Source organism: Dyadobacter ginsengisoli DSM 21015 (assembly GCF_059568735.1).
Map to the genome: position 1 here is coordinate 1,354,746 of NZ_JCANTY010000001.1, position 338,490 is coordinate 1,693,235.

The following is a 338,490-nucleotide window of genomic DNA, read 5'->3' on the forward strand; positions in this document are numbered from 1 at the left end:
ACTTCCGGTTGTCGTACACGAACCTGGACCAGACGGGTATTGTGCCGAATACGGACCTGAAACGTCATACGGTCTCATTGAGTGCAGGTTACAATCTTACTAAGAAGTTTTCGGCCAAGACATTTGTGAGCTACATTAAAAGCGCCAGCGGTAACCGCCCGTCGATCAGCTACGGTACCGAGAGCATTATGTACCTGTTCAACTGCTGGCTGCCGCGTTCGGTGAAGGTTTCGGATATGGAACGTTTATGGATGAACGGCCTCGAAGGCCGGCGTCAGTTTGGCTGGAACTATAACTATCACGATAACCCTTATCTGACTGTCTTCGAAAACACCAACAGCCAGGATGTCAACCGCATTATCGGTAACGTTATCCTGAAGTACGATTTCACCGACTGGCTGAGCCTGCAAGTTCGTACCGCTACCGACTGGGGCAACGAGCGCCGCGAATACCGCCGCGCATTCAGCACCCAGAGATTCCCATTCGGCCAGTTCCGTGAAACGAAGATCAACACGGAAGAGCGTAACAGCGACTTTTTGCTTTCTTTCAACAAGGACATCAGCAAGGATATCAACATCTCGGCGACTTTCGGGGGCAACCAGAATCGCCAGAGTTCGATTTACGATGAAGAAAATGCAGGCCAGCTGAACCTGCCGGGCATTTATAACCTGACCAACTCACGCATTGCGCTGGTAGCTTCGCAAAGCAAGGTAGGCAAGCGTATCAACAGCTTGTACGGTTCGGCATCGGTTTCCTTCCGCAACTACCTTTTCCTCGACGTCACAGCGCGTAACGACTGGAGCAGCGCATTGACGCTCCCGAAGGCTCTGAAAGCATTTGGCACCGAAAACAACTCCTACTTCTATCCATCGGTGGCGTTGAGTGCCGTAGTGAGCGATATGACGAAGCTTCCTGAGGTGGTCTCCTTTGCCAAGCTCCGCGCCAGCTTCGCACAGGTGGGTAACGATACCGATCCGTTCACGTTCACGCAGGCGTACAACCCGAGCACGCCTTACGGAAGCTCGCAGATCTACGGCGAAACCGACCGTCTTGCCAACCTGAACCTGAAACCTGAGATTAGCACGGCCTATGAATTGGGTGCGGACTTACGTTTTTTCAAGAACCGTGTAGGTCTGGATTTCACATTCTATCAAAGCAAAACCAAAAACCAGATCCTGCAAATCCCTCTCTCGCAAACAACGGGCTATAATGGTCGTTTCTTCAACGCAGGTGAGATCAAAAACTGGGGTTTTGAAACAATGCTGAATGTAACTCCCGTCGAAATCAATGATTTCAAATGGAATATCGGCATCAATTTCTCGGCTAACCGCAGCAAAGTGCTCGAACTTTCGGACGGCATTACCAATTTTGTGATGGCGAGCAAGGGGGTGAGCATTGAGGCACGCGTGGGCGAAAGAATGGGGGATATGTATGGCATTGCGTTCGCACGTGTTCAAAATAGCAACCCGGCGCAGCCTTATTATGACGCAACGGGCCAGAACGTAGGCCAGATCGTCTACAAAGACGGTCGTCCGGTACCTACCACCAACGTTCAGAAAATGGGTAACTACAATCCCGACTGGCTCGCAGGTATTTCCAATCAGTTCAATTACAAGAATGTGAAGCTGAGCTTCCTGTTCGATATCCGTCACGGAGGGAAACTGTTTTCTGAAACGCAAGTTGTTGGTCGTGAGGGTGGTATCATCAAAGAAACACTCGAAGGACGCGCTGACGGCTACGATCTGAATAAGCCGGGCAATGGTGTGATCGGCGACGGCGTGGTGCAGAACTCGGACGGCTCTTTCAGCAAAAACGACGTGAAACTGACCGCCCGCGCGTGGCATACTGCATATACCGGCGGCCGCAATATCGCCGAAGGTGTGATGTATGATGCTTCATTCGTGAAACTTCGTGAAATACAGCTGGGCTACTCGATCCCCAACCGCATCCTGGGCCGTTCGCCGATCAAGAACATCACCATTTCTTTGGTAGGACGTAACCTCGCATTGTGGTCGAAAGTACCGCATGTGGACCCCGAAACAATGGCTTACAACGGCGGAACTGCACTGCCAGGTATCGAATACATGTCGATCCCTTCAAGCCGCAGCTATGGTTTCAATGTGAGTTTCAAACTGTAAAATTTCAATTGGAGAACAATGAAAAAGCTAATTCCGATATACATCATGGCGGCGCTGACCTTGTCGGCGGGGGCATGTACCAATGACTTTGAGGAAGTCAACACCAACAATAACGTTCCGAACGATGTCACACCCGACCTGCTGCTGGCTGGGGTGATCAGGAACATGGTCAACAGCCAGGTGGGCGACGCCTGGGGCATCGGTAACATCGTGGTGCAGCACCATGCCAAGATCCAGTTTGTGAATGAGGATCGTTACCTGTGGGGGCAGCAGAACAGCATTTGGGACAATGTCTACGGCAATATGCGTAATGTGAAGAATATCCTCGACCAGGTTGGTACCGACGACGCGAACGCTTACAAAGGCATCGCGTTGATCCTGAAATCGTGGATGTTCGCGCTGGCGACGGATGCCTACGGTGATATTCCTTACACCGAGGCCACAAAAGGCAAAACCGACGGGGTATATCTCCCCAAATACGACATGCAGGAAAGCGTTTATGCGGGCGTTTTGGCCGATCTTAAAACTGCCAACGATATCCTCGCTACGAGCACGACGGCCGTTTCGGGGGACATCCTGTTCGGCGGAGGTACCGGTTCGCTGATCAAATGGCGGAAACTTGCCAACTCTTTGCGTCTGCGTTACCTGATGCGTATCTCGAAACAGAAGGATGTGAAAGCAGACATGCAGGCAATCCTCGCAGATCCCGCGAAAAACCCAATTTTCGAGGGAATCCAGGATAATGCGGAATTGAAATACCTCGCCTCGGCCCCGAACCAATGGGCACTGTACGGCGCGCGGGTAGGTTCATTCGACGAATTCCGGGTGAGTAAGACGCTGAGCGATCGCCTTACAGCTTTGAAAGATCCGCGTCTGATGGTTTTCGGGCGTCCTTCACAATCGTCGGTAACAGCTGGTAAGCCGGTGATTGAAGGTGTTCCCAACGGTTTGGGTGATGTGCCGGCATTGAACTACAATGGCGGTCCACAGGGCGTGTCGCGCGTCGGTTATACGTTTGCTTGTCTCGTTTGCAATGATCCTGGCCAGGCTCCGCCGGATCCTGCCGCACCGCGTGGTATCATTATGAACTATTCCGAATTACAGTTCATCCTCGCCGAAGCACGTGAAAAAGCACTGATAACCACCGGAACGGCCGAGGGATATTACACGAAAGGTATTCAAAGCAATTTTGACTACTGGAAAAGCGTGGTACCGTCCTCTTACGGCATCAACGTTACGCCGGACGCGTCTTACTACACGCAGCCGGGCGTCGCATACACGGGCACGGGCGCGGAAAAACTGGCAAAAATCGCATTGCAAAAATGGGTCGCATTCTATTTCAACGGCCTGGAAGCATGGTTCGACTGGCGCCGTACAGGTATGCCGGAGATCAAACCAGGCCCAGACAACCTGAACCAGAACAAAGTGCCGGTACGTTTCATTTACCCCTTGTCGGAGCAGTCGCTGAATGGCGCCAACCGTGAGGAAGCGGTGAAACGCCAGGGAACCGACGACCTGAATACGCGGACGTGGGTGGCTAAATAACAGTCTAAGCAGATTTAATGCAAAAACGCCGTTCGCTGAATCAATCAGCGAACGGCGTTTTTGCTTGTTTTAAACGGCTCAGTGCGCTTCGAGCCAGTTGGCACCGACACCGATACCCGTCTCCATTTTCACGGCCATAGGGATCGCATTACGCATCAGTTCGTCCACCTTCTCTTTGAGCAACGCAATCTCATCCCGGTGCGCGTCGAACACCAATTCATCGTGCACTTGCAGGATCATGCGTGATTTGAGTTTTTCAGCCTTCATGAAATCGTGGATACGGATCATCGCCACTTTGATCATATCAGCCGCGGAGCCCTGGATGGGTGCATTGATGGCGTTTCGCTCGGCATAGCCGCGGTTTGTCTGGTTGCGGGAGTTGATGTCCGGCAGGTAACGGCGGCGGCCCAGGATCGTTTCCACGTATTCTCTTTCGCGGGCGTCGTTCACGATTTTGTCCATATAACCTTTCACGGCCGGAAATTCCTCGAAATAGGCCCGTATGATCTCGCTCGCTTCTCCGCGCGGGATGGCCAGCCGCTGGGCCAGGCCAAATGCGGAAATGCCATAGATGATACCGAAGTTGACCATCTTGGACTTGCGGCGCATGTCGGAAGTGACCTGGTCGAGCGGCACCTGGAATACTTTGCTGGCTGTGGTGGCGTGAATATCGCGTCCCTGGTTGAACGCCTCTGTCATACTCGCATCGCCGCTAAAAGCCGCCATAATCCGGAGTTCGATCTGCGAATAATCGGCCGAAAGGATCTGGAAATCATCATTGTCTGGCACAAATGCCTTGCGGATCTCGCGTCCCCGCGGCGTCCGGATCGGGATGTTCTGCAAGTTAGGGTTAGTTGAACTTAAACGGCCCGTTGCGGCCACGGCCTGGTTGTAAGAGGTATGGATACGGCCCGTGCGGCTGCTTACCATGGTCGGTAATGCATCCACATAGGTCGATTTTAGTTTTTGTAATTCGCGGTAATCCAGAATTTTGCGAGCGATCAGGTGATTGCTCTCCAGATCGGACAGGATTTCCTCTCCGGTTGCGTATTGGCCGGTTTTGGTTTTCTTCGGTTTGTCGATCAGCTTCATCTTTTCGAACAGGATCTCACCCAGCTGCTTGGGCGAGCTGATATTGAAGGATTGCCCGGCCGCTTCGTATATTTCACCTTCAGTTTGCCTCAGATCCAGTTCGAGTACGGCCGACATGTCTTTCAGGGCACCGATATCGAGTCTCACCCCGGTGTTTTCCATGGATGCCAGAACATTCAGAAGCGGCATTTCCACCTCCTGGAAGAGCTTGGCGGCGTTCACTTTCGGAAGCTCACGGCGGAAAATCGTATTGAGCTGAAACGTGATGTCGGCATCTTCGCCGGCATACTGGGCAATCTCCGGAATCGCCGCGTCCCGCATATTCCCCTGCTTTCCGCCTTTTTTACCGATCAGCGTGGTAATCGACACCGGTTCGTAGTTGAGGTAGGAAGCCGCGAGAATGTCCATCCCATGGCGCTTATCCGGTTCGAGCAGGTAATGCGCGAGCATGGTGTCGCTCATGTTACCTTTGACCTCAATGCCATAGTTTTTGAGCACAAGCAGGTCGTACTTGATGTTCTGGCCTATTTTTTCAATGTTTTCATTTTCAAAAACCCCGCGGAAATGCTCCACGATTTCCTGGGCGGCCTCCCGTTCCGCCGGCACGGGAATATAGAATGCTTCGCCGGCCAAATAGGAGAATGAAAGCCCTACCAGCTCTGCATCGATGGTATCCAGCGACGTGGTTTCCGTGTCGAAACAGAATGCGTCCTGTAAGCTCAGGTAGTGAGCCAGGCTCGTCATGAGTTCGGGCGTATCCACGACGTGATACCGGTGAAACGTGTTATCGATCGTCCGTTTGGTGGTTGGTATACGGAGCTCTTCGGAAGTATCCCCGGCGGGCTCTCCATCGGAAAGGTCGCCGCTGATGACAGCGGGTTGCTGCCCGATTTCTTCGGTGGGATTGCCGAACAGGTCCAGCTGGCCTTTCGTGCTCTTGGACGGGGCCGGACGGGCGAGAGCGGGTGTCGCGGTGGACGCCGACGCCCCCAGAACGCGGGCCTTGAGGGTCTTGAATTCGAGTTCATCAAAAAGCTCTGCGATCAGCTCTGCATTGGGCGCGCAAATCGTCAGATCTTCCGGATCGAACGGCACCGGGACCTTGCAATCGATTGTCGCGAGTTGTTTGCTGAGTACGGCTTTGTCAAAGTTTTCACGGATCTTTTCCCCCAGCTTGCCTTTGATCTCGTCGGCGTGCGTGATGAGGTTTTCGATGGTGTCGTATTCCTGGATCAGTTTCTGTGCGGTCTTTTCACCCACACCCGGGATCCCCGGAATATTGTCGACGGCGTCGCCCATCAGTCCCAGTATGTCGATTACCTGATCGATACGCTGGATCTGCCAGCGTTCGAGAATCTCAGCAATGCCCAGTACTTCCGCGCCTTTGCCGAGAAATGCCGGCTTGTAAATATGTACGTGTTTTTCAACCAGCTGACCATAATCCTTGTCGGGCGTCATCATGAAAACCTCGAAATTGGCCAGCGATGCTTCCTTGGCAATGGTACCGATGATGTCGTCGGCCTCGTAGCCATCCAATTCCAGGATAGGTATACACATTCCTTTCAGCAACCGTTTCACAAGCGGAATGGCCACGGTAATATCTTCCGGCTGGGCTTCACGTTGCGCCTTATAAGCCTCGAACTGAATGTGCCGGAAAGTAGGGGCAGCGGTATCGAATGCAACCCCGATGTGTGTGGGTTTTTCCTTTTGAAGCACCTCCAGAAGGGTATTTGTAAAGCCGAAAACTGCACTGGTGTTCAGTCCCTTCGACGTGATACGGGGCGCTTTGATGAATGCGAAATGGGCCCTGTATATCAACGCCATGGCGTCAAGAAGGAACAGCTTGTGAACGGGTTTTTCCATGAGGTAATTTGATGATCGAAATTCAAATATAATGTAAGTGCGGTGACTGCGACGGATTGCAGAAGGTTTTTTGTAGTTTTAAAATAGAAGTATTCGATGGTTGCTACTTTTGTGTCTTTTTAAAAGTTTAATACTTTTAAAAATTTTAGTACAAATCGATATTTGATTTCTACAAGAAAGTATTGAATGTATAATAATACTTTGGAAATTATAAGTATTAAAAGTTAAAAAAGTTTAATGAGTATACACTACATGATATATATTAAAAGTATAAAAAGTATTTAACTTTTTGATAGTATTGTTTCCTTAAAAGAATAGAATATTTAATATTTTCTATACATTATATTAGTAATAAAAGTATTGTAATAATTATTTGGTAAATTTTATATTAAATATCTGATAATCAATAGCATGTTAACCTTATGACGCCGTATGAGAATTATTTTCTTACTTTTAGCTGTTGTCATTTTTTCGTGTAATCAAAACAAACCCGTGAAAGAAGCATATCAATGGCCGGGAGCCAAGCCTCCCGTAGCAGTAATGAAAGACCATGAAACCGGAATGCATGGCGACAAAAGAAATGATGAATATTACTGGATGGGCGATTTTTTCCGCGAAGGACCCGATAGCAATAGGGTAGTCGACTACCTGAATGCCGAGAATGCCTATACTGATACGATGATGTCCGGTACCAAGGCATTTCAGGACGTACTGTTCAAGGAGATGAAAGGGCGGATCAAGGAAAAGGATGAATCCGTGCCGGTGTTCAGTAATGGGTACTGGTACTATACCCGCAGCGAAGAGGGAGAGCAGTACTTTAAATATTGCCGCAAAAAAGGTTCGCTGCAAGCTCCCGAGGAAATCCTTCTGGACGTGGATCAGATGGCAGAAGGTCACTCGTATTATTCAGCGGTAGGTTTCAATGTAAGTCCGGATAACAGGCTCCTGGCTTACGGCGTGGATACAGTATCGAGACGACAGTATACGCTCCACATTAAAAACCTGGAAACGGGCGAACATTTCGCGGATGAAATTTACCCTGCCAGCGGTGGCTCGGAATGGGGGAATGATAACAAAACGCTCTTTTACACAGCCACCAATCCCAAGACCCTCCTGAGCGAGAAGATCAAGCGGCATACTTTGGGGACGGATTACAAAAAGGACGTGGTGGTATATACGGAAAAGGACAAGAGTAACTACATCGGAGTTGGCAAGACAAAATCCGACAAATATATTGTGATCGCTTCTTCGGCTACCATGTCATCCGAGTACCTGATCCTGGATGCGGATGAGCCGACCGGCCAATTCGAGGTATTTCAGCCACGCATGAAAGATGTGCTCTACGATGTGGACCACCAGGGGGATAAGTTTCTGATCGTCACCAATAAAGATGCATTGAATTTCAGGCTGATGGAAACGCCGGTTGGCCAAACAGGTGTCGAACACTGGAAAGAAGTAATTCCGAACCGCACGGATGTGCTGCTGGAAGGTATCGATGTATTCAGGGACTATCTGGTGATAACGGAGCGTAAAAATGGCCTTTTGCAGCTTCGGATCAGGAATATCGGTTCTGGCAAAGAACATTATGTGGACTTCGGCGAGCCTGCTTACACCGCTTACGCCGGATCTAACCCGGAATACAACACCACGACGCTGCGTTATGTGTACACATCGCTCACAACGCCCAGCTCGGTTTACGATTACAGCATGGAGACGCGTGCGAAAGAATTAAAGAAGCGTCAGGAAGTGGTAGGGGGCTACAATCCGGAGGAGTATGTGACGGAACGTTTATATGCGACCGTGCGAGATGGTGTAAAAGTGCCTATTTCAGTGGTTTATAAAAAAGATACGCCTAAAAGTACCGATACTCCCTTGTTATTGTACGCCTATGGTTCCTACGGCAACAGCATGGATGCGGCTTTCAGCAGCACGCGCCTGAGTCTGCTCAACCGCGGGTTTATCTACGCACTCGCGCATATACGCGGCGGGCAGGAAATGGGGCGGCAGTGGTATGAGGATGGTAAGATGTTTAAAAAGAAGAATACTTTCAACGATTTCATCGACTGTGCGGAGTTTCTGGTTGAAGCGCAGTATACCTCACCGGGACATTTGTTTGCGGAGGGTGGCAGCGCAGGTGGTTTGCTCATGGGCGCGATCGCCAACCTGCGGCCGGATCTCTGGCGGGGCATCATCGCTGACGTGCCATTCGTGGACGTGGTGACGACGATGCTGGATGAAAGTATTCCATTGACAACCAATGAGTTCGATGAATGGGGGAACCCCAAAAATAAAGATTCCTACTTTTATATGAAATCCTATTCGCCCTATGATAACATCGAGAAGAAGGCGTATCCCAACATGCTCATCACCACCGGGCTCCATGACAGTCAGGTTCAGTATTTCGAACCTGCCAAATGGGTAGCCCGCCTGCGTACGCACAAGACAGACCAAAATGTACTGCTGTTGAAAACTAACATGGAAGCCGGGCACGGCGGCGCCTCAGGCCGGTTCGACTACCTCAAAGAGATTGCCCTGCAGTTCGCATTCATGTTCGCGCTGGAAGGAATTGGTCAATGATTGAGTGGTTCAATTTTGAATGACTGACTGGGTCGCCGGTCAGTCATTCAAAATTACTAAGCAATCGCCTGCTCTACATCTGCAATGATATCATCAATGTGCTCGATCCCTACGGAAATGCGGAGCTGGGTTGGGAGTACTCCGGCTGAAATCTGCTCTGTTTCAGACAATTGCGAGTGTGTGGTGGACGCAGGGTGGATAATGAGCGTCTTGGCATCGCCGACGTTCGCCAAGTTGCTGATCAGTTTCAGATTGTCTACGAATTGCTCGGCCGTTTTCTTATCGCCTTTAAGTGTGAATGAAAGCACACCGCCAAACCCGCGCGTCAGGTATTTCTTGGCCAGCGCATGGTATTTGTTGCCTTCCAGACCGATGTAGTTCACGCTTTCCACTTTGGGGTGTTTTTCAAGCCACTGCGCCAGTTTCAGTGCGTTCTCGGCAATGCGTTCGACGCGTAACGACAGTGTTTCCAGCCCTTGCAGGAATAGGAACGAGTTGAATGGCGAAAGGGAAGGACCCCAGTCGCGCAAGCCCTCCACGCGGGCGCGGATAATGAACTGGATATTGCCGAATGGCCCGCCAATGCCGAAAACGTCGTTGAGGACCAGTCCGTGGTAGCTCGGCGAAGGTTCGGTGAACTGCGGGAACTTGCCGTTGCCCCAGTTGTAAGTCCCTGCATCCACGATCACGCCGCCGATCGATGTACCGTGGCCACCGATCCATTTGGTAGCGGACTGCACTACTACGTGTGCACCATGTTTAATGGGCTGAAAAATGGCTCCTGCGGCGCCGAATGTGTTGTCGACGATCAATGGGAGGTCATACTTCGTAGCGAGCGCGGAGAAAGCTTCAAAATCCGGCACGCTGTAACTCGGATTTCCGATCGTTTCGAGGTAGATGAACTTTGTTTTGTCGTCGATGAGCTTTTCGAAGCTGTTTACGTCGTCGCCGTCGGCAAAACGGGCTTCCACACCGATGTTCTTGAAGGAATTTTTGAACTGGTTGTGAGAACCGCCATAAAGAAATGATGTGGTTACAAAATTGTCGCCGACGGTGGTAATGTTGTTGATGGCCAGAAACTGCGCCGAATGCCCAGAAGCAGTTGCCAGAGCAGCCACTCCGCCTTCCAAAGCTGCTACCCGTTTCTCGAACACGTCGTTGGTCGGGTTCATGATACGGGAATAGATGTTTCCGAATTCCTTCAGTGCAAACAGATTGGCGGCGTGTTCGGCATTGTTGAATACGTAGGAGGTGGTTTGGTATATAGGTACTGCACGGGAGTTGGTAACAGGATCGGGTTGTTGTCCGGCGTGCAGCTGCAAGGTTTCAAATTTCATTGGTTAGAACGTTTAAGGTGGATAAACCTCAAATGTATCAAACTAAATGATATTACTCTATAAAAATTATAGTCTTTTGCTTGCCGGATAATAAATTGCATTTTACACAGTCGATGAGAAGAAGAGTCGTCGGCGATATCACCGACTATGGCTCAGCAGGTTGTCGCCTAGTGCCCGCAGCGATGTCAATAGCTGCGGATCGGTCACCCGGCCTTCCGGGCCGATCTTCTTTTTGATGTTGGGAATGGACAATGCAGATGCTTCATCTTTTCTTGTGCCCAGTGCTGTCAGCGTCAGAAGCAGGGATGCCAGCGCATGGCTGCCACCGGAATTGAGCGGCGAAGCGCTGATCGCCGACACCAGTTTATCGTTGAGATCGCCGGTGGCGACGGTCCAGTCCAATGCATTTTTGAGGGTACCCGGCACGCCGAATGCGTACTCGGGTGTACAGATCACGACCGCATCCGCATTTCGGATCGCTAATTTGAAACGGGTTACGGCCGGGGTATCTTCCAGGCCCGGACTGAAGTGCGGAAAGTCGTCCAGGCCTGTGAAGATCTCAAAAGTAACAGATGGGAGAAAGAGCTCTCCCAAGGTTTTTAGGATGATGGTGTTGGTGGAATCGTTACGAAGGCTACCCGAAATGCCCAGTATGTGAATCTGTTTCATACCTGCTATACAAAAGCGGCAACGGACAGGTTTCAGGGACTGCCAATTTATTTAGCCATGACATTATAAAAATTGTAGTCGGTCATGGGGGCGTCCGTGAAGCCGAGGTTGCGCCCCATGGTGATGATCTGCCCCCGGTGATAAGTCGTGTGGTTCACTACATGCATGATGTACTCAAAATTTGGAAAGTTACATTCGAACCATTGGCTTACCACCCGGGTATCCTGCTGCAACTGGTCGGGAGAGAGGCTTTCTATGTGGGCTGCAAGCTCCTCAGATTGCGCCAGAAGCGTATCAAAGGTCGCGTGAAGATCTCCATCGAAATCCTGGCCGTTATAAATGCTGTCCGGACGGATGATCGAGAGCCAGTAGCGCTGGGTTTCAAGGATATGGATCAGTGTCTGACGGATGGTAGTAAAGCTCGATTTAAGCTCAGTTTCAAGGATTTCGGTTGGTTTTGTCCGTAGCCAGTTAACAAGCGTGCAGTTGGCCCAATGGTTGTAATCTGCAAAATTTTTCATCGCGTAGGCCAGATTCATTTCTGCGGTCGGATTTGTGGTGATTGCTGCTGACATGGTGTTCTTTGTTTAAGTGTAATACAAAGAAAAGCAGAAGGCGTGACAGCCCTATGTCAGTAGCGGGGACTAGTGGCTTAAATTTTCTGAAATTTTTTCCACCAGTTGTTTCATGGTTGTTTTGAGGGATTCGGGTTCGAGAATGCAGGCATCCGGGGCGATCATCAGGAACCAGCGTGCAAACCCTTCCAGGGATGCGCTCAGGAATGTCATTTCAATGTAGTCGTCCTGCTCAGTTTCAGAAACGAAACCATAATAAAGCCGCTGCTCCCGAATGTAGCGGGCCACGCGTTTCTCGATGCGTATCCGCACCAGCCGCATGTTTTCGTTCTCCCAGCTATCGTGCATGAAATCTTTCAGGGGTGCATGCTTGTGTACGAAGGAGCGCTCGGTAATGTCACACTGCATAATCCGGTCGGAGCGAAAGTTCCGGTAGTCGTTACGCAGGTGACAGAACGCGATGGTGTACCAGTAGTTGTTTTCGTGGTAAACTCCAACCGGTTCGATGACACGCTCTACCGGTTCAGGGGCGCTTAGGGCCACGTAAAGGATTTTCGCGATCTTGCGTTCGGAGATGCTCCTGAGCAATACATCCAGCGTATTGCTGTTGGGTTGATGGAATGCGCGTGGGCGGTGACGGACTTCAATATGGTTTTCCAGGCTCTCCACCATCGACTTTTCGGTGCTTCGCAGCACAGCCTTGATCTTGTACATCGCCGACTGGTATTGCGATTGTGTCGAAAAATCCGTGAATTTTTCCACGAGCTTTTCCGCCGTAATGAAGGTTCGCGCCTCTTCTTTGGTGAACATCACAGGAGGCAGGCGATAGCCATCCATGATCGAATAGCCCACACCTGCCTCGCCAATGATCGGCACACCTGCTTCCGCAAGCGAATTGATATCCCTGTAAACCGTCCGGAGACTGATTTCGAACCGTTCCGCCAGATCCTGTGCCTTGACAATTTTTCGGGACTGTAGTTGGATCAGGATAGCTGTAATGCGGTCGAAGCGGTTCATGAGTGTCGGTGAAGAATTTCCGGCACAAATAACGGTCAAAGAACCGGTTCTCTCAAATTAAATGCCTCGGAAATGAGTTCGAACGATTTCACGCGGCTTTCGACGCTGTCGGCCATCGTTGAGATAATGATCTCGTCGACCTCGAATTCACTGGCCAGTTTGGTAAGCTGTTCTTTCACGGAATCCGCTGTACCCGACACGATCCTGCCGCTATTGTAACGGATGCGCTCCAATTCCCCGAAGTCGAATTGATATTTTCGCACTGTTTCGGGATCGGGGAACGGCCCAAACTTGCCTCGTTCAAATTCGACCAAAACGTAATCCATCATTTTGCGCATCGCCGCCGCTTTTTCTTCCGTTTCGCCACACAGCGTAAATACCGAAAGGATCACCCGTGGCTTGTCAAGCTGGTCGGACGGCCGGAAATTACGACGGTATTCTTCCACGACATCGGGCCGGACAAACCCGTTGATAAACTTCGCGACCGCCAGCCCCATGCCGAACCGCGCCGCAATACTGCTGCTTCCGCCGCTGGAACTCAATATCCATTGTTCCGGAATCGTGGGTGACTGCGGTGTAGCATAAATGAAGCCACGCTCGGTTCCTGCGGTATCCCTGAAAAAATGCTGGAGATGTTCCAGCTGACGGAGATAGCTGCTTTCGCTGAAATCGTTGGATGGGTTAAGTAATGAGGAAGTAATGCGGTCGGTACCAGGTGCGCGACCCATTCCAAGGTCGATGCGGCCGGGGTAAAGTGTTTCCAGCATCCGAAAGTTCTCGGCCACTTTCAAAGCGCTGTGGTTGGGCAGCATGATCCCTCCGGAACCAATGCGGATATGACTCGTTACATCGGCGAGTTTTACCATCAGTACCTCAGGGGTGGACCCTGCGATGAATGTAGAATTATGGTGTTCCGAAACCCAAAAACGGCTATAACCTAGTTCCTCTGCCAGCTTTGCAGTGGAAATGGTCTCCTGAATGGCTTCCTGTACCGTAGATCCCTGTCTGACAATGGATTGGTCAAGAATGCCCAGTTTGATATGCTTCATAAGTCAATTTGCGATTTGAAGCATAACACGCCAAAGAGATTTTATATTCAATGGAAGGGCTTGAAATGCCCTTTCCCGGGGTATAGTAACGTTCGACCAGGGGTAGGGAGGTCAAAGTACCCTGTCCCAATAAGTACTCCTGCCGAGTAACGGAATACCCACATAACTGCGGACTTCCATTTTATCGCTCTTCAATCGTATCAGGCAATTGTAGGTCTTACCGCTTTTGGGGTCATACATTTTCCCACTGTCCCAAAGGTCTTCGCTAAAGACGAAGTTGTTTAGCAGGTTTACATGCAACAGGTTACGGGTTCGCAGGTTGCGGTCGGAGTTACGGACATCTTTTTTGGATGTGCGTCCGTCAGTTTCGAATAAATCCTCGGACCAGAGCAGGCGTCCGAAATATTCGTCGCCATTCCTAAAGATTTCGATGCGGGTATCTTTTTCTTCGTTGATCCACTCACCAATGATCTTGTCGGCTGTCACGATCTGTGACTCTGCGGGGAGAAAACTAGCAAAAAAAAATAGTGTAAAAAGTATGTTATACATTCTCGATACTATGGCCTGGTTAGTTAGTGACCGGTTTTACCTCTTTGAAATGTTCAAAACGAAAATGATGATAAAAAAGATCAGAAATGTCTTGTTGGTTTGAATTCGCTAAAATTGACTCGTAATTCATGTCTACTATCAATGATTTTTTATTTAACATTGATAGATTCGCTAGTTAACAGTGTTAGCAATTTTGCGTTTTCAAAAGTACACTGGATTTAATACTATTTTGAAAATAATTGGTGTGACAATATACAACTCTTGCTCGTATTCCAAAAACAGAATTTTTCCAAGATCATAGTTGCTATCCGACTTAGTGGGGAATGCCGCTGGTACCCGTGGTGCCTGATTGGAGGTTCAATGCAAAATCTGTTCCCGGTCTCGGTAACCTGCAGCGCTCGTCAGGTCTCGCGAATGTATCGCGTGTGGGTGGGCACTCTTTTTTATAGAAGTAGTTCTCATTTTGCCAGAATGTTTGTAGAATTGAACACAAACCGGATTTGCATGACTAACGCTGCGCCTATTCCCGCAAACGAGTTGGAACGTTTGATGGGATTATCAGACCTTGACATTGATTATTCAGATCAGAAATCATCTTTTCAGGAACTTGCCAAACTGGCCGCGAAGGTGGCCGGAACGCGAGTATCCCTGGTGAACCTGATCGACTCACTCACACAATGGACGATTTCCAATTACGGCCTCGATATTGAGCAAATGCTGAGGGAAGATTCTGTATGCCAGTATACCATCATGGAGGCAGACCATCTGGAAGTGGGTGATCTGGCGGCTGACGAACGTTTTAAGAACAAATTTTACGTAACCGGTGACCCAAATGTGCGCTACTACTATGGAATCCCGCTAAGGACGGGAGAAGGATTGCACATCGGCGCCTTATGTGTGCTGGACCAGGAGGTGAAAGTACTGGATCCCGAGAAGATCGAGCTGCTAAAAATCATCGCGGATGAGATCGTAGCCCGGTTGAAGACTTTCAAGGTCATGGAGGGGCTCAAATCCAGACTACTGGAAGCACGTCAGACACAGAAAAAAGTAGCACATGACATTCGCGGGCCGTTAGGTGGGATCGTTGGACTGGCGCAGATCATCCGCGATCAGGGTGAGCGTAACCACATGGATGAAGTACTCGAATTCATCAATCTGATTCATAAAAGCGGCAATTCTATTCTGGACCTTGCAGAGGAAATCCTCGACTCACACCGCGAGAAGAACACAATGCCGGTTGGAAAACCTAATGAAAACGGGCAGAGTTTTAACCTGGCGGTGTTTAAAGACAAGCTGGAAAAACTGTATGGCCCACAGGCGAAGCACAAGAGTATCCGGTTCGCAGTGCATACAAGCCCTTTGACGGAGAATATTTCCTTTTCGAAAAATAAGCTGCTCCAGATCACGGGAAACCTGATTTCTAATTCTATGAAATTTACGCCCGTGGGCGGCGAAGTGACGGTGGAGCTTCAATTGCTGATCGACCTCGCCCGACCGGTATTGAGCATTGCCGTGCAGGATACAGGCCTGGGTATGAGCGATGAGGGCATCCAAGCCGTTTTATCGGGTAATGCATCGTCAACGGAAGGCACGGGAGGTGAGCACGGCTTTGGATTTGGTCTTGCATTGGTGAGGCATCTGGTGCATAGCCTTGGTGGGGACATGTCCATTATCTCAGAGCCGGGCATCGGCACGATTTTCGGGATCACGTTGCCACAGCACATTTATTGAAGGCTTGTTCGGGTCCCGGAACGGGCTGTTTTTGGTTTGTAGCATATCGATCGCCAATTTTGTGCCTTCATTCTAATCCGGATCTGAATTTTGAAACTATACAAAGGGCTGGTTGCAGCCACAGTCGAGGCGTTGCAAGACATTTTTATAAGGAACCGGCAGGCCGACCGAGTCGTCGAGCAGTTGCTGAAATCCAATAAAAAATGGGGCGCCCGCGACAGAGCTTTTATTGCCGAGAATACCTACGAGATGGTGCGTTGGTGGAGACTGATAAAGTATGCCGCGCAATTGGAGAAAGCCATTGAGCCGGATGATTTCTGGCGCATTGCAGGTAGCTGGCAGCTCATCAAACCGCTTCATTTTCAAGAAGTTGAAAGTAGCGATCTCCCGGATTGGCCTGAATGGGAAGGCATTGAGGCCGAAACGGTATTGGCGCGTTACCGGGAAGGTTTAAACACGAGGAAGATCGCGGAATCCGTTCCGGACTGGATCGACGAGATAGCGGAAGCGGAGCTGGGAAGTATTTGGAGTGACGAGCTTTCCGCATTGAACAAGACGGCGCCACTGGTACTTCGCGTGAATACCTTGAAAACGAATGTCGAAACGGTACGGGAACTGCTGGGGGTTGACCTGACTGAACACGTTCCCGGTATGCCTGACGCATTGATCGTAAAAAAGCGACTGAATATCAGTGGATTGGAGTCATATAAGCAGGGTTTTTTCGAAGTGCAGGACGCAGGATCACAGTTGATAGCGCCTTACCTGGATGTGCAACCGGGCATGTCGGTGATCGATGCCTGCGCAGGTGCCGGGGGAAAAAGCCTTCATTTGGCTGCATTGCTCGAGAATACCGGTTCGGTGCTTTCGATGGATATCGATCATTACAAATTGCAGGAGCTCGAACGCAGGGCAGCGCGAAATGGCGCGGGCAACGTGCGGACGATGTTCATCAGCTCCGATAAAATCATTTCGTCCCTCTCGGAAACGACCGACCGGTTGTTGCTGGACGTGCCCTGCTCCGGCCTGGGTGTGCTGCGCCGGAATCCGGATAGTAAATGGAAGCTTAAACCGAAGTTTCTGGACGAGATCAGGAAGGTGCAGGCACAGATCCTCGAAAATTATTCGAAAATGGTCAAGAGGGGCGGAAAAATGGTATATGCGACTTGCAGCATCCTGCCTTCGGAATCAGAAGACCAGGTGCGAAAATTCCTTAACGGACATAGTGCCGAATGGGAGTTTGTTTCCGAGCATCGCACGTCAGTGTCCCGGGATGGTTTTGATGGTTTTTATATGGCACTGATGAAGCGGAAGTAGCTTAAAACGTTCCGGGAGGGCGAGGCATGGTTTTTTCAAAGCTGTTTTGAATCAACGAACATGACCATGAACTATCAAAACATTGAACTGGGCGGAATTTTCGTTGCTGAAATGCCTGGTGATCAGCCACCTGCGCCTAGCTATCCTGAGAAGCCGCGGGAGCAGGGGCCGCTTAACCCCCGACCAAACATTCCCGGAACGGATGCGCCCGAGGTGAGTACCGGATCCGGAATGGATGACGACAAGCCCGCTGAGGACATCGAAGAGCGGGAAGTAGGTGAAGTGGAGTCTCAAAACCCGTAATACTAAAAGGTTGTCGATAGCAGTCGGCAACCTTTTAGTATTTGCTGTAAAGGCCGTTCGCGCTACGCTTCCACCAGCTTTTTAATTTCCACCAGAATCGGATTCCAGCCTTCTCCGTGGTTGTAGGAATCCTGGTAACGTCGTTCCCCCTCGGCAACGGTGCTATAATCCCCCTGCGTTACCTTAAAATGCGTCTGATTACCCTGCGGAATCAGCTCGTAAGTGACTTCAAGGTAGTTTTCAGATGTGTCATCGATGTTGGAATGCGGATCGATGGTCGTGTATTTCAGGAACTTTTCCGGCTCTATTTCCAGGACTTGCCCTTTTACATAAATGATTTCCTGTCCTTCGTGTACACCTTTCCAGAGTAGCTCACTCCCCACGTTCCAGTCTGAAAGTGCCTCACAACCAAACATATATTGTTTTGTTTGTTCCGGATTGACAAGTGCGTCCCAAACCTTGCTAACAGGGGCGTCGATGATGATTTCGTTGCGGATGATAAGTGACATAGGTTTTAATGATTGATTGAATGAATGATTTGCTGTGGAATGGGGAACGAGTAAGCGGGTGAATAGGCCACAATAGGATGGTGTTCGTAATTTTGGCAACTATATTTTAGCCAATAACCATAACCGGCCACCTGACTATACCTGACTACCTCTGGCCGTCCCTGCCTCCGTGACAATATTACCGCAGATCCGTCCCTGGGCGATTGCGTTTCAGGGATTATTTCTAATCGAAAAGGGAGTGACGCCAAATTTCTTTTTAAATGCATTGTTGAAATGCTGCGGAGTGGCGTAACCGAGTTGCGTGGAGATCTCCGCCGCGGTTTGCTGGGTGTCGAGCAGGTATTGCCTGGCGAGTTGCAGGCGCTGTTCGGTGAGGTAGCCAAAAACTGTGTTGTTAAATGTTTCTTTAAAGCCGCGTTTGAGTTTGTATTCGTTCAGGCCCACATGCTGCGCGATCTCGGAGAGATTGGGAGGGCAATGGACCCTGTCGTTGATCAGGTCGCGGACTGCGATGATCTTTTCCCTGTCGCTTTTAGTCTTGATAAATGCCTCCTTCCGGTTATCCGAAGCCTCACATGCATCGGCACACAGCACGAGCAGTTCAATGCTTTTTGACAACAGAAACAGCTTTTTCAGGCTTTCAGAATACTTACAGTGAATGATTTGCCGGATGACCTGCTGAATAGGCGAATCGATCGTGCCCCAGTTTTCAGTCAGGATCGTGCTTTTCCCGAGTATGATGTTTTCAGAAAAACGCTTCAATGCGTCGCTGGCATTTTGCGTAAACTGTATGAATGTTTCTTTCGGGAACTGAATGCCAAAGGTTTCTATTTCAAGGGTTTTGGCCTGAACCGTCATTTCAAACTCCCTGGAATACATGATGTTGTAATGCCCGCCGACGAGGTCGAACGTTCTGCCGAGCTGATTGTAGGTAAACATATAGTCGCCCTTCATGCCGAAATGCATACGGACCACGTCCGTAATGACGCTTTGGGAATGAAAACTTGTCAATTCCGTGAACCGGGAGATGGCATGCCCGAGACGAATGCCATCGCATTGCCAGGTTACGCCCGTCATGCTGCCTTTGTCAAAGTCCCGGGACTGCTTCTCTTCCATCAGAATGCTATTTTTTGTTCTTGCCCAACCACAGGATGGTGTTGACCAAGAACTGGTTTTGCTGGTCGTTGTCGAAGGTAAAGGATAATTCTTTATTGGTCTTGTTATCGTAGTCGATATCGTTGTGGCCCATGTTCATGTACAGCATTTTGAACTTTTTGTTGGTCCACGCTACCGGGTAGTAGCCGCTATGCCATATTTCGTGCTGTTTCGGCCCTGTTCCAAGCGGGAAACTGACCGGATCGACGGAAAGCAGGATTTCGATGTCAGGATTGCCTGTCAGGTCTTTTTCCCATCGGTACCATTCGTTGGGAGAGGCCTTGAATGTGGCTTCGAGCCCTTTGGTGGCCGGATGCCTCGCGTCTTCCACTTTAAGAACAGCGGCGGTGGGGCGCCAGGTGTTGCTTTTGTATTGTCCCGAACCGAGGAATTGGTCATGGTACCAATCCCAGTTTTGCGGGTATGCCGACGGTGTCAATGCGAACGCAGCAAAGTGAAATCCGATCCAGCCGCCGCCATTCTCCATATATTTTTGGAATGCAGCCCGTTGCTCAGGTTTTTCCGGACGTGTATCGAGAAACAGCACGACCTGATACTGCGACAGGAATTCCGCATTCAGGTTGTCCCAGTTAGTGGTTGAATCATAGGAAAAGCCATTTTCCTGAGCAAGTTCAGGAAGGCGGCGGTTCGCCTCGTGCACGAAACTGATGTGCGCACGGTCGTTTTTACCGGTGAAGAATGCGATGACTTTGAATTGTGGCTTTTTCTGTCCGTGAGCGGCATTGAGCGCCATCACAATGCCCAACAGAACCAGGAGGACAGCCAGTGGCTTACCCGAAAAGTACTTCATTTGAACAAGGTTTAGGATTTGATTAGGAATTAGATGCCAAATATAGCATGTTACCAATCCAACTTTTTATGAACACGCCGGTCCATTTCAGTCACTGTCTGTTATCTTGGCCAACAATGCCTGGATCTCTGCCCATGGGTATTCGATTGGGTGGCTCAGACCGTTAAGATACTTCCTAAAAACGCTCTGAATCTGAGAATTTGTTGTTAGAAGATGATCGCGATGTTGGTTTTGTATGTTTGGTGTCGCAATGATTTTTTCAGCCATCGAACCAAAGAATGAATCCGCAAATAGTTTGGTTTGATCCATAAAGTATTGAAAATCCATTGTGCATTGGCCGAAAGGAAATGTCCAAAGATGGGTTTGCCTATTTAATCGATGATCAGCGTTCCAAATGATTCGTAAAGAGCTTTCAAACCGGAAGAACCAGACAGTCGGGCCTCCGTGCAAATATTCTGCTGGGATAGCTCTCTTGTATATCCATGATGCCAGTTTTTCTTCCAGTTCGTCGCCATTGTCGACGGTGTACAAGTACCGTCTCAAAGTGCGTTTAAACTTCTGAAAGGATGTAAAATCACTTACATAGGATGAAAATGTTTCGGGGAGTTTAATTGCTACCTGTTCCAGAATATCTTGGAGATCCTCGAAGAACCGACCGAGATAGTAATGATAGTGTGTTGTATTATCGTGAAAGTAAAGTTGTGAGGCTTTGGAATATTCATAAAGGCAGGCGTTTGGCAGGTTGATGCATAGATTACCCTCGGATAAAAAGAACCAGCCAGGTGGAGATAGTGCCGGATCTGACGCAGCGTTCAGTTCGAATTGGAATAAGATTCCTGGCTTTTTTATCATGTCGGCTTTTTTGCATAACGATTACTCTATGTTCCGAACGTCGTAATCTTTGATGTTGGATAAATGAAAATCGTTTTCAGTAACAAGAACTGCTTTTATCGTAGTCGGCTGGCCTATTGGGTTAAGCATTTCATAGTTTTCGCACTCGCTGAGTTCGTTGAGAAGATCGGTGCCATTTTCGAATCCTCCCAGAATCACCCATGGGAAACCGTAAGAAGTATTTACATAGCTTATCGTAACATCCATTAAGCCCCTTGAAGAGTGTAATTCCAAGTTTCCTGACGGCTCTGAATGAAACTCGCCAAGAAGATTTGTCAACGTATTGACGGCGTAACCTTGGTATCTAATGAAGTTCAACAGGAGTGCGTTTCTTTTTGATTGCTCTATCTCAAGTGACAATTCTACGTGCGCTGCGTTACAGTTGGAATAGCCAGGTCGAATTGTTTTGATAAGCAGATATTTGTCGTGCTGCGCATTGAGATGAATAATCTTATATATGCTGTAAATTGTAATCTGGCTGGCCATTTAGCGGATTGGAGTACGATTGAGCCTGAAATGTACAAAGCCAACTTGCTGAGTAATGTTTGGAGTGATTGGAAGGCCAGGGTAATTTATTTTTCGTGTTTAGAACAAATAGGCTGCTATTTTTGCGGTTCATGAGAATACCCCTGAATAAGAATACCCCTGAATATTTTATGAACTACACCCTTATCGCACAGCAGGCGGGCGTTACCGACAAGCAGGCGAAGAATACCATAGCGCTGTTTGAAGAAGGCGCCACAGTCCCGTTTATAGCACGTTACCGGAAGGAAGCGACAGGCGGACTGGATGAAGTCCAGATCGGAAATGTCAAAGATGCATGGCAGAAACAGCAGGAGGTCGAAAAGCGGCGCGAAGCCATTCTAAAAAGCATCGAAGAGCAAGGCAAGCTCACGCCTGAGCTGAAAAAGAAGATCGACAGCGTTTTTTCGATGACCGAACTGGAAGACATTTATTTACCTTATAAACAAAAAAGAAAAACCCGGGCCGTCATGGCCATTGAAAAAGGGCTGGAACCGCTCGCGAAGCTTATTTTTGAGGGCAGGGAGCGCGACCCTCGGGGCAAAGCATCGACATTCCTCAACGAACAGGTAGGAGACGTAGAAGAAGCATTGCAGGGTGCCCGCGACATCATCGCCGAATGGATCAATGAGAATCAGGAGGCGCGTACCAAAATCCGCTACACATTCCAGCGGGGAGCGATCATCACTTCGAAGGTGAAGAAGAAGAAAGAGGAGGAGGGGGCCAAATACCGCGATTATTTCGATTTTTCAGAACCTTTGTCCAAAATACCTTCGCACAGGCTGCTAGCACTCAGGCGGGGCGAAGAGGAAGGTATTCTGAGCGTCGACATTTCACCCGACGAAGATGCAGCGCTGGAAAAGCTGGACCGACTTTTTATGATCGGTACCGAGGCCTGCAAAGATCAGCTGGAAATTGCCATCGCCGATAGCTATAAACGGCTGCTCAAACCTTCCATTGAAACGGAATTTTCCAATTTGTCCAAAGAGAAGGCCGACGTTGCCGCCATTCAGGTTTTCAGCGAGAACCTGCGGCAGTTGCTGCTGGCGTCCCCGCTCGGGCAGAAAACGGTATTGGCCATTGATCCCGGCTATCGGACCGGCTGCAAGGTGGTAGTCCTTGATAACCAGGGTAACCTTCTGGCCGATCACGTCATTTATCCTTTCGACAAGCCGGGTGATGCCGCGGCACGTATTTCGGAACTGATCAGGAAATTCAAAGTGCAGGCAATTGCTGTCGGTAATGGAACAGCCGGACGGGAGACCGAGGACTTTGTGAAGAAGCTGCTCGATACGTCGGGCCAGTCGGCGGAGATCGGGTTGTTTATGGTCAGCGAGCAGGGCGCGTCGATTTACTCGGCTTCCGAAGTGGCGCGTGACGAATTTCCGGATAAGGATTTAACGGTTCGCGGTTCGATCTCGATTGGCCGCCGGCTGATGGACCCATTGGCCGAACTCGTGAAAATCGATCCCAAGTCTATCGGAGTCGGGCAGTACCAGCACGATGTGGACCAGAATTCATTGCGAAATGCTTTGGATGTAGTAGTGGAGAGCTGCGTAAATTCCGTAGGCGTAAATCTCAACACGTCCAGCAAGCACCTATTGAGGTATGTTTCGGGCCTTGGACCGGCTCTGGCGCAAAATATAGTGGATTTTCGTGCTAAAAACGGAAATTTCAAATCCAGGCAGCAATTATTGAAAGTTCCGCGGCTCGGTGCCAAGGCTTTCGAGCAGGCCGCAGGCTTTCTACGGATTGAAAATGGAGATAATCCGTTGGATAACAGTGCAGTACATCCTGAGCGTTATGATCTGGTAGCTAAAATGGCCAGAGATAGTGGCGCGACTGTGAAGGATCTGATGCAAAAGCCTGACGTGCGCGGACAGATCAGGATTGAAAAGTATGTTTCCGAAGCAGTGGGGCTTCCCACTTTGCGAGACATTTTAGCAGAACTTGAAAAACCGTCACGTGACCCGCGTGCGGAAGTGAAAAAATTTGAGTTCGACAGCTCGGTACGGAAACCGGAAGATTTGAAAGTCGGAATGATCCTGCCGGGAATTGTCACGAACATTACCGCATTCGGAGCATTCGTGGATGTGGGCGTGAAGCAGGATGGACTTGTGCACGTCTCGCAATTGGCTGATAAATTTGTGAAGGATCCGAATGAGGTCGTGAAGTTACAGCAGGTAGTAACAGTGAGAGTGACGGAAGTGGACCTCGCCAGGAAACGAATTGCGCTCTCGATGAAATTGTAATTGCGGTATCGTCAAACCTGTCGATAGGCAGGTTTGACGATACCGCAATTCGTTTTACAATACGTGCAGCCTCTCGTTCTCCACAACCTTTTTCAGATTCTGCAGCACGGTCATCCAGTTCCCTTCGGCCTTTACGACGGCCTCGTCATCTTCCAGATTGTCCTGCGTTAATACCAGTGTGGTGTTTTCGTGGTAATCCGACAAATGGAAAGTTACGTGTGTATAATTGTCCTCAAAATCTTCGGTCCCGGAAAGCGGACTCCAGAAAGAATAGCTGAGCACGCGCTCAGGAATGATTTCCAGGATTTCACCTTTGTCTACATAGTGCTGGCCCTGCCAGACCCCTTCGAATGTAATCGGGCTCCCTATTTCAAGGTCGGACCGCATTTCGGTGCCGTAGAGATACTTTTTGACGAGTTCGGGCTCTACCAACGCCTTCCATACCGCAGAAGGGCTTGCATGGATAGAAATGGTTGTGGTTGCAAGCTGTTTTCTGTTCATGTTATTCGGGATTAAGTATAAGATGAAATGTTGAGAAAACTGTGCCAGAAACAGCCGGGCGCTGACCCCGGGCTGGTCTAAATATTTAACGTATATTCAGATCAAACAGAGAAGCATGCGCGAACTATATTTTTCACAGCTCTTACCCATCCCTCTGGATGAGGCGTGGGCGTTTTTCTCCGACCCCGATAACCTGAAACACATTACACCGCCGCATATGGGTTTTGTCGTGACATCATCGCATCACGGAAATGAAATGTACGCCGGGCAGATTATCCGCTACATAATCCGGCCCCTTTGGCGGCTGCCATTGAAATGGTGCACCGAAATCACACATGTGGTTGACAATAAATATTTTATAGATGAGCAGCGCTTCGGCCCCTATGCATTCTGGCACCATCAGCACCATTTCACCGCAGTGGACGGTGGTGTGCTGATGGAGGATATCCTGCATTACAAAGTTGCGTTCGGGTTCGTTGGTGCGATCGTCGATCGCCTGATAGTCAACAGGGAGATAGCCGCGATCTTCGCTTACCGTAAAAAAGTGCTTACCGAGCGGTTCGCAGGTTAGAAATTGTATTGGACACGGGCCGTGAAAACATCGTCAGAAACGTCGCTCTCGTAACCAGCGAGCGCCGACTTCTCGTTCCGTACGAATTCGTAGTAGAAGACAAATTTGAGGGATTCGTTTGCCATATAAATGTAGCCCATACCTAAGGTATTATAGCGAAGGTCGGCTTTACCAAATCCATTGGCGGCAGATACTTCCTTGCCGGAAACCTTTGAGTTGGGATCATACCAGTCGTATTTCATAACAAACTGATGGTCCAGGCTCCACAGGTTTTGCAGGAAGTAAAAATAGGCCCCATTAAAGCTGCGGGTATAGAGCGGGTCTTTAATGCTGTTGGTGACCGGATAGGTGCCCGGGGTTTCGCTGGTAGCGAAAGTCGCGGTTTGTTTTCCTTTGATGTATTCTGCCCGAAATTCAGTTTCTCCTTTGGCGTTGGGAAAAGCGAGCTGAAAGTCTGCCCCGGCGTAATTCCTGGGTGTAAGTTTATGAAGGTTGGATGCGGATGAGTCGCGGACGGCCTGATACTCGCTGCCGCGCCGCTCCGTTCGATAAAGAATGTTTCCCTGGCTTACAATACCGCCTGTATATCCGGAGAGAGCCGCGGAAAAGGTCGCATTACCCAATGCGCGGATTTTGGTAGGTTTAAGGCTGAGGCGGCTGATCACGTCCTTATGGCTATCATAATCCATTGGCCCCGACATACCCTGGCCGTTAAATACACCGAGGTCGAATTTCAGCTTTTGGAACCATTCGCGATCCTTGCGGCTGGTAACGGTGAGCATTAAACCGATGTCGCGTTCCGTTTTCATCAGGATCTGCGACATGCGCCCACGCTCAGGCGTCTCCCGGTTTGCCGATGACAGGTTGACTTCATGGCCGAACGGCCGTGCAAACATCCCGGTGGTCAACGCGAAAATCTTGAACTTATTCTCATAGAATCGCCCCCAGAAATCGCGGATTGCTACCCCGCGTTCCGTGCCATCAAACTGAAATACGAAATAAGATGTCGGGTTATCGTTCTTATTCATGTGCGCGTAATCCACACGCAGGCGCCCGCGACGGAGCATGAAGCGGTTGTTGGAAAGACCGGAGAAATTGCCGCCGGCGTATGTTTCTGCACCTTCTTTGGTAATGTACTGAAATTGAGGCTGAATATAACCACTGATTCTCACGCGATTATACCTTTCGTAAATCGAAAGCATTCCTTTCCCCATGTGGTTGGTCGTATCCACAAGATCCATAAGGAATCGCTGGGCGAAAAGGTCTTTATGGCTTAAAAGTATAAAAAGTAAAAAAAGGCCGGCAACACGAAACTTCATCAGACTTATAATTGGTGGCTGTAAAATGGGGTACAAAGAACCTTATTTTCCCTTAATAATTTCAGCCAGGCCGGATAGTTTTTCTTCCCAATGCTTTTTCATGTCTACACGGTCGGATGGTGCGGGGAGTTTTTCGTGGTGAAAAATGATTGCGGATTTAGCGACATCCTTCGCCTTGTTTGCCATGACACGCATCTGCAAGATTGAGCTGTGGCGCCACTGTGCAGGCTGCCACGACATCCGTAAATGAGAACCCCGAGCACGGTGATCGTACCGGTAAGACCATCGGTCGTTTCAAATGAAGAGCCTTCCCGGAACTTGCCGGTCTTCAACGGCCCGAGCCAGATGTCCAGAGCCTCTCGGGATGTGATGAATTGCCAGGCTTGCTTTGCAGTGAGGGGAAAGGTGTGCCGGATACCGACTTCGTATCCGGAAGCAATCTCCCCTAATTCGCGTTTGCCCTTAGCCTCCCGGTATCCGAGCGCAATTTTCTGTCGGTACCACATACTTTCTACATGGCTTTCGAGCATCGATACAAGCGCTTTGTGAGTCAGATTTTCAGCGGCTGCCTTGTCAAGCCACTTGATCCAGGTATCCCAACCCTTGCCGGTTTTCTCCAGAAGTACATTCGATGAGAGCTTTGCAAGCTGGTCTGTCGATGAAAATGTCTCGTTGTCTATCATGGATTTGAATGTTTTCCCTTTTGTAAATTTAACAAAAAGCCATGCTTGATTTAGAATCCGATGTAGTTTTTGCAGCTATGAAGAGAATCAAAGAAGCGAAGATAATGAAACTTCCTGTTTGTAATGTATTGATAAGTAGATAGTTAGTGTTTGTACTTTTAATACATTTAATAGTATGTTATTAATTAAAAGTATTTTATGTTAAATACTTTTAATATTTTATATGCTTATGATTAAATTGATTAGTATTGAAAGGGTGGAGTGGAGAGAAAGGAACGGTATGGCCGTAGCATCAGAAAAGTTATACGCATCTGGAATATATCAAATGCATATAACTTTCAAAATGTATCTATCATTTATAAAATATAAAAAGTAATAAATGGTAGATATGTATAATTTATATAAAGCTATTCATACGAAATATATGGTCAAAACATTTGGTATGAATAGTAAGGATAATTAGGCTGCGGCGGTAAACCGCTGCTTGATGAAGTTGTTTTGTTCGATTTCATCCACGATGGCTACTGCCGTATCTTCCACGGAAAGGACACTGCGGTGATGCTCGTCAAAGACCGGGGTGTCCAGCGCTGTGCGGTACTTGCCTGTGCGTACACCCGAGGTACCCTGATGCATTTCGATCGCCGGGCTCAGGAAAGTCCAGTCGAGTTCGGTCTCTGTTTTCAGGATGTTGAGGTAGTCTCTTGCGGCTGTCGCGCCGGGCTTATACTCTTCAGGGAAGTTGGGGCTGTCTACCAGTTGCAAACCGGGTTTGATTTCCAGGCTTCCGGCTCCTCCCACGGTCAGAAACCGCTTTACACCCGCCTGCTTCACACCAGCGTGAATCGCTTTTGCGCCGGCGAGAAAGTCGTTGTAGATGTTAGGGTTAGTCCAGCCCGCGTTATAGGTGCTGATCACAGCATCGTGCCCGGCTACTGCCGACGCTACTTCGCCGGCATGCATTACGTCGGCCGCTTTTGGCGTAACCAATGCGCTGCTGACGTCGATATTAGCGATGTTACGTGCAATGGCGGTAACCTGATGACCGCGTGAAACGAGTTCCTTCAAAACCTGGGTACCAACAAATCCGGTAGCGCCGATCAATGCAATTTTCATAAGTGATTGTTTTAGAGTTTATAATGTTACTGAAATTAAAAATGTTACAGTTTTGAATAGAATTAACTGAATTTTTGGCAAAAGTCGGCCAGCGAAACCTTTCCGAGGCTGGCGAGTAATGTCTGCTCGGCTGTGTCGTACAAACTATCCAGGTGATCGTTGATCTTGCGACCGACCGCACAATCCGGGTTGGGGGAGTTGATGCCTTTGCCCAGCAGGTCCTTTTGCCTGACAGCTTCGTAGACCTCCGACATGAAGATCTGGCCCGCAGGTTTCGCCAAACGACTGCCTCCGGATTTTCCTTCCTTGCTGAGCACCAGTCCGCGTTCGCGCAAATTACTTAACTCCTTGCGTACCAGCACCGGGTTAATATTAATGCTCCCCGCCAGGTACTCCGACGAGGTCCATTCCTCTTCCGAAAAAGTAAGCAATGTGAGTATATGCACAGAAATCGCAAACCGCCCGCTATTCATACTGTAACTTTTATTATTACAGTACAAAAGTGCGGGAAGTTTTTTAGAAAAGCAAGGTTTTTGGGAAAGTTTGGAAGGGATGAAAGGGAGTAGGGGTGAAAGGGGATGAGGGAGGAGGGGGAGTAGGGAGGAAGTCAGTCTGAGCGTACCGGGTGGGCGGAGCGCTCAGACTGACAAGATATTTAAACAGACAAAGTTCTGGGCATTGTATACGTCCGAACTGCTATTTGCCTTGTCCGAATGCCGGGTTATTTTTATCGAACCACAGGCGTTGGCTGTTCAGCGTGGGAGCGGTACGGTCGTTGGGTGTAAATCCTTGCTCTGTCTGCGCTTTTTGCCAATTGGCGTTGTTAGTGCCCAGTGGCGGCTCATCGACCCAATAGCGGCGCGGAATGACCTCATTAAAGGAATCACGTGGGTAATAAGCTGAGCCATTTTTCGGATAACCGGTTCTGCGAACGAAGGTGAATGCTTCTGTCGGCAGGCGGAAGAAATTCAGGTATTCCTGGATGTAGATTCTTTCCAGGTCATTGGTTCCGTTGAATTTCACGGCAGGTTGTGCCAGATAGGTCGCGATTTCAGCATCGGCCGCATTGGCAGTAAGTCCCGTGGTCGACAAGGCGGCTACGGCAATGGTGTTCATTGTCCGCAGTGAGGATGTGATACCTTTTTTGTACCATTCTTCTGCCGTGCCTTTGGTGTTGACGCCGCTGGCGTAGCCTTTTTGGATCATCTCGGCAATATAAAAACACGTTTCCGCGCTGGTAAGCATGTAATCGTGGAAGGTGCCCTTTGCGTTGTTGCGCGTGGGTGCAAAGAAGACCTTATTGATGGTGGACATTACGACATATTTATTGCTACCCGCATTCAATGAGTTTTTGTAAAATGCCGCCACAGTCGGATCGGTAGTCCAGTCGGCGGGGCCGCCCTGGTAACGGATCAGCGGATCGGCCGCGTTGATGAACGCGGGTAAAGGCTGATTGTACTTTTTGAGTGAATCCAATGCATTAGTAGTCAAGTCATTCGGCGCGAAGTAAATAACCATTCTCGGGTCTTTCGTCTGTTTGAGGAACGTCATGATCGACCTGGTAGCGAAGCGTGTGCTCCGGTAATCGACATCGCCGCCAATGGGTCCGTTATCCGGATCGATGTAGGCAAACTGGTCGGCATCGGCGACGATCGGCCCGATCGCATTCTCCATTACTTCCTTGAAGATCTGCTGGGTCTTGGCCTTGTCCTGGCCCTCATAACGCACTGCAATGCGCAGTTTCAGTGTATTGGCCGCTTTCACCCATTTGATCCAGTCACCGTGATAGATGATATCCGCATTACCGTAGTTTTCCTGATCGGCCGCATCAGCGCTCAATGCCGCAATGGCTGCGTTCAATTCGGTGAGCCAGGTGTCATACAGCGCTTTTTGGGTATCGTATTCAGGCGTGTAGTTCTGCTTATCGCGGCCTTCGATCGCCTGCGAATAGGGCATCGAGCCATTCATATCTGTGACGCGGAGCCCGTGCAGGACGCTCACGACGTATGTAGCAGCCCGCATTTTTTGGTAGCGTTCTTTGTTGGGTTTCAGGTCGATCTGCTTGCGTATTTCGATCAGGTTCGGCAAAATATTGGAATAGTAGGCCGAATAGCGTGAATTGATATTGGTCGAAAGCTCGTAAGGATCCGTGGTAAGATGCTGTGAAAAACGCAGCAGCTGTTCGAGGTTTTCCCATATCCATTCGGCGCCCTGGTAGGTTTCCAGGCTGTTGAGCGAGTAGGTAAAGAGGAATTTCGGATCCGGCGTGATGACGACGCTCGGGTCGGTGTTGATATCGCCGAAGTCATTTTCGCAGGCCGATGCGAATAGTAAACCGGACGCCAGTACGGCACCGGATGCCCATTTCAAGAGTATATTTTTCATTGTAAGATCATGTTAAAAATAAAACCGGAACTATCAGAATGATGCACGCAGCGTTACACCCAGTGCACGGGTCATCGGCGGTATAAAACCGACCTCCTTTTGCACCGCCGTGCTGTTCGAATAGTTGGACGCTGGATTGAAATTCAGGGGCAACGTGTTGTACAGGTAGAGGAGGTCACGTCCTACAAAGTTGACAGACAATGTATTGAGCTTCATCTTCTCGCAAATCGATTGCGGAACCTGATAGCTCAGTGAAACCTGCCGCAGCGATATCCAGGAATTTTCAGAAATCCAGTAGTCGCCCACTGCGGTGGAGAATGAGCCATAACGATAATTGTACTGGGGCAGATGCGTAGGCTCAACCAGGCCCTTGTCGTAGGCTTCCTGGAAGGTCATACCACCCACATTGACATTGCTGCCGTCGGGCTGGGTAACGGTTTGTCCTGTCGCAAAAACACCCTCAGGGATGATTCCGTCGTCATACGACTTACCGTCAAACTTGCTGGTAAACACGATCCCGCCATGGTCGGCATCGCGGCCCTGCAGTGTGTTTTTGAAAACACCCGTGTGCGTTCCGTACCGCAGCGAGGTAATGATCATGTCGCCACCGATCTTGGCATCGAAAAGTACGTTGAGTGATAAGCGTTTATAAGTGAATGTATTATCCCATCCGCCGCGAAATTTGGCATTGATATCGCCGACGTCTTTCCATTCATTGCTACGCGCGGGGAACGCTGCGCGTGCGTCCCCACGCCAGGAAAGAATGGGCATGCCGTTGCGCGGGTCGGCAGCGTCGGTGCCCTGAAAACGTGCGGCGGCGATCTTCGTACGGATCACGCCATATGCGCCTCCCACCTTCGCGTAGGGAATGAGGTCGTTACCGCCACCGGATTCGTCGGCCAGCGCATAATATTCACGATCGCCATATAACTCGATGATTTTATTTCGGTTACGGGAGAAGGTGACGGTGCTGTTCCAGGTAAAGGAACCAACTTTGATGGGTGTGGCGTCGAGTGCGATCTCGATGCCTGTATTCTGGATGTTCCCTGCATTGATAAGGATGCTATTAACCCCGGTTTCGACCGCAGCGGAGATCGGAATAGGCTGGTTGCGGGAATTGTCGCGGTATACCGAGAGATCCAGCCCCAGGCGGTTGTTGAGCACTTTCAGTTCGAGGCCGATTTCCTTCGCGATCTTCCGCAATGGCTTGATGTTAGGCTGTAATGCCGAAAGAGAGTTGAAAGTCGATAACGCCTGATCGCCGAAGCCGCCCGCATTGGTATAACCCTTGAATGCAAACCCAGGGTTGAGCAGGAATGGGTCGATATCTCCGCCCAATGCTGCCACGTTCCCTCTCAGTTTTCCATAGGTCAGCCAGTTGGGAAGTTTTGAATGGAATGTCTGGGAGAAAACCCAGGATAAGCTGGCGGAGGGGTAGCTGTAAAAGTTATTGCCGGATCCATTCGTGTATGTCAATGCGGAAGACCAGTCGCTGCGCCAGGTCGTTTGCAGGAACAGCTGCTCCCGCCATGCGAAATCGGCGCTGGCGTATAACGACTTATACGATCGGCGTGTTTTTATACCACCTTCCGATTTTTGAGACAGTACTGAGTTGGCCAGGAAGAAATTGCCGGGATACGAGAGCCCGCCCACCGTTTCCGCATTGTTGAACGAGAGGTTGTAAGACTGGGACTCACCACCCACATAGCCATTAAAATCCAGGTCTTTGGTAATGGGTTTGTTAAAAATCGCGAGCCATTTCATAAAGTTGGTCTGCTTGGTCGAATGGCCAAGCGCATAGCGGCCGCCTGTGAAGTTGGTGCCCTGGCCAAGCTCTTTGATCTCGCTTTTTGTGTACAGATTGTTGAAGTTGCCTTCCACCTGCAATTTGAGCCAATCCGTTATGGTCGCTGTCAGCGCCAGCCGTCCGCGGACCATCTGTTCGCGCTGAAGGTAGCTGTTTTCGAAGATGTTGAACCAATAATCGGCCCCGGGGACCCGGTTGGGTTCGTTTATGTCGCTTGTATTGCGTATGCCACCCGTGTAGCCGATGTAGTTCTGGCGCTGCATCCAGTAGTTGGTATCGTAGTTGCGTGGAAATATCCAGATGTAGTTATTGAGCGAGAGGGACGGTGGGTTGGCGCCTTCCGTAGTGGTGTAATCGGCTGTCACATCTGCTACGAGAAACTTATTGAGGTTCTGGGTCGCACGCAGGTTGAAAGCGTTTTTACCCAGGGTGTTTTTAAAGTTGATGCCCCGGCTATCTACCCGGTTGTAGGAGAAGCGGAACGTTGAACGCTCGTTGCCTCCGTCGATGGCTACGTTCGTGAGGCTGCCTTTCCCGGTTTGGAATGCATCGAGGTAATTGTTCGGATAAGCCTGGTAGGTGGTCATTTTGCCGTCATAATCAACGACTTGCTGACCTGCAAAGCGTGGTCCCCAATTTTCCAGCTCCCGGTTCACCTGCCGATCGATGTAAGGCTGGCCTTGTGCATTGGTGGGAAATACCTTGGTTGTCCAGCCTTCATCGGGTTTGTAGTTCGGTTCGCGGGTGTCGGTAAAGAACGCGCCGACGGTACCGCCACCATATTCATTCTGGAAATCCGGGCTCCGGTAGGGTTTCTGCATATTGAAAGTCTGGGAAACGCTTACACCAATGCCTTTGCGTTGCGTACCCTTTTTGGTTGTGATCAGGATCACCCCATTGATCGCCCTTGTGCCGTACAATGCAGCCGCTGCGGATCCTTTCAGCACTGAAACGCTTTCAAAATCCTCCATATTGAGGTTTTTGAGCGAATTCCCAAAGTCGCGCGGTCCCGATTTCTCGTCGTAAACATCGTTATCCAGAATGACGCCGTCGATCACGAAAATAGGTTGATTGTTGACGCCCAGTGTGGAATTCCCGCGGATCAGGATTTTGGTGTTGCCCATTAAGCCACCTGCACCCTGGTCAATCTGCACGCCGGGAATGCGTCCCTGTAACGCGCTGATCGGGCTTAGCTCGTTCGTGGCGGCCATTTTGCTTCCGCTGATTTCGGAAACCGTATAGCCGAGTTGTTTTTTCTCACGCTTAACGCCAAACGCAGTTACAACGACTTCATTAAGTTGCTGGTTGTCTTCTTTTAGCACAACGTTGATCACACTCTGGTTGTTGATCGCAATCTCCTGTTTTTCGAAGCCGACAAACGAAAAGACAAGACTTCCACCTGAGGGCGCCGTAATGGCGTATTCTCCTGTTGCGTTAGACGTGGTGCCATTGTTGGTGCCCTTTACCAGTACAGCAATACCGACCAATGTAGTATTGTCAGATGCAGAAGTAACGGTCCCGGTAACCCTGACATTCTGGGCGTGGAGTGAAAGGCAACATCCGAGGAGGAGGCACAGCAAGCCTGGTAACGACTTACTGGGTAAGAGGTACATTTTCTTCATAGTACAATGGTTTGAGGTACGTGCAGTATTTTTTGTTTTGTGCAAAAAGTTGGATAATACTTAGAATTACTTGGGCCTAAATTAAAGGTAATTTATTAAAAAAATTTATTAATTATTCACTAGTTTTTTATCTTTTTGAAAGACGGGGAATTGACCAGGCGCGTTGCATGGTTACTAGAAGTAGAAGAGCTGGGTGGAGTAGGAAGTTGTATAGATATTAATGATTTGTGAATCAGTATATTGACGCTTTTGGCGATGAAATAAAGTATGATATGTATTAAAAGTATTAAATTTTTTAATTCATTTAAATATAATTAATATTATTAATAGTATAAAAAGAATAGAAAGTATAAAAAGTTGTATATGGAATGCATTTAGAATGTTCGCATCTTTAGCAGGGAGGAAGTGTGCTGCCAAGAAATGGATCTTTTGTCAAGACAAACGGAGAGGGCAGTACAGCAGACATCGGGGGAGTAGGAGAACTTTCACATATAGAGCAGAACTTTAAATACATTCTATACATTTATATATTATAATTAGATTATTACTTATTGATAATATATAATGTATGAAATGTATTTATATTATGTAGCATATAAACCATATAGCCCGGTACATTCATTTTGAAAGTGCCGGGCTATATGGTTTAATTTCAGTTATTTAAGTATAGTCAATCCACCCTTGTAAGAGCGTTTAGTGTACTGGACGACGAAATAGTAATAGCCGGCAGAGATTTTGTCGGGGCACCAATCATTGGGCCGGACCTTGGAGTAATACACTTGTTTGCCCCAGCGGTTGAAGATCGTCACGTCCTTGAAGAAGTCGGTGCAGTTGTCGGCGGGAAGTTCCTGGAAGACGAAACAGTCATTTTTGCCGTCGCTGTTTGGCGTAATCACGTTGGGGAATTCGGGGAAAGGCGATGAACCATTGTCTTTAATCGTCACTTTAACCGTGGTTGTATCGGCGGCCGCAACGCAGCTTTTATCCTGTGTTACGAAGTCGATCATGAAAGTCTGTTCTGGCTGGCCATCCAGTAGGGTGCATTCCGGATTCCACGCATATGGAGACGTGACCGATTTAACGCCTGATCGCGCCTCGAAGATCATGCCGGCATCTTTCATGTCAAATCCTCTTCCCGCGGCTGTCAGAACGATCGTATTCGTATCGGGATCGGACGCCAGCACGTCGAAAATGATACCGGCCGAACTGCCGATCTGGTAAGTGATTTCCTGAGTGGGCAGGGAGGTTGTAACGGCTGGCGGATTGTTTGGCGACTGATCGACTATAAAATAGACCGGTTTTGCCACCGGCAGCGGATTACCTTCACAGCGCATGTCCTCTACTTTGAAATCCACGGCGAGGGTGTCGCCCTTCTTTGCGTTGCAGGGCGGTACCCAGGTAAACTTCTGTTCTATGGCTTCTTTGCCGCTGACGGGCTTGAAATCCATACCCATATCGGCCATATTGAAGTCCTGGCCCCGGCCCGATAGTGCCAGGTTATCTTTGTCTTTGTCCTTTCCGTACACAGTAAAGGTAACAGGAACGCCCGCGGTCACGTGTACGTAGTCGCTCGTGAGCGACGTGGTGACTGTCGGCGCATTGTTTCCGCTGCTTTCGCGCCGGATATAAATACTCAACGTGTCGGTAAGCGGAAAAGGGCAGCTTCCGTCCTGTGCCACGAGCTGGATCTTAATGGGACGGTTGTCGTAGGTGATGAAGCATTCTTCCAGGCAGATCTGAAATTTGAGCGTGTCGTTCGCAACCCTGGTGGTGAATTGCGCAGGCAGTAGCGTGAAGTAATCTTTCGAATTGTTTACCGCGTGGCCATCCACACTGACGATCTGGTTGATCGTAGGGTCGGTTACCATGACCTCGAAACAATTGGGATCGTCTTTTTTGACAGTAATGATTTCATTTTCTGTATAATATGTATTTTTCCCCTTTGGCTTGAACAGCAGTTTCGGTGGGTCCATTTTAGGGCAATCCACCACTTTTAGCTGAAAATCACGGGTCAGGCTGCCTATTTTCTGTCCGTTGCGGTACTCATCCACCTGAACGGCAAACACATACAAGCCCACCGCACCGGCTGTTACCGACAACATACCCGTGAACCGGTTGACTTTCAAAGGATCCGGGCCGGGGATCATATTGCTTACACTAATGCCGTTGATCCACGTCAGTCGCGGGTAATTCGAGGATCCGCGCGCCTGTGCGCTTGGATTGGTTTTATCCGAAAAACCTTGCATGGGTGTTGCGAGCGAGTAAACCAGACTGTCGCCATCGGCATCCTTGCCGCCGAAGTCGAAGAAAAAGGGGGAGTTTACGCAGGCATAGTCACCCTTGATTGCCGGAAAAACGGGCGATGAGTTCTTGAAATTGGCGTTGTTTTTAAAAAGCGGGGGGAATTCGAGATAGAAGAGACTACCGGCATCGCCGGGAGCCTGAATGTTGGTGATCGTGCCGTTTCGGCAGCACCGGTCCCATACCATATAATAACCCTGCGAATCTGCAAACTCGGTGGGTTCGAGGTGCAAAGTGCTGCTATAAGTGATCATGTAAGTCTGCAGCGTTGAGATTCCGCAGAGCGGGTTAGCGTAGGTGACCGATTTTCGTTCTATTTTTGGGGCTTCAAGCCAACCAATGGCCACGTTGTCGCGCTTTCTGAAAACATAAATCGTGACAAACTCGTCTTCGGCGCCGGGATTACCATTCAGCGCATCGAAGTACATGGTCAGGCCCATGTTATAGTTGTAATAACTGTTGGGGTTTTCGGTGATGAAGAGCTGGCCACCGACGATGTGCGTCGCACGGGCTTCGCAAATGGCAAACAGCATCAGAATATATAAGATGAACCGTTTTTTCATGGAGTGATGCGGCAGTAAAATTGATCCGATAGGATATTGGGATTAGTAATTAAAACAGGAAATAATGTCTAAGAGTAACAAGTACGAGTACGTTGAAATTACCGATTTTGCGGCAGAAGGCAAATGTATATTTAAATCGGAAGACGGCGTAATCTTTGTAGAAGGAGATGTGGCTCCCGGTGACATAGTCGATCTTCAGGTCGTCAGGACGAAGAAGAAATTGAAGGAAGCCATGGTGACCAAAGTCCACTCATTATCGGATTTACGTACAGAACCCTATTGCGAACACCACGGCGTTTGCGGTGGTTGTAAATGGCAGCACATCGGTTACGAGCATCAGCTCCGGTTCAAAAGGCAGCAGGTGGTAGATCATTTTGAAAGGATAGGTAAGATCAGGAATGTGAGCATCAATGAGATCATTGCTGCCCCTAAGACTGAATATTATCGTAATAAGTTGGAATTTACATTTTCGAACTGGCGCTGGCTTACCAAAGAGCAACTGGATTCGGGGCTGCCATTTACGAAGAATGCGCTGGGCTTTCACGTTCCCAAGCGCTTCGACAAGATTTTTACCGTCGAACAATGCCACCTTCAGCCGGACCCTTCGAACGCGATCCGGAACTCTCTAAACCGGTTTGGGAACGAAAAAGGGTTCCCTTACTACGATGTACGTTTTAATGTAGGCGTACTCCGCAACGTGATCATCCGTACAGCCAATTCTGGCGACGTGATGGTGATCGTGCAATTCGGGCAGAAGCATGATGAGATCATCAGTGAAACAATGGAATTTGTAGCACAAAACCACCCGGAAATCACTTCACTGAATTATATCGTGAACCTCAAAGGCAACGATTCCTATCAGGACCAGGAAGTAGTCCACTATGCAGGTGAAAAGGTGATCCGCGAGACCATGGAGGATCTGACATTCCTGGTGGGGCCGAAATCGTTTTATCAGACGAACTCCGAGCAGGCTTACCAGCTGTTCAATGTGGCGCGTGAATATGCCGGCCTGACGGGCAATGAGTCTGTTTATGACCTGTACACCGGAACGGGCACGATCGCCAATTTCGTGGCTCGCAGGGCGAAGAAAGTGGTAGGTGTGGAATATGTGGAGGCGGCAGTGCAGGACGCACGTATTAATTCCCAATTGAATGGCATTACCAACACCTCGTTCTTTGCGGGTGATATGCGCGCGATCATGAACGAGAGTTTCCTGCAAACGCATGGCAGACCGGACGTGATCATTACTGATCCGCCCCGCGCCGGAATGGATGTGCCCGTGGTGGAAACCATTTTGAAAGCGGCCCCGGACCGTATCGTGTATGTGAGCTGCAACACAGCTACGCAGGCACGCGACCTCGCCTTAATGTCGGAAGATTATGAAGTCACGCGTGTGCAACCAGTCGATATGTTCCCGAATACGCATCACGTCGAAAATGTGGCGTTGCTGCTTCGGCGCAATTAGGAGAGAATAGTCAGATGTGGTCAGGTGTTGTCATGGATAGTCAAGTCACATCTGACTACTCCTGACCACACTGTCGGTCTGAATGTTCGTACCAAGTAACGTCAGAACGGCGGTTCGGAATCCGGGCCTTTGTAGTCGAAATTGCTCAGATCGTTGGCCCGGCTGCGGAGCGTTCCGCCTACGGGTGCTGTTGGCTTAGCCTGGCTTTCGAATGAGGAAATGGGGTTGGAGGTCTGGATTGGACGATCCACGGAGAATGGGGCCGGCGTAAATCCTGAATCGAGATCGGCGAACTTTGTGTATTTTCCGATAAATCGTAATTGAATGGTATCCAGTGAACCGGCCCGGTTTTTGGCCAGGATCACTTCACCGATACCTGCTACTGAATTCCCTGCCTCGTCTTCTGTAATGCCATAATATTCAGGTCGGTACAGGAATATTACCATATCCGCATCCTGCTCGATCGAACCGGATTCCCTCAAATCGGAGAGCTGCGGCCTTTTCTCACCACCACGCGTCTCAACGGCCCGACTCAGCTGCGAAAGCGCGATTACCGGTACGTCGAGCTCCTTTGCCAGGTTTTTCAAAGACCGGGAGATCATCGCAATCTCCTGTTCACGGTTACCCGGGCTTTTGCCCCCGGTGTCTCCGGTCATCAACTGGAGGTAGTCGATAACGATCATCTGAATATCGTGCTGGGCTTTCAGACGGCGGCATTTGGCCCGCAGTTCAAGTACTGACAGGGCAGGGGTGTCGTCAATATAAATGGGGGCATTGGTAAGCCTGTGAATGCGGTGGTGCAGCTGCTCCCATTCGTGGGGCGCGAGGCTTCCTTTCCGGATTTTCTCACTGTCGATCTCGGCTTCTGCGGAGATCAAACGATTGACCAGCTGTACCGAGGACATCTCAAGCGAAAATATCGCGACCGGCATATTGAAATCCACAGCAGCGTTCCGCAGGGAGGAAACGACGAATGCGGTTTTACCCATACCCGGACGTGCCGCAAGGATCATCAATTCCGTTTTTTGCCAACCCGAGGTAAGCCTGTCGAGCGCACTGAAACCCGAAGGGACACCGGTAAGCCCGTCTTTATTGTTCTTTTTCTGATCCAGTTCGGCAAGGGCCTGGCGCATGAGCGCGCCCATGTCGGCGTAATTTTTCTTGATATTGGATTCAGATATTTGGAAGAGCGATTGTTCGGTTTTATCGAGAAGCCTGAACACGTCAGTAGTATCTTCATAAGCTTCGCGCTGAATCTCGGACGCCACTTTGATCAGCTCCCTTTTGATATAAGCCTGCGAGATAATGCGGGCGTGGAATTCGATGTTGGCGGCGGAGTTGACCTTGCTGGTCAGCTCCATGATGTAGGATGCGCCACCGATCAGTTCGAGCTCTCCGGTACTCCGTAATTTGGAAGTAACCGTAAGCATATCGATCGGCTCGGAATCGGCGAAGAGTGTGACGATCGCGGTGTAAATGCGAACGTGCGCCTCTTTGTAAAAACTATCCGGACGGAGGATGTCCGCCACGGCCGTCAAAGCATCTTTTTCGATCATCAAAGCGCCTAAAACTGCCTCTTCCAGGTCGATGGCCTGAGGAGGTAACTTGCTGAAATTCTGATCAATAGATGGTGTACGGGTGCCGAATGCTCTTTTGGTGCCGTTGCCAGCCTTAGAGCCGCTCCTGGGATAGTTGTTGGGTGCCTTTTCGTTTTCCATATTAAGACAAAGTTAATCATTGGAGTCCTGCGGAGAAAGAAAGGAATGGCAGTTTGGCGCAATAATTTTTTTTCAGTGGAGCGACTTTTTTCTGCCGGGCTGATAATGAAAGACTTGATTGGAAAACGTCGATTTTTTGCTTTCCTGTTTGGAAGAATAATTGTTTTTTCGACGATTATGTTTTACAAATGTTGGTTATTATTACTAAATTTTACAAACAATAGACAAACATTAAACAACGATTCATTTGCTGGAAAAAATCATCACACTCGAAGACGTATCCATGGTCGATTTTCTTGGCATTCACAATTCGAATATCAAAGAGGTGGCCGCCGCTTTCCCCGAAAGTAAAATCATTTCACGCGGAAACGAGATCCGCATCCAGGGGACAGCCCCCGAAATTATCCGAATCACAGATGTAATCGACTCGCTTCTGGCGCATTATCAGAAGTATGGTAAAATAACAAACGACAACGTCAAGGGTTACCTCAACGGTGTCAGCAAGATGCCCGTGGCAGGGGGGGAAGACGACGATGACGTCATTCTCTTCGGCAACAAGGGCCTTGTAGTAAAGGCCAAAACGACCAATCAGAGGCTGCTTGTGGAGCAGGCATCCAAATACGACCTCGTATTTGCGATTGGTCCTGCGGGTACCGGAAAGACTTACACCGCCGTTGCCATTGCTGTTAAAGCCTTGAAAAATAAGGAGGTGAAAAAGATCATTATCACCCGCCCGGCTGTGGAAGCAGGGGAGAACCTGGGTTTTCTGCCTGGTGATCTGAAAGAAAAGATCGATCCCTACCTGAGGCCCATTTACGATGCCTTGGACGACATGATCGCTCCGGAAAAACTGAAACTATACCTGGAAAGCCGGGTCATCGAGATCGCTCCGCTGGCTTATATGCGGGGGCGTACACTGAATAATGCATTCATCCTGCTCGACGAAGCCCAGAATACGACACCGATGCAGATGAAGATGTTCCTCACCAGGATGGGGCCGAGTTCCAAGGCTATTATCACCGGTGACAAGTCGCAGATCGATCTTCCAAAAAATCTGAAATCTGGATTGATAGATTCGCTGACTGTCCTGAAAGGTATCAAGGGGATCAGTTTTGTGGAGCTTGACGGATCGGACGTGGTAAGGCATCGTTTGGTGAAGGATATACTTGCTGCCTATGAAAAATCTGAAAATTAGTATCCTGCTGGCCTGCCTGTTGTTGGTCACTGCGCCCGGAAGGGCGCAGGACCCGCTTGTAACGCGTTGTGCAAGCACAGAGCGGGATTCGGTGAGGTTAATGAAAAACCCTTCTCTGCGAAACCTCAGGCAACGGTCGGAGGCAGCTATTCAGGATTATGTACGCCTCAGCTCTCGGGCGCGTATAGCTGCGGGGGAGATCGTGACGATCCCGGTCGTGGTGCATGTGGTGCACAACCGGTCCGACAATGTCATCGGGGGGGCGGGCAACGGAAATATTTCTGACGCACAGGTTCAGAGCCAGATCGACGTATTGAACGAAGATTACGGCAACACATCGGGTTACAAGGGGTTTTATACTGATTCACTGGGAGTAGATACGGGTATCCGGTTCAAACTCGTATCAATTGTCAGGACTTATAACGGGACTTCGCAGTTCAGCCCCATTACGGATGCCGACGATCTTGCAGAGATTTCACCGGCATGGTTTACCAACCGCTATCTGAATATCTGGGTGACGAGGCTGAACGACCGGTACCTGGGTACTTCACAGTTTCCGGTCGTGACAGAGCTCAACAGCCGCACCAATGGCCTTGCAACCACGGAGAACGGGGAAACCGATGCGCTGACGGACGGTGTGATCATCGACTTCCGCTATTTCGGAAGAAATTCCGATGCCATTACCAGCCGGATTTATAACCTCGGGCGTACGACTACACACGAAGTAGGGCATTGGCTGGGCTTGATACACATTTGGGGCGATTCTACCTGCGGTACGGACTACTGCGACGATACACCTGTGGCCAACACCAAGAACGAAACCACGGATATATCCTGTTCGCCAGTTTATTCGCAATGCCGGAGTAATGTTATTACCCGCAACATGATTGAAAACTACATGGATTATTCGCCGGATGTGTGTATGAGTATTTTTACCAATGATCAGAAGGAGCGAATGCACGCTGTACTTGCGCTGAGCCCCCGCAGAGCTAAAATGGTGGAGTATTCCAAAATCACAACGGATCATCTGCTTGTAGATATTTACCCAAATCCGGTCCGGGAAACCCTGACAGCGAATGTTTTTGTGCCGGATTTTGAAAATTACACGGTTAGCGTTTATAACCAAAAAGGACAAAAGGTTATTGAAGATGTTATGAACCGTACCTACCTCAACGTTAAAAACTTCCCAAGCGGTTTGTATTATTACAAGGTTACTACCGCTAGCCAGACAGTTACCAAACGTTTTGTTGTACGATAATCACACATGCTATCACGCGCTCCGTTTGTAAGCGTAGTTTTATTCTTCGCGATCGGCATTTTGTCTGGCGATGCAATGCACGCGTCCGGGCATGATCCGGTCGTTTTTGTTTTTAGTGGGGTAGTGCTGGCGGGCATTGCCTCCGTTGCGCTATATCGGCTGAAAAGGATGACAGCGCTCGGTGTTGTCCTGGCCCTGACATTGGTACTGTTAGGCGCAGGGTGCAAAATGTGGGATGAAGCGTCAAAGGATCGGAAATTGGGCAAAATTCAGGCCTTGAAACATTCATATTACCTGGCGGAGGTCACCACGTTACCGGAGAAGCGTGAAAATTCGATCCGTTTCGAAGTGATAGCCAGACAGTTTAAGACAGTTAACGGATGGATCGATTCTCCCACTCCTGCGCTTATTTACTTCCCGGATCGTGTTGGTTCCTTACCTCATCCTGGCGACCGTATCGTCGTGAAAGGAGCCCTGCAGGTCCCCCCGGCCCCCGCAAATCCTGAACAGTTTGATTATCAGCAATATTTGCGAAACCGCGGTATTCTTTTCTCAGGCTATGTGAAAGCGAACGCATTCAGAATATTACCGGGCGCTGGTAGTACGTCGCCATATTACTGGCCGGCTGCGGTTTCTGGTTGGGCAGATGCCCGCTTTCGGGAAAATATCCGGGACGCCAACGCCTATGGCTTAGTTAAGGCGATGCTGCTGGGCAGACGAGACGATCTCCGCGTGCAACAGGTCGGGGATTACGTCATTTCGGGTGCAGTACACATCCTGTCTGTTTCCGGAATGCACGTAGCGATCATCTTCCTGGCCATCAGTGCAACCTTAGGCTGGATCCGCCGCTGGCGCTATGGGAATGGGCCCTATTTGATGGTAGTAACCGGGTTGCTGGGTTTTTATGCATTGGTTACCGGATTGTCGCCGTCGGTCCAGAGAGCAACGCTGATGTGCCTGGTGCTGGTTGTTGCCGAGGTAACGGGCAGAAAGCATCATCCGGTTAACACGCTCGCCTTTTCAGCATTGGTTATTCTTTTGGTCGATTCAAACGCACTATATGACTTAGGTTTTCAGTTGTCCTACCTGGCGATGGCTGGTATTTTCCTTTTCTATAATCCAATTTACGGCCTTTTTATGCCGTCCAACCGCTTGCTTAGGTTTATCTGGCAGGTTTCAGCGCTGGCGTTTGCTGCCCAACTGACGACGTTTCCCCTGAGCCTGTTTTATTTTCACCAGTTTCCCAGCTATTTCTGGCTGGTGAATCCATTTGTGATCACATTTACGAACATCCTTTTACCCGCGGCACTCCTGCTGCTGGTAGTTTCGATTTTCCATGCGCATCCACTGCAATGGTTTGTTAGTCAGGTGGTAGAGCTTTCGGCGCGGTTTACAGACTGGTCAGCCGCATTTCCCCGTTCACTGCCGGGGCACTTGTTGGAAAACCTGCATTTGAATGTGTTGGAGGTCGTTTTGCTCTATATGATTCTCTTCACAGCCTGGTATACGCTGCATTCGAGGCTTTATACATACTTCAAATTATCGGTGATGCTGATGCTCATCTTTGCAAGTGTATCCATGGCAGGGAGCCTGCTGACATTTACCATCGACGAACATATGAGCTACCGGATCCGGAAGCATGAAGTGATGAGTTTCAAAAGACGAAACCAACTCTACGTCGTGAGCGATCCAGCATTTCCTGGTGATACCCTCGCCTATGATTTTAATGTGAAGAACTATGCCATTACAAGGGAAATCCAAAATGTCGTGTTTGTCAGCGCAAAGCGTTAGTCGATACTATTGAACAGCATAGATCGCCTCTATTTGCCGCGCTATCTTCTGGTCCCACGCCGCCTGCATTGATGCATTCAGTCCATGACCGGTTTCTCCGTCATATTGCTCCTGATCGCGGTTCATTTCCCGGAAGGATTCCAGAAACTGGTATTGGATCTCGCTGTCGTAATCTTCAATCGTTAGTTCCGCCTTTCGCAGCCGCTCCTTGAACTTCTCTACCACCAGTCTGGTGATATCAAAATGGATCTGTTCGTGCCGTAAAGTGCCCGCATTGCGCGATTCAGGTCGGCCCCACGACATGCTTTTGACCATAAAGATCTTCAAGCCGATCTCCACGACGAGGTGGTCGTCTTTGGGATAGGAGCGGCCCTCGTAGCCGAAACTGGTGAAGACAGCCGCAGCATAACGGCTCCCGGGTTTGGCGCTCCTGACCTTGAAATCATCCCAGATTAACGGACGTTTGGGCGAGTAAAAGACAGTATCCTCGGAAGCTGCCGTGGTTATTTCCTTGAACGTCAGTACCAGGTTGCGGGCCAGTGCGGGATTCTTCCCGGCATTAGTGGTCATCCACTTATTAAAATGGCTCAATGCTTGGTCCACTAGCTGCTTGATCAGTTTGTCGTGTGTGAAAGCTGTTTCCGGACGGGTATAATTCGCGGCTGTCTGGTATCCGGTCAATTCCACGGGTTGCATATCCCGGTACCAGCGGAAGCTCACGTTCAATTTGACCTCGCCTGTAACGCGGTTGGGAGCCACACGCTTTTCGCTGACGGAAAGCTCTCTGACAGTGATGTATAGCGGTAGGAATGTCTGCTCTTTTTTTGGCGCAAGGAAAGACCAGTAAGCGAACAGCTCGTCTTCTGCTTTTCCTGCGAGCGTGACCGGTACCTCTTTTCCGAGCGCAATCACTTTTCCTAACGCGATGCCTGGCTGCGAACGTTTGTCTTCTACGTTCTGTATGAAGAACTTATAGGACTTAAAAAGCCCGGCCGGGTCTTTTGTGAGAGTGACAATCGCTCTGTCCTGCTGTGCGAGAAGCGGAGAATGGGTTACGATCAGCAAGAGAGCGAGCAAGATGCTTTTGGTCATACTTTTCAAACAGCGTTGAATCCATCCGCCATTTCCCTAAGTTTGTACCCGAATTTGGATTAACAAAGAGAATGACTTTATCTACAACGAATTTGCGGCCGGAATTTGATGAGATTTTTATGGACCTGGCAAAAAACCTTGCCAAGCGTTCCCATTGTATAAAAGCCCAGGTCGGTGCAGTGCTAACGAAGGATACCCGGATTATTTCGATCGGCTACAATGGCCCTCCGGCAGGGACGCATAACTGTGATGAAGAATTTCCGGGTGTGGGCTGCCCCCGCGACGCGAAGGGAAGCTGTTCGCTGGCATTGCATGCCGAGCAGAATGCCATTCTTTTTGCAGTCAAAAACGGCTCGAATATCGAAGGAGCGACGCTGTTTGTGACACTGGCGCCATGTATCGCTTGTGCAAGGGTGATTTATACGATGAAGATCAAAAAAGTGATCTTTCTCCATTCGTACGCTGCTTATAAAGGTATCGCGGTAGAAGAGGGCGTTGAGTTTCTTAGGCGTTTCGGTGTGGAGGTGGAGCAGTATGTGCCTGGTGAGTGAATGTCTGAATGATTGAATGAATTTCTATCCAAAATTCATTCAATCATTCAAAATTAACATCAATGATGATGAACACCGCCCGTGCCATGCACGTGTCCGTGGCTAATTTCGTCGGGAGTAGCAGCTCTTATGGAGAGGATTTTTCCTGAGAAATGCATTTCTTTTCCAGCCAGTGGGTGGTTGAAGTTCATGATCACTACGTCATCGCGGATCTCCACGATCTGACCGTGCAGCCTTTCGCCGTCCTCATTGGTCATAGGGATGATGTTACCCACCTGAAGAAGCTCCTCCTGGTTCACTTCATCGGTCTGGAATACGGCTTTGGGCAGGTCCACAACAGCCTCCTCGTCGTATTCGCCGTAACCTTCTTCGGGTGTGACGGTAAAATCAAATGCGTCTCCTGCGGACAAACCCTCGATCTGTGTCTCAAAGCCTTCGGGCAGACCGCTGATACCATGGATAAAGTACATCGGGTCGTTTTCGTTTACCACTTCCACAACGTCCGTTTCGCCATCGGAGTCGGGAATACTTAGGGTATATGTTAAGGCTACGACGCTATTTTTTTCGACTTTCATTTGCTAGTTTGATTAAAATAATGGTTGTTGTGAAAGAATTGTTCCCCGCAAGAGTACGGGAACAAACGTACGGCAATTTTGTCAAAATGTCATTTACATGAATTTTTTAGCACATATTTTGCTGTCTGGCGAGAATGAGGGTGTGATGATGGGAAATTATGTCGGTGATTTCATCAAGGGGCGTTTGACTGATGAAAAGACTGCAAACTGGAATCCCGATTACGTGATCGGGCTGAAATTGCATCGGTTTATTGATTCCTATACCGACAAGCACCCTGATGTGCTCGACGCGAAAGATGTGGCCGCCGTGACGCATGGAAAGTTGGCCGGAATTGTCATGGACATTTACTTCGATTATTTTCTGGCCAAAAACTTTCAGAAATATCATTCGGAACCTCTGTTTGTATACGCGCACCGGATGTATTCAGTAATCGAAAAAAATGAACATCTGATTCCCGAAACGATGGTGCCAATGGTGCGTTCGATGATCAGACAGGACTGGCTTACGACCTACGAGACCCTGGAAGGGATCGACACTACATTTCGACGGCTTTCACGCCGGGCAGATTTTCTGGCACCTATTTATGAGGCTGTCAGTGATTTGCGGACGAATGAGGCATTTTACTACGGCAAATTCATCTCTTTTTTTCCTGACCTGCGCAGCCATGCCGGGCAATTTATCTCAGAAAATGCCGCATAAATTCCGCACGGGCGGTAAATTTGCTTCCCGGCCCGATTCCGGCCGCAATCAGCAAATCCATGGCACAAACACCTGATATCATTCTTAAAGAAATCAAAGGCAAGAAGTTCAGACCACTCTATTTCCTGCATGGTGATGAGTCTTATTACATCGACGCCATTGCCGAGGAGCTGGAAAATAAGGTCGTACCGGAGTCCGAACGTGGGTTCAACCAGTTTGTATTGTATGGGAAGGATACCGACGTAGCAGGGGTTTTAAGCTATGCGCGGCGGTTTCCGTTTATGGCGGAACGTCAACTGGTGCTGGTTAAAGAAGCCCATAAGCTGACTGGTATAGAGCAAAAGGAGCAACAACAACGGCTGGAAGACTACGCATTAAACCCTGTTCCGAGCACTGTTTTGGTTTTCTGTTTTCATGCCAATGCGGACGAACGAAAATCGTATATCAAAGCCTGCAATACCCACGGCGTGGTCGTGCAGTCCAAAAAGATGTATGACAACAAGCTCCCGGACTGGGTAGCGGCATTTTGCCAGCACGAAGGGGTCAAAATCAGTCCCAAAGCTGTGCAAATGCTGGTGGATAATATAGGTAATGATTTGAAACGCTTGTCCAACGAGATCCGCAAGATCATGGTGAACCTGCGTGTGGACGAGGGGATCGACGCTTCGGCGATTGAAAGGTTTGTCGGGATCAGCAAGGAGTACAATGTATTTGAGTTCCAGAAAGCACTGATGCACCGCGACGTGATGAAAGCGAATCAGATTGCCACGTATTTTTCGGCCAATTCCAAAGATAATCCGCTGGCTCCGGTGCTGATCATTCTTTTCGGTTTTTTCTCCAAACTACTGCTGACACACGCCGCAAGGGACAAGTCGGAGAAAGGCCTCGCTGCGGAATTGGGGGTTAATCCCTATTTTGTAAAGGATTATCTGCTGGCAGCCCGAAACTATCCCATGCCGAAAGTGGCAAATATCATTCACTATCTGCGGGAATGCGACGGCCGGCTAAAGGGGCTGGATGGAGTGAGCACTCCTGAAGGAGAATTGCTTCGCGAGCTGGTTTTTAAAATAGTGCACTGAGGATTCGCAAGAAACAGGTTTGAATGGGATTGCCTTTTGGGGTAATTTTAATGCATGAATGATCATCCAAGGCTTCTCATCCCGCTTCCGCCACTTTTCAGCTTTCAGGAATGCCTGTGGTTCCTAAACCGCAATTATGACGATTGTTTGCATGCCATTGCTGACGGGGCCGTTAGTAAGGCAATACGTACACCGCAAGGCAATGTATTGTTTCGGGTTCGTGAAAGTGGCAGTTTCCTTCAGATCGACGTCATGAAGGGGGAAGCGGGCCGTGAAAGCCGTGATTTTATTGCAGCCTACGTGTCCGAATGGTTCGACATGGGGCGGGAGATTCAGCCTTTCTACAAGTTGTTAAGCCTCGATAACCGTCTGGATTATATGACGGAAGCTTTTAGCGGTTTACGGCTGATCGGTATCTCCGACCTCTTCGAGGCATTGTGCTGGTGCATAATTGGTCAGCAAATCAACCTTAAATTTGCTTATAAGTTAAAGCGCCGCTTGGTCGAGCGGTTTGGCGACACGATTGAATGCGGAGAGGAAGTCTTTCTGATTTTTCCGGAACCTGAAACGCTGGCCGAAGCCGATCCGGCCGAACTGAGGGCGATGCAATTTTCGGAAAAGAAAGCGCAATACCTGATCGGCATTGCTGCTGCATTTGCCGCGGGAACGTTGAGCCGGAGCTCCATCGCCGCATTACCCGATTTTCAATCCCAGCAAAAAGCATTGACAAGTCATAAAGGTATCGGTGTATGGACCGCCAACTATGCGCTCATGAAAACCTTGCGTACTCCGCAGGGCATTCCGCATGGGGATGTGGGCCTGTTGAATGCATTGTCGGCCCATGGCATCATCACCGACAGGAACGAAACGCAGAAGATCGATTCGTTTTTCAGTGGCTATGCTGGCTGGCAGAGTTATCTGGCCTTTTACCTCTGGAGAAGTCTGGCTGTCAAAGAACTAATTTGAGTTCTCTTTCCAGCGGAGGTAGGCACTGCGCATACAATGCCCGCAAGGACGGTACCCGTGGGAAAGCGCGTCGGCTTCGTCCGCGAAGAATACCCTGTTCTCCCGTTTCATTCGTCTTCCCGAAGCGCAGGACATCAAACCGTATATTTTTAATTTCCTGTTTCCGCCATAATGGATTTCGCCCGCATCGATCAGTTTTTTGAGTTTTCTGCTCGTTCCGAAAGAGCGGGGACCGATGTCGTTGTGAGAAATCATGGGCATCAGCTTAATGCGTCGTGAAAAATGATGCCGAGGGTATAGCGGTTCCCGGCAAGCACTTCACTTACGCCATGTTTCATGCTGACCCGGTAATAACCTTTACTTCCTTTTACCGGCCGGAAGCTGGTTGTGAAAAGCAAGATATCTCCTTTGCGCGGTTTCAGGACAGTCGCCTTGGATTGGGCACGCGGAACCTGCTCGGTTAAGACAAATTCCCCGCCGGTGTAATCGACATCAGGTTCGCTGAGAAAAATCACCATTTGAATAGGGAAGAAAACAGCACCATATAGGTCCTGGTGCAGTGTGTTGTGGCCGCCTTTTCCGTATTTCAATATCAAAACAGTGGGCTTAGTCTGGCCCGTCGCCTGACATAACATTTGAAAATCAGCTAAATCCGGCGGATAGCGGACCGCTTGTTTCAGTACCTCCATCCATTGGTTCGCTACGGCGGTGAGTTTGGGATAAACCTGCTCCCGAAGTGACTGGATAATCGGAGGAAGAGGGTATGACATGTATTTGTATTCGCCCAGCCCGAAGCGATAACGTTCCATGACAATGGTTTTTCTGTAAAGCGCCTGGTTGTCATATTGTTCGATCAGGTGGTCGCATTCTTCCGGGTTGAGGGCTTTTTCCAGAAGCGCAATTCCATTTAGATGAAGTTTTTCCTGAATGGTCGTCCAGTCAAGGTTCTCGATGTTGATCATGGTTATTAAGCGTTTGCAACTGATTTCAGAACCAAAAGTATCATGCTTGGAAGCACTGGCAAACCTGTTTCTTGCGGATATGACAAACGCCCGGCGTGTTGACCGGGCGTTTGCTTGACAAGATATTTGAGTAAATAGAACCTTAAATGCTCAGGCGGTGAGGATCGGCTCATCCTTCCGCTCCCCGATTTGTTGTCTCCACATGGCGTAGTACAGGCCTTTCTCATCCAGAAGCGTATGATGGTTTCCGGTTTCGACGATGCGGCCTTTTTCCAGAACATAAATACGGTCGGCATACATGATCGTTGAGAGGCGGTGAGCGATCATAACCGTAATATGCTGACGCTGGTCTGTAATGTCGCGGATCGTGTTTGAGATCTCTTCCTCCGTGAGCGAGTCCAGCGCGGACGTAGCTTCGTCGAAAATGATCAGGTGGGGGTGGCGCAGGAGCGCGCGCGCAATGGACAGACGCTGGCGTTCACCGCCAGAAAGTTTCAGGCCACCTTCGCCGATGACTGTATCGATGCCGTTCTCGGCCCTTGCCAGCAGGTTGTAGCAGGCGGCTTTCATAAGCACATCGCTGATCATTTCGTCGGTCGCATCGGGATTTACAAACAGGAGATTTTCCTTGATCGTACCGGAGAAGAGCTGCGTATCCTGCGTTACAAAGCCGATTTTGTTCCTGATCTCGTCGAAATCGATCTGTTTGCCATCGATGCCATTGTAAAATACATTGCCTTCAATGGGTTGGTAAAGTCCCACCAGTAGTTTTACCATGGTGGTTTTCCCTGACCCGGATGGTCCTACGAATGCGATGGTTTCGCCGCGTTTGACATCAAATGAAATATCCTCCAATGCCGGGCGCTTGGCCGACTGATGTTGAAATTTCACGTGATCGAACTGCAGTTGCTCGATTTCGCTGATTGCTTCCGGATTGGACGGTTTGTGCTCCACAGGCCGGGCCAGCAATGTCTGAAGGTTGGCAAGAGACGCCTCTGCTTCGCGGTAGGAGAGTATGACGTTGCCTAGTTCCTGTAATGGCCCAAAGATGAAGAATGAGTAGAACTGCATCATCATCATCTGACCTACGGTAATTCTGTCGCGGAAGACAAAGAAGAGCAATGCAAACATGATGCATTGTTGCAGGAAATTGACGAATGTTCCCTGAATGAAACTGACGGACCGAATACTTTTTACCTTTCTCAGTTCCAGTTTGAGGATCTTATAGGTAGTGGTGTTGAGCCGGCTGATCTCCTGCTGGGTGAGCCCCAGACTTTTGACCAGTTCGATGTTACGCAGGGATTCGGTCGTGGAGCCGGCCAGGGCCGTTGTTTCCTTGACAATGTTCTTCTGTATCGTTTTGATCTTACGGCTTAGCACACTCGTGAGGAATGCGAGCACGACCGAGCCTACCAGGTAGATCAGCGGCAGCATCGGGCTGAGTTTGAATGCGACGACCACCACGAAAACAATGCCGACCAGGGTGGCAAAGAGTACATTAACGAAGTTGGTGATGAATTTTTCGCAGTCGGCCCGGACTTTTTGCAGCACGGAGAGCGTCTCGCCTGATCGCTGGTCTTCGAAATCCTGGAAGGGAAGCCTCAGCGCATGCCGAAGGCCGTCGGTATAGAGGCTGGCGCCAAATTTCTGAATGACTACATTCACCAGATAATCCTGGAATGCCTTGGCAATACGGGAAACCATGGCGACGCCTATAATCATCAGCAGGCCCATGAGCACTCCTTTGAAAAATGCATCGTTCAGACCATTGTTACGGAATTCCGCGGCTTTGTTTGCGTAAGGGTCGATGAGGTAATTACCGAGGATATAAGGGTTGAGAAGGGAAAATACCTGGTTAATGGCGGCCATGACGAGTGCCAGGAATATGAGCCCTTTATACCTGGTCAGGTATTGGAATAACAATTTCATACAGTTGTGAGGTGATTGGGTGGTGTTACCAATTACTGTAAACCGAAACTCGCTGAATTTAATTCTCGTGCGGTCGCAAATAGGGGAAATAAAAAAGACATCCGTAGTGGATGTCTTTCGTGTAGCGGGGAGCAGGATCGAACTGCCGACCTTAGGGTTATGAATTCTATTCCAAATGGTTTACTGTGGTTTACCATGTATTACTATGGTGTTGAAGTGATTGAAATACAGTATGTTAAGATTTTGACTGATTCATAGTGATTCACAAAAAACCGCGAAATGTTTGATTGATGTTTGACTGAAATTTCCTAGATTTGTTTGACCCTAAACAAATTACTATGGCGACGACAATAAAAGTTGTGATTAGGAATGCGCCTAAGGCTGACGGCACTTTTCCGATTGCCCTGAGAATTACGAAAGACCGTAAATCATCTTACATCCACATTGGGCATAGCGTCCATGAGGATGACTGGGACGCGCTGTCTGGTAAAGTTAAAAAAACTCACCGAAATTCAGTGAGGCTGAACAACTTAATTAATCAGAAGCTGGCTGAAGCTAGTGATATGAGTTTGGAGCTGCAGGCCAAAAAGAAGGATGTATCTGCCAAGTTCGTCGCCAAGAAAATAAAACCTAAAAAGGGTGTGACTTTTTTCGCAGTTGCGAATGAATTTGTTGAAAACATGCGGAAAGAGGGTAAATATAACCGTGTTCCGACAGACCTTTCCCGGCTGAAAAACTTCAAAGAATTTCTTGGAACGGAGGACATTGACTTCTCTGAGATCACGGTTCCGCTGTTGAACAGGTTCAAAGCCTACCTGAAAGGTGACAGGAAAGTCACAGATCGCACAATTGTAAATCACCTTATACTTATTCGGACGGTCTACAATCAAGCGCTCTTGGCGGAAATAGCCGATCATAAAAACTATCCTTTTGGCAGGGGTAAAATTCAGATTAGGATTCCGCAGACTACCAAAATAGGACTTACTCAAAAAGAAGTGGAGGCAATTGAAAAGCTTAATCTGCCGGATGCAAATCATAACCACGCGCGAAATATTTTCCTGTTCTCTTACTATTTCGCAGGGGTAAGGATTTCCGACGTGCTTAGAATGAAATGGTCGGACTTCCAAAATGATCGTTTGTTTTATTCCATGGGAAAAAACGACAAACCCGGCTCATTGAAGGTTCCGGCGAAGGTGTCGAAGATACTTAGTCAATATAGAGGTGACGAGCAGGTTAATGATTTGATCTTCCCTGAGTTAAAGGTGGTTGAGGACATGAACGACCAATACACCGTTGAAAGGAAGATTTCTTACGGTGTTAAGAAATTGAATAAATATCTAAAAGAGGTGGCGAAGCTTGCGAAGATCGAAAAGCCAATGACTAACCATATCAGCCGTCATACTTTTGGAAATATTTCGGGAGATAAAATCAGCCCCCAAATGCTGCAAAAGCTTTACCGACACAGCAATCTTACTACGACGATAGGCTACCAAAACAACTTCATTCATAAAAATGCTGATGAAGCATTGGACGCAGTACTTGGTAATTAAATATTTTTTATCTTGGGTTCATGGCAATTTCCCTTGAAGATGAGGCATTTTACGAACTGGTCAACCGGCTTTTGAAAGAAGTCAGGAAAGATGCTGTAAGCCGAGACAAGTGGGTGGATGGTTATGCTGCGATGGAATACATGAAAATCACGAGCAAAACGACGCTGCAAAAGCTCAGGGATACGAATGCTATAAGATTCACACAGCCATTCCCGAAGCACATACTTTACGACCTGGACAGTATTGACGCTTATCTTTCTAAACACGCGAACAAATAATGGGAAAGCTTGACAAAATACTAGAAGGATTAAAGCAGTCCATTCGAGGCAATGACTTTCGGGACACTAAGAAGGATATTTCTAAGAAACAGCAGCAGCAGCAGCCAGATAAAGTCTCTCAGAAGGCAAAAGACCTATTCAACGAAAACGAAAAAGCCACCGAGAAGGAAAAAGCTCCCGAGAAAGAGCCTTATTTCGATAACGGAAGACCCAAGTTCACCGAAAGGGAAGTTCACGCTATGGAGCAGAGCGTAGAGAGGGCGAAGATTAAAAACCTAAACGACAAGCTGAAATACAATATTCATCAGGCCGACATGGAGGAAAGAAACTTCATTCGTGATAAGAAAAAGGCCGAGACTGAAAAGTTCGATGCATTTGTAGGCCGGACGCCAGAGGAGAGGAAAACAGCCAAGGAAAAGTTTGCAGCCGCCTTTAAGAAAAAAGATAAAGAAAATGATCATGAGCGATGAAAACGAGGATCTTCGGGTAAATCCTGAAATGGTCAGGGGGTACAATGACGGTTATTTGATTGAAAAGGCTGATTCCAAAAAAGCAAAGGAAGTCCTGACGGCAATCGAACGCCGAAAGGACTTAAACCTGAACAATTATACTATGGCCTTCAAAGCGGGTGCGAAAGAGGCCAAAAAAGAAAAATTTAAAGAGAGCTTCAAACCGGAGAACGAGAAAGATCACGAGAAGTAGGCTGTAACAACTTCATGAAATCCCCTGCCTTGGATGCTGCACTTGCAGCGGTGAAAATCGCCTTGTTATCTTTTTTGAGGATTTCCAGCCAATGGCCTATGTAGCTGGCATGATCTGGCTTTTCACCGTCTGTTATCTCCAATTCAGCACATAAAAACGCAGATGACAATTCTGCAATCAGCTCCTCAAACGCATAAGCATTATCACCGAAGCGCTTTCCAAATTGGCGATTGCACCGTTTTTCATGCCCTGTCCAATGGGATAGCTCGTGAAGCTTGGTGGAATAGTACGACTCAGTTGGGTTCTGCGAGTCAGTGCCAGTGAAGGCGAAAGTCGGCGGCAATTGAATATAATCTTGTGCCGTGTGGTAGAACGCACGATTTCCACCGTGTTTGACGATTGCACCTGTGTTATTAATAAAATCATCGGCCTTTTGAATGCGGGTTACAAAGTCAGTTTGTTCCCGGATTGCTTCCTGTTCAGCACTATAAGATTGCAGTTGGCATTGATTAAAAACAAACGACATTTTTAAAAATGGGATCTTCGTGACTTCGTCGTCTTTTTCTCTGACAATTGTATCGTAATACACAATCGGGCTTGCCTTCTCACCCTTACGGACAAACTCTTTTTTCTCTGCCCACTGTTTAAAGGTTGCAAATTTACTGCTCTGATAACCTTTTTCCTGCATGGTCAACCAACAGTAGGGGACATTCACACCACGGTATTGGTATCCGGTAACCCCATTTACAGGCATGGTCAAAGGAACGCCCTCTTTCCAGCCAGCTCGCCACGAGGGAACGCCTTGTTCGAGTTGTTCAATGATTCTGCCTGTGATCTGATCTTCAATTTTGGTCAATTACTGTCTCCCTCGAAGGTAACGGTGAATTTCGGTGCCCAGAACTTCCACCACTTACGGGGAGTGTAGCGGACTTTCAGGAAGGGGTTGAAGTATTCTCCTGTGTATGATTGATAAAATTCAAAATCACATATTTGGTTACAGTAAGATTGTTTCACAATAAGAACTTTGTGAGCACCCTTATCAGGTCTGTCTGCGTAGAATTTATCGGTCATTTGTTTTCTCCGGTGGGGTTGGTAGGGGCATCCAGTGGGTAGGCTCTGGAAGATCATCGACAAATGATTCGTCAGAATATATCCAACCTTGCCAATCATCGCACTTAAAGTAATTTATCACTATCGGAAACTTATAAGCTAGATCATGAGCTAGAATGAATGTTCCGTCTTTCGGCGCGTTTTCAATCGGTTGCCATTCCATGAGTAAGGCCCGATTTGATAGATTACTACATGTTCTATCTAGGGCCGCCAATCCAGTATGAGCTAAAATCTGGCTTCCACGGGCGTTTTCAAATCTTTTAGCATAGTGTTTTAAGGATTCCTCAATTACCTTCAGATCGAATTTAAGATCATCAAGCATTTTATTGTCACTCATAGAAATCTCCTCATTATCATGTCATAGGGTGTGTCGTAATCGTCGTTTAGGTAGCATTCGTAGAATTGATCTGCAATGCCCATGGCGTCTGTAATGCCGTAATTGGACAGAAAAAGAATTTCATCGCCGGCACGGTGGAGAGCATCGTGGATGTGCCAGTCAAGGGGTATTGATAGCCTGTCGGGGCTTTTGAGAGCTGTGCCACGTAAACCGGTGTCGAGCAAGTGGTGAGCAGTAACTGCGCCCATCTTTCCGGTGCAAAGGCAGGGGAGGGTACGAAGGAATTTAAGAAACCCTTCGTCACCCTGTTTCACTTTCTTTTTCTTCGCAGGTTTTGGGAATGCTAAGGGCAAGGGAATAACCCCCAGTGGCTTATTGAGATATAGATTTGACCGTCAAGATCTTGCATTATGATTGCCCCTCAAAATAACTCATGATGCAATCCTTTTCATCATAATTTCTCCTATTTCCTCTTTGTCGGGGAATTCGTAAATTACCTCTGAAGCGATCATAAACTTGTTTTCCTCAGTCAAGAACATCTGTGTAAAAACAATATCACCGCCAATCCCGACTTGCTCATTTAAAGGCATTTTACTGTCTTTTTGCTTCTGAATTGTTATCGCAGTTTTGATGTACTCTTTATGCTTAGCACTGTCCGGTAAAGAATTTTCGATCTCCTCATGCAGCTTGTCGAATAGTGGTTGCAGAACGAATGATACCCCGTCTATCTGAGAATTACTTTTAATTTCAGTCCAGACGTTTTCAGTGTCTCTTTCACTTATTCGGCAGTGACTTCCTCTAAAAACTCCAAGAGTCTCATCAAAGCCATATACAAATAACCTACCGCCAAAACGTTGATTGTCAAAATCCATGAATTTTTTCAGTTCTCCAATATCAGCCTGCAATAAGCCATTCAAATCTTTTCCTATTATGAAGCGGTTTACAAATTCATAGAACTTAAATCCTAATATTTGGTATCCTGTGCAAGCGAACGCAGATTTTAGATGTGGAAGGTGGTAAACCTTTGTTGTGAAAAGCAGTGGCTCAAGACATTTATCACCCTCTCGGTAAGGATGACACGCAAGAGTATCTGTACCAATTGCAACGAATTCATCATACAACATTCCCACGAAAGCACTCATATTAATTTTTTTTGAGGTGGTTTAATTGTCAGAAACATAATCATTTTCTTTCACTGATCATTATTTACTCCAAATCAGGTCGTCCGGGTGGGGTAGGATTATTCCTTCTCCAATTGCCCATTCTTCAATTTTGTTCAGGTATTCGGTAAATTGGTTCGTATTCAAGCCTCTTGTAGATCGGGGACATGGTATTAATTGGCCTGTTTTAAGGTCAGGTACTTCAATCGGTTCCAGAAACATTATCGCCATAGCATAATGCCACTTGTCTCGCGTCATGACAATTCCCTGTGGTCTAGCCATAGATATAACTTCGATCCATTTCCAATACAGTGAGTTTTGGGCTGTGCTACGCTGTTTGGAATATTTTTCAATCGTAACCGTCCACTTCGGATTGTCCTGATCCTTTGGCAACCCGGCTATGAGTTTTACCGCATAGTCGGATTGCTGGGTTGAACGCAGGATGATGGTTTTGCTTTCGGTCACTTATGAAATTCGCCATTGTTCCAGTCAGGTAAATCATCGTCAAGATCGTCTGCAAAACCTGATGGCTCGTTTTGCGCCTTAAAGTAGGCCGCACCATTATCCGATTGTTGGGCATCCGGCTTGCTATCCAATAGGGTGATTTCTCCCTTGTATGGTCTGAGGACAACTTCGGTTGTATAACGGTCTTTGCCTTCGGCATCTGTCCATTTACGTGTTTCCAGTTGACCCTCGATATAAAGCTTTGAGCCTTTCTTGATAAACCGCTCAACAATACCCACCAGTGCATCATTAGTTACTGAGATGTTGTGCCACTCAGTGCGTTCCTTTCGTTCGCCAGTCGCTTTATCTTTCCATGATTCGCTTGTTGCAATCGTAAAGCTTGCGAAACGTGAGCCGGATTGTGCTGTTCGGATTTCAGGGTCTTTGCCGACATTGCCGACGATGATTGCTTTGTTTACTGATGCCACGGTTTTACTCCAATCCAATAGCTGATTTATACATTTCAAGAATTTCTTCCTGTTCTTGGCGTTTCTGTCGATCCATTTTGCGGAGTTTTACAATCTGGCGCATGATCTTGGTGTCGTATCCTGCTGACTTCGATTCCGCATAGACATCACGAATGTCATCCGCCAGACCTGCTTTTTCTTCTTCAAGGCGTTCAACACGCTCAATTAGAAGGGTAAGACGTTCGCCAGAAACGCCACCGATGTTAGTTGGTTGGGTCAATTTTAGTCTCCTGTGGTGGTTGTAATTGTGATTTTCGCTCTTTTGCTACCTTTAAAATTTCCTTATACGCCGAAGCATCACTTACCTTTTCACATTCCTGTTTTGCCGCATCATGCAGTTTGGTAAGATTGTCTATGTCCTTAGCTTCTTTAAGGGTATTTATGAGGAAAGCTTTACGTTCTGCTGTGATTGGCTCTGGTTCAGGGGGGCCGGGATCAACCTTGCTGCCGGGAAGACATTTTTGTAAGCGCTCGAATTCCCCTTTCGGGATGGCGTAAGAATTTCCGCGCTGTTCAAGGTTAACCCACACTGAATCGATGTCATACAAATAGCGACCAATACCCCACTTAACAGCAGCACGTTTGAAGGCGTCTGAAATACGGCCTTTCTCTGCTTCAACTGCTGTATCGCCAGCGCCGTCTGCTTTTTCAATCCATTCACCATCAATTCTGATTGAGAGATAGCAGATAGATGTGTTTCCGTAGTATTCATAGCGGTCTTTCCAGTTTTCCGGTCCGACAACTTCATCTAATCGCTTCATTACGTCACGGGCATCTATGTATGCCAATGCCATTCCTTTATCCTTATTCTTTGTCATGGAACCTACGCGCCATGATACAAGTGACGGGTCGAACGGAGCCAATAGCTTCTCAAAAATTGACATTAGTTTCTGCCTTTCAGCACATAGCGGCCATTGATGTATTCAATCTTACCTTCGATAGTAAGCTCCTCAATCGCAACTGGCACATATTCAGGTGCGCCGCTTTTCTCGATCAATTCATCCTTTGATAATGATTTGTAAAAAATTGCAAGGCGATGAACGATGCCATCTTTAACGGCTTGAGGTGGTGTGGTATATCCGTAAATCATGTATTAGCTCTCCTTTTCAACACAGACACCGTATCACCTGACAATACGCCTGTCAACAGGAAAAATGTGTTTCGAGTGATTTTTTTCGAAAAAAATGTCTTGCAGTGGTTATCATTTCGCGGTACAATCACCGCATGACCCTTAATGAATACTTAAAAGACAAATCAAAAACCGAGTTTGCCGCAGCCATTGGCTACGCACACCGCACAGCGCTTTACCGTTTGCTGAATGGTGAAAACCCTAGCATGAAGGTTGCTATGAAGATCGTTAAGATCACGAAGGGCAAAGTGAAGCTCAACGATTTGTTCCGCGAACTCAGTTGATAATCACTCTGCCATTCCCGCCCAGTGTTAATTCACTATTTGGTGGCGGGTCCAAGCAGAAGCGTTTCCCATCGAAGAAATACAAGGAATGGAAGGCGAGCTGTCCAGCACTGGAAGCTGCAGGAATAAACACTAGCGTACATATCCACTACACATTTGCGTGGCCGTGCCGTCGTAAGCGTGATGGACAATCCTACTTCAAAGCGGTGACTGATTATCTGGTAAGCCAGGGCGTGATTCTGGATGATAACTACGAAATTGTTGACAGTGAGAGCTGGGATCATGTAGGAGTGGACAGAACGAACCCACGTGTAGAGATCAGGATCACGAAGAAATGAAAGAAACGAAGTACAATAATGCCCGAAAAGAACAGAATCGGAAGAGCAACAGGAACACGATACCAAAGATTTATATGAACATGCGGGAAGACTTGGAGCAGTACGAAAGTGAAGAAGACCAAATCAACGCTATGATAGTAGAAGTAGGCTACAATTTCAACGATTAAAAAATAAAAAATGTAAACTTTTTTACTTTTATAAATTCATAACTTATTGATTTGCAGATAATTAAGTATTATATTTTGTAAACTTTTAATTGTATTCTACAAAGAGAATTGGAATAACAGTATATTTGTGTTGCTCAGATGGTAGAAACAAACATAGCCCGAGGTCGGGCTACATTTGAGACGATAAAAATATGGAGAAATTAAAGCCAGAGCGCACCAGCAAGCGCCAACGTCCGACCAATTCTCGTAAAGAGAAGCTTGAGAATGCTCGCCTGATACTCGAAATCATTCTCGCTGCAATACTGATAATTACTGCTGTAATCAGTTTAATTTACTAACATTCACCTTTAAATGTGCCTCACGTAAAGTGGGGCATTTTCTTTATCTGTTGGTAACTATCAGTTGTTATTACTGACTGCAAAGGTAATAGTTATAATTGTAATGTTTGTAATTACTGACAAGTATTTACATGTAATACTTGCAGATGTTCATACTGTTGCTGTAGTACATGATGTTAAGTATGATAAACGTACACTGTTAGAAGAAAGTATGTTCTTGTTCCTACTGTTATTGATCCGGCTGCTGGAACTGGTGGACTTCTTCTTGGGCATAAAAAAGCCCCGACTATTGCCGAGGCTTAACAACTCTTGAAGATGAATGTTACCCTAGAAGGAGATCCCGCTGTTTCACGCCTGCTTCCGTAAGTATCCCAATAACTGGGTAACTTACTTCATTCGCATATCTTACAGTAACAAGCCCTAATTTTTGGAGTGCTAAAAGCTGTGGCCCAATTTCCCGCTCCCAGGCTTGGTCATCTTGACCTTGCTTTTTAATTAGCTGGTCTTTTCCAGCAAATTGATTCAAGAAACTAATCATAGGTTATTTTTATTTGTTTCATGAATGTATAGAGAATATCTATACAAACAAAAACTTCTTTGCTTCCTTTTGTAGATATCAGGTTAGTGGTCAAGAGGCTCTGTGCTGCAAGCTTCCAAGAAGTGGTGACCGAATTGGGTAAGGAAATAAAGGTCATTCTCAATATTCCGTTCCATTGGTCTTTGATTCCCTGTTATCGTTGGATCATTCACATATCCAATCGTTCTATGAGGTTCAATAAGTCCAAGTCGCACCAAATTAGCTAATTCTTCGTAACCAACTGGCCTTTCAAGTTGTGTTTTCTCGTCTGTGGCTATGGAATACTGATCATCGTTAATCATGCTTTCCAAAATATCAGCTTCCGCTGTGGACAACTGCTTCAAAATCTCTGGGTAGACCGTTATCGTCAAGTTCTTAGCGCTATCAACATAGTTTACGAAAAGATTCGCCCACATTTCACGAAGATCATCATCGCTTTCCAACGAAATACCTTCGATTAAGGGCCCGAGCACTTTCAGATTTATTTCTTCGACAGGTTTCAGCTTCACATTTCCGTCTAAAATTTTGGAATCAATGAGCGCTGCACCTTTGAACCTATTTTGGTCTAGCTTCTCAAAAAAGTGATCGGTAGCTCTCCCTAAATTGTCACCAACACTTTTCACCGACGGCCCTAACAGGAGCCTTCCCCACCAAAAACCTTCCTTAAGTACAGTGCCTACGGCGTTTGACTCTTCTGGTGACATCACAGCGTTGAATTAATTTTTCTTGAATTTAAAGGATGTGTCATTGGTAGAATATTTTTATTGACAGGCGGTTGCCTTCTGCTATTATCTGGTCATAGCGGTGGACGTAAGACATCCTTTATCAGCATCTTCGCAGGGCTGAACGCTCATTTTGTCTACTGCGAAACAATGACTGCGGAGTTTAATAATGGACTGGTTCCCTTGGTATCCTGAGCGATACAAAAACAAAACCCTACACCTGACAGCAGAACAGGACGGTATCTATCGCCGTCTGATCGATCATTACATGGAAACCCGACAACCTTTGCCGGATAACAACCATGCGCTCGCCAGAATATCCGGTGTTTCAGGTGAATGCTTTGAGCATGCTAGTAGCATTATCCGAGCATTCTTCAAGCAGGAAAAAGGGGGTCTTTTGAGCCATGAAACATGTAACCAGTTGCTCGATGAGCAGGATAATCAGGCAAAGTTCCGTTCCGAACGTGCTGAGAAGGCTGCAAATAAAAGGTGGCAAAATCAAAAAGATACATGCTCAGAGCATGCTAGTAGCAATGCTCGAGCAATGCTTGGCGATGCTACAATAACAGTTAACAATAACAGTAACAATAAAGTAAGTAATAATATAATAGCGCCCGATGGGGTTTCCGCGGATGTCTGGAAGGATTTCATCACCCACCGAAAAGCCAAAAAGGCACCTGTGACCAATACAGCACTGGAGGCGATCAAACGCGAGGCTGTCAAAGCCGATATAGGTTTGCAAGAGGCATTGGAAACTATCGTCAACCGGGGCTGGACAGGCTTCAAAGCAGAATGGATAAAAAATGGAAACACTTCAGTCACCCCTCGCCAAACTCTTAGCGGAGATGGAAGCCCTGCCGGAGAACAGACAGGATTTGGCGGTCGTAAGTCCCAAACCCAGCTTGCCGCTGAAATCACAGACCAAATCAAGCGAGATCGTCGAGCCAAGTGGGAAGCCGATCAAAAGTTGCGTGGACAGTCAGGATCAGCTATCGGATTTATTGCAACAGACGTACACGATGTTGAAGAAATACGGTGAAGCTGCTGACAGTACGCAAATGCGTGAGGCTGGTTTTCAATGGGTGTTAGAGGATTATACGATTGACCAAGTTACAGCAGCATTCAAAACCTACCTGAAAACTGGCAAAGAGATTCCAACCCCGGCTGATATTGTTGAGATTTTGGATCCAACCGTAAAGCCGCTTTGCCCGAGAATGTATCAGGCACTTGTCAACCGTTCCAAAAAAGGTCAATTTGAGCTGACTAGGCAAGAATGGCGATATATTGAGCAGTACGAAAATCAGCAGTTACGGAGGCTGAGTTGAATTTCTATGAAACAGACAAATGGCTCAGACTACGATACAGAGCGCTCAGGTTATACAGCAACCGTTGTATGTGCTGTGGCAGGTTTGGAGAGATGCACGTTGACCATGTAAAGCCACGCTCAAAGTACCCTCGCCTGGCATTGAAGCTGACAAACCTTCAAATCCTTTGTAAATCCTGTAACATGGGTAAATCCAATCTCTACAAAGACGACTGGCGACCCAAGGACTGGAAGACAAGACTACGCGTATTTTTAAACATCAAAGCCTGAGAGACTTCGCCTATGAAAACAGTGCAAGCTTTAAAATACTGAGAATGTCGAAAGACATAGTAGCAAGCCTGATCCAGAATTTTGAACGGGGTTTCTTTTCCATGTATCAACGAGTTAAGCTGAAATGTATAATAAAAACCAGATACCAGAAAATACAGATTGATGAATGGTAGGAAGCGAAATGACCGATTACACACTTAAACCCGAAGAACGGGAGCCATTTGACTGCTTACTTTCTGATAAGCCGGTTAGTCAGACGACTGTAAATGTTTTTGGTCAGATAAAGCGGAAGAATGACCAGCATGAGCAAAATGTCGCTCAGGACTTGAACCTTTGGATTAAGTGGCCCTTTCGTTTGAAGTCGTGCCAGTTCGTCAGGTTTAGGCGAGAATTCCCCTAAACCAAGGTTTTCAAAAGCTATTTTAAGTTTGGTTAGAAATCTTGGGTGGTCGATTTGGTTATTAGTAAATTCTTCAATCTCCTTTGTTAATTCTCTATCCCTCTCTTTTCTCTGCTCAACTTCCTGAGCAAACTTCTCAAATTCTTCAATACTTCCTTTTTCCATCGGAGCCACTATGACACAAGTACCCAGATCACCTCACCAATCACAATCAGCAGGGCAAGACCAATCGCCCAGGCAATCCAATTTACAGGCTTCTTTATCGTCTGCCGGAAATAGGGTGCAGCCTCAAAAAATGAAGCGGCCGCATGATCTTGCTGGATTGGTGTTTCAATTACAGTTCGAGAATGCTTTATTACAGGCTCGATTACGGGCTGCACAACGGGAGATTCGACGGTCACAATTGGTAAACGTGATTGTGGCTGCGGCTGTGGTGCTAATGGTTGTTCGACTAGTTTGGTTTCTGTGGTAACACGTGCGATACGCGCTTCCATCTCCTGAATTCTTCTGAGTTGGGCTTCCGTCATAAAGGGCTGGGTTTAAGCTTCTAATTTATGATTTAGCCAGTAGAAAAGCAATGGACGGCAGCCAATTTGAGTATTACAATCTATCCATTCGGTTCCAACTATTTCCTTTCGGCTTGGCGGTGAGATAACAAGTAATAGCGACAATGCCAGAGGAAGCAGCCCCCGGACTCACTGGTTGCTCTGATGGTCAAAGGGTAGTTGGGTAATTATTAAAGCCTGTAATTGTCGCTGCTCACCAGTATCGCATGCAAATCATTTTATCAAATTCAGTAGCTTTCTGATGAAGAATACAAACGAAAGTGGCCCCATGAAAATCGAACCAATAACAGAAGTGGAGCCGATATTTTCCACCTCCTTTATATATTGATCAATGTCAAATTCAACAAGGTTTACAAACTTTATTGATTGACTTTTGCTAAGCGTAATTTCTTCGATCAATTTGTCAGAATCGGTTTTTGTTATCAGGGTAACAGAATATTTTTCTTTCCTGTGAAATGGAGCGATTTCAAAATCAAGTTCATTGGTTGTATTTTCCATTGAAACCTTCTGTTTGCAAGTAAACTTGTGATACCGGTCTCCAGTATCAGACTGCAAGCCAATTGCCTCAGTTCCTATTGGAAGATTAATTCCGATCTCAAATTTTTCAAAATCCTTATTACCATCATTGGATAATTCTAGCCTTACGATAGCAAGCTTCTCAAATAACTGGGACTGGTAATCACCGCCGTCAGCCATGCTTGTCACGGTTATCTTGGCCTCATAGCCGGTCATGATTTTAGGAAGGTCTACATAATTTACGGTAAGTTTTTTTCCTACCGGCTGAATTCTATTCCTCTTTTCAGCGTAATAATTATTGACAAATGCTCCCATTAGACCGCCACCAAGTAGGGCCGCTAAAATCTTAATAATTTCCATCCAGGGTATATTTTCAAACATAAATTGTGTTTCAGAAGGGTTATAGACAAAGATAGAATATTGTGACACCAACTCGAACAGCCCTTCAATTTCTGATAGAGGCTAAGACAGCGCCTGTCATTGATCAATTAACGATCCATTAACAGTCTTACTTCTGAGCCTTATTATTTTTACAGAAAGACAATGCGCTATATAAAGAGACGGCAAGATAGTTAGAACATAGATGATGACCATCTGGCTAATCCCAACATTAGTTTTGTAAACTAGGTAGCTACAACTCAAAAATGGCAATGCATACAGGCTAACTCTGCATATCCAAATGCTGTATTTGTCTCGGAAAAGTGCAATCCAAGGAAATTCCAGTAGGCAAGTTGTTTGAGCGGGTATGGAGATTTCGTCTAAATGAGTAGCCAATGAAAGCAGATAAACCAAGAGTGATAAGACTACCAACGGCCCGACAATGTAAAGAAGCCCTCCGGTGACTTTTAGACCAATGAAATCCGCTTCATTTTTATTTTTCGAGTTATAATCATCTGAAAGATTTTGCAGTTGCGTTAGCGCATCGTCGATTGAATGGTCAGAGATTTCGGAACGGACAACCTTAAATTTTGGGAGGAATGTTTTTACATCACTAGATGCGGCCAACTTGTTTTTAATAAATTCTTTTAAATAACTGACGACTTCACCGTTCATATATTTTAAATCAGTTTCAATTTCGATGTAAGCCGTTCCCTCGCTAATAATCTGACCTTTTAAGTAAACTGGAAAGGCATTTAAAGCGAAATGCTCTTTGTTTTCCATGACGGTAGTGTCTTTTAATAAATCCACCGCATCTTTTGTAAGAATATTAACTGGCAAGCTATCAATTAGATGCCATTCGTTTTCAAAGTCTTGATATATAGAATGTATGGGGGAATCCCAAGCACCCAGATTACTCATATCAGAGAACCCTACGAATCGCGTAACTTGTTTCAAATCCTTTGGTGAAACACGAGAGAAAAATGCTTTGCGGATCAAATGTCTTCTGATCGTCCCAATATCATCGACTGACTTTCTAAATTGAATTAATTCTGCTTTGGCTAAATCATATTTATTTTCATTTGGCCCGATAGACAGGCCGAAAATAAAAATCGCGACGGAAGCGACAATTAGAAATTGATGGATATTCCGCGCTGATTCGAGGGATTCTTTCATTGACGGGCAAGGCTTTGAGAGTTATGATCTAAATCTAATCAAATGTCCTGTAATCTGTATTTCATAGGTGTAAAATGACCATAGCCTCAGAAGTATTGGCGAAAACCTTCCATGAAACTTACGAAAGAATTGCGCCGGAATTCGGATACAAAACCCGTGAGGAAAGCGCCAAACCTTGGGAAGAAGTGCCGGAGCAAAACAAGAATCTTATGATTGCCGTTTGTGCAGTTGTTCTTGCAAAATATGCAGTCTATCAGGAAGCGTTGGAAAGATTGGCGCGTCTGGGAAATGGCGACCGATTGGGAAACAGCGATGGAAACCGAATTGCACAACGGGCGTTAGAATACACGCCTGACCAGTGGAACACCCTGACAGACGCTAAGACAGCAGCCTCAGGCGGTAAGTCAGTCGTGCACATGGCGAGCATTGACGGAAATGGACACGTTGAACAGTCCGTAATGATGGTTGATATTGAACCGCCAAAAAAACCGAAGCAATCACCGGAAACTGCCAAAGCGGAAATTGCATACTGGGATTTTGATGCAAGACATAAAGGCTATGGACAATACAAATTTAGACCACAAAGTGAGCGTGACGCATTTAAGGCTGTTTTCCGCGCCGCCTTACTGGATAACACAGCAGCAGACCCAGAGAACAACGGCTAATTGAATTTTTGTTCTTCATCATCGGATGTCTCACTGCCTGAGGACGTGCTTAATCCCTTCGGCACAAGGATTGTACGACCCTTAGGATGATCGTGCCCCTTTGGATCAGTGCGGCGAAATTGCCCGGATTGACTCCTCTTATGGGGTTTAAGGGAACCACCGGACTTCTTGGAAACAAGCACTTTTAAGGTTCCAGACTTTTTGACCTTATGTACTCCTTTTCCGAGCTTACTTTTTGTCATCCGATGAAGTGTTTTGCTGCGTCGAACCCGTGTCACTGGTTGTTTTTGCAGGTTCTTTGGGCGCATTCTGTACACTGCTGTGTATCGTTACAGTTCGACCTTTTTTCTCGTAATTGTCGGTATTAAGCATTTTGTTTTCTGACATTTCACTTTTTGGTTTTGTTGTGACTTTTGGATTTAAAGCGTTGATTGAGCAGAATATTATTAGGAATGTCATTCCAAAAAACATAGACCCCGTAACTCCCCAATTGATTCTTCTGATATACTTGTTTCTTCTTCGGATATTTTTTACAACCTCGCTGCTATCATCTTCCACTTGCGCCAGTTCATCGTATGATTTCTCTGAAAAAATGCTGGCAAGCTGGTGAGAAAGCAAATTTAATCCGAGGGTAAGACCCATGAGAATCCAAGCCGTCACAAGAAATAATGCGTTCGATGAATTCTCTAATTTAATGATCTTTTCCAGAAAGGTTAAGGACAAGACGAGTGTTCCAGCAGAAATGTAAGTTACGTTTTTCTCGTAATCGTCATCACTCTTATTTTTTATGTTGTTGATGAGTTCCTCTGCCTTCGCTCGATCTCCGTCAGTCATAATGCCAGGATTATTTTTTCTTCTTGTCAGGTGACTGCGTTAACAATGCACCGGCTAGGCTTTTCGTAAGTTTGGAGGTGTTTGGATTTGAAAGAGCCTTAGCCGCTTTGGTCGCCATCTTGGGGGATGTCTTCTCGTTTTTTGCCATGATATTATAAGATTTTTAATACCTAACGTATATGGCATAGTTCGAGTTCATTTTACAAGTAAACTTTTTATTTTCAATGCGTTGTGAAAAGCTTGATACGAACAATATCTACGTTTGGATACTATTAAATTCTATATTTATTGAACTGTCAGCTCCACGCATCCGGTAGAAACTCCCATTCCAAATACCTCGTCAAGCCTTTTATTACCGGGCTTCGTTTAAGTCTGATAATTTGTAAGCCATCCGCCGTGTTTATCTCAATGTCCTGCACGTCACCCTCAGGAGCGTTCGGGTGAAGCCTTTCAGCTTTTAGTTTTGCATTTTCCAAATCGTTCTCAGTCATATCACAATGGGTTTAAATTCTTTCATCTTACAAATTTACCTGAGTACACCAGACGCTTACCCGAATAATTGAAAACTACGGTTACATTGTCGTCGGAACCTTTATTAATGCACAGTACAGCTTTATCACCATAGCTGTCACGGACCTGTAATCCACATAGAGGATCGCTCTCACTCCCAGATATGATGGTATAGGTTAAAGAAGTGCCGTTATTAAAATTCAGCACCCAGTCCGTTGACTTTGTATCTACAGTGAAGGTAGCTGGCTTGACAAGAGGCTTGTTCAGCAATTTAGTGAGGGTAAATGTATAAGTAGTTGAAGGAGCAGCTTCTGGCTCGGGAGGGTTTTCAGCCTCATATTGACGTGATTCTTCTTGTTTTCCGTTACAATACTTGACAAATTGAACGAATAGGAAGAAACACAGGACGCCAATGATCCATTTGGAAACAGTACTCATGGTCGATAGAGGATAGGTTCGTTGAATTTAGTGATAATTCAACTATACGGTCAAAACTATTATTAACCGGTTGACATTAAACCAAGTTTGGATATAATCCATATTAATGGAATAGTTCCACGTGAAGCAAATTTTTAGGATTTTCGCTTGAACGGGCAATATGTATACGTAATAATGCGGGTTTTTTGATATTCAGAATATTCTTTGGGAGGGGTGGAGTAATTTCAGGCGAATTTCGACTGTGAGCGTTTAACTCCTGTTTAAGTAACATTTAAGAGGTCTGGATTACTTAAACAATCAGGCAACCACAGAACATTCTTCGGAATTAAAAAGGAAAGTTGCTATTGAAGCATTTTTTTTAAAGCCCATACCGCGATGCCGGTAGAGACAATGAAGCTTATCAACCCGCCAAGGTCGTTGAGGAAAGAAATATATTTATCGGCGGTATCGAAAGTCATAAAATACATGGATTATGAGAGCTACACAGCATTCTTCGAAAAAGTTCCTGACGTTTCTTAATTTGTTGACCGCACACCGAAAAGGCAGTACAATAATCTGATGGGGGCAAGGCTCCAACCGTTTAACCCAAGGGCGCCACGTGGCTAATTACATTGTCAAGCATATTGCATAACAATCTAATTTAGAAAGATATGCATGGCAAAAGGACGTAAGACTGGTGGAAGAAAGCCAGGATCAAAAAATATTCTAAACGCCGATATCCGATATCTGGCTCAATCATACGCAAATACCGCAATTGAAGTACTGTTCGGTTTGATGACGAATTCAAAGCAGGATGTCGTGAAGATTTCTGCCGCCCGTGAATTATTGGATCGAGCGTATGGCAAACCCTCACCGATGGAAGCACCTAAGGGTGAAGACGAAGAAGCGGTTCCAGTTCTAGTAAAGGTTGAAGTTATTGACGCCCGGAAGGTCGATGCCTAAGCTCAACCTGCCACAAGCAAGATTTCTAGCCTTGCCGCATAAATTCAAAGGGTTTGTTGCTGGATTTGGGTCGGGCAAAACTTGGGTTGGATGCGCGGGTCTTTGCAAACATTCATGGGAGTATCCACATATCAGTGCCGGATACTTTGCCCCAACGTATGGACAAATCCGTGACATCTTTTACCCGACCATTGACGAGGTTGCATACGATTGGGGTCTTAGCACTAAAATCCACCTGAGCAACAAGGAAGTTGATCTTTATTCAAATGGCATTTATCGCACAACGATTCTATGCCGGTCAATGGAAAAACCCAGTGAGATTGTGGGTTTCAAGATCGGTAAAGCGCTGATCGACGAGCTGGACGTAATGAAAACGGACAAGGCAGAACTGGCGTGGCGAAAGATCATCGCTCGTATGCGCTACAAAGAGCCAGGTCTGTTAAATGGCATTGACGTGACAACCACGCCCGAAGGTTTCAAATTCGTTTATCAGACATTCGTTAAGAAGCTGCGGGATGTTCCTGAATTGGCCGATATGTATGCGATGGTACAGGCCAGCACATTCGAGAATGAGCTAAACCTTCCTGCTGACTACATTCCTTCTTTATTGGCCTCATACCCACCACAATTGATCAACGCTTATCTCCGTGGGCAATTCGTCAACCTCGCTAGTGGAAGTGTGTATGCGGATTTCGACCGAATCAAGAACCACAGCAATGCTACTATGGACGGGCATGAGCCACTTCATATCGGAATGGATTTCAACGTAATGAACATGGCGGCAGTAATCAATGTGATTCGTAATGGCCTGCCAATTTCTGTGAATGAGCTGACCGGCGTAAGAGACACCCCAACCATGGCGGCAATGCTGAAAGACCGTTATCCCAAAAGGACGATCACTGTTTATCCGGATGCTAGCGGCCAGAGCCGTAAGTCTGTAAATGCCAGCGAAAGCGACCTTTCAATTCTCCGTCAGAACGGATTCACCGTCAGGGTGGACACAACCAACCCTGCTGTGAAAGACCGCATTCTATCCGTAAACGGGATGATCCTGAACGCAGAAGGGCAAAGACGCTGGAAGATCAATACCAACAACTGCCCGCGCCTGACGGAAAGCTTGGAGCAGCAGGCTTATGATAAAAACGGGGAACCGGACAAGACCAGCGGGTTTGATCACATCAACGACGCACAGGGCTATTTCTTGGCTAAGCAGTATCCGATTATTAAGAGAACAATGTCAGCGGCAAGGCTGGGAGGGCAGTAAGGTTATCACTCGCTTCGTATATTGGTAGCAAATCTTCGAAATTAGTATGATAGAAGCTATACAAGAATGGTGGAACAATCCAATAGACGACGTGACGTGGCACGGGTTGAAGGCTTTCCAAATAAAAAGAATTATAGAATTATTCCAGTTTCTTTCAGGCTGGGTTATCCTTGTTGACATACTTGGTGAAAGTTGGTTTAAAAATAAAGGCAAGGCTATGGATAGGTTTATTGTAAGGTTATTGTGGCCTATTCCATCAGAGCAACCGACTCTTCTAGGATTTGGGATTATCGATGTGATGGCGAAAATATGGGTACATATGCAATTCGCTATGCTGAAATTCACTAGTCGAAAAGGGGATGTTCGGGCAGGGTACAGCTACGCAAAATCATACTTGGCTACAAAAAGCTATCTCAAATCGAACCCTCAATTGATGGTTCCATATTTTTTGATGCTTTATTTTTATCTATTTATCATATTTCATATCGGTTTTAGTAACTTTCTGAGGATATATATATCAGGATTTTTGCTTCTGTTTATGCCAGTCTTCGTGCCAACGCTCGTTTTGATTGCCGGAGCAATCGTAGTTTTAGGATTTAATTTGATTTTTTTTACTGCCGTAAAATTGCCTGCATGGTTTCTTATGCATGAAAAATTTCGGCAACGAGTACTCACAATATCGTTTCTGGTGTTTGTTGTATCATCCTTTTTCGCAGTTGTTTTCGCCTAATCAAATATTTGCTTGATAACTTCCTGGCATATGGTATCCTTAACCAAACAAGGAGCACGCGATGGCCGGAAACCACGATTTCAACATAGATCAGGGAACGACCTGGAACCGCGAATTAACCCTTGAACAGAACAGCAGCCCCGTAGATCTGTCTGGCTTTTCAGCCCGGATGCAGTTAAGACGCACAAAGTCCCAAATCGAATATGACTTATCACTGACCACTGAAAACGGTGGCCTGACAATCGAGCCATTGACGGGTAAGATCACTATTTCCCTCACGGCATCTCAAACGGCTCTGCTATCGGGTTCATATTTCTATGATCTGGAAACCGTCTCAGGCGATACGGTTATCCGATGGCTGGAAGGAAAGGTTAATCTTTCGCCAGAGGTGACACGTTGACGACAACGATCACAATCCGCGAACCGCAATATGGCGTGGCTGTTGAAGAAAAAGTAACGGTCATCACCGTCACAAATGCCACTGTCGTTGTCCCGCCAGTTGACACATCTATCTTCGTTCTGAAATCTCAGATTGGTGCTGCGCTTGGTGTGGCATCTCTTGATGAAACTCAGAAGATCCCGCTTGAACAAATTCCAGCATCTATCCTTGGTGCTGCCAATTATCAGGGCATTTGGAATGCCGACACAAATCTAAATCCAACAATCCTGTCCGGCGTGGGTCAGAAGGGGCAGTATTGGGTCGTAGCCGTTCCGGGCAGTACAGATATTGATAGCGTTACTGATTGGAAGCTTGGCGACTGGGTTATCTTTAATGGCACGGCTTGGGAAAAGGTTGATAACACCGATGCTGTTAACTCCGTTAATGGTAAAATCGGCGCAGTCGTTGTAGATAAAAATGATGTTGGTCTCGGTAACGTCGATAACACCAGTGATGCTAATAAGCCATTAAGCACGGCACAGCAGACGGCACTAAACGCGAAAGCAAACTTAGCAAGTCCGACTTTTACTGGTACACCGGCATCGACGACACCTGGATCCACTGATAACACCACACGGATCGCCACCACGGCCTTCGTTGTGTCGGCGACTTGCCGTCGCGCGAACAACTTAAGCGATGTGGCAAGTCGTCAGCTTTCAAGGATGAACATCAACCAAGGTGAAACTGCACTAACATATGCCGCCAGCATCGTCACCAATACGACTTTAGGAAATATATTCACTGTCACACTTACCGGAAATGCCGTTCTTGCCAACCCTACCGGGATGGTTGCAGGTGCGACTTATATGTGGAAAATAACACAGGACGCAACCGGATCACGTCTGCTTTCCTATGGATCAAACTTTAAATGGCCTGGTGGTGTTGTCGGTATCGTTTCCACTGCACCTAATGCTATTGATGTAATCTCCGCTTATTATGACGGAACCAATCTGTATGCTGTGATACAAAAGGGATTTGCATGATCCCGATGCCGATGGGTTTATTTAACGAGCACATGTCTGGATACGATCCCAGATATGTAGCGGTAGTTAATAGGGCAGTTTCTGAGGGTTTTGCATTGCCGTCTGCAAACACCATGCAGCAAGGAAGTAATTTTATTCAGCATCTGGATTCAGTGGGCATCTGGGATCGATTGGATCTTTTATTCGTATTCGCCACCGATAACAGTGATTTCGGTCGTATCAACTGGAAAAATCCGACCGGAAATCTTGCCACTTATACGAATGCACCGACGTTTACACCGCGCAAAGGTTTCAGAAGCCTTGGCGCCACATCATATATTGATACCGGATTTAATTGTGCGACCAATGGTGTGAACTACGTACAGAACGATGCATCAAGGTATATGTGGGTTGATAGTGTCGATCTTACGACAGCTTTAATTACCGATGCCGTTTTAGATGGTGTGGCCAGCGGATCACAAAATAATATGTTTGGTGGTCTCACTGGTGCTCAGCGGATCAATAGTGGGACCAACACATCATCTCCGACTATAGATTTTACTGGTCCCGGCATGATAGGTCTCAACCGTATATCTGCGACACAGATCAGAGCACACAAGAATAAAGTAAATCTTGGATTAGCTACGACAACCTCGAGCGTGAAACTAAGTGAAAATCAGGTACTTTTCCGTCGTCAAACCAATTATAACACGATTGGTTCTATGATTAGTATTTATATGATCGGTGGAAGTCTGACGACAGCTCAAAACGATCAGTGCTATGACGCCATGAATGAATACATGAGCAATGTTATCGACCCAGATTACAAAGCTGTCCTGGATAGGGCAACCTCACTGGGATATATGAAACCAAGCATCGATCAGCAAACAAAACAAAACAATTTAGTTCTGGCGCTGAAATCAGCAGGCATCTGGAGCAAGCTGGATGTTTTTTACATGTTTGCCACGAACGGAGATCAAAACTTTGCAACCCTGAACTGGAAAAATCCTAGCCTTTATCAATCAACACTGTATAATAGCCCGACATTCACAACCGATGCCGGATTTAAAGGCGACGGTGTTGCCGCTTATATTGATACGAACTATAACCCGGCCATTAATGGGGTGAATTATACGCTTAACAATGCCTCCCGATTTATGTACGTTCGCACTGCAACCGTTGGAAGCCTTCCGGCACTGGATTCTGCGGCCACGGTTGGTGGTGGCGGTCAAAACCAGAATTACATGTCAAATAGTAACGCGTCAACCGTTCACCGGATTAATCAAACGACCAACCCGCCTAGTGTCACATTAAACTATTCTGGTACCGGATTTAAGTCGATTAATCGAACAACGGCAAATGATGTTGTGGGATTTAACGGCGCGACCCGCACAGACGCGACAGCGGCTTCCACATCTATTCGAAGTAGTAATCAGGTTCTTTTAATGAATGGTGCTCTGTATGGTAATGCCGAGATTTCATACTATGGCATGGGGGCAGAAATGGTAACGGAGAATTCCGCATTGCAGGCAGCTTTGTCAACTTACCTTGCGAGCTTGTGACGAATAGTATATTATGCAGATTAGGAGCTTAAATGAAACCCAACGAAAAACACGCTGAATACACCCAGTTTGAAACTATCTGGAAGAGATGCCGTGACGCTGTTGCAGGACAGCGTGCTATTCAGGAAGGTGGGATCAATTATTTACCGAAGCTCGACCAGCAGGAAGACGCCGTATATGATTCCTACAAGGCACGTGCCCTGTTTTACAATGCCACAGGACGGACAGTCGATGCGATGACCGGTCTTGTTTTCCGAAAGCCGATGACATGGGATGTTCCTGACTCGATGAAGCCTTGGCTAGACGACATTACGCTTTCTGATGAAACACTGACCGATTTTGCTGAAACAGCTCTCTATGAAGTACTGACGGTTGGCCGTGGCGGAATCATGGTTGATATGCCCAAAGCAGCAGATAACATCACGGTTGCGCAGATGGACGCCATGCAAATCCGTCCATATCTGGCTTTTTACAAAGCCGAAAGCATTCTCAACTGGGAATTGGCGCGTGTTAACAATGCCTATCGTATTGTCAATGTATGGTTGAGCGAACACTATAAAGCAGACAACGGTAAGCAGGAGCAGCAAATCCGGCAGTTAACCCTGATTGACGGCGTGTACACTCAAATGGTCTGGCGACAAAAGAGCCTTGAAAGGGGTGCAGACAATCAGAACAAAGACGTTTCCGAGTGGTTCGTTGATCAAACAATCATTCCAAAAAAGAAGGAAGTTGCATTTTCGGAGATCCCATTCTATCCGGTATCGCCACGCAAACCGACAATGACGGTCAGTGCCCCGCCAATTGAATCCTTGGTTGATGTGAACATTTCCCATTACATGAATAGTGCTGACCTCGAAAATGGGGCGCACGTATCTGGATTACCAACGCCCTACATTACAGGGATTGACGACACTAACATCACTCTGGCTTTGGGCACAGGAATGGCTTGGCTTCTTCCAAATGCTGAAAGTCAGGTTGGTTTTGCTCATGTTGGAGCAGATGGCTTTGCAACCCTCGAAAACCTGCTTGACCGTAAAGAAAAGCAGATGGCATCACTTGGCGCGAGAATGCTTGCGCCGGAGAAGAATGACGCCGAAGCAGCCCAAACGCACGAGATTAAACGTAGCGGTGAGAGCAGCGTCCTGTCAGCTACATGCGGTGTGATTGAGCGTCAGATCGAGAAAGGCTTGAAGTTTGCGGCCGCCTGGATGGGGATTGAAGGCGACATTTCCGTCGAGCTTAACCGTGATTTCTTCCCGCCGACATTTACCGGATCAGACTTGACCGCATGGGTTGCCGCACGTCAATCAGGAGAGGTTTCCAAGGAGACGTTCTTCAACGTCCTGAAATACAGCGAATGGCTGGAGGATGACCTGACTTTTGACGAGGAACAGGAACGTATTTCCAATGATCCACCACCGTTAAGCACAATCAGCGAGGATGCTTAGGATTTCGGTTTCCCGGCATTTTTCCATTTTGTCCAGTAGAAGATGAAATGCAAAACGGCTTTGTTCTTGGACTTGAACATCTGGTATTCGGTGCGGTTGTCACAGTACCACTCAAAGAAGCCGTCATCAGCCTTATGAGGCATGAGTTGGAAAAATCCGTCAGGGTTGTCATCACCAGCTTTTTTGACCTTTCCATTCGGCCCCCAACGCTGATGAGAAGTGTTTGCAAAAGTATAAATGTAACCCGTCAAGCTAGCGAGCAAGGCGATTAATTCCATGTCGGAAAGCTTTTGATTCGGCAATTCGGTCAGCGGCTGGCGTAATGATTCTTGTTCTGTCTCCATACCACAAATTTAACCAGATAAACGAGAGCATCAATCGGCGTTGACAATTTCATTTAAAGATGCCAAGCTTAATTCTAGGCAAAGTTTAGAGGTAGAAATGTCACAGATTTGCTACAAAATCCCTTTTGAGAACCGCGCGGCCGCAGTCAAGCAAGCCGGAAGAATGCGAAAGCCGAAGAAGATGAGTCTACGAGCTTATTCCTGCCCACTGTGTAACAAGTATCACCTGACATCCCAACCCGACGATCCCAAATATGCACAAAAGGTTTACGGCAAATGACCGTTAATGAGCGTATCCTTGAAGCCCAAATCAAACACTCGATATTCTTGGAGCGGTACAAGGGCGGGGTTTTGAAGCAGATCATCGGCCTGTTAAATTCCACGGAAGAAGACCTGATCATCCTGATTGCCTCACGACTTACAGCCATTGAAGGCCGTGGGTTCGACCTGTCAGCAGCCGAGACAAAACGGCTTGAAAAGCTTTTACAGGATATTCGGAAGAAGCGCGAGAGCGTATACAAAATCCTTGCTGACCGTCTTTCAGGTGAGATGGAAGATTTCAGCCAGTATGAGGCGGATTTTCAGATAAGGCTCGCCGAGACGGCAGGAGTTCACGCGTCATTCGCCATGCCATCCAGTGCGCAGTTAAAGTCCATCGTAACAAGCCAGCCATTCCGAGGGCGCTTGCTTAAAGATTGGGCCTCCGGCTTGCAGCAAGAAGAATTCAAACGCTTGAATGACGCCATACGTATAGGCATTACCGAAGGACAGACCACTGATCAGATCGTCAGAAGAATTCGCGGAACGAAGAAAAGTCGCTATCAGGACGGAATTCTCGAAATAAGCCGCCGAGATGCAGAAGCGTTAACCCGAACTGCCATTGCTCATGTTGCCAACCGCGCCCGGTCAGAGGTCTACTATGCCAACGCCGATATCGTGAGTAAGCTACAATACGTTGCCACGTTGGACAGCCGGACGACACTTATTTGTGCTTCCCGTGATGGCAAGCTTTATGAGATTGGCAAGGAACCTGCTTTACCCGCCCATTTTCGTTGTCGGTCAGTACTGATTGCATACTTTGAAGTCGATGAAGTTGGCGACCGCGCCAGCATGTTTGGTCCGATCCCTGCGAATACGACATTCAGCGATTTCCTGAAAAAGCAAAGCAAAGAATTTCAGGAGGAAGTTTTGGGCGTTGAACGTGCCAAGCAGTTTCGTTCTGGAACGGCGCTTGAAAAGTTCGTTGACAAATCAGGACATGTCTATACTCTAAAAGAGCTTAAATCCCGAGAAACTTAATCCCCCGAAAGGATCAGAAATGACAAAAATAACTATGGCTATGAGAATGTTGCTTGCAATGGGCGTACTTCAGTTCGGAGACCTTGGAACAAATTTGGCTCCAACTGGCATGACGAACTATAATCCTGCGATCCAAAAGCTTAATAACAGGTCAAAATATATTCCCGCTGGAAAGAATAAAAACATTCCAGAAGGTAACCGCTAACCCAACCCGAAGGACACCAAATGAAATTAAAAGCAATTCTTGATAGCCTTGATGGCTTAGACGAAGCCCTCAAAGCCGCATATACTGAGAAGGACGGAAAGTTTGTCCTGAACATCGAGGGCTATGATAATCACCCGGAAGTGCAGGGCTTGAAAAACTCCCTTAAAGTATTACGGGAAGAAAAGAAGACAGCTGATACACAGCTCACTGAGCTGAAAGAGAAATTCAGCTCCTTGCCGGAAGACTTTACCGTTGAGGAATACCACCGCATGAAGGATGCTGGAACCGGTGATATAGACAGGAAGCTGGACGCTCAACGTGAGCGACTGACAAAAGAAAAGGAAACAGCTGTCAGTAAAGCCAACACCGAGCGCGACACTTACAAGAGCCGAGTTGAAAAGCTTCTGACTGAAAGCACGATCAATGCTGCTATTGCCGAGGCCAACATCACAAATCCACCAATGCAAAAGGCGGTTCGTGCAATGTTCCAAAGCCAAGTGAAGGTTGATTATGAAGGCGAAGAAGCCGTAGTAACGATTGACAATCTGCCAGTGGCCGACAAGATCAAAGCTTGGGCAGGTACAGAAGAGGGTAAATACTTTGTTGCTGCACCTGGAAGTGGCGGCGGTGGTTCCGGTGGATCGGGAACTCCTGAAAATAAAGCAGACAACCCTTGGAGCAAAGAAGGCTTCAACCTCACAAAACAATCCGAGATTCAGAATGCTGATCCGACCCGAGCAGCGCAGCTAAAAGCAGCCGCAGGAAAATAATTTAGAAGCCCTTTAACCGGGGCTTTTTTAATGCTTGCACAAAACCTAAAATCGTGTTTATAATTAATTGCAAGCCGGGATGGCGAGCACAAAGGATAGCGGGATGCTACCACAAAACGGTGCGTAAGCCGTTATTTGATCAGCGGGATGCAAAGTCACATAGACGGAATCCACCAAAAAACAATTTCATTTTCTTTTTTGGAGGTCCTTCGTGGCTATTACTAAACTTTCAGACATTGCACAGCTTCCGGTCAATGTATCTGATTATATCTTGCAGGAAGCAATCGAAAATAACGCTTTCTTCCAGTCCGGTATTATCCGCCGTGACGTTGGTGAAAATCTGCAAGCCATGCTTAATAGCGGTGGCAAGGAAGTTATTTTCCCATTCTTCAACGATCTGACTGGTTCAGGCCAAATCCTTGATGAAGCCGATAACTTGACAATCGGCAAGGTCACAACTGGTACAGGTAAAGCACCTGTGTTCGAGCGTGGTGAAGTCTGGGGTTCAACCGATTTGGTTGCTGATTTCCTTGGTGAAGATCCAATGAAGTTGATTGCTGACCGTGTTGCCGCTTTCTGGACACGCAAATATTCAGCTAACCTGTTGGCTGTTTGCGCTGGTTCTGTCGGTGCTGTTTCTGCCAATGTACTTGACATTTCCGGTCTGGTCGGTGCTGCTGCGGTTATCGACGCTGATAGTTTCATCGATGCTGAGCAATTGCTTGGTGATCGTCGTCAGAAACTCGCTGCTATTGCAATGCATAGCAAAACTGTTGCTGTACTTCGTAAGCAAGGCTTGATTCAGTACATTACGCCGGCAGAAGGCTTGAAGGAAAAAGTCGCTTATTACGGTGATCTGCGTGTTATTGAAGACGACACAATGACCAACTCTGGTGGTATTTACACTACTTACTTGTTCGCCGAGGGGTCAATCCTGTTCGGTGAAGGTGGAGTTAAGGTTCCAGAAGAAGTCGAGCGTCAAGCTCTTGTTTCCGGCGGACAAGAATACCTTGTTTCTCGTAAACGCTGGATCATGACACCAACTGGTATTTCATGGGGCGGTACACCGGCTAAATTAACACCTTCTGATGCGGAAGCAGCCACAGTAGCTAACTGGACACTGAAATACGATCAGAAAAATATCGGTATTGTGAAGTTCGTTCACAAGATCGCTTAATAATTGAGGCCGCTGGAAACGGGGGTCTTTTCCTTTTCAATTACAGGAGCTTACAATGACCAAAGAAGATGTAGACGTTACAGCAGTACGTAACAAATTCATGGAAGATCGTCAGAAAAAAATTGACGCCGAACGTGCAAACAATCAGGCGGCAGAAGAACGTACAGAATACGGTAACGGTTTTAACAACCCGCCTGCTGTTCGTGGAACTGACGGCCTACCACCATCCGAGCCGGAACAGAACCCGATCTTGATGGGCGCACAGGCTGATGCCGATCAAGACAACGGTGATGAAGACAACGCTGATGAACTCACAGCGAATTCACCTGTTGCCGACATTAAGGCAGAACTGGATGCACGCGGTATTGACTACAAAGGCGTGACCAAAAAAGCTGACCTTTTCGCGTTGTTGGGTTAACTAAATATGTTCACGGTCGAAGATGGAAGTATTGTAGCGGGAGCGAATTCACTTGTGGATGTTGCTTATGCAGATGCTTACCACTCCGACCGTGGAAACCTATCTTGGGACGGATCCACAGAAGTCAAACAAGCCGCCCTTATCAATGCAACCGATTACATTTTTCAGAAATACTCATTCCGTGGCCGCGTAGTTGAGGCAGACCAGTCCTTGTATTGGCCTCGCGCCTGTGTGCCATATGTTGAATATAATATTATTCCAGACCGCCTGAAACAGGCTATTTGCATCCTCGCGCTTGAAGCCCTGACAGGAGTGCTCAATCCTTCCGTATCGCCGACAGGACAAGTCAAATCCAAAAAGGTTGACGTGATTGAAGTCGAATACTTTGCAGCATCCAGCACGAACATAAAGCGCCCGGCTATTGACGGTCTGTTACGTCCTTACCTTGCAGGCGGTGCTATCAATGCCCCGGTGGTGCGCGTATGACATTCTATGAAGAAATGGCGCAGTTGACACGAGAGCAGATCGATGAATACGGTCGTTTAGCCATCATTCGCCGAACAACGGGCAACACTTACGATCCTTCCACTGACACTAACTCAGACGGCGCGGTCACTGAGGCGAGCGTTAAAATGCTTTTCACCGATTATCGTGAGAGGGAAATAGATGGAACGATCATCATACGTGGCGATAAGAAGGTTTTGATTGCTGATGCAGCTGTAAATACACCGCCAAAACACAACGACATCATCATTGATGGTCTGAACGAATACAAAGTCATTGACCTAGACACTATCCAGCCGGGCGATACGCCACTGATTTACAAGTTGCAGGTGCGTAAGTGACCGTTGACGAGCAGATCAAAGCAGCGATGGAAAACAAGGTTTACAAGGTTCATCGTAATCTGGTCCGAGCTACTGCCTTGCTTGCCTATGCCTACATTATCCAATCGACGCCTGTTGATACAGGTCGAGCGCGCGCAAACTGGAACATTTCGGTAAACAGCGTGATCTACACGACCACAGACAGTACTACTGTACCTGACACCAATCCTACCTTGGATTACAAAGAGGGTGACACATACTACATCTCAAACAACCTGCCATACATCCAGCGATTGAATGACGGATATTCCCAGCAAGCTCCGGCCAACTTTGTCGAGAAGGCCATTGAGCTGGCAATCAGTAAGGCGAAGCGGGGTGTTGTGTGAATTACGAACTAGCCGTCAAAGCAATTAGAAAGCTGTTTTCGGACGAGTGGGGAGTAATCACGCCCGTTGCTTATGATGACGTGCCTTTCGACATACCGCAAACAAAGACTTGGGTGCGATTGAATATCTCGCACACTGATGGTTTTCAATCCAGCATCGGATCTCCTCTGGCAAATAGATTTCGCCGCTACGGATTAATCAATGCGCAGATTTTTCAACCGCAAGGACAAGGCAGCATCGACGCGCGAAAAAAGGCTGATTTTATAATTCCCATCTTTCAGGGCAAGCAAATATCTGGTATAACCTTCTATGACGTTCAGGCGCGAGAAATCGGTAATGACGGCGCTGGATGGTATCAGATCAACGTGCTATCCAAATTCTATTACGATGTTATTGCTTAACCAAGGAGCCATCCATGACTGATTCTTCACAAACCCGATTAGCCTATATTGCCGAAGTAACGCCCGGAACAACACCGGCCACACCGGTAATGAAAAAGCTGCGCATGACTGGCGAGAGCCTTGCGCCTGCAATTCAGTACGTGTCCAGCAATGAAATTCGCCCGGATCGTAACGTCGCTGACATGACCCGAGTTGGTCAAGAAGCTGGTGGAGACATTAATTTTGAGCTGTCTTACGGCACATTCGATGATTTCCTTGAAAGCTTGATGTACAGCACATGGACTACGAACGTCCTGAAAAACGGCGTGACACGCAAATCTTTCACGATTGAAAAGACTTTTGCCGCCACATCAAATCAATTCCACCGTTACCCCGGCTCCATCGTAAACAGCCTTTCTCTGAACATGCGTGCAAAAGAGATTGTAACTGGCTCTTTCAATATGATGTGCCAAACCACCACATCTGCACAGGCAATCATTGCGGGTGCCACATACACCGAACCAAACGCAAACCCTGTCATTAACGCAGCAAACAACTTTGCTTCCCTGTCGATCACAGGCGGCGGCACTGTTCAGCTGATGTCCTTATCACTGAACATCTCAAACAACCTTGAACAACAAGCCGTAATGGGTCAGGTTGCCAGCAAGGGTATTCGCGCCGGTCAATTCGTTGTGACTGGTGAGATGGAAGCCTATTTCGACAGTCAGGAACTGTTTGAATTATTCCTTGCCGACACAGCCGCAGACCTGACATTTGCTCTCGGTGGTGCTTCGACACTGAAATACACTTTCTTCATTCCGAAACTGAAACTGACTGCAAACAACGTCGCTGCCGATGGCAACAACCAAGACGTTATGCAGAAAATCAGCTTCCAAGCCTACTTCGATGCGACAACAGTCGCTCAAATGAGAATTACGCGGACACCGTAAGTCGAATGCCTACCCGAGGGCAAAGTAATACTTGCAAGTTAGGGGGCGGTCTGTTCGGGCAGGCCGCTTCCGTCTAACCCCGAAGGAACTTCAATGACCACGAAAAACAAACCTAAGGCTTCTCCGAAAGTCGCCACAGACCTTTTATCCTCATTTCTGAATACGCTTCACGAAGGTTTTGAGACAGATACCAAACTCGAAACTTCTGCAGGTGTGGCGTTTGACTATGGCCGCTACGGGACATTCGTTCTGCGCCGTGCCATTCACCGTAACCAAGCCTATGCGAAGGCAATGAAGGACAAAGTTCTTCCATACATCCAAGCACGTGGTGATGTTGACGATGGCGAAGAAGATCTACACGCAAATAAGCTGATGGCCGAAGTATACACTGAGTCAGTCATTGTTGGGCTGAAAAGTGCTGATGGTCAGGATATTCCTTACAACGACGATGCTAAAAAAGGTTTGGTAAAACTGTTCTTGGCCGCGCCGGATCTGTTCACCAAAATTCAATCTGACGCTTCTGACGCTTCAAACTTCCGTAAGAAAAGAACAGAGGCCGAAGCAAAAAACTAACTGAAGTCCTAGTCTGGGAAACAGAGTGGGGCGACAAGGTTGAATTCCTTGACGGTTTACAGCGTGACGGAAAACAAATCGACGCTTTGGACCGCCGCCCCAAACTTCTTCCCGGCTTGGACTTTTACTTGATTGCATACCAAGAACTGAGGTATGATAAGCCAATTGGAATGAGCGTAGGCCCGATACCTTGGTCTTCCATTGACAGATGGGCAACACGAAACGGAGTGAATGACATTGAAGATTTCACAGTTTTGGAAAGCCACATCAGGTCATTGGAAAACGCAGCTTATCAATTTGAAGAGAAGCGCAAGGGGTCGTAATGAGTGATGTAAATATCGTCGTTGGTATCACCGGAGATGTTTCCGGTGGTCGCGTAATTAAAAAATCACTCGATGATATTAATTCGGCCAACAACAAAGCAACCAGTTCGTCTAAACAATTAGAAAATCAGGTTCGTGCTACAACCATGGCAACTGGTGGGCTTTCACGAGCCTTCCAGCTTCTGACGGCATCTTTCGGGATTACACAGATTGTCAGAACCGTTGATCTTTACCAGAATTTAAACGCCCGGGTTAAAGAAGCGACACGAGCAACCGGCGATTATAACCGCGTCCAAAAGGAATTGATTGACCTTTCCATTCGGACAGGATCTTCTCTGGAAAGCAACGTCACGTTATTCCAGCGATTAGCAGGAAGCCGCCGTGATCTTGGAATTACAAATCAGCAGATTTTAGAACTCACAGAAAGCGTCAACCAGCTTGGAGCTGTTGGTGGATCGTCAGTTGATGGCATTAAGAACGCCACGCTTCAATTATCACAAGCTTTATCCGGTGGAACAGTCCGGGCAGAAGAATTCAATTCCATTGTTGAGAACATGAAGCCTGTGGCTGATGCTGTGGCTAAATCCATGGGGATTAGCTTTGGTGAGCTACGCAAGCGAATTATCGACGGTACAATGTCATCCAAGGAGTTCGCAAAGGCTCTATTGGATGGTTCCAAGGATGCGGAAGAAGCGTTCAACCGATTGCCGCCTACCATTGGACGTGCCTGGCAGAACCTAAAAACCAATACAGGACTTGCACTGAATGACATTAATGAGCTGACTGGCGCTTCAAATGTGCTTGCTTCTGCCATTGATGGGATCGGTAAAGCGATCAAAAACGCCTTTGTGGGAGCTGGAAGCTATTTACGTGCTTTCATGCTTGCAATGCAGGAAGTCAACATTTCCCTTGCAGACGCCAAACTGACCTTAACTGCTATCGGGTCAATGGTGCCTTCACTTGATCCAACCGTCAGAGCGCAACGAAAACAATCTGCCGAAGATGCTGCTCAGAACCTTTTGAACCAGCAAGACAAGCTCCAAAGAATGATTGAGGAATCGGTCAATGGACCGACACCTACACAACAAATCATTGAGCAGGAAGCTCCTTTAAAACGTATTCACGAGCAGACCAAGGCTCAGAAGAAGGCTGAAAAGAAATTACAAGATGATCTGACTGACGCTATAAAGCAGTCACGCAGTGAAACAGAAAAGCTTTACGATGAAATCGAGGCTATGGAACGCTTGAAACCTTTTGCAAAAACGAAAGAGCAGAGCGACGCCATTGCCAAAAACATAAAAAACGCCCGTGAAGAACTGGACAAACTGCGAATTGAAGCGGAGTTGAATAGTCCAGTTGGAAAAGCGTTCCAGTCCCTCGCGAGTGAGATTGACGACGGCTTTAAGGATGCGTTCAAATCTGCCTTTACTGAGAGTGATGGTGGTTTCAAAGCCCTTCTGAATGGCTGGAAGAATACATTTAAAAACTTCCTTGCTGAACTGGCTTATCAAGCGTTTGCTCGCCCAATTGTTGTTTCTGTTGTTGGAGCCGTTGGCGGTATAATGGGACTTTCATCAGGCGCAATTGCATCCGCTGCAAGCACTGGCGGCAGTTTGGGAACAAGTATTGGCTCAGGCGGCAGCTTGTTCAGTGGAATCGGATCATTGTTCAGTGCAGGATCAAGCCTCCTGTCTGGTGGTCTTGGGGCAGGGCTTGGCGCAAGTGCGGCGAAATTGGGCGCTGGTTTAGGATTGAATTTCAGCCAAACAGCTTCGCTACAAAAGTTTGCTACCGGCGCAGGATCAATGGCAAATATTGGCGGCGGGATTGTCGGCGGTGGACTGGCAAGCCTTATGGGATTGGGTAACAAAAACGGCCTTGTCAGCGGTGGAGCTGGTATTGCTGGTGGATTAATTGGTCAGGCATTGATTCCTGTTCCTTTTCTTGGTGCAGCAATTGGCTCATTTGTCGGTACTGCAATCAGTGGATTGTTTGGTGGTAAGAAACCTTCGGACAAAGCGCAGGGCGGTATCATTGATTTTGCATCCGGGGCAGCTTCATATAGCGGTCAAAGTGGCAAGAAGTTCAGTCAGGAAAACGCTACATTCCGCGACACGATTTTCAACACAATGTCCAGCGTTCTTGGCACGATCAAGCAATATGGCGGTTCAGCGAGTGGATCAGCTGAGATTGTTGTGGGAAGCAGAGACGGCCTTCGATACAACGGCCAGAACTTCGGAAACAATTCCCAAGCGTTTACTGACAAGATCTTTGCAGACCTTCGCAACAGCATCACCGGACTTGATGAGACTTTCACGACCATCCTGAATAAGGTTGGTGTTCAAAATGCGGGAGGCCTTGCTGATGCATTTGCATTTGGGCAGTCGTACAAAGACGCGCTCAATCCAAAGACAGTTGCCAGCCAGTTAGCTGACGCGATCAAAGTTCTCAATGATAACATGCAGACGTTGATTGATACCGCGACCTTCCTTGGATTGCCGATTGAGGAATATACTAAGGCGCTAGATAAGCAAAAAGAAGCCGCAATCGGTGCTCTGAAAGCACAGGCCGCAGGTTTTTCCAGTCTCGAAGAAATGACCAAGACATTTAAAGCATTCCTTGACGGGCAATCATTGGGAACAAATTCCAGTTTGAACCCGATGGAAAAGCTTGGCCTTGCGCAGAGCAATTTTGATACCCTTCTGAAAACAGCACAGGGCGGTGATTTATCAGTCACAACAGATCTGCTTGGCGCAGCTGCGACATTAATTGAGCTGGGGCGTGGCATTTATGCATCATCTGTAAGTTTTGTTGCGCTCGAAAGCTTCGTCCGTTCAAGCGTGACCGAGATTGCTAAAGCCGCTGGTGTTCCAGGCTACGCAAAAGGCACGAACTCAGCAGCCGCAGGAATTGCTATGGTTGGTGAACAAGGTCGCGAGCTTGTGAGAATGAGCGGTGGTGAGCAGGTTTACACCGCAGGCCAGACGGCAGGCATCATGGCGCTTTCCGGCAATGCATCCGGTGATATTGTCCGAAGCAATCAGCAAATCTCAGCCATCATGCAGGACAGCGTTGAAGAAAACCGCGCCAGCCGTAAGGAGCTGATCAAAATGCGCAAGGTTATGGAGCGACTGACAAACTACATGAAAGTGGCGGCATGACCGATTACCTGAATTTCTTTGGTGATCTTGCCATTAGCCAATTGGCTGATGACCTTGACCAGTCCACACCTGACCCGTTTGCCATCCTTCAACAGAACCCAGACGCCCAGCTCGTCTATTTGATTGAGGCATATCCATACGACCTGACGCAGGAAAACACATTCACCGGCGAACCACCATACGGAACCCTTGCAATTAGTCAGTATGGTTTCCAGTATTATGGTGGTGTAACTCTCATTTGCCTGTCAGACGCGGGTTTTGTCACAAAACCGACTGACACCCTCGCGAACAAATACTTTATCGGACAGGTCAATAATGCCTTCCAATTCGATGTTTCTGTACTATCGAATGATGAATTCGGGAACAGCAATCAGTCATACGGCTCTATCGTCATCCAAAACGGAAATGGCAATCTTGACCAGCTGGTTGATTATTACTGGTCATCCCGCCGTGTTGTTGTGAAGGCCGGGGCAAAGTGGTTCCGATATCAGGATTTCGCCACCATCTTTGATGGAGCAATTGACGATTTTGAAGGTGATGACGATCAATTCACGCTGACGATCAAAGACAACCGTTCAAAGGCTGATCAACAGATTGTCTCAGGAATTTACGGCGGAACAGGTGGGATTGATGGTGGTGAAGATATCGCCAACACCTATAAGCCACTTGCTTATGGGGTATGCCGAAACATCGAGCCGATCTTGGTGGATTCGGTCAATCTGGTCTACCAATTTCACGATGGCTCTGCCTTGGGCGTGGATGAATGTCGTGACCGTGGCGTTGGATTGACCTATGGCGGTGATGTTCCTGATATAACGGTTGCGGTTGTCGCTGCCGGACAATATAAAACCCAGCTTTCCGGTGGATTTGTAAAACTTGGATCCACACCAGCCGGACGCATCACTCTTGATGTTCAAGGCGAAAATGGCAATGGTGGATATGTTTCAAAAACTGGTGAGATCATCGAACGGATCGTCACAACTCGCTTAGGATTAAACCCAATCGAGCCTGAATACATTGACGGCGGCTCACTTAACAGGATGGACGCTGTTTTGGCTGGTGATGTCGGGATTTACATCAATCGCAACATGACAGCCAGTGACGCAATCACTGATCTTGTTTCAGGGGTAGGAGCGTACTGGACTTTCACCCGCCAAGGGCTTTTGTTTGCCGGGACAGTCTCCCCACCTGCATTAGAAACCACAACGATTACTGTCAATGATATTGAAGAACAAGGTATTAAGCTTGACCGCATAACCAAACCCGCCTGGCGTATATCTGTTGGATATGCCCCAGCTTGGACGGTTCAGGATGAGAGTGAATTAGCTTCGGCAACCAGCGATGACGTTCGTTCCTTTGTCTCTAACGAATACCGTTACCTTACAAATGAAGACCGGGGAATTCGAGGGAAAAGCAAGGAGCTGGTTGAAAAGATTTTCTATACCAACATAGCAGACCAGACAAACGCACAGTTACTTTTGAATCGCCTTGTCTCTGTATACAGCGAGCCAAGGCAGGTAATCCAGCTCACCCAAAATCGGGCGTTATTCAAATTATACATTGGAGATCAAGTCAAACTGATATACAATCGGTTCAATCTTGATGGTGGAAAGGTCTTTATGGTTTCCGGCATATCTGAGGACGCTGAAACTGGCGCAACTGTATTTGAATTGTGGGGGTAAGCCATGCAAAATATGATCTTGGCAAACGCCCTTCTCTCAGACGCCGCTACTATTACCGGAACCACCGGTGCTGGTGATTTGTCAATCAGCAATCTTCAAAGAATGGATTTGAAGGCCATTTATCGCGTTTTGGGCGATACTGTTTCACTGACAGTTGACCTTCTGACTTCAAAAGAAATTAATCTTGTTGCATTAATAGCACACAATTGCTCTGCCGCAGCATCAGTGAGGGTTCGTGCATCAAACACAAATGATGCCGGCACTGCTCCCTATGACACCGGACTTTTGCCGGCACGATCCAATCAGACAGGATTCATTGACACCGGATACCCGCAGGAAAAGAACATGTTCATGTCATTCTTTTCTGCGCAAACTTATCGCTACTGGTTCATTGACGTGGTTGATACGGGCGCAGCCTACATTGACATTGGCCGTTTGTATATCAGCAATGCTTTTCAGCCGTCAGTAAATATGGATTATGGTCTTGCCGAGGGTGTGGTTGATCCATCCCGAGTAAGCAGGGTTGTGTCTGGTGGAAAGGTTCCGCGTGAGTTTGTGAAATACAAAACCGCAGATTTCGCCCTTGGCTTCTCCAACGAAGCCGAGATGTTTGGTAAAATTTATGCTTTGGAAATGGCTTGTGGACGCACAAAAGATGTTTTGTTCATCCCTGATCCTGGTGCAAAAGACCTTTTGCAAATCCGTTCGTACTATGGCACGATGGAGACAATCAACCCCAAGGTGAATTACCAGTTCTCCCTATTTAACAAAGCTTTCCGGATTGAGGAAATTCCCGCATGACACTGAAAACAGCAGACCGCGTATTTGAAACATCCACAACCACAGGAACCGGTACACTTATTCTTGCTGGTCCAGTAGCGGGTTTTCAAGCTTTCGTCACTGGTGTTGGAAATGGCGCAAAGGTTCCTTACACCATTACACAGGCTGACGTCTCCGGTGTTATTGTTTCTTGGGAATGTGGTATCGGTACTGTAACAGATGCGTCTCCTGATACATTAGCTCGTAATACCGTCTTGAGATCCTCAAACGCTAATTCTGCCGTAGCCTTTGGTAGCGGGACGAAAAACGTCTATCTCGGCTTTATTGCTGATGTTGTGCCCACACGTGATGAAAATCTCAATTTTATTGAGCATTTTGGAGTTGTCGGTGGAGCGGCCAATGCGCTAACTTTGACGCTTCCAGTTGCGCCAAAAGGCTATTCGGATGGAATGATTATTCGTGGTTTTGCAACTCAGGCAAACGCCGCCGGAGCGCTCCAAATAAACACTAATGCCCTCGGAAACAAAAATATCAAGGTTAATGGCCTCGATCCAGCTGCGAATGTTTTAACAGTCGGTGGCTATTTTGAAGCGATTTATAAAACTGCTGCAGGTTGGTTTGAGCTTATCACTCCGGCTAGTGTCGGTTCAGCCGGACTTAATACGGCTCTTGGCAGGCTTGCCCGTAGCAAAGCCCCGCCTGAAACAAGCAACGCGGCTGATGTTGCCAATGATATTACAATTGCCGCAGGGGTTTGGTTTACTACAGACGAAGGGACGATGATCCAGTCCGTTGCCATGATCAAGCAACAGGACGCAACCTGGGCGGCTGGCAACAATGCCGGAGGGATGCAATCTGGCTCAGCCAAGGCAAACAACCAGACAATTGATCTGTTCGCCATTTATAACCCGACAACTTTTGCAGTTGATTACAAGTTTGTTCCGTCTGGGACAGCATTTGTGGCGGCAAGTGGTTTTAGTGAGAAGCGCCGTCTCGCTTCATTCAAAACTGATGCAACCGGAGCGATCAGACCATTTATCCAACGCGGTGATGAGTTCGAATATCTAACGCCGATTTTGGACGTGAATGACGCTTCACCCCCTTCAACCGCCGTTACTAAGACGCTTTCTGTTCCGATTGGCCTCAAATTAAAGGTAGAATTAAACGCTTCGACATTAGCCGGAGGAGCTGGTGGTCACGCAGCCGTTTATCTTAGCTCGCTGGATTCCGTTGATTTAGCCCCAAGCCTTTCAGCCACCCCATTAGCAACAGCGCAGTCGCAGGATGGTGCAAACTCCACACTGATTGGCAGTCAGGCATCTGTCTGGACAAACACATCAGGCCAGATCAGAACTCGCGTGGGCGTAAGCAATTCAAACTTTCTTGTTGCTACGCTCAGCTACATGGATAAACGTGGCCGGGACGAATAATTCATATGGCATACTTACACAAAGACAACTAGCTTGAGGGTAACGTGATTGAACAACAAGTAGCCGAGGGCGTAGGCCGCATACTTTCAAGTGATAGCGGTGTAACCACTGTTCTTGGGCTGTTGTGTTTGGCTCTCGGGTGGCAAGTCCACAAAAAAGACAAAAAGATTGAAGACTTGACAGATAAGTTCATCGCCATCACCGTCGAATACAATAAAACACTGGTATCTGTCACAACTTCCCTTTCAACTATCGCGAGTAAGTTAGATGATATTTTCCGGGCGAAATAAAAAGAAATCAAAGGAATTAGACAGGGTGATGCAAGAGCATCAAGACCTCTGCGATCATGCTAATGAGATAATTAAAAAGGTTCGATCAAAGATTGCAATTCTCGTAAAAGAGGGGTTGCAACGTGCAGATAACCGTTGAACGGCTCCACTCAACTGAAGACTGCACTATTGGCCGCATGACAGTTGACGGGTATGAATTCTTCACCGTCGAGCGTCCTTGGATGTTTAACAAGCCTAAAATTTCCTGTATCCCCATTGGGAAATATAAGTTCGTTCCCCACGGTTGGGAGTCTGATGCCAAGACAAAATTCAGGCGTGTATGGAGATTATTAGACGTTCCCGGACGCTCTGCCATTCTCATTCACGGAGGCAACACCAGTCAGGATGTCATCGGATGTCTTGCAGTAGGTGAGAAACGTGGTACACTAAATGGACGTGAGGGCGTGATAAAATCCCAAACGGCAATAGAGAAGCTCAGAAAGATCATCGGTCAACGAGGCGGGGAGATTACCATTGTTTAGAAACTTACGTTGTCTTATGAAGATTGTAATCTCTGGGGCGCTGTTAAAGCTCGCTACCGTCCTGTATAAATTCATTATCTTTTTAATGTCATAGGAGATAACATGTTTTTCTTGACCTACTGGAAGCAAATCACGGGAGCTTTACTTATAGCCCTTGTAATTATCCAGACTAATAGACTGTCAAACGCTCAGGAACGAGCCACCAGCGCAGAGACTAAACTAGCTCAGTCGGAAGCATACACAGAGAATTTGATTTCCACCATAGACCAAAATCAGGCAAAACAGAAAGAACTAACCACATTATCAGATAAGTTGAAGAAAGAGGTTCACAGTGCGCCAGATACAGATGTTGAGTGCTATCTTATTACTCGTACCCTTAGCGGGCTGCGCGAGCACCAGGCCTCACAAAATCCCTGAATCTTTTCTGACATGCGAAGATCCAGAAGTTCCGATCACAGGGGCACAAAAAAAACAGGCCGAATATCTCATCGACCTGTATAACGCTCATCAAGTGTGTAGATCACATATGCGATCCATTAGCCTGCTTCTGAATTAGTTGTGCTTTTTACGGCCTTCGGGAAATTGAAGTGATTTCAGCTCCTTTTTCAACTTTCGGATTTCAGCATTCTCTCTTTTGTAAACGGACAATCCCTCTTTGTTTGCTGATTTGACCTCGTCAGTTAGCATTTTCCAGTAAGGGCCAGTGTGTATTTCAGATGCAAAAGCTTTTTTCGTGGCTTCATCTATCTTGTTCAAATAAAAATCTATTGTCGCTTCACTCTGCGCAATTAAAACTTCAATCTCATCGATGCGTTCTTCGATGTTTTGCTCAGTTTCCTGAGATGGGGCATTCTGTTCAATCATATAAATAAAAGTTGGTGAAACTTAATAAGGCAAAATGGTGACAAAAAGTTCCCATCTTCAAAGTTTAATGATAGTGGAACAATAAAGCCGCCATCAGGATTGAAAGCGGCTATCTTATTGCAAAGATGCGTTAGGATAATCCAGAAAAAACTCGTCCAGCAGCATTTTGGATTTCCAATACGTATGCATCTCTTTCAGCGATCTTTTGGTTTAACCAATCATTCATATCGCGTTCGGCTAACATCCGTATCGGATAGCTTTCTGGATGATCTTTTTCCAGTTTCCTCCCGACCTCCCCAGACAACTGAATGGCCTGTTTTATCTGATCAATTTCCTGTTCCAGAATTTCCAATGGAGCGCTCAACGTTTCGATTGCAGCGATTGCCTGTTCGTAATTGCTCATAGTCTTAGATTTAGTTTAGTAAGCCAGAAAAACAAAGTGCAGTTTCAATTGGTTCTATTGTTCGTGGGGCCTGGACGAGACAGTTATGAGAGGTTCACATTTCTCCGCGCTCGAACTTCCTCATTAGCTCATTTTGAGCTTCTATTATCGTGCTTGATTCTGCAATGAAAAGTGGCCGCATGGCATAAACTTTGGTAAGAGCATTATTTTTAGCTCTTATTGCAGCGATATAGGATGGATCAACTTCTGTTGGTGTAGGAATTGGGTTATCCTTAATGTGTAACTCTATTTCTGTCAGAAGGAATGAAATACTCGCTGGAATTTCATAGTAGCTTTGGAGTTCATTGTATTCAAATAGATACCGATGCGTAGCATCACCCTTGTCCGCTCCTTGTAGCCGTGCTCTTTTGTAGCGCTCTTCGACTTCTTCTCTGTCACCTTTCCGTGCCTCAATTGCTTGAAAAATGGTTTGTACTAATCCTGCATTCATATAAAACGAATATTTGTTTGGTTTGAAACGCAAGCTACAACAGTTTTGTTCCGTTAAAACCAATTTTAATTTCGAAAAAATAAATCTAACATTTATGTTATATATGATTTAGTAGATTCATCAAAATATAATTCTGTTATCTATTTTGTAGCTTATCATATGCCGATTTTAATATAGATGGATCTTCCGTGATCTTGCCTATTTCTTGGGCAGCTTCTAAATACACAGATAATGGGTAATGGCCTTTAAAACTCTCATCTTTCTCAACCACAAACGTTCCATCTTCAAATTGGACGGTTTCCAGCTCAGGCATGAATACGTTGCCAAGTTCAGGAGCATCCATCCCCAAATCAGCCAATCCGAAAGCCATTCCAGGATAAAACGCACTGATTTCTGTTAGCAACCAAATGGCAGCTCCGTTGATAGCAAACAGCTTTACAACTGGCGGCGGATCAATCTCATTTCCCTGATCGGTACGTAAACCGTTTTCTTCAAGTAAGGCTTGCTCGGCGGGGGTAAGTAATCTCGACATAGTGTCTCCTTTTTAGGAAAGTATAGTCGCTCGGCGTGCTACGCACAAGGGGTTTACGGGGAAAAGGAAGTAAACGAAATTTTCTGAAACATGGGTATGGATGCAAATACAATCGCATTATTGGCATTGGGAGTGTCAGTTCTTGCTTTAATTATTTCTGTCCCTGTTGCCTATACACAGGTATCCCAGTACTTTGAAGATCGGCGAGGTGTATTTTTAAGCTACTCAATGAAGACGGAGCAAGGAACTTGGAATGAGGTTCACTTGACCAATCTTTCATCAAAACCCATAGTTGTATCTGATTGGGAGATGACTTGGAAAAAGAGAAGATTTTTTAGGAGGAATGTTGAGAAGCGTGCTGATATACGACTTGGTCCTGATCCTTGGCCGTTAACTCTTGAACCTCATAAGCGTGTGAATATCACGTTAAGCGATGTTTACGATTTTAACTGGAACCCTAAGAAAAATATGGGTAGCCTCTATATTGACCTTCACGTGACAGGCAGAAATAAGCCATTGCGTAAATTCATATTTAAACCATATTACCCGGCTAAAAAATAATTGTGATTTCCTGCATTTTGTTGTTGACAGGCGTATCATTTAGTGATACGGTGTATTCACAACCAAGGAGAGAACAATGACCCACAATGAAAGAGTTAACGCAGTAATTGAAGCCGAGATCAAAAAGATCAAAGCAAAAGGACTGGAACAAGCTCAGAAATCAGCACTACGCCGCGAACAACTGGACGCCCTGACAACTGCACGCTTGCTCCTGAGCACCAGCCACCACATCACCAGTGCCAGATCAATGTTTTCCCATCTCCACAAGACAATGGACGCCTACAACGGGTTTCGGGAGAATAGAATATGAAAGCCATCATCGTAACCTTCGCCGAAGAAAAATGCTTCACCGTTCAGGAAACCACCACTGACGCTCTGATCGACTTCGCCGCTAATCTCGGATACGAACACAAAGGATACAACGACAATCCCCGTAATCGTGCCGAGCTTCAAAACCAACCAACCTTTGCAAAGCTTCTCGGCCCTATGTGGGATGGCGATAAAATCCGCTATGAAGACAGCAACGCATATAACATTTTGAGCCAATAGGAGCCATAATGACTTTTGAAATCGTCCAACTATGCCTCATAACCATTGTCGGCATATTCTTTGCTGCCTTCTGCTACTTCACATCGAAAGGAAAATCTGATGAGTAAACACACACCGACGCCTTGGGAAGTAAATCCATTCGAGATTTCAGGTGGGCACCTCATTCAGACTGTAAATAAGATTATAGATGGTGATTATAACGAGGTTGCAGCTTTAGCAGTTGTAAGGTCTTTTGACAGTATTCCTAATGTAGATGCTACAAAAGAAAACGCCGAATTCATAGTACGTGCCTGTAACGTCCATGATGATCTTGTTGCTGTTTTGAAAATGCATCATGAACACTGCATAAAAACACAACCTGAATATAGGGAACGAGGAACTGACGGTGTGGCTTTTAGAGCGACTGTTCAAGCCCTTGCCAAAGCGGGGCAATCATGAAATCCGTACTTGCCCAACTCCACGAATACAACCTCGCCAATCCTCGCCCAGCGCCTACACCGCTTGAAGTGAAACGCTTTATGCAGGGAATGCGCTACGCATCCCGTATCGCCACAGGAACAACACGCGGCCACATTGCAGCACAGGCGATCAATACTGAAATAAGAACACTAGCGCTCCATGGTGAGCAGAAGAAGGTGATTTGATGTTTGAATGTTATTACGAAGACCGTGAAGACGAAATCTTCGCGAGATACCAAGATGAGGAAGATGCAAAAAAATGGTGCGGCATCAATGATCACGCCAGATATAGAAAGGTGATTTAATGACCAAACAACGCCTAAAAGACATAGGAGCCCTTGCATTCTGCATCATTCTCGGAATGATTGTGATATACGGGACTTATCTTACAATGATTGGAGTTGAGCTTTGACCGATCAATCAAAACCCACAACTGATAGAACAATGTGCGCCATGTGTAATGGTAATGGTGGTTTCCGATGGAATGAAAGCGATGGGCGCGGTGGTGTTTGGGAAAACGGCGAGCAATGTGAAACGTGCGAAGGGGCTGGTTATCTCTACGATGATCTGGTTCCAGCAGCCAACCCCGCCATATACAACTGGCTAAACGCCCACATTAAACCCGAAGATCTCAAAACGCATCCAGAGTGGATTGAATTGAAACGACTGTTAGGAGTACAGGAAAATGAACGATAAAATTGCAAGTCAACTCGTCAAGACTTTGAATGAAACGTTTCCAGATAGACAGGTTAAATCCTTCAATGCGTCTGAGCGTCTTGCATTGATTGCGTTAGAGCCATTCCTTGAATTAATTGGTGGTCGGATAGCCTTGATTTTGGATATGGCTATTAACAAGGAGCTAAAATGACCGATAAACTAACAATCTTCATCATTATGCTGGTAGCCGTGTGCATGGGGATTATTGGCGTGTATTTATTTTTTACAGGAGGTGGTGTATGACCGAAGCTGAAACGATCTTAAAACTGATAGAAACTGTTGATCCTTCTGACAGGGCAAAGTTGGATGAGATTGATGCGCGTGTCTGGTGTTACTTACAGCGTATAGACTTTGGTGTGTATGGACGCATGAATAATACAAAAGATAATCACCAATTCACTATTGATAATATACAACAATATAGCCCACACTACGCCCGCAATCGAGACTCACTTAAAGCGATTAGGCCGAATGGGTGGGTATTGGGTTCGTCTGGTTTCAACAACATTTATAATGTATTTACCGTCACACTCATACCGCCTGAAAAATCATTTCGAGTTGACGGTTCGGTTATCGGATACCACGAAGAACTAGCCGAACTTCACGCCATCATTCAAGCAATAGATTATGAACGTCGATCAAGCCAAAACCATCCCAATCAGTGACGTAGCCGAAAGGCTGGGGGCGAAGCTCCATAAACGGATTAAGCCTCATGTTACCGTGTGGTTTAGCCCATTCCGAAATGAGCGAACGGCATCATTTCACATCGACGAGCGAGCCAATGAGTTCAAGGACTGGGGACACCACCTGCCGAAGGGCGACGTTATTGATCTTTGGGTTGACTTCCATGGACTCAAACGAAACGACCCAGACGCAACCAAAGAAGCCTTGAAAGCTCTGGAAGCCTTTGATAGTATCCCCAGAATAACGATTTACAGGGAAGCCAAGGCGATGACCTATTCCGACCATTACCAAATAAAGAAGCTTTCTGACCGTGTGACAGCCGCAAATCTGAAAGAGGAAATCGACCGCCGCAGACTTTCAAAACCGTTGGTTGAGCGCTTTTTGAAGCAATCTGCAATCTATGACAGTAGCACCAAAAAGACATTTTACGCTTTCGCTTTTGAAAACGATAAGGAAGGTCACGAGATAAATAGTTTCAACACCCGACTGCAAAAATCATTCAAAACCTGCATTGGCCCGAAGGCTATAACAACCTTCCCTGCTCACCCAGAGGCAACGGACATCACAGCTTTTGTGTTTACTGGCTTTTTTGACTTTTTGACCTGGCTGAATTTAAAGGGTCTTCCAAAGCCCAATGAGGAATATATCGTCAGCAATGGCGACAGCATGATTTCTGCCGTGGGAGAATATCTGACATCCAGAAAGGCCGTAATCGCTCGTGTGTACGGGTTTCCTGACCACGACGAGTCAGGATCAGGGGATAGAGCAAACCATGCCCTCGCCTCAATTCTGGAAGCGGAAGACATGGTTTATGGAACGATGGATCATATTTATGACGGTCACAAAGACCTAAGCGCTGCCCATATGGGTAATACGAGCAGGTTGCAAAACGCTTATCGGGCTAGTTCACCCAAGCAAACCCTCAAACCGCGTTAATTCGGCACATAATACGGATTCGGATCGGCCCGTTCATTTGTCCGGGGCATATCGTAATAAGGATATTTCTGAAAGTCCGAAATAGGTTTTTGCTCGATAAACGTGAATATTTTATCCGCAGAACCCCGTCTCACTTCATCAGGTGTGATTAACGGCCTTGCGCTTGGTTGGCCTTTGTCATTTCCAATCACATTTCTATCATAAACTACATATGTAGAATTTCCCGCCAATCCTGAAATGTGATTTGCGGTAAAGGAATCGTTCACACCGAAAAAGTGCTTTACAGATGCCCCGGCCATGAAAACTTCCCACCCGTCGCCATAAATCTGCTTTAATTGGCTCAATGATTGAAAGATAGGCCAAAGCGTGATGTTGTACCCTGCACCCATTGCCATGAAGCTGCTTACATCATTAATCTTTCCGAGTGAAGGAAATTCGTCTAAAACAAATGTCACCCGCTTATTTCTATTTCTAACGACTGTGCGTAAAGCCGTAGCCACCAAAATCCTCAACCATTTCGACTGGCTGTCTATTTTATCTGGTGGAATAATCACATATAATGCCGCATTCCCTTCGGTAATTTTATTGATATCAAAGTTGGATTTAGATATTGAGGTTTGAAGAGATGGCGACTTTAAAAAGTCAGTATGTGTGAAACAGTTTGACATCACGCTACCGTGTGTTTTAGGGCTATTATTAAGCGTGCTTTGCGCCTCGTTAGCAGCCAAAGAAACAATTTCGTTATCTGATGCTGCCATTTCTCCCAGAAGCCCTTTAAACTCATCTTCAGGAAGCCTTAACCACCGCCAGACGGTAGCCAGTGTTTTCGTGTTCTCAATTTCATTACCTTCAATTTTGAACCCTTGCTCTTGGTCATTTTCCTCTTTTTGAAGCAAGGCATTTTTGTATTCAAGCACACAGTGCATAATTAAAGCCGAGATAATTGACCTTGAACGATTATCCCAATAGGGGTCCGAAGAACCGGAGTGCTGCGGTACAATCATTTCAGCTATCATAGCCGCATCGTCTGCGATTGCTTCAATGTCATCCAAAGGGATAACATCCAGCGGATTGAAGGTGTCAGGCGTTTCAGAATATACCTTCCAAGGGTCAATCACCCGAACTTCTTTTCCCGATTCCCTCTGATATCTTGCTGTGACAAACGCCGTTTCCCCTTTGGGATCGATGACAAACCACGAGCCTTCATATCCACCAAGCCCAAGTAAATTCGGAGCTATAAGATTAGTAAATTTCCCTGAGCGAGTTCCCGCCACGGACATTAAGTGACCTTGTTTTGGAAAGGTGTACCCGCCACCAATATAAATTCCGTTCTGTCCTACGAACTCAGCGAGATCGTTATCAGTAGCCCATTTTGCTGAGCCGAACTTATTTAGATTTGTCCGTAAAGCGTACATCCGGCCACGCCATTGCTCAAACGAAAACATTATCACAAATGTGATCGCCGCATTCAAAAGCATAAATCCGAAGATTACAATTACGAATGCCCCAAAGTCTCTATCAGAATCAAGTATTGCAGCGACAACAGCCAAAAAGACAATTGCACCAATCAGACAAGCCCATATACCGAAAGCACAAATAATCATGGCAAGGCGAGCAAACGGATGCAAGGGGGCAAGTGTCGGAGGAAGGTCTAAATGGTACAGCTTCCGTTTATAGGCTGTTATATATCCAAATAAAGCACCTCCAAGAGTAATAGGGGTTGCCAATATACCCAAGGCGTACAGGTAGAATTTGACTTTGCTCTCGGGGTTTCTTTCTCCTTTGAATAGGGCAAATACGTCACTGACCGTCCATGACGGTTGTTTTTTGTTTTCCATGTTGTGAGAGAGTAAGGTTTAACTTTACCAAGATATTTATTAATTTATTTAATGTGTGTAACCACTTGTGAATAATTTTTTACGCGGTGATTTAATGGTGGAAGTATTTGGGTGAAAGGCGATTAGGGGTTGTATTTATGCTTGAATTTTCTTAGTATAGCAAGACGTGTTCTATGTGCTTCAAAACTATCGTTATTGACCCACCCAGAACCATCTTGTAAGGAGACGTTACACTCTCCCTTAACCCTCACGTTGAAAAAAATGGCACGACCCAAAGCAACCAGCAGAAGAACAGAACGCGCTCCTACGATGTACACGCCGGAGGAGCTTGCGGTGATGAAAGCCAATGCCCGGCAAGCCCGTATGACACCCAGTGCATACAGGCGGTATATGACGACAGGAGTGGAGCCGGACAAAAAATTGCCTACCGAAAAAGATGAAGCTCAGATAAGAGCGATAGCGGACATCCAATTCATACGGAAAGCGTTAGAGCAGTTGAAACAAAAGGTGTCTGATGATATTTTACAAGAATTCAGAACTGCCGCAAATGAGGCTGTTGAAAACTTCAACAGGACGTTGAAATGATTATTCGCGGTGCATCCCGTGGGAACGGCAAGCAGCTTGCCATTTACCTGCAAACCACTGCCGAGAATGAGCGCGTAGAATTCTTTGGAGGGTGGGGGACATCCAACCCGGACGACCTGACGGCATCCATTATAGAAATGGACAGGCTGGCAAAACTCACGAAAGGCAGCAAATCGGTGTATCATGCGATCATCAGCCCGGACAAAGAAGAAAGCCACAGAATGACCCCTGAGCAGTGGATGCGGTCTATTCAGGTGTTGGGTGAGGAGCAAGGATTAGAGGGCCAGCCTTGGGCGGCTGAGAAGCACCTGAAAGATGGTAAGTGGCATTTGCACGCTGTTTATCAACGGTACGATGTCGAGCGGGGGAAATTCAGATCTGACAGCCATTCCCACAAAGGCAATGATCGAGCAAGGGCAGCTCTGGAAATTGAATTCAATCATGGGCGAACACCACAGCGAAATGAAAACCGACCGATCTTGACCAAGAACGTTATCGACGCTTGGCAGCAATCTAAAACCGGACAAGAGTTTCTTGATCGGACAAAAGCCTATGGCTACACCGTGGCGTCCAGTACCACGCGCCGACCGTTTATGATTATTGATGAAAACGGCAGAAGCTTCGACTTGCTGAAAAAACTACGCGATAAAGAGCAGAAGTTTTCTGTCCGAACTGCCCAGATGAAAGAGCGGATGAAAGACATTGAGCTGCCGTCTGATAAATCTGTGATTAGAAATATTCGTACACAGCAGAAGGCCAGAATTGCCGAGGAGAACAAAGAACTTTTCGAGGATATGACCGATAAAGAGAGGCGTAAGCGTGAATTTGCAAAAAAGTTCAAGCCCCGCGACCCGGATAAAGACCACGAACGCTAGGTTGCTCTTGTTTGACTTATAATTGACTGATACGAAAAAAGCCCCTGAAAAAGGGGCTTTACAGTGTAGCGGGGAGCAGGATCGAACTGCCGACCTTAGGGTTATGAATCCTACGCTCTAACCATCTGAGCTACCCCGCCGTTTAATTCTGGTGCAAAAGTATGTTAAAGAAAATTACGATGCAACCCAATTTGCCATTTTTAGCGCAAAAATCGCAGATTTTCTAAACAACAAATTTAACTTTGCACGCTTTTATTGTCGATTTATGTTATATTACAACTTTTAAATCAGCACATAAGGCGAGGGCTACTGACGCCGGTCCCTAAATTTAAGCACGTATGGAAAAATATAAATTTGTTACCGAATTTGAATTGCGCTCCTCCCCGAAAGTTCTATTTCCATATATTTCCACGCCGTCGGGCCTTGAACAATGGTTTGCCGAGAAAGTGACAGTGCTGCCTGACCACCGGTTCGACTTTCAATGGGATGGTGATAGTCATATCGCGCGTCAGACCGGTTTACGGATCAATAAAGCGGTCCGGTTTGATTTTGAAGATACGAGTGAAGATAACCTCGATAATAATCATCTGGAACTAAAATTAGAAGTTAGCGAGTTAACCCAGACAACCTTCCTGCGGGTGATCGACTATTCGTCCAATCGTGACCGGGACGAGTTGTCATCGTTGTGGGATGGTTTTATAGATAATTTAAGAGAAATAGTAGGTAGTTAATGAAAAAGCTGGATAAGCTTATTTTGACGTCCTTTTGGGGACCTTTTTTGATTACAATGTCGGTCGTGGTATTCGTCTTTCTGATGCGGATCATGATCTTTTACATAGATGACTTCGTGTCCAAGGACCTGAATGTGACGGACTATGCGCAGCTCTTCTTCTTTTTCAGCCTCATTACCGTTCCTACCGCATTGCCGCTCGCGATGCTGCTCTCCTCATTGATGGCATTTGGTAACCTCGGGGAGTTCTTCGAACTGACGGCCATTAAAAGTGCCGGCATATCGGTTGTGAGGGCTATGGCGCCGATGTTTATCGTTGCCGTAGGGATCAGTATCTTTTCCTTCTATTTCAACGACCGTGTATCACCCTGGGCCAACCTGAAAGGTTACAGCCTTTTGTATGATATCAAGACAACAAAGGCTACACTGAAAATCAAAGAGGGGATCTTTTATAATGACTTACCCGGATATAGTATAAAGGTTGACGAGAAGCACGAAAACGGAAAGCTGGTCGGTATGGTCATCTATAAGCACAGCAGCCGTTCATACGAGCTGGGTAACACGGAGATTATCCTGGCAGATTCGGGGAGGATGTATTCCATCAATGAAAACCGTTACCTCGTGATCGAGCTCTATAATGGGACCCGGTATACGGATGAGTCGGGCTCAGCGAGTTCAAGACCTGTCTATATTTCTTCGCCGGGCGGAACGTTGCCATCCTATTCCAATTTCAACAGACAGTCTTTCAATCATTATCGATTGACGGAGAGCCTGGCATCTTTCGGTATGAAGCGGACTGATGAGGGCCAGTTCAAATACCACGAGTTCATGAAAAACATCGGGGACCTGAATGCCACTGCAGATTCGCTGCGGACTTCCTATCAGGAGACTCAAAAGAACCTGGTTGCCGGTAGTCAGCAATATTATTCCTACAACTACCGCGAAGGGACGGATAAGACGATTAAAAGCGGGAAGTGGATCGATTCGTTGCTGAGCAAACCTGTATCGGACAGTTTGAAAAAGGAAATCCTGATGAATACCAAGGCGGCTTCCAACAGCATGCTTAGCTACGTGAAATCGCAGGGAGACTATTTGCAGATGAAATTGAAGGATGCCAGCAAGTATGAGTTGGAAAAGCATCATAAATTCACCCAGGCGCTTTCCTGCCTGATCATGTTTCTGATCGGTGCGCCGTTGGGAGCGATCATTAAGAAAGGTGGTTTCGGGGTACCGGTGCTGGTGTCGATTCTGTTTTTCATCCTGTTATATGTACTCACCAATCAGGGTGATAAGTGGGTGAAGGAAGGGCTGGTGGCTGTGCCGGTAGGTGCCTGGCTGGCCAATACGCTTCTTTTTATCACGGGGATGTACTTTATCGACCGGGCACGGAGCGATTCAAGGCTGTTTGAAAAGGATGTTTATCAAATGTTCTACAAAAGAATTAAATCCAAATGGGCAAGTAGATTTGGTAAAACGCAGCTTATGGAATCATAGTAAAATTATATTTTTATAATAGACACAAAAACACTAATTTTGCAACCTTATTTACGGCAGGGTGCCGTATTATACATTTTTACAATTTAATCTGTTGTTACAATCATGTATTTAACCGCGGAAAAGAAGAGCGAGATCTTCGAATCGAAAGGTTTTAAAAAGGAAAGTGCAGATACAGGATCTGCCGAATCACAAATTGCTTTATTTACGTACCGTATCAATTATCTGAACGAGCACCTTAAGACGCACAAGAAAGACAATGATACACGTCTTGGCCTCCTCAAAATGGTAGGAAAGCGCAGAAGATTGTTGGATTATCTTTACAAAAAGGACATTAATCGCTACCGTGCGATTATCGCCGAATTGAACATACGTAAGTAATTTGAAATCAGGGAACTTTGCATATGTGAAAGTTCCCTGATTTTTTGCGGAAAAAACAGGAATTTACCGGGACGTCAGGACGGCGTTTCACAGCTACAAAAATCAAATATTCTATGCTCTTTAATATAGTTACCAAGACTATATCCTTACCGGACGGCAGGGAAATCACAATTGAAACAGGAAAACTAGCAAAACAAGCCGACGGATCGGTGGTAGTCAGAATGGGTAACACCATGTTGCTGGCTACTGTTGTTGCTAACAAGGATATTAAAGAAGGTCTCGACTTTCTGCCATTGTCAGTTGACTATCAGGAAAAATTTGCTTCCGCAGGACGTATTCCGGGAAGTTTTCAGCGCCGCGAGGGAAAGCTGTCAGATCACGAAGTACTGACCAGCCGTTTGGTAGACCGCGTTTTGCGCCCGCTTTTCCCTGATGACTACCATGCAGAAGTGCAGGTTAACATCCTGTTGATTTCGGCTGACGCGGAAGCATTGCCCGACGCATTGGCAGCATTGGCAGCCTCGGCAGCATTGGCTGCATCTGATATTCCTTTCGGCGGTCCGGTATCCGAAGTTCGCGTGGCGAAAATTGATGGTGAATATGTGATCAACCCGGGAACTGCAGCGCTGGAACGTGCGACTCTCGAACTGATGGTAGGGGCGACGTATAGCGATATAGCGATGGTGGAAGGTGAAATGAGTGAGGTGTCCGAAGAAGAAGTGATCGAAGCACTCAAAGTAGCACACGCGGTTATTAAAGAACAATGTGCTGCATTGAAAGAATTTGAGGCGGCGGTTGGCAAAACTGAAAAAAGAGAATACGTAGGTGACCCGGCTGACGACGCGCTTGAAGCACGTCTTCGCGAGTTTGCTTATGGCAAAATATATGCGGTAACTCAGTTGGGTTCTACCAACAAAACCGTAAGGAAAGATGGTTTCAAAGCTGTTTGGGAGGAATTCAAAACAACTATTACCGAAGAAGAGAAAGGTGAATTCAACGAAGGGCTGGCAAAGCGTTATTTCAATGACCTGGTATGGGAAGCTTCCCGTCGACTGGTACTCGATGAAAGAACGCGCCTTGACGGTCGCCGTTTGGACGAAGTAAGACCTATCGCGTCGGAAGTTGACTTTCTTCCTAATGCACACGGCTCGGCATTGTTTACACGTGGAGAAACGCAATCGCTAACCACTGTAACGCTTGGAACGAAACAAGATGAGCAAATCATCGACACACCGTTGAAATATGGTTACAGCAAATTTATGCTGCACTATAACTTCCCCGGCTTTTCGACAGGTGAGGTAAAGCCTAACCGCGGCCCTGGCCGTCGTGAGGTGGGTCACGGTAACCTGGCGTTACGTGCGCTCAAAAAAGTGCTGCCCCCGGTTGAGGATAACCCGTACACCATCCGCATCGTATCGGATATTCTTGAGTCAAACGGCTCGTCGTCTATGGCAACCGTTTGCGCAGGATCATTGGCTTTGATGGACTCTGGTCTTAAAATCAAAGCACCGGTATCAGGTATCGCAATGGGTCTGATTTCCGACGAAGCTACTGGCAAATACGCTGTTCTTTCCGATATCCTTGGCGATGAAGATCACCTGGGTGATATGGACTTTAAAGTAACGGGAACTGAAAAGGGGATCACAGCATGCCAGATGGATATGAAGGTCAACGGCCTCTCATTCGAAGTGCTGACGGAAGCCCTCATGCAAGCCAAGGCAGGAAGACTTCACATCCTGGGCGAGATGAACAAGACCATAACCGAGAGCCGTCCTGATCTGAAACCACATACACCGCGTGCGATTGTGATCAAGATCGATCGCGAAATGATTGGTGCGGTAATCGGACCAGGTGGAAAGGTTGTTCAGGATATCCAGAAAGAATCCGGCGCTACGATTTCTATTGAAGAAAAAGATGGAGCAGGGTTCGTAAGTATATTCTCTGCTGATAAGACTTCCATGGATAAAGCGGTTGCACGGGTTAAGGGAATTATCCTCGTACCTGAGATCGGAGAAATCTATTCCGGTAAAGTGAAGTCGATCATGCCTTTTGGAGCCTTTGTAGAATTCCTTCCCGGAAAAGACGGTTTATTGCACATTTCCGAGATCAAGTGGGAGCGCCTGGAAAAGATGGACGGTGTTCTGGAGGTAGGAGAAGAAGTGCAGGTCAAACTGGTGGAAATCGACAAGAAAACCGGCAAATATCGCCTTTCCCGCAAAGTATTGTTACCAAAGCCCGAGAACAAAAAGGAGTAAATTAATGTTCTTACAGGCAGGAACGGTATAAAACGTCGTTATATAACATACTTAATAAAGACATAGATGAGACAGCTAAAGATCAGTAAGCAAATTACCAACCGTGAAAGTCAGTCGTTAGATAAATATTTGCAGGAAATCGGTAAGGTGGATTTGCTAACGCCGGATGAGGAGGTGACGTTAGCTCAGAAAATCAGGGATGGGGACCAGCTGGCTTTGGAACGTTTGACCAAAGCAAACTTGCGTTTCGTAGTTTCCGTTGCAAAGCAATATCAGAATCAAGGCTTATCGTTGGGAGACCTGATCAACGAGGGAAACCTCGGTTTGATCAAGGCAGCACAGCGTTTTGATGAAACAAGGGGTTTTAAATTCATTTCATACGCGGTTTGGTGGATTCGTCAGTCGATACTTCAGGCACTTGCAGAGCAATCCCGTATCGTACGTTTACCCCTCAACCGTGTAGGTTCGCTGAACAAGATTTCCAAGACGTTCTCAGAACTGGAGCAACGCTTTGAGCGTGAGCCTTCGCCGGAGGAACTCGCAGAAGTGCTGGAAATTTCTTCGTCCGAAGTGGTAGATACCATGAAGATTTCAGGTCGTCACGTTTCAATGGATGCACCTTTTGTGCAGGGTGAAGAAAACAGCCTGCTGGACGTTCTTGAAAATGATCTGGAAGACAAGCCGGATTCCGGTCTGGTTAACGAATCGCTTCGCAAAGAGGTACAACGGGCACTTTGCACGCTGACACAGCGTGAGGCAGACGTAATCGCGCTGTATTTCGGTCTGAATGGCGAGCATGCGATGACTTTGGAAGAGATCGGGGAGAAGTTCAACCTCACACGTGAACGCGTGCGTCAGATCAAAGAAAAAGCGATCCGCAGACTACGTCACGTATCGAGAAGCAAAGCTTTGAAAACATATCTGGGTTAGTATTCAATCTGATTCAGTTTCGGATGTTACTCATATAATTTCTTTAAATAGCCTCGTCAAGAGGCTATTTTCATTTTGAACATGGCTATTTTACAACCCTTGACAGACATTGCCTGGATTTGTTACGAACAGGGCATTAGGCATGTCGTGATTTCGCCGGGTTCGCGCAGCGCAGCCCTTACACTCGCGTTTGTCAGGCATGGAGGCTTTCAGACACATGTCTGCATGGATGAACGCTCAGCAGGTTTTATTGGGCTCGGAATCGCGCAGCAAACCGATTCTCCAGTTGTTTTGATATGCACGTCGGGTAGCGCGGCCTACAATCTGGCCCCGGCTGTTTCTGAGGCATTTTTTCAACAAATCCCACTACTAGTGCTGACTGCGGACCGTCCGAAGGAATGGTTGCATCAATACGACGGTCAGACGATCTATCAGAGTGGCATCTACGGACAGCACGTAAAACGCTCATTCGAACTATCGCCTGACTACGGGCATAAAGATGTAGCATGGGCGATCAATCGTATCGCCAATGAAGCCGTAAACCTTACCACAACGACTCCTTGTGGACCGGTCCATATCAACGTTCCCATCCGTGAGCCGTTTTATCCCGCTGAGGGAGATGATTTCCGTCCGTCACCCGGGCTAAGGGTGATTAAAAGACAGAGCGCTGAGCGGACCTGGTCGACGGAAGTTTGGGAGGACCTGCTTGACGAATGGGAATCAGCTCCGAAAATATTGCTTGCAGGCGGTCAGCGAAAGCCGGATCCCGAGCTGGACGCGGTGCTGTCCCGCATTACAGAAGAATGGCAGGTCCCTATCCTGGGGGATTGTATCTCCAACCTGAATGTCGGCCCGGACTATATCAGGCATCACGATATGTTTTTGGGTACGGAAGAGGTCGAAGCACTTAAACCCGACCTGCTGGTGACCTTCGGTATGTCATTTCTTTCCAAGGAATTCAAGCAATTTATCCGGAAAAACCCTCCGCGATGGCATTGGCATATTGGAGAAGATGCATTTCTGGCAGATCCGACGCAGTCTTTGACACGAGATATCTCAGGTAAACCAGCCAATTTTCTGAATAAACTATTTGAAAAGCTTGATTATCAATCTTTTGTTGAGAACTCGGATTCAAATATTGACGAGTCTTTTTACCAGAAATGGTTCCAAGTAGAATTGAAAGCACGGAGGATCAAGCACCAGTTGCTTGGAAATCTACCGGCGTTCAGTGACTTATCTTTGTTAGATTCATTATTTAGGTATGTTAAGCCCGATTTTCAGTTACATATAGCTAATAGTATGTCTGTCCGTTACGCGAATGTACTGGCTACTGAATCGAAGTTTGACGGCGTCTTCGCGAACAGGGGAACGAGCGGAATAGACGGTTGTGTGAGTACCGCGATAGGCGCGGCGCGTGTCAACGGAATCCCCACATTGCTGATTGTTGGTGATGTAGCATTTTTGTATGACCGGAATGGGCTGTTGATCGGGGGTTTGCCACAGAATCTGAAAATTGTGGTACTCAACAACGCTGGAGGAAACATATTCCGCATGATTGACGGTCCGGGCAACCTGCCTGAATTGGAAACTTATTTTGAAACCCGGCATTCCTTCTCGGCGCTCAGGACCTGCGAGGATTCAGGAATTGCATATTTCCGGATTTCGAGCCAGCAGGGACTGGAAGATGAAATACAGAAATTTCTGGACCATGAAGGGATTGCCTTGCTGGAAGGATTCAGTAATCCCAGTGAGAACACCAGGGCCTGGAAGTCACTCAAGCGGGCATGGACCAATGAAGCCGGCTAGCGGCAGTTTCTTGACGCTTCAACGATCGACAGGGAGTCTTTCAGCATGACTCCCTGCTTCCATATCTTACATGCCTCAGCCGTATTTTTCTGCGCAAAATAAGCTTGCCCCGTCATTCCGTAGAGCATTTCCACAGGTTCCGCAATATCAATGGCTTTTTTGTATGCGTCCAGGGCGCTGGAGAGGTCACCTTTTTGCTGATAGTAGATACCCAGATTGCGCAATGCGTAGCCGTTAGCTGGTAATTTGCGCAATGATTTTTCGATGAGTACAATAGCTTCTTCAGGTTTGCCGGTTTGCAGCAGTGCGTACCCTTTGTTGTTGAGGGAGTAGGGTTCCGCGGGGTCACGGCTTAGGACCTGATCAAAGTAAGCGATGGCCTTTGCCCACTGCTTGTTCTTTGACGCTATCAAACCCAGATTATTGAGAGCCTGTGGCTGGACCGGATCTAGTGCCACGGCTGTCTCAAAATCCAACCTTGCTTCGTTGTATGAACCTATCCGGTAATACACTGCGCCCCTGTTAACATAGGCTTCAATATTGGTACGATTCAATTTCAGTGCGAGATCGTATTCGGATATAGCAAATGCAGCATTTCCCTGTGCGTCCAGCAGATTACCTTTTACAAGATGGAATCGGGTAGAGTCCTTATATTCCTTTTCGATTTGCTGTAAATCTGATTTCGCATCATTCAGTCTGCCCAAATCCAGGGCTGCTTCCGATCGAACGAGATTTGCCTGTATCAAAGTAGGGTCAATGCGGATAGCCTCTGTCAAAATCTCATGCGCGTCGGCTGGCCTGCCTAATTTCAATAAAGTTATTCCCTTGTTGAGATAGGCGTCCGAAAAATCTGCATTTTTGGCAATTGCTTCGTCGTATAGCCTTAGCGCCTCGGCATAGTTCTTTTGGTTGAGGGCCAGGTTGCCTTTAAGAAAGAAATCCGAGGCATCCTTTTTACTCTGGCTCGTGCAATTTAGCAATATTAGTACTAATACAAATAGCGCAATAAACTTATTGAATTTTAGAAACATACATTTAGTAAAGAAAGAATAACCCAGTTATGCGGTACATTAAGGACATACCTAATTCACGTTTCAAGATAGGCCTTTACCAATGGAACAGCAAGTACATTATCAGAGTAGAGTCGGGTATGTATGAGCAAACATACAAAATCGACGACTATGAAGTAGCTTCGATTGAGGAGTTGGAGGCCTGCATGGACGAAGATTTTACCAGTCGGATCGCGCTGCGCTTCGATGCGATGCACGAGGACTTCAATGGCAGTCTGATACGTAATAACATCCTGTTTTAGCCTGTAAAAGGAAATCCTGAAAAGTGAACGTATACGGTTTCATGATGCTTTTCGTTAGATAGCAAACTATTTTAAGCGGTAAGTGAGAACCAAAATATTCTTTTCTCAGGATATGGTAAACCACAACAACTTAATTCAAAAATCCACCAACTCAGTATCTATGGTTTTTAAACACAGCGCCTCCACCTTCGGGATGCTTTTATGTGTTGGCGCGTCTTCCGTAGTGGCTCAGAATACGCTTAGTATTACAGAGCCGGAAGCGCATTTTCGCAATGGTCTGGAATACTACGAAAAGTCTAACTACGTAGCAGCCAGACAGGAATTTGGCGAGTTCCTGAATTCGCAGGACAAATTGCTCAGTACGAGCGACTATAATAAGGTCACGGCAGAGTACTATGTGGCTGTAACCGGCCTGTATCTTAATTATCCGGAAGCAGAGGTACAGGTTGACCGGTTTGTCAAAAATCACGCAGAGCACCCCAAAGCGCAGCTTATTTACAGTGATCTCGGTAAATACTACTACGAGAATGGCAACTATGAAAAGGCCATTACGTACCTGGAAAAAGCGGTAGACCTACCGGGAGCCGGTGCAAATAAGGCTGAGAGCACCTACCGGCTCGCGATGTCCTATTACAATACCAAGCAACCCGACCTTGCCCTTCCGCTTTTTAATCAGGTAAAAAGCGATGCCGGATTTGCCAATGCCGGAGATGCTTCATTTTACGCAGGAGTTATTAACTATCAGAAAAACAATTTCGAGGAAGCCTACCAGGATTTCAAAAGGATTGAAGACCATCCTTACTATAAGAATGAGGCCCCTAACTGGATCATCTCGTCGCTTTACCAGCTCAAAAAGTTTGACGAACTGCTGCAATACGGCGAGCGTATTCTATCTCAGCAGCGCGGGAATACCAAACTGGATGATGTAGCGCTTTATGTGGCAGAGGTGTATTACGAGAAAGGGGACTATGCTAATGCGGTGAAGTCATATGAGCGCTACAAGCGTATGAAGCCGGGAACAGTACCTCCGACGGTTGCATTGCATTACGGTCATGCTCAATTCCGGAACAACAATTTTGAGGGCGCTATTACCTCGCTGAAGCCTATCGGAAACGGCAAGGATTCTGTTTCGCAGTATGCTTCATATGTACTGGGAATCAGCTACTTAAAAACAAATGGTTTAACCAATGCTTTAACATCATTCGGCAATGCTTCATCATTAGACTTCAATAGCGTAGTGAAGGAGGAAGCCACATATAACCATGCGAAAGTGCAGTTGGAGCTGGGAAATAATACCGATGCTATCAAGGAGCTCAACAATTATATCGCTAAATACCCCGAAAGCAAGCATACCGAGGAAGCGACCGAACTGATTGCTGACGGATACGCCAATGCGAGCAATAGCACAGGAGCTATAAAGTACATTGAGGGGCTCAAAACGAGGAATGCTAAAATAAAGGGTACCTATCAGCGACTCACATATAACCAAGGTGTGACAGATTTCAATGCAGAGCGGTACGAGCAAGCCATTGCGATGTTCGATAAATCACTGAAGTTCCCAATCGATGAGCAACTCTATAACTCGGCACTATTCTACAAGGCAGAGTCGGTGTACGGACTGAAACGCGTGGATGAAGCGGCGACGCTCTATAATCAGATCGCGAGGAATCCGAAGGCGGGGATTTATTCGAGGAAGAGCTTATATGCGCTGGGCTATATTTACTATAACCAGAAAAAATACGGCCAGGCGCTCACTTATTTTAAAGACTTTACCAACAATATCGAGGGGATGGACGCCCAGATGATCGAGGATGCGTACGCGAGACTGGCGGATTGCTACCTCGCTGCCAAAAACTACAATGAGGCGATCCGGACGTATGAGCAGGTGGCGGCGAAAGGAAAGGTAGACAAGGACTATGCATTGTTTCAGAAGGCGCGGGCTTATGTATATATGAACCGCGAGGCTGAGGCAAGAAGGCAGTTCGAATTGTTGATCGGCCAGTATCCTCAGTCAAGGTATCTGGATGATGCCTATTTCCAGATGGCGGATATCGATTTCCAGAATCAAAGCTACTCCGCGGCCGTGAAGGGCTTTACGCGGATGATTAATGAAAAGCCCAAGAGCCATCTGATACCCGCGGCATTGTTACGGCGCGCGCAATCGTACTATAACCTGCAGGTGTACGAACAAGCAATCGTCGATTTCCGGAAAATCCTGACCGAGTACTCCGATTCTCCCTCGGCCGCGAGTGCATTGGAAGGTATTCAGGAGAGTTACACGGCAGTGGGCCGCCCTGAGGAGTTTACGCAGGTATTGGGAGTTGTCAGAAAAAACAACCCGGGGAACGAGAAACTGGAAGAGGTTGAATTCGACAACGTAAGAAATCTCTATTATGCCGAGAAGTACGAGAACGCAGTCAATGCACTGCAGGAGTTTTTACGCAGCTATCCGGCAAGCAAGCACCAGTATGACGCCACGTACTTCATCGCTTCCTCCTACGATAAGACCAACCGGGTGAACGAAGCACTTCAATACTTCGGTAAAGTGGTTCAACAAAACAGATCCACTTTTGTAGCCGCAGCGGCGCAGCGCTCGGCAGAGCTCGAAATTGCGAGAGGCAACTTTAACAACGCGGTGACGAATTTCAGGATACTGTCAAGGAATGCCGAGAGCAAGAAGGATCAGACCTTGGCCTGGGTGGGTTTAATGGATACCTATTTCACATTGAAGAGCTACGATTCCACACTTTACTATGCCAAAGAGGTGATCAACATGGGGAATATCGTGCCGGGCAGTTTAGGAAAGGCGCAGCTTTATCAGGGAAAAGTACCTTTTGAAAAAGGGGATTTAAAGAAGGCCGGGGAAGAGTTCAGGAAGGTTTCGGCGTCGTCAAAAGATGAGTTTGGCGCAGAGGCGGCATACTGGTCTGCTATGGTCCTTTATCGTGAGAAAAAGTTCAAAGAAGCTGAAACGGCCATTATCGATATGGGCAAGAATTTCGAAGGTTTCGATTACTGGCGTGCGCGTTCGTTCATTTTGCTTGCGGATGTTTATCTAGGCATGAATGAAAAGGTACAGGCCAAAGCGACACTGAATTCCATTATCGAAAATTCAGATGATAAGGAAGCAGTAGAGCTAGCCAAAGAGAAGTTGAACCAAATCGAAAAATAGCAGTGATCCAAAACTGTTTTATTAAACAGAAAACCTCATTACTCATGACGCATTCCCAGATATTACGTTCTTCCATGGTTTTGCTTACCCTCGGTTTTTCATCGCAGTTTGCGCTCGCGCAACGCGGCGAGATCGAGAGCCAGACCTACGAGATCGTTAAAGAGAAAAGCATCGAATTCGCCCCGGCCAACCGGGTTTTTGATAAAGTACAGCCTGTGCAGGGAGAAACAGGCAAGAAAAGAGTATCCTACCAGATTGTCGATCCCGAGTTCAACATCGCTTCGCCCAAACTGACTCCGGCAGTAGGTGCCTCATCGGATGAGCAAGGCCGCAAAGATGAACCCGATGTGTTAAATAACTATGTTAAAGCCGGAGGGGGCAATTATGGCCGGTTCCTGGGTGAAATTTTTGTTGGAGGGCGACCCAAAGAGGACCTGGCTTTCATCACGCAACTGAAACATCTTTCGGCCGCCAATGGCCCGGTCGACGGCAAGAGTTCAGCGAATGCCAATACCAGTTTCAAGGTAGGCGGAAAATATATCCGCAGCAAATACAAGGTAGATGCAGCTTTCGATTTTGACAGAAAGAATTACTACTTCTATGGCTACAAGCCCCAACCTGACGGTGTCGTGGTTGATCGGGATACGATCCGGCAGACCATTAACCAGTTTGGCTTCAATCTGGGTTTTGAAAACACAGACCCATCAGTGCTTGTAGACTATTCAGTTAAGACGGGTCTGAGTACACTGAAAGATCGTTACAATGCATCGGAGCTTGACTGGGGAACAAAGCTCACGGCATCTGTACCGATTTCAGAGACTTTCTTTGCTTTGCTTGAAGCGGATGCATTCGTTTCGCAGCGTGTTGATCAGTTTACGTATAACCGCAACCTCTTTAGAGTAAAGCCTACATTCAAGTACGTAACTGAGATGTTCTCGGTTTCCGCAGGGATTAACGCTGTTAACGAAACCGACAGCCACTTGGGTATCGACAGAACAAAGGCATTTCCAGCAGTTAATCTGGACGTAACGCCATTTTCCGGGCTGCATATTTTCGCCGGATGGAACGGGGATATCGTCCGGAACACGTTAAAGAGCATGCTGAGTGAAAATCAATGGCTGGGGCCTAATGCGCTGATCGTGAATACTGAAAAGACTTCCGATATCAGTGCAGGGGTAAAAGGGGAAACGGGGACAGGCTTTAATTATGAAGGTAAGGTTGCATATACATCTTACCGGAATTTTTATAACTTTAACAATTCGCTCGTTGATACGTCGAGGTTTTCGATCATCTACGACCCCGGAAAGACCAAGGTGCTGACGATTTCTGCCCAGGCCGGGTATAATTTCAATGATGTTTTCAAAACGTCTTTGAAAGCGAATTTCTTTGATTATGCAGTGGACCGCGTCGAAGAGCCCTGGCACAGACCGGATCTCACCTTGAACTGGTTCAATGCACTTACGATCAGTAAAAAACTGTTTGTTACCGCGGATTTTTATATGCTGAGAGGAATAAAAGCCAAAAATTTTCAGACTGGCCAAGTGACCAAATTACCCGTAATTGCTGACCTGAATCTAAAAATTGACTATCTGTTAACCAGGAACTTCTCTGCATTTGTTAACCTGAACAACGTGTTAGGCAAACAGTATCAGCGGTACCAATACTATCCGCAGCAGGGCCTGAACTTTATTGCTGGATTGTCATTTTCTTTTTAATTTCGCTGAGTTAACACCAATCTTCGCTTCATGATAGCAGTTGAAACAGTCATCCGGAAACTTATAGGGGAGTATGAATTTGTAATAATTCCCGGGTTTGGGGCATTGCTTTCACACCAGGTTCCCGCTGTGTACGACAGTACGTCCGGTGTGTTCACTCCTCCCATGAAGCGGTTGGCCTTCAATGAGTATCTCAAGCTGGATGATGGCCTGCTGGCTAATTATATTTCGAGACATGAAAAGCTCGTACATGCCGAGGCGGTTGAGTACGTAAAGAGCTACACCGATCGATTGAGGTCGGCACTGGATATCAATGGAGAGGCAAGAATTGTCGGCATTGGTGATTTCAAGCAAAATGTGGAAGGTAAGCTTGTTTTCGAGCCTAACACTGGTAAGTATTTCAAGGATGAGTGGTTTGGTTTTGAACAGGTTAAGGCAAGAGAGGTTCAGAACAGACCTGCGCAAGTTCAGAAAGCCGATCATTATGTCAGTGATGACGTGGAAGTTTTAGAACTGGACACAGAAGGAAGATCCCGTTTCCGCTGGACCGGATGGGCCACAGCCGCTGTTGTAGCAGGTTTGTTGTGTGGTTTGAGCTTTTTCCTGGTCAATACAGATAATGAATACATCAAAAGTACGTTGAATCCGTTCGCCGAAATGTTCAGCCGGAGTGAAAATGGGGAAACAACTGTGATTCCGGAAGAAACACTCAAGGCTGCTGAAACTGTACCGGCTATTTTGCCTGCTGTAACAGATTCCGTTCTGGTTGATTCGACGGTCAATGATAAAGCTCCGGATACGGCAGCCATTGCTGCAAAGCCTGCCGAACCCGCAGTTTTAGCGTCGCCAGCGCAGCCAGCTGATATGGCGAATGCCAAGTTTTATGTCATCGCGGGCGCTTTCAAAGGAACAAAACAAGCAAAGGTTTTACTTGCTCAGCTTACAGGGAAGGGTTTTTCGAAGGCGATTATTATTCCGGGTGATGAAAGAAGCAAAAAAGTGAAAGTTGCGGTGGATGGCTTTGATAATGAAACGGATGCCCACAATGCGTCGGCTAAACTCAAGGAAGTGATCGGGGAGCCCGGCTGGGTTTTCAAAAAGAGATAGGATTCTGAAATATAGTTGAATGAAAGGAGGTCATTGGCCTCCTTTTTTTGTTGCATACGTTTTTTACTACTTTTACGTTTTCCGAAAGAAAAACCCATATTGATAAATGATCACATTACAGGCAGAAGACCGTCAGCGAATCGCCGTCTCATGGGCATGGTCCTTTGGGATAACAGCTGCGATGTTGGGCATATTCTTTTTCATTCGACTGAGCTCATCGCTTCCCAAAGTAGAGCCCATGGAGTTGTTCGTGGAGGTGAACTATGGGACAAGCAAGGTAGGAAAAGGAGATGTGCAAACCTTCAATAAACCCAACGACAGTAAAGTCGCGGAGAATATGAAGGCGGATGCCGACGAGGTCAAAAAAGTGAAATCGATATCGACTCCAAAGCCGACGCCTCCGACCCCGCCTAAAATAGAGTCACCAAAGCCCACAAAAACGGTCGCAGAGAAGCCTGCGATTACTTCTAAGGTCGAGAGTCCGGTAGAGGCGCCCGAGAAGACTGAGGTTAAAAAATCGACGGGTAGCGAGAACGCTTCTGCGCCTGTGGCAAAACCTGCTCCCGAGAAGGCGGTTAATAAAGATGCCTTGTTTTCCAAATCGTCAGGCAGCAAGTCGGGCAGTAATGGTACAAATGGGACGAAAAGCGGAGTGGGTGGGAACAATAATGGCGATGACGCCGAGGGAGTGGGAGATAAGGGCTCTAAGACAGGAAGCCTTTTTGCCAAAACTTATAAAGGTGAAGGAGGCGGAGGCGGAACAGCTGTCGGGCTGAATTTGTCTGGCTGGAGCTGGTCGAGAAGACCAGTTGTTGACGACAATTCCGACGCAACCGGCGACATTACCTTCAAGATTACGGTTGATAAAAACGGGCGTGTGAAGAGTGTGATTACACAAAGCACTACGGTAACCGACTATGCTGTCGTCAACAAATACAAAAGTGCGGTAAGAGACCTTACTTTCGTGCCGAAGTCTGCGAATGTACCCGACGAATCGATCGGGACCATAACCTTCAAAATACGTTCACGTTAAGAATTAGATGACTTATCAGGAAACGATCGGATACCTTTACGACAGGTTGCCGGTTTTTCAGAATATCGGGGCCCGTGCTTTCAAGCCGGGCCTTCATACTACGCGGGAGTTGTGCCACCTGCTGGGTGATCCCCAGGAACTATATCCCACCATTCATGTTGCAGGGACAAATGGTAAGGGAAGCACGTCCAATATGTTGGCAGCGATCTTACAGGAGGCCGGATACCGGGTTGGACTTTATACTTCCCCGCATTTAAGGGATTTTCGCGAACGTATCCGTGTTGACGGGGAATGTGTCAGCGAGGAATTCATTGTTTCATTTATCGATGATCAAAAATCTAACATTGATAGATTGTCTCCTTCTTTTTTTGAAGCGACAGTTGCGATGGCTTTTTCCTACTTTGCGGCATGCAATGTCGACGTTGCTGTAATAGAGGTGGGTATGGGCGGCAGGCTGGATTCAACGAACATTATCACGCCTGAAGTATCAGTTATTACGAATATAAGCCTGGACCATACACAGTTTTTGGGGGATACGCTGGCAAAAATTGCTGGTGAGAAGGCGGGAATTATCAAGCGAGGTGTTCCGGCAGTGATGAGCGAAGATCAGGGAGAGGAAATCAGTAATGTCATATCGAATACCGCGGCCGCTCAAAATGCCCCATTGACATTTGCATCACATCGGTTCGACGTTTGCTTTGTTGGTTTATCGGAAGGAAGAATGCTTGTTAACATCACGGATAAGACTTCGGGAGCAATTGTTGCCTCACAACTGGCATTGGATCTTACGGGAGAATATCAATTGAAGAACATTGGAGGTGTATGGGCAGTCAGGGATATTCTGATATCAAAAGGCTGGAACATAACCGATGAAGCTACTTATAAAGCATTAAGATCGGTAAGCCAGATCACCGGATTGAAGGGGAGATGGCAGTGTCTGCGCGAAAACCCTGACGTTTATTGTGATACGGCGCACAATGCGGCTGGCCTGGCAAGTACGTTAAGACAATTTGAGACGGTTTGTAGCGGAAGAAAGCGCTTTGTTATCGGATTTGTAGGGGATAAGGATATTGCGACAATGCTGTCGTTGTTTCCGGCGGAGGCGGATTACTATTTCTGCCAACCGTCTAATATGAGGGCTTTGAAGGGCGAAGAATTACAGTCCAAGGCCTTCGGATACGGCCTCCGCGGGAGTGTTTACGCTAATGTGAATGAAGCGCTGGAACAGGCCATTGAGGATTGTTCCGCCGGCGACGCAGTTTATGTCGGTGGAAGTACATTTGTGGTGGCGGATATTGAGAGTTTATAGTGAACAATAAAAGGCATAATGGCAAGGAGAAAATTACATCATTACAATTACAGCGAGCAGGCAGGAAATGTAGTACAGGCGGGAAAGCCGCTTTATTCGGAGATTAAAGGGAATTGGAATAAACTATATTTCAATAATAGCAGCCCAATCGTGGCGGAGCTGGCGTGCGGAAAAGGGGAATATACCGTGGGGCTGGGCAGGAAGTTTCCGGATAAGAATTTCATTGGAGTTGACATAAAAGGTGACCGGATCGCACGCGGCAGCGCGCTTGCCACGGAAGAAAAACTGTCAAATGTGGCGTTTTTACGCGCCGGGATCCAATATTCTGAAGAGTTTTTTGATGAGGGTGAATTGAGTGAGATCTGGCTTATTCATCCGGATCCGCAGGTGCGCGACAGAAATGAGAAGTACCGTCTCACAAACCCGGAATTTCTGGCCAGATATTCGCGGTTTTTAAAAAAGGGCGGGATGTTTTTCCTGAAAACGGATAGTACTTTCCTGTATGAATATAGCCTGGAAACGATTGAAAAAGCCGCCAATTTCGAAATTATCGAACATACCGGAGACCTTTATGAATCGCATCTTTTGGATGACCACCATGGGGTAAGGACCCATTATGAAACAATTTTCACTTCCAAAGGCTATACGATCAAATACATTAAGGCCCAGGTTATCTGAAATGAATAAGCCCGTTCCAGTATGACCAGAACGGGCTTATTAGTATTTGAAAGCTTGATTATTTCTGAATCAGGCCGGCGAAGTAGTAAACAGTTCTTACAAGCTGAGACACGTAGGACATTTCATTGTCGTACCATGATACAGTTCTAACAAGTTGAGTATTACCTACTTTCTGTACTCTTGTCTGGGTCGCGTCAAACAAAGATCCGTAGCTGATACCAATGATATCGCTGCTCACAATTTCATCTTCTGTATATCCGTAGCTCTCGTTAGCGGCAGCTTTCATAGCGGCATTTACTTCTTCAACGGTAGTTTCGCGGCCAAGTACGGCAGTTAACTCAGTTAAAGATCCGGTCAAGGTAGGAACACGCTGTGCGGATCCGTCCAGTTTACCTTTGAGTGATGGAAGTACAAGACCGATCGCTTTTGCAGCGCCAGTGCTGTTAGGAACGATGTTCTGTGCAGCTGCTCTAGCTCTTCTAAGATCTCCTTTTGGATGTGGAGCGTCTTGTGTATTCTGATCGTTTGTATAAGCGTGGATGGTGGTCATCAAGCCATTTACGATACCAAATTTCTCTTCAAGCACCTGTGCCATCGGGGCAAGGCAGTTGGTTGTACAGGAAGCACCACTGATAATGGTTTCAGAACCGTCCAGAATGTTGTGGTTAACATTAAAAACGATCGTTTTCAGGTCGCCGGTAGCAGGAGCGGAGATAACTACTTTTTTAGCACCTGCTTTGATATGAGCGCTTGCAGATTCCTGGCTTGTGAAGAAACCGGTACATTCCAGAACTACATCAACGTCGTGAGAAGCCCAGGGAATTTGTGATGGGTCACGCTGTGCGTAAATCACGATGTTTTCACCGTTCACTACAACAGAGTTGTCAGTGGATTTTACGTCTGCGTCAAAACGTCCTTGAGCGGTATCGTATTTAAGAAGATGTGCTAATACTTTTGGACTAGTCAAATCATTGATGGCTACGATGTCGATGCCTTCCATGTTATAGATCTGACGGTAAACGAGGCGGCCGATGCGGCCGAATCCGTTGATTGCAACTTTTACTTTTGACATATCGAGGTAGATTGGTTATTTCTGCCGCAATATTAATAAAATATGTCTAGGGATGAAAAGTGTTGATGAAAATAATAGAAAACAAAGCTCGGGAAGCGAAAACCATTAATATTAGTTAATTGAGCCTGCCGTAACTATGCTATTTAGTAATTTGAAATCTGTTTTGCTAATTATACTGGTATTTTAGCGTGTCTGTTTTATGCTGTTTATGTACTCTTTGCAATTCCTTTTAATCTTATTTATATTTACACGATTAGAGTCTGTGTATCTCCCTCTTATATCTACTCTCAACGGTGCCAAATGATACATTAATTTTTGTTTTAATTGTTTAATAATCAATAAGTTAAATTAATTTCATTAATTTTAAGATTTAATATGAATTTCTCCGAACAAATCGAGAACTACTGGTCAAACCGAGAATTACTTAAAGAAGAATCCGCCAAGGATTTTATTCGCAACATCATTGAAGAACTAGACAAAGGAAGACTCCGTGTTGCAGAGCCTGATACTAATGGAAGCTGGATTGTAAATGAAGCGCTAAAAAAAGCTATTATCCTTTACTTCCCAATTCAGCAAATGCATATTAGCGAAGTGGGAATTTTCGAGTACCACGACAAAATGAAACTGAAAACAGGATACGAACAATTAGGTGTACGCGTAGTCCCGCCCGCCGTTGCAAGATATGGCGCCTACATTTCCAAGGGAGTAGTTCTCATGCCATCATATGTCAACATTGGTGCATATATAGATGAAGGCACAATGGTCGACACGTGGGCGACTGTCGGAAGCTGTGCACAGATTGGCAAGAACGTACACCTCAGCGGTGGCGTGGGAATAGGAGGGGTGCTGGAACCCGTTCAGGCAGCACCGGTAATCATCGAAGATGGTGCATTTATAGGTTCACGGTGTATCGTAGTGGAAGGTGCACGTATCGGCAAAAGAGCCGTATTGGGCGCAGGAGTTACTATTACAGGCAGTTCAAAGATCATCGACGTGACAGGAAGTGGGCCCGTTGAGTACAAAGGATATGTGCCCGAAGACTCGGTCGTGATACCAGGAACCCTACCAAAAGAATTTGCCGCCGGTACTTATCACGTACCCTGCGCTTTGATCATCGGAAAAAGAAAGGCCAGTACCGATCTGAAAACCTCTCTAAATGATGCACTTCGCGAAAACCATGTTGCGGTGTAAACGACCTTAGAAATAGTAAACAAATGTAAATGCGGCGTGAACCAACCATGTCGCATTTACTTTTTCAACCAATTGCACTGTGTGGAATAAATGTAAATCATCGCAGTTTTGTGTACAATACTAAACTGTTAAAGTTTACACTTGACAACAGTTGGTTTATTAACGATGTTAATTTATGTTTGTGCCTAAATTAACATTACTTAATTCATGGACCTGACGGAGAAAATTAAACAGATACTTTCCGATAAAAACACGACTCCTTCACTCTTCGCCGATGAAATTGGCATCCAACGTTCCAGTATGTCGCATATTCTTGCCGGACGCAACAAGCCCAGTCTCGATATGGTGCAGAAGATTGTCAGGCGATATCCCGAGCTGGGTGTTAAGTGGATTTTGGACGATGAACCATTACCAGACACTCCAAATGAGAGCGTCCCAGAATCGCGCAAAAAGAGTCTGACTGTACCGCCGACCATTCAAACAAATCCTGTGAAAGAAAAAAAAGAGATTTTGCCTGAAAAAAAGGTCGAAAAAGTGCTTATTTTCTATTCAGACGGCACTTTTCAGGAGTTCAAGCAAGGATAAAAAAAGCATTCTCCGAATTCAAAATTGAGCAGAAAAGCATAGAGGTTACTTCAAAAGCAGAATGGTGCCCATTATCTCACGGTTTTCCGTCTTGATTACATACGGATAGTCTCCGGCGGGAGCTGGCCTGTTTTCGTAGGTGCCGTTCCAGGGTTGCGGATAGCCATCGGAATAAAACACCAGCGTTCCCCAACGATTATATATCCGCATTTGCAAAATCTGATCGTCGGCATTGAAGATTTCAAACGTATCGTTATGTCCGTCATTGTTTGGCGAAAACGACGTGGGAACATACATTTTCTTAATAAGGTAGACCAAAACACTATCTGTGTCCGAGCATCCCCGCTCGGACGTAACGACAAGTGTGTATAACTGTTCCTGCTGTACCGGCGACACAATCGCGTCCCGATCATTCGGAGCAGACATCAAACCACCGTTCGGCGCCCATGCAAAAGTGTTACCGGCTCCTTCCGGTGTCACAAACGGAACGATTGTTCCCGTTCCACCTTCCACAACACCCTTTTTCTCAGGCAGTGTAACTGAAAGTTCTTCCCTCGTTATTTCAATTGTATCCCGCCCGGCACAACCGGCAATGTCGTTCGTAATTTCCAGTTCATAGACATCTGGTTCCTTTACTACCAGTTGCGGGCTTTTCTCTTCCAGCAGAACAGACTTTCTTCTCCAGGCAACCCTTTCGTTCGCCGCAATGGTCCCGCCATTCGCAAGCAGTATAACAGAATCCATTTTGCAAAGCACCTCCTTCATTGTAGAAATGTCCGTGACAATGGGCGGTGCCAAAGATGCCTTTACCACAAGGGAATTGGTGTCCCTTGAGCACTTGTTAATGTAACTTTTGACAACAGAGTAATTCCCCGAATCCTTTACTGTGATGTTTGCCGTGGTTGCCCCTGGAATATTAAGTCCGTTAAGTTGCCACTGATATGCCCAGTCTGGTGAACTTTCAGTTTTCAGTTCCACTGGTGCGTCCTTACAAAAGATCACCTCGGTTACAGGCTGTTCATTCTGCATGATGACGGGAGGTTCAGGCTGATCGTCGGTACAGTCGATTACCAGTAATTGGAAATCGCGCCTCACCAATCCAATTCGACGCCCGTTCCGGAACTCCTCACATTGTATAGTGAACACATATAAGCCCAGCGCATTCGCGTTCACGCTCAACTGACCGGAGGAGCTGATTTTCAAAGGGCTTAGACCGGGAATAACAGTAGAAAGGTTAATTCCTCTTGACCAGCTTACCAATGGAAAGGTTGTTCCCGGTCGTTCACCGCCATTGGGATTTCTCGGATCCGTGTGCCCGCGCATGGGCGTTACCAAGGAATATCGCAATTCATCGCCATCCGCATCAGTGGCGCTCATGTTCATCGAAAACAACCGATTTGCGCAAATATACTGACCATTGGGTGCTACAAATTCCGGCGACGAATTACGGACCGAGAGCGCCGGAAATTCCAGATAGAAGACCATACCATTGTCACCCGGATCCTCGATGTTGTTAATGTCGTCATTCCGGCAGCAACGTTCCCAGGCAATGTAGTAACCTCCGGGGTCATTGTATTCATCAGGATCGAGCTGGATAGTACCACGATAATATCCAATGGATGTATTGAGTGATCTGCTGACCGCACATGCTTTGTTCTGATAGATAATCGTCTCAGAATTAATGTAATTCAATTTAAAAGTGGTTTTATGGCTTCCATCACTTTTCCGGTAAATGTGCAAATCCACATCCGGGTCTCGGTTTCCCGGTTTTGTTGCGGTAGGAATGGTGATGTTATTCTGATCCCAGAATTGGATCAGGGTAATTTCAAAGTTCCCTGCCGAACCGGTTGCTCTCATCTGCAACTCGCCACCGACGATATGATTGGCGTAGGTTAACGGCGTAAACCAGGCTATCAAAGAAAGGACAAGCAATTGTAACCGTAGATCTTTCAACATGGCGATTGATTGGTCATTGCAGAAGTCCTAAAAATAGTCAATTGTCAGTATATGACCAGATTGGAAGGCTATTAATTTTCCAGCGGACCACCGTCTGTAAATAAATTGTGTCCAAACTACAATTTGAACAAATAACCGGACAGAACAGGACAGTATGAAATTCAAATACAGATAGTATTGTAAAATAATATAATTCAAATCATTAATTGTACATATCAAACATACTGATCGGTATGTACCTCACGCTCAGTCAGTCCGCAACCCAGCGCTGTATTTGAATTGTATTAGCCTGTTAAGGACCAACAACCCGCTTAATGTTTCACCTAAATGCCATTCTATGAAGAAAAAAAGACATGAAAGCCCCCATTAATCAAAAATCAATTTATCAATTATTCCAATCCTAAGCGTATGAATCGACCTCGACAATCAAAATACGATAATGGCTTGCGACTTCTTTGTAAGCTATTGCTCGGCCAAGTGTTAATGGGTATTGCATTTGCCAGCTTCGACAAAGCTCACGCAGGTAGCGCCTATGCGAAAGACCCTGCTGTCATTGCAGCGGAACGGTCTGTTAAGGGTAAGATTACAGATGAAAAAGGCCTGGGCCTACCGGGCGTAAGTGTGATCGTAAAAGGGTCCAGTACCGGAACCGTCAGTGATGCGGAAGGGCTGTACACCATCAACGTTCCTGAATCAGGTGGTCCCGTTTTAGTTTTCTCTTTTGTCGGGTACGTACCAAAAGAGATTGCAGTGGGAAATCAGACGTCATTGGACGTTCAATTAGCCGTGGATACGAAAGCGCTGGAAGAGGTGATCGTGGTGGGCTATGGTACCCAGCGCCGTCGGGATATCACGTCTGCGATTTCCACCATCGATATGAAAGATATCGGTGAGGTACCTAAGTCGAACGTCACACGGATGATCCAGGGGCAGGCTCCCGGGGTGATCATCAAGCAGAAAAGCGGCACACCCGGTCAGCAGTTCGATATCAAAGTGAGGGGGATCAGCTCGCTCGGTGCGGGCAGCGATCCTTTATATGTAATTGATGGTTTCCCTGTCGGAACATCTGCCGGCCAGAACCTGAACCCTAACGATATCGAGACAATCTCCGTTTTAAAGGATGCCGCTTCCACTGCGATATATGGTGCGCGTGGCTCCAACGGGGTTGTTCTGATCACGACCAAGTCAGCGAAAGACGGTAAGACGAGCCTCAATGTATCCATCGACTATGGTATCCAGAATGTACCGGACTCGCGCAAGACTAAGGTACTGAACGGAAAGGATTTTGCTCAGTTCAAAAAGGAGGTTTTCATCGGGCGTTTTGTGCTGGCTAATAAGCGGCAGCCCTCTACCGAAGAGATACCCATTGATTTCCGTAATCCGGAAGATACCAAGTATTCTACCAACTGGTTCGATCTCATCCTACATAACAATGCACCTTATAAGGATGTCAACCTCACGCTGTCGTCGGGAAAAGGCCCGATCAAGTCGGTCGTTTCGCTGGGCTATTACAAAGAGGACGGCGCTTTGAAATACACCGATTACGACCGGGCTTCCCTTCGAACAAACCTGGCAGGTGATGTTAACAAGTTCATAACCCTCGGCGCAAACATTGCCGGAAGCTATTCCAGATCCAGCCTCGCGTCCACCGATGGCCGGAATGCACAAGTGGGTTTGACGCTGATCGCGGATCCGCGTTATCCTGCATATGATGAGAAGGGCGAGCTGATTCCCTATTACAACGGGGTTGGAGATGTTTTTGGCTTTCCAAATCCTTTGTACATGTTAAAGGTTCTCAAACGGAACCGGAATATCGCCGACATTACAGCGAATGGCTATGTTGAACTGAACCTCGCGCCGGGGTTGAAATTCAGGTCTTCCGTAAATGCAAAAATCAATTACAATACTTACAAAGAGTATGTTCCGTCTACGATTGGTCTGCCCGTAGCGACCGGCACCAACGGTGCGCCGCCGCGGATCGCTACTGAGCGTGACGATGCCGAAGAACTTAAAAACTATGCAGCCGACCAATTGCTGACTTACAACCGGCAGTTCGGAGAAAATCACCATTTCGATGCCATGCTGGGTTACACGGCACAGCAAGAAACGGTGAAGGGCTTGTATGGTTCAGGCAATACATACCCGGATGATCTGACGCCTTACCTCGGAAATGCTACGATACGTTCCTCGAACTCGATCGAACGCAGATGGACGATGATTGCCTACATGGCGCGGCTCAACTATTCATTTAAAGACAAGTACCTGCTTTCCGCATCTTTCCGCCGCGAAGGCAGCTCCCGTTTCAGCGAGGGTAACAAGTACGGCAATTTCCCCGCGGCATCGGTTGGATGGCGGATGTCCGAAGAGTCATTCATGCCCAAAGTTTCATGGCTGACAGATCTGAAACTCCGGGGAAGCTGGGGTATGACTGGTAACAACACCTACAATGTGAGCGCAGCCAACAACTTCGGAACAGGCCAGAATTCCGGGGACGACGGTAACTACGCAAGCCTTGCATTCCTCGGGTTGAACAATTACGTGTTTAACAACGCATTGGCTTCCGGCAAAACAGTCACACGCTTCGCCAACTCCGAGCTGACTTGGGAGAAATCCAACCAGCTCGACATTGGCCTTGATCTCGCGACGTTTGACAACCGGTTGGTGTTTACTGTGGAGTACTACAAAAAGATCACCGATGACATGTTGCTCGGATACAGCATTCCGGCAGTATCAGGTTTTACCTCGACGTTGAAAAACCTTGGTAAAGTACAAAATAAGGGTATTGAAATCGCAGGCTCGTACCGTATGAAAATTGGCGCTGTGAATTTCCGTACCAATGCCAATATTACGTTCAACCGTAACAAGATCCTCGAGATTAAAGGGCAGAACGACTTTATCCTGAACGGAAGTCAGTACGGCGGTTATAACATCCACCAGGTGGGACGGCCGATAGGTATGCTCTTCGGATACCGGAAACTGGGCATTTTCAACACCCAGGCTGAGATCGACGCATCACCACTGCAGGAAGGAGCGGTTCCGGGTGCCATGAAGTTTGCCGATTTGCACGGTGCTGCCAACGGCGGACCCGATGGGATTGTGTCATACGATACGAAAGATATGACCGAGATTGGCAACCCTAACCCTAAATTCAACTGGGGATGGACGGTAGCAGCTGATTACAAACGCTTTGACATAAGCGTTCTGCTCATGGGCGCCTACAAATTCGATGTTTACCGAAACATCGAAGCATCTACCATGAACATGGATGGCGTATTCAACGTGTTGGAAAAAGCAAAAGACCGGTGGCGCTCACCTGAAAACCCAGGTTCGAACCCGAGTGCCAAGAATTCGCAGGGCGGTACAGACTACTTCAAATGGTCGCGCGAGAGCAGCGAGCGCTACGTCTACGACGGAACGCATACCTGGATCAAGAACGTGACGATCGGCTACACGCTTCCCAAGGTGGACGGCATTCTTTCAGATGCGCGCGTTTTCATCAATGCGGCCAACCTGTTGCTCATCACGAAGTATCCCGGAAATAACCCGGATGCCGGTGTAAGGGGCGGGATAGAACTGAACAATGACGACGAGTCGTACCCGGTCCCAAGAACGTTCTCTGCGGGTATAAAAGTTAACTTCTAACATTGATAGAAATGAAAAAGATAACCGTACTAGGCATTGCACTGAGTCTCATTCTATCTTCTTGTGGAGAAGGCTTTCTGAATGAGACAGACCCGACAAAGGTTGGGGTGGATGTATTTTATAAAAACGAGGCCCAGGTCAAACAGGCACTGAGCGGGGTTTACGGCCAGGTTCAGTCTATGAACAACACGGCGTATCTGTTCGGGGAATTCCAAACGGACAACACGACCATTGACCTGAACCCGTCCGATCGCGGGGGTGCAGGTGGCTGGGAAGCATTCGAGTTTGGCACTGTTAACTCCGGGAACGGAGAGATTGCCAACCTCTGGAATGGCTACTATGCTGCATTGTACAACTGCAATCTGACACTCGAAAAGATGCAGGCTGCTACCATCAATGATGCGCCCAGGAAGGAAATTGAAGGTCAGCTGAAATTTCTCAGGGCCTATATCTATTTCAATCTGACACAGTACTTTGGTGATGTCATTATCGTGACTTCCACACTTGTAACGCCGGATCCCGCATTTGATCTCGTCCGCTCGCCCCAGGCGGAAGTTTGGGCACAGATCGAAAAAGATCTGAAAGACGCCATCGCAGCACTTCCTGCCAAGTACGCCAATGCCGCTGACAAAGGCCGCGCTACCAAGGGCGCCGCGCTCAGCCTACTGGGTAAGTCTTACATGGTGAATAAGAAGTATGCAGAAGCTGTCACAACGCTGAAAGAGGTAACGACGCTGGGCTACGCATTAAATACCAGCTATGCCGACAATTTCGATCCGGCTCCCGCTAAAAAGAACGGAGTAGAGTCGATATTCGAAATCCAGTATCAGGGCGACAATGACCTCGGAGAGTGGAGTAACTTTCAGTATGTATTCGCACCGCGCGTTTCCAAGGGTGCGATAACAGGGTATTCAAATGGCGCCAATGGCGGTAGAAACGTCCCTACAAACGATATTATGGCCGCCTATGAAAAGGGCGATGTGCGTAAGGACTTATCATTGAAACCGGACTTTACATTAGACGGCAAAGTCTATCTGGTACCGTATGTATCCAAGTACAATTACCCCCATACGATCGTGAACCGGACAAATACGAACTGGCCCGTGATCCGTTACGCCGATGTGCTGCTGATGCTCGCGGAAGCCATGAATGAACAGTCGGGCCCGACAGCAGAAGCGCTGGGTTATCTGAATCAGATCCGTAAGCGGGCAGGTCTCGCCGATCTTGCCGTTGCCGACAAGGTTGCATTCAGAACGGCCGTACTGAAAGAAAGAAGGTTGGAACTCGCGTTCGAGAATCACCGGTGGTTTGATTTGAAGCGAACTAAAACACCGGCAGAATGGGCCGCATTCATGAACGCCCACGGAGCCATGGAACGTGCCAAGCCGACGGTGGACCGTGGTAATGTACCTTTCAACTCGACTGACTATGTCTACACCGAGAATGAGTACTTTCTGCCATTACCCGCTCCGCAAATTCTGATCAACCCGAAACTGGTTCAGAACCCGGGATATTGAGCGGCATAATCAGTTAAACCAACAGGAGAGGCACCATTAATATGCCTCTCCTGTTAAATTTTATAACTAATCCCTGATCCATAGCGTTATCAATCTGATAAACAAGTCAATAACACCGCAAACAAGATATGATAGTTTCAAGAAAGTAATGAATATTTATTATTTACAACAAGACAGAACAGGATACTGATATCCTATTTACATTTTAGTATTGTGTCATATTGCGAAATATCTTAAACCGAATACCCCATAACCACTAACCCCTTACATTGTGTTACTCCAAGCGACCGAAACTTTCTGGCTTTGGCAATTTTTAGGACGATTGCACCCTTTACTGGTCCACTTTCCCATTGGACTACTCTGCGTAGCTTTATTATTTGAACTGATCGACTGGAAACGCAAAGCATCCACATTGCGTGAAGCCACGAAAATACTAACCTGGGTGGGCGCCGGCAGCGCGATATTCGCTGTTGCGTTTGGGCTGCTCCTTGCAAGCAGCGAAGATGCCGGCGGAACCAATCTCGAAATTCACAGATGGGCGGGAATCGCCACCATGCTACTTTCGCTTTTTGCAGCATGGACGTTACGTTCCGGGAATACGAGCCTCTTCAGGACATTATTACTAATAACTGTACTCGGAGTTTCTTTCGCCGGGCATTACGGGGCAATGCTGACCCACGGTGACGATTACCTGTCGAGTGTATTGCCAGGCGGCCAACCCCTGCAACCCGAAGGCGAAACCGAGGCCGACTTTGTGCTCACAAACAATGGCGCTTTGACACCCGAACAAATTCAGAATCTCAATGTAGAAGTAAGGACTATCCTGGCGCATAACTGTTACAGCTGCCACAGCGAGACAAAAACGAAAGGCGACCTGCGCCTGGATAGCAAAGACGCTATCATGAAAGGGGGTGAAGATGGCGTCGTGGTTGTACCGAATCACCCGGACAAAAGCGAGATGATCCGCAGGATTTCGTTGCCAAAAGGACACAAGGAAGCTATGCCGACCAAGGGCAAAAGGCTCACTGAAAAAGAAATCAAGATCCTTCAATTCTGGATTGAAAAAGGCGCCCCATGGCCGGATGGAAATGAGAAGAGCATTTACCGCGTGGCCGAACTCGCTCCGAGAACGCCCACCGTACCCGCCGCGACCGGTGACCTCAACAAACCGGTTGATCTTTTTGTAAATGCCTATTTCCAGAAAAACAAGATTACCTGGAAGCCGGTGGTAGATGACCGCATTTATATCCGCAGGGTTTACCTCGACATCGTTGGGCTGCTTCCTCCTCCCGAAAAGGTCGAAGCATTTGTGGCCGACGCCCGTCCCGACAAGCGCGATTTGCTGGCCAAAGAGTTGTTAGCACAAAATGACAATTATGCCCAGCATTGGATGACGTTCTGGAACGATGCACTTCGGAACGATTACGATGGTACCGGTTACATTACGGGCGGCCGCTTTGGCATTTCGAAATGGCTATATGCAAGCCTGAACGATAACAAGCCCTATAACTGGTTTGTCAAAGAGCTGATAAGCCCGACGAAAGAATCCGAGGGTTTCGTCAAGGGAATCAAATGGAGGGGAACAATCAATTCGAGCCAGCGCACTGAAATGCAGGCTGCACAAAATGTAGCGCAAGTTTTCCTCGGCCTGAATTTGAAATGTGCTTCCTGCCATGACAGCTTTATCAGCGACTGGAAACTTGCGGACTCTTATGCATTCGCTAACATCTTCGCCGATACGTTGCTTGAAATCAACCGCTGCGATAAACCCACCGGTAAAATAGCAGGCACACGCATGCTATACCCGGAACTTGGCGAAATAGAAGTCAATGCGAGTACCGAGAAACGTCTCCGCCAACTCGCCGATCTCCTTGTCCAACCCAAGGACGGCAGGCTCTACCGAACATTGGTCAACCGGATGTGGGCGCAGCTGATGGGCCGGGGTATCGTTGAACCCGTGGATGCCATGGACAACCTGCCATGGAGTCAGGATTTGCTGGACTGGCTGGCTGCCGATTTCGTCGCCAATGGATATGATATCAAAAAACTCATTTACACGATCGTCACCTCCAAGACTTACCAGTTACCATCCTCCTCGGTAAAAGAGGCAGGCGACATGATGGCCAACGATTACAAATTTACAGGAATGGTCCGGAGAAGGCTCACCGCCGAGCAGTTCACCGACGCTATCAGTTCTGCATTCAGCCCGATGTATGCCGATTCAGCCATTGTGTTCAAAAAGCTACCCGAAGATATCAAGTCGCGTTTGCCATTCCCCCGTGCTGCCTTTGTCAAGAACGATCCCTTCCTGACTTCGCTTGGCCGGCCCAACCGCGAGACGGTCAGTACAAGCAGGACTTCACAAGCCAACTTACTTCAAGCCTTGGAACTTACCAACGGAGCTAAGTTTACGGAAACGCTCAAAGCCGGTGCGAAGGTTTGGAAGACGAAATATCCCACGTCCGATTCACTCGTGACCGAACTTTACCGCAAGGCACTCGGTAGAGCACCCGCCCCGAAGGAGCTTGCCGCGGCAAAGAAAATACTAGGGGCGGCACCAACCGAGGAAGGCATTCAAGACCTGGTATGGGCTATTGCCCTCGTCCCTGAATTTCAACTCATATATTAAATGGCTGGCCTGGGATAAAAATATAAAATATATAAAATGATTTGCACTGCTTGTAATTAAAATACTTTTATTAAGTACTTAACTAATTATACTTTAAAAAAGTACTTAGATATTAAAAGTATTTAAAGTAAACATTCATAACTATCAGAAATTCAAAACATTAAAATATATTCAAAATGAGTATTCAATGGAATAGGAGGGAGTTTTTACAACGCGCTAGTGCCGCTACACTCGCAGCGCTGGCGACCGGAGCTCCTGTATCAAACCTGCTTTCCTCATGCAGGGGCAAGGCGGGTTCCGACTCTTCTGCAGACACGGTCATACTTTTGTGGATGGCAGGAGGTATGGCGCATACCGAAACTTTCGACCCGAAACTGTACACGCCGTTCGAAAAAGACATGGAAGGCAACCGTGTCCTAAGCACGTTCAAATCGTTGCCAACCAAGCTCGACGGCATTCATTTTTCAGAAGGTCTTCAGTCGATAGGGAAGGTAATGGACAAGGGTACTTTGATCCGCTCATACGTGGCAGCCGACATGGGACATATTCTGCATTCACGTCATCAGTACCATTGGCATACCTGCTACGAGCCGCCGCAAACGGTAGCGGCACCACACATGGGTTCCTGGATTGCCAAGGAACTCGGACCTAAAAATCCGGTAATCCCGGCGTTCATTGACATCGGCCAGCGATTCACGGTAGGAGAGGCGGAAGAGCTTAAAGCTTTTCATACCGCCGGCTTCCTCGGCAACGAATTCGGTCCGTTTTTCATCCCTGATCCGAGCCAGGGGCTGGACAGCGTTCGTCCGCCGGTGGGTATGGATGCCAAACGTTTTGAGCGAAGGAATCAACTTTACAACGAGCTGATCAACAACAGCCCGGTTGGAGAATTTGGAAGTGACTATCAACGGGAATCCCTGAAACGATCAATGGAGCAGGCCTACGCATTGTTGAACTCTCCGGAGTCCAAGGCTTTTGATCTCAGCACCGAACCCAAAAAAAGTTACGATATTTATAATACCGGAAGGTTTGGCCTGGGGTGTTTGCTGGCTCGCCGACTAACCGAGCAAGGTGCCCGGTTTATCAGCGTAACCACAGAATATGAGCCGTTCAAGGGATGGGACACCCATGAAAATGGTCACACCCGCCTGGAAGAAATGAAAAAGCAAATCGATGGACCCGTTGCGCAACTCATCAAAGACCTGGATGAAAAAGGTCTCCTCGACCGGACAATGATCGTGCTGGCCAGTGAATTCAGTCGGGATATGATGGTTGAAGGTCGTCCTGACGCAAAAGTAAAAGAGCAGGTAGCGCAGCCCGACATTCTATCAGACATGAAATTCTACGGCATGCACCGCCATTTCACCGACGGCTGCTCGATGCTGATGTTTGGGGGCGGAATCAAAAAAGGTTTTGTCTACGGCAAAACCGCTGATGAACGGCCATGCAAGACGATCGAAAACCCGGTCAAGATCGATGGCATTCATCAGACGATCTATCATGCATTAGGTATTCCACCGGACACGCAGTATGAGATCGAGAAACGTCCCTTTTATACGACACCCGATGGCAAGGGCGTGGCGGTAAAAGAGCTGTTGATCTGATCTATCGCGCCTTTGAAAGGGCCATAGAACCCGAATCCAACGTATTTCTCAAGTAATTCAGGTATACGTACACAGACGGCATCTCCAAGTGGACGCCGTCTGTAGTACGATAATTATTACAGTCCGGCACGTCAATAAAAGCACAGTTCATTGGCTCGAAGGCTTCTTTAATCGCAGTCCTGATTTGACGCGTTCGAGGTAAAGAACAGATTGCAGGATCAACGGGAAGTTCAAACAGTACCACCTGAGTACCCTTTTTCTGAAAATACGAAATCAACCCAGCTAGTTTAGTAATCTGATTCTTCAAAGTATCGGGTGCAATAGGGCTATTATCTTTTTCGAGCTGTACTGCCAACATTGCCTTAAAGGTTTTTTCATCCCTCGGAGATTGCCCCTGATTTACAAGGTCTGCGTCAGTAGGCTTTCTGGTCCGAAATCGGAAAAGCAATTCTACTGGCTGGTAACTGTCTCGCCAGGATCTAATATATTTTTTTAGATTAAAGGCTATTGGTGAAAAAAGTGAATTTTGGAGTTGTATGTCTTCATCCCGGGTGATCACATTCGTCTCAATAAACAGAGTCCGGGGAACATAGCCCGATTCCTTTAAAATTAAAAGCCCGTCAAACAGAGACTGACCATTTAAAGATAAATTGTACAGATCCGAGGGAAGGCTATCTTTTGGAACTTTGGCTGTCAAGCGGGCCGCGAGAGAAGATCCAACCATGATATTTGGATACTCACGTGTTCGAAAGAGAAAATTGTTAACGGTTATGCGATTAGCCTGCCACTGATTTTGCCCGGAAGTCCACCAGACATCGACATTTCTGATGAAAACTTCATAAATAACAATTAATGCGAGAAAGAAAAGTATCGATTTTTTCACCTGGTAAACGAGTTGTTTTGTCCGCTTTACTTAGAACTGAAAATAAATAAAGTCGCCGCCGATTCCGCTATTGGTCGCAATCATGAACAACATAAGACTGTGTGCATACGGCTCTAATGCCTGCCATCGTGCGCCGTCGGGCCTTAGGCTCTTATTAAGATACGCTAAATGATACAAGATTACCGGCATAGAGTACATCATGATGTAAGCGATCAAGCTTTTATGTGAAGCAATGCCTGTGTTACGGAATATAGCAGTAACATATTTGGCTACGTCGGCAATGTCTGTCAGTTTAAAAAACAGCCAGGCAAATGTAACGAACGAAAAAACCATGGCACCTGAAAGAAGCTTACCAATCAGTGATAACTCCTTTTTGTGCCCGGGGGCTTTGTCTTTGACGAAACGTTCAATGGCCAAGGCCCCTCCATGAAATGCCCCCCAAATTGCATAACTCCATGCCGCCCCGTGCCACAGGCCCCCTAACAGCATAGTTAGGAAAAGATTCATGTACGTCCTTAATTGCCCATGGCGGTTACCTCCAAGAGGTATGTACAAGTATTCTTTTAAAAACGTGGATAGCGAGATATGCCACCTCCGCCAAAATTCCGAAAACGAAGTGGAAATATAAGGGAAGTCGAAGTTCTTTTCTAAGCGATAGCCAAACAGACCGGCAATCCCCAATGCAATAAGCGAATATCCCGCAAAATCGGCAAAGATCTGTATGGAATAACCAAATAGCAAAACAATCAGTACAACAGATGAATGCGCTTGAAAATAAGGAAACTGAATCCAGAATGTATGCTGGCTCAATTGATCCGCAATCACCATCTTAAGAAAATACCCTGTAACCAGTTGGCGATAGCAAAACTCCCAGGGAATATCCTTAAAAAATTTCTCCTTGATCTGCGGCATAAAATGATGCGCTTTCAATATTGGACCTGCGATAAGGTGCGGAAAAAACGCAACGAAGAAAGTGGTGTGTATCGCATGCAGTCGTAAAGAGGGAATCACAACATTTTCGGACTTGGCTTGATCCCTTCCCCGGTACGCGTCTACCAATAAACTTATCCCCTCAAAAGTAAAAAAGGAGATCCCGACAGGAAGTGGTATCTGAATTAGAAATGCCCCAATCCCGTTACTCGCATCGAAAAAAGTATTCCCAATCAATGGGCTGTATTTGAAGAACGCAAGTATCGAAAGATTGAAAACAACCCCCGCGGTCAACACCACCTTTTGAGTACTGCGTTTCCCATATACCACACTATAACTGGAGATAACATTGATCAAAACGGAAACCAGAAAAAGGATAAGCAATTTGGGGTTGGCGTATCCGTAAAAAACAAGACTGGCTATGATCAAAATTTGCACCTGGTAACGCCTGAATACACTGAGATAGTAAATGGCAAAGGACGCCAGGGTCAAGGCAAGGAATTCAAAGCTATTGAATAACATAAGGCAATAAACTGATTGGAGAAGCTCAATCCACGAAAAGGTTTCAAATAAATGCCAAAATATACAAATAAGTGACAAAAAACTAACTCATACAGTAGCCAACTGATTCTGCGGGTGACAAATCTGCTTCGGCTAACGGGAAATATTATCGCGCTGCCGGTAGATGCCTCAATGGCCACGCGCTGAATTTCCACTCCACAACGCCTATATTTTTATCCCACCAGGTAGCCGTCCGTATGGGATATATCCAAAAAAGTCAGGCTAAATAAATATTAATCAAAACCAGACAGAGCAGGACAGTCTCCTCTCGCATTCCTTCTAGTATTGCATAAATGTTACTTTAAGCATGAATAATTGTCTTTTACGCGTCAGAAAGACATTTAATTCTTAGAGTATTCCAAATCTTCGTCAACCCTAAAATCTGCCAGTTTTCCGGGAAATCACAAACGTCGGAACACCACCTCCTTTTCGCCATGAGACGAAAGCGATATTTTTTAAACTATCAAAAATAAACACTGCTGATTTTTCCCAATCCCGACAAATTGTTCACTTAAACCGATGACTATGAGATTAGAAAGCTTAACCGATTAACCCGATCCTCCTGGGCATTTCACCAATGTTCAGGCCTCTGCTAATTACTAAATCTAAAACATAATCCTATGAATCAATTTCGACAACCCCTTTACCGTGTCCGGTTGAACGCTATGCTCAAGCAATCGGTCGGACAGGTTCTGATCGGAGCAGCATGCGGCTTCAGCGCGATGGCCGGTAATCCCCTTGCCTTTAATCCCATGGCGCCTGGTAACTACATTACGGTAGATCGCACGATCAAGGGCAAAGTCACCGACGATACCGGCGAAAAGCTGCCGGGTGTGAGTGTGGTCGTAAAAGGCTCCAATGTAGGTACGGTATCCGACGCTGACGGCAGTTACTCCGTCAACGTTCCCGATAACGGTGCTACCCTGATATTTTCCTCCGTTGGCTTCCTCAGCCAGGAAGTTGCAGTGGGCTCTAACTCGGTCATTAATATCAAACTTGCCACCGATGCCAAGGCATTGACAGAAGTCGTGGTGGTAGGGTACGGCAGCCAGTTGAAAAAAGAAATTACAGGCGCGGTACAGACCGTCAAAAGTGAAGAACTGAAAGATATACCCGTTTCGCAGGTAACTCAAAAGCTGCAAGGGCGTCTGGCTGGTGTGCAGATCAACCAAACCACTGGTAAGCCAGGGCAGGGGATGGCGGTCCGTATTCGCGGCCAGGTGTCGGTGACGGCGGGTAGCGATCCGCTTTATGTCATCGACGGATTCCCGATCACCGGTACGATCGGCCAGATGAACCCGGATGAAATTGAAGACATCACGATCCTGAAAGATGCAGCCTCCACATCGCTTTATGGTTCGCGCGCGGCCAACGGCGTAGTCCTGATCACCACGAAACGCGGGAAGCCCGGGCAGACCAGCGTTAGTTTCAATGCATATGCCGGGATTCAAAAGGTTCCCAAAAGAGGTCGCATCGAGATGCTGACTGCCGAAGAATTCGCTCAATTCAAGAAGGAATCGTTCGAAGACGAAAACAGAACCGTACCTAAGGAATTCGAAGATCCTTCGAAGTACCGCGGTAAAAACAACGACTGGTACGATGCGCTGCTGCGCACAGCGCCCATTCAGAGCTACAACCTTACGGTCAGCTCAAACAAGGAAAACATGAAGACTTCCCTTGTCGCGGGTGTTTTCAACCAGAAAGGCGTTGTTTTGAACAATAATTACAAACGCTACTCACTGCGCATGAACACCGAGTTCGATATATCGACAAAGGTAAAAATGGGTTTCAACGTGGCTCCGCAGTTTGTTTATGACAATACGCCCCGAACGGACGGTGACCGCGGAACAGGTGTTCTATTCAATGCATTGCATACCTGGCCGGTAATGCCTATCCGGGATGAAAACGGCGAACTTACCAAGTTCAACAGATTCCCCGACGCTACTGGTAACATTTTTGCCTACCCCAACTGGGTACGTGCTGCGAACGAGCTGACCAACGAAACGAAGATCAACAAATTGCTGGGTAATACTTACCTGCAATACAACCCGATCAAAGGGCTGACGCTGAAATCGACGTTAAACATCGAGATGGAGAGCAACAAGTTCTTCTTCTTTAACCCGTCTACGGCAACCAGCAACATCAACGTCGCCGTTCCGACGACAGCCGTTTCGATCCGCCAGAATTACCAGAACTTCTCCTGGCTGAACGAAAACCTTGCGACGTATAACCACAGTTTTAACGACGCCCACAACTTCGAATTACTGGGTGGGGTTTCGCTTCAGAGATTCCGTCAGGAGATTGACCGTATCACGGCGAACACCTACACGGATGATCGCCTGCCGACAATCCAGGGAGCAATCAACATAGACCGTGGCGGAAGTTTCAACGTCAATGGCATCTCAGGATCCAACACATTTAATGATGCCAATGAGTGGGCATTGATGTCTTACATTTCCCGCCTGACCTACAATTACAAAGGCAAATACCTCTTTACCGCAGCGTTGCGGGCGGACGGTTCAAGCCGTTTCGGTGCAGACAACCGTTGGGGAACTTTTCCATCGGCATCGGTGGGTTGGGTTGTTTCAGATGAAAACTTCATGCAGGCTATTCCCAAGGTTTCCTTCGCGAAGTTCCGTGCAAGCTATGGTGTGATCGGCAATAACAACATCGGTAACTACACCCAGTATGGTCTCGTCAGGAATACAATTAACGTTGTCAACGGGTCGAACGTGAATACTGGTGCCGCTGTGACATCACTTGCTAACCGTAACCTGGGCTGGGAAACAACCAAACAGTTTGATGCAGGTCTGGACCTGGGGCTCCTCAATGACCGTATCCAGCTGATCTACGACTTCTACACTAAACGGACAACGAACCTGCTTTACGCCGTTCAGGTGCCACAGGAGTCGGGTTTCACAAACTACAATGATAATATCGGCGAGATTAAATTCTGGGGACATGAGGTGGCGGTCACTACCCGAAACCTGGTAGGTAAGCTGAAATGGACGACCAATGCGAACATTTCATTCAACCGCAATAAGGTGATGGAACTTGCGCCGGGTATCGACCGGGTATATGGCACATTCCACATCAGCCAGGTAGGTCAGCCATTTGGTATGTTCTATGGCCTCGTCAAAGAAGGCTTCTATATGAGCAAGGAGGAGTTGGCTAAATCGCCTATTATTCCCGGCCGTTCTGCCATCGGTACGATTAAGTACAAAGACATCAATAACGACGACATAATCACTAATGGTGGCGATGCGGACGACCGTACCATCATCGGTAACCCCTTCCCGAAATTCACTTATGGTATTACCAACAACCTGAACTATGGAAATTGGGACTTCTCTATCGTGGGTTCAGGATCGCAAGGCAATGAGTTATGGGTACGCCACTTGTACAGTACCGCCAACCTCGACGGTGTATTCAACATGGTCGCTGGTGCCAAAGACCGTTTCCGCGTGAAAAACGGCCCCAACCCGCTTACCGGAGTTCCCGAAGCTCAAACGGTGATCACCCCGGGTAAAGGCATGTACGGCGCCACCAACAACGGAGGTACTTATACGGGTGTGGAACGCGACTGGAACAGCTCGCACTTTGTCGCAAATGCATCTTACTTCACGATCAGGAACATCACATTGGGTTACAACCTGCCCGCAGTGAACAAGTTCTTCAAGTCGGCCCGCCTTTACGCAAGCGTTCAGCAAGTGTATGTGTTCACCAAGTATTGGGGTGGTCCTAACCCTGAAACCAGCGCTGCCGGCGACGGACAGGGTGATGGTGGTAACCTGAGCCAGGGCGTGGATCTTTCAAATTACCCCGTACCACGTACCTGGACGATCGGTGTGAACCTGAACTTCTAAGCCCGACTTGTAAAAACATCCCATCTTAATTCCGATAGAAATGAAAAGAAAACATATAACGGTCTGGATTCTGGCGGCGGCTATGATGACCGGTTGCGGAGATAACTTCCTCACGGTTAATCCCGAAACCGCATTGACTTCGAACAACTTCTTTACCTCCGAGAGCGACTTCAAACAAGCTGTCAACGCGGCTTACGAACCGTTCCGGCAAATGTACAATGAACGTGCCTGGGTGTTGGAGGAAATGCATTCCGACAATACCTACTATGCCCGTAACACGCTCTATGGCGCCGTGGATCCAACGGAAAACGTAGCTGATTTTGCAGTTCCGACAGCCAATGGAATCACTGCTAACGACAACGTGCTCCAACAGTATCGTTTGAACTACCGGATTATTGCCCGGGCAAATCAGATCCTCGCATTGATCGACGGTGTAGACTTCGACGCTGTCTCCAAGGCAAACCTGAAAGGGCAGGCATTATTCCTGCGTGCATTCTGCTACTTTGACCTGGTCCGCCTGTTCGGCAAAGTACCTCTGCACCTTATTCCCGTGGTAGGTCGCGACGATGCGCCGATGCCGTTGTCAGCTACCGAAGAGATCTACGCACAGATTGAGAAGGATGCCAAGGATGCAAGTACAATCCTGTTCAATAAGGCAACGCAGGAGCCGGGGCGTGCTACATCCGGTGCCGCCAAGACGTTGCTGGCTAACCTTTACATTACTCAGAAGAAGTGGGCTTCGGCGGAAACTTTGATGAAAGATGTCATTGCCAAGGACGGATATGCCCTGATGCCTGACTACAACGATGCATTCTCGTTTACAACTGCCAACAAAAACAACAAGGAATCTGTATTTGAGATCCAATACATGGAAGGTTCTTCGGGGTACAATGGTAACCAGATTTACCGCTTCATTCCGTCGCCAATCACGGCCATCGAAATAGCGCCGCTCACCGGAACTTCCAACCCGCAGGGTACCTCTCAGGAAAGTAATAACATTCCAACGCCTGATCTCATCGCTGCATACGAAACCGGTGACAAAAGGAAAGATATATCGATCGGTTATGTAACGCTTAGCGGCAGTCGTGTCACAAACAAGACCTATCCTTATATCAAGAAATATGCGCGACCACATTCCTTACATAACAACACCGGTCAAAACTGGCCTGTTTACCGTTACGCAGAAGTGCTGCTGTTCCTCGCAGAATCTTTGAATGAGCAGGGTAAACCTGCCGATGCGGCCATGTATCTCAATCAGGTACGTACCCGCGCCGGGCTGGCGGCTACCAAGGCGGCTTCTCAGGCAGAGATGCGTGAAGCCATTTTCAAAGAGAGAAGGGTAGAGCTGGCATTTGAAAACAAGCGCTGGTTTGACCTCACCCGCACGGGCCGTGTGAAGGAGATCATAGGTGCTTACGGTGCGAAGGTCAAAGCTAACCCGCAGGCTTACTATTTCCCGTCGGACGCTGTGCCTCCGACAAATGCTTTCACTGTACTGGACGACTACTACGGCCTGCCAGCGGTAGAAGCTGCCCTGACACCGCATTTCTGATGGATGTTTGAACGAATAGAAAAGTGCAGCGGGCGGAAGCTCACTGCACTTTTTGCATTATCAGGGAATTAGTTCCGACTTATATGCCGAATACCCCACACAACAGGATAGTCGCATGGATGTTTACCTATAATATTGTGTTTATCAGATTATTTGAAGTTTTAGTTTGCTTTATTTAAGAAGATATAGGCTCTGTCAGTCAGGCTTCAACGGTACTTCCACCATTTTTTCAATCATAATTACTTAAACTCTGAGCTGTAAAATGTACACAAAAAAACAATGGTTAAAACTTCCGATGACACTCGCGGTGCTACTGGCCGTGGGCGTTTTCTGTGGAGTAATGCTGAGTAACCGAACTGCCAAACACCGCCCTCCCGGCTCAAAAGTTGACAAAATAAAATTGCCGGATGGCTTTAAGGCCGAACATTTATATAGCCCTTCGGAGGAAAAAAATGGTTCATGGGTCTCTATGACTTTCGATGACAAAGGACGCATGATCACTTCTGACCAGTACGGCGGTTTGTTCCGTTTGGTAATACCGGCGATCGGATCTACAGAAAAGCCCACGGTTGAAACCCTTAAAGTCGAAGGAGATACGGCTAAGGTAGCGATGGGATATGCGCATGGATTGCTCTACGCATTCAACAGCCTGTATGTGATGATCAACAATCGCTCCAATCCACGTTTCCCCAAGGGCAGCGGTCTCTACCGGTTACAGGACACGGATAACAACGATCAATACGATAAAATCACATTGATCAAGCCACTGAAAGGAGAAGGGGAGCACGGTCCGCACAGTATCGTGATGGCTCCCGACAAAAAATCCCTGTTCGTAGTGGCCGGTAATTTCACCGACCTGCCGACTATGGATGTGTACCGCCTGATGCCTAACTGGAAAAATGACAACCTGTTCCCGTTCATCAAGGATCCGCGCGGACACGCGACCGACCGTAATGCTCCCGGGGGGTGGATCGCTCATACAGATCCGGAAGGAAAAAAATGGGAATTGTACACAGCCGGTTTCCGTAACCCATACGATATTGCATTCAATGAAGCGGGTGACCTTTTCGCTTATGACTCGGATATGGAGTGGGATTTCGGGACACCATGGTACCGTCCAACACGCGTTTGCCACGCGGTGAGCGGCGGTGAGTTCGGATGGAGAACAGGTTCGGCCAATACGTCGCCTGCATTCGCCGATTTCCTTTCACCGGTTATGAATATCGGGCAAGGATCACCTACCAACCTCATTTACCTCAAAGACGCACGCTTCCCAGCGAAATACAAAAACACATTGCTCGCATTCGACTGGTCATTTGGTATCGTTCACGGTCTGCATCTCAAACCCAGCGGCTCAACCTATACTGCCGATCACGAAGAATTCCTTTCGGGTGCACCGCTTCCATTAACCGACGGCGCCATTGGCCCTGACGGCGCATTGTATTTCCTGACCGGCGGCCGCCGTCTAGAATCGGACCTTTATAGAGTGTATTATGGTGATTACAAGAATATTGCACCTGGCTCAAATGCAGCGACGCCGGTGATCACCAATGAGCACAAGCAACGCACAGCAATCGAAGAATACCATGTTAAGAAAGACCCAAAAGCAATTGATCTCGCATGGCCTCTTTTGAAAAGCCCTGACCGCTTTCTGCGTTACGCGGCCCGGCTAGCTATTGAACATCAACCTGTTGCGCAGTGGGAGAGTAAAGTTTTTGCCGAAAAAGACCCGCAATCTGTCATCTATGCAGCCATTGCATTAGGCCGCCAGGGTGATTCAACCAAAGTAGGAGGGCCCCTTTTGAAAAAACTGGCCACTGTCGATTACGCCAAATTGGATGACCTTCAAAAGCAGGCATTGCTCCGCGCTGTTGAAGTGATCCTGTATCGCACCGGACAGCCGGATGCAGCGACGAAAACACAGCTCATTGCGTATCTTAATCCTAAATATCCGTCACCCAGCGCATTGCAGAACCGCTTTTTGGCCAAAATCCTGATTACACTGGAAGCACCCAAAGTGGTTGAAAAAACGCTGGGACTGATCACGAAAAACGAGAAGTTCGACGATAAGGATAACGAAATGGTCACTGCATCGGCGGACCTGATCCTCCGTAACCCGCAATACGGACTTGATCTGGCCGGTTTGCTTGAAAAAATGCCGCCTGCCCAGCAAACGTTCTACGCCATCATGCTCAGCAGCGCTAAAACAGGCTGGACGCCAGCTTTGAGAGACGAGTATTTTAAGTGGTTCCATAAAGCTTTCAGCTACCAGGGGGGGCGGAGTTACATCGGCTTCATCGATAAAGCCCGTCAACTCGCATTGAAGAACGTCCCTTCCGACAAAGTGGCACATTACAACAAAATGTCTGGATCTGAGCTCCTTACAGGAACAGGAAACGATCTTGTTAAATTGTACACACCGAAAGGACCGGGCCGCGGGTGGAAAGTTGACCAGGCTGTGTCGTTGGTTCAGGATAGTCTTGCCAACCGTGACTTCGAACGCGGCAAGCAGATTTTTTCCGCCGTTCTTTGCAGCCGTTGCCATACGATCCAGGGTGAGGGTGCCGATGTGGGTCCGGAGCTGACCCAATTGGGAACACGCTTTTCGGTAAAAGACATGCTGGAAGCGATCATTGAACCCGACAAGGCGGTTTCCGACCAATACGCTTCGATCTCGTTCCAGTTGAAAGACGGACAATCAATCGTGGGACGTGAAGTCAACCAGGATGCCAACTTCTACTATGTATCACAAAACCCATTTGATCCTAAAACGATCCGGAAGGTGAGTAAGAAAGAAGTTGTTTCGACCAAAATTTCACCGGTGTCGATGATGCTGCCAGGTCTGATCAACGGCCTTAACCCGAACGAATTGCGTGACCTGGTCGCTTATCTGATGGCTGGTGGCAATAAAAACAATCCGATCTATACCGAATCTGCTTCTGCAAAAGGAGGAAAATAGATCCGTCGGTTTTTTGAGTAGATTATAATTAATTAGGCTTAAGATAGTGGTGCTGCGTGTTGACTGTAATGCTTTTAGAGCGAAAACAGTCCGGCAGCATCACTACTTTTTTGTAGCGTTGAGTAGCAAGCAAAGATTAAATCAATCGACGTATATAAATATACGGCAGAACGGAGGAAGGCTGCTTTTTTGAGGTACCGGCAACTTATATTATATCAGATAGTTACATATTAAATGAATTCACACTCAAATCGAAGAAAAGCGCTTAAAAGTATGGCTGCGGCGGCAGGCCTGGGTACTTTTTCCACGTCACTGGCTGGCGCATTTGCTGCTTCCGAAAAAGCACTGGGATCAGCACTGAATGGCAAAATCAACCACTCCGTTTGCAAATGGTGTTATAGCAAAATCCCTCTGGATACATTTGCACAGGAATGTAAGAAAATAGGACTGACATCCATTGAATTGCTGGGACCGGAAGAATGGCCGGTGATTCAGAAATATGGTCTGACCTGCGCCTTGCCCTGGGGCGAAGGCCTGACGAGAAGCATTGACAAAGGCTTCAACGATCCCAAAAATCATGAGGAACTCATCAAAGGTTTTGAAGATGTGATACCCAAAGTACGTGCTGCGGGCTATGACAAAATCATCTGCTTCTCAGGAAACCGCCGCGGCATGTCGGACTATGATGGAATCCGCAACTGCGCCGAAGGTATCAGGAAACTGATCCCAACAGCCGAAAAACATAATGTAACCCTGGTAATGGAGCTGTTGAATAGCAAAGTCAATCACAAGGATTACATGTGCGACCGGACAGAGTGGGGGGCTGCCCTCTGCGAAGCCGTTGGTTCTGAGAAGTTTAAGTTGCTTTACGATATCTACCACATGCAAATCCAGGAAGGCGACGTCATCGCTACTATTAAAAAGTATCATAAGTACATTGCACATTATCACACTGGCGGCGTTCCGGGCCGACATGAAATCGATGAAACGCAGGAACTGTATTATCCGTCAATCATGAAAGCCATTGTAGAAACCGGTTACAAAGGATTTGTAGGGCAGGAGTTTGTACCAAGCCGAGGCGACGATCTCGCGTCACTTAAACAGGGAGTAACCATTTGTGATATTGCTTAAACACTGACATTCAACGGATTCATATTATGTCAACCAGAAGAAACGCCTTAAAACATATTGCAGCGGGGACTGCCGGTATTTTATCCATCTCGGATGTTTTCGCCAAAAACGAAGCTGTTCTGGGTACTAAACTCAATGGTAAGATCAATCATTCGGTTTGCAAATGGTGCTACGGTAAGATCCCGCTCGACACTTTCGCACAGGAATGTAAAAAGATCGGTATTACGTCCATTGAACTCCTTGGACCGGAAGATTGGCCGACGTTAAAAAAATACGGGCTCACTTGTGCGTTGCCTAACGGCGCAGGAATGGGCATTGAAAAAGGATTTAATGATCCCGCTTTACACGACGAGCTGGTCAAAAGCTACGAGGAGCTTTTTCCGAAACTGAAAGAAGCAGGTTATAAAACAGTCATTTGCTTTTCCGGTAACCGGCGCGGCATGTCCGACATCGACGGGATGAGAAACTGTGCGGTTGGTTTGCGGAGATTGATGCCTTCCGCAAAAAAGCACGGTATTACAATGATCATGGAATTGCTGAATAGTAAAGTCAATCACAAGGATTACATGTGCGACCATACTGCCTGGGGCGCGGGTCTTTGCGAAATGGTAGGTTCGGAAAATTTCAAACTGCTTTACGATATCTATCACATGTCTATCATGGAAGGCGACGTCATTGCGACGATCCGCCAGTACCATAAATACATCGGCCATTACCACACCGGCGGTGTGCCGGGCCGCAACGAAATCGACGAAGGTCAGGAACTATATTACCCGGCGATTATGAAAGCGATCGTCGATACAGGCTTTAAAGGTTTTGTCGCCCAGGAGTTTATTCCGAAGCGTGAGCCATTAGCTTCTTTACAGGAATGTGTGAAGATTTGTGATATTGCTTAACAAGCATCGGTTGGATCTGACCGTTTGAGTGAAATGTATATTCTAAAATGGCGCTATTTTGATCAAATAGCGCCATTTTGCACTAAAAATCGATTTTCATGAGCGAGTTCATAGCCGCTCGAAACAGCTGTTAACCTCACTGTATTTGAGACAGATAAATCTCAAACCAATCCAATTCGGATCGCTGACGTTTTAACAGGAGATCTTGCCCCACATCCAGGACGCTTTGTTTAAATCTCAGAACGTTGTCACCAAAGTATACTGAACGCTTAATTGAACTCGGAGATATTGGCAGTGATCTAATCTGATGTTTAGTTGTTGTATAATTTATATTATGTTAAATAGATTCCATTAAAAGGAAATAGCACTGATGTAGTCAGTGCTATTTCCTTTTATACTCTACTTACTATTCTTCGATACAAGCCACTCCCTTTGCAGCGAATTGTTCAAGAACACCATTCAGGTTTGTAAGGTTGTCTTTTGCCTCAGCTTCGTCTTTAGCCTGGATGGCTTTTTCGAAGTATGGTTTTGCTTTTTTGAATTTACCGCAAACACGACCTTCAACTTCCTTACCACGTTGCTGGTATTCAGTCATGTTCATGTTATCCACTTCACCTTTCAACTGCACAGCTTCATTGAAGTAGAAAACGCCCAGGTTATAAAGTGCATCGTAGTTGGTCGCGTCGATCTCCAAAGCTTTCTTGTAGTTAAGAATCGCTTTGTCGCTTGCTTCCTTTTGTTTCGCTTTCGCGTCGGCAAGTTCCTTTTGCGCCGCTGCTACATCCTGACCTTTGGCAGCTTCCTGGGCAGCTTTCACTTCACCTTCCAATTTGGCGATGGCCTCAACGCTTTCTTTCTTTTTCGCATTCACATCAGCAAGCTGGCGTTTCAGGTCTGCATTCTTAGGTTGCTTTTTAATCAGCGCGCCGATACGTTTTACTTCACCGTCATACACTGCAATCTTGTCTTTTTCAGCAGTCAGGTTCTTTTCAGCAGCGGCGGCAGTGTTTGCTCCTCCGCCCGCTTTGGCGCTCAATTGCTTCACTTTGTCGGTAGCTGTTCTGTACATGTTGTCATACAAAATAGCCAGATTTACCACATTTTGGGTGTTTTTAGGATCAGCAGCGGCCAAAGCTTCAAGTTCTTTGATAGCCTGATCTTCCTTACCCGATGCCAACAGTATATTAACAACCTCCGCTTTCAGGTCTTTGTTTCCGGGTGATTGTGTCAACCCCTTATTCAAAGTTTCAATCGCCTTATCGAAATTGTTTTCCGAACGGTAAAGCTGAGCCAAACCGTAGAATACACTGGGGTCCTTTCCTCCGTTAGCAGCATATTTTTCAAAATTGGTTTTCGCAATATCCTTTTTATCAAGCTGTTGCGCAGCGATACCTCCATAAAGAGATGCCAAAGTATCTTTCTTGTTAATCTCCTGAGCAGCCTGGAACATCTCCAAAGCACCGTTCAGGTTTTTAGCCTGGTATTTCTCAGCGCCTTGCTTTACAAATGCATTGAAAAGCTGTGTACCCTCGCCGCCAGCCAGTATATTGCTTGCCTCCTTCGATGATTTACCAGGTTCTCCTTTCTTCGTAACATCCAGCTCAACAACCTTTTTGTAGGCTTCCATGGCCGTTTTTGCTGCACTCGAATCTACCTCAGAACCTTGCAGAGCTATATTTTCATAAAGTTTTGCACGCTCCAACCAGAATGCCGCCTTCGCGCTCGATTTTGGGTCGGTTGCATCTTTATCGCTTTTCTCTTTATCCTTACGATATCCATCTACCATAGCCTTGTTCACAGCGTCCTGCGCCATCGCAGCACAGCCGAACAGACTAAGTGCAGAAACAAAAAACAGTTTTTTCATAAATATTAACTTTGGTTGTGATTGATTGTTCGAGTTTTAAATATAAATCAATTAATACAATTTTTACAAAAATCATGCCTCTGCGTCGTCAGAAGGCTCATCATCGCCCTCCTCTTCGTCATCGGCTACATCTTCATCTGCCTCGTCCAATTCATCCGATACCAATAACTCCTCATCCGCAGCTCCCTCGATCTGCCCTACCGGTTTCTGCACTACGTTACCTTCTTCATCCAGCTCTTCGGCTTTTTCATCCGGGTCTTTCAGAATTCTGGTTACCGAGGTGATTTCGTCGCTGTTGTTGAGTCGGATCAACTTCACGCCCTGGGTATTACGTCCAGCCTGGCGGATGTCCAATACGCTCATCCTGATAGCAATTCCGTTTCGGGTGATGATCATCAGGTCGTCCTCTTCCGTCACTTCCCGGATCGCCACCAGCTTACCTACCTTGTCGGTTGCATTCATCGTTGAAACGCCCTTACCGCCACGGTTTGTAACGCGATAACTATCTATGGCAGAACGTTTTCCAAAACCATTTTCTGACACCACCAGTAATTGTGCGTCTTCACGGCTTATACAAACCATACCGATCACCTTATTACCCGGGTCATTCAGATTGATACCACGTACGCCGGCAGCGGTACGCCCCATTGGTCGCACGCCTTTTTCATTGAACCGGACTGCCCTACCCGCGGCCGACGCGATGACGATATCATTGTCTCCGTTGGTCAGCGCCACATTCAGCAGACGGTCACCCTCGTTGATAGATATTGCAATGATCCCGTTGGTACGCGGACGTGAATATGCTTCGAGCAAAGTCTTTTTGATCGTACCTTGCTCGGTACACATAATAAGGAAATTATTGTTGATATAATCATCATCCGATAATGTCTTCACATTGATCACGGAGCGGATCGAATCACCGGTTTCCAGGCTGATCAGATTCTGGATCGGACGGCCTTTTGAAGTTTTACTTCCTTCCGGTACCTCGTATACCTTCATCCAGAACAATTTACCGTATTCTGTGAAAATCAGGAGGTAATTCAGCATCGTCGCAGAGAACAAATGCTCGGTGAAATCGGTGTCCTTGGTTTTTACACCGCGTGAACCTACACCACCTCTTGTTTGTGTACGATATTCTGAAAGCGGTGTCCGCTTGATATAACCCTCCTTCGAAATAGTGATCAGCATCTCCTCATCGGCGATCATGTCTTCATCGCTGAATTCTTCCGCTGAAAACTCGATCTTGGTCCGACGTTCATCACCATAACGCTCTTTAATGTCGGTCAGCTCGGTTCTGATGATTTCGAACTTGCGGTACTCGTTGGCAAGAATGTCTTTCAAATCTGTGATCAGGATCATGATCTCTTCGTATTCCTTCACGATCTTGTCTCTTTCCAGACCTGTCAGACGTTGCAAGCGCATTTCAAGAATCGCACGCGCCTGGATTTCCGACAGCGTAAATTGCTCCATCAATCCCGTCTTCGCTGTTTCAGGGTCGCGGGCGGCGCGGATCAATGCGATCACCGCATCGAGATTATCGAGTGCAATCAGCAAACCTTCGAGAATATGTGCGCGTTTTTCAGCTTCACGTAACTCAAATTCAGTCCGGCGGGTAATGACAACGATCCGGTGATCAACGTAATGCTTGATCAGGTCTTTCAGGTTCAGCAACACCGGGCGTCCTTTTACAAGCGCCACGTTGTTGACCCCGAACGAAGTCTGCAATGGGGTGTATTTGAACAAATGGTTCAATACAATATTAGGTATCGCATCCTTTTTCAAGTCGAATACGATACGCATCCCATCGCGGTCCGACTCGTCACGGATGTCGGAAATGCCATCGAGCTTTTTGTCATTGATCAACGACGCGATCCGTTCGATCATCGCCGCCTTGTTGATCATATAAGGTATCTCGGTAACGATAATCTGCTCACGGCCGGTTTTCGAAACCTCGAACTGCGCTTTGGAACGCATGATAATGCTACCGCGGCCGGTTTCCATGGCGGAACGCACACCGTTGTAACCATAAATGATACCACCCGTCGGGAAGTCAGGAGCTTTTACGTGCTCCATCAGTTCCGGGATTGTAATGTCGTTGTTGTCGATGTAAGCGAGCACGCCGTCCACAACCTCACTTAGATTGTGTGGCGCCATATTGGTAGCCATACCCACCGCGATACCGGAAGATCCGTTTACGAGCAGGTTAGGAAACTTGGCAGGGAGCACCGATGGCTCGCTCAATGAATCGTCGAAGTTGGGTTGAAAGTCAACCGTATCCTTTTTAAGATCTGCAAGCAGCTCGTCCGCAATTCTTTTCAGCCTCGCCTCCGTATAACGCATCGCTGCCGGGTTGTCACCGTCGACCGACCCGAAGTTACCCTGGCCATCGACAAGCGGGTAACGCAAAGACCACGGCTGAGCCATGCGCACCATTGTGTTGTACACAGAAGAGTCGCCATGCGGGTGATATTTACCCAAAACTTCCCCAACGATACGAGCCGACTTTTTATGGGACCGATTGTAGCTTACGCCCAGATCTTCCATCCCATAAAGCACCCGTCTGTGAACGGGCTTCAGACCATCGCGAACGTCGGGTAAAGCGCGGGAAATAATAACGGACATCGAGTAATCGATGTAGGCGCCACGCATTTCATCCTCAATATTAATGGGGATAATGTTTTCACCAGAAGATTCTGCCATAAAGAATTAGAAAAGAATCAAAATTTAAAGTGAGAGATTAAATATGTTCAACCGCTCAGTGGATTAATACAATCTTACAGGTACTAAAAAATCAAATTTCGCTATTTTAAAGCATTCTAACAAACTATCTTTTGTGCTATTTTGGGCTTCTGAGCGTATATGCGTGACATTCCGTTCATTACCTCTCCGAAATATCGCTGGGAAAACTAAATTGGCTTCTATCATTAAATTTTCCTTTCTTCCAGCTTATTACCAAAAGCTTACTTTTCGACAATTTCACTTATGCCGTTATTACTGACCTTTATCGCAATTCTCGCGCTTATTTTACTGATTGCCTGGCTCAAAATCGATACTTTCATCTCTTTCCTGCTCGTATCCATTGCACTCGGACTGGCAAGCGGGCTCGACGTCGACACGGTAAGCAAAGCCATTCAAAAAGGTGTGGGAGGAACGTTGGGGGATCTGGTGCTCATTGTCGGCTTCGGCGCGATGCTCGGGAAGATGGTGGCCGATAGCGGGGCGGCTCAGCGGATTACCGATGCGTTAATCAGTCTCTTTGGCCAAAAATACATCCAATGGGGTATGGCGCTGGCAGGTTTTGTAATAGGAATTCCTTTGTTTTACAATGCGGGTTTCGTGATCGTGATTCCATTGATTTTTATGATCAGCGCCACCGCCCGATTACCACTATTATATATAGGAGTGCCCATGCTTTCGGCCTTATCGGTGGCTCACGGGTACCTCCCACCCCACCCTTCTCCGGCAGCCATCGCCAGTCAGTTGCATGCAGATCTGGGCAAAACCCTCTTCTATGGTATGATCGTTTCACTCCCGGCCATCGCGGTCGCCGGCCCGATTTTCGGGAGTACGCTGAAGCGCTTCCAGCCTAAACCGGATGCTGATCTTTTCAATGTAAAGCCACGACCGACGTCTGAACTTCCCGGCCTGGGAATCAGTGTCATTACCGCTTTGCTTCCCGTGTTTCTGTTAACGACCATGTCGGGTGTTAAACGCGTTTACCCTGAGAACAAACTGATCGGGCTGCTCGCTGAACCCTATTTCGGCATGCTCGTTTCCGTTCTTTTCGCGGCCTATGCATTGGGTGTGAAACGCGGGATGACTATGAAAAAGATAGGCAAATCGATGGAAGAAGCATTCAAAGGTGTCTCTGTGATTTTGCTGATCATCGCCGGGGCAGGCGTTTTTAAAGAAATCATGACAGCGAGCGGTGTGAGTACCTATATCGCCGAGAGTCTTAAGGGAATGGAAATATCTCCTCTCCTGCTGAGCTGGGCCATCGCGGCGGTGATCCGTGTTTGCGTCGGTTCCGCCACCGTGGCCGGGCTTACTACTGTTGGCATACTAGCGCCGCTACTGGCTAATTCCGCTGTCCCCCCCGAGCTACTGGTGCTCGCCATCGGATCCGGCAGTCTGATGTTCTCGCATTTGAACGACGGTGGTTTCTGGCTCTTCAAAGAATACTTCAATCTGAGCATCAAAGACACCCTCCTGACCTGGTCAGTGATGGAAACAATTGTGTCAGTTATGGGTTTACTGGGCGTTTTAGTGCTAAATTTGTTCGTCTAGCCCTACCCGGCACTATCCGGCAAATCGTATCGGCTGCCGTCGCAGCTGGTCAGTATCTTATTAATCAAATGCAAACGGCTGATAGCCAACATTCTTTATTATTATGGACAAAACACCTGAATCAAACTTCGCAGCACTTGGATTAAACCTTCCTCCGGCCCCCAAGCCCGTCGGCGTTTATAAGCCCTTGCTCATCGTCGATAAACGTTGGGTTTATGTTTCCGGGCACGGTACCGTACAGGACGACGGCACGCTGATCAAAGGCAGGATCGGGAAAGACCTCGATGCGGATCAGGGAAAACTGGCCGCGCGCCAGGTGGGCCTGGCTATTCTTTCAACTTTGAAAGCCAACCTGGGCAGCCTGAATCGCGTGAAAAGGGTGATTAAAGTACTGGGAATGGTTAACTGTACCACCGACTTTGAAAAACATCCCTTTATTATCAACGGATGCAGCGAACTCTTCGCGAAAGTCTGGGGTGAAGAGAATGGCATCGGCGTCAGAAGTGCCGTGGGAATGGGTACTCTTCCCGATAATATCCCGGTGGAGATCGAAGCGATGTTTGAACTAGAAGAAAAATAATTTTGACCGGGTCGCCGGTGCAATGACCGAATGATTGAATATCAGTCCGGTATTCAATCATTCGGTCATTCAGTCACTCAATCATAAACACCATGTGGTACCTGCTCAACACCCCCGAAGAAATCATTTCGCCGTCTTTGGTCTTTTACAGAGAACGCATTGAAAGCAACATCCGAAGCATGGTGAACATTGCAGGAGACGCCGATCGGCTGATCCCGCACGTGAAAACCCATAAATGCCCGGAGATTGTAAAAATCCAGTTATCGGCCGGGATTTCAAAGTTCAAATGCGCCACCATTGCCGAAGCTGAAATGCTCGCCGAATCCGGGGCACGCTGGATACTGATTGCCTATCAGCTCGTCGGGCCGAATGTCGACAGACTTTTCCGGCTGCAGGGAAAATATCCGGAAGTAACCTTTGCATCGCTGGTTGACAATGACCAAACGGCCACATTGCTAAGCGAGGCGTCTGTGGCCCGCGGCGTACGGTCCACGCTGTTTCTCGACGTGAACAATGGTATGAACCGTACCGGGCATGCCACGGACGAATCACTGCTCTCGCTCTACCGCTATGTCAGCAGCCTCGAAGGCCTTGCTTTCGGCGGTGTGCACATTTACGACGGACATATACGTAATCCTGAGTTTTCAGAACGCAAAGCGGCGGCCGACGAAGCCTATGAAACAGTACTTCCATTGCTCGACCGCATTGAAGCCGAATGCGGGTATGAACCCATGATCATAGCGGGAGGCTCCCCTTCATTTACAGTTCATACGCTCCGCCCCGATGTATATCTGAGCCCCGGTACCAACGTACTTTGGGATTGGGGGTACGGTGACCGTTTCGATGGCCAGCCGTTTGAGCATGCGGCCCTGATCCTCACACGGGTCGTTTCCAAACCAACTGTGGGCATCATTACCATCGACTTGGGCCACAAAGCTATTTCAGCGGAAAACCCGGTTGAAAACCGACTTCGTCTGCTCAATCTAAGTGATTACACCGTACTCGGGCAAAGCGAAGAGCATGGTGTGTTACAGGTGGACTCCGAAACCTGGGAGTCGGTACAGATAGGTGATGTTTTTTACGCATTACCCTTCCATATCTGCCCGACTGTCGCCTTACATGACTTTGCAACCGTCATCGAAAATGGCGAAATCGCCGGCGAGTGGAAAATTACTGCACGCAGCCGGAGAATTACAATCTGATCTGAAATCCTTAACCCGAGATACATGTTTTTATTCGATGCACACCTCGACCTTTCCATGAATGCAGTGGAATGGAACCGGGATCTGACGCAGGATCTTTACGCCATCCGTGAACGCGAAAAGAACCTTACCGACAAACCCGACCGCGGCAAGGGCGTGGTAAGCTTTCCTGAAATGCGCAAGGGTAACATTGGCATTTGTGTTGCGACACAGATCGGGCGTTATATCCGACCGGATAGCAAAATCCCCGGTTGGCATTCTCAGGCTCAGGCATGGGCGATCACCCAGGCACAGGTAGCGTGGTATAAAGCCATGGAAGAAGCAGGTGAAATGGTGCAAATCACCGGACTCGCAGGGCTTCGGGCACATCTCGATCTATGGCAGAATGCAGAATCGACTGAAAATCTGCCCATCGGGTATATTCTGAGCCTCGAAGGAGCCGATTCTTTTGTGACTCTGAAAAACCTGGAAACCGCTTACGGATACGGTTTGCGCGCGATCGGTCCGGCGCACTATGGCCCGGGCGTGTACGCATATGGTACGGATTCTGACGCCCCGTTGTCTGATAAGGGCAAAGATCTTCTCCGCGAAATGGATCAGCTCGACATGATCCTCGATGCCACGCATCTTTGCGACACCGCGTTTTGGGAAGCCATGGACCTTTACAGGGGGCCGGTCTGGGCCAGCCATAACCTCACCCGCACGATTACGCCCCATAACAGGCAGTTTTCAGACGATATGATCAAAGTATTGTTGGAGCGAAAAGCGGTCATTGGTATGGCGTTCGATGCGTGGATGATGATCCCCGGCTGGGTACGGGGAAAATCGACTCCCGAAAGTACCGGTCTCAAAATAGAACATATCGCACAACATATCGATCACATTTGCCAGCTGGCTGGCAATGCCCTGCATGTCGGTATCGGCTCGGACCTGGATGGCGCCTATGGCAAGGAGCAATCCCCGGGCGACCTCGATTCGATCGCCGATCTGCAATCCATCACAACTATTCTGTCCAAACGCGGATACTCAGAAGAAGACATCGAGCGTATTATGTGGCGCAACTGGGTCGACTTCCTTGAAACCAACTGGGTCTGAGCAATGTTACGGATTCGCAATATGAGAATTTATAAAATCTAATAAATTCTTAATATAACAATACCGTCAGTTTTCAAAAAAGCTTCGCAACTTTCCATCATGGTTGCGAAGCTTTTTTGTTTTGTCAAAATAATTCAACCTTACTTATTTGTAATTATTATAAATAAGTAGCAATTTTGAGATATTAAATCAACGATCTGGATTCAGCGGTAACATCCGCACTCAATTTCACGTGACGAACAATGACCAATACCTATAAAATTTTCTTTCGAACCAACATCAAGGCTAGTAAGTCGTTGCAAAAATTGCACGATTGCCTGAAACAGTTGAATGTCAAACACTGGGCGTATGATTTCCAGGACTTTCTACTGACACTGACCTCCGAGTTATCCGATTTTACGCGCATTCAGTCCGCATTGCGCTCTGCCGGATATGTTTGTCATTTTATCAAACTTGAAAATATCAATGAAACGGGCAATCTGTCTGTTTCGTAGTGTCCTACTGTACGTTTAACGGCTTAACAATGCGTGAAAAAGCAGTTCCGGCAAACCGGAACTGCTTTTTTGTAGTAGACGGCCCTCCCACTTCTGCCTCCGCTACGTCTTCCAGTTATTTTCCGGCTAATAAATGAGGTTTTTGTTACCAATGGGCGAAAACATACGTCAAAAAACTAAGTTATTAGTTTGTAGAATTTCACGGTAAATATTTGCAACTGCCCTCACCTTGTTAATTATTACATACCAGGCAGTTAGGCCAGACTTGGCGGAACCTGTAAATAATCAAGGAAAAGGTTAAAGAGGCCGCGTACCCATTTTAACGCAATAGAGGTTTCACCATATAAAAAATCAACATAACTAAGAAAATAGTTTTTAGCGTATGGTTTCGCCCATTAGTAACGAAAACCTCTAAATGCGCTGTGGAACCAGATTCCGCTTCGCCTGCTGCATGTGACGCTCGTTATGCGCGATGATGAACTGAAACACGTCACCGACCTTCATCCGAACGAATGGCAGAATCGAAACCGGGATCCGGATAGCGTTCAAGTCCTTTCGCAGACCTTCCCGCAACAGATGTAACAGATCCTCCTGCTGACGGATAAACTCTCCGACAACCGCGGCGGAATCGAGATTTGACTCCGGTATGTGCCCCCTGAATGCCTTGTATTTCCGCTTGCCGGTCTGCGGATCCATCATCCTGACAAAATAGCCGCCCAGCCAGGTACTGGTGAACGTTGTGTCGGTGGTTTGTGGCGCTTCGGCCAGCTTTTGCCGCATTTTGGGAAGATAGTAATGCCCGTAGCTGTTCAGATGATCCAGGCATTGAACGATACTCCATCCGCCGTTGGCCGACGGCCGGTTCAGAAAAGCATCGTCTCTGTTTTGAAACAGCGATACGGTATCCGCGATGTGCTGTTCGACCTGCTCGTCTAACCTTTGCAGTAATTCTTCTTTATTGACCGTTTTCATGGAATCTCCAATCGTTTAACAATGCAAAGTTGCACAGGCATCATTCCATAATGTTTGGTAAAAACCAACATTTAAATACGGACCTTGTTTACCAGCTTACTGAAATTGGTCGGGTCGATGCCCAGGTAATTGGCGAGGTATTTATGCGGAACAAGTTGCAGGATATGGGGGCTGCGTCTCAGGAGGTTTCTGAACTTATCCTCCGATGAAAAACACTGGACTTCGACCAGCCGCTCCAAAATACCGGACAGCGACTGGGTAATGCCCGCCCGAAGCATTCTTTCGATGCCGGGCCGCTGGTGCGCTATCGCTTTGAAATCACTGTATGGCGCCCTGATAAAGCGTGAGGGTGTTAATGCCTCATAATAATAGCGTGACGGCACTTCCATCAGCATGGAATCGATTATCCCTCCAAAAGATGGCGCGTAGGTAAATACGAGCGTTGCTTCCCGATTTCGGTCATCCAGGTAATAAATCCTCTGAACGCCTTCCGTTACAAAATATAGGTGGCGCTCCGTCTCTCCGGCAGATGTTACGATCTCCTTACGTCTGGCCGTAAACGGTTTCCATATACCGGCCAACGCGTCCCAATCCGCTTCGTCGAGCGGATGGATGACTTTAACGACCGAATAAAGTAATTTTAGCGGTTCCTCCATTGAACCGCTAAAATACAAAACCGGGTGTTACTCGCCTACGGGTGATACCATAAAATGCAGGAAGTGAAATACTTCATCCTGGCTTCGGATATGATTGCGGGCGGCCGACAGATCGTCCCCGATTTTGACAGTGAACGAAGTCTCAGGCAGTGCCTCAAACATATCCTCATCCGTGGTATCGTCGCCAATGGCCATGATGAAATCAAAAACACCCGTCTCGACAAACATACGGGTTGCCGTACCTTTGTTGAAGGCCGTCTTTTTGACTTCCACCACTTTGTTGCCGTCAATCACCTGCAAATTAAGCTCCGGCTGAATGTAGTTTTTCAGCTGCCAAAGCAACTCCTGCGCCCGGCGGCTGGCATACTCTTTGTCATCCGCTGTGCGGTAATGCCAGGCCAATGCGGTTTCCTTCTCTTCGACAAATGCGCCCGGGCATCGTTTGGCATAAATCTGCATCATCGGGCGGATGCTTTCTTTCCAGTTCTCTTCATACCCCTCATTCAGCTGCCATTCCGATGCGCCTTTTTCCTTGATCAATGCGCCATGTTCGGCAATCATATGCACGGGTAGTTCACTGAATAGCTTATCGAGAAAATAGCGATCACGTCCACTGACGATTACCACCGTATCGCGTTTCGCGATCTCATGCAGCAATTTCTTTACGTCTTCTCCAATAATAGCTTTCGCAGGATCAGGTACAATGGGCGCTAACGTCCCGTCATAATCGAAAAACAAAATCCTGTTATTGGAGGACTGATATGCTGACCGGATTGCGTCGATTCCTTTATTATTGAGAAAGACCTGTCGCAAGCGGTCATGTTCTAATTCCAGCATGGTCATTTGGGTAAAAAAATCATTAGTCCATGCAAAGACATCGTAATCACGAATCCTTTCCCGCATGGCTTCCATTCGTTTGGTTTGTTCCTCTTCCGGCATTTCGAATGCCGTCTTGATCGCGTCGGCGATATCCTGGCGGTCAAGTGGGTTAATAATCAATGCTTCACCCAATTCGGCAGCCGCCCCGGCCATTTCGCTGAGGATCAGCACGCCTTTACCGTCCTTCCGGCTTGCTACATATTCCTTGCAGACCAGGTTCATCCCGTCGCGCACGGGTGTGATCAGCGCCACATCACTGGCCGTGTACATGCCCACCAGCTCGGGGTAAGGCATAGACCGGTATTGATAAATAATGGGTTGCCAGGAAATACTTCCGAAATCAGCATTAATTTTGCCAACCGTCTGATCTATATCGGATTTCATCTGCTGATACTGCTCGATCGTGTCCCGTGACGGAACTACCACCATCACCAACGATACCTTTTCGTGCCATTCCGCGTTGAGCTCCAAAAACCGTTGGTACCCGCGAAGCCGGTGAATGATTCCCTTTGAATAATCAAGGCGGTCAACGGAGAAGATAATCCGCTCTTTTAACGACTGGCGAGCCTCCGAACGTGCCGCTGATACGTCGGGATCATCGAATGCATCATTAAATTTGTCGAAATCTATACTGATCGGAAACGAATCCACCTTCACGATCCGGTTTCCCAGGTTGATATAATGTAATTTATTCCCCAGTTCGGAGACAAGTCTCGCAGCCTTCAAAAAATATTCCACGTAATCGTTCGTGTGAAATCCCACTACATCAGCACCAAGAATTCCGTCGACAATGGCCTTACGCCAGGCCACCGGTAACATCCGGAATATCTCGAAGGAAGGGAATGGAATGTGAAAGAAAAAGCCGCTTTTATTATCTGGATAATGCCTCCGGATCAGCTCCGGCAATAGCATCAACTGATAGTCCTGAACCCAAACCACGTCCCCTGGCCTGATCACTTCCCGCAGCTTTTCGAAGAAGAGCTGATTGGCCTGCTGATATGCTTCAAAGTAAACGTCGTGGAACTGTGCGAGCGAAGGAAAATAATGGCAGAGCGGCCATATCAGATTGTTGCAGAAGCCTTCATAGTAATTTTCATTGAGTTCTTCAGAAATAAATACGGGATGGGCCTGAAAATTATCGTTCTCCATGGACTGCCCTTCCAGCTCCTCCGGGGAGTTCTCCGAAAAGCCGATCCACTGGATCTTTTGCCGGGCGTCGAAAGCCTGGCTTTGCTGATCTTTTACGAGCGACAATACTGCCGAAACGAGGCCGCCGGAGTTTTGAAATAATCGTGGCTCGTCATTCTCCCGGATGATTTTAAAAGGCAGCCGGTACGCGACAATGATGAGTCTTCCCGTGGTAACTGATTGTGATAAACTTTCCATAGTATGCCTCACGGGCCTCAAAAGCCATGCCAACCGAGCTGCCGACAGCCCATTTTCCTCTACCGGTCCTACAAAAACGGCATATTCTGCCATTTGGCCATCCGGAGAGACCTTTCAGAAAAATGAGCTGATTATCATTTTGATCCGGCTTTGAAGCCAGCCACATTTATAGTAGCTTAGCAGCCGCAACCTCGTTTATCACATTACTGGATCCGGTTCTCCGGAGCAATGCCGCCGGGTATTTGCGAGCAATTAACTTGCTGTATTCCATGAGTTAGTGTGATAGATGACCACAAATACAGGTTTGTCAAAAACCTAAGATTAGTCAAGGACTACAATCATGTAATCGCAGATTAACACTGTGCCACTTATTGTTGTGGGTTGCAGGCGGTCAGAAATGACCGCCATTTTTTTGTAAATTCCCCGCCCGAAGTAAACAAAACCCATTCCCTCCTTCCTTGATGAAATTCCTGCTCACGACCCGCCGCCTTGTGCTTGCCGTCTTATGGGTTCTCTTTGCTCATACCGGCCATGCCCAATTCGAACGGCTCCTGCACAAAACACATGCAGATCGCTACGCGGATATTTATCATCTGTTCGTAACGCACGTGCATCTCGGTGACACCGTCGAGTCTTTTCAATCCATTGCAAAACTGAGAAGCGTTGCCGCGAAGGCCGGCGATCATCCGCTGATGCTGGAAGCCGACCTGCTGCATGCCCGCCTGGCCGTCCTGATTGCTTCCCATGGAGACCGGAAGCTACCAGCGGAATTACCAGCCCTCATCGCCCGGGCGGAAGCAGTGCGCTATGTGCCTGTACTCCTGGCATCACGCATGTTGCTCAGGCACTGGTATTGGTACACCGGCAAAAATTATGAACGCGCTTTCGAGGAATATCTCAAAATGTATCCGTTGCTCCAAAAAGCAAATGGCAGGGAAATCCCCGAAAAAGGCCATATGCTTACCCAAATGGGCGAGGCATACTACTTTTTCGCCGACTACCGGAACGCAATCCGCTTTTCCAGAGAGGCGCTCGGTGTGGAGGTTCGCCAGTCGCTGCGCGGTGTACACAACACAGCCCGGAATACGATCGGATTGAGCTATGTCAGAACCAAATCACTCGATTCGGCCGATTACTACTTTCATAAAATCATCGAAAACGTAGCCGTTGACGACTATGCCGTATGGAAAGGCATTGCACAGGGTGGGTTGGGGCTCGTAGCTTATCTCCGCGGCGACTACCCCCGCGCCATCCCGCTGCTTGAAGCCAATATCGCACAGGCGGTAAAAATTGGTGATTTCGATCAGACAGGCAAGTCGCAAACGCTGCTGAGCGATATCTTCTTCCGCCAGAACCGAATCGGCGATGCAGAAAAGACCATGCAGAAAGCCAGGCAGTCGATCCGCAAATCGGGCATTGAGACTCCCCTGGAACATCTTTTCCAGATTTTCGGGAAGGTGTATGCGGCAAAAGGGCAGCTCAGGCTCACCAGCAACTACCTCGACTCGGCCAATTTCATGAAGGAGCGATTCCAGTGGGAGTTCAATTCGATGCAAATGCACCGCGCCTCCGAAAGGTCACAGATCCAGACACACAGAGCCGCTATGGAGCGGATAGCGGCCGGACAGCAGATCAAAACACTGGAGCGAAATATCCTCCTGATCCTGATCTTGCTGCTGGTGGTACTATCGCTCTACTTTTACAACACCTACTACTACCGCGCACGTGAAAAAGAGCGACGCGCGCAGGCGCAGTTACAGAAGGCAGAACAGGAACTGACCTTCGCAACCATTCAGCTCGAAGAATTTACAAGAAGCATTTCCGAAAAGAATCAGCTTGTGGAGGAGCTGAGCATGCGGTACGGCATCAACGTGAGCGATGAAACCCGGCAGGAACTTCAAAAACTGACAATTCTGACCGATGACCAATGGGAACAGTTTCGGGGATTGTTTGAAAAAATCCATTCCGGCTACCTCAACAGGCTACGTGAAAAACTGCCGGGTCTCACTCCCGCGGAAACACGCTTCATGGCCCTTGCGAAGCTTAACCTCAATTACAAGGAAATGGCGAATACGCTCGGCATTTCGGTTCAGAGTGTCCGGGTGATCCGCCATCGGGTACGCAAAAAGCTAAACCTGCCCGAAGAAGCCGATCTGAACGATGTCGTCCAAACGATCTGATCCAATTTCCCGCATGTAACTCCGGATTTCCTGCCAAACCCGCTATATATCAACCGGCAAATAAATTGGAATGTTTTTGAAATGCATGTTTTTAGCCATTTCTAAGAGGTATCTCTACTTTTAGAGTCTCAACGACCTACCCTCCCGGAAATGATCAGAGCTACCCGACACAGATATTTCATTTTGCAGTCGCTGCTGCTGCTGTTACTTGTCTTCCTCGCTGTCTGCAGATGGTATAGTGGCCATTGGGCTCACGCGCAGCAAAAGAATAAAGACAATCATCACCTTTCTCAACAGATCGTCATCAAATAACCCTCCTCTCCTTTCAGTGTCCTTTGCAAAAGTGTTCGTCATTCATTTTATTTGTCTACTTGCTTAGTAGATTATCAAAGCAAGTTGCCTGACTAACCTGACACCCCGATAAGGATCCTGATGCTACGAAGTTATCCTAACCTGAGTTACACAATATTGATGTTGGTATTGGTTGCTTCGGCCATGCTTGTTTTCCGAAAAAAGAGCATGGCGGAAAGCAAAGCGCCACTGCCCAATGTGGTCTACATTCTGGCCGACGACCTTGGTTACGGCGACCTGTCCTGTCTGAACCCGAAATCACAAGTGAACACGCCGCAGCTCGACAAGCTCGCTTCCGGTGGGATGATCTTTACCGATGCACATTCAGGGTCGGCAGTCTGCACGCCCACGCGCTACGGTATTCTCACAGGCAGGTATGCGTTTCGCTCACGCCTGAAAAAAGGGGTTCTGGGCGGTTACTCGCCAATGTTGATCGAGCCGGAGCGCTTTACGGTCGGCGACCTGCTCAAAAATGCCGGCTACCATACCGGCGTGATAGGCAAATGGCATCTCGGCCTGGATTGGGTCAAAACCGACGCCACGCAAGCGACCAACCCGGCGGATTACGACGACTGGAATTCAACCCGGAATCTTTCCATCGAAAAAGGGATCACCGGCGGTCCTAATGACCTTGGTTTCGATTACAGCTACATTATACCCGCATCACTCGACATTGCTCCATACATTTACCTGCAAAATGGGAAACCGACAGATCCGCACATTACCGATATTGCCGGGAACAAAACACCCCGCGGCGTATTCTGGCGGGACGGAAAAGGCTCTGCCACTTTCGAGATCAGCAAGACGCTCGATGTATTCGGCCGCCAGGCGACGGACTTTATTGTTAAAGCCAGTCAAAACAAAGCACAACCATTCTTTCTGTACCTGCCCCTGTCCAGTCCGCACACGCCATGGGTCCCATCCGAAAATCAAAAGGGAAAATCAGGAGCTGGATTGTACGGCGATTTCGTACAGCATACCGACGCCGTGGTAGGTTCTGTCCTTCACACCCTTGACAGTCTTGGTATTGCCGACAACACACTCGTCATTTTCACATCCGATAACGGGGCCGACTGGAAACCTGGCGACAAGGAAGCATTTCCGGCACATGGGGCCAATTACTTTTTTCGTGGGGAAAAATCGGATATCTGGGAAGGAGGACATCACGTTCCTTTCATTCTGCGTTGGCCCGCTGTTGTCAAAAAAGGCAGCAGAACGGCGGAGACCGTCTGCCTTACCGACCTGATGGCTACGCTTGCGCCCCTCACCGGCCAGAAACTCGATAGTCATGCGGGCCAGGACAGTTTCAGTTTTGCTTCAATTCTCAGGAATAATGCTGGGAAGAAACCGGTAAGACACAGTATCATTCATCATTCCATTGACGGAATGTTTGCGATCCGGAAAGGAAAATGGAAATTCATCGATGGCAAAGGCAGCGGCGGGTGGTCATCCAAGGGTGATGCCAACGACCCGGCTGGACAGCTTTACGATATGGAGGCCGATCCCACAGAAACGTCCAATCTGTTCACTCAGCAGCCAGCGATCGTGAAAGAGCTCAAAACACTGCTTGAAAAACAAAAAGTGCAGGGGTATTCGAGGACGATGTAGGGCTATGGCCTTTTGGCAAGCGAGAACGTAGCCGTCAATGTAACATTCTGCCGGGCAAGGTCCCGACGCATCTTCCCCTGCGATTCACCCACTGCGAGCAGGTCGGTATAGGCATCGTTCAAAATGTAACGCTGATATTCTGCAGAGAGTCCCAGCCGCTTCCATCTGGCACCTGCTCCCAAGACCAGACCGGGTACAACCGCATTGAAAAGCGGCGGATTCGACTGTTTAAAATCGTACCGCCAGTATTTATGACGGAACCGGAAAATCCGGTCTGCCTTCACGCCGGCGTCGACAAACCATCTCAGGTTTGACCGGGGATTAAAATACCACCTTCCTTTTAGGTTCGCTGCGAGAGATTGGCTGCGTTCGGTAAAATCCAGATTGTTTCCGGCTTTGCTGATCGCCCCGACCATCAACCAGGCGTCAACCCGCGTGTAATGGTAATCCAGTTGCATCAGCAATGCTAAATGCTCCGACATCCGTCTTTCAGCCCAAACACCACCACCAAAGGCCAGTTTACTGCGTTCGTTCTTATAGGTGATCAATGCAGGCCCGGTAGAAGTGTTTGTAAATTTTTCCCGGAAGAATTCTTGTGTGTAATGAGAAGACAAGCCGAAATCCCACCGTCCGCCCAACTGCTGCGCCTTTGCCGCTGTGGCCAAAGTAAGTTGAATGATAAAGATCAAAACGAAAACAAATCCCTTTTTCATGGCCAAAATAATTTAGATATTTTTCATTGCCGGCAATCTTATAAATTTTAAACCAAAATAATACTACTATTAGTTACAAGCAAACAGAATATCCTTTCTGTATCTTCTTTATCTTATTGGAATTTCCGAAGCTGAATCAGTTTATAATTGCTATTTTTAAGAAAAGCCCGAGTTCTATTTATTAAACCAATACACTTATGGTCCTCAAAATCGTCAACGGAATCCTGATACTCATTGCCGTGTTTATGGGCATCAAACAAGGTTGGGCTATGGCCTCCGGTAAGCCCGAAATGCTTGAAATGTTCGGGAAATGGGGTTTTTCAAAAACCGGGGTCGCGGTCAATGGCGTAGTCACTATGGTAGCCGCATTGCTGATACTGCTTCCGAAGACATTTGTCTGGGGCAATTTTATTATGGCGGCGACAATCCTGATGATCATCTGCTTTCATTTACTGGCCAAAGACCTCAAAGGAGTAGCCATCGAAATTCCTTTTCTACTTCTGAACCTGATCATTATTTACCTGCAACATCCCCTGGCAGACCAATAAAAAGGCGGTGAATGAATCTTCACCGCCTGCATTTCAAAAATTCGCACGTATTGTTTCAAGATATTCTTCAATGGGTAACTGGCTCCGCATGGTCATCAGCTGATTACCCGTCGTGCCCAGTACATTTCTGAATTGCTTGTTCTTACCGGTTGCCAGGTCGTGGATCACTTTGACGATATCGAGCGGATCCTCGAGACCTGCCTCCCGTGCGTTCGTCATAAGGCCTTTCAGTTTGCCGGTCAGCTCGTCGTACGCATCGATCTCCGGATCGCTATTCCAGACGATGCTGTCCGTAAAATGGTTATCCCGGGAGCCGCCCTGCTCGATCAGACGCAGTTCGATATTGAGCGGTTTGAGCTCGTAGTAAAGTCCCTCGATCAGCCCTTCCAACGCAAATTTGGACATATTGTACAACGACCCGAGCGGAACGGCGGTCGTAACGCCCATAAAGGAGCTGATATTGATGAACATCCCGCCGCCATTTGCCCGGAAATGCGGCAAAAAGGCCCGGATTACATTAATAGGCCCCCGTGTATTCACAGCAAACTGCCAGTCAATGTCCTCTTCCCTCGCCAGTTCCAATGCGCCGTAGGTACCCATCCCGGCGTTGTTCACTACCACGTCGATCTTCCCAAACACTTCAATGGCTTGTTCCGTCGCGGTACGCACCTGTTCGATATCCGTCACATCCAATTTGAATACGCGTACATTTTCGTAATGCACCAGTTCGGTTTCCTTTTCAGGGCTGCGCATGGTTGCAGCCACATTCCAGCCTTTTCCGGCAAAATATTTGGCGGTAAGTTTCCCCAGCCCACTGCTGGTACCCGTAATAAAAATCGTCTTTTGCTCACGCATGATCCTTTAATTTTAATGAAGTGATGCAAAGTTACCGGCAATTGGTATAACTTTGTAATCAGTATCACAGGGTATACCAACTATCAAAAAAAATGAAGGAGCGCAATCAAGCCGAGGAGGTCAAAGCATTACAGGATACGATTTACGTGATCGGAGGCAAATGGAAACTGCCCATTATCAACTCGATATGCAATGGAAATAAACGTTTTCGGGAAATTGAAAGAAGTATTCCCGGCATCACCACCCGGATGCTCTCGAGGGAACTGAAGGAAATGGAAATGAATAAGCTGATCACCCGGACCGTGTATCCCGACTCCCCGGTGGTGGTCGAATATGAGTCGACACCCTATTGCAAGACTTTCGCGAACATTATCCTGGCGATGATCGACTGGGGTAAGGAACATAAGAAGTATATTACAACCGGGCCGGCGATCGTCCCGCCAGTGGAAGAACCTGTTGCCTGAACCGAACCATATGCCTTCAGAACCAAAGAAATCCGCGGCTAAACCCCATGCGCCCAAGCTGACCGACGCGGAACAGGTCGCCGAATTCATGACGCGCCTCGAACACCCGTTGAAGGCTGAAATAGAGGCTGTACGAGCCATTGTCAAATCAGCCAGTCCGAAAATTACCGAGCGGATCAAGTGGAATGCACCGAGCTATTACACCTCCGCCGATCTGCTGACGTTCAACCCGCGCACGACCCAAAATGTCCAGATCGTGTTCCATCACATGGCCATTACGCAAATCCAGTCCGGGCTGCTGGAAGGTAATTACAAAGACAGAAGGCTCGTCCATCTGAACGATATGGCAGACGTGGAAGTCAAAAAGCAAGAGTTAGAACGCATCCTGCGTGAGTATGTCGACCTGGTTGGATGATATGGAGAAACATGATCGGAGCATGGCGGTGGAATCTAATACGGAAACGGGCATTTCCGGAATCGTAAGTCTGGCAAGAAAAAAACGGGGCCTGACACAAGAAGAGTTAGCTGAGCTCACGCACCTGACCGTACGAACCATACAGCGTATTGAAAACGGTAAGACCACTCCCCGCTCCTACACGCTGAGAACGATATCAACCGCACTGGATATTCCTTTCGAAGATCTCCACGCATTTCATAACAGCGACCTATCCTATGACCCCCTGAATACCGTCACCGCAATCGATGCGGAGAAGGTGATGCATGAGCTGAGATTGATTTGCTTGTCCTGTTTCAGTTATCTCGTTTTGCCCTTCGTCCATTTTCTGGTGCCACTGTATTTACAAAGAAAAATGAAGGGCTTGCCCCCCGCAGCCCTTGCTTATGCCCGACACGTGCTTAGAGGGCAGATCTACTGGCTACTCGCGCTTCACCTGATGCTCTTGTTAACCGTTGCCTACAATTTTTTAGTGGTACCGCATCTCCATCCCAGCTATTTTCTTCACTATCTGGTGCCCACGTTGTTCATGTACGTGGTAAATGCGCTGTGGATTACCAGAACACTTTTAGAATGCAAGAAACTGACTAACAACCTCCAACAAAATCCAATATCCTGACACTTGTTAAATGTCGGGCAAAAGTCGGGTTCCGGACCGATTGTCCTCTACACGCCTTGACTACATTTGACTCATCTAGTCAAACCTTCAAGCGCAAAAGAAATGAATCTACCTCGGTGTCTGTTTTTGATAATCGCATTTGGATCTGGAATATGGATTAATACTGCCCAAGGACAGCAGGCCCGTACACTCCCGGCCAACCAGTTGGTACTACCCGCGACATCCCACAGCATTGCATTTAAATGGCAGGGCGATTCCATCGGCCCGAATTGGGAGCCCCACGCGGCGCTACTGCTGCCCATCCGGCTTCCCGGTTGTCCCCGGCAGTTCTACATGCAGTTTGATTCAGGCTCGCCCTATTCGATGTTTTACCGGGATAAACTGCTGAATATTGCTAACAAGTACCACCTGGCTATGACAGTCACCGATTCCTTGCAAACACTGAAAGACTATACCTTTCATGTAGGTCAAATGCCGGTAACGGCAAAGTCGATTGCCGTGAAGCAGTTCGACGAAGCAGATTCCGCACCCGAGTCCGAAGTGCTGATCATAGGTACCATCGGCGCAGATTTTATCGAGAACAGGATGATTTTAATAGATTACCCGCGGCAGTCTGTCACCAATGCGCCTGAACTGCCTTCTTCGTTAAAATCCGAACAAGCCATGTCTGAGTTTTCTTTCTCGGGGAGGTCGGTGCTTTTGCCGGCCATCATTCACGGAGCAAAAACGCTTCTTTTCTTTGATACAGGTTCCAGCGCATTCGAACTGCTGACCGATAAGCAAAGCTTCGACCGGATGGCTACACCAGGTACAATGCCGGTGCAATATCAGGTTGCTTCCTGGGACAAGACGCTCGCTGCCTACACAAGCCCTACCAACGACAGTCTGGAAATCAATTCCCGGCGGATTCCCATTCATCGTGTCACTTACATGGAGGGAGCCAGCGCCACCCAGATCGATCAAATGCGGAGACTGGGAATCGGCGGCATGACGGGCAACAAACTTTTTCTGCATCACCGTTTATTGCTGGACACCCGAAACGGCCAGTTTGCTGTGCTCAACCCCTTATGATTCCGCAAATCACAATATGTAACCTATTGCATCTATAATGTTAATTTACTAACATTGCCTTACCACTTCTCTCCCATCGAGGCCTTGAAAAAATTGCTATTCGCACTGGGCATTTTTGCCATGTATTCCTGTAAAAAAGAGGAAAACCCGGATCCATTCCAATCCAGCATTTTCAAGCAGCAGGCACCTTTCGGGCTTCCCGCTACCGACACCCAGCTCAGCAAAGTGCTCTATGATGACCAGTTGCTTGTGACGTATTTTTATAAAGACGGACAGCTCGCAGAACATAAAAGCTACACGCCTCTTGCTACGCCTCTCCTTTACGCAACCGGCAGTTTAGAGCGAAGTGGTAAACTGGTCACCAGCTATGAAGTTCAGAGATTGGCTACATTTAAAAGCGATCCGCCTGTTCCAGAGTACTTTTACCCAAAATTCATCAGCACATTCTTAACACCCGTTTCGGATTCGGTCAGAACGGTTCACTTGCAAATGACACCGGGTCAGAATGAGCGATTTACCGACTATTTTTTCGACAAAGCCGGTTATGTGGTTCGCGAAGAAACCTATGGCCCGGCCGGCGCGGCCTCGCAATCCCGCACTTTGCATACCCGTAATGCGGCGCATGATATTACCGGATCCCGGATGTTTCTGGCTGGCAATCCGGTACCCCATGTTGTATATGAGGTACAGTACGACAACCATCCCAATCCATTTTTTTTCCTGGGCATGAATCAGGAAGGGACAATCGGGCTGCAGTCGCTAAGCCCGCACAATATCACCAAAATGACGTTAAAATTTAAGGATGGAAACCAATACGACATTCATTACCGCTACGAATATCTGCCCAATGGCTACCCCAAAACGGTAATGATCAACAATGAAGGTATTGCCAACTCTGCTTTTACACTGACATTTGATTATTAAACTGAAAACGCCGATCCTCGTACTTGTGTGTACGTAACGTGTATTCACCTGTGTACATCGATTACGCGCCTGATAACAGCGGTTCCAAACCGCAATATTGGGCACTGATCACTACAATATCTTTCTGAAACAGACGCTATTTTCGATGCCCACATACTGTCCGTAGTTAGGCGTGCGGATGTAACCGTTCTTTTCGTACAATGCGATGGCTTCGGGCTGCCTTTTACCTGTTTCGAGCACACAATGCAGATACCCCATCTCCCTTGCCCAATCTTCAAGTTCCGTCAGGACACGCGTCGCGATTCCCTTTTTGCGGCCATTGGTGGAAACGTACATACGTTTCACCTCCATGGCCTCTTCGCTAAATGCCTTGATGGCACCACAGCCCACGGCAGTCCCGTCCTCATAACACACCACTGCGTGACGGATCTTATCGATCTTATTGAATTGGGAGTAAAATGAATGCTCTGCACCATCCCGCTCTGCAAGCTCGGCATCCAGCCGCCGGACCATGGCCTGAAAATCCGGGTCATCCGAGTCGGTTCTTTGCATGTAAATGGCCATAACGTCTTTTTTTTACATTAATCAAACCAAATATAGACTTTGAAATGCAGGCCTACAACCCAATACAATCGGCCGGACCTCCGATGTAACCTGTTTATATTTCTTTCCTTTAACCTATCTTGCACATCCTAAACAACTGCCTCCGGCAGATAAAAACTTTAAAGCCATGACAATCAGAGATTTATTTTACAGCCATGAAGGTAATCTCATTCATAAGTGGGACCATTATTTTGATATTTACGAAAAGCACTTCTCGCAATACCGTGGCAAGAAGGTCAACATGCTTGAAATAGGTATTTCGCACGGAGGTTCGCTGCAATTGTGGAAGAAGTTCTTTGGCGCCGATGCGCATATCTATGCCATTGACATCAATCCGGATTGTAAAAAACTGGAAGAAGAGAATACGACCATCTTCATTGGCTCACAAAGTGACAAGGCATTCCTTGAAAACGTGATGGTGCAGCTCCCCGAGCTCGATATCATTCTCGACGACGGCGGACATACAATGATCCAGCAACTGGTCTCATTTGAAACGCTTTACCTGAAAGTCAAAGAAGGTGGACTGTATGTGGTGGAAGATACGCATACTTCCTACTGGACCGAATTTCACGGCGGCCTGAGACAATCCGGCACCTTCGTCGAATACGCCAAAGGCCTGATCGACCACTTATACGAACACCATATCCATGACAAAACCGCCATCACTTTCGATGACATATCCCGGCATATCAGCGGCATTGCATTTTACGACAGTGTAGTGGTCTTTGAAAAAGCAAAACGTCCGAAGCCGTTCCACAAGCAGGTTGGAAATAAGACCATTACACCCTACGAGCCCACAGAATTAAAGAAAGAATCGTTTCTGGATAGTCTCAAAGCCATATTTAAGAAAAAGAGGAAACATAGCTTTGAGACCAACGACGGCGGATTTGTGAATAAGCAGACCAGGAACTAACGCAGATCGTCGAGCTCCACGACCTTGGGCGTTCTCGTAAGCCAATGGATGATCAGCCAGGCCACGAGGTAGGTAAATCCGCAGATGGTGAAAATGATATTGTACCCCGCCTGAATATTTCCCGCTGCTTTATAAGTGTCCAGCAGATCGCCGATCAGGATCGGAAAAAGGATTCCCCCGACGGCACCCGCCATGCCGCCGATACCCACAACGGAACTGACAGCCTGTTTCGGGAAAAGGTCTGAGGGCAACGTAAACACATTGGTCGCCCAGGCCTGGTGCAATGCCACGGCCAGGCTGATCAGCCCAACGGCCATCCATACGCCGGAAGAAAATTGGATCAGGATCACCGACAATTCGCAGAACGCCAGCGCAAGCAGTACCGTTTTGCGCGCTTTAAGGGTCGGCCAGCCCCTTTTGATGAGCCACGATGAAAGATACCCTCCGCCAATGCTGCCCACCGTGGTAGCGGTATAAATCAGCATCAGTTCCAGACTGGGCTTTTTGAGGTCGAGATTGAATGTGGAAGCGAAATAGGACGGCAGCCAGAAGAGAAAAAACCAGTAAATAGGGTCGATGAGCCCTTTCCCTGTGATGTACGCCCAAGTTTGTGGAAACGTAAAGAGTTTCAGCCATTTCACCGGCTGCTTCTCGGCGGCGTTCTCGTCCTGGTCCTGCCCGCTGACGATGTATTCCAGTTCTTCGGCGGTAATGCGCTTCTGCTTCGCCGGAATATCATAAAACAACAGCCAGAATACCAGCCACACAAAACCTAGTGCCCCGGTAATCCAGAAAACCTCCTGCCAGCCATAGTGGTTCAGAATCCAGGGCACCAGCATTAATGCTACCACAACGCCGACACTGGTACCCGCATTAAATAATCCGGTAGCCAATGCCCGTTCCTTTTTGGGAAACCACTCCGCCACCGTTTTAACGGCCGCCGGATAATTACCGGCCTCTCCCAGCCCCAGTCCCACACGCGCCAACCCGAACCCGAACGCACTTCGCGCCACCGCGTGCAACATCCCTGCAACGCTCCAGAAGATGATGGTAAAAGAATAACCCGCCTTCGTCCCGATCTTGTCGATGAGCCAGCCAAATACCAGTAAGCCCACGGCGTAGGCTGCCGTAAATGCCATTACAATACGCGCAAAGTCGGTTTCTGTCCACACAAACTCCTTTTCCAGAATGGGTTTCAGCAAGCCGATAATCTGCCTGTCGAGGTAATTGATAGTCGTGGCGAGGAATAGCAGGACCACGATGATCCAGCGGTAATTCTTTACTTTACCCATTTGCTAAGCAAGTTTTTGTGCGAATTGGAGGAAATGTGCTTTCAGTCCGTCCCAGTCTTTTTCCTGGATCAGCTTTTTGTCAAACAGTTGCCCGCCTACTCCCAGACCGTTGGCACCGGCTTTCAGGAATGCCGACATGTTTTCCAGGCCCACGCCGCCGGTCGGCAGCAGTTTGAGCTGATTCATCGGCGCTTTGAGGTCTTTGATGTACTCGGGGCCCAGTGAAGTAGCCGGATAGATCTTTACCATGGACGCGCCCATTGTCCAGGCATTGTAAATCTCTGTCGGTGTGAATGCCCCGGGAAAAACGGGAATGCCTTTTTTGACGCAGGATTTGATAACTTTTTTGCTGATCACCGGTGTAACGATGAATTGAGCACCGGCTTCGAGCGCTGCCTCCAGGTCATCCTTGGTGCAAACAGTCCCGGCCCCGATATTCAGCCCATAATGCTCGTTTTCCAGCGCGTAACGGATAATGTCGGTGGCTCCCGGGGTGTTCATGGTGATTTCGACGGTTGTCAGTCCGGCTTCACGGTAAATGGGCAGGATACGCTTCACGTCCTCCGGTGAAATATTACGGATGATGCCGACCAGCGGCGCTTTGTTAAACAACTCCCATGAAAATGTACGCTCACTCATAAATTTGTTTTATTCAATGTTAAATTCTGGTTCTCAAATATGCGGATATGCCCGATCGTCGCAGCCTGATCGACAATCTCGGACGGGATGATCGTGGCCCGTCCTGCAAGATTCAGTGTTTCAATGGCTGCTTTGTACAAATGATAGAGGTTATGCCCCCCGCAAAGGACGAGGTGCGCATTGGTTTCCTTCGTCAGGTCGCGGATTTCGTAGCCGATCAGCAGCCCGCTCAGGAACATGCCGTTCTTTCTCTTGTCTAATAAATCAAAAAGCTGGTTGGTTCTTACTGTAAATAGTGCATTTAAAATATTTCCCGAACCCGACTCGCGTATCCCCGCACGGAACGCATCCCGTGCTTCCGTTGTAAAGTCGGTCTGCTGGATGTGTTCAATGGAATCTTTGAGAATGCTGTGGAATGCCATGAGATTGAACACTTCGCCGGTCATGAAGGTTTTGAAATCCACCAGCCTTCCGTCACGGACAAACATATGTTTCGAATGCGTACCCGGGAAGATGAAAACCGCGTCGCGTCCCGAAAGGTCCATGGCAGCAGCGAGTCCGATCAGCTGAGTTTCTTCACCCCGCATAACATCGTGATCACTCTTTACCCCCGAGACCAGCATGATTTCGTGTGCAAAATCATGCTCTTCTCCAAAATGCGCGACCTGGACGTGGCTACCGTCGAGCGCGAAAGGCAACCTCGCGTAAGGCAGCTCCTTCATGCCGATGGACGATGAAGCCATACCCGAAAGCACGATGGGAACGCCGGCGGTATCGATCCCTGTCTGTCGGTTAAGCGCCGCAATCTGTTTGGCCAGAATATCCCGGAAAAAACTGTCCCGCGATACGCCCATACTCGTCCCGGCTTCCTTCCAGGCATTGTGCGCTGTTCCGATCCCGTTGGGGGAAGTGACTTCACCCGCTATTTCGTGGTCCTTTACATGCACCAGTCTTAATCTAAAAGAGGACGTGCCCCAGTCACAACTTAGCAGGTACTTTTTCATTGGTTATAACTTTTTACTCAGTTAGGGACCAGGGTACCGAAGTCCCTGGTTAGAAACGGCGCGCCCAAGGCACTGTCGCTATGGCAAAGCGAACGCTACATAGGTGCCGCCCGGTTTCAGGCCGTAGCGGGTACCGCCGGCAGCGATCGCAATATATTGCTTTCCTTTGACCATATAGGTAATCGGGGTGGCGAAACCGCCGGCTGGCAGTTTGTATTCCCATACCACCTTTCCGGTACGTGTATCGAATGCTCTCAGTTTTTCGTCGTAAGTCGCTGCGATAAACAGCAGGCCGCCGGCGGTTACAATCGGTCCGCCGTGATTTTCTGTACCGGTCGGTGGAACGCCTTGCCGGGTCAGCTCCGGGTATTCGCCTAATGTAACTTTCCAGAGGTATTCCCCGGTGTTCATGTCGATGGCGTTCAGTGTGCCCCAGGGCGGTTTGATGGCTGGAAAATTGTCCTGATCCCTGAACTGCACATTGCCGTTATTGACATAAGGCGGCATGTACGGGAAATCGCCATTGTTTTGCGTAGTTGCCTGGGCCGTTTGCGCGTGAATATCATTACCCGAGGGTTTCAACTCCTCTTTCAAAAGGAAATTAATGATTGCATTGCGGTCTTCTTTGGAAATATGCTGAAAAGAAGGCATTCTTCCCCGTCCGGTTTCCAGCAATGTTCCGATCTGCTCCCGGTTCATGCGCCGGCCGATATCCTTCAAAACAGGATACGCCTGGCTCGCAGCCGACGCCGTGGCGCCCTTTACGTCAGTTGCATGGCAAGCCGCGCAATTGGTATTGAAAAGCACCGATCCCCTCGAAGCGGCCACTCCGGCCCGGGCCGCTTTCGCATCCTGCATTTTGAGCCACCAGAGCATGTTGTTTCCATTGACGTACACGATACCTTTCGGGTCCGCTGCCGTGCCGCCCCATTCGGCGCCTCCGCCGATACCATAGAGCAAGCCACCAAGTGTGTCCGGCGGCTGATTTTTTGGTCCTTTGTTACTGCTTTTGAACCGGTCGAGTACGTAGGCATACGCCTCGGGTGTGCGGGTGGTTATGTCGGCGGCAGTTAAAGTCTGGTTCGCAAATGGAGCGGGTTTCTCCGGCACAGGCTGCGTTGGCCAGGGTTCATCGCCGGGCAATGGCATTGCAGTTGGTACAGGCATTTCTTTTACAGGAAACAAAGGCTTTCCTGTTTCCCGGTCCAAAAGAAAAATGTAGCCGTCCTTCGTGGCCTGAGCCACTGCATCCACCATTTTTCCGTTCTTCTTCACGGTAATCAAGTTGGGCGGACAAGGAATGTCGCGGTCCCAAAGGTCGTGGTGGACGGTCTGAAAGTGCCAGCGCCGTTTACCAGTGCCAGCATCGAGGGCGATCACGCAACTGGCAAACAGGTTGGTACCCTTCCGGGCCGCGCCGTAAAAGTCGACAGAAGGAGAACCTGTACCCAGAAAAACCGTTCCCCGTTTTTCATCGATCACCATTCCCGCCCAGCAGTTGGCACCACCGAGCTTGCGGTACGAGTCCTTCGACCAGGTGTCATAGCCATACTCCCCCGGTAAAGGGATCGTTCTGAAAACCCAGGCCACTTTGCCCGTGCGTACGTCAAATGCCCGGATATGCCCGGGTAATGCGTCCCCACCCTCGGAAACGGACGAGCCTGTAATCAGAAGGTTTTTGTAAATAACGCCGGGTGTGGTATTCCGGATGTTGAACTGGTAAGGGTCATAGCCATAGGTTTCCTTGTCTCCAAGTCCATCATGAAAATCCACTTCCCCGTTCTTGCCAAAATCCTTAACCAACTGCCCTGTTTCTGCATGCAATGCAAACAAGGAAGCACCGGCGGTAAACAAAATGCGCTTGTCATTCCCTTCCGACCAGTATACAACCCCGCGCACGGGATGGAATCTGGGCCTTTTACCCTCAAAAGGGTCAAACTTCCAAAGCTCCTTTCCGCTCGCCGCGTCGACCGCAAAGACCTTCAACCGTGGTGTGGTACCGTACATAATACCGTCGATCACGATGGGCTGGCATTGGATGTCCATTCCCCGCTCGCCCGGCTTGTTGTTTTCACCGGTATCATACGACCAGGCCAGTTCCAGCTTTCTGACATTATCCCGGTTGATCTGGCTAAGGGAAGAATAGCGGTTGCCCGCATTGTTGCCACCATACACCGGCCAGTCGGCGTCCTTTGGATCTTCCCGGCCGGTTTGTATGAAGCTGCAAAAAGTTGCGGCTGAGGTGAGCAGGAATATAAATTTAATAGAAAGGCGGCTCATAGCATCTGGATCGTCGGCATTGGAATGTTATTCAAATATTTGTATTTCGGAAACGGGTGTACATCGTTGCATGGGACTGCGCTGTCTTCAACTTCGTTCAGACCGACATTCTTGTTTCACCTTCGCCCGCAGCGGACGCCGCTGCGGGCGAAGGGCATTTGCATTCGTGTTACACCGCGGCTCTATTCATTCAAATTCGGGTTGATTGACGTATCGGTGTAAGGCAGCGGGAACCAGTAATTTGCTTTTGCGATCGGTTTGATCGGCTGCAGATCGTCCGTACTCTTCTTCGCATTGGCTTCCTCCACTTTTTCGAGACGCACCAGGTCAAACCAGCGTGTTCTTTCACAGGCAAATTCCCACGCGCGCTCCTGCACAACCTCATCGGCAAACTGGGCAGCGGTAAGGCCGTCCGTCATGGCAAGTGCCTTTGTACCAGCAGCCCGGCCACGCAAACGCACTTTATTCAATGCGTCGTAAGCCGCCTGATCAGGTCCGCCGGTGCCTCGCGCTTTCGCCTCGGCAAAAATCGTCAGTACGTGCGGGTAACGCATCATCACCGATGGCAACGAAATGCTCGATGTCACGATGTTGCCTTTGATATACCATTTCTGATAGTAAGGATGTTTGGTCAGACTATTCTGCCAGGGGATTTTGGTAGCGCCCAGCCCGAATTCGGTCCGGAACGTAGCATCTTTCCGGGGTCCTGCGGGGAAATCTTTGAAGAAATTCAGCTCTGCAAACATATCGTCCCATCCGCCTTCTTCTCCCGGCATCGTGGTGTTGCCATAAGTCGCATTCGCAGTACCGCTTCCGCCGAGGTATCCGCTGATCTGGAAAACGGCCTCTTTGGTACCCGATGAGGCCGGGTCGTTGTCGAACACAGCCGCAAATGTCGGAAGCAGTTCAAAACCGTAAGTGCCGGCATTGTCGATCACTTCTTTGGCTTTGGCCGCGGCCAGGTCGTATTTGTCGGTTTGTTTCAAAGGCCAGCCCGCCATGGTCAGGTATACATCTGCCAGAAACGCTTTGGCAGAGCCCTTATTAGGCCGCCCCGGGTCACGTTTTGCATTCGGCAAATTGGTTTCCGCGATTTTGAGGTCTGCGACGATCAGGTCATACACTTGCTGCGGGGTCGATTTTTTTACTGTCAGCAAATCATCGGAATATTCTCCGGCGAGAATGAGCGGAATATTACCCCAGAAACGCGTGAGCCAGTAGTACGAAAATGCGCGAATAAAATGCGCTTCGCCAACAATGATGTCGATCGTCGCTTTCGTTCCTACTGTTTTCTCATAGTTATTGATCACATTGTTAGCTCCCTGAATCGCCTTATAGCAACCGTTGTACACTGCATTGGACCGCTGATTAGTAGTCGAAACATTAAACTGATCAAACTCCCGCCAGTCGGCCTTGTTACTGGCCGGGTGAGTAGTCACATCATCGGCACCGAGCACTGCGGCATTAGCCGACGGGTGCAGGAAACCGTACGTCCATTGGTTCGCCAGACCTTTATAAGCGCCGGTCAAAGCCGATTCAAGCCCGTCCTGGGTTGACAGCACATTCGGGCCGTACAACAGCCCGGTCTTATCCTCATCCAGGTAATCGCTGCAACCCGCTCCCGTCAGAAGGAGGCCGCATAGAAGTAACGTTTGTAGTTTTTTCATGTTCTTTTAGTATTTACTTTGGCTTCCGGCCATCGGCTTTCGGCACTTAGTTTTTAAATCGATTAGATGTTTGCTGTTATAACTTCAGCTTTCGGCTGTCCAGCAATGGAGTATGTCAGGTCACAACGCGATGGCCGACTGCCCCCTCAAAACCCAACGGTCAATCCCAGCGTATACACCTTTGCATTCGGATACGAACCGCGGTCGATACCCATGGCCGTGTCAGTATTAGAGCCCACATTACTCGATTCGGGATCGGGTCCGGTGTATTTAGTGAAGGTCAGGACGTTGGTAGCGCTGGCGAAGACCCGGATATTCAGTTTGTCTTTGAAAACCGAGGACGGTACATTGTAAGCCAGGCTGATGTTCTTCAACCTTACGAAACTACCGTTTTCAACAAACCTGCTCGACTGTGTAAATGGCTGGTAGGTCTTGGTGAATGCAGGAATATCAGAATGTTCGTTATCCGGGCGATAGTAGTCGCGGATCTCGGTCAGCAGGAATTGCCGTGCTTCGCCGGAACCGGACATCGCGCCGGCACGGGTGTAATTCAATTTATCCAAACCAAATGCTCCCTGGAAAAAGACGTTCAGACTGAATCCACCATGGGTGAACGTGTTGTTCCAGCCACCCGTCAATTTGGGGAACGCATGGCCTACGATCTGGAAATCGTCGGTCGTAATTGTATTGTCGCCATTCACATCCTGATAATGCGGATCTCCCGGCACACGGCCTTGCTTCGCAGCCAGATCGGCCTCTTCGGGTTTGAACGTACCGAGGTACTTCAGGCCCCAGTATGATCCCAGGGGTTGTCCGGGCATGAGCATGAACTCGTTGGTAATGGACATACCACCGCCCGCTCCCGTTCCTGTGCCGATGCGCGGCAGGCCCCCCAGGCTCACCACTTCGTTTTTTAGGGTAGACAGGTTCAGGTTGGTTTCCCAGCGGAATTTACCCTTTTCAATAGGTGTGCCGCCGATAGAAAACTCAAATCCGCTGTTTCTCACCTCACCCACATTACGTGGCTGCGTACCGCCGCCCGCATAGTTAGGTAACTGTACATTGAGTAGCAGGTCTGTGGTTCTTTTATTGAAGTAATCCGCTTCGAAATGCAGACGACCATTCAGGAATTCCATTTCAATACCTACGTCGGTTTGGGTAGTGGTTTCCCATTTCAGGTTCTTATTACCCTGGTTGCCCTGGATCACGCCGGCAGTGGCGCCTGTATTGTTAAACCCGACCTGCGTAGAGTTGTAAGGCGATAATGTTGCATAAGGATTGATGGCCTGGCTGCCCGTTTTACCCCAGCTTCCGCGCAATTTCAGGTTACTGAACACATTGAGTTTTTTGATAAATTCCTCCTCCGAAAGGCGCCATCCCACGGCCACGGACGGGAAAACACTATTTCGGTTATCCTCGCTGAATTTGGAAGAACCATCTCGGCGTATCGCCGCTGTGAGGAGGTATTTATCCTTGAATGCGTAATTCACCCGGCCCAGCAACGAAAGCAATGTCCATTTCGAAAATCCGGAACTAACCGTGGCAGCGGAATTACCACCGATGTTATCGTAACCCAACTGCGGAAAGCGGAGGCCGTTCGCCGTTGCGGTGAAGTTCTTGTCCGTAAACTGCTGCGTTTCCAATACCGCCACCGCATTGATGGAATGATTGCCCAAAGTGATGTTGTAGTTCAATGCATTGGTATTCTGCAAAGTCACCTGGTCGGCCGAGTAGCGGGTCGCGTTGGGATTATTATTGGATAACCGCTTGCCGTTGAAGTTCTTATTCTGAGCATCCAGATAGTTGATCGCATATTGCAGGTCCAGCGACAGGCCTGTGATCGGCAGCTGATAGTTCAAACCTCCGATCGCATTGATGTTCATACGCTCCGTATCGATCGATTTGTCGTAAAGATGGTCGAGCGGGCTTCTGGAAACCGAACCGGTGGGATCCGCAAATGTGGGTTGGCCGTCTGCTCCGTAAGCGGGCGTCGTGGGGGCCCATTGCAAGGCTTCGATCAGCGCGCCGCCGCCATCGGTATTGTGATTGGCCGTCTTGGCTCCCGAGAGGTTGAGCCGGAGAGAAAGTTTTTTACTGAGCTGCGTATTCAGGTTGGTACGCAGCACATAACGCTTAAACCCGCTGTTTTCCACAATGCCTTTTTGATTCACGTAGTTGCCCGAAATCAGGAAAGACGTCTTCTCATTACCGCCGGACACCGTTACCTGATGCTGCTGACCACTGCCGTTACGGTACACAAGATCCTGCCAATCGGTACCGCCATTCTTTTTGAAGTCATCGATCTGCGCCGCTGTGAACGGGGCATTCGATCCGGTAGCCAACGCCCGCGCATTCACGATCTCCGCAAATTCCCCGGCCGGCAGTATGTCAAATTTCTTGATCACATTCGAAACGCTGCCCTGGCCTTCGTAACTGACCTTAATGCCTTTGGCACCCTTCTTGGTCGTAATAATGATAACCCCGTTGGCACCACGGCTACCGTAAATGGATGTTGAAGCAGCGTCTTTCAGCACTTGCAGCGACTCGATATCATTGGGGTTCAACAGGTTGTAATTCGCACCTACAAAACCGTCGATCACGTAGAGCGGGTCATTATTACCGAGTACCGAGTTGGCCCCGCGTACCCGCACCCGCGAATCACCGCCGGGCGCGCCGTTGGACTGCGTTACCTGTACCCCCGCGGCACGCCCCTGCAACACCTGATCGAGACGTGTAACCGGCTGCTGTGAGAACTCACGCGTCGAAACCACCGACAGTGCTCCCGTGACGTCGGTTTTCCTCTGAGTACCATATCCTACCACGACCAGTTCACCCAGACTACGGGATTCCTGCGCCATTTTTACCTCGATCGCCGACCGGTTGCCGATCGCGATGGTCTGACTTTCGTAACCGATAAAGGAAAAAACCAAAGTTCCATTTCCAGGAACATTGAGCACAAAATTTCCCTCACCATCCGTCACAGTTCCCTGCGAAGTCCCGCTGATCAGGATACTCACGCCCGGGAGCGCGGCATTGTCCTGATCTGTCACTTTTCCGGTCACCCTGCCATTCTGTGCAAACAGGTATCCCTGCGCCAGAACGAGATAAACCAAGCATAAACCCAGCAATTTTCTCATGGTCTTGAACAATATATATTTACATTAAAAAATAAAAAAATACAATTTAAACTCCGCCAAGGGCGAACGCTCCCACACTTGCCGGTTTTGGATCCCGGAAGCCTGGTCATGCTTTCAGTATTTCAACTGGTGGTCAGGTTTGTTACCAATCGACGACGGAGCCGTCCAGTGCGTTATAACTTTCCGGGTTTTTCCAATCGTGGCCGATCTTATCTTTCAGTTGGTCTTCATCGAGCTCGATTCCCAACCCGGGCTTCGTGGGCACCATGACGGTGCCATCTTTTTGCAGTTTGAACGGTTCTTTGAGATAACCTTCACCCAGCGTAACCTGCTCCTGCACGAGGAAGTTGGGAACGCTTGCGGCGAGTTGCAAACCGGTGGCCAGTGAAATCGGCCCCATTGGGTTATGCGGAGCAATGGGTATGTAGTAGGCTTCGGCCATCCCGGCGATGATCCTGCCCTCGGTGAAGCCTCCGGCATGACACAAATCGGGTTGAATAATGCTTGCGGCACCCTTTTCAAGGATTTCGCGAAAGCCCCATTTGGTAAAGATCCGCTCACCCGTAGCAATCGGAATATGCGTTCCCCGGGCAATGTCCACCAGGGTATCGACATTCTGTGCCTGACAAGGTTCCTCCACAAACATGGGCTGATACTGTTCCAGCGCTTTGATCAGCACTTTGGAAGTCTGCTGCGGAACTGCGCCGTGGAAATCGATGGCGATATCCATTTCGGGCCCGCCGGCTTCCCGGAGCGAAGCAAAATTATCAGCCGCATACCGGATGAATGCGGGGTTCTCGACGATGTTGGCAGGATTTTTCTTAGCTACGCCCGTCTTTATTACCGTAAAACCCTCCGCTTTACGCTTCTTCATATCCTCGGCATTCGCCGCACGGCCGTACACGCGCACCCGGTCCCGCGTGGGCCCGCCCAAAAGCTCATGCACCGGCACGCCGAGCAATTTGCCCTTGATGTCCCAAAGTGCCTGGTCGATCCCGCTCAATGCGCTGGTGAGGACCGGCCCGCCGCGGTAGAATGCGTGCCGGTAAATGGCCTGCCAATGGTGGACTACCGCCCGGGGATCTTTGCCTACGAGGTAAGGCTCGATCTCCTGAATGGCTGTTTTGATAGTCAATGCACGACCTTCGAGCAAAGGTTCGCCCAGCCCGACTATACCTGCGTCCGTATGGATTTTGAGAAAAATCCACCGGGGCTTCACCAAAAAAGTTTCCAGTTTTGTAATCTTCACCTTGCCGTATGCCTGGAAAGGCACCGGATTGGCTGCATAGGAGGTCTTCGGAAGCAGGATCGAGCCGGTAGCCGCGATCCCCAGCACCGACTGAATAGCCGAGCGGCGCGATAACGTAGATTTGGGGTTTGATTTCATGTCTTTTACCAGTTATGGATAGAACCGTCGGGGCTTTTCAGGATCGGGTGCGGAAACTTGGTTTTTTCCTTGACCTCCATGACGAATGTTGCTTTCTTGGGATCGAACTTCACACCCAGACCGGGCGCATCGTTGAGATAGAGCTTGCCGTTTTTAAAATTGATAAAATCCTCATTGAAGTAAGGCGGCCGTTCCGGTTCCCCTCCGCCCAATTCCATCAAAGCCCGTGACGGACTACTCGAACCCAGCACATGCACCAGCGTGGCGGTAGATAACGGGCCGGTGAAATGGGGGATCATCCCCACGTAATGCGTTTCGCACATCGACGCGAGTTTCTTGAATTCGCTGATGCCCCCGGTATTCGGCAATGTGAACCGGGTGTAGTCGATCCAGCGGTTTTCGATAAACTCGTTGCAATCCCAGCGGTCGCCGAACTGCTCTCCTACCGCGATCGGCACCTTCGTCATCGACCGCACCGTTTTGTATATCGAAGGGTTTTCCGAGCGGATAATATCCTCTACGAAATAGGGTTCCAGCGATTCCAATGCATTGCATATCTTCAAACCGTCGGTCATGTCGAAACGTGTGTGCAGATCGATGGCCCATTTGCCGCCCCCACCGACGGCCTCGTCGATACGCTTGCAGAATTCGATCGTCTTCTTCACATTTTCGTAGAAATCAAACGGCTGATCGCCATTGCCGCCTGTGGGACCGATCCGGTATGAGCGAAGGCCTGCTTCAATGCAATCCCTTGCCCGTTCTTCCTCCGTTTTGGCTTTGGAAGCCCTGAAACCGGTAGCATAGCATTCAATATAGTCGCGGGTTGCACCTCCGAGTAATTCGTAGACAGGCACATTCAATGCCTTGCCTTTGATATCCCACAAGGCCATTTCCAACGCACCCAGCGCATGCAGCTTTTCGCGTCCGGGCGGGTAGAACATCCCCCTGTACACATTCTGCCAGATGTGCTCGATGCGAAACGGGTCTTCTCCGATCATCATCTGTGCGCATTGTTCGATCATATCTTTGGAACCGCCTTCGCCGATCCCGATGATTCCACCGTCCGTTTCGATCTCGACGATCCCCCGCGCCTGGTTGAACAATGGTTTATTATAGCCCGGGGCTGCGTAGTACCGGATCTTAGTGATCTTCATTTTCGAAGCAGCCTCCGCTTTCATTGTTGGAAAACCGGTAGCGACGGCCGCAGTGCCCAGGAAGGCAGTTTTGATAAAATTTCTCCTTTGCATTGGTAATGAGGTTTGGTCAGCTTTTGTCGGATTTGGTCAGGAAATTTTCATGTTGGTCAGATTATTGATTGTGTATTGTGGTCATCAGGATGCTCCTGAAAGCTCCGCTAATACTTCACTTCCCGATTGGCTGGATGCATCTTGCAACCACCTGTTCATTAAACGTTTAAGCACTCCGTTAAAAAAATCATCCGCTCGAAAGGGTCATTCTGGCTTTCGACGACTCTCTTACGATCAGCTTCGCCTCCATCAGGATTTGCTTCATGCCTTCGTCCGGATTTTTGAGTTTCTTTAATAAATACTCTACCGCTGTTTTTCCAAGCATTTCCAGCGGCTGGCGCACATAGGTAATCGGGCAATAGTACAGATCGAACACTTCCGCCTGACCGAAACTGACGATGGCCAGGTCGGAGGGAACTTTAAGACGGAGCTCATTGATATACTTCAATCCATTGATCGCCAGACCATAAGTCGCGAAAATAATAGCCTCTACCCGTTGCTCCGATGCCATAATTTCATCAATGGCCGTCTTTACTTCGCTATCCATCCGTTCGAAATGCACGGCTTTCAGCCAGGATTCCTGAAAGTCCACCCCACTGTCACGCAATGCATGCTTATAGCCGCGGACACGTTCTTCCATGTGGTACATATTCGAGTCATAGGCAATGATCCCGATACGGGAATAGCCATTCTTCACGAGGTGTACCCCCGCATCGTAGGAGGCCTTGTAGTTGTTGGTGGCAACAAAATCAGTTTGTATTTCCGGAAAATGGCGGTCCAGCAGTACAAACGGGATGTTCCGCTCTTTGAGATACTGTACCTGGCTTTCGGAACCTTCGCATGATACGATGATAAAGCCGTCTACCTGTCGGTTGATCAGCACATTGAGCAGGTCCCAGGATTTGTCGGCGTGTTCGTCGCAGCTTCCGATGATTACCGTATAACCGTTCTTCTTCGCCTCATCTTCCACAACCCTGGCGATATTCGCAAAAAACGGGTTCGAAATATCCGCGATGATCAACCCGATCGTATGCGTTTTGCCGCTCCTCAGGCTCTTGGCAAGGTGGTTGGGCTGGTAATTCAAATCCTTTGCTATTTGCCTGATTTTATGTGCAATGGCCTCCCCTACCCTGGTTTCCTTTTCTTTGCCGTTGAGGACATAGGAAACCAGGGCGGTAGAAACGCCGGCTTGTTGTGCGATATCTTTAAGCGATGTTTTTTTCATGGACGTATAAGCGTGCCGTCGAATTTTCTTACTTGCCAGTTGGATTTGGTGCTGATCGGGTATTTGGCCGCTGCCTTTTCGTTGATATCCACGCCGATCCCCGGCACCTCGTTCACTGACATGTAGCCGTTCTTCATCGTCGGGCAGCCCGAGAAAACTTCCAGCGTTTTGTCATTGAACTGCACCGCTTCCTGAATACCGAAGTTCCAGACAGCCAGGTCGATATGGGCATGTGCCGAGTGGCCGACCGGCGAAACGTCACCCGGTCCATGCCATGCGGTTTTGACGTTGAACCATTCCCCCAGCCGCGCGACCTTCATCGCCGGGGTAACGCCGCCGATCTGTGACACGTGGATCCGGATGAAATCGAACCACTGGTTCGCCATCGGTTCCAGAAACTCGTTGATGTTGTTGAACAATTCGCCCATGGCCAGCGGCACTGTCGTACTTTGCCGTAACAGCTTGAACCACTTCATATTCTCGGGTGAAAAAGGGTCTTCGATAAAGAATGGCCGGTAGTCTTCCAGCTTTTTGATCATGTTGATGGCATTCATGGGCTGCACGCGTTCGTGAATGTCGTGCAGCAATTCCACTTCTTCCCCGCATTGCTTGCGTACTGTTTCAAAGAGAATAGGAATAGCTTTCAGATAGGCATTCTCATCCATGTAATTGTCGGTTGCTCCCCCGAATCCCGCCTCTTTAAAATCCGGTTTTTTGGTGGTGCTACCCACAGCCCCGTAACCGCCCTGCTGGATCCGGATGTAGCGATACCCCTGTTCCTGGATCTTTTTCACGCTCTCCACGGTCTCCTCGGGTGTGCGCCCGTTCGCATGCGTGTAACAGGGCACCGCAAACCGGCACTTTCCGCCCAGCAACTGGTACAGCGGCATTCCGGCCCGCTTTCCTTTGATATCCCAAAGCGCCTGATCGAGGCCGCTCAATGCATTGTTCAGCACGGGGCCGTTGCGCCAATAGGAGCTCACGTATGCGCCTTGCCACATGTCTTCGATGTTGTCGACATCCTTACCAGCGCAAAACTCGTTGAGATAGGTGTTGATCGCCACCAGCACCACTTCGGCCCGCTGAGTGAACGTCGCGCAGCCAAGACCGTACAGCTCGGGTTCCGACGTTTCTACTTTGACCACAATGAGGTTGGAACCCTGCGGAGCGGTCGCAATCGCACGAACACTCTTGATCGTCACGGGTTTCATGGCCTTCGCATACTGAGGGGTTTCCCGGTCGGCCCGGGCATTCGGGATACCGCCAAACAGTCCCAGCATTCCGGCTGACCCACTCAGTCCCAACGCTTTCATCGTATCACGACGACTCATTCCGTTCTCTCTCATTTCAATCAGGTTAAAGGTTTAAGAATTGATATCGCTGACATTATTTTTTATCCCACCACACCCGGGTATTCAGGTCGTTCGGACCTTGCCGCGCATTGGCGTCATTCACATTCTGCAGGTTCACGACGATCTCCGAATCCGGGTAAGGCATCCGGCGTATAAAATCCTCCTTGATCTCCGAACCTGGATAAGGGTTCTTTTTCAATGTAGGGAAGCCGCTTCGCCTGAAATTCGCCCACGACTCATTGCCATCCAGGAAGGTCGCGACCCAGTATTGCGTATTGATCTGATCGAGCGCCTTTGCATTGTCCAGCGGATGTGCTTTCAGGTAAGCCAGGATAGCGTCCTCCTTGATCGCCGCGCTGGGGTCGTACAGGGCCATTTGTTCCAGATTAGCCCGGATACCTTTGGCATAGTAATCGGCCGCCTCACCCGATACCCAGCCTCGCACGGCCGCCTCCGCCAGCAGGAGCTGCACCTGGGCATAGGTAATGTGAAACTCAGGAGCGTCCAGTTTCAGAACTGTCTTAAGGTTGATCTGTGTAAAATCCCATAGGCTCACCACGCCATTTTCGGCCAGCACGCTGTTGATCGTCACATCGTTGTAGCCCATGGGCATACCGATCTGCACCTTCGGATCGCAATTCGCACGCGTGGGGACCTGCTCGGGCCCGCCCTTGGCGCCTACGTAACGCACGGCGAACACAGGCAGGCGCGGGTCATTATTTTCTTTCAGGTAATTGACAAACGGAGCCGCCAGGTAGAAGTTCGTTTTCTCTCTGGCCGCGAGGTGGTTGGCAATGTAATTGTTATAAATGGCGGTATGCCTTATGATTGAATTGTCGGCATTGCTTTCAAAAAGACCACCCGCCACCGCCTTGGACACGTAGGCTTTGGCCCCAGTTGGATCCACCTTCGAAAGCCGCATTCCGGCACGCAGCATGAAAGAATAACCCAGTTTTTTCCAGCGGGGGACATCTCCGCCATAGAGAATATCAGTCGTTACCGCCGATTGAGCGGCATCGAGCGCAGCCGTCGCTTCTTCGAGCTCTTTGAGGATATCCCTGTAAATAGCCTCCTGAGGATCGTATTTGGGACGGATTACTTCGCTGATATAGCCTTTGCCCGCCTCGAAATAAGGAATATCACCGTAAGTATCGGTCAGGATCATGAATGCATAGGCCTTCCAAATCCGGGCCGCATTATAAATATTGGACTGTAAAGGATCGTCCTTGGTCTGCTCGGTCACCGCAACGAGCTGTTTGATCACGTTCCTGTAAAAATTAACCCACACTACCGGCGTATTCGCATTGTTTAACTGGTTGTAATTTCCACCGGATAGCGAGCTTCCATAGGGTGTGATCACCTGCTGTACGATACCAAAATTGTAGCAAAGCATGCCCAGCGTTGACACGCCGTCCAGGTAAGTAGTGGCAATGATGGCCTTATTGAGGATCAGCGAGGGAGCCAGCGAAGTCGGGTCGACCTTGTTGGTATTGATCTCGTCGAACCCATTGTCGCAGCCTGTGATAAACGTCACAGAAAGCACAAGCGACAGGATGTATTTGGATATAGCTTTCATGGGAAAGGCGTTTTGAAACTAGAATTTCACATTCAGATTGAAACCGATACTGCGGGTCGGCGGCAGACCAGGCCAGAAATCCAGACCGGTCGCGTTATCCGATGAGTTGAGTACCTCCTCCGGATCCATGTTTTCCGTCCATTTCTTGATCACCAGCACATTGTTGGCGACCGCGCTTAACCGCAGCCCTTTCACAAATGAATTCTCAGGCAGCAATTTCCCCAGATCATAGCCCAGCGTCAGTTGCCGCAGCTTCCAGAATCCTGCATTGGACACAAAATCCTCATTGACACCCAACGGGTTAACAGATTCATAAAATGGCTGTACCGCGGCCTTTGTCTTGTTTACCTCACCGTCCGAATTTACGCCGTTTCCAATGACAAATCCCTCCGCACGGCCGGGTAATGTCCGTTTCGACAAGCCATGCCGCAGGTAGTTGATATTCCTCCCGGCAATCATTTTGTGTCCCAGTTTGAAATCAACCAAAGCCGACAGCACGATACCCTTGTAGGTGAATGTGTTGGTGATCCCTCCGAAATACTTGGGAAGCGCATTGCCTACGTTTGTCAATGTGTTGTTCCGCATGGGCATACCGCTGTTTTTATCAAACACCTGACGTCCCTGGGCGTCGCGCAGGTACATAAACGTGTAAAGCTGGCCTAATGGCTTTCCAACCACCATATTGAGCGTACGGCCTCCCCCACCGCCTACCGTGATCACGGTGTCTTTGTCCGCCAATCCGAGTTTCAGCACTTTGGAAGTATTGTAGGAAATATTGAAACTCACATCCCAGGTAAAATCCTTTCCCTTGACAGGCGACCCGGTCAGCAATAATTCGATGCCCTTGTTCCGGCTCCGGCCAACATTGATCAGCTGGGCCACATACGAAGAAGCGTCTGAAATCTGGGCGGCAAGAATCTGATCATCAGTTGTTTTGTGGTAATATGTCAAATCAAAACCCAGCTGGTTATTGAACATCCGCATTTCCAAACCTGCCTCGGCTTCCTTGATCCGAAGCGGTCGCAGGTTCTTGTTCGGGACGATGGAAGCATTGATGCCCCCCACCGGTACCAGCTGGCCCGAGGGATTAGGAAACGAGTTGTTGTCTACTGAGTAATACAGCGCATTCGAATAGGGGTTCACATTGTCCGAGCCAACCTGTGCATAGGCAGCCCTCAATTTACCAAACGTGATCCAGGCAGGCAGGTTCTTGAACGCCTGCGAGAAGATGAAGCTACCCGTTACCGACGGATATAAAATACTGCGGTTCTGAGGTGCCAGCGTCGAGAACCAGTCGTTGCGCGCCGTGACGTTCAGGTAAATGAATTCTTTCCATGAAATCGTCGCTGCCCCGTATAGTGAATTGATTTTCTTTTCTGAAAGGCTGTAAAGCGGGTTTTTGACGCGGCCATTCATAACGGTGTACAGATCGGGCTGGATAAAATCCTGCACCGTTACACTGTTGTAGTCCATCCGGGCATAGCGCTGGTTACCGCCTAGTGTCACATCCAAACCTACATGGCCGAAGGTATGGTTTCCCCCCAGAATGAAGTCAAGGTTACGTTCGGTGTTTCTGCGCACATCCTGTGTGAACGAACCGTTTACATAGCCCACCGGTGCTTTCGCAATCGGTGCGTAGCCGTTGGGGATATTGTAGTCCTGATTGCGTACATAAAAGTCCTGCGCAATCCGCCCCTGCAGATAGAGCCAGTCGGTAAACTGATACTTCAGTGCAACATTGCCAAACAACCGGTCGCGGCTAATATTTTCAAAATGGTGGCTTAACGAGTAGTAAGGGTTATTGCGCACCAGGAACCTTGAAAACACAAATTCATCCCCATTCGCATGGGTCTGGTTCTGCCTGAGGGCATCAAAGGGCATGGAGTTCGCCAGCGTGAAAATGACCGTCGAAGTCGCAAAATCCTGGGCGTCGATCTGCGGTGGATTGGTGTTCTTCTCTTTGGAATAATTGATGTTCCCGAATGCAGTGAACCGCTTGGAAATATTCTGTGTAAAACCCAGGTTCACCACTTTCCGGTTAAATTTGTTATTCTCCACGATCCCGCGGTTATCGGTGTTGGCAAGCGAAAGGCTGAACCCGCCGTTCGGGCCGTTGTTGGAGACTGTAATGGTATTGGTCATGTTGGTACCCGTCCTATAAAACTGTTTCACACGGCCGCGTACGGGCTCATAAGGCCATATTTCATCGTCGAACAACACCTGGGTCATACCGGGCTCGAATTTTTCACCAAAGCTCCACACGCCTGAGGTCGGCTCTTTGGTGGTCGGGCGCTTCCCGCCCTCGCCCTGGCCGTACTCGTACTGAAAATCAGTAAAGTCCAGCGGCGTATCCGTGGTGAAATTGATATTGTAATCCAATCCGATCCCTTTGCCCGTGCCGCGGGTCTTGGTGGTGATCATCACCACTCCGTCCTTCGCACGCGATCCGTAAAGCGCCGCTGCGGTCGCGCCTTTCAGCACCGTCATCGATTCGATATCATCCGGGTTGATACTAGAAAGACCGTCCCCGCCGTCGGAATTGTTCGCCGCCCGGGGACTATAATCCCCCCCTCCAGCGAAGTTGGAGTTATCGATCGGGACACCATTGACGACAATCAGCGGGTTATTCTGTCCGCTGAAAGACGATTGTCCGCGGATGCGGATCTTCGCGGTTCCGCCGGGCCCTGTCGACAGGGAAGAAATATTCACACCAGCCATTTTACCCTGTAAAGAGCTGACTACGTTGGGGGTACGATTGGTCGAAATCTGGTCTGCATTGACGGTGGCCGTGGCATAACCTAACGTTTTGGCTTCCCGTTTGATACCCAGCGCCGTTACCACGACCTCGTTCAGGTTCTTCGATTCCTGCATCAGCTGTACATCGAGCACCGATCGTGCACTGACATTGACCGTTTGACTGACGTAACCAATAAATGAAAAAACCAGGGTCGCATTGGCAGGCGCATCGAGGGCGTATTTGCCCTCCGAATCGGTAACGGTCCCCTGTGAAGAGCCGCTGATCAGGATGTTCACACCGGGCAGCGGTTCTTTGTCCTGGCCGGTTACAGTACCTGTAATCCGGCTGCTCTGGGCGAAAGCAGCACCGCAACACAGGTATAGAAACAAGGTGGCAATAGTAAAACACTTCTTCATCTCTTCTAATTGGGTCAAAATTCAGGGTGAGTGCTATGCAAAACATACACGAAAACCGTAGTCGCTACGGACACGAGGGCCAGAATTCAAAAAAAGACAAAATGATATCACGCGTTCGAAAAACACATCGAACGATCATATATATACGTAATCAACAAGGCAGCCGGGGACCACAATCAACCAGGGATCCCGGGCGCTTTGAAGCGCAACACACTCGGACCAGGCTACGAAATCAGCTACCTAAATTCATTTAAACGATTAAGCAAGTCATACGTCAAAATGCCAGTTGAAAAATTCTTTAGTCAGGTTGTTGTGCTGGTACCGGGTACTTGAATAGCTTGCCGGGAATTAAAATGAATGGCAAGAGAATATATAAAATATGTCGTCTTTAATATTTTATAATTATTCTTCTAAAAAGGTAATAATGTGACCAAATGTAGATTTAATCGATTAAACAACAAAATTTACAAACAATTATTTTTATATTTTTTCTGGAAATAAGCACAGCCACCGGTTAATACTGATGAATTCGCAATAAACCGGTAAAATGTATTTCAAATAACCATTCGCCCGCTTTGCGGAGTGCCGGTTACAATCCGGTGGTGAAAGCACTAAATTTGTCCTGAAATCCTGTTACCGGTTTCTACCCCATCCATCCTGTCATGACTTTTTTAAAACGTATGTTGGAACAATCCAGGCTGCCGCTCACGGTCAGGCAGTTCTGGTGGTATTCCTTCTGTTACTGGAGCATTTTCGCTATAATAACATTTGGTCAGCTTATGATGCTGTGGCTATTGAAAGAAGGGATGGTAATGCGGGCGCACGAGATGTTCATCTGGCTCCTCGATGGACTATTCTGGTGGTCGACCAGTCCGTTGGTGCTCTACGCTTCGATCAAAATACCCATTGTATTCAAGCTGCGGAGAAGCTCATTGCTGAAACCGATCCTGTATCACCTGGCGATCGTTACCTTTTTGAATATTCTCGTCAACCTGGTTCATTACTACATTACCAACCCACTCATGTTCCGGGCTGTGGGCAGGTCCATACCACTCGAAAATTACCTGTTTTCGTTTTTCATCGCTTATACGGCCAGCTTTGGTCAATATCTCTTACTGGTGGTAGGTTTCAACAAGGTATCCTACATTTACCGCTACCAGGAGCTCAAACAGCAGAATTTCGAAACCGAGCTGCACAATGAACAGTTGCGCGGGCAACTGGCCAATGCCCAATTGCAGTCGCTCAAAATGCAGCTCAACCCCCATTTTCTCTTCAATACACTACACAGCGTCGTGAGCCTGATGGTGAAGAATGATATACGCAAAGCGACGCTGATGATCACGACATTGAGCGATCTTTTGCGTGCGGTGCTTGTCAATCAATCGGCCGATTTCATTCCTCTGCAGGAAGAACTCAGGTTGACGCGGCAATACCTGGATATCCAGCAGATCCGTTTCCAGGACCGTCTGAAAGTAGAATACCATATTGATCCGGCTTCTGAACTGTATCCGGTACCCCAGCTGATCCTGCAACCGCTAGTCGAAAATTCGATCACCCACGGCATTTCCGATCTCACCACCAATGCGCTGATCAGCATTACCAGCGCGGTGAGCTCCACGGGGATGCAGGTGACCGTATACGACAATGGCACCGGCGCCTCTGCACGCAAGCCTTCCAAAGGAATGGGCCTGGGGCTGAAAAACACCCTCATGCGGTTGCAACAGGCATACGGTGAAGATGCCAGGCTGGAATTCGACCAACCAGCCACCGGCGGAACGTCGGTCAGGCTGTTTTTTGAAGGTCAACCCAAAACAAAAACCCCGAAAGAATATGAAGTATCGCTGCCTGATCATCGATGATGAAGTGCTGGCCAGGGATGTAATCAGGACGTTTGTACAGCATGACCATGCCATTGAAATCACCGATGAAGCTGCCAATGGCTCCGAAGCGGTGGTTAAGATATTGCAAAACAAACCCGATGTAATTTTCCTGGACATTCAAATGCCGGAGCTGGATGGATTCGAAGTACTCCGCGAAGTTTGGCCGCATCACCAGCCGTTTGTGGTGTTTACGACCGCCTACGACCAGTATGCATTGCGTGCATTCGAGGTCAATGCCATCGACTATCTGCTCAAACCATTCGACGAAATCCGCTTTCACCAGTCGCTGGGACGATTGAAAGAAAGGTTGAGCCAAAAGTCGCAGCCAAGGATCGAGGAACTGGTGAACAGCTTGTTGCGCGACCAGCGTGAAAAAGAAGACAATTACCTGCTTCGGGTACTCGTGAAAGAAGCCGGCAAAATGTATCTCGTCAAGACTGAGGATATCACCCATTTTTCGGCGGATGGCAACTACATTTCGGTGTACACCCCGCAGAAGGTTTATACAATCTACGAAAGCCTCGGCAGTCTGGAAAACCGGCTCGACCCGTCGGTAATGATCCGTGTCGGGCGCTCCAACATTGTGAATATGAATTTCATTACCGAACTGGAAACGTACTTCAACGGCGAGTACATTATCCATTTATCGACCGGAGAAAAAATCAAATGGACTCGTGGCTATCGGGATAATATCAAGGCATTCCTGACTAAAATGGGGTAACGCCCGGATACAGTCTAATGTAACATCTGCACGGTTTAAATAACCAAATGCTCAGATCAGACATTTTTTGTTCCAATTTAAACGGTTCTGAGGGCAAATTTGTCGACAAGAATAGCTTTCCGCGAAAAGCGGATGCTGGATACCTTACATATTACCTGACTCAAATCTCTTAGCCATGTTCATTAAACCTTCTACCATCTTAGCCTCAGCAATCTTTGCATTGCTTCAGAATCCCAGATCTCCCCAGCAAAAGCAATGGCTTTTTCTCGTGGCCGTTGTGGCCACGGTCGTCATTTATGGAATGTTCCGGGGCATAAGCATCCAAAACCGACCGGAACAATCACCCGTAACTATCCAAGGCAGGTGCCACTCTGCAGAAAGTACAACCCTGAAGTGGAGCTACGACGAAATGGCCCACAAACTGATCATGGAAAATACAGACCTCACGTGTGAGGAGATCAGCCGGGGCTTTTCGAAGGGCATTGGCCATGCGCTGATCAAAATCACCAGACAGATCGATGCGCGCCCGGTGATTGTAAATATGTAACTCGTTGCTGTTGCCGGTGAAAACACCGGCAACAGCCCCATTCGTCCGGTCTCTCCAAAGTAATCTTCATCATCGCCCCGGGGGGCCGCACCACAATCATTTTCATCCCGCGGAGACCCGTACGACAATCTTCCCCATTGTATGTCCGCCTTCGATGTCCTCATGTGCGAGCGCGAGGTCATGCCAGTCATAAAGCTTCGAAACATGGGGAACCAGGGAACCGCTTTCCACCATTTCAGTCAGTCTTTCCAATATTTTCCCCTGTCTGTTTCCCCCGGGCTGCTGTAACGGACCGCCCATAAACTGATAGCTTACCGTGATGTTCTTCAATAAAGCGCGGTATCCTTCGGAAGTGTCCATGGCTACGGGTAATATAGAACAGATATGCCCGTTAGGGGCTACGTAATCGAGGCATTGGTGAAAACAGTCACCTCCGGCCGTGTCCAGAATCAGGCTGGCGCCCTGTCCGTCCGTCAGATCCTTGATCGCTTCCGGAACTGGTTCTGTTTTGTAATTCAGGACGTGATCAGCATTCAGCTCGTCCTTGCAGAAAGCGATCGATTCCGGCCGGCTGGCTGTCGTAATAACCTTGCAACCTGCTTGTTTCGCCAGCTGTACGGCAATATGCCCCACTCCACCCGCGCCGGCATGGATCACCACGGTGCTACCGGGCCTTACCTGCAGCCTCCCGTGTAAAGCCTCCCAGGCTGTGATGCCCACCAGTGGTAACGCAGCGCCCACCACCTCGCTCACGGTGCCGAAATACGTACACGATCGGTGGTCTATCGCCACGAATTCGGCATTGGCAGCTCTGCGAAAAGGCGTTGGTGAGCCGATCACCTTGTCTCCGATGGCAAAGCCGGTTACTTTGGCACCTTTCCCAACAACGATCCCGCAAACATCGAACCCCAGGATGAGCGGAAAGTTCCTGAAAATGGATGACTTCGTACGGATACGGCAATCGAGCGGATTTACGCTGGTGGTAAGCACTTTTAAAAGGAGGTCGTTCTCCAGACAGGCCGGGTCAGGTATTTCCTGTATTTGAAACACCTCGCGGGCCGGGCCGAAGCCTCTGATCACATTTGCTTTCATACTTTTTTACCTGCAAATGTATCCGCAGACGCACGAGGACGCTTATCCGGGCGGGAGTGCTATTTATCCGATCGGGAGTTTCGGATCGCCGAGGGGCGACAGCCGTATTTTCGCAAAAACGCATTCGAAAAACTGCCCGCGCTTTCATAGCCGCATTGCAAGGCGATCGTCGCCACGTCGAGCGCGGTATCATGCAACAATTGTTTCGAACGCGCCAGTGTCAAATCTGATTGATATTGAAAAACAGAAGTATGCAATTCCTGCCGGAACAATTTCTTTAAATAAAAAGTATTAGTTCCGAGGCATCTGGCCAGTTCGGCGATGGTAAGATAATGCTTCGACTGATGGACGTGCCACAGTGCTTCGTCGAGTAATTGCCGGCTTCTCACCGGACTGATACGTTCCTGGTTGCCGTGATACTGGACCGCAAAATTGTATAGCTGATCCAGAATGAGTTTTTCTTCCAACAACTTTCTCAAACCCTTCGAGCTATTTCTCAACGTTATGAAATCGCGGCGGGTTTCAGGTAAAAGCGTGCCGGTAAGGCTATTTTTGCCGAATATCCCGACCATTTCCGGTGCCAGCATTTCCAAATGGGCACTGGTTAAATGAATGTGAATGAGTTTGAAATCAGTATTCCCGGGCAAATGCGACGGATAAGATTCCTCCGAGGTCCGGTACCAGATCGCGTGGCTGCTTTTGAATGCATAAGGCTCCGCGTTAGCCGGGCTCGACCAGGAATTACCGGCAATGCAGAGCACGATCTTATGAAAACAATCAGGATAGCTCACATCCAGTGAATGCGCTTCACGGGTCTGGAAATCAAACCAGTGAACGGCGCTCGTTAAAGTATCTGCCGTATCAGATTGCTCGTAGCGCGTGTACAAACGTTCGTTAACATAACCGGGCACAGATTTTCCGGGATACAGCAGTTCATTCTGGCAGGATATTTTCATGATTTTCACTTCATGTTCTCCTGCAAAATAAACACGATCTAGGTAAACCTGTGCCCTGTTACTTAATATTCGGCAACTAACACCGCTTCCTCCACGTTCTCCTTCTGCTCAACCCTGGGCGGTAACAGTTTGTACATCACTGGTGTCACTAAGCGGGAGAGCAATGTAGAACTGATCAGCCCGCCGATGAGAACCAGTGCAAGCGGCGAATACAATGCGCTGTATTCAATGACGAGTGGCAGCAAACCGCCGATGGCGGTCATAGAAGTAAGAAGTATCGGCACGAAACGAATTTCCCCCGCTTCGATGATCGCTTCCTCAATACCCTTGCCCTGTTCGCGGAGCTGATTGGTAAAGTCCACCACCAGCAGCGAATTTTTCACCTCGATTCCCACCAGTGCGATGAACCCGATCGTTGCGGTGAACGACAGCGTTTCGCCGGTCAGGAACAGCATGGCTAATCCACCTACGATACCCAGCGGGATCACCGATAACACGATCAGAATACTCTTGAATGTCTTGAATTCGAGAATCAATACGCCCAAAAAGCCAAACACGGTCACGAGGATAATCAGTCCCAGGCCTCCAAAACTTTCTTCCTGGCTCTCTTTCTCCCCAGCTACGGTAAAATGCTGTCCTTTTTCAAATTTGAAACTGTTCAGCTTCTGCGTGATCTGCTCGTTCATCTGCTGCACATTGTAGCCCGGCTTCACAAACGCCGAAACAGTCACATAACGGTCTTTGTCGTAATGCCGGATCTGGTTGGGAGAGCTTTCGAGTTCGATCGTCGCGACATTCTTCAATGGAATGCTGGCACCCGACGCCGATGTGACATAAAGCTTGTCGAACACGCTGTAATCCTGGATGGCGGCATTCCGTGGTACCGACACGTTGATATTGTAGCTATCCGCCTTGCCCACATCTTCCCGGTAAGTCGCCACGTTCAGGCCTGCCGCACCCAGCCGGACAGTTCTGTCGATGTCCGCGGACGAAATGCCCAGTGTACCGGCCTTTTCCTTGTTAACCTGCACCCGCAGGTCGGTAGGCTGCACCTGTAACGGGTTGTTGACATAGATCGTCCCGTCAATCTTCGTCAGAAGGTCGGCAATACCGAAAGCAGTTTTACGAAGATCGTCCAGGTTTTCACCGTAAATACGGTAAGCCAACGGGGCTTCTATCAGCGGGCCCTGTTCGAAATCCTTCACTTTGATCTCCGCTCCGGGATAGCGTTCCAGTTTCTTTCTCAGCTTTTCGATCACCGCTACCTTTTCCTCGGTTTCGAGTCCTTCCACCTGCACGAAAATCTCGGCAAAATTCTCACTTTCATTCCGCTGGATCACATTGTAGTAAACTCTCGGATTACCCTTGCCCACATTGGTCGCGAAGGACGTGATCAATGGTTCCTGTTTCAAAACCCCTTCCACGTAGCGCGCGATTTCGTTGGTCTTTTTCAGATTGATCCCCTGCGGCGTCTCGATGTCGATCAGGAACATCGGCTTTTCGGATTTGGGGAAAAGGCTGTTACCGATCAGCGGGACGAGGGCGATCGATCCGGCGAAAATGAGACCGGCGATCAGCAACGTCGTTTTGGGCCAGTGCAATGCTTTGTCCAGTACGCTGCCATAGGTTTTGTGAATGCCCTTTTTCATCCCGCGCAACAGCCAGTTGCCGTCTTCGCTCTGGTGCGGTTTCAATATCACGCTCGACAGGAACGGTACCACCGTCAGTGAGACGATCATCGACGCAAATACCGTCGTGATCACCGACATTGGAAGGCTCCTTATAAAATCCCCCGCTCCCTCGGGCAGGAACACCAGCGGCAGGAATGCGAAGATCAACAGGATCGTACAACCCACCACAGCCAGGCCGATCTGCGACGATGCCTGAATAGCGGCCTGCACTTTGCCGTAACCCATCCGCAGGTAACGTTCGATGTTTTCAACGACGACAATGCTGTCGTCTACCAGGATACCCAGTGCCACGATCATCCCGACGATACTGAGTTGGTTGATATTGTACCCCAGGAGGTTCATTATCGTCAGCCCGATGGCCAGTGACAACGGGATCGAGATCATCACCACTAACGAAGCGCGGGTTCCCAGTGGCAGCAACGTCAGTAACACCAGCAGAATGGCAATACCAAAGTCCCTCGCGAAATGCGAAAGGCGGGTATCGACACTTTTGGCCTGGTCAAAAACCTTGACCAGTTCGATATTCGAGGGCAACTGTTTTTCGAATGCAGCCACGACGGGCTCCACCTGGCCCTGGACCGAAATGATATTTTCGCCTTCTTTCTGGCTTACATTCACAAAACTGCACCGGAAACCATTCAGGCGGGTTATATGCGTTTCGTCCTCATAGCCCATTTTTACGTCCGCCACATCTTTCAGGTAGACGATTTTACCATTGGAACGCGAAACGACCGTGTTAGCCACTTCGTCAAGGGTTCTGTAACTGCCGCTGGTCTTGATATTCAGCTTTTTGGTAGCCATGCTGATGCTCCCGCCCGGGATATTCACGCCTTCGCTCTGCAGTGCTCCTACAATCTGGTCCTGTGTCAGCTGTTGCTGTGCGATCTTTTGCAGGTTGAGGCTCACTTTCACTTCGGGTTCGGGAATGCCTGAGTACTCCACTTTCTTCAAAGTCTTCACCTTTTCGAGTTGTTCCTTGAATGCTTTGGAATACTTCTTCAACTGGGCATAGGTCGCATTTTCGCTGATCAATGCATACTGGTAAATGCTGACGTCCGAGGGAATCTGTTTGTTGATACGGATATCGGCCACGTCGGCCGGCAACTCCGAACGGAGTGCATTGATTTCCCGGACCACCTCCTGGTATTTATCGTCCGGATCGGCGCTGTATTTGTACATCACCTGCATCACGGCAAGCCCGTCCCGGATATCGGTAATGACATGTTTCATGTCATCGAGCTCGTTGATCTTCTTTTCCATCGGATCCACCACCAGCTGTTCCATATCCTTGGGATTGGCCCCGGGGTAAACGACCACGACGGTAAACTGCGGCGGATGGATGTCCGGATCTTCACTGCGCGGCATCGTGAAGAGCGAGTAAAGCCCCAGCGCCAGCACCCCCAGAAACACCACCAGCGTAAACTGATAGTTCTTGACTGCAAATTCAGGTAGTTTCATCATTGTTCCGGTTGAATGTTACTGAACTACTTTAATCACCGACCCATCGGCCAGGTAGGCCGACCCCTCGCGTATCACCTGTGCGCCCGCATCCACACCTGCGAGGATGAATGCCTTATCGCCCTCGAGGAATGCGATTTTCACCCTTTTCTTTTGTGCCTTGCCGCCATTGGCTACAAACACGAATGCGCTGTCATCATCGCCCTCGATCAGAGCATCGACGGGAATGGAAACCATGCTGGTTTTTTCTTTTGGATAAATGCTCACTTTGGCGAACAGCCCGCTCGCCAGCTTCGCAGCGGATTTACCCAGCCGGATCTCCACCTGATAAAGTCCCGATGCCGCGTCGCTGGCCTGGGCGAGCGTTTTGACACTACCCGTAAAGGTCTGCGGATAGGCGTCGAAGGTAACCTCCGCGGTTTCACCTCCTTTTAAGCGAGCCCAGTCCTTGTCGGTCAGGCCGCAGCGGATGATCCAATCCTGGCTGCTGGTACTGCTCACAAACAATACCGGCGTACCGCCCTGCACCTGTTCACCTGCGTTCTGCAACTTCTGAATTACCACGCCATCGGTGGTAGAGATGATTTTGGATTGCGAAAGATTGAATTTGACGACATCCAGTTGTTTTTCAGCGATTACCAAAGCCGTCTGCGTGTTTTCGAGCTGCTCTTTGGTACTCACGCTGTCACGGTAAAGATTCTGCACGCGTTGGGCGTCCCGTTTGGCTTTCAGGTAGTTCTCCTCGGCCTGACCCATTTGCGCGGCTATTTCCGTAGTGTTCAGTGTGGCCAGGAGCTGGCCTTTGTGCACACGGTCGCCTTCCTTGACCAGCACATCGCGGATAATCCCACCTACTTTGAAGGACAACCTCGCTTCGTTTTCCGAAGCCAGCAAACCCGATGTTTCCACAGCCTGCGCCTGCGTGAGTGCCGCCGAATGGATGACCTTGACCGGAATCGTTTCGTCGGTCCGTTCCTGTTTTTTTTCTTCCTTGCAGGACGCGGCCAGCGTAGCGGCCACCATTACTGCCCATATGCCCGGATGGAGTGTAGTCTTCATTTTATTTTTCAGTTTGAGAATAAATAGCTTGCCTTCGCCCGTTCCAGTTCAGCGGCGCGGGTGCGGACATTGAGATAGGAAATACTTTGTTGCAACTGATCGCCGATCAGCCGGTTCTGTGCGTCGAGGAGCTCGATGTAAAGGAGCTGGCCTTCCCGATAGAGCTTTTGCTGGTCCTGGTAATATTGTTGGGATAATGCCGTCTGGCTTTTGGAAGCCTGATAGGTCTGAATGGCGGATTGCAGATTATTGCCGGCGGTCCTGGTTTGCAGTTGAAGCTGCTGCTCTACCTGGCTGATTTGCTCACCGGTGACTTTTCGGTCCATTTCGGCCTGTTTTACCTTATACTGCGTCCGGTTATTGGCAAAAACGCGCCAGTCGAGCGTCACACCGAAAAGATAATAGCGGGTATCCTTATTGAAATTCACAAAGTCACCCTGCGAACCCAGGTCCAGGAACGTTGCAAGCTTCGGCAATGCAGCTGCACGGGCCAGTTGTCCGGATAATGCATTGATTTTGGAGAGCGATTCCAGCTTGACCAATTCCTCCCTCCTACCCGACACCGCCGTGTCGGCCAATACGTTGGATTCGTCCGGCCCGGCCAATGCAATCTCCGTGTCCAGGGGGTTATTGAGTAAAAAGTTGAAATAGGCTTTCGCATTCACCGACTGATTCCTGGCATCCACGAGCCTGGCTTCCAAACCAATAAGCTCGTTCTCCGAACGGCTGACCACCGTCCGGATGGCCTTGTCATTCCGCACCAGGGCCTGATTGAACCGCAGGTTCTCCTGCGCCAGCGACACCGCGCTTTCTAAAATGCGAATGGCTTCATCCGATTGCTGACAAGCGTAGTAAGCGAGCTTGATCTCCTTTACTAACTCTCGTTTATAAACGTCAACCTCGGCCTGCTGGAAATGGATCTGCTCCTTCCGTATGCGGGTGTTGTAGGTGATCTCCGCATTGTACAACGGCAGCGACGTCCTGAATTTCGCGTCATAGTAGTTTCTGGGATTGAAAGTCTGGTTTACATTCTCTACCTGCGGGAAAGCGGATGAATTGGTCAGCTGGTTCAGCGAACTGTAAACCGGGTTCAGCAGGTCGCCGATGGGAATGCTGATCTTCCGCCCGCCCCGCGAATCCAGGTAAGAAGTGCTGAAATTGACTTCGGGATAAAAGAAAGTCCTTGCCTCTCTTAATGCGTAAAGGCTTTTTCCCAGGATAAACCCCTGCTGTTTAAGGCCCTGATTATTGCGCAGCCCGTGGTCAATGTACTGCTGCAAGCGGGCATCCTGCCCTCGCACGGGTGCGAAGAGGCTTAGCAAAGGCACAAGAACGTACTGCCAATGCCGGGGCATGGTTTTCAAAAATCGAATCATGATAAGTAATGTTTATTTTATAAACACCGTTTAGTGAATGGCAAAATTTTTTATGTTTTCAGATTATCTAAAAAATTATCGAACGACGCGAACAGCATTTGTCGCACCACATCGTCGGTCTGCATCAGGATGCACATCCTTTCGCGGATGTAAAGTGACGCCAGCCCATGCACGAACGACCAGGTTGTAACGGCGGCCACATGCAGATCCACCGGCTTGATCCGCTGCTGTTCCAGGCAAGCCGAAAGCGTTTCCAGCAGGTAACCAAAAGCGCAATCACCAGCCTCCCACTTCTCCTCACTTTTGATCTGAGCCATCGGCGCGCGCATGATGAACATCAGATCGTAATAGTCAGGGTTTTCGATTGCAAACCGGATGTACGTTTTGCCGATGGCAGCCAGCCTCTCAAACGGGTCTTCTACCACGTCATGCTTCCGCAGTTCCTGATCCAGAATCGCAAATGCATTTTCATGAATGACATAGAAAATCTCATCTTTCTCCTTGAAATACAAATAGATAGTAGCGGGACTATACTCGATATCCTCGGCAATATTACGAATAGACGTCTTATCGTAACCTTGCTTTAAAAACAGCTGAGTAGCCGATTCGATAATCAGGTTTCTCATTTCCTGTTTCTCCCGCTCTTTTCTTTCCTTGATCGCCATGCCTTTGTAATTACGATGTAAATATAATAAACACTGTTTAGTAAATGCAAATTGTTTAGTAAAATAAGGGAAGAATGGCGATATTCTACCTATGAGCGGGAAGCTATTCTGCAAAAGAGCTATTGTCTTTTAAAACGGTCGTCGGTAAGGGCTTCAAGGAAGGCGACAATGTCATCGACCTCTGTGCCGGACAAATGGAGCGGAGCAGCCAGCGACAGGTCGCGGTTGATGCTGTTGCTGACGAACAGATCGGGCGTATTGTAATACTGCACGACTTCCCGCAGCGTTTTGAACATGGCATTATGCATGTAAGGTGCCGTCACGGCCACATTGCGCAGCCCCGGCACTCTGAATTGCCCCAAATGGGCGCTGTCTCCAGTGATTTTAAAACGACCACTGTCGGTAAGCTCCCTGCCGTTGAAAAGGCCGATACTTTTGAAACGATCCGCTGTAAAATCTTCGCCTGAATGGCAGGTAGCGCAATTAGCCTTGCCGATAAAAAGCATCCGGCCCCGCACGGCCGAAGCAGACATGGCATGTTCATCGCCGTCCAAATAGCGATCGTAAGGCGTATCAGTGGTTTCCAGTGTCCTTTCGAAAGCGGCGATCGCATTCAAAAGATGCTTCTGGTTCACCCCGGTTTTGAAGATCTTCTGAAAGGCCGCACTGTAATATGGATCAGTTTGGAGGCGGGCAACAGCGTCCACTACCGGCAGGTCCATTTCGTCGTGGGCCGACAGCGGTCCCAGGATCTGCTCTTCCAGCGAAGTGGTACGACCGTCCCAGAAGAATGCGCTGCGCCCCGACAGGTTCGTCAATGCAGGACTATTGCGCGTCACACGGGTACCTTTGTCCCCGATACTGAATGCGGCCGTGTCGGCGAATGCAAATGCCGCCAGATGGCAGGACGCGCAGCTGATGCGGCGCCCGCGGGAAAGAATGGGATCGGAGAACAATTTCTCACCCAGCTCTTCTTTCGTGTTCACATCCCGGCGTGCAGGAGACGGCAGAAAAGCCATGACGGTCGCCAGCAACATCCCGGAAAGAATCGTCGCCGGCCATTTCTTAATATCAGGCATAGTTAATATTAAAAGTATTGTCATTGAACCTCGAACGGCTCTTTGAAAGGCACACATAATCCATCGGCATTGCTGCACAGCAACCCTTTGATGGTACCTGAAATCCGGAAGCCTTTTTGCACGACTTTCACGGTTTGCCGGAACTCGGCTTTGTCCACAAAATACGTATAGGCCTTGTCCCAGGTCGGATCAACGGCCTTTAATGTCCCTATCGGCCGGACTTCTCCTACTAGCTGATAAGTATCCGCCCTTATAAAAATAAACTTTGTCGGAAGCGGACCGATATCCCCTTTGAAATCAGATGAATACAGCTTCCAGTTTTTGTCTATCGCCGCAGAAAATACCACTTCGACCTCATCCACTGGCCCGGCCGACGGCTTCGACACCGTCACCGCCCATTTCGAAAGGTTTTGCAGGTCCTGGGCCGCTACATCGACCGACGCCAGCAGCAAAAAAAATAATATCCTGTAAATCATAATCAATGCATGGTTGAAAGAAAGAATAAACAACTGCAAAGCATGATACACCTTGCAGTTGTCTCAAATCACCACGTACCTAGTTAGTTGAACTCACGATTTTGTATTTCTGCTGCACCCAAACTGTCAGTCTGAGCGTACCGGGCCACCCGTCGAGATAGTCTGTACGGGAAGCACGCCTCTGCGTAAAATCCCCCCGGCCGCGGCGCTCAGGGGCGCAGATACTTACTTAGAGTTTTTCGTTGTAGCTGCACTGGCGGAACTGACACCAGCCGGTACCGGCTCGGCGATGAGCTCGTCGAGGTCCTTGTTCCATTTTTTCACATATTCCGTAAAGTATTCGCCGGTGATCTCTCCGGTGTAGCCCGTGTGGATCTGGCGGACCTCCCCTTTGCGGTCGATGAGAATGGTGGTCGGAAAAGCCATCATCCGGTTGAGCGCGGGAAGCTTTTCGGAAGCCACTTTCTTGTCAGCAATACCCCCGAAAAGAATGTCGTACTCAATTCCATATTTCTTTTTCAGGGTACCGAGCGTGTACCTGGCGTATGCGAGGTCATCCTTTTGTTCAAAACCGATCGCGATGGCTTCAACGCCGCGCTGTTTGTTCTGCCGGTACCAGGGCGAGAGGAACGATGTCTGGTCGGTACAGTTGGGGCACCAGGTGCCGATGATCTCCACGATCACCACTTTCCCTTTGTATTTATCATCGCTGAGCGAAACGAGTTTGCCGTCCAGGTCGGGCAGCGAAAAGTCAAGTTTGGAGTAACCTTCTTTCAGGTGGGTCAGCTTGTAAGGATCCGGCAGTTCGGCCTTATCGTTCTTGACCCCTTCGAATTTCGTATTGTCGTAAATCCCGGAACTGATCACCCCGGTAATCGAGCCGTCCTCGTTGATCTTACCCCTGTATACGCGCGGGTTCGGGCCGGAAAAGTGTGAAAGTACAAATTCGTCCCCCTGCACCACTCCTTCGAGCTCCCGGCTGTCGCCCACGGTCGACATCACTACACCTGTCAATTTATTTCCTTCCTGTTTCAGCAGCGCCACATTATCCGGCATTTTTGCTTTACTGAATACCTGGAGGTCCCATTTGCCGCTCAGGTTATGCTTAGTGGGCTGCTCTTTGCCTTTTTCGACGAAACGGTAATCCTTACCATATTCCGCCGCGAATGGCAACGCATTGCCCCGGAAGCCGGGCACCAGACTGCGGTATTCACCGGTAATCTTGCCATCCGATTCCACCCGGGCGACCAATGCCGCATCATAGGTATTCATTTTGACAAAAATCGAATCCGCACCCAGCCGGGTCACCTTGAAATCGTCTCGGCGCGTGCCGTTGAGCAATGTGAGCACAGGATGCTCCTTATCCTTTGCATTGTATTCGAAATTAAACGGAATGTGCGTTTCACTGATCACGAATTCTCCGCGCCAAATACCCTGCCTGGGCGATTTGCTTTCCCGTCCGTCGTTGGTGTGCGTAAAGCTGCTGAGCAACGTGGCCCCTGCCAAAGCCACGGCTTTCATCTGGTTGCTGATCTTCATACAACTTGAAATTTGAGATTTGAAAATAAGTTAACTGTATAGCCTTGCCGGGTGCGCCCCGGAAGAACTCCTTGTTTTGGCCCGGAATATTGTGCAGGATCTTCCCGGAACCGTTAACTAATCAAAAGGTGGTTTTCAATCAGACGTCGTAACAACGCGGAACAAATATAGCGCAGGAAATTATATTGTCTAGTATTTTTGTAGGATTGGTAGAATAAACTCGGATTTTGTACCACTAGAACCTTCGAAGGGTACATATAATGCGGCATGGCATTTTGGTGGCAACGTGTCCGATTTGCATTTCAAAAGTTTTGATAATCCACTAAACCCAGCCTTACATTTGTGACATCTTACAATTGCTACCTGCATAGTGAACGTGGATTTATACAGAAAGAGGGAGAGACAGGCTCTACGAACTCTTAGCAACTTTCCAGGGTGGAATCAGTGCTAACCTGCCTATTTTAGGAACTATAAATTTACAAACCATGTCCAGCAAATCATTTTCAGCCAGGCGGATTGCCGCTAAACATCACCAGAAATGTTGTCCGGAAGACATCTGGCGCAGTTAGTCATTTTTATTTTAATATTTAATCTATAAAATTGATAGATTAAATATAATATTCCAATCCGGTGCGCTCCGGTAAACCCCGGCCGGACCGGTCGCGAATGGGACTGCAGGCTCTCCATTCGTACCGGAACGTCCCCGGGGCGGGCAAATCGCAACAGATAATTCTGACGGCATTGCCCCTACCGGCGCACCGGATTCGAATTCAATACAAATCAATCATTTAGTACAAACAATACTTATGAAAAGATTATTACTTTTTATACTTTTATTTCCATTCGCCGCTATTGCACAGCGGGCGCTGACGGGCGTGGTTACCGCTTCCGAAGACGGTACTGCATTGCCCGGAGTGAATGTATCCATTAAAAATACGCGTCAGGGCACCATTACGGATGGCTCAGGGCGGTTCAGCCTGAGTCTGGTCCGCGGTGAAACCTTGGTTTTCTCTTTCATTGGGTTTATATCCAAAGAGATCCGGATCACGGAAGCCAGTGAATACGTGGTGAGCCTGGCCCCCAGCACCCACACCCTGGGTGAAGTGCAGGTTGTAGGTTCCCGCAATGCCAACCGCACGAAAATCGACTCTCCCGTACCGGTGGATGTGATCGACCTGAAACCACTGCTCGAATCCGCTCCGCAAGTCAGTATTACCCAACTTCTCCAATATGTATCCCCTTCTTTCCATTCCGTCAACGGAAGCAACGCCGGCGACGCGGGCTCAGCTTTAAGCCTTTCCCAGTTACGCGGGCTCGGTGTGGACCAGGTACTGGTGCTCATCAATGGAAAAAGACGTCACAAAAGCTCCAACATCAACTGGGGCGGCCTGGGCAATGGTGCTACCGGTTATGATCTCAACTCCCTCCCTACTGCCGCCATTGAACGCGTCGAGATGCTGCGCGATGGTGCGGCCGCCCAATACGGCTCGGACGCAATTGCCGGGGTAATCAATATTGTTCTCAGCAAAAGCACCGAACAGCTGACCCTCAGCTCGACAGCCAGCACACGCCGACGTGGCGATGGCACCACCACCCGAACCAATGCCAATTATGGTTTTGCATTGGGAAAAACAGGAGGCTATCTCAACACCACGGCCGAATTTGCGACCCAGGCCATAGGATTACTTCCCGGGAAGGACGATGCGGGCTTGTACCTCGGTCCGGTTTACGGCGGAGGGGCCAACACCCGCAATTACGACGCGATTTATACCCGCGAGATCGACGAGGCGATCCTTACCTCCCGCGGCATCGACCGCCATCATTTCGACCGGCGGGCAGGCGGATCCAATAAGGCCAAAGACGCCTTGTTATTCTTCAATGCTGCCATTCCCCTGCGCCAGAATGCCGAGTTTTATGCATTCGGCGGGATCAGTCACCGCAATTCCGAATTCACGGCCGTATATAGGCTACCGGGATGGACCGAGCGCAACAACGCATTTCTTTACCCCGACGGCTTCCTGCCCGAAATGCAGAACATTATTACCGACAAATCGCTTGCGGTCGGTATCAAGGGAAAGATCCGCGACTGGGACATTGACATTTCCAATGTGTACGGCAAAAATGACTTCGGCAACGTGATCACCAATTCGCTGAATGCCAGCCTCGGCCTCAAATCCCCCACTACATTCGACGCCGGCAGTTACAATGCCAGCCAGAACACGGGAAGCATCGACATCAGCCGCTATTTTACCAAAGCGTTGAAAGGGGTCAATGTAGCCTTCGGAGCACAATACCGCGTGGAAACCTATCAGATCATCGCCGGGGAAGAAGCTTCTTATTCCAAAGGCGACCTGCGCACTATCTACGGGCTCGACACCACCGCCACAGGCATTATTTACAACGTCAAAGAGGGAAGTATAGGGCTGAACGGGCTCTCTCCCGGTTCCCAGATCCACGCGGGCTTCCGTCCGGAGAACGCGGTGAATGTAAACCGGTCGATTCTGGCAGGCTATGCGGATGTCGAAGCAAACGTCACCTCCCACTGGCTGCTGTCGGGAGCGCTGCGGCTTGAAAACTTCTCCCTGCTCGGCAACGTGACTACTTATAAAATCGCCACGAAATACAGCATAACCGACTGGCTGGGCATTCGCGGTTCGCACAACACCGGTTTTCGCGCCCCTGACCTGGCACAATACTACTACACTGAAACCTCAACCAGTTTCCAGCAGGGACGTGCCATCGACCAGGTAACGGCCTCTAATCAGAGCGCCGCTACCCGTGCGCTGGGCATTCCATCGCTCACCCCGGAAAAGTCGAAGGGCTACACATTCGGTTTTACGTCCCAGCCATTTGCAAACTTTGAGCTGACAGCTGACGCATACCTGGTAAATATTAAAAACCGCGTGGGGAACACCGGTAACTTCTCGGCGACCGACGCCAACCTCCCGCTGGAAGTAAGGACGCTCTTCATGCAAACCGGGACCACCCAGGCCAAGTTCTTTTACAACTCGTTCAGTACGCGGACGAAGGGACTGGAAATCACAGGCAGCTACCGCACACCTTTCCGGAACGGCACGTTGAGCCTGCTGTTGGGTGCCAATTTTGTAGGGAACGAGGTGACACAGGTTAATACCCCCAGGGGATTGGAGGCTTATCGCTACATTATCTTCAATGATGGCGAAAAAGCGCGTGTAACTTCCAATATCCCTGGTCAGAAGGTCACATTGCAAAGTATTTTCAAGAAAAACCGGCTCACCTATCTGGCCCGTGCAGTGTACTTTGGTTCCGTGACCAATGCCTCTGCATTGAACGCCACGTTCCCGAAACCCGACTATTTCTATCAAAAACTGAAACCGATCTGGGTGTCGGACGTATCTGTCGCATATGCCCTCTCAAAAAGCATTCAGGCTACCGTCGGTGTCAATAATGTCTTCAATGAACTGGGAGATTATTCCGATCCGAAGTTATCCGCGCTGAACAACCCTTCCGTGATAGGTTTGCAAAACGGAAGCGCAGGCATCCAGCCATTCGTCCGTATCTCCGCTAAACTTTAAAACACTGATTTTCTGATGAAAAGACCCATAACAAGCACAATATTCAAGTCTCTGACCGGCGCCGCGTTAGCCCTGACGTTCTATTCCTGCAAAGACACCGGTTACCTGGACATCGACCCGGCAGACAGGCCACCATTGAGCGCATTTATCAGCTTTGTGAATGCAAGGCCTGTCAACGCAGACCTTTACTTCTGGACTTTCACCGACAAGGTTACCCCTTCGCCTGTTCAAAGCAACAAAGCGTCCGATTATGTGCCCACCGTTTTTGGTAATGTACAGATCAACTTCACAGAGGGCACCCATACGAGTTACAAAGCTTCGTACCAGTTCGGTAATTCTGCGACATTCAGCGCCACTGGCAGGCCCAATGGTCCCATTGCGACCTTTTACCACACCGTGGTCGCCGCCAGAACCGCCAGCAACAAAACCGACTCGCTGATCCTCTTCTACGACGATTTGAAAGCGCCCGCGCCGGGAAAGGCGAAACTGCGTTTCATCAACCTTTCACCAGGTGTCGGCGCATTGCATGTGGTACGCGACGGGAAACCGCTTTTCAGCAATGTAGATTACGGCCGGGCGGCCAACTCCGCACTGAGCGGCGAGACATTCAGCGCCTGGTCGCTGGGGCCGTTTGAAGCGGTCGATGCCGGAACATACCAGCTAGATTTGATCCAGGTGAAAGACCAGGTTAAAGCAGGCAGCGGCTCGGTTCAGCTTGAAGCAGGCAAAATCTACACGATATTTACTCGTGGACTTCCCACAGGCGTACCCGGTTTCGGCCTGAGCGTCATTGAACATCCTGTAAAATAATATGGTGATTGGACTACGAATCCGCGCTGCCGTTTGGTAGCGCGGATTTTTGTATTCATGCGCCTTTTACGTTACCGCAATGCTAGGCTACCGACAACATTCTCCGGCTCAATGCGCTGACCCGTATGCCTTTGAGGTACTTGGTACGTTCCTCGATCTCGTTCTGATACCGGAACAGGAAGTCGTTACCGATGTTCCGTTTGAATTCCTTTGTGGCGTCCTTCAACTGCTTACGGGATATTCCGCTGTATGCGAGTTGCAGCAGCTGCGATTTTTGGGAAGAAGCATTTTTCAACTTCCAGTATTGCGGGTGGTTGCTTCCGATCGGCGGGCGGAAGTCAGTATCCAGCCTTTCCCGGATCAAAAATTCATAATCGATTATAATTTCCTTGCGGCCTTTGATCAATTGTCCTTTGACGATGATCCTCGCCTCCCTGTCTGCGCTCAGATGAAATGTCTTTTCAAGTCTCATTGTTGGTTCCTAATTAGTCGGAGTGATGTATGTTATAAAACTCATTCCAGCAATCGGGTGGTTCAATGCAAGAAAACAATAGTCTACTTAATTAATAGACAAAATAAAGTTATTTTCCTTGATTTGCAAAATGGGGGGCAGTAGTTTTTTTAGGCCCAACATCATTACCTAACTTAGCATTACATCCATTGGCTTGTCAATCCAAATCCCGATCTTGCCCAAACGAACTATTCAACCTAAGCCCACAATAAATAATGAACATCCGGCACTTTGGAAGATTACTATACTCCTCCATTTTCATCAGCGTAGCGTCCGCCCTTTCCGCGTCCGCACAGCCCGGTACTAAAACCAAGCCTAATATCATCGTTTTCCTCGTCGACGACATGGGCTGGCAGGACACATCCGTACCATTCTGGAACAAAACCACCGACTTCAACCGCCGATACCGCACACCCAACATGGAGCGCCTGGCGCGAGAGGGTGTCAAATTCACCAACGCTTACGCCATGCCCGTATGTACGCCCACACGGGTAAGCCTGATCACGGGTGTGAATGCCGCCCGCACACGCGTCACACACTGGACCTCCCCGGATAAAGACAAAAATACGGACTACCCCGACCCCGCACTGGAAGCCGTCGACTGGAACATAAACGGGTTCAGCCCCTCGGAGGGAGTGGCACACACATTCCACGCCACCGCATTGCCCGAAGTATTGCGACAGAATGGCTACTACACCGTACACAGCGGAAAAGCGCACTTCGGATCGTCAGACACGCCTGGCGCCGATCCGCGGAACATCGGATTTCAGGTAAACATTGCTGGCAGCTCCATTGGCCATCCAGCCAGCTACGCGGGCGAGCAGCATTACGACCACCCTGTACAAGGTAAGCCCAACCGCAATGCCGTACCTGGCCTGGAAGCCTATCATGGAACCGGCACTTTCCTGAGCGATGCCATTACCATAGAAGCATTGAAGGCCATTGAGAAACCCGTTGCAGATCAAAAGCCGTTCTTCCTGTACCTGGCGCATTATGCAGTGCACGTCCCGCTTACCGCCGACAAGCGCTTCATCGACAGCTATCTCCGCACGGGCCTCGACAGTACCGAAGCAAAGTATGCCGCGCTGATCGAGGGGATGGATAAAAGCCTGGGAGACGTTCTGAAATACCTCGATGACAAAAAGATTGCTGATAACACCGTAATACTTTTCATGTCTGACAACGGAGGCCTTAGCCTCACACCCGCACGGGGCGGACAGGCATGGACGCACAATCTTCCCTTAAAAGCCGGCAAAGGGTCCGTGTACGAAGGCGGTATCCGTGAGCCAATGCTCGTAAGATGGCCGGGGACCGTAAAACCAGGCAGCGTCGCGGAGCAATACGTGATCATCGAAGACTTTTTTCCGACCATTCTCGAAATCGCGTGCATCAAAAATGCGAAGCTTATCCAAAAGCCTGACGGAAAGAGTTTCCTGCCCATTCTGAAAAACCCCGCACTTAAAGACAACAAGCGTATCCTGGTATGGCACCACCCCAACCGCTGGATCGCGGCCGATGGCCCGAACATCCATTATGCCAGCGCATTGAGACAAGGCGACTGGAAGCTCATTTACGATTACCACAATGCCAAACTTGAACTATACAATCTCAGCAGTGACATTGGTGAGCAGAAAGACCTCGCGACTGCCAATCCTGCCAAAGTAAAAGAACTCGCGTTCCTGCTGACCAAACAACTCAAAGCATGGGATGCACAATGGCCGAATTTCAAAGCTACCGGAAAACCCGTGCCGTTCCCCGATCAGATCGCCTCCAAATAAAAAACACCTTCCGGGGATCCCCGGAAGGTGTAATAGCTTTACTCAACGTGTACATTACCTATGTGGTATTACTATTGAAAAGATAACACCTACACCCCGAATAGTGCAAGAGGATCTTACTCAACGGCTACTAGCTCTCCTTTTCAGCGTTTTTCATTTTCATCAGCAATGTATAAGCATTCCGGAACACGAGCCTGGAATGGACGCCGATATCTTTTCCGTTAATCTGCTGTAATCCGTCCCAGGCGGGCCCCGGCTCTACTTCCACCATTTCAAATCTTCCCTTTTGGCGTTCTGCAAATACGTATGACTTGTTCTGCCAGCGCACCACGGCATCTTCGGGGACCGTCAAAGCCCTCGAGACCCGGACTGCCACCTCTCCGTTCATGAACATTCCCGGTACCAGCGACGGACTGAACCGGGTAAAATGGCAATGTACTTCCGCCGTCCTGTCGTCGGTAAGGCTTTTGCCGATGAGAATAATCTCCGCATGAAACTTCTTTTCCGGATCGCCGTTGGTGTAAGCTGTCACCGATTGCCCTACGGCCAGTGTGCCGAGGTCCTTTTCGAATACGCTTAATGCCAGATGAATATCGCGGGGGTCCACCAGCTCAAAAAGCATATCCGTTGGCGACGTGTATTTTCCGACATTCACGTTTACCTTGGACACGAATCCGTCGATCGGCGAAACGATAGGCACACTCCGCGAAATATTTTCGGAGGTCAGCTTCCCCGGCGAAATGCCGATTATTTCCAGTTTTTTTGCCAAGGCATTCATCAGGATACGCTGTGTTTCCATTTCCGCTTTGGCCTGCTGAAAAATCTTGTCGCTGCTTGCTTTATTCTGGTTAAGATCCTTCTGCCGTACAAATTCGCTTTGTGTAAGCGTAAACTTTTCCCGTGCGGTAAGGTAGTCCTGTTGCAGCTGAATAAACTGAATGTCTTCCAGTTCGGCCAGAACCTGCCCTTTTTTCACACGCATTCCCGGAAGCATCCTGGTGGTTTTCAGATAGCCGCCCAGCGGAAAACTGAGACTGATAATACTCTGCGGCGGCACGTCGATCTTCCCTTGTAAGGTGAGTACGCCTGAGACCTCTTTCAGGACCGGATTGCCCACCTCGATCCCGACATTCCGGATCTGCTCCGTATTGAATGAAACCAGTTTTGCAGCTGAATCCGCTTCCACGGGGTTTTCGGCTTGCTGTTTGTCGGCATCGGTACCGCAGCAGAAACATGTCCATAGCACCGCTATGATGAGGATGATATTTGCTTTCATGCTATTTCTTATTGATTTTTTAGTTCGAGTAATCGGATCACAGCTTCATTGAAACTGCTCAGCGCATTCACATATTCGCTCCGGATGGTAATAGATTGCCCAACCAGGATCACCCATTGCAGATAATCGATTTCTCCATTCTGAAATTGCTGATCGGCGACACTGATGATAGTTTGTGCATTCACCAGTCCGCGATCCAGGTAGTGCTGCAGGTTCTGCTCATACTTTCGCACTTGTCGATAGGCATTCCGGAGATCGGAAGACGCCCGTCGTTCTGCCAGTTCCGCCTCCGTCCGGGTCCGCATCCATTCCAGCCGGGTGGCGGCGATGCGGACCGTGTGAGCCTTGAAAAAGATGGGGACGTTGATCCCGATCCCATAGTAACCAAACCGGTCCTTAGCTGTGAGATTCACTTCCCTGCCATTCAGAAACTGTGTCCCGCGAAGGCTTTGATTATTGTAACCTACCGAAAATTCGGGCAGCATCCGGGCTTTTTCGGTCCGGTACCTGAAATAGGCCGACTGTCTGAGCTGCCGGCTCCATTCCACCTGGGGCAGGTCCGCCGCCACTCCGACCGTATCCTGAGTTGCAGTCGGGTTGCTGATCCGCGGGTCCGTGACGTCCGGCAGGTAAGCCACCGCATCCTGCACCTGAAAGTTGAAGCGGTCTACTGCGATGTCCAGATCCTGTCGTACCAGGTCGAGTTGGTTCGCGATCTGCTGCCTTTGTGAATTGGCGGCTGTCTTTTCCAGCAAATTGGAAGCACCACGCTCGAAACGCAGATTGGATTTGGCTTCAAAAACCGAAAAAATACTGTCGGTATACACCAGGAGCTTCTCCCTTTCCTTCAAAACCGCATACTCGTAAAAGATCTGTCGGATACCCGTACGCACCTGCTGTTCCGTCCATCGCGTCTGCGCCTCGGAGGCCATAAAATCAGCTTCCAGCGCCCTGCGTTGATGTCCATACACAGTGGGAAATGTAATCGTCTGGGTAATACCGATCCGCAGATCATTGTTGGGGCTGTTGAACTTGCCATAATCGGCATTCACATTGGTTTTGGCTATATCAAACGAGCTGCCTCTGAGCCTTCCAGCCGCCTCTTCGCCCAGCCGCTTTCCTTTGATTTCCAGGTTATACTTCATCGCCTTTTGAATGGCTTCGTTCAGACCAACCGGCTGATAGCGTGGCTGCGCAACGGCCATTGAAGTAGCCATTAGCATCAACAAAACCATCGGGATACTCTTTGACCTTACTTTGAACTCTGTTTTACTTTGGAACAACAGATACAATGCAGGCAGGACAAAAAGCGTGAGCAGTGTGGCCGTGACCAGTCCGCCGATCACCACGGTCGCCAGCGGTCGCTGTACTTCGGCGCCGGCTCCATTACTGATCGCCATCGGCAAAAAACCGAGCGAGGCCACGGCGGCGGTCATCAGCACGGGCCTTAGCCGGTTTCGCGTGCCCGTCATCACAAGCTCCCACGCGTCCGTAATGATCCCTTCCCGCCGGATCCGGTTAAATTCAGTGATGAGCACAATGCCGTTGAGCACTGCCACACCAAACAGTGCGATGAAACCCACGCCGGCTGAAATGCTGAATGGCATTCCCCTTATCGCCAATGCAAAGACGCCCCCGATGGCCGACAACGGAATGGCGGTATAAATCAGTGCGCCGTCTTTCAGGGACGAAAACGTAAAATATAACATCATGAAAATCAGCAATAAAGCCACCGGAACAGCGATACCGAGCCGCGCTTTGGCCTGTTGCAGGTTTTCGAAAGCTCCTCCATAACTCACGGTGTACCCGCTTTCAAACCTGATTTTCGCTTCGACCTTCTTTTGCAGCTCCTCCACGATCGACTCGACATCCCGCCCGCGGACATTAAATCCGACAATAATGCGTCGGCGCGTATTCTCACGCTGTATCTGGTTCGGCCCCTCCACCTCGCGGATTGTCGCCACCTGGCTCAGTGGTATCTGGACGCCATTGGGAGTGGAGACCAGCAGGTTTTGTACATCGGTCATGTTTCTGCGCCCTTCCGCCCTTACTCTCACTACAAGATCGAAATGCTTTTCCCCCTCATAAATCTGCCCGGCTGCGGCCCCCGCGAATGCTGCATTGATGGTCCGGTTCAGGTCTTCAATGGCAAGACCGTACTTCGCGATCTCGGCGCGATTGAAATCGATCACGATCTGCGGCATACCCGTGACCTCCTCGACATACCAGTCGGCAGTGCCGTCCACGTGCCGGGCGATCTGCGCCAGTTGCTCCGCATAACCGGTCAGCTTCCCGAGATCTTCCCCGAAGATTTTACACACGACATCCTGTTTGGCCCCGGTCATCAGTTCGTTGAAACGCATTTGTACCGGATACTGAAAACCGGTCGTTACCCCGGGAACAACCTCCTGGGCGGTTGCTGCCATTTTTGTAGCCAGCTCGGGGAAACTCCTGGCGTGTGTCCATTCGGATTTATCTTTTAACACAATTACCATGTCCCCTCCCTCGATCGGCATGGGATCTGTGGGAATTTCTGCGCTCCCGATCCGCGAAACGATTTTGATCACCTCGGGATAGTCATTTTTCAATTTCTCAGAAATGCGGTTGATTGCTTCAATCGTAGTGCTGAGATTGGTACCCACCAGCAACCGGGTTTCGGTCGCAAAATCCCCCTCTTCCAGTTGCGGAATGAATTCTCCCCCCATGCGGGTAAACATCATCACGGCCACGCCCAACAGCAGGAATGCTCCCGCTACCATCATTTTTTTGAACCGCAACGCCCGTCCAAGCCAGCGTTGGTACCCGTTTTCGATCTGCTCCATCACCCGGTCCGACCAGGTTGCCTTGTGGCTGAGCTTTTTGCTGATCAGCAGCGAACTGATCATTGGCACGTAGGTCAGGGACAATATAAATGCACCCAGAATAGCAAATGAGACCGTCTGCGCCATGGGCTTGAACATTTTACCCTCGATGCCCGACAGGCTCAGGATCGGCAGATAAACGATCAGAATGATAATTTGCCCGAACACGGCGGCATTCATCATCCGCCCCGCGGAACCCGAAACCTCGGAATCCATTTCCTTTTGCGAAATGCGTTCTATTCCTGCATATTGTTTTGACGTATGTAAGTGGTGCAGGATGGCTTCAACGATGATCACCGCACCATCGACGATCAGTCCGAAATCCAATGCGCCCAGACTCATCAGATTGCCGCTTACCCCGAAGAGGTTCATCATCGCGATGGCAAACAGCATCGACAACGGGATTACCGACGCTACAATGAAACCGGCCCGCAAATTGCCCAGGAACAGCACCAGTACGATCACCACGATGACAGCCCCTTCGAGCAGGTTGTGTGTTACCGTTCCGATGGCATTGTTCACCATTTTCGTGCGATCGAGAAACGGCTCTATTACCAGTCCTTCCGGCAACGTCTTGCTGATTTTCTCAATCCTCGCCTTCACATTCTCTATTACTTCGGAAGAATTTCCTCCTTTGAGCATCATGACAATGCCTCCCGCTACTTCCCCGTGTCCGGCCATCGTCAATGCACCATAACGGATCGCTGGTGCAAGCCTGACGTCGGCTACATGGCTTATCAGCACCGGTACACCGCTACGGTTTGCGACAACGATGTGATTGATGTCTTCGATTGATCCGGCCAGCCCCACACTACGGATATAGAGTACCGTCGGGCCTTTTTCAATATAGGCGCCCCCTGTATTCTGGTTATTGCGGCGCAACGCGGTCATGAGATCGGTGATCGTAAGCCCCATCGCTTTGAGATTGGCAGGATTTACGGCAACTTCATATTGTTTCAGTTCACCGCCAAAAGTGGAAACATCCGCAACACCGGGGGTACCGAGTAATTGCCTCCGTATCAGCCAGTCCTGGGTTGTCCGAAGGTCGGTAAGCGAATAGCGGCTTTCGTATCCCTTCTCCGGCCGGACCACATATTGATAAATTTCGCCCAATCCCGTGGTGACCGGAGCAAGTTCCGGTTTGCCTGCATTCTCATTCATTTCCACCTGGGCCAGCCGTTCGGTCACCTGCTGCCTGGCCCAGTAAATGTCTGATTCGTCGTCGAAAACGATGGAGACCAGCGACAATCCGAACCGGGACATACTGCGACTTTCTTTGAGGCCGGGAATATTCGCCGTAGCCTGTTCTATCGGAAAAGTAATGAGCCTTTCCACATCTTCGGTGCCCAGCGCGGGGGCGGTCGTGATAATCTGCACCTGATTGTTCGTGATGTCAGGTACGGCATCTATCGGTAACCGGGTCAGTTCATAGGAACCGAAGGCAATCCACAGCAACGTGAATATCCCGATCACCAGCTTGTTCTCCACGGAGAACCGGATGATTTTGTTCAGCATTTGATCAAAAAATAAATACACAGATACATGCGCACGTACAGCAGCACACGCATGGTTAATCCGGGAATTCCCCGGTCACAAAATCTGATGTACTTATGCCTTGGGCGGACGGAAAAGAGAGCCGAAAACGGCACTATATTCTACCTGCGGCACGGCCGGACCATATTCGGCCCTGACGGGGAGGTAGGTACGAGGGAAAGTAAAGACTACCGGATGGGGTGCAAAGAGGAAACCGGAAGTATGGGCTTCAACCTTTTTGAAAGGTAGTTGCATGTCCTTCTCGTCGTCGTCGTCATTGATATCCTTCCCCAGGTAATGCATGGACAGGAAGTCCGAGAATGTAATGGAATGGTTGAGTGACTTGTGTTCTGCGAAGTGCTTAATCAGCAAAGGCACTTTATAGACCTGGCATAACGATGTCGTGTCCAGAACCACTATGAATAAAATGATATTTTGCAAAAAACGCCTCACAGCGGTAAAAGTAAGGTAACCGGCGGTTAAAATCAATTTTCCGGACGCTGTTTCAGCAAAAATGCCGGTCGTTTTAAAACGACCGGCATTTTTACCTCATAGATATAAACCTACTTGCCGCCCTGTAAAGATGCAAGTTTCGCTTCATCATCGCTGATCTTGCCTTTTAAAGATTCAATGTTCCTTTTCAGTTTATCGAGATTGTCGGACGCCCTTCTTGCTCTTTTGGCGTCCCGATGAGCAGACCCGGCGCTTTTGCTCGCACGGCGGGCCAGCTTTTTATCCTGTGCGTTGCTCCCGAGCTTTTCGGCCGACTGTTTATTTTCGTCTGCCGACTTTTGCGCCTGCTCGGCTGTCTTTGCCACCTCGTCCGTTTTTTCCTGTACCTGGTTTTCAAGTTTGGCTAATTCCAGCTTGCGCTCATTGAGTCTCTTACTCAATTCGAGAACTTGCTTCTGGTCTTTCAGCATGTTGATAGAGTCTTTGGATACTACCTGGGCTGACACTGACAGTGAGATCAGCAGGAATGCTAACGCTCCTACTATGTCCTTGATTTTCATAATGGTATTAGTTTTAAATGAAATACACTTTAACACGGGATGCAAAAATTGTGCCGTGGTGTTGACATAAATATAATCGCTGTACTGGAATCAAACAATCTTTTTCAAGGTTTACATTACACGCGCCGCCTAAAAGCGGATTACTCTTATTGCTTAAATCATCAACAAAATTGAAAAAATTTACCAGCTGGACCATCCTTGGTCTGCTATTCCTGCTCACTGCCTGCGACAATCTTTTCCAGTTCAACCCCAACCAGGTTATTTTCAAAGACAACGAGAAAAATCTCACCGCCAAAAATCTGGAAAAGATACGCGCCCTGCCCCTGCGCGACACCGTCCGCTTTATTCTCATGGGGGATTCGCAACGGTGGTATGACGAATCTGCCGATTTTGTCCGAAGTGCCAACAACCAGAAAGACATTGCATTTGTACTCCATGCCGGCGACATTTCTGATTTCGGGCTCACACAGGAGTTCAAATGGGTGAACGAAATTATGACGCGGCTGAAATACCCCTATCTGACGGTGATCGGCAACCACGACGTCGTAGCCAATGGCTCCGCCGCCTATAAGAAAATGTTCGGACCGCTCAACTACGCTGCGGAAATCGGCAACAACAAATTCATTTTCATCGATACCAATTCGAGGGAATATGCATTCGACGGGTCCGTGCCGGACATATCCTGGCTGAAATCGCAGCTGGCCGACAATCCTAACCGTAAGAATGCCATCGTAATCGCCCACGTGCCTCCGTTCGACGCCGATTTCGACCCGAATCTTCAAAAGGAGTATACCGAGGCGCTGGCTAATGATCCCAATGTGAGATTTACGCTGTACGGGCATCAGCATCGCTTCTATGAAGGTCAATTCTATGACGATGATGTGTATTACTATCTCACTACCAGCATGGGAGCACGCGGTTACCTTGTCGTGACGACCTGGAAGGAAGGTTATCATGTTGAACGCGTTGAATTTTGACGGCCGTGAGAAAGTACCTGCTATTAATCATCCTGTTAACTTACCTGCCTGCCATGGCGCAGGAAGTTGGCCTCACTGCGCACCGGAAATGGTATATGCCCGATCATATCAAACTGCAATTCGCCGGCAATATTGGCTTTTTGTCCGGGGGCCCCGGCTATGTGTCCCGCAACAGAACGCTTGAAACTGATCTCCTTTTTGGGTTCCTGCCTCAGAAGTTCGGCGGCGACGCGCTTGTGACATTAACCGGCAAAACGACGTATTCGCCTTGGCGGATCGTACTCAAAAATCACCATTACCTCCGCCCCTTTTCGATAGGTGCGTACCTGAGCTATACGTTCGGGCCACAGTTTGATACGAAATGGCCCTCCTATTACCCTTCCGGCTATTATTGGTGGGCTACGTCTTTCAGACCCGGAGCATACATCGGCGGGAAAATCGGGAAGAATGTAGTGATCAACAAACACAACAGAACGTGGGAACTTTACTATGAACTGGGCACCTATGATCTTCTGATCATCAGCTATGTACAGAACAAGGGCTTCCTAAAATTGAGCGACATCACCAGCCTCTCGCTGGGCCTGAAGTTTGGTTTTGATTAAATCTGCTCCGTCTTGGATGAGATATCACGGATAATCTCATCCAGGGCATAAGCGGATGTCAGTACATGGTCCAGCAGCTCGCTCTTTTCCACCTCCGAGTTCTGATAGTTCCGGATCAGGTCGATCAACCCCATCAGCCTTGCGAGCGGAGCACGTATCACGTGCGATTGCATCCAGGCGATCTCCTGTAATTTGTGGTTCTGCTCCTCGATCTCTCCGATGTACCTCAGGCGGTCGGTCACGTCATGGCCAATCGCAATCCAGTGGGTCAGCAATCCCCGCGCATCGGCTACCGGAAGGAGTGACAAGTTGATAAAAAACTCTTCATCATCCCTGGAATAGCGTATTGTAGCGGCTTTTAATGGTTCCAGGTTGCGGATAGCGTCCTGCAACTTGTCAAAATCGTTACGGGCCGGGCTGAATCCCTGCAAAGTTGCGGGGCTTTTACCCACCACCTCTCCGGGTGCATAACCCGTGATCCGGGAGAATGCGGCATTGACATAGAGTATTTTCAAACCACTCACATCCGCCGGATCGGATTCCGCAATAAGTACGGCGTCGTTGGTGTTGGTAATCACCGATTCCAAAAGTTTCAGCTCATGCCTTTCCTGGCGCGTTTTCGTAACATCCCGCAGTACACCGATCATCCGCACGGCCTTACCGAAACGATTCCGCCGGACATAGCCGATCTCCTCTACATACGCATAATGCCCATTGGCTTTCCGGAAGCGGTATTCTGTACTCCACTTTTGCCCGTCGCCATCTGCCAGGGCCGCCGCCAGGCCAGCCTCTACACACTCCCGCTCCGACGGGTGGATGCGCTCCGCCCACTGAGCACGGGGGTAGGGATCTTTTCCGGGTTCGTCACCAAAAAGCCTGTAAAATCCGTCACCCCAGTCGATATGATTACGGATAAGATCGCAGTCGTAAATAGCGTCGTTGGTAGCCATGTTCACATACTCGTAGCGTTCATTGCTGCGGCCCAAAGCATCCATTGCCTTTTTCCGGTCAGAAATATCGACACCTATGCATTGGATTTCCACATTTGCCCCTTCCTCCGCAGCCAGCGCAATGAAATGCCAGTAAGCTGCCCTTTGATCTTCCTGCGGGTCCACATGATCCAGTTCCACCGGAAAAACTACACCGGGTTTACGGATACATTGCGCTACCGTTTCGATCACACGCCTGCGGTGGTACTGCTTCACGCTCAGCAGGCAATTAAGCCCGATAAAATTCCGGTCTCCGTAAAACCATCCGAAATCAGCTTCGAATTTGCTGTTGTAATAGGTAAATCTTCCCGATACATCCGTTCTGACCACATAGTTGGTCTGCGCATCCACCAGACTTCTGAGTCTGGCCTCGCTGGCAGCCAGCTCAGCCTGAATCCGCTTGCTGTTTGTGATATCCAGACAAGCGCCGATCATGCGGACGACCTTGCCGTTTTCGTCGGTTTTGACTTTGCCCCAGGTCTTTAGAAACCGCTCCTCACCTGAAGAATGTATGATCCGTTCCTCGAACTCGATATCCCGCCGGGTCTCCATGGCAAACAATATGCCTTCCCTGATCCGCTGCCTGTCGGAAGGGTGTACCAGCTCCAGATAACTTTCATAAGACGGATAGAAATGCCTTTTGTCAAGCCCGTAAATATGATACAGGTTATCGGACCATGTCAGGACATTATTTTCAACATCCCATTGCCAGTTCCCGAAACGCGCGAGTTCCTGTCCCTGGGTCATCAGCAAAGCCGAATCCTGTATCAGTTCCGAGTTCAACCTGTTTTCAAGAATTACTTTCAGGATCGACACTACCCGGTCTATCACTTTCAGTTCGTCCTCACCGGGCACGGTGATATGGTCATAATACACCGCGAACGTCGCCACTACCTTTTCATCGAGGATAATTGGATGAGACCAGCAGGCAAGCAGGGCATGCGGCAGAGCCAGCTGCTTATATTTGCTCCACCTCGGATCGTTAGCGATGTCGCTCACGATCACCCGCTCTCCGAGGTAAGCCGCCGTTCCGCAGGAGCCGGCATTTTCGCCTATTTCAAGGTTTTCTATCGATTTTACATATTCGTGCGGCAGTGAAGGCGATGCCAGCGTATTAAGGCGCCTGTTCTTGATACCCAACAGTGAGCATTTCGAATGCGGGAAGATCCGCTCGATTCCTTTCAGATACGTTTCCAGCACATCGCGGAGCGGGACATCTTTCCCTGAATTCATTTCCAGAACTACCTTCTCCAGGTGCTCGAGGTCTTCCAGTCGTTTGGCCTCGGTAATGTCCACCATCAGCCCCCGCAGCAAGACTGTCGCACCGTTTTCCCGGATCACCGACACCACATCTTTGATCCAGACCAATGTTCCATCCGCTTTGTACATGCGGTAGTCGAATGTGTGATTCCGCATTTCGTGGGTTTCGCGATGGCAAAAAAGCACTGCCTGGTCGCGGTCTTCGGGGTGAATGTGGTTTTGCCAGAAAAATGGGTCGCCGAGAAACTCTTCCGGCGTATAACCCAGAATATTTCTGACCTGATCGCTCACAAAATTGAATTGAAACGTTTGGGCATCCGCTTCCCATACAATGCCATCCACGGTCTGGATCAGCGACTCAAACTGGCGGTGGGACCTCAGAAGCTCCTGCTCCACCATCTTCCGGCCATGAATGTCCTGGATCGCACCGTAAATCCGCGTACAGATCCCCTCATTCAGTTCTGCTTTGCCCGTAACGCGTATCCATTTCTCATTTCCTTTCGCGGTCAAAATCAGCAATTCAAGGTCAAAAAGTTTACCGGAAACGATCGTTTGCTGGATAGCGTCCATAAACTCGTCGCGGTGCGGGCCGGGGACATAAAAATCGGCTGCTGTCAGAAATCCGGGTTGAAAATCGGCCGGCACTTCGTGTATCTCCTTCACCATATCCGACCAGTTAATGACTTCGTTGATCAGATCAGCCTCCCAGCTACCTACCCGCGCAATCCGCAGCGTTTCTCCCAGAAACTTGTCCGAGGTGTAAGGCTGGTGTGTTTGCCTGGCCAGCGTCACTTCGGTGACATCCGTCACCGACCGCAGGATATATTCGATTTCATTGGCTTCGTTGCGAACGGGCGTATTCGTGGTAATGAGGTATTTCTCCTCCCGCTCTGCCTCCCATTCCAAAGGCAACAGGTACTTCGAAACCGGTGATTGGTTAGGCATTCCGTCGGCGACGAGTTTTTCGAGCAGATTGTTCCATGGCGGCATCCGGTTATACGGGTTGTTCGGAAATGCTTCGTAAAAACCCTTTCCCACCAGTTCATCCCTCGTGCTGTGTACAAGGTCCAGGTAGGCATCGTTTACTTCAACAATGGTAAATCGGGGGACGTCGGTCAGAAGCACCAGACTTGGCGACGGCAATGCTTTGAAGACCTGACTCATGTAGTTATTGACCATATCGCTTTTAGGTCAGAGACCCGACACATTGAACCACAATAACGATAGATAATAAACGTAGCTATTCGAATGCTGCAACAACGTCCGGTCATTCTCAAATACAATTTAGATATATTTTCGACTACATTGAGCTACTATCATCGCGCCACCGCCATATTTTTTAGGAAAGCCGGCAAACCATTCCTTTTAACCTGCGAATCGTACCATTTATTTCGACTTCGGGCTGAAATAAATTAGTATATTGGGGTTTGACCTCAGAAAAAACAATGAAAACTGTCATCCCTTTCACGATGCTGTCCTTACTTACGGCACTAGTATTTTGGACCCCATCTCAAAACAAAACCGTTCCTACGGCCGAGATCCCCGTGTGTGGGCCTGCTTACAAAACGCTGGAAGCGCCCATGCTCAATGGCAAGTATGTGGGGGCACTTCCGGGTTGGGGTAACCATTCCTATACTGTTTCCACGCAGTCGGATAGCTCCCAGTTCTATTTCAATCAGGGATTGAGCATGTACTACGGCTACCATTTCAAAGAAGCAGTGGCATCTTTCCGCGAAGCCGGGCGGATCGACTCTTTGAATGCGATGGCATTTTGGGGACAGGCACTGGCCATGGGACCGTATTATAATGCGGCACACAGTTATACCAAACCCGCCGAACTCGCGGGCGTGCTTGTAAAGATGAACGACCTGACCGGCCACGCCACAGAAAAGGAACAGGCATTGATCGAAGCGATGAACAGCCGCTACTCCGATGATCCTACCGATGCCCAACGTGCAATGCTCAATAGGACATATTCCGAAAAAACAAAGACATTACTCACCCGCTATCCCGATGACAATGAGATCAGGGCACTGTATATAGATTCCCAGATGCTGATGCACGCGTGGGATTTCTGGAACAAAAGCGGCTCACCCAAAGCATGGACGCCGGAACTGGTTTCGATCTGTGAAAAAGCCCTGAAAGTAAACCCGAAACACCCGGCCGCATTGCATTATTACATTCACCTGACAGAAGCATCGCGGCACCCTGACGTGGCCCTGGCCAGCGCAGAGGCACTGAGGGATCTCCTGCCCGGTGTTGCGCATATGGTTCATATGTCGAGCCACGAATACGAACGCAACGGACTTTATGCACAGGGAGTTGAAGTGAACAACCTGGCCGACGATGCGTTGCTCAATTATGATATGCTGGCTAAAAACCTCTCCCTAACCAGGCACTCTCCGCATTATTTTGCGGTGCAGACCTACTGCGCCCTGACGGCGGGTATGTACCAGGAAGCCATGCGTTATGCGCTGCGCTGCCGGAATAGTGTACAACCCTCCCATGAAAGCACCTATGACCAGTACCTGTACATGCTGCCGATAATGGCACAGGTAAGAATGGGCAAATGGGAGCAGATTCTCCGGGACTCAGTTTCGCCTGATCCGCAATGGGCCTACGCCAGCCTGCTTTCAGGTTTCGCAAAAGGCATGGCGTTCGCCAACACCGGGCACCCCGATTCGGCACGGGTACATCTTGAATTGGTTAAAAGGTACGCGAAGGACCCAACGCTCACAAAAAGGAGGGTACCGTTCAACTCGCCGGTTCAAATGGTCGGCATTGCCGAAAAAGTGCTGGAAGGAGTGATTGCAATGAACAGTAAACAGGCCACAAAAGGCATCGCATTGCTGGAGGAAGCCGTGGCGTTGGAAGACAAACTGATTTATACCGAGCCCAAAGACTGGCCGCTTCCCTCGCGTCAGTATCTCGGAGCGTATCTGCTCAAAACAGGCAAACCGGCATCGGCCGAGAGAGTCTACCGCGAAGACCTGATTTTTAACCCCGCAAACGGATGGTCACTGCGCGGCCTTGCCAACAGCCTTCAGGCACGGCGCAAAACCAGGGAAGCGGCCGGTTTACAGAAAAAATTCCGGCAAGCATTTGCCCATGCCGAGCAGATTCCCGACCATTCTGTCTTTATGAAATAATAACGTCAATCGTATTTCAATCGGTCATGGGCATATTCAATATCAGTAAATCAGGCCGGAAAACCATTCTGTCCGCCACACTCGTAGCCGGAACACTGGATATCCTGGCGGCATTTCTAGTTTATGCCATCATTCTCGAAAAAACGAGCCCGGCTAAGATACTTATGTCCATCGCCAGTGGGATATTCGGAAAGGCCGCCTACTCCGGCGGCACGGCCATGGTCATTACCGGCCTGCTCCTTCATTTCCTGATCGCGTTTATTTTTACGGTGTTTTACTACCTCGTTTTTCCCGGACTTTCATTCCTGCGCTCACACCGGTTGCTGTCGGGCATTCTGTACGGAATTTTCATCTGGCTGGTGATGAACCTCGGCGTGTTGCAGATTGTCTTTGAAGGCATGCCGCTCCCCGATCCCCGTTCAGCCCTCCTCGGCATCGCCATCGTGGTCGTAGCCGTAGGCATTCCCATTTCGTATATGGTATCCGCTTCGGGAAGAAGATAATGCGGAACCAGAATCTATTCCAACCTCATGACAAACATTTACCAGGACAAGGTCGACGAATATAAAGCCGCGATTGCACGGCTGACTCCTGACCTGAACGCTCTTTCCTACATCCGCCTGGCGGTATTTCTCTTTACCATCATATTGATCCTCGTTTTTGCAGCCAAAGGCCTCATGGGTCCTGTGCTGACGGTGGCGGCCCTGGGAGCCGGCGGATTTGTACTAACCCTCCGGCGGTACAATCACCTCGCGGCCCGCAGGCAATCCGATACGTTCCTCCAACAGATCAATGAATCAGAGCTGCTGCGTCAGGCGGGCAATCTCGCCACCTTTCCGACAGGCGTTGCTTTCATCGATCGCACCCATGGGTACTCGGCCGACCTCGATATTTTTGGCCAACACTCACTCTTCCAGCTTCTTAACCGAACCACTACCGAATCCGGGGCGAAGGAACTCGCTCGGTGGATGACGACGCCGGCCGATGTGGAAACCATCTTGAAGAGGCAGGAGGCTGTGAGGGAACTGTCGGCAAAATTGGAATGGAGACAGGAATTCCAGGCCGCAGGAATGCCGTTTGAGAGTAATGCCAGTGACTATCAAAAGCTACTGGCCTGGGTCGACGATCCGGAAAAACTCCTGCCCTCCCGCACAAAATACCTCGCCATCAGCCTCTTGCTGGCATGTCTTACGATCACAGCCTTCGCCTTTGCGATTTATAAGCTGATATTTTTTACCGCCGAAACATCATGGCTGCATTGGCTGCCTTTCGCGGCGATGATATTCATTAATTCTTTTTTCCTGAAATCGGTCCGGGACCTGCCAGAAAGCATTATCCTCAACACCCAGCAAAACATCAAGATCCTGGGCGGCTACCAATCGCTGATTGAAGTGATATTCCAAAGTCAGTTTCACGCGTCAGGACTGAAAGCGCTCCGTTCCCTTCTGACCGTCGGCGGGCATCCGGCAGCCGCGGAAATCGGAAGCCTGAAAAAAACACTGGAAATCTTTCAGCAAAAGGGCAATCACCGGACTATCGGCAACAATCAGTTTTACGGCATTATCAACAAACTCCTGCTGCTCGACATCCATCTGATCCTGCGGTCGGAACAATGGAAACTTCGCAACCGCGGCCAGATCCGTGGCTGGATCTCTGCGGTCAGCGAATGGGAGGCCCTGTGCAGCATGGCAGGGTTTGCCCACGCAAACCCCGGTTTTTCCCTTCCTGAAATCACTAACGACCCTTACCTGATCGACTTTAAAGCGGCAGGACACCCTTTGCTCAGATCCCGGGGCAGGGTTTGCAACGATTTCCGGTTACAGGGCCGCGGAGCCATTACGATGATCACTGGCTCCAATATGGCGGGCAAAAGTACATTTCTGCGTACCGTCGGTATTAACCTGGTCCTGGGCCTGATGGGCGCCCCTTGCTGTGCAACCGAAGCAAGACTCTCGCACCTGCGCGTATTCACGAGCATGCGTACTCAGGACAACCTCGAAGAATCTGTATCGTCGTTCTACGCCGAACTGCAACGGATCCAACTGCTTTTGAAACTGGTCGACAGCGGTGAGCCGATCTTTTTCCTGCTCGACGAGATGTTCAAAGGGACCAATTCGCAGGACCGCTTCCGGGGTGGTGTATCGCTGATCCGGCAATTGAGTGAACTCAATGCGTTCGGTATGATCTCGACCCATGACCTCGACCTCGCTAACCTGACCCAGGACCTGATGATCGATAATTTCAGCTTTAACAGTAAGATCCGGGATGGAAATATTTCCTTCGATTACCATCTCACCGCTGGCATCTGTACGGATTTCAATGCCAGCGAGCTCATGAGGCAGAGCGGCATTAAAATCCTGGCCGATGTCGCCACCCTGAAAAATTGATTGGAGGATATTTCAAATCAATTTTTTATGTTTAAATTGGTTACATCATATCATCGCAATTTGGACATGAAACTAGGACTGACATGGGCAATGCTGAGCCTCGTGCTGGTTTCCCACGCGCAGGGCGTTGCGGTCAATTCGGACGGGACACATTCTCATATTATCAATAACGGTAGTACGTCGATCATCGTTAACCCGAATGGGACGCATTCCACTGCTTTCAATAACGGCAACACGTCCATCATCGTGAATCCAAACGGAACGCATTCCACTGCTTTCCGCAACGGCAATACTTCGGTCGTTTTCAATCCGAATGGAACAACTTCCACCGTATTTCACAACGATCCCGTCCGGGATGAGGAAGACACCGAGCTCCTGCGCAGGCCGTCCTACGGATATGTACGCCCGTGGGGAAGAGGCCCCGTCGTCCCGGAATCTGCTTTTGTAGATCTGTCCCAATGGAAATCCGGACCCGTTATTTGGGTCAATGTAAAAAAATTCAAGCGGAAACGGGATCGATGAACACCGCTCTATCTGCATTTCGTACGCCGGGGATGTAAGCTTATCAAAATAATTTCCCCTTTCGCCATCCGGGTTGTTCTTTTACCCAGCACTTTCCGGCTTAACCATTTCGGAGAGGACGCAAAACTCCCATGAAAGGAATCCGATTGACGCGTCGCAACTTTATTCGAACGACCGCGCTGGCATCAGGCAGCCTGCTGTTTTCATTCTTCGTACCCAACCGCGCACAAAGGCATGGGGAGGCTGATGAAAGTCTGGCACCCAATGCATTGTTACGCATCGACGGTGATGGTTCCATTCATATCATTATCAATAAGGTCGAAATGGGACAGGGCATCTGGACTACTTTGCCGATGCTCATTGCCGAAGAACTGGACTGCGATTGGGAAAAGATAAAGGTCCGGCACCGCATCATTGGTCCGGCACAAACGGAAGAGAGCATTTATGTACTTTCAACGGGAGGCTCCGACAGCATCCGCTCGGAGTTCGACCGGTTCCGGACCACCGGCGCCATTGCACGCACGATGCTCGTACAGGCCGCCGCCGACCGGCTCGAAATCTCCGTGGATCAATGCGAAACGAAGAATGGCTACGTCCTGGCTGGCACTCACCGGCTCAGTTACGGATCATTGACTCAGGCTGCCTCCCGCCTTCCGGTCCCGAAAGTCAGCCTCCGCCCCCGTCACGAATGGAAACTGATCGGACGCTCGCCCCAACGACTGGATATTCCTGACAAAATCAATGGAAAAGCACAATATGGGATCGATATCCGGTTTCCCGGATTGCTGACCGCCGTGCTGGAACGATGCCCCGTGTTTGGCGGAACCGTCCGCTCATTTGACGCCTCCAAAACCCTGAGCGTACCGGGTGTACGCGATGTGGTCAGGATTCCGGCGGGAGTGGCCGTCCTTGCCGACAATTACTGGTCGGCTATGCAGGGGCGCAATGCATTGCAAGTTGTGTGGGATACAGCCGGAAAACAGAATCCCGAAATCGCAACGCTAACAGCAAATTACAGGCAATTAATCCTACAACCCGAAATAACAGGCCAGTCACACGGCGATGTCGTTACAGCCCTGGCGAATGCCGATGCGGTGGTCGAATGCGAGTACTTCTTCCCCTACCTCGCACACGCACCCCTGGAAACACTTAACTGCACGGTAAAACTTACCGCTGACCAGTGTGAATTATGGACAGGAACCCAGTCTCCTTCCCTCCACCAGCAGGAAGTGGCTGATTTTCTCAGATTCCGTCCCGAACAGGTTATACTCCACACACCGTTTCTGGGCGGCAGCTTTGGCCGGCGCGGCTCACTCGGTTCCGATTGGGTGATGGAAGCCGTTCACATTGCCAGGGCCACCGGAAAGGCGATCAAGTTCATATGGTCGCGGGAAGATGATATCCGGGGCGGGTTCTACCGGCCTGTTTACCTCCATTCAGTCAAGGCATGTATGAATGCGGAAGGACTTCCGGTTGCCTGGGAACATCATGTGGTGGGTCAGTCCCTGTTCGTAAATACGCCCCTGGAAAAGGACATTGCTCCCAACGGGCTTGATTATAGCTCTCTGGATGGCGTCAACGGCTCGCCTTACCTTTCCGGCATCGCCGATCACGCGGTTTACCTGCACACTACTTCCAACAATGTGCCGGTGCTCCCGCTTCGGTCGGTGGGTAACACCCACACGGCATTCGTAATGGAAACGTTCATCGACGAGTTGGCCAGCCGTGCGGGGAAGGACCCTGTTGACTATCGCAAGGCACTCCTCACCAATCATCCCCGACATCTGGCCGCATTGACCCTTGCCGCGGACAAGGCCGGATGGGGCGAGCAGTTACCTGCCGGGAGGTTTCGCGGGGTAGCCGTGCATGGAGCGATGGGAAGCGTAGTCGCGCAGGTCGCCGAAATTTCAATGCAAAACAATGCGCCACGCGTTCATCGTGTCGTCTGCGTGATCGCCTGCGGCCTGGCCGTCAACCCCGATGGCATCATTGCCCAAATGGAAAGCGGCATTGTATACGGACTCACCGCCGCCCTCTACGGAGAAATTACATTCGAAAACGGCAGCGTGAAGCAAAGTAATTTTCATGACTATCGCATGCTGCGAATGGATGAAGCGCCGGATATCGAGGTGCATATCATCGAGGATGATGGAAAAATAGGCGGTGTTGGTGAGCCGGGCGTGGCGCCCATAGCACCTGCTGTCGCGAATGCGTGGTTCGCCGCTACCGGAAAGCGGATCAGAAAATTGCCTTTACTCGCAAATCTTTGAATAAATTAGGGGATGCAGAAAGTAGTTTCCAAACTCTACCATATTCCGTTCTGGCTGGCGTACCACTATTTGTGGTGGGTAGTAGCCATGGGGAATCCGTTTAAAGCTGCGCACAGTATCGTATTTTCGCCTTATGCCATCAAATTTTTGTTTTACGTGGTTTTACAGGCGGCCGCGGTCTATTTCAACCTATATTTCCTGATCCCCCGCTATCTTGAAAAAGGAAAACTGAGAAGCTATCTCGGTTACCTGGCCGTCACATTGCTGGCTACCGCTTTGCTGATCGTATCCGGCTATTATGTGAGTGCTGTGGTCGCTCACCAGACGGTCGAATCGCTATTTGGTTTAGGAAAAAATTGCTTTTTCTACTTTTTCGGGGAGGCGATGCCCTCCACATTGGCGAGCATGACCCTGGCCATGAGCATCAAACTTACACGGAACTGGATCAGAACTGAAAAAAGGAAAAAGCTACTCGAAAAAGAGAAACTGGAAACAGAACTACGCTTTCTCAAACACCAGTTTAATCCTCATTTTCTGTTCAACAGCATCAATTCCATATTTTTCCTCATCCACAAAAACCCTGATATCGCCTCCACGTCGCTCGCCCGGTTCTCCGATCTGCTGCGCCACCATCTGTACGGCTGCAATGACGATCTGATTCCGCTCGACCGGGAAATCGACTACCTTCTCAACTTTATCGCCCTTGAGAAGTTACGGCAAAACCGGAACGTAAGCGTGCAGGCCGACCTGGATCAAACCGTACCCGCTGGCCTCGGTATCGCGCCGTTTATTCTCATGACTTTTATCGAGAATGCCTTCAAGCATGTGTCCAAAGACAGCGACCGCAACAATGTAATCGCAATCCGCCTGCGCACCGGCAATGAACAGCTTGAATTTTACGTGTCCAACAGCGTATCGCCGATCCGGTCAGCCGAAGCGATGCATTACGGTGGCATCGGCCTGAAAAACGTGCGTCGGCGCCTCGATCTGCTCTATCCCGACAGGTACCGGCTGGAAATCATCGATAGTACCGCCGTCTTCGAAATTCACCTCCGCCTCGACCTGGAATCGGGCGTAGCCTCCAAAGCGCCCGACCAGACCGCCTATGCCTGGTCTCAGTAAGTGACAGTGTGAGTGAATACTTGCCGCATTGCTTTGTTGCTCACGGCATGATAGGTAATCAGCAGACTCTTGTTTTGCAGCAAATCGATGGTGACAAATCCCTGCCTGGCATCTGCAAAAAGGGAATGCTTTCCTTTCCTGGCATAGGAATGTTTCGCTCCGGAGCCGCTGACTACCTGCGTAATGCCGTCGCGGATCAGTTGCAGGCCATGCTCATGTCCTGCGGCATAAACGACACCCGGCTGGTTGGCAAACACACCACCGACCTGACTGATCAACTCGCGATACCAGGCGTGGCCCATATCCTCCGGGTTCCTGAACGTGGACCTGAGCAAGGGGTACAACGAACCGATCACCGGCAGAGGAACGTACAACCATTTCTTGACGGCCGTTAAAGGAAAAATGTGGTCTTTAAGGCTATACTTTCCGCCGTGCGTGCCATAGCTACGGAAGGGATGATGCGAAGCTACGATCATAAACTTGCCTGCGTTCCTGGTTTTGATCTCCTGCATCCGGGCCAATACATCCGCTTTGGAATTGCATTCGCAGGTGTCGCCGGCCACTTTTTTTTCCTGTGGGAAAAGCCACCATTCACTGTCGTACGCAATCACGAGCAGACTATCCCCCATTGGAATCTCCACCGGTCCCGGGCAACCGTCAGCGGGAATCATCGCCAGCCCGGGGTCATGCTGCTCTTTCAGGAAATGGCCCTGGCGACGGATTTTGGCAAGCCCCTGTTTCCCTGACTTATCCCAGTCGTGATTGCCCGGCACAAAATAAGTGGTTGCACCCGCTGCCCGCATGGGCGCGTATTGCGAGCGTATGACCGACTGTGTGCGGCCTTCTTCCTCGCTTCCCGGCAAACCCATTCCGTGGGGATAAATATTGTCCCCCAGAAACATGACCACCGTTTTTCCCGGAATCACGTGAGTAGCCGCGTCTGCCAGCGCCTGGTGTTGTTTAGGATTGATTTCACCGGCATCGCCGATCAGGATGAGCCTGCGCACGACATCCGCCTGCGCAAAGCCAGAGGTCTGCCCCAGCATCAGGACAACTACCCAGCATATAATTCGCATCAACTGGTTACTTTATTTAAATTTCTATTTATTTCAATTCCTTTCATTTTCTTTCATTAAGTTAATCCAAGCGTAATGTGTCGTTAATGAAACGATAACATTGCACACCTACATTTGTGCCCGGATTCAGCAGTTCCCTTCCCCTTTCTCTATACGTATAAGATCAGGCGACAGCAGGCTTGATTTCTGTTTAATCTGTCACGGTTCGTACCATCCGGCATGGGGCGAGACGGCACACTATCACTCATCCAGCCGGCACACAGCCGGAGCGGCACCTGCAATGCATTTGAAAGAAAGTACCAATAACCAAACGAACAGCAAAATGATGAAATTAATTACTGCATTTCTCGGAATATGCGCATTACTCTTGCTCGCCGGGCCTGCCGCCCTTGCCCAGGGGAATGAGGCATCCATTACCGGAAAAGTTTCCGAAAACGCGACGGGCCCGGTGGTGGGCGCAACCGTTTTTGTCAAGAATGAATCGACCGGATTCAGTACCGGTACCGTAACCGACGTGAATGGCGATTACATTATCAAGCAGCTCCCCCTCGGATCCCCTTACTCCATTACCGTCTCTTCTGTGGGCTTTGGCGAACAGAAAAAAACCGGCTACGCGCTCAATCAGGGCGATCAGCTTCGCTTGAATTTCAGCCTCGAAAACGCGGCCAATGAACTCCAGGCAGTAGAAATTGTGGCCAATTCACTGAAAAACACGGTGGTAACGCTGGGCGCATCCACACCGGTAACAGCCAAAGACATTGCCAGGTTACCTGTGAACGGCCGTAACTTCGCTACGCTCGTCGACCTTTCGCCGCTGAGCAACGGAAACAGCCTGGGAGGACAGCTGGCGTCCTCTACCAACTACACCATCGACGGGATGACTTCGCGTGGTACCATTGCCGGTGGCGGTACGTCGGGCGCCTACTCCATTTCCATGGAAGCGATCCGCGAGTTCAAGGTGGTAACCAATGAGTACGACGTGACCATGGGCCGTGCCGGTGGTGGTACCATCAGCACCGTTACCAAATCGGGGACGAACAAACTTTCGGGTAGTGCATTCACTTACATGCGTAATGACGCACTTTCTAGCAAGTATGACCTTCGCGGAAACAAAAGAACACAGGAGTTCTCGACTTACCAGTACGGTTTCTCGCTCGGCGGGCCCATCATCAGGGACAAGGCACACTTTTTCGTGGCTTGGGACCATCAGGCCGATTCACGTCCGCTTTACATTGCGAATATCCTCAGCCCTGCCGACGAGGCTGCCAACAAGGTTACCAACGCTACCCTCGAACGCTTCGCAGGCATTGCACGCGATAAATATGGTGTTTCCAGGGAAGCTCAATTCGGGGCATTTGATAAAGCCAAGGGAACCGACGCGCTTTTTGCCCGAATCGATTGGCAGCTGAACTCCAAAAACCTCCTGACGATCCGAAACAACATGGTGATCGAGAAGGATAACCTTTCGGAAGGCGATAACTCGGGTATCAACTTTTACGAATCGTATATCGATCGTAAAAAATTCGACAACAGCCTCATGGCGTCGCTCCGCACCACGCTGAATCCCCGCGTGACCAATGAATTGAAAGTGCAGCATTTCTACGAAGATGTACAGGTGCTTCCCAGCTCCCAGCTTCCTGCGGCAGGCATCCCGCGCGCAATCGTCGAAAACGTGGAATCTGTTGCCGGAACAGCTACTTACCTGAACTCGATCCAGATCGGCGGGCAGCGTTTTTCCCCGGAGTGGTTCAAAGGAACTGTGGTACAGGCGGTTGACAATCTGTATTACAACACGGGAAAGATCAATTTCACATTCGGCATCGACCTGATGTACAACCTGATGCACTCGCGTTACGGCAGCGAAATGAACGGCCGGTTCTATTTCACGGGAATCGATAATTTCAATAACCTGAAACCTTACCGCTATGCCCGCGAAATTTACCTGAATGAAGATCAGAGCAACAAGGTGAAGTCCCTGAGCACCGGTTTGTATGCACAAATGGATACCAAACTCGGCGTTGGGCTGGACATGACCGCGGGTTTGCGACTGGACAATACCGTGTACCTCAACCGGGCGAATTTCAGCCAGGTGGTGTTCGATGAACTGGGCATTGAAACCAATAATCGCATTAACACACTTCAATTGCAGCCACGTGTGCAGTTTACATGGGATGTAAACGAGCAGAGCAAAGACGTGATCCGTTTCGGTGCGGGTATCTTCGGATCGGCATTGAACCCGTATTCCATGGTGAACAATATGTTGTTCGACGGCTCCAAAGTAGCCTCGGTAGAAATCCAGGGCGACCTCGTCCCTTCCCCGAATTTCCCCCTGTACCGTCAGGACCCGAGCAAGGCTCCCGGTGCTGAGCTTTTCAATATCCCGGGAATCGAACGCCTGATCACGATCAACACCAACAGCCCGGATGCGAAGGTTCCTGTTTTGTATAAAACCAATTTCTCTTATAATCACTTTTTCAGCGACCGGCTACGTATCGGCGTCAGCGGTTATGCATCGTGGGCCCGTAACAACTACATGTATATCGACCGTAACATGGTCGACGAGCCATTCTTCCGGATCGGTGCTGAGGCCAATCGCGGCGTATATGTTCCTTCCGAAAGCATCAATGCGAGCAACGGCGCCACCAACTGGCTCAACAGCCGCAGAACCAAGCAGGTCGGCCGGGTCCTCGAACTCGTCAGCGACGGTAAGAAAAACCAGTATGCATTCGTGATCGACGGGACTTTCAAGTATTTCCGCGACGGGCAGATCACCGCTTCCTATACCTGGAACGATGCAAAGGACAACACTTCCTACAATGGTAATGTAGCCAACACCGCTACGCTCGACCAGATGGTGATCGACGACCCGCGTGACCTGAGCCGCATGAGCTATGCCAATAACCAGTTCCGCAACAAGGTCGTTGTGTACGGTACGGCTCCGAGCTTCTGGGGTGTAACATTCGGTGTACGCTATTCGGGTATCGGCGGTACACGTTACTCACTCGCGGTGACCGGCAATATGAACGGAGATTTCGTATCGTCGAATGACCTCCCCTATGTGTACGATGCGAACAGCCCGGCTACGCCCGAGTATATCCGTACGGGCATCAAGGCGATTCTGGACAACCCCGAAGCGGAAGAAAGCATCAAAACCTACATCCGTGAGAACACCGGTAAAATCGCCGAGCGCAATGGTGGTGTGAATGGTTTCTACGGCGTTTTCGACGTTCGCCTCGGGAAGAAGTTCAAGATCTACAAATCGCATGGTATCGAGGCTTCCGTAGATATTTTTAACCTGACAAACCTGCTCAACAAAGACTGGGGCGTAGGTTACAACCTGAATAAACAAAACCTTTACACGATCAAGAGTTTTGACAAAGCCAAACAGGAATTCGTGTACAACGTCAATAAAGGAGCAGGCGTATCCGGCCTGAACGGCAGCCCTTACCAGATCCAGGTGGGCTTGCGTTACTCTTTCTGATCCATTCCGATTCCAATCACCCGGTCTCCCGAGCAATGCTTTTACATTGTAAGGGAGGCCTTCGTTTCAAAGCAATTATTGATGAAAAAATTAATCCTGCTCTTAACCCTTTCCACTTTTTCCCTGAAAAGCCTCAGGGCCCAGGATTCCCACGTGATACTGATCAGCATTGATGGCCTGCGGCCTGAATTTTACAAAGATCCTTCGTGGTCGATGGTGAATCTGCGCCAGGGAATGGAAACGGGCGCCTATGCCGATGGCGTTACCGGTGTGTTCCCGACAGTCACCTACCCTTCGCATACGACCATGATCACCGGCGTAAAGCCGATCAAACATGGCGTTTATTACAACACGCCTCCCGAACCGCTGGAAGCAACGGGCAAATGGATCTGGGATTACAAGACCATCAAAGTGCCCACGATTTTCAGTGCGGCAAAGGACAAAGGGCTAACCACCGCCTCCGTTTTCTGGCCGGTATCACTCGGCGGGCCTGCCAATTATAATATTCCTGAATACTGGTATTTGCCGGAAACAAAGGGTGGCAAGCGCAATATGACCAAAGCGCTCAGCGAAAACTCGCATCCGAAAGGATTTTACGAGGAAATCCAGCAGAATGCCACCGGCAAACTGGAAGAGATCGATTTCGATGGCGAGTACCTGAGCATCGACGATAACCTTTCACGCACAAGCGCCTACATTATACGCAGGTACAAGCCTTCGTTCCTGGCTGTTCACCTCGTGGCCGTAGATCATTTCGAGCATGAACAGGGCCGCGACGGCGACAAGGTCCGGGCCGCATTAACCAGCGTGGACCGCGGTATCAAAGCCATCCTCGAAGCCATCGAGAAAGCGGGTATCCAGGACAAAACGACGGTGATCGTCACCGGTGACCACGGGTTTGTGGATATCCATTCGTCGCTTTCACCCAATGTGCTCCTTACGCAGGCTGGGCTGTACGATCCTGAAAATCCATCTTCATGGAAAGCTTATTTCCATGCGTCGGGCGGCTCCTCATTCCTGCATTTGAAAGATAAAGACGATACCCAAACGCTTGAAAAAGTAAAAGCGGCGCTCGCGAAACTGCCCGTAGCACAGAAAGCGATGTTCGAGGTCAAAAACCGTGCTGCGTTGGACGCTGTGGGCTCCGACCCGAATGCGGCGCTGGCTCTGGCCCCGAAACAAGGGTTTACGATCGGTAATGCGGCCACCGGCGAGTTCGTGCGCGCGGCAAGCGGTGGAACGCACGGCTTTTTCCCGGATTTCAAGGAGATCCAGACGGGTTTTGTCGCATTTGGCCGTGGCATCAAAAAAGGTGCTGTAATTCCGGAAATGAGTTTACAGGACATCGCCCCGCTGATCGCGAAGCTGCTCCACATCGATCTTCCATCGGCTGACGGCACGGTCTATCCGGGAATGCTTGCCAAAGACTAGTTATACGGGTGCTAGAATAGAATGGAAAGGGCGTTGCCGGTCAGGTGGCGTCCTTTTTTGATAATCCGCGGCATAATTTTTGATATTCCCACAGGCATATCAAACCTGAAACTCCGTCGTAGTGATGAAAAAAACAATACAAGTCGCAAATATCATTGCCCTGATCGTTACAGTGGTCATCAATTACCTTTCGAACACCGGCATTTTCAATAACAACACGATGGCCAGTGTATCGGCTCGCTATCAAAGCTTCTTCACTCCTTCGGGCTATGCATTCTCCATTTGGGGACTGATTTACCTGGGACTCGCCGCATTCGTCATTTACCAGGCGCAGGGACTTTCAGGCAGGAAACCAATACCAGACATCGTAGGAGAAATAGGCTGGCTGTTTGTCATTTCCTGTGCCGCGAACTCGCTTTGGGTGATCGCCTGGCTCTATGATTACACGGGCACATCTGTACTGATCATGACCGTGCTCCTGCTCTCGCTCTGGCGCATTATTGTACGCACACGCATGGAACTCGACCTGATCCCCATCAAAAAGATCGCCGTCACCTGGTGGCCGTTCGCCATCTACTTCGGCTGGATCTCTGTGGCGCTCATCGCCAACATCTCTGCATACCTCACCAAAAACAGCTGGAATACTTTTGGGCTCACGCCCGTAGGCTGGGCGGTGCTGATGATACTCGTGGCAGGGGCGGCATACGTAGCCCTTACCTGGCTGCGCAACCTCCGCGAGTCGGCAATCGTCGGTGTGTGGGCATTGGTGGCGGTGGCCGTCGCCAACTGGGGCACCATGCCGGTCGTCGTTGTCTCGGCGCTCACGGTTTCGGCCATTGTCCTGATCAGCATTGGCTTACATGCTTATCGTAACCGGGGCAGGCACTATCTCGAAGAAGCCGAACAACATTCATCTTTCGCAAAATAGTGCGATGGTCTTAGTTCGTGACAAAGTATTCGCGGACAGTGCAAAGCAGGAGCTTTGCACCAGCAGCGCTAGCGATTTGCAAACGACCGGCACCAATCGATGATTTTCGGATACAACGCGGATACACTGGTGTCCGCGTTTTCCTTTTTCATCTTCATCAATGCCGCATTGAATTCGCGAAACTTAGAAAATCCTCTGTGATCAATCATCATTTTCTCTCTTCTCGCTATGAGAAAATCCGCGGTTGCAGGATCAAAAACGTCATGAACATACAGCGAAAAAAGTGCGTGTGTCATGTATTCATTGAACAGCGATTCCGGAAGTTGATAAAAACCTGACTGGTTTTTCGCAGTCCAGAAATCCCTTTTCGAAAATATGCTGTCAATAGCCATTCCGTAATCACTGGTTGTAGGATTCACATAATTATGATCCATTTCAGTAAAAACGATTCCCGCAATCAGTCCCCGCCGTTGCTGTTCGGTAAGTCCCGCGTCCTGATCGTATACATCAGGGCCGCTTACAAACATGACCATCTCGCTAAAATGAAAAGTGTTATGAAATCCGTAAAACTGCTGCGCACTATGGCTGGCAACAATAATGGGTGAAAACACGATTTTCGAGGTGTCAAATTTTCGCTTTGGAAACTGCTTTTCAAGCCATTGCTTCATGCCGGCCTGGTTGGTCCAGTCCCGTTGTTTGTCAGTCTGTTGCTGGTAAAAAGATGCGTGCTTTTGATAAAAACCCCTGAAATTCGATTGTTTGGCAAAGTCCCGGATCAGGTCAAGATTGTTCCTGAATGCATTGGAATAATCTGAGCGATCTTCCCCATAGACAAAAAAATACTCGGACGGGACAAGCTCATCACCCTCAAAATTATAGCAAATGCTATTCTCCCTGAACTCGTAATAATTGTGCATGTACCGGGCTCCCGGAAAATCAAGCGCCTTGAAAACAGGGTGATCCATAAAGGGCTTGAAATACGCAATCACCTCATCGTGATAACGTCCGCTTTTGAGCATATTTCCCGCTTTCTGGCCCGCAGGCGAGAGCATCAGCAGTATATTCGCCAGCTCGAATGTTTCCGGAATCTCCACGAATGTGCGGCCACGGTGCTCCCGTACATATTCGTCCGGGAAGTAATGAAACACCCCATTGTACCTTAATCTCAGCGTGTACTTTCTGCCTGCAAGCTGTAAAGGGAATAAATGCGCTTCGTCAAAAGGGAAATTACGATTGGCAACCTGAATAGAATCCCCAGCCAGGTAAACGGTCACCGTCTTGCCCGGAAACCCGTCTGATCCACAATCGATTGTATCTGAATCGAATTTCGGAAATATCTCCGGAGCAGCCATAAAATTGAACCTGATCCCGATCGTGCGGGCAGCGGTTTTAAGCGTATCGGGATATACCGTCGTTTTGGGCTGTCCATAAACCAACCCAGGCCATACACTCAGCAAAAAACAAAACCTTCTTAAATCCATACCGGTATGTTAAAAGTGGCGAGAAGGTCTTCCTTCATGACAAACTATTCGCGGCTTAACGCAGGAGCTTTTGCGCCAACACGCGGCTTTGCACCAACCTTTTAAATGTAACCAATAATGTAATAATTAAAAGAATATTTTATCCAAAACATTCACGCTCCGCTGCCGCAGGATCAAGCGCAATAGCCATTCGACGATTTTAATCTCTTTTTAACATGCTTTTAACACAGCGTTAAGGATGAAGTGCGGTTTTTGTATGCGTATAGCAGCAGTGCTCCTATGAAAAGAACAATTTCAAAACCCACGCAATATCCGGTAACATCTAAACGCACGCTCATTATCAAATACTTGAAATAGAGACCGCATTTAAGGCCTTCAAATTATACAAAAGACTCAATAGCCCCCTGACATGATTAAAGAATTGCTGAAATATCTCCTGCCCCTGTGCATTCTCCTGGTGGACGGATACAGCAATATGTATGCGGGTTCGCAGGATGGCTCAGTCTGTTCTGCTCCGATCCGGATCCTTGCAGGATCGGAGCACCCCAGTTTTGTACAGGCGGCGGACGATCACAATCTGGTTTTCCGTTTACCCGATGCCGCCAGGAAGCTGAAAGAGTTTCTCAAAGTGCTTTCGGAAGAAAAAGAAGAGGATTCTACGGAGTCGGTTTCTCTCAAAAAACACACAAAAGCCAACGGCTTCCTGACACCAGGCTATACGCCACGTCGCGATTTTCCTTTTTTCAGTATTTCCAGAACCCGGCCCCAACAGAGGTTCGGTTCCCTTATTTCCTCTCACCTATACCTGATACTCCGCGTACTCAGGATTTGATTCCGCATTACTACAGGCGTCGTTGCGGCCTGTCATTCCGGTTGTGGCCCGGTCCCCCCGGGAAGCGCACGACTAGCTATTGCGTGCCGTCAGGCACACCCATACGAACAGAAACTATCAAAAATTCAAATTGTGCTAACTACAGAAATCATCATGAAAAGAATTCTCATGCTCATGAGCTTGGGCGCGTTGTTGTATCAGACAGGCTGTACATCAAAACACGAGGAAGAAAAAGAAGAAGAGGTTAAATACCTGGTCACAAGCCCATTAGAAAAAGACACCCTCATCACCAAGGAATATGTAAGTCAGATCCGGGCAATCAGCCATATCGAGCTCCGGGCGCTGGAACGCGGTTATTTGCAGAAAATATATGTGGACGAAGGTCAGATGGTGAAAAAGGGCCAGCTGATGTTCCAGATCATGCCGCTGGTGTACCAGGCCGAGACGCAAAAAGCCCAGGCAGAGGCGAATTTTGCTGAAATCGAATACCAGAATACCAAGTCATTGGCCGACAGCAATGTGGTTTCCAAAAACGAGCTGAAATTAGCCAAGGCAAAATACGATAAGGCGAAAGCGGAACTGGGCCTTGCCCAGACCCACCTCGGCTTCACCGAGATCCGTGCGCCGTTCAGTGGCATCATGGACCATTTCCAGGTGCGGCTCGGAAGTTTGGTGGACGAAGGCGACCTCCTCACCACCCTATCGGATAACAGCGAAATGTGGGTGTACTTCAACGTTCCGGAAGCCGAGTACCTGGATTACAAAACGAACGCAGACAATGGAAATCTGTTGAAGGTAAAACTCCAGATGGCCAATCAGAAAATCTTCGGTTACACCGGTGTTGTCAAAACGATCGAAGCGGATTTCAATAACGAAACAGGTAACATCGCGTTCCGGGCCACATTCCCGAACCCCAAAGGTTTGCTGCGCCATGGCGAAACAGGCAATGTACTGGTGAGCGTGCCCTTCGAAAAGGCATTGCTGATCCCCCAGAAAGCCACTTTCGAAGTACTCGAAAAGAAATATGTGTACGTACTGGATAAGAACGACAAGATCCAGTCACGGGAAATCACCATTGCAGCCGAGTTGCCCCACATTTTTGCTGTTTCGTCCGGTCTTAAAAAGGATGATAGAATCCTGCTGGAAGGCTTGCGGCAGGTGCACGAAAATGAAAAGATCCACGTGAAATTCGAGAAACCCGATTCCGTGATCTCCCATTTAAGCCTGTATGCCGAATAATTAGGTCAAAAAGCAAAAGATATGTTTAATCAATTCATACGCAGACCTGTATTCGCCATTGTAATATCGGTCATGATAGTCTTTATAGGAATATTGGCTATCAAGAAGTTACCTATTTCCCAGTTCCCGGATATTGCACCTACCACGGTAAACATATTTATCGCTTACCCGGGAGCAAGCGCCGACGTACTGGTCAAATCCACGCTGATCACCCTCGAACAGGCGATAAACGGTGTGCAGGACATGCGGTATATCGCAACGGATGCAACCAGTGCCGGTGAAGCCACACTCAGGATCATTTTTGAGCCCGGCACGGACCCTAACGACGCCGTTATCCGGGTAAAAACAAGGGTTGACCAGGTAATGCCGCTCCTCCCGGAACTTGTTCAGCGTGAAGGTGTTATCATCACCCCCATTCAGCCCAGTATGCTGATGTACGTCAACCTCTACTCGAAGACCAAGAGCATTGACGAAAAATTCCTCTTCAACTATGCTACCGTTAAAATGATCCCTGAAATCCAGCGTACCAAAGGGGTAGCCAGGGCACAAATACTTGGTAGCCGGCGCTATGCGATGCGGGTGTGGCTCAACCCCGACCGCATGCGTGCGTACAGCATTTCGGTAGAGGAAGTGATGAAGGCTCTCGGAGAACAAAGTATTATCGGACGTCCGGGTCGGATCGGCCAGAGCTCCGGTATTGCGGCGCAGTCATTGGAATACGTACTTACCTATAAAGGCCGGTACAGCGAACCAAAAGAATACGAAGATATTATCATCCGTGCCAACGCGGAAGGTGAAAGCATTCATTTGAAAGATATTGCCAAAGTCGAACTGGGCAGTGAGTTCTTTGATATTTATTCCAACCTCGACGGCAAGGCTTCGGCGGCGATCGTATTGCGCCAGAACTACGGTAGTAATGCGAGTGATGTAATTAAGGAGGTAAAACAGAAGCTGGACGTCATGAAGGCATCTTTCCCTCCGGGCATGGATTACAAGATCAGCTATGACGTTTCACAGTTCCTCGACGCGTCTATCGAGCAGGTGATCCACACGCTGCGCGATGCATTTATCCTCGTTGCGATCGTGGTGTTCATCTTCCTCGGCGACTGGCGTTCGACCCTCATCCCGATCCTGGCGGTTCCGGTGTCGTTGATCGGTGCATTCTTTGTGATCCAGGGCTTCGGGCTTTCGATCAACCTGATCACGCTTTTCGCACTTGTATTGGCAATCGGTATTGTAGTCGATGATGCGATCGTGGTGGTAGAAGCGGTCCACGCCAAGATGGAAGAAGAGCCGCATTTATCACCATTTAACGCTGTTAGAAAAGTTCTTGGAGAGATTTCGGGTGCGATCATCGCGATCACCGCCGTCATGGTGTCGGTGTTCCTGCCTATTTCGTTTATGTCGGGTCCGGTAGGTACCTTCTACCGTCAGTTCTCGATCACGATGGCAAGCTCGATTGTCATTTCGGCGCTTATCGCGTTGACGCTCACACCGGTGTTGTGCGCCATTATGCTTAAAAACCATCACGGGCACGAGCGCAAGAAAAATCCGCTCACACGCGTCCTTGACAGCTTCAACCGCGGGTTCGACAACATGACCGGCAAGTATGTGAGCCTGCTGAGACTGATCGTGAACCGCCGCTTTGTTACGTTCCTCATATTGGCAGCATTTTGTGCGGGTATCGCCTACGAGAATTCGATCGTACCGGCAGGTTTTATCCCTAACGAAGACCAGAGTACGATTTACGCGATCATCCAGACCCCTCCGGGCTCCACGCTGGAAAAAACCAACGAGGTATCGCGGCGCTTGCAGAAGATCTGTGAAGAAGTGAAAGGAATCGAATCCGTATCGTCTCTCGCAGGTTATGAGATCATGACGGAAGGTCGCGGTTCCAATGCAGGTACCTGTCTGATCAACCTCAAACCATGGCACGAGCGTGACCAGAATGTGAAGGAGATCATGGAAGAACTGGAACACGCATCGAAAGGGCTCGGCGCGACAGTCGAATTCTTCGAACCACCGGCGATCCCGGGCTTCGGTACTTCCGGTGGTTTCTCGATGCGTTTGCTGGATAAAAACACGGATACCGATTACCATGAGTTTGACAGGATCAATAAAGAATTCATGGAAAACCTGGGCAAGCGTAAGGAGTTGACGGGCCTGTTCACCTTCTTCGCTGCAAACTATCCGCAGTACGAACTCGAAATCGACAACAAGCTGGCGATGCAGAAAGGCGTGTCGATCGGAAAAGCGATGGATAACCTCAACATCATGATCGGTAGTACTTACGAGCAGGGTTTTATCAAGTTCAACCAGTTCTTTAAAGTATACGTCCAGTCCGATCCCCAGTACAGAAGGCTTCCGACCGATCTTTTGAAACTTTTTGTAAAAAACGACGCAGGCGAAATGGTGCCTTACTCGGCATTTATGAAGCTCAAAAAAGGCCAGGGACCTAACGAAATCACGCGTTTCAACCTGTACAATTCGGCGGCGATCCAGGGACTTCCGGCCAAAGGCTACACCACTGCCGAAGCCATATCGGCTATCCGCGAAGTGGCTGCCAAGACCCTTCCGAAAGGATACGACATCGCATTCGAAGGTCTTTCCTACGACGAATCGATCCGTGGTAACGAATCTCTGGTGGTATTCATGATCGTGTTGGCATTCGTGTACCTGGTACTTGCGGCACAGTATGAAAGCTTCATCATCCCGTTAGCGGTTGTGACCTCGCTTCCCGTGGGTGTATTCGGTTCGTTCCTCGTGCTGAACCTGATGGGCCTGGAAAACAACATCTACGCACAGATCGGTCTGATCATGCTCGTGGGGCTGTTGGGTAAAAACGCGGTATTGATCGTGGAGTTTGCCGTCCAAAAACGGCAGGAAGGCGCAACGATCCTCGAAGCGGCCATTGAAGGTGCGAGAGTGCGTTTCCGCCCGATCCTGATGACCTCCTTCGCATTCGTGGCCGGTCTGATCCCGCTGATCATCGCCACAGGCGCTGGTGCGATCGGGAACCGTACCATCGGTGCTTCCGCATTGGGTGGTATGTTGTTCGGGACCATTTTCGGGGTCATCATCATCCCCGGTTTGTATTACATATTCGGCAAGCTGGCCGACGGCAGACAGCTGATCAAAAATGAGGACGACAGCCCGCTGTCCGAAGGGTTCGTTCACGCCATCGACGCTTTCCCACATTCAGAAGATAAAGACGAACATGCGAAATAAAAGAATATTGAATTGGGTCGGGATCACCTTCATCGGCCTGACCTACACGGCCTGCAATATCCCGGCACTGGTCCAGAAATCAGAAAATAAAGTGGTACCTGTGAGCTACAACGGCTCGCAGGACTCCACCAATACCGGGAAAGTAAGTTGGAAATCCTTTTTTACCGATCCCTATCTGAATGCCCTGGTCGACACCGCCTTCAAGAACAACCAGGAACTGAATGTGACGTTGCAGGAGATCCAGATCGCACAGAACGAGATCAGTGTCCGCAAGGGGGAATACCTTCCGTTCGTAGGACTCAGAGGTGGAGCCGGTGTTGAAAAAGCAGCCCGTTACACCAATATCGGTGCCAGCGAAGCTACTACCGACATCAAGCCCGGCCGGGAAACGCCCGATCCGCTTCCTGATGTGAACATCGCCGCGGTAGCGCGCTGGGAAGTCGATATCTGGCACAAACTGCGGAATGCGAAAAAGGCAGCTGCAACCAGGTACCTGTCGTCCATTGAAGGCAAGAACTTCATGATGACCAACCTGGCCGCGGAAATAGCGAATTCGTATTACGAACTGCTTGCGCTCGATACAGAACTGGCGATTATCCGTCAAAACGTTGATATCCAAAACAATGCTTTGAAGATCGTGAAGATGGAAAAGGAAGCGACACGCGTTACCGAGCTGGCCGTTCGGAGATTTGAAGCGCAGGTGCTCAAAACACAAAACCTGCAATTCAATATCCAGCAGCAGATCATCGAAACCGAAAACCGGATCAACTTTCTCGTGGGGCGTTATCCGCAGCCGGTACAGCGCAGCAACCAGGGCTTCGAAAACCTCGTACCCAATGTGGTACAGGCCGGTATCCCTTCACAACTGCTTTCGAACCGCCCGGATATCAGGCAGGCGGAACTCGACCTCGAAGCAGCGAAAATCGATGTGACTGTCGCACGGGCCAATTTCTACCCATCGCTGGGATTGTCGGCCAGTCTGGGTTTCCAGGCCTTCAGCCCCATTTTCCTTGCAAGGGTGCCCGAGTCGATCATGGGATCGCTCATAGGCGACCTCGCCGGACCGGTGATCAACCGTTATGCGATCCGGGCAGGTTATGCCAACGCGAATGCCAAACAGATCCAGGCCATTTACAACTATCAGCGCACGGTGCTGAATGCCTACATCGAGGTCGTAAACCAGTTGTCGAACATCAGCAACCTGGGGAAAAGCTACGATATGAAAACGAAGGAAGTGGAGGCATTGAACCAATCGACGACCATTTCGAACCGGTTGTTCGCCTCAGCCCGTGCCGATTACATGGAAGTATTGCTGACCCAGCGCGACGCACTGGAATCAAAATTTGAACTGATCGAGACCAAAATGCGCCAGATGCATGCCACGGTGAATATTTACCGGGCACTGGGAGGCGGCTGGAATTGACAGATTAAATAGGATGTGGTTTTTGTAAAGATACCTCCGGCACCGGAGGTATCTTTATTTATGGCCGGAAAGGTAATTCGCTCACGAAATCAGCTTATTACGATGATTTTTGTATGTAACCATCCGTACTCACCTAATCGACTTTGTAATGAGCCTGAAAAATTACCTCATCATCGCGTTACTGACCTTTTCCTTCCCGTCCCTGCAAGCCAAAGACTACCGCACCTCGCTTTTCGGCATCCATTCCGACGGCACCACGCTCAACACCCGCTCCATTCAGTATGCCATCGATTTTATTCACCAGAACGGCGGTGGCAGGCTGGTTTTCAATGTAGGCCGCTACCTCACCGGTTCGGTTCACCTCAAATCGAATGTGACGCTGCATTTGGAAGAAGGCGCTGTCCTGCTCGGATCGCTCAATCCATGGGATTATGACAAAAAGGTTTGGACGGCCATTGTTTTCGCCCACGATCAGCAGAATATCGGCATCACCGGCCAAGGCGTGATCGACGGCCGCGGCCGCTATATTGCCCGCAACATCGTCGATATGATCCATAAAGGTCTCATCAAAGATCTGTTTCGCCAGGACCGCCCGGAAGCCGAAACCCGTCCCGTACTTGCATACATCCGCAACTGCGAGAATGTGAACATCAAAAACGTGACCATGCAGAACTCGGCAAGCTGGGTGCAGATCTACGATCAGTGTAAGAACGTGACCATCGACAGCATTACCGTCGACAGCAAAGCCTACTGGAACAACGACGGCATCGACATCGTAGATTGTGACGGGGTAACGATCACCAACTCCTTCATCGACTCCGATGATGACGGGATCTGTCTCAAGTCGCACGATGCTTCCAAAGTCTGCAAAAATGTGCTCGTCCGCAACTGCACCATCCGTTCCAGCGCCAACGGCATCAAATTCGGTACGGCGTCTTATGGCGGTTTTAGTAATGTTAAAATTTATAATGTAAAAATTTTTGACACTTACCGTTCGGCGGTGACGCTGGCCGCTGTGGATGGCGGTTTTGTGGAGAATGTGATTGTAGATAGCTTAAAAGCCTATAACACCGGCAATGCGATCTTCCTGCGTATAGGCGAGCGCGTAAAAGGGAAGAAAGGGCGAATGGAGAATGTGAGTATTTCGAATATGTACGTGGAAGTGCCTGCAACCAAACCCGACGCTGGTTACGAATACGAAGGCCCGATCGAAGACATGCCCCGCAATATTTCTCCATCCTCGATCGTCGGAATGCCGGATGCGCTGATTTCCAATGTGACATTGAAAAACATCGAAATCAAATTCCCGGGTGGTGGTAACCCGATGTATGCCAAAATCGGATTGGACGAGCTCGATAAAGTCCCCGAAAAACCGACCTTCTACCCCGAGTTTTCGATGTTCGACGAATTGCCCGCCTGGGGACTTTACATGCGGCATGCCAAAGACGTCAAAATCAGTAACCTTACGCTCACGTGCGAGAAAAAGGACTACCGCACCGCCATCGTCACGGACGATGTGCACGGCGCTACGCTGGAAGGGATTAAGGTCACCCAACCTGGTGTCAAGCAATTTATACACACCCATAAATCGACGGGTATCGTCAAAAAATGAAACCTGTTTTCCGTCGCACACTTTTCAGGATACTGGCGATCGCATTGGTATCGTTGGCGTGCTCGGGTCTCTACGCGCTGCACCTGATGCGTTGGTTACCCTGGCAACATCCGGTATTCGAAAAGGTAATTCCTGCTCATTGCACGGCAACCGGGCCGAAAGCCATATTGGTTTTTTCCAAAACCAACGGCTACCGCCACGCTTCCATTGAAACAGCGGTAAAGGCCATCCGCGACGCAGGTAAAAAGCGTGGCTGGGAGGTCGTCGCCACGGAAAACGGCGCTTATTTTAACGCAGTGTGCCTCCGCTCCTACCGCGCAGTCATATTTCTCTCCACAACCGGTGATTTCCTCACCGAAGAGCAGCAAAAGGCATTTGAAAAATACATTGAAAACGGAGGTGGATATGCGGGTATCCATTCCGCCTCCGATTGCGAGTACGACTGGGAATGGTACGGAACACTGCTCGGTACGCGCTTCCGCAATCACACATTTCTGCCCTACCCTGTTCCCCGAGCCGAAATTATGACCGAACCCGTTTCCCATCCCGCTACCGACGGCCTCCCTGTTCGCTGGAATAAAAAGGACGAGTGGTATAATTTCCGTGACAATGTGCGGGGCAAGCCGGGGTTCCGGGTTCTCCTCACCGTTGATGAAAGCACCTACCCTGCTTTCTGGCCAAGAGCAATGCGGGGCGACCATCCTATTTCGTGGACACATATAGTCGGGAAAGGAAGGATGTTTTATACCGCGATCGGACATAACGCCTCCACATACCGTGATCCTGCTTCCATGAAACACATCGTCGGTGGCATCGCATGGGCGGGCCACCTTTAGACAATCCTGATTATCTTTTTGTTAAGTTTCAAATAACGCTTCCTGCCGGCTTACGACCGTGAGTAATTTTAGTTTTCTAAACTACTCACAACAAAAAATGCAGAACAAATCTTTACTCGCGCTGTTGCTTACCGCAGCCGTCCTGAATGGTTGCATCAACGACCACATTATCCAAAATCCTGTTCAGGAAAATCCCGCGGCATTCAGAGAAGTGGCGGGCATTGACCTGGGCAACATTGGCGCAGCTGAAATATCAGCCTACGACCCTGGTTCCAAAAGGCTTTTCACCGTCAACAATGAGAAAGCAGCCATCGTGGATGTGCTTGATCTTTCTGCATTGCCGGCCATTACCAAGCTGCAACCGATCGACGTGTCGGCCCTGGGTGGCGTTGCAAACAGCGTGGCCGTCTCGGACGGAAAACTTGCCATTGCCCTGGAAGCGACCAATAAACAGGCGAACGGCAGCGTGATTGTGATGAACACCAGCACACTGGCGATGATCAAACAGGTTGCCGTCGGCGCATTGCCCGACATGGTCACATTTAGTCCGGATGGCCGGTTTATCGTCACCGCGAACGAAGGCGAACCCAATGCAGATTACACCGTTGATCCCGAAGGATCGGTTTCTATTATCGACGTCATCAATAATTACAGTGTTAAGACGCTCAATTTCGCTGCTTTCGAGGGTTCCTACGCCGCGCTGGCCGCAAAAGGTTTCCGCATGTTCGGGCCTAAAGCAACTTTTGCGCAGGATATCGAACCCGAATACGTCGCAGTCTCGGCCGACTCCAAAAAGGCATTCGTAACCCTGCAGGAAAATAACGGCATCGCAGAAATCGACCTCATCAATGGCTCGGTGCTGAATCTTCACCCGCTGGGCACGAAAGATATCAGCCAGCTGATCAACGCGATGGATGCGAGCGACGAGGACAAGAAAATTGACTTGAAAACATGGCCTGTACAGTCGTTCTACCTTCCGGATGCGATCTCGCACTTCTCCGTGAACGGCACTTCTTACCTGATCACCGCTAACGAAGGCGACGCCCGCGAATACAGTACATTCGACGAACAGAAGCGCGTCAAATCACTCAAATTGGACCCTACCGCCTTCCCGAATGCAGGTGAACTGCAAAAAGACGCCAATCTCGGCCGGCTGCGCGTCACCAGTACACGCGGTGATATCGACAACGATAACGACTACGATGTGCTTTACGGGTTCGGCGGACGCGGTTTCAGCATTTTCAATGCGACCAATATGCAACTCGTCCACGACTCGGGTAATAACCTGGAACAAGAAGTGATCAAAGCCGGAATTTACGACGATGCGAGGTCAGATGACAAAGGTGTCGAACCGGAAGGCGTTACCATCGGATGGATGAATGGAAAGCCTGTTGCATTTATCGCCATGGAGCGTGTGGATGCAATCGGTGTTTACGATCTGACCACTCCTGCTGCCCCGCAATTTCTTCAGATCATCAAAACAGGGGACGCTCCCGAGGGTATTTTATTCATTCCTTCCGATAAAAGCCCCAATGGTAAAAGCCTGCTGATCAGCAGCAATGAGGAAGATGGCACCGTAAAATTCTATCAGCCTTAATGGTTTGTACAATAAAGCAATCAAAGCCGTCCGGAATCCGGGCGGCTTTTTTCAGTGGCGGTGTTCATTTAAAAGCCGGTTCATCTACGGGTTCCCCAACACCTTTTCCCAGCACCAAAAATGCGCCGGTGATCGCCGTGAGCGTAACGATGATGTCGAATAGCACACTGGCAGTCACCGCGATATGCTCCGAAGTTCCCAGGAACTGAGCGCCTTTCATAAAGACCAGTTCTCTGATTCCAACGCCTCCGATACTCAGCGGAAACATCGCAGCAATGGACGACAGGAGGAATATCAGTATATAATCCACCAGATGGCCGCTGGCTCCAACCGCTTTAAGCAAAACCACAATACACACGATCTGAGCCACTTGCGTCAGCGTCGACAATATCAGCAACCTCCCCAATACCGGAATAATATCATGCAGAAAACGCGCCGCCGCAATGCGGAAGATCACTGCCGAAACGATTCCGATGGCCGCCACACCCCCGATAAAAAAAAAGTCGTAAAGCCGCGTAGCAACCAGCAGGCCGGCGAGCAATACCAGCACTGTAAGTCCAATGATCCGGTCCCAAAGCAGTGTTGTAGTAAGTAATATCGTTTTCTGTTCAGGAAAATACTGTCTCAAACGAACAAGTTTATACGCATCACCGCCCAGCCCTCCCGGCAGGAACATGCCGTAAAACATGCTGATCCAATGTAAATAGAGGCCCGTTATGCGGGAAAGCGGTATCCCGTTTACATTCAGCATCAGGGTCAGCCGGAATGCAGCGGTAATGCGGGAAAAAATGTACGGAATGATTGCCAGAAGCAGCAACGTTCTGTCCGCTCCCCCGACAGCCGCAGCAAAACGCCCGCGGTCAATACCCGACCCTACCCAGCAAAGCAATGCTGCTGTTACCGCAATTTTCAGAAGCCATTTCCATTGCTTCATCTCAATCTTTCTTTAAGTGCACGAGCGCAATGTTCTTACACGCTTTCAATCGTGTGACCGGGTTAATAAATCCGGCTTTGAGTTTGGTGGTGTCGAAATCCAGGTAGGTGTACGATTCCTTTACTTGTAATCTATGCTCGTCTTTCAGGTTATTGATCTCATCCACCGGTCCCACGATCCAGAAGTCGGTTTCACGGGCTAACGCCGCTGTATCCACGTCGCGATAGAAAAATTCGGAATAGTAATTCAATGTGGGGCTTTCCCATTGCAGGATGTAGACATTATTTTCAGCGATACCCATTTGCCGGATTTTCGCAGCGATGTACTGCCCGGCCTGGTACCGTTGTATTTCGTAGTAAAAACTGCCGTTCATCAACACATTGACCAGCAGCGAGGCGCTTAACGAAATGCCTATGAGCCGGTTCGGCCAGCCAGGCGTCGCGCGCCATTCATAAACCACCAGATACAATGCCGGTATGATCAGCAAAACAAGGGCATAAGCTCTGACGGGGAACAAATACAGGTTAATAAAAAGCCCTACCAGGATCATCACGACCGAGACGAACTTTTGCATGCCTGTGAGCACATTACTTTCCCGCCCAGTTACCTTCTCCAACTCACCAGCGATAAGGATCGCGAAGAAGGGGAACAGGATATTCAGATAATGCGGAAGGCGGAAATTGGACGAGGTAAGAATGCAAAACATGACCACTATCGTGGTCCAGGTCAGGATTTCACCATTTTTTTCAGGCGAAAAGCCCTTTCGGATCAAATGAACACCGCGCCGGAAAACAGCCCAGTATCCCAACAGACACCATGGTAGTAAGGCCCAGAGTAAAGAATGGAAAAACAGGAACGGATCGCTCCCCCCTGAACTTCCCCAGTTGACCCCGTTCAGCCGCTCGGTATTTTGAAAAAAAAGGATGAAGGCAACGCCCGAAATATGGCTCATTCCCCGGATGGTTTTCTCGGGGTGGAGGTCAAACTGAAGATAATAGCAATAAAGTACCGGGCTGATCATCACAAAAAACAGCGGAATTGCCCAAAGCCATCTTAGAGAAAAAATAAACCGCCAGTTACGTGAATAAAGCAGTTGTGAACCCACAGCTATCACAGGCACCGCAGCACCCGACATGCCTTTCGTGGCGAAGGATAGCGCAAGTACTGCAGCCCCGGCAATGAGCATCACCGGCCGCATCGTAACAGTATATTCATAGAGCAACCAGGTAGCAGTGATGATGAACGATAGTAGTAAAGCATCCATCCTCACATCGTTGTGAGCCAGGATGTAGGCCTGGCTGGAAACCAGGATCAATACCGCATTTAAGCCGGTCTCCCGGCTATAAAGCCGTCCGGCAAGGCGGAATGTAGCGTAAATACCGGGAATCGCCAGCAGCAGGCTCGGAAGCTTGTAGGACAATGTTCCCACCCCGAGCAGAGTATCTCCCAACGCCGATAACCAGAAAAGCATGTGTGGTTTATCGAGATAGTCGCGTCCCCGGTCGATCAGGCTCACATAATCGTCCGTCATGTACATGTGCATGCCTATGAGCGCGTGATGCGCGCTGTCATTGTCAAAAAGAGGGATCAGCAGCCCGAGGAGGTAAATCGCAAAAATGAGTCCGGCGTAGATGCACCGGATATAAATGGGATGGTTTTGCATGATGAAATTAAGATCTCACAGGTTCGTCGGTCACCGTATGCTGCCTGAAAGCATGCCCGTTGCGGGTCTGTGCATGGCCAAATATTTCGCGAATGATATAGGGCGTTTTTCCGGCGCCTTCGTAATAAGCCCGCATTTGTACTTCTGCCATTAACCCCATCAGTATCACCATCACTCCTGCGATTACCAATGCAAGGCCGGCAAGCGTCGCCGTTGTACCTGTGAAAAGCCGGAACAGCTGCCATACGAGTAGCATTGAGCCCGCTGAAAGGAAGGTTCCGCCCAGCGCGCCAAACAAATGCATCGGCTTTTTCATCCAGCGCTGCAGATACACCACCAGCAGTAAATCCCCTAACACCTTCGAGGTTCTCCCCAGGCCGTACTTCGATTTACCAAAAAGACGCTTGTGATGGCGTACCGGCAACTCCGTCATTCGTGCGCCGGTCAGATCACCCAGTACTGGAATAAAGCGGTGCAACTCTCCGTACAATCCGAGCCGGCCGGCAACTTCCCTTCTGAAAACTTTAAGCGTGCAGCCGTAGTCACGCAAGTGTACGCCCGTGAGGTTCCTGATCATGGCATTCGCAATGCGGCTCGGCAACTTCCTGAACAGCCAGCCGTCGAGCCGGTTCGCCCTGTAGCCGGCCACAATATCCCATTCCTCCTTCCTGGCGTGTGCGAGCATCAAAGGGATATCCTGCGGGTCGTTCTGAAGATCACCGTCGAGGGTGGCTATAAAATCGCCCGAAGCCAGGGCGATACCTGCGGCCATTGCGCTTGTCTGACCAAAATTGCGGGTCATGTTTACGATTCTGAGCCGGTCATCCACCGCGTGCCGCAGCATGTTTACCGTCTCGTCTGTCGAGCCGTCATCTACGGCTATTACCTCGTAGTCATAACCCTTCATGGCCTGCCGCACGGCTTTCAGCAGGTGCAGCACATTATCCTGCTCGTTGTAGAGTGGAATAACTACGGAAATCATTCTCCTTCCGTATTCTGATTCATTCGGGGATAAATGGTCTGGCGGAGTCGAAATCGCATACATGGAGTTATCAGTATCAATTTTACCGGCAACAATGCAAAGCCGTCGGTTGGTTTGCGCATTTCACAGACCTAACAATTTGATAACAAATACATTGCTAACAGCGACCACACTTCTTGATTTAACTACATCGCGGAAACATTACGGTAAATTTCTATTATACATAGCTCCTGTTCGATAGTCGGATAGAAATTATCTGAGCGCATGTATTTATCGAGAGTTACAGACTGCAGTATGATGTCTTTTTTGATTTGAAATACCTCATAACAAGAAGCCGCAGTACCACTCAATAAGAAATTGACAGTCAATACACTATCGCCTGATCAATTTCATGGAAGAGTTTTTCCCAACCAAAATATTCTCTATATTCGACACCATTCACCTCGCTATTTCTACAAACCTTATGAAACATCGTCTACTATTCATTTCCCTATTGCTGTACGCTCACACCTCCTACCCGCAGGCAGCGGTAAAGGGAGAAATTGAAGCCTTTGCAGCCAGTACAGGTGCTTTGCCCACCATCGACCCCGCCACACGCTCGCTCAGCTTCCTGCGCTTTCCAGGGCAAAAGGCGCTGCTGATCTCCGGCGGCGACGTTCAGCAGAAATCCATGAACTTTATCGCCCAACATAAAGGCTTGTTCGGCATCCGGTCGGGTCAGGACGAGTTCCGGTTCCGTGGTCAGAAAACAGATCATTATGGCCTGGACAACGTAACCCTCCAGCAAACGTATAAGGGAGTCCCGGTATATGACGGACTTATGCGGTTTCATTACAATAAAAACAAAGCACTGACATCGCTCAACGGGAATTTCATTTCCGAAATCAAGGTGAGCGTTGTGCCGGCGATCGCTCAGCACGAAGCAGAATCCCTGGCGCTGGGGTTTGTAAAGTCCCAGAAATTGGGCACGAAGATCGCCGCACCGCTGAAAGTCAACAAGAGCACGCTTTACATCTTTCAAAAGGGCCTGGCGCAAGGTTACAATGGAACAAAGGCCCTGGTGTATGAAGTCGAGGTACGCAACGACGTCGATGTGCGGGAATTCCTTTATGTCGATGCGCATGACGGACAGCTAGTCGAGCAGTTTACCGGTATACACCAGCTTAACCGATTGCTTTATGAAGGGTCTATTGCCGAAGGAAACCTCAAATGGAGCGAGGGAAACGCGCTTCCTGGCGAACTCGACGTATGGCAGCAGTCGGAAGTCGAATCCGCCGGTTTCATCTACAACCTCATGAAGAATGCGTTCGGCCATGCATCTTATAATGGCGGTGAAGCCACGATGATTACCGTCAACAACAATCCAGACATCAATTGTCCCAATGCAAACTGGAACGGTATAAGCGCCAATTATTGTACCGACATTGCCACCGACGACGTGGTTGCGCACGAATGGGCCCATGCCTACACCGAATACACCAGCGAACTGATTTACCAATGGCAGTCAGGGGCGCTTAATGAATCCTATTCGGATATATGGGGTGAGACGGTGGATCAGCTCAACGGCTATATGGACCAAGGCGAATCCAACGCATTGAGAACCGGTTGCGGAAGTTCTCAACGCTGGCAAATGGGAGAAAAAATTGTGGCCGCGGGCGTCCAAAGCCGGGATATGTGGGACCCTACCTGTTTTGGTCAACCCGGCAAAGTCTCCGATCCGCAGTACTGGTGCGCATCCACCGATGAAGGAGGCGTTCATATCAACAGCGGTGTCCTCAACCATGCCTATGCATTGCTGGTCGACGGAGGAACCTACAATGGCCAGACCATCAACGGGATCGGTCTTACCAAGGCTGCCCACATATTCTGGCATGCTCAATCGTCCTACATGACCGCAACGACCGATTTCGCAGCCCAGGCCGACATTTTGGAGGCTGCGGCAAATGACCTGATCGACGCCACCCTGACCGCATTATCGACAGCACCTGCGCCCGCAGGCAACTCCGCCGAGACGATTTCCGCGGCAGATCTAGCCGAGCTCGCCAAGGTGATCGCGGCCGTCGAACTTCGCAGTGCAAACAATTGCGCCTTTACCACCCTTCTGAAACCTGTACCAGCTCTGTGCCAGGGCGCCAGCGCCGGAGTTGCCCTCTATTTTGAAAGCTTCGAAACCGGCTTGGGAGGATTTACAACTTCGTTTGAGACCGCCTCCGCAACCTGGGTTAACCGCCAGTGGCAACAGGTAGCCGCGCCGGGCGGACGTCCGGGGCAGGTCGCTTTCGGTATTGACTTTCAGGGTGGCAATTGCACCTCATCCATCCAGGCCGGGATCATCAGAATGGAAAGCCCTGTTATCGGCATTCCGGCAGGTACCGCGGGGAATCTCAATATGGCGTTCGATCACTTTGTCGCGATGGAAGATACCTGGGATGGGGGCAATATCAAATACCGCATTAATGGAGGAACCTGGACCTTACTGCCGGCCACCGCATTTACCGCCAACGGATATAACAATTTCCTCAAACCCGCCGCCGCCGAAAACATCAACCCCATGGAGTCGCAGCCGGCCTTTACGGGAACGGATGCCGGTTCACTAACCGGATCCTGGGGCCAAAGCCAGATAAATCTGACCTCGCTGGGACTCGACGCCGGAGAAAATATCCAGTTCCGTTTTGAGGTCGGCACCGACGGCTGCGGCGGTATAGACGGCTGGTATATCGACGATATCCGAGTTTACTCCTGTGCCGTGACGCCCGCTGTGCATTTTGTAGCAGCAAGTGCAACCGTCAATGAGGGCCAGGCCGTTACAGCCGGAGCTTCAAGTTGTCTCAAATACATTGACAAACTGGTAACCCTGCAGATCGACAAGGCTCCTACCCAGCCCGTTATTGTGACATTCAATACGCCGGGAGGGTCTGCCAAAATGGGCGCCACTGCGGACTACACGATTTCCCCTGCATCGGTGACGCTCTCTTCCGGAGCACTGACACAAAATGTTATTGTCCGTGTGTACAACGACGCCTATCTGGAGGGCGCCGAAACCATTGATCTGTCTTATGAAATCAACGCCAATGGTGGTGACGGATACAAGGCGACCAATTTGCAGAATTTCCAGCTTACGATAGTCGACGACGACCTCGAACCAGGCAATTACACGGAAGAATTACTTAATTCGAACTTCAATAACGGGGTTGAGGGGTGGACGATCATCAATGGCGGTAACAGCTATCACACGTGGGAGCTGGTACAATATATAGACGCCGCCCTCGATGCCCAGGGATCACCCTTCTTGTTTATGAATGGAACCGTAGCAAGCACCTATCAGATCGATGAAATCCTGGTATCGCCCGCCATTAACACCGCTGGGAAAAAGAACCTCGTGCTGACCTTCTCCCAGGATTGGTCGCCCCGGCCGGGGAGTTTTCCGGAAACAGGTACTGTGGAAGTATGGGACGGAGCGGCATGGCAGATATTGCTGACGCAAAACGAAGCTACCGGTTTTCTGGGCGACATGCTTGCATTCACGCCCAACATCCAGAACCTGAGCATCCCGGATCAGTATGCAAACGTCAACATGAAGATACGTTTCCGGTATATTTCCAACTCGGAATACTGGTGGGCCATCGACAATGTCAAGGTCACCGCCACAAATTCGACACAGATCATGTCGACGGTGAATACCGGCAGCGCAGCCCAGCAATACCTCGGGCCTAATGAAACTGCGGCTTTCTATGACCCCGCGACCGGAAACCTCATGGCCAAGATCAAGAACCTGAGCTCACATGATTACGGCTGCACTACTGTGGAACTGGACCGATCCGGCAATAACGGAACATCCTGGCTGGGCGGCTATCAGGTCACCAACAAGACGTTCAAGGTGACACCGACGAACAACAACCCTGCCGGCCAATATGAAATTACGTTGTATTACAAAGCCACGGAGGTATCCGGCTTTCCTGTCGCTTCTATCCAGTCTATGGGCAAGAGCACGGACAACATTGCCACCGGAGACGCCGCGACGACTTCGCTGGTGGACGTAGAGATGAGCCCGGCATTCAACGGAGACTATGCGTTCACTGCGACATTCAATACCGGATTTTCGGGCTTTGGCCTGTCTAATGCGCCTCCCGGGGCTGCATTACCTGTAACATTGGTAAATTTTGAGGGAAAATATACCGCAGAAGGTAACGTACTGCAATGGGCGACCAGTTCCGAAGTGAATAACGCTTACTTTGTGGTCCAGGAGAGCTCCAATGGCCGAAATTTTACCGAATCCGGACGGATCGAAGGAATAGGAAATGCCTCCGTCCTCAACCATTACAGCTTCACGGATGCGGATTTCAACAAGGGCATTACCTATTATCGACTGAAACAAGTGGATACCGACGGCAAGTTTGCATATAGCAGGATCATTGCCATCGATGCGCCCGCAGCGGGAAATATCCGGTTCTACCCCAACCCTGTGCAATCCGTGCTCAACATCGACCTGCCAACCCTGCAAGGCGCATGGGTCAATGCAAGGGTAGTCAATGCCTCGGGCCAGGTCGTGATCATCAGGGAGAAAGTGGCTGTACAGAACGGCAAACTTAGTCTCCAGCTCGGAAAGCTACCGTCAGGCATTTATCAGGTTCTGATATCCAATGATAAAGTGAATTACCAACTGTCCGTGTTCAAGCCTTAGAGAGAGACCGGGCCGGGTGTGAAGAAAAAGGGTCTGCGCGAAAATCGTTCAGACCCTTTCCTATTTCTCCGTTTACGGCCTAATAGACATCATCGACAACCTTGACCAGCCAATCCGCGACATCCTCCGCATGGGAATCCGTGTTATGAATGACCACATTGCCGGTCTGCCTGAGCAGTTTCAAACGATAGGTCTTTGTAGCAGCATCGAAATGGTAACTGTAAAATCTCGTTAGCCCGAGGTCTGCGCCGCCATTGACAGGTTTTGAAAATGCTGCATCGCTTATCTGCTTTGCTTTGGTAGCAAACTTATCCAAATCAGCCGCTCCGATCTGTTGACCTGATACAATTGTCTGGGAAAGATTGGCTTCAAGCTGCCCGGACGAGAGCATAGCTGTCGCTTCGGCCGCGATCCACTTGGCAGGCTTGTCATAAGTAAGGATGCGCCCGTCCTTATCGATCAGAAAGCCCTTAAACTGATTACCCCACGCCTGGTTGGCATAATTCACTTCAAAATAGACCTGCTGCTCATTGGGTACTGGGACATCGTCGGAACATGCCGAAAACAGCACGCCTACCAGTATTGCGCGAACTCCTGAAATAAATGGGGACGTTTTCATGACTCAACCGGCTTGTTCATTTAAAGTTATACTTTTTTTATTAAAGTGCTTCATTGACCGTCCCGGCCTGAAATGCAGTCATTATTTCATCCGCGCTCCGCCGGTCTAACCTGAGAAACGGACATGAAAAAAGGCTGAATAAATCCAGCCTAACTTCAAGGTATCCTGCAAAAATAATAAGGAAATACAAGACCTATTTGACGGCCACATACTTGCCGGAGCACGCCTCGATGCAGCCATAGCTGAGCGTAAGCTTGTCCGAAGCAGTGTTGGAGTAATACCAGATATGCGACTTCTCGCTTTTGTTGATCGGTATCATTTCGATCCGCTGCTCATCGAGGATCTTGTAAGCGTCAAACAATGGCACGGACGAAGTTCCCTCCCCTTTTGTTTCTATAAACTTCCCGTCCGCTTTAAATTCGATGGTATGTGCCATAGGATCTTTCACAACCTGCCATTGTCCGCTGCCGTCGCCCGGATCGGCCAGGTATTCGGTCATTTTCCATTTACCTTCCAGTCCTTCATTTTGCGTGCGGGCCAGTTTATCATCTTTTTCCATCGGATCTGTGCTGCTATCCTGGCAGGCGAATGCTGCCCACAGCAGCATGAATGATACAAGTAAGCGGGTTGTTTTCATGGGCTAAAATAGGAATTGGTTACAAATGTTGAGACGCAATTCCCGGGCTAACCGTTGGAAAGGGCCTTAAATTTTGTAACCAATTTTATCAGAAATACACACATCAGATTGCGTCTTTCTTACCGATCGTGCGGAAGGTCAGGTTTACCCTCGGCCCATGCTGTGTTTTCGACTTGGGCACGCGATGTTCCCACGTATGCTGCAAGTCGCCTTTCATAATCAGCAGCGACCCATTTTCCAGGGTTAGTCCATACTTTCGGTTATGATCCGCCCGGCAGCGGAATTCAAACCGGCGCTCCTGCCCGAGGCTCACCGATGCGATCACCGGATTTTGACCGAGCTCATGCTCGTTGTCGCCGTGCCACGCCACCGAATCATTGCCATTGCTGTAGTAATTCAGCAGGACGCTGTTAAATGTGAAGCCGGTTCTTTCTTCTATCCCTCTTTTAAGATCGCTCAACTCTGGTGTCCATGCAAAGGGTTCAAACCGGGTACCTGAAAACGTATATGCCTTATCGGTATCACCGAACCAGGCCATCAGCCGGGGCGCCAGCACATCCTTGCCGTACATGCGCATCGATTGCTCCCGCCAAGGCACTTCATCGATCCATTGTTTCATGAGCATCCCGCTTTCCGGCACTGACACAAAACCGGGATAATATTCCAATAAGTTTTCAGGAAAAAGCAGGCATTCCTTCGGATCAAAAAGACTTAGTTGTTGCATGTAGATTGTCGCGAAGTTGTTTTATTCGACAAACAACAAACCAGAACAAAAAAGTCGGACAAAAATCAATAAGCATTCATTTCCGCCTGCAATGACACCCTGCCGCCTGGCTCTACCCATTGTACTTGCACGTGCTGGTGGTCAGCTTCGGCGTTCAACGCCTCTTCCATTGCCTCATGCTGATGGTACATGCCATCCTTGTGGAAACCATAATGAATGGGAACCAGCACTTTTGCATTCAGCAACCGCGTCGCGGTAATGGCCTGAACCGGCGTCAGCGTGATGGGTACAGGGCTAGGCGTAATCCGTGGAATGGTTACCACGGCACCATTTACCGGCAGAAACACCGCATCGAACTGCCCCCAGGTTTTCCCGAGCTGCCAGAACTGGTTATGCCACATCGTATCACCACCGTGCAGGATGCGCCGCCCACCCGCTTCGATGACCCAGGACACCTGTTTATCACCGACTCCGTCCATCGCAAACACCGGAGTGATCGTAAAAGCCCCGGCCTGGTAAGATTCGCCCAGCGCCAGCCCGTGCGGGTCGAGACCGTCATCGGAAAGATCCTCTACGATCTCGTCCGAGCTGATGAACGTGCCACCCGGTTTTAAAACAGCCTTGATCAGTTCCTTTTCGTAGTGATCCGAATGCAGATGTGTGATGAGTATCAAGTCAGCCGCAGTATCCGATGCGAACGTAAAAGGATCAGCAGGACCTATCGAAGCGCCTCGCTGGTAATTCTGCACGGCGTCTACCAGCAATACCTGGCCGTTGAATTCCACTTTCAGGCCCGCCCAGGATAATCTTTGAACTTTCATGTGCTTTTGTTTTTAGTACATGACAAAAGTAAGTGACTAATAAATATGAGTAAAATGATTTGTTTTTATGATTTACATGAGCAATATTCATGGTAAAATCATTCCATATGCTTACACTTCAGCATTTATACATCATCGAAAAAGTGATTTCGGAAGGATCGGTAACCCGAGCCGCCGAAAAACTGAACCTGACACAATCTGCCCTCAGCCACCAGATCAGGGACCTCGAAGCTTCAAGCGGACTTAAGTTGTTCAACAGGATCGGGAAAAAACTGGTATTGAGCGAAGCCGGCCAGCGGATCGTGACCAGCTCGGAAAAAGTATTGCCTGTGATTCGTGAATTAGAGGCGGAACTGAAAGAGATGCGGCATGGAAGAAAGCAAACTATCCGGATCAGCACCGAATGCTACACCTGCTATCACTGGCTTCCCCGGCTCCTGACGGATTTCCATCAGGAATTTCCGGATATCGATATCCAGATCGTTGCCGAAGCGACCAGGAAACCCATGGAATTCCTGGAATCAGGAAAGCTCGAACTCGCCATTGTAAACGGGATGGCCGGGAATGCTAACTTACATTATGAACCGCTTTTCGAAGACCGGCTCATCGTCCTGCTGGCAGATACGCATCCATTGGCCATTAGAAATACGCCTCTCGAGTTTCAGGATATCCATTCCGAAACCCTCATTGCGTTTCAGACGGGCAGGAGCGGCAATCTGCTCAGCAACGAACTGATGGACAGCCTGTCTCCTCAGAAAGTCATTCATATACCCATTACCGAAGCCATCGTTGAAATGGTTCGGTTCGGAATGGGAATTACCGTCATGGCTGAATGGGCTGCCCGCCAGTATCTGGGAACGAAAGGACTCGCCATCCTTCCGTTCCGCTCGCATACAGGCGTACGCCATTGGTATGCCTGTACGCACAGGGAACGCAGCGATTCGCTGAACAGCCTGGTGAGCAAGATCCAGCTTGCACTTTCAGGAAAACAAGACCCTGTGATGGCAGAAGCCTGAGCAGTAATTGCTCAGGGGAGCTCGTATTGCGATATACCATTCTCTTTTAGTTTTTTCATGAGCAGGTTTCTGCCACGGAGCAATTGTGAGCGCGAAGTGCTATCGGAAATCGATAAAGTTTTGGCGATCTCGACATGCGAATAGCCATCGATGAGGTGCAGGTTGACGATCTTTCGGTAGCCGTCCGGCAACTGTCCGATCACGTCGTTGATGACTCCAATACTGATCTGATCAATGATCCCTTCATAATCCCGCGATTCAAATTCACCGGGGGTAAAGTCCATCGAGTAGTTGCGTACCTCCTTTTTAGTAGTGCGGTTGTAATAGTTGATCGCCGTCCTGATCACCACGGAACGCATCCAAGACTCCACCGATTCGAGATTCTTGATATCGTGAATATGCCTGAAAATCTTGATAAAGGACTCCTGGTAAATATCCTCTGCCTCGGCTTTCGTTTTCGCAAAACGTGAGCAGGTATTGATGAGCTCACTTCGAAAACGGTTGTAAAAAAGGGTTTGCGCCTTTGGATCGTTGTTCTGGCAGGCTTTGACCAGGTCGGTCAGCGTGCGGTAGTGTTTGGTAGCAGAAGACTTCATGCAGTGAGGAATGGTAATTGGTTATGGGTTTGATGGCTAACAGAACACCCACTTTGTCCGGGGCATTCTGGTAGTTTATACTGCAATGCCTTTTACCTTATCACTTGCCGGCTATTTTTTTTGAAAATATCCGCCCCCCATGCAAAAAGCCGGAAACCAGGCTCTGACCTCCGGTTTCCGGCTTTTCAAACAGAGTAACGGGGTTACTCTTTAAAATTTATAGGCAACACTCAATGTCGAGTTTCTTGGCTTCTGTGGGTTCACCGACCAGTAACCGATATAGTATTCCTTGTCGGTCAGATTATTGACGTTGAGAGAAATTCTGAAATGATTACTATTATAGGAAATACTCGCGTTCAGCAAGGTGTAGCTGGGCAGGAAAAATTCTCCGGTTTTGCTGTTATCGATTACTTTGTATTCCCCGGCGTAATTTCCTCCTAAGCCGAAACCAATGTTTTTCAGCGCTCCCCTGCCGATGCGGTAAGTTGCCCAGAAATTGACCAGATCCTGAGGGCCCTGCCCACCGGGTGCGCGACCTGGTTCACTGTAAAAATCTTCCTTGTCACCCGAAATTACCTTCGTACTGTTGTGGCTGTAACCTGCGATGAGGTTCAGGCCGCTGACCGGACTTGCTACCAGGTCGATCTCAAAACCTTTGCTGCCTACCTTTCCGCCCTGCGTGAAATCACGGATGTTCGCGGGATTAGGCATTACGCGATCGGAAACTTTAATATCGTAGATTGACAGGGTAGCTGAAAGTTTATCCGAGAGCAGGTTGGTTTTGATCCCGTACTCCCATTGGTCGGCATGTTCGGGCCTGAACGTCTTGACACGCGGATTGGTACCGTCCACATCGGTGATCTGTCGCGGTGCCACATTAATAAACGCGTTCATATAGTTGGCAAAGAGCGACACCTTATCGAGTACCGGCTGATAAACAATCCCGAATTTCGGGGACAGTGCCCATTGGTCATAGTCGTCTTCCGCTGTACTTCTTTCTCCTTTGGAATCAAAATAATCCGCACGCAAACTGATCATCGCACTCAGTTTCGGGGTGATGTTCAGCACATTAGAAGCATAGGCACCGAACGAGCTGTTGGTGATGTTGCTCGCGCTCCCTTCCAGGCCCGCGAGCAGGTTGTCCACGGATGCCTGGGTCATGTATACCGGCGCCAGTGTGTCGCCTGAGTAAGGGTCGACGTAGTTCACATCGCCCTGCGGTGTGACATTTCGTGCGGAAGCCCAGCCAGAGCCGTTGTCAATAACGTTTCTTCTGAAATAATCCACTCCGACAAGCAGCCGGTTTCTCATATTGCCGATTTTGAAATCGCCATTGAAATTCTGCTGAATATCCGTGGTATAGGTAGTCTGCTGCTCCTTGTGAAAATACTGGCTGAACCAGTTGTCACCGGACACGTCATCCCAGATGTAAGTATAAATACCGTTAGATCGCACCGTCCCTCTCGAAAAAACCGTTTGCGAAGTCCATTGATCCGACAGTTTGTACACCATTTGGCCCTGCAAATTGAAACGCGGGTTTTTGATTGTAAGGTCGTTGGAGGTAAATGAAAGGCGCGGATTGAGGTTCAGTTCGCCCAGATTTTTAAAATCCAAAGGGCTCAACCGGTCGGAATGGAAGAACACCGGTGCTACCGCGCGTTCTTCTTCCAGGATTTCGGCCAGAAAATGAAAGGAAAGCCTGTCATTCGCATCATACACCAGCGAAGGCGCGATGAAAAATGATTTTTTGAAACCGGCATCCTGAAAGCTGTTCTCAGAATGATATGCCGTGTTCACGCGCAATGCAATTTTCTCTGTTTTGCTCAGCGGCGTATTGATATCGGCAGTAACGCGATTCAGCCCAAAGCTACCCGCATTATAGCCAATCTCGCCGCCAAATTCATGGTAGGGCTTTTTGGTAATGGTGTTGATCATCCCACCATAGCTATAAAAAGCGCCGCCAAAAAGCGTGCTGGACGGCCCTTTGATCACCTGGATCTCCTCCACGTTGGCAGGATCGAGATTTCCGCTCGTAATGCCCGGCAAGCCATTATAGAGCGTCGGCTGCGCGTCGAAACCCCGTAACGCGAAATAGGAGGCCCCATCTCCTGCCCTACCCGTCGACTCCCAGGTGCGCGAAATGCCCGGTACATTGCGCAGTGCGTCATCATAATTGGTAATGCCCTGCTGTTTCATGATTTCCGACGAAACCGTATTGTATACCTGCGGGTTTTCGAGCTTTTTCAGCGGGATTTTTGCGACGATCATATTCTCCTTGTTGAGATTTCGCGCCGAAACAATCACTTCCTGCAACTGTGCCGCATTCTCCTTCAGGACAAACGCTGCCGTCGCCGTTGCACCTGAAACGACTTCCACTGTTTGCTCCTGGCGTTCGAGGCCAACAAAGGACGCGATAAGCCTATGCAAGCCTGGCTGGATGTTTTTAATCTGAAAATTCCCGTTTTTATCGCTCAAAGCCCCCTTGGCGGTGCCCTTGATGTTGACGGTTACGAATTCGGCTGGCTGTCCGTCGGAAGTCTGTACGGACCCGCTGATTGCCCCGGTCTGTGCCACGGCTACCCGCGCCGATAAATGCAAGAATAATGTGAGTAGAAATAATTTTTTTGTCATAACGCACGAATGGATTTCGCGCAAAAGTATTATTTAAACTAAATCTAAACAATAAAAATCAAACAGAAAAAAATGGCAGGACGGGCCAACCAGGGCAATGAAGTAGTTCAACATTATTTCAGCTTACCGGAATTGACATAGAAATCTGACAGCAGCGCCAGAAATTCATCCTTTCGACGGCGTGAAACCTCGATCTCCGTATTGTCGCTCATCCAGACCTGCCCGCCATCTCCTTTGACATATCTTTTGATGTGCTCGAGATTGACGATATTGGATTGATGGACGCGGAAGAAGTAGTAATTATCCAGGATTTCTTCATATTCTTTCAGGAGGCGTGAGACCACGATCGCCGGGCCTTTCACGAGATGAAATTTAGTATAGGAACCGAGCGACTCGCATTGAACGATATCCGTCATCTGTACAAAATGAATTCCCTCCGCAGTAGGCAGTGCAATGCGTTGGTTATCATTCCTTTTCCGTTCGACGAGACGGGGCATTCTGCCCGGGTCGAGCTGTTCCTGCAAAATCTGCAACTGTTCGGGATTAACGCTGCCCGCCTTGGTCTTGAATTTCCCCACCGCCGCCTGCAACTCGTCGGGGTCGATCGGTTTGAGCAGGTAATCGATGGCGCTAAACCGAAAAGCACGGATCGCATATTCCTGATAGGCAGTCGTAAATATCACCCCAAAGTCTACCTTCCCGAAACCGGAAAGCATATCGAAACCGGTCTTTCCAGGCATCTGTATGTCGAGGAAAATAAGGTTGGGGCGTTCTTTCCGGATCAGTTCAATGCCTGTGTCGGCATTCCTCGCCTCTCCGCAAATTGCAACCTCCGGGCTTACGATCCTGATCAGGTTGGCTAATGCTTCCCGCGCATTTGTTTCATCATCGATGATGACGGCTCTCAGTGACTGGTTCATTCGCTAAACATTTTCAATCGGTATGATCATTTTCACCAGCGTGCCAGCCGGTCGGTTTTCAGCATCAAAAAGGTCAATCATCTCAATCCGTGCCTCGCTGTCCTTCTGCCGCAAAGCTTCGAAAATCCCCCTCGTCATCTCCTGTCCACGCGAAATATGCCCTTCGGTACGCGGCGCAAAATCACGGCCTACGCCATTATCCTGGATCGTGCAGACGATGTGTTTATGAATGAGCCGTGCCGTTATCGTCAGCTTCTTCTCCCCTTCCCTCGGCATAAGGCCGTGCCATATTGCATTCTCCACGTAAGGTTGCAGCAGCATGGGCGGCAACAATGCATCCAGCAAGATGTCATTTTCCTCGATATCGAAGGTGTAGGCAAACTCGTGATTAAACCGGAATGATTCAATTTCGACATACATCCGCAACGTATCGATGATCTTTTCAAATGACAGATATTGGTGATTAGAATTTTCCATGATCGTCCGAACGAGTTTGGAAAATTTAGACAGATACTTGGCCCCCTCGATGCCCCGGTTGGTGAGCAGGTAGTTCTGGACCGAATTGAGCGAATTGAAAAGGAAATGCGGGTTCATCTGTGACTGTAAGGCTTTCAGTTTCCACTCGGTAATCTGAAGATCCAGCCGGTTCCGCTCATCCAGGGTATTGACCCGCCACCGCATCATAGCGACGATGAGTGCGGCAATGGACAAGCCAATCAATATGCGAAAAAACCAGGTATTGGTGAAATAGGGCTTGATTGTCAGCCTGATTACCAGGGGACGTTGACTTTGAATGCCGGAGCTGTTGCTGCTTCTCACCCGCAACGTATAGGATCGTGCGGGCAGGTTGGAAAATGAAACAGTATGGTCATTGTTCATACTCACCCAGCCCGGTTCATTCCCTTCCAGCTGATAGCTATATATATTCTGTGATGCCGGCTCAAAATTCAAAGTCGTGAATGCAAAATTGACCGAATTTTCATCCGGCTGCAATATGATCTCCTTTTCCGTGTCCGGAAATATTTTTTTCCCTTTTACTTCTATTGACGCCAATGTAATTTCCGGCGGTGTTACCCGTCCCCGTAACAAGCCCATATCAAGTATATTCAGCGCATTGATATGCCCCAGCAACAACTGTCCTGAAGTTTGGTAGTAAAACCCGACCGGTGCATTGCTCCGCAGGCCTTCAATGGTGGTGAGGTAACGTATCGACCGTGTCTTCGGATCGGCGATATGAATGCCTTCATTGGTACTGAACCAGATCTTGCCGTCGGGCGTCTCGGCGATGTTGGCGCAGTAGGTATCTTTTAGCGCAGCCGAGTTAAAATCGAACGAATCGATAATCAACCCATCCGATGCTACTTTCGAAACACCACCCCAGCTTGCAACCAGGATCGACCCATCTGCGGCAATCTGTATAGCATTGATGCAATCGCCACCGAGCCGCTTTCCTTTGTTTCCTGCAAGCTCTTCGAGGTTGATGAACTTGCCTGCTTTTTCATCGAAGAAATATAATCCGCCTGAACAGGTTGCAATCCACATTTTACCATCAGGAGCCTCGCGAATACCCTTGATGTAGCTTTGATTTACCAATTTACGCCCCTGCGCGGCCGGCCAGAGGTGCAGCTCCCGGCCGGTCTTCGAATCCATTGCTTTCAGGCCTTCGTTGAGGCTGGCGATCCAAAGCCTGCCTTTCCTGTCGAGCAGGCCATCCCGGAAATCGGTATTTCGGAACAGTTTCTTTCCCGGAGGCCAAAGCGAAAAGTCATCGCTTGTTCCGTTGCGGGTAAAGATGCCTTTGTCTGTAAAAACGAAAGGCGTGTTGCCGATCAGCCTGACTTTATCGATATACGCATCCTCTTGCGGGTGTCTGAACAATTTGAAACGATTTGCGGACGGCTCCCAATGCAAAGCCCCTGAATGGGAAAGACCCAACCAATAACTTCCTTTTTCCGCAGGCGCGATGCTGGTTACCAGGACAGGTAGCCGCACCGCATCAGCCGGGATCGCAACGGTCCTGATCCCGACGTTCCGGTAGCGGTACTTGTACACCCCCGCGCTGGTCCCGACCCAGAGGATTCCATTGGTTTGGTCATCAAACATATTCTTGATGCGGATACCGCTATTGTAAAATTCGGGAAGGTGGTACAAGCGATTGCTTTCCGGATAAAAGGCGCTGATACCGTCGTTCGTACCGACGAACAACAATCTGTTCCCGTTTTCATCACGGCATTCCGTCGCACAAATCACATCGTTGTGTTCGAAACCAGCTTTACGAATGGTAAAACTATGGTTTTTAGGGGAATACCTTATCAAACCATACTCGTAGCTACCAATCCACAAATTGCCTGCGAGGTCCTGCGAAGCCCTACTGAGCCGCACCTTCACCCGGTTTTCTGGATGAATCGCCTCCTGCCCCAGCACACAAACCAGCTTGTCGCCCCGGCGGTCGAAATAATACAATCCCAATTCTGAAACGATCCAGAGTACACGTTCCCGGTCCTCAAAAAAGCTCGCGTACTGGTACACATCGCCGTTCGAACCTGGAAAATTGTATCTGAACAGCTTTTTTTTGGCGATGTCATAACGTTTCACCGAAGTGTAGTCGCAGACCCAGAGCTGATCGTAAGAGTCTACCAAACCTTGTTCATGCAGGTCATTGTCCGTATCCTCATCGTCGTAGTTATTGTGAACAAGGGTGGTCACCTCCATTGTTTTCGCGTCGATTCGGCAAATTCCGCGTGTGTCCACCGAGGTGTACAGATCCCCTTTCGAGTCCGGTGAAACGCCGGAACAATATCCCAACTGCAGACTATCCAAACGGAGAAACGAATAACCGTCGTAACGACAAAGGTTTCTGCCCGTCCCGATCCACAAAAATCCCTTGCGATCTTTATTGAGACACCAAATATCATTCGAAGGCAATCCCTCCTTGGTAGTGAGGTGTTCGAGCGTCAGAACAGGCATCTGCGCACAAATTATCCGGGAAAGCAGAAGGATATACAACAACAAGCCAATGAGGCGCATGGATGATCGCGGGATTGGGCCGATAATAATTTGTAAGTACATGTACCGGCCTTCTTACTCGGACGAACCGCCGGCAATAACGCGTTCATCGAAGCGCCTGGCAGGTATATCCGGGTTTGAAGCACTTACTACATACGGCACTACTTTCTGATCCGTGGCAACTGATCCGGCGCTGGTCCGACGCTCCGGCTCCATACGATTCCGGACCCGAGACATCCGGGCACTCTCTTTCTCTACATAGCACAATATCAACAATATGCAGAAAGTAAGATAAGTGAGAAAAGTCTTCATAGTGGTTATCTGCTGTGCTGATCATCAAAAAAACACGAGGCTCATCAGGATGATCAGGGTGATCAGCAATAGTGCAATCCAGTCAAATTCCCGCTCGAAAAACTTCCTGAACTCTCCTTTTACCGGCCTTCGGCCGTCCTTTTTTACCAGATGTTCGCCTCTTCCCATACGCCGGATGATGATTGTGGGTGAATGATGCATTAAAAATCGCCCAAAAAAATACGCTGAAGGCAGTAGCTTCAAATCCGGGCGAAAAGCAATCATAACCGGTTAACCGGGCTTGATAAGCGGAGTCGGGACAATTCCATCTTCTTTTCCAGATGAAACTTCCGTGATGGGTGAGGCCCCTTCGTTTCCCACACCCATCAGGTCATATTACGAATTCATTATTTCAAAAAAATTTAAATTTTTTTAGACTTTTAAATTTCTTAATCCCAGCGAATTGCGGAATTTCCTTCATTTTCGGCTCAAAAATAGTATCCTCAAAATTTGTTTGATAAAATCCCAATTGTACTTTTGCACCACGATACGGCGAAACGGAAAACAAAAAATGCCCACAACGACACCGGTTGTTAAGCAAATGTGAAGACAACGGGCTGTCAAGGAAAGCAAAAGTTTTCAGAAACGCAGATCGGAAAAAAGATTCCGTAGCTCAGCTGGTAGAGCAATACACTTTTAATGTATGGGTCCTGGGTTCGAATCCCAGCGGGATCACAGAAGGTACACGAAAGTGTGCCTTTTTTGTTTAAAATGCATTGATAATCAGCACATTTTACAAAAAGGCAGGTCAGTCTGAATCATAGTGAACCAATCCATTCGGTCACCTATTCGGTCACCTATTGGATTCGGTAAATTAGGTGACCGAATCAGATTTTTGATTGAGGCGGTTTTGATTTAAGGTTCTCCACGGACACAATTACCAACCTTAAAATGTGCGAGCATGAAGTTCAAACAAAATCTGTCATTGCTATTCTGGCTGTACCGGGGCAAAGCCTCCAAAGACGGAAAAGCACCCATCTATGTCAGGATTACCATCGACGGCACCGACACTGACATTTCTCTTGGCAAAAAGATCCATCCTGACTTCTGGAACAGCGATGCCAAGCAGGTGACCGCGACCACCGCGGAAGCAAAGATGATCAACCTGAAAATCGTCCAGGCACAGGCTGAGATCGAAAAGCATTTCTTTGTGCTGCAATCCCAGTTTAACCATGTGACGCCCGTGATGCTGAAAAATGCCTACCTGGGCTTGCCATTGTCGCATGCCAGATCAAAGCAAGAAAAGGCGGGCAGGCAAAACCAAACGCTACTGGATGCCTTCGATGAATTCATTGCACTTTTCGAAAAAAAGGCCAAGAAAGGGATCCGGTCGGAAGGCACGCTCCGGCACTGGCGATCCACTAAGCGCAAGGTAGAAGCATTCATCCGTTTCCGTTATCAGCGCAAGGACATCGAAATGACTGAAATTGATCAGTGCTTTGCCGAAGAGTTTTACGACTACCTGACCCTTCACCTGGATGAGCCGCTTTCAGAGGTCACTGCCAAAAAGCTGCTCAAATGGACAAGGCAGATTGTCAAAATAGGTGTTAAGAAGAAAGTTATTACGACCAATCCACTGGAAGGGTTTGTTTGCTCGGGCGGCAATAAAGAAGTAATGCCTTTGGAGCTATTTGAAGTGGAGGCCATTCACAAGAAGCAGATCGACATCGACCGGATCGGAGAAGTGCGCGACGCCTTCATTTTCCAATGCTTTACAGGCTTTGCATATCAGGACATGTACAATCTTTCGCCTGAGAATATTGTGAAGGTTGGCAGATCGGGTGAAAAGTGGTTGATCAAAGACAGGGGTAAGACCGAGGTGACAGAAATGGTGCCGATCCTACCGGTTGTGCAGGAGCTGATTGATAAATACAAAAGCCATCCGTATTGCAAAATCAATAACCGCCTGATCCCCGTTAATAGCAATTTCCGGTACAATGTCTACCTGAAAGAGCTTGCAGTGATCTGCGGCATCAAAAGGCCACTGAATACACACCTTGCGCGCCATACGTTTGCGGACATGATGCTCAATAACGGTGTGCCACTGGAAGACGTCGGCAAAATGCTTGGCCATCGCAATATCCGGACAACCCAGCGCTATGCGCGGGTCAGGAAACAACGGATCAGTGACCATATGGCGCTGGTAAAACAGAAACTGTTTACCAATTCGGGGAAGCTGAGGCACATAGTTGCCTAAAGTATAAGCGGCTGGACAAACACCAGCCGCTTTATTTTTGAAAATGCATGTTTTCTTTAGAGATTGCTGCGCTCTTCATCAAACAGTGATTTCAAGCGTAGGTAGGAGTTCACTGAAAAGCCTGCTGCAAATTTATGTTAGTCAATTTATTGTCCTTATACAGAAAGGTGTCAAAATCCGAGCGCACGCCGCTAGAAGACTTTATCTCTGAAAGATCACCAGCAGGGTAAATTTTAATCTCTTCAACCGGCAAGTGTGATGGAAGGGCTGCACGCCCTTTGTGATTGGGCCTGCTGCGGACGTAGCTGATTTTTTCTATCAGCGTTTCCTCTTGCGCAATGGTTTGCCCGGTGGGAGCTTCAAAAGGGAGGGCAATCTGGGCAGGGTCGCCTTCGAAGCGTTCGCGCTTCTGTCCCAACTGCATCCGCTTGTACATTTCCAACTGCGATCTGAGATAGGTTATCTCTCCGTCTTGCTGGCTAACAATATCCCGCTCTTTGGTCAAAAGATCGATTAATTCTTCCCTGGAAAGTGAGTCAAGAGCAGCGGTTTGCATACTTTAAATATACACAAAAACAGCCAATGCAGCCAAAGAAGCGGCTTATTGTTACAAAGTAAAACGTTTCCGTCGCCTGCTTTTCAAAATCTGGATACCTTCAATCATCAGCACCAGGTCCGCCCATGAAATATCGTTGGACATTATTTTTTGGGGCAATGGAAAGGTGCCGCTTTCAAGTCTCTTGTAGTATAAAACAAAGCCCCCTGGTTCCCAATGCAGCATTTTCACATGCGTACGAGCTCGGTTAAGAAAGATAAAAACCTCTCCGCTGGTAGCCACTCTGCCCAGCTCAGAATTTACCAGCCCACACAATCTATCAAATCCTTTACGCATATCACAGTGTCCCTGGTAAAGAAAATATCGGTGAGACGAGCTGAGACCAAACATCAATAGAGCTTGATCAGCTGTGAAAGTGTAGCCAGGTCACTCCCTTGATAATTCACTTTCACACCGTTGGGGTAGATGACCTGATAGGATTCACTTGGTGCGGGCTGTTGGCCTGATAGCTCAATAAAGCCGCCGACTTTTCGGCGATCCCCTGCGCGGCTTAAATTTTCTTTTCCCACCCAATAACCAAACTTGGCTACCGTAATGCCATGAGGCTTGCAGAATTCACTTTGATTTATGCCACTTTTGCGCCACTCCCTTACTAACTTGAACATTTCTTCTGACTTATCCATTCTCGGTGCTTTTTTCAGTCAAAAGTAAAAATCGCATTTTAGTTAAGAAATATGTGGTTCATCGGATGCTTACAATAAGACTGGCGCAATCTATGCGATTTTGCCCTTAAGTGTTGCTTATTCTCAAAAGGATAAAAGGATATGGCAGGCACTTGAAGAAAAGTACAACTTAACCATCCTAGAGGAAACCAGTACGGCATCATTCAAGGGATGTACCCCCAACATCGTAATGGTATCTCTAAATGACAAAGATAAACCCTTACGGAAACAAAGCGTCGAGCGCTCTTCATTTGGAATCGACGAACTTACTGTTATTAGAGGTAAGGTGAGTATGTATCTTGCCAAAGAGTACCCTGGGAGCGTACCACTCGTCCATACTACCAACCTACAAGGAAATGCTATTGAAGGCTTAGAGCATCGAGTTAATTATAAAACTTCGACGATTCAAGGGCCGGCAGTTTTGGTACCTCGCGTTGGGAAGCCGGACAAGGGTAAGATCTGTCAAGTGCCGGCAGGAACCGGCTATGCGATTTCCGATTGCGTCATTGCCATTCGATGCGCAACGGACGAAATAGCCACGATCTTGTTCTCTTTCCTTTTACATAATTGGGAAGACTTTTCTCGATTATACCACGGCACAGCGGCGCACTACGTAACATGCGAGAGAATTTCTCAGTTTCTAAACATTGACAAAACGGAACCAACCGAAAGCATCGAAGCCCCTTCGAAAGCAACGATGCACATGCTCGCTTAGGTACTCGACAGTTACCGTATGCAGTTCTAACCGTCTAACATGATGTTTTAACAACGCTAAACTGTGATTTTGAGAAAGCCAACCCGCTATTTGAAAGCGGGGGGATCACATCCTATTACAACAAAGACGGTTATGCCTTATTTTTTCTATTTTTATTGCCTAGAGTGGGATGTTCCACGTCTATGGCAAACCCAAGTAGCAGTCGATGCTTAGTCAGGAAATAATTAAAACTTTAATACACAACCCAACTGTCCTTTTACTTGGGCAGAAGTATTTACAAATGGGCACTGGCGAGGACACCTTCCTCGCTGAAACATTCAGAAAGTTTGGACCGGCCCAAAGTACGCAGCCCCCCTCATACAATTCATTGCTGAAACTTGGACTGGAAGGGCATGTCGACGACGTTACGGCTTGGTTTGACAAGCTTGGAAAATACATCAATCCACCTGCGTCTATCGCACGAATTGCCTCGATTCCTTGGTCGGCAGTCCTTACATCGGCAATAGATCCAGGCTTACCAATACAGTTGGTATTATTTATTGTTATGATGAGAGGAGAAATGGCTGGACCCTGCTTGCGGGATCGGATGGTGCAACTATTGCTGCCAATTCGAATAAAGCTCTTATGGTAAACATAGCAGGGAAAATATTCAAGATGACCTAACCTCCAATCGGTTTCGGCATTAAAGGAAGAGCTTTTCAATCTGAAAAATGATCCTTATGAGCAGCATATTATTGCCGAACTGGCGCTGGTACCGTGGTTTACCAAATGGTTCAGCAAAGTATCTTAATGCTTTTTCCCTTTTAATACCTCATCCATCCGCTCGTAGGCTTTTTGCCGGACGGCTGTCGGAAAATCGTGTTCCGCCTCGGGATAATGCACTTCCAGCCGGTCTCCTGCTCCGAGTGCATCAAAAACCTTCCGCGCGCTTTTTTCTCCTTTTTTCACACCGTCCGGGTTGAAATTGGCATCGTTTACCGGCGAATTGGAAAAGAAATAACGGGGCGCGAACGTGGCGATTATCTCGTCAAAATTAAAAGGCATTCTGGCTGGATCCAGGCCGAATTTCTCGCGTACCAGCGGCATATATCGCTGTTGTGCCCAGGGACCCAGCTTTCCGCCATATTGCTCGGTCACCTTCTGGCCCGCATTATAATCTTCAAATTGCGTCCAACCGCAACTCGAAACGATGATCTTGATACGTTCGTCGAATGCGCCGAGAAACATAGCGGTATGTCCGCCTAGGGAATGGCCGATCACCCCGATTTTCTCCGGGTCCACATCTTTCCGCGACTGCAGGTAATCCACGCAACGCATGTTATTAAAAACCGATTGCATCATGCCGGATTCAAACCTGTCTTTGGAAAAATCGTGATCCGTCAATTCCCCAAAACTCGGGTAATCTGGCGCGACCACGATATAACCCCGATACGCCAGCTCGGTCGCTGTGGCCCGGTTGGGGCCTGCGTCAGAGCTGTCAGTCAGGAACTTGCCTTTCGCGCCGGTACCGTGCAATGCCAGAACCGCCGGTGCCTTACCGCCCGCGCGGTTTTTTTTGGGAACATACATAAGCACGGGGACGATCTCACCCGGAAAGGATTCGAGGTGGATGGAATATCTGGTAAAAACAGGATTGCTTATCGAGTCCAGGAAAATGGCTTTTGGCGTCGGAAGGTTTGTAACAGGGGACATCGGGCCGGTTACCAAAATTATTCTTGCTTGAATCTCCGCCCTTTTGTACGCCAGGTCTTTGGCGCCTTTGATGACTTTCTCCCTGCCGTTTTTGTCGGTATAGGTCAAAATATCCTGTTTGTTTTGCGCAAAAAGCGGGCTGCTCAAAAGTAAGCAGCAACCGAGCAGTAAAACCGATTGTTTTTTGAAATAGGATAAAAAAACGTTCATGGTATTTGTCATTTAGGAAGTCTGACCGTTTCGTGCAGCAGCCTCACCGCTGTTTCAATCAGGATAAGTCCCGCATCGTCTGTTCCTACGGTCCCTCCCCCCATTTCATAACCGCCTTTGGCTTTTTCGCCGGGAGGCGCCACATAATGCACACCGTTGCCATTGGAATAACCCAGTACTAATGTGTGCGGGAATGGCGACCGCTTTCGGATGGCGATTCCCATGTCTGTCAAAGGCTCTCCGGGCAAGGTAACAATGGCCAGCGGCCCGGTAGAAAGTACCTGTACTTCCGCCGCGACCAGTTCGAGCCCGGTCCGTTTTTGTCCGGCTTCATCCAGAGGAAGAGCAGCCGGTACTTTTTTCACGCGAATGGAATCCGTGGCGAGCTGCACACTCAGGTCAAATGCTCCTTTTGCCCTGCCCGCCACGCCCAGGCCCATTTCATTCACAGCGTCCCTGCCGCGACGCCAGGGATTAATGTCGCCGGCCGTTCCCTGCAGAACGAGCGCATGACCGCCGAGCTGTTTTTCAGCCTGTTTAATGGCCTCCGCTGGCCAGTCCGCAGATATTTCGTCTGAATAAGGATAAATGGAAACGGAATGCACAGACATATGGATCATCGAAGCGATGTTCTGACCGCTGGCATTCCGGAATGAAACGATACTCATCGTCCGGTCCATGGGGCCGTAATTGCTTCCTTCGGTGATCACATCGGGGTTATAGGCCGGATGTTTGTAGTTATATCCTTTGGGAGCACTGTCCTTCACAACGCCCCATTGCGGTTTTACAGGTCGCCGGTTGTTGGCAAATGCAGAAATATCTGCCTTCCCGATCCAGACCGTGGCAGGTTGAAGATTCTGGTTCGCATCTTTGGCAGCGGCAACTACATTTTTCAGCAGCTTATCCATCCAGCGTTTAAAAGGCGGAAAATCGTTCTGCGCCGACATATACCGGATTGCCCACCACGTATCCGCTTCCTTACCCCTGTACCCGCTTTTATAGGCCGGTGCCCAGGGAGCAGAGTGGTTATGGGTGGCAGTCACGATGATATGATTTGACACTATGCCAAGTTCTTTCCCGACCGCTTTCCGGATTTCATCCGTAGCAGACTCGCCGGCATCAACCAGGTCCAGGCTTACGATCGCGCTTTTTACAAATCCATCACTGATCACCAGAACCCGCGTATGCAGCGGATCATTAACCTTACTATAGGGTTTACCCGTTACCCAATTTTTAACGGCCGGGTCAGGCGTGATATCCTGAATCCCAAAACCCACTGAAAGAGGTACCTGCTGCGCAACTGACAATCCGGGAAGGAATGATAGAATCAAAATACCTAGTAACCATGTCGTCCGATTTTTCATGCTCATCCGATGTTTAATGCCTTTTTCACCGATTTTACCGCTTTTTTCACTTCTTCACTAGATTTATCCTCCATTTTCTGCAAAGTTTTGATCAAACTCTTTTCCGGTTCAGTGCGGTTCTGCGACCGTTTAATACCTTTTGCAAGTCCGTCCAATGCCGCTGCCTGATAGCCTTTATCTTTATTCTCCAAAACCGCCAGCAGTCTGCCGATCTCATTCTTGCCATTTCGCGACCCGGTGATGTAGCCAAAATCTTCCGCAAACTTCAACTTCCCCGGAGATACATGATCAAAAAAACTACCCCCTGCCAGCAATTCAGCCATTTCAGCTGAACTACCCGTCACAGAACTGAGTACCGATAACCTGTACAGCGGTTGCTCTGCATTTTTTCCGGCCACGTTCGCCAATACCTGCATGACCTCTTTTCCCTGAAACTGCCCCAGGCTTAAACTTGCCTGATAAGCAACCTGCGGAGAAGGATCGTTTGTCAGTTTGATGATTTCCGGCAGGAACTTCGGATACTTTTCCGCGAGTACCAGTCCGTGTTCACGCATTCCCGGGTGGCTGTCAGCCAACGCACTGCCGACCATTCCCTCGTCCAGTGCGCCCATGCCTTCGAGTGCATACATGATGTGCAAACGGCCGCGCGCATCCTTCGTTTCCGAAAAGGCCCTTTTTAGTGTGGTTAGGATACTCTTATCCTGCTTTTCCAGCAGCAAACGCTGAGTAGTCAGCCGCCACCATTGGTTTGGGTGGGATAAAAGCGGGACGAGTTCCGCAGAACTTTTACTGCCAAGATCAGGCAACTGCATATTTCTCTTTTCGCCGCTTTTAGGGAAAATGCGCCAGATCCGGCCATATTGCTCGCCATTGGCAAAATCCATATCCGTTTTCAGATCCTCCGGAATGGACACCGGTGTTTCGATATGCTGCCGGTACATATCGATCAGATAAAGGTAACCATCCGGCCCCAGCGCCATGTTCACAGGCCTGAACCAGTTATCGGTAGAGGCAAGAAATTCCTTATCCTTCTCCTCCGCACTACGCGTTGCGGTATAGGAAGGCTGCCCGGCTATCGATTTGATCACATCGCGGTGCACCAGGTTTCCGGCAACATCCCCGGTAAAAACAGAGCCGTAAAACGACTCGGGGAACGCATCGCCTCCATAGTAAGTCGCGCCCGACGCGCCGGTGAAATGGTCGCGCGCATACTCTTTGTTACCGGTTTTTAATGAATCGTATTTAGCCTGGCGGCGGTCACTGCGCTGCTGGCGCCAATACGGCGTGGCCGACTTCTGGAACATTTCCAGCTCATGGTCCGAAACATTCACATCCGTACGGTTGCTCGGCAGGTACGGGTGGCGCCTCACATATCGTCCGGCGAGGGGCGACTGCTGAATGTGCAGGGTGTTTTGGGTATAAAAACGGTGGCCCCAGTCGTCGATCGCCTGGCCAAACTGTCCCGTACCTGACTCCTGCTCAAAGAGGCCAAGATCCATCCGGAAGCGAAAACTGCCTCCGCCTACCTGCACGGCGGACTTGTCTGGCCATTTCGGCGAGGTAATCTGCCCGGTTTGTCCGTTGTTATTGGCATATATCCAGTTGTCGGCGCCAAAACGCAGACTGGTGATCTGTGCTTCTGAGTTTCTTGCAAAAAATCCTGTAAAAAGCACTTCGCGGCTATCTGCTTTGAAATCCCCGTTGGTATCTTTCAAATACAAAATGTCCGGCGCGGCGGCCACGATAACGCCTCCTTTCCATGGAAGCACGGACGTTGCGCTGGGCAAACCTTCCGCGTACACATACGACTTATCTATCTTTCCATCGCCGTTACTATCTTTCAAAAGCCGGATCCTGCCTTTGAAATTTCCAGGTTTCGCATCATAAGGATAATCGCCCATTTCCACGACATAGATATTTCCGTTGTCGTCAAAAACCATATCCACGGGAGACATTACGTCGGGTTCCGAGACAAAAGGTTCGATACCGAATGCATCATGAAGCTGAAAAGTAGCCATCGATTCCTGCGGCGAAAGTGCCTTGGGATAACGCTGGGAAAAGGCCGGCAAACCCGGTATAGCAAGTGAAAGAAGCGTAAGTGTTGCGCTGGATATAAATTTCATTTGTTCTTATTTATGAAAAAGCGATTGATAATGCGGGATAACGTCAAAAATTCCCCCGCTGCGATCGTAAAAATCCTGATTGAGGCGAAAAACGCCCTTTTCTGCACTCGCCCAGCCGGCCCCCGAACCGGGAAGATAGGCCCGCATTGCGTCCCAGTTTTTGTAGTTCATATCCCCGTTCGTTTCCAGTAACCCCATTCCCAGATCCGGAAACGGCGCAAGCCGCGCCGCCAGGTTCTTATGCCATTCCACCAATGCAGGATTGACGGTGAGATCCGAGCAGGCACATGGAACCTGGTATTCATGGGCGATACGGGCAATTTTCATGGAAAGACTCAGCGTTTTGGCTACACCTTTGAGGATAATGGCGCCGTAGCCCAGCTCCATGCATCTGCGTGTACTGGCCTCGTCGTTGGCCCGCTCGTCGGCAGCGATCCGCAGGCCCAGCCCGCCCACCGGCTCGTCGCTGGTTTCGGGAAGTGGCTCTTCGATGAACAGGATATGGGAAAACGCGCCGATTTTGTTCGCGTGGTCGATGAGCCTTTCAAGGGTTTCCCTTTTCTGGTACCGGCCGTTGGAATCGAGGGTATAGAGGATCTTACCGCTCTTGGTTTCCGGGCTGATTTTATCCTTTAATGCCTGATGAATTTCCGCCAGCCGCGCTTTATCCTTTTCCAGCATTTCCGATTGGTTTCCCGGCTGCCCTGTTTTTATTTTTATGACAAAATAACCTTTATCCACTGCCTGTAAAATCTCCCGCACCGGCATTCCATACGGGACCTGGAACATCACGCCCACCTTCGGGTTTCGGTAAGAAAGCGCTGCTTTGTAAGCCTGAGGTATCATATCGCTGTAATTGGTGAACCCATTTTCACGCGCATATAAAAGCCACGCGGCATTATCCACACTGACGAGTGCATTCAACATAAAATTCACACTCAGATCCGGTTTGTCGGTCAGGCTAGCGGCTATGGGACCGAGTCTGGAAATCAGCTCATCCATGAGCGCAACGGGATCGGCAAATGGAATCTCGCGGGCAAGCAACAACGCTTTTTCCGTCAACACATACATGAGCGCATTTCCGGCGGCCTCCGAATGATGGCTGAAAAGGTCAGCGTCTCCATACAAAACACTCTGGGTTGCCAACCCGATACCCTCGTGATTTTCGGTCGAAAGCCTCGATACGGTTTGCCAGAGCTCGGTCAGGTAACCGCCTTTAAATCCAAACGGACGCAGCAGAGTCTCTCTCTCAAAATCGGAACCGGTTGAAATGATTTTTAGCATAGTTTGTTTTTTAAATTCTTTCCGGGTGTGCCGGCATGTCGGGCATGGTCACTTCACTATTTTTGTAATAGCTGAAACATGGCTTTCATCAGCACACCCTCCACTTCCGGCGCAACATTCGAGGCGCGATCGCTTACCTCATAGCCGCCTTTTTTATATGCGTCGGCTGTCCCGATGTAGCCTGCGCCCAGGTCGCCATAGGCAGCCATGGCCACAAAAAGGTCCGGTCTTTTCGCTTTGGCCGCAAGTTGGTATTCCACAAAAAGCTCCCCAGGCATATACAGTATCCTGGCATTTTTAAGTTTCAGACATGCCAGATCCAGCTTTTTGCCACTCTCGCAGCGTCGGAGCCAGGCAATCTTGCCCGCGTTTCCATTGTTTTCGAGCAGGGCCGCATTTCCTGATGCCAGGTTTTCTTTCACTTTGTAAAGATGTTTGGCAGGCGGTAATGCCACGGGAACTACCGTCCAGTCGATATCATCCGGTTTTATCACTTCACGTCTGGTGGCCTCCCAGGCAAGTTTCATACCTTCTGCCAGCCTTTCGGCGAAGAGAAGCCGGTTTTTGGGGGAGCCGTCGTTGTACTTACCGGCAGCGATGTTCCCGCCCGCTCCATTGAAATGAATGTGCAATGCTTCCGGCTCAGCGAGCTGGCGGTAAAAACGGGCTACACCCGGGAAATCGGGATTGACTACACCGGTTCGGTAATAGCTCTGAGGATGCGTGGCGTAGTATGATATTACGGCAACGGGCTTATCGCCATTCCAGAAACTCACCAGTGACAGCTCCGGGTCAATCAATCCTTCGGGTTCTGCGCGGATCGCCGGGTCTTTGGTCGTTGACATCCGGGTCACTCTTACATTGCCGTCAGGGCCATATATGTTCCTGTTGGAAGCGACCTTATACACTTTTGATTTCCCCAGCCCCAGGTGGGTAACTGGCCGGGAGTTGCTGATGGAATTTCTGACAGCCATTGTAAGCTCCCGCAGGGCCTGCCGAGGGAAGTCTCCGTTAAACTGGGTTGGATTAATGAACGCGGGATCGATCCCCGCCTCAAGAAGTACCTGCTCGGCACCGGCATCGTACCGGGGGGCATCGTGCTGGTGCAGCACATTCACACTTACGCGCTGCGGGGTCGTTCCGGCCGCAGCAGCTAACGCATTTTTGAACTCATCCATGCCTTCATTGCTGATACCAAGCCAGTCTACCGCACACAAAACAATGGGTAACCCTGACCCAAATAATACGATTCCTTTTGCCCTTAACCCCAGGTCCCATTTGTTGATTTCGGGATCGTAGGATAAATGGCTTCCCACGGGAGGCGTCACGTCAATATCAAAGGTCGATAACCGGACCGTGTCCGGCTGCGCCAGCGAGTTTTGAGCCAAAAGGAGTACCAGCCAGGCAAATAGCTGACAGATGTTCCTGATGTAATTTATTCCTGAACGGTCGCGGGCTCGACGCATATTGGTCTCAATAGTTTGGATTTTGTTTCAGCTTCGCATTTTTATCCAAAACAGCCTGCGGAATGGGCAGAAGGTAATTTTTGTTGGCAAAAAACAGCCTGCCGCCATTGGGCGCTTCTATTACCGAATATACCTTTTTACCGCCCTCTTTGACGATTTTCATTGCATGAAACTGGCCATTGAGTGTTGTTTCAGCCAATTTGAGCCTTAACAGGTCAGGCCAGCGTCTTTCTTCGAAGGCAAGTTCAACCCTTCTTTCCTGCTGGATAAATGCACGCATCTGCGCCTGTGTCAGGCCGGATTTTAGTGCCGGTAATCCCGAGCGCTCACGTACTTTGTTCACCGCACTGTAAACGGTAGCGTCAGGCCCGGCTTCTTCATTTTTTGCTTCCGCGTAGCTGAGCAGTACTTCTGCGTACCTGAAAATAATAAAGCTGGCGCTGCTGAGCCGCTGATCGCCGCTCGCAAATTCATACTTGGGATTCAGGCCTTTTTTGAGATAATAACCGGTGTTGGTAGCCTCGTTGGCGCTCGACAGGTCGAGGGTGTTTCGCGAACCCGACCCGATCCACATTTCCATTTCAAAACCCAGCCATTTACTTCCGTCATAGATAATGGACTGATAAAAACGCTTCTCGCGGTTCAGATACGGATTTTGGGGATCATAGCCCGACGCAGGGTCGGTAATAGGCAGTCCGTTTGCCATGTAATAGGAATCTACGATCTCCTGGGTGGGGTTCGGTGCACTCCACGCACGCTGTGTTCCACCTACCATCCAGGCCCCATGCAACCCTTCCCGGCTCGAACCCAATGTGGTTCCGCCCAGGTACGCTTTATCGAAAATGACTTCTACGTTATTGTTATTTTCCTCGAAAAATAACGTTTCAAGGTCCGGGAACAGGCTATACTTATTCAGGTCCATGACCTGCTTATTGGTAACAGCGGCAGTAGCCCATCTTGCTTTGTCATTTGACGGGTTTTTTAACGGGCTCGCCTGAAACAGTTCACACCAGCCTTTGAGTGTAAGTGCGGCACCTTTGCTGGCTCTTCCTTTATCGGCCGTGAGCGGCAGGTCGGCGGCAATGGCGGCGCATTCGTCGGTGATAAACTTAAACGTTTCATCCGACGTGCTGCGTTCTCTGAATATTTCATCGCCCTGCTCGGCGCGGTTCAATACCTCGGTGATAATGGGCACACCGCCGTAACGTATCCATAACAATTGATAAAAATAAGCTCTCAAAAACCGCGCTTCCGCAATGCGGGTGGTCTTCCAGGCTGCGGGTAATGCGCTTGCTGTGACCTTTTCGATAAAGAGATTGCATTTCCGGATTTTCGTGTAATTCGTAGTCCAGTCGTCACGGACCGAGCCTGGCGTATAACTTGATTTGGCGTAAGCCGTAAAACTGTAGCCTGATGAAGATCCCCGCATGGTATTGTCCGAAAAGCTCTCATCCGGATCGTTGGTGGTAAATGAGCCGGGCAGACTTCCGTAAATGTCATTCAGGAACATATCGGCATTGCCCGTCGTGGACCAGGCGTTGTTATCCGAGACCTGGTCGGTCGGTGAAACATCCAGGTAGTTGTCGCAGGAGGCAAGTCCGTAGCCCAGCAACAGCACGGCAAAGGCTGAATACAGGTAGTGATTTATGGCTTTCATGTCTGATTTTTTTGATCTGTTGAATTAAAAAGTAACGTTCATACCCAGTGAAACCACCCGTTGCTGAGGGTAATTAAGCCCCGAATTGACAATGTTCTCGGGATCGTAATTCACGATCTTTGTCCAGGTCAGCAGGTTTTGTCCCGAAACAAAAACGCGGGCGTTCTTCATATGCACTTTGCTCATCAGCTGTGAAGGAATGGAGTAGGAAAGCATGGCGCTCTTCAATCTCAGATAGCTCGAATTCCGCATCCAGAATGAAGACATCTGCGTATTGTTAGTGGTAGGCGCGCTGGTGATCCGGGGGTTCAATGCATTGGTATTTTCCGGTGTCCAGTAATTCAGGTTTTCTTTTACCGGTACCGTTCCTCCGTAGAAAGCCCATGCAGAATACAGACTGGTGTAGAAATTGGTTTTCGCAGCTCCCTGAAACAATAGGTTCAAAGACAGACCTTTATAGGAAATATTCGGCATTACCCCATAAATGATCTGCGGAACATCAGGCTTGCCGATCACCGTCTCATCATCCGTATTGATCACACCATCCCCGTTCATATCCTTGTAACGAATGTCGCCGGGAAGTACCTTCCCCCACGGCTGCGTGGCGATGCCGGGCTTCAATGCGCCGGTTTCGGTGAAGTCATCGACCTGGAAAAAGCCCAGGGATTGATAGCCAAACTGCGTGCCGAGCGGTCTTCCTGTTCTTTTCCGGTTTGGGTTACCAAACGTGGATGCGGTTTCAAAAACTTTCAGCAGCGTATTTTTTGCATATGTAAAATTCCCGGTCAGGGACACGTGCAGATCTTTGGTCACATTGTATTCAGTACCAATGGAAAGGTCGATCCCGCGGTTTTCCATCACACCAGCATTTACCTGGCTCAGCCCGATACCGTATTCTGCCGGAACGGTCACGTCTGGTGTGGTCAGCATATTGGATCGTTTTTCATAAAAATAGTCTGCCTCGATCGTCAGCAGGCCCTTCCAGAGTGTTGCCTCGAGGCCGATATCGGTTTTCTTGGCCCGCTCCCAGGTAATGTTCGGATTGGACTCCGCACGCTCGCTGATCCCCTGAACTGCCTTTCCGCCAAGAACATACGCCGGGCCATACACGCCATACGTACTCAGGTACTGAAAAGCGCTGCCGGCCAGTGCGCCCACTTCTCCATAAGATGCCCTCAATTTGAGGTTATTGATCCAGTTAACATTTCCTTTCATAAAATTCTCTTCCGAAATTCTCCATCCCAGCGAGAATGCAGGGAAAAAACCGAATTTTTGGCCGGGCGCGAAGTAGTAGCTGCCGTCATACCGTCCGCTGGCCTCGAAGAGGTATTTTCCATCATAATCATACTGCCCGCGGTAAACAAGGCCGACTTGTCTGGCTCTGGACGAACCGCCCGTGTTGGAAATATCCGCCTGATTGGAGCTACCCATATTCAGTTCGTCGATGCTCAGGCCGTAGTTTTTCCGGGTTGCCCCAAACGTATTCTGGTCATTTCCTTTTGCCTCAAACAGGCCTAAAAAACCGACATAGTGCTTACCAAATGAACGGCCATAATTCAGGCTTCCCTGGAATGTAAGTTGATTGGCGCGAACGTAACCCTCGGTCAGTTCGGCGGCAGCCCGCTCGCCATAAGAGACATTGTACTGCCCGGCAGCGTCCGGCGCCCATATCGCAACCGGGGTCAGCCAGTTTTTGTTAAAAGTTGTGGTCGGGTCATAGGCCACCGAACCTTTGAGTTTCAAACCCTTGATAAAGGTCAGGTCCTGCTCTACGGAAAGCTGCGAGAAAATCTGCGAAGTATTGATCTTACGATAACCATCCGTTTTGATTAATCCCGCCAGCAGGTTGCCTACCAGGCCATTTGGATGGATCTGGGTCCAGGTAGGGTTTGCATTGGTAATGGTAATAAACATCCTGTCGGTGGTCGACGACGGATAATGGTTGTTTTGCTCGCGGCCTTTCAGCGACAGCGAGACTTTGGTTGTTTTGGTAACCTGCGCATCCAGACTGAAATTAAGATTAAAACGATGCTGATAGGTAGCACCGAACAACCCGGCTTCATACTGATAACCAAGGCTTCCATAATATTGAACGAGGTCTGTACCACCCGAAACTTCCAGGTTGTGGCTGGTGAGGGCCGTATTCTTATTGACAAGGTCCCAAGGGCTGTTGTTCGGGAAATTTACAGGGTCCGAACCATCCTTGAATTTCTGAAGATCGGCGTCGGAGTATTTTGCCGGCAGGCCTTCGTTTTTGGAAGCCGCATTGAGCAGCGATGCATATTCGAACGAATTCGGATATTTTGTGAGTACGGTTGGGTTTTGAAATCCCATGTACCCATTGTAGGTGAGCGTCGGAGCGCCTGCTTTTCCTTTTTTCGTGGTCACCAGAATTACCCCGTTCGCGCCAGCCACACCATATGGCGCAACCGCCGCCGCATCCTTTAAAACCGTGATACTTTCAACTGAATTGGGATCCAGATCCTGAAACGCCCGCGGGATATTGTCGACTACCAGTAAAGGCTGACTGTTGCCCGTAGTGGCGATACCCCGGATGTAAATACTCGATGCGTCCCGGCCCGGCTCGCCAGAACCCTGACGAAAAATCACACCCGACATTCTGCCACCGAGTCCATTGCTCAGATTGGTAATCGGTGTGGACGCTACCTCGCTGCCTGTCATGGACGAAATCGCAGCAGTGACGGAGGTCTTTTTCTGCGTGCCGTACCCCACTACCACAAGCTCTTCCAATGCTTTTGTGTCGGGCAGCAAAACAACGTCCACAGAAGTCTTATTTCCCACAATAACCTCTTGGGGTACGTACCCGACGAAGGAAAAAATAAGAGTCAGCGTACCACTTGCTCTCTCGCTTTCGGAAACATCCAGTGAATAATCGCCATTTACGTCTGTCACAGTGCCGCGCTGGCCACCTTTCACCAGAATGCTCACTCCTGGTAATGCGCCTCCTTTTTCTTCGGTTACCCTGCCTTTCACGGGAACATCGGCATCCTGCGGTTGCTTGTCTGTACTTCCCGTTTGGTTCGCCTCTTTCATCGTGCTGATCAATATCCTTCTATCGACTTGCTTGTAAGTCAGCCGGTTAGGTGTAAGAAGTTGAATCAGGAGTTTTTCCACGGTAACCTTTCCGCCTTTGAGTTCCAGCTCATTGATATGCTTCACATCCTGCTTGCGGTACATAAACCGGAACGGGGTCTGCTGTTCGATATGATGGAATACATCTACGAGCGTACCGTTTTTCAGGGCGATGGCTACCTCTGCGGTTTCCAGATTCTGCCCGTTAAGGGTAGAGGCGTTCAGCAGTTGCGAAGTCGCCAGAACAGTCAGTGACAAAATCAGTGAAACTCGCATAAGCTTCTTCCATTTTCTAAAAGTAAAACTGTGCATAGGATTTGGGGTTAAGGATTAGGGAATACGGAGTAAGGGTTAGTTGGGGGAAATGATTACTTGTTTGTTTTCGGGATCCAATACATAACGCGCGTCGTTGAATTCCGTAATGCTTTTCAATACACTTTCAAGCGTTTCATCCTTTCCAAAAGTGGTGGTAAAACGCTGGCTTTTCAGCCTGTCACCATCGATCCGGATCTTAACCTGAAACCGTTCTTCGATAAGTCTGGCTGCATTCGAGACTGTCACGTCGTCGAACAAAAGATCCTCCCGCTTCCATTCAACCGCTTTTTCGGCATCTACTTTCGTCTGCACAGCTTCCCGGTTTGCGGTGTTATAAATGATCTGCTGATCGGGTATCAGCGTTCCAAAAGTTTTATCAGGATCGCTCACTTTTACCTTTCCCCGAGTAACGGTTACGATTATACTTTCATCTCCCGGCAACGCTTTAATGTTGAATGCCGTGCCGAGTACCGTCGTCGATAATTTGCCTGCATGTACGATAAACGGCTTGGCGGGATTGTGCCGGATGTCGAAATACCCTTCTCCCGAAAGGTATACCTCCCGTTTTTTCCTATTGTCGAATGAATCCGGATAATCGATTTTGCTACCTGCCGTGAGGATAACCGTGCTGCCGTCGGGGAGCTGGACAAAATTATTAGGCTTAATTACCTTCTGCTCGTTCTTTGCATAGGCAACCTCCGGCTCCGCTTTTTCATTGTATCTAAAAAAAAGAAAGGCAGAAGCCAGCAGAACGAGTACTGCCGCGGCATAGGCCGACCAAAGCGGGAGTTTCTTTTCCGCTACCGGAAGAACGATCTCCGTTTTCTCAGGCGACTTTTCATCAATGTATTGTTTGATTTCCAGCCCCAGTTTTTCCTGATCACTTTCCGGCATAGTATCCAGAATATCCGCCTGAATTTCAAATGCATTGTAGTATGCGTTAATCAGGTCGGCTTCTTCCCTGGTGGCTTTCCCCGTCCGGTATTTTTCCAGAATCTTTAAAAATTGTTCTTGCTGCATGTCAGGGTTTTGATCCTTTGAACATTCTGATTAATACCAGTTGAAATAACTGATCTTAACAGTATGTTCCGAAAAACCGAAATCCGCCCACGCCCGGGGGAAATATTTTTTTGTACTTTTTCGAAAAGCAGCTCTCAGGCCGCAAAAGAGAAGGAGCACATGCACGCCATCGCGATGAAAAGCGCGGTTTTTAGCTTCGACATCGCCCTGCCAAGCTGGTTACGGACCGTTTTTGGGGAAACGTTTAGCTTATCGGCGATTTCGTCACTGGAAAGATCATAATCGTAGCGCATCCGGAATATAACCTGCTGCTGCTGCGGAAACTGGTTCACGACATTGTCGAAAGCGGCGCGCAGCTCATTATACCGGACCTGCGCATCGGCATGGTCCCGCCGGCTTTCCAAATGCAGAAGCAGCTCCGGGATCGGGACAAATTTCTTCTCGCGCTCCATCCATTTCAACACCTGATTGCGGACCGCGACATAGAGGTAAGCCGACACATTGTCGATCGGGTGGGCCGAAGAACGCGAGGTCTGCTGAGTCCAGAACTGGATAAACACATCCTGGGCGATATCCTTTGCCTGATCATAATTGCCCAGGCGCTTGTAAGCTGCATTATATACGGCCTTCCAATGTTTCCGGTACAATGTGTCGAAAGCATCCCGGTTACCCTCCCGGATCTGAAGCATCAGCAGGCTGTCCTCTGTGGCGGATATTTCCCTCATCATTTTCGGCTTTAACCTTCACGGAAATTTATCCTAAAAGTATCGCGCGGTTTTTAGCAAAGCAAATTCCACAAAAATAATATTTTGAAGAATTAAATTGGGCATAATGAAGGAAGTAAAGGCGATTAGTTTGGTGGGAGCGTAAACCAGGGCCCAGTACTGATGTCCACCACATCGCTCTGCAATACAACGACGGGTGGACAATTTCTGTAATTAACTATGCCTGATTTTCTAGCTCCTGCACTGCAACCTCCTGTTTTGCAAGCTGCACATTGGCGAGGATCTTGATATGCTCGCCCAAAGCCAATCCTCCGGTTTCAGTCAGTGAGTTGAAAGTCACATTGAAATCCTTCCGGTCGATCGTGCCGGTTACTTCAAATCCCACCTTGGTATTGCCCCAGGGATCTCTTTCGGTTCCGCCCTATTCAGCTTCCAGTTCCACTTCCTTCGTGATTCCCTTGATAGTGAGATGGCCGGTCAGCTTATACAAATCCCCTTTGGACTTGGCAAATGAAGTGGATTTGAAGGTAAACTGAGGATAGGTTTCCGTTTCAAAAAAATCCCCGTTCTTCAAATGCTCGTCGCGCCCCGGCTGGCCGGTATCTACACTGTCGACATCGATCGTCAGCTCAATTTCTGCATTTGTAAAATCGTCGCCGTCGGTAACCGCGCTCCCGCTAAAAGACTTGAATGAACCTGTTACAGTTGAAATGACGAGATGTTTTACCTTAAACTGTACTTCGGAATGCAGTGGATCAATATTCCAGATAACTTTTGACATCAGACTAAAATTTAAATATGAATGATCGTGTTTGACAGTATAAACTTAAAGATCATTACTATTTAAAGTATAGTAGTATACAAAAGATTAGCGGTAACCTGTGGTATAGTAAGTAATCTGAACGTTACCGGATTTCTCCTAAACCTGCGGCACCCAGTAGGTACAATTCCCTTCGGGCGAAACCGGACCGGCGAAAAGCAGGCAGCCGCCGCATTCTTTTCCCTCGGCAACGGGTACCCATAGTTTACAGGCATCGCATTGCTTGTCGGGTGACGGGGCCAGATTGACATAACCTAATGCTTTCCTTTTTTCAACATCCACGGGGTCCACGCCAGTCAGATCGTCGCAGGGATTTTCCTTGGCGGCCTTTGGAATCGCCGCTTTTGAAACTGTCTTTTTACTGCTCCCACAACTTGCCAGCAGCACCATACCTGCGCCGGTCATTCCCAGCGAGCAGCATTTTTGCAGAAAAATCCTGCGACTTTTTATCTCACCCATACTATTCAAATTTCAGGTCGGATATGCTCACCCGACCGCTCGTTTTCAATTTTATTTATCAAATATCCAATGCCTTACGTACCGATTCCACTGCCTTCTTTACATTGTCGGCGCCGTCGTTGCTCCATTTCTGTAAGGTTTTGCTCACACCTTTATCGGGGGCTGATTTATTCTTCGATCTTTTGATCCCTTTTGCCAATCCGGTCAAAGCCGCTGCCTGCATATCCTTATCCGCATTTTCCAGCGCGGAAAGCAGCTTTCCCATTTCATTTTTCCCATTCCGTGCCCCGGCAATATATCCGAGGTCTTCCACATACTTCAGTTTGCCCGGCGTTGAATTTTTGAAAACGTTACGGCTACCAAGCATTTCCGTGAATTCAGGCGATGAGCCTGGCAGTGAACTCAGTACAGCCAGTCTGAACATGGGTTCTTCGATATTTTTTTCCGCAATCTGTGCCAAAGCAGCCATCGCTTCTTTACCGGTAAACTGCCCCAGGCTCAAACAGGCCTGATAAGCAACCTGCGGGTTTGCATCCGTAGTCAGGCGTATTACATCCGGCAGAAAGTCGGAGGATTTTTCAGCCAATACCAGCGCGTGTTCGCGTAAACCGGGATTCTTGTTGCTCAATGCGGCTTTTATCAATTTCGCATCCAGTGCATTCATACCGTCCAATGCATAAAATGCATGTAATCGGGCATTTGCGTCGGGACTTTCAGAGAAGACATTTTGCAGTGCGGGCACTACACTTTTATCCTGCTTTTCAAGTAACAACCGCTGCGCATTCAGCCGCCACCATTGGTTGGGATGGTTTAATAATGCGGCCAGTTCTTCCGGCTTTTCTCCGTCCAGATCAGGAATCGCAACGCTGCGTTTCTCCCCTCCTTTTGGGAAAATCCGCCAGATGCGCCCGTACTGTTCGCCATTTGCGAAATCCATGTCTTTTTTCAGGTCCTCCGGAATCGACACCGGCGTTTCGATATGCTGGCGGTACATATCCACCACGTACAGATATCCGTCGGGCCCGGAAGTGAAATTCGCCGGCCGGAACCAGCCATCCGAGGAAGCCAGAAATTCCTTATCCTCCTCGCCATCGGCCCGTGTAGCTATAAATGCAGCCTGTCCGGGAACCGACCTGATCACGTCCCGATGGACCAGGTTACCAGCTACTTCACCCGTAAAAATGTTACCGTAAAATTCCTTTGGAAATCCGTCGCCGCCATAAAAAGTAGCCCCCGAAGCACCCGTAAAATGGTCGCGGGCATATTCTTTATAACCCGTTTTCATTGAATCGTATTTGGCCTGCCGCCGGTCGCTCCGCTGCTGTCGCCAGTAGGGTGTCGGCGACTTCTGGAACATTTCGAGCTCGTGGTCCGAAATGTTGACGTCGGTGCGGTAGCTGGACATAAAATCGTGGCGATGTGCATAACGCCAGGCAATGGGCGATTGCTGGATATGCAGCGTATTCTGCGTGTAAAACCGGTGTCCGCCATCATCCAGCGCCTGTCCGAACTGACCCGTCCCCGACTCCACTTCAAAAAGTCCCAGATCCGGACGGAACCGGAAATTCCCTCCGGCGACATTCACAGCCGATTTTTCCGGATGTTTCCTGGAAGTGATCGTCCCGGCCTGTCCGTTGTTGTTGGCATAAACCCAGTTATCCGGCCCGAAACGAAGACTGGTGATCTGAGCCTCTGAATTTTTGGCGAAAAAACCGGTGAAAAGAACTTCTCTCGTATCGGCTTTGAAATCGCCGTTTTCGTCCTTTAAATACAAAATATCCGGCGCGGCAGTCACGATAATGCCGCCTTTCCATGGCAAAACGGAAGTTGCACTGGGCAATGCTTCTGCAAAAACATAGGATTTGTCTACCTTACCATCGCCATTGGTGTCTTTCAAAAGCCGGATACGCCCCTTGAAATTTCCCGGTTTTGCATCATAGGGATAATCCCCCATTTCCACCACATAAATATTTCCTCTGCCATCAAATACCATATCGATCGGCGAGAGTACTTCCGGTTCCACTACAAATGGCTCAACTCCAAAAGCATCATGAAGCTGGAACGTCGCCATTTCCTGCTCGGGCGAAAGTGCATTGGTGTAACGTTGCGATATGCCCGGCAGGGTCGCTGCGGTCAATATCAAAAGTGATGCAGCTTTTACGTATTTCAAATTCATTAATTGTCGAGTTTTTTAATTTGCTCTGCGTTCTTATGCACTTTTTCAATGGCCCCTGCGATCGATGCCATATCTTCCTTTGTACCCAAAAGCATGTTCTGGGTGAACCATACCGCTTCGTCGGCGCATAGCTTGTCGTTCAACGGGCATTTATTTCTTTCATTATAGCTGTTGATATCCAGCATTTCCTTCGGATACATTTTCTTAAAATTCGTCGATCCGAATGTGTCTTTTATAAAAGGCTGGGTGTTCAATGGAATGTAGCCGCTGGAACAGGGGACGCCCTCGGCGCGCATTGCTTTCAGGAACGCAGCACGCGGTAAATCTTTAAAAGCCGATTTTTCGTACCGGAATGCAAAGAGGTGAAATGCGGCGCGTGTGACGTTCTTGTACATTTGATATGGCAAAATCCCCGGAATGTCTTTGATCTGCGATTTCAGATATGCTGCATTCACGTTCCGGGTGGTGGTTTCGGCATCGAGACGCTTTAACTGGGCAATGCCGATCGCCGCCTGGTATTCGGTAAACCGGACTTTGGTGTTCTGCATAATGCTGCCGGTTCCGACTACTCCCACCGCGGTTCCGTACGGTGTACCCAGGTTGGAGTAAGAAAAACAACGGTCCATAAACCCATCGTTATTGCTCACAATCGCCCCGCCTTCACCGATGGGCAGGTTTTTGGAATTTTGAAAACTAAAACAGCCCGCGTCCCCGATGGTGCCTACCTTTTGTTTGTTCACCTCCGCCAAATGCGCCTGACACGCATCTTCAACTACGAGAAGCTTATGTTTTCTCGCAATCGCCATGATCGCATCCATGTCCGAGGGCAGGCCCAGAATGTGTACAACCATAATGGCTTTGGTACGGGGCGTGATCTTCGCCTCGATTTTGGACGGATCCATTTGAAAAGTCGCCGGGTCCACGTCCACGAAAACAGGCATGGCGCCATTCGACAGAATGGATGAAACCGTCGAAATAAAAGTATATGGCGGGACGATCACTTCATCGCCGCCTTTGACATTCAGCTGATTGAGCGCCACAACCAATGCATTGGTACCATTTACAACTGACAAACAACGTTTTGCCCCGAGCGCCGCGGCCCATTCTTTTTCAAACTGCGTCACTACGCCGGCCCGCGACCATACGCCGCTCCGGACCACTTCCAGCAATTGTTTCTCGTCGGTTTCAGGGTTCCAGACCGGCCATTTCGGCCATTTTACCGGATCCCAGGCTGATTTCCCACCGAGTATGGCAGGTTTCTGCAAGCTGGTAATACCAGCCGCCATGGTAATGTTTGGAGCTAAAACGGCGGTGATACCCGCAACCGAGCTTTGCTTCACAAATTCCCGTCTCGTCAATGTTTTTATTTTTTTCATTTAACTAATGTCTCAAATGATGAATTGTTTGTCGGACCTACCCCTCTTACCGACCGTCAATTGCCCAGGCGATCGCATTGACCAGCAACGTATTGAACTGACTTTCCGAGAAATCCGCAGGGTAACCTAATGTGGTGTAAAAAATCCGGCTTTTACCAGCCATTCTGGTCCACGCTACCGGCTGCGTTTCCTCCCCCGCTTTTCCATTCAAAAGAACTACTGCTTTTTTGTCAACCAATGGAGTTACCCGGTACAAATTTCCGATGCTGTGATAACCGCCTGACCTGAAGTTTTTCAGGATCGGGTGGTTGGAAGCTCCCGGGGCAACGGACACTTCAGTACCAAGTTCCACAGGCCCATACCCGTAGTTCCCACAGCCCAGTATATCCGCCACAAATTCCGGCCAGGCCGAGAAATCCTTCCCTACTTCTCCCCGCGTGGTAAATGCGTGGTTGCCGGTACGAATCGCCACGAGCGGCCCGCCGTTTTTGAGATAATCCTTAAAAAGCTGCATTTGCGCATGTGACAGGGCAATTCTTCTTGAAAACAAAACGACCAGGTCCGCCTTTTTCAGGATTTCCATTCCCGGAAAACGGAATGCATTATTGGTACCTTCTCCCAGCAGAACGGTTACTTCATACTGATTGGCAGCCCTGAGTTTTTGTGCAAAAACTGGGATCGTTTTGTGGGCTTCGTAGTTGAGTGAATCCTCGCTGATCAGAAAAACCACGTGCGGCTTTTTCCCGGGCTGCGCATTCTTCTCTTCCGAAAATGCAGTTGCCAGAGCAATCTCCACAGCCGCCAGCGTCATAAATACCAGCAGCAAACATCTGAATATTACAGTCATATTTTTAGCAAGCGTTTGATATTTTCGGACCTTAAAAGGTCTTTCGTTTTTACATCCGCTTCATGATCCCGCAATGATTCCACACGGAGCAATCCAGTACGATAGTCGAAAATGGGAGAATGGGTACCGAATGCGAATTTTTCCTTGCCAAACCGAACCAGCAGGTTCCCAAGATCGGCCATATTCCGCCCGGAGGTGTCCATGACGAAATCGAGGTTTTTAAAAACAGCCTGCTCATCGGCATTGAGCGCAGTACTGTTGGCTACATTCAGGATCAGGTATTTTGCATCCGGTACCGCTTTCAATATCGGTAAAATGTCTTTGAGCGACCATTCTTTTTCCACATCCAGCCACGAGCTGGGGCGCGCATCGACCATCCGGAGTGAAAGCGCCACTACCATGCCTTTGTCCCGCGCCATTTTTACCAGCTCGATACAAAACGGATTGTTCAACTCGTATCCGTGGTAAATTGGATGCAGCCGTATTCCCTTCATGCCCAGCCTGGTACTGCATATTTCCAGGTCGTCTTTCCAGCCATTATAGATCGGGTTGATGACGGCGAAGGGGACAAAACGGTCACCAAACTGCTTGCTGGATTTGATTTCATCGTACAATTCCTCGTTGGCGTGCTGGGTATTTTTGTAAAAAACCCCATTGAGATTACTCACCACGGAAACATCGATATCATAATTCTTCATCCGCTCCAGAAGCCCTTTGCAGGTATTGTCTTTGAGCTGCCGGAACGGCCAGTGACCTACATATGCATTGCTATCAATCAACATGGTGACCCGACTTTTTTAAGATGTTGTTATAATTTTCAAAAAAGATCTTCTTACGCTGGACTTCCGTCAGGTTTGCGGCGATCATGCCGCCAACACCCTGGTAAAACCCATTGTCACATCCAAAAAGCAGCCTGTCTTCGCCGATATAGCGTAACGCGAAATCGATCATATTACCCTCATTATTACTTCCTGAAACATCCACATATACATTAGGTGAATCTTTGAGTGCTTTGCAGGCATCTTCCCAGTCGATCCCACCGCCGATGTGTGCAAACTGGAACATCGCTTCCGGGAACCGCCTTGCTGCATCTACAAAATCTTCCGGTATGGATATATTCTTAGGCTCACGCGCATTGAATTTCACCCTTGCCTTCCCGATCGGCGAGTGCATGAGAATGATCATTTTCAGATCAATGAATTTTTCGATAATAGGGTAAAAAAGCGGGTCATTTATTTTAACGTGGTTATAAAGCTTCATCCCGACAAAACCGCGGTCAACGCATCGCTTTATTTCATCCAGGCTTTCCTGTTTGTGGGTCGGGTTCAATGTCAGCATACCATTCAGCCGGTCGGGGAATTCTTTCATCGCGCTGTAAATGATTTCATTACAAGCTTTGAATTCAGAAGGCAAACCTTCGCTTCCCGGTGCCATGGGCCTGGATACCATGAGCTTTTGAATCCCGAGGCGGTCCGCGAAATCCACGACTTCTTTCGGGGTACCGTGCCCGTGGCCCACGTGTGCGTGCGCATCTATTTTTTTGTACCGCATAACCTCCTCCATCAGAGGCATTCTTTTTGGCATTGCAGGCGCGCTTTCCTCTGTTCCCGGGTAGGCACGACCGGCCAAGTGGGTGGTCGTGGCGATGCCCACCGTGGAAGCCACAGTACCAGCCATGAAATTGCGTCGACTGATCAGTCCAGCCATATTAAAATTGGGGTTTAAGAATGAAGGCCCGGTGAAGCCGGTCAGGGTTTCGCCGGGTCCCGAAATAGGTTAGTATCCGTCGTTCTGAACAAGCACACCTGCATTGGCCAGCTCGATCTGGTTGTTTGGGATCGGGAAATATTTATAATTGGCTTTGGGCGCCAGGGTTACCTTTTGCGGTTCTTTGGTAACCGGATTGTAGCCCCATTCAACATTTGCGAGGACGGTCATAAAACGGTTGGTCCGGACGAGATCAAACCAGCGCTCGTTTTCCATCACGAATTCCAGCTGACGTTCCAGTAACAGTTTGTCTGTAAAAGCCGCAGGCGTGGCAATGTCCGCCATCGTATAATTGAAGGCAGTTCCTTTGAATGATCGCGCCCGTACTTTATTAAGTTCGGCAAGCGCCTCAGCCGGCTGGTTCAATGCATATAAAACTTCTGCTCTCAGCAACAATACATCTGCATATCGCATCACCGGGATATCAAGTCCGGAAGAATTGGGAGTATGCGGCACGGCGAATTTGCTGATGTATGGATACCAGTTCTCCGGTGCTTCCGCCGGGCTTTTGGGTGATTTCCAGTACTCGGTAACGGTTGCTTTTTTGCGTGAATCCTGCGGCAGGAACAGTTTCATCAGGCTCCATGAAGGAAATACATTCTCGCCGCCACTCGCAGATATGCCCGTCACGCCGAAGTATGGCAGGAAGTCCGTAGAAATGGTATTCCCGTTTGTTCCTCCAATGTACCTCATCGCGAACACAATCTCATTATTGTCTTCGGTTTCTTCTTTCCACAAAGAAGCGTAATCAGCCTGGAGCGCAAAACCGTAGCCTGTCATCATATCCAGGTAGATTTTTGCATTGTTCCAGTCTTTCCGGTACACATATACTTTTCCCAGCAACCCAACCGCCGCCGCCTTACTGGCCCGGCCACTGGCAATTTTATCTTTTAAGGGTAAAAGGTCGATGGCCGCTTTCAGGTCTTCGATTACCAGGCTGTAAATTTCTTCCTCGCTCGCCCTGCCTGTGGATTTACTCTCTTCCACCGAAAGCATGGTGGTGATCTTAGGTACATCGCCGAATGTCCTCACCAGGTCGAAATAGAACAATGCCCGCATAAACCTTGCTTCCCCCGTCAGCTGCTCTTTTTGTCCCGCCGCATAATCGATGGGGCGATCTATGTTTGCAAGTACTGCATTGGCCCGGTAGATACCGTTGTAAGTTTCCACCCAAAAGCCTGCAAACAGCTGGTTTTCGGATGAAAAAGCCAGGGTATTCAATTCATCCAGGCCTCCGATATTGAAATAGCCCGTCCGGTGAATATTGTCGGTGGGCATTTCAAGAACGGCCCAGTCCCTTTGCTTGCGGGTTTGATAACGGTTGTATATACCCAGTACCGCGCCATTGATATCCTGTGCCTTCTGGTAAAAGTTGACTTCCGTCAAAGTAGACTCCGGCGTCAGGTTCAGCACGCTGTCGTCGCATGCAGAGAATGTAAAGGCCAGAAACAGCAGGCTTAAATATTTGTAACTTTTCATCACGATGTTTTTTAGCAATTAAAAATTGATATTCAAACCAAGTGCATAAATCCGGTTGATAGGCTCGGCGCCGTTGTTGAAGCCCGGCGTACTGTTGATACCGTTGATCTCCCCATTGGTAAAGCCCTCCGGATTGTATCCGTGGAAGCCTTTCTTCGTAAACATCTTTGGATTGCTGACAGACACGTAAATTCTGCATGTGGTCATCCGTAATTTCTGGGCAACGGTGGAAGGAAGTGTATATCCAAGGTTGATATTCCTGATCGCTAAAAAGGAAGCGTCTTCCAGATAATAATCGGTATTGGAAACATAGGCCAGCTGGCTCAGCGCTGTCGCCGGAGACATGCCGTCGCCGGGCTCCTGCGCCGACCACCATTGATCTTCAATAAGCGATTTTCGCATCGCGCTCACCGTCGCTCCCTGGTAGTACAGGTTTTCCAGGTTGTACATTTTTGCGCCCAGCGAAGCCTGCATGATAATGCTCATGTCAAAGTTTTTCCACCTGAAATCATTCACCATACCCATAAACAGCTTAGGCTGGTAATTGCCCAGGATCTGGCGGTCAGCAGGATCGATCTTGCCGTCTTTGTTCACATCCTCGATCTTGGTATTTCCCGGCTTCGAGCCGACGATCACCGCAGAATTTTTCACATCTTCGTCGTCTTTCAGTACACCGATCATTTTGTAACCATAGTAAGAAAACATGGGCTCCCCTACGCGCAGCAGCCAGCCCATTCCGCGGGTGTGCGTATAAATCACCTCATTTACGCCACCGAGGCTAACCACTTCATTTCTGTTACGTGCGAGGTTAAAGGATGTTTCCCATTTGAATGCCTTAGCAAAGTTCTTGGTGCGGATTTCCAGCTCGATACCGCTGTTTTTGATGTCGCCTATGTTGACCATGGAATTGGTAAAGCCGGAGATGGCGGGTATCGATACATCATACAGCAGATCGTTGGTTTTTTTGATATAATAATCCACACCAATGTTCAGCCGGCCTGTGAAAAGTCCCAGGTCCACACCAAAGTTCTGGCTGGCCGTCCTTTCCCATTTCAGCTTGTCGTTACCAAAGGAAGTCTGCGCCTGACCTTTTGTGAGTACTCCCCCCGGTGAATAATACATGTCGCTGATCGCTCCCAGGTAGCGAAAGTCACCGATATTGAAATTACCCACAACCCCGAAGCTCGCACGCAGCTTGAGGTCGCTGACAACCGGCAGCGCTTTCATGAAATTCTCTTCGGAAATCCGCCAGGCCACAGAAGCGGAAGGGAAAGATCCCCACCTGTTTTTAGGGCCGAAACGAGAACTTCCGTCAGTCCTGAATGATGCCGAAAGCAGATACTTATCTTTAAATGCGTAATTGACCCGACTGAAATAGGAAGCCAGCCCCCAGCGCGATTTGCTGGTATAGGTCGCAGTAGGCGAGATAATTGCGTTGTTGAGCGTATGGATGATGTCGTTGCTGAAACTTCCCGGCAGCACGCCCATCGCGGCAACTCTGGAAGTCGCTTTCTGGTACGATGCGCCCAGCAATGCATTGAAGCTGTGTTTCTCGTTTAAGGTTTTGGAATAGCTGAGCACATTTTCGTTGATCAGGTTGAAATTCCGGGTATCCATCGCCGAGCCGGTACTGTTGTTGTTGGAGTTGGCATAGGGCGCGGAATAGTTTTCTGCTGTATTGTAGGTAATGTTGCCGCCCGCAGAAGAGCGCAGCGTCAGCCCGTCCAGCAGGTTCAGGGAAAGGTAAATCTCTCCCACATTATTAAGCCCGGAGGAAGTATTCGAGGTGCCTTCAAGTGTGGCCAGCGGGCTCACCTGTCCTGAAACCTGCGTCCCCCAATAGTCTAGCGGACGTGGATAAGTACCATTCGGGCGCTTTTCGGGTGATACGAACGGTGCGGTTTTAACGACTGCCTCCATGGAAACCGGCGACGTGCGGCGCTGGTTAAAATTTGGGTTGAGCGACACACCGGCATTGATCACTTTGTTGATCTTCGCATCGATATTGGCGCGAAGCGAATACGTTTTAAAATAGGTATTGAGCAATGTACCGCGCTCGTTTTTCACGGTACCTGATATGTAGTAATTGACCTTGTCGTTCCCGCCCCTCACCGATAGGTTATAGTTCTGGATCGGTGTGGAATTCAGTAAAATGTCCTCCCATATATAGTTACCTTCTCCAATAACCGGGTTGACCTGAAAATTGGCCGGTCGGCGCGGATCTCCCCAAAGCGGCAACGAAACGTCACCCCCCTGCCAGGCATAATCCCGGTTGATGTAACGTGCGATATAATCATGATACTCCTGCCCGCTGATCCAGTCTTTATGCCCGATTGCCCTGCCTATACCTGCATAAGCGTTAAAATTAAGCTGCGGCTTTCCTTCCTTACCCTTTTTGGTAGTCACAATAATCACCCCGCCGGAACCCCGCGATCCGTAAATGGCCGCCGACGATGCATCTTTCAGGACTTCAATGGATTCCACATCGTTCATGTTGACATTGACCAGGTCGCCTCCGGGAAAACCGTCGATCACAACCAGTGGATCATTGCTGGCGGTGATAGAACCTGCGCCCCGTATCCGGATAATTGGCGCGGCTCCCGGCGTGCTGCGCGGGGTGGAAATATTGACCCCCGCCAGACGTCCCACCAGCGCGGTTTCTGCCCTGCCGGCTGGTATCTGGTCCAGTATCTTATTCTCAACCTTGGATATTCCTGCTGTAACAGAGCTTTTTTTCATCGAACCATACCCCACCACCACGAGTTCTTCAAGCGATTTCGTATCGACCTGAAGTACCACGTCCATCACATTTTTGTTGCCCGGATCAATCTCCATGGGTACGTACCCGACAAAAGAGAAAATAAGCTTTGTGTTTTCCTTACCAAGATATTCATCGGGAATGGTCAGGCTGTACCTGCCATCGGCGCCCGTGGTAGTACCCCGTTGCGAACCTTTGATCACGATGCTCACACCCGGAAGAGGCGTTCCTCCAACATCGGTGACGCTGCCTGTTAACACTTTTTCAAAAGAATGCGGAGTAGTGCCCTGCGAATTTTTACCGGCCTCCGGCAGAGGATCACCCGGACGCAATATGACCGAATTGCTGCCCTCGGGCTCCCTGATCGTCGTGTTGTTACTTTCTGCAGGTGTGCCGGAACGGAGCGGCAATATGGCGTAACCTCCCCCTTTCAGTTTTTTATACCGCAGGTTCATATCCGGCAATACTTTTTTCAGGATCAGTTCCAGATTTTCTTCATCAGAAACCGGCCCGGCAACCGTTTTGTTTTCAATCAATGATTTCTCGTAAACGAAATTGGTTTTGTACTTCTGTTCCAGTTTGCCCAGTAAAGTGATCAGGCTGTTTGCCTCCTGACGGGTTGCGGGCTTGCTGGCGTGGGCATTGCTGGATGCCAGAAAATCCTGCGCTAAAGCCTTCTGAATGTCGCAGGTCAGCAACGTCAGCGCAATAATGGCGAAAAAGGAAAGGTGTATTTTCATAATTTGCTCCGGGAGTAGGTGTTTATCCAAGGTATTTCGAAAGTGAAACAGGGCTGATCTTCATTTTCCCGGTTTTTTTTCAATTTATTTCAGATAAATTTTACGAAAGCAACATATCGCAGCGCAAAACAACCACTAACTCAAACATCAGCGGAATATATATCCGTCATCTGTCTTTATTAAGTCACGTTCAAGAATGGTGGAGAGGTTCTCCAGAAACTGCTCGGGGTCCTTCGTAGCAAGCTTTCCCGATAATCTTTTATTCAGCAAAGATGAATCTTCGAACTGCAGACGGATACCATAATTGTCTTCCATCACCTCTACAATCTCCGATACCGGTTTGTCGTCCATCACCAGATAGGATTCCTTCCAGGAGTCGTAATGGCCGGGTTGTACCCTTTTGGAGCGTATCCGGTTGTCTTTATCAACAGTAGCCATATCGCCGGGCTTCATGACCCATACCGGGTTCTTGCCGGATATCAGTTGGACCTTCCCTTCTGCAAGCACAACACTTGTCTGCCTGCGGCGGGTATTGACATTGAATGTGGTCCCTAAAACTTCCACCTGCGTTTCCGGGGTATGCACGATGAATTTGGCCCCGTTCCTTTTTGCGATTTTGAAGTACGCCTCTCCCCTGAGCCACACTTCCCGGATCTTCTTTTCGGCAATCTCATCACTTATTTTTATTTCTGAACGCGCATTCAGTATCACGCTGGAACCATCTTCAAGTGCTATTTCCCGCACTTCACCATAGGCGGTGCTGTAGGTCAGCGCGGAATTTTTCAGTGACCACCAAAAGCCAGCCGCCAGGATAAAAACGACTGACGCCGCAGCAAGATATATCCGGTTCAGCCGCCGGTAGAGGATAGGCCTCGGCGCTTCAATATCTTTCCATATACGTTGTTTCAGCGACAGGAGGTCGTCTTGATCAGGTTCGGTTTCCTCAAATTGAATGGTACGGACGCATTCCAGCGCCAATTGAACTTCCTCGGTTTTATGCGGATGCGAGGCCATAAACTCCTTCCAGAACCGGTCGGAATCCGATGTCGGGGAGACCGCCCATTTGATGAAGTCGGCATCTTTGCAAAAATCTTCGACTGTAAAAAACGAATATCGCATCTAAATGAAAATGGTACTTTAATGTAGAAAGCTCTTCCAGTTAATTTTTCCCGGTTTTATATCAGGTATTTGGAAAAAGCATGTGAATGATAAAACCGGTATTCAACCATAAGGCACCCTCCCGAAGCATTGACTTCCGGATATATTTCCTCAGTGACGTCAGCGCGACATTGACGGTATTGTAGACGCTCTTCATTGAAATATCCATAACCTCGGCAGCCTCCTGATAGCTAAACCCCTTCATATAAACGAGATACAGGATTTCCTTCTGACGCTTGGGTAGTTTGTTCAGCTCTGCGAGTACCATTTGTTGCTGCCTGACCTGAATCTGTTCTTCAATATATTGCGACTCAAATGACTCGACAATAAATTGCGCATGATCAAATGCATGCTCGTCCGAATCATACTTTTTCAACTTGTCCAAAGCATCCAGCAGGCGGCGGCGCAATGCGCGGTACAGATAAAACCGGATATTATCGGTGGGCCCCAGGTTCCTTTTATGACTGTGCAGGTGCAGGAATAATTCATGCAGACAATCCTCGACCAGCTGCTTGTTCCTGACAAGGTTGAAACCATAGCGATACAGGTCAGCCGTGAAAATCTCGTAGATTCGGGAAAATGCATCACGATCTCCGTTTCGGAAATCGTTCCATAAATTAATATGCTCGTCCGGAGTCAGGGAGATCTTTGTCATATAAGAGCGTTGTAGTTCGTTTTACATTGAAGGAACGGGCACGTACACGTAAATTTACTCTTATATTTGGCAAAGTATCAATTTTTCAGATTTTCATCTCATATAGTTTTTTAAAAACGACATTTTATACTGCATCCAGTCAGACGAACAGCCTGTTGCGAAGGTGTAATAAAGGAAGGCTGATGGCGATCACACTTGCTGTTCAAAAGTTTTTTACGCTCCGGCGGTCCAGGTACAACCTTGCGGTTTCGCTCATGGTGATGATCGCTCCGCCAAGTATCACCAGATCTTTAATGACCAGCCGTCCCCGCCCGGAAAGGTATGGAAAGCCCCACTGCGCATCGCCCAGGTTGGGTACCCAGCTTTCGGGTGTAGTTATCAGGAACGAGAGGGTGCCCAGCGTCATGATGCCGATAAGCGCACTCGCCACCAGGCTAGGCAGCGGCGCAACCTTATATAGCGCCACCAAAACGGCCATCAAAACCAGAAACGTCCCGAGCCCACAGGAAAAACCGTAAGTATTGTTTTCGATATGCCACTGACGGTTGGCGGCGATGAGCTCGCCTTCCTTGTTCATGTGCGGTTTGTAATCGCCGGGATTTTCGTAGAAAAACGACATAAAGGGACTGTTGGCCACAAACGGAACGATGCCATCGGCCTCGTAGGTGAAAAATTTGAGTCCTCCTATCCAGAATGGCTGGATTATTTGAAATACACTTGTTTTGTTGGGAGGATATTGTCGAGCTAATAGACGAGAATAGACAGACCTATGACTGGTATGCTAAGAATCAAAACTTTAGGTCTACGCACTCTGTCGCCGTAAATTTTGACCAGGGCTTGAACTGCCTGGATGTAGAACCATTATTTAGCGAAGTGACTTATTTGATTGAGCCTGCTAGATCTTATGAAGATCGATATAACGAAACTTTCGGGGGTGGAATGATTATCATTTCGATAACCGACATCGGAAAAGTGATGACCAATAACAGTTTTATACCGTTTTCCGTGGAGATTAAAAACGATGGGACTCGATCAATAGAAAAGTTTCAATTGATTGTGAGCATTATTGGGGACATTAGCCGAATGACCGGAAACTCTACTTTCAACCGTCTGAAAACCTGGGAGGGGCTCAAAGCTCTTCACTAAGACTGGCAAACTTCGGAACGTCAAATGAGATGATTTACAATAGGTTATAACAACAACGTTCAATCTCTGTTAAGGATAACCAATGACCCCATCGCCAGGAACTCTGCAGATTCACCTCAACTCGATGTGCAGAGTTCCAGTTTCAAGAGACAACGGTTTTTTCTAACTTAAATTCCATAAAAGCCATTCAGAGCTTTCCCTTCAATACTTTTTGCGAAAAGTGGCGTTTCTTCCTTGTTATGAAGATCGGATGCGGCTTGACGCGCTGCGGCCGCCTTTGCAAGGGTGATGCCGTGTTTCTCGATGAATTCTAAAAATTCCGGTGTTGCCGTAGCATGAATTTCATTTGTGTATTCACAACGCTGATCATCAATTCTGGTGGCTTTCAGTTCCCAAAGTACCTGAACTTTGGTGCGACCGTTCTGACTGATCACATCAGACTGTGAGAGCATTCGGCAATAGTCGGCACGGTATTCGGTCGCAACGTAATGCTGGATCACCAATGCGTCGCCGATCATTTCGACATTGATCGACATGGGCTGACCCTCGTAAGTACTGGTAGCACCGGCAGCGATGTGATTGACGGAGCATTTTTGATATTCGGCGTCGGGCAGGTTTAGCAGCCAGTCAGCAATGTTTACTTTTTCGATCGGCGCGTTAATGATGGCTTTGGCTACAACATGTGATAATGCATTGGCAGTGGTTTGTTCTATTTCCATGATCTGGTTGTTTTTGTTTGATAATCCAAAGATCTGACGCAAAGATTAATCGTCAAAACTCATTTTTTCGATCAAGTTCATCGCCAATAGCGATCAAGTGCTTATCTTGCTGCATGGAGTTACGTCAACTGAAATATTTCTCAAAAGCAGCTGAGCTGGAAAATTTCACAGAGGCTGCACGGGCACTGTTTATCACTCAAAGCACATTGTCGCAACAGATCAAGCAGTTGGAAGATGAACTTCGACTGCCACTTTTTGATCGCATTGCCAAGCGTGTGCGACTCACAGAAGCGGGTAAGGCATTTTTACCGTACGCATTAAAAACATTGAAGGATTCAGAAGACGGAAGGGATATTCTCAGAGATCTTATGGATCTCAAAACGGGAACATTGTCCATAGGAGTCACCTATGGGCTCATTAACCTGCTAAGCAGGGCAGTAGCCGACTTCAATGAAAAGTACTCCGAGATCAAGCTGCTGATCAATTTCGGGACAACGCAGGAGCTACTCCGAAATTTGGAAGAAGGCAAGCTGGATTTAATGCTATCATTTTACGACGAGCCAGACAATGAACGCATCACAACAGACTATTTATTTTCCTCTCAGCTATCCCTGATCGCACATCGCGACCATCCCGTGGCAGCTAAGAAGTATGTAAAGCTGAAAGACTTGCCAGATCTGCCCCTAATATTGCCATCGCCCGGGTACAGCATCCGCAGCTACCTGGATTTGGTAATGCAAAAGCACGACTTATCGCCATCGTTCAGCATGGAGGTGAATGATATACACACCTTGCTTCAATTTGTGCAAACAAGTCGCTGGGTGACCGTGCTGATGAACTCGACAATACTACACCACACCGAATTAAAGGCCGTTACAATCATCGGAGCCGACATGCAGCGGCGGGCCTCCATTACCTGGCCGAAAGGCGCTTACCGAAAAAAGTCCGCTTGTTCATTAACCGACTTGTTGGTTCTGCATGGCGCCGACTATCATACACTTTAGACACGTTCTGCCTAGCAAATTAATCGCACGTTAAACCTTCATTTACGATAGCAATTCGTACTATAATGGCGCAATTTGTTAAATAGACCTACAAACAAGATCTGGCCGAAATTTCGCTTTAACTACCCTATTTCCAAACTGGATTAGCTGCCATTAACTATTATCTTTTAGGTAGTCGCCGGCAAACCATACTACGATCCTTGAAGTTTCCGACGTCCATAATTACGAAGAAATAGTTTCCTGTGACGCCAGCGTTTCCACAGATAATCTTCAATATTTCATATGAGGTCCCGCATGAAATCAACAATATGAAATCGTCTAATAAATATCTAATGCATAGCCGCTGACGTCTAAGGCTATTTCCTTTTGACTACCATCAGGTGATTCAATGCGGGGTCTTCGTTAATCTGGGCAATGACATGATCGATTATTTGCTGGATATCTTCCTTAATCAACTCGTATGTTTTGCGAACCACCTGGGGGGAAATTTCTCGAACGGCAGGAATTGGCTTGAACCCATTTTGCTCGACGGACATGGCCTTATGGTCGTTAATAATCCGGCAGTGGAAAGCCTTTAACGCAACCTGCTCATCGGGGTTATCAGCCACCATTCCAACGAATTCGCCCGAACTGAGGGTGGCTATCTTAGAAGCAGGCACAGCCAAATCCAGCTGCATCGAACTTGCCACGGTTGTATCCGACCGGTTGACTGAAAGTACCGTGCGGCCTTGCTGGATTTTACCAAAACGTTCTGAAAGCAGCTTGGCTGTATCGCCGGAAACCTGTCCGCTGATTAGATTTCCGGTGATATTCATTAGTACGTCAGCCTGCTCCTTTCCGTAGTCTTTCCTTAGCTGGCTAAAGTCCTGCACCGCCAGCGTAGTAGCTACTTTATTTGAGCGCGCGGTGGCAATCAGAGAATCTATGTTATTGAGGTAAATTGTTGGAAACTCGTCAAAAATCAGACTACTCTTCATCTTCCCTTTGGTGTTCACCAGTTTTATCAACCGGGTGACAAACAATGAAACGACCGCGCCATAGATTTGCACTTTCTGCGGGTTGCTGCCGATGCAGACAATCTTGGGCGAATCGGGACTATTGATGTCCAGTGTCAGATCGCTTCCCGAAAGAACGTAGTATAGGGAAGGTGATGACAAACGGGCCAGCGCAATTTTCGCCGAAGCTATCTGGCCTTCGAGTTGCTCCATAGCATCATTCATATAAGCGCTGATAAAGGGATTGACAGTATTGAAAGAGTGGGAAGGTTACCAGCCCTCTGTGAAGGCATTTATCGCCGATATTCGCTCGCATTCGGAAAAGTGATATGAAAGAAGTCCTTGTAAAACGATCTCTAAGCCTGATGGGGAACCGGTTTGAGATAAGTGCTGTGGCAGACAACGCTGCCCTGGCTGATCAGTACATTGACCTGGGAATAGCCGAAATTCAGCGCATAGAAAAACTGCTCACTACTTTCAGCGATGACAGCCAGACTAACCGGATCAATCAACAGACGGGAGTGAGCCCTGTTGTTGTGGACAAGGAAGTATTTGATCTGATTTCGCGGTCGATCCGGATTTCCGACCTTACCCAGGGCGCATTCGACATTACCTACGGATCAATTGACAAATCGCTCTGGAACTTCGATCTGACGATGACTGCACTTCCACCTGCGACAGTTGCAAAGCAGATGGTCAGGCTGATCAACTACAAGAACATTATGCTCAATGCTTCGGACTGTTCCGTACTACTGAAAGAAAAAGGTATGCGGATTGGTTTTGGCGGCATTGGCAAGGGATATGCTGCCGAAATGGCAAAAAATGTGATGCGAAACGCCGGAGCGGTATCCGGCGTGGTGAACGCCTCGGGAGACCTGACCACCTGGGGAAAGCAGCCGGGAAACGCGGACTGGACCGTTGGGATTGCAGACCCGGACGCGACGACCTCGCCGTTTTCGTATCTGAAAATCAGCGACATGTCCATAGCAACCTCCGGCAGCTACGAGAAGTTTGTCACGATTGACGGGCGCCGTTATTCGCATACGATTAATCCCAAAACAGGATTACCTGTCACGGGGATTAAGAGTGTTACCATATTCTCCCCCAATGCAGAACTGTCCGACGCGCTGGCCACACCGGTCACCGTGCTGGGGGTCAGGACCGGTCTTAACTTAATTAACCAAATGAAAGATATAGCATGCGTGATCATCGACGATCACAACAAACTGTTCACCTCCTCCAACATTCATATCCTCTAAAACGTATGGACATTATCGTCACCAGAAAATTCGTATTGTTTAGTACCCTTGTGGCCTGCCTATCCTCATGTGTGTCTGTGAAGGAGTACCAGAAAAATCGTATCAATGACTCGGAGATGGAGCTCTCGGCGAGAAAATCCGAGAAATTCGAACAAAATTTTTACCTGTACCGGGAAGGCGCTTCCGGGGCAAACGGAGGAAAAAGTGGCGGCGGTTGCGGCTGTAATTAACCCTAATATCAGAATCTGATGAAGAGAATAACCTATACCGTTGCGGCGCTTTTAAGTTTTTTCGGCTCTGCCCGGGCACAGTCAACAGACAGTACCGGGAATGGATATCAACCTAAAAAGTTGAAAATCGAAGAAGTTAATTTCGTTTCCAGCTACTACAATCAAAACGGCAATAACTCGGCAATTACCGGCGGACTTGGAACGGAAAAACTGTATGATTTTGCGAATTCGCTGGAATTACGCCTGAGCAAGACTGACAAACGAAACCGCGTCCACACGATCTCCGCAGAAGCTAATATCGATTATTATTCGTCTGCTTCTCAGGACAAGATTGACCCTTTGACCATTTCTTCGGCTTCCAGAAGCGATACGCATATCTATCCGAGTCTATCCTGGAACATGAGAAATGATGCCAACCGCACGATCAGAGGAGCTATGTTCTCGTATTCGACGGAGTATGACTACAAATCCTACGGCTTCGGGATCAATTTTTCCAAATCTTCCAAAGACAATAACAGTGAGATAACCCTGAAAGCCGGGACATTTCAGGACACCTACATTGCGATTCTACCTTCCGAACTGCGGCCAAACGGGTATAGCTCTGGTGCCGAAGGCGATAAGTCCAACCTCGATCATAAGCCCAGGAACGCCTACAACGGCTCTATCGCCCTTTCACAGATCGTCAACAAGAGCCTGCAAGTAATGTTGATCGTCGAACCGACCTATCAGGAAGGCCTGCTAAGCACGCCCTTTCACCGCACCTATTTTACCGACGGAAGCGAAAAGGTCGAAAAATTACCCGGCAGCCGCTTCAAGCTGCCTGTCGGCCTGCGGGGGAGCTATTTTGTGGGTGACCGCCTGGTGTTGCGGGGTTTTTATCGTTTCTATGCCGACAACTGGGGAATGAGGGCTCATACGGTGTCGCTGGAAACTGCCGTCAAAATTACGCCCTTTTTGTCTTTAAGCCCCTTTTACAGGTTTAATACCCAGAGCGGAGTCAGGTATTTTGCCCCCTACAAAGAGCATAACCCCGACGCTGCCTATTATACGAGCGACTTTGACCTATCATCCTTCCAAAGCCATTTTGGCGGCATGGGCATACGGCTTGCTCCTCCGGGTGGCGTGATTGGCATACGTCATCTTGCATCGCTGGAAATACGTTATGGCCACTTTTATCGAAATGCCGGGTCGGGGATGCAATCCGATATTGTCACGCTGGCTGTCAAATTTAAATAAACGGCTGGCAGCCCGCTTGAATACAATGCTCAATTCACCGCAGTTAAAAAGGGAAGCTCGGCCTCGGTAATTTCCGCTGGGGCTTCTCCTACCTTTTTTTAATCACACCCCACGCCTGAAAGTATGTATTTGATACTTGCGCGCGGGCCCACAGCCCGAGCACACAGGCGCAGAAGAAGAGGGCAACTTTTCAGAATTACCGACAGGTTGACCAAATCCGTTTCAAAAAACTGCTTAGCTACCTTTCCAGAAGTTTCTGTGAATATACCTTAAGGGAAGACGGATACGTGCCCGCCATAAAGCCAGCATAGAACTGTTCATGATCAAATTTGCAAGGCAAAGCCCACCCCCCGCAAAATGCCTGTCTGGCATTCCCACGCACAAGCAGGAGCGTTACCAAAAGGTAATGAGGCTGTTTGAATCAAACATCATTCAGATCAAAAGCGGCGCAGAATGACAGATCTGTCGGTCTATCAATTGAATGCCATCACCAAGGCATCTGTCGGTAAGACGACCGCAGACCTGATCAATGAACAGATTATTCTGGAAGCCAAAAGGTTTCTGCTGGCAACATCGATTCAGATCAAGGATATTGCCTGGCATTTGGGTTATGAAGATACCTCATACTTCATCCGCTTTTTCAGGAAGCAAACCGGTTATTCACCGGAAGCCTTTCGGAAGCAACTGAGCTAATATATTTACGGGACATCCCGATTCCGACCATCGGTAATAAACACACCTTTCCTATTGCTTTGCTGTCTAAGGTCGTTTGCATAGCCGAATAGCCGGTCTATCTAAAACTGTTTGATTCTGCTTTGAGCATAACATCGAGCGTAGTCTTAGTGCCCAAATGGATTTCCTGTGACTGGTAGCCGGTTAACGAAAATACCAGTGTTGCTTCTTCGCCCGCGTTGACGGAAATTGAAAAGCGCCCGGCAGCGCTTGTCATCGTACTGCGCTGTGTTCCCTTAATGAGCACATTGACATTTGACAACAATAAGCCGTCCTCATTCCTAACTGTACCTTCGACTTCTGCGACCATAGGGCCCGCCTCCATGAAAAGCTCGTTCGCGGTTATTTTTTGCTTGCGATCGAACATAAGCATAGCTATTAAAAGCGCGGAAATTATCGCCGTATGCCTACAAAATGTCGCTATCGTTTTCAACATATCTGGGATTCTATTTGATTAGATCTTGCAGGTTAACACTTTGCACCAGGTAAACTACAAGAAGGACACTAATTAACACCAGCACAACGGTCAACAGATTAGTCAGCCAGCTCCTTGGGTGGTAAGTCCCGCTTCTCAGCTCTGCCTCTGTCAGGTGATACTGGATAAAGGCAAGCAGTATCGAACAGATTCCGAAAAGTACCAGCACGATCCCGATGATTTTAGAATATCCGTGCGAGTGAATTTTAGCCGGCTTTTCAAGTACAAGGCCAATTTGAGTAACAAATAGCGAAAATTTAACAACAACAAACCCAAATGCCATAATCCCGACTCCGGTCCTTACCCAGGCAAGATATGTCCGCTCATTGGCAAGGTGATCATTTGGTTTGTAATCTTTATTTTCACCTCCAGTATTTTCTTTCATATTCTTTTTCATCAATGCAATGACGCAAGAAGGGTAAAAAGCCAGCACTCAACGATTACTGGCTTTCCTCTAAACGAACATGGTGTGATTTTATCACACCGAAAAAATGATGGTAAAAATAGCATTTTGCCCACAACGAAACACCATAGTGACTACAATTACCATAATATTTCACAAACAATAAAATCCAATTACATATTCAAAAATCCACCGCAAAACCATTGCGGTGGATTAAGCACTATCTGCTCATGCATAGCGATTTACGCCATACTATCGTAAAGTATCAAATAAAAACGGGTGCGTTAAAATTTTCTTTTTTTTAATTAATACTCCTTACATTCACCTTATAAACTCGTTTATCTCTTGCCTCAATTTTTAAAATTATGTTTTCTATTTTTTCAACCAATTTTCCATCCCACCTCCCCCCTCCTATTGACGGCCTATTAAGCTCATTTAGTTTATTTGCGATACCATCCGAAGTATTGAATTCCATTTCCCTTAACGCTTTAATAAAAGGAGCTACTTCCAAAGCAAGTTTTTCCGTAGAACTTAAATTATTCGCTTTTACTTTACCCAGTGGCTTACCAGTCCTTGATGTAGCACCAGGCATAAATGATTCGACTCCAATGGCAGCATGGCCAGCTTTCATGCCTGCGCTGTACATTTCGCCAAGGACCTTGTAAAACAAATAACCGCTATAAGTATCAACAGACATTTTCCCTTCAACGGTTTTTGCTACCATTCTGATGACTTCTTCAATGAAGACTTTTCGCAGCCTATCGTCACGCAACCTTGCCAGTAGTGACAAGCATAGGTGTACAAAATCACTATTTGAGTGTACCATTCTCCTAGGATTTATAGCATGACCTGCCGCCAGCTACCGGCTCGCCACTACCTTTGTCCCCTGCCTGAGATCATTACGCGCGTTTACAATAATCTTATCTCCTTTTTTGAGACTTCCGAACACCTCGGTCATTTTCGATTGTTGGCCCAAGCGCACATCCACGAATTCTGCATTGCCTTTCGAGTCAATTTTGATCACATACTGACGTTCGGTTGAAACGACAACGGCCGTGCTGGGTACGATCAATGCACCTTCGGTTGCTTCCGGGGTCAACATCACCTCTGCGAACATGCCAGGTTTAATCATTCGGCTCGCGTTATTGACATCGATCTCGACAGTTTCGGACCTGAATTTCAGGTTCATATTGCCTGACCGGCGGCTGATCGTTCCTTTGAAAGTCTCACCTGGCACCGCATTCAAATGGTAGCTAACCGGTTTGCCTTTTTTTAGGCCCAGGCTATAATTTTCAGGCACGTCCACCACAAGTCTTAGGCGGTCCTGCTGTTGCAGGTTAAGCATCGGCCCCACCTGCCGAAGGCCTGAACCTACCAGCGCCCCGGGATGGACGTTCCGCTCGGTGATGATCCCATCGAAGGGTGCCCTAACGGTCAGGTAGCTTTTTATTTCCGTCAAAGCGTCAAAGTTTGCCTTCTCACCCATCGCCGAGGCGCTGTCAGCCATCATTTTGGCATGTGCACTTTCCAAATCGAGCGCCGATACCGAGCCCGTTATGCGTGTGCTGGCCTTCAACCTGCGGTAGTGCTCCTTGCTGGCCACGAGCATGGCCTGAGCTTTCAAAAAATTGGAACGCGCTGCCACCAGCTGCTGCTCGGTTTCGGGTGCTTCGAGCACCATCAATACTTCCCCTTTGCGTACCGCAGAGCCCCTGTCGACCAGCACTTTCTGCACAAACCCATCGGCCTTGGGGTAAATGCTGACTTCCTGAAAGGCCAGAAACTCGCCCGGCAACTGGATCTCTTGACCTACTTTACCCTGGGATACTTCACCAATTTTAAAGGAAACCTCACTTTTACCCTTTTGCTTTTTTGACTGTTTGGGAGTGGATGATTCAGAGGAAGAACAGGCCGAAAAAGCGCCCAACCCTAACATTAGTATTAAACAGTGATATGGATTAGTTTTCATTTCTTAAAGATTGTTCAGATTTATGGGAGCCGTTTGCTGATACTGCTACATGTAATGCAACCGGATGGTCGGGAAGCAATGATGGATCCTGCAATGGTGTTTTCTTTTGCAGCAGCGCATACACCTGGGGTACGATATAAAGGGCAGCCAGGGTGGATGCGACCAGCCCACCGATGACGGCCCGTCCCAGGGGCGCCACCTGTTCGCCGGCTTCTCCGGTGCCGAGCGCCATCGGTACCATACCGGCCACCATCGCAAAGCTCGTCATCAAAACCGGCCTTAACCGCAGTCCTGCGCTATCCAGGGCAGCCTTTCCGGCGTCCCGATATTCCCAACGCAAGCGCTCGGCATTGGTCACAATCAGGATTGCGTTGGCAACCGAAATACCGGTGGACATGATGATACCCATATAGGATTGAAGGTTCAGGGTACTTCCAGTTAGCAGCAGTGCTCCGATCGACCCGGCGATGACGGCTGGAATCGTTGAAAGGATGACAAATGAAAGTTTAAAGGATTGGTAGTTTGCCGCCAAAAGCAGGAATATGACTAAAATTGCGATGCTTAACCCGGTTTGGAGACTGCCGAGTGTCTCTGTCAAAAGTGATGACATCCCCTTTACCTGGGTGGCTATACCTTTGGGTGGCTGGCCGAGCGAAGCGATTGCATTTTCTACCGACCTTGTTGCCGTGCCAAGGTCTTGATGGTGCATGTTGGCCGAAACGGTCACAAAGCGCCTGGGCCCGGTCCTGGAATATTCCCCCGGCAAGGTATCGACTGAGAATGTTGCCACATCCGCCAGCACGGGACGGGCCTGGCCCGCCACGAGTGGTACTTCCTGCAATTGCGCCAGGTTGCGCATAGCAAATTCAGGAATCTGCACCTGTACCTGGTAGGTATAGGCCGAGTTCTGGTCAAGCCACTGGTTTTTCTCAGTGTACCGGCTCGATGAAGTAGAAGCGGTAATCGAGCGTGCAGCAGCTTGCAAGCTTAGTCCCATCACTGCCAGCTTTTGGCGGTCGAGTTTGATATTGATTACCGGGAATTTGAGGGGTTGGATAATCCTTACATCACGCAAGTGCTCATCGTCGGAGAGCTTTTCGACCAGCCGGGAAGCATAACCTTCGATTTCCCTCATGTTGCGCCCGGCGACCTGAACCTCAATGGGCGTGAATGCCCCACCGCTCATCAGCTTTTCGGTCAGATCTGCCGGCTCAAAGGATAGTGTAATTTCAGGCATTTTTTCACCGACAAGATCCCGGATACGTTCCCTCAGGTCTTGTATGTTCGTCTTATATTCCGGATCAAGGCCGACTTTGATAACCGCGTCATTGGGACCGCTTGTGCTTACATACAGGTTCGATGTTGCGTAATTAGTGGGAACCACGCCGACATAAGCCGATGATACAGCTAAATGTCCATCAGCTGCCTGGTCTACCTGTTCCAGCAGATTTGCCACCTGCTCTTCCGTCCTCTCCAGGCGGGTGCCATCCGGGGTTTTCATCCGGATTACCATCTGACCTGAGTTTATCTGCGGGAGCATGTCCTTGCCGATCACTGAAAATCCCCATGCGGCCAGGCCGATGATTAGGACTGCGTAGATTGCTACGACCAGTTTATTGAAGGTAAGCAACCTTCGGTTTTGCGAGATAAACCCTGCCCGGACCTTATCGAAAAAAGTGGACGATTTGGCAGTGTCCGTCTGGTGCGTGTGCCCCTGGTGCTCTTTAAGCATCCAGTTGGCCAGGATAGGCACCAGGCTTTGGGCAAGCAAGTAGGATACTGTCATCGCAAACCCGATTGACAGAGAAAGGGGTAAAAACATCGCTCGGGGGACACCTGACATGATAAATGAAGGTGCGAATACGGCGATAATACAAAGCAGGATCAGTAAAAGCGGCAAAGCAACTTCCCGGCACGCATCGTAGATCGCCAATCTCTTTGGCTTCCCCATCTCAAGGTGCTGGTGAATATTTTCGATGGTCACCGTAGCCTGATCGACCAGTACACCGATCGCGAGCGCAAGGCCCGAAAGTGTCATGATGTTGATGGTCTGACCGGCAAGGTTCAAACAGAGCACCGCGGCTATAACTGAAACTGGGATCGTAATGATAACAATCAGCGAGGAGCGCCAATCGCCCAAAAATAGTAGCACCATTAACCCGGTCAATAGTGCGCCCAAGCCGCCTTCGAAGAGTAAGCTTTTCACAGAATTGATCACAAATACCGACTGATCAAACTCGTAGTTCACCTGGATATCATCCGGAAGCAGGCTGCGCATTTCCGGCAGCTTTGCTTTCAGCGCCGTTACCACATCCCAGGTTGAGGCGTCAGCCGTCTTGACAACCGGAATATAAGAGGACCGGCTACCATTGACCAGCGCATAGCCAGCGGTAACATCCGAGCCGTCTGCTACGTTGGCAATATCCTTTAAAAGAACTGTCCTGCGGCCCTGGGTGCTGACAGGGATCTGACCAAAATCTGCGACCTGCTCTTCGAGTGAGTTTAGCGTCGTAATATAAGTAGTGTTATCTACCCGGATATTACCCGAGGGGGTCATCGCATTATTGGAGGCGAGCGCTTCCACCACTTCGTCGGGCGAAATATTCAGAGCGCGAACCTTTTGCGGGTCCAGGTTAATGACGATTGTGCGCGCATTGGTACCGATTGGCGGCGGGGCTGTAAGGCCGGGAACCGTCGAGAACAATGGCCGGATCCTGGTTACGGCCAGTTCATGGATTTCTTTGAGCGGCCTGGTTTTGCTGCTAAAAACCAAATCACCAATCGGCACAGATGAAGCATCGTATCGGACAACCTGGGGCGGCAGCGCACCCGGCGGGAAGAATTTCATGGCCCGATTAACTTGGATAGCCACCTCGGCAGCAGCCTGCGCCATATCGCTTCCCTCATAAAAGGACAGTTTGACGATCGTCAGGCCCTGCACGCTCCTGCTGGAAATTTCCTTAATACCTCCAATGTAAAGAAATTGGTCCTGCATACGGGTGGCAAAAAAGCCCTCCATCTGAGCAGGGGACATCCCACCGTAAGGCTCAATCACGTAAATAACAGGCGAATTCAGTTTGGGAAAAATGTCGACCGGGATCTTGGTAGCAGCCATGATGGAAAATACCACCAGGCCGGTAACAAAAACCAGTACCGCAATCGGACGTTTTAATGATAGGTTCAACATGGGAAAATAATTTTACGGCCGGCGGAAAAAACTAAAAAACTCATCGAAGTCACTGGTAGCATAAGCGCGTTGCAGCCTGAGTTCGACAGCGCGCCGCTGCACTTCAATTGCCTGTTTTTCGACTTTGGTCAAAAGCTGCATCGCATCTGTGAGTCCCAGGATATTTTCAATACCGTTATTATACAGGGAAAGCCGCTGTTGGTAAGCGCTTTCGGCAGACCTGATCGCGGTGGGTAGTTCCCTCAGCGCATGGCGCATGATCGACATCACCGAGTCGGAGGAGGCCAGCGTATTTTCAAGTTTCATCCTTTCGAATTCCAGCTTTGTATCTGCTTCTTTGATTCTGAACTGCTGGACTTGCAGTCGGCTTTTGACGCGCCGGAAATCAACCAGGTTGACAGTTGCAGCCAAACCGACCAAAAAGTTGGTGCGGCTGTAACCAAAACCTGACCCGAGCGGCCCGAAATTGTTATCTAGGTCTAGGCTTGTGCCACGGGCCCAGGCAGCGGTCATCACTGAAACCCTGGGTAAGGCTGCGCTGCGGACCACGCCCACTTCGGTTTGCTGACGGCTTAATAAACTAGCCTGGTAGCGAAGCAGCGGGTGGGCAGGGCCTACCTGTAAGTCTAAGGGCACAGAAACTAGCGCCTGTTCATGGAATGTGGTGTCAATCACGAGCTCGCTGACTGTCCTGCCCGTGAGCATCGCCAGTTGCAGAAATGAGCGCCTGAGCCCTTCATCGATCTCATAGTAGTTGAGCCTGGCCCGGGAAAGCTCCACGCTTGCAAGCGATGAGTCAAGCCCTGGCCTGATGCCGTTGCTGACCAGGTTGTTGATGATTTTACTGACTGTATCAGCCCTGGCTAGATTACGGGATTCAATCTGCAAGATCCTTCCTCTCCATAGCACATCCAGATACGTTCCAACCACTGCCTGCCTGAGCAAAAACGCTTCCCTTTCAACCCCGGCCTGTCCGATAGCAATGTCGGCGCTAACAAGCTGGTCTTCCGCTCTGAAACGGCCAAAGTTGTAAACTTCCCAGTCTGCTGTTGCCAAAGCAATGTTGCCAGAGGTCAGATCCATACGATTTTCAGGTCTTCGGCCGCCCGAGGTCGGAACGATCATCCCCATTGAAAAATACGAACCCGACAAGCCGTTCGCCGTACCGATATCGATCTGGTCATGCAGGCGAACATTCGGCAAACGACTGTCTTTCAACACCCTGGCACTAGCCTGAAATTGCGACAGCGCTGCCCTTTGGGCTTCAATGCTCGGATATTTTTCAATCGCCGAACTTACTGCCTGCTCCATGCTGAGCGGCTGCCCTTGCGCGGCTGAATGGATGGCAAAGGCTATCAAAGTAAAAGCAAGCGTACGCGGTAATCTTAACATATTGGTTTATAGGTTCTTCGCAAACGAAACTGCCGGTCGCAATAATTCTTTCCATTGATTGAAAGACGCCGGCTTAAATAAATAGCTATTGGCTTGCTGGTTATATGCATTGGAAATAATCTGTGGGTTAACATTGGCCGATAATATAAAGACTGGTACATGGTCAAAGGCAGGGCTTCTACGGATTTGGTCAAGTATACCAAATCCGGTTCCGGCGAGCGGCGGCAGGTTAATAAATATGATGATACGCTGCAAAGAACCATGGGAAGTAACCCCGTCAATTAAGCTTTCAAATGACTCGAACCGTTCGACAAGGCAATCAGGGTGAGTTTGGCTTACGGCCATTTCAAAGAAAATAACATCATCTTCATCATCCTCGGCAAAAAAAACAGTCCATTGATTATCAGTAGCCATTGCGCGCTAGGATTTGAAACCCAAAGTAAACAGGCAAGTTCTTATAGGGTAGTTAGAAGGTTATTAAAAGTTGATTAGAGGAGCCATTTTTATAGGTTTTCTAAGGCCAAGGGTTGTTAATTTGGCAACATAAATAACCGATGCACATGAATGTATTAGTGGTAGAAGATGATGTCGAACTAACACAGTTCATCCAAAAAGGCCTGGTCTCTGAGGGAATTGGTGTCTCGATCGCTTTCGATGGAGTTATCGGGCGCTCTATGGTCAACGAAAACCGGTTTGATGTGGTGGTTCTGGACGTAAACCTACCGGGCGTCAATGGGCTGGACCTGTGCCGCTTTATCAAGCAAAACTGGCCGGCCATTCCTGTAATCATGCTCACTGCGCTGGGCAGCCTGGACAATAAAGTATTGGGCTTTGAAGCGGGCGCGGACGATTACCTTGCCAAACCCTTTGCCTTTAAAGAATTGCTCTTTCGCCTGAAGGCGCTGGCCCGAAGACATCCGGCCCGCGCCCCGCGCCCGAAGCGATTGGAGCTGTTGGACCTGGCTATTGAGACCGATTCGCACCGGGTGTGGCGTGGTGGCGAAAGGGTTGAATTGACCGCCCGCGAATATGCATTGTTGGAATACCTGATGCTCAACCAGGGACGGGTCGTCAACCGGATCGACCTGCTTGAAAATGTCTGGGACGTACATTTTAACAGCAATACCAATGTGGTGGACGTCTATATCAATTATCTGCGAAGGAAGGTGGACCGAACCGAGCCCAAATTGCTACACACTGTATTTGGCGTTGGATATATGTTAGGGGCCGAACCATGAGCATCAAGCAGCGGATTACAATCTGGTTTGCCGCCCTGGTAGCATCTTTGCTACTGCTGTTTTCACTTTTCATTTACCAGACCTACGAATCCTATCGCCGGTCGCTGATGCGCAACCGTTTGCAGCGGCGAGCGCTGGCCGGACAGCTGTACTTTCAAAACCGTGTCGAATTTCACAGGTCGAGCTACCTCACCCTGCCAGATCAGCATGAAACCATTCTTGGACCGGCCAATCATGTCATTTATAAATCCTCTGGGCCAGACGACCACAAGCTCACCAAAGGATTGCTGGCTCAGGCGCGAAAGGGAGAAGTTCAGTTCACGTATGATGCGCCTCCATGGAACAAGCCTAAGGAAGGAGTAGCGCTCTCATTTATCATCGGCGGGCAGCGCTATGTATCTGTCGTGACCGCCTACGACCTACCCGGCAGGCAGGCCTCCAACAGCCTTCTGTTCATATTGTTTGTAGGAAACATCGTATTACTGGTCATTGTCGCTTTTGCAGGTTTCTGGTTTGCACGCAGGTCGATGCAGCCTTTTGATCAGCTGATAGAGCAAATGAATCCCACTTCGGCCAACGATTTTTCATTTAGGCTCCAAAGCACTTCCAAGGCTGACGAAGCGGCTTATTTGGCTGGCTCGTTCAATGAGCTTTTGGCAAGACTGCAAGTGCTTGCCAAAAGCCAGAAGCATTTTGTCGCGTATGCGTCGCACGAGATCCGCACACCATTGACAGTTGTGAAAGGAATCCTTGAAACCTCAATCGCTTATGACCATAAGCTTGCAGATACTCGCATTAGTATGGAAAAAGCGTTGCTGCGACTGGAAGACGCCATCAATCTGGCCAACTCACTGCTTCAACTCGCAGAAGTAGAAGGACTGCAATCGGTTAAAATGCAGCAAGATGTAAACGTGGTTGATACCATCCTGGACAGCATTTCTTACTTCGGAGAAAAGCACCCTAATCAGCAAATAAATTTCGTGCTATCGGACGCCTTTACAGAAAAGAGTCAGGTTACCCATGTTATGGGTAGCTCGATCCTTCTCAGGACTGTGCTGATCAACATCCTTGACAACGCCAGCAAATATTCAGAAAAAAAGACTATCTCGCTGGATGTCGGTTTGACAGATAATCAGATGACTATTGCTGTCACGGATCAGGGAATGGGCATTCCCAATGAGCAGATGGCGGACATTTTCATGCCTATGATGCGGGCCAGCAATGTAGGCAAGATCCCCGGCTTTGGATTAGGGCTAACGATCGCGAAGAAAATCATTGACATGCACCAGGGGACCCTTGAAGTCGATTCGAAAACCAATCAGACCACTGTGTCAATCAGGCTTCCCGCAAGTACAATACAGGCATAGTGGACATTGGTAGACAAAAGTAGTGCAAATGATGGGTTTACACGTTTGCGGTTGCAATATGCCCCCGCAAACTTTTGGTCAGAAAAATGCAAGTTTGGGCGAAGAAATCGCTCTAAAATAATTGCTGGATACCGAAACCCATTCGCATGAAGTGAAGCTTGAATCAGATGTTGGTTTTCTTACTAGTTATCCTGGCAATCGGCGCTTTTTGCCCTGCGATCATTCACTTTGCCAACCGGCTAGGTCGCGCTCAGTTTATGGCTAGACTCAAACAGGAAAACCTGGACAGAATCAAGTCTGATCTGGATGAGGTTTCACAAGCATTTAATAATGGGATTCTCAATGAAGAAGAGTTTGAAAAAAAGTATAATCTTCTGATCGACGAATTGTTGGAACTGCTCGTTACAACAACAAACGAAGAAAACCAGCAGATATGAGCGAGAGCGCCTGAAGGCTGAGAAGTTTACCTGAATACTGCCTTCCTGAACAGACCACTGCTTTTCGAAAATAGGCCTCCGTTTCTCAGGGTGTGCTGCTGCTGCGATTATTAAAGTCGCATGATCTCTCAGAATGCATTATAAATCAGGATTGCCGGAAATATTCCGCTGTTGAACGCGCTGTATCAGCGCCTCGCGATACGTTCGGCTTACAGGGATTTCTTTTTTACCAATCCAAATTGAATTGCCCTGAATGGCATCGATCTTTGAAAACTGAATGATAAAAGAGCGGTGCACCCGCATGAACTGCGAAGCGGGTAATATTTCTTCCATTTTACCCAGCTGCATAAGCGTCATCAGGCGATCGGCGCTGCGGTGGATAAGAACATATTCGCCGTAAGCTTCCAGATAGTCAATATCGCTCCATGTAACCTTGTGGGTTTTGGCATCCGATTTGATAAAAATATAATCCTGCTCATTATCAGCCAGGACATTTTGGCGTATAGTATTACGGGTTCCCAAACGATCCATCGCCTTACCGACGGCCTGGAAGAACCTTTCAAAGGCGATCGGCTTAACCAGGTAATCGAGTGCATCGAGCTCATAGCTTTTGACGGCGTATTCTGTGTAAGCTGTGGTGAATACAGTCAACTGGCTTTTCCCCAGCGTCTGCATGAAGCTGATACCATTAACGTCAGGCATCTGCACATCCAGAAAAAGCAGATCGACCCGCCGGCTTTTCAGCACTACCGAGGCTTCAATCGCATTCGCGCAGGTTGCTACCAAATCTAATGCGGGGATTTTGGAGACATAATCCGTGAGCAGTTTGCGGGCCAGGGTCTCGTCGTCGATGATCATGCAGGTAATTTTCATAGGTTCACAATCAGTCGGATTTCAAATGTGTCGGCATTATCGATGATTTCCAGCTCATGTCTGCCAGGATATGTGAGTTCCAGGCGTTTTTTTACATTCGCAAGACCTATACCACCGGGTTCACTTTCCGTGGCTATTGCCGTTTTTTTAGTGTTAACGCATAAAAAAGATAACGCATTCTGCTCGTCCACGTGCATGTTAATGAAAATGTATCCCTGCGGATTCATGTCCAGGTCGGAATGTTTGAAGCTATTTTCTACAAAGGTCAGCAGCAACAGTGGTGCAATCTGGTGTCCGGGGCCGATGCCTGTTACTTCAAAAGACAGATGCTGCTCGAAAATCTCAGATTTGAGTTTTTGCATTTCTACGATATTACGCAAGAAAATTATTTCGTCTTGCAGAGGCACCCATTGCGCCTGGCACCGGTATAGCATATACCGAAGCAGCTCGGAGAGCTTCATGATCATGGGTGCGGCATTATCCTCTTTCAGGTAAGCGAGCGTGTAAATGTTGTTGAGGGTATTAAACAAAAAATGGGGGTTGATCTGGTTTTTCAGCAATTGCAGCTCACTTTCCAGTTGCTTCCTTGCCATCTCGTTTTGGCTTTGCAATGAATTGAACCGGTCAATAGCGAACTTCCAGGCGGTACTAATGATGAGTACAATCATAAAAAACAGGTAGATCCGCGCGAATTGAAATGCCCTGGGGTATTGAATGTTGCGTTTCAGGATCACTTTCACATCCGCTGGCACCAGCGTCAATTGCAATTTGGCAAACAAGATCAGTATCATAAAACAAAGCATACCATAGAAGACATACTTCCGCTTTTCCAGAAAAGACGGGATCAGAACCAACATATTGATGTAGACGATAACTGCTTGTAGGCTCACATTTACTGTGGCTGCCCACACCGCCCCTGGCGCCTGCTGTCCATTTGAAAACATGAGCACCCAGATGAGCCAGTAGCCCAGCCAGGCAAACAATGCCATCAGAGGGATCTTTTTAGACAGTGTATTTTCCATTGCACATGCATTTATCTGCAATGGTAAGCGATAACGGTCAAATCCGGAAAAATCTCCTTTGAATGCCCGGATTTATCCGATGAGCTTCATACTTCGCCGGTTGAATTGCATTTAGCGGCGCGCTGAGGCGCTCACCGGAAAATTCCTGCATTTGAGACCAAATTAGTTAACGCCCGTTGATTTACTTTTTTTGTATGAGACTTCCGAGCTTGTTTTGGCCTGTAATCAAACAATCGCTCAAATGAAAAATTTAATTGTTGCTGTCTCTTTTATCCTGGCAGTGCTGCTGTTTGCAGGGAACGCGTCCGCTCAACAAAACCGGCTCAACGACACTTCTGCTGAAGAGCGCGCCCAATTACAAACACAGCGAATGAAAGAAACGCTGAAACTCGATTCCCTGCAACTAGGGCAAGTAGCGTCCATCAATTTAAGTTACGCCCGCAAAATGGATCCGGTAATCGCCGGTAGCGGAAGCCGGCTTTCCAAACTCAAGGCCTATCAGCAGATCAATGCGTCGAAGGAAAAAGAACTGCAACGGGTGTTGAATCCCGACCAGTTCAAACAATTCAAACAGCAGCAGCAGCAAATTAGAGAGCAATTAAAAAAACGCAGATCATAAAAAAACAGATGATGAAAATACTTAATATTCTGACCGCGTGCGCCTTTATACTCTGCTCGTGCCGCACCGACCAAGTCACGCCGGAAACGCCGGGCACTTACAATTTTGAGCAGGTAGATAAGTTCATAGACGCGCATCTGGCCGACTATAATAATCAAGTAGTAGTACTCGTATCGCAGAATGGGAAGTTGATTTATCAAAAAGCAGCCGGCCTGGACGAGCACACTTCCAAACCGATCGCGTCGGCCTCCAAATGGCTTTCGGTGGCGGTGATCATGAGCCTTGTCGACGAAGGCAAGCTCGCACTTTCCGATAGCGTGGGGAAGTTTTTACCGATATTTACCTCCAACAAAAAAGGGAGCATGACCATTCGGCAATTGTTTGCGCATACGGCAGGTTTCGGAGGCGATTCACCACAGCAATATGAGTACAAAAGAATGATGACGCTCGCCGAGGCGGTCGATTCAATCGCCGTTTACACCCCGCTTGTCAGCCGTCCCGGCACAGAATTCGACTATGGAAGCGCAGGCATGCAGATCGGCGGGAGGATTGCTGAAATCGTGTCAGGCAAAAAATGGCAGGATTTGTTTGACGAACGCATTGCCCGGCCTTGTGGAATGACAGCCGAATATCGCTCTGCTCGCAATCCGATCATCGCAGGCGGCGTGCACACCACCGCCGCAGGCTACCTTAAATTCCTGGAAATGGTGGTTAACCGGGGCACCTATAACGGCAATCGCGTGCTGAGTGAAAACGCTATCGGGACCATGGTGACCGACCAGACCGAAAACGCAGCAATCACCGGCACGCCATATGCCACCAATCCATTTTCATCTACGCCACAAAGGCCGGTTCGGTACGGTGTCGGCAACTGGCTCGATGTAATCGATGCCGACGGCCATGTACAGGAGAGCAGCAGTCCAGGGCTGTTTGGGACACACCCATGGCAGGATTCTGAGCAGAAAATCGCAGGCATTATTTTCACCCAAACCACGCCAAGATTGAGTAGCATGACTAGCCTTCAAGTGCGTAAGATGATCAGGGATATTGCGAAATGAACACAATTGGCCGCTCATCCAGGTGTCTATCCCGATAAAGAGAACCAAGTAGTGATCACCATTCCGGGAAACCGAGCCTTGTCGCGAATTCTTCCCGAAAACAGCGAATTACTCAATAAGATACAATCGCCTTGCACGAACACCTACTTTGAATGTTCTGCGTCGCAATGTGACTCTGGTCACAGACCGGCAGTAGTGATTTTGTAAATTTGCATGATTTCCAATCACGTCAGAAAATGAACATGCATACACAGCAAGCCGCGATAAGTCAATATCTGGAAACCTTTTTTAATCAATTCGAGCCGGAGCTGATCAGGAAACTGGCCGAAAACAGCATCCTGAAGGACTTTGAGAGTGAGGAGCAGTTGATGCGGCCAGGTCAATATTTCAAATCGACCATGCTGATTGTGGAGGGCGGCGTGAAGCTATACCGGGAAGGCCAAGACGGCAACGAGTTTTTTATTTACCAGCTAGGCCCTGGCGATGCATGCGCATTGTCGATGATTTGCGCGACAAAAAAAGAACAAAGCCAGATCTCGGCCAGGGCCGTAGAGCCCACACGGGCTATACTCATTCCTATCGCCTTGATGGACGAGCTGATGACAAGCTATAAAAGCTGGTACTATTTCGTGCTGGAAACTTACCGCTCCCGGTTTGAAGAACTTTTGCAGGTCGTCGACGGCATTGCTTTCAGGAGCATGGACGAGAGGCTGGAATTTTACCTAAAAAACCAGCAAAAACTGCTGCAAAATGATGAAATACCCATCACCCACCAGCAAATCGCCAGTGATCTGAATTCATCCAGGGAGGTTATCTCACGGCTTTTAAAAAAGATGGAACAGAGGGGAATGGTCCGCTTAGGCAGAAACACGATCAAAGTTCTGAGAAAATTTCCCTGAGTGACAAATATCACTGACCGGCTCGCCTGCCCTTCCGAACTTTGTATTGTTCATTAAGAAGAATCAAACAAGGAAGGCTATGCGAATCGAGCAAATCTATACCGGCTGCCTGGCCCAGGGCGCCTATTACATTGAGAGTAACGGCGAAGCAGTGGTTATCGATCCCCTTCGTGAGGTGGAGCAATATATCAAACGGGCTGAAAAAGATGGCGCACAAATCAAGTACGTGCTCGAAACGCACTTTCATGCTGATTTTGTCTCCGGTCACATTGATCTGGCCGAAAAAACAGGAGCGCAAATCGTATTTGGCCCCACTGCCAAGCCGGGGTTTCCCGCCCATGTTGCACAGGACGGTGAAGTTTTGAAAGTAGGCAATGCTACGATCACAGTACTGCATACACCAGGGCATACGATGGAGAGTACCTGCTTTCTACTGGCCGATGAACGTGGAAAACACACTGGCATTTTTACCGGCGATACATTATTTATCGGAGATGTCGGCCGTCCCGATCTGGCGCAAAAGGTTGTAGCGGACCTTACCCAGGATAAATTGGCCCGGCATTTGTTCCATTCCCTGCGTAACAAGATCATGCCACTTTCCGATGATATCATTGTATATCCGGCCCACGGTGCAGGCAGCGCCTGCGGCAAAAACATGAGCAAGGAGACCACCGATACACTGGGCAATCAGAAGCGGTTCAATTATGCGTTACGCGCCGATATGACCGAACAGGAATTTGTAAAGGAAGTAACCGATGGATTGATGCCGCCCCCTGCATATTTCCCCGAAAACGTGATGATGAACATTAAGGGATACGAAAGTATCGATACGGTGCTCGAACGCGGAAACGCCGCCCTCGACCCGGATGCCTTTGAAGCCGCCGCCAATGAAACCGATGCGGTAATGCTCGATACCCGCGATGCCCGGATTTTTGCCCAGGGGTTCATCCCCAATTCGATCAATATCGGGATTGACGGAAGTTTTGCCCCCTGGGTTGGCGCCATGATTCCCGATATCAAACAGAAAATACTGGTGATTGCCGACCAGGGCAGAGAAGAAGAGGTCGTCACCAGACTGGCAAGGGTTGGCTATGATTACACAATCGGCCACCTCAAAGGTGGTTTTCAGGCCTGGAAAAAGGCCGGGAAGGAAACAGATCACATAGAATCGGTAACGACCGCCGAAATGGCAGAGCGCCTCAAACAGGACCCCTCCCTGACCGTGCTTGATGTGCGCAAGGCGAGTGAGCACTTTTCCGAGCACGTGATCGGCTCCGAAAATATGCCGCTGGATTACCTGAATGACCACCTGGCAGAGATCAGCAAAGATAAAACCTACCTGGTACACTGCGCGGGAGGGTACCGTTCGATGATTTTCAACTCCATTCTCAAATCAAGAGGATACGATAAGCTGATCGACGTTCAGGGAGGCTTTAAAGCCATTAAAGAATCAGGGCTGATACCGGTAAGCAACTACGTGTGCCCGAGTACCATGTTATAGCTATTTGGATTCAATTAAATCACTTATGTCATGAAATCAAATTTAGGAACCACAGACAAAATAGTCCGCGTGCTGGTCTTCTTGGCGGCCATGATGTTATACTTAATGAAAGCAACCTCGGGAATCTTCGGAATCACATTGATTGTGGTCGCGACGGTACTGCTACTGACTTCATTGCTGAATTATTGCCCACTGTATTCCATATTGGGTATCTCCACCAAAACGAAAAAATAAACTTATGGGAATCTTATCATCATTATTCGGATCCAAGAATGCTGATTACAAAACCCTGATAGAGCAAGGAGCGGTTATTGTCGACGTGCGCTCGCCTCAGGAATTTGCCACAGGACATATTCGGGGAAGTATCAATATCCCGCTGGATCAGATCAATACAAAAGCAGACATGCTGCTCAGGAAAAACAAACCCGTAATTACATGTTGCCGGAGTGGCGCAAGGAGCGGCATGGCCGAAGGCATGTTGAAATCTGCCGGGGTGGACGTCTATAACGGCGGGTCCTGGGAGAGTCTCAAACAGAAAATCTAAATATAAGCGCTAACATGCTGGAAGTAATCAAACAGCCGTGGCCCTGGTACATCGCAGGGCCGCTTATCGGGCTCACCGTGCCGGCCCTGCTCATTCTTGGAAACAAGTCATTTGGGATATCATCTTCATTGCGGCATGCCTGTGCTGCATGCCTTCCCGCCGGAATTCCATTTTTTAAGTATGAATGGAAAAAGGAAGCCTGGAACCTGGTATTTGTGCTTGGGATTTTTCTGGGAGGGATGGTCGCTTCGCACTTTCTGACCAATCCCGCTTCCATCAAGGTTAACGAAAATCTGGTAAAAGAGCTCGCCGTATATGGTATAGCGGACTTTTCTTCGATGATTCCCACCGACATTGTGAGCTGGGAAAACCTGTTCACCGCTTCCGGCCTGATCATGATGGTCGGCGGAGGGTTCCTAGTGGGATTTGGGGCACGTTATGCAGGTGGATGCACGAGCGGGCATGTCATCATGGGACTCTCCACATTACAATGGCCTTCTCTGGTCGCGACAATCTCTTTCATGATTGGAGGGTTTGTCATGGCCAACTGGATATTGCCGATCATACTCAGCTTGTAACACCATGGATGAATTGAAAACATATTGGGAGGATGTGTACAGGACCAAGCAATCCGATCAGATGAGCTGGACTCAGCGCCGGCCAGATACCTCCCTGGCCCTGATAGACGACTTACACCTCCCAAAAAATGATCCCATCATCGACATTGGTGGCGGGGAAAGCATGCTGGTTGACTACCTGTTACAAGAGGGTTATACCGACATCACTGTTCTGGATATCTCACAAACAGCGATCGATCATGCAAAGGCCCGACTGGGACCGTTATCCGGCCGGGTAACATGGATTGCCAGCAATGTTCTGGATTTTATTCCATCCCGGACCTACCGGGTCTGGCATGACAGAGCAACTTTTCATTTTTTGACCGAAAACAAGGACATCGAAAAGTATGTCGGGACCGTCGGGCAATCGATCAATGAGGGGAATGTCATATTGGGGACTTTTTCGATGACCGGACCGGCAAAGTGCAGTGGATTGCCCGTTAAACAATATGATCACAGCTCGCTTGCCGAGGTTTTCAGCAAAAGTTTTCGATTGGTCAAAAGCCTCGACGTTGATCACATTACGCCGTTTAATACCTGTCAGAATTTCATTTTTTCGAATTTTCAAAAACTAATGCTGTAATAGATGAGCAACTTCACATCTGAAATAAGCAGGGAGCAAGAACACGAGATCCGCGCGACTGACGCGATGTGCATTAATGAAAGCCAACAGAACCACCGGTGGTATTACAACTTAAAATATCTGGTTACAGGTGTATTGTTCGGTGTTGTATTTGTCAAAGCCGAAGTAATCAGTTGGTTCAGGATACAGGAAATGTTCCGCCTTCAGTCTTTCCACATGTATGGGATTATAGGCAGCGCGGTGCTGGTAGGAATACTCTCCGTATGGCTTATCAAAACCTTCAAAATCAAGACCATACATGGAGAAAAAATCACTTTCTCGGATAAAAAATTTAGCAGCGGACAAGTTTACGGCGGGCTCATATTTGGATTGGGCTGGGGACTTACCGGCGCTTGCCCAGGTCCTTTATTCGCACAGATTGGCCTGGGAGCCACTGTAGTAATGGTGACCTTACTAAGCGCTGTGGCAGGAACCTGGGTGTACGGACGTTTCAGGGAGCAGTTACCCCACTGAGATCAGAAACCATCAGGGGACAGGGAACGTGAGACCTGTCCCTTTTTATTGTCACTCTGCACTCAATGATCTTGCATTGGTGTGCTTTAAACCCGGTACGCCCCGCAGTGCCCTCCGAAAGCGCTGCTGCCAATTTCTTCGAACCGACAACGGGGTCGTTCGAAGAGAAATAAACCCAAAAAACAGTGATGTAATTTTTCATGTGTAACATTTATCACTGACCAGGGCTTTTGCGGCAGGTACTTTTACAGGGTAATTAATTCAATAATCTCATCAAAACATGAACTCCACAGACGTTTTGGGATTTTCCGCCTCGATATTAATCGGGCTAAGCCTGGGGCTGCTCGGCGGAGGGGGCAGCATACTCACATTGCCGGTGCTTGTATACGTCATGGGTATCAATCCCGTGCTTTCAACGGCATATTCCCTTTTTGTTGTGGGCATCACTTCACTGGCAGGCTCTTTCAATTTTATGCGCAAGGGGCTTGTTAACTACAAAGCCGCCCTTGTTTTTGCAATTCCGTCCTTTGTCTCCGTATTTCTGACACGAAAATATTTCGTTCCGATGATGCCTGATTCGCTGTTCACTGTGGGCGGCTTTGAAGTAACCAAAAATGTCGCGATCATGCTCTTTTTCGCTCTGGTGATGTTGGCTGCCTCTTATTCGATGATCAAAGAGGGCAAATCCGAGCCGCAAGAAGCGACCGGTCAGCCCAAATTCAACTATCCGCTGATCGGACTCGAAGGAGGGGTGGTAGGTATGCTCACCGGTGTTATAGGCGCGGGGGGAGGATTTCTGATCATACCCGCATTTGTGATACTGGCGAAACTACCTATGAAAATAGCAATTGGAACCTCACTTTTGATTATTGCAGCTAACTCACTGATTGGCTTTGCGAGTGGACTCTCAACTACTGCAATTGATTGGACCTTTCTGCTCGAATTTACCTCTCTCTCTGTTGGAGGCATCTTTCTCGGGTCCTTTCTTTCCAGATTTATAGCCGGTGAAAAGCTCAAAAAGTCCTTTGGCTGGTTTGTGCTTGTGATGGGCATCTATATCATTTCAAAAGAAACCTTTCTCAAATCGTGACCAGTACCGTGGATAGTGTTAGCCACCCCGCCGCGCAGCATGTTCCGTAATAGTAAAATGCAAATACTTGAAAAGCTCAAATCCATGCGACATGCGTATATAGATAATCGTAATTAATGATATCTCCCCTGATTCAGTTGTTAAATTAATCCACCCGTTGAAGCTGCTTGTCACCCATTTAGCGTTGTTCTGGCTTGCTGATCATTCTGCTGCTTATTGTACTTTTTGGCTTGCCGGAATTCGATTTGGCTCAGCTGGTAGGCAAAAAACCTCCTGAAATGAAACCGGCCAATGCAGACCGGAATATGATGTGGAAAGGCCCCTCAGAAGAGAACATTTCAAAACTCTCTCCGGCCGAGCAACGAATGGTCCGTGCTGCGCGGGCCACAATGAACTAGCAGCATGTTCAACTGTTGACCATGAATGTGGAATTCTAATCTCAGGTGCCTGGGAAGTGTTAAGAGATAGCCTCTTTCCTTGTTCCCAACCAGCTTATAGGCGTACCCGCTGTTTTCTTCTTTGCTGCAATCGCCTTCGGAAGAAAGTAACTTTTATGTGGTTCCCGGCTATGGTAGCAATCCCATGTTTACGGACCAAGCCTATTACCTGATTAGGCCAGACATTATAGCCGACCAGGTCACCCAGGCAGTAGACAGCATCAGGATTTTGTTTTTCCAGGTCTTCCAACACCGCCTCGAAAGCAGGTAGGTTAGCATGGATATCAGATAGTAGTGCTATTTTCATTTTCCCAGACGTAATGATTCCGCATAGGCATCCGGAAGAACGCTGTCTTCCACCGCCTTGGCCGCTCTTTCAATATCGTACTCAAAGCGTATAAATTCAACGGTAACACTTTCCTTGATTGAAGTGGATGCATCCGCGTTGATATGCAGGATTACATAACCACCTCTTGGGTCACCGTCCTTTGGTTTACCAACTGACCCAATATTGATCGCATGCCGGAAATGATCTGTGCCGTCCGGATCGACGGAGCCGATGATCCTATGGTAGGGTTTGTGGGTATGGCCAAAAAGCATTACATCTGCACCGGCCTGCTCCATGATCCGTAGCATACTTTTTTCGTCCCGGTCTTCAAACAAGTACTCGTTGATCCGGCGTGGACTGCCATGTACCAGCAGCACAGACAGCGGCTTATCGTTGCGTTGAAAGTCCAGGCGGATGTGTGCTGGTAGCGTTCTTAGATAGTTCCGTTGCTGTTCGTTGACTATATCGTTTGTGTAGGCAATCGACACTTTACCATTTTCCTTTTCGTCGTCTGTTTTGTAGGCGCAACCGCAATCATCGCTGCTTCTTCCGATTCCAAAGTCGTAATTGCCAGCAATGGTAGGGATACCACGCCTTTTGATGTGGTCGATTACTTCATTGGGCCAGATGTTATAACCGACCAGATCTCCCAGACAATAAATAGCATCGGTGTCCCTGGCCTCGACATCATCAAAAAATGCTTCCAATGCCGGAAGGTTGGCGTGAATGTCTGAAAAAAGGGCAATTCTCATAAATCATTATTTAAGTATTCGATAATCTCATTGACAGTCTGACGTGCCGAACGCCCTACGCCGATTAATGTTGCCGAAGCAAAACCGGTAAAACTGCCATAACCTACCAGCCAGAGCCCGTTTAACTTTAAGGCCTTCGTACCTTCGCAGTCGACTTTTCCATCTTCATTGATGATGCCTAGATCTTTCAGGTGCCTTGTTGCAAAGCCAAATCCGGTACACCAGATCACCACATCAAATGGTTGGTTGCTGCCATCGTGCCAGATGACGCCGCGTTCATAAAACTCCTTGAAGGTTTCGCGAGCATGGAGCACACCGCGGTCGCGGGCCTGCTTTACAGGCGGTACCATGACTATGTTGCCTATGTTGTATTGGGCTGCATTAAACTCCCTCCCTTCCTTCATTGCATGATATTTGGCCGATGCCACATCAAAAAGTACCCTTCCATCCACGTCATCAGGTAAGAGTTGCGGCTCTTTCGCTGTTGCCCATACGGTGGTTGCCACCTTGGATACTTCGGCCAGGATTTGTGCCCCGGAATTTCCCCCGCCGACTATTAACACCGATTTATCTTTGAAAGGGAGCGGGTTTTTATACTGGGATGAATGCAGCTGCTGGCCTGTAAACAAGTGCTTTCCCGGAATATCGGGAACAAACGGGTTTTGAAAAGTGCCCGTAGCTGAGATAATCGCCCTGCTCTGATAATTTCCCTGGTTAGACTCTACCGTAAAAATGCCGCCCTGCTTTTTGACGCTGATTACTTTTGTATCATGCCGTATATGGACTTGGTACTTTTCCTGATAGCCGTTCAGATAATCAAGTACATCTTGTTTTGATGGAAAACCGCTTCCAGATTTAGGCATGATCCAACCCGGTAGGGAGCTTTGCTCAGCCGGTGAAAACAGCGTAAGTGAATCCCAGCCGTGTTGCCAAGCGCCGCCCCCTTGATGTTGGTCGTCCAAGATGATATATTTCAGGGTTGTCCTGCGCAGAAAGTAGCCGCAAGCTAACGCGCTCTGTCCGCCACCGATAATGATCAGATCAAATACCTCCATGAGTGATCTGGCAGCAGTTTAATTTCTTGCAAGCCTGCTCATAGAGGGCGACCGGCTTCTTCAATATCCGAGCAGCGTGGAAAATACCCATCAAGGAATCGGTTTGCAATTGTTAAACAGTAATTTTTTTTTGCTGTTGGAGCGCGAAATTGACCATTAGAATCAATACGGGCACTTCGATTAGCGGGCCAATCACAGCAGCGAAGGCTGCCCCCGAATCAATGCCGAATACCGCTATTGCGACCGCAATCCCAAGCTCAAAATTGTTACCCGCGGCAGTGAAGGCCAGGGAAGTAGATTTTGCATAATCCGCGCCCGCACGTTTAGAAAGATAGAAGGCAGAGAAGAACATGATCGCAAAATAGATCGTCAGCGGCAGCGCGATGCGCAGCACGTCAAAGGGTATGCTGACAATCAACTGTCCTTTCAAACTGAACATGACCACAATGGTAAATAGCAAAGCAACTAAGGTGATTGGGCTGATGGCTGGAAGGAATTTTTTCTCGTACCATTCTTTGCCAAACAGCCTGGTCAATACGACCCTGGAAATAATACCGGCCAGAAATGGGATGCCCAGATAGATAAAGACGCTTTGCGCAACCTGACTAATAGTGATGTTCACTTCGAATCCTTTTAAGCCAAAAAGCGGTGGCAACACTGTCACGAACACATAGGCATAGACCGAGTAAAATAAGACCTGAAAAATGCTGTTGAAAGCCACCAGGCCCGCAGCGTACAAGCGGTCACCATTAGCAAGGTCATTCCAGACAATGACCATGGCGATGCAGCGGGCAATGCCAATCATGATCAGGCCGGTCATGTACTCAGGCTTATCGGGAAGGAAGATTACGGCCAGGCCAAACATCAGCAATGGGCCGATAATCCAGTTTTGAAACAGTGAGAGCCCCAAAATCCTGGTGTTGTTAAACACCTTCGGCAGCTCTGCATAGCGCACTTTCGCCAGGGGCGGGTACATCATCAGAACCAAGCCAATGGCTAGCGGCACGTTTGTCTGCCCTGAATTAAACTGATTGATGAAATCGGGTGTACCTGGCAAGAAATAGCCGATTAACACGCCGATAAGCATGGCTAAAAAGATCCATAAAGTCAGATAACGGTCCAAAAAAGAAAGCCGTGGCGTATTCATGCGTTTTGGTGCTTTAAAATACGTTTCATCACAACAGCTGATGAAGGGCAAAGGCCGCTAAATTGCCTGGTTTGTTGAATTGCTTCTGGCACTTGCTCGCGGTTCACTGGCGCGAAACCATACCGGTCAAAGTAACGATCGGCTGTGGTTGTGATCAAATAAACCTCTCGCAATCCCCGTTCGTCTGCACCTGCCAGTAGCTGCGCGACCATCTGCCCGGCAATACCTTTGCCCTTGTGAGTTGGAATAACAGCGACTGAGCGCAACAGCCCAACGAACCCAAACAGTTCAAGGCCGGCGACGCCCACAAGCACTCCGTCCTGTTTTGCCAAAAGAAAATTGCGCAGGCCATCCGGTAAATCTTCGGTAAGTAGGTTCGCTTCTTTTAGTAGGCTGACCACCAATTCTTTTTCTTCCGGCCTGGCATTATCGATTTGAATACTCATAATTCTTTAATTTGATTAACAACATCCTGAGCCAGGCTCGCAGCACGCCGCCTCACAAGCGACTAATTCCAGCTCCTGTTTGACAGGGGCAAGCGCGCAGCATGATGATTCTGCTGCTGTTGTGCCGCAGCTCTGGTTGCGGCTGAGCGCCTTGCATTGGGTGAAGTCCGGAACCAGGTTGACTGTGAATGTTTCGCTTCCGGCAACAAACTCACCAGGATACATTTGCCGCGTATCAAACTTTGAATTCCCGAATTCTATCTTCACGGTTGCATTCGGATCCAAAGGAAGCGTTTTTTCAACCAGATTGACAATTTTAAGTGCTTTACCGACCTTCATGGAACGGTCCACCTCCTTCACCGAAGGCTCCCAAAGCTGCACGATAATCTCTGTCCAGTTATTCATTACCCCGCCACAATCTACCGAAACGATCGGCGCTCGTTTGATCTCGGTAATGTGGTAAGAACTATCCACAAACTTGCCTTCTTCATATTGGAATTGCAGGTGCAAATCTGGATTTTGTTCCAAAGTGCTTTTAAATTCCCCCCAGGTCATTGGATTTAATTGGCTCATGGTTTTCATTGGTTAAATGTAATATTACGATTAATATATTCAAAAAAATACCCTGCTTAATTACAGCAGGTTGTAGCAAGGGCAAAACTGTCCAGCAACGAGCCAAACGTCTTTTGTGCTTCTTCCCACACGAGGGGATTGATGCAATAGCATACCCGCGGCGGATTGATTTCACCGTGAATAATCCCGATCCGTTTTAGCTCTTTCAAATGCTGGGAAACTGTTGCCTGCGCAAGTTCGAGCTCATCGACCAGATCACCACAAACACAGGCTTTCCTTGCAATCAAGAGTTGCAGAATCGCAACTCTGGCCGGATGCGAGAATGCCTTGGCCAGATCCGCAATACGGTTCTGCTGCTCGGTGAATATTTCGGTTTTGGTGACTCCCATGACGCAAATATAAAGACCGGTTTGTCAATTGCAATATTACGATTGGTTTTTTTGAAAACTTTTTCAATCTGTAACATCCATGAAGCGCGGTATGATTAAATTTTTTCTTGTCCGATAAATACTAATCGTATCTTTACGATTGAATTTAAATACCCCTAAAAAGAGTTGAATATGTACCTGATCCATTTATTGATAATAACCTTTCTAAGCACTGTCCCGATTATGCCACGCGAAAGCACCACCAGTAAAAAATCCCTTAATCCGAAGCTGGCCTCCTATATTAATACAGTCAAAGGTAACTTTTCACAGATACCCCAGGACCGAAAAGAAGAGCTTGACAAGATTACCCAGTACATCCAAAAGCAGGCGGATGCCGGCCAACCAGTACAGCTGACCTATATCTGCACCCACAATTCCAGACGCAGCCATTTCGGACAAATTTGGGCTGCAGCAGCCGCCGCTTACTATGATGTCCCTAATGTGAAGACTTATTCCGGCGGCACGGAAACCAGCGCATTCAATGAGCGGGCGGTCGCTGCCTGTGAAAGGGCCGGATTTGACATAACCAAAACCTCAGAAGGTAAAAACCCTGTCTATCATGTAAGCTATGCTTCTGATACAGAGCCTCTCAAAGGATTCTCAAAAAAATATGACGACAGCAGCAATCCTCAAAGTAACTTCTGTGCGATCATGACCTGTTCGCAAGCCGACAAGGCTTGTCCGGCTGTAAAAGGTGCAACCGCGCGGATCGCTATTCCGTATGATGACCCCAAATTATTTGACGGTACTCCGCAAGAATCAGACAAATACGACGAGCGCTGTAAACAAATTGCCACCGAGACATTGTATGTTTTCTGGAAAGTAAAAATCTAAATCACAATCAATAGGTATTCGCCCTGTCCAGGGTTGGATTGCCGCTTTTAAATTTATCGCAATATTGCAATAGAATTCAAATATTTAAGCCATGAACAGTTTAAAGAAGGCTCTCGCAAACTGGCCGGAATATCAGCCAGCGATTTTAAATTATCTGAAAAAGCATAGCAAAGACGAAATGCTTTCCCAGGACCTGGCCCATGATATATTCCTTAAAATACACCGTCTCAGTTTACTGCCTGATTACAGCGTTCAAATCTAGTTCATGAACAGTCGATCCACGCTGCAAAAATAAACCCTGACGTGTGTCTCGTCAGGGGGACACTGGGCTCCAAAGCCAGTTGAGCTTCTTCTCAGCTTCATTTGACCGCATAGGTTTTGAACTTCTCGAATATCTTATCGATATCGGTTCTATCGTAATAAATCACGCCACCTATCCGCATGAAACTGAGATGATGGCTTACTCGCATGGCATGTAGCTTGCCAGGTCATACGTCAAGTAACTTCCTAACCGCTCGGGATTTGAGCCACTGCTTGGATTGCTAAGTGCCTCCGCCTGCAAGCAACCTTCTCATTTCGGAGAGCATTTGTTCCATAAATTTTTCCAGATCCGCCAAAGTGACTAATTGATACGAGAACAACACTGAACTCTCCTGTGATTGCTTGCTCTTCTTGTCCATTGTTCGTTGCTTTATGTTAACAATCAAAAACATCGATTGACACATTCGGTTGATGTTTTTGATCGAAAAATAATAGTCAGCATTTGATACTTGCTTCCTCTTTTTCCCAGTGGAATAAAAAGAATAAAGTGCCCTTCGTATTCGCAGTAGCCTTCCAAGAACAGGTCTTTTGCGAAGGCTTCGCAATCAAAATACCATTCGAGTGTCTGAGGTACGCCTGAAAGCAAGCCTGTCTCCTCGATATACTGGTAAGCATATTCGAGCGTCGTATCTTCCATCGGGCCACCAAAGAATCCCCGATACCTTTCCTGAAAGCTTTCGATTTGATCTTCCAATTCATACACTTTGGTTGTAAATCAGCTTTCAAAATCTGCAAAATTTAGTAATTTTGTTTTTGCACAAAGAGCTGAATAAAACAAATTAGAACGAGTCAAATTTCGTGGGACCCTTTATGGAACCCCATTTCTAAAAAGCTTCGAAATTACGCCGAAAACGCGGTTTTTTGTAATCCCAGCGGGATCACTGAAAGCGCCTCAAAAGGCGCTTTTTTGTTTTAAATTGTTCTGAAAATCAGCTTGTTTCAAAATTTCTGAGTCATTCCTGATCAAAGTAACCTATCCGATTCGGTTACCGTTTCGGTTACCTATCTGATTTTCTAAATTAGGTAACCGAATTTCCGAAAATAGCTTGTGTGATGTGGTTTTGAGGAAATCGATGCGT

At 48.6% G+C, this 338,490-nt stretch carries 296 protein-coding genes, 2 tRNA genes, 2 pseudogenes and 1 riboswitch (1 of these 301 cut by a window edge); of the genes and pseudogenes, 150 read left to right on the forward strand and 150 right to left on the reverse strand.

What is annotated here, in order from left to right:
* A protein-coding gene (locus tag BP71_RS05015; protein WP_496377239.1) for a SusC/RagA family TonB-linked outer membrane protein crosses the window boundary here: on the forward strand, positions 1–2,138 show its 3' portion. It extends 1,180 nt beyond the left edge of the window; 2,138 of the gene's 3,318 nt are visible here — the last part of the coding sequence; its start codon lies beyond the left edge, outside the window; it ends in the stop codon at positions 2,136–2,138.
* 18 nt (positions 2,139–2,156) lie between these two features.
* Positions 2,157–3,683, forward strand: a complete 1,527-nt coding sequence (locus tag BP71_RS05020; RefSeq protein WP_496377241.1) for a SusD/RagB family nutrient-binding outer membrane lipoprotein — start codon at positions 2,157–2,159, stop codon at positions 3,681–3,683.
* 78 nt (positions 3,684–3,761) lie between these two features.
* Here the strand turns inward: BP71_RS05020 and polA are convergent, their stop codons facing one another.
* A complete protein-coding gene (polA, locus tag BP71_RS05025) occupies positions 3,762–6,638 on the reverse strand; it encodes a DNA polymerase I (protein WP_496377243.1) in 2,877 nt (958 codons plus the stop codon).
* 540 nt (positions 6,639–7,178) lie between these two features.
* On the opposite strand from polA, the gene BP71_RS05030 reads away from it, so the two are divergent.
* Positions 7,179–9,215 carry a S9 family peptidase gene (locus tag BP71_RS05030; RefSeq protein ID WP_496377749.1) on the forward strand — a complete coding sequence of 679 codons (2,037 nt, stop codon included), beginning with the start codon at positions 7,179–7,181 and terminating at the stop codon, positions 9,213–9,215.
* A 56-nt stretch (positions 9,216–9,271) separates the two neighbouring features.
* On the opposite strand, the gene BP71_RS05035 is transcribed toward BP71_RS05030, so the two are convergent.
* The 6 genes from BP71_RS05035 to BP71_RS05060 all read right to left on the reverse strand — a co-directional run bounded on the left by BP71_RS05035 (position 9,272) and on the right by BP71_RS05060 (position 14,411).
* The gene (locus tag BP71_RS05035; RefSeq protein WP_496377245.1) at positions 9,272–10,552 is read right to left on the reverse strand and encodes an O-acetylhomoserine aminocarboxypropyltransferase/cysteine synthase family protein; all 1,281 of its coding nucleotides are present in this window, start codon (positions 10,550–10,552) and stop codon (positions 9,272–9,274) included.
* A gap of 138 nt (positions 10,553–10,690) precedes the next feature.
* Positions 10,691–11,221 carry an NADPH-dependent FMN reductase gene (locus BP71_RS05040; RefSeq protein ID WP_496377247.1) on the reverse strand — a complete coding sequence of 177 codons (531 nt, stop codon included), beginning with the start codon at positions 11,219–11,221 and terminating at the stop codon, positions 10,691–10,693.
* Between the two features lie 47 nt (positions 11,222–11,268).
* Positions 11,269–11,796: a DinB family protein gene (locus tag BP71_RS05045; RefSeq protein ID WP_496377249.1), complete on the reverse strand. Its 528-nt coding sequence runs from the start codon at positions 11,794–11,796 to the stop codon at positions 11,269–11,271.
* Positions 11,797–11,865: 69 nt separating this feature from the next.
* Positions 11,866–12,813, reverse strand: a complete 948-nt coding sequence (locus BP71_RS05050; protein WP_496377251.1) for a helix-turn-helix transcriptional regulator — start codon at positions 12,811–12,813, stop codon at positions 11,866–11,868.
* Between the two features lie 35 nt (positions 12,814–12,848).
* Entirely contained in the window at positions 12,849–13,862 is a 1,014-nt protein-coding gene (locus tag BP71_RS05055) for an LLM class flavin-dependent oxidoreductase (RefSeq protein WP_496377253.1), read from the reverse strand.
* Positions 13,863–13,973: 111 nt separating this feature from the next.
* The gene (locus BP71_RS05060) at positions 13,974–14,411 is read right to left on the reverse strand and encodes a DUF2147 domain-containing protein (protein ID WP_496377255.1); all 438 of its coding nucleotides are present in this window, start codon (positions 14,409–14,411) and stop codon (positions 13,974–13,976) included.
* Positions 14,412–14,915: 504 nt separating this feature from the next.
* Here BP71_RS05060 and BP71_RS05065 point away from each other — a divergent pair.
* The 3 genes from BP71_RS05065 (at position 14,916) to BP71_RS05075 (ending at position 17,759) form a co-directional block, all read left to right on the forward strand.
* Positions 14,916–16,142, forward strand: a complete 1,227-nt coding sequence (locus BP71_RS05065; RefSeq protein ID WP_496377257.1) for a sensor histidine kinase — start codon at positions 14,916–14,918, stop codon at positions 16,140–16,142.
* Between the two features lie 90 nt (positions 16,143–16,232).
* Entirely contained in the window at positions 16,233–17,456 is a 1,224-nt protein-coding gene (locus BP71_RS05070; RefSeq protein WP_496377259.1) for an RsmB/NOP family class I SAM-dependent RNA methyltransferase, read from the forward strand.
* 66 nt (positions 17,457–17,522) lie between these two features.
* Complete coding sequence (locus BP71_RS05075) at positions 17,523–17,759, forward strand: hypothetical protein (RefSeq protein WP_496377261.1); 237 nt, start codon at positions 17,523–17,525, stop codon at positions 17,757–17,759.
* Between the two features lie 62 nt (positions 17,760–17,821).
* Here the strand turns inward: BP71_RS05075 and BP71_RS05080 are convergent, their stop codons facing one another.
* The 5 genes from BP71_RS05080 to BP71_RS05100 form a co-directional block, all read right to left on the reverse strand.
* Complete coding sequence (locus tag BP71_RS05080; protein WP_496377263.1) at positions 17,822–18,268, reverse strand: SRPBCC domain-containing protein; 447 nt, start codon at positions 18,266–18,268, stop codon at positions 17,822–17,824.
* Between the two features lie 210 nt (positions 18,269–18,478).
* Positions 18,479–19,384, reverse strand: coding sequence for a helix-turn-helix transcriptional regulator (locus BP71_RS05085; protein ID WP_496377265.1), 906 nt, complete (start codon positions 19,382–19,384; stop codon positions 18,479–18,481).
* Positions 19,385–19,391: 7 nt separating this feature from the next.
* Positions 19,392–20,234, reverse strand: a complete 843-nt coding sequence (locus tag BP71_RS05090) for a ThuA domain-containing protein (RefSeq protein ID WP_496377267.1) — start codon at positions 20,232–20,234, stop codon at positions 19,392–19,394.
* An 87-nt stretch (positions 20,235–20,321) separates the two neighbouring features.
* Entirely contained in the window at positions 20,322–21,086 is a 765-nt protein-coding gene (locus BP71_RS05095) for a DUF5984 family protein (RefSeq protein ID WP_496377269.1), read from the reverse strand.
* 21 nt (positions 21,087–21,107) lie between these two features.
* Complete coding sequence (locus tag BP71_RS05100) at positions 21,108–21,611, reverse strand: hypothetical protein (RefSeq protein WP_496377271.1); 504 nt, start codon at positions 21,609–21,611, stop codon at positions 21,108–21,110.
* A gap of 170 nt (positions 21,612–21,781) precedes the next feature.
* Here BP71_RS05100 and BP71_RS05105 point away from each other — a divergent pair, with 170 nt between their 5' ends.
* Complete coding sequence (locus tag BP71_RS05105) at positions 21,782–23,899, forward strand: Tex family protein (protein WP_496377750.1); 2,118 nt, start codon at positions 21,782–21,784, stop codon at positions 23,897–23,899.
* A gap of 54 nt (positions 23,900–23,953) precedes the next feature.
* Here BP71_RS05105 and BP71_RS05110 read toward each other — a convergent pair whose 3' ends face one another.
* Positions 23,954–24,400: an SRPBCC family protein gene (locus BP71_RS05110; protein WP_295928598.1), complete on the reverse strand. Its 447-nt coding sequence runs from the start codon at positions 24,398–24,400 to the stop codon at positions 23,954–23,956.
* Positions 24,401–24,515: 115 nt separating this feature from the next.
* On the opposite strand from BP71_RS05110, the gene BP71_RS05115 reads away from it, so the two are divergent.
* Positions 24,516–24,971, forward strand: a complete 456-nt coding sequence (locus BP71_RS05115; protein WP_496377273.1) for an SRPBCC family protein — start codon at positions 24,516–24,518, stop codon at positions 24,969–24,971.
* On the opposite strand, the gene BP71_RS05120 is transcribed toward BP71_RS05115, so the two are convergent.
* From BP71_RS05120 to BP71_RS05150, 7 genes are all read right to left on the reverse strand, one after another.
* Entirely contained in the window at positions 24,968–26,290 is a 1,323-nt protein-coding gene (locus BP71_RS05120) for a putative porin (RefSeq protein ID WP_496377275.1), read from the reverse strand. The genes BP71_RS05115 and BP71_RS05120 overlap by 4 nt on opposite strands.
* Positions 26,291–26,394: 104 nt before the next feature.
* Positions 26,395–26,973, reverse strand: coding sequence for a hypothetical protein (locus BP71_RS05125; RefSeq protein WP_496377277.1), 579 nt, complete (start codon positions 26,971–26,973; stop codon positions 26,395–26,397).
* 459 nt (positions 26,974–27,432) lie between these two features.
* Entirely contained in the window at positions 27,433–28,086 is a 654-nt protein-coding gene (locus BP71_RS05130; RefSeq protein ID WP_496377279.1) for an NAD(P)-dependent oxidoreductase, read from the reverse strand.
* Between the two features lie 62 nt (positions 28,087–28,148).
* On the reverse strand, positions 28,149–28,559 hold the full coding sequence (locus BP71_RS05135) for an Rrf2 family transcriptional regulator (protein ID WP_496377281.1): 411 nt from the start codon (positions 28,557–28,559) through the stop codon (positions 28,149–28,151).
* A 223-nt stretch (positions 28,560–28,782) separates the two neighbouring features.
* Positions 28,783–30,471 carry a SusD/RagB family nutrient-binding outer membrane lipoprotein gene (locus BP71_RS05140; RefSeq protein WP_496377283.1) on the reverse strand — a complete coding sequence of 563 codons (1,689 nt, stop codon included), beginning with the start codon at positions 30,469–30,471 and terminating at the stop codon, positions 28,783–28,785.
* A gap of 33 nt (positions 30,472–30,504) precedes the next feature.
* Positions 30,505–33,900, reverse strand: a complete 3,396-nt coding sequence (locus tag BP71_RS05145; protein ID WP_496377285.1) for a SusC/RagA family TonB-linked outer membrane protein — start codon at positions 33,898–33,900, stop codon at positions 30,505–30,507.
* A gap of 656 nt (positions 33,901–34,556) precedes the next feature.
* On the reverse strand, positions 34,557–36,764 hold the full coding sequence (locus BP71_RS05150; RefSeq protein WP_496377287.1) for a T9SS type B sorting domain-containing protein: 2,208 nt from the start codon (positions 36,762–36,764) through the stop codon (positions 34,557–34,559).
* A gap of 64 nt (positions 36,765–36,828) precedes the next feature.
* Here BP71_RS05150 and rlmD point away from each other — a divergent pair, with 64 nt between their 5' ends.
* Complete coding sequence (gene rlmD, locus BP71_RS05155) at positions 36,829–38,229, forward strand: 23S rRNA (uracil(1939)-C(5))-methyltransferase RlmD (protein ID WP_496377289.1); 1,401 nt, start codon at positions 36,829–36,831, stop codon at positions 38,227–38,229.
* Positions 38,230–38,330: 101 nt separating this feature from the next.
* Here the strand turns inward: rlmD and dnaB are convergent, their stop codons facing one another.
* The gene (gene dnaB / locus BP71_RS05160) at positions 38,331–39,947 is read right to left on the reverse strand and encodes a replicative DNA helicase (RefSeq protein ID WP_496377291.1); all 1,617 of its coding nucleotides are present in this window, start codon (positions 39,945–39,947) and stop codon (positions 38,331–38,333) included.
* Between the two features lie 247 nt (positions 39,948–40,194).
* On the opposite strand from dnaB, the gene BP71_RS05165 reads away from it, so the two are divergent.
* Genes BP71_RS05165 through BP71_RS05175 form a run of 3 tightly spaced genes read left to right on the forward strand, consistent with a single transcriptional unit; the run spans position 40,195 to position 44,191 of the window.
* On the forward strand, positions 40,195–41,142 hold the full coding sequence (locus tag BP71_RS05165; protein WP_496377293.1) for a PhoH family protein: 948 nt from the start codon (positions 40,195–40,197) through the stop codon (positions 41,140–41,142).
* Complete coding sequence (locus BP71_RS05170) at positions 41,123–42,400, forward strand: T9SS type A sorting domain-containing protein (RefSeq protein WP_496377295.1); 1,278 nt, start codon at positions 41,123–41,125, stop codon at positions 42,398–42,400. Before BP71_RS05165 ends, BP71_RS05170 begins: the two co-directional genes overlap by 20 nt.
* 6 nt (positions 42,401–42,406) lie before the next feature.
* Positions 42,407–44,191 (forward strand): ComEC/Rec2 family competence protein, encoded by a 1,785-nt coding sequence (locus tag BP71_RS05175; RefSeq protein ID WP_496377297.1) that lies wholly within the window; start codon positions 42,407–42,409, stop codon positions 44,189–44,191.
* 6 nt (positions 44,192–44,197) lie between these two features.
* Here BP71_RS05175 and BP71_RS05180 read toward each other — a convergent pair whose 3' ends face one another.
* A complete protein-coding gene (locus BP71_RS05180) occupies positions 44,198–45,283 on the reverse strand; it encodes a DUF922 domain-containing protein (RefSeq protein ID WP_496377299.1) in 1,086 nt (361 codons plus the stop codon).
* A 71-nt stretch (positions 45,284–45,354) separates the two neighbouring features.
* Between BP71_RS05180 and BP71_RS05185 the strand changes: the two genes are divergently transcribed.
* Positions 45,355–45,834 carry a deoxycytidylate deaminase gene (locus BP71_RS05185; protein WP_496377301.1) on the forward strand — a complete coding sequence of 160 codons (480 nt, stop codon included), beginning with the start codon at positions 45,355–45,357 and terminating at the stop codon, positions 45,832–45,834.
* A 59-nt stretch (positions 45,835–45,893) separates the two neighbouring features.
* Here BP71_RS05185 and BP71_RS05190 read toward each other — a convergent pair whose 3' ends face one another.
* Positions 45,894–46,409, reverse strand: a complete 516-nt coding sequence (locus BP71_RS05190) for an FKBP-type peptidyl-prolyl cis-trans isomerase (protein WP_496377303.1) — start codon at positions 46,407–46,409, stop codon at positions 45,894–45,896.
* A gap of 97 nt (positions 46,410–46,506) precedes the next feature.
* On the opposite strand from BP71_RS05190, the gene BP71_RS05195 reads away from it, so the two are divergent.
* From BP71_RS05195 to BP71_RS05205, 3 genes are read left to right on the forward strand one after another with little or no spacing between them, the layout of a single operon-like run.
* The gene (locus BP71_RS05195; RefSeq protein ID WP_496377305.1) at positions 46,507–47,109 is read left to right on the forward strand and encodes an acyl carrier protein phosphodiesterase; all 603 of its coding nucleotides are present in this window, start codon (positions 46,507–46,509) and stop codon (positions 47,107–47,109) included.
* A gap of 59 nt (positions 47,110–47,168) precedes the next feature.
* The gene (gene holA, locus BP71_RS05200) at positions 47,169–48,188 is read left to right on the forward strand and encodes a DNA polymerase III subunit delta (protein ID WP_496377307.1); all 1,020 of its coding nucleotides are present in this window, start codon (positions 47,169–47,171) and stop codon (positions 48,186–48,188) included.
* A gap of 54 nt (positions 48,189–48,242) precedes the next feature.
* Complete coding sequence (locus tag BP71_RS05205; RefSeq protein ID WP_496377309.1) at positions 48,243–49,154, forward strand: DNA-3-methyladenine glycosylase family protein; 912 nt, start codon at positions 48,243–48,245, stop codon at positions 49,152–49,154.
* On the opposite strand, the gene BP71_RS05210 is transcribed toward BP71_RS05205, so the two are convergent.
* The 3 genes from BP71_RS05210 to BP71_RS05220 all read right to left on the reverse strand — a co-directional run bounded on the left by BP71_RS05210 (position 49,146) and on the right by BP71_RS05220 (position 52,045).
* Positions 49,146–49,409, reverse strand: a complete 264-nt coding sequence (locus BP71_RS05210) for an Ada metal-binding domain-containing protein (protein ID WP_496377311.1) — start codon at positions 49,407–49,409, stop codon at positions 49,146–49,148. The two genes, BP71_RS05205 and BP71_RS05210, sit on opposite strands and share 9 nt — an antisense overlap.
* A gap of 5 nt (positions 49,410–49,414) precedes the next feature.
* The gene (locus BP71_RS05215) at positions 49,415–50,116 is read right to left on the reverse strand and encodes a 2OG-Fe(II) oxygenase (protein ID WP_496377313.1); all 702 of its coding nucleotides are present in this window, start codon (positions 50,114–50,116) and stop codon (positions 49,415–49,417) included.
* A 150-nt stretch (positions 50,117–50,266) separates the two neighbouring features.
* On the reverse strand, positions 50,267–52,045 hold the full coding sequence (locus BP71_RS05220; RefSeq protein WP_496377315.1) for an ABC transporter ATP-binding protein: 1,779 nt from the start codon (positions 52,043–52,045) through the stop codon (positions 50,267–50,269).
* Positions 52,046–52,383: 338 nt separating this feature from the next.
* Here BP71_RS05220 and BP71_RS05225 point away from each other — a divergent pair, with 338 nt between their 5' ends.
* The 4 genes from BP71_RS05225 to BP71_RS05240 are packed head-to-tail and all read left to right on the forward strand — an operon-like array spanning position 52,384 to position 54,575.
* The gene (locus tag BP71_RS05225; protein ID WP_496377317.1) at positions 52,384–53,595 is read left to right on the forward strand and encodes a phage integrase SAM-like domain-containing protein; all 1,212 of its coding nucleotides are present in this window, start codon (positions 52,384–52,386) and stop codon (positions 53,593–53,595) included.
* 20 nt (positions 53,596–53,615) lie between these two features.
* Entirely contained in the window at positions 53,616–53,873 is a 258-nt protein-coding gene (locus BP71_RS05230; protein WP_496377319.1) for a helix-turn-helix domain-containing protein, read from the forward strand.
* A complete protein-coding gene (locus BP71_RS05235) occupies positions 53,873–54,343 on the forward strand; it encodes a hypothetical protein (protein ID WP_496377321.1) in 471 nt (156 codons plus the stop codon). The genes BP71_RS05230 and BP71_RS05235 overlap by 1 nt, the downstream gene beginning before the upstream one ends.
* Positions 54,333–54,575: a hypothetical protein gene (locus BP71_RS05240; protein ID WP_496377323.1), complete on the forward strand. Its 243-nt coding sequence runs from the start codon at positions 54,333–54,335 to the stop codon at positions 54,573–54,575. The genes BP71_RS05235 and BP71_RS05240 overlap by 11 nt, the downstream gene beginning before the upstream one ends.
* Here BP71_RS05240 and BP71_RS05245 read toward each other — a convergent pair.
* The 9 genes from BP71_RS05245 to BP71_RS05285 form a co-directional block, all read right to left on the reverse strand.
* Entirely contained in the window at positions 54,541–55,431 is an 891-nt protein-coding gene (locus tag BP71_RS05245; RefSeq protein ID WP_496377325.1) for an ArdC family protein, read from the reverse strand. The two genes, BP71_RS05240 and BP71_RS05245, sit on opposite strands and share 35 nt — an antisense overlap.
* A 204-nt stretch (positions 55,432–55,635) precedes the next feature.
* Positions 55,636–56,022: a DUF551 domain-containing protein gene (locus BP71_RS05250; protein WP_496377327.1), complete on the reverse strand. Its 387-nt coding sequence runs from the start codon at positions 56,020–56,022 to the stop codon at positions 55,636–55,638.
* On the reverse strand, positions 56,019–56,336 hold the full coding sequence (locus BP71_RS05255) for a DUF968 domain-containing protein (protein ID WP_496377751.1): 318 nt from the start codon (positions 56,334–56,336) through the stop codon (positions 56,019–56,021). Before BP71_RS05255 ends, BP71_RS05250 begins: the two co-directional genes overlap by 4 nt.
* A gap of 117 nt (positions 56,337–56,453) precedes the next feature.
* The gene (locus tag BP71_RS05260) at positions 56,454–57,164 is read right to left on the reverse strand and encodes a hypothetical protein (protein WP_496377329.1); all 711 of its coding nucleotides are present in this window, start codon (positions 57,162–57,164) and stop codon (positions 56,454–56,456) included.
* Positions 57,165–57,224: 60 nt separating this feature from the next.
* Positions 57,225–57,647, reverse strand: a complete 423-nt coding sequence (locus tag BP71_RS05265) for a recombination protein NinB (protein ID WP_496377331.1) — start codon at positions 57,645–57,647, stop codon at positions 57,225–57,227.
* A complete protein-coding gene (gene ssb, locus BP71_RS05270) occupies positions 57,644–58,114 on the reverse strand; it encodes a single-stranded DNA-binding protein (protein WP_496377333.1) in 471 nt (156 codons plus the stop codon). Before ssb ends, BP71_RS05265 begins: the two co-directional genes overlap by 4 nt.
* A gap of 4 nt (positions 58,115–58,118) precedes the next feature.
* The gene (locus tag BP71_RS05275) at positions 58,119–58,373 is read right to left on the reverse strand and encodes a DUF2312 domain-containing protein (protein ID WP_496377335.1); all 255 of its coding nucleotides are present in this window, start codon (positions 58,371–58,373) and stop codon (positions 58,119–58,121) included.
* The gene (locus tag BP71_RS05280) at positions 58,357–59,037 is read right to left on the reverse strand and encodes a Rad52/Rad22 family DNA repair protein (protein WP_496377337.1); all 681 of its coding nucleotides are present in this window, start codon (positions 59,035–59,037) and stop codon (positions 58,357–58,359) included. Before BP71_RS05280 ends, BP71_RS05275 begins: the two co-directional genes overlap by 17 nt.
* Entirely contained in the window at positions 59,037–59,243 is a 207-nt protein-coding gene (locus tag BP71_RS05285; protein WP_496377339.1) for a hypothetical protein, read from the reverse strand. Before BP71_RS05285 ends, BP71_RS05280 begins: the two co-directional genes overlap by 1 nt.
* A gap of 134 nt (positions 59,244–59,377) precedes the next feature.
* On the opposite strand from BP71_RS05285, the gene BP71_RS05290 reads away from it, so the two are divergent.
* Genes BP71_RS05290 through BP71_RS05300 form a run of 3 tightly spaced genes read left to right on the forward strand, consistent with a single transcriptional unit; the run spans position 59,378 to position 60,071 of the window.
* The gene (locus BP71_RS05290) at positions 59,378–59,566 is read left to right on the forward strand and encodes a helix-turn-helix domain-containing protein (protein WP_496377341.1); all 189 of its coding nucleotides are present in this window, start codon (positions 59,378–59,380) and stop codon (positions 59,564–59,566) included.
* Positions 59,563–59,904, forward strand: a complete 342-nt coding sequence (locus BP71_RS05295; protein ID WP_496377343.1) for a RusA family crossover junction endodeoxyribonuclease — start codon at positions 59,563–59,565, stop codon at positions 59,902–59,904. The genes BP71_RS05290 and BP71_RS05295 overlap by 4 nt, the downstream gene beginning before the upstream one ends.
* Positions 59,901–60,071 (forward strand): hypothetical protein, encoded by a 171-nt coding sequence (locus BP71_RS05300; RefSeq protein WP_496377345.1) that lies wholly within the window; start codon positions 59,901–59,903, stop codon positions 60,069–60,071. Before BP71_RS05295 ends, BP71_RS05300 begins: the two co-directional genes overlap by 4 nt.
* 660 nt (positions 60,072–60,731) lie before the next feature.
* On the opposite strand, the gene BP71_RS05305 is transcribed toward BP71_RS05300, so the two are convergent.
* Together BP71_RS05305 and BP71_RS05310 are read right to left on the reverse strand one after the other, a co-directional pair.
* A complete protein-coding gene (locus tag BP71_RS05305; RefSeq protein WP_496377347.1) occupies positions 60,732–60,947 on the reverse strand; it encodes a hypothetical protein in 216 nt (71 codons plus the stop codon).
* 83 nt (positions 60,948–61,030) lie between these two features.
* A complete protein-coding gene (locus BP71_RS05310) occupies positions 61,031–61,690 on the reverse strand; it encodes an Abi-alpha family protein (protein WP_496377349.1) in 660 nt (219 codons plus the stop codon).
* Between the two features lie 187 nt (positions 61,691–61,877).
* On the opposite strand from BP71_RS05310, the gene BP71_RS05315 reads away from it, so the two are divergent.
* From BP71_RS05315 to BP71_RS05325, 3 genes are all read left to right on the forward strand, one after another.
* The gene (locus tag BP71_RS05315; protein ID WP_496377351.1) at positions 61,878–62,747 is read left to right on the forward strand and encodes a DUF1376 domain-containing protein; all 870 of its coding nucleotides are present in this window, start codon (positions 61,878–61,880) and stop codon (positions 62,745–62,747) included.
* Entirely contained in the window at positions 62,728–63,033 is a 306-nt protein-coding gene (locus BP71_RS05320) for a hypothetical protein (RefSeq protein WP_496377353.1), read from the forward strand. The genes BP71_RS05315 and BP71_RS05320 overlap by 20 nt, the downstream gene beginning before the upstream one ends.
* Positions 63,034–63,101: 68 nt before the next feature.
* Positions 63,102–63,302 carry an HNH endonuclease gene (locus tag BP71_RS05325; protein ID WP_496377355.1) on the forward strand — a complete coding sequence of 67 codons (201 nt, stop codon included), beginning with the start codon at positions 63,102–63,104 and terminating at the stop codon, positions 63,300–63,302.
* A 229-nt stretch (positions 63,303–63,531) separates the two neighbouring features.
* On the opposite strand, the gene BP71_RS05330 is transcribed toward BP71_RS05325, so the two are convergent.
* From BP71_RS05330 to BP71_RS05345, 4 genes are all read right to left on the reverse strand, one after another.
* Positions 63,532–63,867, reverse strand: a complete 336-nt coding sequence (locus BP71_RS05330) for a hypothetical protein (protein WP_496377357.1) — start codon at positions 63,865–63,867, stop codon at positions 63,532–63,534.
* Positions 63,868–63,875: 8 nt separating this feature from the next.
* The gene (locus BP71_RS05335; RefSeq protein ID WP_496377359.1) at positions 63,876–64,229 is read right to left on the reverse strand and encodes a hypothetical protein; all 354 of its coding nucleotides are present in this window, start codon (positions 64,227–64,229) and stop codon (positions 63,876–63,878) included.
* A gap of 252 nt (positions 64,230–64,481) precedes the next feature.
* Entirely contained in the window at positions 64,482–65,165 is a 684-nt protein-coding gene (locus BP71_RS05340) for a flagellar basal body-associated FliL family protein (protein WP_496377361.1), read from the reverse strand.
* Positions 65,166–65,261: 96 nt separating this feature from the next.
* Positions 65,262–66,338: a hypothetical protein gene (locus tag BP71_RS05345; RefSeq protein WP_496377363.1), complete on the reverse strand. Its 1,077-nt coding sequence runs from the start codon at positions 66,336–66,338 to the stop codon at positions 65,262–65,264.
* Positions 66,339–66,412: 74 nt separating this feature from the next.
* On the opposite strand from BP71_RS05345, the gene BP71_RS05350 reads away from it, so the two are divergent.
* A complete protein-coding gene (locus BP71_RS05350; protein WP_496377365.1) occupies positions 66,413–67,003 on the forward strand; it encodes a hypothetical protein in 591 nt (196 codons plus the stop codon).
* Between the two features lie 228 nt (positions 67,004–67,231).
* Here the strand turns inward: BP71_RS05350 and BP71_RS05355 are convergent, their stop codons facing one another.
* The 4 genes from BP71_RS05355 to BP71_RS05370 all read right to left on the reverse strand — a co-directional run bounded on the left by BP71_RS05355 (position 67,232) and on the right by BP71_RS05370 (position 68,785).
* The gene (locus BP71_RS05355; protein ID WP_496377367.1) at positions 67,232–67,837 is read right to left on the reverse strand and encodes a hypothetical protein; all 606 of its coding nucleotides are present in this window, start codon (positions 67,835–67,837) and stop codon (positions 67,232–67,234) included.
* 10 nt (positions 67,838–67,847) lie between these two features.
* Positions 67,848–67,985 carry a hypothetical protein gene (locus BP71_RS05360; protein ID WP_496377369.1) on the reverse strand — a complete coding sequence of 46 codons (138 nt, stop codon included), beginning with the start codon at positions 67,983–67,985 and terminating at the stop codon, positions 67,848–67,850.
* A 148-nt stretch (positions 67,986–68,133) separates the two neighbouring features.
* Positions 68,134–68,328, reverse strand: a complete 195-nt coding sequence (locus tag BP71_RS05365; protein ID WP_496377371.1) for a hypothetical protein — start codon at positions 68,326–68,328, stop codon at positions 68,134–68,136.
* A gap of 22 nt (positions 68,329–68,350) precedes the next feature.
* The gene (locus tag BP71_RS05370; RefSeq protein ID WP_496377373.1) at positions 68,351–68,785 is read right to left on the reverse strand and encodes a hypothetical protein; all 435 of its coding nucleotides are present in this window, start codon (positions 68,783–68,785) and stop codon (positions 68,351–68,353) included.
* Between the two features lie 654 nt (positions 68,786–69,439).
* Between BP71_RS05370 and BP71_RS05375 the strand changes: the two genes are divergently transcribed.
* From BP71_RS05375 to BP71_RS05405, 7 genes are all read left to right on the forward strand, one after another.
* The gene (locus BP71_RS05375; RefSeq protein ID WP_496377375.1) at positions 69,440–69,727 is read left to right on the forward strand and encodes a hypothetical protein; all 288 of its coding nucleotides are present in this window, start codon (positions 69,440–69,442) and stop codon (positions 69,725–69,727) included.
* Complete coding sequence (locus BP71_RS05380) at positions 69,720–70,991, forward strand: terminase large subunit domain-containing protein (RefSeq protein ID WP_496377377.1); 1,272 nt, start codon at positions 69,720–69,722, stop codon at positions 70,989–70,991. The genes BP71_RS05375 and BP71_RS05380 overlap by 8 nt, the downstream gene beginning before the upstream one ends.
* A gap of 46 nt (positions 70,992–71,037) precedes the next feature.
* On the forward strand, positions 71,038–71,721 hold the full coding sequence (locus BP71_RS05385) for a hypothetical protein (RefSeq protein WP_496377379.1): 684 nt from the start codon (positions 71,038–71,040) through the stop codon (positions 71,719–71,721).
* A gap of 61 nt (positions 71,722–71,782) precedes the next feature.
* Positions 71,783–72,121, forward strand: a complete 339-nt coding sequence (locus BP71_RS05390; protein ID WP_496377381.1) for a hypothetical protein — start codon at positions 71,783–71,785, stop codon at positions 72,119–72,121.
* Between the two features lie 35 nt (positions 72,122–72,156).
* Entirely contained in the window at positions 72,157–73,143 is a 987-nt protein-coding gene (locus tag BP71_RS05395) for a hypothetical protein (RefSeq protein WP_496377383.1), read from the forward strand.
* Positions 73,140–74,684, forward strand: a complete 1,545-nt coding sequence (locus BP71_RS05400) for a hypothetical protein (RefSeq protein WP_496377385.1) — start codon at positions 73,140–73,142, stop codon at positions 74,682–74,684. Before BP71_RS05395 ends, BP71_RS05400 begins: the two co-directional genes overlap by 4 nt.
* A 32-nt stretch (positions 74,685–74,716) precedes the next feature.
* Positions 74,717–76,132, forward strand: coding sequence for a DUF4055 domain-containing protein (locus BP71_RS05405; protein WP_496377387.1), 1,416 nt, complete (start codon positions 74,717–74,719; stop codon positions 76,130–76,132).
* On the opposite strand, the gene BP71_RS05410 is transcribed toward BP71_RS05405, so the two are convergent.
* Complete coding sequence (locus BP71_RS05410; protein WP_496377389.1) at positions 76,129–76,476, reverse strand: hypothetical protein; 348 nt, start codon at positions 76,474–76,476, stop codon at positions 76,129–76,131. The two genes, BP71_RS05405 and BP71_RS05410, sit on opposite strands and share 4 nt — an antisense overlap.
* 276 nt (positions 76,477–76,752) lie before the next feature.
* On the opposite strand from BP71_RS05410, the gene BP71_RS05415 reads away from it, so the two are divergent.
* From BP71_RS05415 to BP71_RS05495, 17 genes and pseudogenes are all read left to right on the forward strand, one after another.
* Positions 76,753–77,775, forward strand: coding sequence for a minor capsid protein (locus BP71_RS05415; protein ID WP_496377391.1), 1,023 nt, complete (start codon positions 76,753–76,755; stop codon positions 77,773–77,775).
* Between the two features lie 225 nt (positions 77,776–78,000).
* Positions 78,001–78,750 carry a hypothetical protein gene (locus BP71_RS05420; RefSeq protein WP_496377393.1) on the forward strand — a complete coding sequence of 250 codons (750 nt, stop codon included), beginning with the start codon at positions 78,001–78,003 and terminating at the stop codon, positions 78,748–78,750.
* A gap of 211 nt (positions 78,751–78,961) precedes the next feature.
* The gene (locus tag BP71_RS05425) at positions 78,962–79,927 is read left to right on the forward strand and encodes a hypothetical protein (RefSeq protein ID WP_496377395.1); all 966 of its coding nucleotides are present in this window, start codon (positions 78,962–78,964) and stop codon (positions 79,925–79,927) included.
* A gap of 55 nt (positions 79,928–79,982) precedes the next feature.
* Positions 79,983–80,345, forward strand: coding sequence for a hypothetical protein (locus BP71_RS05430; RefSeq protein WP_496377397.1), 363 nt, complete (start codon positions 79,983–79,985; stop codon positions 80,343–80,345).
* A gap of 6 nt (positions 80,346–80,351) precedes the next feature.
* The gene (locus tag BP71_RS05435; protein ID WP_496377399.1) at positions 80,352–80,831 is read left to right on the forward strand and encodes a DnaT-like ssDNA-binding protein; all 480 of its coding nucleotides are present in this window, start codon (positions 80,352–80,354) and stop codon (positions 80,829–80,831) included.
* Positions 80,828–81,190, forward strand: coding sequence for a hypothetical protein (locus tag BP71_RS05440; protein WP_496377401.1), 363 nt, complete (start codon positions 80,828–80,830; stop codon positions 81,188–81,190). Before BP71_RS05435 ends, BP71_RS05440 begins: the two co-directional genes overlap by 4 nt.
* A gap of 26 nt (positions 81,191–81,216) precedes the next feature.
* Positions 81,217–81,555 (forward strand): hypothetical protein, encoded by a 339-nt coding sequence (locus BP71_RS05445; protein ID WP_496377403.1) that lies wholly within the window; start codon positions 81,217–81,219, stop codon positions 81,553–81,555.
* Positions 81,552–81,956, forward strand: coding sequence for a phage tail terminator-like protein (locus BP71_RS05450; protein ID WP_496377405.1), 405 nt, complete (start codon positions 81,552–81,554; stop codon positions 81,954–81,956). Before BP71_RS05445 ends, BP71_RS05450 begins: the two co-directional genes overlap by 4 nt.
* 14 nt (positions 81,957–81,970) lie before the next feature.
* Positions 81,971–82,885 carry a phage tail tube protein gene (locus tag BP71_RS05455; RefSeq protein ID WP_496377407.1) on the forward strand — a complete coding sequence of 305 codons (915 nt, stop codon included), beginning with the start codon at positions 81,971–81,973 and terminating at the stop codon, positions 82,883–82,885.
* A gap of 93 nt (positions 82,886–82,978) precedes the next feature.
* Positions 82,979–83,458: a phage-derived protein YdaY family protein gene (locus BP71_RS05460; RefSeq protein WP_496377409.1), complete on the forward strand. Its 480-nt coding sequence runs from the start codon at positions 82,979–82,981 to the stop codon at positions 83,456–83,458.
* Positions 83,459–83,529: 71 nt separating this feature from the next.
* Positions 83,530–83,781 (forward strand): annotated as a pseudogene (locus BP71_RS05465) (phage tail assembly chaperone); the annotation flags it as partial.
* Entirely contained in the window at positions 83,781–86,942 is a 3,162-nt protein-coding gene (locus BP71_RS05470; protein ID WP_496377411.1) for a tape measure protein, read from the forward strand. The pseudogene BP71_RS05465 and the gene BP71_RS05470, both read left to right, overlap by 1 nt.
* Entirely contained in the window at positions 86,939–88,624 is a 1,686-nt protein-coding gene (locus BP71_RS05475; protein ID WP_496377413.1) for a hypothetical protein, read from the forward strand. Before BP71_RS05470 ends, BP71_RS05475 begins: the two co-directional genes overlap by 4 nt.
* A 3-nt stretch (positions 88,625–88,627) precedes the next feature.
* Positions 88,628–89,425, forward strand: a complete 798-nt coding sequence (locus BP71_RS05480) for a hypothetical protein (protein ID WP_496377415.1) — start codon at positions 88,628–88,630, stop codon at positions 89,423–89,425.
* Positions 89,422–90,834 (forward strand): hypothetical protein, encoded by a 1,413-nt coding sequence (locus BP71_RS05485; protein ID WP_496377417.1) that lies wholly within the window; start codon positions 89,422–89,424, stop codon positions 90,832–90,834. Before BP71_RS05480 ends, BP71_RS05485 begins: the two co-directional genes overlap by 4 nt.
* Before the next feature lie 44 nt (positions 90,835–90,878).
* A complete protein-coding gene (locus BP71_RS05490) occupies positions 90,879–91,124 on the forward strand; it encodes a hypothetical protein (protein ID WP_496377419.1) in 246 nt (81 codons plus the stop codon).
* 122 nt (positions 91,125–91,246) lie between these two features.
* Positions 91,247–91,645 carry a DUF5675 family protein gene (locus tag BP71_RS05495; protein ID WP_496377421.1) on the forward strand — a complete coding sequence of 133 codons (399 nt, stop codon included), beginning with the start codon at positions 91,247–91,249 and terminating at the stop codon, positions 91,643–91,645.
* 552 nt (positions 91,646–92,197) lie between these two features.
* Here BP71_RS05495 and BP71_RS05500 read toward each other — a convergent pair.
* The 4 genes from BP71_RS05500 to BP71_RS05515 form a co-directional block, all read right to left on the reverse strand.
* On the reverse strand, positions 92,198–92,509 hold the full coding sequence (locus tag BP71_RS05500) for a hypothetical protein (RefSeq protein ID WP_496377423.1): 312 nt from the start codon (positions 92,507–92,509) through the stop codon (positions 92,198–92,200).
* Positions 92,510–92,639: 130 nt separating this feature from the next.
* A complete protein-coding gene (locus tag BP71_RS05505; protein ID WP_496377425.1) occupies positions 92,640–92,912 on the reverse strand; it encodes a hypothetical protein in 273 nt (90 codons plus the stop codon).
* Positions 92,913–93,006: 94 nt separating this feature from the next.
* Positions 93,007–93,402 (reverse strand): hypothetical protein, encoded by a 396-nt coding sequence (locus BP71_RS05510; protein WP_496377427.1) that lies wholly within the window; start codon positions 93,400–93,402, stop codon positions 93,007–93,009.
* A 136-nt stretch (positions 93,403–93,538) separates the two neighbouring features.
* Positions 93,539–93,934, reverse strand: a complete 396-nt coding sequence (locus BP71_RS05515) for a DUF2958 domain-containing protein (RefSeq protein ID WP_496377429.1) — start codon at positions 93,932–93,934, stop codon at positions 93,539–93,541.
* Positions 93,935–94,030: 96 nt separating this feature from the next.
* On the opposite strand from BP71_RS05515, the gene BP71_RS05520 reads away from it, so the two are divergent.
* From BP71_RS05520 to BP71_RS05555, 8 genes are all read left to right on the forward strand, one after another.
* Entirely contained in the window at positions 94,031–94,495 is a 465-nt protein-coding gene (locus tag BP71_RS05520) for a hypothetical protein (protein WP_496377431.1), read from the forward strand.
* A 76-nt stretch (positions 94,496–94,571) separates the two neighbouring features.
* Positions 94,572–94,805 carry a hypothetical protein gene (locus BP71_RS05525; RefSeq protein ID WP_496377433.1) on the forward strand — a complete coding sequence of 78 codons (234 nt, stop codon included), beginning with the start codon at positions 94,572–94,574 and terminating at the stop codon, positions 94,803–94,805.
* Positions 94,802–95,044 (forward strand): hypothetical protein, encoded by a 243-nt coding sequence (locus BP71_RS05530; protein ID WP_496377435.1) that lies wholly within the window; start codon positions 94,802–94,804, stop codon positions 95,042–95,044. Before BP71_RS05525 ends, BP71_RS05530 begins: the two co-directional genes overlap by 4 nt.
* 99 nt (positions 95,045–95,143) lie before the next feature.
* Positions 95,144–95,482: a hypothetical protein gene (locus BP71_RS05535; RefSeq protein ID WP_496377437.1), complete on the forward strand. Its 339-nt coding sequence runs from the start codon at positions 95,144–95,146 to the stop codon at positions 95,480–95,482.
* Positions 95,479–95,688, forward strand: a complete 210-nt coding sequence (locus BP71_RS05540; RefSeq protein WP_496377439.1) for a hypothetical protein — start codon at positions 95,479–95,481, stop codon at positions 95,686–95,688. The genes BP71_RS05535 and BP71_RS05540 overlap by 4 nt, the downstream gene beginning before the upstream one ends.
* 222 nt (positions 95,689–95,910) lie before the next feature.
* A complete protein-coding gene (locus BP71_RS05545; RefSeq protein ID WP_496377441.1) occupies positions 95,911–96,198 on the forward strand; it encodes a hypothetical protein in 288 nt (95 codons plus the stop codon).
* Between the two features lie 260 nt (positions 96,199–96,458).
* Positions 96,459–96,884, forward strand: coding sequence for a hypothetical protein (locus BP71_RS05550; RefSeq protein WP_496377443.1), 426 nt, complete (start codon positions 96,459–96,461; stop codon positions 96,882–96,884).
* Positions 96,847–97,839 (forward strand): hypothetical protein, encoded by a 993-nt coding sequence (locus tag BP71_RS05555; RefSeq protein WP_496377445.1) that lies wholly within the window; start codon positions 96,847–96,849, stop codon positions 97,837–97,839. The genes BP71_RS05550 and BP71_RS05555 overlap by 38 nt, the downstream gene beginning before the upstream one ends.
* Here BP71_RS05555 and BP71_RS05560 read toward each other — a convergent pair.
* Entirely contained in the window at positions 97,836–99,677 is a 1,842-nt protein-coding gene (locus tag BP71_RS05560; RefSeq protein WP_496377447.1) for a type IV secretory system conjugative DNA transfer family protein, read from the reverse strand. The two genes, BP71_RS05555 and BP71_RS05560, sit on opposite strands and share 4 nt — an antisense overlap.
* 261 nt (positions 99,678–99,938) lie before the next feature.
* Between BP71_RS05560 and BP71_RS05565 the strand changes: the two genes are divergently transcribed.
* Together BP71_RS05565 and BP71_RS05570 are read left to right on the forward strand one after the other, a co-directional pair.
* Positions 99,939–100,262 carry a plasmid mobilization protein gene (locus BP71_RS05565; RefSeq protein WP_496377449.1) on the forward strand — a complete coding sequence of 108 codons (324 nt, stop codon included), beginning with the start codon at positions 99,939–99,941 and terminating at the stop codon, positions 100,260–100,262.
* Positions 100,259–101,137 carry a relaxase/mobilization nuclease domain-containing protein gene (locus BP71_RS05570; protein ID WP_496377451.1) on the forward strand — a complete coding sequence of 293 codons (879 nt, stop codon included), beginning with the start codon at positions 100,259–100,261 and terminating at the stop codon, positions 101,135–101,137. The genes BP71_RS05565 and BP71_RS05570 overlap by 4 nt, the downstream gene beginning before the upstream one ends.
* Before the next feature lie 66 nt (positions 101,138–101,203).
* Here the strand turns inward: BP71_RS05570 and BP71_RS05575 are convergent.
* A tRNA-Met gene (locus BP71_RS05575) sits at positions 101,204–101,277 on the reverse strand.
* A 198-nt stretch (positions 101,278–101,475) separates the two neighbouring features.
* On the opposite strand from BP71_RS05575, the gene BP71_RS05580 reads away from it, so the two are divergent.
* From BP71_RS05580 to menD, 6 genes are all read left to right on the forward strand, one after another.
* A complete protein-coding gene (locus tag BP71_RS05580; RefSeq protein WP_496377453.1) occupies positions 101,476–101,868 on the forward strand; it encodes an START-like domain-containing protein in 393 nt (130 codons plus the stop codon).
* Positions 101,868–103,361, forward strand: a complete 1,494-nt coding sequence (locus tag BP71_RS05585; protein WP_496377455.1) for an LptF/LptG family permease — start codon at positions 101,868–101,870, stop codon at positions 103,359–103,361. The genes BP71_RS05580 and BP71_RS05585 overlap by 1 nt, the downstream gene beginning before the upstream one ends.
* Positions 103,362–103,466: 105 nt before the next feature.
* The gene (gene rpsO / locus BP71_RS05590; protein ID WP_295928642.1) at positions 103,467–103,742 is read left to right on the forward strand and encodes a 30S ribosomal protein S15; all 276 of its coding nucleotides are present in this window, start codon (positions 103,467–103,469) and stop codon (positions 103,740–103,742) included.
* Between the two features lie 113 nt (positions 103,743–103,855).
* Positions 103,856–105,997, forward strand: a complete 2,142-nt coding sequence (gene pnp / locus BP71_RS05595; RefSeq protein WP_496377458.1) for a polyribonucleotide nucleotidyltransferase — start codon at positions 103,856–103,858, stop codon at positions 105,995–105,997.
* A gap of 66 nt (positions 105,998–106,063) precedes the next feature.
* A complete protein-coding gene (locus BP71_RS05600) occupies positions 106,064–106,927 on the forward strand; it encodes a sigma-70 family RNA polymerase sigma factor (protein ID WP_015810559.1) in 864 nt (287 codons plus the stop codon).
* Positions 106,928–107,008: 81 nt separating this feature from the next.
* Complete coding sequence (gene menD, locus BP71_RS05605; protein WP_496377461.1) at positions 107,009–108,733, forward strand: 2-succinyl-5-enolpyruvyl-6-hydroxy-3-cyclohexene-1-carboxylic-acid synthase; 1,725 nt, start codon at positions 107,009–107,011, stop codon at positions 108,731–108,733.
* Here menD and BP71_RS05610 read toward each other — a convergent pair.
* Positions 108,730–109,713, reverse strand: coding sequence for a tetratricopeptide repeat protein (locus tag BP71_RS05610; protein WP_496377463.1), 984 nt, complete (start codon positions 109,711–109,713; stop codon positions 108,730–108,732). The two genes, menD and BP71_RS05610, sit on opposite strands and share 4 nt — an antisense overlap.
* Positions 109,714–109,793: 80 nt before the next feature.
* On the opposite strand from BP71_RS05610, the gene BP71_RS05615 reads away from it, so the two are divergent.
* From BP71_RS05615 to trmB, 7 genes are all read left to right on the forward strand, one after another.
* Positions 109,794–110,045, forward strand: a complete 252-nt coding sequence (locus BP71_RS05615; protein WP_496377465.1) for a hypothetical protein — start codon at positions 109,794–109,796, stop codon at positions 110,043–110,045.
* Between the two features lie 160 nt (positions 110,046–110,205).
* On the forward strand, positions 110,206–113,217 hold the full coding sequence (locus BP71_RS05620) for a tetratricopeptide repeat protein (protein ID WP_496377467.1): 3,012 nt from the start codon (positions 110,206–110,208) through the stop codon (positions 113,215–113,217).
* A gap of 44 nt (positions 113,218–113,261) precedes the next feature.
* On the forward strand, positions 113,262–114,932 hold the full coding sequence (locus BP71_RS05625) for a TonB-dependent receptor (protein WP_496377469.1): 1,671 nt from the start codon (positions 113,262–113,264) through the stop codon (positions 114,930–114,932).
* 30 nt (positions 114,933–114,962) lie between these two features.
* A complete protein-coding gene (locus tag BP71_RS05630; RefSeq protein WP_496377471.1) occupies positions 114,963–116,039 on the forward strand; it encodes an HU domain-containing protein in 1,077 nt (358 codons plus the stop codon).
* 106 nt (positions 116,040–116,145) lie between these two features.
* Positions 116,146–117,072, forward strand: coding sequence for a hypothetical protein (locus tag BP71_RS05635; RefSeq protein ID WP_496377473.1), 927 nt, complete (start codon positions 116,146–116,148; stop codon positions 117,070–117,072).
* A gap of 7 nt (positions 117,073–117,079) precedes the next feature.
* A complete protein-coding gene (locus BP71_RS05640; RefSeq protein ID WP_496377475.1) occupies positions 117,080–118,381 on the forward strand; it encodes a bifunctional folylpolyglutamate synthase/dihydrofolate synthase in 1,302 nt (433 codons plus the stop codon).
* A gap of 18 nt (positions 118,382–118,399) precedes the next feature.
* Positions 118,400–119,059, forward strand: a complete 660-nt coding sequence (trmB, locus tag BP71_RS05645; protein WP_496377477.1) for a tRNA (guanosine(46)-N7)-methyltransferase TrmB — start codon at positions 118,400–118,402, stop codon at positions 119,057–119,059.
* A gap of 58 nt (positions 119,060–119,117) precedes the next feature.
* Here trmB and gap read toward each other — a convergent pair whose 3' ends face one another.
* Entirely contained in the window at positions 119,118–120,131 is a 1,014-nt protein-coding gene (gene gap / locus BP71_RS05650; RefSeq protein WP_496377479.1) for a type I glyceraldehyde-3-phosphate dehydrogenase, read from the reverse strand.
* A 375-nt stretch (positions 120,132–120,506) separates the two neighbouring features.
* Between gap and BP71_RS05655 the strand changes: the two genes are divergently transcribed.
* Both BP71_RS05655 and BP71_RS05660 read left to right on the forward strand, forming a co-directional pair.
* Positions 120,507–121,322 (forward strand): 2,3,4,5-tetrahydropyridine-2,6-dicarboxylate N-succinyltransferase, encoded by an 816-nt coding sequence (locus BP71_RS05655; RefSeq protein WP_496377481.1) that lies wholly within the window; start codon positions 120,507–120,509, stop codon positions 121,320–121,322.
* 207 nt (positions 121,323–121,529) lie between these two features.
* Positions 121,530–121,907: a helix-turn-helix transcriptional regulator gene (locus tag BP71_RS05660; protein WP_496377483.1), complete on the forward strand. Its 378-nt coding sequence runs from the start codon at positions 121,530–121,532 to the stop codon at positions 121,905–121,907.
* A 45-nt stretch (positions 121,908–121,952) separates the two neighbouring features.
* Here BP71_RS05660 and BP71_RS05665 read toward each other — a convergent pair whose 3' ends face one another.
* Positions 121,953–123,863: a T9SS type B sorting domain-containing protein gene (locus tag BP71_RS05665; RefSeq protein WP_496377485.1), complete on the reverse strand. Its 1,911-nt coding sequence runs from the start codon at positions 123,861–123,863 to the stop codon at positions 121,953–121,955.
* A 408-nt stretch (positions 123,864–124,271) separates the two neighbouring features.
* Here BP71_RS05665 and BP71_RS05670 point away from each other — a divergent pair, with 408 nt between their 5' ends.
* The 4 genes from BP71_RS05670 (at position 124,272) to BP71_RS05685 (ending at position 133,255) form a co-directional block, all read left to right on the forward strand.
* On the forward strand, positions 124,272–127,505 hold the full coding sequence (locus BP71_RS05670) for a SusC/RagA family TonB-linked outer membrane protein (protein ID WP_496377487.1): 3,234 nt from the start codon (positions 124,272–124,274) through the stop codon (positions 127,503–127,505).
* A gap of 11 nt (positions 127,506–127,516) precedes the next feature.
* Complete coding sequence (locus tag BP71_RS05675) at positions 127,517–129,022, forward strand: RagB/SusD family nutrient uptake outer membrane protein (protein WP_496377489.1); 1,506 nt, start codon at positions 127,517–127,519, stop codon at positions 129,020–129,022.
* Between the two features lie 322 nt (positions 129,023–129,344).
* Positions 129,345–131,651, forward strand: coding sequence for a DUF1549 domain-containing protein (locus tag BP71_RS05680; RefSeq protein ID WP_496377752.1), 2,307 nt, complete (start codon positions 129,345–129,347; stop codon positions 131,649–131,651).
* 176 nt (positions 131,652–131,827) lie between these two features.
* Positions 131,828–133,255: a DUF1501 domain-containing protein gene (locus BP71_RS05685; protein ID WP_496377491.1), complete on the forward strand. Its 1,428-nt coding sequence runs from the start codon at positions 131,828–131,830 to the stop codon at positions 133,253–133,255.
* A gap of 1 nt (position 133,256) precedes the next feature.
* Here the strand turns inward: BP71_RS05685 and BP71_RS05690 are convergent, their stop codons facing one another.
* Positions 133,257–134,138 carry a hypothetical protein gene (locus tag BP71_RS05690; RefSeq protein ID WP_496377493.1) on the reverse strand — a complete coding sequence of 294 codons (882 nt, stop codon included), beginning with the start codon at positions 134,136–134,138 and terminating at the stop codon, positions 133,257–133,259.
* A 30-nt stretch (positions 134,139–134,168) separates the two neighbouring features.
* Complete coding sequence (locus tag BP71_RS05695) at positions 134,169–135,668, reverse strand: MBOAT family O-acyltransferase (RefSeq protein ID WP_496377495.1); 1,500 nt, start codon at positions 135,666–135,668, stop codon at positions 134,169–134,171.
* A gap of 581 nt (positions 135,669–136,249) precedes the next feature.
* Here BP71_RS05695 and BP71_RS05700 point away from each other — a divergent pair.
* The 5 genes from BP71_RS05700 (at position 136,250) to BP71_RS05720 (ending at position 146,033) form a co-directional block, all read left to right on the forward strand.
* A complete protein-coding gene (locus BP71_RS05700; protein WP_496377497.1) occupies positions 136,250–139,495 on the forward strand; it encodes a SusC/RagA family TonB-linked outer membrane protein in 3,246 nt (1,081 codons plus the stop codon).
* Positions 139,496–139,535: 40 nt separating this feature from the next.
* A complete protein-coding gene (locus BP71_RS05705) occupies positions 139,536–141,047 on the forward strand; it encodes a RagB/SusD family nutrient uptake outer membrane protein (RefSeq protein ID WP_496377499.1) in 1,512 nt (503 codons plus the stop codon).
* A 262-nt stretch (positions 141,048–141,309) separates the two neighbouring features.
* Positions 141,310–144,006: a PQQ-dependent sugar dehydrogenase gene (locus BP71_RS05710; RefSeq protein ID WP_496377502.1), complete on the forward strand. Its 2,697-nt coding sequence runs from the start codon at positions 141,310–141,312 to the stop codon at positions 144,004–144,006.
* A gap of 273 nt (positions 144,007–144,279) precedes the next feature.
* The gene (locus BP71_RS05715) at positions 144,280–145,137 is read left to right on the forward strand and encodes a hydroxypyruvate isomerase family protein (RefSeq protein WP_496377504.1); all 858 of its coding nucleotides are present in this window, start codon (positions 144,280–144,282) and stop codon (positions 145,135–145,137) included.
* A 26-nt stretch (positions 145,138–145,163) separates the two neighbouring features.
* Entirely contained in the window at positions 145,164–146,033 is an 870-nt protein-coding gene (locus BP71_RS05720) for a hydroxypyruvate isomerase family protein (RefSeq protein ID WP_496377506.1), read from the forward strand.
* A gap of 406 nt (positions 146,034–146,439) precedes the next feature.
* Here the strand turns inward: BP71_RS05720 and BP71_RS05725 are convergent, their stop codons facing one another.
* Both BP71_RS05725 and gyrA read right to left on the reverse strand, forming a co-directional pair.
* Positions 146,440–147,897, reverse strand: a complete 1,458-nt coding sequence (locus BP71_RS05725; RefSeq protein ID WP_496377508.1) for a tetratricopeptide repeat protein — start codon at positions 147,895–147,897, stop codon at positions 146,440–146,442.
* A 72-nt stretch (positions 147,898–147,969) separates the two neighbouring features.
* Positions 147,970–150,597: a DNA gyrase subunit A gene (gene gyrA / locus BP71_RS05730; protein WP_496377510.1), complete on the reverse strand. Its 2,628-nt coding sequence runs from the start codon at positions 150,595–150,597 to the stop codon at positions 147,970–147,972.
* Positions 150,598–150,879: 282 nt separating this feature from the next.
* Here gyrA and BP71_RS05735 point away from each other — a divergent pair, with 282 nt between their 5' ends.
* The 5 genes from BP71_RS05735 (at position 150,880) to BP71_RS05755 (ending at position 155,555) form a co-directional block, all read left to right on the forward strand.
* Positions 150,880–152,184 (forward strand): gluconate:H+ symporter, encoded by a 1,305-nt coding sequence (locus BP71_RS05735; protein ID WP_496377512.1) that lies wholly within the window; start codon positions 150,880–150,882, stop codon positions 152,182–152,184.
* Positions 152,185–152,287: 103 nt separating this feature from the next.
* Positions 152,288–152,764, forward strand: a complete 477-nt coding sequence (locus BP71_RS05740) for a RidA family protein (RefSeq protein WP_496377514.1) — start codon at positions 152,288–152,290, stop codon at positions 152,762–152,764.
* A 92-nt stretch (positions 152,765–152,856) separates the two neighbouring features.
* Positions 152,857–153,966 carry a D-TA family PLP-dependent enzyme gene (locus tag BP71_RS05745; RefSeq protein WP_496377516.1) on the forward strand — a complete coding sequence of 370 codons (1,110 nt, stop codon included), beginning with the start codon at positions 152,857–152,859 and terminating at the stop codon, positions 153,964–153,966.
* A 24-nt stretch (positions 153,967–153,990) separates the two neighbouring features.
* Positions 153,991–155,061 (forward strand): dipeptidase, encoded by a 1,071-nt coding sequence (locus tag BP71_RS05750; RefSeq protein WP_496377518.1) that lies wholly within the window; start codon positions 153,991–153,993, stop codon positions 155,059–155,061.
* Between the two features lie 242 nt (positions 155,062–155,303).
* Positions 155,304–155,555, forward strand: a complete 252-nt coding sequence (locus BP71_RS05755) for a hypothetical protein (protein ID WP_496377520.1) — start codon at positions 155,304–155,306, stop codon at positions 155,553–155,555.
* Positions 155,556–155,966: 411 nt separating this feature from the next.
* On the opposite strand, the gene BP71_RS05760 is transcribed toward BP71_RS05755, so the two are convergent.
* The 3 genes from BP71_RS05760 to BP71_RS05770 form a co-directional block, all read right to left on the reverse strand.
* The gene (locus BP71_RS05760; RefSeq protein ID WP_496377522.1) at positions 155,967–156,527 is read right to left on the reverse strand and encodes a DinB family protein; all 561 of its coding nucleotides are present in this window, start codon (positions 156,525–156,527) and stop codon (positions 155,967–155,969) included.
* A 71-nt stretch (positions 156,528–156,598) separates the two neighbouring features.
* Complete coding sequence (locus tag BP71_RS05765) at positions 156,599–157,183, reverse strand: Crp/Fnr family transcriptional regulator (protein ID WP_496377524.1); 585 nt, start codon at positions 157,181–157,183, stop codon at positions 156,599–156,601.
* Between the two features lie 27 nt (positions 157,184–157,210).
* Positions 157,211–159,448, reverse strand: coding sequence for a bifunctional alpha,alpha-trehalose-phosphate synthase (UDP-forming)/trehalose-phosphatase (locus tag BP71_RS05770; RefSeq protein ID WP_496377526.1), 2,238 nt, complete (start codon positions 159,446–159,448; stop codon positions 157,211–157,213).
* 458 nt (positions 159,449–159,906) lie between these two features.
* Between BP71_RS05770 and BP71_RS05775 the strand changes: the two genes are divergently transcribed.
* Positions 159,907–161,628 (forward strand): hypothetical protein, encoded by a 1,722-nt coding sequence (locus BP71_RS05775; protein ID WP_496377528.1) that lies wholly within the window; start codon positions 159,907–159,909, stop codon positions 161,626–161,628.
* A gap of 432 nt (positions 161,629–162,060) precedes the next feature.
* Entirely contained in the window at positions 162,061–163,587 is a 1,527-nt protein-coding gene (locus BP71_RS05780) for a sulfatase family protein (RefSeq protein WP_496377530.1), read from the forward strand.
* 2 nt (positions 163,588–163,589) lie between these two features.
* On the opposite strand, the gene BP71_RS05785 is transcribed toward BP71_RS05780, so the two are convergent.
* Positions 163,590–164,300 (reverse strand): porin family protein, encoded by a 711-nt coding sequence (locus tag BP71_RS05785; RefSeq protein WP_496377532.1) that lies wholly within the window; start codon positions 164,298–164,300, stop codon positions 163,590–163,592.
* 197 nt (positions 164,301–164,497) lie between these two features.
* On the opposite strand from BP71_RS05785, the gene BP71_RS05790 reads away from it, so the two are divergent.
* On the forward strand, positions 164,498–164,848 hold the full coding sequence (locus BP71_RS05790; protein WP_496377534.1) for a DoxX family protein: 351 nt from the start codon (positions 164,498–164,500) through the stop codon (positions 164,846–164,848).
* A gap of 33 nt (positions 164,849–164,881) precedes the next feature.
* On the opposite strand, the gene BP71_RS05795 is transcribed toward BP71_RS05790, so the two are convergent.
* Positions 164,882–165,703, reverse strand: coding sequence for an SDR family oxidoreductase (locus BP71_RS05795; protein ID WP_496377536.1), 822 nt, complete (start codon positions 165,701–165,703; stop codon positions 164,882–164,884).
* Between the two features lie 92 nt (positions 165,704–165,795).
* Here BP71_RS05795 and BP71_RS05800 point away from each other — a divergent pair, with 92 nt between their 5' ends.
* The 5 genes from BP71_RS05800 to BP71_RS05820 all read left to right on the forward strand — a co-directional run bounded on the left by BP71_RS05800 (position 165,796) and on the right by BP71_RS05820 (position 169,235).
* Positions 165,796–166,167: a winged helix-turn-helix transcriptional regulator gene (locus BP71_RS05800; protein ID WP_496377538.1), complete on the forward strand. Its 372-nt coding sequence runs from the start codon at positions 165,796–165,798 to the stop codon at positions 166,165–166,167.
* Positions 166,168–166,177: 10 nt separating this feature from the next.
* Complete coding sequence (locus BP71_RS05805; RefSeq protein ID WP_496377540.1) at positions 166,178–166,582, forward strand: DUF1801 domain-containing protein; 405 nt, start codon at positions 166,178–166,180, stop codon at positions 166,580–166,582.
* 1 nt (position 166,583) lies between these two features.
* Positions 166,584–167,240, forward strand: coding sequence for a helix-turn-helix domain-containing protein (locus tag BP71_RS05810; RefSeq protein WP_496377542.1), 657 nt, complete (start codon positions 166,584–166,586; stop codon positions 167,238–167,240).
* A 102-nt stretch (positions 167,241–167,342) separates the two neighbouring features.
* Complete coding sequence (locus BP71_RS05815) at positions 167,343–168,311, forward strand: hypothetical protein (RefSeq protein WP_496377544.1); 969 nt, start codon at positions 167,343–167,345, stop codon at positions 168,309–168,311.
* An 84-nt stretch (positions 168,312–168,395) separates the two neighbouring features.
* Positions 168,396–169,235: a hypothetical protein gene (locus BP71_RS05820; protein ID WP_496377546.1), complete on the forward strand. Its 840-nt coding sequence runs from the start codon at positions 168,396–168,398 to the stop codon at positions 169,233–169,235.
* A gap of 111 nt (positions 169,236–169,346) precedes the next feature.
* On the opposite strand, the gene BP71_RS05825 is transcribed toward BP71_RS05820, so the two are convergent.
* Positions 169,347–169,799: a GNAT family N-acetyltransferase gene (locus tag BP71_RS05825; protein WP_496377548.1), complete on the reverse strand. Its 453-nt coding sequence runs from the start codon at positions 169,797–169,799 to the stop codon at positions 169,347–169,349.
* 166 nt (positions 169,800–169,965) lie between these two features.
* Between BP71_RS05825 and BP71_RS05830 the strand changes: the two genes are divergently transcribed.
* Positions 169,966–170,751: a class I SAM-dependent methyltransferase gene (locus BP71_RS05830; protein WP_496377550.1), complete on the forward strand. Its 786-nt coding sequence runs from the start codon at positions 169,966–169,968 to the stop codon at positions 170,749–170,751.
* On the opposite strand, the gene BP71_RS05835 is transcribed toward BP71_RS05830, so the two are convergent.
* The 12 genes from BP71_RS05835 to BP71_RS05890 all read right to left on the reverse strand — a co-directional run bounded on the left by BP71_RS05835 (position 170,748) and on the right by BP71_RS05890 (position 190,710).
* Positions 170,748–172,043: an MFS transporter gene (locus BP71_RS05835; RefSeq protein ID WP_496377552.1), complete on the reverse strand. Its 1,296-nt coding sequence runs from the start codon at positions 172,041–172,043 to the stop codon at positions 170,748–170,750. The genes BP71_RS05830 and BP71_RS05835 overlap by 4 nt on opposite strands.
* 3 nt (positions 172,044–172,046) lie before the next feature.
* Positions 172,047–172,682, reverse strand: a complete 636-nt coding sequence (locus BP71_RS05840; RefSeq protein WP_496377555.1) for a bifunctional 4-hydroxy-2-oxoglutarate aldolase/2-dehydro-3-deoxy-phosphogluconate aldolase — start codon at positions 172,680–172,682, stop codon at positions 172,047–172,049.
* Positions 172,679–173,686, reverse strand: coding sequence for a 2-dehydro-3-deoxygalactonokinase (locus tag BP71_RS05845; RefSeq protein ID WP_496377557.1), 1,008 nt, complete (start codon positions 173,684–173,686; stop codon positions 172,679–172,681). The genes BP71_RS05840 and BP71_RS05845 overlap by 4 nt, the downstream gene beginning before the upstream one ends.
* Before the next feature lie 78 nt (positions 173,687–173,764).
* Positions 173,765–175,966, reverse strand: coding sequence for an outer membrane protein assembly factor BamB family protein (locus BP71_RS05850; protein WP_496377559.1), 2,202 nt, complete (start codon positions 175,964–175,966; stop codon positions 173,765–173,767).
* A 182-nt stretch (positions 175,967–176,148) separates the two neighbouring features.
* Positions 176,149–177,633, reverse strand: coding sequence for a RagB/SusD family nutrient uptake outer membrane protein (locus BP71_RS05855; protein ID WP_496377561.1), 1,485 nt, complete (start codon positions 177,631–177,633; stop codon positions 176,149–176,151).
* A 146-nt stretch (positions 177,634–177,779) separates the two neighbouring features.
* Positions 177,780–180,770, reverse strand: a complete 2,991-nt coding sequence (locus BP71_RS05860; RefSeq protein ID WP_496377563.1) for a SusC/RagA family TonB-linked outer membrane protein — start codon at positions 180,768–180,770, stop codon at positions 177,780–177,782.
* A 142-nt stretch (positions 180,771–180,912) separates the two neighbouring features.
* The gene (gene dgoD, locus BP71_RS05865; protein ID WP_496377565.1) at positions 180,913–182,157 is read right to left on the reverse strand and encodes a galactonate dehydratase; all 1,245 of its coding nucleotides are present in this window, start codon (positions 182,155–182,157) and stop codon (positions 180,913–180,915) included.
* A 5-nt stretch (positions 182,158–182,162) separates the two neighbouring features.
* Positions 182,163–183,404, reverse strand: a complete 1,242-nt coding sequence (locus BP71_RS05870; RefSeq protein ID WP_496377567.1) for a mandelate racemase/muconate lactonizing enzyme family protein — start codon at positions 183,402–183,404, stop codon at positions 182,163–182,165.
* A gap of 187 nt (positions 183,405–183,591) precedes the next feature.
* Positions 183,592–184,629, reverse strand: a complete 1,038-nt coding sequence (locus tag BP71_RS05875; protein WP_496377569.1) for a LacI family DNA-binding transcriptional regulator — start codon at positions 184,627–184,629, stop codon at positions 183,592–183,594.
* Positions 184,626–185,975 carry an enolase C-terminal domain-like protein gene (locus tag BP71_RS05880; RefSeq protein ID WP_496377571.1) on the reverse strand — a complete coding sequence of 450 codons (1,350 nt, stop codon included), beginning with the start codon at positions 185,973–185,975 and terminating at the stop codon, positions 184,626–184,628. The genes BP71_RS05875 and BP71_RS05880 overlap by 4 nt, the downstream gene beginning before the upstream one ends.
* Positions 185,976–186,015: 40 nt before the next feature.
* The gene (locus BP71_RS05885) at positions 186,016–187,557 is read right to left on the reverse strand and encodes a SusD/RagB family nutrient-binding outer membrane lipoprotein (RefSeq protein ID WP_496377573.1); all 1,542 of its coding nucleotides are present in this window, start codon (positions 187,555–187,557) and stop codon (positions 186,016–186,018) included.
* Between the two features lie 18 nt (positions 187,558–187,575).
* Positions 187,576–190,710: a SusC/RagA family TonB-linked outer membrane protein gene (locus tag BP71_RS05890; RefSeq protein WP_496377575.1), complete on the reverse strand. Its 3,135-nt coding sequence runs from the start codon at positions 190,708–190,710 to the stop codon at positions 187,576–187,578.
* A gap of 662 nt (positions 190,711–191,372) precedes the next feature.
* On the opposite strand from BP71_RS05890, the gene BP71_RS05895 reads away from it, so the two are divergent.
* The 3 genes from BP71_RS05895 (at position 191,373) to BP71_RS05905 (ending at position 193,858) form a co-directional block, all read left to right on the forward strand.
* The gene (locus BP71_RS05895) at positions 191,373–192,569 is read left to right on the forward strand and encodes a sensor histidine kinase (protein ID WP_496377577.1); all 1,197 of its coding nucleotides are present in this window, start codon (positions 191,373–191,375) and stop codon (positions 192,567–192,569) included.
* On the forward strand, positions 192,541–193,311 hold the full coding sequence (locus tag BP71_RS05900; protein WP_496377579.1) for a LytR/AlgR family response regulator transcription factor: 771 nt from the start codon (positions 192,541–192,543) through the stop codon (positions 193,309–193,311). The genes BP71_RS05895 and BP71_RS05900 overlap by 29 nt, the downstream gene beginning before the upstream one ends.
* Before the next feature lie 175 nt (positions 193,312–193,486).
* Positions 193,487–193,858 (forward strand): hypothetical protein, encoded by a 372-nt coding sequence (locus BP71_RS05905; protein WP_496377581.1) that lies wholly within the window; start codon positions 193,487–193,489, stop codon positions 193,856–193,858.
* Positions 193,859–193,960: 102 nt separating this feature from the next.
* Here BP71_RS05905 and BP71_RS05910 read toward each other — a convergent pair whose 3' ends face one another.
* From BP71_RS05910 to BP71_RS05950, 9 genes are all read right to left on the reverse strand, one after another.
* The gene (locus BP71_RS05910) at positions 193,961–194,950 is read right to left on the reverse strand and encodes a quinone oxidoreductase family protein (RefSeq protein WP_496377583.1); all 990 of its coding nucleotides are present in this window, start codon (positions 194,948–194,950) and stop codon (positions 193,961–193,963) included.
* A 59-nt stretch (positions 194,951–195,009) separates the two neighbouring features.
* Positions 195,010–195,906: a helix-turn-helix domain-containing protein gene (locus BP71_RS05915; protein WP_496377585.1), complete on the reverse strand. Its 897-nt coding sequence runs from the start codon at positions 195,904–195,906 to the stop codon at positions 195,010–195,012.
* A gap of 62 nt (positions 195,907–195,968) precedes the next feature.
* The gene (locus BP71_RS05920) at positions 195,969–199,055 is read right to left on the reverse strand and encodes an efflux RND transporter permease subunit (protein ID WP_496377587.1); all 3,087 of its coding nucleotides are present in this window, start codon (positions 199,053–199,055) and stop codon (positions 195,969–195,971) included.
* Positions 199,056–199,073: 18 nt separating this feature from the next.
* A complete protein-coding gene (locus BP71_RS05925; protein WP_496377589.1) occupies positions 199,074–200,114 on the reverse strand; it encodes an efflux RND transporter periplasmic adaptor subunit in 1,041 nt (346 codons plus the stop codon).
* Between the two features lie 8 nt (positions 200,115–200,122).
* Positions 200,123–201,490 carry a TolC family protein gene (locus BP71_RS05930; protein ID WP_496377591.1) on the reverse strand — a complete coding sequence of 456 codons (1,368 nt, stop codon included), beginning with the start codon at positions 201,488–201,490 and terminating at the stop codon, positions 200,123–200,125.
* A gap of 50 nt (positions 201,491–201,540) precedes the next feature.
* Positions 201,541–202,155 (reverse strand): TetR/AcrR family transcriptional regulator, encoded by a 615-nt coding sequence (locus BP71_RS05935; RefSeq protein WP_496377593.1) that lies wholly within the window; start codon positions 202,153–202,155, stop codon positions 201,541–201,543.
* A gap of 119 nt (positions 202,156–202,274) precedes the next feature.
* A complete protein-coding gene (locus tag BP71_RS05940) occupies positions 202,275–203,234 on the reverse strand; it encodes a cytochrome-c peroxidase (protein ID WP_496377595.1) in 960 nt (319 codons plus the stop codon).
* Positions 203,235–203,254: 20 nt separating this feature from the next.
* Positions 203,255–203,710, reverse strand: a complete 456-nt coding sequence (locus tag BP71_RS05945; protein WP_496377597.1) for a protein-disulfide reductase DsbD domain-containing protein — start codon at positions 203,708–203,710, stop codon at positions 203,255–203,257.
* Positions 203,711–203,935: 225 nt separating this feature from the next.
* Positions 203,936–205,249 carry a peroxiredoxin family protein gene (locus BP71_RS05950; protein ID WP_496377599.1) on the reverse strand — a complete coding sequence of 438 codons (1,314 nt, stop codon included), beginning with the start codon at positions 205,247–205,249 and terminating at the stop codon, positions 203,936–203,938.
* A 379-nt stretch (positions 205,250–205,628) separates the two neighbouring features.
* Positions 205,629–205,726, forward strand: a riboswitch (SAM riboswitch).
* Between the two features lie 329 nt (positions 205,727–206,055).
* Here BP71_RS05950 and BP71_RS05955 point away from each other — a divergent pair.
* Positions 206,056–208,803: a TonB-dependent receptor gene (locus BP71_RS05955; protein WP_496377601.1), complete on the forward strand. Its 2,748-nt coding sequence runs from the start codon at positions 206,056–206,058 to the stop codon at positions 208,801–208,803.
* 15 nt (positions 208,804–208,818) lie between these two features.
* Positions 208,819–209,613: a DUF4397 domain-containing protein gene (locus tag BP71_RS05960; RefSeq protein ID WP_496377603.1), complete on the forward strand. Its 795-nt coding sequence runs from the start codon at positions 208,819–208,821 to the stop codon at positions 209,611–209,613.
* 82 nt (positions 209,614–209,695) lie between these two features.
* Here BP71_RS05960 and BP71_RS05965 read toward each other — a convergent pair whose 3' ends face one another.
* Positions 209,696–210,085 (reverse strand): hypothetical protein, encoded by a 390-nt coding sequence (locus tag BP71_RS05965; RefSeq protein WP_496377605.1) that lies wholly within the window; start codon positions 210,083–210,085, stop codon positions 209,696–209,698.
* 254 nt (positions 210,086–210,339) lie between these two features.
* Here BP71_RS05965 and BP71_RS05970 point away from each other — a divergent pair, with 254 nt between their 5' ends.
* Complete coding sequence (locus BP71_RS05970) at positions 210,340–211,902, forward strand: sulfatase (RefSeq protein ID WP_496377607.1); 1,563 nt, start codon at positions 210,340–210,342, stop codon at positions 211,900–211,902.
* Between the two features lie 130 nt (positions 211,903–212,032).
* Here the strand turns inward: BP71_RS05970 and BP71_RS05975 are convergent, their stop codons facing one another.
* The 4 genes from BP71_RS05975 to BP71_RS05990 all read right to left on the reverse strand — a co-directional run bounded on the left by BP71_RS05975 (position 212,033) and on the right by BP71_RS05990 (position 218,585).
* The gene (locus BP71_RS05975; RefSeq protein WP_496377609.1) at positions 212,033–213,178 is read right to left on the reverse strand and encodes an efflux RND transporter periplasmic adaptor subunit; all 1,146 of its coding nucleotides are present in this window, start codon (positions 213,176–213,178) and stop codon (positions 212,033–212,035) included.
* Positions 213,179–213,186: 8 nt separating this feature from the next.
* Entirely contained in the window at positions 213,187–217,554 is a 4,368-nt protein-coding gene (locus BP71_RS05980; RefSeq protein WP_496377611.1) for a CusA/CzcA family heavy metal efflux RND transporter, read from the reverse strand.
* A gap of 93 nt (positions 217,555–217,647) precedes the next feature.
* Positions 217,648–218,013 (reverse strand): hypothetical protein, encoded by a 366-nt coding sequence (locus BP71_RS05985; RefSeq protein ID WP_496377613.1) that lies wholly within the window; start codon positions 218,011–218,013, stop codon positions 217,648–217,650.
* 122 nt (positions 218,014–218,135) lie between these two features.
* Positions 218,136–218,585 (reverse strand): hypothetical protein, encoded by a 450-nt coding sequence (locus BP71_RS05990; RefSeq protein WP_496377615.1) that lies wholly within the window; start codon positions 218,583–218,585, stop codon positions 218,136–218,138.
* Positions 218,586–218,755: 170 nt separating this feature from the next.
* Between BP71_RS05990 and BP71_RS05995 the strand changes: the two genes are divergently transcribed.
* On the forward strand, positions 218,756–219,562 hold the full coding sequence (locus BP71_RS05995) for a metallophosphoesterase family protein (protein ID WP_496377617.1): 807 nt from the start codon (positions 218,756–218,758) through the stop codon (positions 219,560–219,562).
* Between the two features lie 5 nt (positions 219,563–219,567).
* Positions 219,568–220,164 (forward strand): hypothetical protein, encoded by a 597-nt coding sequence (locus BP71_RS06000; RefSeq protein ID WP_496377619.1) that lies wholly within the window; start codon positions 219,568–219,570, stop codon positions 220,162–220,164.
* Here the strand turns inward: BP71_RS06000 and BP71_RS06005 are convergent.
* Positions 220,161–223,592: a PAS domain-containing protein gene (locus BP71_RS06005; RefSeq protein ID WP_496377621.1), complete on the reverse strand. Its 3,432-nt coding sequence runs from the start codon at positions 223,590–223,592 to the stop codon at positions 220,161–220,163. The genes BP71_RS06000 and BP71_RS06005 overlap by 4 nt on opposite strands.
* Before the next feature lie 266 nt (positions 223,593–223,858).
* On the opposite strand from BP71_RS06005, the gene BP71_RS06010 reads away from it, so the two are divergent.
* The 6 genes from BP71_RS06010 (at position 223,859) to BP71_RS06035 (ending at position 231,863) form a co-directional block, all read left to right on the forward strand.
* A complete protein-coding gene (locus BP71_RS06010; protein ID WP_496377623.1) occupies positions 223,859–225,562 on the forward strand; it encodes a tetratricopeptide repeat protein in 1,704 nt (567 codons plus the stop codon).
* A gap of 26 nt (positions 225,563–225,588) precedes the next feature.
* Positions 225,589–226,065, forward strand: a complete 477-nt coding sequence (locus tag BP71_RS06015; RefSeq protein WP_496377625.1) for a DUF1440 domain-containing protein — start codon at positions 225,589–225,591, stop codon at positions 226,063–226,065.
* 27 nt (positions 226,066–226,092) lie between these two features.
* A complete protein-coding gene (locus BP71_RS06020; protein ID WP_496377627.1) occupies positions 226,093–227,949 on the forward strand; it encodes a MutS-related protein in 1,857 nt (618 codons plus the stop codon).
* A 66-nt stretch (positions 227,950–228,015) separates the two neighbouring features.
* On the forward strand, positions 228,016–228,471 hold the full coding sequence (locus BP71_RS06025; protein WP_496377629.1) for a hypothetical protein: 456 nt from the start codon (positions 228,016–228,018) through the stop codon (positions 228,469–228,471).
* 131 nt (positions 228,472–228,602) lie between these two features.
* Positions 228,603–230,741, forward strand: a complete 2,139-nt coding sequence (locus BP71_RS06030; protein WP_496377631.1) for a xanthine dehydrogenase family protein molybdopterin-binding subunit — start codon at positions 228,603–228,605, stop codon at positions 230,739–230,741.
* Between the two features lie 12 nt (positions 230,742–230,753).
* A complete protein-coding gene (locus tag BP71_RS06035; RefSeq protein ID WP_496377633.1) occupies positions 230,754–231,863 on the forward strand; it encodes a sensor histidine kinase in 1,110 nt (369 codons plus the stop codon).
* Here BP71_RS06035 and BP71_RS06040 read toward each other — a convergent pair.
* Positions 231,857–232,939 carry a metallophosphoesterase gene (locus tag BP71_RS06040; protein WP_496377635.1) on the reverse strand — a complete coding sequence of 361 codons (1,083 nt, stop codon included), beginning with the start codon at positions 232,937–232,939 and terminating at the stop codon, positions 231,857–231,859. The genes BP71_RS06035 and BP71_RS06040 overlap by 7 nt on opposite strands.
* A gap of 322 nt (positions 232,940–233,261) precedes the next feature.
* Between BP71_RS06040 and BP71_RS06045 the strand changes: the two genes are divergently transcribed.
* The 3 genes from BP71_RS06045 (at position 233,262) to BP71_RS06055 (ending at position 238,779) form a co-directional block, all read left to right on the forward strand.
* On the forward strand, positions 233,262–236,420 hold the full coding sequence (locus BP71_RS06045; RefSeq protein ID WP_496377637.1) for a TonB-dependent receptor: 3,159 nt from the start codon (positions 233,262–233,264) through the stop codon (positions 236,418–236,420).
* An 81-nt stretch (positions 236,421–236,501) separates the two neighbouring features.
* Positions 236,502–237,851 (forward strand): alkaline phosphatase family protein, encoded by a 1,350-nt coding sequence (locus tag BP71_RS06050; RefSeq protein WP_496377639.1) that lies wholly within the window; start codon positions 236,502–236,504, stop codon positions 237,849–237,851.
* 124 nt (positions 237,852–237,975) lie between these two features.
* The gene (locus BP71_RS06055; RefSeq protein ID WP_496377641.1) at positions 237,976–238,779 is read left to right on the forward strand and encodes a TspO-related membrane protein; all 804 of its coding nucleotides are present in this window, start codon (positions 237,976–237,978) and stop codon (positions 238,777–238,779) included.
* Positions 238,780–238,847: 68 nt separating this feature from the next.
* Here the strand turns inward: BP71_RS06055 and BP71_RS06060 are convergent, their stop codons facing one another.
* Positions 238,848–240,260 carry a hypothetical protein gene (locus tag BP71_RS06060; RefSeq protein WP_496377643.1) on the reverse strand — a complete coding sequence of 471 codons (1,413 nt, stop codon included), beginning with the start codon at positions 240,258–240,260 and terminating at the stop codon, positions 238,848–238,850.
* A 409-nt stretch (positions 240,261–240,669) separates the two neighbouring features.
* Here BP71_RS06060 and BP71_RS06065 point away from each other — a divergent pair, with 409 nt between their 5' ends.
* The 7 genes from BP71_RS06065 (at position 240,670) to BP71_RS06095 (ending at position 251,027) form a co-directional block, all read left to right on the forward strand.
* Positions 240,670–241,092, forward strand: a complete 423-nt coding sequence (locus tag BP71_RS06065) for a hypothetical protein (protein WP_496377645.1) — start codon at positions 240,670–240,672, stop codon at positions 241,090–241,092.
* 153 nt (positions 241,093–241,245) lie between these two features.
* Entirely contained in the window at positions 241,246–242,331 is a 1,086-nt protein-coding gene (locus tag BP71_RS06070) for an efflux RND transporter periplasmic adaptor subunit (RefSeq protein WP_496377647.1), read from the forward strand.
* 21 nt (positions 242,332–242,352) lie between these two features.
* On the forward strand, positions 242,353–245,559 hold the full coding sequence (locus BP71_RS06075) for an efflux RND transporter permease subunit (protein WP_496377649.1): 3,207 nt from the start codon (positions 242,353–242,355) through the stop codon (positions 245,557–245,559).
* Positions 245,549–246,982, forward strand: coding sequence for a TolC family protein (locus BP71_RS06080; protein WP_496377651.1), 1,434 nt, complete (start codon positions 245,549–245,551; stop codon positions 246,980–246,982). The genes BP71_RS06075 and BP71_RS06080 overlap by 11 nt, the downstream gene beginning before the upstream one ends.
* Positions 246,983–247,130: 148 nt before the next feature.
* Positions 247,131–248,594 (forward strand): glycoside hydrolase family 28 protein, encoded by a 1,464-nt coding sequence (locus BP71_RS06085; RefSeq protein WP_496377653.1) that lies wholly within the window; start codon positions 247,131–247,133, stop codon positions 248,592–248,594.
* Entirely contained in the window at positions 248,591–249,430 is an 840-nt protein-coding gene (locus BP71_RS06090) for a ThuA domain-containing protein (RefSeq protein WP_496377655.1), read from the forward strand. The genes BP71_RS06085 and BP71_RS06090 overlap by 4 nt, the downstream gene beginning before the upstream one ends.
* A 97-nt stretch (positions 249,431–249,527) precedes the next feature.
* Positions 249,528–251,027: a choice-of-anchor I family protein gene (locus BP71_RS06095; RefSeq protein WP_496377657.1), complete on the forward strand. Its 1,500-nt coding sequence runs from the start codon at positions 249,528–249,530 to the stop codon at positions 251,025–251,027.
* A 64-nt stretch (positions 251,028–251,091) separates the two neighbouring features.
* Here the strand turns inward: BP71_RS06095 and BP71_RS06100 are convergent, their stop codons facing one another.
* The 3 genes from BP71_RS06100 to BP71_RS06110 are packed head-to-tail and all read right to left on the reverse strand — an operon-like array spanning position 251,092 to position 254,606.
* The gene (locus tag BP71_RS06100) at positions 251,092–251,961 is read right to left on the reverse strand and encodes a lysylphosphatidylglycerol synthase transmembrane domain-containing protein (RefSeq protein WP_496377659.1); all 870 of its coding nucleotides are present in this window, start codon (positions 251,959–251,961) and stop codon (positions 251,092–251,094) included.
* A gap of 1 nt (position 251,962) precedes the next feature.
* The gene (locus tag BP71_RS06105) at positions 251,963–253,624 is read right to left on the reverse strand and encodes an ArnT family glycosyltransferase (RefSeq protein WP_496377661.1); all 1,662 of its coding nucleotides are present in this window, start codon (positions 253,622–253,624) and stop codon (positions 251,963–251,965) included.
* A gap of 7 nt (positions 253,625–253,631) precedes the next feature.
* Positions 253,632–254,606, reverse strand: coding sequence for a glycosyltransferase family 2 protein (locus BP71_RS06110; RefSeq protein WP_496377662.1), 975 nt, complete (start codon positions 254,604–254,606; stop codon positions 253,632–253,634).
* Positions 254,607–255,069: 463 nt separating this feature from the next.
* On the opposite strand from BP71_RS06110, the gene BP71_RS06115 reads away from it, so the two are divergent.
* Entirely contained in the window at positions 255,070–259,287 is a 4,218-nt protein-coding gene (locus BP71_RS06115; protein ID WP_496377663.1) for a M4 family metallopeptidase, read from the forward strand.
* 79 nt (positions 259,288–259,366) lie between these two features.
* Here the strand turns inward: BP71_RS06115 and BP71_RS06120 are convergent, their stop codons facing one another.
* The 4 genes from BP71_RS06120 to BP71_RS06135 form a co-directional block, all read right to left on the reverse strand.
* Positions 259,367–259,906, reverse strand: coding sequence for a hypothetical protein (locus BP71_RS06120; RefSeq protein ID WP_496377664.1), 540 nt, complete (start codon positions 259,904–259,906; stop codon positions 259,367–259,369).
* Positions 259,907–260,099: 193 nt separating this feature from the next.
* Positions 260,100–260,543, reverse strand: a complete 444-nt coding sequence (locus BP71_RS06125; RefSeq protein WP_496377665.1) for a hypothetical protein — start codon at positions 260,541–260,543, stop codon at positions 260,100–260,102.
* 103 nt (positions 260,544–260,646) lie between these two features.
* Positions 260,647–261,267 carry an alpha-ketoglutarate-dependent dioxygenase AlkB family protein gene (locus BP71_RS06130; RefSeq protein WP_496377666.1) on the reverse strand — a complete coding sequence of 207 codons (621 nt, stop codon included), beginning with the start codon at positions 261,265–261,267 and terminating at the stop codon, positions 260,647–260,649.
* Between the two features lie 65 nt (positions 261,268–261,332).
* Positions 261,333–262,088, reverse strand: coding sequence for an MBL fold metallo-hydrolase (locus BP71_RS06135; protein ID WP_496377667.1), 756 nt, complete (start codon positions 262,086–262,088; stop codon positions 261,333–261,335).
* Positions 262,089–262,195: 107 nt separating this feature from the next.
* Here BP71_RS06135 and BP71_RS06140 point away from each other — a divergent pair, with 107 nt between their 5' ends.
* Complete coding sequence (locus tag BP71_RS06140; protein ID WP_496377668.1) at positions 262,196–263,104, forward strand: LysR family transcriptional regulator; 909 nt, start codon at positions 262,196–262,198, stop codon at positions 263,102–263,104.
* 11 nt (positions 263,105–263,115) lie between these two features.
* On the opposite strand, the gene BP71_RS06145 is transcribed toward BP71_RS06140, so the two are convergent.
* The 6 genes from BP71_RS06145 to BP71_RS06170 form a co-directional block, all read right to left on the reverse strand.
* A complete protein-coding gene (locus BP71_RS06145) occupies positions 263,116–263,700 on the reverse strand; it encodes an RNA polymerase sigma factor (protein ID WP_496377669.1) in 585 nt (194 codons plus the stop codon).
* Between the two features lie 210 nt (positions 263,701–263,910).
* Positions 263,911–266,331 (reverse strand): TonB-dependent siderophore receptor, encoded by a 2,421-nt coding sequence (locus BP71_RS06150; RefSeq protein WP_496377670.1) that lies wholly within the window; start codon positions 266,329–266,331, stop codon positions 263,911–263,913.
* 113 nt (positions 266,332–266,444) lie between these two features.
* Positions 266,445–267,251 (reverse strand): LytR/AlgR family response regulator transcription factor, encoded by an 807-nt coding sequence (locus tag BP71_RS06155; protein ID WP_496377671.1) that lies wholly within the window; start codon positions 267,249–267,251, stop codon positions 266,445–266,447.
* 3 nt (positions 267,252–267,254) lie between these two features.
* Complete coding sequence (locus BP71_RS06160) at positions 267,255–270,320, reverse strand: ligand-binding sensor domain-containing protein (RefSeq protein ID WP_496377672.1); 3,066 nt, start codon at positions 270,318–270,320, stop codon at positions 267,255–267,257.
* A gap of 12 nt (positions 270,321–270,332) precedes the next feature.
* On the reverse strand, positions 270,333–270,569 hold the full coding sequence (locus BP71_RS06165) for a hypothetical protein (RefSeq protein ID WP_496377673.1): 237 nt from the start codon (positions 270,567–270,569) through the stop codon (positions 270,333–270,335).
* Between the two features lie 24 nt (positions 270,570–270,593).
* Entirely contained in the window at positions 270,594–270,737 is a 144-nt protein-coding gene (locus BP71_RS06170; protein WP_496377674.1) for a hypothetical protein, read from the reverse strand.
* A 473-nt stretch (positions 270,738–271,210) separates the two neighbouring features.
* On the opposite strand from BP71_RS06170, the gene BP71_RS06175 reads away from it, so the two are divergent.
* Positions 271,211–271,283 (forward strand) — tRNA-Lys (locus BP71_RS06175).
* A gap of 226 nt (positions 271,284–271,509) precedes the next feature.
* Complete coding sequence (locus BP71_RS06180) at positions 271,510–272,805, forward strand: site-specific integrase (RefSeq protein WP_496377675.1); 1,296 nt, start codon at positions 271,510–271,512, stop codon at positions 272,803–272,805.
* A gap of 109 nt (positions 272,806–272,914) precedes the next feature.
* Here the strand turns inward: BP71_RS06180 and BP71_RS06185 are convergent, their stop codons facing one another.
* From BP71_RS06185 to tnpA, 3 genes are read right to left on the reverse strand one after another with little or no spacing between them, the layout of a single operon-like run.
* Positions 272,915–273,361 (reverse strand): transposase domain-containing protein, encoded by a 447-nt coding sequence (locus tag BP71_RS06185; RefSeq protein WP_496377676.1) that lies wholly within the window; start codon positions 273,359–273,361, stop codon positions 272,915–272,917.
* Positions 273,362–273,412: 51 nt separating this feature from the next.
* Positions 273,413–273,751, reverse strand: a complete 339-nt coding sequence (tnpB, locus tag BP71_RS06190) for an IS66 family insertion sequence element accessory protein TnpB (protein ID WP_496377753.1) — start codon at positions 273,749–273,751, stop codon at positions 273,413–273,415.
* Entirely contained in the window at positions 273,751–274,044 is a 294-nt protein-coding gene (gene tnpA, locus BP71_RS06195; protein ID WP_496377677.1) for an IS66 family insertion sequence element accessory protein TnpA, read from the reverse strand. Before tnpA ends, tnpB begins: the two co-directional genes overlap by 1 nt.
* Positions 274,045–274,144: 100 nt before the next feature.
* Between tnpA and BP71_RS06200 the strand changes: the two genes are divergently transcribed.
* Positions 274,145–274,798 (forward strand): hypothetical protein, encoded by a 654-nt coding sequence (locus BP71_RS06200; protein ID WP_496377678.1) that lies wholly within the window; start codon positions 274,145–274,147, stop codon positions 274,796–274,798.
* 205 nt (positions 274,799–275,003) lie between these two features.
* Positions 275,004–275,429 carry a hypothetical protein gene (locus BP71_RS06205; RefSeq protein WP_496377679.1) on the forward strand — a complete coding sequence of 142 codons (426 nt, stop codon included), beginning with the start codon at positions 275,004–275,006 and terminating at the stop codon, positions 275,427–275,429.
* A gap of 155 nt (positions 275,430–275,584) precedes the next feature.
* Here the strand turns inward: BP71_RS06205 and BP71_RS06210 are convergent, their stop codons facing one another.
* The 22 genes and pseudogenes from BP71_RS06210 to BP71_RS06315 form a co-directional block, all read right to left on the reverse strand.
* The gene (locus BP71_RS06210; protein WP_496377680.1) at positions 275,585–276,700 is read right to left on the reverse strand and encodes an alpha/beta hydrolase family protein; all 1,116 of its coding nucleotides are present in this window, start codon (positions 276,698–276,700) and stop codon (positions 275,585–275,587) included.
* Between the two features lie 8 nt (positions 276,701–276,708).
* Positions 276,709–278,064 (reverse strand): neutral/alkaline non-lysosomal ceramidase N-terminal domain-containing protein, encoded by a 1,356-nt coding sequence (locus tag BP71_RS06215; RefSeq protein WP_496377681.1) that lies wholly within the window; start codon positions 278,062–278,064, stop codon positions 276,709–276,711.
* A 2-nt stretch (positions 278,065–278,066) separates the two neighbouring features.
* Complete coding sequence (locus BP71_RS06220) at positions 278,067–280,187, reverse strand: PVC-type heme-binding CxxCH protein (protein ID WP_496377682.1); 2,121 nt, start codon at positions 280,185–280,187, stop codon at positions 278,067–278,069.
* Between the two features lie 6 nt (positions 280,188–280,193).
* A complete protein-coding gene (locus BP71_RS06225; RefSeq protein ID WP_496377683.1) occupies positions 280,194–281,471 on the reverse strand; it encodes an enolase C-terminal domain-like protein in 1,278 nt (425 codons plus the stop codon).
* Positions 281,472–281,527: 56 nt separating this feature from the next.
* Positions 281,528–282,937: a hypothetical protein gene (locus BP71_RS06230; RefSeq protein WP_496377684.1), complete on the reverse strand. Its 1,410-nt coding sequence runs from the start codon at positions 282,935–282,937 to the stop codon at positions 281,528–281,530.
* A gap of 7 nt (positions 282,938–282,944) precedes the next feature.
* On the reverse strand, positions 282,945–284,594 hold the full coding sequence (locus BP71_RS06235) for a RagB/SusD family nutrient uptake outer membrane protein (protein WP_496377685.1): 1,650 nt from the start codon (positions 284,592–284,594) through the stop codon (positions 282,945–282,947).
* 24 nt (positions 284,595–284,618) lie between these two features.
* The gene (locus BP71_RS06240; RefSeq protein ID WP_496377686.1) at positions 284,619–287,963 is read right to left on the reverse strand and encodes a SusC/RagA family TonB-linked outer membrane protein; all 3,345 of its coding nucleotides are present in this window, start codon (positions 287,961–287,963) and stop codon (positions 284,619–284,621) included.
* Between the two features lie 75 nt (positions 287,964–288,038).
* Complete coding sequence (locus BP71_RS06245; protein ID WP_496377687.1) at positions 288,039–289,022, reverse strand: FecR family protein; 984 nt, start codon at positions 289,020–289,022, stop codon at positions 288,039–288,041.
* 134 nt (positions 289,023–289,156) lie between these two features.
* A complete protein-coding gene (locus BP71_RS06250; RefSeq protein ID WP_496377688.1) occupies positions 289,157–289,747 on the reverse strand; it encodes an RNA polymerase sigma factor in 591 nt (196 codons plus the stop codon).
* A 217-nt stretch (positions 289,748–289,964) separates the two neighbouring features.
* Positions 289,965–290,528, reverse strand: a pseudogene (locus BP71_RS06255) (YceI family protein).
* A 138-nt stretch (positions 290,529–290,666) separates the two neighbouring features.
* Positions 290,667–291,026, reverse strand: a complete 360-nt coding sequence (locus tag BP71_RS06260) for a high-potential iron-sulfur protein (protein ID WP_496377689.1) — start codon at positions 291,024–291,026, stop codon at positions 290,667–290,669.
* Between the two features lie 58 nt (positions 291,027–291,084).
* Entirely contained in the window at positions 291,085–293,202 is a 2,118-nt protein-coding gene (locus BP71_RS06265; RefSeq protein ID WP_496377690.1) for a PVC-type heme-binding CxxCH protein, read from the reverse strand.
* Positions 293,202–294,578: a DegT/DnrJ/EryC1/StrS family aminotransferase gene (locus BP71_RS06270; protein ID WP_496377691.1), complete on the reverse strand. Its 1,377-nt coding sequence runs from the start codon at positions 294,576–294,578 to the stop codon at positions 293,202–293,204. Before BP71_RS06270 ends, BP71_RS06265 begins: the two co-directional genes overlap by 1 nt.
* 46 nt (positions 294,579–294,624) lie before the next feature.
* A complete protein-coding gene (locus BP71_RS06275) occupies positions 294,625–295,425 on the reverse strand; it encodes a ThuA domain-containing protein (protein WP_496377692.1) in 801 nt (266 codons plus the stop codon).
* Positions 295,422–296,207 (reverse strand): amidohydrolase family protein, encoded by a 786-nt coding sequence (locus tag BP71_RS06280; protein ID WP_496377693.1) that lies wholly within the window; start codon positions 296,205–296,207, stop codon positions 295,422–295,424. The genes BP71_RS06275 and BP71_RS06280 overlap by 4 nt, the downstream gene beginning before the upstream one ends.
* Positions 296,197–297,132: an amidohydrolase family protein gene (locus tag BP71_RS06285; protein ID WP_496377694.1), complete on the reverse strand. Its 936-nt coding sequence runs from the start codon at positions 297,130–297,132 to the stop codon at positions 296,197–296,199. Before BP71_RS06285 ends, BP71_RS06280 begins: the two co-directional genes overlap by 11 nt.
* Before the next feature lie 69 nt (positions 297,133–297,201).
* Entirely contained in the window at positions 297,202–298,671 is a 1,470-nt protein-coding gene (locus BP71_RS06290; protein ID WP_496377695.1) for a RagB/SusD family nutrient uptake outer membrane protein, read from the reverse strand.
* Between the two features lie 18 nt (positions 298,672–298,689).
* Entirely contained in the window at positions 298,690–302,169 is a 3,480-nt protein-coding gene (locus tag BP71_RS06295; protein WP_496377696.1) for a SusC/RagA family TonB-linked outer membrane protein, read from the reverse strand.
* 147 nt (positions 302,170–302,316) lie between these two features.
* Positions 302,317–303,288, reverse strand: a complete 972-nt coding sequence (locus BP71_RS06300; protein ID WP_496377697.1) for a FecR family protein — start codon at positions 303,286–303,288, stop codon at positions 302,317–302,319.
* A gap of 61 nt (positions 303,289–303,349) precedes the next feature.
* Positions 303,350–303,982 carry an RNA polymerase sigma factor gene (locus BP71_RS06305; protein ID WP_496377698.1) on the reverse strand — a complete coding sequence of 211 codons (633 nt, stop codon included), beginning with the start codon at positions 303,980–303,982 and terminating at the stop codon, positions 303,350–303,352.
* Between the two features lie 202 nt (positions 303,983–304,184).
* Positions 304,185–304,688 (reverse strand): DUF417 family protein, encoded by a 504-nt coding sequence (locus BP71_RS06310; RefSeq protein WP_496377754.1) that lies wholly within the window; start codon positions 304,686–304,688, stop codon positions 304,185–304,187.
* Between the two features lie 607 nt (positions 304,689–305,295).
* On the reverse strand, positions 305,296–305,847 hold the full coding sequence (locus BP71_RS06315; RefSeq protein WP_496377699.1) for a hypothetical protein: 552 nt from the start codon (positions 305,845–305,847) through the stop codon (positions 305,296–305,298).
* Between the two features lie 113 nt (positions 305,848–305,960).
* Between BP71_RS06315 and BP71_RS06320 the strand changes: the two genes are divergently transcribed.
* Entirely contained in the window at positions 305,961–306,851 is an 891-nt protein-coding gene (locus BP71_RS06320; RefSeq protein ID WP_496377700.1) for a LysR substrate-binding domain-containing protein, read from the forward strand.
* A 356-nt stretch (positions 306,852–307,207) separates the two neighbouring features.
* Here BP71_RS06320 and BP71_RS06325 read toward each other — a convergent pair whose 3' ends face one another.
* Positions 307,208–308,071, reverse strand: a complete 864-nt coding sequence (locus tag BP71_RS06325; RefSeq protein ID WP_496377701.1) for a type IV secretory system conjugative DNA transfer family protein — start codon at positions 308,069–308,071, stop codon at positions 307,208–307,210.
* Positions 308,072–308,175: 104 nt separating this feature from the next.
* Here BP71_RS06325 and BP71_RS06330 point away from each other — a divergent pair, with 104 nt between their 5' ends.
* From BP71_RS06330 to BP71_RS06345, 4 genes are all read left to right on the forward strand, one after another.
* Complete coding sequence (locus BP71_RS06330; protein ID WP_496377702.1) at positions 308,176–309,105, forward strand: FAD:protein FMN transferase; 930 nt, start codon at positions 308,176–308,178, stop codon at positions 309,103–309,105.
* Positions 309,106–309,110: 5 nt separating this feature from the next.
* Positions 309,111–309,335 (forward strand): DUF4266 domain-containing protein, encoded by a 225-nt coding sequence (locus BP71_RS06335; protein WP_496377703.1) that lies wholly within the window; start codon positions 309,111–309,113, stop codon positions 309,333–309,335.
* An 18-nt stretch (positions 309,336–309,353) separates the two neighbouring features.
* The gene (locus BP71_RS06340) at positions 309,354–310,571 is read left to right on the forward strand and encodes a DUF3570 domain-containing protein (protein ID WP_496377704.1); all 1,218 of its coding nucleotides are present in this window, start codon (positions 309,354–309,356) and stop codon (positions 310,569–310,571) included.
* 453 nt (positions 310,572–311,024) lie between these two features.
* Complete coding sequence (locus BP71_RS06345) at positions 311,025–311,264, forward strand: helix-turn-helix domain-containing protein (RefSeq protein WP_496377705.1); 240 nt, start codon at positions 311,025–311,027, stop codon at positions 311,262–311,264.
* Between the two features lie 97 nt (positions 311,265–311,361).
* Here the strand turns inward: BP71_RS06345 and BP71_RS06350 are convergent, their stop codons facing one another.
* The 7 genes from BP71_RS06350 to BP71_RS06380 all read right to left on the reverse strand — a co-directional run bounded on the left by BP71_RS06350 (position 311,362) and on the right by BP71_RS06380 (position 319,143).
* Complete coding sequence (locus tag BP71_RS06350) at positions 311,362–311,670, reverse strand: carboxypeptidase-like regulatory domain-containing protein (protein WP_496377706.1); 309 nt, start codon at positions 311,668–311,670, stop codon at positions 311,362–311,364.
* Positions 311,671–311,749: 79 nt separating this feature from the next.
* Positions 311,750–312,163, reverse strand: a complete 414-nt coding sequence (locus BP71_RS06355) for a YidH family protein (protein WP_496377707.1) — start codon at positions 312,161–312,163, stop codon at positions 311,750–311,752.
* A 319-nt stretch (positions 312,164–312,482) separates the two neighbouring features.
* Positions 312,483–313,007: a hypothetical protein gene (locus BP71_RS06360; protein ID WP_496377708.1), complete on the reverse strand. Its 525-nt coding sequence runs from the start codon at positions 313,005–313,007 to the stop codon at positions 312,483–312,485.
* Positions 313,008–313,040: 33 nt separating this feature from the next.
* The gene (locus BP71_RS06365) at positions 313,041–314,150 is read right to left on the reverse strand and encodes an efflux RND transporter periplasmic adaptor subunit (RefSeq protein WP_496377709.1); all 1,110 of its coding nucleotides are present in this window, start codon (positions 314,148–314,150) and stop codon (positions 313,041–313,043) included.
* Positions 314,140–317,337 carry an efflux RND transporter permease subunit gene (locus tag BP71_RS06370; protein ID WP_496377710.1) on the reverse strand — a complete coding sequence of 1,066 codons (3,198 nt, stop codon included), beginning with the start codon at positions 317,335–317,337 and terminating at the stop codon, positions 314,140–314,142. Before BP71_RS06370 ends, BP71_RS06365 begins: the two co-directional genes overlap by 11 nt.
* Positions 317,338–317,349: 12 nt before the next feature.
* Positions 317,350–318,729, reverse strand: coding sequence for a TolC family protein (locus tag BP71_RS06375; protein ID WP_496377711.1), 1,380 nt, complete (start codon positions 318,727–318,729; stop codon positions 317,350–317,352).
* Positions 318,730–318,735: 6 nt separating this feature from the next.
* The gene (locus BP71_RS06380; protein WP_496377712.1) at positions 318,736–319,143 is read right to left on the reverse strand and encodes a response regulator; all 408 of its coding nucleotides are present in this window, start codon (positions 319,141–319,143) and stop codon (positions 318,736–318,738) included.
* 146 nt (positions 319,144–319,289) lie between these two features.
* Here BP71_RS06380 and BP71_RS06385 point away from each other — a divergent pair, with 146 nt between their 5' ends.
* From BP71_RS06385 to BP71_RS06395, 3 genes are all read left to right on the forward strand, one after another.
* The gene (locus tag BP71_RS06385; protein ID WP_496377713.1) at positions 319,290–319,967 is read left to right on the forward strand and encodes a response regulator transcription factor; all 678 of its coding nucleotides are present in this window, start codon (positions 319,290–319,292) and stop codon (positions 319,965–319,967) included.
* Positions 319,964–321,334 (forward strand): sensor histidine kinase, encoded by a 1,371-nt coding sequence (locus BP71_RS06390; protein WP_496377714.1) that lies wholly within the window; start codon positions 319,964–319,966, stop codon positions 321,332–321,334. The genes BP71_RS06385 and BP71_RS06390 overlap by 4 nt, the downstream gene beginning before the upstream one ends.
* A gap of 257 nt (positions 321,335–321,591) precedes the next feature.
* On the forward strand, positions 321,592–321,771 hold the full coding sequence (locus tag BP71_RS06395; protein ID WP_496377715.1) for a hypothetical protein: 180 nt from the start codon (positions 321,592–321,594) through the stop codon (positions 321,769–321,771).
* Between the two features lie 138 nt (positions 321,772–321,909).
* Here the strand turns inward: BP71_RS06395 and BP71_RS06400 are convergent, their stop codons facing one another.
* Positions 321,910–322,644 (reverse strand): LytR/AlgR family response regulator transcription factor, encoded by a 735-nt coding sequence (locus BP71_RS06400; protein WP_496377716.1) that lies wholly within the window; start codon positions 322,642–322,644, stop codon positions 321,910–321,912.
* Positions 322,641–323,666: a sensor histidine kinase gene (locus tag BP71_RS06405; RefSeq protein ID WP_496377717.1), complete on the reverse strand. Its 1,026-nt coding sequence runs from the start codon at positions 323,664–323,666 to the stop codon at positions 322,641–322,643. Before BP71_RS06405 ends, BP71_RS06400 begins: the two co-directional genes overlap by 4 nt.
* Before the next feature lie 241 nt (positions 323,667–323,907).
* On the opposite strand from BP71_RS06405, the gene BP71_RS06410 reads away from it, so the two are divergent.
* The 11 genes from BP71_RS06410 to BP71_RS06460 all read left to right on the forward strand — a co-directional run bounded on the left by BP71_RS06410 (position 323,908) and on the right by BP71_RS06460 (position 331,488).
* Positions 323,908–324,285, forward strand: coding sequence for a DUF4890 domain-containing protein (locus BP71_RS06410; RefSeq protein WP_496377718.1), 378 nt, complete (start codon positions 323,908–323,910; stop codon positions 324,283–324,285).
* A gap of 11 nt (positions 324,286–324,296) precedes the next feature.
* Positions 324,297–325,343 (forward strand): serine hydrolase domain-containing protein, encoded by a 1,047-nt coding sequence (locus BP71_RS06415; protein WP_496377719.1) that lies wholly within the window; start codon positions 324,297–324,299, stop codon positions 325,341–325,343.
* Between the two features lie 236 nt (positions 325,344–325,579).
* Complete coding sequence (locus tag BP71_RS06420) at positions 325,580–326,242, forward strand: Crp/Fnr family transcriptional regulator (RefSeq protein WP_496377720.1); 663 nt, start codon at positions 325,580–325,582, stop codon at positions 326,240–326,242.
* Positions 326,243–326,321: 79 nt separating this feature from the next.
* The gene (locus tag BP71_RS06425; protein WP_496377721.1) at positions 326,322–327,743 is read left to right on the forward strand and encodes an MBL fold metallo-hydrolase; all 1,422 of its coding nucleotides are present in this window, start codon (positions 326,322–326,324) and stop codon (positions 327,741–327,743) included.
* Positions 327,744–327,773: 30 nt separating this feature from the next.
* Positions 327,774–327,977 carry a YgaP family membrane protein gene (locus BP71_RS06430; protein WP_496377722.1) on the forward strand — a complete coding sequence of 68 codons (204 nt, stop codon included), beginning with the start codon at positions 327,774–327,776 and terminating at the stop codon, positions 327,975–327,977.
* Positions 327,978–327,981: 4 nt separating this feature from the next.
* A complete protein-coding gene (locus BP71_RS06435) occupies positions 327,982–328,287 on the forward strand; it encodes a rhodanese-like domain-containing protein (RefSeq protein WP_496377723.1) in 306 nt (101 codons plus the stop codon).
* A gap of 14 nt (positions 328,288–328,301) precedes the next feature.
* Entirely contained in the window at positions 328,302–328,865 is a 564-nt protein-coding gene (locus BP71_RS06440) for a YeeE/YedE family protein (protein ID WP_496377724.1), read from the forward strand.
* A 4-nt stretch (positions 328,866–328,869) separates the two neighbouring features.
* The gene (locus BP71_RS06445; RefSeq protein WP_496377725.1) at positions 328,870–329,487 is read left to right on the forward strand and encodes a class I SAM-dependent methyltransferase; all 618 of its coding nucleotides are present in this window, start codon (positions 328,870–328,872) and stop codon (positions 329,485–329,487) included.
* Between the two features lie 66 nt (positions 329,488–329,553).
* Positions 329,554–330,000: a DUF6691 family protein gene (locus tag BP71_RS06450; protein WP_496377755.1), complete on the forward strand. Its 447-nt coding sequence runs from the start codon at positions 329,554–329,556 to the stop codon at positions 329,998–330,000.
* Between the two features lie 280 nt (positions 330,001–330,280).
* Positions 330,281–331,090 carry a sulfite exporter TauE/SafE family protein gene (locus BP71_RS06455; protein ID WP_496377726.1) on the forward strand — a complete coding sequence of 270 codons (810 nt, stop codon included), beginning with the start codon at positions 330,281–330,283 and terminating at the stop codon, positions 331,088–331,090.
* Positions 331,091–331,284: 194 nt separating this feature from the next.
* Complete coding sequence (locus BP71_RS06460; RefSeq protein ID WP_496377727.1) at positions 331,285–331,488, forward strand: hypothetical protein; 204 nt, start codon at positions 331,285–331,287, stop codon at positions 331,486–331,488.
* A gap of 94 nt (positions 331,489–331,582) precedes the next feature.
* On the opposite strand, the gene BP71_RS06465 is transcribed toward BP71_RS06460, so the two are convergent.
* The 7 genes from BP71_RS06465 to BP71_RS06495 all read right to left on the reverse strand — a co-directional run bounded on the left by BP71_RS06465 (position 331,583) and on the right by BP71_RS06495 (position 336,217).
* Positions 331,583–331,834, reverse strand: a complete 252-nt coding sequence (locus BP71_RS06465; protein WP_496377728.1) for a metallophosphoesterase family protein — start codon at positions 331,832–331,834, stop codon at positions 331,583–331,585.
* Positions 331,831–332,607, reverse strand: a complete 777-nt coding sequence (locus tag BP71_RS06470; RefSeq protein WP_496377729.1) for a metallophosphoesterase family protein — start codon at positions 332,605–332,607, stop codon at positions 331,831–331,833. Before BP71_RS06470 ends, BP71_RS06465 begins: the two co-directional genes overlap by 4 nt.
* Positions 332,604–333,662 (reverse strand): ArsO family NAD(P)H-dependent flavin-containing monooxygenase, encoded by a 1,059-nt coding sequence (locus BP71_RS06475; RefSeq protein WP_496377730.1) that lies wholly within the window; start codon positions 333,660–333,662, stop codon positions 332,604–332,606. Before BP71_RS06475 ends, BP71_RS06470 begins: the two co-directional genes overlap by 4 nt.
* A 112-nt stretch (positions 333,663–333,774) precedes the next feature.
* Entirely contained in the window at positions 333,775–334,809 is a 1,035-nt protein-coding gene (gene arsB, locus BP71_RS06480; RefSeq protein ID WP_496377731.1) for an ACR3 family arsenite efflux transporter, read from the reverse strand.
* Entirely contained in the window at positions 334,806–335,255 is a 450-nt protein-coding gene (gene arsN2, locus BP71_RS06485; RefSeq protein WP_496377732.1) for an arsenic resistance N-acetyltransferase ArsN2, read from the reverse strand. Before arsN2 ends, arsB begins: the two co-directional genes overlap by 4 nt.
* Positions 335,256–335,270: 15 nt before the next feature.
* Positions 335,271–335,828, reverse strand: coding sequence for a DUF6428 family protein (locus BP71_RS06490; RefSeq protein WP_496377733.1), 558 nt, complete (start codon positions 335,826–335,828; stop codon positions 335,271–335,273).
* 56 nt (positions 335,829–335,884) lie between these two features.
* Positions 335,885–336,217: an ArsR/SmtB family transcription factor gene (locus BP71_RS06495; RefSeq protein WP_496377734.1), complete on the reverse strand. Its 333-nt coding sequence runs from the start codon at positions 336,215–336,217 to the stop codon at positions 335,885–335,887.
* Between the two features lie 222 nt (positions 336,218–336,439).
* On the opposite strand from BP71_RS06495, the gene BP71_RS06500 reads away from it, so the two are divergent.
* Positions 336,440–337,090, forward strand: a complete 651-nt coding sequence (locus BP71_RS06500; protein WP_496377735.1) for a low molecular weight phosphatase family protein — start codon at positions 336,440–336,442, stop codon at positions 337,088–337,090.
* 91 nt (positions 337,091–337,181) lie between these two features.
* Entirely contained in the window at positions 337,182–337,352 is a 171-nt protein-coding gene (locus BP71_RS06505) for a hypothetical protein (RefSeq protein ID WP_496377736.1), read from the forward strand.
* Positions 337,353–337,793: 441 nt separating this feature from the next.
* On the opposite strand, the gene BP71_RS06510 is transcribed toward BP71_RS06505, so the two are convergent.
* Entirely contained in the window at positions 337,794–338,105 is a 312-nt protein-coding gene (locus tag BP71_RS06510) for an antirestriction protein ArdA (RefSeq protein WP_496377737.1), read from the reverse strand.
* Between the last annotated feature and the right edge of the window lie 385 nt (positions 338,106–338,490).

What these genes read in the sequence shown, in the direction of transcription:
- BP71_RS05020 (WP_496377241.1), top strand. Translation starts at nt 2,157, where the DNA reads ATGAAAAAGCTAATTCCGATATACATCATGGCGGCGCTGACCTTGTCG.
- polA (WP_496377243.1), bottom strand. Translation starts at nt 6,638, where the DNA reads ATGGAAAAACCCGTTCACAAGCTGTTCCTTCTTGACGCCATGGCGTTG.
- BP71_RS05030 (WP_496377749.1), top strand. Translation starts at nt 7,179, where the DNA reads ATGAAAGACCATGAAACCGGAATGCATGGCGACAAAAGAAATGATGAA.
- BP71_RS05035 (WP_496377245.1), bottom strand. Translation starts at nt 10,552, where the DNA reads ATGAAATTTGAAACCTTGCAGCTGCACGCCGGACAACAACCCGATCCT.
- BP71_RS05040 (WP_496377247.1), bottom strand. Translation starts at nt 11,221, where the DNA reads ATGAAACAGATTCACATACTGGGCATTTCGGGTAGCCTTCGTAACGAT.
- BP71_RS05045 (WP_496377249.1), bottom strand. Translation starts at nt 11,796, where the DNA reads ATGTCAGCAGCAATCACCACAAATCCGACCGCAGAAATGAATCTGGCC.
- BP71_RS05050 (WP_496377251.1), bottom strand. Translation starts at nt 12,813, where the DNA reads ATGAACCGCTTCGACCGCATTACAGCTATCCTGATCCAACTACAGTCC.
- BP71_RS05055 (WP_496377253.1), bottom strand. Translation starts at nt 13,862, where the DNA reads ATGAAGCATATCAAACTGGGCATTCTTGACCAATCCATTGTCAGACAG.
- BP71_RS05060 (WP_496377255.1), bottom strand. Translation starts at nt 14,411, where the DNA reads ATGTATAACATACTTTTTACACTATTTTTTTTTGCTAGTTTTCTCCCC.
- BP71_RS05065 (WP_496377257.1), top strand. Translation starts at nt 14,916, where the DNA reads ATGACTAACGCTGCGCCTATTCCCGCAAACGAGTTGGAACGTTTGATG.
- BP71_RS05075 (WP_496377261.1), top strand. Translation starts at nt 17,523, where the DNA reads ATGAACTATCAAAACATTGAACTGGGCGGAATTTTCGTTGCTGAAATG.
- BP71_RS05080 (WP_496377263.1), bottom strand. Translation starts at nt 18,268, where the DNA reads ATGTCACTTATCATCCGCAACGAAATCATCATCGACGCCCCTGTTAGC.
- BP71_RS05085 (WP_496377265.1), bottom strand. Translation starts at nt 19,384, where the DNA reads ATGGAAGAGAAGCAGTCCCGGGACTTTGACAAAGGCAGCATGACGGGC.
- BP71_RS05090 (WP_496377267.1), bottom strand. Translation starts at nt 20,234, where the DNA reads ATGAAGTACTTTTCGGGTAAGCCACTGGCTGTCCTCCTGGTTCTGTTG.
- BP71_RS05095 (WP_496377269.1), bottom strand. Translation starts at nt 21,086, where the DNA reads ATGATAAAAAAGCCAGGAATCTTATTCCAATTCGAACTGAACGCTGCG.
- BP71_RS05100 (WP_496377271.1), bottom strand. Translation starts at nt 21,611, where the DNA reads ATGGCCAGCCAGATTACAATTTACAGCATATATAAGATTATTCATCTC.
- BP71_RS05105 (WP_496377750.1), top strand. Translation starts at nt 21,782, where the DNA reads ATGAACTACACCCTTATCGCACAGCAGGCGGGCGTTACCGACAAGCAG.
- BP71_RS05110 (WP_295928598.1), bottom strand. Translation starts at nt 24,400, where the DNA reads ATGAACAGAAAACAGCTTGCAACCACAACCATTTCTATCCATGCAAGC.
- BP71_RS05115 (WP_496377273.1), top strand. Translation starts at nt 24,516, where the DNA reads ATGCGCGAACTATATTTTTCACAGCTCTTACCCATCCCTCTGGATGAG.
- BP71_RS05120 (WP_496377275.1), bottom strand. Translation starts at nt 26,290, where the DNA reads ATGAAGTTTCGTGTTGCCGGCCTTTTTTTACTTTTTATACTTTTAAGC.
- BP71_RS05125 (WP_496377277.1), bottom strand. Translation starts at nt 26,973, where the DNA reads ATGATAGACAACGAGACATTTTCATCGACAGACCAGCTTGCAAAGCTC.
- BP71_RS05130 (WP_496377279.1), bottom strand. Translation starts at nt 28,086, where the DNA reads ATGAAAATTGCATTGATCGGCGCTACCGGATTTGTTGGTACCCAGGTT.
- BP71_RS05135 (WP_496377281.1), bottom strand. Translation starts at nt 28,559, where the DNA reads ATGAATAGCGGGCGGTTTGCGATTTCTGTGCATATACTCACATTGCTT.
- BP71_RS05140 (WP_496377283.1), bottom strand. Translation starts at nt 30,471, where the DNA reads ATGAAAAATATACTCTTGAAATGGGCATCCGGTGCCGTACTGGCGTCC.
- BP71_RS05145 (WP_496377285.1), bottom strand. Translation starts at nt 33,900, where the DNA reads ATGAAGAAAATGTACCTCTTACCCAGTAAGTCGTTACCAGGCTTGCTG.
- BP71_RS05150 (WP_496377287.1), bottom strand. Translation starts at nt 36,764, where the DNA reads ATGAAAAAACGGTTCATCTTATATATTCTGATGCTGTTTGCCATTTGC.
- rlmD (WP_496377289.1), top strand. Translation starts at nt 36,829, where the DNA reads ATGTCTAAGAGTAACAAGTACGAGTACGTTGAAATTACCGATTTTGCG.
- dnaB (WP_496377291.1), bottom strand. Translation starts at nt 39,947, where the DNA reads ATGGAAAACGAAAAGGCACCCAACAACTATCCCAGGAGCGGCTCTAAG.
- BP71_RS05170 (WP_496377295.1), top strand. Translation starts at nt 41,123, where the DNA reads ATGAAAAATCTGAAAATTAGTATCCTGCTGGCCTGCCTGTTGTTGGTC.
- BP71_RS05175 (WP_496377297.1), top strand. Translation starts at nt 42,407, where the DNA reads ATGCTATCACGCGCTCCGTTTGTAAGCGTAGTTTTATTCTTCGCGATC.
- BP71_RS05180 (WP_496377299.1), bottom strand. Translation starts at nt 45,283, where the DNA reads ATGACCAAAAGCATCTTGCTCGCTCTCTTGCTGATCGTAACCCATTCT.
- BP71_RS05185 (WP_496377301.1), top strand. Translation starts at nt 45,355, where the DNA reads ATGACTTTATCTACAACGAATTTGCGGCCGGAATTTGATGAGATTTTT.
- BP71_RS05190 (WP_496377303.1), bottom strand. Translation starts at nt 46,409, where the DNA reads ATGAAAGTCGAAAAAAATAGCGTCGTAGCCTTAACATATACCCTAAGT.
- BP71_RS05195 (WP_496377305.1), top strand. Translation starts at nt 46,507, where the DNA reads ATGAATTTTTTAGCACATATTTTGCTGTCTGGCGAGAATGAGGGTGTG.
- holA (WP_496377307.1), top strand. Translation starts at nt 47,169, where the DNA reads ATGGCACAAACACCTGATATCATTCTTAAAGAAATCAAAGGCAAGAAG.
- BP71_RS05205 (WP_496377309.1), top strand. Translation starts at nt 48,243, where the DNA reads ATGAATGATCATCCAAGGCTTCTCATCCCGCTTCCGCCACTTTTCAGC.
- BP71_RS05210 (WP_496377311.1), bottom strand. Translation starts at nt 49,409, where the DNA reads ATGATTTCTCACAACGACATCGGTCCCCGCTCTTTCGGAACGAGCAGA.
- BP71_RS05215 (WP_496377313.1), bottom strand. Translation starts at nt 50,116, where the DNA reads ATGATCAACATCGAGAACCTTGACTGGACGACCATTCAGGAAAAACTT.
- BP71_RS05220 (WP_496377315.1), bottom strand. Translation starts at nt 52,045, where the DNA reads ATGAAATTGTTATTCCAATACCTGACCAGGTATAAAGGGCTCATATTC.
- BP71_RS05225 (WP_496377317.1), top strand. Translation starts at nt 52,384, where the DNA reads ATGGCGACGACAATAAAAGTTGTGATTAGGAATGCGCCTAAGGCTGAC.
- BP71_RS05230 (WP_496377319.1), top strand. Translation starts at nt 53,616, where the DNA reads ATGGCAATTTCCCTTGAAGATGAGGCATTTTACGAACTGGTCAACCGG.
- BP71_RS05235 (WP_496377321.1), top strand. Translation starts at nt 53,873, where the DNA reads ATGGGAAAGCTTGACAAAATACTAGAAGGATTAAAGCAGTCCATTCGA.
- BP71_RS05240 (WP_496377323.1), top strand. Translation starts at nt 54,333, where the DNA reads ATGAGCGATGAAAACGAGGATCTTCGGGTAAATCCTGAAATGGTCAGG.
- BP71_RS05250 (WP_496377327.1), bottom strand. Translation starts at nt 56,022, where the DNA reads ATGAGTGACAATAAAATGCTTGATGATCTTAAATTCGATCTGAAGGTA.
- BP71_RS05260 (WP_496377329.1), bottom strand. Translation starts at nt 57,164, where the DNA reads ATGAGTGCTTTCGTGGGAATGTTGTATGATGAATTCGTTGCAATTGGT.
- BP71_RS05280 (WP_496377337.1), bottom strand. Translation starts at nt 59,037, where the DNA reads ATGTCAATTTTTGAGAAGCTATTGGCTCCGTTCGACCCGTCACTTGTA.
- BP71_RS05285 (WP_496377339.1), bottom strand. Translation starts at nt 59,243, where the DNA reads ATGATTTACGGATATACCACACCACCTCAAGCCGTTAAAGATGGCATC.
- BP71_RS05290 (WP_496377341.1), top strand. Translation starts at nt 59,378, where the DNA reads ATGACCCTTAATGAATACTTAAAAGACAAATCAAAAACCGAGTTTGCC.
- BP71_RS05300 (WP_496377345.1), top strand. Translation starts at nt 59,901, where the DNA reads ATGAAAGAAACGAAGTACAATAATGCCCGAAAAGAACAGAATCGGAAG.
- BP71_RS05305 (WP_496377347.1), bottom strand. Translation starts at nt 60,947, where the DNA reads ATGATTAGTTTCTTGAATCAATTTGCTGGAAAAGACCAGCTAATTAAA.
- BP71_RS05310 (WP_496377349.1), bottom strand. Translation starts at nt 61,690, where the DNA reads ATGTCACCAGAAGAGTCAAACGCCGTAGGCACTGTACTTAAGGAAGGT.
- BP71_RS05315 (WP_496377351.1), top strand. Translation starts at nt 61,878, where the DNA reads ATGGACTGGTTCCCTTGGTATCCTGAGCGATACAAAAACAAAACCCTA.
- BP71_RS05320 (WP_496377353.1), top strand. Translation starts at nt 62,728, where the DNA reads ATGTTGAAGAAATACGGTGAAGCTGCTGACAGTACGCAAATGCGTGAG.
- BP71_RS05325 (WP_496377355.1), top strand. Translation starts at nt 63,102, where the DNA reads ATGTGCTGTGGCAGGTTTGGAGAGATGCACGTTGACCATGTAAAGCCA.
- BP71_RS05330 (WP_496377357.1), bottom strand. Translation starts at nt 63,867, where the DNA reads ATGGAAAAAGGAAGTATTGAAGAATTTGAGAAGTTTGCTCAGGAAGTT.
- BP71_RS05335 (WP_496377359.1), bottom strand. Translation starts at nt 64,229, where the DNA reads ATGACGGAAGCCCAACTCAGAAGAATTCAGGAGATGGAAGCGCGTATC.
- BP71_RS05340 (WP_496377361.1), bottom strand. Translation starts at nt 65,165, where the DNA reads ATGTTTGAAAATATACCCTGGATGGAAATTATTAAGATTTTAGCGGCC.
- BP71_RS05345 (WP_496377363.1), bottom strand. Translation starts at nt 66,338, where the DNA reads ATGAAAGAATCCCTCGAATCAGCGCGGAATATCCATCAATTTCTAATT.
- BP71_RS05350 (WP_496377365.1), top strand. Translation starts at nt 66,413, where the DNA reads ATGACCATAGCCTCAGAAGTATTGGCGAAAACCTTCCATGAAACTTAC.
- BP71_RS05355 (WP_496377367.1), bottom strand. Translation starts at nt 67,837, where the DNA reads ATGACTGACGGAGATCGAGCGAAGGCAGAGGAACTCATCAACAACATA.
- BP71_RS05360 (WP_496377369.1), bottom strand. Translation starts at nt 67,985, where the DNA reads ATGGCAAAAAACGAGAAGACATCCCCCAAGATGGCGACCAAAGCGGCT.
- BP71_RS05365 (WP_496377371.1), bottom strand. Translation starts at nt 68,328, where the DNA reads ATGACTGAGAACGATTTGGAAAATGCAAAACTAAAAGCTGAAAGGCTT.
- BP71_RS05370 (WP_496377373.1), bottom strand. Translation starts at nt 68,785, where the DNA reads ATGAGTACTGTTTCCAAATGGATCATTGGCGTCCTGTGTTTCTTCCTA.
- BP71_RS05375 (WP_496377375.1), top strand. Translation starts at nt 69,440, where the DNA reads ATGGCAAAAGGACGTAAGACTGGTGGAAGAAAGCCAGGATCAAAAAAT.
- BP71_RS05380 (WP_496377377.1), top strand. Translation starts at nt 69,720, where the DNA reads ATGCCTAAGCTCAACCTGCCACAAGCAAGATTTCTAGCCTTGCCGCAT.
- BP71_RS05385 (WP_496377379.1), top strand. Translation starts at nt 71,038, where the DNA reads ATGATAGAAGCTATACAAGAATGGTGGAACAATCCAATAGACGACGTG.
- BP71_RS05390 (WP_496377381.1), top strand. Translation starts at nt 71,783, where the DNA reads ATGGCCGGAAACCACGATTTCAACATAGATCAGGGAACGACCTGGAAC.
- BP71_RS05400 (WP_496377385.1), top strand. Translation starts at nt 73,140, where the DNA reads ATGATCCCGATGCCGATGGGTTTATTTAACGAGCACATGTCTGGATAC.
- BP71_RS05405 (WP_496377387.1), top strand. Translation starts at nt 74,717, where the DNA reads ATGAAACCCAACGAAAAACACGCTGAATACACCCAGTTTGAAACTATC.
- BP71_RS05410 (WP_496377389.1), bottom strand. Translation starts at nt 76,476, where the DNA reads ATGGAGACAGAACAAGAATCATTACGCCAGCCGCTGACCGAATTGCCG.
- BP71_RS05415 (WP_496377391.1), top strand. Translation starts at nt 76,753, where the DNA reads ATGACCGTTAATGAGCGTATCCTTGAAGCCCAAATCAAACACTCGATA.
- BP71_RS05420 (WP_496377393.1), top strand. Translation starts at nt 78,001, where the DNA reads ATGAAATTAAAAGCAATTCTTGATAGCCTTGATGGCTTAGACGAAGCC.
- BP71_RS05430 (WP_496377397.1), top strand. Translation starts at nt 79,983, where the DNA reads ATGACCAAAGAAGATGTAGACGTTACAGCAGTACGTAACAAATTCATG.
- BP71_RS05435 (WP_496377399.1), top strand. Translation starts at nt 80,352, where the DNA reads ATGTTCACGGTCGAAGATGGAAGTATTGTAGCGGGAGCGAATTCACTT.
- BP71_RS05440 (WP_496377401.1), top strand. Translation starts at nt 80,828, where the DNA reads ATGACATTCTATGAAGAAATGGCGCAGTTGACACGAGAGCAGATCGAT.
- BP71_RS05445 (WP_496377403.1), top strand. Translation starts at nt 81,217, where the DNA reads ATGGAAAACAAGGTTTACAAGGTTCATCGTAATCTGGTCCGAGCTACT.
- BP71_RS05455 (WP_496377407.1), top strand. Translation starts at nt 81,971, where the DNA reads ATGACTGATTCTTCACAAACCCGATTAGCCTATATTGCCGAAGTAACG.
- BP71_RS05460 (WP_496377409.1), top strand. Translation starts at nt 82,979, where the DNA reads ATGACCACGAAAAACAAACCTAAGGCTTCTCCGAAAGTCGCCACAGAC.
- BP71_RS05470 (WP_496377411.1), top strand. Translation starts at nt 83,781, where the DNA reads ATGAGTGATGTAAATATCGTCGTTGGTATCACCGGAGATGTTTCCGGT.
- BP71_RS05475 (WP_496377413.1), top strand. Translation starts at nt 86,939, where the DNA reads ATGACCGATTACCTGAATTTCTTTGGTGATCTTGCCATTAGCCAATTG.
- BP71_RS05480 (WP_496377415.1), top strand. Translation starts at nt 88,628, where the DNA reads ATGCAAAATATGATCTTGGCAAACGCCCTTCTCTCAGACGCCGCTACT.
- BP71_RS05485 (WP_496377417.1), top strand. Translation starts at nt 89,422, where the DNA reads ATGACACTGAAAACAGCAGACCGCGTATTTGAAACATCCACAACCACA.
- BP71_RS05500 (WP_496377423.1), bottom strand. Translation starts at nt 92,509, where the DNA reads ATGATTGAACAGAATGCCCCATCTCAGGAAACTGAGCAAAACATCGAA.
- BP71_RS05505 (WP_496377425.1), bottom strand. Translation starts at nt 92,912, where the DNA reads ATGAGCAATTACGAACAGGCAATCGCTGCAATCGAAACGTTGAGCGCT.
- BP71_RS05510 (WP_496377427.1), bottom strand. Translation starts at nt 93,402, where the DNA reads ATGAATGCAGGATTAGTACAAACCATTTTTCAAGCAATTGAGGCACGG.
- BP71_RS05515 (WP_496377429.1), bottom strand. Translation starts at nt 93,934, where the DNA reads ATGTCGAGATTACTTACCCCCGCCGAGCAAGCCTTACTTGAAGAAAAC.
- BP71_RS05520 (WP_496377431.1), top strand. Translation starts at nt 94,031, where the DNA reads ATGGATGCAAATACAATCGCATTATTGGCATTGGGAGTGTCAGTTCTT.
- BP71_RS05525 (WP_496377433.1), top strand. Translation starts at nt 94,572, where the DNA reads ATGACCCACAATGAAAGAGTTAACGCAGTAATTGAAGCCGAGATCAAA.
- BP71_RS05530 (WP_496377435.1), top strand. Translation starts at nt 94,802, where the DNA reads ATGAAAGCCATCATCGTAACCTTCGCCGAAGAAAAATGCTTCACCGTT.
- BP71_RS05535 (WP_496377437.1), top strand. Translation starts at nt 95,144, where the DNA reads ATGAGTAAACACACACCGACGCCTTGGGAAGTAAATCCATTCGAGATT.
- BP71_RS05540 (WP_496377439.1), top strand. Translation starts at nt 95,479, where the DNA reads ATGAAATCCGTACTTGCCCAACTCCACGAATACAACCTCGCCAATCCT.
- BP71_RS05550 (WP_496377443.1), top strand. Translation starts at nt 96,459, where the DNA reads ATGACCGAAGCTGAAACGATCTTAAAACTGATAGAAACTGTTGATCCT.
- BP71_RS05555 (WP_496377445.1), top strand. Translation starts at nt 96,847, where the DNA reads ATGAACGTCGATCAAGCCAAAACCATCCCAATCAGTGACGTAGCCGAA.
- BP71_RS05560 (WP_496377447.1), bottom strand. Translation starts at nt 99,677, where the DNA reads ATGGAAAACAAAAAACAACCGTCATGGACGGTCAGTGACGTATTTGCC.
- BP71_RS05565 (WP_496377449.1), top strand. Translation starts at nt 99,939, where the DNA reads ATGGCACGACCCAAAGCAACCAGCAGAAGAACAGAACGCGCTCCTACG.
- BP71_RS05570 (WP_496377451.1), top strand. Translation starts at nt 100,259, where the DNA reads ATGATTATTCGCGGTGCATCCCGTGGGAACGGCAAGCAGCTTGCCATT.
- BP71_RS05580 (WP_496377453.1), top strand. Translation starts at nt 101,476, where the DNA reads ATGGAAAAATATAAATTTGTTACCGAATTTGAATTGCGCTCCTCCCCG.
- BP71_RS05585 (WP_496377455.1), top strand. Translation starts at nt 101,868, where the DNA reads ATGAAAAAGCTGGATAAGCTTATTTTGACGTCCTTTTGGGGACCTTTT.
- rpsO (WP_295928642.1), top strand. Translation starts at nt 103,467, where the DNA reads ATGTATTTAACCGCGGAAAAGAAGAGCGAGATCTTCGAATCGAAAGGT.
- pnp (WP_496377458.1), top strand. Translation starts at nt 103,856, where the DNA reads ATGCTCTTTAATATAGTTACCAAGACTATATCCTTACCGGACGGCAGG.
- BP71_RS05600 (WP_015810559.1), top strand. Translation starts at nt 106,064, where the DNA reads ATGAGACAGCTAAAGATCAGTAAGCAAATTACCAACCGTGAAAGTCAG.
- menD (WP_496377461.1), top strand. Translation starts at nt 107,009, where the DNA reads ATGGCTATTTTACAACCCTTGACAGACATTGCCTGGATTTGTTACGAA.
- BP71_RS05615 (WP_496377465.1), top strand. Translation starts at nt 109,794, where the DNA reads ATGCGGTACATTAAGGACATACCTAATTCACGTTTCAAGATAGGCCTT.
- BP71_RS05620 (WP_496377467.1), top strand. Translation starts at nt 110,206, where the DNA reads ATGGTTTTTAAACACAGCGCCTCCACCTTCGGGATGCTTTTATGTGTT.
- BP71_RS05625 (WP_496377469.1), top strand. Translation starts at nt 113,262, where the DNA reads ATGACGCATTCCCAGATATTACGTTCTTCCATGGTTTTGCTTACCCTC.
- BP71_RS05630 (WP_496377471.1), top strand. Translation starts at nt 114,963, where the DNA reads ATGATAGCAGTTGAAACAGTCATCCGGAAACTTATAGGGGAGTATGAA.
- BP71_RS05635 (WP_496377473.1), top strand. Translation starts at nt 116,146, where the DNA reads ATGATCACATTACAGGCAGAAGACCGTCAGCGAATCGCCGTCTCATGG.
- BP71_RS05640 (WP_496377475.1), top strand. Translation starts at nt 117,080, where the DNA reads ATGACTTATCAGGAAACGATCGGATACCTTTACGACAGGTTGCCGGTT.
- trmB (WP_496377477.1), top strand. Translation starts at nt 118,400, where the DNA reads ATGGCAAGGAGAAAATTACATCATTACAATTACAGCGAGCAGGCAGGA.
- gap (WP_496377479.1), bottom strand. Translation starts at nt 120,131, where the DNA reads ATGTCAAAAGTAAAAGTTGCAATCAACGGATTCGGCCGCATCGGCCGC.
- BP71_RS05655 (WP_496377481.1), top strand. Translation starts at nt 120,507, where the DNA reads ATGAATTTCTCCGAACAAATCGAGAACTACTGGTCAAACCGAGAATTA.
- BP71_RS05660 (WP_496377483.1), top strand. Translation starts at nt 121,530, where the DNA reads ATGGACCTGACGGAGAAAATTAAACAGATACTTTCCGATAAAAACACG.
- BP71_RS05665 (WP_496377485.1), bottom strand. Translation starts at nt 123,863, where the DNA reads ATGTTGAAAGATCTACGGTTACAATTGCTTGTCCTTTCTTTGATAGCC.
- BP71_RS05670 (WP_496377487.1), top strand. Translation starts at nt 124,272, where the DNA reads ATGAATCGACCTCGACAATCAAAATACGATAATGGCTTGCGACTTCTT.
- BP71_RS05675 (WP_496377489.1), top strand. Translation starts at nt 127,517, where the DNA reads ATGAAAAAGATAACCGTACTAGGCATTGCACTGAGTCTCATTCTATCT.
- BP71_RS05685 (WP_496377491.1), top strand. Translation starts at nt 131,828, where the DNA reads ATGAGTATTCAATGGAATAGGAGGGAGTTTTTACAACGCGCTAGTGCC.
- BP71_RS05700 (WP_496377497.1), top strand. Translation starts at nt 136,250, where the DNA reads ATGAATCAATTTCGACAACCCCTTTACCGTGTCCGGTTGAACGCTATG.
- BP71_RS05705 (WP_496377499.1), top strand. Translation starts at nt 139,536, where the DNA reads ATGAAAAGAAAACATATAACGGTCTGGATTCTGGCGGCGGCTATGATG.
- BP71_RS05710 (WP_496377502.1), top strand. Translation starts at nt 141,310, where the DNA reads ATGTACACAAAAAAACAATGGTTAAAACTTCCGATGACACTCGCGGTG.
- BP71_RS05715 (WP_496377504.1), top strand. Translation starts at nt 144,280, where the DNA reads ATGGCTGCGGCGGCAGGCCTGGGTACTTTTTCCACGTCACTGGCTGGC.
- BP71_RS05720 (WP_496377506.1), top strand. Translation starts at nt 145,164, where the DNA reads ATGTCAACCAGAAGAAACGCCTTAAAACATATTGCAGCGGGGACTGCC.
- BP71_RS05725 (WP_496377508.1), bottom strand. Translation starts at nt 147,897, where the DNA reads ATGAAAAAACTGTTTTTTGTTTCTGCACTTAGTCTGTTCGGCTGTGCT.
- gyrA (WP_496377510.1), bottom strand. Translation starts at nt 150,597, where the DNA reads ATGGCAGAATCTTCTGGTGAAAACATTATCCCCATTAATATTGAGGAT.
- BP71_RS05735 (WP_496377512.1), top strand. Translation starts at nt 150,880, where the DNA reads ATGCCGTTATTACTGACCTTTATCGCAATTCTCGCGCTTATTTTACTG.
- BP71_RS05740 (WP_496377514.1), top strand. Translation starts at nt 152,288, where the DNA reads ATGGACAAAACACCTGAATCAAACTTCGCAGCACTTGGATTAAACCTT.
- BP71_RS05745 (WP_496377516.1), top strand. Translation starts at nt 152,857, where the DNA reads ATGTGGTACCTGCTCAACACCCCCGAAGAAATCATTTCGCCGTCTTTG.
- BP71_RS05750 (WP_496377518.1), top strand. Translation starts at nt 153,991, where the DNA reads ATGTTTTTATTCGATGCACACCTCGACCTTTCCATGAATGCAGTGGAA.
- BP71_RS05755 (WP_496377520.1), top strand. Translation starts at nt 155,304, where the DNA reads ATGACCAATACCTATAAAATTTTCTTTCGAACCAACATCAAGGCTAGT.
- BP71_RS05760 (WP_496377522.1), bottom strand. Translation starts at nt 156,527, where the DNA reads ATGAAAACGGTCAATAAAGAAGAATTACTGCAAAGGTTAGACGAGCAG.
- BP71_RS05765 (WP_496377524.1), bottom strand. Translation starts at nt 157,183, where the DNA reads ATGGAGGAACCGCTAAAATTACTTTATTCGGTCGTTAAAGTCATCCAT.
- BP71_RS05770 (WP_496377526.1), bottom strand. Translation starts at nt 159,448, where the DNA reads ATGGAAAGTTTATCACAATCAGTTACCACGGGAAGACTCATCATTGTC.
- BP71_RS05780 (WP_496377530.1), top strand. Translation starts at nt 162,061, where the DNA reads ATGCTACGAAGTTATCCTAACCTGAGTTACACAATATTGATGTTGGTA.
- BP71_RS05785 (WP_496377532.1), bottom strand. Translation starts at nt 164,300, where the DNA reads ATGAAAAAGGGATTTGTTTTCGTTTTGATCTTTATCATTCAACTTACT.
- BP71_RS05790 (WP_496377534.1), top strand. Translation starts at nt 164,498, where the DNA reads ATGGTCCTCAAAATCGTCAACGGAATCCTGATACTCATTGCCGTGTTT.
- BP71_RS05795 (WP_496377536.1), bottom strand. Translation starts at nt 165,703, where the DNA reads ATGCGTGAGCAAAAGACGATTTTTATTACGGGTACCAGCAGTGGGCTG.
- BP71_RS05800 (WP_496377538.1), top strand. Translation starts at nt 165,796, where the DNA reads ATGAAGGAGCGCAATCAAGCCGAGGAGGTCAAAGCATTACAGGATACG.
- BP71_RS05805 (WP_496377540.1), top strand. Translation starts at nt 166,178, where the DNA reads ATGCCTTCAGAACCAAAGAAATCCGCGGCTAAACCCCATGCGCCCAAG.
- BP71_RS05810 (WP_496377542.1), top strand. Translation starts at nt 166,584, where the DNA reads ATGGAGAAACATGATCGGAGCATGGCGGTGGAATCTAATACGGAAACG.
- BP71_RS05815 (WP_496377544.1), top strand. Translation starts at nt 167,343, where the DNA reads ATGAATCTACCTCGGTGTCTGTTTTTGATAATCGCATTTGGATCTGGA.
- BP71_RS05825 (WP_496377548.1), bottom strand. Translation starts at nt 169,799, where the DNA reads ATGGCCATTTACATGCAAAGAACCGACTCGGATGACCCGGATTTTCAG.
- BP71_RS05830 (WP_496377550.1), top strand. Translation starts at nt 169,966, where the DNA reads ATGACAATCAGAGATTTATTTTACAGCCATGAAGGTAATCTCATTCAT.
- BP71_RS05835 (WP_496377552.1), bottom strand. Translation starts at nt 172,043, where the DNA reads ATGGGTAAAGTAAAGAATTACCGCTGGATCATCGTGGTCCTGCTATTC.
- BP71_RS05840 (WP_496377555.1), bottom strand. Translation starts at nt 172,682, where the DNA reads ATGAGTGAGCGTACATTTTCATGGGAGTTGTTTAACAAAGCGCCGCTG.
- BP71_RS05845 (WP_496377557.1), bottom strand. Translation starts at nt 173,686, where the DNA reads ATGAAAAAGTACCTGCTAAGTTGTGACTGGGGCACGTCCTCTTTTAGA.
- BP71_RS05850 (WP_496377559.1), bottom strand. Translation starts at nt 175,966, where the DNA reads ATGAGCCGCCTTTCTATTAAATTTATATTCCTGCTCACCTCAGCCGCA.
- BP71_RS05855 (WP_496377561.1), bottom strand. Translation starts at nt 177,633, where the DNA reads ATGAAAAAACTACAAACGTTACTTCTATGCGGCCTCCTTCTGACGGGA.
- BP71_RS05860 (WP_496377563.1), bottom strand. Translation starts at nt 180,770, where the DNA reads ATGAGAAAATTGCTGGGTTTATGCTTGGTTTATCTCGTTCTGGCGCAG.
- dgoD (WP_496377565.1), bottom strand. Translation starts at nt 182,157, where the DNA reads ATGAAATCAAACCCCAAATCTACGTTATCGCGCCGCTCGGCTATTCAG.
- BP71_RS05870 (WP_496377567.1), bottom strand. Translation starts at nt 183,404, where the DNA reads ATGCAAAGGAGAAATTTTATCAAAACTGCCTTCCTGGGCACTGCGGCC.
- BP71_RS05875 (WP_496377569.1), bottom strand. Translation starts at nt 184,629, where the DNA reads ATGAAAAAAACATCGCTTAAAGATATCGCACAACAAGCCGGCGTTTCT.
- BP71_RS05880 (WP_496377571.1), bottom strand. Translation starts at nt 185,975, where the DNA reads ATGAGAGAGAACGGAATGAGTCGTCGTGATACGATGAAAGCGTTGGGA.
- BP71_RS05885 (WP_496377573.1), bottom strand. Translation starts at nt 187,557, where the DNA reads ATGAAAGCTATATCCAAATACATCCTGTCGCTTGTGCTTTCTGTGACG.
- BP71_RS05890 (WP_496377575.1), bottom strand. Translation starts at nt 190,710, where the DNA reads ATGAAGAAGTGTTTTACTATTGCCACCTTGTTTCTATACCTGTGTTGC.
- BP71_RS05895 (WP_496377577.1), top strand. Translation starts at nt 191,373, where the DNA reads ATGACTTTTTTAAAACGTATGTTGGAACAATCCAGGCTGCCGCTCACG.
- BP71_RS05900 (WP_496377579.1), top strand. Translation starts at nt 192,541, where the DNA reads ATGAAGTATCGCTGCCTGATCATCGATGATGAAGTGCTGGCCAGGGAT.
- BP71_RS05905 (WP_496377581.1), top strand. Translation starts at nt 193,487, where the DNA reads ATGTTCATTAAACCTTCTACCATCTTAGCCTCAGCAATCTTTGCATTG.
- BP71_RS05910 (WP_496377583.1), bottom strand. Translation starts at nt 194,950, where the DNA reads ATGAAAGCAAATGTGATCAGAGGCTTCGGCCCGGCCCGCGAGGTGTTT.
- BP71_RS05915 (WP_496377585.1), bottom strand. Translation starts at nt 195,906, where the DNA reads ATGAAAATATCCTGCCAGAATGAACTGCTGTATCCCGGAAAATCTGTG.
- BP71_RS05920 (WP_496377587.1), bottom strand. Translation starts at nt 199,055, where the DNA reads ATGAAACTACCTGAATTTGCAGTCAAGAACTATCAGTTTACGCTGGTG.
- BP71_RS05925 (WP_496377589.1), bottom strand. Translation starts at nt 200,114, where the DNA reads ATGAAGACTACACTCCATCCGGGCATATGGGCAGTAATGGTGGCCGCT.
- BP71_RS05930 (WP_496377591.1), bottom strand. Translation starts at nt 201,490, where the DNA reads ATGATTCGATTTTTGAAAACCATGCCCCGGCATTGGCAGTACGTTCTT.
- BP71_RS05935 (WP_496377593.1), bottom strand. Translation starts at nt 202,155, where the DNA reads ATGGCGATCAAGGAAAGAAAAGAGCGGGAGAAACAGGAAATGAGAAAC.
- BP71_RS05940 (WP_496377595.1), bottom strand. Translation starts at nt 203,234, where the DNA reads ATGCCTGATATTAAGAAATGGCCGGCGACGATTCTTTCCGGGATGTTG.
- BP71_RS05945 (WP_496377597.1), bottom strand. Translation starts at nt 203,710, where the DNA reads ATGATTTACAGGATATTATTTTTTTTGCTGCTGGCGTCGGTCGATGTA.
- BP71_RS05950 (WP_496377599.1), bottom strand. Translation starts at nt 205,249, where the DNA reads ATGAAGATCAGCAACCAGATGAAAGCCGTGGCTTTGGCAGGGGCCACG.
- BP71_RS05955 (WP_496377601.1), top strand. Translation starts at nt 206,056, where the DNA reads ATGAAAAGATTATTACTTTTTATACTTTTATTTCCATTCGCCGCTATT.
- BP71_RS05960 (WP_496377603.1), top strand. Translation starts at nt 208,819, where the DNA reads ATGAAAAGACCCATAACAAGCACAATATTCAAGTCTCTGACCGGCGCC.
- BP71_RS05965 (WP_496377605.1), bottom strand. Translation starts at nt 210,085, where the DNA reads ATGAGACTTGAAAAGACATTTCATCTGAGCGCAGACAGGGAGGCGAGG.
- BP71_RS05970 (WP_496377607.1), top strand. Translation starts at nt 210,340, where the DNA reads ATGAACATCCGGCACTTTGGAAGATTACTATACTCCTCCATTTTCATC.
- BP71_RS05975 (WP_496377609.1), bottom strand. Translation starts at nt 213,178, where the DNA reads ATGAAAGCAAATATCATCCTCATCATAGCGGTGCTATGGACATGTTTC.
- BP71_RS05980 (WP_496377611.1), bottom strand. Translation starts at nt 217,554, where the DNA reads ATGCTGAACAAAATCATCCGGTTCTCCGTGGAGAACAAGCTGGTGATC.
- BP71_RS05990 (WP_496377615.1), bottom strand. Translation starts at nt 218,585, where the DNA reads ATGAAAATCAAGGACATAGTAGGAGCGTTAGCATTCCTGCTGATCTCA.
- BP71_RS06005 (WP_496377621.1), bottom strand. Translation starts at nt 223,592, where the DNA reads ATGGTCAATAACTACATGAGTCAGGTCTTCAAAGCATTGCCGTCGCCA.
- BP71_RS06010 (WP_496377623.1), top strand. Translation starts at nt 223,859, where the DNA reads ATGAAAACTGTCATCCCTTTCACGATGCTGTCCTTACTTACGGCACTA.
- BP71_RS06015 (WP_496377625.1), top strand. Translation starts at nt 225,589, where the DNA reads ATGGGCATATTCAATATCAGTAAATCAGGCCGGAAAACCATTCTGTCC.
- BP71_RS06020 (WP_496377627.1), top strand. Translation starts at nt 226,093, where the DNA reads ATGACAAACATTTACCAGGACAAGGTCGACGAATATAAAGCCGCGATT.
- BP71_RS06025 (WP_496377629.1), top strand. Translation starts at nt 228,016, where the DNA reads ATGAAACTAGGACTGACATGGGCAATGCTGAGCCTCGTGCTGGTTTCC.
- BP71_RS06030 (WP_496377631.1), top strand. Translation starts at nt 228,603, where the DNA reads ATGAAAGGAATCCGATTGACGCGTCGCAACTTTATTCGAACGACCGCG.
- BP71_RS06035 (WP_496377633.1), top strand. Translation starts at nt 230,754, where the DNA reads ATGCAGAAAGTAGTTTCCAAACTCTACCATATTCCGTTCTGGCTGGCG.
- BP71_RS06040 (WP_496377635.1), bottom strand. Translation starts at nt 232,939, where the DNA reads ATGCGAATTATATGCTGGGTAGTTGTCCTGATGCTGGGGCAGACCTCT.
- BP71_RS06045 (WP_496377637.1), top strand. Translation starts at nt 233,262, where the DNA reads ATGATGAAATTAATTACTGCATTTCTCGGAATATGCGCATTACTCTTG.
- BP71_RS06050 (WP_496377639.1), top strand. Translation starts at nt 236,502, where the DNA reads ATGAAAAAATTAATCCTGCTCTTAACCCTTTCCACTTTTTCCCTGAAA.
- BP71_RS06055 (WP_496377641.1), top strand. Translation starts at nt 237,976, where the DNA reads ATGAAAAAAACAATACAAGTCGCAAATATCATTGCCCTGATCGTTACA.
- BP71_RS06060 (WP_496377643.1), bottom strand. Translation starts at nt 240,260, where the DNA reads ATGGATTTAAGAAGGTTTTGTTTTTTGCTGAGTGTATGGCCTGGGTTG.
- BP71_RS06065 (WP_496377645.1), top strand. Translation starts at nt 240,670, where the DNA reads ATGATTAAAGAATTGCTGAAATATCTCCTGCCCCTGTGCATTCTCCTG.
- BP71_RS06070 (WP_496377647.1), top strand. Translation starts at nt 241,246, where the DNA reads ATGAAAAGAATTCTCATGCTCATGAGCTTGGGCGCGTTGTTGTATCAG.
- BP71_RS06075 (WP_496377649.1), top strand. Translation starts at nt 242,353, where the DNA reads ATGTTTAATCAATTCATACGCAGACCTGTATTCGCCATTGTAATATCG.
- BP71_RS06080 (WP_496377651.1), top strand. Translation starts at nt 245,549, where the DNA reads ATGCGAAATAAAAGAATATTGAATTGGGTCGGGATCACCTTCATCGGC.
- BP71_RS06085 (WP_496377653.1), top strand. Translation starts at nt 247,131, where the DNA reads ATGAGCCTGAAAAATTACCTCATCATCGCGTTACTGACCTTTTCCTTC.
- BP71_RS06090 (WP_496377655.1), top strand. Translation starts at nt 248,591, where the DNA reads ATGAAACCTGTTTTCCGTCGCACACTTTTCAGGATACTGGCGATCGCA.
- BP71_RS06095 (WP_496377657.1), top strand. Translation starts at nt 249,528, where the DNA reads ATGCAGAACAAATCTTTACTCGCGCTGTTGCTTACCGCAGCCGTCCTG.
- BP71_RS06100 (WP_496377659.1), bottom strand. Translation starts at nt 251,961, where the DNA reads ATGAAGCAATGGAAATGGCTTCTGAAAATTGCGGTAACAGCAGCATTG.
- BP71_RS06105 (WP_496377661.1), bottom strand. Translation starts at nt 253,624, where the DNA reads ATGCAAAACCATCCCATTTATATCCGGTGCATCTACGCCGGACTCATT.
- BP71_RS06110 (WP_496377662.1), bottom strand. Translation starts at nt 254,606, where the DNA reads ATGATTTCCGTAGTTATTCCACTCTACAACGAGCAGGATAATGTGCTG.
- BP71_RS06115 (WP_496377663.1), top strand. Translation starts at nt 255,070, where the DNA reads ATGAAACATCGTCTACTATTCATTTCCCTATTGCTGTACGCTCACACC.
- BP71_RS06120 (WP_496377664.1), bottom strand. Translation starts at nt 259,906, where the DNA reads ATGAAAACGTCCCCATTTATTTCAGGAGTTCGCGCAATACTGGTAGGC.
- BP71_RS06125 (WP_496377665.1), bottom strand. Translation starts at nt 260,543, where the DNA reads ATGAAAACAACCCGCTTACTTGTATCATTCATGCTGCTGTGGGCAGCA.
- BP71_RS06130 (WP_496377666.1), bottom strand. Translation starts at nt 261,267, where the DNA reads ATGCAACAACTAAGTCTTTTTGATCCGAAGGAATGCCTGCTTTTTCCT.
- BP71_RS06135 (WP_496377667.1), bottom strand. Translation starts at nt 262,088, where the DNA reads ATGAAAGTTCAAAGATTATCCTGGGCGGGCCTGAAAGTGGAATTCAAC.
- BP71_RS06140 (WP_496377668.1), top strand. Translation starts at nt 262,196, where the DNA reads ATGCTTACACTTCAGCATTTATACATCATCGAAAAAGTGATTTCGGAA.
- BP71_RS06145 (WP_496377669.1), bottom strand. Translation starts at nt 263,700, where the DNA reads ATGAAGTCTTCTGCTACCAAACACTACCGCACGCTGACCGACCTGGTC.
- BP71_RS06150 (WP_496377670.1), bottom strand. Translation starts at nt 266,331, where the DNA reads ATGACAAAAAAATTATTTCTACTCACATTATTCTTGCATTTATCGGCG.
- BP71_RS06155 (WP_496377671.1), bottom strand. Translation starts at nt 267,251, where the DNA reads ATGAACCAGTCACTGAGAGCCGTCATCATCGATGATGAAACAAATGCG.
- BP71_RS06160 (WP_496377672.1), bottom strand. Translation starts at nt 270,320, where the DNA reads ATGTACTTACAAATTATTATCGGCCCAATCCCGCGATCATCCATGCGC.
- BP71_RS06165 (WP_496377673.1), bottom strand. Translation starts at nt 270,569, where the DNA reads ATGAAGACTTTTCTCACTTATCTTACTTTCTGCATATTGTTGATATTG.
- BP71_RS06170 (WP_496377674.1), bottom strand. Translation starts at nt 270,737, where the DNA reads ATGGGAAGAGGCGAACATCTGGTAAAAAAGGACGGCCGAAGGCCGGTA.
- BP71_RS06180 (WP_496377675.1), top strand. Translation starts at nt 271,510, where the DNA reads ATGAAGTTCAAACAAAATCTGTCATTGCTATTCTGGCTGTACCGGGGC.
- BP71_RS06185 (WP_496377676.1), bottom strand. Translation starts at nt 273,361, where the DNA reads ATGCAAACCGCTGCTCTTGACTCACTTTCCAGGGAAGAATTAATCGAT.
- tnpB (WP_496377753.1), bottom strand. Translation starts at nt 273,751, where the DNA reads ATGTTTGGTCTCAGCTCGTCTCACCGATATTTTCTTTACCAGGGACAC.
- tnpA (WP_496377677.1), bottom strand. Translation starts at nt 274,044, where the DNA reads ATGGATAAGTCAGAAGAAATGTTCAAGTTAGTAAGGGAGTGGCGCAAA.
- BP71_RS06205 (WP_496377679.1), top strand. Translation starts at nt 275,004, where the DNA reads ATGCTTAGTCAGGAAATAATTAAAACTTTAATACACAACCCAACTGTC.
- BP71_RS06210 (WP_496377680.1), bottom strand. Translation starts at nt 276,700, where the DNA reads ATGAACGTTTTTTTATCCTATTTCAAAAAACAATCGGTTTTACTGCTC.
- BP71_RS06215 (WP_496377681.1), bottom strand. Translation starts at nt 278,064, where the DNA reads ATGAAAAATCGGACGACATGGTTACTAGGTATTTTGATTCTATCATTC.
- BP71_RS06220 (WP_496377682.1), bottom strand. Translation starts at nt 280,187, where the DNA reads ATGAAATTTATATCCAGCGCAACACTTACGCTTCTTTCACTTGCTATA.
- BP71_RS06225 (WP_496377683.1), bottom strand. Translation starts at nt 281,471, where the DNA reads ATGCTAAAAATCATTTCAACCGGTTCCGATTTTGAGAGAGAGACTCTG.
- BP71_RS06230 (WP_496377684.1), bottom strand. Translation starts at nt 282,937, where the DNA reads ATGCGTCGAGCCCGCGACCGTTCAGGAATAAATTACATCAGGAACATC.
- BP71_RS06235 (WP_496377685.1), bottom strand. Translation starts at nt 284,594, where the DNA reads ATGAAAGCCATAAATCACTACCTGTATTCAGCCTTTGCCGTGCTGTTG.
- BP71_RS06240 (WP_496377686.1), bottom strand. Translation starts at nt 287,963, where the DNA reads ATGCGAGTTTCACTGATTTTGTCACTGACTGTTCTGGCGACTTCGCAA.
- BP71_RS06245 (WP_496377687.1), bottom strand. Translation starts at nt 289,022, where the DNA reads ATGCAGCAAGAACAATTTTTAAAGATTCTGGAAAAATACCGGACGGGG.
- BP71_RS06250 (WP_496377688.1), bottom strand. Translation starts at nt 289,747, where the DNA reads ATGAGGGAAATATCCGCCACAGAGGACAGCCTGCTGATGCTTCAGATC.
- BP71_RS06260 (WP_496377689.1), bottom strand. Translation starts at nt 291,026, where the DNA reads ATGGGTGAGATAAAAAGTCGCAGGATTTTTCTGCAAAAATGCTGCTCG.
- BP71_RS06265 (WP_496377690.1), bottom strand. Translation starts at nt 293,202, where the DNA reads ATGAATTTGAAATACGTAAAAGCTGCATCACTTTTGATATTGACCGCA.
- BP71_RS06270 (WP_496377691.1), bottom strand. Translation starts at nt 294,578, where the DNA reads ATGAAAAAAATAAAAACATTGACGAGACGGGAATTTGTGAAGCAAAGC.
- BP71_RS06275 (WP_496377692.1), bottom strand. Translation starts at nt 295,425, where the DNA reads ATGACTGTAATATTCAGATGTTTGCTGCTGGTATTTATGACGCTGGCG.
- BP71_RS06280 (WP_496377693.1), bottom strand. Translation starts at nt 296,207, where the DNA reads ATGTTGATTGATAGCAATGCATATGTAGGTCACTGGCCGTTCCGGCAG.
- BP71_RS06285 (WP_496377694.1), bottom strand. Translation starts at nt 297,132, where the DNA reads ATGGCTGGACTGATCAGTCGACGCAATTTCATGGCTGGTACTGTGGCT.
- BP71_RS06290 (WP_496377695.1), bottom strand. Translation starts at nt 298,671, where the DNA reads ATGAAAAGTTACAAATATTTAAGCCTGCTGTTTCTGGCCTTTACATTC.
- BP71_RS06295 (WP_496377696.1), bottom strand. Translation starts at nt 302,169, where the DNA reads ATGAAAATACACCTTTCCTTTTTCGCCATTATTGCGCTGACGTTGCTG.
- BP71_RS06300 (WP_496377697.1), bottom strand. Translation starts at nt 303,288, where the DNA reads ATGCGATATTCGTTTTTTACAGTCGAAGATTTTTGCAAAGATGCCGAC.
- BP71_RS06305 (WP_496377698.1), bottom strand. Translation starts at nt 303,982, where the DNA reads ATGACAAAGATCTCCCTGACTCCGGACGAGCATATTAATTTATGGAAC.
- BP71_RS06315 (WP_496377699.1), bottom strand. Translation starts at nt 305,847, where the DNA reads ATGGAAATAGAACAAACCACTGCCAATGCATTATCACATGTTGTAGCC.
- BP71_RS06320 (WP_496377700.1), top strand. Translation starts at nt 305,961, where the DNA reads ATGGAGTTACGTCAACTGAAATATTTCTCAAAAGCAGCTGAGCTGGAA.
- BP71_RS06325 (WP_496377701.1), bottom strand. Translation starts at nt 308,071, where the DNA reads ATGAATGATGCTATGGAGCAACTCGAAGGCCAGATAGCTTCGGCGAAA.
- BP71_RS06330 (WP_496377702.1), top strand. Translation starts at nt 308,176, where the DNA reads ATGAAAGAAGTCCTTGTAAAACGATCTCTAAGCCTGATGGGGAACCGG.
- BP71_RS06335 (WP_496377703.1), top strand. Translation starts at nt 309,111, where the DNA reads ATGGACATTATCGTCACCAGAAAATTCGTATTGTTTAGTACCCTTGTG.
- BP71_RS06340 (WP_496377704.1), top strand. Translation starts at nt 309,354, where the DNA reads ATGAAGAGAATAACCTATACCGTTGCGGCGCTTTTAAGTTTTTTCGGC.
- BP71_RS06345 (WP_496377705.1), top strand. Translation starts at nt 311,025, where the DNA reads ATGACAGATCTGTCGGTCTATCAATTGAATGCCATCACCAAGGCATCT.
- BP71_RS06350 (WP_496377706.1), bottom strand. Translation starts at nt 311,670, where the DNA reads ATGTTCGATCGCAAGCAAAAAATAACCGCGAACGAGCTTTTCATGGAG.
- BP71_RS06355 (WP_496377707.1), bottom strand. Translation starts at nt 312,163, where the DNA reads ATGAAAGAAAATACTGGAGGTGAAAATAAAGATTACAAACCAAATGAT.
- BP71_RS06360 (WP_496377708.1), bottom strand. Translation starts at nt 313,007, where the DNA reads ATGGTACACTCAAATAGTGATTTTGTACACCTATGCTTGTCACTACTG.
- BP71_RS06365 (WP_496377709.1), bottom strand. Translation starts at nt 314,150, where the DNA reads ATGAAAACTAATCCATATCACTGTTTAATACTAATGTTAGGGTTGGGC.
- BP71_RS06370 (WP_496377710.1), bottom strand. Translation starts at nt 317,337, where the DNA reads ATGTTGAACCTATCATTAAAACGTCCGATTGCGGTACTGGTTTTTGTT.
- BP71_RS06375 (WP_496377711.1), bottom strand. Translation starts at nt 318,729, where the DNA reads ATGTTAAGATTACCGCGTACGCTTGCTTTTACTTTGATAGCCTTTGCC.
- BP71_RS06380 (WP_496377712.1), bottom strand. Translation starts at nt 319,143, where the DNA reads ATGGCTACTGATAATCAATGGACTGTTTTTTTTGCCGAGGATGATGAA.
- BP71_RS06385 (WP_496377713.1), top strand. Translation starts at nt 319,290, where the DNA reads ATGAATGTATTAGTGGTAGAAGATGATGTCGAACTAACACAGTTCATC.
- BP71_RS06390 (WP_496377714.1), top strand. Translation starts at nt 319,964, where the DNA reads ATGAGCATCAAGCAGCGGATTACAATCTGGTTTGCCGCCCTGGTAGCA.
- BP71_RS06395 (WP_496377715.1), top strand. Translation starts at nt 321,592, where the DNA reads ATGGCTAGACTCAAACAGGAAAACCTGGACAGAATCAAGTCTGATCTG.
- BP71_RS06400 (WP_496377716.1), bottom strand. Translation starts at nt 322,644, where the DNA reads ATGAAAATTACCTGCATGATCATCGACGACGAGACCCTGGCCCGCAAA.
- BP71_RS06405 (WP_496377717.1), bottom strand. Translation starts at nt 323,666, where the DNA reads ATGGAAAATACACTGTCTAAAAAGATCCCTCTGATGGCATTGTTTGCC.
- BP71_RS06410 (WP_496377718.1), top strand. Translation starts at nt 323,908, where the DNA reads ATGAAAAATTTAATTGTTGCTGTCTCTTTTATCCTGGCAGTGCTGCTG.
- BP71_RS06415 (WP_496377719.1), top strand. Translation starts at nt 324,297, where the DNA reads ATGAAAATACTTAATATTCTGACCGCGTGCGCCTTTATACTCTGCTCG.
- BP71_RS06420 (WP_496377720.1), top strand. Translation starts at nt 325,580, where the DNA reads ATGAACATGCATACACAGCAAGCCGCGATAAGTCAATATCTGGAAACC.
- BP71_RS06425 (WP_496377721.1), top strand. Translation starts at nt 326,322, where the DNA reads ATGCGAATCGAGCAAATCTATACCGGCTGCCTGGCCCAGGGCGCCTAT.
- BP71_RS06430 (WP_496377722.1), top strand. Translation starts at nt 327,774, where the DNA reads ATGAAATCAAATTTAGGAACCACAGACAAAATAGTCCGCGTGCTGGTC.
- BP71_RS06435 (WP_496377723.1), top strand. Translation starts at nt 327,982, where the DNA reads ATGGGAATCTTATCATCATTATTCGGATCCAAGAATGCTGATTACAAA.
- BP71_RS06440 (WP_496377724.1), top strand. Translation starts at nt 328,302, where the DNA reads ATGCTGGAAGTAATCAAACAGCCGTGGCCCTGGTACATCGCAGGGCCG.
- BP71_RS06445 (WP_496377725.1), top strand. Translation starts at nt 328,870, where the DNA reads ATGGATGAATTGAAAACATATTGGGAGGATGTGTACAGGACCAAGCAA.
- BP71_RS06450 (WP_496377755.1), top strand. Translation starts at nt 329,554, where the DNA reads ATGTGCATTAATGAAAGCCAACAGAACCACCGGTGGTATTACAACTTA.
- BP71_RS06455 (WP_496377726.1), top strand. Translation starts at nt 330,281, where the DNA reads ATGAACTCCACAGACGTTTTGGGATTTTCCGCCTCGATATTAATCGGG.
- BP71_RS06465 (WP_496377728.1), bottom strand. Translation starts at nt 331,834, where the DNA reads ATGAAAATAGCACTACTATCTGATATCCATGCTAACCTACCTGCTTTC.
- BP71_RS06470 (WP_496377729.1), bottom strand. Translation starts at nt 332,607, where the DNA reads ATGAGAATTGCCCTTTTTTCAGACATTCACGCCAACCTTCCGGCATTG.
- BP71_RS06475 (WP_496377730.1), bottom strand. Translation starts at nt 333,662, where the DNA reads ATGGAGGTATTTGATCTGATCATTATCGGTGGCGGACAGAGCGCGTTA.
- arsB (WP_496377731.1), bottom strand. Translation starts at nt 334,809, where the DNA reads ATGAATACGCCACGGCTTTCTTTTTTGGACCGTTATCTGACTTTATGG.
- arsN2 (WP_496377732.1), bottom strand. Translation starts at nt 335,255, where the DNA reads ATGAGTATTCAAATCGATAATGCCAGGCCGGAAGAAAAAGAATTGGTG.
- BP71_RS06490 (WP_496377733.1), bottom strand. Translation starts at nt 335,828, where the DNA reads ATGAGCCAATTAAATCCAATGACCTGGGGGGAATTTAAAAGCACTTTG.
- BP71_RS06495 (WP_496377734.1), bottom strand. Translation starts at nt 336,217, where the DNA reads ATGGGAGTCACCAAAACCGAAATATTCACCGAGCAGCAGAACCGTATT.
- BP71_RS06500 (WP_496377735.1), top strand. Translation starts at nt 336,440, where the DNA reads ATGCCACGCGAAAGCACCACCAGTAAAAAATCCCTTAATCCGAAGCTG.
- BP71_RS06505 (WP_496377736.1), top strand. Translation starts at nt 337,182, where the DNA reads ATGAACAGTTTAAAGAAGGCTCTCGCAAACTGGCCGGAATATCAGCCA.